The 461,373-nt window shown below is 55.9% G+C and carries 404 protein-coding genes, 1 pseudogene, 1 riboswitch and 1 other annotated feature (2 of these 407 running past the window's edge); of the genes and pseudogenes, 194 read left to right on the top strand and 211 right to left on the bottom strand.

Annotated features, from left to right (window positions below; translation table 11 throughout):
• A pseudogene (trpD, locus tag AC1RKG_RS03555) lies at positions 1-1,395 on the bottom strand (bifunctional anthranilate synthase glutamate amidotransferase component TrpG/anthranilate phosphoribosyltransferase TrpD); it reaches 201 nt to the left of the window's first position.
• A complete protein-coding gene (locus AC1RKG_RS03550) occupies positions 1,395-2,954 on the bottom strand; it encodes an anthranilate synthase component 1 (RefSeq protein WP_187961445.1) in 1,560 nt (519 codons plus the stop codon). The pseudogene trpD and the gene AC1RKG_RS03550 overlap by 1 nt, the downstream one beginning before the upstream one ends.
• Positions 2,955-2,981: 27 nt before the next feature.
• Positions 2,982-3,085 (bottom strand) — a sequence feature (Trp leader region).
• 243 nt (positions 3,086-3,328) lie between these two features.
• Here AC1RKG_RS03550 and rnm point away from each other — a divergent pair.
• The 5 genes from rnm (at position 3,329) to rluB (ending at position 7,434) form a co-directional block, all read left to right on the top strand.
• Entirely contained in the window at positions 3,329-4,216 is an 888-nt protein-coding gene (rnm, locus tag AC1RKG_RS03545; protein WP_046373391.1) for an RNase RNM, read from the top strand.
• Positions 4,217-4,264: 48 nt separating this feature from the next.
• A complete protein-coding gene (locus AC1RKG_RS03540) occupies positions 4,265-4,885 on the top strand; it encodes an L-threonylcarbamoyladenylate synthase (protein WP_020827149.1) in 621 nt (206 codons plus the stop codon).
• A 118-nt stretch (positions 4,886-5,003) separates the two neighbouring features.
• Complete coding sequence (locus AC1RKG_RS03535; protein ID WP_020827148.1) at positions 5,004-5,363, top strand: Rap1a/Tai family immunity protein; 360 nt, start codon at positions 5,004-5,006, stop codon at positions 5,361-5,363.
• 147 nt (positions 5,364-5,510) lie between these two features.
• A complete protein-coding gene (locus AC1RKG_RS03530) occupies positions 5,511-6,308 on the top strand; it encodes an alpha/beta fold hydrolase (RefSeq protein WP_020827147.1) in 798 nt (265 codons plus the stop codon).
• Between the two features lie 229 nt (positions 6,309-6,537).
• Positions 6,538-7,434, top strand: coding sequence for a 23S rRNA pseudouridine(2605) synthase RluB (gene rluB, locus AC1RKG_RS03525; protein WP_020827138.1), 897 nt, complete (start codon positions 6,538-6,540; stop codon positions 7,432-7,434).
• A gap of 44 nt (positions 7,435-7,478) precedes the next feature.
• Here the strand turns inward: rluB and cobO are convergent, their stop codons facing one another.
• Positions 7,479-8,069 carry a cob(I)yrinic acid a,c-diamide adenosyltransferase gene (cobO, locus tag AC1RKG_RS03520; RefSeq protein WP_128864672.1) on the bottom strand — a complete coding sequence of 197 codons (591 nt, stop codon included), beginning with the start codon at positions 8,067-8,069 and terminating at the stop codon, positions 7,479-7,481.
• A gap of 13 nt (positions 8,070-8,082) precedes the next feature.
• Positions 8,083-8,844: a YciK family oxidoreductase gene (locus AC1RKG_RS03515; protein WP_493182043.1), complete on the bottom strand. Its 762-nt coding sequence runs from the start codon at positions 8,842-8,844 to the stop codon at positions 8,083-8,085.
• A gap of 358 nt (positions 8,845-9,202) precedes the next feature.
• Here AC1RKG_RS03515 and sohB point away from each other — a divergent pair, with 358 nt between their 5' ends.
• On the top strand, positions 9,203-10,249 hold the full coding sequence (gene sohB / locus AC1RKG_RS03510) for a protease SohB (RefSeq protein ID WP_020827135.1): 1,047 nt from the start codon (positions 9,203-9,205) through the stop codon (positions 10,247-10,249).
• Positions 10,250-10,296: 47 nt separating this feature from the next.
• On the opposite strand, the gene AC1RKG_RS03505 is transcribed toward sohB, so the two are convergent.
• Positions 10,297-10,548: a YciN family protein gene (locus AC1RKG_RS03505; RefSeq protein ID WP_128865179.1), complete on the bottom strand. Its 252-nt coding sequence runs from the start codon at positions 10,546-10,548 to the stop codon at positions 10,297-10,299.
• A 426-nt stretch (positions 10,549-10,974) separates the two neighbouring features.
• Here AC1RKG_RS03505 and topA point away from each other — a divergent pair, with 426 nt between their 5' ends.
• Together topA and cysB are read left to right on the top strand one after the other, a co-directional pair.
• On the top strand, positions 10,975-13,572 hold the full coding sequence (gene topA, locus AC1RKG_RS03500) for a type I DNA topoisomerase (protein WP_020827133.1): 2,598 nt from the start codon (positions 10,975-10,977) through the stop codon (positions 13,570-13,572).
• 360 nt (positions 13,573-13,932) lie between these two features.
• Positions 13,933-14,907 (top strand): HTH-type transcriptional regulator CysB, encoded by a 975-nt coding sequence (gene cysB, locus AC1RKG_RS03495; RefSeq protein ID WP_020827132.1) that lies wholly within the window; start codon positions 13,933-13,935, stop codon positions 14,905-14,907.
• A 105-nt stretch (positions 14,908-15,012) separates the two neighbouring features.
• Here cysB and AC1RKG_RS03490 read toward each other — a convergent pair whose 3' ends face one another.
• A complete protein-coding gene (locus AC1RKG_RS03490; RefSeq protein ID WP_493182041.1) occupies positions 15,013-15,615 on the bottom strand; it encodes a hypothetical protein in 603 nt (200 codons plus the stop codon).
• A gap of 273 nt (positions 15,616-15,888) precedes the next feature.
• Here AC1RKG_RS03490 and AC1RKG_RS03485 point away from each other — a divergent pair, with 273 nt between their 5' ends.
• Together AC1RKG_RS03485 and acnA are read left to right on the top strand one after the other, a co-directional pair.
• The gene (locus AC1RKG_RS03485) at positions 15,889-15,990 is read left to right on the top strand and encodes a YmiA family putative membrane protein (protein WP_236591409.1); all 102 of its coding nucleotides are present in this window, start codon (positions 15,889-15,891) and stop codon (positions 15,988-15,990) included.
• Positions 15,991-16,297: 307 nt separating this feature from the next.
• Positions 16,298-18,970, top strand: coding sequence for an aconitate hydratase AcnA (gene acnA, locus AC1RKG_RS03480; protein WP_493182039.1), 2,673 nt, complete (start codon positions 16,298-16,300; stop codon positions 18,968-18,970).
• 48 nt (positions 18,971-19,018) lie between these two features.
• Here acnA and ribA read toward each other — a convergent pair whose 3' ends face one another.
• Positions 19,019-19,612, bottom strand: a complete 594-nt coding sequence (ribA, locus tag AC1RKG_RS03475; RefSeq protein WP_041415420.1) for a GTP cyclohydrolase II — start codon at positions 19,610-19,612, stop codon at positions 19,019-19,021.
• Between the two features lie 278 nt (positions 19,613-19,890).
• Between ribA and pgpB the strand changes: the two genes are divergently transcribed.
• From pgpB to lapB, 3 genes are all read left to right on the top strand, one after another.
• Positions 19,891-20,661 (top strand): phosphatidylglycerophosphatase B, encoded by a 771-nt coding sequence (gene pgpB / locus AC1RKG_RS03470; protein WP_493182037.1) that lies wholly within the window; start codon positions 19,891-19,893, stop codon positions 20,659-20,661.
• A gap of 289 nt (positions 20,662-20,950) precedes the next feature.
• A complete protein-coding gene (locus AC1RKG_RS03465) occupies positions 20,951-21,253 on the top strand; it encodes a LapA family protein (protein ID WP_020827127.1) in 303 nt (100 codons plus the stop codon).
• Between the two features lie 6 nt (positions 21,254-21,259).
• Positions 21,260-22,429 (top strand): lipopolysaccharide assembly protein LapB, encoded by a 1,170-nt coding sequence (gene lapB / locus AC1RKG_RS03460; protein ID WP_020827126.1) that lies wholly within the window; start codon positions 21,260-21,262, stop codon positions 22,427-22,429.
• Positions 22,430-22,486: 57 nt separating this feature from the next.
• On the opposite strand, the gene AC1RKG_RS03455 is transcribed toward lapB, so the two are convergent.
• Both AC1RKG_RS03455 and bhsA (AC1RKG_RS03450) read right to left on the bottom strand, forming a co-directional pair.
• A complete protein-coding gene (locus AC1RKG_RS03455) occupies positions 22,487-22,783 on the bottom strand; it encodes an Arc family DNA-binding protein (protein ID WP_122079493.1) in 297 nt (98 codons plus the stop codon).
• Between the two features lie 170 nt (positions 22,784-22,953).
• A complete protein-coding gene (bhsA, locus tag AC1RKG_RS03450; protein ID WP_048758666.1) occupies positions 22,954-23,214 on the bottom strand; it encodes a multiple stress resistance protein BhsA in 261 nt (86 codons plus the stop codon).
• Positions 23,215-23,542: 328 nt separating this feature from the next.
• Between bhsA (AC1RKG_RS03450) and pyrF the strand changes: the two genes are divergently transcribed.
• Together pyrF and yciH are read left to right on the top strand one after the other, a co-directional pair.
• Positions 23,543-24,271: an orotidine-5'-phosphate decarboxylase gene (pyrF, locus tag AC1RKG_RS03445; RefSeq protein WP_187961439.1), complete on the top strand. Its 729-nt coding sequence runs from the start codon at positions 23,543-23,545 to the stop codon at positions 24,269-24,271.
• 10 nt (positions 24,272-24,281) lie between these two features.
• Complete coding sequence (gene yciH, locus AC1RKG_RS03440) at positions 24,282-24,608, top strand: stress response translation initiation inhibitor YciH (protein WP_020827122.1); 327 nt, start codon at positions 24,282-24,284, stop codon at positions 24,606-24,608.
• Between the two features lie 207 nt (positions 24,609-24,815).
• On the opposite strand, the gene osmB (AC1RKG_RS03435) is transcribed toward yciH, so the two are convergent.
• Complete coding sequence (gene osmB, locus AC1RKG_RS03435) at positions 24,816-25,034, bottom strand: osmotically-inducible lipoprotein OsmB (RefSeq protein ID WP_004945176.1); 219 nt, start codon at positions 25,032-25,034, stop codon at positions 24,816-24,818.
• A 352-nt stretch (positions 25,035-25,386) separates the two neighbouring features.
• Here osmB (AC1RKG_RS03435) and araD point away from each other — a divergent pair, with 352 nt between their 5' ends.
• Positions 25,387-26,082 (top strand): L-ribulose-5-phosphate 4-epimerase, encoded by a 696-nt coding sequence (gene araD, locus AC1RKG_RS03430; protein ID WP_174574317.1) that lies wholly within the window; start codon positions 25,387-25,389, stop codon positions 26,080-26,082.
• A 50-nt stretch (positions 26,083-26,132) separates the two neighbouring features.
• Here the strand turns inward: araD and AC1RKG_RS03425 are convergent, their stop codons facing one another.
• The 3 genes from AC1RKG_RS03425 to AC1RKG_RS03415 are packed head-to-tail and all read right to left on the bottom strand — an operon-like array spanning position 26,133 to position 30,264.
• Positions 26,133-26,879, bottom strand: coding sequence for a DeoR/GlpR family DNA-binding transcription regulator (locus tag AC1RKG_RS03425; protein WP_115058708.1), 747 nt, complete (start codon positions 26,877-26,879; stop codon positions 26,133-26,135).
• A 48-nt stretch (positions 26,880-26,927) separates the two neighbouring features.
• Positions 26,928-29,360, bottom strand: coding sequence for a formate C-acetyltransferase/glycerol dehydratase family glycyl radical enzyme (locus AC1RKG_RS03420; RefSeq protein WP_410528755.1), 2,433 nt, complete (start codon positions 29,358-29,360; stop codon positions 26,928-26,930).
• Positions 29,361-29,364: 4 nt separating this feature from the next.
• A complete protein-coding gene (locus AC1RKG_RS03415) occupies positions 29,365-30,264 on the bottom strand; it encodes a glycyl-radical enzyme activating protein (protein WP_142815121.1) in 900 nt (299 codons plus the stop codon).
• 147 nt (positions 30,265-30,411) lie between these two features.
• Here AC1RKG_RS03415 and fsa point away from each other — a divergent pair, with 147 nt between their 5' ends.
• Positions 30,412-31,077, top strand: coding sequence for a fructose-6-phosphate aldolase (gene fsa / locus AC1RKG_RS03410; RefSeq protein WP_020827117.1), 666 nt, complete (start codon positions 30,412-30,414; stop codon positions 31,075-31,077).
• A 200-nt stretch (positions 31,078-31,277) separates the two neighbouring features.
• On the opposite strand, the gene AC1RKG_RS03405 is transcribed toward fsa, so the two are convergent.
• The 3 genes from AC1RKG_RS03405 to gloA form a co-directional block, all read right to left on the bottom strand.
• A complete protein-coding gene (locus AC1RKG_RS03405; RefSeq protein ID WP_493182033.1) occupies positions 31,278-33,335 on the bottom strand; it encodes a carbon starvation CstA family protein in 2,058 nt (685 codons plus the stop codon).
• Between the two features lie 228 nt (positions 33,336-33,563).
• Positions 33,564-35,498, bottom strand: coding sequence for an exoribonuclease II (locus AC1RKG_RS03400; RefSeq protein ID WP_493182031.1), 1,935 nt, complete (start codon positions 35,496-35,498; stop codon positions 33,564-33,566).
• Between the two features lie 185 nt (positions 35,499-35,683).
• Positions 35,684-36,211 carry a lactoylglutathione lyase gene (gloA, locus tag AC1RKG_RS03395; protein WP_020827114.1) on the bottom strand — a complete coding sequence of 176 codons (528 nt, stop codon included), beginning with the start codon at positions 36,209-36,211 and terminating at the stop codon, positions 35,684-35,686.
• 99 nt (positions 36,212-36,310) lie between these two features.
• Between gloA and AC1RKG_RS03390 the strand changes: the two genes are divergently transcribed.
• Entirely contained in the window at positions 36,311-37,165 is an 855-nt protein-coding gene (locus AC1RKG_RS03390) for a LysR family transcriptional regulator (RefSeq protein WP_493182029.1), read from the top strand.
• A gap of 15 nt (positions 37,166-37,180) precedes the next feature.
• On the opposite strand, the gene AC1RKG_RS03385 is transcribed toward AC1RKG_RS03390, so the two are convergent.
• On the bottom strand, positions 37,181-39,487 hold the full coding sequence (locus AC1RKG_RS03385; protein WP_130016728.1) for an FdhF/YdeP family oxidoreductase: 2,307 nt from the start codon (positions 39,485-39,487) through the stop codon (positions 37,181-37,183).
• 280 nt (positions 39,488-39,767) lie between these two features.
• Here AC1RKG_RS03385 and dacD point away from each other — a divergent pair, with 280 nt between their 5' ends.
• Entirely contained in the window at positions 39,768-40,937 is a 1,170-nt protein-coding gene (dacD, locus tag AC1RKG_RS03380; RefSeq protein ID WP_041414592.1) for a serine-type D-Ala-D-Ala carboxypeptidase DacD, read from the top strand.
• Positions 40,938-41,018: 81 nt separating this feature from the next.
• Positions 41,019-41,915 carry a LysR family transcriptional regulator gene (locus AC1RKG_RS03375; RefSeq protein ID WP_020827110.1) on the top strand — a complete coding sequence of 299 codons (897 nt, stop codon included), beginning with the start codon at positions 41,019-41,021 and terminating at the stop codon, positions 41,913-41,915.
• A gap of 3 nt (positions 41,916-41,918) precedes the next feature.
• Here the strand turns inward: AC1RKG_RS03375 and AC1RKG_RS03370 are convergent, their stop codons facing one another.
• The 6 genes from AC1RKG_RS03370 to sapA form a co-directional block, all read right to left on the bottom strand.
• Positions 41,919-43,106: a CMD domain-containing protein gene (locus AC1RKG_RS03370; RefSeq protein WP_400826663.1), complete on the bottom strand. Its 1,188-nt coding sequence runs from the start codon at positions 43,104-43,106 to the stop codon at positions 41,919-41,921.
• Between the two features lie 427 nt (positions 43,107-43,533).
• On the bottom strand, positions 43,534-44,346 hold the full coding sequence (sapF, locus tag AC1RKG_RS03365) for a putrescine export ABC transporter ATP-binding protein SapF (protein ID WP_020827108.1): 813 nt from the start codon (positions 44,344-44,346) through the stop codon (positions 43,534-43,536).
• A gap of 1 nt (position 44,347) precedes the next feature.
• A complete protein-coding gene (sapD, locus tag AC1RKG_RS03360; protein WP_020827107.1) occupies positions 44,348-45,340 on the bottom strand; it encodes a putrescine export ABC transporter ATP-binding protein SapD in 993 nt (330 codons plus the stop codon).
• On the bottom strand, positions 45,340-46,230 hold the full coding sequence (gene sapC, locus AC1RKG_RS03355; RefSeq protein WP_020827106.1) for a putrescine export ABC transporter permease SapC: 891 nt from the start codon (positions 46,228-46,230) through the stop codon (positions 45,340-45,342). The genes sapD and sapC overlap by 1 nt, the downstream gene beginning before the upstream one ends.
• Positions 46,217-47,182 (bottom strand): putrescine export ABC transporter permease SapB, encoded by a 966-nt coding sequence (gene sapB, locus AC1RKG_RS03350; protein ID WP_046373407.1) that lies wholly within the window; start codon positions 47,180-47,182, stop codon positions 46,217-46,219. The genes sapC and sapB overlap by 14 nt, the downstream gene beginning before the upstream one ends.
• Positions 47,179-48,831 carry an ABC transporter substrate-binding protein SapA gene (gene sapA / locus AC1RKG_RS03345; protein ID WP_046373408.1) on the bottom strand — a complete coding sequence of 551 codons (1,653 nt, stop codon included), beginning with the start codon at positions 48,829-48,831 and terminating at the stop codon, positions 47,179-47,181. Before sapA ends, sapB begins: the two co-directional genes overlap by 4 nt.
• Before the next feature lie 205 nt (positions 48,832-49,036).
• Between sapA and folE2 the strand changes: the two genes are divergently transcribed.
• Genes folE2 through zigA form a run of 3 tightly spaced genes read left to right on the top strand, consistent with a single transcriptional unit; the run spans position 49,037 to position 51,716 of the window.
• Positions 49,037-49,966: a GTP cyclohydrolase FolE2 gene (gene folE2 / locus AC1RKG_RS03340; protein ID WP_493182026.1), complete on the top strand. Its 930-nt coding sequence runs from the start codon at positions 49,037-49,039 to the stop codon at positions 49,964-49,966.
• On the top strand, positions 49,956-50,516 hold the full coding sequence (locus AC1RKG_RS03335; protein WP_130016722.1) for an LbetaH domain-containing protein: 561 nt from the start codon (positions 49,956-49,958) through the stop codon (positions 50,514-50,516). The genes folE2 and AC1RKG_RS03335 overlap by 11 nt, the downstream gene beginning before the upstream one ends.
• A gap of 12 nt (positions 50,517-50,528) precedes the next feature.
• Positions 50,529-51,716: a zinc metallochaperone GTPase ZigA gene (zigA, locus tag AC1RKG_RS03330; protein ID WP_115058715.1), complete on the top strand. Its 1,188-nt coding sequence runs from the start codon at positions 50,529-50,531 to the stop codon at positions 51,714-51,716.
• A gap of 193 nt (positions 51,717-51,909) precedes the next feature.
• Here the strand turns inward: zigA and pspF are convergent, their stop codons facing one another.
• Entirely contained in the window at positions 51,910-52,917 is a 1,008-nt protein-coding gene (gene pspF / locus AC1RKG_RS03325; RefSeq protein ID WP_020827100.1) for a phage shock protein operon transcriptional activator, read from the bottom strand.
• A 184-nt stretch (positions 52,918-53,101) separates the two neighbouring features.
• Here pspF and pspA point away from each other — a divergent pair, with 184 nt between their 5' ends.
• The 7 genes from pspA (at position 53,102) to tyrR (ending at position 59,337) form a co-directional block, all read left to right on the top strand.
• On the top strand, positions 53,102-53,767 hold the full coding sequence (pspA, locus tag AC1RKG_RS03320) for a phage shock protein PspA (RefSeq protein WP_020827099.1): 666 nt from the start codon (positions 53,102-53,104) through the stop codon (positions 53,765-53,767).
• A 160-nt stretch (positions 53,768-53,927) separates the two neighbouring features.
• Positions 53,928-54,155 carry an envelope stress response membrane protein PspB gene (gene pspB / locus AC1RKG_RS03315; RefSeq protein ID WP_012145351.1) on the top strand — a complete coding sequence of 76 codons (228 nt, stop codon included), beginning with the start codon at positions 53,928-53,930 and terminating at the stop codon, positions 54,153-54,155.
• On the top strand, positions 54,155-54,514 hold the full coding sequence (gene pspC, locus AC1RKG_RS03310; protein ID WP_020827098.1) for an envelope stress response membrane protein PspC: 360 nt from the start codon (positions 54,155-54,157) through the stop codon (positions 54,512-54,514). The genes pspB and pspC overlap by 1 nt, the downstream gene beginning before the upstream one ends.
• Before the next feature lie 96 nt (positions 54,515-54,610).
• A complete protein-coding gene (gene pspD / locus AC1RKG_RS03305) occupies positions 54,611-54,859 on the top strand; it encodes a phage shock protein PspD (RefSeq protein WP_048758703.1) in 249 nt (82 codons plus the stop codon).
• 122 nt (positions 54,860-54,981) lie between these two features.
• A complete protein-coding gene (locus tag AC1RKG_RS03300) occupies positions 54,982-56,379 on the top strand; it encodes a YcjX family GTP-binding protein (RefSeq protein WP_493182022.1) in 1,398 nt (465 codons plus the stop codon).
• Positions 56,376-57,437 carry a YcjF family protein gene (locus AC1RKG_RS03295; protein WP_115058718.1) on the top strand — a complete coding sequence of 354 codons (1,062 nt, stop codon included), beginning with the start codon at positions 56,376-56,378 and terminating at the stop codon, positions 57,435-57,437. Before AC1RKG_RS03300 ends, AC1RKG_RS03295 begins: the two co-directional genes overlap by 4 nt.
• A gap of 328 nt (positions 57,438-57,765) precedes the next feature.
• Positions 57,766-59,337, top strand: coding sequence for a transcriptional regulator TyrR (gene tyrR, locus AC1RKG_RS03290; protein ID WP_493182020.1), 1,572 nt, complete (start codon positions 57,766-57,768; stop codon positions 59,335-59,337).
• Between the two features lie 72 nt (positions 59,338-59,409).
• Here the strand turns inward: tyrR and tpx are convergent, their stop codons facing one another.
• Complete coding sequence (gene tpx, locus AC1RKG_RS03285; protein ID WP_020827093.1) at positions 59,410-59,913, bottom strand: thiol peroxidase; 504 nt, start codon at positions 59,911-59,913, stop codon at positions 59,410-59,412.
• Between the two features lie 224 nt (positions 59,914-60,137).
• Here tpx and ycjG point away from each other — a divergent pair, with 224 nt between their 5' ends.
• Positions 60,138-61,109 carry an L-Ala-D/L-Glu epimerase gene (gene ycjG / locus AC1RKG_RS03280; RefSeq protein ID WP_493182018.1) on the top strand — a complete coding sequence of 324 codons (972 nt, stop codon included), beginning with the start codon at positions 60,138-60,140 and terminating at the stop codon, positions 61,107-61,109.
• Between the two features lie 5 nt (positions 61,110-61,114).
• Here ycjG and mpaA read toward each other — a convergent pair whose 3' ends face one another.
• Positions 61,115-61,822: a murein tripeptide amidase MpaA gene (mpaA, locus tag AC1RKG_RS03275; RefSeq protein WP_259218634.1), complete on the bottom strand. Its 708-nt coding sequence runs from the start codon at positions 61,820-61,822 to the stop codon at positions 61,115-61,117.
• Positions 61,823-62,029: 207 nt separating this feature from the next.
• Here mpaA and AC1RKG_RS03270 point away from each other — a divergent pair, with 207 nt between their 5' ends.
• Together AC1RKG_RS03270 and AC1RKG_RS03265 are read left to right on the top strand one after the other, a co-directional pair.
• Positions 62,030-62,380: a hypothetical protein gene (locus tag AC1RKG_RS03270; protein WP_020827090.1), complete on the top strand. Its 351-nt coding sequence runs from the start codon at positions 62,030-62,032 to the stop codon at positions 62,378-62,380.
• A gap of 158 nt (positions 62,381-62,538) precedes the next feature.
• On the top strand, positions 62,539-64,176 hold the full coding sequence (locus AC1RKG_RS03265; protein ID WP_493182016.1) for a peptide ABC transporter substrate-binding protein: 1,638 nt from the start codon (positions 62,539-62,541) through the stop codon (positions 64,174-64,176).
• A gap of 171 nt (positions 64,177-64,347) precedes the next feature.
• On the opposite strand, the gene AC1RKG_RS03260 is transcribed toward AC1RKG_RS03265, so the two are convergent.
• The gene (locus AC1RKG_RS03260) at positions 64,348-64,596 is read right to left on the bottom strand and encodes a hypothetical protein (RefSeq protein ID WP_048758711.1); all 249 of its coding nucleotides are present in this window, start codon (positions 64,594-64,596) and stop codon (positions 64,348-64,350) included.
• A 193-nt stretch (positions 64,597-64,789) separates the two neighbouring features.
• Positions 64,790-65,872, bottom strand: a complete 1,083-nt coding sequence (locus AC1RKG_RS03255; protein WP_493182014.1) for a hypothetical protein — start codon at positions 65,870-65,872, stop codon at positions 64,790-64,792.
• 146 nt (positions 65,873-66,018) lie between these two features.
• Here AC1RKG_RS03255 and zntB point away from each other — a divergent pair, with 146 nt between their 5' ends.
• Positions 66,019-67,002 carry a zinc transporter ZntB gene (zntB, locus tag AC1RKG_RS03250; protein WP_020827086.1) on the top strand — a complete coding sequence of 328 codons (984 nt, stop codon included), beginning with the start codon at positions 66,019-66,021 and terminating at the stop codon, positions 67,000-67,002.
• A gap of 215 nt (positions 67,003-67,217) precedes the next feature.
• Here zntB and AC1RKG_RS03245 read toward each other — a convergent pair whose 3' ends face one another.
• The 11 genes from AC1RKG_RS03245 to nifJ all read right to left on the bottom strand — a co-directional run bounded on the left by AC1RKG_RS03245 (position 67,218) and on the right by nifJ (position 82,671).
• Positions 67,218-67,616: a VOC family protein gene (locus AC1RKG_RS03245; RefSeq protein WP_262244109.1), complete on the bottom strand. Its 399-nt coding sequence runs from the start codon at positions 67,614-67,616 to the stop codon at positions 67,218-67,220.
• 140 nt (positions 67,617-67,756) lie between these two features.
• A complete protein-coding gene (gene ttcA, locus AC1RKG_RS03240; protein WP_020827084.1) occupies positions 67,757-68,689 on the bottom strand; it encodes a tRNA 2-thiocytidine(32) synthetase TtcA in 933 nt (310 codons plus the stop codon).
• Between the two features lie 306 nt (positions 68,690-68,995).
• Positions 68,996-69,256 (bottom strand): multiple stress resistance protein BhsA, encoded by a 261-nt coding sequence (gene bhsA, locus AC1RKG_RS03235; protein WP_046373417.1) that lies wholly within the window; start codon positions 69,254-69,256, stop codon positions 68,996-68,998.
• A 92-nt stretch (positions 69,257-69,348) separates the two neighbouring features.
• Entirely contained in the window at positions 69,349-69,549 is a 201-nt protein-coding gene (locus tag AC1RKG_RS03230) for a heavy-metal-associated domain-containing protein (RefSeq protein WP_115058725.1), read from the bottom strand.
• Positions 69,550-69,608: 59 nt separating this feature from the next.
• Positions 69,609-70,109: a Cu(I)-responsive transcriptional regulator gene (gene cueR, locus AC1RKG_RS03225; RefSeq protein WP_493182011.1), complete on the bottom strand. Its 501-nt coding sequence runs from the start codon at positions 70,107-70,109 to the stop codon at positions 69,609-69,611.
• A 34-nt stretch (positions 70,110-70,143) separates the two neighbouring features.
• Positions 70,144-70,452 (bottom strand): glutaredoxin family protein, encoded by a 309-nt coding sequence (locus tag AC1RKG_RS03220; RefSeq protein ID WP_493182009.1) that lies wholly within the window; start codon positions 70,450-70,452, stop codon positions 70,144-70,146.
• 34 nt (positions 70,453-70,486) lie between these two features.
• The gene (locus tag AC1RKG_RS03215) at positions 70,487-73,027 is read right to left on the bottom strand and encodes a heavy metal translocating P-type ATPase (protein ID WP_493182007.1); all 2,541 of its coding nucleotides are present in this window, start codon (positions 73,025-73,027) and stop codon (positions 70,487-70,489) included.
• A 60-nt stretch (positions 73,028-73,087) separates the two neighbouring features.
• Positions 73,088-74,584: an efflux transporter outer membrane subunit gene (locus tag AC1RKG_RS03210; RefSeq protein ID WP_493182006.1), complete on the bottom strand. Its 1,497-nt coding sequence runs from the start codon at positions 74,582-74,584 to the stop codon at positions 73,088-73,090.
• The gene (locus AC1RKG_RS03205) at positions 74,581-77,766 is read right to left on the bottom strand and encodes an efflux RND transporter permease subunit (RefSeq protein ID WP_493182004.1); all 3,186 of its coding nucleotides are present in this window, start codon (positions 77,764-77,766) and stop codon (positions 74,581-74,583) included. The genes AC1RKG_RS03210 and AC1RKG_RS03205 overlap by 4 nt, the downstream gene beginning before the upstream one ends.
• A complete protein-coding gene (locus AC1RKG_RS03200; protein ID WP_493182002.1) occupies positions 77,766-78,923 on the bottom strand; it encodes an efflux RND transporter periplasmic adaptor subunit in 1,158 nt (385 codons plus the stop codon). Before AC1RKG_RS03200 ends, AC1RKG_RS03205 begins: the two co-directional genes overlap by 1 nt.
• 214 nt (positions 78,924-79,137) lie before the next feature.
• Positions 79,138-82,671, bottom strand: a complete 3,534-nt coding sequence (gene nifJ, locus AC1RKG_RS03195) for a pyruvate:ferredoxin (flavodoxin) oxidoreductase (RefSeq protein WP_116690376.1) — start codon at positions 82,669-82,671, stop codon at positions 79,138-79,140.
• Between the two features lie 248 nt (positions 82,672-82,919).
• On the opposite strand from nifJ, the gene AC1RKG_RS03190 reads away from it, so the two are divergent.
• A complete protein-coding gene (locus AC1RKG_RS03190) occupies positions 82,920-83,252 on the top strand; it encodes an SMR family transporter (RefSeq protein ID WP_044551516.1) in 333 nt (110 codons plus the stop codon).
• Positions 83,253-83,723: 471 nt separating this feature from the next.
• Positions 83,724-83,984: a putative hemolysin gene (locus AC1RKG_RS03185; protein WP_046373425.1), complete on the top strand. Its 261-nt coding sequence runs from the start codon at positions 83,724-83,726 to the stop codon at positions 83,982-83,984.
• A gap of 43 nt (positions 83,985-84,027) precedes the next feature.
• On the opposite strand, the gene hslJ is transcribed toward AC1RKG_RS03185, so the two are convergent.
• Both hslJ and AC1RKG_RS03175 read right to left on the bottom strand, forming a co-directional pair.
• Positions 84,028-84,456, bottom strand: a complete 429-nt coding sequence (gene hslJ, locus AC1RKG_RS03180; protein WP_493182000.1) for a heat shock protein HslJ — start codon at positions 84,454-84,456, stop codon at positions 84,028-84,030.
• Positions 84,457-84,476: 20 nt separating this feature from the next.
• Entirely contained in the window at positions 84,477-85,469 is a 993-nt protein-coding gene (locus tag AC1RKG_RS03175; protein WP_115058732.1) for a 2-hydroxyacid dehydrogenase, read from the bottom strand.
• Positions 85,470-86,020: 551 nt separating this feature from the next.
• On the opposite strand from AC1RKG_RS03175, the gene AC1RKG_RS03170 reads away from it, so the two are divergent.
• The 3 genes from AC1RKG_RS03170 to AC1RKG_RS03160 are packed head-to-tail and all read left to right on the top strand — an operon-like array spanning position 86,021 to position 89,159.
• Positions 86,021-88,633, top strand: a complete 2,613-nt coding sequence (locus AC1RKG_RS03170; RefSeq protein WP_493181998.1) for a YdbH family protein — start codon at positions 86,021-86,023, stop codon at positions 88,631-88,633.
• The gene (locus tag AC1RKG_RS03165) at positions 88,630-88,827 is read left to right on the top strand and encodes a YnbE family lipoprotein (protein ID WP_020827070.1); all 198 of its coding nucleotides are present in this window, start codon (positions 88,630-88,632) and stop codon (positions 88,825-88,827) included. The genes AC1RKG_RS03170 and AC1RKG_RS03165 overlap by 4 nt, the downstream gene beginning before the upstream one ends.
• Positions 88,828-88,835: 8 nt before the next feature.
• Positions 88,836-89,159, top strand: coding sequence for a YdbL family probable chaperone protein (locus AC1RKG_RS03160; protein ID WP_020827069.1), 324 nt, complete (start codon positions 88,836-88,838; stop codon positions 89,157-89,159).
• A gap of 127 nt (positions 89,160-89,286) precedes the next feature.
• Here AC1RKG_RS03160 and azoR read toward each other — a convergent pair whose 3' ends face one another.
• On the bottom strand, positions 89,287-89,892 hold the full coding sequence (gene azoR / locus AC1RKG_RS03155) for an FMN-dependent NADH-azoreductase (protein ID WP_020827068.1): 606 nt from the start codon (positions 89,890-89,892) through the stop codon (positions 89,287-89,289).
• 269 nt (positions 89,893-90,161) lie between these two features.
• Here azoR and hrpA point away from each other — a divergent pair, with 269 nt between their 5' ends.
• Together hrpA and AC1RKG_RS03145 are read left to right on the top strand one after the other, a co-directional pair.
• The gene (hrpA, locus tag AC1RKG_RS03150) at positions 90,162-94,049 is read left to right on the top strand and encodes an ATP-dependent RNA helicase HrpA (protein WP_493181996.1); all 3,888 of its coding nucleotides are present in this window, start codon (positions 90,162-90,164) and stop codon (positions 94,047-94,049) included.
• 85 nt (positions 94,050-94,134) lie between these two features.
• On the top strand, positions 94,135-94,272 hold the full coding sequence (locus tag AC1RKG_RS03145) for a hypothetical protein (RefSeq protein WP_221932189.1): 138 nt from the start codon (positions 94,135-94,137) through the stop codon (positions 94,270-94,272).
• Between the two features lie 3 nt (positions 94,273-94,275).
• On the opposite strand, the gene AC1RKG_RS03140 is transcribed toward AC1RKG_RS03145, so the two are convergent.
• The 7 genes from AC1RKG_RS03140 to folM form a co-directional block, all read right to left on the bottom strand.
• Entirely contained in the window at positions 94,276-95,097 is an 822-nt protein-coding gene (locus AC1RKG_RS03140) for a trypsin-like serine peptidase (RefSeq protein ID WP_493181995.1), read from the bottom strand.
• Positions 95,098-95,226: 129 nt separating this feature from the next.
• Positions 95,227-95,307, bottom strand: a complete 81-nt coding sequence (gene ydgU / locus AC1RKG_RS03135) for a small membrane protein YdgU (protein ID WP_455567193.1) — start codon at positions 95,305-95,307, stop codon at positions 95,227-95,229.
• Positions 95,308-95,399: 92 nt separating this feature from the next.
• Complete coding sequence (asr, locus tag AC1RKG_RS03130) at positions 95,400-95,705, bottom strand: acid resistance repetitive basic protein Asr (RefSeq protein ID WP_020827063.1); 306 nt, start codon at positions 95,703-95,705, stop codon at positions 95,400-95,402.
• Positions 95,706-96,052: 347 nt separating this feature from the next.
• Positions 96,053-97,549, bottom strand: a complete 1,497-nt coding sequence (locus AC1RKG_RS03125) for a carboxypeptidase M32 (protein WP_048758738.1) — start codon at positions 97,547-97,549, stop codon at positions 96,053-96,055.
• A gap of 66 nt (positions 97,550-97,615) precedes the next feature.
• The gene (rstB, locus tag AC1RKG_RS03120) at positions 97,616-98,920 is read right to left on the bottom strand and encodes a two-component system sensor histidine kinase RstB (protein ID WP_128865202.1); all 1,305 of its coding nucleotides are present in this window, start codon (positions 98,918-98,920) and stop codon (positions 97,616-97,618) included.
• Positions 98,917-99,642: a two-component system response regulator RstA gene (rstA, locus tag AC1RKG_RS03115; RefSeq protein WP_041415408.1), complete on the bottom strand. Its 726-nt coding sequence runs from the start codon at positions 99,640-99,642 to the stop codon at positions 98,917-98,919. The genes rstB and rstA overlap by 4 nt, the downstream gene beginning before the upstream one ends.
• A 73-nt stretch (positions 99,643-99,715) precedes the next feature.
• Positions 99,716-100,438 carry a dihydromonapterin reductase gene (gene folM / locus AC1RKG_RS03110; protein ID WP_046373437.1) on the bottom strand — a complete coding sequence of 241 codons (723 nt, stop codon included), beginning with the start codon at positions 100,436-100,438 and terminating at the stop codon, positions 99,716-99,718.
• A 126-nt stretch (positions 100,439-100,564) separates the two neighbouring features.
• Here folM and AC1RKG_RS03105 point away from each other — a divergent pair, with 126 nt between their 5' ends.
• Positions 100,565-100,981, top strand: coding sequence for a hypothetical protein (locus AC1RKG_RS03105; protein WP_020827058.1), 417 nt, complete (start codon positions 100,565-100,567; stop codon positions 100,979-100,981).
• Between the two features lie 28 nt (positions 100,982-101,009).
• Here the strand turns inward: AC1RKG_RS03105 and AC1RKG_RS03100 are convergent, their stop codons facing one another.
• Positions 101,010-102,401 carry an amino acid permease gene (locus AC1RKG_RS03100; protein WP_128865203.1) on the bottom strand — a complete coding sequence of 464 codons (1,392 nt, stop codon included), beginning with the start codon at positions 102,399-102,401 and terminating at the stop codon, positions 101,010-101,012.
• 243 nt (positions 102,402-102,644) lie between these two features.
• Complete coding sequence (ydgH, locus tag AC1RKG_RS03095; RefSeq protein ID WP_048758739.1) at positions 102,645-103,595, bottom strand: DUF1471 family protein YdgH; 951 nt, start codon at positions 103,593-103,595, stop codon at positions 102,645-102,647.
• A gap of 539 nt (positions 103,596-104,134) precedes the next feature.
• On the opposite strand from ydgH, the gene pntA reads away from it, so the two are divergent.
• Together pntA and pntB are read left to right on the top strand one after the other, a co-directional pair.
• A complete protein-coding gene (gene pntA / locus AC1RKG_RS03090; RefSeq protein ID WP_044551475.1) occupies positions 104,135-105,664 on the top strand; it encodes a Re/Si-specific NAD(P)(+) transhydrogenase subunit alpha in 1,530 nt (509 codons plus the stop codon).
• 10 nt (positions 105,665-105,674) lie between these two features.
• Positions 105,675-107,069, top strand: a complete 1,395-nt coding sequence (gene pntB / locus AC1RKG_RS03085) for a Re/Si-specific NAD(P)(+) transhydrogenase subunit beta (protein ID WP_041414583.1) — start codon at positions 105,675-105,677, stop codon at positions 107,067-107,069.
• A 53-nt stretch (positions 107,070-107,122) separates the two neighbouring features.
• Here the strand turns inward: pntB and uspE are convergent, their stop codons facing one another.
• Both uspE and fnr read right to left on the bottom strand, forming a co-directional pair.
• The gene (uspE, locus tag AC1RKG_RS03080; RefSeq protein WP_020827051.1) at positions 107,123-108,085 is read right to left on the bottom strand and encodes a universal stress protein UspE; all 963 of its coding nucleotides are present in this window, start codon (positions 108,083-108,085) and stop codon (positions 107,123-107,125) included.
• 127 nt (positions 108,086-108,212) lie between these two features.
• Positions 108,213-108,977, bottom strand: coding sequence for a fumarate/nitrate reduction transcriptional regulator Fnr (fnr, locus tag AC1RKG_RS03075; RefSeq protein ID WP_012145310.1), 765 nt, complete (start codon positions 108,975-108,977; stop codon positions 108,213-108,215).
• Positions 108,978-109,384: 407 nt separating this feature from the next.
• Between fnr and AC1RKG_RS03070 the strand changes: the two genes are divergently transcribed.
• Positions 109,385-109,732 (top strand): hypothetical protein, encoded by a 348-nt coding sequence (locus AC1RKG_RS03070; protein WP_236591410.1) that lies wholly within the window; start codon positions 109,385-109,387, stop codon positions 109,730-109,732.
• Positions 109,733-109,750: 18 nt separating this feature from the next.
• Positions 109,751-110,287: a glycine zipper family protein gene (locus tag AC1RKG_RS03065; RefSeq protein WP_261286922.1), complete on the top strand. Its 537-nt coding sequence runs from the start codon at positions 109,751-109,753 to the stop codon at positions 110,285-110,287.
• Between the two features lie 50 nt (positions 110,288-110,337).
• On the opposite strand, the gene ogt is transcribed toward AC1RKG_RS03065, so the two are convergent.
• The 11 genes from ogt to AC1RKG_RS03010 all read right to left on the bottom strand — a co-directional run bounded on the left by ogt (position 110,338) and on the right by AC1RKG_RS03010 (position 121,341).
• The gene (gene ogt, locus AC1RKG_RS03060) at positions 110,338-110,862 is read right to left on the bottom strand and encodes a methylated-DNA--[protein]-cysteine S-methyltransferase (protein WP_046373441.1); all 525 of its coding nucleotides are present in this window, start codon (positions 110,860-110,862) and stop codon (positions 110,338-110,340) included.
• Between the two features lie 211 nt (positions 110,863-111,073).
• Positions 111,074-111,385: a YmdA family protein gene (locus tag AC1RKG_RS03055; RefSeq protein WP_122079457.1), complete on the bottom strand. Its 312-nt coding sequence runs from the start codon at positions 111,383-111,385 to the stop codon at positions 111,074-111,076.
• A gap of 326 nt (positions 111,386-111,711) precedes the next feature.
• On the bottom strand, positions 111,712-112,566 hold the full coding sequence (locus AC1RKG_RS03050) for a tagatose bisphosphate family class II aldolase (RefSeq protein WP_420283390.1): 855 nt from the start codon (positions 112,564-112,566) through the stop codon (positions 111,712-111,714).
• A gap of 9 nt (positions 112,567-112,575) precedes the next feature.
• A complete protein-coding gene (locus AC1RKG_RS03045; RefSeq protein WP_020827047.1) occupies positions 112,576-113,742 on the bottom strand; it encodes an SIS domain-containing protein in 1,167 nt (388 codons plus the stop codon).
• Between the two features lie 26 nt (positions 113,743-113,768).
• On the bottom strand, positions 113,769-114,539 hold the full coding sequence (agaR, locus tag AC1RKG_RS03040) for a transcriptional repressor AgaR (protein WP_046373443.1): 771 nt from the start codon (positions 114,537-114,539) through the stop codon (positions 113,769-113,771).
• A gap of 332 nt (positions 114,540-114,871) precedes the next feature.
• Complete coding sequence (locus AC1RKG_RS03035; protein WP_130015834.1) at positions 114,872-115,780, bottom strand: ROK family protein; 909 nt, start codon at positions 115,778-115,780, stop codon at positions 114,872-114,874.
• An 18-nt stretch (positions 115,781-115,798) separates the two neighbouring features.
• On the bottom strand, positions 115,799-117,082 hold the full coding sequence (locus AC1RKG_RS03030; RefSeq protein WP_130015809.1) for a Gfo/Idh/MocA family protein: 1,284 nt from the start codon (positions 117,080-117,082) through the stop codon (positions 115,799-115,801).
• A 19-nt stretch (positions 117,083-117,101) separates the two neighbouring features.
• On the bottom strand, positions 117,102-118,214 hold the full coding sequence (locus AC1RKG_RS03025; RefSeq protein ID WP_044551450.1) for an ABC transporter ATP-binding protein: 1,113 nt from the start codon (positions 118,212-118,214) through the stop codon (positions 117,102-117,104).
• Between the two features lie 22 nt (positions 118,215-118,236).
• Positions 118,237-119,055 (bottom strand): carbohydrate ABC transporter permease, encoded by an 819-nt coding sequence (locus tag AC1RKG_RS03020; RefSeq protein WP_044551448.1) that lies wholly within the window; start codon positions 119,053-119,055, stop codon positions 118,237-118,239.
• A 12-nt stretch (positions 119,056-119,067) separates the two neighbouring features.
• Positions 119,068-120,006: a carbohydrate ABC transporter permease gene (locus AC1RKG_RS03015; protein ID WP_020827041.1), complete on the bottom strand. Its 939-nt coding sequence runs from the start codon at positions 120,004-120,006 to the stop codon at positions 119,068-119,070.
• A gap of 81 nt (positions 120,007-120,087) precedes the next feature.
• Positions 120,088-121,341 carry an ABC transporter substrate-binding protein gene (locus AC1RKG_RS03010; protein ID WP_493181991.1) on the bottom strand — a complete coding sequence of 418 codons (1,254 nt, stop codon included), beginning with the start codon at positions 121,339-121,341 and terminating at the stop codon, positions 120,088-120,090.
• A gap of 465 nt (positions 121,342-121,806) precedes the next feature.
• Between AC1RKG_RS03010 and AC1RKG_RS03005 the strand changes: the two genes are divergently transcribed.
• The 4 genes from AC1RKG_RS03005 to AC1RKG_RS02990 all read left to right on the top strand — a co-directional run bounded on the left by AC1RKG_RS03005 (position 121,807) and on the right by AC1RKG_RS02990 (position 127,027).
• Positions 121,807-123,468 (top strand): DUF4091 domain-containing protein, encoded by a 1,662-nt coding sequence (locus AC1RKG_RS03005; RefSeq protein ID WP_493181990.1) that lies wholly within the window; start codon positions 121,807-121,809, stop codon positions 123,466-123,468.
• A gap of 168 nt (positions 123,469-123,636) precedes the next feature.
• Complete coding sequence (gene olsF / locus AC1RKG_RS03000) at positions 123,637-125,358, top strand: ornithine lipid synthase OlsF (RefSeq protein ID WP_020827038.1); 1,722 nt, start codon at positions 123,637-123,639, stop codon at positions 125,356-125,358.
• 99 nt (positions 125,359-125,457) lie between these two features.
• Positions 125,458-126,240, top strand: a complete 783-nt coding sequence (locus AC1RKG_RS02995; protein WP_493181988.1) for an N-formylglutamate amidohydrolase — start codon at positions 125,458-125,460, stop codon at positions 126,238-126,240.
• Between the two features lie 73 nt (positions 126,241-126,313).
• Positions 126,314-127,027, top strand: coding sequence for a flagellar brake protein (locus tag AC1RKG_RS02990; protein WP_020827036.1), 714 nt, complete (start codon positions 126,314-126,316; stop codon positions 127,025-127,027).
• A gap of 41 nt (positions 127,028-127,068) precedes the next feature.
• On the opposite strand, the gene pdxY is transcribed toward AC1RKG_RS02990, so the two are convergent.
• From pdxY to AC1RKG_RS02975, 3 genes are read right to left on the bottom strand one after another with little or no spacing between them, the layout of a single operon-like run.
• A complete protein-coding gene (pdxY, locus tag AC1RKG_RS02985; protein ID WP_046373447.1) occupies positions 127,069-127,908 on the bottom strand; it encodes a pyridoxal kinase in 840 nt (279 codons plus the stop codon).
• 3 nt (positions 127,909-127,911) lie between these two features.
• Positions 127,912-128,625 carry a glutamine amidotransferase gene (locus AC1RKG_RS02980; RefSeq protein WP_046373448.1) on the bottom strand — a complete coding sequence of 238 codons (714 nt, stop codon included), beginning with the start codon at positions 128,623-128,625 and terminating at the stop codon, positions 127,912-127,914.
• Entirely contained in the window at positions 128,622-128,879 is a 258-nt protein-coding gene (locus AC1RKG_RS02975; RefSeq protein ID WP_048758766.1) for a hypothetical protein, read from the bottom strand. Before AC1RKG_RS02975 ends, AC1RKG_RS02980 begins: the two co-directional genes overlap by 4 nt.
• 68 nt (positions 128,880-128,947) lie before the next feature.
• Between AC1RKG_RS02975 and AC1RKG_RS02970 the strand changes: the two genes are divergently transcribed.
• Entirely contained in the window at positions 128,948-130,252 is a 1,305-nt protein-coding gene (locus AC1RKG_RS02970) for an aminotransferase class I/II-fold pyridoxal phosphate-dependent enzyme (RefSeq protein WP_493181985.1), read from the top strand.
• A gap of 1 nt (position 130,253) precedes the next feature.
• Here AC1RKG_RS02970 and AC1RKG_RS02965 read toward each other — a convergent pair whose 3' ends face one another.
• The 4 genes from AC1RKG_RS02965 to AC1RKG_RS02950 all read right to left on the bottom strand — a co-directional run bounded on the left by AC1RKG_RS02965 (position 130,254) and on the right by AC1RKG_RS02950 (position 134,942).
• Positions 130,254-131,237, bottom strand: coding sequence for an LLM class flavin-dependent oxidoreductase (locus tag AC1RKG_RS02965; RefSeq protein WP_493181983.1), 984 nt, complete (start codon positions 131,235-131,237; stop codon positions 130,254-130,256).
• A gap of 156 nt (positions 131,238-131,393) precedes the next feature.
• Positions 131,394-132,227 carry a D-alanyl-D-alanine endopeptidase gene (gene pbpG, locus AC1RKG_RS02960; RefSeq protein ID WP_400826616.1) on the bottom strand — a complete coding sequence of 278 codons (834 nt, stop codon included), beginning with the start codon at positions 132,225-132,227 and terminating at the stop codon, positions 131,394-131,396.
• A gap of 163 nt (positions 132,228-132,390) precedes the next feature.
• On the bottom strand, positions 132,391-133,305 hold the full coding sequence (gene ppk2 / locus AC1RKG_RS02955; RefSeq protein ID WP_493181981.1) for a polyphosphate kinase 2: 915 nt from the start codon (positions 133,303-133,305) through the stop codon (positions 132,391-132,393).
• Between the two features lie 26 nt (positions 133,306-133,331).
• Positions 133,332-134,942 carry an inorganic phosphate transporter gene (locus AC1RKG_RS02950; RefSeq protein WP_020827028.1) on the bottom strand — a complete coding sequence of 537 codons (1,611 nt, stop codon included), beginning with the start codon at positions 134,940-134,942 and terminating at the stop codon, positions 133,332-133,334.
• 204 nt (positions 134,943-135,146) lie between these two features.
• On the opposite strand from AC1RKG_RS02950, the gene AC1RKG_RS02945 reads away from it, so the two are divergent.
• A complete protein-coding gene (locus tag AC1RKG_RS02945; RefSeq protein WP_020827027.1) occupies positions 135,147-136,175 on the top strand; it encodes a transporter in 1,029 nt (342 codons plus the stop codon).
• Here AC1RKG_RS02945 and AC1RKG_RS02940 read toward each other — a convergent pair whose 3' ends face one another.
• From AC1RKG_RS02940 to AC1RKG_RS02900, 9 genes are all read right to left on the bottom strand, one after another.
• On the bottom strand, positions 136,176-136,709 hold the full coding sequence (locus AC1RKG_RS02940) for an SRPBCC family protein (protein WP_046373455.1): 534 nt from the start codon (positions 136,707-136,709) through the stop codon (positions 136,176-136,178).
• Positions 136,710-136,712: 3 nt separating this feature from the next.
• Positions 136,713-137,060 (bottom strand): ArsR/SmtB family transcription factor, encoded by a 348-nt coding sequence (locus AC1RKG_RS02935; RefSeq protein ID WP_020827025.1) that lies wholly within the window; start codon positions 137,058-137,060, stop codon positions 136,713-136,715.
• Positions 137,061-137,148: 88 nt separating this feature from the next.
• Positions 137,149-138,375, bottom strand: a complete 1,227-nt coding sequence (locus tag AC1RKG_RS02930; protein ID WP_259218657.1) for a Zn-dependent hydrolase — start codon at positions 138,373-138,375, stop codon at positions 137,149-137,151.
• On the bottom strand, positions 138,372-138,863 hold the full coding sequence (locus AC1RKG_RS02925; RefSeq protein WP_493181979.1) for an L-2-amino-thiazoline-4-carboxylic acid hydrolase: 492 nt from the start codon (positions 138,861-138,863) through the stop codon (positions 138,372-138,374). The genes AC1RKG_RS02930 and AC1RKG_RS02925 overlap by 4 nt, the downstream gene beginning before the upstream one ends.
• 28 nt (positions 138,864-138,891) lie before the next feature.
• On the bottom strand, positions 138,892-140,052 hold the full coding sequence (locus AC1RKG_RS02920) for a branched-chain amino acid ABC transporter substrate-binding protein (RefSeq protein WP_020827022.1): 1,161 nt from the start codon (positions 140,050-140,052) through the stop codon (positions 138,892-138,894).
• Positions 140,053-140,086: 34 nt separating this feature from the next.
• Positions 140,087-140,800: an ABC transporter ATP-binding protein gene (locus tag AC1RKG_RS02915; RefSeq protein WP_493181977.1), complete on the bottom strand. Its 714-nt coding sequence runs from the start codon at positions 140,798-140,800 to the stop codon at positions 140,087-140,089.
• Positions 140,793-141,563, bottom strand: a complete 771-nt coding sequence (locus AC1RKG_RS02910; RefSeq protein ID WP_493181975.1) for an ABC transporter ATP-binding protein — start codon at positions 141,561-141,563, stop codon at positions 140,793-140,795. Before AC1RKG_RS02910 ends, AC1RKG_RS02915 begins: the two co-directional genes overlap by 8 nt.
• Positions 141,560-142,672 carry an ABC transporter permease subunit gene (locus AC1RKG_RS02905; RefSeq protein WP_493181973.1) on the bottom strand — a complete coding sequence of 371 codons (1,113 nt, stop codon included), beginning with the start codon at positions 142,670-142,672 and terminating at the stop codon, positions 141,560-141,562. Before AC1RKG_RS02905 ends, AC1RKG_RS02910 begins: the two co-directional genes overlap by 4 nt.
• 9 nt (positions 142,673-142,681) lie before the next feature.
• On the bottom strand, positions 142,682-143,632 hold the full coding sequence (locus tag AC1RKG_RS02900) for a branched-chain amino acid ABC transporter permease (protein WP_493181972.1): 951 nt from the start codon (positions 143,630-143,632) through the stop codon (positions 142,682-142,684).
• 172 nt (positions 143,633-143,804) lie between these two features.
• On the opposite strand from AC1RKG_RS02900, the gene AC1RKG_RS02895 reads away from it, so the two are divergent.
• From AC1RKG_RS02895 to AC1RKG_RS02885, 3 genes are all read left to right on the top strand, one after another.
• A complete protein-coding gene (locus AC1RKG_RS02895) occupies positions 143,805-144,713 on the top strand; it encodes a LysR substrate-binding domain-containing protein (protein ID WP_046373462.1) in 909 nt (302 codons plus the stop codon).
• 84 nt (positions 144,714-144,797) lie between these two features.
• Positions 144,798-146,678, top strand: a complete 1,881-nt coding sequence (locus tag AC1RKG_RS02890; RefSeq protein WP_115058755.1) for a potassium transporter Kup — start codon at positions 144,798-144,800, stop codon at positions 146,676-146,678.
• 102 nt (positions 146,679-146,780) lie between these two features.
• Complete coding sequence (locus AC1RKG_RS02885) at positions 146,781-147,083, top strand: cupin domain-containing protein (protein WP_048758784.1); 303 nt, start codon at positions 146,781-146,783, stop codon at positions 147,081-147,083.
• On the opposite strand, the gene AC1RKG_RS02880 is transcribed toward AC1RKG_RS02885, so the two are convergent.
• Complete coding sequence (locus AC1RKG_RS02880) at positions 147,084-147,668, bottom strand: TetR/AcrR family transcriptional regulator (protein WP_122079444.1); 585 nt, start codon at positions 147,666-147,668, stop codon at positions 147,084-147,086.
• Between the two features lie 141 nt (positions 147,669-147,809).
• Here AC1RKG_RS02880 and AC1RKG_RS02875 point away from each other — a divergent pair, with 141 nt between their 5' ends.
• The 3 genes from AC1RKG_RS02875 to AC1RKG_RS02865 are packed head-to-tail and all read left to right on the top strand — an operon-like array spanning position 147,810 to position 150,689.
• Positions 147,810-148,865 (top strand): sugar phosphate isomerase/epimerase family protein, encoded by a 1,056-nt coding sequence (locus tag AC1RKG_RS02875; protein WP_020827013.1) that lies wholly within the window; start codon positions 147,810-147,812, stop codon positions 148,863-148,865.
• 29 nt (positions 148,866-148,894) lie between these two features.
• Positions 148,895-149,791, top strand: coding sequence for an alpha/beta fold hydrolase (locus AC1RKG_RS02870; RefSeq protein WP_234529208.1), 897 nt, complete (start codon positions 148,895-148,897; stop codon positions 149,789-149,791).
• Positions 149,781-150,689, top strand: a complete 909-nt coding sequence (locus AC1RKG_RS02865) for an alpha/beta hydrolase (RefSeq protein WP_493181969.1) — start codon at positions 149,781-149,783, stop codon at positions 150,687-150,689. The genes AC1RKG_RS02870 and AC1RKG_RS02865 overlap by 11 nt, the downstream gene beginning before the upstream one ends.
• Positions 150,690-150,741: 52 nt before the next feature.
• On the opposite strand, the gene AC1RKG_RS02860 is transcribed toward AC1RKG_RS02865, so the two are convergent.
• Positions 150,742-152,175 (bottom strand): NAD-dependent succinate-semialdehyde dehydrogenase, encoded by a 1,434-nt coding sequence (locus AC1RKG_RS02860; RefSeq protein WP_493181968.1) that lies wholly within the window; start codon positions 152,173-152,175, stop codon positions 150,742-150,744.
• Positions 152,176-152,388: 213 nt separating this feature from the next.
• Between AC1RKG_RS02860 and AC1RKG_RS02855 the strand changes: the two genes are divergently transcribed.
• The gene (locus AC1RKG_RS02855) at positions 152,389-153,216 is read left to right on the top strand and encodes an AraC family transcriptional regulator (protein ID WP_129940646.1); all 828 of its coding nucleotides are present in this window, start codon (positions 152,389-152,391) and stop codon (positions 153,214-153,216) included.
• Positions 153,217-153,321: 105 nt separating this feature from the next.
• The gene (locus AC1RKG_RS02850) at positions 153,322-154,287 is read left to right on the top strand and encodes a DMT family transporter (protein WP_020827008.1); all 966 of its coding nucleotides are present in this window, start codon (positions 153,322-153,324) and stop codon (positions 154,285-154,287) included.
• Between the two features lie 31 nt (positions 154,288-154,318).
• Here AC1RKG_RS02850 and fusA read toward each other — a convergent pair whose 3' ends face one another.
• From fusA to AC1RKG_RS02830, 4 genes are all read right to left on the bottom strand, one after another.
• Positions 154,319-156,424 (bottom strand): elongation factor G, encoded by a 2,106-nt coding sequence (gene fusA / locus AC1RKG_RS02845; protein WP_048758795.1) that lies wholly within the window; start codon positions 156,422-156,424, stop codon positions 154,319-154,321.
• A 272-nt stretch (positions 156,425-156,696) separates the two neighbouring features.
• Complete coding sequence (locus AC1RKG_RS02840) at positions 156,697-157,734, bottom strand: ABC transporter ATP-binding protein (RefSeq protein ID WP_046373473.1); 1,038 nt, start codon at positions 157,732-157,734, stop codon at positions 156,697-156,699.
• Positions 157,731-159,314, bottom strand: coding sequence for an ABC transporter permease (locus AC1RKG_RS02835; protein WP_261447510.1), 1,584 nt, complete (start codon positions 159,312-159,314; stop codon positions 157,731-157,733). Before AC1RKG_RS02835 ends, AC1RKG_RS02840 begins: the two co-directional genes overlap by 4 nt.
• A gap of 34 nt (positions 159,315-159,348) precedes the next feature.
• Complete coding sequence (locus tag AC1RKG_RS02830) at positions 159,349-160,365, bottom strand: iron ABC transporter substrate-binding protein (RefSeq protein ID WP_020827004.1); 1,017 nt, start codon at positions 160,363-160,365, stop codon at positions 159,349-159,351.
• A 516-nt stretch (positions 160,366-160,881) separates the two neighbouring features.
• Here AC1RKG_RS02830 and AC1RKG_RS02825 point away from each other — a divergent pair.
• From AC1RKG_RS02825 to AC1RKG_RS02805, 5 genes are all read left to right on the top strand, one after another.
• Positions 160,882-162,546, top strand: coding sequence for an ABC transporter substrate-binding protein (locus AC1RKG_RS02825; RefSeq protein ID WP_493181964.1), 1,665 nt, complete (start codon positions 160,882-160,884; stop codon positions 162,544-162,546).
• A gap of 146 nt (positions 162,547-162,692) precedes the next feature.
• Positions 162,693-162,866: riboswitch (M-box (ykoK) riboswitch) on the top strand.
• A 72-nt stretch (positions 162,867-162,938) separates the two neighbouring features.
• Positions 162,939-163,961: a magnesium transporter gene (locus AC1RKG_RS02820; RefSeq protein ID WP_493182071.1), complete on the top strand. Its 1,023-nt coding sequence runs from the start codon at positions 162,939-162,941 to the stop codon at positions 163,959-163,961.
• A 142-nt stretch (positions 163,962-164,103) separates the two neighbouring features.
• On the top strand, positions 164,104-164,196 hold the full coding sequence (gene mgtS, locus AC1RKG_RS02815) for a protein MgtS (RefSeq protein WP_020827001.1): 93 nt from the start codon (positions 164,104-164,106) through the stop codon (positions 164,194-164,196).
• 110 nt (positions 164,197-164,306) lie between these two features.
• Positions 164,307-164,486 (top strand): hypothetical protein, encoded by a 180-nt coding sequence (locus tag AC1RKG_RS02810; RefSeq protein ID WP_020827000.1) that lies wholly within the window; start codon positions 164,307-164,309, stop codon positions 164,484-164,486.
• A gap of 26 nt (positions 164,487-164,512) precedes the next feature.
• On the top strand, positions 164,513-165,895 hold the full coding sequence (locus AC1RKG_RS02805; RefSeq protein WP_041415406.1) for a cation diffusion facilitator family transporter: 1,383 nt from the start codon (positions 164,513-164,515) through the stop codon (positions 165,893-165,895).
• Positions 165,896-165,908: 13 nt separating this feature from the next.
• Here the strand turns inward: AC1RKG_RS02805 and AC1RKG_RS02800 are convergent, their stop codons facing one another.
• Entirely contained in the window at positions 165,909-166,361 is a 453-nt protein-coding gene (locus tag AC1RKG_RS02800; RefSeq protein WP_142815159.1) for a GNAT family N-acetyltransferase, read from the bottom strand.
• A gap of 45 nt (positions 166,362-166,406) precedes the next feature.
• Positions 166,407-168,134: an ABC-F family ATP-binding cassette domain-containing protein gene (locus AC1RKG_RS02795; protein ID WP_493181961.1), complete on the bottom strand. Its 1,728-nt coding sequence runs from the start codon at positions 168,132-168,134 to the stop codon at positions 166,407-166,409.
• A 485-nt stretch (positions 168,135-168,619) separates the two neighbouring features.
• On the opposite strand from AC1RKG_RS02795, the gene AC1RKG_RS02790 reads away from it, so the two are divergent.
• Together AC1RKG_RS02790 and AC1RKG_RS02785 are read left to right on the top strand one after the other, a co-directional pair.
• A complete protein-coding gene (locus AC1RKG_RS02790; RefSeq protein ID WP_020826996.1) occupies positions 168,620-171,046 on the top strand; it encodes a DUF3772 domain-containing protein in 2,427 nt (808 codons plus the stop codon).
• The gene (locus AC1RKG_RS02785; RefSeq protein WP_493182069.1) at positions 171,047-171,373 is read left to right on the top strand and encodes a rhodanese-like domain-containing protein; all 327 of its coding nucleotides are present in this window, start codon (positions 171,047-171,049) and stop codon (positions 171,371-171,373) included.
• Positions 171,374-171,394: 21 nt separating this feature from the next.
• On the opposite strand, the gene AC1RKG_RS02780 is transcribed toward AC1RKG_RS02785, so the two are convergent.
• The gene (locus tag AC1RKG_RS02780) at positions 171,395-171,568 is read right to left on the bottom strand and encodes a hypothetical protein (RefSeq protein WP_165366486.1); all 174 of its coding nucleotides are present in this window, start codon (positions 171,566-171,568) and stop codon (positions 171,395-171,397) included.
• Positions 171,569-171,742: 174 nt separating this feature from the next.
• Here AC1RKG_RS02780 and AC1RKG_RS02775 point away from each other — a divergent pair, with 174 nt between their 5' ends.
• On the top strand, positions 171,743-172,012 hold the full coding sequence (locus AC1RKG_RS02775) for a PTS sugar transporter subunit IIB (protein ID WP_493181960.1): 270 nt from the start codon (positions 171,743-171,745) through the stop codon (positions 172,010-172,012).
• On the opposite strand, the gene AC1RKG_RS02770 is transcribed toward AC1RKG_RS02775, so the two are convergent.
• Complete coding sequence (locus tag AC1RKG_RS02770; RefSeq protein WP_048758812.1) at positions 172,013-172,948, bottom strand: LysR family transcriptional regulator; 936 nt, start codon at positions 172,946-172,948, stop codon at positions 172,013-172,015.
• Between the two features lie 123 nt (positions 172,949-173,071).
• On the opposite strand from AC1RKG_RS02770, the gene AC1RKG_RS02765 reads away from it, so the two are divergent.
• The 6 genes from AC1RKG_RS02765 to AC1RKG_RS02740 all read left to right on the top strand — a co-directional run bounded on the left by AC1RKG_RS02765 (position 173,072) and on the right by AC1RKG_RS02740 (position 180,497).
• Positions 173,072-174,337, top strand: coding sequence for an ABC transporter substrate-binding protein (locus AC1RKG_RS02765; RefSeq protein WP_493181958.1), 1,266 nt, complete (start codon positions 173,072-173,074; stop codon positions 174,335-174,337).
• Positions 174,338-174,370: 33 nt separating this feature from the next.
• Positions 174,371-175,366 carry a carbohydrate ABC transporter permease gene (locus tag AC1RKG_RS02760; RefSeq protein ID WP_020826989.1) on the top strand — a complete coding sequence of 332 codons (996 nt, stop codon included), beginning with the start codon at positions 174,371-174,373 and terminating at the stop codon, positions 175,364-175,366.
• Positions 175,363-176,208 (top strand): carbohydrate ABC transporter permease, encoded by an 846-nt coding sequence (locus tag AC1RKG_RS02755; protein WP_020826988.1) that lies wholly within the window; start codon positions 175,363-175,365, stop codon positions 176,206-176,208. Before AC1RKG_RS02760 ends, AC1RKG_RS02755 begins: the two co-directional genes overlap by 4 nt.
• Positions 176,209-176,240: 32 nt before the next feature.
• Positions 176,241-177,602, top strand: a complete 1,362-nt coding sequence (locus tag AC1RKG_RS02750) for a family 4 glycosyl hydrolase (protein ID WP_046373481.1) — start codon at positions 176,241-176,243, stop codon at positions 177,600-177,602.
• A gap of 64 nt (positions 177,603-177,666) precedes the next feature.
• Entirely contained in the window at positions 177,667-178,782 is a 1,116-nt protein-coding gene (locus AC1RKG_RS02745) for an ABC transporter ATP-binding protein (protein WP_493181955.1), read from the top strand.
• 20 nt (positions 178,783-178,802) lie between these two features.
• On the top strand, positions 178,803-180,497 hold the full coding sequence (locus tag AC1RKG_RS02740) for a glycoside hydrolase family 13 protein (protein WP_493181953.1): 1,695 nt from the start codon (positions 178,803-178,805) through the stop codon (positions 180,495-180,497).
• A gap of 55 nt (positions 180,498-180,552) precedes the next feature.
• On the opposite strand, the gene AC1RKG_RS02735 is transcribed toward AC1RKG_RS02740, so the two are convergent.
• On the bottom strand, positions 180,553-182,589 hold the full coding sequence (locus AC1RKG_RS02735; RefSeq protein ID WP_261137991.1) for a TonB-dependent siderophore receptor: 2,037 nt from the start codon (positions 182,587-182,589) through the stop codon (positions 180,553-180,555).
• Between the two features lie 495 nt (positions 182,590-183,084).
• Here AC1RKG_RS02735 and AC1RKG_RS02730 point away from each other — a divergent pair, with 495 nt between their 5' ends.
• From AC1RKG_RS02730 to dsdA, 4 genes are all read left to right on the top strand, one after another.
• Positions 183,085-184,527 (top strand): sensor domain-containing diguanylate cyclase, encoded by a 1,443-nt coding sequence (locus AC1RKG_RS02730; RefSeq protein ID WP_048758821.1) that lies wholly within the window; start codon positions 183,085-183,087, stop codon positions 184,525-184,527.
• A 113-nt stretch (positions 184,528-184,640) separates the two neighbouring features.
• Positions 184,641-184,994: a DUF1428 domain-containing protein gene (locus AC1RKG_RS02725; RefSeq protein ID WP_217331289.1), complete on the top strand. Its 354-nt coding sequence runs from the start codon at positions 184,641-184,643 to the stop codon at positions 184,992-184,994.
• A 14-nt stretch (positions 184,995-185,008) separates the two neighbouring features.
• Positions 185,009-185,479, top strand: coding sequence for a VOC family protein (locus tag AC1RKG_RS02720; protein WP_410528730.1), 471 nt, complete (start codon positions 185,009-185,011; stop codon positions 185,477-185,479).
• A gap of 210 nt (positions 185,480-185,689) precedes the next feature.
• Positions 185,690-187,027 (top strand): D-serine ammonia-lyase, encoded by a 1,338-nt coding sequence (dsdA, locus tag AC1RKG_RS02715; protein ID WP_198639650.1) that lies wholly within the window; start codon positions 185,690-185,692, stop codon positions 187,025-187,027.
• Here the strand turns inward: dsdA and AC1RKG_RS02710 are convergent.
• Positions 187,024-187,857, bottom strand: a complete 834-nt coding sequence (locus AC1RKG_RS02710; RefSeq protein ID WP_128865237.1) for an IclR family transcriptional regulator domain-containing protein — start codon at positions 187,855-187,857, stop codon at positions 187,024-187,026. The genes dsdA and AC1RKG_RS02710 overlap by 4 nt on opposite strands.
• Positions 187,858-187,880: 23 nt before the next feature.
• On the bottom strand, positions 187,881-188,510 hold the full coding sequence (locus AC1RKG_RS02705; protein ID WP_122079422.1) for a TetR/AcrR family transcriptional regulator: 630 nt from the start codon (positions 188,508-188,510) through the stop codon (positions 187,881-187,883).
• 1,301 nt (positions 188,511-189,811) lie between these two features.
• On the opposite strand from AC1RKG_RS02705, the gene AC1RKG_RS02700 reads away from it, so the two are divergent.
• From AC1RKG_RS02700 to AC1RKG_RS02685, 4 genes are all read left to right on the top strand, one after another.
• A complete protein-coding gene (locus tag AC1RKG_RS02700) occupies positions 189,812-191,122 on the top strand; it encodes a lysine N(6)-hydroxylase/L-ornithine N(5)-oxygenase family protein (RefSeq protein WP_262255483.1) in 1,311 nt (436 codons plus the stop codon).
• A gap of 45 nt (positions 191,123-191,167) precedes the next feature.
• Positions 191,168-192,046 carry an ATP-grasp fold amidoligase family protein gene (locus AC1RKG_RS02695; protein ID WP_130015781.1) on the top strand — a complete coding sequence of 293 codons (879 nt, stop codon included), beginning with the start codon at positions 191,168-191,170 and terminating at the stop codon, positions 192,044-192,046.
• Between the two features lie 373 nt (positions 192,047-192,419).
• Positions 192,420-193,775 carry an MFS transporter gene (locus tag AC1RKG_RS02690; RefSeq protein ID WP_122079419.1) on the top strand — a complete coding sequence of 452 codons (1,356 nt, stop codon included), beginning with the start codon at positions 192,420-192,422 and terminating at the stop codon, positions 193,773-193,775.
• Between the two features lie 10 nt (positions 193,776-193,785).
• Positions 193,786-194,964, top strand: a complete 1,179-nt coding sequence (locus tag AC1RKG_RS02685) for a 4-hydroxybenzoate 3-monooxygenase (protein ID WP_493181950.1) — start codon at positions 193,786-193,788, stop codon at positions 194,962-194,964.
• Positions 194,965-195,006: 42 nt separating this feature from the next.
• On the opposite strand, the gene AC1RKG_RS02680 is transcribed toward AC1RKG_RS02685, so the two are convergent.
• From AC1RKG_RS02680 to AC1RKG_RS02665, 4 genes are all read right to left on the bottom strand, one after another.
• Entirely contained in the window at positions 195,007-195,819 is an 813-nt protein-coding gene (locus AC1RKG_RS02680) for an SDR family oxidoreductase (protein WP_165366478.1), read from the bottom strand.
• A complete protein-coding gene (iolE, locus tag AC1RKG_RS02675) occupies positions 195,816-196,730 on the bottom strand; it encodes a myo-inosose-2 dehydratase (protein ID WP_128865241.1) in 915 nt (304 codons plus the stop codon). Before iolE ends, AC1RKG_RS02680 begins: the two co-directional genes overlap by 4 nt.
• Positions 196,731-196,744: 14 nt before the next feature.
• Complete coding sequence (gene iolD / locus AC1RKG_RS02670) at positions 196,745-198,589, bottom strand: 3D-(3,5/4)-trihydroxycyclohexane-1,2-dione acylhydrolase (decyclizing) (protein WP_493181947.1); 1,845 nt, start codon at positions 198,587-198,589, stop codon at positions 196,745-196,747.
• 152 nt (positions 198,590-198,741) lie between these two features.
• Positions 198,742-199,683, bottom strand: coding sequence for a MurR/RpiR family transcriptional regulator (locus tag AC1RKG_RS02665; RefSeq protein ID WP_493181946.1), 942 nt, complete (start codon positions 199,681-199,683; stop codon positions 198,742-198,744).
• 355 nt (positions 199,684-200,038) lie between these two features.
• Between AC1RKG_RS02665 and AC1RKG_RS02660 the strand changes: the two genes are divergently transcribed.
• The 8 genes from AC1RKG_RS02660 to pcaC all read left to right on the top strand — a co-directional run bounded on the left by AC1RKG_RS02660 (position 200,039) and on the right by pcaC (position 208,466).
• Positions 200,039-201,472 carry an NAD-dependent succinate-semialdehyde dehydrogenase gene (locus tag AC1RKG_RS02660; protein ID WP_020826971.1) on the top strand — a complete coding sequence of 478 codons (1,434 nt, stop codon included), beginning with the start codon at positions 200,039-200,041 and terminating at the stop codon, positions 201,470-201,472.
• Positions 201,473-201,481: 9 nt separating this feature from the next.
• Positions 201,482-202,297, top strand: a complete 816-nt coding sequence (locus AC1RKG_RS02655; RefSeq protein WP_493181944.1) for an HpcH/HpaI aldolase family protein — start codon at positions 201,482-201,484, stop codon at positions 202,295-202,297.
• A gap of 1 nt (position 202,298) precedes the next feature.
• The gene (locus AC1RKG_RS02650) at positions 202,299-203,279 is read left to right on the top strand and encodes a hydroxyacid dehydrogenase (protein ID WP_493181943.1); all 981 of its coding nucleotides are present in this window, start codon (positions 202,299-202,301) and stop codon (positions 203,277-203,279) included.
• A gap of 22 nt (positions 203,280-203,301) precedes the next feature.
• Positions 203,302-204,297, top strand: coding sequence for an inositol 2-dehydrogenase (iolG, locus tag AC1RKG_RS02645; protein ID WP_493181941.1), 996 nt, complete (start codon positions 203,302-203,304; stop codon positions 204,295-204,297).
• A gap of 11 nt (positions 204,298-204,308) precedes the next feature.
• Positions 204,309-205,424 (top strand): Gfo/Idh/MocA family protein, encoded by a 1,116-nt coding sequence (locus tag AC1RKG_RS02640; protein WP_493181939.1) that lies wholly within the window; start codon positions 204,309-204,311, stop codon positions 205,422-205,424.
• 161 nt (positions 205,425-205,585) lie between these two features.
• On the top strand, positions 205,586-206,512 hold the full coding sequence (locus AC1RKG_RS02635; protein WP_020826966.1) for a substrate-binding domain-containing protein: 927 nt from the start codon (positions 205,586-205,588) through the stop codon (positions 206,510-206,512).
• 207 nt (positions 206,513-206,719) lie between these two features.
• Positions 206,720-208,087, top strand: a complete 1,368-nt coding sequence (locus AC1RKG_RS02630; RefSeq protein ID WP_130015773.1) for a 3-carboxy-cis,cis-muconate cycloisomerase — start codon at positions 206,720-206,722, stop codon at positions 208,085-208,087.
• Complete coding sequence (pcaC, locus tag AC1RKG_RS02625) at positions 208,077-208,466, top strand: 4-carboxymuconolactone decarboxylase (RefSeq protein WP_262244150.1); 390 nt, start codon at positions 208,077-208,079, stop codon at positions 208,464-208,466. The genes AC1RKG_RS02630 and pcaC overlap by 11 nt, the downstream gene beginning before the upstream one ends.
• On the opposite strand, the gene AC1RKG_RS02620 is transcribed toward pcaC, so the two are convergent.
• The 7 genes from AC1RKG_RS02620 to AC1RKG_RS02590 form a co-directional block, all read right to left on the bottom strand.
• Complete coding sequence (locus AC1RKG_RS02620; protein WP_122079415.1) at positions 208,463-209,398, bottom strand: LysR substrate-binding domain-containing protein; 936 nt, start codon at positions 209,396-209,398, stop codon at positions 208,463-208,465. The two genes, pcaC and AC1RKG_RS02620, sit on opposite strands and share 4 nt — an antisense overlap.
• A gap of 95 nt (positions 209,399-209,493) precedes the next feature.
• The gene (gene pcaG, locus AC1RKG_RS02615; protein WP_142816406.1) at positions 209,494-210,117 is read right to left on the bottom strand and encodes a protocatechuate 3,4-dioxygenase subunit alpha; all 624 of its coding nucleotides are present in this window, start codon (positions 210,115-210,117) and stop codon (positions 209,494-209,496) included.
• A complete protein-coding gene (gene pcaH / locus AC1RKG_RS02610) occupies positions 210,117-210,845 on the bottom strand; it encodes a protocatechuate 3,4-dioxygenase subunit beta (protein ID WP_493181937.1) in 729 nt (242 codons plus the stop codon). The genes pcaG and pcaH overlap by 1 nt, the downstream gene beginning before the upstream one ends.
• A gap of 212 nt (positions 210,846-211,057) precedes the next feature.
• Positions 211,058-212,494, bottom strand: coding sequence for a 6-phospho-beta-glucosidase (locus AC1RKG_RS02605; RefSeq protein WP_187961322.1), 1,437 nt, complete (start codon positions 212,492-212,494; stop codon positions 211,058-211,060).
• A 136-nt stretch (positions 212,495-212,630) separates the two neighbouring features.
• Positions 212,631-213,365, bottom strand: coding sequence for a MurR/RpiR family transcriptional regulator (locus AC1RKG_RS02600; RefSeq protein ID WP_020826964.1), 735 nt, complete (start codon positions 213,363-213,365; stop codon positions 212,631-212,633).
• 89 nt (positions 213,366-213,454) lie between these two features.
• Positions 213,455-214,762 (bottom strand): MFS transporter, encoded by a 1,308-nt coding sequence (locus AC1RKG_RS02595; protein ID WP_128865250.1) that lies wholly within the window; start codon positions 214,760-214,762, stop codon positions 213,455-213,457.
• Positions 214,763-214,853: 91 nt separating this feature from the next.
• Positions 214,854-215,804, bottom strand: a complete 951-nt coding sequence (locus AC1RKG_RS02590) for a 2-hydroxyacid dehydrogenase (RefSeq protein ID WP_493181936.1) — start codon at positions 215,802-215,804, stop codon at positions 214,854-214,856.
• 725 nt (positions 215,805-216,529) lie between these two features.
• On the opposite strand from AC1RKG_RS02590, the gene AC1RKG_RS02585 reads away from it, so the two are divergent.
• From AC1RKG_RS02585 to AC1RKG_RS02575, 3 genes are read left to right on the top strand one after another with little or no spacing between them, the layout of a single operon-like run.
• Positions 216,530-217,003 (top strand): (2Fe-2S)-binding protein, encoded by a 474-nt coding sequence (locus AC1RKG_RS02585; RefSeq protein ID WP_046373499.1) that lies wholly within the window; start codon positions 216,530-216,532, stop codon positions 217,001-217,003.
• Positions 217,000-219,282 (top strand): xanthine dehydrogenase family protein molybdopterin-binding subunit, encoded by a 2,283-nt coding sequence (locus AC1RKG_RS02580; RefSeq protein WP_128865253.1) that lies wholly within the window; start codon positions 217,000-217,002, stop codon positions 219,280-219,282. Before AC1RKG_RS02585 ends, AC1RKG_RS02580 begins: the two co-directional genes overlap by 4 nt.
• Positions 219,279-220,577, top strand: coding sequence for a c-type cytochrome (locus AC1RKG_RS02575; protein WP_493181935.1), 1,299 nt, complete (start codon positions 219,279-219,281; stop codon positions 220,575-220,577). Before AC1RKG_RS02580 ends, AC1RKG_RS02575 begins: the two co-directional genes overlap by 4 nt.
• A 260-nt stretch (positions 220,578-220,837) precedes the next feature.
• On the opposite strand, the gene AC1RKG_RS02570 is transcribed toward AC1RKG_RS02575, so the two are convergent.
• A complete protein-coding gene (locus tag AC1RKG_RS02570; RefSeq protein WP_493181934.1) occupies positions 220,838-221,749 on the bottom strand; it encodes a DMT family transporter in 912 nt (303 codons plus the stop codon).
• Between the two features lie 124 nt (positions 221,750-221,873).
• Between AC1RKG_RS02570 and AC1RKG_RS02565 the strand changes: the two genes are divergently transcribed.
• A complete protein-coding gene (locus tag AC1RKG_RS02565; RefSeq protein WP_122079395.1) occupies positions 221,874-222,443 on the top strand; it encodes a helix-turn-helix domain-containing protein in 570 nt (189 codons plus the stop codon).
• A 132-nt stretch (positions 222,444-222,575) separates the two neighbouring features.
• The gene (locus tag AC1RKG_RS02560) at positions 222,576-224,519 is read left to right on the top strand and encodes a DUF3857 domain-containing protein (RefSeq protein WP_493181933.1); all 1,944 of its coding nucleotides are present in this window, start codon (positions 222,576-222,578) and stop codon (positions 224,517-224,519) included.
• A gap of 65 nt (positions 224,520-224,584) precedes the next feature.
• On the opposite strand, the gene AC1RKG_RS02555 is transcribed toward AC1RKG_RS02560, so the two are convergent.
• The 7 genes from AC1RKG_RS02555 to AC1RKG_RS02525 form a co-directional block, all read right to left on the bottom strand.
• A complete protein-coding gene (locus tag AC1RKG_RS02555; RefSeq protein WP_493181932.1) occupies positions 224,585-225,739 on the bottom strand; it encodes a CblD like pilus biogenesis initiator family protein in 1,155 nt (384 codons plus the stop codon).
• Positions 225,740-225,759: 20 nt separating this feature from the next.
• Positions 225,760-228,396: a TcfC E-set like domain-containing protein gene (locus tag AC1RKG_RS02550; protein ID WP_493181930.1), complete on the bottom strand. Its 2,637-nt coding sequence runs from the start codon at positions 228,394-228,396 to the stop codon at positions 225,760-225,762.
• Positions 228,397-228,478: 82 nt separating this feature from the next.
• On the bottom strand, positions 228,479-229,003 hold the full coding sequence (locus AC1RKG_RS02545) for a CS1 type fimbrial major subunit (protein ID WP_493181929.1): 525 nt from the start codon (positions 229,001-229,003) through the stop codon (positions 228,479-228,481).
• Between the two features lie 21 nt (positions 229,004-229,024).
• Positions 229,025-229,759, bottom strand: coding sequence for a fimbrial protein (locus AC1RKG_RS02540; protein WP_493181927.1), 735 nt, complete (start codon positions 229,757-229,759; stop codon positions 229,025-229,027).
• A 370-nt stretch (positions 229,760-230,129) separates the two neighbouring features.
• On the bottom strand, positions 230,130-230,708 hold the full coding sequence (locus tag AC1RKG_RS02535) for a tyrosine-type DNA invertase (RefSeq protein WP_128864866.1): 579 nt from the start codon (positions 230,706-230,708) through the stop codon (positions 230,130-230,132).
• Between the two features lie 224 nt (positions 230,709-230,932).
• Positions 230,933-232,606 carry a gamma-glutamyltransferase gene (gene ggt / locus AC1RKG_RS02530; RefSeq protein WP_493181926.1) on the bottom strand — a complete coding sequence of 558 codons (1,674 nt, stop codon included), beginning with the start codon at positions 232,604-232,606 and terminating at the stop codon, positions 230,933-230,935.
• A gap of 152 nt (positions 232,607-232,758) precedes the next feature.
• Positions 232,759-233,622, bottom strand: a complete 864-nt coding sequence (locus tag AC1RKG_RS02525; RefSeq protein ID WP_142815180.1) for a LysR family transcriptional regulator — start codon at positions 233,620-233,622, stop codon at positions 232,759-232,761.
• A gap of 148 nt (positions 233,623-233,770) precedes the next feature.
• Here AC1RKG_RS02525 and AC1RKG_RS02520 point away from each other — a divergent pair, with 148 nt between their 5' ends.
• Positions 233,771-234,901, top strand: a complete 1,131-nt coding sequence (locus tag AC1RKG_RS02520) for an agmatine deiminase family protein (protein WP_493181923.1) — start codon at positions 233,771-233,773, stop codon at positions 234,899-234,901.
• 47 nt (positions 234,902-234,948) lie between these two features.
• Here the strand turns inward: AC1RKG_RS02520 and AC1RKG_RS02515 are convergent, their stop codons facing one another.
• Both AC1RKG_RS02515 and AC1RKG_RS02510 read right to left on the bottom strand, forming a co-directional pair.
• Complete coding sequence (locus AC1RKG_RS02515) at positions 234,949-235,998, bottom strand: type II asparaginase (RefSeq protein WP_020826952.1); 1,050 nt, start codon at positions 235,996-235,998, stop codon at positions 234,949-234,951.
• A gap of 152 nt (positions 235,999-236,150) precedes the next feature.
• On the bottom strand, positions 236,151-236,816 hold the full coding sequence (locus AC1RKG_RS02510; protein ID WP_244995222.1) for a TetR/AcrR family transcriptional regulator: 666 nt from the start codon (positions 236,814-236,816) through the stop codon (positions 236,151-236,153).
• Between the two features lie 82 nt (positions 236,817-236,898).
• On the opposite strand from AC1RKG_RS02510, the gene AC1RKG_RS02505 reads away from it, so the two are divergent.
• From AC1RKG_RS02505 to AC1RKG_RS02485, 5 genes are all read left to right on the top strand, one after another.
• Positions 236,899-238,413 (top strand): MDR family MFS transporter, encoded by a 1,515-nt coding sequence (locus AC1RKG_RS02505; RefSeq protein ID WP_479637107.1) that lies wholly within the window; start codon positions 236,899-236,901, stop codon positions 238,411-238,413.
• A 151-nt stretch (positions 238,414-238,564) separates the two neighbouring features.
• Entirely contained in the window at positions 238,565-239,707 is a 1,143-nt protein-coding gene (locus tag AC1RKG_RS02500) for an efflux RND transporter periplasmic adaptor subunit (RefSeq protein ID WP_493181921.1), read from the top strand.
• A 2-nt stretch (positions 239,708-239,709) separates the two neighbouring features.
• A complete protein-coding gene (locus AC1RKG_RS02495; protein ID WP_493181919.1) occupies positions 239,710-242,862 on the top strand; it encodes an efflux RND transporter permease subunit in 3,153 nt (1,050 codons plus the stop codon).
• 1 nt (position 242,863) lies between these two features.
• Complete coding sequence (locus tag AC1RKG_RS02490; protein WP_115058794.1) at positions 242,864-244,318, top strand: efflux transporter outer membrane subunit; 1,455 nt, start codon at positions 242,864-242,866, stop codon at positions 244,316-244,318.
• A 182-nt stretch (positions 244,319-244,500) separates the two neighbouring features.
• Positions 244,501-244,878 carry a DUF1493 family protein gene (locus AC1RKG_RS02485; RefSeq protein ID WP_020826946.1) on the top strand — a complete coding sequence of 126 codons (378 nt, stop codon included), beginning with the start codon at positions 244,501-244,503 and terminating at the stop codon, positions 244,876-244,878.
• Positions 244,879-244,968: 90 nt separating this feature from the next.
• On the opposite strand, the gene AC1RKG_RS02480 is transcribed toward AC1RKG_RS02485, so the two are convergent.
• Positions 244,969-245,538: a DJ-1/PfpI family protein gene (locus AC1RKG_RS02480; protein WP_020826945.1), complete on the bottom strand. Its 570-nt coding sequence runs from the start codon at positions 245,536-245,538 to the stop codon at positions 244,969-244,971.
• Between the two features lie 196 nt (positions 245,539-245,734).
• On the opposite strand from AC1RKG_RS02480, the gene AC1RKG_RS02475 reads away from it, so the two are divergent.
• Positions 245,735-247,273 (top strand): long-chain-fatty-acid--CoA ligase, encoded by a 1,539-nt coding sequence (locus tag AC1RKG_RS02475; RefSeq protein ID WP_493181918.1) that lies wholly within the window; start codon positions 245,735-245,737, stop codon positions 247,271-247,273.
• A 56-nt stretch (positions 247,274-247,329) separates the two neighbouring features.
• On the opposite strand, the gene AC1RKG_RS02470 is transcribed toward AC1RKG_RS02475, so the two are convergent.
• Complete coding sequence (locus tag AC1RKG_RS02470; protein WP_020826943.1) at positions 247,330-248,604, bottom strand: Glu/Leu/Phe/Val family dehydrogenase; 1,275 nt, start codon at positions 248,602-248,604, stop codon at positions 247,330-247,332.
• Positions 248,605-249,219: 615 nt separating this feature from the next.
• Between AC1RKG_RS02470 and AC1RKG_RS02465 the strand changes: the two genes are divergently transcribed.
• The 3 genes from AC1RKG_RS02465 (at position 249,220) to AC1RKG_RS02455 (ending at position 252,517) form a co-directional block, all read left to right on the top strand.
• Positions 249,220-250,677, top strand: coding sequence for an amino acid permease (locus tag AC1RKG_RS02465; RefSeq protein WP_493181917.1), 1,458 nt, complete (start codon positions 249,220-249,222; stop codon positions 250,675-250,677).
• Between the two features lie 132 nt (positions 250,678-250,809).
• A complete protein-coding gene (locus AC1RKG_RS02460) occupies positions 250,810-251,439 on the top strand; it encodes a helix-turn-helix transcriptional regulator (protein WP_020826941.1) in 630 nt (209 codons plus the stop codon).
• A 112-nt stretch (positions 251,440-251,551) separates the two neighbouring features.
• Positions 251,552-252,517 carry a bifunctional helix-turn-helix transcriptional regulator/GNAT family N-acetyltransferase gene (locus tag AC1RKG_RS02455; protein WP_493181915.1) on the top strand — a complete coding sequence of 322 codons (966 nt, stop codon included), beginning with the start codon at positions 251,552-251,554 and terminating at the stop codon, positions 252,515-252,517.
• Here AC1RKG_RS02455 and AC1RKG_RS02450 read toward each other — a convergent pair.
• From AC1RKG_RS02450 to AC1RKG_RS02435, 4 genes are read right to left on the bottom strand one after another with little or no spacing between them, the layout of a single operon-like run.
• Positions 252,489-253,940 carry an NAD-dependent succinate-semialdehyde dehydrogenase gene (locus AC1RKG_RS02450; RefSeq protein WP_493181914.1) on the bottom strand — a complete coding sequence of 484 codons (1,452 nt, stop codon included), beginning with the start codon at positions 253,938-253,940 and terminating at the stop codon, positions 252,489-252,491. The two genes, AC1RKG_RS02455 and AC1RKG_RS02450, sit on opposite strands and share 29 nt — an antisense overlap.
• Positions 253,937-254,983 (bottom strand): aldo/keto reductase, encoded by a 1,047-nt coding sequence (locus tag AC1RKG_RS02445; protein WP_217331269.1) that lies wholly within the window; start codon positions 254,981-254,983, stop codon positions 253,937-253,939. The genes AC1RKG_RS02450 and AC1RKG_RS02445 overlap by 4 nt, the downstream gene beginning before the upstream one ends.
• 10 nt (positions 254,984-254,993) lie before the next feature.
• A complete protein-coding gene (gene fae, locus AC1RKG_RS02440; protein WP_174574254.1) occupies positions 254,994-255,497 on the bottom strand; it encodes a formaldehyde-activating enzyme in 504 nt (167 codons plus the stop codon).
• A 30-nt stretch (positions 255,498-255,527) separates the two neighbouring features.
• On the bottom strand, positions 255,528-256,889 hold the full coding sequence (locus AC1RKG_RS02435; protein WP_493181912.1) for an MFS transporter: 1,362 nt from the start codon (positions 256,887-256,889) through the stop codon (positions 255,528-255,530).
• A 239-nt stretch (positions 256,890-257,128) separates the two neighbouring features.
• On the opposite strand from AC1RKG_RS02435, the gene AC1RKG_RS02430 reads away from it, so the two are divergent.
• Entirely contained in the window at positions 257,129-258,046 is a 918-nt protein-coding gene (locus AC1RKG_RS02430) for a LysR substrate-binding domain-containing protein (protein WP_493181910.1), read from the top strand.
• A gap of 92 nt (positions 258,047-258,138) precedes the next feature.
• A complete protein-coding gene (locus AC1RKG_RS02425; protein ID WP_122079378.1) occupies positions 258,139-258,708 on the top strand; it encodes a glycerol-3-phosphate responsive antiterminator in 570 nt (189 codons plus the stop codon).
• Here AC1RKG_RS02425 and AC1RKG_RS02420 read toward each other — a convergent pair whose 3' ends face one another.
• Positions 258,709-260,157: an FGGY-family carbohydrate kinase gene (locus tag AC1RKG_RS02420; protein ID WP_493181908.1), complete on the bottom strand. Its 1,449-nt coding sequence runs from the start codon at positions 260,155-260,157 to the stop codon at positions 258,709-258,711. It abuts the gene before it with no gap.
• Between the two features lie 25 nt (positions 260,158-260,182).
• Positions 260,183-261,469, bottom strand: a complete 1,287-nt coding sequence (locus AC1RKG_RS02415; protein WP_493181906.1) for an MFS transporter — start codon at positions 261,467-261,469, stop codon at positions 260,183-260,185.
• 395 nt (positions 261,470-261,864) lie between these two features.
• On the opposite strand from AC1RKG_RS02415, the gene AC1RKG_RS02410 reads away from it, so the two are divergent.
• Complete coding sequence (locus tag AC1RKG_RS02410; protein WP_122079375.1) at positions 261,865-262,650, top strand: SDR family oxidoreductase; 786 nt, start codon at positions 261,865-261,867, stop codon at positions 262,648-262,650.
• 67 nt (positions 262,651-262,717) lie between these two features.
• Positions 262,718-264,172, top strand: a complete 1,455-nt coding sequence (locus AC1RKG_RS02405) for an FAD-binding oxidoreductase (protein WP_122079374.1) — start codon at positions 262,718-262,720, stop codon at positions 264,170-264,172.
• Positions 264,173-264,269: 97 nt separating this feature from the next.
• On the opposite strand, the gene AC1RKG_RS02400 is transcribed toward AC1RKG_RS02405, so the two are convergent.
• A complete protein-coding gene (locus tag AC1RKG_RS02400; RefSeq protein WP_493181903.1) occupies positions 264,270-265,043 on the bottom strand; it encodes an NAD(P)H-dependent oxidoreductase in 774 nt (257 codons plus the stop codon).
• An 85-nt stretch (positions 265,044-265,128) separates the two neighbouring features.
• On the opposite strand from AC1RKG_RS02400, the gene AC1RKG_RS02395 reads away from it, so the two are divergent.
• On the top strand, positions 265,129-266,025 hold the full coding sequence (locus AC1RKG_RS02395) for a LysR family transcriptional regulator (RefSeq protein WP_401526393.1): 897 nt from the start codon (positions 265,129-265,131) through the stop codon (positions 266,023-266,025).
• A 130-nt stretch (positions 266,026-266,155) separates the two neighbouring features.
• Here the strand turns inward: AC1RKG_RS02395 and AC1RKG_RS02390 are convergent, their stop codons facing one another.
• The 4 genes from AC1RKG_RS02390 to dsdC form a co-directional block, all read right to left on the bottom strand.
• Positions 266,156-268,216 carry a TonB-dependent copper receptor gene (locus AC1RKG_RS02390; RefSeq protein ID WP_493181900.1) on the bottom strand — a complete coding sequence of 687 codons (2,061 nt, stop codon included), beginning with the start codon at positions 268,214-268,216 and terminating at the stop codon, positions 266,156-266,158.
• Positions 268,217-268,457: 241 nt separating this feature from the next.
• A complete protein-coding gene (locus tag AC1RKG_RS02385) occupies positions 268,458-268,910 on the bottom strand; it encodes a DUF2946 domain-containing protein (protein ID WP_071888913.1) in 453 nt (150 codons plus the stop codon).
• Positions 268,911-269,253: 343 nt separating this feature from the next.
• Positions 269,254-270,855 (bottom strand): carboxylesterase/lipase family protein, encoded by a 1,602-nt coding sequence (locus AC1RKG_RS02380; RefSeq protein WP_493181897.1) that lies wholly within the window; start codon positions 270,853-270,855, stop codon positions 269,254-269,256.
• Between the two features lie 379 nt (positions 270,856-271,234).
• Complete coding sequence (gene dsdC, locus AC1RKG_RS02375; protein WP_259218714.1) at positions 271,235-272,176, bottom strand: DNA-binding transcriptional regulator DsdC; 942 nt, start codon at positions 272,174-272,176, stop codon at positions 271,235-271,237.
• Between the two features lie 204 nt (positions 272,177-272,380).
• On the opposite strand from dsdC, the gene dsdX reads away from it, so the two are divergent.
• Positions 272,381-273,718, top strand: a complete 1,338-nt coding sequence (gene dsdX, locus AC1RKG_RS02370; protein ID WP_493181896.1) for a D-serine transporter DsdX — start codon at positions 272,381-272,383, stop codon at positions 273,716-273,718.
• 170 nt (positions 273,719-273,888) lie between these two features.
• On the opposite strand, the gene AC1RKG_RS02365 is transcribed toward dsdX, so the two are convergent.
• On the bottom strand, positions 273,889-275,115 hold the full coding sequence (locus tag AC1RKG_RS02365) for an NADH:flavin oxidoreductase/NADH oxidase family protein (protein WP_236591416.1): 1,227 nt from the start codon (positions 275,113-275,115) through the stop codon (positions 273,889-273,891).
• A 68-nt stretch (positions 275,116-275,183) separates the two neighbouring features.
• On the opposite strand from AC1RKG_RS02365, the gene AC1RKG_RS02360 reads away from it, so the two are divergent.
• Complete coding sequence (locus AC1RKG_RS02360; protein WP_493181895.1) at positions 275,184-275,582, top strand: MerR family transcriptional regulator; 399 nt, start codon at positions 275,184-275,186, stop codon at positions 275,580-275,582.
• A 586-nt stretch (positions 275,583-276,168) separates the two neighbouring features.
• On the opposite strand, the gene rcnR is transcribed toward AC1RKG_RS02360, so the two are convergent.
• The gene (gene rcnR, locus AC1RKG_RS02355) at positions 276,169-276,441 is read right to left on the bottom strand and encodes a Ni(II)/Co(II)-binding transcriptional repressor RcnR (protein WP_493181893.1); all 273 of its coding nucleotides are present in this window, start codon (positions 276,439-276,441) and stop codon (positions 276,169-276,171) included.
• A 122-nt stretch (positions 276,442-276,563) separates the two neighbouring features.
• On the opposite strand from rcnR, the gene AC1RKG_RS02350 reads away from it, so the two are divergent.
• Entirely contained in the window at positions 276,564-277,676 is a 1,113-nt protein-coding gene (locus tag AC1RKG_RS02350) for a nickel/cobalt efflux protein RcnA (protein ID WP_493181892.1), read from the top strand.
• Positions 277,677-277,836: 160 nt separating this feature from the next.
• On the top strand, positions 277,837-278,667 hold the full coding sequence (locus AC1RKG_RS02345) for an SDR family oxidoreductase (protein WP_493181891.1): 831 nt from the start codon (positions 277,837-277,839) through the stop codon (positions 278,665-278,667).
• A 222-nt stretch (positions 278,668-278,889) separates the two neighbouring features.
• Here AC1RKG_RS02345 and AC1RKG_RS02340 read toward each other — a convergent pair whose 3' ends face one another.
• From AC1RKG_RS02340 to AC1RKG_RS02315, 6 genes are all read right to left on the bottom strand, one after another.
• On the bottom strand, positions 278,890-279,402 hold the full coding sequence (locus AC1RKG_RS02340) for a hypothetical protein (RefSeq protein WP_493181889.1): 513 nt from the start codon (positions 279,400-279,402) through the stop codon (positions 278,890-278,892).
• Between the two features lie 575 nt (positions 279,403-279,977).
• Complete coding sequence (locus tag AC1RKG_RS02335) at positions 279,978-280,808, bottom strand: alpha/beta fold hydrolase (protein WP_020826925.1); 831 nt, start codon at positions 280,806-280,808, stop codon at positions 279,978-279,980.
• 244 nt (positions 280,809-281,052) lie between these two features.
• Positions 281,053-281,442, bottom strand: coding sequence for a nuclear transport factor 2 family protein (locus AC1RKG_RS02330; protein ID WP_493181888.1), 390 nt, complete (start codon positions 281,440-281,442; stop codon positions 281,053-281,055).
• 121 nt (positions 281,443-281,563) lie between these two features.
• Positions 281,564-281,881 (bottom strand): cupin domain-containing protein, encoded by a 318-nt coding sequence (locus AC1RKG_RS02325; RefSeq protein ID WP_020826922.1) that lies wholly within the window; start codon positions 281,879-281,881, stop codon positions 281,564-281,566.
• 349 nt (positions 281,882-282,230) lie between these two features.
• Complete coding sequence (locus tag AC1RKG_RS02320; protein WP_020826921.1) at positions 282,231-282,482, bottom strand: CsbD family protein; 252 nt, start codon at positions 282,480-282,482, stop codon at positions 282,231-282,233.
• A 130-nt stretch (positions 282,483-282,612) separates the two neighbouring features.
• Positions 282,613-284,109, bottom strand: coding sequence for a helix-turn-helix transcriptional regulator (locus AC1RKG_RS02315; RefSeq protein WP_493181886.1), 1,497 nt, complete (start codon positions 284,107-284,109; stop codon positions 282,613-282,615).
• Positions 284,110-284,344: 235 nt separating this feature from the next.
• On the opposite strand from AC1RKG_RS02315, the gene AC1RKG_RS02310 reads away from it, so the two are divergent.
• Complete coding sequence (locus tag AC1RKG_RS02310) at positions 284,345-285,316, top strand: hypothetical protein (RefSeq protein ID WP_493181885.1); 972 nt, start codon at positions 284,345-284,347, stop codon at positions 285,314-285,316.
• A gap of 18 nt (positions 285,317-285,334) precedes the next feature.
• On the top strand, positions 285,335-285,556 hold the full coding sequence (locus tag AC1RKG_RS02305; RefSeq protein ID WP_041414564.1) for a hypothetical protein: 222 nt from the start codon (positions 285,335-285,337) through the stop codon (positions 285,554-285,556).
• A gap of 165 nt (positions 285,557-285,721) precedes the next feature.
• On the opposite strand, the gene hchA is transcribed toward AC1RKG_RS02305, so the two are convergent.
• The 7 genes from hchA to hypA all read right to left on the bottom strand — a co-directional run bounded on the left by hchA (position 285,722) and on the right by hypA (position 292,425).
• Complete coding sequence (gene hchA / locus AC1RKG_RS02300) at positions 285,722-286,597, bottom strand: glyoxalase III HchA (protein WP_046373535.1); 876 nt, start codon at positions 286,595-286,597, stop codon at positions 285,722-285,724.
• Positions 286,598-286,705: 108 nt separating this feature from the next.
• A complete protein-coding gene (gene flhA / locus AC1RKG_RS02295; protein ID WP_493181883.1) occupies positions 286,706-288,772 on the bottom strand; it encodes a formate hydrogenlyase transcriptional activator FlhA in 2,067 nt (688 codons plus the stop codon).
• A gap of 88 nt (positions 288,773-288,860) precedes the next feature.
• A complete protein-coding gene (gene hypE, locus AC1RKG_RS02290) occupies positions 288,861-289,874 on the bottom strand; it encodes a hydrogenase expression/formation protein HypE (RefSeq protein WP_129982840.1) in 1,014 nt (337 codons plus the stop codon).
• On the bottom strand, positions 289,871-290,998 hold the full coding sequence (hypD, locus tag AC1RKG_RS02285; protein WP_258089673.1) for a hydrogenase formation protein HypD: 1,128 nt from the start codon (positions 290,996-290,998) through the stop codon (positions 289,871-289,873). Before hypD ends, hypE begins: the two co-directional genes overlap by 4 nt.
• Positions 290,982-291,278 (bottom strand): HypC/HybG/HupF family hydrogenase formation chaperone, encoded by a 297-nt coding sequence (hypC, locus tag AC1RKG_RS02280; RefSeq protein ID WP_493181882.1) that lies wholly within the window; start codon positions 291,276-291,278, stop codon positions 290,982-290,984. Before hypC ends, hypD begins: the two co-directional genes overlap by 17 nt.
• Positions 291,269-292,063, bottom strand: coding sequence for a hydrogenase nickel incorporation protein HypB (hypB, locus tag AC1RKG_RS02275; protein WP_115058810.1), 795 nt, complete (start codon positions 292,061-292,063; stop codon positions 291,269-291,271). The genes hypC and hypB overlap by 10 nt, the downstream gene beginning before the upstream one ends.
• A 17-nt stretch (positions 292,064-292,080) precedes the next feature.
• Positions 292,081-292,425, bottom strand: a complete 345-nt coding sequence (gene hypA / locus AC1RKG_RS02270; protein WP_046373540.1) for a hydrogenase maturation nickel metallochaperone HypA — start codon at positions 292,423-292,425, stop codon at positions 292,081-292,083.
• A 261-nt stretch (positions 292,426-292,686) separates the two neighbouring features.
• Here hypA and hycA point away from each other — a divergent pair, with 261 nt between their 5' ends.
• The 13 genes from hycA to AC1RKG_RS02205 all read left to right on the top strand — a co-directional run bounded on the left by hycA (position 292,687) and on the right by AC1RKG_RS02205 (position 307,038).
• Positions 292,687-293,154, top strand: a complete 468-nt coding sequence (gene hycA, locus AC1RKG_RS02265; RefSeq protein WP_020826910.1) for a formate hydrogenlyase regulator HycA — start codon at positions 292,687-292,689, stop codon at positions 293,152-293,154.
• An 87-nt stretch (positions 293,155-293,241) separates the two neighbouring features.
• The gene (locus AC1RKG_RS02260) at positions 293,242-293,856 is read left to right on the top strand and encodes a 4Fe-4S dicluster domain-containing protein (protein WP_020826909.1); all 615 of its coding nucleotides are present in this window, start codon (positions 293,242-293,244) and stop codon (positions 293,854-293,856) included.
• Positions 293,856-295,724: a proton-conducting transporter transmembrane domain-containing protein gene (locus AC1RKG_RS02255; RefSeq protein ID WP_493181880.1), complete on the top strand. Its 1,869-nt coding sequence runs from the start codon at positions 293,856-293,858 to the stop codon at positions 295,722-295,724. The genes AC1RKG_RS02260 and AC1RKG_RS02255 overlap by 1 nt, the downstream gene beginning before the upstream one ends.
• A 10-nt stretch (positions 295,725-295,734) precedes the next feature.
• Complete coding sequence (locus tag AC1RKG_RS02250) at positions 295,735-296,670, top strand: respiratory chain complex I subunit 1 family protein (RefSeq protein WP_020826907.1); 936 nt, start codon at positions 295,735-295,737, stop codon at positions 296,668-296,670.
• 22 nt (positions 296,671-296,692) lie between these two features.
• A complete protein-coding gene (locus AC1RKG_RS02245; RefSeq protein WP_046373544.1) occupies positions 296,693-298,396 on the top strand; it encodes a hydrogenase large subunit in 1,704 nt (567 codons plus the stop codon).
• A gap of 12 nt (positions 298,397-298,408) precedes the next feature.
• Positions 298,409-298,954: a formate hydrogenlyase complex iron-sulfur subunit gene (locus AC1RKG_RS02240; protein ID WP_493181877.1), complete on the top strand. Its 546-nt coding sequence runs from the start codon at positions 298,409-298,411 to the stop codon at positions 298,952-298,954.
• A complete protein-coding gene (locus AC1RKG_RS02235; RefSeq protein WP_020826904.1) occupies positions 298,951-299,748 on the top strand; it encodes an NADH-quinone oxidoreductase subunit B family protein in 798 nt (265 codons plus the stop codon). The genes AC1RKG_RS02240 and AC1RKG_RS02235 overlap by 4 nt, the downstream gene beginning before the upstream one ends.
• On the top strand, positions 299,745-300,161 hold the full coding sequence (locus AC1RKG_RS02230; RefSeq protein WP_262255459.1) for a formate hydrogenlyase maturation HycH family protein: 417 nt from the start codon (positions 299,745-299,747) through the stop codon (positions 300,159-300,161). Before AC1RKG_RS02235 ends, AC1RKG_RS02230 begins: the two co-directional genes overlap by 4 nt.
• Complete coding sequence (hycI, locus tag AC1RKG_RS02225) at positions 300,154-300,624, top strand: hydrogenase maturation peptidase HycI (protein WP_122079340.1); 471 nt, start codon at positions 300,154-300,156, stop codon at positions 300,622-300,624. The genes AC1RKG_RS02230 and hycI overlap by 8 nt, the downstream gene beginning before the upstream one ends.
• A gap of 161 nt (positions 300,625-300,785) precedes the next feature.
• On the top strand, positions 300,786-301,328 hold the full coding sequence (gene hydN / locus AC1RKG_RS02220; RefSeq protein WP_174574226.1) for an electron transport protein HydN: 543 nt from the start codon (positions 300,786-300,788) through the stop codon (positions 301,326-301,328).
• A gap of 11 nt (positions 301,329-301,339) precedes the next feature.
• Positions 301,340-303,496, top strand: a complete 2,157-nt coding sequence (gene fdhF / locus AC1RKG_RS02215) for a formate dehydrogenase subunit alpha (protein WP_128864891.1) — start codon at positions 301,340-301,342, stop codon at positions 303,494-303,496.
• 203 nt (positions 303,497-303,699) lie between these two features.
• Positions 303,700-305,988 (top strand): carbamoyltransferase HypF, encoded by a 2,289-nt coding sequence (gene hypF / locus AC1RKG_RS02210; RefSeq protein ID WP_493181875.1) that lies wholly within the window; start codon positions 303,700-303,702, stop codon positions 305,986-305,988.
• Positions 305,989-306,006: 18 nt separating this feature from the next.
• Positions 306,007-307,038 carry a HoxN/HupN/NixA family nickel/cobalt transporter gene (locus tag AC1RKG_RS02205; RefSeq protein WP_493181873.1) on the top strand — a complete coding sequence of 344 codons (1,032 nt, stop codon included), beginning with the start codon at positions 306,007-306,009 and terminating at the stop codon, positions 307,036-307,038.
• Positions 307,039-307,078: 40 nt separating this feature from the next.
• Here AC1RKG_RS02205 and AC1RKG_RS02200 read toward each other — a convergent pair whose 3' ends face one another.
• The 6 genes from AC1RKG_RS02200 to AC1RKG_RS02175 form a co-directional block, all read right to left on the bottom strand.
• Positions 307,079-308,287 carry an MFS transporter gene (locus AC1RKG_RS02200; RefSeq protein WP_256813735.1) on the bottom strand — a complete coding sequence of 403 codons (1,209 nt, stop codon included), beginning with the start codon at positions 308,285-308,287 and terminating at the stop codon, positions 307,079-307,081.
• A gap of 227 nt (positions 308,288-308,514) precedes the next feature.
• Positions 308,515-309,513 carry a VOC family protein gene (locus AC1RKG_RS02195; protein ID WP_142815206.1) on the bottom strand — a complete coding sequence of 333 codons (999 nt, stop codon included), beginning with the start codon at positions 309,511-309,513 and terminating at the stop codon, positions 308,515-308,517.
• Between the two features lie 41 nt (positions 309,514-309,554).
• Positions 309,555-311,042: an aldehyde dehydrogenase family protein gene (locus AC1RKG_RS02190; protein WP_020826895.1), complete on the bottom strand. Its 1,488-nt coding sequence runs from the start codon at positions 311,040-311,042 to the stop codon at positions 309,555-309,557.
• A 42-nt stretch (positions 311,043-311,084) separates the two neighbouring features.
• Entirely contained in the window at positions 311,085-311,930 is an 846-nt protein-coding gene (locus tag AC1RKG_RS02185) for a fumarylacetoacetate hydrolase family protein (RefSeq protein ID WP_258089683.1), read from the bottom strand.
• Positions 311,927-312,667, bottom strand: coding sequence for a GntR family transcriptional regulator (locus AC1RKG_RS02180; protein WP_261138079.1), 741 nt, complete (start codon positions 312,665-312,667; stop codon positions 311,927-311,929). The genes AC1RKG_RS02185 and AC1RKG_RS02180 overlap by 4 nt, the downstream gene beginning before the upstream one ends.
• Before the next feature lie 24 nt (positions 312,668-312,691).
• Entirely contained in the window at positions 312,692-313,471 is a 780-nt protein-coding gene (locus AC1RKG_RS02175; protein ID WP_493181871.1) for an SDR family oxidoreductase, read from the bottom strand.
• Positions 313,472-313,640: 169 nt separating this feature from the next.
• Between AC1RKG_RS02175 and AC1RKG_RS02170 the strand changes: the two genes are divergently transcribed.
• Genes AC1RKG_RS02170 through AC1RKG_RS02155 form a run of 4 tightly spaced genes read left to right on the top strand, consistent with a single transcriptional unit; the run spans position 313,641 to position 317,836 of the window.
• Complete coding sequence (locus AC1RKG_RS02170; protein WP_261107378.1) at positions 313,641-315,263, top strand: GMC family oxidoreductase; 1,623 nt, start codon at positions 313,641-313,643, stop codon at positions 315,261-315,263.
• Positions 315,256-315,912 carry a polysaccharide deacetylase family protein gene (locus AC1RKG_RS02165; protein ID WP_020826890.1) on the top strand — a complete coding sequence of 219 codons (657 nt, stop codon included), beginning with the start codon at positions 315,256-315,258 and terminating at the stop codon, positions 315,910-315,912. Before AC1RKG_RS02170 ends, AC1RKG_RS02165 begins: the two co-directional genes overlap by 8 nt.
• A 24-nt stretch (positions 315,913-315,936) precedes the next feature.
• A complete protein-coding gene (locus AC1RKG_RS02160) occupies positions 315,937-317,649 on the top strand; it encodes an FAD-dependent monooxygenase (RefSeq protein WP_493181869.1) in 1,713 nt (570 codons plus the stop codon).
• Positions 317,639-317,836 carry a hypothetical protein gene (locus AC1RKG_RS02155; RefSeq protein WP_020826888.1) on the top strand — a complete coding sequence of 66 codons (198 nt, stop codon included), beginning with the start codon at positions 317,639-317,641 and terminating at the stop codon, positions 317,834-317,836. The genes AC1RKG_RS02160 and AC1RKG_RS02155 overlap by 11 nt, the downstream gene beginning before the upstream one ends.
• Before the next feature lie 8 nt (positions 317,837-317,844).
• Here the strand turns inward: AC1RKG_RS02155 and AC1RKG_RS02150 are convergent, their stop codons facing one another.
• Complete coding sequence (locus AC1RKG_RS02150; RefSeq protein WP_020826887.1) at positions 317,845-318,771, bottom strand: LysR family transcriptional regulator; 927 nt, start codon at positions 318,769-318,771, stop codon at positions 317,845-317,847.
• Between the two features lie 174 nt (positions 318,772-318,945).
• Between AC1RKG_RS02150 and AC1RKG_RS02145 the strand changes: the two genes are divergently transcribed.
• The 5 genes from AC1RKG_RS02145 to AC1RKG_RS02125 all read left to right on the top strand — a co-directional run bounded on the left by AC1RKG_RS02145 (position 318,946) and on the right by AC1RKG_RS02125 (position 326,130).
• Positions 318,946-320,463: an aldehyde dehydrogenase family protein gene (locus tag AC1RKG_RS02145; RefSeq protein WP_046373558.1), complete on the top strand. Its 1,518-nt coding sequence runs from the start codon at positions 318,946-318,948 to the stop codon at positions 320,461-320,463.
• Positions 320,464-320,497: 34 nt separating this feature from the next.
• On the top strand, positions 320,498-322,144 hold the full coding sequence (locus AC1RKG_RS02140; protein WP_053090372.1) for a GMC family oxidoreductase: 1,647 nt from the start codon (positions 320,498-320,500) through the stop codon (positions 322,142-322,144).
• A 2-nt stretch (positions 322,145-322,146) separates the two neighbouring features.
• Positions 322,147-322,860: an SDR family NAD(P)-dependent oxidoreductase gene (locus tag AC1RKG_RS02135; RefSeq protein ID WP_046373559.1), complete on the top strand. Its 714-nt coding sequence runs from the start codon at positions 322,147-322,149 to the stop codon at positions 322,858-322,860.
• 400 nt (positions 322,861-323,260) lie between these two features.
• On the top strand, positions 323,261-324,652 hold the full coding sequence (locus tag AC1RKG_RS02130) for a diaminobutyrate--2-oxoglutarate transaminase (protein WP_493182068.1): 1,392 nt from the start codon (positions 323,261-323,263) through the stop codon (positions 324,650-324,652).
• A gap of 5 nt (positions 324,653-324,657) precedes the next feature.
• Positions 324,658-326,130 carry a pyridoxal phosphate-dependent decarboxylase family protein gene (locus AC1RKG_RS02125; RefSeq protein ID WP_020826881.1) on the top strand — a complete coding sequence of 491 codons (1,473 nt, stop codon included), beginning with the start codon at positions 324,658-324,660 and terminating at the stop codon, positions 326,128-326,130.
• Positions 326,131-326,436: 306 nt separating this feature from the next.
• Here AC1RKG_RS02125 and AC1RKG_RS02120 read toward each other — a convergent pair whose 3' ends face one another.
• Positions 326,437-327,489 carry an alpha/beta hydrolase gene (locus AC1RKG_RS02120; RefSeq protein ID WP_493181866.1) on the bottom strand — a complete coding sequence of 351 codons (1,053 nt, stop codon included), beginning with the start codon at positions 327,487-327,489 and terminating at the stop codon, positions 326,437-326,439.
• Between the two features lie 201 nt (positions 327,490-327,690).
• Between AC1RKG_RS02120 and AC1RKG_RS02115 the strand changes: the two genes are divergently transcribed.
• The 5 genes from AC1RKG_RS02115 (at position 327,691) to AC1RKG_RS02095 (ending at position 331,815) form a co-directional block, all read left to right on the top strand.
• Entirely contained in the window at positions 327,691-328,368 is a 678-nt protein-coding gene (locus AC1RKG_RS02115) for a heavy metal response regulator transcription factor (RefSeq protein WP_493181865.1), read from the top strand.
• 134 nt (positions 328,369-328,502) lie between these two features.
• Positions 328,503-328,982: a (R)-mandelonitrile lyase gene (locus AC1RKG_RS02110; RefSeq protein ID WP_493182067.1), complete on the top strand. Its 480-nt coding sequence runs from the start codon at positions 328,503-328,505 to the stop codon at positions 328,980-328,982.
• Positions 328,960-329,724, top strand: coding sequence for a carboxymuconolactone decarboxylase family protein (locus tag AC1RKG_RS02105; protein WP_493181863.1), 765 nt, complete (start codon positions 328,960-328,962; stop codon positions 329,722-329,724). Before AC1RKG_RS02110 ends, AC1RKG_RS02105 begins: the two co-directional genes overlap by 23 nt.
• Before the next feature lie 48 nt (positions 329,725-329,772).
• Positions 329,773-330,837 carry an alpha/beta hydrolase gene (locus AC1RKG_RS02100; protein WP_490635241.1) on the top strand — a complete coding sequence of 355 codons (1,065 nt, stop codon included), beginning with the start codon at positions 329,773-329,775 and terminating at the stop codon, positions 330,835-330,837.
• Between the two features lie 126 nt (positions 330,838-330,963).
• Positions 330,964-331,815, top strand: coding sequence for an aldo/keto reductase (locus AC1RKG_RS02095; RefSeq protein WP_116690480.1), 852 nt, complete (start codon positions 330,964-330,966; stop codon positions 331,813-331,815).
• Positions 331,816-331,861: 46 nt separating this feature from the next.
• Here the strand turns inward: AC1RKG_RS02095 and AC1RKG_RS02090 are convergent, their stop codons facing one another.
• Complete coding sequence (locus tag AC1RKG_RS02090; protein ID WP_371077967.1) at positions 331,862-332,749, bottom strand: LysR family transcriptional regulator; 888 nt, start codon at positions 332,747-332,749, stop codon at positions 331,862-331,864.
• Positions 332,750-333,073: 324 nt separating this feature from the next.
• Here AC1RKG_RS02090 and AC1RKG_RS02085 point away from each other — a divergent pair, with 324 nt between their 5' ends.
• Both AC1RKG_RS02085 and AC1RKG_RS02080 read left to right on the top strand, forming a co-directional pair.
• Positions 333,074-333,994 carry a LysR family transcriptional regulator gene (locus AC1RKG_RS02085; protein WP_493181861.1) on the top strand — a complete coding sequence of 307 codons (921 nt, stop codon included), beginning with the start codon at positions 333,074-333,076 and terminating at the stop codon, positions 333,992-333,994.
• Positions 333,995-334,126: 132 nt separating this feature from the next.
• Entirely contained in the window at positions 334,127-335,029 is a 903-nt protein-coding gene (locus AC1RKG_RS02080; protein WP_493181860.1) for an endonuclease/exonuclease/phosphatase family protein, read from the top strand.
• A gap of 64 nt (positions 335,030-335,093) precedes the next feature.
• Here AC1RKG_RS02080 and AC1RKG_RS02075 read toward each other — a convergent pair whose 3' ends face one another.
• The gene (locus tag AC1RKG_RS02075) at positions 335,094-336,080 is read right to left on the bottom strand and encodes a zinc-binding dehydrogenase (RefSeq protein ID WP_493181858.1); all 987 of its coding nucleotides are present in this window, start codon (positions 336,078-336,080) and stop codon (positions 335,094-335,096) included.
• Between the two features lie 132 nt (positions 336,081-336,212).
• Between AC1RKG_RS02075 and AC1RKG_RS02070 the strand changes: the two genes are divergently transcribed.
• The 5 genes from AC1RKG_RS02070 to AC1RKG_RS02050 all read left to right on the top strand — a co-directional run bounded on the left by AC1RKG_RS02070 (position 336,213) and on the right by AC1RKG_RS02050 (position 344,309).
• Positions 336,213-337,100, top strand: a complete 888-nt coding sequence (locus AC1RKG_RS02070; RefSeq protein ID WP_273854548.1) for a LysR family transcriptional regulator — start codon at positions 336,213-336,215, stop codon at positions 337,098-337,100.
• An 842-nt stretch (positions 337,101-337,942) separates the two neighbouring features.
• The gene (locus tag AC1RKG_RS02065; protein WP_493181857.1) at positions 337,943-340,378 is read left to right on the top strand and encodes a glucose/quinate/shikimate family membrane-bound PQQ-dependent dehydrogenase; all 2,436 of its coding nucleotides are present in this window, start codon (positions 337,943-337,945) and stop codon (positions 340,376-340,378) included.
• 264 nt (positions 340,379-340,642) lie between these two features.
• Positions 340,643-342,730 (top strand): bifunctional diguanylate cyclase/phosphodiesterase, encoded by a 2,088-nt coding sequence (locus AC1RKG_RS02060; RefSeq protein ID WP_493181854.1) that lies wholly within the window; start codon positions 340,643-340,645, stop codon positions 342,728-342,730.
• Positions 342,731-342,768: 38 nt separating this feature from the next.
• Positions 342,769-343,236 carry a GNAT family N-acetyltransferase gene (locus AC1RKG_RS02055; RefSeq protein WP_493181852.1) on the top strand — a complete coding sequence of 156 codons (468 nt, stop codon included), beginning with the start codon at positions 342,769-342,771 and terminating at the stop codon, positions 343,234-343,236.
• Between the two features lie 146 nt (positions 343,237-343,382).
• On the top strand, positions 343,383-344,309 hold the full coding sequence (locus AC1RKG_RS02050; protein WP_172958946.1) for an ABC transporter substrate-binding protein: 927 nt from the start codon (positions 343,383-343,385) through the stop codon (positions 344,307-344,309).
• A gap of 35 nt (positions 344,310-344,344) precedes the next feature.
• On the opposite strand, the gene AC1RKG_RS02045 is transcribed toward AC1RKG_RS02050, so the two are convergent.
• Positions 344,345-346,135 (bottom strand): sigma-54-dependent Fis family transcriptional regulator, encoded by a 1,791-nt coding sequence (locus AC1RKG_RS02045; protein ID WP_493182066.1) that lies wholly within the window; start codon positions 346,133-346,135, stop codon positions 344,345-344,347.
• A gap of 277 nt (positions 346,136-346,412) precedes the next feature.
• Here AC1RKG_RS02045 and exaC point away from each other — a divergent pair, with 277 nt between their 5' ends.
• Complete coding sequence (exaC, locus tag AC1RKG_RS02040) at positions 346,413-347,933, top strand: acetaldehyde dehydrogenase ExaC (protein ID WP_409324988.1); 1,521 nt, start codon at positions 346,413-346,415, stop codon at positions 347,931-347,933.
• A 57-nt stretch (positions 347,934-347,990) separates the two neighbouring features.
• Here exaC and adhP read toward each other — a convergent pair whose 3' ends face one another.
• The 5 genes from adhP to AC1RKG_RS02015 all read right to left on the bottom strand — a co-directional run bounded on the left by adhP (position 347,991) and on the right by AC1RKG_RS02015 (position 352,990).
• The gene (gene adhP, locus AC1RKG_RS02035) at positions 347,991-349,004 is read right to left on the bottom strand and encodes an alcohol dehydrogenase AdhP (protein WP_020826869.1); all 1,014 of its coding nucleotides are present in this window, start codon (positions 349,002-349,004) and stop codon (positions 347,991-347,993) included.
• Between the two features lie 143 nt (positions 349,005-349,147).
• On the bottom strand, positions 349,148-349,348 hold the full coding sequence (locus AC1RKG_RS02030) for a hypothetical protein (RefSeq protein ID WP_020826868.1): 201 nt from the start codon (positions 349,346-349,348) through the stop codon (positions 349,148-349,150).
• Positions 349,349-349,608: 260 nt separating this feature from the next.
• Positions 349,609-351,360: an ATP-binding cassette domain-containing protein gene (locus tag AC1RKG_RS02025; RefSeq protein ID WP_493181849.1), complete on the bottom strand. Its 1,752-nt coding sequence runs from the start codon at positions 351,358-351,360 to the stop codon at positions 349,609-349,611.
• A gap of 12 nt (positions 351,361-351,372) precedes the next feature.
• Positions 351,373-351,594: a hypothetical protein gene (locus tag AC1RKG_RS02020; protein ID WP_493181847.1), complete on the bottom strand. Its 222-nt coding sequence runs from the start codon at positions 351,592-351,594 to the stop codon at positions 351,373-351,375.
• Positions 351,595-351,883: 289 nt separating this feature from the next.
• On the bottom strand, positions 351,884-352,990 hold the full coding sequence (locus tag AC1RKG_RS02015) for a succinylglutamate desuccinylase/aspartoacylase family protein (protein ID WP_493181846.1): 1,107 nt from the start codon (positions 352,988-352,990) through the stop codon (positions 351,884-351,886).
• 14 nt (positions 352,991-353,004) lie between these two features.
• On the opposite strand from AC1RKG_RS02015, the gene AC1RKG_RS02010 reads away from it, so the two are divergent.
• The gene (locus AC1RKG_RS02010) at positions 353,005-353,460 is read left to right on the top strand and encodes an Lrp/AsnC family transcriptional regulator (RefSeq protein ID WP_020826863.1); all 456 of its coding nucleotides are present in this window, start codon (positions 353,005-353,007) and stop codon (positions 353,458-353,460) included.
• 6 nt (positions 353,461-353,466) lie between these two features.
• Here the strand turns inward: AC1RKG_RS02010 and AC1RKG_RS02005 are convergent, their stop codons facing one another.
• The 5 genes from AC1RKG_RS02005 to AC1RKG_RS01985 form a co-directional block, all read right to left on the bottom strand.
• Entirely contained in the window at positions 353,467-354,189 is a 723-nt protein-coding gene (locus AC1RKG_RS02005) for an ABC transporter permease (RefSeq protein WP_046373569.1), read from the bottom strand.
• Positions 354,189-354,878 (bottom strand): ABC transporter permease, encoded by a 690-nt coding sequence (locus AC1RKG_RS02000; RefSeq protein WP_020826861.1) that lies wholly within the window; start codon positions 354,876-354,878, stop codon positions 354,189-354,191. The genes AC1RKG_RS02005 and AC1RKG_RS02000 overlap by 1 nt, the downstream gene beginning before the upstream one ends.
• A gap of 55 nt (positions 354,879-354,933) precedes the next feature.
• Positions 354,934-355,707: an ABC transporter substrate-binding protein gene (locus AC1RKG_RS01995; RefSeq protein WP_020826860.1), complete on the bottom strand. Its 774-nt coding sequence runs from the start codon at positions 355,705-355,707 to the stop codon at positions 354,934-354,936.
• 27 nt (positions 355,708-355,734) lie between these two features.
• Positions 355,735-356,496: a dimethylarginine dimethylaminohydrolase family protein gene (locus AC1RKG_RS01990; protein ID WP_493181843.1), complete on the bottom strand. Its 762-nt coding sequence runs from the start codon at positions 356,494-356,496 to the stop codon at positions 355,735-355,737.
• A gap of 146 nt (positions 356,497-356,642) precedes the next feature.
• Positions 356,643-357,581 carry a LysR family transcriptional regulator gene (locus AC1RKG_RS01985; RefSeq protein WP_041414557.1) on the bottom strand — a complete coding sequence of 313 codons (939 nt, stop codon included), beginning with the start codon at positions 357,579-357,581 and terminating at the stop codon, positions 356,643-356,645.
• 96 nt (positions 357,582-357,677) lie between these two features.
• Between AC1RKG_RS01985 and AC1RKG_RS01980 the strand changes: the two genes are divergently transcribed.
• Positions 357,678-358,904 (top strand): MFS transporter, encoded by a 1,227-nt coding sequence (locus tag AC1RKG_RS01980; protein ID WP_337047506.1) that lies wholly within the window; start codon positions 357,678-357,680, stop codon positions 358,902-358,904.
• Positions 358,905-359,053: 149 nt separating this feature from the next.
• On the opposite strand, the gene AC1RKG_RS01975 is transcribed toward AC1RKG_RS01980, so the two are convergent.
• The 3 genes from AC1RKG_RS01975 to AC1RKG_RS01965 all read right to left on the bottom strand — a co-directional run bounded on the left by AC1RKG_RS01975 (position 359,054) and on the right by AC1RKG_RS01965 (position 361,864).
• A complete protein-coding gene (locus AC1RKG_RS01975; RefSeq protein ID WP_046373573.1) occupies positions 359,054-359,977 on the bottom strand; it encodes a substrate-binding domain-containing protein in 924 nt (307 codons plus the stop codon).
• 91 nt (positions 359,978-360,068) lie between these two features.
• Positions 360,069-360,848 carry a TIM barrel protein gene (locus AC1RKG_RS01970; RefSeq protein WP_493181842.1) on the bottom strand — a complete coding sequence of 260 codons (780 nt, stop codon included), beginning with the start codon at positions 360,846-360,848 and terminating at the stop codon, positions 360,069-360,071.
• Positions 360,848-361,864: a Gfo/Idh/MocA family oxidoreductase gene (locus AC1RKG_RS01965; protein WP_020826854.1), complete on the bottom strand. Its 1,017-nt coding sequence runs from the start codon at positions 361,862-361,864 to the stop codon at positions 360,848-360,850. The genes AC1RKG_RS01970 and AC1RKG_RS01965 overlap by 1 nt, the downstream gene beginning before the upstream one ends.
• 196 nt (positions 361,865-362,060) lie before the next feature.
• Here AC1RKG_RS01965 and AC1RKG_RS01960 point away from each other — a divergent pair, with 196 nt between their 5' ends.
• Positions 362,061-364,019, top strand: a complete 1,959-nt coding sequence (locus tag AC1RKG_RS01960) for a sigma-54-dependent Fis family transcriptional regulator (RefSeq protein ID WP_128864912.1) — start codon at positions 362,061-362,063, stop codon at positions 364,017-364,019.
• A 71-nt stretch (positions 364,020-364,090) separates the two neighbouring features.
• Complete coding sequence (locus tag AC1RKG_RS01955; RefSeq protein WP_048758976.1) at positions 364,091-364,384, top strand: Rdx family protein; 294 nt, start codon at positions 364,091-364,093, stop codon at positions 364,382-364,384.
• On the opposite strand, the gene AC1RKG_RS01950 is transcribed toward AC1RKG_RS01955, so the two are convergent.
• The 3 genes from AC1RKG_RS01950 to AC1RKG_RS01940 form a co-directional block, all read right to left on the bottom strand.
• On the bottom strand, positions 364,381-365,199 hold the full coding sequence (locus AC1RKG_RS01950) for a heme/hemin ABC transporter substrate-binding protein (RefSeq protein ID WP_493181840.1): 819 nt from the start codon (positions 365,197-365,199) through the stop codon (positions 364,381-364,383). The two genes, AC1RKG_RS01955 and AC1RKG_RS01950, sit on opposite strands and share 4 nt — an antisense overlap.
• A gap of 95 nt (positions 365,200-365,294) precedes the next feature.
• Positions 365,295-367,652, bottom strand: coding sequence for a TonB-dependent receptor domain-containing protein (locus AC1RKG_RS01945; RefSeq protein ID WP_493181839.1), 2,358 nt, complete (start codon positions 367,650-367,652; stop codon positions 365,295-365,297).
• A 320-nt stretch (positions 367,653-367,972) separates the two neighbouring features.
• The gene (locus tag AC1RKG_RS01940) at positions 367,973-369,433 is read right to left on the bottom strand and encodes a serralysin family metalloprotease (protein ID WP_061069158.1); all 1,461 of its coding nucleotides are present in this window, start codon (positions 369,431-369,433) and stop codon (positions 367,973-367,975) included.
• Between the two features lie 310 nt (positions 369,434-369,743).
• Between AC1RKG_RS01940 and AC1RKG_RS01935 the strand changes: the two genes are divergently transcribed.
• The 4 genes from AC1RKG_RS01935 (at position 369,744) to AC1RKG_RS01920 (ending at position 372,011) form a co-directional block, all read left to right on the top strand.
• Positions 369,744-370,238 (top strand): TIGR00645 family protein, encoded by a 495-nt coding sequence (locus AC1RKG_RS01935; protein ID WP_041414553.1) that lies wholly within the window; start codon positions 369,744-369,746, stop codon positions 370,236-370,238.
• A gap of 240 nt (positions 370,239-370,478) precedes the next feature.
• Positions 370,479-370,934, top strand: a complete 456-nt coding sequence (fabZ, locus tag AC1RKG_RS01930; RefSeq protein ID WP_020826847.1) for a 3-hydroxyacyl-ACP dehydratase FabZ — start codon at positions 370,479-370,481, stop codon at positions 370,932-370,934.
• A 37-nt stretch (positions 370,935-370,971) separates the two neighbouring features.
• Positions 370,972-371,760, top strand: a complete 789-nt coding sequence (locus AC1RKG_RS01925; protein ID WP_129940585.1) for a spermidine synthase — start codon at positions 370,972-370,974, stop codon at positions 371,758-371,760.
• A gap of 56 nt (positions 371,761-371,816) precedes the next feature.
• On the top strand, positions 371,817-372,011 hold the full coding sequence (locus AC1RKG_RS01920) for a ribbon-helix-helix protein, CopG family (RefSeq protein ID WP_012145111.1): 195 nt from the start codon (positions 371,817-371,819) through the stop codon (positions 372,009-372,011).
• Positions 372,012-372,047: 36 nt separating this feature from the next.
• Here the strand turns inward: AC1RKG_RS01920 and AC1RKG_RS01915 are convergent, their stop codons facing one another.
• Positions 372,048-373,136, bottom strand: a complete 1,089-nt coding sequence (locus tag AC1RKG_RS01915) for an oxidoreductase (RefSeq protein ID WP_493181837.1) — start codon at positions 373,134-373,136, stop codon at positions 372,048-372,050.
• A gap of 223 nt (positions 373,137-373,359) precedes the next feature.
• On the opposite strand from AC1RKG_RS01915, the gene AC1RKG_RS01910 reads away from it, so the two are divergent.
• The 3 genes from AC1RKG_RS01910 (at position 373,360) to AC1RKG_RS01900 (ending at position 376,175) form a co-directional block, all read left to right on the top strand.
• Positions 373,360-374,433, top strand: a complete 1,074-nt coding sequence (locus tag AC1RKG_RS01910; RefSeq protein WP_046373581.1) for a sugar ABC transporter substrate-binding protein — start codon at positions 373,360-373,362, stop codon at positions 374,431-374,433.
• Between the two features lie 9 nt (positions 374,434-374,442).
• A complete protein-coding gene (locus AC1RKG_RS01905; RefSeq protein ID WP_401659295.1) occupies positions 374,443-375,690 on the top strand; it encodes an LVIVD repeat-containing protein in 1,248 nt (415 codons plus the stop codon).
• A gap of 83 nt (positions 375,691-375,773) precedes the next feature.
• Complete coding sequence (locus tag AC1RKG_RS01900; protein ID WP_122079288.1) at positions 375,774-376,175, top strand: VOC family protein; 402 nt, start codon at positions 375,774-375,776, stop codon at positions 376,173-376,175.
• Here the strand turns inward: AC1RKG_RS01900 and AC1RKG_RS01895 are convergent.
• A complete protein-coding gene (locus AC1RKG_RS01895) occupies positions 376,154-377,590 on the bottom strand; it encodes an MFS transporter (protein WP_493181835.1) in 1,437 nt (478 codons plus the stop codon). The genes AC1RKG_RS01900 and AC1RKG_RS01895 overlap by 22 nt on opposite strands.
• A 187-nt stretch (positions 377,591-377,777) precedes the next feature.
• On the opposite strand from AC1RKG_RS01895, the gene AC1RKG_RS01890 reads away from it, so the two are divergent.
• Entirely contained in the window at positions 377,778-378,641 is an 864-nt protein-coding gene (locus AC1RKG_RS01890; protein WP_493181833.1) for an alpha/beta hydrolase, read from the top strand.
• On the opposite strand, the gene AC1RKG_RS01885 is transcribed toward AC1RKG_RS01890, so the two are convergent.
• Positions 378,634-379,809, bottom strand: coding sequence for an MFS transporter (locus AC1RKG_RS01885; RefSeq protein WP_493182065.1), 1,176 nt, complete (start codon positions 379,807-379,809; stop codon positions 378,634-378,636). The two genes, AC1RKG_RS01890 and AC1RKG_RS01885, sit on opposite strands and share 8 nt — an antisense overlap.
• Before the next feature lie 2 nt (positions 379,810-379,811).
• Complete coding sequence (locus tag AC1RKG_RS01880; RefSeq protein ID WP_493181831.1) at positions 379,812-380,981, bottom strand: serine hydrolase domain-containing protein; 1,170 nt, start codon at positions 380,979-380,981, stop codon at positions 379,812-379,814.
• Between the two features lie 123 nt (positions 380,982-381,104).
• Between AC1RKG_RS01880 and AC1RKG_RS01875 the strand changes: the two genes are divergently transcribed.
• From AC1RKG_RS01875 to AC1RKG_RS01850, 6 genes are all read left to right on the top strand, one after another.
• Entirely contained in the window at positions 381,105-381,992 is an 888-nt protein-coding gene (locus AC1RKG_RS01875; protein ID WP_493181830.1) for a LysR family transcriptional regulator, read from the top strand.
• A 225-nt stretch (positions 381,993-382,217) separates the two neighbouring features.
• Positions 382,218-383,537 carry an MmgE/PrpD family protein gene (locus AC1RKG_RS01870; RefSeq protein ID WP_130015717.1) on the top strand — a complete coding sequence of 440 codons (1,320 nt, stop codon included), beginning with the start codon at positions 382,218-382,220 and terminating at the stop codon, positions 383,535-383,537.
• A 17-nt stretch (positions 383,538-383,554) separates the two neighbouring features.
• Positions 383,555-384,892 carry an LLM class flavin-dependent oxidoreductase gene (locus AC1RKG_RS01865; RefSeq protein ID WP_115058854.1) on the top strand — a complete coding sequence of 446 codons (1,338 nt, stop codon included), beginning with the start codon at positions 383,555-383,557 and terminating at the stop codon, positions 384,890-384,892.
• Between the two features lie 16 nt (positions 384,893-384,908).
• A complete protein-coding gene (locus AC1RKG_RS01860) occupies positions 384,909-385,823 on the top strand; it encodes an ABC transporter substrate-binding protein (protein WP_048758998.1) in 915 nt (304 codons plus the stop codon).
• Positions 385,820-386,737, top strand: a complete 918-nt coding sequence (locus AC1RKG_RS01855) for an amino acid ABC transporter permease (protein ID WP_020826836.1) — start codon at positions 385,820-385,822, stop codon at positions 386,735-386,737. Before AC1RKG_RS01860 ends, AC1RKG_RS01855 begins: the two co-directional genes overlap by 4 nt.
• Positions 386,734-387,495 carry an amino acid ABC transporter ATP-binding protein gene (locus AC1RKG_RS01850; RefSeq protein WP_020826835.1) on the top strand — a complete coding sequence of 254 codons (762 nt, stop codon included), beginning with the start codon at positions 386,734-386,736 and terminating at the stop codon, positions 387,493-387,495. Before AC1RKG_RS01855 ends, AC1RKG_RS01850 begins: the two co-directional genes overlap by 4 nt.
• A gap of 44 nt (positions 387,496-387,539) precedes the next feature.
• Here AC1RKG_RS01850 and AC1RKG_RS01845 read toward each other — a convergent pair whose 3' ends face one another.
• Positions 387,540-387,674 (bottom strand): AcrZ family multidrug efflux pump-associated protein, encoded by a 135-nt coding sequence (locus AC1RKG_RS01845; protein WP_020826834.1) that lies wholly within the window; start codon positions 387,672-387,674, stop codon positions 387,540-387,542.
• A gap of 502 nt (positions 387,675-388,176) precedes the next feature.
• On the opposite strand from AC1RKG_RS01845, the gene osmB (AC1RKG_RS01840) reads away from it, so the two are divergent.
• Complete coding sequence (gene osmB, locus AC1RKG_RS01840) at positions 388,177-388,389, top strand: osmotically-inducible lipoprotein OsmB (protein ID WP_020826833.1); 213 nt, start codon at positions 388,177-388,179, stop codon at positions 388,387-388,389.
• A gap of 283 nt (positions 388,390-388,672) precedes the next feature.
• Here osmB (AC1RKG_RS01840) and AC1RKG_RS01835 read toward each other — a convergent pair whose 3' ends face one another.
• Together AC1RKG_RS01835 and mrdA are read right to left on the bottom strand one after the other, a co-directional pair.
• On the bottom strand, positions 388,673-390,391 hold the full coding sequence (locus AC1RKG_RS01835) for a penicillin-binding transpeptidase domain-containing protein (RefSeq protein WP_115058856.1): 1,719 nt from the start codon (positions 390,389-390,391) through the stop codon (positions 388,673-388,675).
• A 102-nt stretch (positions 390,392-390,493) separates the two neighbouring features.
• Positions 390,494-392,419 carry a penicillin-binding protein 2 gene (gene mrdA / locus AC1RKG_RS01830; protein WP_259218765.1) on the bottom strand — a complete coding sequence of 642 codons (1,926 nt, stop codon included), beginning with the start codon at positions 392,417-392,419 and terminating at the stop codon, positions 390,494-390,496.
• A gap of 292 nt (positions 392,420-392,711) precedes the next feature.
• Here mrdA and AC1RKG_RS01825 point away from each other — a divergent pair, with 292 nt between their 5' ends.
• Positions 392,712-392,993, top strand: a complete 282-nt coding sequence (locus AC1RKG_RS01825; protein ID WP_020826830.1) for a YjcB family protein — start codon at positions 392,712-392,714, stop codon at positions 392,991-392,993.
• Between the two features lie 84 nt (positions 392,994-393,077).
• Here AC1RKG_RS01825 and AC1RKG_RS01820 read toward each other — a convergent pair whose 3' ends face one another.
• The 8 genes from AC1RKG_RS01820 to AC1RKG_RS01785 all read right to left on the bottom strand — a co-directional run bounded on the left by AC1RKG_RS01820 (position 393,078) and on the right by AC1RKG_RS01785 (position 401,111).
• Positions 393,078-394,025 (bottom strand): oligopeptide/dipeptide ABC transporter ATP-binding protein, encoded by a 948-nt coding sequence (locus tag AC1RKG_RS01820; protein WP_493181827.1) that lies wholly within the window; start codon positions 394,023-394,025, stop codon positions 393,078-393,080.
• Positions 394,015-395,019, bottom strand: coding sequence for an ABC transporter ATP-binding protein (locus AC1RKG_RS01815; protein ID WP_046373592.1), 1,005 nt, complete (start codon positions 395,017-395,019; stop codon positions 394,015-394,017). The genes AC1RKG_RS01820 and AC1RKG_RS01815 overlap by 11 nt, the downstream gene beginning before the upstream one ends.
• Entirely contained in the window at positions 395,019-395,906 is an 888-nt protein-coding gene (gene ddpC / locus AC1RKG_RS01810) for a D,D-dipeptide ABC transporter permease (RefSeq protein ID WP_020826826.1), read from the bottom strand. Before ddpC ends, AC1RKG_RS01815 begins: the two co-directional genes overlap by 1 nt.
• A gap of 5 nt (positions 395,907-395,911) precedes the next feature.
• A complete protein-coding gene (locus AC1RKG_RS01805) occupies positions 395,912-396,928 on the bottom strand; it encodes an ABC transporter permease (RefSeq protein ID WP_020826825.1) in 1,017 nt (338 codons plus the stop codon).
• A 48-nt stretch (positions 396,929-396,976) separates the two neighbouring features.
• A complete protein-coding gene (locus tag AC1RKG_RS01800; protein WP_493181825.1) occupies positions 396,977-398,527 on the bottom strand; it encodes an ABC transporter substrate-binding protein in 1,551 nt (516 codons plus the stop codon).
• A gap of 35 nt (positions 398,528-398,562) precedes the next feature.
• A complete protein-coding gene (gene ddpX, locus AC1RKG_RS01795; protein WP_046373595.1) occupies positions 398,563-399,126 on the bottom strand; it encodes a D-alanyl-D-alanine dipeptidase in 564 nt (187 codons plus the stop codon).
• A 17-nt stretch (positions 399,127-399,143) separates the two neighbouring features.
• Complete coding sequence (locus AC1RKG_RS01790; protein ID WP_020826822.1) at positions 399,144-400,016, bottom strand: MurR/RpiR family transcriptional regulator; 873 nt, start codon at positions 400,014-400,016, stop codon at positions 399,144-399,146.
• Between the two features lie 246 nt (positions 400,017-400,262).
• Positions 400,263-401,111: a GNAT family N-acetyltransferase gene (locus tag AC1RKG_RS01785; RefSeq protein ID WP_493181823.1), complete on the bottom strand. Its 849-nt coding sequence runs from the start codon at positions 401,109-401,111 to the stop codon at positions 400,263-400,265.
• Between the two features lie 262 nt (positions 401,112-401,373).
• On the opposite strand from AC1RKG_RS01785, the gene AC1RKG_RS01780 reads away from it, so the two are divergent.
• Positions 401,374-402,570, top strand: a complete 1,197-nt coding sequence (locus tag AC1RKG_RS01780; protein ID WP_493181822.1) for a multidrug efflux MFS transporter — start codon at positions 401,374-401,376, stop codon at positions 402,568-402,570.
• 31 nt (positions 402,571-402,601) lie between these two features.
• Here the strand turns inward: AC1RKG_RS01780 and AC1RKG_RS01775 are convergent, their stop codons facing one another.
• The 4 genes from AC1RKG_RS01775 to AC1RKG_RS01760 form a co-directional block, all read right to left on the bottom strand.
• Complete coding sequence (locus AC1RKG_RS01775) at positions 402,602-403,090, bottom strand: nuclear transport factor 2 family protein (protein WP_128864928.1); 489 nt, start codon at positions 403,088-403,090, stop codon at positions 402,602-402,604.
• Between the two features lie 10 nt (positions 403,091-403,100).
• Positions 403,101-403,550 carry a MoaF-related domain-containing protein gene (locus AC1RKG_RS01770; protein WP_230090238.1) on the bottom strand — a complete coding sequence of 150 codons (450 nt, stop codon included), beginning with the start codon at positions 403,548-403,550 and terminating at the stop codon, positions 403,101-403,103.
• A gap of 319 nt (positions 403,551-403,869) precedes the next feature.
• Positions 403,870-404,307 carry a VOC family protein gene (locus tag AC1RKG_RS01765; protein WP_020826817.1) on the bottom strand — a complete coding sequence of 146 codons (438 nt, stop codon included), beginning with the start codon at positions 404,305-404,307 and terminating at the stop codon, positions 403,870-403,872.
• Between the two features lie 17 nt (positions 404,308-404,324).
• Positions 404,325-405,194 carry a helix-turn-helix domain-containing protein gene (locus tag AC1RKG_RS01760; protein WP_493181821.1) on the bottom strand — a complete coding sequence of 290 codons (870 nt, stop codon included), beginning with the start codon at positions 405,192-405,194 and terminating at the stop codon, positions 404,325-404,327.
• A 177-nt stretch (positions 405,195-405,371) separates the two neighbouring features.
• Here AC1RKG_RS01760 and AC1RKG_RS01755 point away from each other — a divergent pair, with 177 nt between their 5' ends.
• From AC1RKG_RS01755 to AC1RKG_RS01740, 4 genes are all read left to right on the top strand, one after another.
• Positions 405,372-406,277 (top strand): DMT family transporter, encoded by a 906-nt coding sequence (locus tag AC1RKG_RS01755; protein WP_020826815.1) that lies wholly within the window; start codon positions 405,372-405,374, stop codon positions 406,275-406,277.
• 216 nt (positions 406,278-406,493) lie between these two features.
• Positions 406,494-407,789 (top strand): cytochrome c, encoded by a 1,296-nt coding sequence (locus AC1RKG_RS01750; protein WP_493181820.1) that lies wholly within the window; start codon positions 406,494-406,496, stop codon positions 407,787-407,789.
• Positions 407,786-408,316 carry a sugar dehydrogenase complex small subunit gene (locus tag AC1RKG_RS01745; RefSeq protein WP_493181819.1) on the top strand — a complete coding sequence of 177 codons (531 nt, stop codon included), beginning with the start codon at positions 407,786-407,788 and terminating at the stop codon, positions 408,314-408,316. The genes AC1RKG_RS01750 and AC1RKG_RS01745 overlap by 4 nt, the downstream gene beginning before the upstream one ends.
• Before the next feature lie 19 nt (positions 408,317-408,335).
• On the top strand, positions 408,336-409,940 hold the full coding sequence (locus tag AC1RKG_RS01740; RefSeq protein ID WP_130015708.1) for a GMC family oxidoreductase: 1,605 nt from the start codon (positions 408,336-408,338) through the stop codon (positions 409,938-409,940).
• A gap of 85 nt (positions 409,941-410,025) precedes the next feature.
• On the opposite strand, the gene AC1RKG_RS01735 is transcribed toward AC1RKG_RS01740, so the two are convergent.
• Positions 410,026-411,066, bottom strand: coding sequence for a LacI family DNA-binding transcriptional regulator (locus AC1RKG_RS01735; protein ID WP_493181817.1), 1,041 nt, complete (start codon positions 411,064-411,066; stop codon positions 410,026-410,028).
• A 161-nt stretch (positions 411,067-411,227) separates the two neighbouring features.
• Here AC1RKG_RS01735 and AC1RKG_RS01730 point away from each other — a divergent pair, with 161 nt between their 5' ends.
• The 3 genes from AC1RKG_RS01730 to AC1RKG_RS01720 all read left to right on the top strand — a co-directional run bounded on the left by AC1RKG_RS01730 (position 411,228) and on the right by AC1RKG_RS01720 (position 414,299).
• A complete protein-coding gene (locus AC1RKG_RS01730) occupies positions 411,228-412,058 on the top strand; it encodes an SDR family oxidoreductase (RefSeq protein WP_261107468.1) in 831 nt (276 codons plus the stop codon).
• Positions 412,051-413,208 carry a phytanoyl-CoA dioxygenase family protein gene (locus AC1RKG_RS01725; protein WP_493181816.1) on the top strand — a complete coding sequence of 386 codons (1,158 nt, stop codon included), beginning with the start codon at positions 412,051-412,053 and terminating at the stop codon, positions 413,206-413,208. The genes AC1RKG_RS01730 and AC1RKG_RS01725 overlap by 8 nt, the downstream gene beginning before the upstream one ends.
• A gap of 83 nt (positions 413,209-413,291) precedes the next feature.
• Positions 413,292-414,299, top strand: a complete 1,008-nt coding sequence (locus AC1RKG_RS01720; RefSeq protein WP_493181815.1) for an alpha/beta fold hydrolase — start codon at positions 413,292-413,294, stop codon at positions 414,297-414,299.
• Positions 414,300-414,356: 57 nt separating this feature from the next.
• Here AC1RKG_RS01720 and AC1RKG_RS01715 read toward each other — a convergent pair whose 3' ends face one another.
• Positions 414,357-415,967: a serralysin family metalloprotease gene (locus AC1RKG_RS01715; protein WP_128864934.1), complete on the bottom strand. Its 1,611-nt coding sequence runs from the start codon at positions 415,965-415,967 to the stop codon at positions 414,357-414,359.
• Positions 415,968-416,385: 418 nt separating this feature from the next.
• On the opposite strand from AC1RKG_RS01715, the gene AC1RKG_RS01710 reads away from it, so the two are divergent.
• A complete protein-coding gene (locus AC1RKG_RS01710) occupies positions 416,386-416,745 on the top strand; it encodes an AprI/Inh family metalloprotease inhibitor (protein WP_048759042.1) in 360 nt (119 codons plus the stop codon).
• A gap of 38 nt (positions 416,746-416,783) precedes the next feature.
• Here the strand turns inward: AC1RKG_RS01710 and AC1RKG_RS01705 are convergent, their stop codons facing one another.
• Both AC1RKG_RS01705 and AC1RKG_RS01700 read right to left on the bottom strand, forming a co-directional pair.
• Complete coding sequence (locus AC1RKG_RS01705; RefSeq protein WP_020826805.1) at positions 416,784-417,305, bottom strand: chromate transporter; 522 nt, start codon at positions 417,303-417,305, stop codon at positions 416,784-416,786.
• A complete protein-coding gene (locus AC1RKG_RS01700) occupies positions 417,302-417,874 on the bottom strand; it encodes a chromate transporter (RefSeq protein WP_261158847.1) in 573 nt (190 codons plus the stop codon). Before AC1RKG_RS01700 ends, AC1RKG_RS01705 begins: the two co-directional genes overlap by 4 nt.
• 99 nt (positions 417,875-417,973) lie before the next feature.
• On the opposite strand from AC1RKG_RS01700, the gene AC1RKG_RS01695 reads away from it, so the two are divergent.
• On the top strand, positions 417,974-418,894 hold the full coding sequence (locus tag AC1RKG_RS01695) for a LysR family transcriptional regulator (protein ID WP_493181813.1): 921 nt from the start codon (positions 417,974-417,976) through the stop codon (positions 418,892-418,894).
• On the opposite strand, the gene licT is transcribed toward AC1RKG_RS01695, so the two are convergent.
• The 3 genes from licT to AC1RKG_RS01680 are packed head-to-tail and all read right to left on the bottom strand — an operon-like array spanning position 418,891 to position 423,031.
• On the bottom strand, positions 418,891-419,730 hold the full coding sequence (gene licT / locus AC1RKG_RS01690) for a BglG family transcription antiterminator LicT (RefSeq protein ID WP_493181812.1): 840 nt from the start codon (positions 419,728-419,730) through the stop codon (positions 418,891-418,893). The genes AC1RKG_RS01695 and licT overlap by 4 nt on opposite strands.
• Positions 419,731-419,756: 26 nt before the next feature.
• Positions 419,757-421,169, bottom strand: coding sequence for a glycoside hydrolase family 1 protein (locus tag AC1RKG_RS01685; RefSeq protein ID WP_130015701.1), 1,413 nt, complete (start codon positions 421,167-421,169; stop codon positions 419,757-419,759).
• Positions 421,166-423,031 carry a beta-glucoside-specific PTS transporter subunit IIABC gene (locus AC1RKG_RS01680; RefSeq protein WP_493181810.1) on the bottom strand — a complete coding sequence of 622 codons (1,866 nt, stop codon included), beginning with the start codon at positions 423,029-423,031 and terminating at the stop codon, positions 421,166-421,168. Before AC1RKG_RS01680 ends, AC1RKG_RS01685 begins: the two co-directional genes overlap by 4 nt.
• Positions 423,032-423,631: 600 nt before the next feature.
• Between AC1RKG_RS01680 and AC1RKG_RS01675 the strand changes: the two genes are divergently transcribed.
• The gene (locus AC1RKG_RS01675) at positions 423,632-424,801 is read left to right on the top strand and encodes a cupin domain-containing protein (RefSeq protein ID WP_493181808.1); all 1,170 of its coding nucleotides are present in this window, start codon (positions 423,632-423,634) and stop codon (positions 424,799-424,801) included.
• A gap of 35 nt (positions 424,802-424,836) precedes the next feature.
• On the opposite strand, the gene AC1RKG_RS01670 is transcribed toward AC1RKG_RS01675, so the two are convergent.
• Genes AC1RKG_RS01670 through AC1RKG_RS01660 form a run of 3 tightly spaced genes read right to left on the bottom strand, consistent with a single transcriptional unit; the run spans position 424,837 to position 428,833 of the window.
• Positions 424,837-426,141 (bottom strand): c-type cytochrome, encoded by a 1,305-nt coding sequence (locus AC1RKG_RS01670; RefSeq protein WP_048759055.1) that lies wholly within the window; start codon positions 426,139-426,141, stop codon positions 424,837-424,839.
• A gap of 11 nt (positions 426,142-426,152) precedes the next feature.
• Positions 426,153-426,611: a (2Fe-2S)-binding protein gene (locus AC1RKG_RS01665; RefSeq protein ID WP_020826797.1), complete on the bottom strand. Its 459-nt coding sequence runs from the start codon at positions 426,609-426,611 to the stop codon at positions 426,153-426,155.
• A 14-nt stretch (positions 426,612-426,625) separates the two neighbouring features.
• Positions 426,626-428,833, bottom strand: a complete 2,208-nt coding sequence (locus AC1RKG_RS01660) for a xanthine dehydrogenase family protein molybdopterin-binding subunit (protein WP_046373616.1) — start codon at positions 428,831-428,833, stop codon at positions 426,626-426,628.
• A gap of 224 nt (positions 428,834-429,057) precedes the next feature.
• Here AC1RKG_RS01660 and AC1RKG_RS01655 point away from each other — a divergent pair, with 224 nt between their 5' ends.
• Entirely contained in the window at positions 429,058-429,567 is a 510-nt protein-coding gene (locus AC1RKG_RS01655; RefSeq protein WP_187962840.1) for a DUF1003 domain-containing protein, read from the top strand.
• A gap of 160 nt (positions 429,568-429,727) precedes the next feature.
• Positions 429,728-430,885 (top strand): FAD-dependent urate hydroxylase HpxO, encoded by a 1,158-nt coding sequence (gene hpxO, locus AC1RKG_RS01650; protein ID WP_122079265.1) that lies wholly within the window; start codon positions 429,728-429,730, stop codon positions 430,883-430,885.
• A gap of 32 nt (positions 430,886-430,917) precedes the next feature.
• On the opposite strand, the gene AC1RKG_RS01645 is transcribed toward hpxO, so the two are convergent.
• The 3 genes from AC1RKG_RS01645 to AC1RKG_RS01635 all read right to left on the bottom strand — a co-directional run bounded on the left by AC1RKG_RS01645 (position 430,918) and on the right by AC1RKG_RS01635 (position 435,837).
• The gene (locus tag AC1RKG_RS01645; RefSeq protein WP_493181807.1) at positions 430,918-433,053 is read right to left on the bottom strand and encodes a peptidase domain-containing ABC transporter; all 2,136 of its coding nucleotides are present in this window, start codon (positions 433,051-433,053) and stop codon (positions 430,918-430,920) included.
• A 2-nt stretch (positions 433,054-433,055) separates the two neighbouring features.
• Positions 433,056-434,324, bottom strand: coding sequence for an HlyD family secretion protein (locus tag AC1RKG_RS01640; RefSeq protein ID WP_493181805.1), 1,269 nt, complete (start codon positions 434,322-434,324; stop codon positions 433,056-433,058).
• A 766-nt stretch (positions 434,325-435,090) separates the two neighbouring features.
• On the bottom strand, positions 435,091-435,837 hold the full coding sequence (locus tag AC1RKG_RS01635) for a sulfite exporter TauE/SafE family protein (protein ID WP_493181804.1): 747 nt from the start codon (positions 435,835-435,837) through the stop codon (positions 435,091-435,093).
• Between the two features lie 111 nt (positions 435,838-435,948).
• On the opposite strand from AC1RKG_RS01635, the gene AC1RKG_RS01630 reads away from it, so the two are divergent.
• On the top strand, positions 435,949-436,830 hold the full coding sequence (locus AC1RKG_RS01630) for a LysR family transcriptional regulator (RefSeq protein ID WP_493181802.1): 882 nt from the start codon (positions 435,949-435,951) through the stop codon (positions 436,828-436,830).
• Between the two features lie 19 nt (positions 436,831-436,849).
• Here the strand turns inward: AC1RKG_RS01630 and AC1RKG_RS01625 are convergent, their stop codons facing one another.
• The 4 genes from AC1RKG_RS01625 to AC1RKG_RS01610 form a co-directional block, all read right to left on the bottom strand.
• Positions 436,850-440,425, bottom strand: a complete 3,576-nt coding sequence (locus AC1RKG_RS01625) for a molybdopterin cofactor-binding domain-containing protein (RefSeq protein WP_493181800.1) — start codon at positions 440,423-440,425, stop codon at positions 436,850-436,852.
• Complete coding sequence (locus tag AC1RKG_RS01620; RefSeq protein WP_020826788.1) at positions 440,418-440,960, bottom strand: (2Fe-2S)-binding protein; 543 nt, start codon at positions 440,958-440,960, stop codon at positions 440,418-440,420. Before AC1RKG_RS01620 ends, AC1RKG_RS01625 begins: the two co-directional genes overlap by 8 nt.
• Before the next feature lie 203 nt (positions 440,961-441,163).
• On the bottom strand, positions 441,164-441,637 hold the full coding sequence (locus tag AC1RKG_RS01615; protein ID WP_046373624.1) for a MarR family winged helix-turn-helix transcriptional regulator: 474 nt from the start codon (positions 441,635-441,637) through the stop codon (positions 441,164-441,166).
• 66 nt (positions 441,638-441,703) lie between these two features.
• Complete coding sequence (locus tag AC1RKG_RS01610) at positions 441,704-442,762, bottom strand: 2,5-dihydroxypyridine 5,6-dioxygenase (RefSeq protein WP_493181799.1); 1,059 nt, start codon at positions 442,760-442,762, stop codon at positions 441,704-441,706.
• Between the two features lie 329 nt (positions 442,763-443,091).
• On the opposite strand from AC1RKG_RS01610, the gene AC1RKG_RS01605 reads away from it, so the two are divergent.
• The 5 genes from AC1RKG_RS01605 to AC1RKG_RS01585 all read left to right on the top strand — a co-directional run bounded on the left by AC1RKG_RS01605 (position 443,092) and on the right by AC1RKG_RS01585 (position 447,879).
• Positions 443,092-444,243, top strand: a complete 1,152-nt coding sequence (locus AC1RKG_RS01605) for an FAD-dependent monooxygenase (RefSeq protein WP_493181797.1) — start codon at positions 443,092-443,094, stop codon at positions 444,241-444,243.
• Positions 444,240-445,034 (top strand): alpha/beta fold hydrolase, encoded by a 795-nt coding sequence (locus AC1RKG_RS01600; RefSeq protein ID WP_116690531.1) that lies wholly within the window; start codon positions 444,240-444,242, stop codon positions 445,032-445,034. Before AC1RKG_RS01605 ends, AC1RKG_RS01600 begins: the two co-directional genes overlap by 4 nt.
• A 15-nt stretch (positions 445,035-445,049) precedes the next feature.
• Complete coding sequence (locus AC1RKG_RS01595) at positions 445,050-445,802, top strand: maleate cis-trans isomerase family protein (RefSeq protein ID WP_020826783.1); 753 nt, start codon at positions 445,050-445,052, stop codon at positions 445,800-445,802.
• A gap of 9 nt (positions 445,803-445,811) precedes the next feature.
• On the top strand, positions 445,812-446,453 hold the full coding sequence (locus AC1RKG_RS01590; RefSeq protein ID WP_142815248.1) for an N-carbamoylsarcosine amidohydrolase: 642 nt from the start codon (positions 445,812-445,814) through the stop codon (positions 446,451-446,453).
• 118 nt (positions 446,454-446,571) lie between these two features.
• Entirely contained in the window at positions 446,572-447,879 is a 1,308-nt protein-coding gene (locus tag AC1RKG_RS01585) for an MFS transporter (protein ID WP_493181794.1), read from the top strand.
• A 192-nt stretch (positions 447,880-448,071) separates the two neighbouring features.
• Here AC1RKG_RS01585 and dcp read toward each other — a convergent pair whose 3' ends face one another.
• From dcp to AC1RKG_RS01555, 6 genes are all read right to left on the bottom strand, one after another.
• Positions 448,072-450,273, bottom strand: coding sequence for a peptidyl-dipeptidase Dcp (gene dcp / locus AC1RKG_RS01580; RefSeq protein WP_493181792.1), 2,202 nt, complete (start codon positions 450,271-450,273; stop codon positions 448,072-448,074).
• A gap of 166 nt (positions 450,274-450,439) precedes the next feature.
• Positions 450,440-451,213: a xanthine dehydrogenase accessory protein XdhC gene (gene xdhC / locus AC1RKG_RS01575; protein WP_493181791.1), complete on the bottom strand. Its 774-nt coding sequence runs from the start codon at positions 451,211-451,213 to the stop codon at positions 450,440-450,442.
• Complete coding sequence (xdhB, locus tag AC1RKG_RS01570) at positions 451,197-453,599, bottom strand: xanthine dehydrogenase molybdopterin binding subunit (RefSeq protein WP_493181789.1); 2,403 nt, start codon at positions 453,597-453,599, stop codon at positions 451,197-451,199. Before xdhB ends, xdhC begins: the two co-directional genes overlap by 17 nt.
• Positions 453,592-455,022, bottom strand: coding sequence for a xanthine dehydrogenase small subunit (gene xdhA, locus AC1RKG_RS01565; protein WP_493181787.1), 1,431 nt, complete (start codon positions 455,020-455,022; stop codon positions 453,592-453,594). The genes xdhB and xdhA overlap by 8 nt, the downstream gene beginning before the upstream one ends.
• On the bottom strand, positions 455,019-456,350 hold the full coding sequence (gene guaD, locus AC1RKG_RS01560; RefSeq protein ID WP_493181785.1) for a guanine deaminase: 1,332 nt from the start codon (positions 456,348-456,350) through the stop codon (positions 455,019-455,021). Before guaD ends, xdhA begins: the two co-directional genes overlap by 4 nt.
• Positions 456,351-456,660: 310 nt before the next feature.
• Entirely contained in the window at positions 456,661-457,836 is a 1,176-nt protein-coding gene (locus AC1RKG_RS01555; protein ID WP_261135312.1) for an ROK family transcriptional regulator, read from the bottom strand.
• 100 nt (positions 457,837-457,936) lie between these two features.
• Between AC1RKG_RS01555 and AC1RKG_RS01550 the strand changes: the two genes are divergently transcribed.
• The 4 genes in view from AC1RKG_RS01550 to AC1RKG_RS01535 are tightly spaced (at most 22 nt apart) and all read left to right on the top strand, a layout consistent with a single transcriptional unit that may run on beyond the window.
• Complete coding sequence (locus tag AC1RKG_RS01550; RefSeq protein ID WP_493181783.1) at positions 457,937-459,187, top strand: extracellular solute-binding protein; 1,251 nt, start codon at positions 457,937-457,939, stop codon at positions 459,185-459,187.
• 9 nt (positions 459,188-459,196) lie between these two features.
• Positions 459,197-460,105, top strand: coding sequence for a carbohydrate ABC transporter permease (locus AC1RKG_RS01545; RefSeq protein ID WP_020826773.1), 909 nt, complete (start codon positions 459,197-459,199; stop codon positions 460,103-460,105).
• Positions 460,095-460,934 carry a carbohydrate ABC transporter permease gene (locus AC1RKG_RS01540; protein WP_046373635.1) on the top strand — a complete coding sequence of 280 codons (840 nt, stop codon included), beginning with the start codon at positions 460,095-460,097 and terminating at the stop codon, positions 460,932-460,934. The genes AC1RKG_RS01545 and AC1RKG_RS01540 overlap by 11 nt, the downstream gene beginning before the upstream one ends.
• A gap of 22 nt (positions 460,935-460,956) precedes the next feature.
• Positions 460,957-461,373, top strand: the 5' end (the start) of a protein-coding gene (locus AC1RKG_RS01535; protein ID WP_082144825.1) for a carbohydrate kinase family protein. It continues 537 nt past the right edge of the window; the window shows 417 of its 954 coding nt (coding positions 1-417); it begins with the start codon at positions 460,957-460,959; its stop codon lies off the right edge, out of view.

The following is a 461,373-nucleotide window of genomic DNA, read 5'->3' as shown; positions in this document are numbered from 1 at the left end:
CGGCGAACCGCCCAGCAGGGCCTCCAGCGGGTAGCGTTGCAGCCCGAAGGATTCTGGCGTCAGCTGATAGCTTTCAATTTCGCCGTTGTTCAGCTCGGCCACGTGGGTCGCGGTGTGGATCGCCACTTCATCCATGCCACCGCCGTGCACAACAGCGGCTCGTTGGTAACCCAGCACGCGCAGGGTTTCGGCAATCGGCAGCACCAATTCCGGGCTATAAACGCCGATCAGCGCCAGTGGCGGACGCGCCGGGTTGATCAGCGGGCCGAGTACGTTGAATACCGTACGGGTTTTCAACTGCTGACGTACCGGCATCGCATGGCGGAAACCGGTGTGATACTGCGGCGCGAACAGGAAGCATACGCCCAGGTCATCCAGCGCTTGGCGCGCCTGTTCCGCCGGCAGATCCAGACGAATGCCGAACGCCGCCAGCAGATCGGATGATCCTGACCGACTGGAAACGCTGCGGTTACCGTGTTTTGCCACTTTGGCGCCGCACGCGGCCGCCACAAAGGCGCTGGCGGTGGAAATATTAATGCTGTTGGTGCCGTCACCGCCGGTGCCGACGATATCGGCAAACGGGTAGTCCGGGCGCGGGAACGGCAGGGCATCGGCCAGCAGCGCTTTAGCCGCGCCGGCGATCTCTTCCGGACGTTCGCCGCGAATTTTCATGCTGATCAGCGCCGCGGCCAACTGGCTTGGCTCCAGCTCACCGCGAACAATGGCGCTGAACAACTGCTGGCTTTCCTGCTGGTTCATCGACTCTGAGCGGTACAGTTTTTCAAGAATAGTTTGCATCGTCGTTTCCTCTCGTTATTTCGCCAGCGCCCAGGCCAGAGTTTGCTCAAGCAAACGCGCGCCGTGAGTGGTCAGGATAGATTCCGGATGGAACTGGAAACCGCATACGCGATGCTTGTCATGACGAACTGCCATCACCATGTCGCCGAAGTGGGCGTTAACGGTGAGTTCGGCCGGGATATTGCTGCCAACCAGGGAATGATAACGGGCCACCGGCAGTGGGTTCACCATACCGGCAAACATCCCTTCGCCATCGTGGCTGATGGCCGACGCCTTGCCATGCAGGATTTCCCCGGCCTGGCCGACGTGCCCGCCATAGGCTTCGACGATTGCCTGATGGCCGAGACAGATGCCGATAATGGGTAACTGGCCGCGCAGGCGCTGCAACAGCTCCGGCATGCAGCCGGCTTCGGCCGGTGTGCCCGGGCCAGGAGACAGCATCAGCACCGGCTGGGTCAGCTGCTGCAGGCGCTCGATAATCACCTCGGCAGAAATTTGGTTGCGATAGATCACCACCTGATGGCCGCTGGCGCGCAGCTGATCGACCAGGTTGTAGGTAAAGGAATCAACGTTATCGAGCAGTAAGATATCGGCCATCAGAACACCTCCTTGGCCTGGTGCGCACTGGCAATGGCGCGCAGCACGGCACGTGCCTTATTACGGGTTTCATCGGCTTCCGCCTGTGGTACAGAATCCAGCACTACGCCGGCACCGGCTTGCACGGTGGCAATGCCGTCTTCAACATACGCGGAACGGATGACAATACAGGTATCCAAATCACCGGTGGCGGTGAAGTAACCCACTGCGCCGCCGTAGCTGCCACGACGGGTGCCTTCGGAAGCGGCGATCAGCTGCATGGCGCGCACTTTAGGTGCACCGCTCAGCGTGCCCATGTTCATACAGGCCTGATAGGCGTGCAGCACGTCAAGGTCGGCGCGCAAGGTGCCGATCACTCGGGAAACCAGGTGCATCACGAAAGAGTAGCGGTCCACTTTGGTCAGATCGGCCACGTAGCGGCTGCCGGCCTGGCAGATGCGCGCCAGATCGTTTCGCGCCAGATCGACCAGCATCAGGTGCTCGGCCAGCTCTTTATGGTCAGTACGCATTTCCAGCTCGATACGGCTGTCCAGATCCAGGTCCAGTGAACCGTCGGCACGACGACCGCGTGGGCGGGTACCGGCAATCGGGTAGATTTCAATCTGGCGGTTGTTGGCGTCGTATTTCAAGGCACTTTCCGGCGACGCGCCGAACAGGGTGAACTCGTCATCCTGCATAAAGAACATATAGGGGCTTGGGTTGTTGTCTTTCAGCGTCTGATACGCGGCCAGCGGGGCCGGGCAGGGCAGCGAGAAACGACGCGACGGCACCACCTGGAAAATTTCACCCTGACGAATGGCCTGTTGTAGCTCGCTGACCACGGCACCGTATTCTTCATCGGTCTGGTTGCAGCTCAGTTGCATGTTTTCCAGCTTCTGGTGAGGAATGGGCTGCGGCGTCTGTTTCAATTGAACCTGCAGCTGTTCCAGACGCAGTTGCAGGCGTTGCTCCTCGGCCGGGTCGGCTGTGAACACGCTGGCCTGCAGACGGGCGACGCCGCGTTGGTGATCCAGCACCAACAGGGTTTCCGCCAAATAGAAGCAGAAGTCCGGGCAGCGCTGATCCTGACGCAGTGCCGGCAGGTCTTCGAAGCCAGCGACCAAGTCGTAAGCAAACAGGCCACCAAGCATGACGGCTTCACGTTCGTCGGCGGGAGAATCCACCAATGTTAGCAGGGTGCGCAGCGCGTCAAATACCGACAGCGACCGCAGGCGAGCGTCTTCATCCTGGATAGCGTCAATCGGCGGGAAAGTCAGTTCCCGGCCGTTGGGACGCACCTGAATCTGTACTTCAGGCGGCAGCGCCTCATCCAGCAGCGGCAGCATTGCCGCACCGTTGGCGGTCAGCGCCTGCAGGGTGACGATACGACCCAGTGCGGTGATACGCAGGGCACTGTCGATCACCAGCAGGCTTTGCAGGTTTTGCTTGCTGTTGATTTCAGCGGATTCCAACAGCAGGGTCGCCGGACGCGCGCCACACAACTGGTGGAAAATAGTGGTCGGATCGCCCCGGTAACTGGCCTCCGCCTTCAGTAATTTAAGCTGTGGTTTGATGTTCATCTTGGGTCTTCCAGTTAAAATTTGTCCATAAAAAAGCCCGCGTTACCAGCGGGCTTAGGGAATCTGCAGTGTCAGATGACAGGTATGCGTGATTACACCGCCCGCGAAAGGGAGGTACGCCACCAACGAAGAAGAGAAGTTTGCTTATTCATTTCTGTGCTCTCTTGTTTATCATCCAACCAGGGTATCGCCCTGAACTTGTGTACTAGTTAACTGGTTCGCGAGAATAAAGTCAACCCTCTTTTCACACAATGTTTTAGCCGCAAGCGTGAATAATTTTCATCGAGAGGAAGAGGCCGTCGGCCAGAATAGATTTCCGTCCTGCGGGCGAACGCGGGTATGATAGAAGGCCAAACCTTTGACGGATATTTCTTTTGACAGACAGCAGCCCCCAGCCTTCCGCCTTTACCCTGTACGATCTCCACAGCCATACCACCGCCTCTGACGGCTATTTGACGCCGGCGCAGTTGGTGCAGCGGGCCGTCGAGATGCGGGTAGGCGTATTGGCGATTACCGACCACGACACCACCGAAGGTTTAGCCGCTGCAGCCGCAACCATTGCCGAGTTGTCGTTACCGCTGCAGTTGGTGAACGGGGTGGAGATCTCCACGCTGTGGGAAAATCATGAGATTCATATCGTGGGTCTGGGGATTGAAACTGCACATCCGGCGATGGTGCAATTGTTGGCCGAGCAGACTGAGCGTCGCAACCTGCGCGCACAGGAAATTGGCGTCCGGCTGGCGAAAGCGCGTATTGACGGTGCATTTGAAGGCGCGCAAAAGTTGGCGGACGGTGGGGCGGTGACGCGTGGTCACTTCGCCCGTTATCTGGTGCAGATTGGCATCGCTGACAATATGGCTCAGGTGTTCAAGAAATACCTGGCCAAAGGCAAAACCGGCTACGTTCCGCCACAGTGGTGTACAATAAAACAAGCCATTGATGTGATTCATCAATCCGGCGGTCAGGCGGTGATAGCGCACCCGGGCCGTTACGACCTGACGGCCAAATGGCTGAAACGGTTGTTGGCGCACTTTGCCGAACAAGGGGGGGATGCCATGGAGGTTGCCCAGTGTCAGCAGGCACCGCATGAGCGTTCACAACTGGCAAAGTATGCGCAGGAATATCAATTATTGGCGTCGCAGGGCTCTGACTTTCATCAGCCCTGCTCGTGGATCGAACTGGGCCGCAAACTGTGGTTACCCGGCGGGGTTGAACCCGTGTGGCGTGACTGGCCACAACCGCAGCAGGGCAAGGTCAGTTGATTTAACGTGGGCGATGCCGCCCGCGTGCATCATTTTTAGGAGCAAGTCATGAGTCAGCTTTTTTATATCCATCCAGATAACCCACAACCGCGCCTGATCAACCAGGCGGTGGATGTGCTGCGTAAAGGTGGGGTGATCGTCTATCCTACCGATTCCGGATACGCGTTGGGTTGCAAGCTGGAAGACAAGACGGCCATGGAACGTATCTGCCGTATCCGTCAATTGGACAGCAATCATAATTTTACCTTGATGTGCCGCGATCTGTCCGAGCTGTCTACTTACGCTTATGTCGACAATACCGCGTTTCGACTGATCAAGAACAACACCCCCGGCAACTACACGTTCATTTTGAAAGCGACCAAAGAAGTCCCGCGTCGCCTGATGAACGACAAGCGCAAAACCATCGGTCTGCGCGTGCCGTCTAACCCGATTGCGTTGGCGCTGCTGGAAGTGCTGAATGAGCCGATGATGTCGACCACGTTGATGCTGCCAGGCAATGATTTTGCCGAATCCGATCCGGAAGAGATCAACGATCATCTGGGCAAGCAGGTGGATCTGGTGATCCACGGCGGCTTCCTGGGCCAGCAACCGACCACGGTGATTGATCTGACCGAGTCCGCGCCGGAAGTGGTGCGTGAAGGGGCAGGCGACGCAACGCCTTTCCGTTGATGCATAATTACGCTGCCGCTTTTGCTCATTTTCTGAAAAGTGGCGGTAACGGCGTCATTTGCCGGTAAAGCCGCTATTCTACAATATCAAAAACTGATAATAGGCAGGATGCGTAGCAATGATTAAGCGGATTTCTCTTTTGGTGGCCATATTGTTTTCCTCTGCGGCCAGCGCGGGGTTTTATTCCGGCAGCGCCTTGCTGTCGGAAACCAGCGGCTATGTGAAAAATAAGAACGGAGCGGCTACCGTCGCCGAAGCGCTCGATGGCGGGATGTTTATGGGCTATGTGGCCGGCGTATTCGATACCTTCTCGATGCAGGGCAATCGTAGCATTTGTCCGGATGCCGGGATGAGCGTGGGGATGGCGGCGGACGCGGTGATGCAGTATTTAAATGAACACCCGGAACAGCTTCACTATTCCGCGCCTTCGGTGATTATGCTGGCATTAACCGCCGCTTATCCCTGTGAACGGCATTAATCGCGTTTATTTAGTGCGTATTTTTTCATTAGGTGCGAAGCCCCTTATTTAGCATCTATTCCAATAGATGAAACTGACGAAGGCTGTCATTTTACTGCTAATGCACAAATCCCCTTATCGTGGGGGATATGACGTTTAGGAGACAAAATGACAGCGTTTCGCCATGGCACCCTTTCTCTCGATTATCATGATTCCGGTTCAGGCCCGCTGACGTTGGTCCTGCTGCCCGGTTGGTGTGAACCAAAAACCGTATTTGCCCCCTTTACCGCACTGGCGTCGCAAAAGTATCGGGTGATCAGCCTCGACTGGCGGGGGCACGCTCTGTCTGATCGCGATGCCGGACTCTCCCTTGGCGCACAGGATCTGCTGGCAGATCTCCAGCAATTGCTGCTTGAGTTGCAAGTGGAGCGGTTTGTGACGCTGTCGGTAGCGCACGCCAGTTGGATAGCGGTGGCGTTGGCCGAGAACATGCCGCAGCAGATGCAGGGAATGGTGTTTCTCGATTGGATCATGACCCAGCCTGAGCCTGCATTTTTCGATTCCGTTCAGCAAATGCAGCGGCCTGAACACTGGCTGGCGGCGCGTGATGATTTATTCACATTCTGGCAGGGCGGTATTGAACACCCACAGGTAAAACAGCATTTGACCGTTGAAATGGCGCAGGAGGATTATCGCGTTTGGCAGGCCGCCGGCGTGGCGATTGAGCAAGCCTACAGACAATACGGTTCGCCGCTAAACCGGCTGGGGGAATTGACCTCACCGCCTGCTTGCCGGCATATTTACTCACTGGATCGTGGCGAAGACTATTTGCGGCAACAGCAGAGCTTTGCCGCCAACCATCCATTTTTCTCGGTCGTGCGGCTGGAGAATGCCCGAACTCACCTTGGTATTCTTGAGCAGCCAGCGGCAGTGTATCGGGCGGTAGTCGATTTCCTCGATGATTAATCCCTTTTCCGAGTAGGTTATAAAGCGGGGGCAGACCCGCTTTTCAGCGAGTTCTCACGCAATCGATAGCTTTCGATAATCGACCAGACAACAAAGTGGGTTTCAACCCTATTGAAAGCCTGTATAATGCGCGGTTCGATCCAAGTAAACGTATTGTTACCGCTGTGGTGCCTGACGCCGCGACGGTCATCCCCCCGACGCCTGTGAAGGCGACACTAGAGGTTGCTCAATGAGCGAAAAGTTACAGAAAGTTTTAGCGCGCGCCGGTCATGGCTCGCGTCGTGAAATCGAAACCATTATTGAGGCCGGGCGCGTCAGCGTCGACGGTAAAATTGCCAAACTGGGTGATCGCGTTGAAGTAACCCCTTCAATGAAAATCCGTCTGGATGGTCACGTCGTTTCGGTTAAAGAATCTGAAGAAGCGGTTTGCCGCGTGCTGGCTTATTACAAGCCGGAAGGCGAATTGTGTACTCGCAGCGACCCAGAAGGTCGCCCGACGGTCTTCGATCGCTTGCCCAAGCTGCGTGGTTCGCGCTGGGTAGCGGTAGGGCGCCTGGACGTCAATACCTCAGGCCTGCTGTTGTTCACCACCGACGGTGAACTGGCTAACCGCCTGATGCACCCAAGTCGTGAAGTTGAGCGTGAATATGCCGTGCGCGTATTTGGCCAGATTGACGACGAAAAAGTAAAGCAACTGAGCAAAGGCGTTCAACTGGAAGATGGCCCGGCGGCTTTCCGCACCATCACTTTCCAGGGTGGCGAAGGCATAAACCAGTGGTACAACGTAACCCTGACCGAAGGGCGTAACCGCGAGGTTCGTCGTCTGTGGGAAGCCGTTGGCGTCCAGGTTAGCCGCCTGATCCGTGTGCGTTACGGCGATATCGACCTGCCAAAAGGCATTCCTCGTGGCGGTTGGACCGAACTGGAATTGCCGGCGATCAACTACCTGCGCGAACTGGTTGACCTCAAGCCTGAAACCGTCAGCAAGATGCCTGTTGAGCGCGAGCGTCGCCGTGTGAAGGCTAACCAGATCCGTCGTGCCGTTAAGCGTCACACCCAGGTGGCTGGAAGCGGTCGCCGCAGTGCTGCGGGCAGCAAGCCGGGCAAACCAAGCAAACGCAGCTGATTATCACGCCGTAGCCCATTCGGGCTGCGGCGTTTTTCTTTTCGTTACCAGTCAATCCCCTGTTGTGCCTTGATACCCGCGTCAAACGCGTGCTTCACCGGCCGCATCTCGGTCACCGTATCCGCCAGCTCCAACAAATCACGATGGCAGCCACGCCCGGTGATGATCACCGTCTGGTGCGCAGGACGTTGTCGTAGCGCTTCCAGTAGCTCATCCAGTTCAAGGTAGCCGTAGCTGACCATATAGGTCAGTTCGTCCAGCAGCACCAGATCCAGGCTGCTGTCTGCCAGCATACGTTTGCCGTGTTGCCATACGGCCTGACAGGCGGCGGTATCGCTGGCCTTATCCTGTGTTTCCCAGGTAAAGCCGGTCGCCATCACCTGAAACTCGACGCCGTGCTGTTGCAGCAGATTTTTCTCACCGTTCGGCCATTCACCCTTGATGAACTGAATGACGCCAGCTTTCATCCCGTGGCCAACGGCCCGGGTCACGGTGCCAAACGCCGCAGTGGTTTTACCTTTACCGTTGCCGGTGAATACCAGCAGCAGCCCCCGCGCTTCCTGAGCCGCAGCAATGCGCGCATCCACCTGCTCTTTAAGGCGTTGTTGACGTTGTTGGTGGCGATCTTCAGCCATGATAAAGCCCCTTTTATTCGGCCGCGCCGGGTTTACGGTTAGGTTGAGCGTCGAAACTCATACCGGTTTTACGGCGGCTGTCATCCCCCATCAAATAGAGGTAAAGCGGCATGATGTCCGCCGGGGTTTTCAGCTTGCTTTTGTCTTCGTCAGGAAACGCAGATGCGCGCATTTGGGTGCGAGTTCCGCCCGGATTGATGCAATTTACTCGCAGATTGCGATTTTTGTATTCATCGGCCAGCACCTGCATCATGCCTTCGGTGGCGAATTTTGACACGGCGTAGGCGCCCCAGTTGGCACGCCCGGTGCGGCCAACGCTGGAACTGGTAAACACCAGCGATCCGGCGGGGGATTTCAACAGCAGAGGCAGCAGCGCCTGGGTGAGCATAAAGGTCGCATTGACGTTCACTTGCATCACCTCGTTCCACATCGGCATTGACAGCTCGGCCATCGGGGCGATGTCACCCAGCAGGCCGGCATTGTGCAACACGCCGTCGAGACGCGGGACGCGGGTTGCCAGCTCATTCGCCACCTGTTGGCACTGCTCTTGCGTAGTATGCAGCAGGTCCAGCGTGATGGTGTAAGTGGGGGCGTCACTGAGTTTGGCGATTTCGGCCTGTACCGCCTTTAGTTTGCTTTCGGTGCGGCCCAACAGCACTAATTGTGCGCCAAATTTGGCATAGGTGAGTGCGGCTTCGCGGCCGATGCCGTCACCGGCGCCGGTGACCAGAATAATACGTTGTTGCAACAGATCCTGCTTGGGTTGGTAATGCACAATAATTCCTCGCGCCTTGGTGGCTGGTCTCCCGCTTGCATCGGGGAGGGGGTGGATTGAGGGGCCATGACAGGAGCAAAGGCTCGACCGCATGCAGGCCCCGCAGCGAATTTGGATCATCATCTTGATGAATAATCCGTGTTATATGCCTTAAATGGATCGTATTTTCAATGATTAGGCGGCAGAAACGGCATTCTTTTGTAACAAAAATGGCGGGGGGCCAGCTTGGTTAAGCCAAAACCCGCCCACATAGTAAAGAGGCCGCACAAGGAATTTTTATTTAGTCGCGACAGCCACCGCTTCGGTTGGCTAGAATGAATGAGATAGTACTAACAACCTGTTAATAAAGGCGGAATCTGTGGAGTTTATATCTGTTTACGGCCTGTTTCTGGCCAAAGTCGCGACGGTTGTGATTGCCATCGCCGCGCTGGCGTTGCTGGCGGTCAGCCTTGGGCAACGCAAAGCCCGACACAAAGGGGAACTGCAGCTTACCGACCTCGGAGAACAATACCGGGACATGCAGCGCGATATGCGTTTGGCGCGGATGGGCGAGGCGGAACAAAAGGCCTGGAGCAAGCAGTTTAAAAAGCAGACCAAAGCCGACGATAAACTGAAGAAGCAACGTGCCAAAGCCGGGGCGGTGGAAGCCACCAAACCTTGTCTTTACGTGCTGGATTTCAAAGGCAGCATGGATGCCCATGAAGTGACTTCACTGCGCGAGGAAGTCTCCGCGGTGCTGGCCGTGGCGACGCCGCAAGATGAAGTTCTGCTGCGGTTGGAAAGCCCGGGCGGGGTGGTTCATGGCTACGGGCTGGCTTCATCGCAGTTGGCCCGTTTGCGTGCCGGCGGCATTCGCCTGACGGTCGCGGTAGACAAAGTCGCCGCCAGCGGCGGTTACATGATGGCCTGCGTGGCGGATCGCATTGTGGCCGCGCCCTTTGCCATCATTGGTTCGATCGGCGTCGTGGCGCAAATCCCGAACTTCCACCGCTTGCTGAAAAAGAATGATATTGATGTGGAGTTGCACACCGCCGGCGAGTTCAAACGCACATTGACGCTGTTTGGTGAAAACACCGAGCAGGGGCGTGAGAAGTTCCGTGAAGATCTGAATGAAACCCACGAACTGTTTAAAGAGTTTGTGCATCAGCAGCGCCCATCGCTGGATATCGACAGCGTGGCGACCGGTGAACACTGGTTCGGGACCCAGGCGAAAGAAAAAGGGTTGGTTGATGCAATTGGCACCAGTGACGATCTGCTGATTGCTGAAATGGAAAATCACGAGGTGGTGGGGGTGCGCTATGCACGTCGTAAACGTCTGATGGACCGTTTTACCGGCAGCGCGGCCGAAAGTGTCGATCGTCTGCTGTTACGTTGGTGGCAGCGCGGGGAAAAACCGCTGCTTTAAGCGTAGCGATTAAATAGCAGGGGGGCTTAGCCCCCCTTTTTTTATGCTTAATCGACCAAATGGTATTTCTCAGAAAACACGTGAGCCAGGTGTTTAAACATATTAAATACTGCGGTCGTTTTTGCCGTTGGCAATCCATCCGGATCTAAAAAGAATTCTCCGCGAAAAACTAAAACGCTGCCTTTTTGTTCAACTTCGGTGGCAACCATGCCATGCAGATAATCATCGTGCTGGCGAATCAGGTTATTTGCTTCTTGCAGTAAGGTTTCACGATCAATGGGTAAGGTATTAGCGCGCATTTATTACACTCCAAACATAAATTCTGCTCATATTCTAACGTCAGTTCGCATTTATCCGCAAACAGACTAAGGTTTATTTGCCGTCTGGATGGCTAGCGGTATCTGCCGATTGGCGAAATCTGCCTTTCCGTGCTAATTAGGTTGCGTGACGCTTTTTATCAGGTACAGTGTGGGATTTTGCGGCGTCGGGTGGAAGGTTTTGTTTACGCCATAAATGAGTCTCACACAGCCATACTTCTGGGGCATGGGTGAATAGCAGGCAGGATCAACAACTTGCGTTCAGGTTGAGCAGTTAAGCAGCCAACAGAAAAAAACATGTTGATCTCTTGCCAGACTGCCGCAATATAAAAAAGAGATATGAATCGCTGCGGCACGGCGAGATAAAAGACTTCTTTTTAGAAGAAATAAAATTAGGTAAAGGTAAATATGGGTAAAGCTCTCGTAATAGTTGAGTCCCCGGCAAAAGCCAAAACTATTAATAAATACTTAGGTAATGACTACGTGGTGAAGTCCAGCGTCGGTCATATCCGTGATTTGCCGACCAGTGGCTCAGCCAGCAAAAAGAGCGCTGACTCAACCGAAAACAAAGCCAAGAAGAAAGTTAAAAAAGATGAGAAGACGGCGCTGGTAAATCGGATGGGCGTCGATCCTTACCATGGCTGGGAAGCGCAATATGAAATTCTGCCGGGTAAAGAAAAAGTTGTCGCCGAGTTAAAGTCGTTAGCGGAAAACGCTGACCACATTTATCTCGCAACCGACCTTGACCGCGAAGGGGAAGCCATTGCCTGGCACCTGCGGGAAGTGATTGGGGGTGACGACAAACGCTTTAGCCGCGTGGTGTTTAACGAAATTACCAAGAACGCGATCCAAAATGCGTTCAAACAGCCGGGTGAGCTGAATATTGATCGTGTTAACGCACAGCAGGCGCGTCGTTTTATGGACCGCGTTGTGGGTTACATGGTTTCGCCACTGCTGTGGAAGAAAATTGCCCGTGGCCTGTCGGCTGGGCGTGTGCAATCCGTTGCGGTACGGCTGGTGGTAGAGCGTGAACGCGATATCAAAGCCTTCGTGCCGGAAGAATATTGGGAATTGCACGCCGATTTGTTAGCGAAGGGCGATACCGCGCTGCAAATGGAAGTTACGCATGCCCACGACAAACCTTTCAAGCCGGTTAACCGCGAGCAGACTCACGCCGCGCTTAAACTGCTGGAAAAAGCCCGCTATACGGTACTGGATCGCGAAGACAAACCGACCAGCAGCAAACCGGGTGCGCCTTACATTACTTCCACGTTGCAGCAGGCAGCCAGTACCCGTCTGAGCTTTGGCGTGAAGAAAACCATGATGATGGCCCAGCGTCTGTATGAAGCCGGTCACATTACCTATATGCGTACCGACTCCACCAACCTGAGCCAGGATGCGCTCAACATGGTGCGGGGTTACATCGGCGAAAACTTCGGTGACAAGTACCTGCCGAAAGCGCCGAATCAGTACAGCAGCAAAGAAAACTCGCAGGAAGCGCATGAAGCTATCCGACCTTCGGATGTGAACGTGCTGGCCGAACAGTTGAAAGACATGGAAGCGGATGCGCAAAAACTGTATCAGCTGATTTGGCGCCAGTTTGTCGCCTGCCAGATGACGCCGGCGCAGTACGACTCCACCACGCTGTCGGTTAAAGCCGCTGATTACCTGTTGCGCGCCAAAGGCCGTACGCTTCGTTTCGATGGCTGGACCAAAGTGATGCCTGCGCTGCGCAAGGGCGATGAAGACCGCACCTTGCCGTATGTAGAAGTGGGCAGCGAGCTGGAACTGCAAAAGCTGATCCCAAGCCAGCACTTTACCAAACCACCTGCACGTTACAGTGAAGCCTCGTTGGTAAAAGAGCTGGAAAAACGCGGTATCGGCCGCCCATCTACCTACGCTTCGATTATCTCAACCATTCAGGATCGTGGCTATGTGCGGGTCGAAAGCCGCCGTTTCTACGCCGAAAAAATGGGCGAGATCGTTACTGACCGTCTGGAAGAAAACTTCCGCGAGCTGATGAACTATGACTTCACCGCCCGCATGGAAGATGGTCTGGACCAGGTAGCGAACAACCACGCCGAGTGGAAAGCGGTGCTGGATGAATTCTTTGCCGAATTCAGCGAACAGCTGGAAACGGCGGAAAAAGATCCTGAAGAAGGCGGTATGCGCCCGAATCAGATGGTGATGACCAGCATCGACTGCCCGACCTGCGGTCGCAAGATGGGCATTCGTACCGCCAGCACCGGCGTGTTCCTGGGCTGTTCCGGCTATGCGCTGACGCCGAAAGAACGCTGCAAAACCACCATTAACCTGGTGCCGGAAACGGAAGTGCTGAACGTTCTCGAAGGGGATGATGCGGAAACCAACGCATTGCGTGCCCGCCGTCGTTGCCAGAAATGCGGCACGGCGATGGACAGCTACCTGATCGATAACCAGCGCAAGCTGCACGTGTGCGGTAATAACCCGGCGTGTGACGGCTACGAGATCGAAGAGGGCGAATTCCGCCTGAAAGGCTATGACGGCCCGGTAGTGGAGTGCGATAAATGTGGTTCCGAAATGCATCTGAAAATGGGGCGCTTCGGCAAGTACATGGGATGCACCAACGAGAACTGCAAAAACACCCGCAAGATCCTGCGTAACGGTGATGTTGCACCACCGAAGGAAGATCCGGTTCCATTGCCGGAACTGCCGTGCGAAAAGTCGGATGCTTACTTTGTTCTGCGTGACGGCGCAGCCGGGGTGTTCCTGGCGGCCAATACCTTCCCTAAATCGCGCGAAACCCGTGCGCCATTGGTGGAAGAACTGGCTCGCTTCAAGGATCGCCTGCCTGAAAAACTGCGTTATCTGGCAGATGCGCCGGTAACGGATGCGGAAGGCAACAAAACCATGGTGCGTTTCAGCCGTAAAACCAAACAGCAGTATGTCTCTTCGGAGAAAGACGGCAAAGCCACCGGATGGTCCGCTTTCTACATCGATGGCAAGTGGGTTGAAGGCAAAAAGTAAATTTACAGCCTGAATGCAACATGAAAAAACCAGCCCCCGTGGCTGGTTTTTTATTGGCTAAAGCCGGTGAACAGATCTATTCTTTGCTGTTTTTTCCATCCTGGCGCTGGGGTTTCGCGTTGATCGCAATGCAAAATAATCGTTACCATAGTGTGACGCGGATCTATACTTGAAGCTGTAGCGTGATATAGTGGTTATATAAAAAGTTTTTTTATGATTAAAGCTTATTAGCAACGGCGGTTTCTTCAGCCTCTGAGTGAAACACTGTGTTCATGGCTTATTCGTTTTCAGCATACCGGGGCGACACCGATATACCTGGCTGCGGCTCAACGCAGTGTTTAACCTAGGATGGTATAAGATATGAAATTGCAGCAGCTTCGTTACATCGTGGAAGTGGTTAACCACAACCTGAATGTCTCCTCGACGGCAGAAGGGCTTTACACCTCACAGCCCGGCATCAGTAAGCAGGTGCGGATGCTGGAAGATGAGCTGGGTATCCAGATTTTCGCCCGCAGTGGCAAGCACCTGACTCAGGTCACGCCAGCAGGATTGGAAATCATCCGTATTGCGCGTGAAGTTTTGTCCAAAGTGGATGCGATCAAAGCCGTCGCCGGCGAGCATACCTACCCGGACAAAGGCTCGTTGTACGTAGCGACCACCCACACCCAGGCGCGCTACGCGCTGCCCAACGTCATTAAAGGCTTTATTGAGCGCTATCCGCGAGTCTCTCTGCACATGCATCAGGGATCGCCGACGCAAATTGCGGAAGCCGTCTCTAAAGGCACGGCAGATTTCGCCATTGCCACTGAAGCGCTGCACCTCTACGACGATTTAATCATGCTGCCGTGCTATCACTGGAACCGCGCGGTAGTGGTGAAACCCGATCATCCTTTAGCCGGTAAAAGCCACATTACCATTGAAGAACTGGCGGCTTACCCGATCGTGACCTATACCTTCGGCTTCACCGGCCGCTCTGAGTTGGATACGGCATTCAACCGTGCCGGACTGACACCGCGCATCGTATTTACGGCTACCGATGCCGACGTGATTAAAACATACGTGCGTCTGGGCCTTGGGGTGGGTGTGATCGCCAGCATGGCGGTGGACCCGATACAAGACCCGGATCTGGTGACGGTGGATGCTCGTGATATCTTCACCTACAGCACCACCAAAATCGGCTTCCGTCGCAGCACCTTCCTGCGCAGCTATATGTACGATTTTATCCAGCGTTTTGCGCCACACCTGACGCGTGACGTGGTCGACAACGCGGTTGCACTGCGTTCCAACGAAGAGATCGAAGCGATGTTCAAGGACATCAAGCTGCCGGAAAAATAACCCGGTAATCTAACGATTAGCAAAAAGATTTATGCAGCAGGAGAGGCACGTTCTCTCCTGCTTTCCCCTCTTACTGACTTTCTCCATTCAGGCTTTAGCGCTCAGTTAACCGCCTTTTGCCAGTTTACGCTGTACTGAAAGCAGGGTGCGCCGTCGGATCCACCCGCTGGCAGGACGGATCATCGCCCAATAGCCGGCAAGCCGCGCTTTAACCTGCGGTGTCGGGCACCAGATAAAGGTTTCGGTACGCAGCATAGCGAGCCCGGAAGCCTCCGGGATAACCTTAAAACGCAGCACCAGTTTTGCGGCTTTCGGGTCGTTAAATTGGTGAAAATCCTCTGCAGTTGCCAGTTTATTGACGCCCAACATAGGCCGCCAAAAACGCCCGGCCAGCCCCAGCGAGACTTCATGGCTGTCCTGATGGAGCAGGGTAAAGGTATCGAAGCCAAAGGCCGCTGGCGGCGTGGTGAGCTCGGTTTTGAAGAGCCGTTGGCGCACCGTACCCGGCAGTTGGCGTAGCATCAGCAGCCTGCGGATGATCGGGTCTTCCGCCATATCCAGTGATAACACCGCTTGAATAATGGCTTCGGGTGCAGCGTCGAGAGGTTCTGACTGGTGTTTTTCATAAAAACTGAACGCGGGAAGATAAGCCGAAGCATCTTGCCAGCCTCGACACTCTTGTTCACTGACGAATCCCAAAAATGCCACTGCGTCTCCTTAAGCTTAAATTATGCCTCCACCACCGTCGAAAAGTGTAGACCTGGACGCGGGAGTATTGCCGTTGGATCTCGGCCGGCAAACAGTTTGCATTTTATGCCATGTCCCGACGAGATTTAAACCTGCTGAATATTAAGCCTTTTCCAGTGTTGGTACGAGCGCCATATTGAGGTGGAAATGCCTGGCATGAGATTTCCCTGATATGGCCGTCGTTCAATGTGATCCATAATCCCCCTCTGTTTGTTTGGATACAGGGATGTTGGTGTGAACGATAAGGACATTAGACGTAAAGCTTGGCAAGCCGTGTTCATGATCAGTGGTTTGTTCTGGCTGTTGGTGGGTTCATTGGTCTGCTGGTTGATCTAAGCCCCTGGCCTAAATAAATCCCATCCCGTAGAAACCTTCATTTTTTGACCTTTCCTGACTCGCCGTGTTTGCCAAGACGGGAGGGTAATCCCTTCCTTTGGCCTTGCCTGTGCCACATGTCCGACCAGTTTAGCGTCGTTTCCGCGCTAATCCGCTGCCCGAACAAGTACTTACCTCCGTTGATTGTTCTTGCCTATCGTTATGATCAAAACGTGTTGTTATCAAAACGTTACGTCATCTTTGTGTTATCTTTAAATAAGACCTCAGTGATTACCCTGTTTTAGACATAATAAGAAATGGAGGAGCTATGTCGTCCGATCTTCGTGAAACGAGTATGGATAAGCTGGTGGCGCTCAATACTGAGTACGGCTATTACAGCCTGCCATTGGCGGCAAAACAGTTGGGCAACATCGACCGACTGCCAAAATCAATGAAAGTACTGTTGGAAAACTTGCTGCGCCATGTGGATGGCGACACCGTGCAGGTTGACGATCTGAAAGCTATTGTTGGCTGGTTGCAAACGGGTCATGCCGATCGTGAGATTGCCTACCGTCCGGCCCGCGTGCTGATGCAGGATTTTACCGGAGTGCCTGCGGTCGTAGATTTGGCTGCGATGCGTGAAGCGGTGCAGCGGTTAGGCGGGAACGTTGACCAGGTCAACCCGCTGTCACCGGTCGATTTGGTGATTGACCACTCGGTCACCGTTGATGAGTTCGGCGATGACGACGCTTTTGAAGAAAACGTGCGCATTGAAATGGAGCGCAACCACGAGCGTTACACCTTCCTGCGTTGGGGGCAAAAAGCCTTTAACCGCTTCCGCGTTGTGCCGCCGGGCACCGGTATCTGCCACCAGGTCAACCTGGAGTATCTCGGCCAAACCGTATGGCACACGGACGAGAGTGGGCAGCGTATCGCTTACCCGGATACCCTGGTCGGTACCGATTCTCACACCACCATGATCAACGGTCTGGGCATTCTGGGCTGGGGTGTGGGCGGTATTGAAGCCGAAGCGGCTATGTTGGGTCAACCGGTGTCTATGCTGATCCCTGACGTGGTGGGCTTTAAACTGACCGGTAAGCTGAGCGAAGGCATTACCGCCACCGATCTGGTGTTGACCGTGACCCAAATGCTGCGCAAACACGGCGTAGTGGGGAAATTTGTCGAGTTTTACGGTGACGGCCTGGCAGACCTGCCGTTGGCCGACCGGGCAACCATTGCCAACATGTCGCCAGAGTTTGGCGCGACCTGCGGCTTCTTCCCGGTGGACGAAGTGACCCTGGGTTACATGAAACTCAGTGGCCGTAGCGACGAGCAAATCGCACTGGTAGAAGCCTATGCCAAAGCGCAAGGCATGTGGCGTAACCCGGGCGATGAACCGGTGTTTACCAGCACGCTGGCGTTGGATATGTCGACGGTGGTCGCCAGCCTGGCAGGGCCGAAGCGCCCTCAGGATCGCGTGGCGCTGCCGGACGTGCCTAAGGCGTTCAACGCCGCGACAGAACTCGAGATCGGCAATCAGCATCGCAAGTCCGAATTCAAAACCTTCACTTTGAACCAACAGCAGCATGAGCTGCATAACGGCGCGGTGGTTATCGCGGCCATTACTTCTTGCACCAACACCTCGAACCCCAGCGTAATGATGGCAGCCGGCCTGTTGGCGAAGAACGCGGTTAACAAAGGTTTGCGAACCAAGCCTTGGGTGAAAACCTCGTTGGCACCGGGGTCCAAAGTGGTGACTGACTATTTTGACAGCGCCAAACTGACCTCCTACCTGGAGGAACTCGGTTTTAATCTGGTCGGTTACGGCTGTACCACCTGTATCGGTAACTCCGGGCCATTGCCTGATCCGATCGAGCAGGCGATTAAAGAGGGTGATTTGACCGTAGGGGCGGTGCTATCCGGCAACCGTAACTTTGAAGGTCGTATCCATCCACTGGTTAAAACCAACTGGTTGGCTTCACCGCCGCTGGTGGTCGCTTATGCGCTGGCTGGCAGCATGAAGATTGATCTGACCAAAGAGCCTCTGGGCGAAGGTCACGACGGGCAGCCGGTCTATCTGAAGGATATCTGGCCGAGCAGCAAAGATATTGCCCAGGCGGTGGAAGAAGTTCGCACTGAGATGTTTCATAAGGAATACGGCGCGGTATTTGACGGTGATGCCAACTGGCAGTCGATTCAGGTTGCCGGCTCGGCCACCTACCAATGGCAGGGCGATTCTACCTATATCCGGCATCCGCCATTCTTCAGCACCATGAAGGTGAAGCCGGATCCGGTGCAGGATATCAAGGATGCGCGCATTCTGGCGATCCTGGCCGACTCGGTGACCACCGACCATATCTCCCCTGCGGGGAATATCAAGCGTGACAGCCCGGCGGGGCGCTATCTGAGCGATCATGGCGTTGCGGCGCAGGACTTTAACTCCTACGGCTCTCGCCGTGGTAACCATGAAGTGATGATGCGTGGCACCTTTGCCAATATCCGTATTCGTAACGAAATGGTGCCGGGTGTCGAAGGGGGTTACACGCGCCATATTCCGTCGCAGAATCAGTTGTCGATCTATGACGCCGCCATGCAGTATCAACAAGAAGGCGTGCCGTTGGCGGTGATTGCCGGTAAAGAATACGGTTCAGGCTCCAGCCGTGACTGGGCGGCGAAGGGGCCGCGGTTGCTGGGTGTTCGGGTGGTGATTGCCGAGTCCTTTGAGCGTATTCACCGTTCTAACCTGATTGGGATGGGCATTCTGCCGCTGGAATTCCCGGCAGGCGTGACGCGCAAAACGCTGGGGTTGAGCGGTGACGAGCAGATCAGCGTCAGTGGTCTGCAAACGCTGCAGCCGGGGCAGACGGTGCCGGTACATATCACCTATGCCGACGGGCGCAAGGAAGTGGTGAATACCCGTTGTCGTATCGATACTGGCAACGAGCTCACTTACTATGAAAACGACGGTATCCTGCACTATGTGATCAGGAAAATGCTGTAATAAAAAAGGGCGCCTTATTCGGCGCCCTGATTTTTTCCCGCAGGGAAATTATTTCTGGTCCAGCAAATGGCCCATTTTGGCTGCCTTGGTGGCCAGGTAACGTTCGTTCTTCGGATTGCGGCCAACGATCAGCGGCACGCGCTCGGTGATATTGATGCCAGCTTCCGTCAGGATCTCAACCTTTTTCGGGTTGTTAGTCAGTAAGCGTACCGCATCCACGCCCAACAGCTTGAACATGTCGGCGCACAGGGTGAAGTCGCGCTCATCGGCGGCGAAACCTAGCTGATGGTTGGCCTCTACCGTATCCGCGCCTTTGTCCTGCAGGGCATACGCACGGATTTTATTCAGCAAACCGATATTGCGACCTTCCTGACGATGGTAGAGCAGGATACCGCGACCTTCCTCTGCGATATGCTCCAGCGCCGCTTCTAATTGAAAACCGCAGTCGCAGCGCAGGCTGAATAATGCATCGCCGGTCAGACACTCAGAATGTACGCGTGAGAGTACCGGCGTCGCGCCAGAAATATCACCGAACACCAGCGCCAAATGGTCGTGTCCGGTAGCCAGTTCTTCGAATCCTACCATCAGGAAATCGCCCCAAGGTGTTGGCAATTTGGCCTCTGCCACCCGTTTAAGCTGCATGTTGCTCTCCACAAATACATCCGATTCAATCATGGTTGCGCATCCTACTTCCGGTTCGGTGAACTGACCAGTATTAAAATGCGCAACGACGATCGGCATTTCGTTAATTATCGGCTATTTTGCCATAACTTCTTGCCCTGCGGTGCTCAGCAAACCAGCATCCGGCGTTTTCAGCCAACTATTATTGCGATAGGTTTTTTATCTGTTTAATTTTTAGAGTGTTATCGATATTACAAGATTGTTACACTGCAAATTGGCTTAAGCAAAGGACGATGGGAATGTTTGAGATAGCAAAACGTACGGCCGCAGGGGCAATAGTTCTGTTGCTGATGCCTTTGGCGGTGTGGCTTTCCGGCTGGCAATGGCAACCGGGGGGCGACGGACGTCTTCTGAAAGGCCTGTACTGGTTGACCGAAACGGTCACTTCCCCCTGGGGCATTATCACCAATATCATTCTTTGCGCCTGGTTCCTGTGGTGCCTGCGTTTTCGCATCAAGCCGGCCATTGGCCTGCTGGTGCTGCTCAGCGCGTCGATAATGATTGGCCAGGGCGTGAAGTCCTTTATCAAGGACCGGGTACAAGAGCCACGGCCTTTCGTGCTGTGGCTGGAATCAGCCTATCAGATTGATGAAAAGTACTTCTACTCACTCAAGCGCAAAGAGCGGGGGGCGTTGGTCAAAGAGCAACTGCAGGACCAGCCGCTGGTGCCCGTATGGTTGCGCGAACATTGGCAGTTTGAGACCGGTTTTGCGTTTCCTTCGGGCCATACCATGTTTGCCGCCAGTTGGGCGCTGCTGGGCGTGGGGTTGCTGTGGCCGCGTAGGCACTACAAGACCGTGGCGATACTGATGGTTTGGGCAGTAGGGGTGATGGGGAGCCGTTTGTTGCTGGGGATGCATTGGCCACGTGATCTGGCGGTGGCGACCTTGATTAGCTGGTTGCTGGTCACCTTGGCCTGTTGGCTGGTGCAACGCTGGTTCGGGCCTTTGACACCGCCTCCGCAGGAGCAACAGGAAATTGCGGAAAGAACCCTGACCCATAAGCATTAGGTGACCGCGTCACTTTTAACGGCGTCAACATGGCGCCGTATTAACCGCTTACATAAGACCTTCATTGCAATTCGCACTAATGCCCCCATATCTTGATTAATCTATTATTTTGAGACGCTCTCTCATAAATTTGTCCGGGAGTGCCGTTTACTGTCGAATATGCCAGCATATATATGGTTTTATCGTGCCTCAGGGTTTCCCTGCTACGACGGGAAATGCTAACTTATTAGTTAGGGACGCCACGTATTGGCATAGTTCATCCGATTAACTCGGCATCGCGGGAAAGAATGTGAAATATTTGCTGATTTTTTTGTTAGTTCTGGTGATCTTCGTGATTTCTGTCACGTTGGGCGCGCATAACGATCAGGTGGTGAGTTTTAACTATCTGGTTGCGCAGGGCGACTATCGCGTATCGACTCTGTTGGCGGCGTTGTTTGGCGCCGGTTTTGTTCTCGGTTGGGTCATTTGCGGCCTGTTTTATCTGCGTACCCGTATTGCGCTGGGGCGTGCCGAACGCAAAATCAAAAGGCTGGAACTGCAGCTTGAACAACCTGCTGAGCCGGCAGCTCAGTCCGTTGTCAGCAAGGAATAATCTTCTATGTTAGAGCTGCTGTTTCTGTTGCTGCCCGTGGCTGCCGCGTACGGATGGTACATGGGGCGCAGAAGTGCTCAACAGGATAAACAACAGGAAGCCAACCGTCTGTCGCGCGAGTACGTGGCCGGGGTTAACTTCCTGCTCTCCAACCAGCAGGATAAAGCGGTCGATCTGTTCCTTGATATGTTGAAAGAGGACAGCAACACCGTTGAAGCCCACCTGACGCTGGGTAACCTGTTCCGCTCGCGTGGTGAAGTCGACCGCGCTATCCGCATCCATCAGGCGCTGATGGAAAGCGCTTCCCTGACCTTCGAACAACGTTTGCTGGCCGTGCAACAGCTGGGTCGAGACTACATGGCCGCTGGCATGTACGATCGTGCCGAAGACATGTTTGGCCAACTGGTTGGCGAAGAGGATTTCCGTCTTTCTGCGCTACAGCAGCTGTTGGCGATCCATCAGGCCACCAGCGACTGGCTGAAAGCCATCGACGTGGCGGAAAAACTGGTCAAATTAGGCAAAGACAAACAGCGCGTCGAGATCGCACATTTTTATTGCGAACTGGCCTTGCAGGCGATGGGCAGCGACGATCTCGATAAAGCGATGGGATTATTGAAACGCGCGGCTTCGGCAGACAATCAGTGTGCGCGTGTATCTATCATGGTGGGACGTATTTATATGGCCCAGGGTGAGTACGCCAAGGCGGTTGAGTCGCTACAGCGCGTACTGAATCAGGATAAAGAGCTGGTGAGCGAAACCCTGCCGATGCTGCAAGAGTGTTACCAGCATCTGGAACAGCAGCAGGGGTGGGCGGACTTCCTCAAACGCTGCGTGGAAGAGAATACCGGCGCTACTGCGGAACTGATGCTGGCGGAAATAATTGAGCAGCATGAAGGGCGTGACGTGGTGCAGGTGTATATCAACCGCCAGCTACAGCGCCACCCGACCATGCGAGTATTTTACCGCCTGATGGATTACCACCTGGCGGACGCAGAGGACGGCCGTGCGAAGGAGAGCCTGTTATTGCTACGCGATATGGTCGGCGAGCAAATTCGGACCAAGCCGCGTTATCGCTGTCATAAATGCGGTTTTACCGCTCACTCTCTGTATTGGCATTGCCCGTCATGCCGGGCCTGGTCATCGGTTAAACCGATCCGCGGGTTGGATGGACAATAGCGACAATAAAAAACGGGGCCTAATCAGGCCCCGTTTTCTTATGATCACTAAACCGACTTATTTTTTCTTGCCGGCCTTCGCGCTACCTTTCAACAGCTGACGCAGCTTCTTCAACTCTTTCTGATTCAGCGGTTGCTCAACTTCTTCTTCAATCCCCTGATTATCGATTTCGCCATGATGCAACTCGGCTGCTTTTTTAGCCGGTTTTTCCGCTTTGGTCGGAAGATCGAAGCTGCTTTCTAGACGCTGGCAAACCTCGGCACTCAGAGAGAGTTGATTATCGGCAGCAATGGCACGAATTTTTTCTTTGAGTTCCAGAGGAATTTTAATGGTTAATGTAGATATCTCGCTCATTTTGAAGCCTTTCTGCGGGAGGATTGCCTTCAAGCTAAGCCACTATGGGGAGAGAGTCTAGTGTGTAATAAAAATTTAATATTTTTGTAACATTACGGTGCGGGAATAGCGAACGATCTGGCGGGGGAAATAAAGTAAAGCCCGGCGTGCCGGGCCCTATACCTAATAGCTTATTTGTAGATAACTGCGGTACCACTCAGCATGTTGTTACCACCGGCAGAAATGATGCGGTAGCTGCTGGCGCCTTGGGCGTCGGCTTTAGCGGCCAGTTTGGCTTCCAGGCCACTCAGGGTAGTGGCATGACCGGCGGAAACGACGCCTGAAGCGGTCAGGCTGCTGGCCTGTTGCTGATCCACCGGTTCAGCGGCGAAGGTAGCGAAAGAGGTCATGGCGATAACGGCTGCTGCTGCAAAATATTTGATGCTTTTCATGAGAGACTCCAGTCTGTTTGTTTAGGTTGGAAGGCGTATGCTTCCGATGTGTTGAATAATAAAGCATCCGCAGGGATTTAAAATCTGATAATGCTGAGCATGTTGTTCAAATTATTTGATTAATAATTTACGCATCTTTACGGCGGTTTACGCAGGCTGGGTTAAGGGCGGTCAGGGGTTATTGACGCTTGATGACGTACGAGGGGATAACATTACTTAAGCGCAGAGCGCGCTGCGGCTGGGATTTCTGTCGGCCGGCATGTAGAATGCGGCGGTCAGTTTGGCGGGTTATTACCTATTTATGTCCATTTTACAGAAGGTAGAAGAAATGAAGTCTGAAAATAACATCAATAACAATGACTTAAAATCATCTCCGATCATCGTTGCGCTGGATTACGCAGATATTGGCGCGGCACTGGCATTTGCCGATCGTATTGATCCGCAGGACTGCCGGTTAAAAGTGGGCAAGGAAATGTTCACCCTGTTTGGGCCGCAGCTGGTGCGCGATTTACACTCGCGTGGTTTCGACGTGTTCCTGGATTTGAAATTCCATGACATTCCCAACACCACCGCCCGTGCCGTTGCTGCTGCGGCCGAGTTGGGTGTATGGATGGTGAATGTGCATGCCAGCGGTGGTGCACGCATGATGACCGCAGCGAAAGAAGCATTGCAGCCCTATGGCGCTCAGGCCCCGTTGCTGATCGCCGTCACCGTGCTGACCAGCATGGAAGCAGAAGATCTGCGTGGTATCGGTATCGAGCTTTCTCCGGCCGAGCATGCGGAGCGCTTGGCACGTCTGACCCGAGATTGTGGGTTGGATGGCGTAGTTTGTTCAGCGCACGAAGCCGAGCGTCTCAAAGCTGCCTGTGGCCAACAATTCCAACTGGTGACGCCGGGTATCCGTCCTGAAGGCAGCGACGCCGGCGATCAGCGACGCATCATGACGCCGGTACAGGCGCAAGCGGCTGGCGTTGATTATATGGTGATTGGGCGCCCGATCACCCAATCCGCCGATCCGGCCGCTACGTTAAGTGCGATCCGCGCTTCTCTGGCTTAAGGAGACGACAATGAACAACGATAACAGCCGGCTGGTGTATTCCACCGATAGCGGGCGTATCAAGCAGGAAGACGTCAAACCGCCGCGTGAAAAGGGCGACGGTATCGTGCGTATTCAGCGCCAGACCAGCGGGCGCAAGGGAAAGGGCGTTTGCCTGATCACCGGCGTTGATCTGGATGATGCCGCATTGGACAAGCTGGCGGCAGAGCTCAAGAAAAAATGCGGCTGCGGCGGTTCGGTGAAAGAGGGCGTGATCGAGATCCAGGGCGATAAGCGGGATCTGCTTAAACAGCTGTTGGAAGCCAAAGGGATGAAGGTCAAGCTGGCGGGCGGCTAATCGAATCGCCTGAGCGAATGGCCATGCCGCGGTGCAATACTGCGGCATGGCTGGGATACTGCTGCCGGGCGTTAACCCGTTGATGGCAACCCGCCATCGATGAAAGGTAAAACAGACCTGAAATAATCTTTATTATGCGTAATACGTCAAAGCGATATCGCTTTTGCCAGCCTGTCGGCAGAGGTATCTGAATACTGGCCGAACAGGTTATTTACCTACCTGATGACCAATGATGCCCCCCACCGCAGCCCCGCCGAGCGTACCCAGTGCGCTACCATCGGTCAGCACCGCGCCGCCTACGGCCCCCGCACCGGCACCAATGGCGGTGTTACGGTCACGTTTGGACATGTTTGAACAAGCGCTGAGTGAAAACGCCAGAGTAAGCGCCAGAGCGGCGGTGGCAAAACGTTTATTGATAATCATCATAATGACTTCTCCTTAGCATTGGCTATCTGGGAGTGCCTATTAAGTATAGGCATGAACCCGAATTTCGGCCTGCTAGTGGCTCCCAGTAAGTATCGCTATAAAAAATGGCATTTTTTGTTAAAGGCAGAATAATTGAAACGCCAAGAGCGCTCCCTCCGCCAATATTCACTATAAGCTTCTGCTGAACGATAAACAGGTAAATAATCTTAAAGTCCATTGCGCGCTATTTAATCCCCAACGCGCAAATTGCCGTTTCCAGCAGAAGACTACGCGGTCTTTAGCGATTTACGCCATACCGTCCCCAAGCCTGCCTGCCGACAATATTCCCAACAGGGTTAACCGGGAAAGAAACATGCTTAACGATCTCAAGCAGCAGGTATTGGAGGCCAATCTGGCGCTGCCACGCCATCATCTGGTGACCTTCACCTGGGGCAATGTCAGCGCTGTCGATCGGCGTGAGGGATTGATGGTGATCAAACCCTCGGGGGTGGAATACGGGGTGATGACCCGTGACGATATGGTGGTGCTGGAACTGGAAAGCGGCAAGGTGGTGGAGGGGGACAAAAAGCCCTCTTCAGACAGCGATACCCACCGCGCGTTGTACCTGGCATTTGGCGATGCCGGGGGCATAGTGCACACCCATTCGCGGCATGCCACCATTTGGGCGCAGGCCGGGTTGGATATTCCGGCCTGGGGCACAACGCACGCCGACTATTTCTACGGCGACATTCCCTGTACCCGGCGGATGCAGGATGAGGAAATTAATGGCCGCTATGAATGGGAGACCGGCAGAGTGATTGTCGAAACCTTTGGCCAGCGCCGGTTAAATCCGGCGGCGGTGCCGGGTGTGCTGGTGCATTCTCATGGCCCCTTTACCTGGGGGGGAAACGCAGAAGCCGCGGTTCATAATGCGGTGGTACTGGAAGAGATTGCCTATATGGGGATTTTTTCGCGCCAGTTGTCGCCGGGCCTGGCGAATATGCAGCAAACCCTGCTGGACAAACATTACCTGCGCAAGCACGGTAAAAACGCCTACTACGGCCAGTGAGCATCAGGAGGTCCGCCTGTCGGCGGCTCTCCCGTTGTTTCGTCTGAAGGCTAGTCGTTCACCATATCCAACTGTATTCCCTGGCGCTTCAACAGGTGTTGATACTCCAACGACAGCCGCGAATCGGTGATTACCCGCTGAACCTTGCCCTGCTGGGCCAGCGGATTGGGCTGAATTTGACCGAATTTTGACGAGTCGGTCAGGACAATATTTTCTACGCCCTTCGCCAGCACGGCGTTGACCACGTCGGCGCGCATCATATCGCGGCCGGTGAAGCCAGTATCCGCATGATAGCCATCGATGCCAATAAACGCCTTGCTGAAATGCACTTGCTGAATGCATTGGCGGGTTAATGGCCCGACCACGGTCTCGCTCTTTTTCTGGTACATGCCGCCCAGCACGATCACTTCGCAATCCGTCTCTTTTAGCAGATGGGCGATATAGTGGCTGACGGTGATCAGCGTGATGCGTTTGCGCTCGGCGATATAACGCGCCAGCAGCGCGTTGGCGCTGCCGCTTTCGATAAAAATGGTTTCATCGTCGTTAACCAGCGAGGCGGCATACTGCGCGAGCTTTTGCTTGAGGGTGAAGTTGGACATCATGCGCGCATCGACATCGTCGCTTTCTAATGCCAGCGCGGAACCGTGCACCCGTTTCAGGTAGCTGCGTTTCTCCAGCAGGTTCAAATCCTGGCGGATCGTCACTTCTGAAACGCCGGTGGCCGCGGCCAAATCGCTGACGCTGATACGCCGGCGATCGTTTACCAATTGAAGTATTGTCTGTTGTCTTGAATTCATATCAACCTGATGTGCGGCCACCAATGTGCGGCCGCTAATATTTATTGTTTAAATAGTATGTTCTGTTCGCGCAATAATATCATCCTGCGCGTCAGGGGATAATGCGGTAAAGAAAGCGGAATATCCAGCAACGCGGACCACTAAATCACGATATTGGTCAGGATGTTGCTTCGCTTTCAGCAGCGTTTCCCGCGACACGATGTTGTATTGCACATGCCAACCCTGGTAGTCCTCAAAGAAGGTGCGCAGCATCAACATCAGTTTTTCTCGATCCCGCGGATCCTCCAACGTCGCCGGGTTCAGTTTCTGATTCAGCAACACGCCGCCGAGGATCGACGCGGTGGGCAGTTTGGACAGCGAATTGAACACGGCGGTCGGTCCCAGATGATCGGTACCGGAGGCCGGGCTGGCACCTTCCGCCAACGGCGTATGCGCTTTACGGCCGTCTGGCGTGGCCAGGGTAGCCGCGCCAAAGGGCACGTTAGCTGAAATCGACGACGTTCCAGCGTAGTAGGTGCCGCCTATCGGGCCACGACCAAAGCGGGTGTTGTGGTACTGCTTCAGTTCGTCGATATAAGTCTGATAAGCACGCACCAGCAGTTGATCGACCTCATCCTCGTCGTTACCGTATTTTGGAGCGGCGTTGAGCAGACGCTGGCGTAACTGTTCGCCGCTCAATCCGTCGAAGTCATTTTCCAGCGCTGCCGCCAATTGCCGTTGGCCAATAACCCCTTGTTCGAAGACCAGCTTGCGCACCGCCGCCAGGCTGTTGCCCAGGTTGGCTATGCCGACCTGCAGACCAGAAACCCAATCGTATTTTGCGCCACCTTGCTTGATACTTTTGCCGCGTTCGATGCAGTCATCCACCAGCGCTGAGCAGAGGATATCGTGAGCGTTCTCTTCTAATACGGTATCGACCACGCACTCAATTTCGATCGACTTGCGCGTGTAATAGCGGATCTGGTTGTCCCAGGCACCCAGCACCTGCTCAAAGTCGGCGAAGTTTTCCTTCGAGAGCGCCCCTGCTTGTGGCAGGAAAACTTTGCCGGAGGTCGCATCGCGCCCTTGTTCCAGTGCCGCCAGCATGACACGAGCGAAGTTGATAAAGCTCATGCCGGTGCAGCGGTAACCCCATTTCCCGCCCACGGCGGTTTCGATACAGCCGATCGCCGCGTAGTCATAGGCATCCTGCGGCTCCACGCCCAGTTTGATAAACTCAGGGATAACGATTTCATCGTTGTTGAAGGCCGGCATGCCGAACCCACAGCGGATCACCTGCACGCAGGCGTCGAGGAAGTCGTTACTCATTCCTGCATGGTAACGCACGCTGAGATTAGGCTGGGTGGAGCGTAAGCGCCCGCAGGACTCCAGAATGGCATAGGACAAGGGGTTAACCGCATCGCAAGGTTTGCCGTTGATCAGTTGCTGTCCGCCAATAGTGACGTTCTGATACAGCGGGCTGCCTGCCGAGGCCTTGGAATGTGAGCCGGAACGGATCTTGTTGATCTCCAACAGCTTCAACCAACAACTGTGCAGCATTTCAATCGCACGCTCGCGTGACAACGTCTGTTCCAACTCTACGTCACGACGGTACCAGGGGTAGAGATATTGGTCGAGGCGGCCAAAGGACACCGAATGGCCGTTGGATTCAATCTGTAGCGTCAGTTGAATGAAGTAGCACAGTTGCAGGGCCTGCCAGAAGGTCTGCGGTGGCCGATGGGCAATCAGCTCACAGTTTTCCGCTATGGCCAGCAGCTCTTCACGCCGCCACAAACGGTTTTCCGTCTGCGCCATGTCGCGCGCCAACTGGGCAAAGCGCAAGATATGCGCGCTCAGCGCTTCCAGGGTCAGATCGATTGCCTTCAGGAATTGCTCCTGATGCAACTCTTCCCAGTCGGTAAGCCGGATACGACTGCGACGTTCATCGACCTTCTCGCGCAGCCCGTCGAGGCCTTTTTCCAACAGTAGTGGGAAATTCACCGCGAGATGGGCATCCCCTGAGGTCATATTGCCTTCAGCCTTGATGATACCGGTGGCCAGCAGGGCCTTTTGTTCGTCGGTAAACATGCCGTAGCAGCGATCTTGCACCGTCTGGCCGCGCCACCACGGGCATAGCCGATGCAAAATGGCCTTGTTCTCTTCGCTGACTGAGAAACCGGCGCCCGGACGGTCGGCCAGTTGGTCAATCTCGTCTTCGATCCAACTGACGGTATATTCGGGGAAAATCGGCGCAGCGCGTAATTCGCTGGCCTGGTTGCCGATAATCAACTCGTCGTTATCGATTCGCAAAGTTCGCTTAGCCAAATGGTTAGCCAATGCCAATGCCCGACGAACCGGCAAGGGTTTGTCCTGATGCTGCTGATAGGCTTCGGTGTAGTGCTGGGCGCGTTCGGTGCAAACCGGCGGTTTGACGATATGGATCAGCGCGTTCTTGTGAGCCTGGGTGCGTTCGGACAGGGTGGTCAGATCCAGCTTAGTCATGGTGTTATCCTCGCAAAATGGCAGTCAGCCCTTTGGCCTCGGCGTACTGTTCGGCATAGGCCAGCAGTTCAGGGGCATCTAGTGGGGTGCGGGCCGCGTGATAAGGCTCGCCGAGCAGGTTATATTTGTTGATACCCAACGTGTGGTACGGCAAGAAATGAATCTCTGTAACGCCGGCCTCATCGGCGGCGAAATCGACAATCGCGCGAATTGAGCGGCGATCGGCGTTAAAGTCGGGGATCAGCGGGACGCGCACGGTCGTTCGGGTACCGTGCGCGGCCAGGCGGCGGAAGTTTTCCATTACCCGTTTGGCGGAGCCGCCGGTCCACTGCTTGAAACGTTTTTCATCGACGTGTTTCAAATCCGCCAGCATCAGATCGAGCCAAGGCAGCGAAGGTGCTATGTGCGACCAGGGCGTATGCAGGCAAGATTCCACCGCGGTATGAATGCCGGCCTCACGGCCGCGCTTCAGCAGTTCTGCCGCCATGGCAGGCTGCATGAAGGGTTCACCGCCGGAGAGTGTCAGGCCGCCACCGGTGCGCAGATAAAAAGGCCGATCGCGCAGCACCTCGGTCATGATATCGTCGATATTTACTGCGCTGCCGCACAGGCTGAGTGCGTCGGTTGGGCAACGGGCGGCTAATGCGGCATACTCTTCGTGGCTGAGTAACTCGCGCTGGATCAGCAGGTTGTCGTCTATTCGTTGAATCGCCTGAGGATGGCCTTCGGCGCACAGGGTACAGCCGCTGAGGCATAAACGCGGATCGAACAGCAAATCCGCTTTTCGCGAGCGGCTTTCCGGATTCTGACACCAGAGACAGCCCAACGAGCAGCCCTTCAGGAACACTACGCTGCGGATGCCTGGACCATCATGGGTGGAATAGCGCTGCAGATTGAAGATCACGAGTCACCTGTCATTCGGTTGCTTTTCTTTTGTCATTAAAGTTGTTTCGAATGAAAGTTGATTTGATTTCGATCAAATATAAATGCGTTGCATGTTCCTACTATGATGAGAGTTTGAATTCGTCCACAAAAGATTCAGGAGTCCGTAATGGAGCTTTATCTCGATACCGCCGATGTGAACGCAGTAAAACGACTGGCGCGCATCCTGCCTCTGCACGGTGTGACAACCAATCCGAGCATTGTTGCCAAAGAGGGAAAACCGATTTGGGAAGTGTTACCGGCGCTGCGCGATGCGCTGGGGGGCACCGGCAAACTCTTTGCTCAGGTGATGGCTAACGACGCCGAGCGCATGGTGGCGGAAGCGGCGTTGCTTCATCAGCGAGTGCCTGGGCTGGTGGTTAAGGTACCGGCGACCGCAGAAGGCCTGGCAGCGATTAAAAAACTGAAGTCGATGTCGATTCCTACGCTGGGGACGGCGGTTTATGGTGCGGGTCAGGGACTGCTGGCGGCGCTGGCGGGAGCTGAGTATGTGGCCCCTTACGTGAATCGCCTGGACGCGCAGGGCGGTGACGGCATTGAAATGGTTCACGAGCTGCAGCAATTGCTGACGCTGCACGCGCCGGGAGCCCGGGTGCTGGCGGCCAGTTTCAAAACGCCGCGTCAGGCGCTGGAATGCTTGCTGGCGGGTTGTCAGGCCATCACTCTGCCGGTCGACGTGGCTGAGCAGTTCCTCGCGGCACCGGCGGTTCAGGCCGCGGTAGAGAAATTCGAGCAAGATTGGCAGGGGGCGTTCGGCACTAATCTGCTGAACTGAGAACCGCATAAGCAAAGAAAAGGGAAGCCGTTGACAAAGTGCTCTGTTGTTTAATGGTAGGGGCGCTGCATGCTGCGCCCAATAGCATAATCAATGGGTTAAATCGGGTCGAACATGTTCGACCCCTACCGGTTTAGCCTTTTCGCTGGTTTGTCAGCAGTCTGAGGGCGCCGCAGCGCCCTGATTATAACCAACTGAATTTATACATTTTCACGCAGGACGATCGGCGACTCCTGCGCCGTGGGCTGGCTGGCATTCAGCGCGCGACGGATCACAAAGAAGGCGGAGACCAGCATGGTTACCGCCACCAGCATAAAGAAAGCGCACAGTGCGGCGTTAATCTGGTTACTGAAAACGATGGTCTCCATATCCTTCAGCGTCTTGGCCGGTGCGATCAGCGTGCCTTGTTCAATACCGGCAGAGAATTTCTTCGCCTGCGCCAGGAAGCCGATGCTCGGTTTCTCGTGGAATATTTTCTGCCAGCCGGCGGTCATTGAGGTAATAAACAACCAGACGGTCGGCAAAATGGTCACCCAGGCATAGCGCTGTTTTTTCATTTTGAACAGCACCACGGTACCGAGGATCAAGGCCATCGAGGCCAGCATCTGGTTGCCGATACCGAACAGCGGCCACAGCGTATTGATGCCGCCGAGCGGATCGACCACCCCCTGATAGACAAAGAAGCCCCAGCCGGCGACGGCCACGGTGGTTCCCGCCAGATTACCCAACCAAGAACGGTTGTTAGCTAACCTTGGGATCGCTACACCGACCAGATCCTGCACCATAAAGCGACAGGCACGGGTCCCGGCATCGACGGCGGTCAGAATAAACAGCGCCTCGAACAGAATGGCGAAGTGGTACCAGAAGGCCATCATTGCGCGGCTGTTAAACACCTCGGTAATGATGTGTGCCATGCCCACGGCGAAGGTCGGGGCGCCGCCGGCGCGCGACAGGATGGAATGTTCCCCGACGTCTTTGGCAATCATCGTCAGGGTTTCCGGGGTGATCATAAAGCCCCAGCTGTTAATCACCTGAGAGGCATTTTCCACCGTGGTGCCGATCAGCGCCGCCGGCGAGTTCATGGCGAAGTAAACGCCTGGGTCGATCACCGACGCGCAAATCAACGCCATGATAGCCACGAAGGACTCCATCAGCATGGCGCCATAACCGATAAAGCGAATATGGCTCTCGCGCTCCACCAGTTTCGGCGTGGTACCGCTGGAAACCAGCGCATGGAAACCGGAAATCGAACCACAGGCGATAGTGATAAACAGGAACGGGAACAGCGAGCCGGCGAACACCGGGCCGCTGCCGTCGATAAAGCGCGATACCGCCGGCATTTTCATTTCCGGCATGGCGAAGACGATACCTACAGCCAACCCGATAATGACGCCAATCTTCATAAAGGTGGACAAATAGTCACGCGGTGCCAACAGCAGCCACACCGGCAACACCGAAGCGACAAAGCCGTAAACCACCAACACCCAGGTCAGCGTGGTGCCGTGCAGCGTGAAGAAGGGCCCCCAGTAGGGGTCTTGCGCCACGTTGCCGCCGTAGATGATCGCCAGCAGCATCAGCGCAAAACCGATCACCGAGATTTCAGCGATTTTACCCGGCCGGATAAAACGCATATACACGCCCATAAACAGGGCGATTGGGATGGTTGCAGCGATGGTGAACAAGCCCCAGGGGCTGTCGGCCAGGGCTTTAACCACCACCAGCGCCAGCGCGGACAGAATAATAATCATCACCCCCAGCGCGCCCAGCATGGTGATCACACCGGCGAAGGCCCCCAGTTCCTGCTTGGCCATTTCACCCAGCGAACGACCGTCACGACGGGTAGATATGAACAGGATCAGGAAGTCCTGCACGGCGCCGGCCAGCATTACCCCGACCAGGATCCAGATAGTGCCGGGCAGAAAGCCCATTTGCGCTGCCAGAATAGGGCCAACCAGCGGCCCGGCCCCGGCGATGGCGGCAAAGTGGTGGCCAAACAACACCCACTTGTTGGTGGGGACATAGTCCAACCCGTCGTTGCGACGTTCGGCCGGGGTCATGCGGCGGTCGTCGAGCTCAAAGACTTTTTTGGCGATAAACAGACTGTAGAAGCGATAAGCGATGCTGTAACAGGCGACCGCCGCTACCACCAGCCAAACCGCATTGACGTGTTCACCGCGGCTTAGCGCCAGCATGGCGAAGGCGAATGCACCGACCAACGCCACCACCAGCCAGATGATCCCGGACTTGACGTTTTTCATGTTCAACAACTCCTTGGTGTGCAGAAAAAAGAAAGAAGTGTTCTTAGGGAGAATGGCTACAAATTAAAAGTAGGAGTTTTGCAGGCGAAGAGAAGCAGGTCGGATGAGAAATGTGAAGCCGGTTGAGTAATAGCGTAAAAACAAGGTGATGAGGATGTTACTGGGAATAAAAAAACACCGGAGGGAGACCCGTCCGGTGTTTGTCTGGCATAACGTTTATGTTGCGGGTTAAGCCGCCGGTCTGGCGATCACGCTGCGGGTTTCCATACGCACTTCGGCGATGGTGACCTGCAGGGTATCCCCCTGACGATAAACGACTTCGCCTTTGATCTGCACCGTGCCGGTATCCTGACTGCATACCATTTCATCACGTACCGCGTGAATGAAGGGCGCCGGGATAAAGGCCACTGCGCCATTGTCCAGCAGACGAACGCGCAGGCCGCCGCGGGTTACGTCGATGATTTCCGCGTTGAAGCGTTCATCGGTGCCTGCTTTATCCTTGAGGTAGCGCGCGTAGAGCCAATCGCCAACGTCACGTTCCGCCATCCGGTTCAGACGACGACGTTCGGCCAGTTGGATTGTCACTTCGTCCAGCGGTTTCTCTGCGGACTGCCCGGTGATAACGGCTTTCAGCAAGCGGTGGTTGACCATATCACCGTATTTACGGATCGGAGAGGTCCAGGTGGCATAAGCCTCCAGGCCCAGACCGAAGTGCGGCCCCGGCGTAGTGCTGATTTCGGCATACGTCTGAGAACGGCGAATACGGCTGTCGAGGAACTGGGTCGGTTGCGAATCCAGGTGACGACGCAGTTCGCAGAAACCTTCCAGCGTCAGCAGCTGCTCGGCTTCGGCTTCAACGCCGTTGGCTTGCAGTACGGTTACGGCTTGCTCAACCAGCAGTGGATCGAAACCGGTGTGCACGTTGTAAATGCCAAAGCCCAGACGGTCGCGCAGCACAATGGCGGCGCAGACGTTGGAAGCAATCATGCACTCTTCAACGATGCGGTTGGCGGTGCGGCGCTGTTCGGTGATGATCTCCAGCACTTCGCCTTTTTCACCCAGCACAAAGCGGTAGTCTGGGCGATCTTTGAATACCAGAGCATGCTGGTGGCGCCAGGCGTTACGTGCATCGCACACGCGCTTGAGCAGGGTGATTTGCTGTGCGATTTCATCGCTCGGCGGCTGCCAGCCGGCAATGCCTTCCAGCCAGTCGGAAACTTCGTCATAAACCAGTTTGGCTTTTGATTCGATCTCGGCGCCGAAGAAGCGAATATCGTCACCCAATGCGCCGTCTGCACCGATGGTCACGCGGCAAGCCAGCACCGGACGGCGTTGGTTCGGACGCAGTGAACACAGGTTGTCTGACAGATCGCGCGGCAACATAGGGATGTTGAAACCTGGCAGGTAGTTGGTAAAGGCGCGCTTGCGGGCGATTTCATCCAGCGCGCTGCCTTGCGCGACGTAGGCGGTCGGATCGGCAATGGCGATGGTCAATTGCAGCGAGCCGTCGCCGTTGTCCTGCACAAACAGCGCATCGTCCATATCTTCGGTGCTGGCGCTGTCGATGGTGACAAAATTCAGAGCGGTCAGATCTTCACGCGGCACGGAAGCATCCGGCTCATCGATAGCGATCATCTCCGGCGCTTCTTTTTCCAGGCTGTGACGGGCCAGCGTGACCCACCACGGCGCCAGGTGATCTTCGCCGTCGGTAATAAATTGGGTCAGGTCGGCGTTGAAGCCGCGATCGCCTTTCAGCGGGTGGCGGCACATTTCCGCTACCGCCCAGTCACCGGCCTGGAAGTTATGTTTCAGTTCACGCACCGGACGGCAAGGGATCGCGTCTTTCAGCAACGGATGATCGGGTACGATGGACAGACGGTCATCACGCTTTTGCACACGGCCGACAAAGCGCGACAGGAAGGGCTCGATCAGGGTTTCCGGCTCGGCGATTTCACGTTCTTTCTCGGTATGCAGGGTTGCGGTCACTCGGTCCCCGTGCATGACTTTCTTCATGTACGGTGGCGGAATGAAATAGCTTTTTTGACCGTCGACCTCAAGAAAGCCAAAGCCTTTCTCAGTCCCTTTTACTACGCCTTCAACGCGCGGGGTCTGAGAGTGAAGTTGCTGTTTAAGCTGCGCCAGCAGCGGGTTATCTTGAAACATATCGTCCAGTGAATGGGTTGTGAGTGGCAAGATTTGCGGCTGACAGTTTTACGCGAATCACCCGCTGCGGGCAAGCCAAACGTCACGGTTTTCCCGCGTTGGGGCGCGATTTTATGGAATATTGGGCGTTCAAAAGGCGGGAAGAAAACCCCGGCTCGAAACGCCGGGGGGAAACGGGGAGGAAATCAGTTCTGTAGCGGCGTAGGCTGCAGGATTTCAATCCAGTAGTCGTCGGGATCCTTGATAAAGGCCACGTAATTCATGCGACCTTCATGCAGACGTTTCTGGAAGTTCACGCCAAGGCGCTCAAAACGCTCGCAGGCAGCGTGCACGTCAGGCACCGTCACACAGAGGTGGCCAAAGCCACGCGGCTCACTGTTGCCGTTGTGGTAATGAAAATCGGCCTGCTGCTCGGTGCCGTGGTTATGGGTGAGCTCCAAAATACCCGGTTGACTCAGGACCCAGCGTTTACGGGCATCGTCATCCTGTGGGATCTGGTCGCGCGGGCTGCGAGTCAGGTAGCAAATGGTAAACGCGGCTTCATTGAAGGTTTCCAGATACACCGGGGTAAAGCCCAGCACGCGGGTATAAAAGTCCAGCGCTTGGGTTAAGTCCTTCACGCGGATCATGGTGTGATTGAACACGTAGCCGTCGGTGACGGTTTCGGGCTGCGCGGTTACGCCCGGCAGGTTCAGTAAATCATTCAGTGGCATAGGGATCCCTCTAAGGTTGTCGATACGACTCTAGGGCAAATAAATGCTAATCTAAAGTGATTGTTTCTAACCAAAACACTAACTAAAAGTGAATGAATCATGAAGCTGAGTCAGCTTAGATTTTTCTGCGCCGTGGTGAAATATAAAACCATTGCCGCCGCCGCGCGGGAATTGCACTGTGTCCCCTCCAACGTCACTTTGCGCATCAAAGAGTTAGAGGACTCACTTGGCGGCGAGTTGTTTTTTCGCGATAAAAACCGGCTCTATGTCACGCCGAAAGGCCGACAGTTCTATCAACAGGCCGTCGACATCCTGACGCTGGCAGACCGCAGCCAACAATTGTTCGCCGGTCGGCAACCGCAGGGCCTGCTGAATCTGGGGGCGCTGGATTTTTCTCTGATCAGTCACCTGCCGTCACGCATCGCTCACTTGCGCCGCAGCCAGCCCCACATGCAGGTCAACGTGCTGAGTCGAGATTCGCTGGTGCTGGAGCGAATGCTGATTGACAGCGAGATCGATCTGGCGTTGACCGACGGGCCGATAGAGCACCCGCTGCTGGCCAGTCGCGCGGCGTTTGATGAGCGCCTGGTGCTGTTGATGCCGGCCTCGGTGCCGCAGCTGGACGCCGCAACCCTGGCACAGTTAGAGTTTTATACCTTCAGCCGCGAGTGCTCTTTCCGCCTGAAAATCGATCGCTGGTTGGCCTCACGCCAGCTAAAGCCGCGGATGACGCTGGAGATGGAGTCGTACACGGCGATGGCAGCCTGCGTAAAAGCGGGTTGTGGCGTCGCCTGTGTTCCGGGGTCTTTGCTGCCGATGATCCTGCCTGAGCAGGCGTTAAAAGTGGTGGAAATGGGGGCGGAAGGGGTCAGCAATTTGTACTTCGTGTGGCGCCGCCATCAGCTCTCTGACGAGTTGCAGACGGCGCTCGATCTGTTAATGCACCCGGCGTGAACCGGGCGCATCCATTCAGGCAATACGCAGCGTCGGTTGCGCCACACAACGGCGGATCTCCACCGGTATCGACTTCGACGTTGGCGTGCCGGTGCCGTCACCAAAGCTGGCAAGCGGAACCAACGGGTTAGTCTCTGGATAGTAAGCCGCCAGATTACCGCGTGGGATATCGTAGCTTACCAGTTTGAAGCCACTGACCTTACGTGTAATGCCGTCATTCCACAGCGTTTCAATCTCTACCAGCTCACCGTCTTGCATATCCAACGCCGCCAGATCTTCAGGGTGTATAAACAGCACTTCTCGTTGGCCGTAGACGCCGCGGTAACGGTCATCCAGTCCGTAGATAGTGGTGTTGTACTGATCGTGCGAACGCAGTGTTTGCAGCGTGAAGGGCGCCTGTCGGCCATCCAACTGCGGGAACAGGCTGGTTGGCAGAGGCGCAGCGCTAAATTCGGCCTTGCCGCTTGGGGTGTCAAAGCGCAGTTCTGCGGCGGCGTTACCCAGGTAGAAACCACCGGGCTGGTCGCAGCGCCGGTTGAAATCTTCGAAACCGGGAATGGTGGCGGCGATATGGTCGCGGATCAACGAATAATCGTCTGCCAGCTCCAGCCAGTCGAGCTGCTGGTTGCCCAACACCGCATCGGCGATGCCGCACACGATGGCGGTTTCAGAACGCTGGGTCTCCGCCAGTGGTTTACCGACGCCTTCCGACGCGTGCACCATGCTGAAAGAGTCTTCCACCGTAATGTACTGTGGGCCGCTGGCCTGCATATCCTGTTCGGTACGGCCCAGGGTCGGCAGGATCAGCGCGTCTTTGCCGGTGACCAGATGACTGCGGTTGAGCTTGGTGCTGATATGCACCGTCAGATCACAACAGCGCAGGGCGCGGGCAGTGCGTTCGGTGTCCGGCGCAGCCGCGGCCAGATTGCCGCCCAACGCCAGCAAGACCTTAACCTCACCGCGCAGCATCGCCTCAATGGCCTCTACGGTGTTATGGCCCGGTTCGCGTCGCGGCGAGAAGTTAAAGTGCTGCTCCAGGCTGTCGAGCAGTGCCTTGGGTGACTTCTCATCAATGCCCATGGTGCGGTTGCCTTGCACGTTGCTGTGGCCGCGTACCGGACACAGGCCGGCACCCGGTTTACCCAACTGACCGAACAGCAGCTGCAGGTTGGTGATCTCACGTACCGTTGGCACAGAATGCTTATGCTGGGTGACGCCCATCGCCCAGGTGCAGATCACGCGTTCGGCACCCTGATAAATCGCCGCCGCCTGACGCAATTGTTCCTCGCTGAGGCCGGACTGCTGGGTGATTTGTTGCCAGGTCGTAGCATCGACCTGCGCCAGATACGCCTCGATGCCGACGCTGTGTTGACTGATGAATGCCTGATCGAACAGGCCGGGTTCACCGGCCGCCAGGCGCTCACGATGACTTTCCAGCAGCGCTTTCACCATGCCGCGCACGGCCGCCATATCCCCGCCGAGGTTGGGTTGGTAATAGGATGAACTGATCGGCGACGACTTGGGCGTCAGCATTTGAATCGGGCTTTGCGGATCGGCAAAACGCTCGAGGCCACGTTCGCGCAGGGTGTTAAAACTGACGATGCGCGCACCGCGGTTGGCGGCATTTTTCAGGCTATGCAGCATGCGCGGGTGGTTGGTGCCAGGATTCTGGCCAAACACGAAGATGGCATCGGCTTTTTCAAAGTCGTCCATGCGAATGGTGCCTTTCCCTACGCCGATACTTTGTTTCAGGCCCACGCCGCTGGCTTCGTGGCACATATTGGAGCAGTCAGGGAAATTGCTGGTGCCGAGCATACGACCAAACAATTGATACAGATAAGAAGCTTCATTGCTGGCGCGGCCCGAAGTATACAACTCGATCTGGTTCGGGTTATCCATCTGGTTAATGTGCTGGGCGATCAACGCCAGCGCGTCCGGCCAACTGATCGGCTGGTAGTGGTCGGTTTCGGCGTTATAGCGCATGGGGTGGGTGAGACGACCCTGGTATTCCAGGAAATAATCACTTTGCTGCAGCAGGGTGCTGACGCTGTGAGCCGCGAAAAACTCCGGCTCGACCGCGTTACGCGTTGCTTCCCAACTGACAGCTTTGGCGCCGTTTTCGCAGAAACTGAAGGTGCTGTGGTTGTCGTCGCCCCAGGCACAACCTGGGCAGTCGAAGCCGCGAGCCTTGTTCACGCGCATCAGGTTACGCAGGTTTTGCAGCGTCTGTTTACTGTCGAGCACATAGCGGGTAGTGGCTTCGAGTGAACCCCAGCCGCCCGCCGCGCCGGTATACGGCTTTATTGACGGTTTAAATTTCATATTGTTCTTCGCAGGTGATGTAGCTAATAAGTGAACGCTTTTTTAAGCGCTTTCAGTGTTTATGTCACAAGTTTAGGTTGGGGCGGTGTGAGCGTCTAATCGAATGGGACAATGGCGGCATAGAGCAGATTTATCGCGTAGCGGTACCGGGCAAACAAATCGTTGCATTATGACACCTGCTGAAAAAGAGTAACGATTCCGCTTTCCCGATAATTAATGCAGTCTATATCACGGATTATATTGGCATTTTATTTAGCCCTAAGGGCCTGAGGAACAATGATTGAAGCGTTCAGTATGGGTGATGATCGCCGGCATGTTAGTGCCGCTGGCGGTACAGGCAGCAGATGTTCCCTCCAGTATTGCGCAAAACACACCGCCGGCGATAGACGCCGCCTCTTACGTATTGATGGATTACACCACTGGACAGGTGTTGGCGCAGGCAAACGCAGATCAGCGCCGCAACCCAGCCAGCCTGACGAAGCTGATGACCGGATTGGTGATTGATCACGCGCTCGATCAGCACAAAATTGGTCTGGATGACGTGGTGACGGTGGGCAATGACGCCTGGGCTCAGGGCAACCCGGTGTTTAAGGGATCATCATTGATGTTCTTAAAGCCAGGTGACAGGGTCACGGTTCGCGATCTCAGCCGCGGTATCATCATTGATTCGGGCAACGATGCCTGTGTCGCGATGGCGGATTATGTGGCAGGTAGCCAGGCGGCATTCGTTAAGTTGATGAATGAAAAGAGTGCCCAGCTTGGCCTGCAGAATACCCATTTCGAAACCGTGCATGGGCTGGATGCGCCGGGGCAATTCACTACGGCGGGCGATTTGGCGGTGATTTCACGCGCTATCATCATGAGCGAACCGGCGGAGTATCACATGTACAGCGAGAAATCGCTGACCTGGAACGGCATCACCCAGCAAAATCGCAATGGGCTGCTGTGGGATAAAAACCTGCACGTCGACGGGTTGAAAACCGGCCATACCGCCTCGGCCGGCTTTAACATTATTGCCTCTGCTACCGAAGGAGACCGGCGGCTGATTGCGGTGGTGATGGGCGGTAAAAGTTCGAAAGGGCGTGAAGAGCAGGCGCGCAAATTGCTGACCTGGGGCCTGCGTGATTTCACCACCGTGCATCTGTTCAGCGCCGGGCAAAATCTGGGGCAGGAAAAAGTGTGGTATGGCGACCGTCATGAGGTCGCGGTGGGCAGTGCAAAAGAGGAATATCTCAGCCTGCCGAAAAGTGAAGCCGACAAACTGAAGGCGCAGTATGTGGTCAGCGTTCCGCGCCTGGATGCCCCGTTGACCCAAGGGCAGACGATTGGCGAAATCCGTATCAGCGATAACGGCAAGCTGCTCAAAACCTTGCCGCTGGTGGCATTGCAACCGGTCCAGCAAGGCGGCGCGTTCTCACGATTGATGGACTACGTAAAACTGAAGATTTGACCCCTCCGGGCGTAGCCAGCTGCGCCCGAAACCCTACAGCGATGGTATACTCAGGTCAGTCATGACTTATTGAGCCGTTTTATGGATATTAAGCAACTGATCTACCTGTGTAATCTCGAACGCGAGCGCCACTTCGGCCGTGCGGCAGAGGCCAGCTTTGTCAGTCAGCCGACATTGTCTATGCGGCTGAAAAATTTGGAAAAAGAGCTGGGCGTATCCTTAATCAACCGCGGTAACAACTTCGAAGGTTTTACTGCCGAAGGGGAGCGGGTGCTGTCGTGGGCGCGTGAGATCGTGTCGGTTTATCAGGGGCTGAAGCTGGAGGTCGAGTCGCTTAAACACGGGCTTAACGGCACGTTGCGCATCGGTGTGGTACCGCAATGCAGCATCTCGCTGGCGCAAATGTTAAAGGACGTCAGTGAGCGTTACCCTCAGCTGGATTATCGGGTAGCGGTGCTGAGTGCCGATCAGTTGCTGGAGGCGTTGACGGCACATACCGTAGATGTCGGCATCGGTTTCTTCGAGCTTTCCACGCTGCAAGAGCTGCACTTTCAGTCCCAGCCATTGGCGGACGCCGGGGTCGAGCTGGTTTTCCACCCGCAGCATTTTCCTGAGTTGGTAGGAGATACCCCCCTGACGCTGGAGGATGTAGCCACGCTGCCGCTGTGCCTGGCTGAGCCTACGCGTTACTTCCGCCGTTATCTTGATCAAAACTTCCGTGAAGCCGGACTGACGCTGCACGTTCGAATGGAAACCACCTCAATATTCCAACTGTTGCAGGGCATTTTCGTCGGTCTGGGCTGTGGGCTTTTCCCGCATGGCAACCTGTTACCGGCAATGATGCCGGAGTTGCAACACCGACCGATAGCGATTGCGGCGATGTCACGTCATGCTGCGGTCGTGGTCGCCGAGCCGGGACGCGCATCGCCGTTGGCGCAGCATTTCTTTGATGCCGCACGAGGTTGGTTGTTGCGCTAGCGATTACGCCAGGTTTTCACTGAGATATTGGGTGTCGCCGAGCGTTTGACGCAGGCGGTTCTCCCAGGCATACAGCGCGCCGGTGAGGATCACGTCCAGCGCCTGCGCCTGATTCAACCCACTGTTAAACAGCGGCTGCACGCTGCGCGGCGTGAACTTTTCAGGCGTGCGGGTCAGGTCGGTTGCTACGCGGATCACAGCCTGGTTAACCGGGTCATTGGTACTCTCCAGCCCCTGTTCAATGCTATTGAACAGGGCGCCGACCAGTTCTTCCTGTTGAATATCCTGTGCGACGGTCGCTGCGCAGTAGCGGCTGCCGTTAATGCGGGAAACTGCCAGCGTCGCCAGCGCTTTGAGCCGCGCCGACAGGCCATAACCGTCGGCATTGATACTGTTGAACACGCCATTACGTTCACGCAGCGCGGGCGCATCGTGGGCCAGCAACAGATAATAGGATTCGCTGCGAGCGTCGGGATGGCTTTGATCCAGCACGTCGAGCTGTTCGGCACGGGCCTCTTCCGGCACCACCACGGGAAGACGCGCTTGCCATGCCAGTTCTTCCTCGGTGAACACAATGCCTTCGGCGTCAGCGATGTTCGGGAAACCGGGCACCACTCCCGTTGGCCGCCCGGCCAAGGCAGCCACGCCGGCGACCACGCGTGCCTGGTAGCTAACAAAACCGATAATCTGCGAAAAGGTCACGATATCCGCCGGGCTTAACCCGACGTCGCTCAGCTGCTGCAACGCCTTGCTGCAAATCAACGTCGGTTGACTGGCGAGCTGGCGGGCATACTGGGTGATTTGGGCCAGGCGGATATTACTTTCACGTGAGGCGTCGGGGCTGTACAGGGGGGCGAGGCGGGCGGCGTAGTGGCTACAAAGAGACTGAACGCCGGTCACCTGTGCCACGGTTAATGCGGTGCTGAGGCGATCATAAGGTGACAATGTCACTGTGCGTGACAATTCGACCCGATCGGGAAACAGCACGTGATATCCGGCCAGGGAGGCGTTAAATACCCCGGCGCGTGCGGTCAGCGCGGTGTTCAGCGCTTCGTCGGCAAAAGCGCCCAGCCCCAGCAAAAATCGATCGCGGATCCCGGCCGCCTGCGGCTCCAACGGCTGCTCACCGCGCACGCTGCTTTGGGTTTCGTGATACCACTGGGCATTATGTTGTCGACGTAGTAGTTCCATAGGGGATGATCCTTAATCATGAGCAATAGCCACCGGTGCAGCAGGCAACGGCGGCAAGACAAAATGGCAACATGCCCGCAGAGGGACACGGAATGACAGGATCAGCCTTGGTCATCACAACACAGCGCGTGACCATAAACAGAGAAACCTGCGGCTAAAGCGAGTAGAAACTGCGAGAGTCGGCGATTGCGATGGCTGTTCATCAGTGCGATATCCTGTCGTTTAATAAGCTCAACGTAGGGGATATCCTCACCGATTCGATTGGCGAGATAAAATAATGTTAAGGACTAATCAATAACTGAATGGAATAAAATATAATGATATATAGCAAGATTGTAATTTGTATTTGCAGTTTTTGGCTAAGCGCTCACTGAATCGGGGCGATAAAAAACCCGCTTTAAAGCGGGTTCTCTTTATGATTTGACGATCAGAATCTGCCGCCGTCACGTCGCCAGGCGTCTGCGGTAAGTGCCTCGCCAAAGTGGCTGGCAATCAGGCGTTTGGTCAGCTCATGCAGCGGTGAAGCCAATACCTCGGCCGTACTGCCGCGTTCGACGATTTCCCCTTCATGCATCACCATCACCTGATCGCTGATGTGTTTCATCATGCCCAGGTGTTGAGTCACATAAATGTAGGAAATGCCGTGTTTCTCCTGCAGTTCCAGCATCAGATTGATGATTTGCGAACGCATCGACATATCCAGTGAGGCCAGCGCCTCATCGGCTACGATCACCTTCGGTTGCAGGATCAGGGCGCGGGCCAAAGCCACCCGCTGTTTCTGGCCGGACGCCAGCATATGCGGGTAATAATTGGCGTGATCCGGCAGCATCCCCACCTGACGCAGGGTTCGGTTGATCTGTTGCTCACGTTCAGGGGCGGCCATTTCGGTATTGAGCCGCAGCGGGGCGTCCAACAGCTGGCCGATACGCTGACGAGGATTGAGCGAGGTGCTCGGATCCTGAAATATCATGCGGATACGCTGGCTGCGGTAACGATAATCGCCATAGTTAAGCCGATGGTCGTCAATCAGCAGTTCTCCGGCTGAGGGCTCGACCATGCCGGACAGCATCTTGGCCAGGGTGGACTTGCCAGAGCCGTTTTCACCGATGATCGCCAGCGTTTGCCGTTCACGCAGGGTAAAGCTGACTGATTTGACCGCTTCCACATGCTGGCGGCGAAACAGCCCGGTACGGTAACGGTAGGTTTTGCTCAGATTGCGCACTTCCAACAGCGTTTCCATGTTATTGCTCCTCCATGTTCAGCGGGAAGTGACAGGCGAACAGGTGGTTTTTCACCGGACGCAGGCGAGGTGTCTCAATGCATTTCTTCTGCGCATAGGGGCAGCGCGGCCCCAGCCGACAACCTATTGGCAAATGCTCCAGCGACGGAATGGCTCCCGGCAGGGTATTGAGGCGGCTTTTATGCGGCAATGCGCGGCCAAAGTCCGGCATTGCGCGGATCAGCGCCTGAGTGTAAGGGTGGTGCGGTGCGGCCAGCAGGTCTTCGCACTGGGCGCTTTCTACCGTCTGCCCGCAGTACAACACGTTGACCCGATCGGCCCATTTGCTCATCATTTGCAGATCGTGGCTGATCAGCAAAATGGTGGTGTTGTTGTTTTGGTTCAAACGCGCCAGCAGACGGAAAATCTGCGCCTGCGTGGTCGGTTCCATGGCGTTGGTCGGTTCATCGGCGATCAGCAGGCGCGGCTGATTGGCCAGGGCGATGGCGATCATCACTTTCTGGCACTCACCGTCGGTCAGCTCATAAGGAAAGCTGCCCATGATGTCTTTGTGATCCTTGATGCCCACCCGGTGCAGCAGCTCTATGGCGCGGCGTTTGCGCCAGTTAAAGCGCTGCCACCAGCGGCCTTTGTAGGTCCAACCCGGAATGGCCTGCACCAGCTGACGGCCGATGCTTTCGGAAGGATCCAGACAGGATTGCGGCTCCTGGAAAATCATCGACACGTTATGCCCGACCAGCTTGCGTCGTTCACGCGGTGTTAGCTGCAACAGGTCGATATCATCGAAACGGAAACGGTCGGCGGTGACGCGCCAGTTGTCTTTGGTGACGCCGCAGATCGCTTTGGCGATCAGGCTTTTACCGGAACCGGACTCGCCCACCAGGCCGCGGACTTCCCCCTCACTCAGGGTCATGCTGACGCGATCGACTGCCTTTACCGGGCCTTCGGCGGTCATAAATTCAATCGTCAGGTTGCGGATATCAAGTAATGGCATTATTCCACCCCCGTATTGATTGCGCGGCGCATACCGTCGCCCAACAGGTTAACCAGCAACACGCTGACCAGGATTGCCGCGCCGGGCAGCATCACCGTCCAGGGGGCGACATACACCAGCTCCAGCGAATCGCCGAGCATGGCGCCCCATTCAGGGGACGGCAGCTGTGCGCCAAGATCGAGGAAGCCGAGGGCGGCAATGTCCAGGATCGCCATCGACAGCGCTCGGGTGAACTCCGTCACCAGCACCGCCACAATGTTGGGCATCACGGCGTACCACAGTATTTGCAAGGTTGACGCGCCATCGAGACGCACCGCCACCACATATTCTTTTTCCAACTCGTCATGCACTGCGCTGTAGATAGTGCGCACCATGCGAGGCAACAGCGCCAGCCAGACGGCCAGCATGGCGTGCTCGAGTTTTGGCCCAAGGAACGCCACCACCACGATCGCCAACAGCAGCGAAGGGATGGAGAGCAGGGTGTCGAGAATGTGATTGAGCACCGCCGAGCGCAGGCCGCGGGTTACCCCGGCAAACACCCCGAGGATCACCCCGACAAAGGCGGCGGCAACGGTAACCAGCAATGCGGAACCGAAGGTGGCGGCGGTGCCGGTCAGCAGGCGGCTGAGAATGTCGCGGCCGAGATCGTCGGTGCCCAGGAAGAAGGAAACGTTGCCGTAACGTGACCAGGAAGGCGGCAACAGTTGATAACCCAGGAACTGTTGATCGAGCGCATAAGGGGCCAGCAGGCTGCCGAACACGGAAAGCAGCAGCAGCGCTATCACGCCGTAGAAGCCGATCATCGCCAGCGCATCGCCGTAAAAAATCCGCCAGGTATACAGCAGCGGGCTCGGCATTTTCTTCTCGCGGTATACGTTATCTAAGGGCATACCATTCCTTATGTTTCAGTGGGTTGGTGGCAGCGCCTAAAATATCGGCCAGGACGTTAATGGTGATCACCAGCGTGCCGACCACCATAACGCCGGCGGAGATCGCCGCATAATCCTGCTGGCGAATGGCATTGATCATCCAACGCCCGAGGCCCGGCCAACTGAACACCACTTCGGTGATCATCGCCAGCGTCAGCATGGTGGAAAACTGCAGCCCCAGCTTGGGCACGATAGGCGGCAACGCATTGTGCAGCACGTGGCGGCGGATAATGGTGAAACGGGATAAGCCGCGGGTTGCGGCGGCTTTGATGTAGTTCTGATTGAGCACGTCGTCGGTGCTGATACGCATCAAACGCACCACCTCGGTGGTGGGCGCTACCGCCAGTGCGGTAATCGGCAAAATCATATGGCGCAGCGCGCTGCCGATCATTTCCGTGCGGTAGGGTGAATCGGACAACCAGGCGTCAATCAGGGCAAAGCCGGTGATGGGCTTGACCTGATACAGCAGATCGAAACGTCCGGAGACCGGCAGCCAGCCAAGGTGCAGCGAGAAAAACAGCATCAGCAGCAGCGCCAGCCAGAAAACCGGCATCGAAAAGCCCAACAGCGCAAAGGTGCTGATGGCGGTGTCCTGCCATTTGCCACGCATCACGCCGGCAATAATGCCCAGAGGAATGCCGATAAACAGCGCCAGGGTGAAGGCCAGCAGGCACAGCTCCATAGTGGCAGGAAACACTTCGCGCAGCTGTTCGCTGATTGCCTGGCCATTAATGCTGGAGACGCCAAAATCCCAGTGCAGCAGACTGACAAAGTAAAACTGGTAGGCATCCAGCAGGGCAGCGCCGTTCAGCGGCGCCCGCGGTGTGAAATAGCTGAGGCTAAAGCTGACCAATGTCAGGAAGAACAAGGTGATCAGCAGCAGCAAGAAACGGCGTAAGGTAAAGATAATCACTTTTTCGGCCCCTCCGCAGACTCACGGTACACCCCGGCAAAGGACGCATTGCCGAACGGGCTCAGTACCAGTCCTTTGATGTCGTAACGATAGGCCTGCAGGCGCAATGAAGACGCCAGCGGCAACACCGGCAACTGCTGCTCAAGAATTTTCTGCGCCTTCTGATAGTTTTCGATGCGCTGCGCCAGCTGTTGTGACAGCAGGGCATTTTGCAGCACTTCGTCAAACGCCGGGTCACACCAGTGAGCATAGTTGGTTTGCGAACGGATTGCCGCGCAGCTCAGCAGGGGCCGGAAGAAGCTGTCCGGGTCGTTACTGTCGGTGGCCCAGCCGGTGAGGGTCAGATCGTGATTCATCTCCATCAGTCGCGCCTCCTGGAAACGGCCTTCGACCGGCACTATGGTCACGTTAATGCCGACCTGAGCCAAATCGGCCTGGATCAGCTCGGCGGTTTTTAACGGACTGGGGTTGTAGGATTGCGAGGCGGTCGGTACCCACAGGCGCAGGTTCAGCGACTCAATACCCGCTTGCTTGAGCATTTCGCGCGATTTGGCCGGATTGAATTCGGTAACGTGCGCTTCATTGTCGTAGGCCCAGGAGGCGCGCGGCAAGATGGAGGCGGCGGTTTCCGCGGTGCCATAGTAAATCGACTGCATCAGACGCTGGTTGTTGATCGCCAGCGAAATCGCCTGACGGACGTTCAAATCGTTCAGCGGCGGTTTGCGGGTGTTAAACGCCAGATAGGCGATGTTCATGCCTGGGCGCAGCGTCAGCCGCAGGCGCGGGTCATCGCGCAGAATTGAAAGCTGGCTGGCGGCGGGATAGGCCAGCACGTCGCACTCACCGGTCAGCAATTTCGATAGCCGTCCGGTACCGCCGGCGCCCAGATCGATCACCACCTGCGGCATACGCGGTTTACCTTTCCAGTAAACATCGTTGCGCGCCAGGCGGATATATTGCCCTGAGCGGTATTCATTGAGCATGAACGGCCCGGTACCGACCGGTTCGCGGTCAATCATCTCCTGACGGCCTTCACGCGTCAGATCGTCTGCGTATTCTGCTGACAACACCGGCGCATAGTGGGTGGCGATGTGCCACAAGAATGAGGCGTCCGGCGTTTGCAGGCGGATCTCCACCGTGTACTCGTCCAGCTTCTTCACGCTTTGCACCGAGTCGCCAAATTGCAAACTGTCGAAATACGGGTACTCGCCGCCGTTGACGTCATGGTAGGGGTGCTTTTGGTTAAACACGCGCTCGAAGCTGAAGACCACGTCGTCGGCATTCAGCTTGCGGGTCGGTTTGAACCAGTCGGTGGTCTGGAACGGCACGTCTTTGCGCAGGTGAAAACGGTAAGTGGCCCCGTTATCCAGCACTTCCCAGCTTTGCGCCAATTCGGGGATCAGCCGGTAGGTGTACGGATCGACGTCCAGCAAGCGGTCATAAAGCTGTGCGGCCAGGGTATCGACCGTCAGGCCGCTGCTGGCCATCTGCGGGTTGAAGGTGTTCAGTATGCCGCTGACGCAATAGACAAAGCCGCTTTGGCGGATGTCCGGCAATGGCGATGCCGCGGTGGGCGCAGGGGGTGTGGAGGCCAGAGCGCTGCCGGCAAGGCAGCTCAGTGACAATATCCAAAGGGGTAAACCACGCATAGAGGCTTCATGGGTTAATAAGCAATAGCATTAGTGTATCGCACTCTGGCGAACAGCCCAATCCATTGAGCAAAATGGCTGAGTTTTCTGCTACTTGATTGAACAATTCGGCACTCCAGACAAAAAAGTTACAATTGATACGTTATAACATAACAAAATCATGTTACCGTTCCCTGGCAATGTACTGATAATAGCAAGGGGATGTATGAACAAGGTTGCACTTCCACCACGCCAGCCGCTGCCCGACGCGCAGGCCTGGCAGGGCGCAATGAGTGATGTCGGGCTCGATTGGGTCGGGATGCAAGGGATAGCGTTGCCGCTGGAGTTGGCTGGAAAGCCGTTGATGGCAAGGGTCAACGCCGGGATCAATTTGCGCGCCGGCAGCCAAGGTGCGCGGGGTATACACATGTCGCGGCTGTATCTGGCGCTGGATGAGTTAACCCAGGGCGAACTGACGCCGCAACGCATTGCCGATCAACTGCACGCTTTTTTGGCATCGCAGCCGGAAAACAGCGACCGCGCCAGCCTGCACATCAGCGGTGAGCTGCTGTTGTCGCGTCCGGCGCTGCTTTCGCCACACCGGGGCTGGAAAGCCTACCCGCTGGAAATTAGTGCCTCGCTGGCAAGCACACTCACCCTGACGCTGACGGTGGGCGTGCCCTATTCGTCCACTTGTCCGAGTTCGGCGGCGCTCAGTCGTCAATTGGCGCAGCAGCAGTTTCAGTTTGATTTCGAACATTCGGCGCAAAAGGTCGACCAGCAGCAGGTCATCAACTGGCTGGGCGATCACGGTATGCCGGGGACGCCTCACAGTCAGCGTAGCTGGGCCTGGGTGACGGTGACGCTCAATGAGCGCGAAACGGCATTGCCGGTGGTCAACCTGATAGATCGTATCGAGCACGCGCTGGGCACGCCGTTGCAGACGCTGGTGAAACGCAGTGACGAGCAGGCGTTTGCCCTGGCTAACGGCCAGAACCTGATGTTCTGCGAAGATGCCGCTCGCCGCCTGTACCGAATGCTGCGTAGCCAGTGCAGCCACCGCGCCTTTTCGCTGCGGGTCGAACATCAGGAAAGCCTGCATGCCCACAATGCCGTGGCGGAGTTGAGCTGGCGGGAGGAGCAGGATGCTGCGTAAAAACCCCAGTGGACACCTGCCGCAGGTCTCACCGCAGGCCTATATCGATCCTACCGCGATAATCTGCGGCCGGGTGATTATCGAGGAGTTTGTCTACGTTGGGCCGTACGCGGTGATCCGTGCCGACGAACTCAATGCGGCCGGAGATATGGAACCGATCGTGATCGGCTCTCATTCCAATATTCAGGATGGCGTGGTGATCCACTCGAAAAGCGGCGCGGCGGTTACCATCGGCCGCTTCAGCTCCATCGCCCATCGCGCCATTGTCCATGGGCCGTGCTGCATCGAAGACCGGGTGTTTATCGGTTTCAACAGCGTGTTGTTCAACTGTCACATCGGTTCCGGCTGCGTGGTGCGCTACAACGCGGTGGTGGATGGCGTGACGTTGCCGCAGAACCTGTATATCCCGTCAACCGAACGCGTCGGCGCCGACAGCGATCTGTCGCTTTACCGGCAGGTCGATCGCGGCGCACTGCAATTTTCTGAAGAAGTCGCCGCCACCAACGTTGAACTGGTGCGCGGTTACCAGGCATTACGCAATGAGTTTTGAGTGAGGAATCCCATGAATCCATTACCCGTAACCGTGCTTTCCGGCTTTCTCGGCGCCGGTAAAACGACGGTATTGAACCATATTTTGAACAATCGTCAGGGCATGCGCGTGGCGGTTATCGTCAACGACATGAGCGAAGTCAACATTGACGCTGCGCTGGTCGAGAACGAAGTCCAGCTCGATCGCCAGCAGGAAAAATTGGTGGAGATGAGCAATGGCTGCATCTGCTGCACGCTGCGCGAAGACCTGCTGATTTCGGTACGCGAACTGGCGCAGGCCGGGCGCTTCGATTACCTGCTGATCGAATCCAGCGGCATTTCCGAACCTTTGCCGGTGGCGGAAACCTTTACCTTTGAGGACGAACAGGGGGAAAGCCTGTCGCAATTTGCAAGGCTGGATACCTTGGTCACCGTGGTGGACGGGGTTAATTTTATCCAGCAGTACCAGCAGGCGCAGACGCTGCAGGAGGCCGGTCAAAGCCTGGGCGAGGACGATCTGCGCAGCGTTGCGGATCTGTTGATCGAACAGATTGAGTTCTGTGACGTGATGCTGGTAAGCAAAACCGACCTGCTGACGCCAGAACAGCAGGGAGAAGTGATGGCGCTGCTGACCAGTTTGAATCCGGATGCCCGTATTCTGCCCATATCGCCAGGCAAATTGCCGCTGGAGGCGGTATTGAACACCAACAGTTTCAGCTTCGACAAAGCGCAGCAGGCGCCGGGCTGGTTGAAGGAGCTACGCGGCGAGCACCTGCCCGAAACCGAAAACTACGGGATCAGCAGCTTTGTTTATCAGGCGCGCCGTCCCTTTGCGCCGGACAAATTCTACCGGGTGATCAACGGTGACTGGGGCGGTGGCAAGCTACTGCGTTCCAAAGGGTTCTTTTGGCTGGCGACGCGCCCGCGTCAGGCCGGGCAGTGGAGCCAGGCGGGAGGGATTGCTCATTATGGGCTGGCAGGCACCTTCTGGCGCGCCATAGCGCAAGATAGATGGCCGGAAGATGAAGAGACGAGGGCGCAGATTATGGAGAAATGGGTGGAGCCCTTCGGTGACATGCGCCAGGAGTTGGTGTTCATCGGCCAGCATTTGCAGCAGGCCAAAATAACGCGTTTGCTGGACGCTTGCCTGCTAAACGATGAGGAAATGGCCGCCGGGGTGGATTACTGGCACGAGATGGCCGACCCCTTCCCTGAGTGGTAATTGCACAATGACAGTGTGGTAATGAGAAAAATTCTCAACAAAGTACTTTACAGATGATACTGATAACTATTATCATCGCTTGGCAGTTCACGGAAGGCCACTCCCTGTGGTTCTGCTGTGAAAGGCACGACATTGCTCACATTGCTTCCAGTGTTTTTTAAGCCAGCTCGGGTGCTGGCTTTTTTTTTGCCCGCTATTCGTCGTCCGCCTCGCCATTTTGCAGTAACGCATGTTTTTTTAGCATGCCGCGTAGCTGGTGGTAGGTCAGCCCCAGCAACTCCGCCGCTTTACGTTGGTTAAACCTTCCCTGTTGCAGTGCCGCTTCGATCAAAGACTTCTCCTGCGCCAATTGCCAGGCTTTTAAATCCAGCGGCAGTACCGGCAGGCCATCATGCGCTTCGGCCTCTACAGGCAATGGCACACTTTCCCGCTGGGCGAACGGGTTGATGACGATGTTATCCAGCGCTTCCGCGCTGGTGCCGTGGCGGTAGACCGAACGCTCCACCACGTTTTTCAATTCGCGTACGTTGCCTGGCCAGTGATAGCCGAGCAGGGTATCTCTGGCACGCTCGGTAAAGCCAGGAAACAGCGGCAACGACAGCTCACGACACATCTGGATCGCAAAGTGTTCGGCCAGCAACATGATGTCTTGCTGACGCCGGCGCAGCGGCGGCAACTGCACCACGTCGAACGCCAGGCGGTCCAGCAGGTCGGCGCGGAATTTTCCTGCCGCCGCCAGCGCGGGCAAGTCGTCGTTGGTGGCACACACCAGCCGGACATCGACCTGCAGCGGTTGGCTACCGCCGACGCGTTCCAGATGGCCGTATTCAATCACCCGCAGCAATTTTTCCTGTACCAGCATCGGCGCGGTCGCCAGTTCATCGAGAAACAAAGTGCCGCCGTCGGCACGTTCAAAGCGACCCAGGTGGCGTTTCTGCGCACCGGTAAAAGCTCCGGCCTCGTGGCCGAACAGTTCCGAATCCAGCAGGTTCTCATTCAGCGCCGCGCAGTTAAGCGAGATAAATGGCCCTTGCCAACGGTTGGAGAGGTAATGTAAACGGTGGGCGATCAACTCCTTACCGGTTCCGCGCTCACCAATAACCAACACCGGCTTGTTCAACTTTGCCAGTTGCGAGACTTGCTCTAATACTTCGACAAAGGCGTTTGCTTCGCCCAGCAGGTTTTCTAACTGTTCGCTCATGATGAAATTCGCCAATGTTTGGTGAAAATAATCACTCTACAGGATGCGTTCAGAGAGTCAAAAATAAATAGTCTTTATTATTCAACGAAATAAAAGTTGGCACGGGTTTTGATTAAGTCTTTGGGCAATCTGCATGATTTAACGCGGCGCTTCAGACGCCATCAGAACCAAGAGGAAGTGAATTATGGGTATTTTTTCTCGTTTTGCCGACATCGTGAACGCCAACATCAATACGCTGCTGGATAAGGCAGAAGATCCGCAAAAACTGGTGCGGTTGATGATCCAAGAGATGGAAGACACGCTGGTCGAAGTCCGTTCTACCTCAGCGCGTGCGCTGGCGGAGAAAAAGCAGCTGTTACGCCGTATCGAGCAGGGTGAAAACCAACTGAGCGACTGGCAGGACAAAGCCGAACTGGCGCTGCGTAAAGATAAAGAAGATCTGGCCCGTGCGGCGCTGATCGAAAAACAAAAAGTGGCCGACCTGATCTCTACGCTGACTCATGAAGTCTCGACCGTAGAAGAAACCCTGGCCCGCATGAAAAGCGAAATCGGCGAGCTGGAAAACAAGCTGACCGAAACACGCGCACGCCAACAAGCACTGACATTGCGTCATCAGGCGGCGTCGTCTTCCCGCGAAGTGCGTCGTCAGCTCGACAGCGGCAAACTCGATGAGGCAATGGCGCGTTTCGAGCAGTTCGAACGTCGCATTGACCATATGGAAGCCGAAGCGGAAAGCGTCAGCATCGGTAAAAAGAAGTCTCTGGATCAAGAGTTTGCCGAGCTGAAAGCCGACGACGCCATCAGCGAGCAGTTAGCGGCGCTGAAAGCAAAAATGAATCGTTCCGAGTAAGGCAATAAAGGTTTTGAAAATAAATCAGGAAAATCAATTTATTGATTTTCGGCTGATAACACAAAGGGGGAAAAACCACGCTTTTATCCCCCTTTGTCAATAACCTGGGCGGCCACGGTAGGGTGGCCGCCCACCAAAGACGCATTAAGAAGGAAAAGAAATGAGTGCTCTATTACTTGCCATTCCGTTGACAATCTTTGTGTTGTTTGTCGCACCGATTTGGCTTTGGCTGCATTACAGCAATCGGCAACAAAACGGCATTCAACTGAGCCATCAGGAAATGCAGCGTCTGGCACAGCTGGCAGAAGATGCCAAGCGTATGCGTGAACGCATTCAGGCGCTGGAAGAGATCCTCGATGCAGAACACCCGAACTGGAGACAGTCTTGATGAACAACACTCTGGGCAGTAAAAAGCTTTATCGCGTACCTGAAGAAGGGATGGTGAAGGGCGTCTGCGCCGGTCTGGCCCATTATTTCGACGTGCCGGTACGCCTGATCCGGGTGATCGTGGTGTTATCGATGTTCTTCGGGCTGTTTTTCTTCACCCTGATTGCTTATTTCGCGCTGGTGTTCGTGTTGGATGAAGCGCCGGCCAGCCGTTTTGACGGCGAACAGCAAAAAACGCCGCGTCAGTTGCTCGACCAACTTGAATATCAACTGGGCAGCGGCGAACAACAGCTGCGACAGGTTGAGCGTTACGTCACGTCGGACACTTTCGGCGTACAGAGCCGTTTCCGCAAGCTTTAACCCGCCCCGCATGCTATGGCCTGCGCCGTGCGCAGGTCAGGCATTGCACCCGTCATCATCCTTTATTGACCCGAACTGTGCCGGAGGGCATTGATAATGAACAAAACCTATGCCGCAAGCGCCGCTAAAACCGGTGGATTTAAACGAGGAGCAGGTGCAATGTTGAAGACAGTGTCTAAAGTCATCATCATAGCGTTACTGAATTACGGCCCGGCAGGGGCGGCCGGCTGGCTGCTGCGGACTGTGGGTCGCAAACCGATTCGCTTTGTATTGGCGCTGGTGCTGGAACCTCTGTTCCGCAAAGGCCTGAACAAGGTGTTTGGGCGTTATACCCGTCATACTTGAAGCTGCCTCTTTGTTGGCTGCGCTTGCCCGCCCTGGTCACATAGTGCGCTATGCTTCCAGGACTTACAAACTGGCCGCCGCGATGCAACTCCAATTATTTAGGGCCTATGCCAAGGAGAACAATGAAACGACTGCAAAATGAGTTAACGTCGCTGGTCAACCGCGGAATGGATCGCCATCTGCGCCTGGCGGTGACCGGTCTGAGCCGTAGCGGCAAAACCGCCTTTATCACCGCTTTCGTCAACCAATTGCTGCACGTTCACAGCGGTGCGCGCATGCCGCTGTTCTCGCCGGTGCGTGAAGAGCGCCTGCTGGGCGTGAAGCGCATTCCGCAGCGCGATCTCGGCATTCAACGTTTTACCTATGATGAAGGGTTGGCGCAGCTGTATGGCACACCGCCGAGCTGGCCGACCCCGACGCGTGGCGTCAGCGAAATTCGCCTGGCGCTGCGTTACCGCTCCAACGATTCACTGCTGCGTCATTTCAAAGACACGTCGACCCTGTACCTGGAAATCGTCGATTATCCCGGCGAGTGGTTGCTGGACCTGCCGATGCTGGAGCAGGACTATCTGGCCTGGTCGCGGCAAATGGCCGGCCTGCTGCAGTGCGATCGCGCCGAGTGGGCCAAGCCTTGGCTGGCGCTGTGCAAAAGCTGCGATCCGCTGGCTCCGGCGGATGAAAACAAACTGGCGGCTATGGCCCAGGCCTACACCGACTATCTCCTGCGTTGCAAAAGTGAAGGGCTGCACTTTATTCAGCCGGGGCGCTTTGTCCTGCCGGGGGATCTGGCCGGCGCGCCGGCGTTGCAGTTTTTCCCGTGGCCGAATGTGGACGCTCAGGGGGAATCGAAGCTGGCGCAGGCGGATAAACACAGCAATATCGGCATGCTGCGTGCGCGTTTCAATTATTACTGCCAGTCGATCGTCAAAAACTTTTATAAAGAGCATTTTGTCCGTTTCGACCGCCAAATCGTGTTGGTGGACTGCTTGCAGCCGCTCAATAGCGGCCCGCAGGCGTTTAACGACATGCGCCTGGCGCTGACCCAGTTGATGCAGAGTTTCCACTATGGCAAGCGCACGCTGTTTCGCCGGTTGTTTTCGCCGACCATCGACAAGCTGATGTTCGCCGCCACCAAAGCCGACCATATTACCGCCGACCAGCACGCCAATCTGGTGTCGCTGCTGCAGCAGTTGGTGCAGGAAGCGTGGCAGAACGCCGCGTTTGAAGGCATCAGCATGGACTGTGTTGGGCTGGCCTCGGTACAGGCTACCGAGAGCGGTATCGTTGATCATCAGGGGCAGCGCATCCCGGCGTTAAAAGGCAATCGTCTGAACGACGGAGCGCCGCTGACGGTTTTCCCCGGCGAAGTGCCGGCGCGCCTGCCAGGGCCGGCGTTTTGGCAAAACCAGGGCTTCCATTTCGATGAGTTTCGTCCACGCGCCATGAGCGTGGACAGCCCGTTGCCACATATTCGCCTGGACGCGGTGATGGAGTTTCTACTGGGAGATAAATTGCGATGAGCGAGCCGATAAAACCGCGTATCGATTTTGAACAACCGCTGCAACCGCCGCAGGAGCCCGTGCTGCGTGCTAACGTCGCTTTCGACGAACAGCAGGCGGAAAGCTTTTTCCCGGCGGCGCCGGAGCTGCAGCAGGAAGACGAAGAGGGGCGCGCCGAAGGCATCGTCAATGCGGCCCTGAAACCCAAACGCAGCCTGTGGCGCAAAATGGTCACTGCCGGGCTGGCGCTGTTTGGCGTCAGCGTAGTGGCGCAGGGCGTACAGTGGGTACATACCGCCTGGGTGCAGCAGGATTGGATTGCCATGGGCGGTGGCGTAGCGGGTGGCTTGATCGTTTTTGCCGGGGTGGGGTCGGTGGTGACCGAATGGCGCCGGTTATACCGTCTGCGTCAGCGTGCCGAAGAGCGAGATGTGGCTCGAGAACTACTGCACAGCCACGGTTTGGGCAAAGGGCGGGAGTTCTGCGAGAAGTTGGCGCGTCAGGCCGGTCTGGATCAAGGGCATCCGGCGTTGCAGCGCTGGCAGGCCTCGCTGCATGAAACCCAAAACGACCGTGAAGTGGTGGCGCTGTACGCCAAACTGGTGCAGCCGGTGCTGGACAACCAGGCCCGGCGTGAAATCAGCCGTTCGGCCGCGGAATCCACGTTAATGATTGCCGTCAGCCCGCTGGCGCTGGTGGATATGGCGTTTATCGCCTGGCGCAATATTCGTCTTATCAACCGCATCGCGGCGCTGTATGGCATCGAACTGGGCTACTTTAGTCGTCTGCGGCTATTCCGCCTGGTGCTGTTGAACATTGCCTTTGCCGGTGCGTCCGAACTGGTGCGCGAAGTGGGGATGGACTGGATGTCGCAAGATCTGGCGGCTCGCTTGTCTGCCCGTGCAGCACAGGGGATCGGTGCCGGTTTGCTGACCGCGCGGCTAGGCATCAAGGCGATGGAGCTGTGCCGTCCACTGCCTTGGCTGGAAGGTGAGAAACCCAAACTGGGTGATTTCCGCAGCCAATTGGTCGGCCAACTGAAAGAAACCATGAAGAAAGGCGACAGCAAAGCCAAATAATCTCCTCACGGCGTCCATTTGGGCGCCGTGCTTCCTTTCTGCCTTTGTCACGCCGTGCAAAGCCAATACGTAACCTTCACTTGACGAAAGACGATCCCCCTGCAAATACATTATATTTATCTGCAAATTTATTGGCGGTTGTGATAACTCTCTGCCGATCAGCTAAAATGACGCCGATGGTGTGATTCACTTGCGTTTAAAAACATCAACAACAGCGATAAATCAGAGTTCTGTCAACTTTTGCTGACAGATTGCTTCTACCGTTCGGGGTGAGAGAGTATCATCATTGCCAGTCATCCCCGCACCTGCAGAGATAAGGCCAATACTGATGCGTTTGGAAGTTTTTTGCGAAGACCGAATCGGTCTGACTCGAGAGTTACTCGATCTTTTGGTATTGCGCAGCATAGATTTACGTGGCATCGAAATCGATCCCATCGGCCGCATTTACCTCAATTTTTCCCAGCTGGATTTTGACACCTTCCGTGCCTTGATGGCAGAGATCCGCCGCATCGCCGGCGTGACCGACGTACGCACCGTGAATTTCATGCCGTCCGAGCGTGAGCACCGCGCCCTGCGGGCGTTGCTGGAGTCGATGCCGGAACCGGTCTTCTCGATAGATATGAAGGGCAAGGTCGAGCTGGCTAACCCGGCGGCTCAGGCGCTGTTCGGTTTCAGCGAAGACAAAATCCGCAACCAGACCGCCACTTCCTTGATTGGCGGTTATAACTTCAGCCGCTGGCTGGAGAGCGAACAGGCGACTCCGCAATCTGAGCGGGTGGTGATCCGCAGTCAGGATTTCCTGATGGATATCACCCCCATCTATCTGGAAGACGAAAACCAGCAGAAAGATACCGTCGGCGCGGTTGTGATGCTGAAGTCCACGGCGCGCATGGGCCGTCAGCTACAGAACTTGTCGGTGAACGACGATACCGAATTTGATCACATCGTCGCCGCCAGCCCGAAAATGCGCCAGGTGCTGGATCAGGCGCGCAAGCTGGCGATGTTGGATGCGCCACTGTTGATTGTCGGGGATACCGGTACCGGTAAAGATATCCTGGCCCGGGCCTGTCACCTGCGCAGTCCGCGCGGCAAGCAGCCGTTCCTGGCGCTAAACTGTGCCGCTTTGCCGGACGACGTAGCGGAAAGCGAGCTGTTCGGCCATGCGCCGGGCGCTTACCCCAATGCACTGGAAGGCAAGAAGGGCTTCTTCGAGCAGGCACACGGCGGTTCGGTATTGCTCGATGAAATCGGTGAAATGTCGCCGCGCATGCAGACCAAACTGCTGCGCTTTATTAACGACGGCACTTTCCGCCGGGTTGGCGAAGAACACGAAGTGCATGTCGATGTACGCGTGATCTGCGCGACGCAGAAAAACCTGACCGAACTGGTGCAACGCGGTGAGTTCCGTGAGGACTTGTATTATCGCCTTAACGTACTGACCATTACCCTTCCGCCGCTGCGTGAGCGTCCGCAGGACATCATGCCGCTGACCGAACTGTTCGTGGCGCGCTTTGCCGATGAGCAGGGCGTTGCGCGGCCGAAATTGTCCAACGATCTGGGCAGCTTCCTCAGCAAATACGGCTGGCCGGGCAACGTGCGGCAGTTGAAGAACGCCATCTATCGCGCGCTGACGCAAACGGAAGGTTTCGAACTTCGTCCGCAAGATATCGTTCTGCCGGAATTTGAAGTTGAAATGTCATTGGGCGATGAAGTGTTGGACGGCTCGCTTGACGACATCAGCAAGCGTTTTGAACGCTCGGTGTTGACGCGACTGTACCGCACTTATCCAAGCACGCGAAAGCTGGCGAAACGCCTGGGGGTTTCACATACCGCGATCGCCAACAAGCTGCGCGAGTATGGTCTTAGCAGCCGCAAGCCGGCTGGGGAAAGCGAAGAGTAAAAAGAATGGGCGCCTTAGGCGCCCATTTTAATACTTGGCTATCAGAGCCCGGCATTCGCGGGCCTTATGACATTACTTCAATGCAGCCAGCGCCGCGTCATAGTCTGGTTCGTTGGTGATTTCATTCACCAGCTCGCTGTACAACACGTTATCCTGGCCATCCAGCACCACGACCGCACGTGCAGTCAGACCGGCCAGTGGGCCCTCGGCGATTTCAACGCCGTAGGCTTGTTTGAATTCTGCACCGCGCAGAGTGGACAGGGTCACCACGTTGCTCAGGCCTTCCGCGCCACAGAAACGTGACTGTGCGAACGGCAGGTCGGATGAAATGCACAACACGACGGTGTTATCCAGGCCGCTGGCCAACTGGTTGAATTTACGCACTGAAGTCGCACAAACGCCGGTATCGATGCTTGGGAAAATGTTCAGAACTTTGCGTTGACCCGCGAAGCTGCTCAGCGCCACATCTGACAGGTCTTTGGCAACCAGAGAGAAGGCTTTGGCTTGTTCGCCGGACTGTGGCAGATGGCCTGCAACGCTAACCGGGTTGCCTTGAAAATGTACTGTCTGAGTCATTAGCTTGATTCCTTTTACAGGTGTTTATACAAAGGGCATGAGCCTAATGAAAAGGGACTTTACGCCGCGCTTAACATTAGGTTCACACCCTGGCATCAGTTTATGTCAACAATTGCGGGTTGGATATATAAAGTTTGCTAAATAGTTGTATATATTAGGTTGTGTCCAGAATTTATCCTTCTGGTCGCCCTTGTTTATGCGCAATTTTCGCCTCAGGAGCCGTTATGAGAAGCATGCGTTTTTACCCAGAAGCCTGGCCGCTGCATACTGCCTTTGTGATAGCTCGCGGTAGCCGTACCGAAGCCAAAGTCGTGGTGGTCGAAATTGAACAACAGGGCGTGCGTGCCAGCGGCGAATGTACGCCATATGCGCGTTACGGCGAAAGTGAAGCCTCGGTGATGGCGCAGCTGGCTGAAGTGGCAACGGCTGTGGAACAGGGCGTGACGCGGGAGCAACTGCAGCGGCTAATGCCGGCAGGCGCAGCGCGTAATGCGGTGGATTCTGCACTGTGGGATCTGGAATGTCGCCTGAACGGCCAGAGCCTGTGGCAACGCAGCGAAGTCGTAGAGCCGGAACGCATTGTGATGGCGCAAACCGTCAGCATCGGCTCGCCGGAGGCGATGGCGTTCGCCGCGCGTGAGCTTGAGCAACAAGGGGCCCGGCTGTTGAAAATCAAGCTGGATAACCACCTGATCAGTGAACGACTGGTGGCGATCCGTGCGGCAGTGCCGACGGCCACCTTGATCGTCGACGCCAATGAGTCCTGGCAGGCGGAGGGGTTGGCGGCACGTTGTCAGCTGTTGGCGGATCTGGACGTGGCGATGCTGGAGCAACCGCTGCCGGCGAAGGACGACAGCGCGCTGGAAAACTTTATCCACCCGTTACCGATTTGCGCCGATGAGAGCTGCCACACGCGTAGCGATCTACCGCGGTTGGCCGGTCGCTATCAGATGGTCAATATCAAGCTGGACAAGACCGGCGGTCTGACGGAAGGGTTGGCGTTGGCGGCATTGGCGCGGGAGCAAGGGTTCGCCATCATGCTGGGTTGCATGCTCTGCACTTCTCGAGCGATCGGCGCGGCGTTACCCTTGGCTCCGGGGGCGCGATTCGTCGATTTGGACGGGCCAACCTGGCTGGCGAAGGACGTTGAACCGGGTCTGGATTTCGAATGTGGGGCGATCAACCTCGCCCCGTAACCGACTCAGTCCGGGTAGGTCAGTAACTCCACCATGGCGTCGAGGTAGCTTTCGCTGGCGGCATCGGCAGAGATTGGTGGGAACTCTGCGGTAATGCAGGGCAGCGACAGATCGGCGCACCAACTGCCGAACGATCCCGGCGTCTCGTAACCGACGCTGGTGACCAGTGGCAGGGCAAACTTGTGCGAAAGCCAGACGCCAAGCCGGGAGCTGGCAGGGTCTTCAATACAGGCCAAGGGTTCATGGAAGGAGACTACCCAGCGAGGTTTCAGCCGATGGATCAGGTGGCACAGCGCCTGGGTCTCCGGCTCGGAACCCGGACGACCACCGGTCGAAAGCTTAACGTCCCGAGCCTCCGCCGCGCTGTTCCAGCGATAAACCGTGTCGCCAGAGCGCCAGTTGGCCGCCGGGAAATTGCGATTCAGGTCGACCCCGTTGGCATTGGCGCGCAGCCCCAGTTGGCAGCCGTCCGGGTTGACGGCCAGCACCACATGGTGACGCAACTGATTGGGGGCGATGCTGCGCAGCGCACAGGACAGCGTGACAATAGCGGCACCTTCGTCACCGTGCGTACCGGCGATGATCAGCCCGGTATCCGGGCTACTGATGGCCGCCGGGAAATAGAGCAGCGGTGCGCCCAGCAGCGAACTGCCGTAATTCTCTCCTGCAACGGCCAATTGGCCACGTTCACTGCGCGGTCGATGCTGGATCATGATGCGTTCCCTGATTTAAAGGTCGAGAGTGATTATCATTTTATTCAGTGTATTACGCTTTAGCTGCACTTTCCCAGAGCTATTGTTCAGCTATCGCGCGTTATGTGAACTGTGCGTTAGCGCAGGTAACAATAAAACCCCGCCGGTCAATTCGCTGTTGTTATACTATCGGCAAAGCTAACCCAATAACCAAACAGGGGATTTAACATGCCAGTAGCCAGAATTATTGCCAGCTATAGCGAAAATGAAAAAGATACCATCACGCTGCTGTGCGGCGTGGACGAGGAAAACCAAATCCGCCAGGGTGAATGGTTCGGCGTGGTGAAAAACGACGACGGGCGCGGCGATGAGTCCAACTATCCGTTTACCCTGCACGTCGACTATCAAAAAAACAGCTTCTATCTGGACTATGGCTATGACGATGCCGAGTCACGTCAGATGCAAAAGACCGATATCCATGCCAAGCCGCTGGTGGAGAAAGGCTTCTTCACTATCTTCGATGAAGAAGAGGGCGAAGAATTCAGCTACCGTATCAACAGCATCCATCTTTACGAATAATCCTCGTCGAGATCAAAATGCCCGTGTCGACTTCGTCGTACGGGCATTTTTTATTGCCTGGCCCCCAGTTTTTACATCTTGTCCGCCTGGAACTCTAGGTGAGACTAATCTTGTGCTATAAGATAAAAAATTCAGATGGTTAACGGGGATGAATCAGAATGACGAGAAAAATAATTCAACAGGGTTTTCGTTTGGCGCTGTGTGCGGTAGCGATCGGCGCAGGATTGAGCAGCGCAATGGCGGCGCAGGTTCCCCCGGGTACCACTCTGGCGGAAAAGCAGGAAATTGTTCGCCATATCAAAGATGAGCCTGCTTCGCTCGATCCCATCAAGGCGGTCGGGCTGCCGGAAGCACAATTGGCGCGCGATCTTTTTGAAGGTTTGGTGAATCAGGATGCCAACGGCAAAGTGATCCCCGGCGTTGCCACCCGTTGGCAAACCACGGATAACCAAACCTATATTTTCACACTGCGTAAGGACGCGCGCTGGTCTAACGGTGACCCTGTCACGGCAAAAGACTTTGTCTATAGCTGGCAACGCCTGGTCGAACCAAAAAGTCTGTCTCCCTTTGCCTGGTTTGCTCAACTGGCAGGCATCCAGAATGCCGATGAGATCATTACCGGTAAATTGCCAGCGGACAAGCTGGGCGTAACGGCGCTGGATGATTACACCTTAAAAGTACAGTTGAATAAGCCGGTACCCTATTTTGTCAGCCTGACGGCCAACTTCAGCCTGTTCCCGGCGAACAAGGCGGTGGTGGAGAAATTTGGCAATGACTGGACCAAAGTCGGCAATCTGGTGGGCAACGGTGCGTATAAGCTACAGGAGCGGGTGGTCAACGAGAAACTGGTGCTGACGCCCAACGAACACTATTGGGATCACGCGCATACCGTTTTGACCAAAGTGACCTTTGTGCCAATCAACCAGGAATCTAACGCCACTAAACGCTACCTGGCCGGCGATATCGATATCACCGAATCCTTCCCTAAAAACATGTATCAAAAACTGCTGAAAGACATTCCGGATCAGGTGTATACCCCGGACCAACTCGGCACCTATTATTATGCTTTCAACACCCAACGGGCGCCGACCAACGATGTGCGGGTGCGCAAGGCGCTGTCTTACGCGATCGATCGCAAAATTATCGCCGAAAAAGTGTTAGGCACCGGTGAGAAACCGGCTTATCACTTTACGCCGGATGTGACCGCAGGGTTTAAACCGCAAGTGAGTCTGTTGCAACAGCAGCCGCAGACCGAACTGGATGCCCAGGCCAAGGCGCTGATGCAGGCGGCCGGTTATGGCCCTAATAACCCTTTGAAGCTGACGCTGTTGTATAACACTTCAGAAAGCCACCAGAAAATAGCCATCGCCGTGGCCTCAATGTGGAAGAAAACCCTTGGGATCGACGTTAAGTTGCAGAATCAGGAATGGAAAACTTATATCGACAGCCGTAACACCGGCAATTTCGACGTGGTGCGCGCTTCCTGGGTGGGCGATTACAATGAAGCTTCGACCTTCCTGTCGTTGTTGAGCTCCACCCACAGCGGCAACATCGCCAAATTCAAGAGCGCGGATTACGACAAGCTGTTGGCGCAGGCCAGCCGTGAAACCAGCGCCGCGGCCCTGACGGCGGATTACAACAAACTGGAACAGATCATCGCGGAACAGGCGCCGATCGCGCCGATTTACCAATACACCAATGGCCGTCTGATCAAGCCTTGGGTAAAAGGTTACCCGATCACCAATCCGGAAGACGTGGCTTACAGCCAGACGATGTATATTATCAAGCATCAATAACTGCATTTAACCAGGCTCCGTTAATTCGGGGCCTGGTTATCAATATTTGTCGAATAATAAAACAAACCCCAATAGCTTATTTCAGCCAGGGCGATGCTGTCCGTTGAAATAACCGGAGAGCCCTTTATATTCGGCAATGAATAGTGGGTAAAACAGGTCGTTATTTATGCTTTATAAGCTGTCCCGCATGGCATCAACCAGGATGCGGCCGCTCATGTCCGTTTGAGTAATGCGATAGCTGGTTGGGTAAGAACGCCGGGTGCTGAGATGATCGTGCACCGATACCTTGCCAACCTGCGTACCGCTGGCATTCTTAACGATAAACTCGCTGATCTCTTCCTGGCCCTGATTTTGAAAATTAACGCTGCGGATTTTCTCCAGCGTATCGCTGTCGTTTAATTTTAAATGGTCGCGTAACATAACTACCTCCTCGTAGTGAGGGAAGTATATGCCTCTCAAATTTGAGCTGGAACAGCTTTTTGTTAATTTTTTATTGTCATTATGAATTAAGATTGCTGTGAATATGTTAAGTCATAATAATGGCGCGATAGCCAGCGCTTTATTCCACGATATCCGCATTTATCGGTCGGGTTTTATTTCATCTCCGTTATTATTAGTCTGCATTTTTGTTAAATAATACCTGACGCCCAATGGGTGAGGGAAATACGCAGGACACGTCATGTGTACAGTCGGGAACGATCGCTAAATCACGTTTGGCGCGCGGGGCAATAAAACGTCGATCGTAAGCCGCATAGGCGATGCCGCGTTGTAGACGATCGGGGCCTTGCGCCTGTGCCGCACAAGATTTGTCGAGTATTTTGTAGAAGCTGCCTGGCGCGTCGCCGCTGTCCTTTGCGCCAACCATATAGGTGATATTCGCCGTGGCATAGCGTTGGCGTATTGATTCAGTCTGTTGGTCGAGGTAGCTCGGAATAGCCTCAATGCCGTATTTCCAACGATTGACGCTCGGGCAGGCGTCACTGTTAACCTCAACCCAATCGAAGGTGCAGCCCCCTGTTGAATCACAATCTCGCCAATCGACAGGGCGCTCGTTGTTTACCGGCAGCGGTCGGTGACTGTCAAAATAGAGCCAACTGCCGGGGTCGGATATCACAAAGCGCAGTTTTACGCCGGGCGGCGGATTGGCGAAACCGACATAATGCTGTACAAACTGTGCGCCGGCGGAAAACCCTGCAACGGTGACCCAGCGTATCTGCGGCCATTTTACTTTCAATTCGGCAACCAGGCGATCAAGCGCGGCAAACGAGCTGGTTCTTCCCTGGTTGTCCAAACCGCCTTCGATCCAGGAACTGCAACTCCACAGCGCGTCCCCGGCCTGCGCTTGCGGAACGCCGGGAGAATGGCAGCGTGCGGACTGAGCATTACTGACCGGGAACAGCGGGGCGACCAACAGCGCCTGGCCGGTTTTGCCTGCAAGTTGAGCCGCTTTTACCGCGGCGGCCAGGGTTTTCCCCGCATCTCTGGGATGTCCGTGCAGCACGATTAACGCGCTATCTGGTGTGATTACCTGGGGGCGTGCGACAAAGTAGGGCAAATTTCCTGCTGTTGGTCCCAGTTTCACCCGGTATGCGTCGGCAAGGGTGTCGAGTGTGCTATCTGCGGCAAACAGTAGATGAAACGGGGTTGCGATAACCGCCGCTACTGAGGCCAATACCAATGTTCGAGTGGGGGTCATTAAGCACCAGCTTTAAGGTTTGCGCATTATTCCTCCATGTTAGCCTATAAGGCCATTTCGAGCGTAGCATTCGCACGGCTTCATCTTTGATCCGCCTGGCATTAACGCTAGACTCTGAGGTAACTGAAAAGCAAAGAGGATGAGGAATGGAAGTCATTGAGGGGCGCGAGTTACAGGTTCCTGACGCAGTCTATGCCTACCAACTCGATGGTAAGGGCGGTGTAACATCGATTGATTACGATGATAAAGTCACCTGCGATGAGCCTTGCTGGCTGCATCTCGATTATGCGCACCCAGCCAGCGCCGAGTGGCTGGCTACCACACCGCTTTTGCCGGATGCGGTAAGAGAGGCCTTATCCGGGGAGAGTTCCCGGCCGCGCGTCAGCAAGGTGGGCGAAGGCACCATGATCACGCTGCGTAGCATTAACTTTAACGCCAACTCGCGGCCGGATCAGCTGGTCACTATCCGCGTTTACATGACTGATAAACTCATCGTTTCTACCCGCCATCGCAAGGTCTATTCCATTGACCAGGTGGTGAACGATCTGCAAAGCGGCAGTGGGCCAACCAACAGCGGTAACTGGCTGGTGGAGATATCGGACGCATTGACCGACCACGCCAGCGAGTTTATCGAAGATCTGCACGATAAAATCATCGATTTGGAAGATTCGTTACTGGAGCAGCAGGTCCCCGAACGGGGGCAATTGGCGCTGATCCGCAAACAGTTGATTGTGCTGCGTCGTTATATGGCACCACAACGCGACGTGTTCTCGCGTTTAGCCAGCGATCGTTTGCCCTGGATGAATGACGACGATCGTCGCCGCATGCAGGATATTGCCGATCGGCTGGGGCGCGGGCTGGATGACCTGGACGGTAGCATTGCACGTACCGCGATCCTTTCTGACGAAATCACCACGGTAATGGCCGATGCCATGAACCGCCGCACCTACACCATGTCGCTCCTGGCGATGGTGTTTTTGCCTACGACCTTTTTGACTGGTTTGTTCGGCGTCAACCTGGGCGGGATCCCTGGGGGCGGTAATCCATTCGGCTTTGCGGCATTTTGCCTGATGCTGGCCGGATTGGTGTTCGGCGTGGGCTGGTGGCTGAAGCGACGGCGTTGGTTGTAGCCAAAAAGAGGTAAAACCCCGGTTAACATTGAGCGATATCAACTTTTGTCGGGGGGAAATGAGGCATGATCTATCTCGCAGGTGAATGCAACGTCAAGCGATGGGCGTTGCGCTCCATAATTGTCTTACTTTCTTATATTTAGAATTACTGCATAGCACATTGATTCATACGATGCCGGTTTAATCACCGGCATTTTTTTGTCCACAATTTGCCCTCAGGCCGCACTCTCATCCCAGAAACTGGCTTCAATCTTGTGCCCGTCCAGGTCACGTACAAAGCAGCCGTAATAGGCTTCACCATAGTGCGGCCGTGAACCGGGGGCACCTTCATCCTTCGCCCCTGCCAGCAGCGCCTGCCGGTAAAAATCATCAACCTGCTGCTTGCTGGTGGCGAAAAAACCCACATGAATGCCGTTGCCGGTGGTCGCCGGTTTGCCGTCGATCGGCAGCTGCAACCAAAACTCCGGATAATCGCGGCCATAGCCTATGGCCCCTGGGTGTTCCAAAACCCGGCGGCAACCTAAGGCGGCGAGGGTGCGATCGTAAAAATCAGCTGCGGCGTCAAAATTATTGCTGCCGAGAGAAACGTGAGACAAGCAGGGCGTGATGTTCATCGGTAATCTCCTGGTGACTGTATAAAAACACAGTATAGGATAAAAACCGCACTGTCTGGTGAATTCTGCTGAAAATGCGAGCGGGATCGCCAACTGAAGGGGGTAAAGAGCCGCCCGCAGTGTGCGGGCGGAACAACGGCTTACTTGATTTCGAGCACGTCTAAACGTGCCGGGGCAGGTTCATCCGTCTCTTCCGGTTGCCAACCCACCGGCTGCATCGGAATGTCTTCGCGATCGAAGGCCAAATCGCCACCGTCAACGACTTCACTGCCGTGGTGAATGCCTTTGAAATCAAACAGGTTAAAGTCGCTCAGGTGCGAAGGCACCACGTTTTGCATTGCGCTGAACATGGTTTCCAGGCGGCCTGGATAGCGTTTATCCCAGTCGCGCAGCATGTCGCCAATTACCTGACGCTGCAGGTTAGGCTGCGAACCGCACAGGTTGCACGGAATAATCGGGAATGCTTTCGCCACCGAGAAACGCTCAATATCTTTTTCACGGCAGTAAGCCAGCGGGCGGATCACCACGTGCTTACCGTCGTCGCTCATCAGTTTAGGTGGCATGCCTTTCAGTTTGCCGCCGTAGAACATATTGAGGAACAGGGTCTGCAGAATGTCATCACGGTGATGGCCGAGCGCAATCTTGGTGGCACCCAGCTCGGTGGCGGTGCGGTAAAGGATACCGCGGCGCAGACGCGAACACAGGGAGCAGGTGGTTTTGCCCTCGGGGATCTTGTCCTTGACGATGCTGTAGGTGTTCTCCTCAACGATCTTGTATTCCACCCCTAAACTTTCCAGATAGGCTGGCAGGATATGCTCAGGGAAGCCAGGCTGTTTCTGATCGAGGTTAACGGCAATCAGTGAGAAATTGACCGGTGCACTCTGCTGCAGGTTGCGCAGAATTTCCAGCATGGTGTAGCTGTCTTTACCGCCGGACAGGCAGACCATGATGCGGTCGCCTTCTTCAATCATGTTGAAGTCGGCAATCGCTTCGCCCACGTTGCGGCGCAGACGCTTGTGCAATTTGTTGAGGTTGTATTGCTCTTTTTGACTAACGGTTTGTTTTTCTGACATTTAAATCGTGCTCGTTCTCAATTGGGGGCACTATGGGCATGACGTTTTAGGCAGCAAGTTTAGCATTCAACAGGCTGATTGGGTCATTATTCATTTCGCTCTCGGGGCCGTGAAGAACCTTGGCGTGCTGTCATGCCTGGTTGTCTGGGGATAAACGCACCCAACATGCATCAATGTGGCGTGTATGGTACGGATTGTGAGAACGAATACCAGCGTGTTTTACGTGGTGGGGATGGAAAACGGAAAATAATGGGTGCCAAACCCACATGAGGCCGCATGTGGGCCTCATGTCTTACCGACTCAATTTTATTTATAAATTTCAGCTGTGCCACACAGACGGTTATTGCCGGAGGCGCCGATGATGCGATAAACCTCGGCGCCGGCTTCGACCGCCTTGGCTTCCAGTTCCCGCTGTAGGCTAGAAAGATTATTGCTTGCTGCGCAGGCGCTAATGATCCCGGCTTTTTGCCGATCGGTGGGTGCTGAGTCAACCAGGGTAGCGGCGACGGTCGTGAACGACAGGGTGGCCAGCGCGAGGGCAGTGAGGGCCAGATTGACGTTTTTCATGCTGTGATTTCCTTTTCTGTGGCCTGTATCGATTAAGACTGGCGACGACGTTGATTCGCTCAGTGTGAGTTTTTCAGACCAATGTGGGTTGGCTATTGGTCTTCTCGCGCCGGATAGCCTGCTTCACGCAGCACCGCGAGAAAATCACTTTCGTCCTGAGTGCTATCGACCTGAACCTGACGCGCGGCCGGGTCGGTTTCAATCTGGGCCTGCGGATCGACACTGTGCAGTGCCTTGGTGACGGATTTCGCGCAACCGCCGCAGGTCATATTGGGAATGTAGAAACTGTGCATATCAATCTCCTGGTTCTTTAGGGTGTCCGGCCACTATGCGGGTTGACAGCGTGGCAAGGTCAAACGCTTTTCAGTGAAAATTTTTGCTTTGAATTCAATGACGATACCGGTGTATAAGCGCCAAAGCGTGGCGCCTCACGAGGGGGTTGCAGGCTGGGCTCCGTGGTTGTGGCAGGCTCAGCCAAATCCGCCAGGATCGGGCAGTCAGGGCGATCGTTGCCATGGCAGTGATCGGCAAGGTATTCGAGCGTTTGCGCCATCTCTTGCAGTTCGGCGATCTTGGCTTTCAACCTGGCAACATGGGCAAGCGCCATCTCTTTAACGTCGGCGCTGGCACGATCGCGGTCGTTCCACAAGACCAGCAGGGCCGAGATCTGCTCGACAGAAAACCCCAGATCGCGTGCACGACGAATAAATCGCAGGCTGTGTACGTCCTGTGGGCTGTAATGCCGATAGCCGGCATCAGAACGAAGGGCTTTCGGGATCAGGCCAATTTGTTCGTAATAGCGGATCATCTTTGCTGAAACGCCAGAAGACTTGGCTGCTTGACCGATGTTCATTATTCACTCCTTCTGGGGGATTCATTAAATTTCCCTAAAGCGGGGGATCGGCTACGGGTCGACAGGTAGCGTTATCGCTGGCACTCGCTGGCGCGATTGGACAGATCGAGTACCACAACCAATCCTGGTGATAGGTGCGATAGAACACTTTCGCGTTCACCTGAGTGGTTGGTGCGATACATACACCGCCACGCGCCTTGGCCTCCTCGCTGATCTCGGGGTTGGAGAGATCGCGTTCTTCGAAAGCGATCCCTTCATTTTCGAGCCAGGATTTCAACGTTTGGCAGTCTGAGCACGTCGGCATGGTGTAGATGACGACCTGAGGATGAAATTCACCGGCCATGCTGGCCTCCTCAAACCTGTTGTAGTGTTACCGCCTAAACCTTTACGTTTTCCGGCCCGACAGGGCGGGATTCGATACCCATTGGTGCCTGGAAACGCTTTAGACGGAGCGCGTTGCCGAGCACGAAGACGCTGGAGAGCGCCATCGCTGCAGCGGCGAAGATCGGCGAAAGCAAGGTGCCGTTTATCGGGTAAAGCATGCCTGCCGCAACCGGGATCAGCACTGCGTTGTAGGCAAAGGCCCAGAACAGGTTCTGCTTGATGTTGCGGATCGTCGCCTGGCTGAGCGCAATGGCATTTGCCACACCACGCAGGTCACCGGACATCAACACCACGTCTGCCGCTTCGATAGCTACATCGGTTCCCGTACCGATGGCCAATCCAACATCGGCTTCGGCCAGCGCCGGGGCGTCGTTGATGCCATCCCCCACGAAAGCGACGCGTGCACCATGGCTGCGGAACTGCTTCAGCGCCGCGACCTTACCGTCGGGTAAAACCTCAGCCGCGACCTCATCGATACCGAGCTGTCGGGCGATTGCCGAGGCGGTTGCTGCATTATCACCGGTGATCATCGCGACCTTGAGCCCCAATGCGTGCAGCGCCTTGATTGCCTCTGGCGTGGTCTCTTTAATCGGGTCGGCAACGGCGATCACCGCCGCCAAACGACCGTCTATCGCAGCATAAAGCGGGCTCTTGCCTTGCTCACCGAGACGCTGGGCGGCCGGCAGGAAACTGGCCACGTCCAGGCCGAGCTGCGTCATGAAGCGATCGGCTCCAACGGAGACGGTTCGGCCGCTGACCTTGGCTGATACACCGAAGCCCGGTGTGGCATCGAAGGCTTCAATAGCGGCGATCTTGATGTCGCGCTGTTTTGCGGCGGCGACGATGGCTTCGGCGATAGGGTGCTCCGAACGCGTCTCCACGGCGGCAACCAACGCCAGAACCTCGTCGTAATCGAAGCCCTCGGCCGGTACCAGGTCGGTCAACTCAGGGCGACCTTTGGTCAGGGTGCCAGTTTTGTCCAGCGCGATAACGCTGACATCTCGTAGTGCCTGCAAGGCTTCGCCTTTACGGAACAGCACGCCGAGCTCGGCGGCGCGGCCAGTGCCGACCATTATCGAGGTGGGGGTGGCCAGCCCCATGGCGCAAGGGCAGGCGATAATCAGCACGGCCACCGCATTCACCAGCGCGAAGGTCAGTGCCGGCGTCGGTCCGAAGATCAACCAGATCAGGAACGTCAGCGCTGCCGCCGCCATCACCGCCGGGACGAACCACAGGGTCACCTTGTCGACCAACGCCTGGATCGGCAGTTTGGAACCCTGGGCTTCCTCAACCAAGCGGATAATTTGCGCGAGAACCGTATTGGCACCGACTTTGGTGACGCGGAAGCTGAATGCCCCGGTTTTGTTGATGGTGCCGCCGACCACTTCGGCACCGACACTCTTGGACACCGGCACCGGTTCGCCGGTGATCATGCTTTCATCTACATAAGAGACGCCTTCGACGACCTGACCGTCGACCGGGATCTTCTCGCCCGGGCGAACGAACACGACATCACCGGTGGTCACCTGGTCGAGCGGGATTTCCAGGGTTTCACCGTTACGCTCGACGCGCGCCGTTTTGGCCTGCAGCCCAACCAACCGTTTTATCGCCTGAGAGGTTCGCCCCTTGGCGCGAGCCTCCAGCGTGCGCCCAAGCAAAATCAGCGTAACGATCACCGCGGCGGCTTCGAAATAGATGTTGGCGGTACCTTGCGGCAGCACTTGCGGAATGAAAGTGGCCACCACCGAATAGCCATAAGCCGCCGCGGTACCCACCGACACCAGCGAGTTCATGTCAGGGGCACCGCGCAGCAATGCCGGCACGCCCTTGCGGAAGAAGCGCAGGCCGGGCCCAAACAGCACCAGCGTGGTAAGCACGAACTGCAGATACGCATTGCGCTGTTCACCCAGAACCCCTAACACCCAATGATGCATCGCGGGAATCAGGTGCGAGCCCATTTCGAGGACGAATACTGGCAAGGTCAGGAGAGCGGCAATCAGTAAAGATCGGCGTAGTCCACGTGCTTCGTTCTCGCGCCTTTCACTGTCTTGATCGTCCGAACTTGCCGTGGCGGCAGACAAGCGGCGGGCCTTATAACCGGCCTGTTCGACCGCGGCTTCAAGCATGGCCGTGGTGACGATCCCGGCACTATGGCGCACCCGGGCACGCTCGGTCGCCAGGTTGACATTCGCTTCGATCACGCCCGGAATTTGCCTGAGCGCTTTCTCAACCCGACCGACACAGGACGCGCAGGTCATATCTTCGATGCCGAGTTCAGTGGTTTCTTCACGAACGGCGTAACCGGCGCTCTCGATGGCACCAACGGCTGCCTGCGGATCGGCGCGATCGCCGAAAGTGATATCGGCGCGCTCGGTGGCCAGGTTGACCGTTGCCGTTTGCACGCCGGGAACGGCTTTTAGCGCACGTTCGACGCGGCCAACGCAGGAAGCACAGGTCATACCTTCGACCGGCAGGCTCAGACGAGTGGTGCGCAGGGCTGAATTAGCACCTTGTTGTACAGAGACGGAAGTCATTGAACTACCCCTTTACTGATTCGGATATCGAAAAGCTTAAAGCTTCCCACTGTGGGAAGGTCAAGACCTGTCAGGGATTTGTTTTGCCAGGAGCAGATTCGGCCTCGTTTTGGCACCGCCGCAGAGCGTCGTCTCACCAGTACACACCTGCCAACCACCTCCCAATGCCTTATAGATGCTGACCACGGCGAGTTGTTGTTCGGTGCGTGCGACCGCCAGCGCTCGCCGGCTGTTAAAGTCGGAACGCTCTGCGTCAAGGACTTCCAGATAGAGGCCTTGCCCCTGGGAAAACTGCAACCGGGCGAGACGAGCGGCCTCACGATTGGCTGCTGATTCAAGCAGGCGCAGTTCGAGCGTGCTGCCTGTTGCTTTATAGGCTTTGAAGGCGTCGTCGGTTTCCTGCAGCGCGCGCAATAGGGTTTGATCGTAGAGGAGCAGGGCTTCTTGGGCGCGAGCTTCACTGGCGGCAATCCGCGCGCGGACGCGACCGTTATCGAGCAGAGACCAGCGAATGACCGGAAGGATAAAACCGGACAAAGCTCCGGCACCGTTCACTGCATCGAGGTTCCCGGCAACGAATCCGATCGAGCCCTGTATCTGGATCTCGGGGTAGAGACCTGCCGTTTCTATCCCAATCCGCGCGGTTGCTGCCGCCAGAGTGCGTTCGGCCGCCGCAATATCGGCACGTCGTGCCAGGAGCGCCTCGGGGTTGCCGACGGCGAGGGAGGTAACCTTTAGTTCATCACGCCCAGGTATGGCGACTGGAGGGCTAAACCTTTGCGGCGTTTCGCCAAGCAACACTGCCAGCGCATTGACGGAAACCGCGCGACGGCGCTCGAGCTCGGGGGCGACAACCTCAACATTGCGCAATAACGCCTCGGCGCGCAGCCGATCAAACTCACTGGCTGAACCGGCATTCGCCAGACGTTCAACCTGAGCCAGGCTCTCGCGCTGGCTTCGGGTGATATCTTCAACGACAGCAAGCTCGGCCTCTATACCGCGCAGTTCAAACCAGGTGGCGGCCACCGCTGCTGCAACGCCGGCTTGCACATCGCGTAACAAGGCTTCACGCGAGCCTGCCTGCGCCTGGGCTTCCTCAACCGAACGGCGCACGCGACCGAACAGATCGATTTCCCAGGCGGTGTCTACGGCACCGCGATAGGTTTCCTGCTGACGAGACTGATCAGGCGATGTCTCTCTCTCGCTCTTGCGACGGTTTTCATAGCTGAAAGCAGGGCCGCCGCTTGGCAGAAAGCTCTGACGATCCTCGCGCAGCAGGGCTTTTGCTTCTTCGAGCCGCATGGCGGCAATGCCGATATCATGATTAACCGAAAGCGCCTGCCGGATCAGTCCGCTCAATATCGGATCGTCGAAGGCACGCCACCAATCAACCTCCACGGCAGCGGAATTAAAGCCTGGCGAAGCTTCACCAAAGCTGGCGGGAAGCCGTGCCGAAGACAGCGAAGGCGGTGAATAGTCTGGCCCTACAGATGAACACCCGGTTAACAGGGTAAGCGCACTCAGGGGGAACCACAGCGATTGATAGAGGCTTTTCATGAGGTGCTCTCCTTAATGCGCTGTTTGCGCAGCTTCGATTCTGCCCGGCGGCGTTCGATACGAACGGCCAGGTTGCGCATCACCACATAAAACACCGGCGTCAGGAACAGACCGAACAGCGTCACGCCTAGCATGCCGGCGAAGACGGCGATACCCATTGCATGGCGCATCTCCGCCCCGGCACCGCCGGCAAAGACCAGAGGAACCACACCGGCGATAAAGGCCAGGGAGGTCATCAGGATTGGCCGCAGTCGCAGCCGACAAGCCTCGATAACCGCATCCAGCGTGCTTGCGCCCTCGGCCTCGAGAGTGCGGGCGAACTCGACGATAAGAATGGCATTTTTGGCGGCCAAACCGACCAGCACGATCAGCCCGATTTGCACAAAGACGTTGTTGTCACCGCCGGTCATCCAGACGCCAATAATGGCGCTCAGCAGACACATCGGCACAATCAACAGGACGGCCAGCGGCAACAACCAGCTGTTGTACTGAGCGGCAAGGATGAGATAGGCCAGAAGCACACACAGCGGGAAGATGAACAACGCCGAATCCCCGGCCAGCTTTTGCTGGTAGGTAAGGTCGGTCCATTCAAAAGTCATGCCTTCCGGCAGCACTTCTTTCGCCAGACGCTCCATCACGGCTACCGCCTGACCCGAACTGATGCCGGCCATCGCGCCGCCGGAGATGTCGGCGGAAGGATAGCCGTTGTAGTGGATCACTCGGTCTGGGCCTGATCTCGGTGTGACGGTAACAAATGAAGATAAAGGCAGCATTTTCCCGGCAGCATTGCGTACTTGCAGGCGACCGATGGCTTCTGCCTGCATGCGATGGTCTGCATCGGCCTGGGCGGTCACTTTGTAGGTGCGGCCAAAACGGTTGAAATCGTTGACATAGAGAGAACCGAGATAGACCTGCAGCGATTCGAAGATATCCGCCAGACGGACGCCCTGACTCATGGCTTTGGTACGATCGATGACAACGTCGAGTTGTGGGGCATTGACGTCAAAGCTGGTCATCAGTCCGGCCACCTGTCCCGACTCGGTGGCTTTGGTCATCAGGATCTGGGTTTGCTGAACCAGAGCATCCAATCCGGCGCCGCTGCGATCCTCAATTTGCATTTTGAAACCGCCGGTGGCGCCCAGACCCGGTACCGGTGGCGGTGGAAATACGCCGAGGAAGCCGTCGGGAATGCCGGCGAATTTTGCTTGCAGGCGGCCGGCAATCGCGGTCGCGCTAAGATCGTCTGTTGTACGAGCTTCAAACGGGTCAAGCATAACGAACATGACGGCGGCATTCGGCACGTTGACGAAACCGTTGATCGACAGCCCTGGGAAGGCTACGACGCTCTCGACACCGGGTTCCGCCAGCGCGATTTTCGACATCTGTTTGACGACCGCATCGGTGCGTTCCAGCGAGGCCGAATTGGGCAGTTGGGCAATACCAACCAGGTAGTATTTGTCCTGCATCGGTACGAAGCCGGGCGGAACAGCCTTAAAGCCGAAGAAGGTCAGCGCCAGTAAGCCACCGTAGACCAAAAGCGCCAGACCGCTAACCCGGACCACTTTGCGCACCGTATTGCCATAAGCGTTAGGCGCGTGTCGGAAAGGCCGGCCAAACGCACGGAACAACCGATCGGCTCGACCGCCCAGGGTGCGCGGATCTCGGGCGATCGCAGCCTTGCGCGGACGCAACAAAAGGCCAGCCAGCGCCGGGCTGAGTGTCAGGGAGTTGATGGCCGACAGAATGGTTGAAATGGCGATGGTGAGCGCAAATTGTTGATAAAACTCCCCCTGCAGGCCGCTCAGGAAGGCAGTGGGGATGAATACGGCGGCAAGTACCGAGGTAATGGCGATGATGGGGCCGGTCACTTCGTCCATGGCGCGTCTTGCGGCTTGGGGAGGCTCCTCGCCATTTTCGATATGACGTTCGACATTTTCGACCACGACGATCGCGTCGTCGACCACTATCCCGATCGACAACACCAGACCAAACAGCGACAAGGTATTGAGCGAAAAACCCATCAGATGCATGACGGCAAAGGTCCCAATCAGCGATACCGGCACCGCCATCAATGGGATCAACGACGCGCGCCAGTTGTGCAGGAACAGCACTACCACGATCACCACCAACAGGATCGCCTCCAGCAGGGTGGTGGCTACCGACTCCAGCGAAGCACTGACGAAGACCGTTGGGTCATAGGCTATGCGCGAAGTGAGTCCTGCCGGAAAGTGAGTTTCGAGCCGTTGCATGGTGGCCCTCACGGCCTTAGAAACGTCTAGCGCGTTAGCTCCCGGGCTTTGAATAATTTGCAGCGCGACGGCCGGCTCACCATCGAGCAGGCTGCGCAACGCGTAGGCATCAGCTCCCATTTCGATGCGGGCGACATCGCGCAGGCGAGTGATTTGGCCGTCGCTTCCGGTGCGAATAATGATATCGCCAAACTGTTCCTCGTCGGTCAGGCGGCCGAGGGTATTGACCGTCACCTGGAATGCGGCGTTGGAGTTGGGCGTCTGGCCAACCGAGCCGGCCGCTACCTGAACGTTCTGTTCGCGTACGGCGGCGATAACGTCACCGGCCGTCAACCCTCGCGCAGCGATCAAATCAGGATCGAGCCAAAGCCGCATGCTGTACTCGCCGGCACCCCATACCAAAACGTCACTGACTCCGGGGATGCGGGAAAGCTCATCGCGTACCTGGAGGTAAGCGTAATTTGAAATGTAGAGAGGATCGTAACGCTGATCGGGCGACAGCAGGTGAACTACCATCAGGATATCCGGCGAGGTTTTCTGCGTGACGACGCCCTGGCGTTGAACCTCTTCAGGTAACCGCGGCAGCGCGCGCGAAACCCGGTTTTGCACCTGAACCTGCGCCATATCGGCATTGGTGCCCTGGGCGAAAGTGACGGTCAGGATCATTCGGCCATCGGTTGCCGACTGCGACGACATGTACAACATGCCCTCAACCCCGGTGATTGCCTGTTCGAGCGGAGCCGCTACCGTTTCAGCGATCACTTTGGGGTTGGCTCCGGGGTAAGACGCGGTCACTTGCACCGTTGGCGGAGTGACTGCCGGATACTCGCTAAGCGGCAGTTGGAAGAAGGCCACGCTGCCGGCGAGCACCATCAAAATTGACAGGACGATGGCAAATATCGGGCGTGCGATGAAGAAACGAGGAAAAGTCATTACGCGGCCCCCGTGGTTGTCGGCGCCGTCATGGGGGCACCATCAATGGCGGTTGTTTGCGGCGTGATCTGCATACCGGGGCGTACCAGGCCCTTGACCACGATACGCTCACCCGGCTGCAGACCCTGTTCGATCACCCGCATGCCTTCGACCATCGGGCCCAGCTCGACTGGCCGATATTCGGTTTTGTCACCTTTGCCGACGACCAACACATAGCGGCGGCCCTGATCGGTGCCAATTGATTGATCGGACACCAGTACGCTGGCGCGCGGTGCACCGGTTTCCAGTTTGACCTTGGCAAACAGGCCTGGGGTTAATTGTCCATCGGCGTTATCGACAACGGCGCGAATACGCACGGTGCCCGTCCCACGGTCGGCGGAGTTGGCAAGAAAATCGACACGGCCAGTTCGGGTATAGGTTTTGTCGGTGATCAGCGCGACCATCACCTTGGTTGCCGGCGGGGTGGCATGAGTGCGGTCTGCGGCGAGCGAACGCAAATAGGTGCGCTCGTCGACGTCGAAATAAACCTGCAGTGGGTTGGTCGAGACAATCGTCGTGAGCGGCGTTACGCCATTGGTAACGTAGTTGCCCTCGGTGACCAGCACCTGGCCGACGCGCCCGCTGATGGGCGCCGTGACGCGCGTGAACTCCATATCCAACTCTGCCGCAGCCAGTGCGGCTTTCGCGGCATCGACCTGCGCTTTGCCTGCATTCAACGAAGCGGTTGCCGTATCGAGCTGAGCACGCGCAAAAACCTTTTGAGCAAACAGCTGTGTGGCACGGGCATATTCCGTTTGAGCGAGCCGCGCTGCTGCTTCAGCCTCGCGCAAGCGAGCTTTGGCGGCACTCAGCGCGGCTTCGTACACCCGAGAGTCAATGAGAAACAGCCGTTGGCCTTTCTCAACCCAGCGACCTTCCGGCACGCTGACATCTTGCAGATATCCGGCGACTCTTGGGCGCAGTTCAACCTGTTTGACAGCGGTTAGCGAACCGGTGAACTCGACAAAAGGCGTGACCGGGCGAACGACCACTTCGGCTACTGGTACGCTCGGAGGCTTGGCGGGAGCAGCTGCGGACACCGTCTCTTTGCAACCGGCGACAGCGAATGCGACGCTTATCGCCGCAGTGATTAGAGTGACACGTTTGGCTTTCATCATTTGACCTTTCGCGACTGAAGTCGACAGTGGAATTTATTGAACCGAAGAGGTTCTGATTGCACTTATCGGACTTACCACGTTTGGAAGGTCAAGCTGTTTTTGAGGGCTGATTCAGGCTATTCGATACTGTGTTGCGCAAGGGCGTCTGGCGTGGAGAGAATTACGCAGTGGTAAAAAAGAAAAGCGGGGCGCGAATCGGTCGCGCCCCGTGGGTTTACTCGGCGGAGGAGGTTTCCCCCTTGCCGGCCAGCAGGCTGAGGAAGTCGTACTTCTCCTTCAGCTCTTTTTCTGCAGCCTGATACAGCGCGCTGGCGACTTCCGGCTGCTGTGAGTTCAGGCGGCGGAAGCGCTGTTCTTTCAACAACGTATCGGTCAGATTGCTGTTTGGCGGCCGGGAATCCAGCGCCAGCGCCGGTTTGCCCTCATCGGCGCGACGTGGATCGAAGCGATATAGCGGCCAGAATCCGGTCGCGGTCAGCTGTTTCATCTGGTCGTGACTGAGTGCCAGATCGTAACCGTGTTCTTCACAGGGGCTGTAGGCAATGATCAGGGATGGCCCCGGATAAGCTTCGGCTTCCTGAATGGCTTTCACCGTCTGATTAAGCTGCGCGCCCAGCGAGATTTGCGCCACGTAAACATGGCCGTACATCATCATGCTGACGCCCAGATCCTTACGTGCCTTGCGCTTGCCGTGTTCGCCGAATTTGGTCACCGCCCCGAGCGGGGTGGCCTTCGATTGCTGGCCGCCAGTGTTGGAGTAACACTGAGTGTCCAACACCAGCACGTTGACGTTTTCGGTCAGGCTGAGGACGTGATCCAACCCGCCGAACCCGATATCGTAAGCCCAGCCGTCGCCGCCAATCAGCCAGATGGATTTATCCACCAGATAATCGGCGTCGGTCGCCAGTTGGCGCGCGTCGTGACCCTCAATCTGCGCCAGCAAGCCGCGCAGTTCCTTAATCTGTTGGCGACGCGGCTCTGGTGCGATATCCGTCATCTGCAGAGCGTTGACCAACTGTGCCGGCAGCTGCGGCGCCAGGGTGTTCAGCAAACGCAGTACGCGGCTGCGGTGCTGATCGACCGTTAAGCGGAAGCCCAGACCGAACTCCGCATTATCCTCGAACAACGAGTTGGCCCAGGCTGGACCGCGGCCTTCGGCATTGGTGGTATAAGGTGTAGTCGGCAGGTTGCCGCCGTAAATGGACGAACAGCCGGTGGCGTTGGCAATCAGCAACCGGTCGCCATAAAGCTGGGTCAGCAGCTTGATGTACGGTGTTTCCCCACAGCCGGAACAGGCACCGGAGTATTCGAACAGCGGCGAAATCAACTGCGAGGTACGGATGTCGATCCGCTCGATCTGCGAGGGATCAATTTCCGGCAACTGCAGGAAGAAGTCGTAATGCGCTTTTTCTTCAGTCAGGTGCTCAAGGCGCGATGCCATGTTGATGGCCTTGATGTCCGGGTTCTGGCGATCTTTTGCCGGGCAGACTTCAACGCACAGATTGCAGCCGGTACAGTCTTCCGGCGCGACCTGCAGTACGTATTTCTGGCCGCGCATGTCGCGCGCTTTCACATCCAGCGATTGCAGCGAGGCAGGGGCATGTTCCATGGCCTCCGGCTGAACCACTTTGGCGCGGATGGCGGAGTGCGGGCAGGCGGCAACGCAGTGGTTGCACTGGGTGCACAGATCCGGCTGCCAAATGGGGATATCCTCGGCGATATTGCGCTTTTCCCACTGGGTGGTCCCCACCGGCCAGGTACCGTCCGGCGGGAAGGCTGACACCGGCAACGCATCCCCCAGTCCGGCCAGCATCGCGGCGGTCACGGTTTTGACAAAGTCAGGCGCCGCATCCGAGACAATCGGCGGTCGCATTGGGCTGCTTTCGTTAACCGGCTGCAGGGGGATTTCAATCAGCGCGTCAAGCGTGGCGGCCAGCGCCTGCCAGTTGCGCTCAACAATATCCTGGCCTTTGTTGCTGTAGCTGCGTTCGATAGCATCCCGCAATTGCTGGAGTGCTACGTCGCCCGGCAGAATTTGGGTCAGATGGAAAAACGCCATCTGCATTACGGTGTTGATACGTGCACCGAGCCGGCATTCACGTGCCAGTTTCGCCGCGTTGATGATATAGAAGCGTGCCTGACGTTGCTGCAAGACGGCTTGCACTTCCTGCGGCAGCCGCGACCAGGCCTCTTCGGCACCATAGGGAGTATTGAGCAGGAAAATGCCGCCGGGTTTCAGGCGCTCCGCCATCTGGTAAGTATCGATAAACTGCAGTTGGTGGCAGCCGACAAAGTCGGCGCGACTGACCAGATAGGCCGAATTGATTGGCTGTTCGCTGACGCGCAGGTGGGATACCGTCAGGCCTCCGGCCTTTTTCGAGTCATAAACGAAATAGCCCTGGGCATACATGGACGTACTGTTGCCGATGATTTTGATGTTGTTCTTGGTCGCGGAAACGGAGCCGTCACTGCCAAGACCGTAGAACAGCGCCTCCAGCGACGCGCGCTGCGGCAGGGTTTCTTCACTGAGTGGCAGGGAAAGACCGGTCACATCGTCGAAAATGCCGACGGTAAAGCGTGGACGCGGGCGATCCAGAGCCAGCTCGTTAAACACGGCTAACGCGCAGTCAGGGCCAAACTCTTTCGAGGAGAGCCCATAACGGCCGCCGATCACCATCGGCATATGGGCGCGTTCACCCCGGCTGAACGCTTCAGCCAGTGCGGTCATCACGTCCAGATACAGGGGCTCCGCCAGCGCGCCGGGCTCCTTGGTACGGTCCAGTACGGCGATTTTCTTCGCGCTTTCCGGCAACACGCTGAGCAGGTGCTGCGCGGAAAACGGCCGAAACAGCCGCACTTTCAGCACGCCGACTTTTTCACCACGGGTCAACAGGGCGTCGATCGCTTCTTCGCAGGTGCCGATGGCGGATCCCATCAGGATCACCACGCGCTCGGCCTGCGGATGGCCGTAATATTCGAAGGGCTGATACGCCCGGCCAGTGATCTCGGCGAATTTGTCCATCGCGTCAATCACATGCTGGCAGGTCGCGTTATACCAGGGGTTGGTGGCTTCGCGCGATTGGAAATAGGTGTCCGGGTTGGCGGAGGTGCCCCGCACCACGGGATGATCAGGCGACAGTGCGCGGCTGCGGTGCGCATCAATCGCGTCCTGAGGCAGCATCTGGCGCAGGGTATCGTCGCTCAGCGGCACGATTTTGTTGATTTCATGCGAGGTGCGGAAACCATCAAAAAAGTGAATAAACGGCAGGCGGCTGTTGAGACTGGCCGTTTGGGAAATCAGCGCAAAATCCTGTGCTTCCTGGACGTTGCTTGCGCACAGCATGGCGCAGCCGGTTTGGCGTACGGCCATCACGTCGGAATGGTCGCCAAAAATCGACAGCGCATGGGTGGCGATGGTGCGCGCAGCAACATGCAGCACAAACGGCGTCAGTTCACCGGCCAGTTTGTACAACGTCGGGATCATCAGCAGCAGGCCCTGCGATGAGGTAAACGAGGTCGACAGCGCGCCGGTTTGCAATGCGCCATGTACCGTGGCGATCGCACCGCCTTCCGACTGCATTTCCACCACTCGCGGCACGTCGCCCCAGATATTTTGACGGCCGTCGCCGGACCAGGCATCCGCCTGTTCCGCCATGGTCGAACTGGGGGTGATTGGGTAGATGGCAATCACTTCGCTGGCGCGGTAGGCGACGGAAGCGACTGCATTATTACCATCTGTAGTAATCATCAACTTTACCTTTCATTGCTCAAAAAGCTGCGAAAGTCACCTCTCGCAGTAATTAACAAAGTCTAGCAGAGGGATATATTGGCCCTTTATCGCGTTTGTGTGGCGGATGATAAATCGACAAAAAATGCAACGAGGAGATATTTCACGACTTTAAATGGCCCTGAAGAAAAATTGTCATCGTTGTTTAACGACAATTTATTTCCGGCGCGTCATACTGGTGAATAGGTAAACTTACAGAAGAAAAAACGATGAGCGGATTTATGTATTTGACCATGGCGATAGTCGCAGAAGTGATCGCCACCACCATGCTGAAAGCCTCTGAGGGATTCACTCGCTTGTGGCCGTCGCTGGTGGTCGTGGTCGGCTATGGCGTAGCTTTCTGGGGGCTGTCGATGGTGGTGAAAACTATGCCGCTGGGCATTGTTTACGCCATCTGGTCGGGCATGGGTATTGTTCTGGTGTCAATTGCCGCGGTATTTGTTTATCAACAAAAGCTGGATTGGCCAGCTGTACTGGGGATGGGATTAATTATTGCTGGCGTGTTGGTGATTAATTTACTGTCGAAAACCGCAGCACACTGATCCTTATTTAAACCGAAACAATCGCCAGCGCGACATTCAGTGGCGCTGGCAGAAAACCTTATTAATAAATAACGGAAAATAATAGATTACCCCCAAGTTTGGATCTTCCTTTTACCGGCAAAAAATGCGCCATTTTGACACCGCATTTTGGTGCTGTTCGCCCCGCCTCAAAGCGTTAACCTCTCCTAAAATGCCTGTTTAACCCTGCTGTGACTGACCCTTGTTCAGGTCGGGCAGGGATGTTCGATGTCCGCTCCGCGGACAGAGCGGAAAAATCCAGTAACCATAATAATTTCGTCGCTGTTCAAATAAACGGCAAATAATTGCAGGAATATATTTTCATTATTTATATATCAGGCTAGATTAAACAGGTTTGCATCAAAGATAACCTAACGTGTCCGCAATAAAGTGATGCGAGTTATCGGCAATGGCGATTTTACACAGCGCAGTTTCGGGTTCAGGAGTGGATTAATGACAATATTAAAAGGGTTGCTGGCCGGCACCGTACTGCTTTTGGCCGCCTGCAGCAGCAACAACGAAGAACCAGTCCAGCAGGCTAACAGTGCAAGAATCAATAACTTACAGACCAGTGCTAACTGTGCCATCGTTGGCGGCGTTACTACGGTGACCCACAATTTAAACGGCGAAGCGATCAGAATGTGCCAGATGCCGAATGGTAAACAGTGCGAAGAATCGACGCTGGGGCGGGGTGCCTGCGCGAGCGCCGGCTAACGGTTAATAACACCAGGCCGCAGAGCAGCCTGGTGCACAGGGATCACTGCACCCAATCGCGCAGTGTATAAACCAGGGTATGGTCGCCGCCGCTCAGCGTTAATTGCTGAGCGCTGAGGGTGACTTTTGCTCCTTTGCCCAGCACGTCGCCGATCACCCGATCCCACTGATTGAGTTGCGGGTCTGCGCACAGCATGCGTGTTGAGGCCAGACCTTTTACCGTCAGCACGCCATTTTGCAATTGGCCATTGCCAAAGAAACGGTTACACATGGCACCAGAAACGTGCAGGGTTTCACCGAACTCGATGTTGGGCTGCTTGCCCTGGCCCGCTTTCACCGCTACACCGTCGACGCTTTGCAGCACAAAGTTATGATGTAACAGGTCGCTTTCCGTTATTGTCTCACCTTTCTGACTCATTCCACACCCGGCTAACAGCAGCGGTATTAACGCCACCAACATAGACTTTTTCATCGGGTTCTCCTTGCTGTACTTCATGCGTTGAGCTGGTTAGGGCAAGGCTCACCACGATCCAATTGGCTCACGTTCTGCAACGTAGTTTCCGAGATGCTGGTCAGCGCCTCTTCGGTCAGGAAAGCCTGATGACCGGTGAACAACACGTTGTGGCAGGCAGACAGACGACGGAAAATATCGTCCTGGATCACGTCATTGGATTTATCTTCGAAGAACAGGTCGCGTTCATTCTCATACACGTCCATCCCCAGGGCGCCGATTTTCTGTTGCTTCAGGGCATCAATTGCGGCTGATGAGTCAATCAGACCGCCGCGGCTGGTGTTGATAATCATCACGCCGTCTTTCATCGCCGCAAAAGCGTCGGTGTTCAACAGGTGGTGATTTTCCGGCGTCAGCGGACAGTGCAGGGTAATGACGTCAGATTGCGCGTACAGCGTTTGCAGATCGACATATTCCGCACCGAGCTCCAATGCTTGTTCGCTTGGGTACGGGTCATAAGCCAGAAGCTTCATGCCGAAACCTTTCAGGATGCGCATGGTGGCGACGCCAATCTTGCCGGTGCCAATCACCCCGGCGGTACGGTTGTGCATGTTGAAACCGATCAATCCCTCGAGCGAGAAATTGGCGTCGCGGGTGCGTTGATAAGCGCGGTGAATACGACGATTCAGGCACATCATCATGCCCACGGCATGTTCAGCGACCGCTTCCGGCGAGTAGGCCGGAACGCGCACCACCTTGATGCCCAGTTCTTTGGCGGCGTCCAAATCGACATTATTGAACCCGGCGCAACGCAGAGCCAAAATTTCGACCCCCAACGCCGCCAGTTCTTCAAGCACTTCACGGCTGCCGTCGTCGTTGACGAAGATGCAGATGGCTTTGCAGCCGGCGGCGTTTTTGGCGGTTTTTTTACTGAGCAGGAAGTCGAAGAACTCCAGCTCGTAACCAAACTGCTGATTCACCAGTTCGAGATATTTACGGTCATACTGTTTGGTGCTGTATATCGCCAATTTCATCGTGGTTTCTCCCGCGTGATTTTGTGATCAATTTAACAGATTTTAGTAAATTCTACAATTGGTTAGCCTGTTTGATGCGCGTTGAATGGCAGCAGTTATCGTTGCCGCAAAGGGTATTGATTAAGGGTAGCTGGCAACGTCACAACAGGGTGAATATTCGGCACGGAGTGGCTGAAAAGCGAAGCGCGAGAGATGAGAGAGAGGTTGGTTCCAGGCAAAAAAATCCCCACGGGGGTGTGGGGAATGGCTTCTCTAGTATAGTTAGCTAGCAGCTGACTTTTGTTAGAATGCTTGCAAGACTATTAATTATCAAAGGTAACGACAATAACAAAAGTCCGAAACAGTTCGCATTCATGTGATGAATATGTAACTAAAATTTACAGTATCCCTATCAATAGCTGCAAAAGCGCCGAAACGGGGCATCTTCGTCGGCGTTGGCTTCACCCTATGTCAAATTCATGCCATCATTATTGCCAATTCAGGCATAGACTTACTTAAAACGCCCTCTGGCCAGGGTAAGCGGCCTAACTCAGGAATGAAGCAATCATTTAATGACTAAGCGATTGAAAGTATTCATAGGGATTGTGGTCAGTACGGCGATCTTGCTGCTTGCGCTGTGGCAAACTCTGCCGCGCTGGTTGCCGCGTGTGATCTCTCATTGGCTGCCACAGGGCAGCCAGTTGGTTTTGCAGGGCAAACCGCATTGGCGTCAGGGGGCATTCCAGCTGGATGGCGCGCGTTTTCTGGCACAAGACTGTTTGCTTGCCGCCGTCGGACCGACCCGATTGGCCTATCAGCAGGGGCGGTGGGAGCTCATCAGCGATAAGCTGAATGTCGATACTGCCTGCTTATCAAAATTACCCGCCGCTGACGCCAGCAGTGCACCACTGGCGCTGGACCAATTGCAAAAACAACTGCCGCTGCTGGACATTACCATCAAGGATTTCGCAGTGGTGCCGTGGCAGTACTACGCCGGTAAATTACAGATACATTCCTCTGCAGAGGGCCAGCGCCTGCAATATCAGGGGCCGAATATTCAGCTCGATGCGCTGTTGGATCCGCAGCAGCAATTGACGCTCAACGGCCTGACGATCACTGCGCCAGACAGCCCACAACCGCTGCACCTGACCGGCAAAATAGCCATTCCGCTCGATTTGGACAGTATTCCGGCACAAGGGGCGCTGCAGGGCGAAATGCAGACCGGCTATCTGGACAAACCCTTACTGTTGGACATGCGCTGGCAACAGCAGCAGGGCGTGCTGACGCTGACGGAAAAGGGTGAAAACAAACCCCTGGCGACGCTACCCTGGGAGATCAACGCCCAACAGGTCAGCATTAAACAGGGCGAATGGCGCTGGCCATACAGTCAGCAACCGCTAAACGGCGGGGTGAACATTGCGCTGCACGACTGGAGTAAAGGTTTTGATGAGACGCAGATCAGCGCCCGTTTGAATGTCATCACCGACGGCCATAACGGCAAAGGCAACGCGGTATTGACGCTGGGGCCGGGTAAAGTCGGCCTGACCGACAGCGATCTGCGTTTCCAACTGACCGGCCAGGCGAATCTGTCCGACTTTTCAATGACTGCCTCGATCCCCGGTATTGTCAGCGGCACCATCCTCAACCCGACGCTGGTCTTGCAGTCCGGTTCACTGCTGCGACTGTGGGGCAACGCCACGCCGGAAATGAAATTGGAAGAGGCGCGTTTGCCGTTGGCCGGGGTGAAAGTGACTGCTGCCGGCATCACCGGTCGGTTGCAGTCCATTATTAACGCCAGCGACAGCTACTGGGGGCGTTTTAAACTGCATCTGGACGGCAAGGCGCAAGATTTTTGGCCGGACCACGGCAACTGGCAATGGCGCTACTGGGGCAACGGACAATTACCGCCGTTGCAGGCTGCCTGGGACGTTGCCGGCAGCGGCAGTTGGCAGGACAGCACGCTGATCCTCGATCGGCTTTCCACTGGTTTTGATCGTTTGAAATACAGCATGGTAACGGTGGATGCGCCGCGCCTTAGCCTCAGCCAGCCGCTGCGTTGGCAGCGGGACGAGAAAGCCCCGGCGTTTAATGGCGAACTGCAACTGGTTTCGGGCAAGGTCAGCTTTACTAACGGTGGTTACCTGCCGGCACCGGTGTTGGCGCTTCAGATGAAGGGCACAACGCCGGATAATTTCCAGCTGCAGGGCAAACTGCAGGCGGAACAGATTGGCCCTATAGCGCTACGTGGCCGTTGGGACGGTGAGCGTTTACGCGGAGAGGGCTGGTGGCCGAAGCAGTCGCTGAAGGTGTTCCAACCGCTCATCTCGCCGGATCTCAATATCAAACTGCGCGACGGTGAATTCTATGCGCAATCGGCCTTCTCTGCCGCACGGGTGCAGGGTTTTGAGGCCGGTGGCCATTGGGTGGTGAAGCAGGGCGGCATGTGGCTGAAAGACGGTGAGATGAGCGGGCTGGATTTCGTCATGTCCTACCGCCTGAAAAATCACATTTGGCAGCTCGGCGCCAAGCAACCGATGATGCTGCGCATCAAGTCTTTCCGCAACCTGTTCGAAATGCAGAATATTACCGCCGATCTTCAGGGCGCTTATCCTTACAGCGAGCAGGCACCGCTGACGCTGAGCAACGTCGGTATGGACGCGTTGAACGGCCACATCAGCCTGTCTGCGCTGCGCATGCCGCAGCATGACGCCGCCGTATTGAAGCTGGATAAGGTGGATATCAGTGCCTTGTTTACCGCGTTGAAGCCAAAACAGTTTGCCATGTCAGGACGGGTAGACGGTGAATTGCCGCTGTTCCTGAATCATCCTAAATGGCTGGTGCGCAACGGTTGGATTGCCAACGCCGGCATGTTGACGCTGCGCCTGGACAAGGACATGGCCGATGCCATCGGCAGTAATAATATGGCGACCGGCGCCGCGATAGATTGGCTGCGCTATATGGAGATTAACCGCTCCAAGGCCAGAGTCGATCTCGACAACCTCGGTGAACTGACGCTGAAGGCGCGCATTGACGGGGTTAACCCGCAAAAAAGCGCTAAAAGAGAGGTTATCCTGAACTATAGCCATCAGGAAAACGTGTTTCAGCTTTGGCGCAGCCTGCGCTTTGGCGACAATTTACAGGAGTGGCTGGAACAGGCCCTCACCAAACCTGGGGAACAACCATGAAAATCATCAGCGGGCCATTACTGGCCGCCGTGCTCGGCACCTCAATGCTGAGCGGCTGCGTGCCACGCATCGAGGTCGCCACGCCTAAAGATCCGATCACCATCAATATGAACGTCAAGATTGAACATGAAATTCACATCAAAGTGGATAAAGACGTCGAGAATCTGCTGAAAGACAAAAGCGGTCTGTTCTAGGAGCCAACATGAAAAAACGTTATTTAGGCTTGATTGGCGCCGCCTGGCTGTTCAGCAGCATGGCGATGGCGTTGACGCTGGATGAGGCCAAGCAACAGGGGCGCGTCGGTGAAACGCTCAACGGCTATATTGCGCCGGTGAAGCAGGACGCCGAAACGCTGTCGCTGGTGAAAAATATCAATGCCGGTCGCACCGAGAAATACCAACAGGTGGCGGACAGCAATCATATCGCCATCGACGATGTGGCGCGCATGGCCGGCCAAAAACTGGTCGCCCGTGCCCCCGCGGGGGAATACGTACGCGGCATAAACGGCCAATGGTTGAAGAAATAAAAAAAGCGCGCCCTGAGGCGCGCAATAGCGATATAACATTGGATTTTTATGAGGGTAGAGCGGGTTTGACAGGATTTGGCTTGTTCTGTTGAAGCTTTGCAGGGGCATCACACCCCTGCAACGGGCATCAGGCGGCAACAACCTGTGCCAGCGTGGCTTTAGCATCGGCCTGCGCTTTGGTGGCAACATCCGGCCCGTAGGCAATACCTTCAGCGAACACAAACTCGACGTCGGTGATACCGATAAAGCCCAGGAACAGACGCAGGTAAGGTTCGACCAGGTCAGTCGGGGTGCCTTTGTGAATGCCACCGCGGCTGGTCAGAATGATGGCACGCTTACCTTTCACCAGGCCTTCCGGACCGTTTTCGGTGTAGCGGAAGGTGACGCCGGCACGGGCAATCAGATCGAAATAGTTCTTCAACTGGGTCGGAATGTTGAAGTTATACATCGGGGCCGCCATAACGATGGTGTCATTGGCTTGCAGTTCGGCGATCAGCTCGTCGGACAACGCCAGGGCTTCGGTTTGACGCGGTGTCAGCGGCGTGTCGGAAGGACGCAGGGCGCCAACCAGTTCACCGTCCAGTACCGGGATTGGCTGTGCAGCCAGGTCACGCACGGTGATGGTGTCGTTGCCATGAGCCTTTGCCCACTGCTCAACGAAGAAATCTGCCAGTTGGTTAGACTGCGAGTAGCCCGCCAGGATGCTTGATTTAAGAACCAGTACTTTGCTCATCGGTAATTCCTTACGTTATGACAGTGACATCAGGACAACGCGTCCTTTGCATGCAGTACACTCTATTCACATTTTTTCAGCAGTGATAGCGCAATATTTCGAGACCTTTGTTCGATTTTATTGAATAAGCTGCCGGGACATAAGCGGCGGGATTATGGGGAAAAAGGGGCTTATGTTATTCTGCGCACTTAAAGCTGAAAACTCGCTAACCCATCACCAAACCGCTGCTAAAGCTTGATATAGCAGCGATGAAACAAGGAATACCGAACGTGAAATCTCCGCTCGCGGCACTGTCTGCCCAACTGGGCGAGCTGATGCTCCGTGACCAACAACGTCTGCAACGTCGGCTGCAGGGCGCACGAAAAATCAAAAATCCCGATGCTCAGTCGGCCGTCGCCGCCGAGCTGGAAAGTGATATAACGGCAGCGTTGCAAAAAGTGCAGTCGCGCGCCGCATCCTGTCCGAAAGTCACCTACCCGGAAAACCTGCCGGTCAGTCAGAAAAAACAGGATATTCTGCAGGCCATCCGCGACCATCAGGTGGTGATTGTTGCCGGTGAAACCGGTTCGGGGAAAACCACCCAGTTGCCGAAGATCTGTCTGGAGCTGGGGCGCGGGGTAAAAGGGCTGATCGGCCATACCCAACCTCGACGCCTGGCGGCGCGTACCGTAGCCAACCGCATTGCCGACGAGCTGGAAACGCCGTTGGGCGGCAGCGTCGGTTATAAGGTGCGCTTTAACGACCAGGTCGGCGAAAACACCTTGGTCAAGCTGATGACCGACGGGATCCTGTTGGCGGAAATCCAGCAGGACCGGCTGCTGATGCAGTACGACACGTTGATTATCGATGAAGCGCACGAACGCAGCCTGAACATTGATTTCATCCTGGGTTACCTGCGTGAACTGCTGCCAAAGCGCCCGGATCTCAAAGTCATCATCACTTCGGCGACTATCGATCCGCAGCGTTTTTCGCGCCATTTCAATAACGCGCCGATTATCGAAGTCTCTGGTCGTACTTATCCGGTCGAAGTGCGTTATCGTCCGGTAGTGGACGATGCCGACGATACCGACCGCGATCAACTGCAGGCGATTTTCGATGCGGTAGATGAGCTGGGCCGCGAAGGGCCAGGGGATATCCTGATCTTCATGAGCGGCGAGCGCGAAATTCGCGACACCGCCGACGCCCTGAACCGTCTTAATTTGCCGCATACCGAGGTCCTGCCGCTGTATGCCCGTTTGTCGAACAGCGAACAAAACCGGGTATTCCAGTCGCATCACGGGCGGCGCATCGTGCTGGCGACCAACGTGGCGGAAACCTCACTGACCGTGCCCGGCATCAAGTACGTGATTGATCCCGGTACCGCGCGTATCAGTCGTTACAGTTTCCGCACCAAGGTGCAACGCCTGCCGATCGAACCGGTTTCGCAGGCTTCCGCCAATCAGCGCAAGGGCCGCTGCGGGCGCGTCTCCGACGGTATTTGCATTCGTCTGTACTCGGAACAGGACTTCCTGTCGCGTCCGGAGTTTACCGATCCGGAGATCCTGCGCACCAACCTGGCGTCGGTTATCTTGCAGATGACGTCGCTTGGGTTAGGGGATATCGCCGCTTTCCCGTTCGTTGAGGCGCCGGACAAGCGCAATATTCTCGATGGTGTGCGCCTGCTCGAAGAGCTGGGCGCGATTAAAACGGCCGACAATGGCCACTACCAGCTCACGCCTCAGGGGCGTCAATTGGCGCAGTTGCCGATCGACCCGCGTTTAGCGCGCATGGTGCTGGAGGCGCAGAAAAGCGGCAGCGTGCGTGAAGTGATGATCATCACCGCTGCGCTGTCGATACAGGATCCGCGCGAACGGCCAATGGACAAGCAGCAGGCCTCGGACGAGAAACATCGGCGCTTTGCCGACAAAGATTCGGATTTCCTGGCTTACGTCAACCTGTGGGACTGGCTGAAAGAGCAGCAGAAAGAGCACTCATCCAGTCAGTTCCGTCGGCTGTGCCGCAATGATTTCCTTAACTATTTGCGGGTGCGTGAATGGCAGGACATTTATACCCAGCTGCGTCAGGTGGTTAAAGAGCTGGGGCTGCCGGTCAACAGCGAACCTTCCGATTACCGCAGCGTACACACCGCGTTATTGACCGGTTTGCTATCGCATATCGGCCAGAAAGATGCTGATAAGCAAGAGTACACGGGCGCTCGCAACGCAAGATTTTCTATCTTCCCAGGTTCAGGTCTGTTCAAGAAGCCGCCGAAATGGACCATGGTGGCCGAACTGGTTGAGACCAGCCGCCTGTGGGGGCGTATCGCCGCACGTATCGAACCGGAGTGGATTGAGCCGTTAGCCCAGCACCTGGTGAAGCACAGCTACAGCGAACCCCATTGGTCGAAATCCCAGGGTGCGGTGATGGCCACCGAAAAAGTGACGCTGTTCGGGTTACCCATCGTCGCTGCGCGACAGGTTAATTACAGCACCATAGATCCGCTGCTGTGCCGGGAACTGTTTATCCGCCATGCGCTGGTGGAAGGCGACTGGCAGACGCGCCATGCATTCTTCAGTGCCAACCTGAAGCTGCGTGCGGAAGTGGAGGAGCTGGAGCATAAGTCGCGCCGTCGTGACATTTTGGTTGATGATGAAACCCTGTTCAGTTTCTACGAGCAGCGCATCCCTGGCGAGGTGATCTCCGGGCGTCATTTTGACAACTGGTGGAAAAACGCCGCAAAACAGAACGCGGATTTGCTCAGCTTTGAAAAAGAGATGCTGATCAAGGACGGTGCCAATAAGGTCAGTGCGCTGGACTATCCGAATACCTGGCATCAGGGCAACCTTAAGCTGCGCCTGACCTATCAGTTTGAGCCAGGTACCGACGCCGACGGCGTGACGGTGCATATTCCTCTGCCGATCCTTAATCAGGTTGAGGATCAGGGTTTTGAGTGGCAAATTCCAGGCATTCGCCGTGAATTGGTGATCGCTCTGATCAAGTCGCTGCCCAAGCCGGTTCGTCGCAACTTTGTGCCGGCACCGAACTATGCCGAGGCTTTTCTGGGACGGGTCACCGCGCTGGAATTACCGCTGTTGGATGCGCTGGAGCGCGAGCTGCGTCGTATGACTGGTGTGACGGTGTCACGAGATGACTGGCAGTGGGAACAGGTGCCCGATCACCTTAAAATGACTTTCCGGGTGGTGGGGGAAAAACACAAAACCCTGCTGGAAGGCAAAAACCTGACCGCGCTGAAGCTGCAACTGAAAGACAAGGTGCAGGAAACCCTGTCTGCGGTGGCAGACGATGGGCTGGAGCAAAGCAATCTGCATATCTGGAGCTTCGGCAAACTGCCGGAGTTTTATGAGCAGAAACGCGGTGGCTATTCGATGAAGGCGTATCCGGCGCTGGTGGATGAAAAAGACAGCGTGGCGATCCGTTTGTTCGACAGCGAGCAGGAACAGCAACAGGCGATGTGGCAGGGAACGCGCCGCCTGCTGTTGCTGAACATTCCATCGCCCATCAAGTATCTGCATGAAAAACTGCCTAACAAAGCCAAGCTGGGGCTGTACTTTAACCCTTATGGCAGGGTGCTGGATTTGATTGATGACTGCATCTCGTGCGGCATCGATAAGCTGATTGCCGAGCACGGCGGGCCGGTTTGGCAGGAAGAGGATTTTGCCCGCCTGCAGGAAAAAGTGCGCGCCGAGCTGAATGAAACGGTGGTAGGTGTAGCCAAACAGGTCGAGCAGATCCTGACGGCGGTGTTCAACATCAATAAACGGCTGAAAGGCCGGGTGGACATCTCCCTGGCGCTGGCGCTGTCGGATATCAAAAACCAGCTCGGCGGCCTGGTTTATCGCGGTTTTGTGACCAACAACGGCTGGAAGCGCCTGTCGGATACGTTGCGCTATCTGCAGGCAATTGAGCGCCGTCTGGAGAAACTGGCGACCGATCCGCATCGCGATCGTGCGCAGATGCTGCGGGTGGAACAGGTGCAACAGGCCTGGCAACAGTGGCTGAACAAACTGCCGCCGAAGCGGCAGCAGGATGAAGAGGTGAAAGAGGTGCGTTGGATGATCGAAGAACTGCGCGTCAGCCTGTTCGCTCAGCAACTCGGCACGCCTTACCCGATCTCTGACAAGCGTATCTTGCAGACTATCGAACAGCTTTCGGGCTGAGCAACGCGAACAGGCAGCCTGTGCAGACCAGGCACAGGCTGCACACCAGCAGCGTTGCGGGCAGGTTTTGCCCAGGGTCAGCACCGTGGCACAGCATTTGGGCTTTTCCAGCGACAGCGCTTTTATCGCGTTCTTCCGGCAGTTCACCGGCACCACGCCCAAGGGCTTTATGGCGGGAAACGTCTCAAGGGAAACCGGCGCAGAAGCCCACGCCGGCTTATAACGCTTATTTCCCCGCGGCCAGTGCGTCCAGCGCATCGCGGATACCGGTCACCGCCAGTGCGCGGTTATCGGCACGGTAACGATCTTTGGCTGTCGGTGCGGAGCTTTGAATGGCGATGAGCTTCCAGCCTGCGGCGGTTTTCAGCAATAACGGCGAGCCGCTGTCGCCGGGCAGGGTATCGCATTGATGCGACAGTACGCCTTGTTGCGCCCAACCCGTCACTTTACAGTTTTGGTGACTGTAGAGATCGTCGAGGTGATCTCCCGGATACCCGGCCTGGGTAATCAGCCGTTTGGCCTGTTTCAGCGCCTGAGTCAGAGCCTTGCTGTCGCCTTGCCACAGCGGCAACGGCTTAATCGGCAGCGGCTTTTTATCCTTCAGGCGGATCAGGGCAAAGTCATACGCCGCGGCTGCGGGTGGTACGATCCAGCCGTCGCCGTCGGCCTTGAGCTTTTTGCCCAGCTTGCGGTCAACCAGCGTCTCGATATTGTCGGTCTGGTATTGCCAACTCTTGTTGCCGGCCACAAAGCGCAGTGCGATCGCCTTGTCCAATTGGCCCGGCGGTGCCAGCACGCAGTGCCCGGCGGTGAGTGCCAGATGAGGAGAGATCAGCGTGGCGGTGCACAAATTACCGCTGGCGGTTTCTACCTGGCCAATCGCCTGCCACGGCCAGCCGTCGGTTTCGGTGACCTTGATGCGTTCATCTTTGCCAAAAAACAGGCGTGTTTGCTCAGCGATCGATGCATCGGAAGGGCTGTCGGCCCTTGCTGAGAGGGAAAGTGCGAGCGGGAATGAGCACAGCAACAGCAAAACGGTTATGCGCATAGGTTTCTTGCCTGGAAATGACGGGTCATCCATAAACACACTGAATGGTAACTATAGACTGATTTAGTCGCAGTGTGGATGGGCAGTGATTGATTTTTCAATAATTTCTTATCCCGAAGGGCTGAGCGGCTACAGATAAAAAAAGGCGGCAATGAGCCCGCAAAGGATCAGGCTGGCCAAAATGATCTCAAATAGGTAGCGACGCAGCATGATGAGAACCCCCGATGAAAAAACACCCGGCGAACCGGGTGTTGGACAACTCAAGCCTGGACTGGTGAGGGGAGCCTCACTTCAGATTGCGATTATGCCGCTGGCGTGCTGGTGGCTTTTTTGTGGCTGGCTTTTTTGTGGTGTTTCTTGGCGGCCTGGGCTTTCTGAGCGGGCGCTTTCTTGGCAGTAGCTTTGTGGTGCTTTTTAGCCGCCTGCGCTTTTTGTACTGGCGCTTTCTTCGCGTGATGTTTCTTCACGTGAGTGGTTTTAGCCGGAGCTGCGGTGGTGGTAGTCGCTGTCGCAGCAGGGGTTGCCGTGGTGGTGGCAGCGTCAGCAGCGAAGGCAACAGAAGACAGACCCATTGCAGCGGCAACAACCAGAGCTAATACTTTTTTCATTGTAGATTCCTCAAATGACTCATCATGTATCGAGCCCACTGCGGGGCCGGTGTAAAGATAGTAGGCAAACGCCAGAATGCTTTCCGTGAGTGATTGGTTTCGGCGTGTAACCTAATGTACGAACCCACAGAAAAGGGAGATGAAAGCGCCGGCGAGCGATAATCGCAGTTAGAGCGGATGCCCAATAGGCACTGATTTTTTTCATTTTAGTTACAACATACATATAGAGAGTTACCGACCCACTCTCTGCGGCCAAGGTGTCGTAAGAGGGGGAAGTGCGCTATGGAATCATGCTGGTAAAGCAGGGGAAAATGCCCAGGCACGGGACATTGTGCCTGGGGACAGGATTACAGGTAGCGGTTTTCCAAATGCTTGCGGAAATAGGCCGGGTTAAGCGCTTCGCCGGTCGCGTTAGCGATCAACGTATCGGTAGGGAAGCGGCTGCCGTGGCGCCAGATATTCTGTTTCAGCCAGTGGAACAGCGGATTCAGGTTGCCTTCGGCAATGTCGCTGCTCAACGATGGCATTGCTTCACGTGCGCTGTGGAACAGTTGTGCGGCATACATGGCGCCCAGAGTGTAAGTCGGGAAGTAACCGAAGGCACCGTCAGTCCAGTGAATGTCCTGCATGCAGCCATTACGGTAGTTGCCGACGGTATCCAGGCCGAGGTAACCCTTCATTTTCTCATTCCACAGTGCCGGAATGTCCTCCACCTCGATCTCGCCTTCAACCAGGGCTTTCTCGATCTCATAACGCAAGATTACGTGCGCCGGGTAGCTCACTTCGTCAGCATCTACGCGGATCAGGCCGGGTTTTACACGCTGATTCAGACGGATAAAGTTAGCTTCTTCCAGCGCCGGCTGCTCGCCAAATTGCTGGGTCACCAACGGGCGCAGGATCTTCAGGAAGTCGCTGCCGCGCGCCAACTGCATTTCAAACAGCAGGCTTTGCGATTCGTGGATGGCCGTTGAGCGCGCCTGAGCTACAGGTTGGCCCAGCCAGTCACGCGGCAGGTTTTGCTCGTAACGGGCATGACCGGTTTCATGCACGATACCGAGCAGTGCCGTCAGGAATTCTTTATCGTTATAGCGAGTGGTGATGCGCACGTCTTCAGGTACGCCACCGCAGAATGGGTGTGCACTGACGTCCACGCGGCCGCCATCAAAGTTAAAACCGAGCAGTTTCATTACGCTCAAACTCAGTTGACGCTGGGTCTCCACATTGAACGGCCCTTGTGGGATCAGGCAAGGTTCCTGAGCCTGTTTGGTCACCACTTTCTGCAGCAGGTCAGGCAACCAGGTTTTCAGATCGCCAAAAATGCGGTCGATATCGCTGCTGCGCATGCCCGGTTCATACAGATTCAGCAGCGCATCGTAGCGACTGGTGCCTGCTGCTTCGGCCCGGATCTGCGCTTCCTGTCGGCTAAGCTTGACCACTTCACGCAGGTTCTCCGCGAAACCTTCCCAGTCGTTGGCTGGACGCTGAGCGCGCCAGGCATGTTCACAACGCGCGCCGGCCAGCGACTTGGCTTCGACCAGCGACTCCGGCACCAGCACCGCATTGTCATATTGGCGACGCATTTCCAGCAGGTTGGCGCGATCAATGTCATCCAGGGTTTCCTGCTGTGCACGTTCAAACAGGCGGCCGGTTTTTTCTGCGGTCAAAATTTGGTGTTGCAGTACGCTCAGTTCAGCCAGCGCTTCCGAACGTGCTTTGCTGCCGCCCGGTGGCATCATGGTTTGCATGTCCCAACCGGCAATAGCGGAAAGGTGGCCGAAGCGCGACAGGCGGGTGAACAGGGCGCGCAGCTCGTCGTATGAGGATGGGGTATGTGCAGATGTCATCGTTTAGCTCCATATTATTTTAATCCGGATCACTCTTTCGCGTAGTCATGCTGCGCGTGAACAGGGTTACACCGGGTCTGCTTTTAAATCGAAAGTGGGCTTTATTGGCCAACAGAAACGGAAGCTGGCACCGCCGAGCGAACTGGCGTCTACATAAACCTGGCCCTGATAGGCCACGGCAATCGAATGCACAATGGCCAGGCCCAGGCCGCAACCGCCGGTGGCGCGATCGCGGCTCGGATCGAGGCGGACAAAGGGTTCGAATACCCGTTCACGCTCTTCCGGCGGAATGCCGGGGCCATCGTCTTCTACCTGTAAGCAGGCACTGTCGCCGTCAAACCACAGGCCGATTCGCAGGCGCTGTTCGGAGTAACGCAATGCGTTGTTTACCAGGTTATCCAGCACCCGCTCCATCAGACGCAAATCAACGCCGCCAAAATCGCCGACGTGGGGGATATCCAGTTGAATTTCTCGTTCCGGGTGGATCAGCCGCAGGTCATCCGCCTTGTCTTCCAACCATTTGGGCAAGTCCAGCGGCTCTATATTGAGCGCCACCTGGGGACGATCCAACCGCGCGTAGGTAAGCAGTTCATCGATAAGTGACTCCAACTGGCCGATATCGCGATTCAATGCCTGTTGCTCGCTATCGGACAGATTATCGCTCATCGCCAGCCGATAACGCAGCCGTACCAGTGGCGTACGCAGCTCGTGGGCGATGCCGTCGATGAGCTGCTTCTTGCTGGCGATCAGCGTATTGACGTTATCCGCCATCTGGTTAAAGGCCACCCCAAGCCGGTTCAGACTGGAGGTAGGATCGAAATGGGTACGTTCATCCAGGTGCCCGGCACCCAGGCGCTGTGCCGCATTTTCCAACTTCAGCAAATCCTGCCAGTGCGGGCGCATCCACAGAAACACCGGCAGCGCCAGCGACATGCCGATAAACACCAGCAGCGCCAAATCCAGCAGCCGCATTTGATGCAGATAGAACAGATAAGGGATCGGACCCACCACCAACACATAGTGGCTACGGGGAATGCGCTGCATAAAGGTGTATTGATCGTCGAGCGCGATAATTTCGCCAAGGCGCAGGCGTTTCTTCAGGTCTTCACTCAGATCCTGTTTACCCAGCGGTTCAATGTGCAGCTTAAACGACAGGTTCAAATCCAGCGTGGCGATGGTCTTGTTCCAGTCTTTCAGCGGGATTTCCCGCAGTTCGCTGCGCATCAGGTACAGCGAACTTTTCATCAGGTCGTCCATCGACTGGCGGCCGGCGCGTTCAGCGGTGACTTTGTACACCAGGCCAACCAGCATCGCCATCACCAGGAAGCAAACGAAAAGCAGCAGGAAAAACTGCACAAAGAGCTTTCTCATTGCTGCACGAACTCCCAGGCGTTCGGGGCGAACAGGTAACCTTTATTGCGCACGGTTTTGACGCGAAAAGGCTCCAGTGCGTTGTCGTACAATTTGCGGCGCAGGCGGGAAATCGCGACGTCGATACTGCGGTCCAGGCCGTCATAGCTCACGCCGCGCAGGTTTTGCAGCAGGGCTTCGCGATCCATGATTTGACCGGCATGGGTGGCCAGCTCCCACAGCAGATCGAAATCCGAGGTGGAAAGGGTGATGATCTCTTCGCCCAGCGTCACCTGGCGGTTGACCGGGTCGATGCACAACAAGCCAAAGTGCAAGGCGTTGTGCTGGGTGATCGGCTGGGTCGATTCTTCCTTTGGCTGATGGCCATGCTGACGCAGATGCAGGCGTAGCCGCGCCAACAACACCGCCGGGGGCGTGGTTTTCAGGATGTAATCATTGGCACCCATTTCCAGCGAAAGGATATGGTTCATGTCGCTGTCCAGCGAGGTCAGCAGCACGATCGGGCCTGCGAAGGTCGGACGCAGATCGCGGCACAGCGTCATACCGTCCTTGCCGGGCAACATAATGTCGAGCAGCACCAGATCCGGTTGCTCCAGCTCGATGCGAGCCTGTGCGCTGTCGCCACGCGGCTCGATCAGAACCTCAATATCGTGCTTGCCCAGATAGGCGGCAATCAGTTTGCCGACTTCCGGATCGTCTTCAACAAAAACAATTTTATGCATATTCAGCGGTTTTATCAGAATAACGAAATTCAGCATAGCGCGGGGCACCGCGATAAGCCATGCAGATCATGCGCTAGCGCAGGGGTCTTCCGCCATCCACGCCATGGGTACGGCCGGTGACGTAACGACTGTCCAGCAAGTAGTTCACCAGGTTGACCACTTCACTTTCGCCGGGGGCGATTTTCATCAGCGATTTTGCCAACGCCTGCTGACGATAATGTTCGTCGTCGCCCGGGTTGAAGATAATCAGCGCAGGCGCGATGGCGTTGACCTTGACTTCCGGTGCCAGCTTGCGGGCAAACGAGCGGGTCATATTGTCCAGGGCGGCTTTACTGGCGGCATAGGCAATGTGTTTGTCGCTGCCTTTTTCCACCACATAATCTGTCAGGTGAATGATATCAGCCCCGGCTTGACCCTGGCCCAGCAGGCAGGGTTCCAGCAGCTGATTCAGCAGGTAGGGGGTATAAACGTGAATTTGCAGCATCGCCGCCATCACCTGCTCCGGCGGCACCTCTGGGGATTCGGCCTGCCAGGCGCTGGCGTTGTGGATCACCGCGCGCAGTTTTGGGGCTGTTTGGCGCACCTGTTCGGCAAAACTGTAAATGCCCTCATGGGTGGAAAAATCCCCTTGAATACAGGTAGCGCCCAGTCTTTTCAGCTCGCTCAGCGCCGGATAAGTGCTGCGATAGGCAATGATCACCGGGATATCGCGCTGTAAGAATGACCTGGCCAGGGCCAGCCCAATCCGACGTGCGCCGCCGGTGATCAGGACCGGCGCAGAGTTGTGAAGTTCCATTGATTAAAGCTCCTGGACAGACTGGCAAACAATAGGGGAATTATGCCATTATACGGCGGAAATTCGTTAAAGCTTCGCATCGATTATCCATTTCAGGATGTAATACACTGGCAATGAGAGGAAGGGATGAACAGTAGTCACCTTGCACCCGTCGCCCGCAGTGAGAAAATCTGTTTTGATTACATGGATTTTCTGTCCGCATCGTGCAAGAAGCACTGGCGCTTTGTAGATGCAATCTATGGTGTGATGCCGTTTTTTGGCATGGTATTGAAATCGCAGGCTTCCGCATCACAAACGCGGAAAGAGCAGTTGAAGGCGCTGGCGCTGCAGGTGGTTTCCACCCAGGTCAGCGACGAAACCAACATTGTGCGTCTGATCGATCTGGCGCAGCAGCAGGGGCTGGCAGTGTTCGACATTAAACTACCGTATGCGCTCGATAAGCAGCAGTTGGCAGCCATCCAACAAGAGTGCGTTGAGGGAGTGATTATCTCTCAGGTGGGTGAACGCATGAGCATCAGCCTGGGCCTGTCCCAATCTAACTGACCGGGTGTTTCCACCCGGCCGTTTTTCACTACTGCAACATAAACCAGCCGGCCGGTACCGTGGCCACCAGCAACAGAAAAATACTGCCTTTCTCCAGCTGATTCAGCAACTTGACATCACCATGTCCGCGCCTTGCATAGATAAACACCAACAGCCCGGGCGCATACAGCAGCACCGACATCAGCAGATGCATCAAGCCTGACGCATAGAGCAGCCAAATGCCATACAGGCAAGCGCCCGTCGCGGCAAACATCAGCCGCTTGTCCTGACGACGGATCGCCACCTTAAACAGGAAGGCGCCGACCAGGAAATAGGGCACCAGGATCATTTCCGAAGCGATAGTCAGCAGCGAGTTGTAGTTGCTGCCGGTCAGCCAGATCAGCACCAGAGCGAACTGTACCGCGAGGTTGGTCAGCCACAGCGAAGCCGAAGGCGCGTGGTTCTTGTTCTGCTTGCTGAATATTTTGGGAAACGCGCCGTGTTGCGCCGCCAGCAGCGGCACTTCGGCAGCCATGATCGTCCAGCTCAGGTAAGCGCCGCAGACCGAGACGATCAGTCCGGCGGCGATAATCACATCACCCCATGGCCCAATAAGATCGACCATCAACACTGCCATTGACGGATTGCGCATCTCAGCCAATTCGCTGCGCGGTACCACGCCCAATGAGAGCAGCGTAACCAGTAGATAAACCGCCAGTGCGGAAACCACGGCCAGCATAGTGGCGCGGCCCACATCTTTTTTATGGCGTGCACGGGCCGAAACCACCACTGCGCCTTCCACGCCGATAAACACCCACAGGGTGATCAGCATGGTATTTTTAACCTGTTCCCACACCGGTTTGCCAAGCGCGACGCCGTGGAAATCCAGGGTGAATACGTCCATTTTGAAGGCAACCGCCGCCAAGACGGCAAACATCCCTAGCGGCAACAGTTTGGCCAGGGTGGCGACCAAATTAATGCTGGCCGCGGTTTGCACGCCGCGCAGTACCAGCGCATGCACAATCCACAGCAGCAGCGACTCAGCCAGCAGCGCCTGCCAGGTATTGCCGTCACCTAAAATGACCTCGCCGCCGCGATCGGTGAACAAACTTAGCGCGGCAAACACGATCACCAGGTAAGAAACATTGGCGATAACGGCGCACAGCCAATACCCCCAGGCGGAGCAGAAACCCACCAGTTCGCCGAAGCCTTCTTTCGCATAGGTGAAAATACCGCCGTCCAGATCGGGCCTCAGGCGGGTGAGCAACAGCATGGCAAAAGCCAGAAACAGGATGCCGACGCCGGTAATCGCCCAACCCAATAGCAGGGCGGCCGGACTGGCGACTTGCGCCATGTTTTGCGGCAGGCTGAAAACCCCAGCGCCCAGCATTGAGCTGAGCACCAATGCGGTTAACGCGGTAAGACCTAGTTTCTTTTCCAATGACGGATCCTGAACACAGAATAAACAACTGGGAGGGAACTGCTCGGCAGTAACAACGTAATGGTAATTACTGAACAAATAGACAATAGCCCTAAAAATTCGCGCAAATTCTACGGATGGATCTCTGCGGATGCAATGATTGAATATGCGATTTTTGCAAAAAATTATTCAACTGGCGGGCGACAGGCGGGGAAAAAAACGGGCAGCTCAATGGCTGCCCGATGGTAAACCGCAAAGTGAAAATTATTTGAACAGATCAGCGCTGACGGTCAGGTTGCCGCCGCTCTTGTTCTGCCACTGACGGGTTACGTGATAGTACTTGGCGCCTTTCTCAGCCGCGCGTTTCGCCACTTCGGTAGAAACGTCGGTCATGCTGTTGAAGTGGCCGGTAAAGGTCACTGAGTCAAACGGCACCATCTGCGCGGCGGTCACGTTGTTTACTTCTTGAATCTTGGTGCCGTTAGGCAAGGTGACAGTATAACGCTTACCGGTTGAAGACTGGGTTTCGAAGAAACGGCCTACGTCACGGCTTGGTGAGCCTGAAGAGGCTACGCCAGGGATTTCCACATTGGCAGCAGCAGCGCCACCGGCAGCCAGAGCGGCCTTACCGGCTTCAGAGTCGGCCGGGATGGCATCCGGGTTCTGAACGGTACGTTTAGGTGCATCGGCTTTATAGATGTAGGCGGTAATGAACTGGTTGCCGCCCTGGTTGGCATCAACCTGACGTACGATAAAGAAGGAGGCTGCGCCTTTCTTTTTCGCTTCTTTGGTGATGGCATCGTTGATGTCCGGCTGGCTGCGGTAGAAACCGCTGACGCTTACGGTATCGTAAGGCTCCAGCAGGAAGGCTTGTTCTTTCGGCAGCTCGGTAACGCCGTTAATCACGCGGTATTTCGGTTCTTTGCTCACTTCCGGCGCATCTTTGTGGTAAAGATCGGCGGTGACGCGCCAGTTGCCGCCATTGTTGCTGTTGTTGCTGTCCTGGATGTAGAAGGCGTCTGCACCCAGCTTGTCTGCACGGCGGGAAATGGCATCAGCAGCTTCATTGATGGCATTAAAGCGGCCGGTAATCGTGATGCGATCAAACGGCTTCAGCGCCGCTGCTTTTTCAGGAGTTAACTCTTGCGCCGCATGAGCGGACAGCGCAGTGAGTGATAACAAGGCTGACGCGATGATCGTGTTCTTCAGCTTCATAAAAAATCCTTTCGCCTAGCGCATTAACGTTTATAACGTGCTGAACTGTTTAGGTGTAATTCAGCCGCCGATTATTACATGTAATCTCGAGCAGTGTCTCAGCATTTTATGTCATCTCATGAGACAAATTCCCGGAAGAATGATGTCCGTCATTCTGCGCAGCATCGCCATAAGTTTCAATAATAAAGCCTTTGATGTCATAAGTGTTAATTATTCACAATTTTATAACTTTTATGCGTACCAGCCGCGTCGCGCCAGATATCCGCGCACCGGGTGCTATCGCAATCTGGCCGCTAAAGCGCCATTCCAACGGGCTTTTTAACTTTAAATTGCGATTTGTCATGTCGTTAGCTGGGTTTTTATGTAAAAACAGACCTGAATGCGTAAGCAATTATGGATCATCGATCATATTTTCAGTAGGTTATAGATGGTGCCTTAATTCGATGCCGACAAGCGTAAGCAAAGGCCTGTCAGCCGGCGCCATCGCTATGGGCAGGACGATAATAAACATCATCAAAGACAGGTGAGAAGGGAACATTATGCGTATTGGTGTACCAAGAGAACGGTTGGCCAATGAAGCCCGGGTCGCAGCAACGCCGAAAACGGTGGAACAACTGCTGAAGCTGGGCTTTACCGTCGCGATTGAAAGCGGGGCGGGTAAACTGGCAAGTTTTGACGATGGCGCGTATCAAGCCGCTGGGGCTGAGATCGCCGACACTGCCGATGTCTGGCAGTCGGATCTGATTTTGAAAGTTAACGCGCCGCTTGAGGACGAGATCGCGTTAATGCGTGAGGGCAGCACCCTGGTCAGCTTTATCTGGCCGGCGCAAAACCCTGAACTGATTGCGAAGCTGGCCGAACGCAACGTCACCGCGATGGCAATGGACTCGGTGCCGCGCATCTCACGCGCACAGTCTATGGACGCGCTGAGTTCTATGGCGAATATCGCCGGCTACCGGGCGATTGTTGAAGCCGCGCATGAGTTTGGCCGCTTCTTTACCGGTCAGATCACCGCTGCGGGCAAGGTTCCACCGGCCAAGGTGATGATCATCGGTGCCGGCGTCGCCGGGTTGGCAGCCATCGGTGCTGCCGGCAGCCTGGGAGCCATTGTTCGCGCCTTCGACACTCGCCCTGAAGTCAAAGAGCAGGTGCAGAGCATGGGCGCGGAATTCCTCGAGTTGGATTTCGAGGAAGAAGCGGGTAGCGGCGACGGCTACGCCAAAGTGATGTCCGAAGCCTTTATCAAAGCAGAGATGGCGCTGTTCGCTGCTCAGGCGGCGGAGGTTGACATTATCGTCACCACGGCGCTGATCCCGGGCAAACCGGCGCCGAAGCTGATTACCAAAGAAATGGTGGCTTCGATGAAACCGGGCAGCGTGATCGTCGATCTGGCCGCACAAAACGGGGGTAACTGCGAGCTGACCGTGGCCGACCGCGTGACCGTTACCGATAACGGCGTGAAAATCATTGGCTATACCGATCTGCCAAGCCGTTTGCCGACTCAATCCTCGCAGCTTTACGGTACCAACCTGGTTAACCTGCTGAAGCTGCTGTCGAAAGAGAAAAATGGCGAAATTGACGTCGACTTCGAAGACACCGTGATCCGCGGCGTGACCGTGGTGCGCAGTGGCGAAGTCACCTGGCCGGCACCGCCAATCCAGGTTTCTGCCCAGCCGAAACAGGCGCAGGCGGCGGCCCCGGTCGCCAAGCCGGAGGCAAAACCGGTATCACCTTGGCTGAAATATGGCCTGATGGCGTTGGCGATTATTCTGTTTGGCTGGTTGGCCGACGCCGCGCCGAAAGAGTTCCTGTCTCACTTTACCGTGTTTGCGCTGGCCTGCGTGGTGGGTTACTACGTGGTGTGGAACGTCAGCCATGCATTGCATACCCCGTTGATGTCGGTCACCAATGCGATCTCAGGGATTATCGTGGTCGGTGCGTTATTGCAGATTGGCCACGGCGGTTGGGTGAGTTTCCTCTCCTTCATCGCCGTGCTGATCGCCAGCATCAACATTTTTGGTGGATTCACCGTCACTCAGCGCATGCTGAAGATGTTCCGCAAGAACTAAGGGGTAGCACATGTCTGGAGGATTAGTTACAGCTGCATACATTGTTGCCGCTATTTTGTTTATCTGCAGCCTGGCGGGTTTATCGCGCCATGAAACGTCCAAGCGGGGCAATCTGTTTGGTATCGCAGGGATGGCGATTGCGCTGATCGCCACCATTCTCGGGCCGGATTCCGGCAACGTGGGCTGGATCATCATCGCGATGATTATCGGCGGTTCTATTGGGGTCTATCTGGCGAAGAAGGTCGAAATGACCGAAATGCCAGAGCTGGTGGCGGTACTGCACAGCTTTGTCGGCCTGGCGGCGGTACTGGTGGGCTTAAACAGCTATCTGGATCACGGTGCGCCGATGGAACCGGTGATGGAAAACATCCATCTGACCGAAGTGTTCCTCGGTATCTTTATCGGTGCGGTGACCTTCACAGGTTCGATTGTCGCCTTTGGTAAGCTGCGCGGTATCATCTCGTCCAAACCTTTGGCGCTGCCAAATCGCCACAAAATGAATTTGGCGGCCCTGGTCGTCTCCTTCCTGCTGCTGGTGGTGTTTGTTCGTGCCGACAGCGTGGGCTGGCAGGCAGTGGCATTGGTGCTGATGACCGCTATCGCGTTGGCGTTTGGCTGGCATCTGGTGGCTTCCATCGGCGGGGCAGATATGCCGGTGGTGGTGTCGATGCTCAACTCCTATTCGGGCTGGGCAGCGGCAGCGGCGGGCTTCATGCTGAGCAACGATCTGCTGATCGTGACCGGGGCACTGGTAGGCTCTTCGGGTGCCATCCTGTCTTACATTATGTGTAAGGCGATGAACCGTTCGTTTATCAGCGTAATCGCCGGCGGCTTCGGTACCGACGGTTCTTCGACCGGTAATGCGGAAGAAATGGGTGAGTATCGCGAAACGACCGCGGAAGAAGTTGCCGAGCAGTTGAAGAACTCCACTTCGGTGATCATCACCCCAGGCTATGGCATGGCGGTCGCTCAGGCGCAGTATCCGGTGGCGGAAATCACCGAGAAACTGCGCGCGCGTGGCATCAAAGTACGTTTCGGTATCCACCCGGTTGCCGGGCGTTTGCCTGGCCACATGAACGTACTGCTGGCTGAAGCCAAGGTGCCTTACGACGTGGTGTTGGAAATGGATGAAATCAACGAAGATTTCCCTGATACCGACACCGTGTTGGTGATTGGCGCTAACGATACGGTGAACCCTGCCGCGCTGGAAGATCCACGTAGCCCGATCGCCGGCATGCCGGTACTGGAAGTGTGGAAGGCGCAGAATGTGATTGCCTTCAAGCGTTCGATGAACACCGGTTACGCCGGCGTCCAGAACCCGCTGTTCTTCAAGGAGAACACCCAGATGCTGTTTGGTGACGCCAAAGAGAGTGTGGAAGCGATTCTGCGTGCGCTACAGGCGTAACGCGCAGGCAAATAAAAACGGGCCCTTGGGCCCGTTTTTTTATGCGTCAAACATCAGTCTTCGTCGTCGTGCTCATCATCTTCGTCAACTTCGATCGGACAGTTGAAGTTTTCTGGCTTGATCACCAGCAGGTCACATTTCAGATGGTCGATCACATGTTCGGCGGTATTGCCGATAAACGCCGCCGAGATGCCGGTACGGCCCAAGGTACCCAATACCACGACGCCCGCCTGCAGGTGCTCAGCCAGGTCGGGGATTACCTCTTCCGGCAGGCCTTTTTCAACGTGGGTGAACTCTTCGTTAATGCCGAATTTCTGTCTTAACGCCTTCATGGCAATCAGATGCTGTCCGCGGATGGCATCGTTATATACGCTGGGGTCAAAATCAGGCAGCTCAATGGCGATATTGATGGGGGTGACGGGGTAAGCGCCGACCAGATGCACTTCCGTTTGGTTGACGTTATGCGCCAACTCAACGGTCTCCTGCACCAGTTTGATGTTCAAGGGATCGTGATAGGGTTCTTCACTGGCCAGGTTAACCGCAACCACCGCTTTACTGCCTTCAGGCCAGGGCTGATCTTTGACCATCCACACCGGGCACGGGCATTTGCGTAACAGATGCCAATCGGTTGGGGTGAAAATGACGGATTCAAGACGGTCGTGTTGGTGCGCCATTTTCAGCAGCAGATCGTGCTTACCGGCGATCACTTCCTGAATAATCGCCTCATAAGGGCGGTTATGCCAGACCACTTTGATTTCAATGGGCACGCCTTCGTCGAGATAAAAACGACATTGCTCGGTGATCCAAGCGGCGCGTTGACTGATAACGCCTTGCCGCATTGCCGTTCTTTCGTCCGGCGAGAGCAGAGTCGTCATCTCGTAAGAGAAGTCATAAATAGGCAGGAAGGCCTTAATGCGCCCGCCATTGCGTTTTATCAGGTATACCGCCCGGCGCAGCGCCGGCTGGTCGTCCTGATTGGGGTCAATAGCCACCAGAAGATTCTGATACTTCGCCATAGGGCCTCCTTACAGCTGAAAATCAACAGTCTGTCAATTTACAGAGTAACCCAACATTGAAAAACAGAACAGCGGCAGAGGTGTGCTGGGTCAATAATTCTGTCGAATGATTAACCCAGCATAGGGATCAGGCGTTTACGGTGACGTTAATGCGTGGCGTGCCGGCCAGCACAGACAGGGCATCGACGTTTTCGATGGTGATGTATTTGCCTTTAACGCTGAGAATTTCGCTTTTTTGGAAACGGCCCAGCAGGCGACTGATGGTTTCAACCGTCAGGCCGAGGTAGTTGCCGATATCGCCGCGGGTCATGGTCAGGCGGAACTCGCGCGGTGAGAAACCCCGCTCCGCAAAGCGGCGCGACAGGTTGTAGACGAATGCCGCCAGACGCTCTTCGGCATTCTTCTTCGACAACAGCAGGATCATGTCCTGGTCACCTTTAATCTCGCCGCTCATCAGACGCATGATCTGTTGGCGCAGATTAGGCATTTTACCGGACAGGTCATCCAACGTTTCGAATGGGATTTCGCATACCATCGAGGTTTCCAACGCCTGAGCGAAGCTTGGGTGCTTCAGACCGCCGATAGCATCAAAACCGACCAGATCGCCCGCCAGATGGAAGCCGGTGATTTGCTCGTCACCCTGTTCGGTAATGGTGTAACTCTTGATGGTCCCGGAGCGGATAGCGTACAGCGATTTCAGTTCATCGCCGGCCTTGAACAGGGTCTGGCCCTTCTGGATAGGCTTTTTCCTTTCGATAATGTTGTCGAGCTGGTCCAACTCGTGCGCATTAAGAGTAAAAGGAATACACAGCTGGCTGATACTGCAATCCTGACAATGGATCGCACAACCACCAGACTGGATACGACGAATCACGCGTTTTTCCGGGATCATAGATTACGCTCATTCAATAATTGATATGCGTCAATTTTAACATCTTTTCCGGCAGGTGATAAGGGTAGCATTAATAAGAACGGGGGCATTCTGTGCGAATATTAAGCAGGCTTGCAGCCGATTGTTCTGTAGCTGGCTGAAATATTTCGATTTATTTGCTAGTTACGCCAAGGGACGGTCGACGCGCTTGGTTCTCCGTATCCGCAAGAAATGCGGGGTAGCGTAGCGTATTTTTCAGTAAGCAGCATTTAACCCTGCCTTTTGAGCGCCTTTTTGCGTATCCAGACCAATATTTGTACACATTTGTTGGCGAAAACCGATCGCATTCATCCCAATCTTTGCCGCAGAGAACTCCCAGACGAGCGTTATCTTGTTATTGGGTGAGGTGACCATTGGTTGAGGAGTCAATGATGAAAAAGGTCATGTTGTTAATGCTGGCAACAGGGGCATTGATGGCGGCAAGTACGGCCTCGTTTGCACACGGCTACTATGGCCATGGCTATTACGGCCATGGCTATTATGGGCACGGTTATTATGGCCCGCGGGTAGTAATAGGTATCCCCTGGGGGCCACCGCCGGTCTATTATGCTCCGCCACCGGTGGTCTACGTGGCACCGTCACCGCCACAGAATTACATAGAAAGGGCCCCAGCCTACGCATATTACTGCCGACGTCCGGCAGGTTACTACCCGCAGGTGGCGCGTTGTCCTGACGGCTGGATGAAAGTGGTGCCAGACAGCTCGGCGTCCCGGTAAATCTGAGGCGGATCGGTGATGAAATTACTCCCTGTTTTTACTTTACTGGCTTTGGTATCAGGGCTGTGCGGTTGCGTGACGCCGCCTGCTGGACCGGAAGTGATGAGCTTGCCGGGTACCGGCAAGAGCTATGAACAATTCAACCGTGATGAGGCGTTGTGCCGCGGCTATGCACAGAACAGCGTAGGAAACGGTGCTCAGACGGCGAATGACAGCGCGGCTGGCACCGCCGCCGCCGGCACGGTGGTTGGCGCGGCAGCAGGGGCGTTGATCGGCGCGGTATCCGGAGATGCTGGACCTGGTGCGCTTATTGGTGCCGGCGGCGGATTGCTGGTGGGCAGTTCAATGGCCGGAAGTTCGGCCTCGGGCAGTAGCGCCGATTTGCAGGATCGCTACGACAGGGTTTACAGCCAGTGTATGTATGCCAAAGGCAATAAGGTACCAGTGGGTTACGGTTACACCTCTGAGGATGTACAGCCTGCATCAACTATACCGCCGGACTACGTTCCCTCGGCGCCGGATAGCGGGGTCCCGCCGGACTATGCTCCTCATTAATAAGCCACCGGATTAGCCCATAGTGAGCTGCGCTATTCCGGTGGGTTGAATTAAAGCAGATCGTTTTGCAGGTAGCCTTCGTGTTTCAACAGCCACTGTTTACGCTGAACGCCACCGGCATAGCCGGTCAATGCGCCCTGTGAGCCAATCACCCGATGGCAGGGCACTACGATGCTGATGGGGTTGGAGCCGTTGGCCATCCCCACCGCACGGGACGCCGTTGGGCGCCCAATACGCTTAGCAAGTTCACCGTAGGTGATGATCTCGCCGCACGGGATCTGGCGCAGTTGCTGCCAGACACTGCGCTGGAACTCAGTGCCGGCCGTCATGACCGGCAGATCGTTGATCACATCCAGTTCACCGGAAAAATAGCGCTGCATGGCATCGGTCAGACCACCGGGGTTAGCCTTGTCCACCAGTTGAAAACGATCGGCTCGGTAATGGGTATTCAGCAGCTTCATCAGGCGGGTTTCGTGTTCCGTCCAGTCGATAGCGCGCAAGCGGTCCTGCTCATCGGCAATCAACACCAGCTCACCCACCGGCGTCGCCATACGATCAATAAAAAAAGTCTGCATTTTGATCACTCCTCTCGTTTGATGGGCAGATTATTGCACGAAACCAGGCGGGACGATGGCGGATTCCGGACATGAAGATGGGCAACCTCAGGTTGCCCATACTGACGACTGAAAAATGAGTGGGGTACAAAGGGGCTTATTTATAAAATAAATTTATAATATATCAATAATGTTTATCACACCAAGCAGGGTTAACAATAAAATGCCCCCATTACTTATAGCTGATGGTGATGTTCTTCAACCGGTCGTTATTATTAATTATCTCGGTGGTCACGTTGGAAACTAATTCTGGTGGCATATTGTTCAATGAGCTAGTGATAGGGCGTTGACCCTGAGCCGATATCAAACCTGAACAGCGAGAAATGGTTTCTTCATTTCTATGTTGGATAGTACAGGCCGGTGAGGTGATCTCGCCGATAAAGCGTATAGTACCGGAAGCCACGTGGTGACTGGTTCGTTGAGCAGCCTGCAGGGTTGCGGGTAGCAGGGCCAATAGCATCAATGCCATGAGAGAATGGTTCATTATTAATTCCTTTTTAAAAATGAAACAGGAAAATAAAACAGTCCAATTAAACAAAAATCAATCAGGCAAGTTGATGATCGCCAAAAATCGAATTAGTCGCGCCCTCCTTGTAGAATGGTTTATATACTATTCTTAATATTTAGTCTTGATGGATTTGATAATAGGGAGGGGGGGCTGGCAAAACCATGATTTAGATCATAGTGAAGTCGGCTTAATGAATGACGAGGGAGTATGGCGGTTTTACTGTGAAGCGCATCACGTTAAAAAATGCGGAGTGGCCGCAGTTGAAACTGAAACTACGGCCAAACGTGGTGATTTATGCTGAGTTACAGCATGCCGCTGCTGCCGCAGATACGGATTTTCTCTGCCACCACTTCTTTCATCGCCAGCTTGCCGGGCACGATGTATTTACGCGGATCGTTGGCATCGGGATGTTGTGAAAAATAGTTTTTCACCGCGTCGGCAAAAGCGATTTTTAGCTCAGTGGCGACGTTGACCTTGCACACCCCTAGAGAAATGGCGCGTTTCACCATGGCTTCTGGAATACCGGATGCGCCGTGCAGTACCAGTGGAATGTCGACCTGCTCGCGGATTAGCGCCAGGCGGTCGAAGTCCAGCTTGGGTTCGCCGTGGTACAGCCCGTGAGCCGATCCGATGGCTACCGCCAGCGAATCGATGCCGGTAGCGGTGACAAACTCGCGCGCGGCGGCCGGATCGGTGAAGAAGCTGTCGGTGGAGTCGACAATCAGGTCATCCTCCTGGCCCCCGAGGCGGCCCAATTCTGCCTCAACGCTGGCGCCGTAGCGATGGCACAATGCGACGGCCTCAGCCACTTTGGCGATGTTCTGTTCGAACGGCAGATGTGAGCCGTCGATCATCACCGAACGAATGCCGCTTTTGACCTTGTATTCGATATCGTCCATCTCTTCGTGATGGTCCAGATGCAGCGCTAACGGCAGATCGTAACGGCGTGCGGCCGCCTGGCAGATACCGATCAAATAGTCGGTGCCGGCATAGCTGAAGGTGCCGGGCGTGCCGGCCATGATCACCGGCGAGCGCAATTCGGCGGCGGTCTCCGCCACCACCTGCACGGTTTCCAGATTATGGACGTTGAACGCCGGTACGGCATAACCCTGGCGTTGTGCTTTTTGCAGCATTTCCCGGTTGGATATCAGGTACATAGAGATTCCTTACGCCACAGAAGACGGATAACGGTAAATGGTGACGCCTTTAACCACCCGGTTAACTTCACCGGTCGGGCATGGGTTGTCCGGCGTCATGCCAAGCGCCAGCGAGCTTTCAAAGGCCAGCATTTGGGTGAATAACAGGTAAGGGAACAGCAGCCAGACGTCGTCTTCGGCGTGGTGCAGGTTCAGCATCATGTCCGATACCGGCTGCGCACTGCCGGTCAAGCCGACCATCTGCATCGCCAGACCATCGCGATGCAGTTCGTTCCACAAATCGCGATCGTATTGGCGGGCGTAGTCACCGCTGGAGAACATCAGCAGCACCAGCGTTTGATCATCGACCATAAATTTGGGCCCATGGCGCAGGCCAAGCGGTGAGTCGTAGCGGGTGACAATCTGCCCGGCGGTCAGTTCCAGCATTTTCAACGAAGCCTCTTCCGCCAGCCCGGTGAAACAACTGCCGCCCAGCGTGATGTAGCGTCGAAAACCGCTGGCCGCGAACGCTTTTACCTGTGGTTGCAGCGTTTCACGCAGTTCGCGGCAGCGCGCCACCATGGTCGCGAGTGGGCGTTGGGCCTCGGAAAGGGAGTGCGGTCCGAGCAACAGCGCGGCGGACAGCATCATGCAGCTGAAACTGGAAGTCATGGCGAAGCTTTGATCGTTGGAGCCTTGCGGCATCACTAACGAACAGACGTTCTCGCGCTGATGGGCATAGTGCGCCAATTGGCTGTCCGGGTTACAAACCAGCATCAGGTGATAACTTTCCGGCAGCAGTTGGTCGGCCAGTTCGACTGTCGCGACACTTTCCGGGCTGTTGCCGGAACGGGCAAAAGAAACCAGCAGGGTTGGGCGCGTCAGATCCAGATATTGGTGTGGGTTGGCGACGATATCGGTGGTGCCATAGGCCACCACGTCACGACCGGTTTTTTCACGTAGCCAGGGCGCTAACGCGCGGCCGGCGAAGGCCGAGCTGCCCGCACCGCACAGCACAATCTGCAGGCGAGGATTGGCCAACAGCGGTGCTAGGAAAGGTTGCCACAAGGCTTGTTGCTCCTGCAGCTGTCGGTGCAGGGCGTCCCATAAATCAGGCTGTTGCCAGATCTCACGTGCGGTATGCAGCGCATGCCGTTGTTCCAGCCAGCCCGCATCGTAAGCAAAATAACCGTTCATGTTGAAAACTCCTTGAAAAGCCTCGGTTAACGGTCGGCGATAATCACGTCGACACCTAAATGGTTCAGCGCATGCAGGTAGTTTTCCGGGATGCGGCTGTCGGTGACCAAACGCTGGATTTGGCCAATTTCACGGATCATGCAAAAGCTGGTGCGACCGAATTTGCTGGCGTCTGCAACGGCGATCACTTCGCGCGCTACGTCGCACATCGCGCGGTTGAGCTGCGCTTCACCAGGATCTGGCGTGGTGATGCCGCTGAGCAGGTCAAAACCGTCGACGCCGAGAAACAGCTTGTCGAAACGAAATTGCCGCATATGCTGCTCCGCCGCCGGGCCATACAGTGACCAGGATTTGCGCCGTACGCTGCCGCCCACCACCATCAGATCAACCTGTTCGTTGTTGGCCAGTTCGAACGCGATGTTCAGCGCATTGGTCATCACTACCAGGTCTTTCTTGCCGACCAGTTGCTGCGCCATCTGGCTGGTGGTGGAGCCGGAGTCGAGGATGATGGCATCGCCGTCGTTAACCAATTCCGCCGCGGCGCAGGCAATGGCGTATTTCACGTCGCGATTGATGCGGCCCTTGTCTTGCAGCGGGCGGTCGAAGGCAAACTGTTTATTGAGCATTGCGCCGCCGTAAGCGCGCACCGCACAGCCGCTTTTTTCCAGCTGGCGCAAATCGCTGCGGATGGTGACGCTGGAAACAGAAAACTGGGCGCTGAGTTGCTCGACGCGCACCGAGCCTTCGCGACAAAGCTGGTCGATAATTAATTCCCGTCGTTTTACGGTATTTATCATTAACGCGTGACTCCCGATTTAGCTGTAGTCATACCCTGCCGCGGCGCAATGCGTCGCAGCTAATCTGACAGGAGTGCTTTCAGTTGTTCGTGGCAAATTACAGCAAACGAAACAATGAAATGCAACCGATAAATTTATAAAAATCCATATGTATCAACTGGTTATATTTGTTTTTGCTTTCGATTGGTGATCAACCGAAAGCGGCCGAAAAATAAAGTGAAAAGCGGTAATTCGTTATTTATCAGGCGGCAACTCACCGCCTGAGGTAATTTGTCGAAAGCAGGATGAAAGCCACGACATTCATTTATTCCCGTTTGGCGTTTCACTGTTTTTTATTGCCAGCTTTGGCGTAATAATGCGGCCCCTCGTACGCCGCTGCTGTCACCGTGCACTGGCGGATAGACTGCCGCCGGTTCGGTACCCGGCAACAGCCAGGCGCTCATGGCCGGCGGTAGCAGGGCGTACAGCTCCCCGACGTTCGACAGTCCGCCGCCGAGCACGAAGGCGTCAACGTCCAGCAGCAATTGCAGCCCTGCCAGGGCGCTGGCCAGAATATCGACGTACATCGCTATCAGCCGCTGTGCCAGCGGATCTCCGTGCCGGTAATGGGCGATCAGCGCCGGTACGCTGTCGGCGCGATGGCCGAAATGACGGCTTAGCGCCAGCAGACCGCTGCCGGAAACGTAGCGTTCAAAACAACCGGTCAGGCCGCAGTTGCAGGTAAACAACGGTAAATCGTAACGCTGCGCCAACTGAGCAGAGATCGGCGTATGGCCCCATTCACCGGCCAGCCCGTTACGGCCCTTGTGCAATTGCTTGTTCATCACCAGCCCGCCGCCGGCACCGGTGCCGATAATGGCGCCGAAGACCAGCGCCAGATGCTCGGTTTGCGGCGTGCTGGCCTCGGAAAGGGCGAAGCAGCGACAGTCGTTTTCAACTTCAACCGGCCGCGCCAGTTCATGGGCCAAATCGTCCGCCAGGCAGTGCCCGGTGAGGCAGGGGACGTTAACCGCCAACTGCTTACGGCTGCGGGGATCGGTCACGCCCGGCAAGCCGATGCCGATGCTGCCCTGGGTGTGCAGTTCGCGATCGGCATGATCGACCAATTGCTGGATACAGGACAAAAATGCGCGGTAATCGCCGGTAGGCGTGCTCACCCGTTGGCACAGCACCTGCCGCAATTGGCGATCGTAGGCCGCCATTTCAATCTTGGTGCCGCCGATGTCGAAACCGTAACGCATCTGTGATATTTCCACGTTTCAGGCTCCACTCAGGGTAATTACCGCAGATTCTCGGCGTGCGCGTTCCGCAGCGAAGACCATCAGATGGCTTTCCAGCGTTTCCGCCGGTCCGGACAGCACCTGCGATGGATCGTTAGTGCGGATCGCGTCAATGAAATGCTGCATCAGGTAGTAGTCGCCGCCGCCGTGGCCGGACATGGCATGCAGATCGTCGGCTTCTTCGACGTCGTACACTTTTTCACTGTCGTCAACGAACGAAGTGATACGGATATAGCGACCGTCGCCCTCAAGGCAACCGTGGCTGCCGAAAATACGGGTTTTGCGATCTTCCAGTCGGGTAAAGGCGGTCATGGTGAAGGAGGCGGTGCGGCCACCGGCAAACTGCATATTGACCACCTGGTGATCGACCACGTTATTGTCGCAGCGGTAGACGCAGCGGCCATACTGACCGTCGCGCAGCGCCGCCTGCAGGTGTGATTGGCTGACCTCGGGCGTTAATACGCGCAGGAAGCCCGGCGTGGCCTTGTGATCGTCGCCAAGGTAAATACGCTTGGCGGAGTAAGGACAGCTGGCTTCCACGGCGCAGTCAAGGCAGTTGTCAGCCGCACCGGCAGGCTGGTTCTCCTGGCGAAAATGGCGTAAACCGCCGAACGAACTGATCTGTTCGCAGGGCAGTTCCATGATGTAACGGATCCAGTCAATGTCGTGACAGGACTTCTGCAGTAGCATAAAGGCGGCTTCATTGTCGTTGCGCCAGTTGCCGCGAACAAAGGAGTGTGCCTGATGCCAGTAGCCTACCGGTTCCAGATGCTGCAGGCTGACGATGTCGCCAATCACGTTATCGCGCAGCAGTTGCTTGAGTTTTTGGGTGTAGCGCGTGTAGCGCAGTACGTGGCCGACCGAGAAAATCAGCTTCTGACGTACCACCTCTTCAACGATGGTGCGACACTCGCTGGCTACCGGCGAAAGCGGTTTTTCCAACAGCATGGCATAACCCTGTTTGGCAAAGGCCAGCGCCGGTGCCAGGTGCAGGGTATCCTGGGTGCAGATCAGCACCGCATCGGCCAGTTTTCCGGCGTCGGCGGCTTGTTGCCAGTCGGTGAACACCTTATCCGCCGAAATGCCGTGCTGTTCGACGAACTGCTGCCGATAAATATCACGCGGTTCGGCTACCGCGACGACCTGCATTAAATCCGGATGCGCCAACGCGTAGCGCGAGTAAATTTCACCGCGTGCCCCGGCGCCAATCACCAGAACCTGAACCGGGCGACCGGCAAAACCATTTTGTTTAGCTGACGACATTGCTCGTTCTCCGATCTTGTTATTTGAGGTTTTGGCCGCTGATTTCATCAAACAGGTGCGCACGGGTCAGATCGAAAGCCAGATGGATCTGTTCTCCCAGACGTGGCTCCCAGTCTGGTTGCGACGCCATACGCAGCACAAAGCGCAGTTCAGCCAGTTCACAGTGCAGCAGCTCTTCGTTGCCCATGCGTTCGATGGTGACAATCTTCGCCGGGAAGCAGTTGCTGCTGCCGGGCGCACACAGCCGCAGAGACTCCGGACGGATGCCCAGACACACACGCGGGTGCGGATAACTTTCCAGCTGTTGTTGCAGCGCCGGCGGCAGTTCGAGCGGATATTCATTGCCGATGCGCAGCCCAATACCCTGTGCGCTACGAGTCACCGCCATGTCGTGCAGGTTCATCGACGGGCTGCCGATAAACTCGGCGACGAAGCGGTTAGCGGGCTGGTGGTAGAGGTTAATGGGTTTATCCACCTGCATAATGGCGCCACGGTTCATCACGCAGATGCGGTCGCCCATGGTCATCGCCTCCACCTGATCGTGGGTGACGTACACCATGGTGGCGGCGGCGCCTTCCTGTTTCAGTTGGTTATGCAGTTCGATCAGTTGGACGCGCATTGAGACGCGCAGCTTGGCGTCCAGATTGGAAAGCGGCTCGTCGAACAGAAACACCTTGGGTTTGCGCACGATGGCGCGGCCGACCGCCACGCGCTGGCACTGTCCGCCGGACAGCTGACCCGGTTTGCGCTGCAGCAGGTTGGTGATCTCCAGCTTTTCGGCGGCATCACGCACCCGACGGTCAATTTCGGCTTTGCTTTCCTTGCCGATCAGGCCGAACGCCATGTTCTTGTAGACCGTCATGTGCGGGTAAAGCGCATAGTTCTGGAACACCATGGCGATGCCGCGATCTTTTGGCATGGTGTCGTTGACGCAGCGATCGTGGATCAGGATCTGGCCTTCGCTGACGCTCTCCAACCCGGCGATCATGCGCAGCAGGGTAGATTTGGCGCAGCCGGACGGCCCGACGAAGACCATAAATTCGCCGTCTTTAATGTCCAGATCGACCCCGTGCAGCGCATTGAAACCGTTGGGGTATACCTTCTTCACATTGTTTAACTGAATACCGGCCATGTTATTTACCTTGTGTTCGCGGTTAGCCTTTTACCCCAGCGCTGGCGATGCCCTGGATGAAGTAACGTTGGAAAAGAATGAACAGCATCAGCATGGGGATCACTGCCATCAGCGCCCCGGCCATCAGTAGCGGATACTCCACCCCGGCGCGGCTCGACAGCGATGCCAGCCCGACCGGCAGCGTCAGCTTCTCGGTGGTGGTGTTGACGATCAGCGGCCACATCAGGTTGTTCCAGCTCCACAGGCCGTTGATGATGATGCAGGCGATAATGCCAGGCCGGATCAGCGGCAGCATGATGCGCCAGAAGATGGCGAAGTAGCTGTAACCGTCAATCAGTGCGGCTTCCTCCATCTCCTTCGGTACCGCGAGGAAGAACTGGCGCAGCAGGAAAGTGGCATAAATACTGAAGATGCCAGGCAACACCAGCCCGGTGATGCTGTTCACCAGCCCCAACTTTTGCACCACCAGAAATTGCGGGATCAAAAAGGCTTGCCCGGGCACCATCAGGATGGAAATACACACCAGAAACACCGCATCACGGCCGCGAAAATGCAGGCGCGAGAAACCGTAGGCGGCCATGGTGGCGATCACCATTTGCAGGGTGACGGTGAAAAAAGTGGCCAACAGCGAGTTCAGGTAAAAATCGGCGAAGGGGATTTCGCGCATGATCTTACCGTAGGCCTGCAGGCTGGGGTGGGCCGGCAGCAGCGTCAGCGGGATCTGGATACTCTCGGCCTGAGTTTTCAGCGAGGTGACCAGCATCCAGATAAACGGCACGACCGAAGCCAACGCCGCCAACACCATAAACAGATACACCAGCGTTCTTTTACTTATGCTCATCGTCGCGGCTCCTCAGCTCACTTTCAGGCGTTTGCCAATCATCATTTGAATCAGGGTGATCAGCAGGGTGACGGCGAACAGCACCACGGTGATGGCGGAGGCGTAACCTTTCTCCTGCAGGTAAAAGGCGTATTTGTAGAACAGGTTGGTGACGGTCATCACGTCGCTTTCCACCAGCGCGCGGTCAAACATCAAAAACACCACGTCAAAGATTTGCAGGATCTCGATAAAACTCATTACCGAAACGAAGAACAGCGTCGGGACCATCATCGGCAGGGTAATACAGAAGAAGCGACGCAGGGTGCTGATGCCATCGATGTCGGCGGCCTCATACAGCTGGCGTGGAATGCTCTGCAAACCGGCCAGTAAAATGATGATTTTCAGCGCCAGAGACGACCAGATAATGATGATGGAAACGCTGATGCGCACCACGTCCGGATCGGATAGCCAGGCCACCGGTGAAATACCCAGTTGGCCAATCGCCTGGTTAATCAGGCCGAAGTCCTTGTTGAACAGCCATTGCCACACCATCGCCACCGCGGCGGGCATGGTGACCGCCGGCAGGAACAGCAGGGTGCGCAACAGCGCCTTGCCACGGATATTTTGGTTGAGGCCAATGGCCAGCAGTAGCGACAGGCTCAGGCTGACCGGTACACACACCACCACATAGAACAGGGTGTTGCCGGCGGCGGTGTAGAAATCGTCGTCTTCAAACAGATTGACGTAGTTATCGACGCTGAGGGTGCTCCAGCGCATAAACTGATTGAGGTCGGTAAAGCTGTAAAAGATGTTCTGCAAAAAAGGGATGAAGTAAAATACCGTCAACCCAATCAACAGCGGTAAAATCATCACCCAACCCCAAAAACGCTCGGCGCGCTCCAGGCGGCTGAGCGCAGGACGTGGGATGCTTTTTTGTTGTTTTAGGGCACCGTAGGTATCTGCCAGCGACATGTTGCCATTCCTCACCAGTAACGGCTTTGCGGTGTTCCGTGTCGGCCGCGCCTTCGGGCAGGCGCAGCCGGCACGGGGCGATTACTGCTCCATGATGCGTTCGATCTTCTTGACCGACTTATCCATCTCGGGTTTGGCATCCGCGCCCATAAAGATTTTCTTCAGACTGGCTATCCACATGTTCTGCCATTTTGGCGTGTTGGTCCCGGCGGTCGGGTAGGCCTCGGTCACGTTGAGAGTGTCGATATAAGGCGTAACATCGACCTTCTTGATCTCCGCCGCCCAGGCTTTCGCCGCCACTTTATTGGCCGGGATCACCACTTTCGCCAACTCGGTTTGCGAAGCTTCGGTGCTCATAAACTCGATGTATTTCCAGGCTTCTTGTTTGTGGGCGCTGTTGGCGGACATGGCGAACGCCAGGCTGTGCGCCACGCCGGATTGACGTTCGATTTTCGGCATCATTACCACGCCGATATGGTCGTTAATCAGCGGGTTGTTGGCGAACGGGGCCGCTAACCACGAGCCGGCATACACCATGGCTGCGCGGTTGGACTGGAAGATGTTCTCGGTTTTGACTTCGCTCATTTGCTGGGCGCTGGGCATCAGCCCGTCTTTCATCATTGACTGCAGCTGCTGATATACCCAGATGGACTTGTCGTTGGCGATGTCGGTCGGCTGGCCGTCTTTCGGGACGATGTGGTTGCCGTTCTGGAACAGCAGGTTCATGTAGCTGTCCTGGCCGTCGATGCTAAGGTCCATCACCAACGGGAAGGCACTGCCTTTCAAGCCGGTTTTCAAGGCTGCGGCTTTGGTTTTCAGGTCGTCCCAGTTCCAATCGCTGGTGGGGTAGCTGACACCGGCCTGATCGAACAGCTTTTTGTTGTACCACACCGCAATAGAGTCCACGTCGCGCGGGATGGCCATCTGTTGGCCGGCATACTGATAGGCTTTTACCGAACTGGCGACCACGTCATTTAGTTTGACGCTGCTGCCGCTAATATAAGGTGTTAAAGGTTGCATAATGCCGTTTTTGGCATATTGAACAAAATAAGGCATATTTATCCAGAATATATCTGGCGCTACGCCGCCAGCTGCGGCGGAATCCAATTTAACGAAGTATTGTGCCGACGGCGTTAATTCTATGGCTATTTTAATGTTTGGGTTTTCTTTTTCAAAGCGCTTGGCGATTTCCTGCTCGGCCGGTAATTGATTTCTGTCCCATACGGCATAACGCAAAGTTATTTGATCGGCGGCATATAACATGGTCGGCAATAATAATGCCGTCGCAATGGCAGAATGCGCCAGAAGACGGCCGGTATTTTTTATCGGTGACATTGCTTTCCCCTCGGTGGACGACGAATAAATATTTTCGTAACGTGAATTCTTTCTATCCCTTAACTTTCAATGTGTCAATACACCCCGATCTGCCCAAAAATGGGGCGCGAATGTTTCGGTGTTGTTAAGATCGAAAGGGTTGGGGCGTAAACCGAAAGCGTAAGTTGTTCACAATTCGTTAACCTTCTGCGGCAGTTTTGGCCCTGCCGTTGGGCAATGACTGGCTGCTGGGGTCATAGGAATAAGTGATAACCCTTGCACCATAATGGGGATTAAAAACATTTTTATTGTGCATGTCTGGGTATCTTTCATTTTTGTGATGCAAATAAACAAAAAAATTGTATCGGCAGGCTTTGCCTCGACGTAAACGCCGTTTTTTGAATGACCACTATTGTTTGAATCGATAAAAGGGTTTAGCCTGAAAATCACTCATCGGTATTTCCCCATTAGAGCGAGATTATTGCCATGCGCCTTTCATTGACTTTTACTCACAGTCTGGAAAAGATATTCCACAGCCACAATGCACCACAGATTGATCAAATAAATAAGTTGAGTGGCCTGAGCAATGAAATGATTTCCTGGCAGGGGGTTTATTGCCTTCACCGGGCAGATAACGAAACTCGGCGTGAATTAAGCTACCGTCTTGAGGGATCCTTGGCGGAGTATATCAGCGTGCGGCAGGTGCAATCGGTACCCAGCCACTTTCCCTGTTATGCCCAGACCGATGAGAACTATCTGCGTACCGAGCCGGGGTTATTTCCCGATCCGCTGATGCCGCTGACCGAGCAGCGTTTCTTTGTCGCCAACAATTATTACGGCTGCCTTTGGCTGACCTATACACCGCCGTCGACGCCTGTGCCAGGCGGGGATTGCCCGCTGAACCTGACCTTGTTTGATGTTATCAGCGGCGAAGCCCTGGCCAGCGCCGCCCTGACGCTGCATATTGTCCCGGTCGAACTGCCGCCGCAAACCCTGTTGCACACCGAATGGGTGCATACCGATTGTCTGGCGGATTATTACCGCGTGCCGGTGTTCAGTCCCGAATACTGGCTGGCGGTACGCAACTTTGTTCGCTGTGCGGTTAACAGCGGAGTCAACATGCTGCTGACACCGATCTTCACGCCACCGCTGGATACCGCCGTCGGCGGCGAGCGCACCACGGTACAGTTGATTGGCGTACAGCGTTCCGCGCAGGGTTATCGGTTTGATTTCCAGCGGCTGGCCCAGTGGGTGGATATGGCGCAGGAAGAGGGGATTGAACATTTTGAGATTGCCCCGTTGTTCACCCAGTGGGGGGCGGCGCATGCGCCAAAAATTCTGGCGGAGATCGACGGCGCACTTTGCCCGCTGTTCGGTTGGCACACTGACGCCCACGCGCAGGAGTATCAACAGTTTTTGCAGGCGCTGTTGCCAGCGTTGACCGCCTGGTTCCGCGATCGCCAGTTGCAACAGCAGGTCTGGTTCCATATCTCGGATGAGCCGACGCTGGAGAACATCGCCGTTTATCAGCGTGCCGTTGCCGCCTTGCGCCCGCTGCTGGCCGGGTTCCGCACTTTTGACGCGCTGTCAGACTACGCGTTTTACCGGCAAGGACTGGTGGAAACGCCAGTGGCCGCTACCGACCATATAGACGCTTTCCTTGAGCATCCGGTTCCGGGCCTGTGGGCCTATTACTGCTGCGTGCAAAAGACCGAGGTGGCCAACCGTTTCTTTGCTCAACCTTCGGCGCGTAATCGTATTCTGGGCATCCAGCTTTACCTGTACAACATCAGCGGTTTTCTGCACTGGGGGTTCAACTTCTATAACAGCGGCCATTCGCGAGAAAAACTTAACCCCTACGCGGTGACCGATTGCCGAAATGCGTTTCCTTCCGGCGACGCCTTTGTGGTTTACCCTGGCGAAAACCTGACGCCGGTGGAGTCGCTGCGGTTACGGGTACTGCATCAGGGCTTGCAGGACATGCGTGCGCTGCAGCTGTTGGAAAGCCTGACGGATCGCCACACGGTAGAGGCATTGATTGAACAGGAACTGGGGATGCGTATCACTTTTAAACGTTATCCGCATCAGGCAGCACCGCTGCTGCGGCTGCGTGATGCGGTGAATCAGCGGATCGAAGCGCTGATTTAATTGGCATAAAATGCGGCGAGGGGGCGACAAGCAGAGTGTCGCCACCAAGTTTTCAATAATTTGCTATACCTGATAGGTCGAGGGATTTCATTTTTTTGTCATGTTACTGACATGTTAGGGTCATAGCGCTGGCTTAATTTTGCAGCGACTAAGCCAGGAGATAACGCGATGTTTAGCTTGGACTCTCTGTTGCATGATGCATTTCCACACCGCAATACCCCTGCCTGGCAGCGTAGCCTGCTGAGAACTTTACTCTTCGAAAAAGAATTCAAACAGTTTGCCGCCGATTATCCCCATCTGAAAGGCCTGGATCTGATCGAGCAGGTGGTGGACTACTTCAACCTCAGTTGTGAACTGGTGGATGGCGATCTGGAAAATATCCCGAGCCAGGGACCGGTGGTGCTGGTGGCTAATCACCCGATAGGGTCACTTGACGGACTGGTGCTGCTGCGAGCGGTCGCGGCGGTGCGGCCGGATGTCAAAGTGGTGGCCAGCCAACTGCTGACCTACATCGAACCGCTGCGCAGCCTGTTCGTACCGGTGGACAACGTCGCCTATAAGACCAGCCGCAAGCAAATTGAAGGTATGCAGGCGCAATTGGACAAGCAGGGTGCGCTGATCCTGTTCCCCGCTGGCGAAGTGTCGCGCATGAGCCCGAAAGGCATTCGTGACGGGCATTGGCATACCGGTTTCTTGCGTCTGGCGGCCAAGGCGCGCGCACCGATTGTGCCGATCCACATCAGCGCCCGTAACAGCAATTTATTCTACTTCACCTCCCTGGTTTATCGACCTCTGTCCACGCTATTACTGGTGCGCGAAATGTTCCAGCAGCAGGGCGGGCGCATTAAAATCCGCGTGGGTGGCCGTATTCCCTTTGCCAACTGGCACGACGGCCATACCAGCGCGAAAGATCTGGCGGAGCGTTTCCGCCGACACGTTTATCGCCTGGGACAGGGTAAAGAAGGATTGTTTGCCAGCGAATCTCCGATAGCCTTGCCGGAAGACCGACTGGAACTGAAGAAAGCGCTGGCAAACTGTGAGCGGCTGGGGGTTACCCCGGACGGCAAAATCATCTTCCTGTATCGCCGTCAGGATGAAGCGCGTACGCCTATCCTGCGTGAACTAGGACGCCTGCGCGAAATCGCTTTCCGCGCGGTGGGGGAAGGCTCCGGTCGCCGCCGCGATCTGGACAGCTACGACGACGACTATTACCACCTGGTGCTGTGGGACGCGGACGAGTTGGAGATTGTCGGCGCTTACCGCTTTATCCCAACCGCCGAGCAGTTGGAACGCAAGGGCCTGGAAGGCATTTACAGCAACAGCCTGTTCCATTATGACCGCGATATGGCACCTATTCTGGCGCAGGGGATTGAGCTGGGCCGCAGTTTCATTCAGCCGGCCTACTGGGGCAAACGCGGGCTGGACTACCTGTGGCTGGGCATTGGCGCCTACCTGGCGAAGTACCCGCAGTACCGCTATCTTTTTGGCCCGGTGTCCATTTCGGGTGGGATGCCGGTAACGGCGCGCGATCTGCTGATCGCCTTCTACCGGCTGTATTTCTCGCCGGACAGCGCGCTGGCGCAGTCGCGGCAGCCGTATCCCGCCTCGTTACCTCAGGTGCTGGCGCAGTTTGCCGGCGATAACTATCAGGAAGATCTGGTGCGGCTAAAAAGCCTGTTGAGCAATATCGGCTGTTCGATCCCCACGTTGTATAAACAATATACCGAGCTGTGTGAGCCGGGAGGGGTGCAGTTCATCGATTTTGGCACCGATCCGGCCTTCAATAACTGTATTGATGGGCTGGTGCTGGTCGATCTCACTCGGCTTAAACCTGCGCGTTTCCAACGTTACATCGCAGTGCATCAGCCGCAGGAGGCGTGCATAGAGTGATTGGCGTGGCGCTCATGCGTTTTTGATCTAATCCGAAGCTTGGCACCGGCGGGGGAAAATAGCCTAAGATAAGGCTTTGTTCCTCCGCCGGAGTTTTTCATGCCACAGCCGTTCGCCCCGTTTTTGTTGTCCGCCGAAGATCCCGCCGCCGTCGCGATTGAAACGCCAAAAGGCCTCGCGCCCTTCTTATTGCTTTGCGATCACGCCGGGCAGGCAATACCGCAGCAATTGGGCGATCTTGGGCTGCCGCCCGGCGAAATAGACCGTCATATTGGCTGGGACATCGGCGCACTGAACGTTTCACGTCACCTTAGTCGCCAGCTGGACGCGCCGCTGATTCATCAGCGCTATTCGCGTTTGGTTATTGACTGTAATCGGACACCCGGCATCCCCAGTTCCATACCAGAACTGTCCGAGTTGACGCCGATCCCCGGCAACGTGGGCATTGTGGCCGAACAGGCGCTGGCGCGCGAGCATGAAATTTTTCTGCCTTACCATCAGGCGATAACCGACAGCCTGGATGCGCGCCAGCGTAGCGGCTTGCCGACGGCGATCGTTGCCATGCACAGCTTTACGCCGGTGTTTAAAGGCAACGCGCGCCCGTGGCAGGTCGGACTGTTGTTCAACCGTCAGCCGGAGTTCGCGTTGTTGCTGGCTGAGCTGCTGCGTGAAGAAGGGGATTTGCAGGTGGGCATCAACGAGCCCTATGCCATGACCGACACGACGGACTACACCCTGCCGGTGCATGCTGAGCGCCGGCAATTGCCCTATGTCGGTATCGAGATCCGCCAGGATCTGCTTGCCGATCAACAAGGTCAACAGGCCTGGGCAGAACGCTTCGCCAGACTGTTACCGCAAGCCTGGCATCGCTGGCAAATTTGACTTTAGGAATATTCCCAGTGATGATAACTGTAAGGAAAGTGTCAACGTCATTGGGAAGTGCCAGGAGCGTCAAGTGGAGCAGAATGATAACGGATTGTTTATCAAGCAGGAGCGCTTTGAAGTACTGGCGATTCTGCGTGAGATTTGTAAACAACGCACGCCGCTACGGGTCGTAAATGAGAAGCAGCAGTTTCAGAGTTTGTTATTGAGCGTCGGGCCGGACAACATCGTGTTTAGCGGCGATGAGGTGGATGCGACGGTTGATGGCGAATACACCATCGTGATTGAAAGCCATGATGCGAAGATCGAGTTCTCCGTAGGTCGGGCCGAATTCATCGAGCAGCAGGGCGTCAATGTCTGTTCAACCCAATTGCCGAAGCAGCTGGTTTACATCCAGCGCCGCCGTCAGTTCCGTGTGACTACCCCTCACTGGCGCCAGTTTTTGTGCAGTGGTGAATACGCCGATGGCAGTGAATATCAGCTGAGGATCCACGATCTGTCCGCCGGTGGTGTAGGGCTGCGCGTTGACGGTCCGTTACCGCCAAACCTACAGCCCGGCTTCCAGTTCAAAAAAGCGTTGTTGGATCTTGGCAGCTACGGCAGTTTCAAGGTCAATATGGAGCTGGTGGTGATCAACGACGATCATGAGCTGGATGACGACGACAACATGGTGCATTTTTCACGCCTGTCGTGCCGCTTTATGAAACTGGGTTTGGCCATGGAAAGAAAAATTCAGAGTGCGGTGTTTGCGTTTGAATTGGACTTCAACAAAAAGAAAAAACGCTAACCAAGACGCGAGGGGCAGCTGGCTGCCCCGTCACTCCCGGCCTATTTCAAGGCGCGCAGACTGCCAATTTCCTCCAGGCCGAAATGCTCCGCTTCCGCCAGAACATCACAAACTTCCCCCCCGGCGGTCACGATCGCCTCATCGAGACTTTTGCCGTGCAGCAGATGGCTGACCAGCAACGCGGCGAACATATCCCCGGTGCCTTTGACCTTTGATTGAATTCTGGGGTGGGTATAGCTTTGCACTTCGTCGTGCTTGACCAGCAGTAACCCCAGTTGATCGTCGTTTTCCGCCACGCCCGGTGCGCTGGTCACCAACACCCACTCGGTGGTGTCATTGAGCAACGCCTGTGCGGCCTGCCGCGTCTGTTCCTGAGTGGTCAGAGGGTGACCGCAAAGCTGCTCCAGTTCGAAGCCGTTAGGGGTCAGGCCATTGGCCAATTGCAGGAAGGGGGAGCGGTAGCAATCGACAATGCGCTTATCGACATAAACCCCTTCGCCGTAATCGCCCATCACCGGATCGATATAAATCTTTATCTGCGGATTGATCGCGCGCACGCGCTGTAACCAGGTATCCAGAATATGGCATTGGTCGACATTGCCCAGATAACCGACGATCACCGCCCGGGTGCGATTCATCACGCCGCGGGCCAGCAAATCCGCCAGAAAACCGCCGAACCATTCGGCGGAGATCACGCCGCCGCTGGGCGCACCGTAATAAGGGGGACAACCGAACAGCACGCTGGGAACCTGCAGCACTTCCAGCCCCTTTTTCAACAGCGTGCGGTAGGCTATCCCGTTGCCGACGCTGCCATACACCACCTGAGATTGAATACTGATGACATCAATCTGCGGCGGCTGTAATTGAGAAATTTGTTGCATCTATCACTTCCTTGGTTCGATTTTATCCAACCAGCGCGTAAATACCTGGCGGGCGCGTTGCTCCAATTCTGTGCCGTAACGCGCGGCCTGTTGGCGCAAAAGCTGCGGCACGATGCCGGCCAGCTCCAGTTCACAGGCATGTCCCACCAGCCACCGTTCCAGATCGCGGTGATCGGCTTCCAGATGGAACTGTAGCCCAAGGGCGAAATCCTGATACTCAAATGCCTGATTAGGGCAGATATCGGTGCCCGCCAGGCGGGTCGCGCCTTCGGGGATCATAAACATATCGCCGTGCCAGTGAAGCACCGGCGTGGATGCCAGTGGCGCCAGCACCGAGTCTTCGTTATCCGTCAAGGTTAAGGGAGCGTAACCGATCTCTTTCACGCCAAGCGAAACGACCTCGGCGCCCAGTGCCTGGGCAATCACCTGCGCGCCGAGACAGACACCGATCGTAGGCCGTTTTTGCTGGAGACGCTGGGTAACCAGTGCTAACTCATCGTTGAGAAACGCATAGTGTTGCTGACCGGCAAAGTGCTGAGCGGCGCTGATTGGCCCGCCCAGCACCACCAGCAGGTCGGTATCCTCGTTAACGATGGTGCGGATGTCGTCACGGCCCGCGTCGAAATAATCAATCTGATAGCCACGCAATGACAGCAGTGAGCCCAGAATGCCGAGGTTTTCAAAATTCACATGTCGGATCGCGACAACTTTTTTCATTGTTGTGGTACCTCTTGGCTATGAGGGTAAGGTTCCAGTTCCAGCGTATCGCCCAGGATGGTGATGCCGCCAATGCCGCTTTGATAAATTATCCGGCGCTCTTTGACCTGGCTGATACTCAACTGGTAGCCCTGATCGGCAGGGAACAGCGCCTGAGCCTGCTGAAGCTGATCGGCAGCCCATGGCGTGAACATCTGCAAGCGACCGAAGGCTTTCCCGCCCTGTTTAATATCCAGTACGTAATGTTTTTCCATCTTTACCCCTTAACTTTTCCGTTCGAAACAGGTAATCTGTTTTGAACTAATACAAAAAGGTTTTATGTATGAGCTCATTGTATGCAAAAGGCGGCAGCGCTGTCCAGATTGCTGAACAGATCAGCACGCAGATAAAGCAGGGTGATCTGCAGCCGGGTGACCTGCTGCCGCCGGTGCGTCAATTGGCCGGCGAGTTGGGGGTCAACCCCAATACCGTCGCCAGCGCCTATGCCAAGCTGCGTGATGCCGGTTTGGTGGCTACCCGCGGGCGTGCCGGTACTCAGGTACTTGAGCAACCTTTAATGACGGTGCGCAATGTTCGGCAAGTGCCTGAGGGAATGGGGGATTTGGCGAGTGGTAATCTGGATGCCACGCTGCTGCCGGCCCTGTCGCTGGGCGCCGAAGACGTTTTCCCACAGCAGACCGGTTATGACGTCAGCGGGGATTTACCGGCGTTATGTCGGCTTGCCGGAGACTGGCTGAGCCAGCAGGGCGCAGAGTTGGGGGAACCGGCGGTGTTTTCCGGCGCGCTGGACGCTATCGAAAAGGCGTTGCGTATCCATGCGGCGCCGGGAGCCTCGGTGTGGGTGGAAGATCCCTGCTGGCCACCGCTACTGACGCTGTTGCGGCATCTGCGGCTGAAGCCTTTGCCGTTACCGGTTGATGAACAAGGGTGCCGCTTACCGGAAAAAGAGGCCGCACCTCTGGGAGCCGCGGTGATCCTGACGCCTCGGGCACAGAACCCGACCGGCATGTCATTAAGCGCGGGCCGGGCCGCGAGTTGGCGGGAATTCCTGTCGCAAAACCCGGGCTGTCTGGCGATCGTCGATGACTTCTGGGGACCGCTGTCGCAGCGGCCGCTGCATTTGCCCTTTACCGCAGACAATGGCCTGTATGTGTTATCGCTGAGCAAGTTCCTCAGCCCGGATCTGCGTATTGCGCTGGCCTGCGGCAAGCCGCAGCTGCTGCAGACCATGCGGGCGGATCAATACATTCGTGAACGGTGGGTCAGCCATATCCTGCAGCAGATTGCCGTTAAACTGTGGACGCAGGCCCAGCAAGAGGGGCTGTTTGCACGGGCGCAGCAAACTTATCAGCAGCGGCGTGACGATTTGTCCGAGCGGCTGCGCGCATTGACCGGCGTGCCGGTGTCGCCGGGAGAGGGAGTGCATATCTGGTTGCCGGTGCGTTCAGAAGCCGCCGCCAGCCAAATGATGGCGCAGCGTGGCTGGCTGGTGCAGAGCGGCGAGCCCTTCCGTCTGAAAAGCGGCCCGGCGATCCGCATCAGCCTGGCTAACCTTGAGCCGGCGCAGCTGGAAACGCTGGCTCAGGATCTGGCCGTCGCCATCGGTGCCGGCACCGTGGTTAACTGAATCAAACAGCATCACCCGCTAGCGCCAGCAATTGCAGAGAGACGAGGCGGGCGGCAGGCTGGTTGATCGGGGTATCAATCACAAACTCCTCTACGCCGTACTGTTGGTGTAACTGATCCAGCTGTTGACGCACCTGCCGGGCGGTCCCCAGCAGTATGTGGCTTTCGCGCGGTTCGATACGGTAATCGGTAGCGCCAGCCTGTTGCACAAAGCTTTCCGCCTGCTCCAGACTGCCGACGGTCACGCTTTGCCCGCCGGTCACGTGGACACGATACTGCTGGATCCCGGCTGCCAGATCCTTGGCCTGGCTTTCGCTGTCGGCGACGATCGCTGCCACCGCCAACAGGGCTTTTCGGCCACCGCTTTGCTCACTGTAATGAGCAAGCGCCCGCCGGATATCCTCCGGGTTGCCATTGAGATGAGCGGCAAACACGAAGGCCCAGCCGTGTTCGGCGGCCAGTTGTGCGCTTTCGTTGCTGGCGCCCAGCAGAAAGCGTTGCGCCGGCTGAACCGGCTGTGGCGTTGCGCTCAGGCCGGGCTGTGCATCATCGTTCAGATAGGCATTTAGCTGCGCGAGCTGTTTAGGGAAGTCAGGCTTATTCTGCTGATCGTGCGCGGCCTGCAGCGCCTGAGTCGAGAGCGGTAGCCCGCCAGGCGCTTTTCCCACGCCCAAATCAACCCGGCCCGGTGCCAGCGTGGCCAGCAGATTGAAGTTTTCCGCCACCTTATAAGCGCTGTAATGCTGCAGCATGACGCCGCCGGAGCCGATACGGATCCGTGAGGTTTGTCCGAGCAAGTAAGCAATCAGCACTTCAGGGGAAGGGCAAGCCAGCTGCGGGGTATTGTGATGCTCCGCCAGCCAAAAACGGCGGTATCCCCAAACTTCCGCCTGCTGTACCAGATGCAGCGTGCGTTTGAGCGCCTCGGCGGCGCTTTCTCCTTCGGCAATCGGACTTTTTTCCAACACGCTCAGGGCATAAGCCATTTTCCTGTTCCTTTATCATCGATGATTGATGACAAATACCATGCAGAACACCAGCGGCGTAATATTGATTAGAGATAGGATATTCCATTGATAAAAAACGGATTTAGATATGCGCGGAGTGGTAAAGGGGCGCGTGGTTGACGCGCCCGATTCACATCAGGACTCCAGCCAGGCCTTCAGGCGAATAGCGTCGCTGTAGTGGCCGTAGCGCTGCTTTGAGCCGAGGAGGATGATCACCACCGGCTGCCCCTTGATCAGGGTTCGCATCACCAGACAGTGGCCGGCTTCGTTGGTGAAACCGGTCTTTTGCAGCTGAATTTTCCAGGCCGGATTGTTGATCAGCCCATTGGAACTGCGATAAACCAGCTGGCCCCGACCAGGACGGACGATTTGCTGCTTGTCGGTGCTGAAACGGCGAATGGTCTGATAACGGTAGGCATGATTCACCATTTTCAGCAGATCCCTGGCGCTGGCAACGTTGCGCGGCGTCAGGCCGGTCGGATCGTAAAAACGGGCGTGTTTCATGCCGAGGCTGCGTGCTTTCTGATTCATTTTCGCCACAAAGGCTTTTCGTCCCCCGGGATAGCCGCGGCTCAACGCGGCCGCCGCACGATTTTCCGATGACATCAGGGCGATGTGCAGCATATCGCGCCGGCTGAGAATGGAGCCCAGGGTCAGGCGCGAATGGGTCTTCTTGAGCAGATCGCGGTCGGCAGGAGTGACTTTTATCGGGTTGCCCAGCGGGCGTTTGCTGTCTAATACCACCATGGCGGTCATCAATTTGCTCAGCGAAGCTATCGGCAACACGCGGTTGGCTTGTTTCTGATACAGCGTTTTACCGGTACGCTGATTGACCACCAATACCGAAGCAGAGTGAAGCGCCAGCGGCGCAGCAGCCTGCGCAGAGGGCTGAACCAACAGCAGCGTGAGAATCAAAATGACGCCGAAACCTGAGGTGGAAAAGCGAAAAAGGGAATTCAATAAATGCATGGCAACCGTGACTACGTTCCTGACTGATGAAAAAATATCAGCAAGAGTCTGCACAGCAAATGTGGAGAAAATAAGGTGACCCTTCCGGATCTGAAAACTCAGCGGTAACGTTCTGGCGTGAGGGGAAGGCAGGGAGGCGGTTATGCGCCTCCCTGGCAGGGCATCAATACACTTCTGGCACGACCATATTATCCGGCACCGGGCTGCGACTGTAGTCCGGGCTGCGTTTGCGTGGCGGCAAGGTGATCACGTTGCCTTCGGCTTCTTCGTAGGGCACTTGCTTAAGCAGATGGCTGATACAGTTCAGCCGGGCCTTTTTCTTGTCGACACCCTGAACCCCCCACCATGGCGCCTCAGGAATGTTAGTGCGCGCTAACATGACTTCTTTGGCCTCGGTGTAATCCTCCCAGCGGCGGCGGCTCTCCAAATCCATTGGGCTGAGCTTCCACTGCTTGAGCGGATCGTGAATGCGACTGAGGAAACGCAGTTCCTGCTCATCGTCGGTGATCGAGAACCAATACTTGACGATTTGAATGCCGCTGCGCGTCAGCATCTTTTCGAATTCCGGCACGCTGCGGAAAAACTCTTCGTATTCTTCGTCGTTGCAAAAGCCCATCACTTTTTCCACTCCGGCACGGTTGTACCAGCTGCGATCGAACAACACCATTTCGCCGGCGGCCGGCAGGTGCGCGATATAGCGCTGGAAGTACCACTGGGTACGTTCGCGATCGTTGGGGGCGGGCAGCGCGGCCACACGGCAGGTACGCGGGTTCAAACGTTGGGTGATGCGTTTGATCACACCGCCCTTGCCGGCGGCATCGCGGCCTTCAAAGATGATCACCAGACGGTGGCCGGTACGCATCACCCAGTCCTGCAGTTTGACCAATTCACCCTGCAGTCGCAGCAATTCGCGAAAATACTGTTTGCGCCAGGCTTTTTTCTGGTCGCTGTCCACCTCTGTGTCGTCAAAGCGCCGGTCGTCCAGTTCCATTTCCAGCTCTTCGTCATAGCTGTCGTAGAATTCCTGCAGCAGGCGCTGGTTGAAGGTGTCGTCGTGATTAAATTCATGCATAGCCATAGTTGATTCTCCGTGTTAGCCCGGTTTTAAAAATGGGTGAAGATCCAGTAGAGCCCGGCGGAAAGCAGCACCGAGGCTGGCAGCGTCAACACCCAGGCCATCAGCAGATTGCGTAGGGTGGACATTTGCAGGCCGGAGCGGTTGGCCGCCATGGTCCCGGCAATGCCGGATGAAAGAACGTGGGTGGTGGAAACCGGCAGGCCGAAGGCGTCCGCCGCCCCGATAGTGGTCATCGCCACCAGCTCGGCACTGGCGCCCTGCGCATAGGTGAGGTGGCTTTTCCCGATTTTCTCGCCGACGGTGACCACGATGCGCCGCCAGCCGACCATGGTGCCCAGCCCAAGCGCTATCGCTACCACCACCTTGACCCAGAACGGAATAAAGCGGGTGGCGCTGTCCAGTTCGCCTTTCAGTGCGTCCAGATTGCGTTGCGAGTCAGCGGGGATCTGAAGTTGTTTTTCCGTCTTCAGGTGCTTAATGACCTCCGACGTCAGGTACATATCATTTCGGGTGTTGGATACCGCCTGCGCAGGGATTTTGTCGACCGAACCGTACTGGCGAATTTGATCGCCGATGGCGCCGGTCAGTTGGGCCAGGGCAGGCACCACCTCCGGCGTCAACTCGCTGGTGCGAACATAGCCGGTGAGGACTTCACGCGCAGGAACCTGACTGACCGCTGGGAACTGTTGCAGCAGTTGGTTTTTTGTCACTTCCGCCAATGCTGCTACGCGGGGGATTTGCTCCGGCGGCATCGAACGGTTCAGCGCATAGGCAATCGGCATGGTACCGACCAGGATCAGCATGATCAGGCCCATGCCTTTTTGCCCGTCATTGGAGCCGTGAGCAAAGGAAACGCCGGTACAGGTGAGGATCAGCAGGCTGCGGATCCACAACGGCGGCGGCGAGTCATTTTTGGGGGCGGTATACAACTGACGGTTTTTAACAAAGACCTTCAGCGCCAGCAGCAGCAAGGCGGCAAATACGAAGCCGATCACCGGTGAAAGCAGCAGGGCATACCCCACTTTAATGGCTTGCCCCCAGTCGACGCCGCTGGTGCCGGTGCGGCCGTGGATCAGGGCATTAGCCACCCCTACGCCGATGATCGAGCCTATCAAGGTATGCGATGATGACGCAGGCAGCCCCAGCCACCAGGTGCCGAGGTTCCAGATAATCGCCGAGAACAGCAGGGCGTAGACCATGGCGAACCCGTTGCCGGTACCGGCCTGCAAGATCAGTTCAACCGGCAGCAGCGAAATGATGCCGAAGGCCACCACGCCGCTGGAGAGCAAAACGCCGAGAAAATTAAAGAACCCCGACCAAACCACGGCCACCATCGGCGACAAGGAATGGGTATAAATCACGGTGGCTACCGCATTGGCGGTATCGTGGAAACCATTAACGAATTCAAAGCCGAGCGCGATCAATAACGCCATTCCCAATAAAAGAAACGGAACGTAACTGGTATAAACCGCGCCGGCATCGCTGACGTCGTTAAATAGATTTACGCCAGCAAAAGCTATCCCCAGCACTAATAATAAAATAAAAAAAAGAACAGTGAGTCGACTGTTCTTTTGGTAGATTTTTGGCAGGCTTGACGCAGATGGCGCACCCGCTTGAACGGCGCTGTTATCGCTCATAAAGGACCTTCCCGATAGGCTTCATTAGATTACTGACGGTGCTGTACGGTGTTGCCATCAAAGTATTGGGAAATAATGTGACTTTTTTATGACGCTAATATTAATCATCGGGAACAGTGAAAATAATTAACGTTGGCATTTAAAGGTTGATATAAAGACTGAGATTGATTAATTCATGCGTGCGGTTATTCGGGACAAAGGTTTATGGCTCAAACGGTTGCGGAAAAATTACACAAACTTGATTTTGACGATGAGGTCACCGGGCTGATTTACGGCCACGTTTTTCGTACGTCAGAGCCACCGCAGCGGGTCTCTTCGCAGCAGGCCTGCCAGGCCTATCAGACGCTGTCGCCGGGGGAGGGATTTATCTGGCTGCATCTCAACCTGAATCATGCCGCGGCGGAAAAATGGCTAAAAAACCACTTCGAGATTTCTGAGTTTTTCTTTGACGAGATCCGCCACGGTTCTCATACCACGCGCATAGAGCGTCAGGGAGAAGATCTGTTCGCGGTGCTCAATGACGTAATCTTCCACCCGAAAGAGAACAACCCGGAGATTGCGACGCTATGGCTGTATTGCCGTAGCGGCCTGGTGGTCACGGTGCGGCACAAACCGCTGCGTTTGATTGAGCGGCTGCTGGGCCGGCTGGGGCCGCTGCAGTTGGCGTCTTCTACCGAATTGCTGGCGCATTTGCTGGAAGAGCAGGAAGAGGTGCTGGAGCAGGTGGTGCGGCAGGCCAACCAGTACGTCGATACCATTGAAGATCGCCTGCTGAGCAACCATGTGAAACGCAACCGCACCGAACTGGGCAGAATGCGCCGCATGCTGCTGCGTTTTCAGCGTCTGCTGGCGCCGGAGCCCGCGGCGCTGTTTCGTTTGCTGAACCGGCCACCGACCTGGCTGAGCCGGGACGTGGTACAGGATCTGCGGCAATTTACCGAAGAGTTCACGGTGGTGCTAAACGATCTCGCCAGCTTGACCGAACGCATTCGCTTGTTACAGGAAGAGATAGGCGCCAAGCAGATGGAACAGAACAACCGCACGCTCTACACCCTGACGGTGATCACCGTGTTGGCACTGCCAATCAATATCGTCGCCGGCTTCTTTGGCATGAACGTGGGGGGGATCCCGCTGGCCAGCAACCACCACGGCTTTGTTTTGCTGGTGTTGCTGGTCGGCGGCTTTACGCTGGTTACCGGCTATCTGGCTTTCAGACGCCGGGATGAAGGCTGATCACAGTCTGGCCCGGTACTCTTCTTCCAGGCGAGTGTGAGTGCTCCAGAACGGCTGCGGCTGACGATTGTGCAGACGATCGACCAGGATATCCAGGTGGGTATGCCAGCCCCCGGCCACGCTGAGCATTTCATCACGGTTGGCCAGGCGACGGTGGGTGACCGTCAGCAGCACGGCTTTGCCCTGTTCGGTCAGTTCGAAGGTCACCTCGGAAGGGCGGCTTTGCCCCTGTTCAGCCCAGGTAAAACTCAGCAGCCGCGGTGGGAAAAGGCAGGTGATATGGCCGACGTTGCTGACGCTGCAGCTTAGGTGCTTATATTTGGCCGGCGTTTGCTCGTGTTCGCCGGTCAGATCGGAATTGCGAAACACCAGCTCTACCTGGGCGCCGTTTTCCAGCTTCATTTCGCCGGCGGCCAGCCAGGTGGCGCGTTTGTCGGATTCCGTCAGATAGGCCCAGACCCGTTCGATAGGGCCGGGCAGCAGCCGCTGAATACGCAGCGTGCCGGTTTCAATAATCATGCCGTAGTCGTTCATGGTTCACTCCTTGGGAGGATTCGGTTCCGGTTGCAGCAGCGCTATTTCCAGCGCGTCCAGCCGCTCAGTCCAGAAATGCTCGTAGGTTTGCAGCCATTGCATGGCCTGCGCCATAGGCTCGGGTTCAAGCCGGCAGATATGGTTTCTTCCCTGCACGGTACGCTGCACCAGCCCAGCAAGCTCCAGTGCTTTGATATGCTTGGAAGCGCCGGCAAACGACATCTGCAACGGCGCGGCCAGTTCGCCAATGCTGTGCTCGCCACCGGCCAACGACCGCAATATTGCGCGGCGTGTCGGATCGGAGAGCGCATGGAAAATGGCGTCCAGCTGTGAGGAAGATAATTTAACCATATGGTTGAATATAGAACAGGCAGGCTGATATTCAACCAGTTTGTTGAATATTTTTTCTGGCTCCGACAAACAGGCCGGAGCCAGGGGATCAGGCGTGAGTTTGCGCCAATATGGCATTGAGCAACACGTTGGCACCGGCGGTCGACCACGCCGGGGAGATGTTTTCCAGTTCGTTGTGGCTGATGCCGTCCACGCAGGGGATAAATATCATCGCCGTAGGGGCTACCCGGTTCAGGTAACAGGCGTCATGACCGGCACCGGAAACCATATCCCGGTGCGAATAGCCCAGGGTCTTGGCGGCCTGCCGCACGCTGTCGATACAAGCTGGATCAAAACGTATCGGCTGATATTGGAATATACGCTCGGCATGGGCATTTAGCCCATCGACGCCCACTTCGGCCACCGCAGCCAGCAAACGTTGTTCCATCTGCGCCAATACGGCCTCTTGCGGGTGGCGGAACTCGACGCTGAAAAACACCTTGCCCGGCACCACGTTGCGGGAGTTGGGTGTGATTTGCGCCATACCTACCGTGGCACGGGCATCCGGCATAAAGTCGTTACCGATATCATTGACCGCCTTGACCATGGCGGCGAAGCCGAGCAGGGCGTCGCGCCGTCTATCCATCGGCGTCGTACCCGCATGGGCGCTGAACCCGGTGATCTCCAGTTCATACCAGCGCTGCCCCTGTGCGGCGGTCACCACGCCAATCTCAATGTTTTCCGCTTCGAGGATCGGCCCTTGCTCAATGTGCAGCTCAAAGGCGGCGTGAATCGGCGTGTTGCCCACCGGATGCTCGCCGGCGTAGCCGATTTGCTGCAAGGCTTCGCCGATGCTGGTGCCCTGTACATCCTGGCGCGACAGGCCGTATTCCAGCTCGAACACGCCGGCAAATACCCCAGAAGAGATCATTGCCGGCGCAAAGCGTGCGCCTTCTTCATTCGTCCAGTTAATGACTTCCACCGCACGTTCGGTTGCGATTTGTCGATCGTTCAGGGTGCGGATCACCTCCAGCCCGGCCAGCACGCCGTAAATGCCGTCGAAACGGCCGCCGTTGGGCTGGGAGTCAACGTGGGAGCCGGTGACCACCGGGGCCAGATCCGGGCGAGTGCCTTCACGGCGCAGGAACATATTGCCCATGCGGTCGATGCGTACGCTGCAGCCGGCCTCCAGGGCCCACTCGCGCAGCTGGTTGCGCGCCATGCGGTCTTCTTCGCTTAGGGCCAGCCGGGTCACGCCGTCTTTCGGGATAGCCCCGAACTGCGCCATGTCGAGCAGGCTTTGCCACAGGCGTTCTCCGTTTACTCGATGCGTCACTTTTTTTCTCCCTGCGCTTTGGTGGCATAGCGAAAATCGCAACAGGGCGCGCCGGACATGATGGTCTGGGTGCGCTGCAGTTCGACCTCGGGCGCGTAGCCGACGATAAACTGGCTGTCGCGCGCGCAGGACAGCAGATGGCCGATCTCACCCAGCCCCATCTGATGGTACATCTCGGCATAGCGACAGCGGGTGACGTCATAGTCAAAATGCTGCTCGTCCTGGTAGATCACCTTCACCTGCAGCGCATCGTCTTTTTCCCACAGGTACTGCAAGGCGGCGAAACTTTGCAAATCCGCGCCATTCGGCTCCTGCGCGGCGAAGTTTTTGCCGGCTTCAATGGCGGCATTTTCGATGGCTTCGCCAATCACCGCCTGGGCGCGCTCTTTGCCGATTTCGCGCACCAGAATCTGGTAGATCGGTTTGATGATTTCCGCTTCTATGCGGCGCCGTGCCAGAATACCCAACTCGTTTTTTGCATCGCTCATCACCTTGCTCCTCATTGCTTGCGGATTTTTATTGTTTTTTTGCGCCGCCCAATACGGTCTGCGGCTGCCATTTGCCGTCAACCACCCGGTACAGGGTGAAGCTCGGCTGTTGCAGGTTGCCCTGCGAATCGAATGCAATGGTGCCGGTGACGCCCTGATAATGAATGGCTCGCAGCTTCGGCAGATAATCGGCCGGATCGGCGGATCCCGCCTGCTCGATGGCGGCAATCAGTACCCGGGTGGCGTCGTAGGCGAACGGCGCATGCAGTTCGATATGGGTTTTATAGCGGTCGCGATAGGCCTGCTCAAAGGCTTTGCCGCCGGGCATTTGCTCCAGCGGTAAGCCAGGCTCCAGGGCTACAACGCCTTCGCCTTCTTTCTGCGCCAGCGTCAGGAAGGTCTGGCTAACGAAGCCACCGGCCCCCATCAGCGGGGTGTTCATGCCCAACTGTTTGATACGGCGCGCCAGCGGCGCTGCCTGTGAGTCTACGCCGCCGAAGAAGATCAAATCGGCGTTCTTGCTGCGCACGGTGGTCAGCACCGCGCTGAAGTCGACGGTCTTGTCGTCGACATATTCACGCGCCACCGGCTGGATACCCTGAGCCGCCAACGACTTGATGAATTCATCCGCCAGTCCTTGCCCGAACGCGGTGCGGTCGTCAATCACCGCAATGCGCTTGGCTTTTAGCTGTGTGACGGCATAGATCCCGGCGTAATTACCGCCATCGTCGTCATGGCCCATGACGCGGAAGCTGGTATCAAACCCTTGTTGAGTATAGCCATGGCCGGTGGCGACCGGCGCAACCTGGGCAATACCGGCGTCGTGGTAAATACGCGCCGCAGGAATGCTGGTGCCGGTGTTCCAATGGCCGACCACACCGACCACGCCTTCGTCGACCAGACGTTGTGCTACCGCTACGGCGGTGCGCGGATCGGATTGATCGTCTTCGGACAACAATTTAAAGGTGACCGCTTTACCGTTCAGCGTGGGTTTCTGGGCGTTGGCATCGGCGATCGCCAACTGAGCGCCGTTTTCCAAATCTTTGCCAATACGGGCGGAAGGGCCGGTTAAAGGACCGGCCAGGCCGATCAGAATGGTTTCATCGGCCAGCGCCGACGAGGCGGCACCCAGGCTGACCAGAATAGCGGCGGCCAACGCCAGCGGCTTGAAGCGAGTTATGTTGTGCATGTAAAACTCCCGGTGTGGTTAAAAGTAAAAACGGTTATTCGCCCAAATAGGCTTGTTTGATTTTTTCATCGTCCAGCAGGTCGGCAGAGCGGCCGCTATGGTTCAGATTGCCGCTGTCCAGTACGTAAGCGCGATCGGTCGACGCCAGCGCCAGCCTGGCGTTTTGTTCAACCAACAGTAGCGTGACACCGTCACTCGACAGGCGTTTGATAACCTCAAAAATGGCCTCAACCACGATAGGCGCCAAGCCCATAGAAGGCTCATCCAGTATGAGCAGGCGCGGGCGGCTCAGCAGCGCACGACCGATCGCCACCATCTGCTGCTCACCACCGGAAAGTAATCCGGCCTGTTGACGCAGCCGTTCGCGCAAGCGAGGGAAAAGCGCGCAAACCTGCTCCAAATCCAGTCGAACCGCCGGTTTGTCAGAGCGTGAATAAGCGCCAAGCTGCAGATTCTCCAATACCGTCATGCGGGCGAAAATCCCGCGGCCTTCCGGCACCATCACCAGCCCCTGCTGCAGCAAGCGATGCGGGGGTACGCCGCGAATGGAAAGGCCGTCGAACAGGATTTCTCCTTCAAACGGCTGCAGGCCGGTCAGAGCGCGCAGGCTGGAGGTCTTGCCCGCGCCGTTGGCGCCGATTAACGTCACCTGTTCGCCGCTGTTCACCGTAAAATCGATGCCTTTCACCGCATGAATCCCGCCGTAAGACACTTTTAAATTTTTAACGCTGAGTAAGGGCTCAGACATGGGCAGCGCCTCCCAGATAAGCGCGGATCACCGCGGGCTCATGCCTTACCTGTGCCGGTTCGCCTTCGGCGATGACTTTGCCGTAGTCGAGCACCGTCATGCGGTCGCACAGCCCCATCACCAGCTTGACGTCATGCTCGATCAGCAACAGCGTTTTGCCACTGTCTCGAATGCGTAGCAGCAGATCGCGCAGTGCCACTTTTTCGGCCGCGTTCATCCCGGCGGCGGGTTCATCCAACGCCAACAATTTGGGCTCGGTCGCCAATGCCCGGGCGATTTCCAGCCGGCGCTGGTGGCCATAGGAAAGATCGCCGGCGCGATAATGCGCGAACTGACTGATGCCGACGTAGTCGAGCAGCGCGTGGGATTTTTCCCGCGTGGCCTGTTCTTCCTGTCGGGCGCGCCGATGGCGTGAAATCGCTGCCCACAGGCCGTTGCGGGTGCGCAAGTGGCAGCCGACCATCACGTTTTCCAGCACGCTCATCTCATTGAACAGGCGCAGGTTTTGGAAGGTGCGGGCGATACCGGCCTGTGCCACCTTATCGATAGCCTGCGGCTTGTAGCGTTGATCATGCAGGCGGAATTCGCCGCTGTCGGCGCGGTACAGACCGGTGATCAGGTTGAAGCAGGTGGTTTTGCCGGCACCGTTGGGGCCAATCAGGCCGTAAATCTCTCCCTGACGGATGCTGATACTGACATTGTCCACCGCGGTTAATCCGCCAAAGCGTTTACTGACGTGACTGAGCGTGAGAAGCGGCGTCATAAAGTGGCCCCCTGTGGATGACGTGCGGGCCACAGGCCTGCCGGGCGATACAGCATCACCAGAATCAACGCCAGCCCGTAGAACAGCTGACGGATGATCTCCGGATCGATCCACACCTGGCCGAACAGGGCCTGTTGCAGCGGCCCCATGGTGCTGCGCAGCAGTTCAGGCAAGGCGGCCAGCAACAAGGCGCCGAGGATCACTCCGGGGATATGGCCCATGCCGCCCAATACCACCATCGCCAGTACCGCGATGGATTCTTGCAGCGTAAAGGACTCCGGTGAGACAAACCCTTGAAATGCTGCGAATAAAGCGCCGGCGATGCCGCCAAAAGTGGCGCCGATAGCGAATGCCAACAGCTTGAAATTACGCGTATTGATGCCCATCGCCCGTGCCGCGTCTTCATCTTCGCGGATGGCGGTCCAGGCCCGACCCACCCGTGAGTGTTGCAGACGAAGACAGATAAACAGGATCAGCAGCAGCAGGGCGGCGAACAGGTAGTAATAGAGGTACAGTGACGAAAAGCGGAAACCGAACCACTGATGCATACCCGAAAACTTCAGGCCAAACAGTGAAACCGGATCGATGCCGGAGATCCCTTTGGGGCCGTTGGTGATGTTCAGCGGCCGGTCCAGATTGCGCATCAGAATGCGGACGATCTCGCCGAAGCCCAAGGTGACGATCGCCAAATAGTCTCCACGCAGTCGCAGCGTCGGTGCGCCCAGCAGAATGCCGCACAGCGCTGCCAATACTGCCGCCAGCGGGATCAGCAGCAGGATCGACAAATGCAACCCATCGGGGAACCACTGCAACAGTATTGGAAACTGCTCGATCAGGTGGGGTGACGACAGCAGAGCGGTCAGGTAGGCGCCTACCGCGTAAAAAGCGATAAACCCCATGTCCAGCAAACCGGTTAGGCCAACCACGATGTTCAGCCCTAACGCCAGCATCAGGTAGAGCAAGGCAAAATCAATCACCCGCACCCAGTAGTTACCACCGGCGGCACCGGCCACCCAGGGGGCAAGCAGCAGGCCGAGCATAAACAGCGCCACGCCGAGTCTGGCGCGGCCAGGGGAATCGGTTTGCTGTAGGTGAGTCAAAACAGTCATCTTGTATCCTCAGGCGCGGGTGGCGACGCGTTCGCCCAGCAGGCCGGATGGGCGAAATACCAATACGGCGATCAATATCAGGAAGGCGAAAACGTCTTGATAATTACTGCCGAAGGTGCCCCCGGTCAGTTCGCCGAGATAACCGGTGCCCAGCGACTCGAACAACCCCAGCAACAGGCCGCCGAGCATGGCGCCGCGCAGGTTGCCGATACCGCCCAATACGGCGGCGGTGAAGGCTTTGATGCCCGGCAGGAACCCCATGGAGAAACCGGCATTGCCGTAGTTGCTGGCCATCATGATGCCCGCCACGGCCGCTAAAGCACCGCCGAGGGCGAACGTCAGAACAATGATGCGGTTGGGGTCTATGCCCATCAGGCCGGCAACCTGCGGGTTTTCCGCCGTGGCGCGCATGGCGCGGCCAAAGCGCGAGTGTTCGACCAATAGCAGCAGCCCGGCCATCACCAGCAGCGCGATAGCCAGCGTGGCAATACCGGTACCGGTGATCACTGCCGGCGCGTGGTTGGCTCTGCCAGACGTCAGGGCGATGGGCTCCATGGGCAACAGTTGCGGGAACATTAAGGGATTGCGTGACCAGATCAGCATCGCCAGCGTTTGCAGCAGCAGAGAAACGCCAATCCCGCTGATCAGCGGTGCCAGGCGCGGGGCATTGCGCAGACGGCGATAGGCCAGACGCTCAATACTCATCGATACCAGCGAGCAGACCGCCATGGCGATCAGCGCCGCCAGCAACAGCGTGACGTAAGGTGATAGCGTCGGGAAATGATGTTGTAACACACCGATGGCGGACAACGCGCTCAGCGCGCCGACCATCAGCACATCGCCGTGGGCAAAATTGATGATGCGCAGAATGCCGTACACCATGGTGTAACCCAGGGCAATCAATGCATAAATGCTGCCAAGCATCAGTCCGTTGACGGTCTGCTGTACCAGTGTATCCATAGGAAGGAGTCCCGAAAAATAATGATTCAGGAAGCTCACAGTAGAGAATTAAAAAAAATTGTAAAATACGGAAAAATAATTTCTTATACAGAAAATGTGTGTTTTTAATTGTTTGATTTATTTGTATATTAATTTTTAATCAGCGGCGATTTTTCAGCAAAATAGTCAACATATGAAAAAAACAGAACAATACAATGCGTCGTTACCCAATGATCCACCGCTGCGCGCCGTGCGGGCATTTGAGGCTATCGCGCGTTTGGGGAGCATCAGCGCCGCGGCGCTTGAGCTGGAAATATCGCCTTCGGCGGTGAGCCATCAGCTCAAAACGCTGGAGGCCTTTCTGCAAATGCCGCTGACCGAACGCCAGGGGCGCCGGTTAATATTACGCAGCGAAGGACGGGACTATTACCGTTCTATCCGCTCGGCATTTAACGTATTGCGTCAGGCAACCGAGCAGGTGCGCGAGCAGTCGGCTTCCCGGCAGGTCACCATCAGCCTGATCCCGTTGTTCGGCATGGGCTGGTTCATTCCGCGACTGCGCGGCTTTCTGCGCGAAAATCCCGAGATAGATATCAACGTGGTGTATGCCAATCATCGCAATTACCTCAGCGATGCCGCAGATATCTCTATCCGCTTTGGTGCGGGGCAATGGAGCGGCTATCGCAGTGAAAAACTGATGTCCGGCAAAATGGTGCCGGTATGCAGCCGCAGCTTTATCAAGCTGCACGGGCTGTTGGACACGCCGGAGCAACTTGCACCTTTGCCGTTGCTGCACGACGAAGAGCGCGCTACCTGGATGCAGTGGTTTCAGTCAGCCGGTGTCAAACGACCGCTGCGCAGTACCGGCCCAATGTTTGAAGACGGTCTGCTAACGTTGGCGGCGGTGCAGGCGGGCCTGGGCTGTGCGCTGATGCGTGAACCCCTGATCGAACCCTATCTCAACAGCGGTGAGCTGGTTAAGTTGTTCGATCTGGCGATTGACGATGGGCGCGATTACTACCTGTGCGTGCGGCAAGACAATGAACTGTCACCAGAAGGGTTGAACTTGCAGCGCTGGCTGCTGAAAGAGGCGGGGAAGTGAAGGTTCTCCCACAATATCGGCACGCGCTAACCGCCTGAATTGACTATCCTGAATAAATCGTAATGGCTTATTCAGGAAACTTCGATGAGCACAGGGAATGAACAGGAACAGACGCCGAAAATAAGCATGCCGCTGTTGGCCGGTGGCGCACTGGGGGTAGTGTTTGGTGATATCGGCACCAGCCCGTTATACACCCTGAAAACCGTGCTCTATCTCTCGGGGGATGCGCCGTCCGCGCCGGTGATCCTGGGCCTGCTGTCGCTGATTTTCTGGACGCTGGTGATCGTCACCTCGCTGAAATACGCCATGTTTGCCATGCGCATCGATAACCGCGGTGAAGGCGGCATTATGGCGTTGATGTCGTTACTGGTCAGCAAGAAAAAGGCCCGGCCGATGGTGCTGTTTGCCGGTCTGTTCGGTGCGGCGCTGATCTACGGCGACGGGGCCATTACCCCGGCGATTTCGGTGCTGTCGGCGTTGGAAGGGCTGAACATCGTACTGCCCGAGTCGAAACCCTATATTTTGCCTGCGGCGGTGCTGATCCTGGTGAGCTTGTTTGCCATTCAGCCGTTAGGGACCGCGCGTATCGGTAAAGTCTTTGGGCCTATCATGGCGCTGTGGTTTTTCTCTATCGCGGTGCTGGGTATTTGGGGCATCGTTCAGCATCCGGCGGTGCTGATGGCATTGAATCCGCTGTACGGCATCCACTTTCTGTTTTCCAACGGGCTGACCAGCTTTTTAGTGCTGGGTGGGGTGTTTCTCTGCGTCACCGGCGCAGAGGCGCTGTATGCCGACATGGGGCACTTTGGCAAAAAGCCGATTTGGCTGGCCTGGTTTGGTATCGTCTTCCCCAGCCTGCTGCTGAACTACGCCGGCCAGGCCGCGTTGATCCTCTCCGGCGCCGACGTCACCCAAAACATCTTTTTCCGCCTGTGCCCGCCGATGCTGCAGATCCCTCTGGTGATCCTGGCGACCTTGGCCACCATTATCGCCAGTCAGGCGATCATCAGCGGCGCCTTTTCCATGACTCGTCAGGCAATCCAACTGGGTTGGTTGCCGCGTTTGCGGGTGAAACAGACCACTGAGGAGAGCTACGGGCAAATCTATATCGGTGCCATCAACTGGTTGCTGATGGCGGTGACGGTTTTTCTGACGGTGTTTTTCAAGTCTTCCGACAATCTGGCCGCGGCTTACGGCATTGCGGTTTCTCTCACCATGATCATGACCACCGGGCTTTTGTTTGTGGCTATGCGCGAAGTATGGCGTTGGGGAACGCTCGCCAGCCTGTTGGTTGCCGGCGGCTTTTTTATCGTCGATCTCAGCTTCCTGTTGGCTAACCTCAGCAAAGTCATGCAGGGCGGTTATGTCCCGTTGCTGATGGCCACGCTGGTCTATGGCGTGATGTTAATCTGGCATCGCGGGGTGCTGGCGGCTTCTCGCACGCTGGGGGAAAAGAACCTGCCGCTGGCGGATTTTCTGGCGCATCTTGAAGAACGTAACATCCCAAGGGTGCCAGGCACGGCCATTTTTCTGACCCGAACGTTAAATGGTACACCGCCGGTGATGAGATGGCAGGTTAAACGCAACGGTTCGCTGCACGCCAATGTGCTGGCGCTGCACATCATGATTGTTAACGAACCGCGGGTGGCAAACGCCGAACGTTTGGTGATGCGGCAACAGTCGCCGGGTTTCTGGTGCGCGGTAGCCAGCTATGGCTTTATGGAACGACCCAATATTCCGCGTTTATTACAGCATGCGGAGGCGCAGAAAACCGGGCTGAACTTTGACGATGCTACCTATTACCTGGGCCATGAAAGCGTGGTGCGCCGTGAAGCCCGCGACCGATTGCCGGCCTGGCAGCGCAATATTTTTGCGCTGATGGTGCGCAACGGCATGCACGTGACGGATTATTATTATTTGCCCAGCGATCAGGTGGTGGAGATCAGCCGTCGGGTGCCGGTTTGATCCGTCTGGCTATAGGTTAAAAGCAAAGGTTATTTAGCCGTCGGAGCACGAGGGAGTAAATTGCCGTGGCAGCGAAGGGCGCTGCTTGCTGATGAAGGGCTTATGTCATTATTCGATCTTACCGCGCTGGCCGCCGATTTGCCGCAGGCATGGCGTTCCAGCGTACTTGGGCAGGTAGGCGCGGCCAATATCAAAGTGTTGCGGATGGATCAGCGTGAGATTGCCGAAGAGGTCCACGATTACCATGAAGGATTGCTGGTGATCGCCGGGCAACTGCGGCTTGAAGTGCAGGGTGAGGAAATCACGGTTAACGCCGGGCAACTGTATCAGGCCGCCGCTGGCGTGCCGCATCGGGTGCTGGCGGGCAGCCAGGGCACCCTGGTGATTTTTGATTTGCCGGAGTGATCAATCCAACGTGGCGAGCGCAATTTTGACCGCCGCTTCCAATCTTGCCCGGCTGACGCCATCGCGCGCCTGAATCGACAACCCGTGCAGGAAGGCGGCGAAATAGTCGCCAAGAGCATCGGCATCGGTATCGGGCGGCAGTTCACCGCTGGCGACGGCGGCGTGCAGGCGATCAATAATGCCTTGGGTGCGAAGCAGACGATGTTCCGCCAGCCAGGCTTTGATCCCGCTGTTTTCGTCGCTGACGCTGGCGGCAGAGGAAACCACCATACACCCCTGCGGCAGGTCTGCGCGGCTGTAGAGCGCCACTGCATCGTCCAGCATGCGTTTTATCGCCAGGCGCACGCTGCTTTCTTCACTGAATGCGCGATCGGCAAATCCGCCTTCATGGCTTTCGTAACTTTCGATGGCTTCACGAAACAGCAACTCTTTCGAGCCGAACGCCTTGTAGATACGGGCGGAAGCGATGCCCAGTTCGGTCACCAAATCCGACATCGAGGTGCCTTCGTACCCCTGACGCCAAAATAAATCTCGTGCTTTCAGTAACGCCTGCTCACGGTCGAATTCGCGCGGTCTGCCTGCCATTAATCAATTCCTGGTTGCCTGTCCCTCAGCGAAACAGGATCGCTTAAATCTATTGTAATACCAACGAGTTTTTAAAATTCGCTTGCTGAGAGATTCATTTAAGCCTATTGTTTGTCAATCGACAAACAATAGGAATTTACGATGAAAACCCTGAAAGGTCCAAGCCTGCATCTCGCCCAATTCAGTGACGACGCTGCCCCATTCAACAGCTTGCCGGCTATCGCTCAATGGGCGGCAGAAACCGGTTTTAAAGCCCTGCAGATCCCCGCCTGGGACAGCCGACTGTTTGATCTGGCCACCGCGGCGGAAAGCCAGACCTATTGCGACGAACTGATCGGCATGCTGGCGGAGCAGGGATTGGTAGTCAGCGAACTGACCACCCACATTTTCGGTCAGCTGATGGCGGTGCATCCGGCTTATGACGCATTGTGCGACAGCTTTGCGCCACCGGCATTGCATGGCAACCCGCAGGCGCGCAGTGAGTGGGCGCACCAGCAACTGCTGCTGGCGGCCAAAGCCTCAGCGCGACTGGGCCTGACCGAAATGGGCACCTTTTCCGGTTCGCTGGCCTGGCCTTATCTATTCCCGTTCCCGCAGCGCCCGGCGGGGCTTATCGAAACCGCGTTCGATGAGTTGGCCAAACGCTGGCTGCCGGTGCTCAACGCCTGCGATGAACAGGGGGTGAACCTGTGTTATGAAATCCACCCCAGTGAAGACCTGCACGACGGCGTGACCTTTGAAATGTTCCATCAGCGTGTTGGCGGACACCCGCGCTGCCAAATACTGTTCGATCCGAGCCACTTCGTGCTGCAACAGCTGAACTATCTGGATTACATCGATATTTATAAGGATTTCATTCGCATGTTCCACGTCAAGGATGCCGAATTCAATCCGACCGGGCGGCAGGGCATTTACGGCGGTTATCAGTCATGGACCGAGCGCGCCGGACGTTTCCGATCATTGGGTGACGGCCAGGTGGATTTCAAGGGCATCTTCTCCCGGCTGACGCAGCACGGTTACGACGGTTGGGCCACGCTGGAGTGGGAGTGCTGCCTGAAGCATCCACAGGATGGGGCCCGCGAAGGTGCCGCCTTTATTCGTGATCACATCATCAACGTGACCGACAAGGTGTTTGATGACTTCGCCGGTGCGCCGGTTGATCAACAGCAAATCAATACCTTGCTCGGCCTGCGCTGAGCCCCGCAATTCCACGACGGAGAACATCAATGACACTGCAAAATAACGGGTCCATGACCAATGGACCTGAGCCGGAACACGTCTATGCGCGGGTAAAGGGTAACCGCATCCACTGCGTCACGCTGGGCGAAGGGCAGCCGGTATTGCTTATCCCTGGCTGGCCGCAGACCTGGTTTACCTGGCGTTATGTCATGCAAGCGCTGGCGGCGGCCGGTTTTAAAGCGATAGCGGTAGACCCGCCGGGCATCGGCGATTCGGACAAGCCGATCGGGGGGTATGACACCGGCAGCGTTGCCGCGACGCTGCACCAGACCATGCTGCAACTGGGGCATGAACGTTACCAACTGATCGGCCATGACATCGGCATGTGGGTTGGCTATGCAATGGCGAGCGACTTCCCGCAGGCGGTGACGGGGCTGGTGCTGACGGAAGCGGTTATTCCCGGTCTGGCACCGGCGCCACCGATTTTTGTCCCGGCAGATCAAAATATTTTCCTGTGGCACTTCATGTTCAACCAACTGGCGGATCTGCCGGAGACGTTGACGCTGGGCCGTGAGAGGGAGTATCTCAGCTATATCTTTAACCGCTGGTCCTATCGCCGGGATCGGGTGGCGGCAGAAACCTATATTGCCGCCTATTCAGCACCGGGAAGTCTGCGGGCCGGTTTTGACTACTACCGCGCCATTCCGGAAACCATCCGCCAAAACCAGCGGCGGGCAGAGACCCGGCTAACCATGCCGGTGATGACCATTGGTGCAGAACATGCTACTGGCGACGCGCCATTCGTCACGCTGCGTGACAACGCGGTGGATCTGCGAGGAGAAACCGTGGCCGGCTGTGGCCATTTCATCACCGAAGAGTGTCACGAGGAATTTATCGCGTTGGTGATCCCCTTCCTGTCAGGGAGCCAGAACCATGCCGCTTGATCCTCAGATTGCTCGTTTTCTGGCGGAGGCTGCGCAGGCACCAGCGCCTGCATCGCTCAGTGAGATGCGGGAGGTCGCCCAGGCCGGCTTGTTGGCGCTGCAGGGTGAAGCCGAAGCCAGTGGTGGCGTCCGTGATGGTTGGGTGACTGCTGACGACGGGCAGGCTATCGCCATTCGTGCCTATACGCCGGGAGGAGCGACGCCGGGTGAGCCTCTGGCTGCGATGCTGTATGCCCACGGCGGCGGCTGGTGTCTGGGATCGCTGGCGCTGTATGACCGGCCTTGTCAGGCACTGGCCAATGCCACCGGGCGAGTGATCCTGTCGGTTGATTACCGATTGGCACCTGAGTATCCCTATCCACGGCCGCTTGAGGACGTGTATCAGGCCCTGTGCGGCGTGGTGGAAAGGGCCGATGAGTGGGGCGTTGACGTTGCCCGCATGGCGGTAGGCGGCGACAGCGCAGGCGGCAACCTGGCCGCGGCGGTGGCGTTATTGGCCCGAGACCGCAAGGGGCCGCAGATTGAGCATCAGCTGTTGCTGTATCCGGCATTGAGTCGTGCTATGGATACCGCAAGCTATGAGGAGTACGCGCAAGGGTATTATTTGACGCGGGAAGTGATGGCGTTTTGTTGGAACACCTATCTGGGCGAAGCGGACAAGCCGCAGGATCCTTACGCAGAGCCACTGCATGCCCCAAGGTTACAGCGGTTACCCCCGGCGACCATTCTCAGCTGCGAATACGATCCGTTGCGTGATGAAGCCGAGCTTTATGCCAAGCGGTTACAGGAGGCGGGCGTAGCGGTGTGTTGCGAGCGGCTGCCGGGCATGGTGCATGCCTGCATTCACATGCTGGGCTTGACCCCGGCGGCGCGGGTGTTGTTCGACAAGGTTGGCTGATAAAAAATGCCCCGTATGAATGATACGGGGCATATGTACCGGCCTGAATGGCTTAACGGCCGGCGACGGTGACGAAGCGGGTTTCCAGATAGGATTCGATCGCTTCGCTGCCGCCTTCGGTACCGTGGCCGGAGTCTTTCACCCCGCCAAACGGCGTTTCCGGCAGGCCAAAACCGATATGGTTGATGCTGAGCATGCCGCTTTCCACATCGCGTCCCAGCGCCGTCACCGTGGCGATGCTGCGGCTGTAGGCGTAAGCCGCCAGACCGTATGGCAGGCGGTTAGCCTCGGCAATGGCTTCCTCATAAGTGGTGAACGGACGCAGCAGGGCTACCGGACCAAAAGGTTCTTCAGACATCGCGCGCGCACTCAACGGCACGTCACGTAATACCGTCGGTTCGAAGAAATTGCCGACGCCCGCCACCCGGTGACCGCCGGTCGTGGCTTTAGCACCCTGGGCAATCGCATCCTTCACAAAGGCATCAATGGCTTCTACGCTGCGTTGCAGAACCATCGGGCCCATGGTGACGCCTTCCTCCAGACCATTGCCCAGCTTGATATCACGCACCGCAGCGGTGAATTTTTCAACGAAGGCTTCATAAACGCCTTGCTGGATCAGGAAACGGGTCGGGGCGATGCAGACCTGGCCGGCGTTGCGGAATTTGGCCAACGCCAGCTCTTTGGCGGCAGCGTCGAGATCGGCATCGTCAAAAATCAACACCGGCGCGTGGCCACCCAGCTCCATGGTGGCTTTCTTCATGTGCTGGCCGGCCAGTGCCGCCAAATGTTTACCCACGCGGGTGGAGCCGGTGAACGAGATTTTGCGAATGGTCGGATGCGGGATCAGGTACTCGGAGATCTCCGCCGGAGTCCCATATACCAGCGCGATAACGCCCGCTGGCACGCCTGCGTCGGCAAAGGCTCTGATCAGCTCCGCCGGTGAGGCCGGAGTTTCTTCCGGGCCTTTGACGATGATCGAACAGCCTGCTGCCAGCGCGGCGGACAGTTTGCGTACGATCTGATTAATCGGGAAGTTCCACGGGGTGAAGGCGGCAACCGGCCCAACCGGCAGCTTGAGGGTTTGCTGCTGCACATCGCGACTGCGGGACGGGATAATTTGGCCGTAGGTGCGGCTGGCTTCGCCGGCAAACCAGTCGATCACGTCCGCCGAATTGAGAATTTCAACCTTGGCCTGCGCCACCGGTTTGCCTTGTTCCTGACTCATGATGGCGGCGATCTTCTCGGCGCGCTCACGCAACAATGCTGCGGCCTTGCGCATCAGGTTTGCACGCTGATAGGCGGAGGTGTCGCGCCAGACTTTAAAACCGCGTTCGGTTGCGTCCAGTGCCAGATCAAGATCGGCTGCGGCGGCATGCGCCACGCTGCCAATCACCTCCTCGGTCGCGGGGTTGGTGACCGGCGTGGTTTTGCCGGCGACTGCGTTACGCCATTGTCCGTCGATATAGAGTTGAGTATCTGGATACATTGTTGCCTCTTACTTTCAAGGGGTTAAAAACGGGTTTCCCGTTCTGCAGCGGGATAATCAAGACGCCGGTGCCGGCTTGCTGACGCCGGGCGCTGAGTAAAATACCCTACGCTGAATGAGTACCAGCGTCCAGAGAACCGCGTTACGCACTACTCAAAACCTGCCGCGTTGACTATCATATCGGCACCAGCGAAATTGAAGCAGGGTGGCAAGGTGCAGGGTGTTCCACAACAGTTTCCCTTTGAAAAAGACAGCGCGCAGTTTCGGCATTTGCCGCAGGTGCCGGGCGTTGAGCTTTATCACGCCCATATAGAGCGCTATGTTTTTGAGCCGCACACGCACAATGCCTTCGCCATTGGCACCGTCGATTTTGGCGCTGAACGTTTCCGCTACCGTGGCGCGCAACATTTGGCGGCGCCGGGTTCGTTGGTATTGATGAACCCGGACGAGTTGCACACCGGCGAGGCGGAAACCGCCGGCGGCTGGAATTACCGGATGCTGTATCTGGAGCCGGACACGCTGGAATTGCTGTCGGGTGAGCAGGGGTTCTGGTTTACCGAAGCGGTACGCGAGGATCCATTGGCGGCGCAGCGATTGTCCGCCACCCTGGCCGCGCTGTGGCAAGCCAAAGATCCCTTGACCATCGACGACTTGCTGATGCAGGTCATTGGCATTTTCCGCCCACACATTCAGGCGGCACGCCCGTTGAAGGCAGAGGCGGCGCACCGTTTCGATATCGTCAAAAGCTACCTGCACGATAACTTTGCCTCTGTCATTACGCTGGAGCAGTTAGCGGCGCTGGTTTCGCTCAGCCCATATCATTTTCTGCGTAAATTCAAAGCCCAATATCACGTATCCCCCCAACAGATGCTGATGGCGATCCGTCTGTCACAGGCCAAACTGATGTTGGGGCGCGGTATGCCCGCGGCCCAGGTGGCGGCAGCGGCGGGGTTGACCGATCAGGCGCATTTGACGCGCGCCTTTGCCAATCGTTACGGTGTCACGCCAGTGCGCTACCAGAAACAGGTCACCAACCGCTAAAACAGCAACCTGCTACAATATTTTCCCGCCCGAGCTCGTTAGGCTGACCCCCAAGTATTTAATCACGGGTCCGCATTGCCGTTCCCGGTTGTTGATGGAGTCATTATGTTTGTCGGCGTGTTATTTGCCTTGTCTGCCGGGCTGATGTGGGGGCTGATTTTTGTCGGCCCGGTGTTAATCCCTGAATACCCGGCGGCGTTGCAGTCGACCGGGCGTTATCTGGCCTTTGGGCTGATTGCCTTGCCGTTGGCGTGGTTTGATCGTCATCGTCTGAAAAAGTTACATCGTCACGATTGGCTGGAGGCGTTAAAGCTGACGGCGATTGGCAACCTGCTGTATTACCTGTGCCTGGCGAGTGCCATTCAACGTACTGGAGCGCCGGTTTCTACCATGATTATCGGTACGTTGCCGGTGGTCATTTCGGTGACCGCCAACCTGTTTTACAGCCAGCACGATGGCCGACTTTCCTGGCGTAAACTGACGCCGGCGCTGGTGCTGATTGCCTGCGGTCTGGCATTGGTCAACGTTGCCGAACTGCAGGGCAATACGGCCCCGGTTGACGTCTGGCGTTATACCAGCGGCTTGGGCCTGGCGGTGTTGGCGGTGGCGTGCTGGACCTGGTTCCCATTGCGTAATGCCCGCTGGCTGCGGGAGAACCCGGGGCAAAGGTCCGCGACCTGGGCAACGGCTCAGGGGCTGGTGACGCTGCCGCTGGCACTGATCGGTTACGTGGTGGTTTGCGGTCAATTGGCTTTTACCCAGCCGGAGTTTGCGTTGCCTTTCGGACCCAGGCCTGAAGTATTTGTCCCGTTGATGATTGCCATTGGCATGTTGTGTTCGTGGATTGGCGCATTGTGCTGGAATGAGGCGAGTCAGCGCCTGCCGACGGTGTTGGTCGGGCCGCTGATCGTCTTCGAAATTCTGGCGGGGTTGGCTTACACCTTTATGCTGCGCCAGGCCTGGCCACCGCTGCTGACGTTGGGCGGTATTGCCTGCCTGATCGTGGGAGTGGTGTCTGCGATGCGGATTAAGCCACAACCGGTGGTGGTCAGTATTGGGGCCAAGGAGTAACGCCTGCCGCAGAGCGCGGCAGGCGGTAAGTTTACTTTTTGCTGTGGTGAATGATCTCTTCGGCCACGTTGCGCGGCGCTTCGGCGTAGTGGCTGAACTCCATGGTGTAGGTGGCGCGCCCCTGCGACATCGAGCGCAAGGTGGTGGAATAGCCAAACATCTCCGACAGCGGCACCTTGGCATGAATCTCCTTGCCGCCGCCGCCCGGAATATCTTCCATCCCTTGCACCAGTCCGCGGCGTGACGACAGATCGCCCATCACGCTGCCGGCGTAATCTTCCGGCGTTTCTACCTCTACCGACATAATGGGTTCGAGGATCACCGGATCCGCCTGACGGCAGGCCTCTTTAAAACCGAAGATGGCCGCCATGCGGAACGCCTGCTCCGAGGAGTCGACGTCGTGGTAAGAGCCAAAGGTCAGGTGCACTTTGACATCGACCACCTGATAGCCAGCCAGCACGCCGTTATTCAAGGCTTCCAGCACGCCTTTTCTCACCGCCGGGATAAATTCGCCCGGGATCACGCCGCCTTTGATTTCATCGAAAAATTCAAAGCCCTTGCCCGGCTCATTGGGTTCCACCGTCAATACCACGTGGCCGTACTGGCCTTTACCGCCGGACTGGCGCACGAACTTGCCTTCCACGTCGGTCACGCGCTTGCGGATAGTTTCGCGGTAAGACACCTGCGGTTTGCCGGTGGTGGTCGCCACGCCAAATTCACGCCGCATGCGGTCGACGATAATTTCCAAATGCAGTTCGCCCATGCCGTAAATAATGGTCTGGCCCGACTCTTCGTCGGTACGCACGCGAAATGATGGATCCTCTGAGGAAAGGCGTTGCAGCGCGATGCCCATCCTCTCCTGATCGGCTTTGGTTTTCGGCTCAATCGCCTGAGCGATGACCGGTTCCGGGAACACCATTTTCTCCAGCGTGATAATCGCGTTGGGATCGCACAGGGTGTCGCCGGTGGTAACATCTTTTAGCCCCACGCAGGCGGCGATATCACCGGCGTGCAGCTCTTCGACATCTTTACGATCGTTGGCGTGCATTTGCACGATGCGGCCAATACGTTCTTTCTTCCCCTTCACCGGGTTGTATACGCTGCTGCCTTTGGCCAATACGCCGGAATACACTCGCACAAAGGTCAATTGGCCGACGAAGGGATCGGTCATCAGCTTGAATGCCAGCGCCGAGAACTTTTCATCGTCAGACGCGCGGCGGATCACGATATTGTCGCGCTCGTCGTGGCCTTCCATCGGTGGAACGTCAAGCGGCGAGGGCATCAGCTCAATCACCGCGTCCAGCATGCGTTGCACCCCTTTGTTGCGGAATGCGGAACCGCACAGCATCGGCTGAATTTCGCCGGCCACGGTGCGCAGGCGCAGGCCGCGAACGATCTCTTCTTCGCTTAGCGGTACCTGATTAAGGTACTTGTCCATCAGCTCTTCCGAGCCTTCGGCAGCAGCTTCGACCATTTTATCCCGCCATTCCTGTGCCGATTCACGCAGTTCCGCCGGGATCTCTTCAAAGCTGAAACTCATGCCCTGGGTCGCTTCGTCCCACAGGATTGCTTTCATGGTCACCAAGTCCACCACGCCGGTGAAGTGGTCTTCAGCGCCAATGGGTATGACGATCGGTACCGGATTGGCCTTAAGGCGCTCGATCATCATTTTGCGCACGCGGAAAAAGTCAGCGCCCACGCGGTCCATTTTGTTGACGAACGCCAGCCGCGGCACCTTGTATTTATTGGCCTGGCGCCAGACGGTTTCCGACTGCGGCTGTACGCCACCCACCGAGTCGTAGACCATGACCGCGCCATCGAGCACGCGCATCGAACGTTCGACCTCAATGGTAAAGTCTACGTGCCCGGGGGTGTCGATAATATTGATGCGGTGCTGCGGATAATTATGCTGCATGCCGTTCCAGAAACAGGTCGTCGCCGCCGAAGTAATGGTAATGCCGCGTTCCTGCTCCTGCGCCATCCAGTCCATGGTGGCGGCGCCGTCGTGCACTTCGCCCAGCTTGTGACTGACCCCGGTGTAAAACAGAATCCGCTCGGTGGTGGTGGTTTTGCCGGCATCGATATGCGCCGAGATGCCGATATTGCGGTAGCGTTCGAGGGGGGTAGTACGTGACATAATTAACCTTTCTTAGCCGCATCAAAGAAGGGCGGCTTTAAGCAGCATGAATAATTATGATAATCCTCTGTGGGTTATCTCCGGACGGGTGAATGCTTGCACCGGTCACAAACTAATCGTAGTTGATGAAAGGGTTTTTACTCAACGATGGCTGCGATAGGTTTTATCGTTAAGCGAGTTGAGTGAGACGCCAGGGTACTGCAACGCGAAGGCCAGGTTCGGGGGATACCGATGCCTGTTCTGCAGGCACCGGTTTGACTGAGATGCAGGTATTACCCGGCAAAAATATGTGCCTGACCGATGATATTCAGATTGACCAGGGTACCGGCGCGAAGGCCTTCGCGGCTGACGGTTTTAAGCTCAATCGTGGCGTCGTTGTTGGCCATACGCAAATTCAGGGTGGAGACAAAACCGGCGAAATCGATGTGGGTCACTACCGCCTGGCTGGAGTGTTGCGACTCGGACTGACTGATTTGGATTTGCTCCGGCCGCAGCATGATGCGGGCAGGCCCACGGCGGCTACAGTCGTCCACGGCAATCCGCCCCAACGCGCACTGGGCCCAACCCTGTTCCAGATCGGCGGAGAGCACCAGCGTCTCACCTAAAAATGTGGCGGTGGGTTCGTCGACCGGCCGTAGATAAAGATCCTGCGGCGGCCCAACCTGTGCCAGACGGCCATTGCGCATCACCGCCACCTGATCGGCAAACGACAACGCTTCAGTCTGATCGTGGGTCACCAAAATAGACGCCACTTTGGCTTCGGCCAGCAGCTCTGCCACCGCTTTGCGGGTCGCGGCACGCAAGCCAGTATCCAGCGCGGAGAAGGGTTCATCCAGCAACATCAATTTCGGCTGCTGTGAGAGTGCCCGGGCCAACGCCACACGTTGCTGTTGCCCGCCAGAAAGCTCGTGGGGCCACAGTGCACCCAGGCGACGATCCAGCGCCACCATGTCCATCAGCGCATCTATACGCAGCTGCTTGTCGCGCTTGCTGCCCTTCAGGCCAAAACCGATATTGCCGGCCACGGTGAAGTGCGGAAACAGCGCGCCATCTTGCGGGACAAAACCAATGCCCCGCAGGTGCGCTGGCACCCAGCCGCTGCCATTGTCCATCGAATGGCCCTGCAACATCACCCGACCGCTGTCCGGTATTTCGAAGCCGGCGATGATGCGCAGCAGGGTGGTTTTCCCCGAGCCGGAAGGGCCGACAATCGCGGTGCGGCTGCCCGGGGCAACCTGCAAATCAACATGCTCCAGCACCTTGATCGCGTTATAGGACTTACCGATGCCTTGTAGTTCAAGCGTGCTCATAATCCCGCCGTGCGTTTGGATTGAGAATAAAGAAGCCAGGTCAGTGGCAGTGATAACACCACCATAATCAGCGCGTAAGGGGCCGCCGCCACATAGTCGATCTCGCTGGTCAGCGCCCAGAAAGCGGTAGCTAACGTGCGGGTGCCGTTGGGGGCCAGCAGCAGGGTGGCAGTCAATTCGTTGGAGATGGCCAGAAACACCAGTGCCGCACCGGCGGCCGCGCCGGGAGCTGCCAGTCGCAGCGTGGTGCTCCACAGCGCCTGCGCCGGGGATCGGCCGAGACTGCGCGCTACATTTTCCAACTCTACCGGTGCCTGAGCGATGCCCGCACGCAGGTTGATCAAGGCTCGCGGCATAAACATCAGTAAATAGGCCAGCAGCAGGGTAATTTCGGTTTGATAAATTGGGCGGAAGCTGTGAATGGTGATGGTGACCAACGCCAACGCCACGACGATACCGGGCAGCGAGCTGGTGACATAATTGCAGCCTTCCAAAATCCGATACAGTCGTGCCGGATAGCGTACCGAAAGCCAGGCCATTGGGATGGCGCATAAGGTGATCAACAGCGCTCCGCTGGCCGCCAGCGACAGCGTTTGCAGCAGGGCTGGCAGCAGTTCGGTATTGCGCCAGACCTCAAATCCACCCAAGGTCAGCCAGCGGGCCAGCGTGATAAAGGGCACGCCCAGCGCCAGCGCGGTGAGTACCAAGGGCAGTAGCAGGCCGAACAGGGTAGCGGCAGGCCCAAGACGGTAAGCGTTCTGGCTGCGGGCGCTGCCGGAACCGACGCGAGCATAGCGTGCTCGGCCTCGACTGCCGGCTTCCAGCAGCAACAGCACCAGGCAGCAAATCACCAGTACCCCGGCCAGCATATTGGCCGCCGGGCCGTTAAAAGTGGACTGGAACTGATCGAAAATGGCGGTGGTGAAGGTATCAAAGCGGATCATCGCATACAGGCCGTATTCCGCCAGCAAATGCAAAGCGATCAACAGTGAACCGCCCCAAATCGCCAATTTCAGCTGGGGCAATACCACACGGAAAAACACCGCCAGCGGGCGGGTGCCCAGCGAAGTGGCGACGTCTTCAATACCGGGATCAAGCCGGCGCAGTACTGCGGCCGCCGGCAAGTAAATAAACGGGAAGTAGGCAATGACCGAAATAAAGACCCCTGCGCCCAAGCCATGCATCGAAGGTACCAGGCTTATCCAGGCGTAGCTTTGCACAAAGGCGGGCACCGCCAGCGGTGCGGTTGCTAACAGTGACCAGATACGCCGTCCGGGCAAGGTGGTACGCTCGGTCAACCAGGCCAACGCCACCCCAAGAACGGCACAAATCGGCAGTGTGAAGACCACCAGCAACAGAGTATTAAGCAGCAGTTCGGCCACCCGGGGGCGAAAAACCAGAGCTTTCACCGTCGGCCAACCGGTTTCAAACGCCACGCTAATGACAAACCCCAACGGCAACAGTGCCAGCAGGGAGAGTAAAATGGCGACCGCCACGATAAACAGCCCCGGCCGCTGATGGCGTCGGGCTGAAGCGTAACGTGGCGCTGCACCGGCAGCGTTGAAACCTATATTCGACATAGGGCTAAAAGCTCTCTTTACGGACAAGACTGGCTTACAACAAACCGGCTTCGGTCATCAATTCGACGACTTTTTTGCCGTTCAGCGCGGAGGCGTCAACTTTAGGCGCGTCCAGCTCTTTCAGCGGTACCAGTTTCGGGTTGGAGGCTGCGTTAACGCCCACGGCATATTCGAACGCATTATTGGTACGCAGGATCTCCTGGCCGTTTTTACCGGTGATCCACTTCACGAACGCCTGAGCCTGCTGCTGGTGTTTGCTTGAGGCCAACACGCCGCCACCGGAGATGCTGACAAAAGCACCTGGATCCTGGTGTTTGAAGTAGTAGAGCTTGATATTTTTACTGTTCTCGCCGGTCTTGGCACCGTCGACAAAGGGATAATAGTGATAGATGACACCGCTGTCGATTTGGCCGGCATTCACCGCTTTCATCACGGTGCTGTTGCCTTTGTAAGCGGTGAAGTTGGTTTTCATCGCTTTCAGCCATTCCAGGGTGGCTTTCTCGCCTTTTAGCTCCAGCAAGGCGCTGACGATCGCCTGGAAATCCGCACCTGAAGGTGAGGCAGCCCAGCGGCCTTTCCATTCCGGCTTGGCCAGATCCAGCAGTGATTTCGGCAATTGCGCTTCGGTCAACTTAGCCGGGTTGTAGACGAACACCGTTGAGCGGGCAGCAATGCCTATCCAACGGCCATGCTGTGGACGGTACTGCGGTTCAACCTGGGCCAGGGTAGTGGCGTCCAGGGGCGCAAACAGTTTGGCGTTATCCACCAACACCATCGCCGGGGAGTTTTCCGTCAGAAAAACGTCGGCGGGGGATGCACTCCCTTCTTGCACCAGTTGATTACCCAACTCACTGTCGCCACCATTACGCAGGGTCACTTTAATGCCGGTGTCTTTAGTAAAACCGTCCACCCAGGATTTCACCAGGTTTTCATGCTGGGCGTTATAAATAACGATACCTTCATCCTGAGATGCGGCATTGGCGGAAAACGCCAGCATCATGGACGACGCCAACAGGGCAATGGGGCCGAGAGAAGTGAAACGCAGCTTCATACAGTCATCCTTTTTATTGAGAGAGTGCAGAGAAGAAAAGCGAATGAATAAGGCCTGACGAATGCCGGGCAGCCCTGATTGTATATAAGAACATTAATAATGATAGTGAAAACGATTCGTATTAATTTATTTTTATAAATTGCTCACTAATTATCTTGTCTTAAGGAAAAATTAAGCTTGAGTATTATTGATTCTTTTATTCGCTAATTCATCAGTATTTATAATGCGTTAATCGATTGGCAGTGCAATGAAACCAATAACCTCGCTGTTTGGCCTGTCATCTCCGCTGTCGGTGCAACTGCACTCAGAACCACGAGTGACGCCGTTTAATGCATTCAACCATCGCCATTAAGTGTTGGCCGGATAGCCGTTAACATTGCTTCAGTCCTGGTGAAAAACAGACTCATCAGGATGGCGAGTAGGAGTTTGATAATGAAAGAAATTCATGTTGTTTCACCCCAGTTATTTTGGTTATGAGTCATAGCGTTTAATGATTTAATTTATTCAACTGCTTCGATGAATATAGGCGTCGACAAAACACCAATAAGGGATAACGACGTGACATATTCATTCAAGCTTAAGGGATTGGCTGGTCTAATCATCTTGTCTTTTCAGGCTGGCATGGCGGTGCAGGCCGCCGAGGTGCCTGCAGGCGTTCAACTGGCCGCCAAACAGGAGCTGGTGCGGGCCAATGGTTACGAGCCGGCTACGCTGGATCCGAACCTGGCGGAAAGCAACGTGGAATTTTATATCTTCAATGACCTGTTTGAAGGGCTGCTGCGGGTGGGAAAAAATGGCGAGGTGATCCCCGCATTGGCCACCAAGTGGGAAACTAAGGGGACTGTCTGGACCTTCCATCTGCGTCCAGAAGCGAAATGGTCAAATGGCGATCCGGTGACCGCCGATGATTTCGTCTTTAGCTGGCGGCGCTTGACCGATCCCAAAACCGCTTCACCCTACGGCAGCTATCTGGCGTCGGCCTATGTATTGAATGCGGCGGAAATTAACGCCGGTAGCAAACCGCCGAGCGAACTGGGCGTGAAAGCGTTGGATGCCCATACCCTGCAGGTGACGCTGGCTGAACCTAACTCCTATTTGCTTAAACAGCTGGTGCATTTTCCGGTGCTGCCGGTAAATCGGAAAGTGGTGGAGCAATACGGCAAAAACTGGACCCAACCGCAAAACTTCGTCGGTAACGGAGCTTTCAAACTGGCGCAGTGGGTGGTGAATGAAAAAGTGGTCCTAGAGCGCAATACCCAGTATTGGGATAACGCCCACACGGTGCTCAATAAGGTGACATTCCTGCCGCTGCAAGGGTTCCCGGAAGTGGCGCGTTTTCGCGCCCGTGAGATCGAACTGGGTTACAGCGCGCCGCCAGAGTTATACCAACAGCTGAAAAAAAACCTGGGCGATGAGCAACTGGTGACTTATCCGCTGCTGTCGACCAGCTACTTTGTCTTTAATAACCGGCAGCCGCCCTTTAACGACGTGCGTGTGCGTCAGGCGCTGAATCTGGCGCTGGATAAACAGGTGATTGCCGGCAAGGTCTTGGGCTATGGTCAACAGCCGGCCTGGACCTTTACCCCAACCGGCTCCGGTGGCTTTACCTTACAGCCTGGCGTGGCGGCGGGGTGGTCGCAAGAGCAACGCATTGCCCAAGCGAAAAAGCTGCTGGCGGAAGCCGGTTTTAACGCGCAGCATCCGTTACGTTTCACTCTGCTGTACAGCAACGACGCCACCATCAAGAAAATTGTGATCGCCGCTAGCGCGATGTGGAAAAAGAACCTGGGAGCAGAGGTCACTTTGCAAAATCAGGAGCGCAAGGTGGTATTGGACAATATCAACAACGGTCAATACAGTGCGGCGTTCAGCCGTTGGTTGGCGGATTACAACGATCCTTCCACTTTCCTGAATGTATTCCGCTCTACCAGCAGCGAGAACTCGGCCAAATATGCCAATGAGCATTACGATCGGCTACTGCACCAGGCTACCGCGGCGCAAAGCCCGGAACAGGTGCAGCAGGCCTTCCAGCAGGCAGAAGATGTGTTGGCGGTGGATACGCCGGTGGCACCGGTGTACTACGAGGCTAACGCCACGCTGGTCAAACCCTATGTGAAAGGCATCGACTTTACCCGCCAGGGGCCGTTGTACGACAAAAACGTGTATATCCTCGCGCATTGACGGTAAATAATGTGGGTTAGGATTGTTCCGTCCCACATTTTATTATTTTTACCGAAAATGTTTTTTCTAAATGTTTCATCAACGGCAAGTCAGATTTTTGCCCATCGATTAAAAACCCTGCCTATACTGCCCCCCGTAGTTTATATGCAGTATCTCGTTTGGCGAGGCTCCTATACAAACACAGGTTACTGATCTGACGACATCGAGAGATGCCCAAGGTTAAGACAGGCTTTATCGGATTAAGGTTCAGCCCAAAGTAACTTCTGATTAACACATCAGATACGTTGTATAGTGCTAAAACCTGGACGCGGAGATAGGCTTTCTGCACTCCCTCTGTGGTTAACGCCCCTATGCGATTCGCTGTTGAAGTTTAAACAGAAATAGGGACTAACATAATGAAGTTACATCAAAATTACCTCTCACCGGCGCTGGCCCATGCTGAAACTCAAGACGAGTCTTCGATTGCGAGCTATATGAACGCCGATTTTATTACCGTTCCCGGCAATATGACGGTCAACAAAGCCAAGGAATATTTTCTTTCTCAGTTAAAAACGGATGAAATTCCCGCTCAGCTGTTTGTCACTGCTGATGATTATCATCTGCGCGGTACGCTGTCGGTAAAAAAATTATTGCAGTGCGAAGACGATGATAAACCCGTTGGCGTGATGATCAATCACAGCTATTTCCAGGTCTCTCCCGATGATGACCGTAATGACGTCGCCCATTTATTGGGTAAGGGCGGGCTGGACGTAGTACCGGTGGTGGTGAATAAAACGCTGGTGGGCGTGCTGGGCGAAAAAGAAATCGCCCGGCTGATTGAAGACGAAAATACCGAGGATGCGCAACGCCAGGGCGCCAGCCTGCCGCTGGACAAGCCTTATCTCGAAACCAGCCCCTGGGCATTGTGGCGCAAGCGGTCGGTGTGGTTACTGATGCTGTTTGTCGCCGAAGCCTATACCGGCAATGTGTTAAAGGCCTTTGAAGAACAGCTGGAAGCGGCGATAGCACTGGCATTCTTCATTCCGTTGCTGATCGGTACCGGCGGTAACAGCGGTACTCAAATCACTTCTACGTTGGTACGTGCCATGGCGTTGGGAGAGGTCAGCCTGCGTAACCTGGGCGCGGTGATCCGCAAAGAGGTGTCCACCTCGCTGCTGATAGCCGCTACCATCGGCATCGCAGCCTGGGCGCGCGCCTGGATCATGGGCGTGGGTATGGACGTTACTATGGTGGTCAGCCTGTCGCTGGTGGCGATTACCGTTTGGAGCGCCATTGTTTCATCCATTATCCCGATGCTGCTCAAGCGTGTGGGCATTGATCCGGCGGTAGTGTCGGCGCCGTTTATCGCCACCTTTATTGATGGTACCGGGCTGATTATCTACTTCAAAATCGCCCAGCACGTGCTGGGGATATAAAGGGGCTTCCGCTCCGTGTGGTTGCCGGAGCGGAAATTAATTCTCAGTAAACAGGAGGTGCGTAAATATTCATGAATAATGAGATTATCCACTTTTTAATTAAAGAGGCTTTTATCGACAATAATTAACCGAGGACGAAATAATGGGAAACATGATCTTCTTTGTAGGATTCCTGAGCATCATCAGCTCACTGGGCCTGTTCGCCGCCTATATGAGCTCTAAATGGGATGATTAATGAACGCTAAAGATCCGCCTGGATGCATCCTCCCCGAAGTGTTTTATTACGACGGGGAGGATGCGATTAAACTCTGACCGCCTGATGCAGCTTTGTGGAGTATAACGATAATGATTATTTCTATTCTTGGTCTGCTCTATGCCATTTTGATGATTGCCGTGGGTGTGAATGAGATTTATTTTTATTCAACCGGAAAATCAGAATTTCTGTCTAGTTTAATGCTGACATTCTCGGGTAGTATGCTGCTGGTTGCTTTTGCCTGGCAATACTCGACTAAAATAAAGAAATGAATGCCCCTTTGAATGTGAGCCGTAATATGCAAAATGAAAAACAATCCGTTGCCAGAAATTCGATGATAGCCAGCGGGCTATTGGCGACCGGGAAATTTATTGCCGGCATTTTTACCGGCAGTATTGGTCTTATTTCTGAAGGGATCCACTCTTTCACCGATTTTATTGCCACCAGTATTACCTGGCTGGCGGTGCGCATCAGCGACAAACCCGCTGATGACGACCATCATTTTGGTCATGGCAAGGTCGAAAATCTGGCCGCGCTGTTTGAAGTACTGTTGCTGTTGGGGGCTGCCGGCTGGATTGTTTACGAGGCCGGCAAAAGCCTGCTCGGGGAAGCGCATGAAATTGTCGCTGCCCCTGTGGTCATTGCGGTGCTGTTGATCTCGATTGTGGTCGATTTTTTCCGCGTCAGGGCGCTGAATCGCGTGGCAAAGGCCACTGACAGTGCGGCGTTGGAGGCCGATGCGCTGCATTTCTTCTCAGATATGTTGGCTTCCGCCGTGGTGCTGTTGGGCATGGTGTTCGTCATGCTCGGCTTCAATCGTGCAGACGCCATCGCGGCGTTGATCGTAGCCTGTTTTATTGTGGTCGCGGCGGTGAAACTGGGGAAACGTTCATTCGATTCGCTGATGGATACCGCGCCTGCCGGTGCCAAGGAAGAAATCGATGCCTTGCTCCAGAGTTTCCCCGCAATACTGGCCACCGAGAATATTCGCATCCGCAACGCCGGTGCCATGTTGTTCATTGAGGTCACCGTCGCCGTGTGCCGCACCTTGCCGCTGGAGCGTATCAACGCGCTGAAAAAGTCGATTGCCGAACGTCTGGAACGGCAATATGCCAATGCCGAAGCCACGGTGATTGCCAACCCGCAAACCCGCAGCGACGAAGACATGGCGACCCGTATCCGGGTGATCGCCGCCAACCACGGGGCGGTGGTACAAAATTTGGCCCTGCAACAGCTGCCGGAACGCATGTCGATCAGTCTGGATCTGGCCGTACCTGCCAGCGCCAGCGTGGCACAGGCTCACGATATCGCCAGTGAGATTGAAACCTTGCTGCGCGAGGCGATTGGCGAGGAGACTGAAATTGAAACTCATCTTGAACCGCAGACGCACCACTGGATAGCCAGTGAAGATGTTGCGCCGGAAGAGCTGGCGCACATTCGTCAGATCCTGCATGTGGCGGTAGAGAACGGTGAAATGGTGCAGGATGTGCATAACATACGCGCACGCAAAACTGCGAACGGCATTATCGTTAACTTTCACTGCCGGGTTTCCCCGGCGGCCTCTATTGTGTCCGCGCATGCTGCGGTAGACAGCATCGAACGCCAGTTACGCGCACTTTATCCCAGCATATCGCGGGCAGTAGGGCACGTGGAGCCGATTAAGCCTAAACCCGGCATCTAGTTTCTGGTGCTTATCACTGGGCGCTGCCGACGGAAAATGACAGCGCCCAGTGAGGTCGGATCCCCGGTTTTTCAACCCAGGCCCGGTAAGCCGTCGGTGGTACCACCGACAGCCAAAAGGCGAGGCCGCCTGGATTGTCTGCCAGCACCGACAGCTGCCAACGACCGGGATGCAGGGCAAACAGTGCCTGCACGGCACTTTTGCCTATACCGTATTTTCGCCAGGGTTTGGCGACATAAAACTCCGCCATTTCCATAGTGGTAGCTGGCAGCAGCGTTCTGACCAAGGCAAATCCCACCGGTTGTGCCTGGTTTACTATCAGATACGGGTACCTGCCGTTTTCATGCCAATAGCGAGCCAGGTGTGGATAGTCAGTATCCGCAGCCAGCTCCCGCAAATAGTTGGGCAGCATCGCCGCCAGCAAGGGTTGCTCCTCACGGGTTGCCAACCTGAGATGAATATTCATACCACCTCCCTACGAAAAAGGCCGCCCGCAGGCGGCCTGTACAGGTTAGTCCAGATTTAACTGTGCGGTAATGGTCGCGATTTCACTTCGCCATTGCTGCTGCAGCTGCACTTTTTGATGCTTGGGTTTACGCGCCAGATCTTCTTGCAGTTTGCTTTCCAGTTCAAACAGCGCGGCCAACAGTCGCTCCTCGTCTGCATGCTGCAATTCGCGACTGGCAGGCTGCTGGGACGAGGTGGTCATTGGCGCGGCCTCCGTCGCTTGTGCCAATCGGTGGTAGATAGGCTCCAGATCCTGCCACTCTTCCAGCCTTTGCTGGTCAATCAACCAGAAGCGGTTACAGCTATTTTCGATCAGCATTCGGTCGTGGGTGACCAGCATCACTGCGCCTTCAAACTGACGCAGGGTCTCGGCCAGCTCTTCTTTGCCTTCCATATCCAGGTGGTTGGTCGGCTCGTCGAGCAATAACAGAGAGTAGTTGGCCAGCGTCAGCCCAACAAACAGCAGGCGCGAACGCTCGCCGCCGCTCAGGGTGCTGATGCGCTGCTGATGACGCAGGTAAGGGAACCCGGCACCAATCAGCGCCATTTTCCGCTGTTCCTCGGTCAGCGGCGCGAAATGCGACAACGCCTCGCTCAGCGTATCCTCGTCACGCAGTTGCTGCAGGCTTTGATCGTAATAGCCGATGCGGACTCGCGGGTGGAACACGGCTTCCCGTTGGTTTGGGTCTTGGTATTCGCGCCACAGATGATGTAGCAACGAAGATTTACCGCAGCCGTTACGCCCGACGATGGCGATGCGATCCCCGCTTTTAACCCGCAACGATGCAAGCCTGAACAGAACCGGAGCCTCCGCCGCCGGGCGCACGTCCAGTTGCGGCAAGGCCAGCAGGCGATCGGCATCCAGCGCCTCGCCCTTTAACCTGAGCCGCCATTGGCTGCCTGCGCTCAACGTGGTTTGCTCTTCTTTCAGCCGATCAACGCGTTTTTCCATTTGCTTGGCCTTGCGAGCCAGGTCTTCGTTATCGTAAACCCGACCCCACACGGCCAGCCGCTGGGCGCTTTTCGCCACCCGGTCGATCTCTTTCTGCTCCGCCTGACGGCGGTGTGCGTCCGCTTCATCCTGTTCCTCCAGTGCCTTGCGTGCGGCGGTACAGGGCAGGCGGAAAAACTGCAGAGTTTTATCGCGCAGGATCCAGGTGCAGTTGGTGACCTGATCCAGCAAATGCCGATCGTGAGATACCAGTACGAAGCTGCCGGACCAGTTTTGCAGAAACTGCTCCAGCCACAGCAGGGTTGGCAGGTCCAGGTGATTGCTCGGCTCATCCAGCAGCAGCAGGTCGGGTTGGCGAATCAACGCGCGCGCCAACAGCAAGCGCGTATGCTGGCCGCCGCTCAGTGTGCCCGCAGTCAGTGTCCATGACGTTGGCGCAAAGCCCAGGCTGCTTAGCAGCACTTCGCCTTGCCAGCTTTCACTGACGCGTTGGTTTTCCGGCAGTCGCGCCATGACCGCATCCAGCAGGCTGCAGTCGTGCAGAGCTTCGGGCAGGTGCTGTTCCACCCGCGCCATCAGGCACTGGTGGGCAGGGGTTACGCTGCCGGCGCTGGCGGGCAGATCGCCACTGAGGATTTTAAGCAGGGTGCTTTTACCGCAGCCGTTGTGGCCGATTAAACCGATGCGATCGCCTTTTTTCAGGCTAAAGGAAACCTCAACCAGCAGAGGGCCGAAATTGTTGTCGTAGCCGACAGATAATGCAGAAAGTAATGTGCTCATTGCTTACTCAAGAGTTACAGGCATGCGTATGCCTATCGTCAAACATCGCTGACGACAACCCGGTAAGCCGGAGGGAAGGGACTCAAATGTTAGTAAGCTTCGCTCAAGCCTGGGTTATCGCAGCACGATACCGGTAATGCTTGAGCAGCGGCAATTACTATAGAAGTGTGAGTAAAAAAACAATTCACACATCGGCATAGTAATCCTCCTTTTGTAACGTAGGTTAATGAATGAGCCGAGTATAGGGGGCTTTGGCAGGTTGCGCTAGTGTAAATTCGCAGCGTTATCAGTGCGGTAAGCGGTAATTCTTCATTGTTTTTAGTGACGTTGTCACCATGAGAATCGTGCTGAATGGGAGTAATACTGATATTTAAGCGGAGATTAAGCAGTTATCATAATCTCAGTTTATGATTAGCCAGGCGGGTCGGTGACTACCGGCCCGCCTGTTTCGTTTGTCTATCATGTAAAGGCTGAGCCCCGAATTTATGTTAAAGCCCCGTCAAATTATTCTTTTCCTGTTCCTGCTGTTTGGCTTGCAGTTGGCGCCGCTGACCAGCGTTGCCGCACAGGATGACAGCCCGGTAGCCGAAAGCCAGCCGGACCCTGCGACCGCCCTGAAAAACTACCAGAAGCAGTTGGACAGCATAAAACAGCAGGTTTCCAAAGCCAGTAACGATACCCAGCTCAGCAAGCTGAAATTGACCACTGACGATCTGGCCGCCAAGCTGGAAAAGCTGGCGGCCGACTTGCAACCGGCGCAAGAGAAGCTGCAGGCGCAACTGGACGTGTTGGGGCCGCAACCGGCGGCAGGTGCGTTGGCGGAAAACGCGGCAGTGGTACAACAGCGCAATGCCTTGAATAACAGCAAGAAGCAGCTCGACGAAGCGGTTCAACGCGCACAGGCGATGAGAGCTGGCGTACTCGACCTGGGGCAACAAATCAGTGACTTACGTCGCGTCGCGTTCAAAAGTCAGTTGGCGTTGAACACCGGTAGCGTGTTGGGCACCAAATTTTGGACGCCGGTGATAAAGCCTGCCGATGACGACGTGCAGCGCCTGGATCAGTTTAACGCCGCAATGAAACAGACTTGGGACGCCAGTTGGCAGGAAGATTCACGTTACGGCACCCTGGGTCTGTTGGTATTGGCGGTGGTTATCTGGTCGTGGGGGCGCTATTTTTCCGAGCGTTTCCTGGCGTGGGTGAGCATCCGTTATCTTCCGGACGGGCGTTTGCGCCGCAGTTTTATGGCAATCATGACCGTCACCGTCACGGTTGTTACTACCAGCATCGCGTTGAACCTGCTGTTCCTCACCTTCACACGCGTACAACCCTTACCGGTGATGCTGGAGGATTTCGCCGGGAGTTTTTATCAGTTAGGGATTTTCTGCGCGCTGATTGCCGGACTGGGGCGCGCAACGCTGTCACTTAATCGCCCTTCGTGGCGCCTTGGCACCCTGGATAATGCCGTTGCCTCAGGTCTGCGCTATTTCTCGCCGCTGTTGGCCGGGCTGGCATTGGCATTTGGTACGGTAGAACTTATTAATAATGCCGTCAGCGCCAGTTTGAGCACCACCATTTTCGGTAACGGCTTGGTTGCCGGCTTGATTGGTATGGTGTTGCTGGCGATGCCACTGCGTTCTCAGCGTATCCGCCGTCAGTTGGAACAGCAGGGCGAACACGTAGAGAAGCGCTCCACCATCAGTGGGCTTTTGCATATGAGCACCCTGGTGTGTTCAAGCGTGATCTTGCTTTCGCTGCTGATAGGGTATATCGCTTTTGCCCGTTTCCTGACCTATCAGGTGATTTGGATCGCGCTGGTGTTAATGACGTTCTATTTCCTGGTGCTGTTCGCCACTGACCTGTGCGCGGCAATCTTCTCGCCGCAAACCGCCAGTGGCAAGATGCTGAAGAAGTCGCTTAATTTTAAGGATCGCCACCTGGAGCAGATGGCGATCATCTTCACCGCCATCGCCAAGTGCTCGCTGCTGTTGTTGATGATTGTCTCGTTGTTTAACGGCTCGTTTGGCACCACGACGCCCAACTCGCTGTTGGAAAAGATCATCGCCATTCTTAGCGGCGAAGGGCTGAAACAACTGAACATTGTGCCCGGCAACCTGATCAATGCGGTGATTTGCCTGGCCATTGGCATCTATATTCTGCGAGTTACCCAGCGCTGGTTAAGCCAGGAACTGCTGCCAAAAACCATTGCAGATATCGGTATTCGTGCGTCGCTGGTGACGTTGTTCAGCAACGTGGGCTACGTGCTGTTGATCCTGATTACCCTGGCGGCGCTGGGCATCCAGTGGAACAACCTGGCCTGGATCGTCAGTGCCTTGTCGGTGGGTATCGGTTTTGGTTTGCAGGAAATCGTGAAGAACTTTATTTCCGGTTTGATTCTGTTGACCGAACGCCCGGTGAAAGTCGGCGATATGATTGGTATCGGCGGCGTAGAGGGGGACGTGCGTCGTATCAATGTGCGCGCCACCGAGATCCAGCTTAGCGATCGCTCGACGATGATCGTACCTAACTCTCAACTTATCTCTCAAAACGTGCGTAATGCCACCATGGGCAATGCGCAGGGGGTGGTAACCATTGCGCTGACCTTCCCGACGGATATCGATCCGGAGCAGGTTCGCAACATCCTGCTGAGCGCTTATCAGGAATATGAAGCCATTCTGGATGCCCCGGCGCCCTATGTGCGCTTCAGCCAGCTCGGCCCGGACGGCATTATCCTCAGCGTGACCGGTTATGTCGCCAGCCCGCGCATGGTCGGTTCAACCAAGAGCGAACTGTTGTTCAATATTCTCAAATTGCTGCGGGCGCACCGTGTCAACATGTCGAGCCCGCAGGAAGTGGTGTTTATGAAACAGCAGGCGAAAAATCTGGCCAACGAAGAAGAACAATCTTCGTAGCTGGGATTACCACAGCCCGGCGCAAAGGACAGCGCTGAGATAAAGGCCTACGCCGAACACGGCGTGGGCCTTCTGCTCGACGTACGCCCGCATGAAGAGTATGCGCTGGGGCATTTGCCGGGCGCATTGAACATTCTGTTGGAAGAGCTTGAGCGTCGATTGGCCGAGTTACCCGAAGGCCGTGAAGTGGTCGCCTATTGCCGCGGCCCTTACTGCGTGCTTTCGGTTAACGCCGTTGCTGCGCTGCGCGCCAAAGGTCGCGAGGCCCGCAGGCTGGAAGACGGATTTCCTGACTGGAAAGCGGCGGGCCTGCGTATAGAGATCTGATCGCGGCCCGCATGGCTTGCGTTAGTGCATCGTCGGTACCACTGACTGAGAGCAGTCGCTGTTGGCGCTGGCGGAGGAATTATTGCAGGTTTGTGGATCGTTATGCACCGGCGGTGGCGGCACATCCTGTGGGCCGCCCCGGCCAAGGCAGCCGGAAAGCATCAGCATCAAAAACAGGGGAATTATCGCTTTCATCTCAATTACCTCCTATCTGTACACTCCGTTAAGTATATGCCTTGTAACAGATTGAGGGCGCCGAATGATGCGTTATAGATAGGGTCTATATTGCACCGGGTGAAACCAATTTCACTTCGGCCTGCCGCCGGCTCTATGCTGTTGTTGCATAGGCAATCTTTTTCTGGAGGCACAATGGAAACACATCAGCTTGCGGCGTTGGTGCTGGCCGCCTTTGGCGGAGCGGAAAACCTGACCAAAATACGCTACTGCGCCAGCCGTATCAGGGTGGAACTGCGCGATGCCGGGCGGCTGGATCGACCGTGCATCGAAGACCTGAACGGTGTTAAAGCGCTGTTGGAGGTCGACACTCCACGTCTGACTACCGAATATCAGCTGGTGGTGGGGCCGGGCAATGCCCGACCGCTGTACCAGGCGCTGGTGGCGCTGACCGGCGAGAAGTAGCTACGACAACAGCGGGCGGATCTGTTCCAGGTGCTGCTGCATTAGTGTTTGCATCTGCACCACATGCGGGGCATCCGCCTTTTCACGCATCAGATAGATACCGACGGTGCAACGTGGTCCCGGCTGGATCAGCTGCAGGGGTTCAATGCCGTAATCCGCAAAATAACCCGCCATACAGGAGGGATAGCTCAGCAGTACCGCATCGGAATCGTTGATCATGTCTACAGCCGACATCATGGAATTGGTCGAACAAATTACCCGCTCCGCCAGATGCAGGCGGTTTCGCGCCAGCTTTTTCGGCTGCATATCTTCCACCATATGATGATAACGACTTTCATCCGGCGTCAGCTCAACACAGGGGTAGTCCAGTAGCGCATCCGGGCCCACCGTTTGTCCCAGCAGCGGGTGTCCGCGCCGCACGAACATACTGTCGGTGGTGCCAAACAGCGGCAGAAAGCTGATGCCTGCTTTAGGGTTCAGGCCCTGAATTTCATGGCCGATAAACAAGTCGATATCCCCGCCCAATAACAGGTCCATCAGGCGCAGGTGGTTGCCCAGATCGATATGGATATTCACCATCGGATGCAGCTTGCGGTAGGCATTGAAGCTGTCGCGTACAAACATATACCACCAGGCATGACCGGTGCCCATACGCAGGCTCTGCTCCTGACGTGCTTTGATAAACGCCAGTTTGATCAGCGTGTTGTCGTAGATACGCTGCATCATCTGCGCCTGCTCCAACAGCAGATCGCCGTACTCGGTGGTTTTTACCCCGGTTGAGGTTCGCTCCAGCAGCTGTACTCCGAGGTTCTCTTCCAGTTTCTTCATGTTGTGGGTCAGCGTCGGCTGGCTCAGGCAAAGTTTGTTTGCTGCATGACTCACATTTTTGAACATCGCCACTTCGATAAACTGCCGCAGAATTTTGTCCACGATCATATTTTCCACTGGTGGTATAGAAAGTTTCTATATCGTAGCGGTGAAAAACGATTTCCGCCAATGACCTGCCTTCGATAGCTTGCTCCTATGCCGGTATTCCCAGCCGCCACCAGAGAGGATGCAATGAGAAGATTGATACCGAGTATGGTTGCCGCCGCACTGGCGTTGATGTCCGGGCAAGTATTGGCCGACACGTTGCGTATGCAATGCGCGCCAAGCAAAGAAGGGCGCCAATACTGCAACGAGATCAAACAGCGCTTTGAGGCTCAGACTGGCCATACCCTGGAATTTATCGACCTGCCTCCTGCCTCCGATGAAAAGCTGTCGCTGTTCCAGCAACTGTTTGCCGCCAAAGACGCCAGCGCCATCGATCTGTTTCAGGCCGACACCGTATGGATCGGCGTATTGAACAAACACCTGCTGGATCTGACCGACAGCGTGAGCGACATCAAACAGGATTTCTTCCCCGCCGCCTGGCAAAACAACGTGGTTAATGGCCGGGTCAAAGCGGTGCCGGCCTATCTGGACAGCGGCGCGCTCTACTACCGCAAGGATCTGCTGGAGAAATACGGTGAACAACCGCCGGAGACCTGGGCCGATCTGACCCGCGTCGCAACCTACATTCAGCAAGCTGAGCGTGCCGCCGGCCACAAAAACTTTTGGGGGCTGGTGTTTCAGGGAAAATCTTATGAGGGGCTGACCTGCAACGCCCTGGAGTGGGTAGCGTCGCAAAACGGCGGCAGTTTTATTGATGCTCAGGGCAATATCACCATTAACAACCCGCAGGCGGCGCAAGCGCTGAATATGGCCGCCGGTTGGATTGGCAAAATCACGCCGAAAGGCACGCTTGGCTACATGGAAGAAGAGTCGCGGGCGGTATTCCAAAACGGCGATGCGCTGTTTATGCGCAATTGGCCCTACGCCTACGTGCTAGCGCAGGACAGTAGCAGCGCGATCCGCGGCAAAGTGGGGGTGATGCCGTTGCCGAAAGGGGCTGACGGCCATTCGGTCAGCGCGTTGGGCGGTTGGCAGTGGGCAATCAACGGCTATACCAAACACCCCGAGGCGGCCATCGCGCTGCTGAAAATCGTCAGCGATGCCGAATCGCAAAAAAGGGCGCTGGCGTTATTGGGTCAGGCTCCTTCGCGCACCGCGCTGTACGACGATCCGCAAGTATTGGCGCAGGCGCCTTATTTGGCAGACTTCAAGGGCATATTCGCGCAGGCCATGCCGCGCCCGGCAACTCAAACCAAACGGCAATACGCGCAGGTTTCCCGAGCCATCTACAACGCCACCTTTAACGTATTGCGCGGTGACAGTGACGGTGTCACCGCCGTGGCGGATTTACAGCAGCGACTGGAACGGATCAAAGCCAGAGGATGGCGCTGAATCATCTCCCCATTAACCGCCGGAGTCTGATGCATGAAACGCGATACGCACGCTTTATCCCTGACGGCTACCCCTGATGAGTCAGCCCAGGTGCTGCCGGCCAGGCGCAGCAAGCTTAATCACCAGCAGCGGCGCAGCCGCATCGCCTGGTTACTGGTGGCGCCGGCGATGTTGCTGCTGGCGGTGGTAGCCGGCTGGCCGCTGCTGCGCACCCTGTTTTACAGCTTTACCGACGCCATGCTGGACGCGCCGGACGATTATCGGTTTGTCGGCTTCGCCAACTATCTGGATCTGACCGAGGGTGGCCACCATTACGGGGTGTTGGCGGATCCGCTTTGGTGGCTGGCGGTAGGCAACACGCTGCGCTTCAGTTTGCTGTCGGTATCGCTGGAACTGGTGTTCGGCATGCTGCTGGCGCTGCTGATGAATCAAAAATTCCGCGGCCAGGGGCTGGTGCGCACCGCCATTTTGGTGCCCTGGGCCATTCCGACCATCGTGTCCGCCAAAATGTGGGGCTGGATGTTCCACGATCAGTACGGCGTGGTGAACGACCTGCTGCTTAAAACCGGCATTATCGCCACGCCCTTGGCCTGGGTAGCGGAGCCGGGGCTGTCAATGTGGGCGGTGGTGATTGCCGACGTGTGGAAGACCACGCCGTTTATGGCCTTGATGTTGCTGGCGGCGCTGCAACTGATCCCCGGCGATCTGTATGAGGCCGCCCGCGTCGACGGTGCCAATGCCTGGCAACGGTTCCGCCGCATCACCTTGCCGTTGATTATGCCGGCAATGATCGTCGCGCTGATTTTCCGGGTGATGGATGCGCTACGGGTGTTTGATCTGATTTACGTGCTGACTTCCAACAGCGAAGCCACGGTATCGGTGTCCGGTTACGCCCGGGATCGCATGGTCAGCTATCAGGAAATGGGCTCCGGCTCTGCCGCATCGGTACTGGTCTTTATGATGGTGGCGGGGATCGCCGCTTGCTTCCTTACGCTGGGCCGCCTGAACGACAAGGAGAAACAAGCATGAAACTGAGCCGCCAACAGCAGAAATATGGCCATAAAACGCTGATCTTCGCCGCGGCCGCCTTGGCCAGTGTGATCTGCCTGTTTCCGTTCTACTACGCGCTGATCACCTCGTTGCGTTCCGGGCAGGATCTGTTCCAGGTTGCTTATCTGCCGGGCAATCTGCACTGGGGCAATTATCTGACCGCATTGATGGAAAATGGCATTGCCCGCAGCCTGCTGAACTCCATTGTCGTGGCGACGCTGACAGTAGGCATTTGCCTGCTGGTGTCGATCACCGCCGCTTTTGCTCTGGCGCGTATCCGTTTTCGCGGCCGTAAGTATCTGCTGTTCACCATTCTTTGCGTCTCGATGTTCCCGCAGGTGGCGGTGTTGTCCGGCATGTTTGAGTTGGTGCGTTTTATGGGGCTGTACGACTCTCTGGGCGCTCTGGTGCTGTCCTATACCACCTTCTCGCTGCCGTTTACCGTCTGGGTGCTGACCACCTTTATGAAGGCGATCCCGGCGGAGCTGGAAGAGGCGGCGATCGTCGACGGTGCCGGCACCTGGACCATCATCACCCGCATCTTCGCGCCAATTATGGGGCCCTCACTGGTGACCACCGGGCTGCTGGCCTTTATCGGCGCCTGGAATGAATTCATGTTCGCCCTGACGTTTGTCATTTCCAGCGGCAAGCGCACCGTGCCGGTCGCCATCGGCATGCTGCAGGGCGCCTCTCAGTTCGAACTTCCCTGGGGCACCATCATGGCGGCCTCGGTCATTGTCACACTGCCGATCATCGCACTGGTCCTGATATTCCAGCGTCGCATCGTCAGCGGATTAACCAACGGCGCAGTAAAAGGCTGATTTTCGATTAACCCTGAAGCAGGAGAAAAGTAATGGCTACAAAAATCGTTTTAGTGGGTGCGGGCAGTGCGCAATTCGGCTATGGCACGCTGGGGGATATCTTCCAAAGCAAAACGCTGTACGGCAGCGAGATTGTGCTGCACGACATCAATCCGTCTGCACTGGCAGTGACCGAGAAAACCGCCCGGGACTTTCTGGCTGCTGAAGATCTGCCGTTTACCGTCAGCGCCACTACCGATCGTAAAACTGCGCTGAAAGGGGCGGAGTTCGTGATTATCTCCATCGAAGTGGGTGACCGTTTCGCACTGTGGGATCTCGACTGGCAGATCCCGCAGCAATACGGCATCCAGCAGGTATACGGAGAAAACGGTGGGCCTGGCGGGCTGTTCCACTCGCTGCGGATTATTCCGCCGATCCTCGACATTTGTGCCGACGTTGCCGACATCTGTCCCAACGCCTGGATATTTAACTATTCCAACCCGATGAGCCGCATTTGCACCACCGTGCATCGTCGCTTTCCGCAGCTCAATTTTGTCGGCATGTGTCATGAAATCGCCTCACTTGAGCGCTATTTACCGGAAATGCTCGGCACGTCGTTCGAGAATCTAAACCTGCGCGCCGCCGGGCTTAACCACTTCAGCGTGTTGTTGGAGGCCAGTTACAAAGACAGCGGCAAGGATGCCTATGGCGACGTGCGCGCCAAGGCACCGGACTATTTCTCCCGCCTGCCGGGCTACAGCGATATCCTGGCGTATACCCGCACCCACGGTAAACTGGTGCAGACCGAAGGCAGCACTGAGCGTGATGCGTTGGGCGGCAAAGACAGCGCTTATCCCTGGGCTGACCGTACCCTGTTCAAGGAGATTCTGGAGAAATTCCACCACCTGCCAATCACCGGCGACAGCCACTTTGGCGAGTATATCCGCTGGGCCAGCGAGGTCAGCGATCATCGCGGCATTCTCGACTTTTACACCTTCTATCGCAATTACCTGGGGCACGTGCAGCCGAAAATCGAATTGAAGCTGAAAGAGCGCGTGGTGCCGATCATGGAAGGGATCCTGACCGATTCCGGCTATGAAGAGTCGGCGGTCAATATACCGAACCTGGGCTTTATCAAACAGCTGCCGGACTTTATTGCGGTGGAGGTGCCGGCGATTATCGATCGCAAAGGCGTGCACGGCATTAAAGTGGATATGCCGGCCGGTATCGGCGGGCTGCTCAGCAACCAGATCGCCATTCACGATTTAACCGCCGATGCGGTGATTGAAGGCTCGCGCGATCTGGTGATCCAGGCGCTGCTGGTGGATTCGGTCAACGACAAATGCCGTGCGATCCCTGAGTTGGTCGACGTGATGATCTCACGCCAGAGTCCGTGGCTTGATTATCTGAAATAAGCCGGATAGCGGGGCGCACATTGGCGCCCCGCAGACTGCCAACTGGGGTGAGAACGGGGGGAATATGGCGCAACTTACGCTTGAAAAACTGCAAAAACGCTATGGCGCTAACGCAGAGGTAATTAAATCGCTGGATCTGCACATCAACAGTGGGGAGTTTGTGGTGATCGTCGGGCCTTCCGGCTGCGGTAAATCAACCCTGTTGCGGATGATCGCCGGGCTGGAGGAGATCAGCAGCGGCGGCATGTATATCGATGGCAACTACGTTAACGACGATACCCCGGCTGAACGCGGTATTGGCATGGTGTTCCAGTCTTACGCGCTCTATCCGCATATGAGCGTCTATAAAAACATGGCGTTTGCGCTGGAGCTGGCGGGCCATTCCGCGGCTGAAATCGACAGCCGGGTGCGCGAGAGCGCACGCATTTTGCAGCTCGAGCCGCTATTGGAACGCCGCCCGAAGGATCTTTCGGGCGGGCAGCGGCAACGGGTGGCGATTGGTCGGGCCATCGTGCGCGAGCCTAAGCTGTTTTTATTCGACGAACCGCTGTCCAACCTCGATGCGTCACTGCGGGTGCAAATGCGTATGGAAGTGGCGTCGCTGCATAAGCGGCTGGGGTCGACCATCATTTATGTTACCCACGATCAGGTTGAAGCCATGACCTTGGCAGATCGTATCGTGGTGCTGAACCAAGGTCATGTCGAGCAGGTCGGCACACCACTGGAACTCTATGACCAACCGGCCAATGAATTTGTCGCGCAGTTTATCGGTTCACCGAAGATGAACCTGATCCCGGCGATACTACGGCGTGCCGGTGAGCAGCAAAGCGTGGTCGAGCTGGACAACGGCAAGGCGCTGATACTGCCGATCGCCACGCCGACCGAGGCGGAAGGCCAGAGCGTCAACGTCGGTATTCGCCCGGAGCATATTCGGGGGGGCGAACGCGCGGAGTGCGAGTTTCAGGGCGAGGTGATGTTTGTCGAACACATGGGGAATGAGACCTACCTTTATCTGGACAACGGCAACGCCGGTGAACCCTGGGTGCTGCGCAATCCTGAGCGCTCCCGCATCCAGGCCGGCGATACCGTCGGCGTGCGGCTGCCGGTAGAGTGTGGTTATCTGTTTGACCGTCAAGGTCGGGCGTTTCAGCGCATTTTGTCCTCGGCGCAGGCGCATTAATTTATTAAGGAAGCACAGCCATGAGCGGTGGGCAGACAGTACAGTGGTGGAAGCAGGCGGTGGTGTATCAAATCTACCCGCGCAGCTTTATGGACTCCAACGGTGACGGTATAGGTGACCTGAATGGTATTACGGCCAAATTGGATTACTTGCAGTGGCTGGGTATCGACGTGATTTGGATCTGTCCGATGTACCGCTCGCCGAACGACGACAATGGCTACGATATCAGTGATTATCAGGCCATAATGACCGAATTTGGCACCATGGATGACTTTGACCGCCTGCTGGCCGAAGTGCACGCCCGGGGAATGCGGCTGATACTCGATCTGGTGGTTAACCACACGTCCGACGAACATCCGTGGTTTATTGAGTCCCGATCATCTCAAGCCAGCGCCAAACGCGATTGGTATATCTGGCGTGACGGTAAAAATGGCGCGGAACCCAACAACTGGGAGAGCATTTTCAACGGCTCGGCCTGGAAATATGACCCCGGCAGCGAGCAATACTTCCTTCATCTGTTCTCGGAGCGTCAACCGGATCTGAACTGGGAAAACCCGCAGGTGCGTGCGGCGCTGTACGACATGATGCGCTGGTGGCTGGACAAGGGCATTGACGGTTTCCGCATCGACGCTATCTGCCATATGAAAAAGCAGCCGGGGCTGACCGACATGCCCAATCCGCTTGGGTTGCGTTACGTGCCGTCTTTCGAGCGGCATCTGAACTATGAGGGCCTGCTGGAGTATGTCGATGACCTGTGCGAACAGGTGTTTAATCGCTATGACATCATGACGGTGGGCGAAATGAACGGGGCTTCGGCGGAGCAGGGTGAAGACTGGGTGGGCGAGCAGCACGGCCGCTTGAACATGATCTTCCAGTTCGAGCACGTCAAGCTGTGGGAAAACAACCACCAGCATTCGCCGCATGCCGGAGCAGACGTGCTGGGCCTGAAAGACATCTTTACCCGCTGGCAGACGCTGCTGGAGGGCAAGGGGTGGAATGCTCTGTATGTTGAAAACCACGATATCCCGCGCGTGGTGTCGAAATGGGGCGACGATAAGCAGTATTGGCGCGAAAGTGCCACTGCCATCGCCGCAATGTATTTCCTGATGCAGGGAACACCGTTTATCTATCAGGGGCAGGAGTTGGGGATGACCAATACCCGCTTCGATAGCCTGGCCGATTTTAACGATATTGCCGCCAGAAACCGTTTTGCCAAGCTGCGCGAGCAGGGCATGGACGAGGCGCAGATCCTGGCGTTTCTGGGCCGCAGCGGACGCGATAACTCGCGCACGCCAATGCAGTGGGACGACAGCGCCAACGCCGGTTTCAGCTCAGCCGCGCCCTGGTTTGCGGTCAATGCCAACTATCCGCAGATCAACGTGGCGCGTCAGCGCGAAGAAGCCGATTCGGTACTGAATTTCTATCGGGCGCTAATCTGTCTGCGCAAGCAGGATCCAGTGTGGATCGAAGGTCGCTATCAGTTACAACTGGCGGAACATCCGCATATTTACGCTTATAGCCGCACCCTGGGTACACAGCAGAGGTTGGTGCTTTGTAATTTGAGCAACGAGGCGCAACGGATAAATTCACAGGTATTAGCGCTGGGTGAATGGCAGCTGGCATTAGGGAATTATCAGGACAGCGGTGAGCTGCAAAGGTTGCACCCATATGAAACTCGAGTCTATCAGCGGCAAGAAAATCTCAGCTGTATTTAATCCCGGCGGTGTTCGCTCTCCTCGGATGCAGCCAGCTGCATCCGAGGAGACAGGATCAGAAATCTACCGTCGCCTGCAAACTCAGGCTACGGGGTTCGCCCTCGATCACACGCAGGTTCCCTGCACTGGACTCATAATATTCACGGTTGAACAGGTTTTTGACGTTCAGCTTAATCTGGGTGTGTTTACCCACCAGTTTGCTGTCCCAGGCAATAAACGCATCCGCCACGGTATATGCTGGCATGGTAAAACTGTTTTCCGGATCGCCGGCGCGGCGTCCGACATAGCGTCCGCCGCCACCAAGGCGCACATCACCAGGCACTAACGGCACAGTGATGCGATGGCTGAGGTACAGGCTACCCATATTGGTTGGGGCGTTGACCAACCGGTTACCGACGTTATCCGGATTGAGGTTGTCTTCGACAATCTGGGTTTTGTCGTAACTGTAATTGGCCGTAAGATCCCAATCGTGGGCCACTTCACCGTTGAGTTCCAGCTCAATGCCGGTGGAGCGAGCCTTAGGAATGCTGCGGGTCACGCCGTTGATGAAGATCGACATGTTTTCTTCATCTATACGGTACAGCGCCAGCGTGGCATCCACCGCCGGAGTGATTTGCCATTTGCCGCCCATTTCATAGGTCGTGCCGGTTTCAGGCGTCGCGACGTTACCGTTGTCATCCACCGCCGTCGAGGGGGTAAAGGACTGACTGTAGTTGGCGTACAGAGAAACGCCCGGCGTCAACTTATATACCACGCCAGCCTGCGGCAGGAATTTGTTGCCTTTGTCATTCAGTGTGTTTTGCGGGTTTTGGAATCCGTTGCTGTTGTTCTGGTAGTACGACTGGTAGCGTGCGCCCAGGACGGCAATCCACTGGTCAGTTAAATGAATGCTGTCTTTGGCGTAGACCGAGCGGCTATATAAGCGGCTGCGCAGATTACTTAACGCATCATTGTAAGTGCTGCTGTTGGTTATCGGCGTTTCGCCGTAGACCGGATCGTACATATTAAAGGTATTCGACACCTTGCCGCGGTAAGAGTAGGCCTTGTACGTTTCATTTTTTTCATAGTCAACGCCAACCAGCAGGTCATGCTGCATGCTCAATACCACCGGCGACCCGTTTACGTCCCAGGAATAGTAAGAGGTTTGATGGTTGAAGCCGCGGTTGGCATCCGCCCGGCGTGAAACCACACCGGTTGTAGTGTTGATGGCGGTGGCGCGCACTTCGTTGCTGTCATAGCGTCGCTGCATCCAGGCATAGTTAAAACGGGTGGTCCAGGTACTGTCCAGCGCGTACTCATAATGAGTATTGAGGCGTTTGTTTTTGCCCCAGGCGTGGTTGGCATAGTCGTCCAGCCTGCGGTTATAGGGGACATCGACCGGCGTGCCATTGATAAAGGCAGTGCCGCGATCGTAAGGAATATCGTACTTATACTCACTGTAGGCTATGTTGAAGGTCGCTTTATCACCATACCAACTGAGTGAGGGGGCTAACAGCGTATGTTCATTGGTGCCAAAATTGCGCCAGTAATCCTGATGCTGACGCTCGGCGATAAAACGGAAAGCAAAACCGTTTCCTAAAGGGCCGGTGACGTCGAGGGTACCACTGCCGCCACCAAAGCTGCTGGTGGCACCGCTGATGCGGGTATTCCAGTCGTATTGCGGTTTTTTGCTGATTAGATTAATGATGCCGCCGGGATTGAGAATTCCGTACAGCAAAGAGGCAGAGCCTTTCAACACCTCAACGCGATCGGTGGTGGCATCCATGCTCAACCCCTGATTGCTGCGGACACCGTCGACAAATACCGAGCCGTCAGAGTTGACGCCAAAGCCGCGTTTGACAAAGCCGTCCTCCGTGCCGCCCAGGGTATTACCTTGAGTCACGCCGCTGACGAATTTCATCGCATCATTGACGCTTTTAACCTGAAAGTCGTTAATGATCTCAGGCGTGACGACGCTGACGGACTGCGGCACGTCACTGAGCGGAGTGGCTGTTTTACTCCCCGTTGAGGCCGTGTCGGCATTGTAACCCTCAGTGGGAAGTGAGCGCGTGGTCACGGTAAGCGTGTCATCTTCGGCCCAGACGGTGGTCATGGCCAGCCCCGGTAAAACGGTGACGAGGAGGGGAAGTGTACGAAGCGCCGGATGCTTTTTTGTTTTAGTCGGACGTGGGTTTTCTACCTGATGCATACCATTCCATATCAAATTAATAAATAAAAACGATTATCATTATTATTATAATTTGCATGTGTAGGATTTGTGTAGTGAATGTTTATCAAGCGGGCACTGGTGGGGGAATTTGGCCACATTGTTCCGTGTTGGATTCGGTCGGCGGTGTTTTTATCTGAAGATTAATCGCCAAGATAGCGATATCCGCACCCTTGCTCTTCAGGCTGCCGCAGAGGTGACAGCTTGAAACATAATAATATTTTTAAATTTTCAATTAGCTGATGCCAGTCCGGTGAAAACTGGCAATAATATCTGTCTGACAGCACATTTTGCGTGCGACGTCAGGCATGCTGGCCAGCGGGTTGGACGCCGTCATGCAGACAGGATTTTTCGTATTTTTTGCAAGCTTCTGGAAGCAAGATGCACACCACTGAGTTACCTGGTGCCACAAAATTACAGCACGCATTAATCGTATTCCTGCTGGTGTTCGGCCTGTGCCTGTTTGGCATTGTGAGCCGGCCCACCGGGCTGCTGTCCTCGTTTTGGCCGGCCAATGCGGTGCTGCTGGCGCTGCTGGTGCGTTATCCGGCGCTGGCCAGCCCCTGGGGTTGGCTGATGGCGATTCTGGGGTATATGGCGGCGGATCTGATCACCGGCAGTACGGTCGTGAAAGCCGCATTGCTCAATGGCGCCAACATTACCGGTGTCGCGGTCGGGTTTTTCCTGTTTATGCGTTTGTCGCCGCAGGTCAGAACGCTGGAACGCACCTCGTCCAGCATTTTTCTGTTCGCCATCTGCCTGACGAGCGCGACCGCCACGGGGTTAGTCGGTGCCGGGGCTTCGGTGCTGCTTTTCGACCGCCAATTCCTGCCCGCCATGGCGCTGTGGCTGTCTTCGGAGTTTACCCATTACATTACCCTGATGCCGTTTATCCTGACTTTCCCCACCGACTGGAAAGGTTACCTGCATAGCCTTAACCAGGCGGTGTTCCGCCGCAGCCAGTGGTACAGCATCTGTAGAAAAATGGCGGTGTTAATCCTGCTGCTGGTGGCGTGCATTTGCAGCGTCCTGATCGGCGGCCCCGGTGCGGTGATTTTCCCGATGCCGATCCTGTTGTGGCTGGCAATGACCTTTTCCTTGTTCAGCACCATGATCGCGGTGCTGGCCTATGTATTGTGGTGCCATTTCGCCATCGACATGGGGCTGATTGCGACCAATCTCGACATGAAGCTGTTGCAGAATACGGTATCGATGCGGCTTGGCGTGGCTTTGTTGGCGTTGGGCCCGATCGCCGTTGCCAGCATGAACTATGCCCGCAATGCATTGTTGCGCAGGCTGGAACATGTGGCGAATCACGATGCATTGACCCACGTATTAACCCGCAGCGCGTTTATGCAGCGCGGTACCAAGCTGGTCAGCCAGAAAGGGGAACACGTCTGCATCATGATGCTGGATATCGACTACTTTAAGTCGATCAACGATCGTTTTGGCCACGCCGGCGGTGACGCGGCGCTGCTGTCCTTCACGCGAGCCATTACCGCTGATCTACGCGATCAGGACCTGTTTGGTCGCATGGGTGGGGAAGAGTTTGCCATTGTTGCGCCGATAGCCCAGCAGCAGGACGCACTGTCACTGGCCGAGCGGCTGCGCCGTCGTGTGGAAATCGAATCCATCACCATGCCCGCCGGAACCTCGTTGCAAATTACCGTCAGTATCGGCATGGTTACCTGCATTGGTGGGTCAGGCCAAAACCTGGACAACCTGCTGAAAATCGCCGATCTGGCGGTTTACAAAGCTAAAAACAGCGGCCGCAATCGGGTCGCCACGCCAGAATTACTCTCCCGCGCTTATACCGACCTCTGAAACCCCTGCGCCCTGTGAATGGTTGACCCCACTAATGGGGTCTAAAATGGTAGAGGGCACCGGCAACTCTGCCGGCGCCACCCCGACTGTCGAATCGACAAGAGGAATCTCATATGAAATATGTTGATGGCTTTGTAGTGGCGGTGCCGGCCGCCAATAAGGAGGCGTATCTAAAACTGGCTGCTGCGGCAGCTCCTCTGTTTAAGGAATTCGGTGCCACACGCGTTGTTGAGTGTTGGGGCAATGATGTCCCCGACGGCAAACTTACCGATTTTCGCGGTGCGGTGAAGGCCGAAACCGATGAAGTGGTGGTGTTCAGCTGGATTGAGTACCCCTCCAAGGCGGTGCGTGACGATGCCAACCAGAAGATGATGGCCGATCCGCGCATGAAAGCCTTGGGTGACCAAATGCCCTTTGACGGCAAACGCATGATTTTCGGCGGTTTCGAACCGATCCTGGATCAGTAGCGGAGGGGGATATCGTGAAAATCACCCAACACTTATGGTTTGAAAAAGATATGGATGCCGCGCTACGGTGCTACATAGATTTGATCCCCGGCTCCTCCCTGACCTGGCATTCTAGCTTGCCCGCCGATACCCCCAGCGGCCCGGCTGGCAGCGTCAAACTGGCGACTTTTATTCTCGGCGACCAGCGCTATGCGGCGATTGAAGCCGGGCCCCTGGATCCGTTCAATCACAGCTTTTCCATCATGGTCGAGTGTGCGGATCAGGCGGAAGTGGATCGGCTGTGGGAAGCCCTGAGCGACGGTGGCAGCGTTGAACAGTGCGGTTGGCTGCGCGACCGCTGGGGATTGAGCTGGCAGATTGTGCCCAAACGGCTGACGGAGCTGATGGCTGACCCCGATAGCCTGAAGGTGAAAAGGGTCACCGAAGCGATGCTACGGATGGTCAAGCTGGATATCGCCGGGCTGGAAGCGGCGGCTCGTAAGTAATATGGCCTTGGCAAATGCCCCGCAGAAGGTACGCCTGCGGGGCGTTTTAGATGATTGCCTGTCATTCAAAACCTACCAAAAGTTTATAAATTGACGTAAATCACCTTATTGCATCAATACTGCTCATCTAAGGCTGATTTTTTATCATTTGTCAGCTCAGGCGAATCGCTGCACTCTAGGGCTAACCTTTTTGCAGCGCAGAGAAAAACAATGGAAAAGACACAGATTCAGCAATTAGTGACGCAATTCCCGCTGGTGCAGGAGCTGATCGACCTTAAGCCGGTGACCTGGTTCAATCCGCAAGCGACGACTTTGCAGGTCGGGCTGCCCCACGTCGGGCTGGGCGCTGAAGACGTCGCTGAGGCAGAACAGCGGCTGGCGCGTTTTGCGCCTTACCTGAGCGTAGCCTTCCCCGAAACTCAAGCCACTAAAGGGGTAATCGAGTCTGAGGTTGTCGCTCTGCCTGCGATGCAAACGGCATTGAATCAACGCTATGGCCTGACGCTGGGCGGGCGGTTACTGCTTAAAAAAGACAGCCATCTGCCAATCTCCGGTTCGATCAAGGCTCGCGGGGGTATTTACGAGGTGCTGGCGCATGCGGAAAAGCTGGCTCTGAAAGCCGGGCTGCTGCAGTTGACGGATGACTACGCCAAGCTGTTTTCGCCGGAGTTCCGCGAGTTTTTCGGCGGTTATCGCATTGCCGTAGGGTCGACAGGCAACCTCGGGATGTCGATCGGCATTATCAGCGCTCGCCTCGGCTTTAGCGTCAGCGTGCACATGTCGGCGGATGCCCGCGAATGGAAAAAGCAAAAGCTGCGCGATAACGGCGTCAACGTGGTGGAATATGAACAAGATTATGGGGTCGCCGTTGAACAGGGTCGTTTGCAGGCGGCGAGCGATCCACGCTGCTTCTTCATCGATGACGAAAATTCGCAAACGCTGTTCCTGGGCTATGCCGTGGCCGGTGGGCGGCTGAAACGCCAGTTTGCCGAGAGCGGCATTCGGGTCGATGCTCAGCATCCTTTGTTTGTTTATCTGCCCTGTGGCGTCGGCGGCGGTCCTGGCGGAGTGGCATTTGGCTTGAAACTGGCCTTCGGCGACCACGTACGCTGTATCTTTGCCGAGCCGACACATTCGCCTTGCATGCTGCTTGGTGTGCATACCGGGCTGCACGACGGTATCTCGGTCCAGGATCTGGGTATCGACAACCAGACTGCCGCGGATGGATTGGCGGTGGGGCGCGCCTCCGGTTTTGTCGGCCGTGCGATGGAACGTCTGCTTGCGGGGTTCTATACCCTGAGCGATGCTGAGATGTTTGCGCTGTTAGGCCTGTTGGATCGACATGAACATATCCGGCTCGAACCCTCAGCGCTGGCGGGTATGCCAGGGCCATGGCGCGTAGCGGCCGATGCGGAGTGGTTGGCGAGCCAGGGGTTGAATGAGGAGCAGATGAACCATGCTACCCACCTGGTGTGGGCAACCGGCGGCGGCATGGTGCCGGAAGCGGAGATGGCGAAATATTTGGCTGCGGCTCAGCAATCCCTTTAATGGCTCAGTAACGAAAGCTCCTGCGCGCCTTCCAACAGGATCGGCAAGATGCGGTCGGTCAGCTCGCTTAGCGCGACATGACCGGCCTGCACACCCACGTTTAATGCGGCGGTGACCCGCCCATCCATCGAGGCGATTGGCACGGCAATTGAACGCAGACCAATCTCCAGTTCTTGATCGTTTATCGCATAACCCTGCGCGCGAACCTTATCCAGTTCGTCGCGCAGTTTGTCGATCGAACCGATAGTATATTGCGTATAGCGCACCAGGCTGATGCGCTGCAGGTAATCATCAAGCTTATCGGGTGGCAAATGGCTTAATAGCACGCGGCCCATTGAGGTGGCAAATGCCGGTAGGCGACTGCCTATGTTCAGATCAATTGTCATAATGCGCTCGGCAGAGGCGCGAGCGATATACAGAATATTGTCGCCGTCCAACGTGGCGATGGAGCAGGACTCATTCAACAACTGGCTGATGTGTTTCAGCACCGGCTGGGTGGCTTTAGCCAGCGGTGTGGCGCCAAGATAGGCGTGGGCCAGCGTCAGAATGCGCGGACGCAGCTCAAAATTCTTGCCGTCCTGCGCGTAGACGAAGCCTAATTTGTTAAGCGTATACAGGCAGCGGCGCACCGCCGCGCGCGGAATACCGGTTTTCTGGCTGATTTGGGAAATGGACATCAGGCGGCGCTGCGGGGTAAAAGCCTGGATCACCTCAAGACCGCGCGCCAGCGACGCCATAAAATTGGGATCGCCCTTGAAAGGATCGCCACTGGCAGGGGACAGTAAAGCATCAGGTGCGGAAATTTCTTCTCCGCCAGCGGTTTTGGTCATCACACAGGCTCCCTGGTTGGCACTTACAGTGTTACATAGCGCAGCGTTGCCATGACGGTCAATCGACGATTACGGATCACCTGATCTTCAGCAGCTTCATGGCTTTCGAACAGCGTATTGAAGGTATACCGGTTGGCCACATAGTGGAAACACAGGCTGCTGATCAAACGGTGCACATCTGTAGCGCTGACGTCCGCAATAAACAGTTGCGCTTGTTTACCTCGCTGCAAAATATCCTCAAGCAAGGTCAGTGCGCTTTGATTCAGCGCCTTGATGCGGAGCGACTGGCGAATGTACTGGCCGCGCATCATGTTCTCCATACAGATAACGCGGATGAAGTCAGGATGCTCAGCATGGTAATTGAAGCTTTCCTCTGCCAGACGGGCCATGGCTTCAACCGGGGGCAATGCGTGCAGATCCAGGCCCGATTCATGCGCGCGGATATGCTGATAGACATGCTCCAACACCTCTATGTAGAGTGACTCCTTATTCTTGAAATGATATACCACCATACGTTTGGTGGTGGCCGCATGCTCGGCGATGTTCTCCATACGACCGCCTTTAAGGCCGGCTTCAGCAAACTCGCTCAGCGCCGCAGCGAAAATGCGCTGTTTCAGGCCAACGGGGTCATTTTTGCGCTTGGTGGCGGGCATCTCGTCATTCTTCAAAACATCAGTCACTTATCTTTTGGAGGGCACCGGTTAAGATTAACCGGGGTTCGCCGGCAATACAATCTGGCGCGTTAGCGCTTTGCGAAGCTCATCATGTTGAACCACCGTCAGATTACGCAGTAATAATAATGGCGCATCGGGATTATATCTGTATGTGATGATATATCCCCTATGGATTTTTAAAGTTTAGGCAACAGAACATGGAATAGGGGAGGTTAAGTAACGTACCGAAAAGGAAAAGCAAAAGCTTGGCGTTAATTTTTAATTTCCGCCGCGTGGGCGAGCTGATTAATTCTTTAGATATGAGATTTTTGCATAAAAATCTTAATTCAGAGGAGAAAAAGTAAGCCACCCGCCGCTGACGGTGATTTGTATTGATGCTCGTTTTCACTGTCTTTTCTAGCCTCCTACGGTTTTGATATTCATTGTTATGAAGATGATTAAGAAGGAAGCGATCTGAACAAAGTGGAGGAGAGGGCAAGAAACTTCAATGTCGGAAGTGTCTTCATTGATGCCAAAGCAAGGATATTATCGGCAAGTCGAATTGGGTATCCGCGGTTAATGGCACAATAGCAGGTGAAATATTGAAGCCAGACAGACAAAAAAAGCCGGAGGGTTGCAAAAGCCAGCGTAATGTCCTGGCTCAGGCTGACTTGCTCCATTTGGTATGCTCGGTAAACGGGAACATCAGGCCCAGAGCCGCTTTGACACGGGTTTCACTTGATAAAGCCCACCTGCAACGGTAGCTAAACCAAGGTGAAATTTTAGCATTTTTTACGATTTCACTTTTAATTTTACATTAACAACGCGGGTTTTGACTTCAATATTATTTTTTTTCACATGCCAGAGTGCAACTTTGGCGCTACTCTCATTTGGCAATGTCTGATCAAGGAAGATGCCATGCGTGGTATGCAGATTAACATAGGGATATGTTATGAATTACTCTGTTAATTCATTGGGTTTTATTATCTTAAAAGCCTCTCCCAAAACACTCTCTTTATATAATGCTGTAAAACGTTTTTTTACTTTCACGGAAGAATGCCCGGCTGAAATATTGCGCTCAAAACCCCAGAAAAATAAATTTCCGTGGTGATTCGGTTGTTTTTATTGTCATGGCTAATGCGCTGATTCTCGACGGCGATAATGCAGGGTACTTTCGATAGGAACACTCGTTCAAGAGAAGTTCTATCATTCCCATGTCGGGGTTAAGTTTCGTTACGGTATTTTACCGGGCCAATATTATATATCTGGTAAATATTTTTACTTATTCAGGAGCACACTCAATGAACCAGCGTTTGGACTTTATCGGTATTGGCATCGGTCCGTCCAACCTCAGTATTGCTGCGCTTGCTAGCGAAATCGAGGGATTCAGTTGCAAATTCCTCGAGCGCAAACCGCACTTTTCTTGGCATCCAGGCATGATCCTGGCAGAGAGCAGCATGCAGACGAATTTTTTAAAGGATCTGGTCACTGCCGTTGCCCCTACCAACCCTTATAGTTTTCTCAATTATCTGGTGAAGCGGAAAAAGTTCTACCGCTTCCTGACTACCGAGCAACGCACTGCGTCGCGTGAAGAGTTCGCCGACTACCTGAACTGGGCGGCAACGGGTTTGGACTCACTGGCATTCAATCAGGAAGTCCAGCATGTGGCGTTTGATGACCAGCAACGACACTTTGTCGTCACCACCCAGAATGATGTGCTCTACGCCAAACACCTGTGCGTGGGGATTGGCAAGCAGATCAAACTGCCTGACTGCGTGACGCAGCAAAATGATCAATGCTTCCACGCCAGCGAAATGATGCTGCGCCAGCCGAATCTTACCGGAAAACGCGTGGCCATCGTGGGCGGGGGGCAAAGCGGTGCCGATCTGTTCCTGAACATTTTTAAAGGGGAATGGGGTCAGCCAGAACACCTGAGTTGGCTGTCCCGGCGCAACAACTACAACGCTCTGGATGAAGCGGCATTTGCTAACGAGTATTTTACGCCTGAGTATGTCGAGAAGTTCTGCACGCTGGGCAATGAGGCCAAACGGCACATGCTGCACGAGCAAAAAATGACCTCTGATGGCATTACCAGCGAGTCTCTGTTGGCGATTTATCGCGCCATGTATCATCGCTTCGATGTGCTCCGTGAGAAGCGCTGGGTCCAACTGTTGCCCAGCCGTTCAGTGACCGCCCTCAGCACCAAAGACAATGCCTATCGGTTGGAGACGCAGCATCACCTTGATCACGGTCGGGAAACCTTTGACGCCGACGTGGTGATTTTTGCGACCGGCTATCAACAGGCACGCCCGGCTTTTCTTGACTCCCTGGCCGGCGTTTTATCAACCACCGCTGATGGACAATACCGCATTGCCTCTGATTTTACCCTGGCACGACCAGGAGCCGAGGGGAACTGTTTGTTTGCCGTCAACGCCAGCATGCACCACCACGGCATTGCCGATCCCCAACTGAGCCTGATGGCTTGGCGTTCGGCCTGCATTCTCAATCGCGCCTTAGGCCGCAACCAGTTTGATTTAAGCACCACCCCGGCGATGATCCAGTGGCGCAGTGAGCAAGAAAAAGCCACCGCTTCAGCTTCCTTTGGTGTCTAACCGTCACCGTTTTAATATTTTCGTCATAATGATGAGACAGGGCGTATGAGAAAAAACATTAATAAATTTATCATGAATCAACTGGCGACATTTACGCCGACGTTCAAGACGAAATTTATCTATAAAAAGGCATTTGGAAAAAAATTAAACCTTAATCCGCCGGTGACGTGGAACGAAAAAATCAACTACCTCAAACTGAACGGTTACAGCAAAAATGCGCTGGTCACGCAGTGTGCGGACAAATACGCCGTGCGCGAGTATTTGAAGGCGCAGGGATGCGAAGAGATTCTCAATGAGCTGTACTTCGCCTGCGACTCGGTCGATGAGATCCCTTGGGATTCTTTGCCCGACAAGTTTGTCATCAAAGGCAACCATGGCTCCGGTTACAACCTGATTTGCCAGGATAAAAGCAAGCTGGACATCGGGCGCGCCTCTAAAATCATAGATAACTGGATGCGGGAGGACTATTGGAAGGTCTACGCGGAATTAAACTACAAGAAAATCAATAAAAAGATAATCGGTGAGAAGTATATAGAGTCAGCGGGCGGTCATGGCCCCGAAGACTACAAAATATACTGCTTCAATGGCGTTCCATACTGCACGTTACTTTGTGTCGGCAGGGACAAGGGCATGCCGAAATATTACTTTTTCGATAAGGACTTCAAGTTTCTGTGCTACAGCCAAGACTGTCTGGCCCTAGGCCCAGAAGAGATTGCGGCTTTTGTTAAGCCGGAAGGTTACGATGACCTTTTTGACTACGCCAGAAAGCTCTCGGCGCCGTTTGAGTTTGTCCGTGTCGATTTCTATATCTCCAATGGCAAAGTCATCTTTGGCGAGTTGACCTTCACACCCTCAGCCGGGATTGATACGGATATCCTCGAACCCACGGATATTCTGCTTGGGGAGATGCTTAAACTGAAATAACCGCGTGTGTGTTCAATAGCCCGCAAGAGAAGTCCCCCCGACACCCTGTGGCCCCGCAGGGTGTTTTTATTGGTGCGCAGCCAGTCTTGTTTCTTCAATGTTAATCGGCTCACAGAATCCATGCTCCATCGCCTTACGTGAATGCGACGTATCTTTCTGAAACTAATCTGGTTATGTGAATGTCCCTCTTTTCTCGTTCGGTTATCGCACGCTAATTGATTTAACAATATTGAAACTTATAGCCGCCGATGCTTTGATAATTAGGCGATTAACGAACCAAGTTTCGATAATCGCACAATTAGCGGCTTTGCCAGGGGAACGCCTGGTCGTATCCGCAGGGTTTATTTCGCCAGACCAACCCAGGAAACGCTCTATGTCCCAGCCAAACACGTTAGAAATTCAGTCGTTTATCAATGAAAACCCTTTCTCACGTTACCAGTGGTTGATCCTGGTTCTGTGCTTTTTGACCGTGGCGTTGGACGGTTTCGACACCGCAATCATCGGTTTTATCGCTACCTCACTGGTACAGGACTGGGGGATTGAGAAAACCTCGCTGGGGCCGGTAATGAGTGCCGCCTTGGTCGGCCTGGCGGTTGGCGCGCTTACCGCCGGACCGCTGGCGGATCGTATCGGCCGCAAGAAGGTGCTGGTACTGTCGCTGATCCTGTTCGGCGGCTTCAGTTTATTGACGGCCTTTGCCACCACGCTGCCGATGCTGACGCTGTTGCGCTTTTTAACCGGCCTGGGATTGGGCGCAGCGATGCCGAACGCAGCCACTTTAATGTCGGAATATGCACCGGAGCGTAAACGGGCACTGTTGGTAAACCTGATGTTCTGCGGTTTTCCGCTGGGATCGTCGATGGGGGGCTTCGTCTCCGCCTGGCTGATCCCGCATTTCGGCTGGCAGAGCGTGATGGTGCTGGGTGGGGTAATGCCGCTGCTGCTGGCGGTGGTGTTGATTGTCGCGCTGCCGGAGTCCGCGCGATTTATGGTGGTGCGCGGCTACCCGGCGCAGCGTATCGCTGCCGTACTTAAGCGTATTGCACCGCTCAATCTCGCCGAACCGCTGCACTTTAGCCTGAGTGAAGACGGGCAGGTAAAGAACAAGTCGGCGCTGGGGGTGATTTTCTCCCCTCGTTATCTGTTGGGGACGCTGATGCTGTGCCTGACTTATTTTATGGGACTGATGATTTTCTACCTGTTGACCAGTTGGTTGCCGCTGCTGATCCGTGAAACCGGGGCTTCTATCCGTCAGGCATCGCTGATTACCGCGCTGTTTCCTTTGGGCGGCGGTATTGGCGTGCTGATCATCGGTTGGCTGATGGATCGCATGAACCCGCACAAGGTGGTGGCGGTGGGCTATCTGCTGACCGGAGTGTTCGTCTGCGCGATTGGCTATGTCTACACCGATCCGTTGCTGATGGCCGTGACAGTCTTTATCGCAGGAACCTGCATGAATGGCGCTCAGTCTTCGATGCCTGCACTGGCCGCCGGTTTCTATCCCACCCAGGGACGGGCGACCGGTGTCGCCTGGATGCTGGGGCTGGGACGCTTCGGCGGCATTCTGGGGGCCATGAGCGGCGGGGTACTGATGCAAATGCAGCTGTCGTTCAGCACCATTTTTACGCTGTTGGCGATCCCTGCACTGGTGGCGGCACTGGCGCTGGTAGCCAAACACTTTTCCAGCAAAGCGGCGGCATTGCCCGGTTCGCTCAACAAAGCCTTATAAGGAGATAATCATGCGGACACAAATAGCGATTATTGGTGCCGGTCCAGCCGGATTGATGTTGTCGCACCTGCTGCATCTGCAAGGCATCGAGTCGGTAGTGCTGGAGTCACGCAGCCAACAGGCGGTGGAATCGACCATTCGCGCCGGGGTACTCGAACAGGGAACGGTGGATTTGCTCAATCAAACCGGGCTGGGTGAACGCATGCGCAGAGAAGGGGCGCAACATCATGGCATCCGGCTGGCATTTGGTGGCCAACAATACCGGATCGACTTGACGGAACTGACCGATCGGGCGATCACCGTTTATGCTCAGCACGAGGTGCTGAAAGATATGATTGCCGCACGGCAGGCCGCGCAGGGGCAACTCCATTTTGAGGTGGAGGAGGTGGCACTGAAGGGGCTGGACTGCGAAAGGCCGCAGGTACATTACCGCCACAACGGCGAACAACGACGGCTTGACTGCGATTTTGTCATTGGTTGCGACGGGTTCCATGGCATCAGCCGGGCCGCGATGCCCGGTGGGCTGCGTCAGGACTATACCCGGGTTTATCCCTTCGGCTGGTTCGGCATTTTGGTGGACGCGCCGCCGTCCAGCGACGAACTGATCTACGCCAGACATTCACGCGGATTTGCGCTGATCAGCACCCGTTCGCCGGGCGTGCAGCGCATGTATTTCCAGTGTGATCCGGCGGAGAATGTTGACCACTGGTCAGACGATCGCATCTGGAACGAACTGGAAAGCCGGCTGGAAAATCACGATGGCTGGTCGCTGAAAAAGGGACGTATCTTCCAGAAAAACGTGGTTGGCATGCGCAGCTTCGTCACTGAGCCTATGCGCTGCAAGCGCCTGCTGCTGGCCGGGGACTCGGCGCATATCGTGCCGCCGACCGGGGCAAAGGGGTTGAACCTGGCAATGGCGGACGTCTGCCTGTTGTCGCAGGCGCTTGAGGCATTTTACCGGCATAAGAGCTGGCGGCGACTGGACAGCTACAGCGATGATGCCCTGCAACGGGTTTGGCGCGCCGAGCATTTTTCCTGGTGGATGACCAATATGCTGCACACCCACCAGAACGACAGCGCATTCCAGCAACGCCTGCAGCTTTCGGAACTGCAATACACCGTGAAGTCACGCAGCGCCATGACGGTGCTGGCGGAAAACTACGTCGGTTCGCCCTTTCAGATGATGTGAGTGAACACCATGGCTGGCCGGAGCCCGCCATGGTGGAAGGGATCACAGCGGGGCGGAGGGGGATGCCGTTTGATCGTAGCCCCCCCAGACTGACTGATCGAAGTTAACGATAGAACCGGTCATCAGGCCGGATTCATCGCTGGCCAGGAAAGCGACGGTACGTGCCACTTCTTCTGGCTGAATCAAACGACCAAAAGGTTGCTCGGCGGCGGCTTTTTCCAGCCAGTTATCCTCGGCACCATGATATTGCTTCATTATGCGGTCTTCCCCTTCGGATGCCATCCACCCGATGTTCAGACCATTGACGCGGATCCGGTTGCGTAACAGGGCGTAGGCGGTGTTGCGTGTCAACGTAGCCAATGCACCTTTCGACGAACAGTAGGCGGAGATAAAAGGCTGCCCGGCCAACGCTGACATGGAACAGATGTTAACAATGCTGCCCGCCGTATTTTCACGACGCATAATTTTTATCGACTCTTGCATCAGATAAAACGGCCCGCGAACATTGGTGGCAAACATCTTGTCGAACAGCTCGGGTGCCGTATCGATGATGGTGCCGCGATCGGTCATGCCCCCGGCGTTGACCAGAACATCGACGCGGCCAAATAATTCATCTGTTTTAGCGATAACCCGGCGACAGTCTTCCACGGAAGATAAATCGGCGCGTACAAAAATCACTGGGGTGTCAGTTTCTGCATTTAACCTCTCAGCGATTTCTGCGCCTTTTGCCTGGTTTCTTCCGCAAATAATCACTCCAGCAGCCCCTTGCTGGCTAAAATGGCGCGCGATTGCGGCCCCCAACCCCTGCGTGCCACCGGTGATGACGGCCACTTTTCCGACTAACTGATCCATCATATATCTCCTTCTGTATAGCGATAGCCTGCCGCGCTGAGCGCTTTGCACAGGGTGTTATAGCCGAGACGGGCATACTCAAGGGGCGGCGCTTTGGCCGGATCCTGTTCGGCTTCAACCACAAACCATCCCTGATAACCTATAGCGGCAAGCTTATTAATGACGGCGGTGAAGTCGATGGATCCATCACCCGGTACGGTATAAACCCCCTTCAATACGGCATCCAGAAAAGAGTCTTTATGGCGGTCGATACCGTTTAGCACATCCGAACGGACATCTTTGGTATGCACATGGATGATGCGATCGCCATGTTTTTCCAGCACCCTGACAGGGTCCACGCCAGCGAACACCAAATGTCCGGTATCAAATAACAGGCCAACGTCTTTACTGGTTGCCGCCATTAAGCGGTCAATATCCTGTTCATCTTCAATTGCCGTGCCCATATGATGATGGAAGGCGAGCGGCACGCCGAAATCCTTGCAGAAGGCGGCGAATCGAGACAGTTTGTCGCCGTACTCGCTGATTTCTGCGTCGGACAACCGACGTCGTTCAGCCAGGGGGACGTTCTGCCGGTTCTGGATGGTACCGGCAGTTTCTCCGTAAACCAGGCAGGCGGCACCGCAGTCGCGGAAAAGTTGCATTTGTGGCAGCGAGCGGCTGATTTCTTCGTTCAGGCTGTTATCAAGCAGCGTGCCCGAATACCATCCCGAGACCAGTTCAAGCTGGAAGTATTTCAGGGTAGGTTTGAGCTCCTCACTGGTTTTTGGGAATTTGCCGCCCGTTTCAACGCCCTGAAACCCCGCAAGGTGGCTTTCAAACAGGCAGGTTGCCAACGAGGTTTCACCTCCTAGCTGAGGGAGATCGTCATTCGACCAAGCGATAGGCGCGATGCCAAGCTTTGCTTTAAGAACCATGTTCTGCCCCTTCTTTAAATGCCGATACGCTGATTTTTGCGTCCTTCGAGATGTTCGCGATGCGCCTGGTTAACGCTCTCGCGCTCGCTCACTTCCGGCACGCCGACATCCCACCATGCATCTCCGGGCGTCCAGTGGTGGGCGTCGGTGGCAATGGAAATTACCGTGGTACGATCGTTGCCTTTGGCCCATTTAAGGGCGTCTTCAAGCTGTTCGAGCGAGGTCACCTTGCGGGCATAAGCCCCCATCGACTCGGCATTGGCGACGAAATCCACCGGGAAAGGCTCTTTGACGCGGCAATCCTTCAACAGGTTATTGAAGGAAGCACCGCCTTTGGCGTTCTGCAAACGGTTGATCACCGCATAACCGCCGTTGTCGCACACCAGTAAAATAAATTTATGACCGGACAGTACGCTCGAATAGATATCTGAGTTCATCATCATGTAGGTGCCGTCCCCAATCATGACGAAGACATCCTGTTTTTTGCCCGCCATTGCGGCTCCCCAGCCTGCAGAGAGCTCATAACCCATACAGGAAAAACCGAACTCGCAATCGAAGGTGCCGGGATCTTTGACACGCCAGCCTTTCACCAACTCGCCAGGCAGCCCGCCGGCGGCACTGATGATGTAATCTTCCGGCGCCGCCACTGCATTCACCACGCCGATCACCTGGGCGTAGCTGGGGACATCGGCGGTGACTCCAGGTTCTTGGGTTTTTGCAATCAGTGCGTTCCAGTCAGCAAAAGCCGCTCGTCCCTTAGCCAACCAGGCGGGCGCGGCCACCCATTCGCCCAGTGCATGGTTTAGCTCGATAATCCCTTCACGGGCATCGCACACCAGCGGAATAGCGCGGTGTTTATGCGCATCAAAGCGCGCAGCATTGAGTGAAATGAACTGTGCCTGTTGATCGAATACCGTCCATGAGCCGGTGACGAAATCCATCAACCGGGTTCCTATGGCGACCACGACATCGGCTCGGGAAGCCAACTCATTGGCTGAGGTGGAGCCAAGAATACCAATCGGCCCCATATGGATAGGGTGGTCATGCGTAAAAGCGCCTTTACCGGCAATGGTTTCCACGACGGGTATGCCATGGCGAACCGCGAAAGCCTCCAGTTCAGCTTCGGCCTGAGAGTAGCGCACGCCTCCACCAGAGACAATCAATGGGCGTTTGGCGTTCATCAGGCATTGTGCTGCGTGAGCAAGCTGAAGGCGATCGGGCCGTGGACGAGGCATCAGATGCAACTGCGGGGCGAAAAAGGCTTCCGGGTAATCCCAGGCCATTTCCTGCACGTCCTGACACATGCCGATAAAGGCCGGGCCGCAGTCGCCCGGATCCAGCATGGTGGCCACGGCCTGCGGCAGCGAGGACATGATTTGTTCAGGATAGGTGATGCGGTCCCAATAGCGGCTTACCGTTTTGAAAGCATCGTTGATGGTTTGTGTCGGATCGTTGAAATGCTCGATCTGTTGCATTACCGGATCCGGATGCCGCCGCGCAAAGCTGTCGCCGCAAATCATCAGCATGGGCAAACGACTGGTGTGCGCGACGCCGGCAGCGGTTAGCAGGTTGGCGGTACCCGGCCCGATCGACGCGGTAACCACCATGATCTGCCTGCGAACCATCGCCTTGGCAAAACCAATAGCCGCAAAACCCATCGATTGTTCATTTTGGCCGCGCCAGGTTGGCAATATATCCTGAACTGCTTCCAGCGCTTCACCCAGACAGGTGACGTTGCCATGGCCAAAAATCCCATACACGCCGGGAAAAAGCGGGACGCGTTCGCCCTCGATTTCCGTAAACTGGTTGCTCAGATAACGAACGACTGCCTGAGCCGCTGTACAACGAATCTTGGCCATATCTTCCCCCATTCGGATTGGACGCCTGAAAGCAGCATGATTATTTTTTTTTGCATTTTAAATTGCTATTTATTTTAATTGGCAATAAAAATTGCAAATTCAAACGACAAGACTCCCATCCCGACAGGGCAGAAGTCTGTTTTAAACGTGACTCAACTGCGATGACGCTTGCGGTTCCCCTCAGTGCGCTTTTCACGCTCGGTAATGGTTTCAATGCAGGGCTGGGCTTTTTCCGGCTGTAATGCCGCAGCCAATGCCATCGCAATGCTCTGCGCCAGACACACCGGCGCCGCCAGAGATCGCGAAAAACTGTATTCTTCTTCCGGTATGGTAAACAGCACTTTTGCACTTTTCGCCAGTGGTGAAAGCTGACTGTCAGTAATGGCCACAATAGGGATGCCACGCGCACCGGCATCATCCGCAATGGCGATCACTTCTTTCGCGTAATGGCGAAATGCTACGGCAATAAGCACATCATTTTCCCGCATATTGTTGGCCATTTGCGGTGCCAGTCCCCCGGCAGCATCCAGCAGTATCACGCGACGATTGAGCATGGTTAAAAGGTACCGCATCAGCGACGCGACAGGTTCCGAGCGCAGTTGGCCGGCAATATAGACAGTTTCAGCCTCCTTCAGCAGATGGGCGGTCTCATCGAGATCCTGTTCGGTGATGTTATTCAATAACTCCTGCAGCGTTGCGATATCACGAATGACCAGACTTTGCAGGAAACCCAAGCTGCCTTTTTCATCATTTTTTCGCAGATCATTTTCCAGTGCGGTGATCCGCTCGTTGTAACCGGGCGCTGCCGTAGCCAACCGCGTCTGGAAAACGCTCTGCATCTGTTTAAAACCGCTATAACCAAAAGCCTGGGCAAAACGCACCAACACCGATGGATGTAATCCGCATTTGGCCGCCACGGCGTTAATCGACTCCAGAGCAACCGTATTGGGGTTCTGGGTTATGTAGCGTGCCGCCTGCTGATAGCGCTCCGACAACTGCGGATAGCGTCGGGTGATTTCGTTGACGACCTGCTCGTAATTGTCATGAGGTAGCGGTTTCAGCGCGGCCAGAGTTGGGTCTGTTTTTTTCACCATCAGAATTTCCTTTCCAGGCATTAGCCAGTCATTTTCCAGCACGCTACAGCAATAAAAATTGCAAGTAAAACTCACATGCAATTATTTCTATCTCATTTGCCTTGGGCTGGGAAAAATTCTTCGTGAGATTTGTGATTCATCTCTAAAATATTTATTTCAATTACGGGTGCGCATTGAAATTTTCAAACCAAAATAATTTTTAATGTCTTGATATATATGAGTTTAAATCGATTTTAATAATGATTTTTTGCCCAAAGTGATGTTGTTGCAACTTTTATTGCCGTGTGTCTAGTATTGCAAATATTGATGCTCTAGCGGCACTCTGCCGAAGCAAAATGCTGAGGGACAACCCATCATGTATGACAATTTTGGACAGTTTATCAACGGTGAGTGGTGTACCGGCCGTGGCACCGAAAGGATAACGGTGATCGACCCGGGCAAGGGCTGCGAGTTGGGTCAGATTAAGGCGGCGTCTGCGGTGGATACGCTGGTTGCGTTGGACTGTGCCGATCGAGCATTTCCCGGCTGGAAAAACACACCGGCCTGGCAACGCGCGGATCTGCTTCAGGCGGTAGCGCGTGCCATGGTGGCGATAACGCAAGAAGCTGCAGTGATGGTTTCGAAAGAAAGTGGCAAACCCTTGGCGCAGGCAAAACGTGAATGGGAGCTGTCTGTCGATCAGTTTATTTGGCATGCGGAAGAGGCGCGGCGCATCTATGGGCGAATTGTCGAAAGTCGCGTTCCCGCAGGCCGCTGCGAAGTCCTGCATGAGCCGATCGGCGTGGTGGCGGCGTTCACCGCCTGGAATTTCCCGGTGGTATTGGTGGCTCGCAAACTGGCCCCCGCACTTGCCGCAGGCTGTACGGTGGTGTTGCGTCCTTCGAGTGAAGTACCGGGTTCCGCGATGCTGATCTTCGAATGTTTGCGTCAGGCTGGGCTGCCGGCCGGCGTCGCCAACCTGGTGGTGGGGCCGACCGCAACCACCTATGGGCCTTTAATGTCATCGCCAACGGTCAGGAAGGTTTCCCTGACTGGCTCTACGCAAATCGGTCGGCAGATGATCCGCGATTCTGCATCAACCATCAAGCGGCTCAGCATGGAGTTGGGCGGCAATGCGCCAGTAGTCATTTTTAACGACGCCGATATCGATAAAGCGCTAGATCTCTCAGTTGCCACGAAATTTGCCAACAGTGGTCAGGTGTGTGTAACCGGCGATCGTTTTTATGTTCATGAACACTGCTATCAGGCCTTTGTGGAAGGCTTTGCTCGGCGAGCCAGCCAGCTGAATGTGGGTTATGGGCTCGATGAAGGCACCACCATGGGGCCGCTTATCAACATGAAACGGCTTCACGCGATCGAAGACATCGTTACCGACGCGCGCGCCAAAGGCGGAAGAGTGGTGACTGGCGGGCATCGTCTTGAACTTGGCGGGGGCTATTTTTATGCGCCCACGGTGATTGCCGATTTACCCGACGATGCGCTCGCAATGGCTGAGGAGAATTTCGGCCCCATTGCGGCAATCACTTCTTTTAGCGACAGCGAAGCCTTATGGGACAGGGTTAACAATTCCAATTTTGCTCTCTCGGCCTATGCCTTTACGCGAGATCCGGCTCGGATCCGCGAAGCCGTTTCTCGCTTCGAGTCCGGCATGGTGGGGATCAACAGCTATGCGCTGGCAGCGGCTGAAGTGCCGTTCGGGGGGATCAAGGCCAGCGGTATGGGACGTGAAGGGGGTTCAGAAGGTATCCACGACTACATGAACACCAAACTTGCACAGATCGTGGTTTAAGGAGCCGCAATGAAACGCAATAACGTCAAAAAGCGTTGGGATGAGGGGCAAACGGTGTTGAACGGCTGGCTGAGCGTTGCCAGCGCCTTTACCGCCGAGATTATGGCTGAGCAGGGGTACGATGCGCTCACGATAGACCTCCAGCATGGGTTTGTCGGTTACGAGCAGGCAACCCATATGCTGCAGGCGATGCGCGCCAGCGGTATAGCCCCGTTGGTCAGGGTGCCCTGGCTCGAACCGGGCATGATCATGAAAGCGCTGGATGCCGGGGCCTGGGGCATTATCTGCCCGATGGTAAACACTGCCGAGCAGGCCCGCACCCTGGTTTCCTGCGTGCGTTATCCCCCCACTGGCAGCCGGAGTTTCGGCCCGACCCGCGCGGTGATTTCTGCCGGCGCGGACTATGGTCAATTTGCCGATGAGCAGGTGGTCTGTCTGGCTATGATCGAGACGGCCGAGGCCGTTGAAAATATCGAATCCATTGTGGCTACGCCAGGTCTGGACGGCGTTTACATCGGCCCGGCGGATCTGACGCTTGGCTTGACCGGACGAAAATACCGTACCGGGTTTGATCGAGACGAGCCCGAAATCATCGAAGCCATAAAGCATATCCTGGCCACGGCGCATCGTGCAGGCAAGAAGGCAGGGTTGCATAACGGCACTGCCGCCTATGCCGCGCAAGCCGCTGGATGGGGCTTTGACCTGGTGACGGTATCCAACGACGTACAACTGCTGCGGTCCGCGGCTTCAGCCAGCGTGGCGCAGTTTCGTCAGTTGAATGGCGAAGTCAAAGACGCAGAGCACGCCGTTCGGGGAGGGTACTGAAATGCCGCATGTACTGGTGGCCGGAAAAATCCACGATGCCGGTTTGGCCATCTTACGCAACGCACCTGGCTTTACGGTACAGCTGGTGGCGGAAGTGAGCGTGGAAAGTTACGCGCCTTATCTTGCCGAGGCCGATGCATTGTTGATTCGCACCCAACCCTTGAGCGCGAAAGAAATCCAGACGGCTCGGCGACTCAGGATCGTCTCGCGCCATGGCGTGGGCTATGACTCGGTGGACGTGGCGGCTTTGACCGAACGACAGATCCCACTGACCATTATCGGCGATGTCAATTCACTGTCGGTGGCTGAACATACCTTCTCCTTGCTGTTGGCTTTGGCTAAGCGTCTCTGTTACTTCGACCGCAGTATTCGTGAAGGTGAATGGAACAGACGCAACGGGTTTTCCGCGATGGAAATGGCCGGAAGGACGCTTTTCATCCTGGGTTTCGGCCGTATTGGCAGGGAGGTGGCCCGGTTGGCTAAAAGTTTCCGCATGCGGGTTACTGCCTACGATCCCTATCTTCCAGACGAGGTGTTTACCCAGCTCGGCGTTGAACGAATGGGTGACATCAGCACAGGGCTGAAGACCGCCGATGCGGTCACTGTTCACCTTCCACTCAGTGACGAGAAACCGCTGATTGGCCGACAGCAGTTGGCGATGATGAAACCGGGTGCACTGTTGATCAACACCGCACGAGGGGGAATTGTCGATGAAGAGGCGCTCGCGGAAGCCTTGCAAAGCGGATATCTCGGCGGCGCCGGTTTAGACGTGCTGAAACAGGAGCCGGCAAACCTGGGTTCGACACTGTTAGCGCAAACTGAACGGCTGATCCTCACGCCACACTCTGCCGGGCTCACTGCAGAGGCGGCGATGCGAATGTCAGTGTCGGCCGCCTCCAATATCCTCGATTTTTTCAATGGTCAGCTCGAGAGCGGACTGGTGGTTAATCAGCAGGCCCTGAAGCTTCATGGCCATAAATAACTGACTTCTTATGGAGACTGTCATGATCAGAATTGCGATTCTCGGTGCCGGGCGTATCGGTCAGGTACATGCGGCGAATGTGGCTCGTCATAACGATGCTTTTCTTACCGCTGTTGCAGACCCTGTTATCGAAAATGCCCAAGCGTTGACCGCGGCCTGGGGGGGCGTTGCGTTAGCGGACCCGCTTGAAGCCATTCAAAACCCTGATATTGATGCCGTCATCATAGGCACACCCACGCATACCCATATTGATCTGATGCTGGCCGCGGCTAAAGCCGGCAAGGCGGTGCTGTGCGAAAAGCCGGTGGACTTGGATATCACCAAGGCGTATGCGGCGCAAAGGGCACTGGGCGAGCATGCCAGTCAGGTCATGCTGGGCTTCAATCGCCGGTTTGATCTGGGGTTTAGTGAGATTAACCAACGTATCCGCAATGGCGATATTGGCGACCTTCATCAGGTGATCGTTACCAGTCGAGATCCTGGATTGGCGCCCATGGGCTATTTGAAAAACTCGGGAGGAATTTTCCGCGACATGGTGATCCACGATTTTGACCTTGCCCGCTGGATCCTGGGCGAAGAGCCGGTGGAGGTGTTTGCAACCGGCAGCCGTCTGTTCGCCCCTGAACTGGAGGCGTTGGGCGATTATGACACTGTAATGGTGCAATTGCGCACCGCCTCAGGCAAACAGTGCCAGATCAACTGCAGTCGCCAGGCAATCTATGGCTATGACCAACGTATGGAGGTGTTCGGTTCCGGGGGGATGTTGTTGAATGACAACCTGCGGGCGACTCCGGTTAGACGTTATAGCAAGCAAGAAACCGAAGCGCGTGGGCCATTGCTTAACTTCTTCATGGAGCGCTATAGCGATGCCTACCGGCTGGAAATAGACGCTTTTATCTCGGCAATTAAGCAGGGCACACCTATGCCGATCACGGTGCATGACGGTTGCATGGCCCTGAGGTTGGCGGATGCCGCTCAGCTTTCCGCAGACTCTCATGCGGCTGTGGCGCTGGATTGAGGAGAATGGCGATGCAAAAAATCGGTATTGGACTTATTGGCACCGGCTTTATGGGGAAATCGCACGCCAGAGCCTGGCGTGCCGCTGCCACGCTTTCCGGTGATATTCAGCCGGTATTAATCAGCGTGGCGGATATTGACGCCGCTGCGGCTGAAAGCGCCGCGCAGCAGTTTGGTTTTATGCGCTGGACCCAACGCTGGCAAGATCTGATCGACGATCCGGATATTGATGTTATTTCGATAACCTCACCAAACAGGTTTCACGCCGAACAGGCCCTTGCCGCCATCGCGGCGGGGAAACATGTGCACTGTGAAAAGCCCTTGGCACCGGACAGCGAGACCGCTGAGCGAATGCGCCTTGCGGCAGAGAAAGCCGGTGTCTTCACCCAGGTGGGGTTCAATTACATTAAAAACCCGTTGCTGAAGTTGGCCCGCCAGATGATAGCCAACGGCGATTTAGGCGAGATTACCGGCTTTAGGGGGATCCACGCGGAGGATTTCATGGCGGATCCTGCAATCCCCTGGTCGTGGCGGTTAGATCCGGCCGGAGGGGCCGGCGCGGTGGCGGATTTGGGCAGCCATATTCTGGGTATGGCCAGATTTTTGCTCGGCCCGGTAAGCGAAGTGTTCGCCTCTCTCGATACGGTGATTAAAGCTCGGCCGGAAAGCGCGGGTTCGAGGGTGCTGAAACCGGTAGAGGTTGACGACATTGCGCGTCTGACCTTGAGGTTTGCCCGCGGTTGCGGTGGCCATATCGAGGCCAACTGGGTCGCCACGGGCCATAAAATGCAGCTGGGGTTTGAAGTCACCGGTACCCAGGGGGCCCTGAGCTTCAATCAGGAACGTTTTAACGAAATCCAGTATTTCCGTTATGACGGCACTAGCGGCCTGAACGGCTTTAAAACGCTGGTTGCCGGGCCGGAGCACGCGCCTTACGGGCTTTTTTGTCCGGCTCCGGGGCACCAACTGGGGTTCAACGATCTAAAAACCATTGAAATGCTTGAGTTCATTCAGTCAATTCAGCGGGGAGATACACAAGGGCCAGATTTTAAAGAGGCGGTTGAAATACAGCGTCTGGTGGACGCTGCGGTACGCTCATCCGCGGAACGAAACTGGATCGCACTTTGACGAGTCCGTTCGTATGGCAGGCTCCTTTTGGGATGTTCTGACGTACGGGCGGCGTCACCTGCGTTAGCTAAGCCGTACAGGCCAACGCAATGTCATAGCAGTAAATAATTAACCCTTCGTACTGAAATTACACGCTATTCACCATTAATGGGAAAACGATTATGAAGAAAATTATCTTACTCTGTCTTTCATTGCTCTCGCTCAGCCCTTCGGTATTTGCTGTGCAGGTTGGCGTCAGCATCGCCCAAATGGATGATGTTTTTCTCTCGAGGTTACGTGGCTACATTATCGAAAGAGCAAAAACACACCCGGATCTAAAATTGCAGTTTGAAGATGCCCAGGGGGCGGTAGATAAGCAACTGAGTCAGGTGCAGAGTTTCATCAATGGGAAAGTGGACGTGATTATTGTTAATCCGGTCGATACCCAGGGCACCAAAAATATTACCGAGGCCGCCAGAAAGGCCAAAATACCGCTGATTTATCTTAACCGTATGCCCTCGGATTCCACCATGGGCAATGGCATCAGCTATATCGGCAGCGACGAGATTGAAGCCGGCAGGTTACAGATGCAATACCTGGCTGAGCTGGTCAAGGATCGTAAAAGCGTCAATGTCGCCATTATGAAAGGGTTATTGAGTAATGATGCCACTCGTTTTAGAACCCAAGGGGCGAAAGAGATTATTGCCAAGAATCCCAACATGCACGTCATTCTGGAGGACACGGCCAAATGGATGCGTGAAGATGGCATGAATCTGATGAACAACTGGATATTGTCAGGCGACAAAATCGATATTCTTTCCTCTAATGCTGATGAAATGGCGATTGGCGCAGCTATGGCGATTAAAAGTAATGGCAAGAGCGTCGGTAAAGATATTCTGATTGGTGGAACCGATGGCGGACCAAATGGCCTGCAGGCGATAAAAAAGGGCATGCTGACGGTCACGGTGTTCCAGGATGCCAAATCGCAGGCCTACGGCGCGGTCGATATGGCGGAGCAAGCGGCAAAGGGGGAAGCTATCAAGGATGTGAACTTTATTCCTTTCCAACTGGTTACTCCCCAGAACTATGAGAAGTTTATGACCCCTTAATCCACCGATGGCAGTGCAGAATGCGTTCGCGGAATTCGCCAGCGCATTTTTTCCCGAATCCCCCCAGCCAGGATCCTCGACCAGCTGGCATTACTGAGAAAAAGATCGCCAATGTTTCGATAATCGCCCAAGGTAGCGTTTATCGTTGTTGACGCTGCCGGCGGCGTCGCGCCATCATCGGGAAAATTGCTTTTGCCCGGAGGATATATGGAGTTACTGACGCCGTTGCTGCGGTCATCAGCGGTGACGGCTTGTTTTAGCGATGCCGCCACGCTGCAGGGAATGCTGGACTTCGAAGCGGCGTTGGCTGCGGCTCAGGCCCGCCTTGGCATTATTCCCCAGGAGGCGGCCCAGCGGATCGCTGAAGCCTGCCACAGTGCCTTATTCGATGAGACCGACTTGGCGCAGGCGGCCGCGCAGGCCGGTAATCTGGCGATCCCTCTGGTTAAACAACTGACGACACGGGTGGCGCAGCAGGATGCTGATGCCGCTCGCTTCGTGCATTGGGGCGCCACCAGTCAGGATGCTCTCGACACCGGATTGATGCTGCAACTGCGAAACGCACTGGCATTAACGCTTATCGACCTGGATCGACTGATGGCGGCGCTGGTGCAGCAAATCACCCGTCATCAGGATTGCGTGCTGGTTGGACGCACCTGGATGCAGCATGCCTTGCCGACCACGCTGGGCTTAAAGCTGGCGGGGACGCTGGATGCGCTGTTGCGCTTTCGGCAGAGGTTGCAAGAAATGCGACCGCGTGTGTTGACGCTACAGTTGGGCGGTGCCGCCGGCACGCTGGCTTCGTTGGGTGAGCAGGGGGCAGAACTGGTGACTGCGCTGGCCGCCGGCCTGCAACTGACCGCCGCCCCTACGCCATGGCACAGTCAGCGCGATCGCCTGCTGGAAATTGCCGGCTGGTACGCCGGATTAACCGGTACGCTGGGCAAGTTGGCGCGGGATATCTCTTTGCTGACCCAAACCGAAGTGGCGGAAGTGGCCGAACCGACGGCCGCGGGGCGCGGCGGTTCTTCTACCATGCCGCACAAGCGTAATCCGGTTGCTTGCGCGGTGATCCTTGCGGCGGCCAATCGGGTTCCGGCGCTGGTGGGAGGGCTTTATGCCGCCATGGTACAGGAGCATGAACGCGGTCTGGGTGGCTGGCATGCAGAGTGGGAAAGCCTGCCGCAGCTGGTGATGTTGGCGGCAGGTGCCTTGCACACCGCAGCTGATTTGATTGTCGGGCTGCAGGTATTCCCCCAACAGATGCAACATAACCTGAAGTTAACCGACGGGTTGATCATGGCGGAAGCGGTGACGATGGCCCTGGGTGAGACTATTGGCCGTCAGCAAGCGCATCATCACATTGAAAAACAGTGCCATCAGGCGCTGGCGCAGGGGCTCACGTTGCTGGAGGTGTTGTTGGACGATCCGGTCGTCATGGCGAATTTAACGGCGCAACGGCTTCATGAATTGCTGGATCCGCAGCAATATCTCGGCAGTGCGCGGATCTTTACCCAGCGGGTGCTGCAACAGGCCACGGAATTAACTTCAGGAGTCCATAGTCATGAAGGATGAACAACGTTATCAGCAGGGTATTGAGGTACGCAGGGCGGTCTTGGGGGACGCACATGTGGATCGAACTCTCAGTCAACTCACCCCGTTGAATGAAGAGTTTCAGGACTTTATCAGCCGCTATGCCTGGGGCGAGATCTGGACCCGCCCCGGGCTGGCGCGTCATACCCGCAGCCTGATCACCATTGCCATGCTGATCGCCCTTAATCGCGAGGCTGAACTGCGCATGCACCTGAAAGCGGCGGTGAACAACGGCGTGACTCGCGAGGAAATTAAGGAAGTGCTGATGCAGAGCGCGCTGTACTGTGGTTTGCCGGCGGCGAACTCGGCGTTTCATCTGGCGACGGAGGTGTTTGCCGAACAGGATACGCAGACTGACTAAGCCGATCTCACTGCGCCGGCAATATGGCGCACCGTCGCGATGAACGCCAGTACCGCCTCGCTTGGTTGGCCGTCGTTGCGAGTCAGAATGCCCACCGCTTCCTCCATGCCCTGGGTGGGCAGCGGCAAGGGCACCAACTGGCCGGTGGCGATATCGGTTTTCACCGCGCTGGACGGCACAAACCACACATAGTCAAATTGCAGCGTCATTTGACGCGCCAGCGAGGCGGAAAGCGTTTCAATATATTGGGCGGGCAGGCTGAATCCCTGCGTCGACAGCAAATTCTCGGTATTGTGGCGCGGCACCGTGCCTTTTGGCGAGACGATGGCGGAATAACTCAGCGCCCGCTCAAGGGTGACGGTTTCGCTTAGCAGCGGATGGCCAGGTCGGGTCACCATCAGCAACGATTCCAGCAGCAACAGTTCGAAAGCCAGCCCGCTCATCATTTCCGGATCCGCCATTCGGCCTATCGCTACGTCAATCTCACCGGCCTTAAGCTGAGCCAGCAACCCGGTGTTGGTGCCGGTGACCACCTGGATTCGTGAATAAGGATGCGCCTGTTGGTACTGCCCGATGGCCTGTGGCAGCATGCCCAGCGCGGTGGTGGGTAGGGTACCGATGCGTAACATTTTGGCCGGTGCGTCCTCGAGCCGATCGAGCGCATGCCCGGCGGCGGTCAAGGCTTCCAACACCCGTGTGGCATAACCAAGAAATTGCTCGCCCTGTTCGGTCAGCAGCGTGCCCTGTCGATGGCGCACCAGCAACCGGTTACCGGTCAGGGCTTCCAGTTCGGTGAGCGTTTTTGACAGCGCCGGTTGGCTCAGATTCAGTTTTTCGGCGGCCCGGCTTAGCGAACGCTCTTGCGCGACGGCGACAAAACCGTTGATGTGGCGTAAGCGCATGCGCTGAATAAATAAATTGGATTTTTTCATACCTCAGTGTAGGAAGTTTTCCTCAGAGGTAACAAGTGACGGCGGCCGCATATTTGTACTGGCGTGCAAATTCCTGCGGCCGCACTCCCGGAGCATCAGAGATCGAAAAACACCGTTTCACCTTCGCCCTGGATCACAATATCAAACCGGTAAACCCACTCTTCGCCCCGACGCTCAGGCTGCGCAATCAGCGTTTTACGCCGCACCTCCAGCTCAATCAGATTCAACACCGGATCCTGCTGGTTGGCCGCAGCCTCATCGGCAAAATACAGCCGGGTATGTAATCCAAGATTAATACCGCGTGCGACGATCCACAGGTTGATGTGCGGTGCCATCATTCGCCCGTCACGGCCACAAACGGCGCCCGGTTTGACGGTTTCAAACCGATAGAGCCCGGTGTCGAAGTCGGAACAGCTGCGCCCCCAGCCACGGAACGCGGCATCGAGCGGTTTGTGCTGTTGCAGATCGCTTGGGTGGTTGTAACGGCCATGGGCGTTGGCCTGCCAAATCTCCAGCAGCACGTCGCGGATCGGCGTCCCGCTGCCGTCGAACACCCGGCCCTCCAGAGTGATGCGTTGTCCCTGGGTCTCCGGCTGGGTCAACACGTGGCCGAAGTTGTTTTCGAAAATCTCGAAGCCGGCCGCCAGCGGCGCAAGGCCGATATGCACATAAGGCCCGGCGGTTTGTGACGGCGTTTCCGGCAGATACGGTAGTGGCATCATGCTTTCCCCTGCAGGCGGTTTTCAAACAAGGTGGCGCGGTAGCCGCGCAACACCAGATCGAAACGGTAGGCCAGGCTGTCCAGTTGCACCGAGGCGGTTTTGTCCAATCCGGCGATCAGGGTGCGCACCGCATCGTCATTTTTGATGGCGCGGACGATCGGGCAACTGGCAATCAGCGGATCGCCTTCGAAGTACATCTGGGTAATTAAGCGTTGGGCGAAGGCGTCCCCGGACAGCGAGAAGTGAATATGGGCCGGACGCCAGTCGTTGACCCGGTTGCGCCAGGGATAGGGGCCGGGTTTGATGGTGCGGAAAAAGTAATAGCCGTTATCGTCGGTCAACACCCGTCCACAGCCACCGAAATTGGGATCGATCGGTGCCAGATACTGGTCTTTTTTATGGCGATAACGCCCACCGGCGTTGGCTTGCCACACTTCGACCAGCGCATTGCGCATCGGCAGGCCGTTTTCATCGCGCACGTAGCCGTGCACGATAATCCGTTCGCCAATCGGGAAACCTTGTTTGGCGTAATTGAGGATCAGGTCGTTATCCAGTCGGCCGAGTTCATGCTGGCCGAACACCGGACCGGTGATCTCCGACAGTGAATTTTGCAGCGATATCAGCGCGTTTTTCGGTGAGCGCAACACGCTGGTTTTGTATTCCGGCACCAGCACCGGCGGGTGCAGTTCGTAGTTACGTTGATACAGTTCGTTAATCTGGCTCATGCGGAAATCCTCATGGCGTAGGCAGGGTGCAGAGGGCTGATCTGTTTTATTGTTTTGTCAGCGCGAAGGGGCGTGAATGTCATTCCCCCGTCTGAGTCTCGCAAGCCAGAGTGTTACGATAAAGTGAAATTTAGCGGTTCTTTACTTAACCTAAGGTTATGCATGCGGCGTAAAAAAGGGCGGTAAAACCGCCCTGACGAAATGCACCCTGATTAAAGCTGTTCGCCGTTGCTGGCGATCACGGTGCGGTACCAGTCGAAACTCTTTTTGCGCGAGCGCTCGAGGGTGCCGGTGCCATCATCGTGTTTGTCGACGTAGATAAAGCCGTAACGCTTGCCGTATTCACCGGTGGTGAAGGACACGCAGTCAATGCAGCCCCACGGGGTGTAACCAATCAGGTCCACGCCGTCTTCGATGACCGCTTTTTTCATCTGTTCGATGTGCGCGCGCAGATAGTCGATACGGTAATCATCGTTGATCTGGCCGTCAGCCTCTACCTTGTCGAATGCACCGAAGCCGTTCTCAACGATAAACAGCGGTTTCTGGTAACGCTCGTACAGCACGTTCAGCGAATAACGCAGCCCGACCGGGTCAATTTGCCAGCCCCAGTCGGAGGCTTTGACATGCGGGTTCGGGACGTTACCGGGGAAACTGAACATCTCGTTGTCGCTGCTCACCGCATCGGCCTGCAGGGCGTTGCTCATGTAGTAGCTGAAACCGATGTAGTCCGCGCAACCTTCGCGCAGGGTTTGTTCGTCCTGCGGTTGCATCTCAATCTTGAAGCCTTTGCGCTCCCAGTCACGCAGCAGGTACGACGGATAGTAGCCGCGCACTTGTACGTCGGTGTACAGGTAGCGCGAGTGCATGGCTTCGACGCTGTACATGACGTCGTCCGGTTTGCAGGAGTACGGGTAGAAGGGGACGCAGGCCAGCATGCAGCCAATTTGGAATTCCGGGTTAATCTGGTGACCGAGTTTCACTACCAGGGCGCTGGCAACAAACTGATGGTGCAAGACCTGATACAGCGTCTGCTCCGGGTTCTCTTCCTGGGTATACACCACGCCGGAGCAGCAGTAGCCAAACAGCGGATACTGGTAGTTGCTCTGGTTGTTGATCTCGTTAAAGGTCATCCAGTATTTCACTTTGTGCTGATAACGGCGCAGCACCACTTCGCTGAAGCGTACGAAGAAATCGACCACCTTCCGGTTCTTCCAGCCGCCATATTCCTTCACCAGGTGATAAGGCATTTCAAAATGGGACAGGGTGATCACCGGCTGGATATTGTATTTCAGCAGTTCATCAAACAAATCGTCGTAAAACTGCAGACCGGCTTCGTTTGGCTCATGCTCATCGCCATTCGGGAAGATACGCGTCCAGGCGATAGAGGTGCGGAAGCATTTGAAGCCCATTTCGGCGAATAGCGCCACGTCCTGCTTGTAACGGCCGTAAAAGTCCACCGCTTGGTGATTAGGGTAACGATAGCCTTCCTGCACGCCGTCGGTCATAACGCGATCCACACCGTGAGAGCCGCCCGACAGAACGTCGGCAATGCTTGGGCCTTTGCCGCCCTGATCCCAACCGCCCTCAACCTGGTGCGCCGCCACGGCGCCGCCCCACAGAAAATCTTTCGGTAACTGTTGTTGTTTCATCGTAGGTTTCTCATCGGATTATTATCAGAAAGCACTGAACTGCCGGAATGAGAATATAGTAGCAAGCTGGAATTGAATGTCACGATATAACAAATCACCACTCAGGTGACGTGTCACATTAAAAAAACAGGTTGTTTTATTTTGCGTAATTAATATGCCCTAGCCGCTTGCCGATGGTTTCGATAATGTAAATAACCGGGATCTGGGTGGTGATATTGTGTTGCCCGGCGATCAACTGCGGGGGAACGTGGTAAGAGAGGTTAAAGTCCGCCATGCGTGCCAGCGAGGAGGTTTCGTTGTTGGTGATGCTGATGATTTTGCAGTGGTGCAGGCTGAACTGGCTGGCGAGGCGCAAAATTTCTTCGGTCTCTCCAGACACCGAAAGTATTATTGCGACCGCGCTTTTATACATGTCGCTATTGATGGGATAATAAGGGTCGTCGATATGGGTGCTGAATTTTCCAACGTTGGAAAAGAAACGCGCGCCGTATTTCCCCAATGCTCCGGAGGTGCTGACGCCGACGAAAATAATGCGCTCAGCAGCGGCAATATGCTGCACCGCCTGATCTAACAGTTGATTAAATTCGTCGTTATTAATGCTTTTAAAAAAGCTGATGATTTCGCTGGTGCCAAAATCCATCGGCGGTGCTTCGGTCTGCTCAAGATACAGCTTGAAGCGGATGCGAAATTCGGAGTAGCCGTCGCAGCCCATTTTCTTGCAAAAGCGCAGTACGGTAGTGGTGGATACCCCGGCGGCCTCGGCCAGTTCGCGGATGGTCATATACATCACCGGGTTCTTGTTTTTGGTGATGTAGTTATAAACCAACAATTCCAGCGCATTGAGTTCGGCGATTGCTTTATGGGTAAACATAGACCTAATCCAGCGAGTAACAACAGACCTTAATCAGCGGGCTAACATAGCAAATTTTGCCGTAGCCCGCTCGTGGTTTTCGTTGTTATTCAGGCCCGTTTGGCGTTGTCCAGCAGTTTGTCGTGCGTCGGTTCACTGCCGATCAGGTCACATTCCTTCGGCAAACGCCAGGCGATGATTCCGGCGATGATCAGTGAGACTGCCAGACCGCATACCGCCACGTTCTGGCCATAGAGGTAGATCATCACCCCTACCAGATAAGGCCCGCAGAAGCCGCCCAGGTTGCCGAGGCCGTTAATCACGCCGCGAGCGCCCCCGGCCACTTCCGCCGAGGCGATACGCCCAGGCATGGACCAGAACGGGCTGGTGGCGGCTTTGAGGAAGAAGCCGCACACTACCAACGCAATGTAGGCCGCCACCACGTTATGACGCAGCACCACCGAAGCCAGTAGCGCCGCAGCAAAGCAGAACAATGAAACCATCACCCACAGGCGGCGTTTGCCGGTTTTATCGGTGAGCACTGAAATCAGGTAGATCCCCAACAGCGTCGCGACAAACGGCAAGATTGCCAGGAAGCCGACCGAGGCCATGTTACCGCCGGTCAGGTTTTTTAAAATGGTGGGCAGCCACAGGGTGTAGCCGTAGTCGCCGGTTTGATAGAAAAAGTTCAGCAGCACCAGCTTCATCAAGCCCTTGTTACGGAAGACATCTCTCAGTGGTGCTTTGCTGACCGGTTGCAGTTTGCTGCGTTCTTGCCGTTCGCGCGTTAGTTCGGTTATCAGATAGTCACGCTCACGGGCCGGCAGCCAGCGCGCTTCCTGTGGGCGGTCGCTGATCAGCAGCCACCACACGGCCAATACCACCAGCGACAACAGGCCTTCGATGATAAACAACCAACGCCAGTCGAATGCGTTAATGATGGCGCCAGAGATCGGGGCGGTGAGCATGCCACCCAATGGGGCGAACATCATGACAAAGGCGTTGGCGCGGCCCAGTTCTTTTTCCGGGAACCAGTTGCTGATCATGGTTAACACTACCGGTAACATACCGCCTTCAGAGATGCCCAATACGAAGCGTAATACCAGCAGTTGATAGTGGTTAGTGACAAAGCCGGTCGCGACTGACACCACCGCCCAGGCGCACAGGGACCAGGCAATAAAGCGCTTGCCGCTGCCGTTGACCGCGATGCGTCCGCCGGGAACCTGCAAAAACAGATAACCGATAAAAAAGATGCCACTGGCCAGCCCGGCCATCTGGCTGGTAATGCCCAAATCGCTCTCCATGCCGCCGGGCAGCGCAAAACTGATATTAACCCGGTCCATAAAGGAAATGATGCAGGCGATCAGGATCGGGGCAATAACCCGCAGCCAGCGGGTGTTGGGTATTTTATTATCCATGGCGATCTCTCTTTACAGGGCGCAGGGAGAACCTCTCAATGAAGAGGTTCTGTGATTCGGCGGTAATAAAATCGAAAAGAAAACGCGTCAGTTACTCGATGGCGTGGGGCAGCGGCGCCCGGTTGAAGAAAGCTTCAACGTTGGTAAACACGATATCGCTCATCTTTTGCCGGGTTTCCTGGGTGGCGCTGGCGATATGCGGTTGCAGCACCACGTTTTCCATGGCGATCAGTTCTGCAGGAACCTCGGGTTCGTGGGCATAAACGTCGAGCCCGGCACCGGCGATGGCGCCACTTTGCAGGGCGGTAATCAGGTCGGGTTCATTAACGATGCTGCCGCGAGCAATGTTAATCACCAGGGCATGGGAAGGCAGGGTGTCGAATACCGCCTTGTCCACCAGGCCGACGCTGTCTTTACCGCCGGAAATAGCAATGATAAAGAAGTCGCTTTCCCGCGCTAAAGCCAGCAGATCTGGGAAATAGCGATAGGGCAGCGAACTGTCCTGGGTGCGACTGGCGTATTGGATACGCATATTGAAACCGGCGGCGCGTTGGGCGATGGCGCGGCCGATATTGCCCATGCCGAAAATGCCCAGCCGTTTGCCGCTGACCTGCACCGACAGGCCCGGCGCCTCTTTCAGCCAGCGACCTTCACGCACAAAACGATCGTTGTGGCACAGCTGACGAGCGGTAGCCAGCAACAATCCCAGAGCCATATCCGCCACGTCTTCCGTCAAGGCGCCGGAGGTGATGGTGACGGCAATGCCGTGTTTACGGGTGTAATTCAGATCAATCGCGTCAGTGCCTACGCCGAATACCGCAATCAGCCCGAGGTTGGGTAATTGTTCAAGCACTGGCGTCTCGACCCCAATATCCCCCCGAGTGACGACCGCACGGAAGGCCGCACCTTTTTCGGCCAGAAAAGCGGCCGCATCCTCTTGTTCATATAACCGATGTACCACAAAGGCTGCCTCAAGGCGGGCCAGCAGGTTATCCATTACTGGGGCAATCAACAGCACTTCATTGGATGTAGAGGTCGTCATGGTTTCACCTGTCAATAAATAGCGTTACTTCGTATTGCTATAAAAGCGGTTTTCGGCAGGCGGTTTTGCGACAGATATCACGCTGAAGAGTGTTAAAAAACTGTGTTACCCGTAATGTGATCGACGGAAGGAAAAGGGTTGCTGTCACCGGGGAAGAGCAGCAAAAACTACCGTATTGCGAGCGAAAATCAGGCTGAGTGCGCAGATCCTGGTCATTTAACGGATGGGTAACATGGGTGCGTAACAAGCGGGGGGAGGCAACAAAAAGAAAAGCCGCACCTGAGTGCGGCCGAGCGTTCACGACGAACAAAACAAGGACAAAAATTCCGGTAGACAGGCCCTGAAGCAAACCTCAGAGACAGATCATGATGATAAGCAAAATATTTTCGGGTGTGAAATGCCGAATATGGCTTAGTTAGTCGAATTAATAGATAAATAATCAGCCACTTACTTCCTCTCAGTTTCATGCACGGCACGGGTTTCCACGTTGGTCGCCAGCAGACCGTACGCGGTAGATCCTTCCGTCAACGACGGGTGCGCAATCAATACGTCCTGCTCTAATGCCACTCGAAATTGATGATAAATACCCACTTTTCGTTAAAGCAATTGGCACTACATACCCTTAACATTAGAAAGTCTTTTAATGATTATAATTAGCATGCTGCGAATTATTCACCGCAGTGATATTACGGAGAAATCCGTTTGGTTAAGGATATGTATTCACCATGGAAATAAAAATAAACGGCCGGATGGTCGCGCTGGGCGCCATTTCACCCGAAACGCCGCTACTCTACGTGTTACGCAACGATCTGGGCCTGAATGGCCCCAAATATGGCTGTGGCCTCGGGGAGTGCGGTGCTTGCACGGTACTGATCGACGGCGTTGCCGCCCGTTCCTGCTCGCTGCCGCTGAGCGGTGCCCTCAACAAATCCGTTACCACGCTGGAAGGCCTGAGCGAGGCGGGGCAACTGCACCCGGTTCAACAAGGCTTTATCGATGAGCAGGCCGCGCAGTGCGGTTATTGCACCAACGGTATGATCATGACGCTGGTTGCTCTGTTTGAGCGAAACCCGCAGGCAGATGAACAAGAAATCAAAAATGAGCTGGCTTATAACCTGTGCCGCTGTGGCACCCATATTGAGATCCTGCGTGCTGCCGCCAAAGCCCGTCAGCTGTTGGCGGAAAGGGGGCAAGCATGAGCCGCCTGGAAATAACGCGCCGCCGCCTGTTGCAGGCCGGTGGCCTGGTAATGGTCAGCAGCCTGTTGCCTGTGTCGCTTAATGCCCTGGCAACGACGCCAGTGGTAGGCGGCGATCTGCCGCTCGATCGCGTGGACAGCTTTATCGGCCTGACCGCCGATGGCCGTGTCACCGCATTTAACGGCCATGTGGATCTCGGCACCGGTATTCGCACCGCATTGGCACAGATTGTTGCCGATGAAATCAGCGTACCTTTCGAGCACGTTACGGTGATTTTGGGTGACACCCAGCGCACGCCGGATCAGGGGCCGACCATCGCCAGCGCCACGATTCAGGTGACCGCTATACCGCTGCGCCAGGCAGCCGCACAGGTGCGGCAATTGCTGCTGGCGCTGGCCGCAAAGGCCTTTGCGTTACCGCTGGAACGCCTGCAGGCTGAAAATGGCCGGGTATTTGCGAGGGATAAACCCAACGTCAGTCTGAGCTATGGTGAACTGGCCCGCGGGCAAAATTTACAGGTGGCCCTGGATAAAACCATCAGATTGAAGAGCGTGGCGGAGAGCCGTTACGTGGGCAAGGCGGTGCCGCGGGTGGATATCCCGGCCAAGGTGACCGGCCAACTGACCTATGTGCATGACCTTCGCCTGCCGGGCATGCTGCATGGCAGAGTGGTGCGCCCGCCTTATATCGGCGCCGACAGCAGCGCCCCGTTGGGCAGCGGCCTGTTGTCGGTTGACCATGACTCCATTGCCCATTTGCCTGGCATCGTAAAACTGGTGGTGATTAACGATTTCATCGGTATCGTCGCCGAACGCGAAGAGCAGGCGATTGCCGCCATGCGGCAACTGAAAACCGTCTGGCGTCCCTGGTCCGGTTTACCCGATCTTTCGCTTACAGGATTGCATAAGGCCCTGGTGGAAAACCCCAAAACCGATCGCGTGCTGCGTGATGATGCCGGGGTCGATGCCGCTTTGGCCTCGTTGCATACCGAGGTCAATGCTGATTACGTCTGGCCTTACCATCAACACGCGTCGATCGGCCCGTCCTGTGCGGTGGCCGACGTCGGTCGCGATCGCGCAGAAATCTGGTCTGGCACGCAAAATCCTCACGATTTGCGTAAGGACATCGCTCATTTGCTCGATTGGCGGCCAGAGCAGGTCCATATCAATCGCATGGAAGCCTCCGGCTGCTACGGTCGCAACTGTGCCGATGACGTCTCCGCTGACGCTGCGCTGTTATCGCAGGCCACCGGCAAGCCGGTCAGGGTGCAGTTGATGCGTGAACAAGAGGCGGGTTGGGAGCCCAAGGGCACCGGGCAACTGATGCGAGTCCGCGGCGGGTTGGATGAGCACAATCAGGTGGCGGCTTACGAACTGAAAACCAGCTACCCTTCAAACAATGCTGTGACGTTGTCACTGGTACTGGCCGGTAAAGTGCCCAATCGGGCAGACGTGCAGCAGATGGGGGACAGAACCGCCATTCCCCAATATGAATATCCCAATATGCGGGTAGTGTGCCAGGACGCGGCGCCGATTGTGCGGGCTTCGTGGATGCGTGGGGTCTCGGCGTTACCCAACGTGTTCGCCCACGAATCCTGGATTGATGAACTGGCGTGGCGAGCCGGGCAGGATCCGATCGCGTTCCGCCTGCAATATCTGAAAGATCCGCGTGCCGTGGCGCTGATTCAAGCGTTGAAAAAGCAGGCCAATTGGCAGGATGGCCCGGCCTACCGCAGCCCGGTGTCCGGCGATCCTGAATGGGTGACGGGACGCGGCTTTGCCTATGCGCGTTATTTCCACAGTAAATTCCCTGGGTTTGGTGCCGCCTGGGCGGCCTGGGTGTGCGATCTCAGCGTTAATCGCCACAGCGGTCAGATCAAGCTGGATAAAATCTTCGTTGCCCATGACTGCGGCCGCATCATCAACCCGGCAGGGGTTCGTCACCAGGTGCACGGCAATATCATTCAGTCCGCCAGCCGGGTGCTGAAAGAGTTCGTCACCTTTGACTCTGCGTCCGTGACGTCGCTGGATTGGGGCGGTTATCCGATCCTGCGGTTTGACGAGTTACCGCAGGTTGATATCCAACTGCTGGACTATCCGGATGAACCCTCTATGGGGGCAGGAGAATCCGCCTCGGTGCCGAGCGCAGCGGCAATCGCCAATGCGTTGTTCGACGCGCTGGGCGTGCGTCTGCGAGAGGTACCTTTTACCCCTGAGCGAGTGGTAAAGGCGTTAAAACAGCAGGCTTCCGGCAGCGCAGAAAGGGATAAGTCACTATGAGCAGCATAAAGAAAATCGCCGGCTGGGGCTGTCTGACGGTCGTTGCCGCCGTGGTCATTGGGGCGATAGCCAGCTGGCAATCAGAAATAGCGCCGCTGGAGGAAAAGGATCATCACGTTTTTAGTCAGCAACAGATCGCCCAAGGGAAAGTGCTGGCCGATCTCGGCGACTGCGCGGTGTGCCATACCCGGCCCGGCGGCGAGCGCAATACCGGCGGATTGGCGATGGAGATTCCGTTCGGTACCATTTACAGCACCAATATCACTCCGGATAACGACACCGGCATTGGGAAATGGTCGTATGCCGCCTTTGAACGAGCGATGCGTCATGGGGTTGATCGCGAAGGGCACTATCTCTACCCGGCCTTTCCCTACACGGCGTTTACCCGCACCAGCGATGAAGATCTGCAGGCCTTGTACGCCTACCTGATGTCGCAACCGGCCGTGAAATATCAGCCGCCGGCCACCGAGTTGAGTTTTCCGTTTAACATTCGCCAGGGCATCGTCACCTGGAACTGGCTGTTCCTCAAGCCTGGCGCCATGAAGGCCGATCCGACACAAAGCGCCGAATGGAATCGCGGAGCCTATCTGACCGAAGGCCTTGGCCACTGTAGCGCCTGCCACTCGCCGCGCAACCTGATGTTTGGCGAGAAAGGCGGCGCCGAGCACCTGAGCGGCGGCGTGGCGGAAGACTGGACTGCTCCGTCGCTAACCGGCAGCTCTTTGGCACCGCTGGAGTGGACACAAGATGATTTGCTCAGCTTTATGCGCACCGGGTATTCGGCAAATCACGGCGTGGCAGCCGGGCCGATGGCGCCGGTGATCGAAGAGGGGCTTTCGCGGTTGCCGGAGCAAGACTTGCAGGCCATAGCCACCTATCTGCGCACTTATCATCCGAGCGAGTCTAAGGTGACGGAAGCCAAACGTTTGAATGAATGGGCCGAGTCGCGGACCGAGCCGTTAACCACGGAAGGTGCACGTATTTTCTCCGGTGCCTGTATGGCATGCCATGCTCAGGAAAAGGGGGCTCAGCTGATCGGCGTTCGACCTTCACTGGCGCTGAACACCAACCTGTATACCGATAAGCCGGACAATGCCATTCGGGTGGTGCTGGACGGCATTCAACGGCCGGCCAATAGCAACCTGGGCTATATGCCGGCATTTCGCCATAACCTGAACGACAGGCAGATCGCCGAATTGCTTAACTATCTGCGGCAAAACTATGCGGGGAAAGCGCCGTGGCCCGAGCTGCAAGCGCAGGTCAGTCACTTACGCGATCAAACGGCGGAAAAATAGAGCCATTAGCTTGAGAACCGGGGCCACCAAGGCCCCGTTATCGTCAATAACGCACAGCTCATTCCAGTAACTGAAACGGATGCTCTGCTTCAGTCGGTCATTCCACACGTAGCGTGCCATCGTTAACCCCTCCCGTGTCTGGTTAAATAAATAACAGCTCTTGCCGGCCAGGGCGAATACGTTAATTCGCTGAGCTTTTGATATTTTTGGGATAGGCGTTTCGCTTATCATTCGGCAACGAACGGTTTTAAAAATCGCGCTCAGGGTTGTTGATCACCGACCACGCGCACGGGTTTGCTCGCCCGCACCAGTCGCCAGCCAAAGTTCATGCCCGCTGCTGCAAGCAAGATGGCGGCGGCGCCCGACAGCTGCATCAGGCTAAGGCGGTGTCCGAATACCGCCCAGTCGACGATAATCGCCACCAGGGGATAGATGAAAGACAACGCGCCTATCAGGGCAGTGGGGATTTTCTGGATGGCACTGTACAGCAGGGAAGACATCAGCCCGGTGTGCACCAGACCCAGGGTCGCCAGCAGCAACCAGCCGTTAGCCGTCGACGGCAGTTGGGCCCAGCCGGCGAACGGTGCCAGCAGTACGACGCCCAGAGTGAGCTGAATCAGCACGATCAGGTGCGGCGGCACCCCTTTCAAACGCTTGACGATCGCCGCCGCTACCGCATACATAAAGGCAGCGCCCAGCGCCAGCAACACGCCAGTGAAGTAATCGGCACTGGTATCGCCGCCATCTTGTTTACCGCTAATGATCAGCAACATGCCGACGAAGGCCAGTACCAGCCAGCCAAACTTGGCCGCCGTCATTTTTTCGCCGAAAAACAGCACCCCGAGCCCAACCAGCATAAAGGGCTGGACGTGGTAGGTGACGGTCGCCACCGCAATAGAGGCATGGCTGTAAGCGCCGAACAACATTACCCAGTTCAGCACCAGGGCGACGCCGCCCAGCACCGCAATGGCAGCCTGACGTCGGGTTAACATGTCTTTTTTAAGCAGGCCAAGCAGGGCGCAGGCGATCAGCATCGCTAGCGCGCCAAACGCGCAGCGCCAGAAAACCACCGTAGCGGGCGGCTGCCCCAGCAGCATTACCGGCCAGCCCACGGTTCCGGAAATGACCATGGCGAGGGTCATCTGTAATACGCCGCCGGTTCTTATCTTCATTTCCCTTCTCCCTGCTAGTGCGCTTGCCGCCGTTGGCGGTTATCATTAAAATGAACAACTGAACATTATGATGAACACTCGATAACTGTTCGTCAAGACGAACAAATGAACGATATGGTGAACAATGAGCGACTTTGTCAGCAATAACGCTACGCCCATCGGCCTGCTTTCGGCCGCCATTCGCCGTGAACGCGAACGATTGGGTCTCTCGGTTACCGAATTGGCTCGCCGAGCCGGGATTGCAAAATCGACGCTTTCGCAGCTGGAAACCGGCAGCGGCAACCCCAGCCTGGAAACCTTGTGGGCGTTGGCGATGGCGTTGGATGTGCCGGTCAGCCGGTTGATCTCTCAGCCACGCCAGCACGTACAGGTGATCCGTGCCCATGAAGGGGTGACCACGGTTTCCGAACAGGCCAACTACGCCGCCACCCTGTTGGCAACCTGCCCGCCAGGGGCACAGCGCGATATTTACCGTCTACAGGTTCAACCGGGCGAAGCCCGCATTTCGCGGCCGCATATGCCGGGCACCATTGAGCATGTGATTATCAGCAGTGGCAGGGCGTTAGTCGGGCCGACGGACCAACCGGTAGAATTGAACGCAGGGGATTACATCAGTTATTCCGCCGACCGCGAGCATATTTTTGACGCTTTGGAGAGCGATACTACGGCTGTCATGTTGATAGAGCAGGGTTAGGTCGGACACACCCGGCCGAATCGGTATTTTATTGAAAACGATTCTCAGTTGTATTAGTGTGCCGCTCTTGCGTCAGTGGTCAGCACCTTATCAATGTCACTGTTATCGTTTAAAAAACTTCAAGGAACGAAGATGAAAATTGTCATCCCTTCTCTCGTGTTGGCCGCTGGACTTGCGGCGACGCACCCGGCAACGCTGTTGGCCGTGGAAGCGCCGTCGGTCGCCACCAAGGATGCCGCCGTTAGCAATGATTTCAGCTTTGTGCGTTACCGCGCGGATTATCAAGTCCATGCCAATGCCAGCAACACCAAGACCGAGAGCTATGAGGTGCTGCTCAAAACCAAGGCGGCAGTCGAGAAGTTCAGCCAAATCCGCCTGAGCTACAGCGAAAAAATGGAAACGCTGAAGGTGGTTTCGGCCTATACGCTGACGGCCGATGGACAGCGCCATGATGTCGCGCCCGATCGCATTTATACCCAGGAAAGCTACTCCAGCGCCTCTGCGCCACTGTATGCCGATCGCAAGGTAAAGGTGATTGTCTTCTCCAACCTGGCGCCGGGTTCTCGCGTGGTGTATCAGGTGTTGCGCACGCAAAATACCCCGTACTTCCCGGACTACTTCGGCCTGTGGGAGACCTTCAGCGTCTTCGACCAGTTTGATGACGCCGAGGTCAATTTGCAGGCACCGGCCAATGTGCCGATGCATGTCTTTACCCGAGGAGTAGAGGGCGCAGATAAGCCGCAGATCCGCGACGGTCAGGCCCACTGGCGCTGGCATTACCGGCGCAGTGAACCGCTGAAAGCGCAAAACTGGTCGGCGAACAGCTGGACATTCAGCCCAACCATCATGGCCAGTACCTACCGCGAATGGCCACAGCTGGCCAAAGCCTATCAACAGAAAGCCAATCAGGCGGCCAAAGTGACCCCGGCGATCCAGGCGTTGGCGGATAAAATTACCGACGGCATCAGCGACCGTCGTGAGCAGACGGCGGCGATTTATCGCTGGGTGGCGCAGAATATTCGTTATGTGGCGGTCTATTTGGGCAACGGCGGGCTGGAGCCGAATTCGGCGCAGAGCATCCTGGATAACCACTATGGCGATTGCAAGGATCATGTGGTGATGCTCGAGGCGTTGCTGGCCGCCAAGGGCATCGTCAGTTCACCGGTGCTGATCGGCATGGACCAAGGGCCGATATTGCCGAAGGTGCCGCTGCTGGGGCGCTTTAACCACGCGATTACCTACGTGCCGGAGTTCAATCTGTATCTGGATTCTACCAGCCCCTGGGCGCGCTTTGGCCAACTGCCGGGGGCTGACCTTGGGGCTCCGGTCCTGCTGACGCGCGAAGCCAAATTGGCGCGTACCCCTGACAATGACGAACAGCGCAACAATACGTCGCTCAGCGTGGACTTCTACTTCGATAAAGCAGGCAATATGCGTGGCCAAACTGAACGCAAGCTGGGTGAGGTGGATGAGATCGACCTGAGAGGCTATTTCTCGCAAATCAATCAGCAGAACCGGACGCGAGTCGAAGAGAACATCATGGCGTCCTCAGGCATTGATGGCCGTGGGGTTATCGCGATGCACGGCGATGCGTTCGATCTCAAAAAGCCGTTTGCCTACAGTTATAAATTCAAAGCCGAGGATTATGTCGATTTCAGCGTGGTGGGCGGTATGGCCGTACCGACGCCGCCCGGCGGCAAGTCTTTCCGTACGCTTTACTCGACGACGTCCGCCCCGACTAACGAAACGCCGTTCTTCTGCACCGCGCAGCAGTACGACGAGACCTATCGCCTGCACCTGCCCGCCAACGTGCCGATTATCGCCATCCCCAAGAACCAGCAGTTCAGCAATGCGGCCGGAAAATACCAGGTTGAATGGCAGCTCGAAGGGCAACAGGTGGTGGTCAATCATCGGCTACAGCTGAATGCCGTTCGCGGTAAGGACGCGCTCTGTCAGGCACAGGATTATCCTGCCTTCCGCGCATTGTTCCAGCAGGTTCGGCGTGGCTTCCGTGGCCAGGTAGTGTATGGCGAGCTGGCGAACGCCGGGGTTAATTCTGCTGTGGCCGCCAAATAGAAACAAAAAAACCGGGTGCACTTCTCATCAAGGCACCCGGTTTTTTATCGCTACTGCATTGACTATTACGGGGCCAGCGCGTCCGCGCTAAGGGTAACGCGCAGCGTGCCGGTAAAATGGCCGGCGGCCTTGCTTAGCTTGGCGAACGGCAATACGTCCAGCGTGAGCGGTGCCGGGGTGCAGACCACCGGGAAAGGGATGCCGGGTAACACCACCGGGCGGATCAGCGCGGTATTGACGCCGGTGAGGGTAATCGCCTGACCGTTATTCACCTTTTGCGGCTGATTGTTATAGTTGAGGGTGACGCGGTAATCGATGCGATCGGCGGCGGCGGTGGCGCTGCTGCCGTCGCGGCTGACCGAGAACACATCCGCCGCGCGGCCGGCGACGTTTTGCTGATCGGCCAGCGTGACCTTTAGCCAGGGGCTGTTGCTGTTGTAACCGTCGTACAGGCACATATCGATAGTGGACTGGCCGGAGACCTCGCCGCCAGGGGCGGTGGAAAGCGGCTGGGTGCGCAGGTTGAGGTCCACCCGCGGCGTGGCGCTGCCAAAGGCCGGCAGGTAAATCGCGCCGTTGTTTTTATCGGTGACGTTCAGGGTGATATCGGCGGAGAAGGTGGCGACCTTGATAGAAGGGTTCCACTGCATTTCGTTTAGCATCAGCTTGGCTTTCCAGACACCGCCGGTGGGAAGTTTGGCGAGTTCGGATTGGGGGAGCCATAGTGTAAGGGCAGCCTCTTTAGTAGTTATACCATCGCAGGTTATGCCGGCCGCTGAATAAAAGGCCAGTAAAGTTTCCCACTCACCACAGCGACTGACAGGGATATATCGGCGTTCATTGTACCCTAAAAGTTGGATATCGGCCGAAAGTTGACTGCGCACTTCGGTAAAACGCAGCTTGAGTGAAGAAGGTACGGAGCCAAACCAAACGGGAACCATCGGGCAAGCGCCGGTAGCTGTCTCTATGCTGGACTGGCACACCCAGCTATTGCGGCCCCAGAGATACCAATCATCCGTATCATGGCCCCCTAGCGCCCGCTTCCATATATAGCTGTCCGCCGGTGGTGCGCTTTTGTCATAGCTCAGGTTTATCACCTGGTGGTTATCCGCCGGTGGCACGCGGTCTGCCCGTGCCGGGTAGCTTACCGCCGCCATCAGCAGCGGAAGCAGGCCGTGCGCGATGATTTTTTTTACCCTTTGGTTCAGCATTGCCTTCATTGTGTTTTTCCGTCCTGTGGTTAGCGTTTGGCAGTGGCCAGCAGTTTCATCACCCGTGGCGTCATCAGCAGCGACTGCGGCAACCCCTCGGCACCGGCGGCGGAGCAGCGCGTGGCACCGACGATTTGCAAAATATCCCGCACCGTCTTGACCCGCAGCGAGCAGCGCATCAGCTGCCCATCGCTTATCAGCCACAGTGCTGGCACCTTCTGGTTGGCCTGCAGGGTAAAACCGCCGTCGGCCCCCAATGCGGGCAGCGCCTGATTGAGCACCTGTGCATTGGCCAGCGGCAGGCCGGTCGGCCCCAGCGCCTGGCCGATATACACCCAGGTGATATTGGCGCTGACCTCGCGCACCAGTAGCCGGCCCGGCGGCAGGAAGTAACGGCTTTCACCCGCGCCACCGTTCACGTTAGCCACCCCGCCGCCGGAGGTGCCGGTAATGTCGCGCACCGCCACGCTGGAAAGCTGGTAGCCCTCCAGCGGCAGCAGGGTGCTTTGGCCAAAACCCAGCGTCAGCGGGCGGCCGCTGCCGCCGTTTACCTGCGCGGCGGCACCATCCTGGTCCGCTGGGGCCACCCGTATCGCTAGCCCAGCGGAAGGTTCACCGCCGCCGTTGCCGCCCCAGAACAGGCCGTCGGCGGACACCGCCATCGCCGAGGAGTACCCCCCGGTGAGTGCGCTGCGGTTACCGCCACTGCGGCGGCGGCTGTCGCTCAGGGTGCCGCTCAGGTCGCCATAGCGCCCGTTGGTACGGCCACCGACGCTGCCGCTGTAGCTTTCGTCGTTGTAACCGGAGAAGTTCATCGCCAGCTCGCGGTAGCCGTCCTGCTGCCACATGCGGGTATGGTTGAGGTTGTAGCTGGTCTGCGCTTGCCCGCCGCCGTTGCGCCAGTCCACCCCGGCGCTGCTGTAGCTGTCGCTGCCGCCGGCCTGTGCCGAGCTGTCGGCCCGCGACAGGGTAAAACCGAGGTACAGGCCGTTATCGGTGGTCTGGCCGTTGCGGTTGCGAAAGGCCCCCAGCCGGGTGCTGACGGTGGTGCCGCCCCAGTTGAAGGCGCGGGACAGCCCCAGTTGCCAGGCGCGGTTGCGCTGGTCGGCGCTGCGCAGGGTTTGCGCGGGCACCAGGCCGTCTGCCGAGACCGGGCGTTGGTAGCTGCGCCCGTTGTTTTGCGTGTCGCTGTAGCCCAGCGTGGCGCTCCAGCCGGCGAACGGCACCGAGAATGACCCGTTGAGCGAGGTGTAGCAACCCATGTCGTTGCTGCGGCCGCTATCCGTCTGGCCACACTGCGCACCACCGATACGGTAGCGGTACAGGCTGGCGGAAAAACCGTCGACAAAGCTCAGTTGCTGGCTGTCGCCGCGCACGCCATTGTTGCCGGCCAGCCCGCTGGCGGCCATCGTCAACACGCCGAAGCTGAAGGCGTGTTGCGCGTCGAGCCGGGTTTCGTTGTAGGTGGTGCCCTGGGTTTTCGCCACGCCGCTGGTCAGTTGCAGGTTGCGCCACAGCGCCAGCTGCACCCCGGCGGCCCCGGTACTTTGTGAGGTGGATTGCTGCGGTGCGGCACTTTCCGCGGCGGCTTTCCCGCCCTGAAAAAACCACTGCCAGCGGTCGCTGAAGGCGCTGCCGCCCTTGCTGAACGGCTGGTTTTCGCTGCGTTGCAGCACGCCGTCCTCATACACCCGCAGCTCCAGCGGGTAGCTGCCGGGCGGAAAGCTGTCGCTGTTCAGAGGGTGCATGCCCGGCGCAAAATACTGGCTGCCCAGCAACTGGCTGCCGCGGTAGATATCGACCCGGGCATTGCGGTTAACCTGGACCATCACCGGGGTGGCGTCACGGCTGATGCTCTGGTTAACGTAGGCGTCGGTGGTGCCGAGTCGCAGGCCGTCAAAGCGGGTCAACGGCAGCAGGGTAAAGCCGAAGTTACCGCCCAACGGGCTGGAAAGGTTGCGCTGGTCCATGCGGCCTGCCTGCAGGTAGTAGCGGTTGCCCATGTCCTGACGCGCATAGAGATTGTCGAACCACAAACGGCTGGCGCTGGCGTCGCGCACCCGGTTCCAGGTGTAGGCCCAGTTGCCGCCCAGAAAGCGGCGTTCGCCCAGCCCCAGCGCACCGGTGCCGTTCAGCGCCAGATTCTGGCTGTCCTTGTCGCCGCTGTAGTTGGCGGTCTGACGGTGAATAAAGGCGTTTTTTGCCGCCAGCGTCGGGGTCAGCCAGCGTTGGTCCTGTTTCAGGCTGGCCAGCCAGGTGGGTTTCATAAACAACAGCACCGCGCCCTCGCTTTCATCCAGAATGGCCGCCACGCTGTCGGTGGCGACATAGCCGCAGCCCGGCGTCGCGCTGCCGTTGCAGGCCAGGTTGCCATGGCGTGCCAGCGGTTGGCTCAGGGCCTGCAGTGCCTGTTTTTGTTGTTGTTCAGATAACGTTTGCAGGCCAGCGGCCGCCAGCACCGTTTCCGGCTCTTCAAAGGTGAGGGTATCGGGTTTGACTTCGACGACAAACAGCCCGAGCGAACGGCCCGGTAACCGGACCTCCAGCCGCTCCGTCTGCCCCAGCAGCAGGGATTCGAAGCCTGGCGGTACCTGCGACGCGGCCGTCGCCTGACAGGCCCACAGCAGGGCCAGATACAGAGGGTGATAGCGATAGCGGGTATTCATGGCGCTCATTCCCTTGGTCGAACCAGGGTCATCCAGACCCGGGAAAAGGGCGCACCGAGTGCGCCCTGTCGGTGGGGCGTTGTTATGGTGTTACAGGGACGGTAGAGGTATTGAGTATCAGGCTGACCACGCCCTGGTAGCTGCCGGACTCGGAGATGATGCCGGTGGTGGTCTGCGCAATCACCAGATCGAAGGGCGCTGAGCCGCCATCAATACGCCCCTTGGGGAACAGGTCAGCGGGCTTGAGCGTGGAGTCGGCGGTCACCGCAGTGGTCAGGGTCTTGCCGTTGTAGCTGACGCTTAACGGAATGGTCGTCGCGCTCGGTTTGGTGTTGGACGCCAGCACCGGGGCGGTCAACAGGCGCATTTCCACCTGGCTGGTCGTGTCATTGGTAAAGATTTTGGTGCTGAGGGTCTTTTTTTGCAGCCCGACGCCGGGTATGTAGGTCATCTTAAGGCTGGATGGCAGCGCAGTACCGTCCGCCTGCAGCAGTTCGACCGTCGGGTCGATATCGGCGGTGATGGTGATGTCTTTCTGTACCGCCATGGCAGACAGGGAGAACAGGGCGGCCAGGGCGACAGGGGTAAAGGTATATAACTTTTTCATACAACATCCTTATTGGTTATTTCAGTTTTTTGGGGTTGATGCTCCGGCCGGCAAGTCCGCCGTCGTCGGAGTGGCAGCGCCGTCGCGATATTCCACGCGCACCACGCCACCTGACATCCCGGCGGGCAGCATCATGGCTTCACCGGGATAGACACTGCGGTCAATCTGCTGCCAGCGACAAGCCGGCGTACAGTGACCCACTTTCAATACTCCCAGGCGGACGTTGCCCGGGTTGAGTAACTGGCTGCCGTCGGCGCTGCGCGCGAGCTGCGGCTGAGCCACCGCTGGCCGCAGGCGGACCAGTACGCCCCAGACCAGGTTGAGGTTGACCTGGGCGTTTTGGGTGGCGGGGGCTTCGTCTTCGCTCAGTGAGGCCACGGGTTCGAAGTAGACCCGCCAGGCTTCTTCCTGCTGGGGCGTTGCCAGGCTGATTAACCGGACGGTGCGGGTGGCACCGGCGGGCAGGGCGAATTTGTCCGGCGACACCACCAATCCTTGCTGACTGTCAACATCCACCTCGGTTTCGCGTGGCGTGGCCGGGTTGAGGATACGTTTGACGCCGACGCGTACGTATTGGGTCTGCGGGGATTTGGACAGTACCTGCAGGGTGGTAGCCTCCTGGCCGGGGCCGATGTCGGCGCTGATGGGGTAGACCGTCAGGTTGGCCAGGCAGCCGGTGTTGACCAGCATCAGGGCGGCGGCCAGCCCGGCGAGTTTGCTGCGGGTGAGCCCCATAGCGCGGTGGATTTTTGGCATGTCTGCACACTCCCTGTGATGCATGAAAAGGTCTGAATAAGACCCGTTTTACGACCGATAAAAACGCAACATAATGAACCAAAGTGTCACATTATGGATTTATGACTTGAAAGGCGGGTGATGGCGTACGATATCGCTAAAAAAAGGCCATGGATGGCGCTATTTCAGCGTAATAAACTGGATTGGCGAGATGGGTAGCGACAGAGTGACGGAGCTTAAAAATCGGGAAAGTATAATATGCTGGATAATTGCGTTTCAGCCAGATGATTCTAACTGGGTGATATTCAAAAATAAAAATTAAATTACGGAAATATTGCAGAAAAAAATTGACGTTTTTAGCAGCGGAAACTTAGTATGGTGACACTTTGGTTCAAAATGTTACATTTTCCTCGAACCACAGCGCCTTAAATCGTCCTGCATTACTGGCTGTATACAGCACAGTATGCTGGATGTTGCGATGGCCAAGATAATCCTGAATCAGCCGGGTATCCGCCCCTTTATCCGCCAAAGCGTAGCCGCAGGCGTGGCGTAACATATGCGGGTGCACCGCAATAGCCAAACCTGCCCGTTCCCCTAATTGCCTCAGTATCCGATAGATGCGCGAACGAGAAAGCCGTCCGCCCTTGTGGGACAAAAATAACCAGTCGTAGTCGTTCGCCCCCGGATAACGCTGTCTGCGCTCTAGCCAGCGCGTCAGCAATTTTCGCTCCATGGGATGCAAAGGTTGCACGGTGGACAGGCCGTTTTTAAGGCGACGTACGTACAGGCTACCTGCCGCCATATCCAGATCCGCCAGGTGCAGGCCGGTCAGTTCGCTGACCCGGCAACCGTGGATAAAACACATCCACAGCAGGCAGGTATTGCGTTCCGGATCGGGGCTGTCGCTGGCGGCTGCCAGCATGCGCTCGATCTCCGGGCGCGTGAGATGCTTGCGCTCGTTATTTTTCATCGTGACTCCTTGTGGGTGAGGATAGAAAAGAAACGCGGCCCGTTAATGGGCCGGCAGGAGAGTATAAGAAATGAAGGCATTGCGTGCCGGAAATTAGGAATAAACTGTGTGACTGTTGATAAAGTGAGCAGGTTGTGAACGTAAATCAAACAAACGCATGGCATGCCGCAGGGTAAAAATAAAACCCGGGCGCACCTCTAACGGATCCGCCCAGTGTTTTATCGTTATTTTTTCACTACCAGCCCCACACCGCGGCCACGCGGATCGGAGGCGGTTTCCGGCGTGTCACCCTTGACGCGGATCGCCTGTATGTCCCCCATGTACCAGCCCTGATCTTCCAGTGTGTAACCCATCGCTTTCAGCTGTTCAGCCACTTTGCCGGTCAGTGGAGCAAAAGCGTCGTAGAAGATAGTGTCTTTCGGCAACAGTTGGTGATGGACGCGCTGCGCGGCCACCGCTTGTTGCAGCGGTAACTGGTAGTCATAGAGATTGTTTATCACCTGGAAAATCGAGGTGAAAATGCGAGAGCCGCCAGGGGTACCGATCACCAGGCTAACGTTGCCGTCGCGGGTGATAATGGTCGGGCTCATGGACGAAAGCATGCGTTTACCCGGTTCAATGGCGTTGGCGTCGCTACCGACCACGCCAAAGGCATTGGCCACGCCCGGTTTGGCGCTGAAGTCGTCCATTTCGTCATTCAACAGGAAGCCTGCCCCTTTCACCACCACGCCGCTGCCGAAGTCCCAGTTTAGCGTATAGGTATTGCTGACCGCGTTACCCTGCGCGTCAACAATCGAGAAATGCGTGGTTTGATGGGGTTCCAGCCCAGGCCGCACTTTCTCGGTCGGTGAAATGGCGGTCGGGTTGATCTCCGCAGCCCGCTTTTGCAAATAATCCGGGGCGACCAATTGAGCAACCGGCACCTTGGCAAAGTCAGGATCGCCGAGGTAATCGGCGCGATCGGCAAAGACGCGCTTTTCGATTTCCGACAGTAAGTGAATATAGCGGGCGGAGTTCAGCTCCACGCCTTTGAAATCGGCAGCACGATCTTCCTTTATGCCCAGCAACTGCGCCAGCGCGATGCCGCCGGAGCTCGGCAGCGGGGCGGTATAAAGGGTATTGCCGCGCCAGGTGATTTTCATCGGTTCGCGCCATTTCACCCGGTAGTCTGTCAGATCCTCCTGGGTGATCAGGCCGCCATCGCGCTGCATCTGGGCGATCAGCAGCTTGGCCGTTTCCCCCTGATAGAAGTCGTCAGCGCCTTTGTTGGCGATGCGTTCCAGCGTTTTGGCCAGTTCCGGCTGTTTAAACACCGCGCCGGGTTTCATGCTGCCAAAGTAATCGCCGAAGTTGGTTTTGTCGGCGAACAGCTTGTTGGCATCCTCACGGTATTGGTATTGCTGGCCGGCCACCTTAAAGCCTTGTTGAGCATAGCCGATAGCCGGGGTCAGCAGTTCTGCCCAGGGCAACTTGCCGAAGCGTTTATGCGCTTCCCACAGCCCGAGTACCGTGCCGGGTACGCCGGCGGCTTTGGTGCCCACCAGGCTGAGGTTCTCGATCACTTCGCCTTTTTCGTTAAGGTACATGGTTTTGGTGGCCGCTTTGGGGGCGACTTCCCGGTAGTCGAGGAAGTAGGGCTTGCCGTCGACGTACAGGGTCATAAAACCGCCGCCGCCAATGTTGCCGGCCTCCGGGTAGGTCACTGCCAGCGTAAAGGCGGTGGCAACCGCAGCATCGACGGCGTTACCACCGGCCTGCAAAATTTGTGCAGCCACTTTGGCACCGTATTGATCCGGCGCCGCCACGGCACCGGCGTTCAGATTAGCGGCGAATACCGAAGGACTGAGGGTGGCCAGCGCCACGCTGAGTGCCAATGTTTTCAATAAACCAGAATGCATAGCCTTTCCTTTTCGAATTGAACGATGACAGGTGAATTCAATCTCAACAACCACTTAGCACCATTGTTTAAGCTTTTTCTGGCGCTTGATTGAAAGTAGCACCGCTCAATCCGCCGCGCTTTATCCGGCGTTTGGAAGCGTGAGGTAGAACGTTAAATCACCGCCGGCAATTGTGTTAGTAACCACTCACAAAAATGCCGGGCGAGCGGGTTGTTCTCGCTATCGCGATGAATAAGCCAGGCCCACTGAGGGCCACGCACGCTTTGCTCCGTCATCGGCTGCAATACCCCACGTGCCTGAGCCTGTTGCGCCAGCAGTTCGCTGACCAGAGCGATGCCCAGGCCGTCGCAGGCCGCATCCAACAGCAGGCCGGGATCGGAGAAGTTCAGGCCGTGGCTGCTTTGCCCAACGTTGGCGCCGCCCTGAACGGCCCAGTGGCTCCAGTCCATCTCGCGTTCGCCGTGCAGGGTGGTGCGTTGTGCCTTGTCCTGTTTCAGCAGCTCAGGATGGCAAGCCGGATAGAGCCGATCCTGATGCAGCATTTTGAGGCTACATTCAATTTGCGCACTGAGATCGTCACGGATCGCCAGATCGACGGTTTCGGTCGCCATATCCGGCGGGTCGAAGGTGGTGAACAGCCACAGGTCGATATCCGGATGCTGCCGGTGGAAGCTTTTAAGGTGCGGAACCAGCCAGTGACGGGCGAACGCCGGCGTGGTGTTGACGATCAACTGGTTGGGCTTGCGGTATTGCTCCAGACGGCGGATGCCAACGGCCAACTGTTGCAGCATCACCTGGGCGGTGCTGTAGAGATCCTGACCGGCATCGGTCAGGCTGACGCTGCGGCCGCTACGGAAAAACAGCGGTTGCTCCAGGAAGGCTTCCAGGCTGCGAATTTGTTGGCTGATCGCCGACTGAGTGAGGTGCAGCTCATCAGCGGCCTGGTGGAAACTGCCCAGCCGGGCGGCGGCTTCAAAACCGCGCAGGGCGTTCATCGGGGGCCAGTGCTTTAACATTATTGATAAGCCTATCTAATCAGGTGTCCGCTAAATGTATCCTTTGTTTTACCCGGATTAAAGGGATTAACATAGCTGTTATCGACATCACGCCGTCTTTTGCTGAATAGTTTAGCTTATTGTTTTGGCGGCAATACAGGAGCAAACCATGTCAACACGTCGTGAATTTATCAAACAGGCTTCCCTGATTGCCGGCATTAGCCTGACGGCCTCGATGGGGCTGGCATCATTGTCCAGCCACGCGGCTCAGAAAACGGCTGGCGGGAACTGGCGCATGCCCGATGAGGGGGAGCCTCAGCAATGCGCCTTTATCGCTTTTGGCGCACAGCGGGCGATTTGGGGGGCGTTCACGGCGGACGTGCAAGATGCTCTGGGGCGCATTGCCCGTGCTATCGCGGTTTACCAGCCGCTGACGGTATTTTGTCGCGAACGTGAACGAGAGTTAGCGGAGATAAAATGCGGCAGCCACAATGTGACCTTTGTCATTACCGAGCTCGATGATATTTGGATGCGCGATATCGCTGCCAATTTCGTTACCAACAATGCGGGTGAATTGGCGGCGGTGGACTTCAACTTTAACGGCTGGGGCAATAAGCAACGGCACGGTAAAGATGCTCAGTTGGCCGCTTTCCAGGCCAGACATTTCGGCGTTAACACACTGCGCCGCAGCGCCTTGACAGGAGAAGGCGGGGGCATCGAGGTGGATGGTCATGGCACCGGCATCATGACCGAGAGCAGTTGGGTCAATCGCAACCGCAACCCTGGCTGGAGCCGTGAGCGGGTAGAGCAAGAGCTCAAAGCGATGCTGGGCCTGCGAAAAATCATCTGGCTGCCGGGGATTAAAGGCAAAGACATTACCGACGCTCACGTCGATTTTTACGCCCGTTTCGTCAGCCCAGGCGTGGTGATCGCCAATCTGGACAGCGATCCTGAGTCCTACGACCATCAGGTCACGCTGGATCATTTGGCGATCCTCAAACAGGCCACGGATGCCGATGGCCGCAAGATACAGGTGCATACGGTGTCGCCACCGCGGGATCCACGCCGTAGCCGCTTCAGCAAGGGCAATGCGGATTTTGCCGCCGGTTACATCAATTACTTTGTCATCAACGGCGCGATTATCGCCCCGGAGTTTGGCGATGCCGAGGCGGATGCCGCAGCTTTGGCATTATTGACGGCGCTTTACCCGCAGCGTGAAGTGGTGCAGTTGAATATCGACGCTATCGCCGCCGGCGGTGGGGGCATCCACTGCGTGACCAGTCAGCTGCCGGCCGTTTAAGTCTTGCTACAACAGGGCCAGCCTTGGCCCTGTCGAGAGAACGCGGGTCAATACGTGTGGAAGTAATCCTGAATGACGCGAGGATTATGGGTTTTGGTCAGCGACAGCATCAGCAGAATACGCGCCTTGGCCGGGTTGAGCGAATCGGACACCAGGCCAGGTTGCCCGCTGTCCTCGGGGACAATACCGCTGCCGGTGCGGCTGGCGCGAACCACCAGCACACCGGCTTTCTCCGCTTTTTTGATCCCGGCAGAGCTGCGCACTGAGACCGAGCCGGCACCGGTGCCAGCGTAAACAATGCCATCCACTTTATGCTGAATGGCCGCATCGTACATGTATTCAGGGTCGTCCTGATAACCATAAATAATGTCGACTTTTGGCAGCACCTTGACATCACGTACGTCAAATACCGAGCGAGTGGTGTGGATCTTGTCGACTCGGGTTTCAAAGTAGGGCTTGCCACCGACAATTACGCCCAGATAGCCTTCCTCCGGGGCTTTGAAGGTGTCCAGCGTGGTGGCGTTGGTTTTGGTGCTGAAACGGGCCGAGCCGATGCGATCGTTCAGAACGACCATAACGCCACGCCCCACGGACTGCTTGTCGGCGGCAACGGTGACCGCATCCAGCAGGTTCATTGGGCCGTCGGCGCTGATGGCCGTGGCAGGGCGCATCGCGGCGGTAAATACCACCGGTTTGTTGCTCTTGACCGTCAGATTAAGAAAGTACGGCGATTCGTCCAGCGTATCGGTTCCGTGCGTGATCACCACGCCATCCACATCACTGCGTGAAAGCAGCTCATTGACCCGCTTGGACAGCTTGAGCAGGATATCGCTGGTCATGTTTTCGCTGCCGATATTGGCAATCTGTTCGCCGTCTACGCGGGCGACTTTCTGCATTTCCGGCACCGCTGCAATCAGCGTTTCCACTCCCAGTGCCCCAGCCTTATAACCAGTGGTTTGTGTATTACTGGCCGCAGAGCCTGCGATGGTGCCGCCGGTGGCTAAAATCACGATGTGCGGTAAGTCCCCGGCGGCGCTTGCCACGCCGGCAAAGCTGAAGGTGAAGCAGATCAATGCCACTCTAATTGTTTGAAACATAAGCTACCCCTGATTAACAAGCCAAATTAGCAGGAGTAGCCAAAGCAAAAAGGGTGCCAGTTAGACAGTTAGCGGTAGCAGAGGACAAGGGGCCATACCGATGCGAAATGACGCTCGTTGGAGGAGCGAGTCGCACCAAAATGGATCTCGTTCTAGCGCTGCGGTCCCAGCCCGTAGCTTAATAATGCAATGGCGTGCCGCGCGATGACTTCAGCGCTCTGCGGGCCGTGGCTGCTGTTGTTGTCACGGTGCCATTTCGGCGCGGTGGCCAGCGGCAGCAGCGTCATGCCAAACAGGGTGATAAACAGCAAAGAGGGTTCCAGATCGGCACTCAGCTTGCCTTCTGCCTGCCAGCGCATAATCGACTTCAGGGCCGCTTTGCGCTGCGCATCACCAAAACGCTCATCCATCCGTTGCTTCAGTACGCCGTTATCACTCATCACTTCTCGCAACCACAGCGGGGCGAACCAGGGATGCGCGGTAGAGATATCGATAAACCTTTGGGCCAGTTGGGTGAAAGCGGCAATAGGATCGTCCGCATTGGCGTCGAAAACGCTGCCGGCGGCCAGCCGTACCGGCAGGAAACGCTCTTCGATCAGCACGTCCAGCAGCTGTTCGCGGTTGTGAAAATAGTAGTGGAGCATAGCGGGGGTGACGCCGGCTTCACGGGCAATGGCATTGAGCGAAGTATCGGCAATGCCTTGGCGGGCAAACAAATTAAGCGCCGTGTCCAGCAGGTGCTCGCGTTTTTCTGTGCCCTTGGTGCCGCCGCTCGGCCGACCAGGGCGGCGCGGGGCTTGAACGTTTTGTGCTGTCATCGCGGTGAGATCCATTGACCGGAGAAAAGAATCACTCATATATTAATTACTCGATTAATTAATTACAAGTGAGCTCATCTAAATGGGGATCGGTCATCTGGCAGGCAGCGAAGACAGCGGCAGGGCGTCTGGGCAGGCGCCCTCGATCCGGCTGTTGTTCTCCGCATTGCTGCTGGTCATGTTGCTGGCGGCGCTCGATCAAACCATTGTCTCTACGGCATTACCGACCATCGTTGGCGAGTTCGGTGGCCTGGAAAATCTGTCGTGGGTAGTCACCGCCTATTTGCTGGCATCGACGATAGTGGTGCCGCTGTATGGCAAGTTCGGCGATCTGTTCGGCCGTAAAATCGTGCTGCAGATTGCCATTGTGGTCTTCCTGCTCGGCTCGGTGCTGTGCGGATTGGCGCAAAACATGACCCAGCTTATCCTGATGCGTGCCCTGCAGGGGTTGGGCGGTGGCGGTTTGCTGGTCGTCACCATGGCGGTGGTGGGCGATGTGATCCCGCCGGCCGAACGCGGACGCTATCAGGGCCTGTTTGGCGGCGTATTCGGCCTGGCGACGGTGGTGGGCCCGTTGATTGGTGGGGTGCTGGTGCAGCATTTCTCATGGCGCTGGATTTTCTATATCAACCTGCCGCTGGGGATTTTCGCGCTGTTGGTGATTGGCGCGGTGTTCCAATCCCGGGTCAATCGGGTCAAGCATGAAATCGATTTCCTGGGGGCCAGCTATCTGGCTGCCGCGCTGACCTGCATTATTCTGTTTACCAGTCAGGGCGGTACGGTCATGGCCTGGTCTGACGGGCAGCTGTGGTGCATTTTGGCCTTTGGTTTGGTGTCATTAGGCGGTTTTATCTACGAAGAACGCCTGGCGAGCGAGCCTATCATTCCGCTCGACTTATTCCGCAACAGGACCTTTTTGCTGTGCGCCTTGGTCGGCTTTATCGTCGGTATGTCGCTGTTTGGTTCGGTGACTTTCCTGCCGCTGTATTTGCAGGTGGTGAAGAATTCCACGCCGACCCAGGCCGGGATGCAGCTGCTGCCGCTGATGGGCGGGATCATGATCAGCTCCATCGTTAGCGGTCGGTTAATCAGCAAGCGCGGCAAATACCGTATTTTCCCGATTATAGGCACCAGCTGTGCCCTGGTAGGCATGATTCTGCTGGGGACGCTGAAAAACTCGACGCCGGTACATCTGCTGTATCTCTACATCAGCCTGCTGGGGTTGGGATTGGGTATGGTGATGCAGGTGATGATCCTGGCGGCGCAAAACAGCGTCGAGCCAAAACACATGGGCGTTGCCACTTCGAGCGCTACGCTGTTTCGCTCTATCGGCGGATCCATCGGGGTAGCCGTGTTTGGCGCGATTTTTACCAATGTGCTGCACAGTCGGTTGGCCAGCTTGCTGCCTGAAGGGACGGCGTTACCGCGTTCCTTGGGCGCGGCGGCGGTGCACCATCTGCCGTTGACATTGCAGAACGACTATTTGCAAGCCTTTGGCGGGGCCATTCACTCGGTGTATCAGATTGCCGCCGGGGTCATGGCGCTGGCCTTTGCATTGACCTGGTTGCTGAAAGACGTGCCGCTTCGCCATAAGTAAAACCGCCAAAACCGGTGCGTAAAGCAGGCGCGCACCGGTTCTCCTCATGCTCTGCGATGCAATTTTACGCAATCCTTACGCAACCCTGTCAGACTAAAAACGGCGCTTTCTATATATTGAGAATAAACGTTCTCAATAGGATAGATAGTCGATGCAAAGGAAAAAGGTTTTACTTGTCAGCCTGTCGTTATTGCTGGCCGCTTGTGATGGCCAGAGCGGTGGAGCACCCGCCGGCGCCGGTAGCGTGCAAGAAGTGGGTGTCGCGACGCTGCAGGCTCAACCGGTAACGCTGAGCAGCGATTTGACCGGCCGCGTGAACGCCACCATGACCTCGGACGTTCGTCCTCAGGTGGACGGCATTATCAAAAAACGCCTGTTTACCGAAGGTGCCGAGGTCAAGGCCGGACAGGTGCTGTATCAGATCGACCCCGCAACCTATCAGGCCAGCTACGATCAGGCTGCCGCTCAGTTGAAAAGCGCTGAGGCCACCGTGAAGTCCAGCCGCCTGAAGGCGCAGCGTTACGCCGCACTGGTAAAAGATAATGGCGTTTCCAAACAGGATGCGGATGATGCCATGGCGACCTATCTGGAGGCGGTTGCCGCCGTCGCACAGTATCAGGCCTCTTTGGAGTCGGCCAAAATCAATCTCGCGTACACTCAGGTGCGCGCGCCTATCTCCGGCCGTATCGGCATTTCCTCCGTTACGCCGGGTGCTTTGGTGACCGCCAGTCAGACCGACGCCCTGGCGACCATTCGCGCGCTCGATCCGATTTATGTCGATCTCACTCAGTCCAGCAGTCAATTGCTCAAACTGCGTAAACAGCAGGCATCGCTGCAACGTGACGATGTCACGCCGGTAGCCATCAAACTCGAGGACGGCACGCCATATACCCACCCCGGTAAACTGGAGCTGACGGAAGTGGCGGTAGACGAGTCGACCGGCTCCGTCACCTTGCGTGCGGTGTTCCCTAATCCCGAGCACGAATTGCTGCCCGGCATGTATGTTCACGCCACGGTAGACAACGGCGTCAACCCCAAGGGGATTTTGGCGCCTCAGCAGGGGATCACCCGTAACGCCAAGGGCGAAGCCACGGCGCTGGTTGTTAACGCGCAAAACAAAGTGGAGCAACGCACGATCATTACCGAACAGGTTATCGGCAGCAACTGGCTGGTCAGCAAGGGCCTGAATGCCGGTGACCGTCTGATCGTTGAAGGCACCAATAAGGTGGCTGCGGGCGTTGAGGTCAAAGCGGTTGATGTGAAACAACCGACGGCTAACGGCGGGGAGCAGTAACCATGGCGCAGTTCTTTATTCGGCGACCGGTTTTCGCCTGGGTGATTGCGATCATCATCATGCTGTGTGGGCTGATGTCGATCAACTCGCTGCCCATTTCGCAATATCCGGACGTCTCCCCACCGCAGATTTCCATCTCCGCCACCTATCCGGGTGCCGATGCCGAGACGCTGGAAAACAGCGTTACTCAGGTCATCGAACAGCAGCTTACCGGGCTGGACGGGCTGCTTTACTTTTCAGCCACCAGCAGCTCCGACGGTTCTGTGAGCATTAATGTCACCTTCGACCAGGGCACCGATCCGGATATCGCGCAGGTGCAGGTGCAAAACAAGGTGCAGCAGGCGGAAAGTCGCTTGCCTACCGAGGTCACCGCGCAAGGGGTTACGGTCAAAAAATCTCAGAGCAGCTTCTTGCTGATCGTCGGTCTGTATGACGAAACCGACAAGGCCAGCATGGCGGACATTTCCGACTATCTGGTGAGCAACATTCAGGATCCGCTGTCGCGCATCGAAGGGGTTGGCGATGTGCAGGTATTCGGATCGGAATACGCCATGCGCATCTGGCTTGACCCGACCAAGCTGGCGTCCTTTTCACTGATGCCTTCCGACGTATCAACGGCGATAGAAGCGCAAAATACCCAGGTTTCCGCTGGTAAGGTCGGCGATTTACCGTCCGGTGCCGATCAGCAGCTGACCGCCACGGTAAAAGCGCAGTCGCGCCTGCAAACGCCGGAGCAGTTCCGCAACATCATTCTCAAGAGTGACAGCAGCGGCGCACTGGTGCGCCTGGGCGACGTTGCGCGGGTAGAGTTGGGCAACGAGGATTACTCTTCTAGCGCCCGGTTGAATGGCCATCCAGCCTCCGGGATTGCGGTCAAGCTGGCCGCCGGTGCCAATGCGCTCAACACCGCCAAGCTGGTCAAAGCCAAAGTGGCGGAATATCAGACTTCAATGCCGAACGGTTACAAGGTGGCCTACCCGAAAGACAGCACCGATTTTATTAATATCTCGATCGAAGAGGTGGTGAAAACGCTGATAGAGGCGGTGGTGTTGGTAGTGATCGTGATGTTTGTGTTCCTGCAAAACCTGCGTACTACGCTGATCCCGACCATTACCGTGCCGGTGGTACTGTTGGGCACCTTTGGCGTGCTCGCCGCCTTCGGCTATTCGATCAATACCCTGACGCTGTTTGGCATGGTGCTGGCGATCGGCCTATTAGTGGATGACGCCATTGTGGTGGTGGAAAACGTCGAGCGCGTGATGCGGGAAGAGAAGCTGCCGCCGCGTGAGGCGACGGAAAAATCGATGAAGGAGATCACCGGGGCTCTGGTCGGTATCGCCATGGTGCTGTCGGCGGTGTTCCTGCCGATGGCGTTCTTTGGCGGCTCCACCGGGGTTATCTACCGTCAGTTCTCCGTTACCATCGTGGCGTCGATGGTGCTGTCGGTGATCCTGGCGCTGACGCTGGCACCGGCATTGTGTGCCACTTTGCTCAAACCAGCTCATGACGATCTGACCGATAAGGGCCTGCTGGGTAAATTTAACCGTGGCTATAACCGTCTGCAGGAGAAATACGCCGATAAGGTCGCCCGGGTGATACACAGCCCAATGCGCTATCTGCTGCTGTATGGTCTGTTGCTGATTGCCGCCGCCGTGATGTATATGCGGCTGCCGACCGGCTTCTTGCCCAATGAAGATCAGGGCGTGGTGATGGTGCAATACACCTTGCCTGCCGGCGCGACCGATGCCAGGACATCGGCGGTCAGCGACGCGGTAAAAGATTACTTCCTCACCGACGAGAAGGCCAACGTCAGCACCATTTTCACCATCAATGGTTTTGGTTTCAGCGGCAGCGGGCAAAACGCCGGTATGGCCTTCGTCAGTCTCAAGGACTGGAGCCAGCGGCCCGGCAGTGCCAACACCGCCGATGCCATTGCCAAACGAGCAATGGCGCACTTTGCCACTATCCGCGATGCCCAGGTGTTCTCGATGAGCCCACCGGCGATCGACGGTTTCGGCCAGTCCGACGGTTTCACCTTCGAACTGCAGGCTAAAGGGGCTACCACCCGTGCGGAGTTGCAAGTGATGCGTGACCAGATCATCGCCGCCGCCGGGAAAAACCCGAGTCTGAGCGCGGTGCGCGCCAACACCCTGCCGGATACGCCACAGCTGCAGGTAGACATCGACAACGACAAACTGCAGGCGTTGGGCCTGAGCGCCGGCGACGTCAGCAGCACGCTCACCAGCGCGTTCGGCAGCACCTACATCAACGACTTTATCGACCGCAACCGGGTGAAAAAGGTCTATATGCAGGGTGACGTCGAGTATCGGTCAAAGCCGGAGGATCTCGATAAGTGGTTTGTTCGCGGCACCTCCAGCAGCACGACCAGCATGACGCCGTTCTCTGCCTTTGCCTCTTCACATTGGATTTACGGGCCGGAAAACCTGTCGCGTTATAACGGACTGTCCTCGTTTGAAATCACCGGCGAGGGCGCGCCCGGTACCAGTTCAGGCACGGCAATGGACGAGATGGAAAAACTGGCATCACAGTTCTCTTCCGCCAGCAGCTTCTCCTGGAGCGGGTTGTCATATCAGGAACGCCTGACCAGCGGACAGGCGGCATCGTTGTATGCCATTTCGTTGGTAGTGGTGTTCCTGTGCCTGGCGGCGCTGTATGAGAGCTGGTCAATCCCGTTTGCCGTGATGATGGTGGTGCCGATGGGCGTGGTGGGATCCCTGTTGGCCATCACGCTGCGCGGGCTGGAAAACGACATTTATTTCCAGGTGGCGCTATTAACCATCATCGGCCTGTCGGCCAAGAACGCCATTCTGATCGTTGAATTCGCCGAAGAAAATTACCAGCGCGGCGAAGCCTTGATCGCCGCCGCCGTTGAGGCTTCCCGTATGCGCCTGCGTCCTATTCTGATGACCTCTCTGGCATTCAGCGCCGGCGTATTGCCCTTGGCGGTTTCCAGCGGCGCCGGGGCCAACAGCCGGATCGCCATAGGTACCGGGATCATCGGCGGCACCATTACGGCGACATTACTGGCAATCTTCTTCGTTCCTTTGTTCTACGTATTGGTACGCCGGATGTTTTCACGCAAAACAACCTCCGCCAAACCAACAGAAAACACTGTGCCGCAGGCAGGAGAATAACGTGCTGCAACGTTTAATCACTTTGACCTTTCCGCTGGTGCTGGCGGGGTGTATCTCGCTCGATCCGGATTATCAACGCCCGCAGGCGCCGGTGCCCTCAACGCTGCCGCAAGGAGCAGCTTATACTGCGCCCTCGGGTAAATTGTCATTAAGCTATCCGGACATCCCATGGCGTGACTATGTGGTCGATAGCCGGTTACGGCAGGTGGTGGAGATGGGGCTGAGCAGCAGTCGCGATTTACGCGAGGCCATTGCCAACATCGAATCTGCCCGGGCGCTCTACGGTGAGCAACGTGCCGATCTGTTTCCTACCATCAATGCCGGAGTGGACGGCAGTCGTGGCCGGGCATTGACCGGTAATGGCAATGCCACGGCGATCAGCCAAAGTTACGAAGCGACGGCAAGCACCAGTTCTTTCGAGCTGGATCTGTTTGGCAAAAATCGCAGCCTGACTCGCGCTAAATTCGAGAGCTATTTGGCGGAGTCCGAAGCGGCGAAAAGTACCCGTTTGGCGCTGATTGCCGACACCGTGACCGACTGGGTAAATGTGGCGGCCGCACGCAGCAATCTGGCCGCCGCCAAAGGCACCATGGAAAGTGCCAAACAGTCGTTGGCGGTAACGCGCAAGAATCAGCAAAACGGTATTTTGTCGATGGTTGACGTGGCGTCGGCCGAGACGGTCTATCAGCAGGCGCGTTCGGACGTGGCCAGCTACACCACCAGCGCGGCGCAGGCGAAAAATGCGCTGGATCTGGTGGTCGGGCAAAGCGTGCCGGAGAGCCTGTTGCCTGATGGGATCGAAGCGTTGTCTGGCATCATGAAAGATATACCGGCCAATGTGTCGTCGCAGGTGCTGCTGAACCGTCCGGACGTGCTGGAGGCCGAGCATAATCTGAAGGCTGCCAATGCCAATATCGGTTCCGCCAGAGCGGCGTTCTTCCCGTCTATCAGCCTGACCGCCAGCGGCGGGGTGGGCAGTGGAGAACTGTCATCCCTGTTTAGTCAGGGGGCGGGCGTTTGGTCGTTCGCACCGAGCATCAGCCTGCCGATCTTTACCGGTGGCTATAATACGGCGCAGTTGAATTACACCAAGGCGCAGAAAGACCTCTACGTCGCCACCTATGAAAAAGCGGTGCAGACGGCATTCCAGGAAACGGCCGATGCGTTGGCACGCAGGGGCACAATTCAGGAACAGTTAGCGGCGCAAACCGGCTATGTGGCGGCCTCGCAGGAATATTATCGCCTGGCGGAGCTGCGCTACCGCCATGGCGTGGATACCTATCTGGTGATGTTGGACGCGCAGCGAACGCTATATACCGCCCAGCAGTCGCTGATTGCTGCTCGCCAAACCGAATATCAGAACCTGATTACTCTGTATAAAGTGCTGGGTGGGGGCATCGCGGCAGAAAAGCAGGGCGATGGCGTGGTTGCCAACAATAGATCTTTAACCCAATAAGATTTAGCCCAGGCAATAATTAAATAACGCAGTGTGATGATAGCGCGCTGCGTTTTTTTATATTCATTCTGTGGTGGAAGTGTAAAGAAAGGGAAAATGACCAGACGATGGAGAACTCGCCACAATCAGCAGGGTCTGAATAATATCGCATCATCCCCGCGGCCAAATATATTGAGGTTGAAATGGAAAGTGATATTCAGCAACAGGTCATTTCAGTGATTGATCGCTATAATTCGCCCAGCCTGCTTAAAAAGGGGGTTGCCGTTACTCTCAATACGGAAATAAACAAAGAGCTGCACCTGTCCTTGCCAATGTCTGAAACGCTGATGCGTGGCTATTTCGACGCCTTTCTCATCGACAGCAGCAATTACAATCATGAGCTGTATTTTCGTCAGGAGTCAAAGTCGGCGTTATTGTTCTCCTCATCAAATCGTCGCGCGAATCACTGGGATCTTGAAATGGAAAGGATCCGGCCATTGTATGTTTATATGCTGGTGCGATCCGCACGGGCCAAACGCTGGCTTTACGACATCCACTTTCTGATTGAACAATTAAAATGATATCGCGATATTCCCAATATTGGATGAGTTAACTCATCGCGCCGAATGCAGTTTCAGGCCCGCAAAGAAATTGTGGGCCTTTTAACGGAGTTATTGTGCCAGTAACTCGGCAAATTTCGCCAGCCATTGCGGATGCGCCGGCCAGGCAGGGGCGGTCACCAGATTGCCGTCAACATGGGCCTGATCGATACCGATATCCGCAAAGTGGCCACCGGCCAGCTGCACTTCCGGGGCGCAGGCCGGATAGGCGCTGCAGGTTCTGCCTTTCAACACCCCGGCGGCGGCCAACAGCTGCGGGCCGTGACACACCGCGGCGATGGGTTTGCGTGCGGCGTCAAAAGCCTGCACCAGCTTGATCACCTGCGGGTTCAGGCGCAGATACTCGGGCGCTCTGCCGCCGGGGATCAACAGCGCGTCGTAGTCTTCTTCTTTTGCCGCGGCAAAGTCGGCATTCAGGGTGAAACGGTGGCCAGGTTTTTCACTGTAGGTCTGCGCGCCGTCGAAATCATGGATTGCCGTCATGATGTAATCCCCCTTGGCCTTGTCCGGGCAGACGGCATCCACCTGATGGCCAATCATCTGCAATGCCTGAAAGGGCACCATGGTTTCATAATCTTCAGCGTAATCACCAACCAGCATCAGGATCTTTTTCTTGCTCATACGGGGCTCTCCGGGAGGAATAATCCCTAACATATAGCCTACCGGTGTGTGAAACGCGAACCTGCTTCTGGCGTAGGTGCATCTATACTGATTTTACCGCCGGAGGCGGTTCAGGGAGATCAACCTCAATGAGGTGGCGCAGTATCTCAATTATCGACTCACCGGGCTTCCCGGTTTCTGCTCATGAGACCCCCATATGCTTAATTTGTCCACATTGCTTGAAGAGAGTGCGCGTACTTTCCCCAATCGTCTGGCGCTGGTTCAGGACGAATTCCAGCTTAGCTATGGCGAACTCGATCAGCTCGCCAATCAGGTTGCCCATCTGCTGAGGATTCGGGGCGTAAAACCGGGGGAGAGGGTGGCGTTGGCCTGCCCAAACCGTTGGGAGTTTCCGGCGATTTACTTCGGCATTCTCAAAGCGGGTGCGGTGGTGGTGCCGTTGAATATCTTGCTGAAGGCGGGGGAGTTTGAATACTACCTGCAGGATTCGCAGGCGGTGGCCTTCTTTTGTTTTGAAGGGGGCTATGGATTAACCTTGGGGGAAGAGGCAAAAATCGCGTTCGATGCCACGCAATCGTGCCGCGACTTTATTATTATCGGTGACAGCCTGCCGCTGAGCGGTGACCGCTTCAGCCAGGCCATTCGCCAGCAACCTACCGATTTTGACAGCGCCAGCACCCTGGAGTCCGACACCGCAGTGATCCTCTACACCAGCGGAACCACCGGCCGTGCCAAAGGGGCGGAGTTGACCCATTCCAACCTGGTACTGAATGCGCTGGTTTCGGCGCAATTATTCAATAGCTCGGTTGAACGCCCCGATCGCCATTTGGTAACGCTGCCGCTGTTCCATACTTTCGGCTCAACCGTCCAGATGAATGCCGGCTTCGCCTTGGGAGCAACGCTAGTGCTGATGCCCCGTTTTGATGCAAAGCTGGCTATCTCGCTGATGCAAAAGCACACCATCACTTTTTTCGCCGGCGTACCTACCATGTATTGGGCACTGCTGAACGCGCTGGACGACAGCGTAGATCTGGCGATGTTGCGCAAAAATTTACGCATGGCGGTCTCCGGCGGGGCCAGTTTGCCGGTGCAAATCATTGAAGATTTTGCCCGTCGTTTCGGCGTTAACATTCTGGAGGGATACGGGCTGTCGGAAACCAGCCCGGTCGCTACCTTCAATCATCCAGGACGCGTCAACAAAGTGGGGTCTATCGGCCAATCGATCTGGGGCGTTGAAGTCCGGCTGGTTGATGTCACCGGCAAAACGATAACGGAGATCGATCAGGTCGGTGAGTTAGCGGTGCGCGGTCACAATGTGATGAAAGGTTATCTTAATCGCCCGGAAGCCACGGCAGAGGTTCTGGAAAACGGCTGGTTTAGAACCGGCGATCTGGCACGGCGTGACGCCGATGGCTTTTATTTTATCGTCGACAGGTCGAAAGACGTGATTATCCGGGGCGGCTTTAACGTTTATCCGCGTGAAGTGGAGGAACTGATGATTCGCCACCCTGCGGTTTCGTTGGTGGCGGTGATCGGGGTGCCGCATCCATCACTGGGAGAGGAAATTAAAGCGGTGGTGGTGTTGAAAGATCTGGACGAGGCGGTAACGGAAGAAGCCTTGATTACCTGGACCAAAGAGCAACTGGCGGCGTTTAAATACCCGCGTATCGTGGAGTTTGTCGAGCGGTTACCGATGACCAGCACCGGAAAGGTGTTGAAAAGGTTGCTGCGTTAGAAGGGGATATTTTGAAATGATCCCGGCCTGCAGTGCAAGCCGGGATGGATAACGCATTAACCTGGGTAAATGCCACGCTCTTTACGTGCGGTCAGGATACGCTCACAGGCGACGATGTAGGCCGCGGTGCGCAGGCTGCATTTCTTCTCTTCGGATTTGTTCCAAACGTGAACCATAGCGTCGGTCATGATCTTGTCCATACGCTCGTTGATTTCGCTTTCGCTCCAGAAGTAGCTGGCCATGTCCTGCACCCACTCGAAGTAACTGACGGTCACGCCGCCGGCGTTACAGATAACGTCAGGCACTACGGTGATGTTGCGTGAACGCAGAACGTCGTCCGCATCTGGGTAGGTTGGGCCGTTTGCCCCTTCCAGTACCAGCTTGGCGCTGAGGATTTCTGCACGTTGACGGGTGATCTGACCTTCCAGGGCGGCTGGGATCAGGATGTCCATGTCGACGGACCAGAAAGCTTCGCTTTCGATTTCTTTAGCGCCAGGGAAGCCAGCGATCTGCTTGTTCTTGGCTTGCCATTCGGTCAATGCGTTCAGGTCGATGCCGTCTGGGTTGGACAGGGTCGCTGAGTGGTCCTGGATCACGACTACGCGTGCGCCGATGCCGACGAACAGACGAGCCGCTTCGCTGCCCACGTTACCAAAGCCCTGTACCGCCACTTTGGCACCTTCGAGCTGTACGCCCAAACGTTTGGCCACTTCACAACCGGTCACGAACACGCCACGGCCGGTCGCTTTTTCACGGCCCAGAGAGCCGCCCAGGTGGATAGGCTTGCCGGTGACGACGCCGGTGATGGTAGTGCCGTGATTCATGGAATAGGTATCCATCATCCAGGCCATCACTTTGGAGTTGGTGCCGACGTCCGGTGCGGGAATATCTTTCTGTGGCCCGATGATAAAGCCGATTTCGCTGGTGTAGCGGCGGGTCAATCTTTCCAGCTCGCCTTCAGACAGTTTGAAAGGATCGACGCGGATCCCCCCCTTGGCGCCACCGTAAGGCAGGTTGACTGCCGCACATTTGATGGTCATCCAGGCTGACAGCGCCATAACCTCATCGAGATCAACATCTGGGTGGTAACGGATGCCGCCTTTACCCGGGCCGCGCGACAGGTTGTGCTGAACGCGGAAACCTTCGAAGTGGCGGATTGAACCGTCGTCCATCTGCAGAGGAATATCAACGATCAGCGCACGCTTAGGGTGACGCAGGGTATCAACCCAACGCGACAGCTCACCGAGATAAGGTGCAACGCGGTCGATTTGTTGCAGATAGGTGGCCCAGGCCGTTGTGCTGCTTTCTGAAGCGTAGGATAGCTTTTCCATAACCAACCTTTTTATATATAGGTATTTATTTTGTTTAACCGTGGATTACTAAGTGCATAACACTTTTGCGACGCTAAATTTACCATTAAAAACGCGGCTTGTTAGCCCCCACTCATCGGGCCACAGGCCGCTTTCAAGCCGGTTTGACGGCGTAAAAATGAATAGTTAATTACTTTTGTACGGTGGTTGCGGGAGCTACTCATGGTTTATGCATAAAAAATGCATAAAACCCGTTTTTATCTATTTTTCAGAAGCTTGAATGTGATCAAAAAGTTTCATTTTATTTAAGTGTCGTGTTGACAATGCCGTTTCCTGACGCCAGAGTTAAATTCATGTTAAATCGACGTTGTCAGCGTTTTATTCTTGAACAAAAATAATCATAACCGACTGATAATAAATGAATCACCCTCCACGCTCATGCTTCGCATGCTAAATGTGGGCTAGCGCGCAGCTCGAACAGCCGTTTTCTGATGCGTACATTTTTTAACTTCCCTTTAACAAGGGGGCGGTATCGTTTTGCCTGAATTTTTTTGCCGGTACAACGCGCAATGCGTTTCACTCCTGCAGCAGCGGCTGTCCGCTGCTTAATCGCCTTAATGACGGACAGGTAACACCATGACAAAAAGTAAGCAACATCGGTTGAAGGCTTCTTCAACCGAGGGGCACGACTGCGCCCAAACATTGCAACGCGGACTCAGCGAGCGCCATATTCAACTGATTTCCATCGGCGGCGCCATTGGGACTGGCTTATTTATGGGATCGGGCAAAACCATCGCGCTTTCCGGCACCTCTATTGTGTTGACCTATGTGATTGTCGGCTTCTTTATGTTTATGGTGATGCGAGCGATGGGGGAGCTGTTGCTGACCAAGCTCGACTACCGCTCGTTTGCCGATTTCGTTTCCGAATACCTGGGGCCGAAAGCCAGCTTCTTTCTGGGGTGGTCCTATTGGCTGAGCTGGGTGGTGACGTGCATTGCCGACGTGGTGGTCTGCGGCGGCTACATACAGTACTGGTACCCCGAGGTTTCGCCCTGGCTACCGGCTTTACTGACCTTAGGGCTGTTGTGCCTGTTCAATATGCTGTCGGTGAAGATGTTTGGCGAAGCGGAGTTTTGGTTTGCCATCATCAAGGTGATCGCCATTATCGCGCTGATCGTCACCGGGGCCTGGATGGTGTTTATTGGCTGGACTTCGCCGGACGGGGTTAAAGCCTCGGTGAACAACATCACCGATCCTGCTATTTTCATGCCGCACGGCATTCTTGGTTTCTTTGCCGGCTTCCAGATCGCCATCTTTTCCTGCACCGGTATTGAGCTGTTGGGCACCATGTCGGCTGAAACCAAGGATCCATACAAGGTACTGCCGAAGGCGATTAACGTTATCCCGGTGCGGATCATCATCTTTTATGTGTTTTCCATGCTGGCGATCATCGCCGTAACCTCATGGAGCCATATTTCACCGGACAGCAGCCCGTTTGTGATGCTGTTCGATCAGGCGGGATTGCCCGCTGCCGCTGCGGTCATCAACTTTGTGGCGCTGACTTCGGCGATGTCCTCAGCCAACAGTGGCGTCTATTCCAGTACCCGTATGCTGTATGGCTTGTCGATGGAGAAGCATGCCCATGGGCAGTTCAAGATACTTTCGCGCACTACCGCCATTCCGATCCGCAGCCTGATGTTCTCGTGCTTTTGCATGGTAGTGGGGACGATGTTGCTGATCCTGATGCCGAACGTCATGACGCTATTTACTATCGTGTCTACCGTGGCGGCGATACTGGTGGTTTACAGCTGGGGCATGATCCTGGCGGCCTATCTGGTTTACCGCAAACAGCGGCCCGACCTGCATGCACGTTCGCTGTTCAAAATGCCGGGTGGGGTGATAATGACCTGGCTGACATTGGCATTCTTTGCCTTCACGCTGGTGCTGATGATCTTTGATCGCGATACCCTGATAGCGTTGTGCAGCATGCCGCTGTGGTTTATCACCCTGGCGATCGTTTGGCGCTTTAGAATCAAAGACAGCGTGTCTCAGGAAGGCTATGTGTTTTACCAAAGCCATCGCGAGGCGGAATAAGCCAGTCTCGGGAGGGCGGTTAGCCGTTCTCCCGCTCGGCATTGCGGGGCAACTGAGGTATGCTAAGCGGCTGACCCAATGATGAAAACTGGCCAATATCATCATGCCTTATCGCTATGGAGTAACAGCAGAGTGCTGAAAACCACGTCCCAGTTAGAATTATTGCAGTCGGTTGCCGACGGCATTGCAGCGCTGTTTTTTCCCAATGTGGAAGTGGTGATACACGATCTCTCTACCAATAAGGTGGCGTACCTCGCCAATAATCTGTCGAAACGCAAACCGGGTGACGATGCCGGTTTGGAGGATTTTGACATCGACAGCGAAGGTCAGGTGACCGGGCCGTACGAGAAACTCAACTGGGACGGCAAGAAAATGCGTTCGGTGAGCATTGCCGCGAAAGACGAACAGGGCGTTCCCCGCTACCTGCTGTGCATTAATTTGAGCACCGCGACATTTGAAGACGCCAGAAATGCGCTGGATATGTTCCTGTCGGTCACCCGTTTGCAGCCTCAGCCACAGCAGTTATTCAAAGACGACTGGCAGGAGAAGATCAATACCTTCCTGCACGAGTGGATCCGCCAGCAAAACGCTTCATTGGGTTCATTGAGCCGTGAACAGAAAAAGCAGTTGGTGATTGACCTGTATAACGAAGGGGCGTTTAAAGCCAAAAGCGCCGCCGACTATATCGCCAACGTGTTATCCCTCGGCCGCGCCACGGTTTACAAATACCTGAAAGAGTTAAAAAAGGGCGAGAGCGCCTAAAAAACCTGAGCGTGCCTGATGTCGGGCCGCTGTCCTGTAAGACTCATGCCCCTTTGCACTGCTGAATAACTCTGATATGGTTGCACAATACAACCATATCAGAGTGCCGATCATGTCAACCACACAACCAAGTCCGTATTTACACCCGATCAGGGATGCGTCGCGCCATTTGGTGCGTGAGCTCGGCTTTATGGGCAATACCCTGGCAGGAACCGAACTGCCGCCATCGGCGGTGCATGCGTTGATTGAAATAGGCGATCGCCAGGTTGATACCGCCGCGGAGCTTTGCAACGTACTTAACCTGGAGAAATCCAGCGTCAGCCGCATGTTGAACAAGCTGATCAAAGCCGGGGAGCTGGAAACGCAGGCCAGCCCGCGAGATGCCAGAGAGAAGATCCTGCGGCTGACGGCGCAAGGACGAGAAACCCTGGCGGGCATCAATCGTTTTGCCGATCGTCAGGTGCTTACCGCGCTGGAGCAGTTACCGGCAGACGCCAGCGTCAGCATCGCCAATGGACTGCAGAGCTATGCCACAGCGTTGCGAGCACATCGCCTGGGAGAAACGCCGGTTGCTGCAGCGCCCATCGAGATTGTCAGCGGCTATCTGCCGGGGTTCACCGCCAGAACGCTGGAAATGCACATGCAATACTATTCCCGCACCGTGGGTTTCGGCGCCTTCTTCGAAGCTACGGTGGGCGCGGCATTGGCCGATCTGGCCGGGCGTTTGTCGAATCCATTAAACCAGACCTGGTCCGCGCTGAAGGGCGATCGCATTGTCGGCTCTGTATCGATTGATGGTGAAAGCTTGGGAGACAACCGTGCTCACTTGCGCGCATTTATTATCGATGACAGCCTGCGTGGCAGCGGTATTGGCCGCCAGTTGCTGAACCGGGCGGTCAGTTTTTGCGATGAGCATGCCTTTGACGAAACCCATCTGTGGACCTTCAAAGGGCTGGATGCGGCCCGGCATCTTTATGAAAGCGTCGGTTTCGTGCTTGCAGAAGAGCAGCCGGGCACACAGTGGGGGCAATTGATGACCGAACAGCTATTTATTCGCCGCCCAGTTGCCCCAAATTGACATACTGGGTCTCAAGATACTCCTCGAGCCCCACATCCGCACCCTCACGGCCCAGGCCAGACTCTTTGACGCCGCCAAAGGGCGCCACTTCAGTCGAGATAATGCCCTCATTGATGCCCACCATACCGCTTTCCAACTGGCGCGTGACACGGAATGCACGCGCCAGATCGCGAGTGTAGAGGTAGGCGGCCAATCCGAAAGGCGTGTCGTTAGCCCGGCGAATCACTTCCTCTTCGGTATGGAAACGGAAGCAGGCTGCCAGCGGCCCGAAAGTTTCTTCATGCGCCAACCGCATCTGTTCATTAGCGTCGGCCAATACCGTGGGTTGGAAGAAGGTTCCTCCGAGCGGATGGCGCTCCCCCCCGCACATCAGCCGCGCCCCCTGGCTTAACGCATCCTGCAGGTGAGCCTCCACTTTTTCTACCGCTTTCAGATGGATTAACGGCCCTTGCTGGGCTCCGGGCGTCATGCCGGGGGCCACTTTCAACGCCCGGGTGGCCTCGGTCAATAACTGGATAAAACGATCGTAAACGCCTTCCTGAATATAGAAGCGGTTCACGCACACGCAGGTTTGGCCACTGTTGCGGAATTTAGCCGCCATCGCACCCGCCACTGCCGCAGTCAGGTCGGCATCGTCAAACACGATAAAAGGGGCGTTCCCCCCCAGTTCCAGCGACAGTTTTTTCACCGTATCCGCCGCCTGACGCATCAGCAGTTTCCCCACTGGGGTCGAGCCGGTAAAGGAGACCTTGCGCACCTGTGAACTGGCCATCAGTGAGGTGCCAATCGCCGGGGTGTCGCCGGAGACGGCGTTAATCACTCCGGGGGGAACGCCAGCCTGTTCCGCCAGCACGATCAGCGCAAAGGCGGAAAGCGGGGTCTCATTGGCCGGTTTGATCACGGCGGTACACCCGGCCGCCAGCGCAGGGCCGAGCTTGCGCGTCAGCATTGCCAATGGGAAATTCCACGGCGTGATGGCGGCAATGACGCCAACCGGCTGTTTGAAGGTCAGGATTTGGTTGCCGGCTTGGGTGGCAGGAATGGTGTGACCGCAGGCGCGCTTGGCCTGCTCGGCAAACCATTCAATAAAGCTGGCGGCATAGACCACTTCCCCCAGGGCTTCGCTCAATACCTTGCCTTGTTCTGCCACCATCAGTTCCGCCAACGGGGCCTGATGCGCCACGATCAGTTGAAACCAGCGCTGCAGGATCTGCGATCGCGCTTTTGCCGGCAAGGCGCGCCAGGCGGGTAGCGCGGCTGAGGCTGCCGCAATTGCCGCTTCGGTTTCTGCGGCACCCGCAAAGGCGATCTCGGCCAGCGTTTCGCCGCTGGCGGGGTTGTTTACGGGATAGCGCCGTGGTGCGCTGCGCCATTGGCCGTCGCAATACCAGCCGTTGCGTAACAGGGAGGAATAGGAGGTCATGCAATGTTCCTTGTGTCGGTATTGTCCAGGGTAAACAGGCCGCGGGTTGGGCGGCTCTCACGTGCAATGCGTTTGCCTGCGGTGTAATCGTTAATCACATCGCAGGGGGTGTAGTGGCGTTCCAGCTCATAACGTTCATCTTCGCTAAGCGGGGTTGATAAGGCACTGACAGCGCTGTTTATCTGTTGCACCGTGTCGGCGCCGACCAGCATGCAGTCCACTCCCGGGTGACCCAGCACCCAGGCCTGAGCAATTTGCGCCGGCGGAAGACCGCGCAGCGTCGCCACCTGGCTGACCGAGTGTGCGACATTGCGCGAAGCCGCATCGGCATACATCTCCTGAGTGAAGAAATCCGTTTGGTTTCGCACCGAGTTGAAATCGCAACTGAGCAAACCGCGCGCCAGCGGGCTGAACACCGAAATGCCCAAACCTTGATCGCGGCACAAGGGGATCATCTCGCGCTCTTCTTCGCGGTAGGCGCAGTTGAGCTGCAATTGCATGTTGATGGGTTTGACGAAACCCTGCCGCTCGCACATCCACAGGATTTTCGCCAATTGCCAGGCATACATGGTTGAGACGCCGACATACCGCGCTTTGCCTGAACGGACGATATCGTTCATCGCCGACCAGGTTTCTTCGATGGGGGTGTTCACGTCAAAGTAGTGCAGCATGTAAATATCGACATAATCGGTGCCCAGGCGACGCAGGCTGGCGTCAATACTGGTCATGATGTGCTTGCGGGAATGCCCCTGATTATTGGTGCCGCCGCCAAGCGGGTAACCGACCTTGGTGGTCAACACCAGCTCGTCGCGCTGAGCCACGCGCGCAATGATGCGGCCAACCACTTCCTCGCCTGCGCCGCTGGAGTAAAAATCCGCCAGATCAATGAAGTTGATCCCGCATTCGAGCGCGTGGCGTATCAGCGGCTCGCTTTGCTGTTCGTCAAAAATCCAGGGTTTCCACTGTTTGCTGCCCATGTTCATGGTGCCGAGACACAAGCGGGAAACTTTCAGTCCGCACTGACCAAGATTGATGTAATCCATGGCGTTCTCCTCAGGCACGCGGGGTATAAAAGGGATTCGCCAGCTGCGGCAGAGCCTGGGCGAGCTGGCTGCGATTGGGCAACTGATTCATCGCCGCATGGATCGCCTGGCTACAGGCGCGATAGTTATTCCGATACACCTCGTCGAGATCATCACAGGCCGGATTCACCCAGTTGGCGGTCACGATGCACCACTGGTCTTCGGCCTCTGGCGGCAAGATCCCCTCCAGCAGGGCTTCAGCTACCGCTTTGGCAATGGCCGCCTGGGAGGCGCCCCAGGTGGCATTGCCATGCAGTTCGCCGCTGATTTCGGCCTTGTTGACGTACAGCGTCATAGGCTTGGTCGGCACATTGGGCTTCACCACCACCATAAAGGGGCAGTGCCCCTGGCTGGGGGAGGCCAGACTGGATGCGAACGCCTGACCTACCGCGCCATGACGCGGGCCGATCAAAATATTGATGTGCGAGGCGTTTACGCCGTTACCCTCAAACCCTTCACCGATATACATTTCCACGTCATTGCTCCTGTTTTCAGTCAGATGGTGTTATTTAATCGACGCGGCCAACGCATTGTCTGCGCGCTGCGCCGGATCCTGGCTGGCGTCCACCAGGGTTAATCCTTTGGTTTCTGGCGCCCAGGCGATGGAGACCAGCGCGCCGATAATCAAGATCACGGCCAGAATGCCGGTGGTGGCGGGCATGCCGTAGTGGACAATCGCCAGTGGCAACAGACCGGTGCCGATGGCAGAACCCAGGCGGCTCATTGACGTGGCGAACCCAACGCCCATTGAGCGGACTTCCGTAGGGAAACTTTCCGCGGGAAAAACGCCGACCAGGTTGCTGACCGCCGACATCACCAGCGTGAAAGCCGCAAACAGTGCGATCAGCCACGCCGACTGGCTGACGGGGATCAGGCTAAGCAACACTAAGCACGCCGCGAGGAACACAAAGGAACCGATCAGGAAGCCACGTCGGGAACAGAACATCGTCAGCAAAATGCCGAGTAGTGCACCGACGATCAGCAGACCGTTGAGCAACAAGTCGGTGGCAAAATTTTGATCCAGGCCCATGACCTGCAGAATGGACGGCAAGAAGGTATAAATCGCGAAGTATGGGATCACCAGACAGACGAAAAACAGGCTGTTGAACGCGGTGCGCCGACGATATACCGGGCCGAACAGCGACAAAAAACGCTGTTTACTGAGGGTGGGGGCCTCATCGACCAGCATGACGTTAGGGCCAAAATAGCGGTGTACGATGGCCATGGCCTGTTCGTGACGCCCTTTTCCCATCAGCCAGCGGGGAGATTCCGGCGTGCCTATCCGCATGAGCAGGATGATGACGGCCGGCACGGCGGAAGAAGAGAGCAGCCAACGCCAGGCATCCGGTCCCATCGCCGTCAGGAAGTGACCGGCAAACCCGGCGGCTACGTAGCCAAAAGTCCAAATCACGCTGAAAGATCCCAGCAGTACGCCACGGTGTTTACGGGGAGAAAATTCGGCCAGCATGGTGTGGCCCACGGAGAAGTCGCCGCCTAATCCGACGCCGACCAGCACCCGCAGCAAGAAGAGTTGTTCCGGCGTGGTGGCGAAAAATTGCAGCGCCGAGGCCAGGGTGATCACCACAAAGCTAAAGCAGAATATTTTTTGCCGGCCGATGTAGTCGGCCACCCAGCCGAGCAGCAAACTGCCGATAAACAGGCCGATCAGCGCTGAACTGCCCAACATGCCTTCCCAAAAGGCGGAGATCCCCATTTGCGGTTTGATTTGCGCCAGGGCGAAACCTATGACGCCCAGTACATAGCCGTCGGTGAAGTGGGCGCCGAAAGTCAGCCCGGCGATTTTGAGATGGAATCGGTTTAACGGTACGTCATCCATACGTATTTGTTGTGATGTCAGATGTTGCATTGCCCTGTCCTCCAGTTGGAGTGGTGTGGGGTTATTGTTGGTTTTATGTTTTGAATGCGTAAACAATGTGGCAGCAGACCCGCGCTTCGGCGAGTGCGTTTTAGTCATACCCTCAGGTGGAAAACGCATGTGATCGGCTTCTGGTTTTATGGAAATAAACGGGATGCACACTGGCGAATCACTGCAAATTAGCAACATATAGTTAACATGTTGTTTTATGCACAGAGGCTTCGCGTATCGTGAGAAAACTTCCTTCACTCAGTATGTTGCGCGTATTCGAGGAAACCTGCCGAACGCTGAGTTTCAGCAAAGCGGCAGAGGCGTTATTTATTACTCAAAGCGCCGCCAGCCGACAGATCAAGCAGCTTGAAGCCTTCCTGGGCAAGCTGCTGTTTATCCGTAGCCACAGTGGCCTGGCGTTGACGCAGGACGCGATATCGTTGCTGCCAAGAGTGCGGCAGTCGCTGGATATCCTTGAAGAGGGGATCCAGCATGTACAACTGCACAATCCGTTACAGCACCTGCGCCTGCAGGTAGCACCGACTTTCGCCACCCGTTGGCTGGCTCCCAGATTGGTAGCGTTGCGCAGCCGTAACAGCCAGTTGCAGATCGCCCTGATCAGTGAAACCCGGCAAAAATATTGCGATTTCGACTGCGCCATCCGCTTTGGCGATCCGGATGACTGCGCCGCCCGGGGCGAATGGTTATGCCATGAACGACTGGTGTTGGTAGGCAGCCCTTTACTGATGGTCGATGGCGGCTTCCCGCCGTTGCATACCCAGCCTCAGTTGCACATCCTGAATGGCGATATTCGCCTGGATAACTGGCCCTGTTGGCTGGCGACGGCGGGACAGCCCATTGACGGCCAGCAAAGCGGGCTGGAGTTCAGTACGCAAGACCAGGTGATTAATGCCTGCATTACCGGAGCAGGTTACGCCGTGTTGGATCGGATGATGATCCGCAATGAATTGCAAAGCGGCCTGCTGGTGCTGCTGTCGCCGGTTGAGTTGAAAAGCCGCAACGGATACTGGCTGGAAATTCCCGCAGGCAAGCGCGATATGCCCCGGGTGGGGTATTTTCACGATTGGCTACAGCAGGAAATCCGGCAGCGGTCAGGGTATCCTGAACCGTTGCCGGGCATGATCGCAGCGGTGTGAGCGGACGTGGAGATACCGGTGTAGGGGTGTGTTACCTTGTTGTTAATGAGCATTGCCCGCCGTTCTTGCTGCGGGCCTACCAGGGGAATAACGTGTCTTCAATTGTTGAGTTGTTAAAACTGCATCCGGTGATTGCCGCCGTAAAAGATAATGAAAGCCTGCAGGCGGCGGTGAAGTCAGACTGTCGGATTATTTCGGTGCTCTACGGCAATATCTGCAACATCGGACGCATCGTGCAGCAGATTAAAGAGGCCGGAAAATACGCCTTTGTACACGTCGATTTGTTGGAGGGAAGTTCCAACAAAGAAATCGTGATTAACTTTCTGAAGATCGTGACCGCCGCCGACGGCATCATCAGTACTAAAACCTCAATGGTCAAAGCCGCACGTCAGCAGGGGTTCTATGCCATTCACCGGCTGTTTATCCTCGATTCCATCTCTTTTAATAACGTCGACAAGCAGGTGGCGCAGTCCACGCCGGACTGCATCGAAATCCTGCCGGGCTGCATGCCGAAAGTGTTGGGTTGGGTGGCGGATAAAATCGATTTGCCGATCATCGCCGGGGGCCTGGTGTGTGATGAAGACGACGCCCAGACGGCGTTAAAAGCCGGAGCGATTGCCGTCTCCACCACCAACCATGACGTGTGGAAGTTGGCGTTATAGCTAATCCACCAGAGGGCTGAGCGCACGCAATAATGGATCGAGGTGTGCGTTAACCTGTTGGTAAACCCGCTCATTGAGTTGCTGATAAAAAAGGTGATTACGGTTGTCCGGCGTAAAGCCGTCGCCGATTTTCACCAGCCTTTCGGTGGCCTGTTGATAGCTGTCGAATGCACCAATCGCCATGCCGGCATTGATGGCGCATCCCACCGCGGCAGAGCCGCTCATCAGGTTCCGACGCGTCGGGATACCGAACACGTCGGCGAAAATTTGCATAAACAAATCGCTGTTGGCGCCGCCGCCGGAGATGATCAGGCTGCGGAAGGGCGTATTCAGTTCCTGCGCCATTTTATCCATATGGTTTTTCATGGTGAAGGCGATACCCTCCAGAATAGAGCGGTAGATGTGCGCCCGAGTATGACGGCCATCGAAGCCAATCATCGCGCCTTTGCGGTATTCGGCTTCTGATGGCGGTGCCCAGTCATGCACGGTGATCAAACCTTCGCAGCCCGACGGCACCCGTTCGGCCTCGTGGTTCAACAGTTCCTCGATGCTAACCCCTGCGTCATGGGCCGCAGACAACGCAGCCGCGCCAAATTGGTCGCGAAACCAGCTTATGGTCCACATACCGCGACGCACGCCCATGCATTCATACAAATAACGGCCGGGGATCGATGCCTGGAACGGCCAGAAATGACGTGCGTTTTTCACGTTGGCATGGCCGTGCACCATGGCGCCGATATAGGTGCCCAGGGAGATAAGCGCGACACCTTCGTCCAGCGAACCGGCCCCCAGAGCCTCTACCGCTTTATCGTGCGCGGTTGCGACCACTGGGAGACCTGCAGGCAAACCGATTTGCTTCGCCGCGCGTTCGCTGAGATAACCGAGGATTTCCCCCGGCTTCACCACGTCCAGTACCCGATCGCGCGTCAGATTGCAGCTTTGCCAGACCGCCGGATCCGTGCTCCAGTCCAAGCGATCATTGTCCATCGGCCACCAACCGATGTAATTGGCGCAGGTGTCTTTGAACTCGCCGGTCAGCCTATGGGTAATATATCCCGAGGTGGTAGTGATATAGCGCACCTCCCGGTAGGCATCTATATACTCATAGGGCTTGTTGAGGCGCTTATCCATCCAGTTGATCACCGGGTAGGCCAGCTCACCGTTTTCTTTTAGCAGCGCACGGCAGCAGCGAACAATGCAAATCCCCATCGACAGGATGTCCTGCTGCTGACCACCGTATTCAGCAAAACGCTGCATGACGCGGCGAAACGCCACCTTTAGGGCGTCCCAGAGGTCATCATCCGGATGCTCCGCCAACAGCGGCGCGGGGATCTCCAGCTTGCGCAGTTGCTGTTTCCCTTGGCAAATGACGTTGCCGTCCAAATCAAAAATCACCACTTTTGCGCTTTGGGTGCCAACGTCCACCCCCATCAAATACCGCTTCTTCATGCGTTCGCTCCTCAAGGAAAATCCATTAACCGACCAGGGGTTTTATGGTTGTTGTTTTTGCATCGGCCGTTTTAATGTTGTTGAACAACAGGTATGTAAACACCACTACCAATCCGGTGGCCGTCAGCCCCATCAGCCACATATTGCGATAAGCCTCGGCTGCTGGCAGGGTGTCTTGCCAATGCCCAACCAACGGGTAGACAAACACATCCGGCAGAAAACCGATCACCGAGCAGATACCCACCGTAGTGCCCATAATGAATTTGGGCGTACGGACTTCACCAATACAGGCGAAATACAGCCCGCGCGAGGCATAGCAGGCAAAAGCCAGTAACAAGATCAAACCGATACCCACGGCGACCGAGCCCGGTTGTTGATTGGTGACTAACAAGGTGCCCAGCGTGATCAGGCTGACCAGCGCCAGCAGTTGAATCACCCGGGTCGGCGATTTCAACCGACTGTGGCTGGTGATCAATCCCCCGAGCGGACCACAGATGGCGCGGAATATCTTGTTAATCACAATCCCCATGTAGCTGGCGGCAACCAGCGTCATGCCATACATTTCGGTCAGGTAATTGGTCGAGTAACTCAGGATGGCGTAAATGGTGTAGACGCCGAAGATGATCATGCTGCAATACCAGGTACTGCTGACCTTGAGCACTCTCAGGATGTCACCGAGGCTAAAGGGAGGTGAGGGCTCGGTACTGCTGCTTGCGGCCTGGGAAGAACCCTCGCTGACGAAGAACCAGCAAAGCACGCCGAGCAGAATATATACGCCGCTGTAAATCAGGATCACCGCTTTGAGGCTGTTGGGATCCTCGGTAGCGAATAAAGAGAAGATCCACATGGTGAACACCGCCAGCGCCATTACGCCGACGCCTCTTAACCCCTCCATCCAGCCCATGATTTTGCCCTGTTCCTCATGGTTGCCGAGCAGTGACGCCGCCTTGATGGAAACGGACCAGAGTAGCAGAATGGTGGTAATGGCGAATGCTACCTGTATCAGGATCATCACCCAGAAAGGCGGGTATAACGCCATCAGCCCACCTAGCAAGCCGGTCGCGATCATGGCGAAAGTCATGACCTTACGGTGGGAAAACTTATCGGCGACAATGCCACTGGGGGCATAAAGAATAATGGCGGTAATACCGAAGGTGCTCATAATCAAACCTATTTCGGTATTGGAAAAACCCATAAACTTCGCCATGGGTATTTGATAGATATAGCGTAAATAGGCCAGATCAAAACTAACGCCGCCACTAATACTTATTATTGCCAGGGTTAACCAACGGCGGAAATTTGATTTATTCATGCGGCATTCCCATTAAATTGTCAAACAAAAAAAGAGAAAAGCAAGCTCCCCGCATTACGGGAAGTTACTTTTCTCTTGGGCTCATTCAGTAACTGCCCTAACAAATAGCACGACGCCGGGAATAATATCCGTGATTGTTATCACAAAAGCCTAAAATGAGAATTGGCGGGCTGTTATCAAGTGTTAATTACTCAGTGAGACAGCTTATTTTTATTATCACGCTATTTTTGGCATAAAATGATTTTGTGAAGTCAATCACGGAAGCGAACGGAGTGGGCATGTTAGCTTGCTTCTCAGTTACTAGAGCCGATGAGAAAAGTAACTTCTTTGCCCAGTGCAGAGGAGCTTACTTTTCTCATTTTTTTTGCTTTTTTTCCAGGCTAAGGAGTCAGGACATGTCACTAGATGCGTTGAATGCGTTCTCACTGGATTTCTTTTCGCTGAAGGGGAAGACGGCGATTGTCACCGGCGGCAACAGTGGGCTGGGGCAGGCGTTTGCCGTGGCGCTGGCCAAGGCCGGGGCGAATCTGTTTATTCCCAGCTTTGTGATGGATCAGGGGCAAACCCGTGAAATCATTGAACAACAGGGCGTGCGCGTGGCCTTTATGCAGGTGGATATCACCGAGAAAGGCGCGCCGGCCAGGGTCATCGCCGAATGCCTGGCGCACTTCGGGTCCGTGGATATTCTGGTCAACAATGCGGGCATCTGCAAACTGAACAAGGTGCAGGATTTTGGCCGCGCTGACTGGGATCCGATGATCGACATCAATCTGACGGCCGCCTTTGAAATGAGCTACGAAGCCGCCAAAGTGATGATCCCCAACCAGCAGGGTAAGATCATCAATATTTGCTCTCTCTTTTCTTACCTTGGCGGTCAATGGTCCCCGGCTTATTCTGCCACTAAACATGCCCTGGCTGGTTTTACCAAAGCTTATTGTGATGAACTGGGGCAATATAATATTCAGGTCAACGGTATTGCACCGGGTTATTACGCTACCGACATTACCGCAGAAACCCGAAGTAATCCGGAAACCAACAGGCGCGTATTGGAACATATTCCTGCCAACCGCTGGGGTGATACACAAGATTTAATGGGGGCAATGGTATTTTTAGCCAGCAGGGCATCAAATTATGTTAATGGCCATTTGCTGGTGGTCGATGGTGGTTATCTGGTTCGTTAAATAAGCGGAGCACTCTCCGTTTTATCTAAATTACATTTTATATTCTTATTAACAGGAAGGAGTAACCATGTCTCTGACTCGTGAAGCTATTGTCACTCATTTAAAAGAAATCGTGGGCCCAGAGCGGGTCATTACCGACGAGGAAACGTTGAAGAAAAACAGCGTGGACCGTTTCCGCAAATATGCCGATATTCATGGCGTCTTCACTCTACCGTTGCCGGCAGCCGTGGTTAAGCTGGAAAATAGCCAGCAGGTCGCGGATGTGCTGAAATTTATGAACGAAAATCACATCAACTGCGTGCCGCGTACCGGCGCATCCGCCACCGAGGGCGGGCTGGAGACGGTGGTCAAAAACTCGGTGGTGCTGGATGGCTCGGGATTGGACCAGATCGTCAGCATCGATATTCGCAACATGCAGGCAACGGCCCAGTGTGGCGTATCGCTGGAAGTACTGGAAAACCAACTGCGCGCCCAGGGTTACACTACCGGACATTCGCCGCAGTCCAAGCCGCTGGCGCAAATGGGCGGTCTGGTCGCGACGCGCAGCATCGGTCAACTCTCTACGCTATATGGCGCGATTGAAGATATGGTGGTCGGGTTGGAAGCGGTCTTCCCGAACGGCACGATTACGCGCATCAAAAATGTGCCACGCCGTGCCGCCGGGCCTGATATTCGCCACGTGATCATCGGCAATGAAGGGGCACTGTGCTTCATTACCGAAGTGACGGTGAAAATTTTCAAGTACACGCCGGAAAACAACCTGTTCTACGGTTATACCCTCGACAATATGCAGACCGGCTTTGATATCCTGCGGGAAGTTATGGTCGATGGCTATCGCCCGTCAATCGCCCGTCTGTATGACGTCGAGGACGGTACCCAGCACTTTACCCATTTTGCCCAGGGCAAATGCGTGCTGATCTTTATGGCCGAAGGTGCAAAAGGCATTGCGCAGGCGACAGGGGCAGGCATTGAGGCAATTGTGCAAAGTCACGCAGAATGCCACAAAGTGGACAGCAAGCTGATTGAGCAGTGGTTCAATAACCTGAACTGGGGGCCGGAGAAGGTGGCGGCGGAACGCCTGCAGATCATGAAAACCAACAACATGGGGTTCACCACCGAAGTTTCCAGCGACTGGGCCAGCATCCATACCATCTACGAGAATGTGATCCGCAGAATACGCGCGGAATTCCCACATGCCGATGACATCACCATGCTGGGCGGCCACTCTTCACACAGTTACATCAATGGCACCAACATGTACTTCGTTTACGATTACAACGTGGTGGATTGCAAACCGGAAGAGGAGATCGACAAGTACCATAATCCGTTGAACAAGATTATCGTCGAAGAAACCCTAAAACAGGGCGGTTCTATGGTACACCACCACGGCATCGGCAAACATCGTACGCATTGGACCAAAGACGAACACGGCAGCGCCTATTACATCCTGAAGGCATTGAAGGAAGTCTACGATCCCAACGGCATCATGAACGCCGGCACCATTTATCCGCTGGAAAAATAATCTTGCCTCTGGCCCGGTTCACCGGGCCTTCTTAGCCTTATTCTTCGCGCTGCGTTTACCCCGTTGTTTCTCTCCATCGGTGGCGAGCACGCATTAATTATGCAATATGCGCGCTAAAGCCCCTACGCCCGGGAGCAATATCGGGTTTCAGCGTCAATGCCGGGATCTCGTACTCGCCCGCATTCTGCCTACGGAAGGGAATAGGCGAGGTTTGCTCCAATTCATCGAGGCGTTGCCCCAGTGCGTTACAAGCCTCGGCAAAGCGCGCTTCATCGACCCGGCCGGTACGATAAAGAACAAAGGGCGGCAGCACTTCGAAACCGGGATAATGCAGGATGCCATGTTGGATAGGGAACAGAATGTCATCGATCGGGCCATTGATGCCGCGTTGCGCATAGTGCGACTCCCATCCGCCGGTAGTGACAATCAGCATCGCGCGTTTACCGGCGAGGGTGCCTTCACCATAACGATCCCCCCAACGGACGTCAGAGTGCTCGCCGACGCCATAGGCAAATCCGTAGGCATAGACGCGTTCAACCCAGCCTTTAAGGATCGCCGGCATCGAAAACCACCACAGCGGGAACTGCAAGATCAACGTATCGGCCCACAGCAGCTTTTCCTGTTCCAGTTCAATATCTTTGCTCTGTAAACCCTGAGCAAAAGCCTGCTGGGAATCGAGCGACGGATTGAAACGATCACCGGATTGGGCCGTGCTGTCATTGGCGTCGAGCGTCGCTTTCCATTGCATGGCATACAGATCGGATACTTGCACCGCATGGCCGGCAGCCTCGAGCCGCTGTACTGAAAAATCCTTGAGCGAACCATTTAATGACTGCGGTTCAGGGTGGGCGTAGACGATTAAAACATTCATTGTGGAACCTCCATTGATTGATGGAGGCAGGTTAGGCTGCTGCAAGGTATATTAGAAATGAATTTCTAATATTACAGGTATTAGCATGAATAATATCAGACGTCTGGATCTTAACCTGCTGGTCACGCTGGACGCCTTGCTTTCAGAGCACAACGTTACCCGGGCGGCACAACGTTTAAACTTCTCACAACCTGCGGTCAGTGTGCATCTCGCCAAACTCAGAGACATCTTTAACGATCCGCTGTTGTTGCCGGGGCCACGAGGAATGCGGCCCACCGCACGCGGCGACGAGTTACGTGAACCGCTGCGGCAGGCACTTGAAGCACTGGAACAAGCGGTGTCACCTTCAGCGCCCTTTGATCCCAAAGTGGCTGAAAATACCTGGCGCGTAGCGGCTTTTGACTATGGCGAGTCAACCATTGTTCAGCCGGCGTTGATGGGCCTGCGGGCTGCGGCACCGAACAGCAGACTGGCAGTGATCGAGACAGTGCCTTCACGCATCGCCAGGCAGGCGGAGCAGGGTGAGATAGATTTGGCCTTTCATACCCGTGAAGGGGCTCCAGCCCATTTGCGACAACGAATTTTGTTTAGCGAACGCTACGTGCTGGTGGGACGAGCCGGACACCCAGGCTTGCAAAAACCACCTTCACTGGCTGAGTTTTGTGAGCTGGAACATGTGATGGTTTCGCCGGACGGCGGGGGCTTTTTCGGCATCACCGACAAAGTGTTGGCGGAAGCCGGTTTGACCCGGCGAGTGGTGCTTTCCGTACCGCATTTTCTGTTTGTGATGTCGGTGCTGGCAACCTCAGAGCTGGTGGCCATGCTGCCGTCACGTCTGGTACGCAATAATAGCGCGTTGCAGGTGGTGGAGCCGCCCGTCGAGCTGCCGGGCTTCGAGATGACCATGCTATGGCATGAGCGTGCCCATCGCGATCCGGCGCATCAATGGCTGCGAGAGCATATAGTCTCGTCGCTTGCATAAAGATATCTGCACGGTTTCAGGCATGTTGGCGGCTGTATTTCAGCAAATTGCCCGTGAATAACAAAATCAGCGCGCGGAGCAATAACAAACATGGGGCGGTGGCATGCATACACCGCCCCATAGCACCTGGTTAGAAGGTGACATTCACCTTGGCCCACAGGGTGCGGCCCGGTTCATTGACCGACGTATTCGACGAATAGCCGAAGGTACTGTTACCTGCCAGATTCAGGTGTTCGCTGTAGGTTTTATTGAGAATGTTATCCAGGCCGGTGCTGAGCTTGACGTGCGAGTTCACCTTGTAAGCTACATTGGCGGACAGCACGCCAAAACCCGGGCTGTCGGCAAAGTCTTTACCGACCACGTTGCCCTGATTGATGGCTACGCGGTGCTGGCTGCTGACCACACGCCACAGGCCGGTGCTGCTCCAGTCTCCTCGTTCGTAGGTTAAACCAAAGCGAGCCTCCAGCGGTGGGATTTGCGGCAACGGCTGGTTGTCGCTGGTGTTTTTCCCCCAGGCATAAGCCAGGCTGGCATCGGTCTTCCAGTGTTCGGTCAACTGGTAACCCATACCCATTTCACCGCCCATGATGGTGGCGTTAACGTTATCGGCCTGGCTGATACGGGCGTGATGCGGATCGTATTTGAACAAGATAAAGTCATTCACATGGCCAACATACGCCGATACCCAGCTGTTAAACCGCTTATCGGTATATTGAGCACCGATATCGATCTGCGTGGTTTTTTCACTCTTCACGCTGTCAAACGCACTCTTGTTGCCGCCAGGCCCAAATGTCGGGGAGAACAGCTCCCAATAGTCGGGGAAACGCTCGGTATAGCCGATCCCTGCGTACAGCATCAACGGCATGCCGGCCAATGTGTGCTCAATACGGCTAAAACCGCTAGGCAGCGTATCGGAACGCTCAGTATCGTTGCCGGTTTTGTAGTTATCCACTAGGGTACGATCGAGGCGAGCACCGCTGATGATCTTGCTCTGTTCGGTCGCGCTCCAGGTCAGTTCACCAAAGGCACCGTAGTTATGGAACTGCGCATCCTCTTGCCAGGCGTTACCCCGTTTGTTGCGATGCGTGTTGGTTTGCGTATCCATACCGCTTTCCAACTTAAAATCTTGCCACAGCCAGGTACCCATCACTCGACCGCCGACGGTGCGACGATCCAACTGCATGGTCATGCCGGCGTGCATAGGCATCCCCATGCCCATGTGTCCCATCGCCATGCCGCCTTGGCCGGGTGAACGCAGGGTGGTGTTATCCATAATATGGTTGGCGTAGTTGTAATACACCTGGGCTTCCAGCTTGTCGAACACCTCGCCAATATTGGATTTTTCTACCCGCATGCCCAGACTTTCGCGCTTGAACTGCGAACCATCCATGCTGCGCCCGGCATAGCGCGCTTCACCATTACCCCGGCCCATGGTCACTTCCAGCAGGGTGTCGGTGTCCGGAGTCCAACCCAGTGCCAGATCGCCATTCCATTTGTCCCAGCGAGAGGGCACGCGATCGCCATTGCCGTCCTGATAATCATCAGAGCGTGATTTATTGCCCATCAGGCGCAGATAACCTTGTTCACTGCCCAGGCTGGCATCAATGTTTTCATCCCAACGGCCGTTGGAACCGGCCAGCATGCTGGCGTTGCCTTTGACGCCTGGTTTATCAAACTGCGGACGTTCTCGTTCAAAGCGCACCGTACCGGCAGAGGATCCTGCGCCCCAAAGCACCGTTTGCGGCCCCTTGGTAATCGTCAACAGGTCATAACTTTCTGGTGAAATATAGGAAGTCGGCGCGTCCATTCGTGAAGGACAGGCACCCAACATTTCGCCACCGTCGGTCAAAATTTTCAGCCTGGATCCAAACATGCCGCGAAACACCGGGTCGCCATTGGTGCCGCCATTCCGGATCTGTGAGTACCCAGGGATAGTTTTCAGATAATCCGAACCGTCGCTGGCAGGCACTGGCTGGCGAGGGGTTTTCGGTGAGGTCACTATCGTCATCGGCGAATAGAGCGGTGCGGTGACGGTGATCACGTCGCCATCATTGGCCTTTACCGCTACTTCATGCTGGTGCTGTTGTGCAGCATGAGCATTGAAGCCCGCCAGGACAAACAGCGGCATAGCCGCAGTAATATGCAGGGAGAGAGGGCGCTTCTTATAATTGTTGGTTTTTCCGAACATCATCGTTCCTTAATGTCAATTTTGACGCTAAAAATACTTTTACATCGCAACAGCCGGTTATTTAGGCGCAGTGAAACCCGGAGCATCATGCCGCCGTTAATAAGCTTTGGCCCGGTTTGGCGTGAGAATAATGCCAACAGGGTTGCGATGTTTATTGAGTGCAGTGGGGAATTCCGACAGGCGTAAATAACCCGCCCGGTTGAATAGTCTCAACAGGAATAATTTGGCTGCAGTCTATTTATTTTTAAATCAGCGGAAGCGATGCTGGTGGAGCGCGAGGTTGGGACTCGGAGTGAATCACATGGGCGAATAGCGGGAAGATATAATGCAGCGGAGGGGCGCGCGACAACAGCGAACCAGACCAGAATAGCGGTGAACTGGCCAGATCTAACAAGGGGACATGGATCAGCAATACACAGTAACCGCAGGCGCTGTCATCCATCATCATCGCCATATTATGGCTGCCGGTCTGCATGGTCATCGTCATGCTTTGTGCACCAGGCTCTGGCGGCGGATGATGGCCATGTGCAGACATATCCATGCCGCAGTCTGTCATTGCGACCGTTTCAGATTGCCCCACGCGCGCATGCTCCAGCGATCGAGAGATCACCGGGGCGATGAACAACATCAGGATCGCAAAAATCCCCAGACAGGCCGGGAGATGGCTTCGCGATGTGGCAGTCCGAATTAACGACACATATATCCTAAAACAGTGCAAAATTAACGGACGGAATTGTACTGTTTTATGCTGCAAATGTTAAAACATTTTCTGCATGGTTGGGTTATTGATAAAAGAAATTGCCGTTTGGTTCACGTTATCAACCATTTTAACTGTTTGGATATATCGCACTCCTGTCGAAAAATAATACAGGCACTAAGCGTGATGATATATCCTGCTACGGAGATAGACACTCAAACTATTGTTGCTCAGTGGTGAGGGATAGGGGAATGTGGTCAGTGACAATCGCCTTAAAAAAAAGACCACACCGAGGATTCATGGTGCGGTCTTTATGATTCTATCACTGGCCCTTAAAGATGACTCAGAGTACCCCTGCGAACTCATCACAATTGAAGGTTTTTGAAATTCCCTCGATCATTTTGGTGTTTTGGGTATGTAGATAAAGGGTCGATTCGGTTTGTGGGTGGTAGACACCCCATACCGGCAGGCCTTTAGCATTTGGATTGCCGGTTTTGGCAAAGTTGGTCCAGTAATCCACCATCAAGATTGAAAGTTTCTCTTGTGCAGGATTGAGTTTATGCAACTCGCCGGTAGTGCCATGGAAATCACGGAAGATATACTGTAAATCACTGGTATGCGCGGCTGCGTACGGGAACGACACAGGTTTGGCAAACTGAGGAGCCGTTTTATCCGCAAACTCATAGCTGTAGACCGGCGTGTTTTTAGCCAAAAGGTTATTCATCATCGGCGTGCGACAGATAAATTTGGCTCGGCCAAAGAAATCTGCGTAGTCTTGGCCAAGATTGACCTGCTTGGCAGGGATTGCGGCTCGCTTTATTAGCGTGTTTGCGTCACTCTCGCCAAAGAAAGCTTTCAGACCCTCGTAAAAACCGATGTTGTCTATTGGTTTACCTGAATCCAGCTCCATCATGGCAGCAAAGAAGGTGCCCTCGTTGGTGTTAAAGCCATTAATAATCGGAACAACGTTGTAGCGGCCGGAGCTAAAAGCGGCCTCCAATGATTCAGGCATCACCTCACCATCGGTCACAACCTGTGCGGTGGTCATATAGTTAACGCCCTTATCCAGAATGGTTTCGGTGGGTACTGCCCGTAAACATTCTGCCATTTTTTCTTCCGTACCTTCCGAACAGCCGACATTCTTGGCAACCAGTTCACCGATTTTAGTTGCTTCAGCCACTGTTGGCTGCTTTAGGGAAAATGAACCACTGGAAACAATAGCGCGGTTAAATAACCCCTTGGCACCGGGCGAAGCCATTTGTGCCAATACGCTATGTCCGCCGGCAGACTCACCAAATAACGTGACATTATGATTGTCGCCACCGAATGATTGGATGTTCTTATTTACCCACTTTAGGGCAGCTTGCTGATCTAAGGTACCGTAATTAATTGCCTTATGCCCCTCGTGGTTCAATGCCGGATGTGAGAAATACCCAAACATACCCAGGCGGTAATTCATGGTGACGACAATAACATTCTTACTGACAAGTTTACTGGCATCGTATTCATTACCCGAACCAGAACCTAATCCACCACCGGGTATCCACACCATGACCGGCAGTTTACTGTTGTTTTCTGGCAAAACCGCTGGGGTATAAACATTAAGATAGAGGCAATCTTCAGCAGCGCTTACTGGCCCAAACCCACCCAAAGTGAGCTTGGTGGCACATGTATTGGCAAAATGGTTCGCTTTTAACGTGCCCGACCATTTTTCTTCTTCAACCGGCGGCATCCAACGCAAACTGCCTACAGGAGCCTTCGCATAAGGAATGCCTTTGAATTGAAGGTACCCGTCATTTTTGACGCCTTCGATAGTCCCCTTGCTCATTTGAACTACAGGTGAAAACTCCTGCGCAAAAGCATTAGCAGACATTGTGGTGATACTCAATCCTGCTAAAGCGGCCAGGGTTAGAATTCGCCTTTTGTTACGTATCTGTAGTTCCATTATTTCCCTTATTTCTGATGTTAAATTAAATGGATGTAAAGATAGGCTGTTATCATATATAACCATAATGACATTAATTATAGTGACCTAAGTTATTACTTGTTGGATTATAGTGCTTTCTTATGAGCGTCATTAGCGATGCAGAATCTGGCAGCACACATAACAGTTATCAACTTTGGAAAACGTGCTATTTATATTAATTAATTCGAATTTTCTGAGAGGTATGCTGATCCAAACAGTAAACGGTATTTGGTTTGGCAATATTATAGTATTAACTTGATGATAATATAATTATAACGCCGCTTGTTACCAGGCAGTCCCGATGCGATAACGGTAATTATCGGCAATCGGGATACTGATTTCTTGGGTGTGGTGAAACCTATTCAGATTTGTCTACCAACTCTTTTAACCAAACGATGAAGGCATCAATTTTTGGCCACTGGCGGTCGGAAAGCGTTGATACATAATAGTGCTGATCGCATTTCAGCTCCATTTTGGGCAATGGCGCAACCAGCTCGCCGGTACTGAGTTGCTTGCGGATAAGTCGCTTACGGCCCATGGCAACGCCAACGTGGTTCACTGCCGCAGTGACGGCCAGATCGGAACGATCGAATCCTATTCCCGGCGAGGTATCCAGATTGACATCGAAATGTTGAGCCCAGCTGTGCCATTCATCCGTACCAGAATCATAGCTCCAGGCCTGACGATCGTGGAGCAGGGTGCAGTGTGAGAGGTTGCCGGGAAAATTGACCAGCTCAAATTGGGCTGCATATTCCGGGCTGCATACGGGAATAATTGCCTCATCCATCAGGTATTGGTAATGAAGCTGTGATGAGGGAGTCGCATCAAAATAAACGGCCAGATCAATGCCTGCCCGCTGGAAATTGACGTTTTCATTGCCAGTCAGAATAGTCAGGTTGATGGCGGGATAACGGCGAGAAAAATCGGCCAGGGCCGGCACGATCCAACACTGGGCGATCGACGGCCGGGAGTAAACCGTCAGGGAGCCTGACAGCGCCTGGTTCTTGATATCCAATATTTCCTGGTTCAGGGTACCCAATGATGTTTTTAACGCCCAAAAAACCCGTTCACCTTCAGCGGTGAGTTCAACTTTCCGATGAGAACGAATAAACAACTTTAAGCCGAGATTTGCTTCCAGTTGATTAATGGTATGGCTTACCGCACTGGGGCTCACCGACAGTTCATCCGCCGCCATGGCGAAAGACTCGTGTCGAGCCGCCACTTCAAATGTAAACAGCCGTGATAGCTGCCAGCCATTAAGCGATCGGTGCTGACCCGTTAGCAGATGGTTCCCCGACATATTTCCCCCTGAAAGTAAAAAAACTGTATTTTACGCATCAGTTTGGTGAGTAAAGTTGATGCATGTCGCTAAATTGCACCATTTCTTGGCGCAAGTCACTCGTTTGATTCTGTTTTGCTCATGTGAGGTGAGATTTATATCGTTTGTCACCGATCGTCGTTTTCCTGTCCAATAAAGACAATTCAATGACAGGGGATATGGGCCATGGATTCACACATTTGGGTTGCCGGCACGCTGATCGCCAGTATTGCACTCATCATTTTGACCATCGTAAAGTTCAAGTTTCATCCTTTTTTAGCGTTGCTGTTAGCGAGCTTTTTTGTCGGTGGCATGATGGGGATGGGCCCGATTGATATGGTCAATGCCATAGAAAATGGCATTGGCAGCACGCTAGGATTCCTGGCCGCGGTGATTGGGCTGGGCACCATTCTTGGCAAGATGATGGAGGTTTCCGGTGCGGCAGAACGCATTGGTATCGCGCTGCAGCGCTGCCGCTGGCTTTCCGTCGATGTCATTATGGTATTGGTAGGCTTGGTTTGCGGCATCACACTGTTTGTCGAAGTGGGCGTGGTGTTATTGATTCCATTGGCTTTTTCCATCGCCAGAAAAACCGGCACCTCGCTGCTTAAACTGGCCATACCGCTTTGTACTGCATTGATGGCAGTGCATTGCGTCGTTCCTCCACATCCTGCGGCGCTGTTTGTGACCAATAAACTGGGTGCAGACGTAGGAACGGTGATTGTTTACGGACTTCTCGTCGGTTTAACGGCGTCTCTGGTCGGCGGGCCGTTGTTCTTGAAAATACTGGGGAAACGCTTGCCGTTTAAGCCGGTACCGCCAGAATTTTCCAATCTGACCGTACGAGAAGAACATGAGCTGCCTTCGCTGCGGGCAACGTTGTTTACGGTGCTATTGCCGATTGTGCTGATGTTGGTGAAGACGGTAGCGGAGCTGAACCTGGCTAAAGAAGGGCGTCTGTTTGGCCTGATGGAGTTTATCGGCAACCCGATTATCGCCATGTTCATTGCCGTGTTTGTGGCCTATTACGTTCTGGGCATCCGCCGTCATATGGGGATGAGTACGCTGTTGCGCCACACGGAATCGGGTTTTGCTTCTATAGCCAATATCTTGTTGATCATCGGCGCGGGCGGGGCCTTCAACAGCATATTGAAGACCAGCGGCTTAGCGGACACCCTGGCGTTAATGCTTTCCAATCTGCATATGCATCCGATCTTGTTGGCATGGTTAGTCGCGCTTATTCTTCATGCGGCAGTGGGTTCCGCCACCGTTGCCATGATGGGAGCAACGGCCATTGTCGCACCAATGTTAGCGCTCTATCCTGACGTCAGCCCGGAGATCGTGACCATTGCCATAGGCTCTGGCGCTATCGGTTGCACCATAGTGACCGATTCATTGTTCTGGCTGGTGAAACAGTATTGCGGCGCAACGCTCAATGAAACGTTCAAGTACTACACCACGGCAACCTTTATCGCTTCGGTGCTGGCTTTAGGGATGACTTTTTTACTTTCATACATTATCTAAATCTAAGCCAATCCTTTTGCGGCAGTCGTGAGCGAGTACTTTCCATGGCTTACGATTGCCATTGCCGCCTCACAGAGAGGGTAACTCAACGCTTCACCCGATAAGCAGGGCGAAGCGATCGAATTTTATGCAGTTTATTTTTGCTGACAGGGCGCACGTAACGAGATGGCTTAGGCCCGCTGCTGGCGCCATTGACGATAACGACGGGTGATGCGCTTGGTACGTAACTGGTTGATGATTAATGTAAACAGGGGGGAATAACGGCTGGCGCGAGTACGCCCTTCGCCCAGTGCGCGTAAGCGGCGAGTGACCAAAGCCATTCGTGCCAAGCCTGCCATGGTTTTATTTTCCCATGTTACCGGTTTTGGCAGCGCATAAGGTTCATTACCGGCTTTCCACTGGAGCGGCAGGTCAGGAACCTGTGCCATGGCTGTTGCTATACCCGCCACGGCGACACCGCTATCCAACACCTGCTGCGCCACGGACTTACGGGCGATACCTCCCGTTGTCATCACCGGCATGTGGGCGACGGCGGCAAGATCGCGGGCAAACTCCAAAAAATAGGCTTCGCGCGCCAATGTGCGTCCATCCGCGGCGTTACCCTGCATCGCTGGGCTTTCGTAGCTGCCTCCTGACAGTTCAATCAGGTCGACTGGCAATTCATTCAGCAACAAAATCACTTGTTGCGCATCTTCTTCAGAGAAGCCACCGCGCTGAAAATCAGCCGAGTTTAGCTTGATCGAAACGCAAAAGCTTGGCGAGACACGTTCACGCACTGCTCGCACGACCTCTAACAGCAAGCGAGCACGATTAGCGAGGCTGCCACCCCATTGATCGTTACGTCTATTGGTCAAGGGAGACAAAAATTGCGAGAGCAGATAGCCGTGTGCTGCGTGGATTTGTACGCCAGTAAATCCAGCCTGTTCGGCAGCATAAGCGGTGGTAGCAAAACGTTCGATCACCTCATCGATCTGCGCCTGGCTCATGGCCGTCGGTTGTGCGAATAACTTGCTGTGCTTACCCATTTCCACGGGAACGGCCGACGGTGCCCAGGCTTCGCCCCCCATACTTGCCATAACCTGGCGGCCAGGATGGTTAATCTGCATCCAAACCTGCGCTCCGTTCTGGCGTGCGGATTTGGCCCAAGCCGTAAAGGGGGCTAGCGGGGTATTGGCCTCAAGAGCCACGCCACCGGGCCCCGTCATTGCACGACTGTCGATCATGACGTTACCGGTAATAATCAGGCCAACACCACCTTGCGCCCAACTCTGGTATAAACGATACAATGCCGGGCCAGGCACTTGGCCGACGTCGGCCATATTTTCTTCCATCGCGGCTTTTGCCAGGCGGTTGGGAAGGACACTGCCGTTAGGCAGGGTAAGCGGGGTGAACATCATGGCGGATCCTTAATCAACAAGAGAACCCGTGTATACTAAGATTAAAGTTAACTTTAAGGTCAAGCGAAATGAAAATAGGGGAATTGGCAGAGCGTTCGGGTCTCGCCGCATCGGCAATACGTTACTATGAGCAACAGGGATTACTGCCTAAGGCATCGCGCAGCGCCAACGGGTATCGTGTTTATAGCGAGACCTCGCTGGAGCGTTTGCATCTTATCCAGATCGGACAAAATCTGGGTTTTGCACTGGATACGATCCGCGGCGTGCTGTCGCTGGAAGGATTGGCGTACCAGGACAGTCTTATGCAGAAGCTTGATGCGCGGCTTGAGGAGATTGATCGCATGATGGCGACGCTGAGTAATCAGCGGGAAACGCTGCAGGACACCAAGCGCAAGCTGAATGAATCGGGGTTACAGGGCATATGCCCAGATAAAAGCAGTTTGGTTAAGGTGACAATGTCACGATGAGTGAGGTGCGAGTTGATGTTTCTTTCCCAGAATTGCTGTATAGGCAGTATGAGTTCAAACGCTGATCCTGTTTCATATTAGTGCACCGGCCATGGATGTCATTTCATCCCAAAACACCAGGCCACAATTTGCGATGCACGATCACCAAGATGAGAACTGCCATAATCCTGTGCGTGAAGAAGGTTATCTGTTCTGGAAAACATCGGCACAAGGGAGAATGCTTTTTAGTGCACAGTGCAAAACCGGTGAGAAGAACTCAGTGTGAATTTGGTTTTCATGGCGGAGAGATTCCGGATGAAACATTGAGTGTTTGAATCAGCATGGCATTAAGCGTAAAGCATCGGGAAAACGGGATATGAATAAAAGGCCATGGTAAAGCCCAAAAGCTCAGATTCTACGTAGAGTTACTTTTGTCAAGGCTAAGTAGAGATGTCCGGGGTAGGGCAAAGTTCAGATGTCCTTACGCAGATAAAAGTTCCTCTCGATGAATGGTCTCCCACTATTGATAATTAACTCTCTCTGAATTTTAACTGGATGAAAGTTAGGCTGGGCAAACAGAGTTGTATCTGACTATCGGGCGACGTCTTTATTTGATATATGAGTCGAGCACTTTCAGTACCACTTCTAAATCACTCTCACGTTTTTCTTCATTGTCCTCATGGACAAGGTGATCGGTCAGATGACCTTTAATGACCTCTCGCATCAAACCATTCACGGCACCACGAATGGCTGCAATTTGCTGTAGCACAGCAGCGCATTCATGAGGTTCATCCAGCATTTTTTTTAGCGCAGTAACCTGTCCCTGGATTTTACTGGTCCTGGCCTTAAGCTTCTGTTTATCTCGGATAGTGTGAGACATGACGCACCTTGCAAACTCTGAATGATTGCAAATTATAGCATTGCAATTCTACTGGGGGGTAGTATTTGGTACTGGGGGGGAGTAGAATTCCGGCCACATATCCATACTCCTGATACATTCTCATGTTTGAATTCACAACTCTTTTGCAGCAGGGTAACGCCTGGATTTTCATTCCCAGTGCCATTCTTCTTGGTGCAATGCACGGGCTGGAACCTGGTCACTCAAAAACGATGATGGCAGCTTTTATCGTTGCCATTAGGGGAACCGTTAAACAGGCCGTTATGCTGGGTCTTGCCGCCACACTTTCCCATACAGCCATTGTCTGGATGATTGCGCTGGGGGGTATGTATATCAGCCGGAAGTTTACCGCTGAATCAGCCGAACCCTGGTTTCAGCTCATTTCTGCCATTATTATCCTTGGCACTGCGGCATGGATGTTCTGGCGTACCTGGTCTGGTGAACGCCTGTGGAGACTGGGGCGTGAAGAAGAAAATGCGCACGGGCATCATGAGCATGAAGAAGTGCAGATTATTGACACCGGCCACGGTCAAGTCGAACTTTCTATTTTTGAAGAAGGGCAATTGCCGCACTGGCGTTTGCGTACCCTAAACGGCCATAACTGGCAAGCATGGGATGTCTCACTGAAGACAAATCGTGGTAAAGGAACGGTGTCTCAGGTCTTCGATTTTGTCGGGAAAGACGGCTTTATGGAGTCCACACAGGCTATCCCGGAACCGCATAACTTTAATGTATGCCTGACGTTAGGCCATCGTGGTCATTGTCATGACTACGACGTGACATTCCATGACCATGACCATTCGGCACTCGAAGGCATGGATACATCGTCAAAGGAATACCAGGATGCGCACGAAAAAGCACATGCCAACGATATCAAAAAGCGCTTCGCTAATCGGAGTGTTACCAATAGTCAGATAATCTTGTTTGGCCTGACGGGCGGATTAATCCCATGCCCGGCAGCCATCACTGTATTGCTGCTTTGTATTCAGGTTAAAGCGTTTTCACTCGGAGCTGCGCTGGTTTTATGCTTCAGTATCGGACTGGCAATAACGCTGGTCACTGTCGGTGTAGCGGCTGCCTACAGTGTGCGTCAGGCAACAAAGCGCTGGAATGGATTTGATGCGCTGGCGCGTCGTGCTCCCTATTTCTCCAGCGTGTTGATTGCACTGGTGGGGATTTATATGGGCTATCACGGCTGGACTGGTGTAATGCAGTAACCTGATGACTTATGAATAACGCTCATAAGGATAAGCTCCTGAGCCTACTTAATTGATTCTAATCAGACGGCTATGCTAAACCGTATAGCTTCAAGGTGGCAGACTCCGTAGGTTATTGCTGCTGCGGCCACAATTTTAATCAATCGTTGAGAGGCAATTTATGATGGACGTTATTGTTGTAATTGGCAGTGGCTCAATTGCTCAGGCGATTGCGCGACGAGTCAGCGTTGGCAAGCATATTCTGCTGGCCGATATAAAAGCTGAGAACGCCAGACAAGCCGAAGATACCTTGTCCCGGGCCGGTTTTGACGTGAGCACGATAAGCGTTGATGTGAGTTCCAGGCAGTCAATACAGGACCTCGTTAAGGCAGCGAGTGCCCTGGGGAAGGTGATGGGCATAATCCACACCGCTGGACTTTCACCTTCTCAGGCAAAAGCACAGGATATTATTCGTGTCGATTTATATGGAACCGCTGTGCTGTTTGAAGAGTTTGGCAACGTTATTGCGTCTGGAGGGGCCTGTGTTGTCATCGGCTCACAGTCCAGCCATCGTTTGGCGGTAGATGCATTAAGTCAGGCTCAGGTTGATGACCTGGCAACGTTACCTCCAGAAGACTTACTTGAAATGCCTCTGGTAAGAGAAATCGACGATAGCCTTTATGCTTATCAGATTTCCAAACGTTGCAATGCGCTTCGTGTCATGTCGGAAGCGGTTAAATGGGGTAAACGTGGGGCTCGAATAAATTGTATTAGTGCCGGTATCATTTTTACGCCGCTGGCCTATGACGAGCTTAATAGTAATGAGAGAGGGACATTCTATCGAAACATGCTTGAAAAATCCCCTTCGGGCCGTGGAGGTACTCCTGACGAGATTGCCGCACTGGCCGAGTTTCTTTTTGGACCAAACGGAACGTATGTAACAGGGAGCGATCTGCTTATTGATGGTGGTGCAACAGCGTCCTATAAATATGGTGAATTACGCCCTCAATAATTTTTAAGTCCCCGCCTGGGTGGATCTCGTCGGGGCGGGTCAGCCCAGTAATTTGAAAAGAAGAAACTCCGTTGGTACAGAGCCTGTGTTTTACAACTTTGCTGTTACATCCTTGGTGCGCATAATGTATATTATGTTAAATTGCATATTAAGATAACTGAGCCCTTAACCTGACTACCCGCCCCCAAGGGTTTTCTTTCTGTAGAACCTGTTCTTTCATCATCATTCCCAGTTTTCCTTTTCGTAAGGTTTTAGCCAGTTCTTTTCAGTTACAGGTACTCGTTCACCATTAAAGGTATACGTACAACAACGGCATCGAACCGGGACGTCTTCTGCAGTGAATTCAGGATTAACCTTCTGCAGCAATCCTTGCTCATCGATGCAAAGCCCGCTGTAGTAACTCGATTGGCCATAACGTACGTAGCTGCTCCAATTTTTACGCTGTAATGCAACCAAATAAAAAATCGGCTCTTCCTTATCCAGTCGACTTATTGCTTCACGATGCACATCAATCCACGGTTGCCCAACGTTACGCAGCAAAAATTTGAACAACGGCGTGTAATCAATACCTTGTTGCATTCTGCCGTGCATGCCTTCTCGCATCGGCAAGTTCTCATCAATCGCGTGTTTCTTATGGCGCTGCCAGCGGTACTCACCACCATGGCGGATTGCTCCCCTTGCAGTGGTGTTCTCCCTGCGAAAAAGCATTTTCGGTCTGCCTTTCTTAAACATCATCCTTTTCCCTGTTTTATTTTGATCGCGCTACGCGAAATCTGAGAAAGCTTGGCAGCATTTCCCTTGCAGATTTCGCCAAAATGCACTGTTTAACTGGTATTAAATCGACCAATATATCTGCATATTCACCCTGAGTTGGGCAGCATTAAAGCACAAATCAGTAGCCCTGACGTAAAACAGATCCTCTTCCTCGTTGATGATGAGCGATTATGCCATGAGTAAAACCCGCGGATATCCGCGCACCGGTGATCTGTTTACCAGGATAATTTGTCGCTGCGCTGTCCATGTTTCTAAGGCGTCGCTAAAAATTCAGGAGCAATTTTTGACTCAGTTCAGTATCCGGTAAATCGTCATGCTAACAAAAAGCAAATAACATCATGTTTTACATTAAGTTATCACTATCATTTGAACTCAACCCCTCTTAAGCTCTATTTAACATAACGCAATAATTGTGACGTTGTCACTGAAATCCAACCTTTTTTCCCCTGCCACTCGTAGGCGCTGCCAAAGGGATATCGGGCGACAGGCCCCTCCAGCAGGAGCCTGTTTTTTTCACGAGAACCATGTTTCCCGCATCAGCTATTTACAAAGGCCAGTAGATCGCTGTTGACCCGATCGGCATGGGTCGTAGGTATGCCGTGCGGCGCACCTTTGTAGGTAATAAGCTTGCCGTTTTTGACCAACTTGGCCGAGAGCACGCCTGAATCTTGGTATGGAACCACTTGATCGTCATCGCCGTGGATCACCAAAACCGGGATGGAAATACGCTTGAGATCGTCGGTGAAATCAGTCTGTGAGAACGCGACGACGCCGTCATAATGAGCCTTGGCGCCGCCCATCATGCCTTGCCGCCACCAGTTCCAGATGACCGCATCCAACGGCTTGGCGCCGGGCCGGTTGTAGCCGTAGAAAGGTCCCGCAGGAACATCGTAATAGAACTGCGCCCGATTGGCGGCCAGTTGCGCCTGGAAATCATCAAATACCGATTTGGGTGTCCCCTGCGGATTACTGTCGGTTTTCACCATCAATGGCGGCACAGCACTGATCAGTACGGCTTTTGATACCTTATCCTCACCATGGCGCGTGATGTAACGCACCACCTCGCCCCCGCCCGTTGAGTGACCCACATGCATGGCACCTTGCACGCTCAAATGTTTCACTACCGCAGCAACGTCATCCGCATAGTGATCCATATCATGCCCTTCCGATACTTGACTGGAACGACCATGGCCACGCCGATCGTGCGCAACAACGCGGAATCCTTGGTTTACGAAGAACAGCATCTGGGCATCCCAATCATCGCTAGACAGCGGCCAGCCATGATGGAAAAAGATGACTTTTCCATCTTTTGGTCCCCAGTCCTTGTAGAAAATGTCAACGCCATCGCTAGTGGTTACGTAACCCATATCAATTCTCCCATTCAGCAATTAGTCAAAGGGTGATGCTTTTCTCGGCCTCGTGCAGGAAAGGCCGGTTCTGGAAAATGCCAAGGAACCTTGCACCCGAACGCGGATTTGCCTTCGGTCCTGCGTTGACCGTTTAGAAAGTATAGGTTTAAAGTTAACTTTAAGGTCAATAGGGGGTTTCGAACGGAATGAAGATTGGGGATTTGGCAAAGGCAACGGGGCTCTCACGCCCTCCTACATGGATTCACTCTGCCGTTGGCGTTCCCTGATGGAACCGCATCTGCCAATGGTCATCGTTCTCGCTCGACGATCGCAGCCAGATTGAAGAGCGGAAAGTACTGCGGGTCACGTTGCCGTCGGCGCCGCGCTGAAAACTTCTGTAGGTTAGTAACACCACTCCTTCGGCAATAGTGGACAGCTTGAAATTTTCGGCATAAATAGGCACCTGGCCAGTTTCTTCCTGCAATGCCGCAATGGTATGCCTTTTGTTGTAGCGCTGTCCCGAACGGCCGATCTCTTCAAAATCATCATGCAGCAGTTTTTCCACCGTAACCGAGTCGTTTCGCAGCAGTGGCTGATGCAACATCGTTTCCAGAGACTGGATTTTGGTTAACAACGCTGTGGAATGGCTCAAAGCGCCCTCCTTATTGGCACTGCCTGACAGGCCAACAAGGTTGGCCCGTGATAGACAGGTCTGAAAAATAGAGTGGGATTATCGCCTGCGCTCAGTGTTCGGCAGGCTGACAGAACAAGAATTAGCGCGCCAACTCCACGCCATCCAGTTCGGAAATCGCGAGACAGTAAACCTCTGTGAGAGCATCCACGGTATAGGCGGTATTGGCCGGGATCATAAACATTTCATGGGACTGCAGGGTTTGGTCGCCGATCTTAAGCTCACCGGACAGGACCATCAGTTTGACCCAGCCCGGATGCAGGCGGGCTGACTGGTGACTGCCTGCATCAAGTTTCAACAGCGCCGTGTGCCCATGTGCCTCGCGTTTCAGAATATGGTAATACACCCCATCGTAAGGCATTTTATCGTAGTGCAATGACGCCAGTGTTCTTTTATGCATGATAGTTCCTCGTAACCTGTGAGTCGTTGTCTGCTCGGTTGCAACATCAAGAGGCAATAGGTTCCTCACTGACCTTTACTCTGCTCCCGAAAGCACATGTTCCGTCAACATCTTTGCAAACTGATTATACTGGCCACTGATGCACAATGCGGGCTGATATTCGCATCTTTATTCAGAGCCTGTTAATAAATATATAGAACCTATGGCTCAGACGCAAAAAACGAAGGGGAGTAAAAAAGGCTTTTTTGTCACAAAATACAATGTGCAGCGGTGCGGGGAAAGCATTCGCCCGCAGGATGCGGACGAGTCAGGCTGGGGTTTATTTGCGGTAATCAGTCAATCCACAGCCTCAGCGGCGGCGTAGCAGCAGGCCTGCCAACAGGCTCACGCCGGCAAAAATCGCTACCGTAGTGAGAGGTTTCTTCTTGACCAGATCGCTGACGCAGCTAACAGCATCGCCATATTTTTCTTGTAGTGCGCCGGCAACGTAGCGGGTAGATCCCTCAGCCTGCAAACGCTCATCGCCGGTAACATCACCGGCCACTTCCTGCGCCTTGCCTACCACTTTATCCATCACGCCGTTGATTTTATCGCTGTTCATTCTGCACTCCTGAGTGAGGTTTGTTTCGACGTTTGCATAGTGCAAATGCCTGCCTTGTCTCACGATAGTAAGCCGTTGATGAACCGCTCATAAGGTCAATTTGCAGGGGATTTGCCAGTGCATTTGCACCCTACTTTACATTTTTAGATGACCGTTCACCGGCAAACAGCCCCCGCTCTCTGGCCCAGACGATGGCTTCGGCGCGGCTATGGACGTCGAGTTTGGAATAAACCGTCGCCACATGATTACGCACCGTATTCGGGGCAAGATTAAGGCGTGCGGCGATCTTTTTGTCCGGCAGCCCTTCGCAAATTAACCCCAATACGTCGCGCTCGCGGGCGGTAAGATCGGTGAAGGAAAACCCCGCCAGGTTAGGCTTATTGATACTTTTCACATTGGCCAGTTTTTCGAGCAATGTCTGGCTAAACCAGGAAGCGTCTTGCATGACTTCCTCGATGGCAGCCACCAGATCAAGCTCAGAGCGTTTGCGTTCGGTAATGTCCATCAGTACCAGGAGATAACAACGGGCATCCTGAATGCTCACGGCATCCGCTGAAGCCACGCAGTCGATTGTTTCATTGCTCTTTTTGCGTATTTTAAGGTCTTGATTCTCGACGTTACCGCTTTTTTCCAACGTGGCAAATAACCGCCGGCATTCCCCTTGCCCATCGATAACATTGATCTCTTCGACCGTCTTGCCGATTAACTCCTCGGCGGCGTATCCGGTGGTTTTTATAAAGGCCTCATTGATATCCAGCACCCGCTGCTTGTCCGCCGTGCACACCAGCGTGGGCACCGGACTTAAACGAAAGGACTTGGCAAACCGCTCTTCACTCTCGCGCAGCGCCGATTCCGCCTTGCGACGAGGTTCGAGGTCGGTAAAGGTAAACAGCATGCAATCTTCTTCATTGATGTCCAGCGGCTGGCCGGCGACGATCACCAGCTTGGTTCCGCCGGCCGGCAGCTTCAGCTCGGCCTGCATCTGTGGAATGGTCGCCCCTTCGCTCAGCAATTGCACCGCTTGTTCCTTGCGTTCCGCCTGTTCCAGCACGTCCAGCGCATACACCGAAGTGCCCATCACCTGATCGCGTGTATAGCCCGTCATATCGAGGAACCCCTGGTTGACCTTTATGTAGCGCAGGTCGCTCAGGCTGCAGATCACTGCCGGTGCCGGGTTGGCGTTGAACGTCTTTTCAAAACGTTGCTCGGCACTGGCCCACTCGGTGGCATCACTCAGGATCAAAACCAGCAATTCGGCTTGCCCTTTGCTGTCGGTGATCACCAGGCTACGTAAACGGTGAACCCACAGGTACTCCGATTCGCTGGCGGGCCGAACTTCGACCAGTACGTCGCTGAAGGTCTCGCCGTTGGCGGCCCGGTTAATCGGATACTGTTCCGGCGTCAAAGGGTGATTGTTGCGATAACGCAAGGCAAAGCGCTCAGCATATTCACCGCCATTGGCACCCAGCTCACTCAACTTGCTCAACCCATGCATGCTCAGCGCTGCCTCGTTAGCCCACAGAATGGTCTGGTCGACCTCGGCCAGGATCACCCCTTCCGACAACCCTGAGATGATCTGCTGTAGCTGGCTACGGTTAGTTTCGTTGGCAAGGATGGACTGACTCATGTTTTCTCCAAAAGACGAAGTGGCTTGGCCGCCTGACGGCGATCGAAGTGCCTGATAGTGGCGCTGTTCCCAACAGCATAGTGCGTAACAGGTGCATTCGCGGGGTGTGAATGCACTAGCTTTGTCGGTGCAAATGAACCGGGACGGTCAGTGGTGCCAAGCGGCAGACTGATTCTGTCGGCGCGGCCCTGTGCTGTGCGTACAACCACTTGTTTAGTCAATATAAGGAATAACAATGACCACTGTCTATGAATCCAATCGCTTTGCGTTTCACGTTTCATGGGGTTCGGTATTGGCCGGGAGTGCCATGGCGTTGGTGACCTATCTGATACTGAGCGTGCTGGGCACGGCCATCGGCGCTTCGGCCGTGGATCCGTTGCATGAGGGCACCCCTCTGAGTGGCTTTGGCACGGGCACCGGGATCTGGTTGTTTGTCACTACCCTGGTCTCGCTGGCGGCTGGTGCATTTGTCGCCGGCAGAACTGCGCCAAACCGCGGCGGTTTGCACGGTCTGTTGAGCTGGGCAGTGACCACATTACTGACGACCTGGCTGGTGATTTCTGTGGCGAGCGGCGTGGTCGGTCTGGCCGGTAGCGCCGTCGGCAAGGGGCTCTCTTTGGCCGGCAACGGTATTGCCGCCGCAGCGCCGGGCATTGGCGAAAACGTCAAACAGCAGTTAGACAAGAATGGCATCAGCCTGGACTGGAGCAGTTTGGAAAACCAGTTAACCACCACCCTCAAGCAAAGCGGCAAGGCTGAGCTGGACCCGTCCAAGTTGGAACAAAAGAGCGATAGCGTCGCTGCGGATAGTAAGCAAACCGCTACTGATGCAGCCACTGACCCAACCCAGGCGGCTGCAGAGCTCAAGCAATGGTTTGAACGCGTCAAGCAATCCGGTGAGCCTACCCTGAATGCGGCAGATAAGGATGCGCTGGTGAATATCGTCGCAGCCCGTACAGGCAAGAGCCGTGCAGAAGCGACCCAGATCGTAGACAACTATGCCCAGGCTTATCAGCAGGCGGTACAAAAGGTCGACCAGCTGAAGGCGCAGGCCGAGCAAAAAGCCCGCGAAGCGGCAGAAGTGGCGGCCAAACAGGTATCACGCGCGGCATGGGGTTCATTGCTGATCCTGCTGTTGGGCGCGGCGCTCAGTTTTGGCATCGGCCGCATCGCCATGTCAACCCGTCGTCCCCTGGCTGTAGGGTAATGAATAATGGATGTTTCAATGAATAGAAGGTTGTCAGGTATCTCATTGAACTATCGAAAAGTGGTGGGTGCTTCGGTCCCCGTACTGGTCATCGATTTCTTCAATGAAAAAAACGAGCGTTACACTCTGCGTTATAACTTGCCACCGGACACGCCGGAACGGACAGAGCGCCGCGTATCATTGCTGCTGCACCTGCTTCGTAAACAAAAGCCGATGGATATCGGTGACGCAACGTCATAAATCTCGTTGAATCTGCTCAACCCGCGCCTGCTGGCGTGGGTTGAGCCTTAATCACTCCCCCTCTGAATAATATCGTTTTTTCGTCGTCAGATTTATTTCACCCTTGCAGATGCCAGGGCAAAACAGAACGCCGTTCTTAAACCTATGTCGCGTCACTGACGCCGTTCATCGAGCCGCAACGTCGGCAAGCAACGTCTCTGCGGCCAACTTACCCAGATTGTTGGAGGCCAACGGGCTGTCGCCGGTCAACAAACGACGGTCTTTGTGGACTTTCCCGGTGATGTCGCTGTTGAGGATCTTGACGCCCAGTTCGCGAAGGCGTTCACCGACCAGCCAGGGCATTGGGCCCGGAATATAACCGATATCGATATTGGCGCCGGTATCTAGCGAGTCGGGGAACACACAGATCTCGTAACCGCGATACAAGAAGTTTTCCTTGTCCTCACCCAAACCCGCCGCCAACAATCCGGCAGGCCCGTGGCACAGTGAAATCACGTAACGGTCGTTGTCATGCGCCCAGAACAGCGCTTTTTTCACGTCTTCGCTGAAGGGAATGTCGTTAAGTACCCCATGACCGCCCGGGATAAAGACACCGATATAATTACCCGCATCCAAGTCCTTCACTACCTCAGTCAGCTTTTTCGGTTGCTTGAGCTGACGGCGATATTTCTCATAGGTGGCCTTGACCGCCGCATCCTCACCAGGGAATGCCCACATCTCAAGCTTTACCGGGTCGCCGGATGGCGTTGCAACGTCGATTTCGAATCCGGCAAGATCCATGTGGTGCATGGGCAATAACATCTCCACAGGATGGTTCCCGGTAGAGAAAAATTTTCCGTTTTGCATCATCAGATAGCGTTCCTGAGACGCAATCATCAACACCTTCCACTTGCCGCCTTTATAAGGCGCAGGATAGTGGGCGCCGTCAAAATCCGTCTTTGCCGACGTGTATTTACTCAAAGAGTAAGGTGACGGAAAGAACGCATTTTCTTCAGCGGCATCAGGGGCAGGATTACGATCTTCGGATGGTAAGTTAGTCATGATGATCTCCTTATGTGCGATTTGCATTGCAGCTTTAGCTTAGGTAACTCAGCCTAAAGCCGCAATGAGGGATATTCCTCATTAGCTGCCCCTAACCCACGCGGCGCTTCACTTAACCAAAATCCCCCATTTCTTCATGCGTGAAAGCAGCGTGGTGCGTTTCAGTCCCAGGCGCTGAGCGGCGCCGCGTGGGCCGGCAACCACGCCGTTGGTTTCCTTCAGCACCCTGATAATCTGCTGGCGCTCATCTTCCCCTGGCTGACTGGGCTCCGCTTTGGGAACCGGGAGCGCCATCGAAGGGACCGGATATTGCAACTCAGGCAGTTGCAGGTTAAGCACCGTACCACGCGTCAGCAGTACCGCACGTTCGATGACGTTCTCAAGCTCGCGCACGTTTCCCGGCCAGGGCATTTGGCTCAGCAGGCGCAAGGTTTCCGCCGGGATACTGTCGATGGTACGTTTCATACGGCGCGCAATTTTGTAGGTCAGAAACTTCACTAACTGTGGGATGTCTTCCGGCCTCTCACGCAATGGCGGAATAACGATCGGGAAGACGTTAAGCCGATAGAAGAGATCGCTGCGAAACTCGCGGTCGGCCACCATCTGTTGCAGATCCCGGTTGGTCGCGGCAATCAGGCGCACGTCCACCGAAATCACCTTGTTACCGCCAACGCGCTCGAACTCCCTCTCCTGCAGTACCCGCAGCAGTTTCGGTTGCAGCTCTACGGGAATTTCGCCTACCTCATCCAGAAACAGCGTTCCCTTGTCCGCCAGTTCAAAACGCCCCATTCGTTGATTGGTCGCCCCGGTAAATGCCCCTTTTTCATGACCAAACAGATCGCTTTCCAGCAATCCGGCCGGCATGACTGCGCAGTTCATTTTCACCATGCGCTGATCGCGTCGTTCGCTGAGGTTGTGGATGGCACGGGCTATCAGCTCTTTACCGGTGCCGGTTTCGCCGAGGATCAGCACCGAACAGTCACTTTTCGCTACCATTTCCACCTGTTTGAGCACGGCGGACATCACCACGCTGCGGCCGACAATCTCGCCGAAGTCCGGGTTATTGCCGTTAATCTGCTCGGTCAGATACAGGTTCTCATGCACCAGGCTCTCTTTGAGCCGGTTAATTTCCTGATAGGCCAGCGCGTTATCCACCGCAATCGCGATACGCTCGGCGATCTGCTGCAACACCCGCAGGTTGGCAGCGTTGAAGTTGTCCGGCTGACATTGCGCCAGCTTGAGTACGCCCAGGGTTTTGTTGCCGAAAACTAACGGCAGCACGCACAGCGTTTGAATTTGCTCATGCCAGAGATCGAACAGCTGGCGCTCATAGGCCGCCAGCCGGTCGGAATGCTTCAGATTCAACAGCAGCATTTCACCGCTTTGCATCACCTGTTCCGACAAGGTGCCCGCCAGCGCTACGCTGTACTGCTGACGCTCAACCACGTCATCTTGCAAATAGTGGGTGGAATAAATGGTGACCTGTTCGGTTTTATCGACGCAAAGTACAATGCTGATCGCGTCGATTTTGAAGAAACGGTGAATTTCCTTTGAGATCTCACCGATCAAATCATCCAAATCGAGTTTCGACAGCACCGCGTTGGTCACGTCGACCAAAATACGATAATCATCTCGTTCATGGCGCAATTGCCGTTGACGGAGTTCCGCCTCCTCCCGCAGCTGGAGCTGCTCTGCCGCCAATGCCACCAACTCCATCAGTGTCTGCAACTGCACCAGGCTGGCGTCGGCGAACGGCGCCGGGTGACAACGTAACATTTCACAACCGCCAATCAGGGTACCACCTGCATGCAGCGGCATCAGGCAATACTGATTAAAGGGTAAATACAGCGCCAGAGCCCCGATTTGCGGATAGCGCGCGTGCAGATCATCGCTCTGCCAGCGCTGTGGCAGCGGGCTTTGTCGCAGCCGACTTACCGGGCCATTTGCCAGCAGGGTCTCATCCTGATAGCTCACCGGCTGTCGATGCGCATCCAGGCCATAAAAGCTGACCCGTTCGCTGTCAGGGTCAAACAGCACCAGCGTGACCTGATCCGCCAATTGCAGGCGTTGCAGTATCTGACGCAGTTGCAGCAACAGATCGGTGAAACTGCGCTGGCTCAGCAGCGTGCGGGTAATTTCCAGTAGTTCTTGTTTTTCTAATTGTGCATTCGACATTGTTTATCACTTGCCTGAGTCGCGATGAAGATTTGTGAGTCACATCGCAAAGTGTAACGCTGGGCCGCGACGTTCTCCCCCGACGGGATCAACAAATCCGCGGCAAAGGCTCGGCATGCGGCAAATCCAACAGGCGGCTGATGCCATAAGCGCCCTGCAGCCTTACCTGTCGCCCCTCCGTCACTGTGCCAATCAGCGCCGCGTCCGCGCCCAATGGGTGAGCACGCAAGGCACAGAGCACGTCCTGTGCGGCTTGCGGTGCGGCCACGACCACCAGTTTTCCCTCGTTGGCAAAATTAATGGCGTCCAGCCCCAGCAATTCACAAATGCCACGCACTGCCGGGGCGATCGGCAACAGGCTTTCTTGCACCTCGATGCCCACGCCGGCTGCACGTGAGAACTCATGCAAAATGGCATTCACCCCGCCACGGGTCGCATCACGCATCGCCCGCACACCGTCAATGGCACGTAATGGCTCAATTAACGGCGTTAACACCGCGCAGTCGCTGATCACGCCCAGAGACATACCCAACTTTTCGCGCAGGTTGAGAATAGTTGCCCCGTGATCCCCGAGGGTGCCGCTGACAATCACGGCATCGCCGACGCGGATATTTTGCGCCGCCCAGTTCAGACCGGACGGGATCACCCCGATACCGGCGGTATTGATAAACACTTTGTCGGCTGCGCCACGCTGCACTACCTTGGTATCCCCGGTGGCAATGCGAATACCGGCCTGCTGCGCGGTGGCGGCCATCGAGGCGACCACGCGTTGTAACTCGGGCAGCGGCAAGCCTTCTTCGAGAATAAAGCCGCAGGAAAGATAGCGCGGCAACGCGCCGCTCACCGCCAGATCGTTGGCCGTACCGCAGATGGCCAACTTGCCTATGTCACCGCCCGGAAAGAAAATCGGGTCAATCACGTAACTGTCGGTGGTAAACGCCAGCCGATCGCCCTGCTGCGTTAACTCGGCCAAATCCAACCGGGCCTGATCTTCACGCTGATCCAACTGCGGGTTGGCAAAGGCCGGCAGGAAAAGATCGTCCAGCAATTGCTGCATGGCAGCTCCACCGCTACCATGAGCCATAGTAATCACGTTATTCATGCTGGCGTCTCCTCTGTTTCACGGCGATATTGGTACCAGGCGGCGCAGGCCCCTTCGGACGAGACCATCAGCGCGCCAAACGCGTTTTGCGGCGTACAACCGCGACCAAACAGCGGACAGTCGCGCGGTTTGCATCGCCCGGTGAGCACGTCTCCGCAGCGGGATCGCGGATCGTCAGCCACTTGCCGCCGCTGCGGACGGAAACGACGTTCGGCATCAAAAGCCTGGTAGCCTGGCGTGAGGGCAATGCCTGAGTCGGCAATGGTGCCCAGCCCGCGCCATTCGCTGCCGCCTCCCAGGACAAAAACTTCGCTCATCGCCTGCTGTGCCAGCCGGTTGCCCTGTTCCGGTACCACCCGCCGGTATTGGTTCTCGGTTTGGCTTTGTCGGCCAAGAAACTGCTCGACCAGCATCAGCACCCCTTGCAAGATATCCAGTGGCTCAAAGCCGGTCACCACCAGGGGTTTGTGGTATTGCCTGCTGATAAAATGATAGGGCTCGGTGCCTATCACCATGCTGACGTGGCCGGGTGCCAGAAAACCGTCAATGCGTACATCCGGCTGTTGCAGCAGGCTGCGTAAGGTGGGGATCAGGCTGATGTGCTGACAAAATACGCTGAAGTTGCCCAGGCCTTCCTGCCGGGCCTGTTGCAGGGTAATCGCCGTGACCGGCATGGTGGTTTCAAAACCCAACGCGAAGAACACCACCTGCCGTTGCGGATTTTGCCGCGCCAGCATCAGGGCATCCAGCGGTGAGTAGACCACGCGCACATCGGCCCCGCGCTCGCGCGCCTGCAGTAAAGACCCCTGCTGTCCTGGCACCCGCAGCGCATCGCCGAAGGTGCAAAAAATCACTTCGGGGTGCTCGGCGATTTCGCAGCAGGCGTCGATGCGCCCCATAGGTAAAACGCAAACCGGGCAGCCGGGGCCATGAATGAATTCGATTTGCGCCGGCAGCAGCTTATCCAGGCCAAAGCGGAATATCGCATGGGTATGGCCACCACACACCTCCATGATTTGCAGCGGTCGTTCGGCGGTAAACGGCAACTGTGCGGCGCGGTGCCAGATATGTTGCAGCAGTTTCTTTACCCGCTGCGGATCGCGAAATTCATCTACGTAATCCATGGCTATCCTCCCCCGCCAAAAACAGCGCCACGTCCTGTTCCACTTCCCCCATCGCCTGCAGTGCTGCCAGCATATCCTCGGCCTCTTGTTGATCGAGGCGGCTCATCGCAAAGCCCACGTGAATCAATACCCAACACCCCAGCATCGCTTCTTTGGGTTCACCCTCCCGGCAAACCAATGCGATATTCACTTCGCGCTGCACGCCGCAGACGTCGGCCCAAGCGTGCTGAGGCTGGTGTTGATCCAACGCCACGATCTGCCCGGGGATCCCTATGCACATAGCTGCCGCTCCAGCCAGGCCAACCACTGATCCATCCCTTCCCCCTGAGTCGCAGAAAGGGTAATTATCTCGATGTCGGGATTAACCTGACGGGCATTGGCGATACAGGCGGCCAGATCAAACTTCAAGTACGGCAGCAGATCGACCTTGTTCAGCAGCATCAGACGTGCGGCGGCGAACATATGCGGGTACTTGAGGGGCTTGTCTTCCCCTTCGGTGACCGACAGCACCGCCACCTTGTGCCGCTCCCCCAGATCGAAGCTGGCTGGGCAAACCAGGTTGCCGACATTTTCGATAAACAGCAGGCTGCTGGGTTTGAGCTCCAGACGCTGGGCGGCTTCGTGAACCATTTGCGCATCCAGATGACAGCCTTTGCCGGTATTGACCTGGATCGCCGGCACGCCGGTGGCGCGGATACGTTCGGCATCGTTGGTGGTTTGCTGGTCTCCTTCCACCACCGCGCACTCACGCATCCCGCGCAGCCGCAGCAGGGTTTCGGTCAGCAAGGTGGTTTTGCCAGAACCGGGGCTGGAAACCAGATTCAACGCCAGGATGTGTTGCTCGGCAAAATACTGGCGATTGCGTTCGGCCAGACGATCGTTTTTATCCAACACCCGGGTTTCTATTTCCAGCATTCGCCGCTGGCTGATGCCCGGCGCATGGGTGCCCGCCAATCCCAGTCCATAATGCAGGTCCCCCTGCAGAGGCCGCTGCGGGCGAAACGGTACCTTTGCTTGCCCTTCAATCGTCATTTCCCCATGGGCACAACCGCAAGTGCTGCACATGTTCTTTCTCCTTTCAGTTATTCAATTTCCAGACGTTTTATTTGCAACCCATCATCGGCCTGCACCCGTAGGTTTCTTCCGGCGCAGTGCGGGCAGACCAACACCTGCGGGATCAACAGCTCGACGTCAGCCTGGCAGTCATAACACCAGGACAAGGCGCGTTGTTCAGTCAGATGCAGCTCACAGCCTTCGGCCAGGGTGTCGCGACATACCATGTCAAAACAGAACCGCAGCGATTCCGCCTCCACGCAGGAAAATGCGCCAATTTCGAACCACACCGCGGTAATACGTTTCGCACGATGTTGACGAGCCTGTTGCTGCATTATTTCCATCGCATGTTGGCACAAGGTTATTTCGTGCATCCGGCCTCCACTCAGGGTGATAAAACGTTTCGTCACCCTGCGTTGCAAATATGGTGCCAAAACCCATTCGGCATATTTGTCGAGTGTCATGACGTCGACAGTAATTAGCTGGCAGCCCCCAATCCAATTTAAAGATTAATTCCAACCCTGATGATTGAATTAAAAGGAAATAATGAAAATCACCAGAGACTGGCACGCTTTATGCTTTAAGTCGTTCACCCGAAGCGATTCGACAATGACCATCAATTTTGAGTGACGACAATGAGTACTATCAGTGAAGTAACCAGCCAGGCCGATTATATCGCCAACAAAAGCAACCGCCTGATGGCGCAGTGGCAAACCTACCACAGCACCTTAATCAAAGCGGTTACCACCACTAAAAAGAAGATTAATCATCAGTTTACTTACGGTCAGGACGACGATCTGCGTTTTGTACTGTTCAACCACTTCACGGTGAGCATTCAATTAAGTGAGGGGTTTTACAGCCGTGATATCTGCTATCGCATTAATTTGGCATCGCCGCATGAAGCGGAGAATTTCGCCCCCTTCGCCCATGCCTCGCTGGATGAAGACGGTAATATTGACGGTGTAATAAACAATCGCGATATGCCGGCGGTATTTGAACATTATCTGGATAAGATCGCCGTTATTTACCAATGCCTGTTTGATTCGCTGCATGACGGCCACGCCATTCATGACGCACTGAAAAAAATAACCCTGTCCGTCTGACTGTCGGCGTTACTCACTGACAGAAAACTGTCGAAACGTCATTTTTTACTGACGATTTCGTCATAAATGACGAAGCAAGGAGTGTGCATGAACCGCTTTATTATTGCGGACCCCAAATTGTGTATTGGCTGCAATACCTGCATGGCCAGTTGTTCTGCGGAACATCGGCAACGGGGTTTGCAGGCATTACCCCGCTTGCAGGTGATTCGTAACGCCCGCGATTCGGCACCGGTGATGTGCCATCAATGTGAGGATGCGCCCTGCGCGCAGGTCTGTCCGGTAAACGCCATTCGCCATCAGGATGATGCCATCGTCCTGAACGAGAGCCTGTGCGTCAGTTGCAAACTCTGCGGTATTGCTTGCCCGTTCGGCGCCATAGGCTTCGGCGGCAGCACCCCGTTAGCGATCCCCTCAGACTGCAACACACCGCTGGCCCTGCCTGCCGCCAAAGCGCCGCGACCGATCGGCGCCTTCCTGGATTGCGTGCCCGGTGTCCGCGCCGTGGCGGTCAAGTGCGACCTTTGCGCTTTCACCCCCTTAGGCCCGGCCTGTATCCGTACCTGTCCTACCCAGGCCATTCGCTTGGTCAGCGACCACGACGTGCGTAACGCCAGCGAACAGAAAAGGCGCAACGCCATGCAGGCGCTCAGCGCCGAGCTGCCGTTCGCTACCGCCCCAGAATCCCGCAAGGAGCCGAATTGATGTTTTACCCCATTGCGCCCGACCCATTGTCGTTGCTGACTCTGGCATTCGTCGGGTATCTCCTGTTCGCGTTGCTGAGCTGGCTGCTGGCCCCCTGGCCGCGTGTCAATGCCTTGCTGGGTGGCGGCACCTTATTGTGTGCCATCGCCACCTTGTTGGCCGCCGGACAACTGCTGTTCGCACCGCTGCACAGCGCCCGTTTGCCCTGGTTGCGTTATGCGGTGGAAATCAGCGGCATTAATGCGTTGTTATTGCTGGTGATGGCTTTGTGTGGGATCTGCGCCGCGCTGTATCACATCGGAAGCGTCACGAAGCTGAACGCCAGTGCAGGTGGCCGGTTGGGCGGGCTGATCAATCTGATGCTGGCAGCGCTCAGCGCCGCCGCGATCGCCGATAATGCACTGGCCTTGCTGTTGCTGTTAGAACTGGCGGCGCTGTGCGGCTATTTCTTGATTGTCCACGCCCCGAACGCGAAAAGTCTGCGGGCCGGGCACAGCCAGTTTTTGCTGATGCGCCTGGGCACCCTGCTGTTGGTTATCGCTTTCGCACTGATTTATACCCACAGCCACAGCCTGCAATTCAGCGTGATCCGCGCTACGCCATTACCGGATGCACTGCGTAACGGCGTCTTCCTGCTGGCGTTGGCCGGGTTTGGCATTTTTGCCGGGGTGATGCCGCTGCATGCCTGGGTGCCTCAGTCCCACAGCAGCGCGCCGGCCTCGGCCGCCACGTTGTTTTCCGGCGCACTGATGAAGGTCGGCCTGCTGGGGATCCTGAAGATAGGACTGGATCTGCTGGGTACGCCCCCGCTGTGGTGGGGATTGCTGGTCCTGCTGCTGGCCGCCGGCACCGCATTTTTTGGCGGGTTGTATGCGCTGATGGAGCACGATCTGCGGCGCTTGCTGGCTTACCACACGCTGGAGAATATCGGCATCATCCTGCTGGGCATTGGCGGTGCCATGGTCGGTATGGCGCTGCAACAGCCATTACTGACGGCGTTCGCCCTGATCGGCGGCCTGTTCCATTTGTTGAATCACAGCCTGTTCAAAAGCGCATTGCTGTTGGCGGCGGGTACCATCGAACAACAAACAGGGCTGAAGGACATGGAGAAAATGGGCGGGCTGGCACGGCTGATGCCCTGGACCGCCATTTCTCTGCTGATCGGCCTGGTGGCCATGGCCGCACTGCCGCCATTGAACGGTTTCGCCAGTGAATGGCTGATCTATCAGGGACTGTTCCATTTCAGTGCGGCCCCTGGCTTTATTGGCCATCTGTTCGGGCCGTTGCTGGCGGTGGCGCTGGCCCTGACCGGTGCGCTGGCAGTGATGTGCGTCAGCAAGGTGTTTGGCGTCGCCTGTTTGGGATCCCCGCGCTGCGCTGCGGCGGCCCAGGCCGTGCAGGCTAACCTGTGCCTGACGCTGAGCCATGCGCTGCCCGCGTTGCTGTGTCTGGTTTGCGGCCTGGGTGCGCCCTGGATCATCCCGCTGTTTGCCCGGCTGATCGGCATGACGGCCGAACAATCCCTCTCCGTGTCCGACACTTTGGTTTCTACCCCGTTGATCGCCATTTTGTTGCTGGCAATGCCGCTGCTGCCGCTATTGATTGCTGCACGTTATCAGACCCGTCGTCAACCTCGCCGGGTACAGGGTAGCGCCTGGACCTGCGGATATGGTCATGAGGAGGCGATGGTGATCACCGCCACCGGTTTTGCCCAACCGCTTCGGGTGATGTTCGCCCCGCTCTATCAACTGCGCCGCTGGCTGCCGGAATCTTTGATCAACCCGTTACATTGTAACGCCTTCGTTGCCTTCTGCCGCGGCCTGGCCGCAGTGGAGCTTGCGGTGCTGTTGGTGGTGGCTTTTGCCTGAGGAGATGACAATGACCTATCCCAATGTGTTACTCGGTCTGGCGCAGGCCTTGCTGTTACTGGCCGTCGCCCCACTGTTTGCCGGTATCAGCCGCGTGCTGCGCGCGCGAATGCATAACCGTCGCGGCCCCGGAGTGCTGCAGGAATACCGCGATATCGCCAAATTGTTGAAGCGTCAGAACGTAGCACCGGCGGCTTCCGGTCTGGCCTTTCATGCCATGCCGTACTTGCTGACCGGCACCCTGCTGGCCATCGCCTGTGCGTTACCCATGTTGACTGTCGCCTCGCCGCTGCCTGCCATCGGTGATGTGATCACCCTGATCTATCTGTTCGCCGTGGTGCGCTTTGTTTTCGCCATTGCCGGTCTGGACACCGGCAGTCCCTTTACCGCCATCGGCGCCAGCCGCGAAGCGGTGTTGGGCATTCTGGTCGAACCCATCCTGCTATTGGGGCTGTGGGTGACCGCCCTGGTGGCCGGTTCGACTCAGTTGAGCGCCATGGTGCAGAGCCTGCTGACGTTGCCACACCCCGCTTGGTTGCCGCTGCTGTTGGCCGCCCTGGCCTGTGCGTTCGCCACCTATATCGAGATGGGCAAACTGCCTTTTGACCTGGCGGAGGCCGAGCAAGAGCTGCAGGAAGGGCCACTGACGGAATATTCCGGTGCCGAGCTCGGCATTTTGAAATGGGGCATCAGCCTCAAACAATTGGTGGTGCTGCAGCTGTTCCTCGGCGTGTTTCTGCCCTGGGGGCAAGCGGCACAATTTACCGTCCTTCACCTGTCGGCGGCGCTGGTCCTGGCGCTGCTCAAGCTGCTGTGCGCGCTGACGCTGATCGCGATTATCGAAAATAGCGTGGCACGTTTGCGCTTCCTGAAAACGGCCCGTACCACCTGGGCCGGTTTTGGACTGGCTTTTCTGGCGCTGGTTTCCTGGCTGGTCGTCGGCTGAATAATGACAAAGGCAATCAATAATGACTAACGAACATCAAGGCCAGCACTATCTGGCGGCGTTGCAGCAACAATTCCCTGCGGCCATGCTGGCAGCCGAATGGCAAACCGCCGATCAGTTGACGGTCACCGTTAAGCTCAATTCGCTGCCGGACGTGGTGGAATGGCTGTATTACCAGCAAGGCGGTTGGTTGTCGGTGCTGTTTGGCAACGACGAGCGCACGCTGTGCGGCCATTACGCGCTGTATTACGTTCTGTCGATGGAGCAAGGCACCAAATGCTGGATCACGGTGCGCGCCGAAGTGGATGCCCAAACGCTGGAGTTCCCTTCCGTCACGCCGCGCGTACCCGCCGCGGTTTGGGGCGAGCGCGAAGTGCGTGACATGTACGGTCTGCGCCCGGTGGGATTGCCGGATGAGCGGCGGCTGGTGCTGCCTGACGACTGGCCGGACGATCTTTACCCGCTACGCAAAGACGCGATGGACTATCGTCAACGCCCCGCACCCACCACCGATGTGGAAACCTATCCGTTCGAGAGCCTGGCCGGAGCCAAAGCCAATGTGGTGCCGATTGGCCCGTTGCACATCACCTCGGACGAACCCGGGCACTTTCGCCTGTTTGTCGATGGAGAAGACATCATCGACGCCGACTACCGCTTGTTCTACGTGCACCGCGGGATGGAAAAACTGGCCGAAACCCGTATGGGCTATAACGAAGTCACCTTTCTGTCGGACCGGGTGTGCGGCATTTGCGGCTTTACCCACAGCGTGGCCTACACCAGCTCGGTCGAAAATGCGATGGGCATTCAGGTGCCGGAACGCGCCCAGATGATCCGCTCGATCCTGCTGGAGGTGGAGCGCCTGCACAGCCACCTGTTGAATCTTGGTCTGGCCTGCCATTTCGTCGGCTTCGATTCCGGTTTTATGCAGTTCTTCCGCGTACGCGAGCAGTCGATGAAGATGGCAGAAATACTGACCGGCGCGCGCAAAACCTATGGTTTGAACCTGATTGGCGGTATCCGCCGAGATATTTTAAAAGAGGACATGCTGCAAACCCTGAAGCTGGCCGCGCAAATGCGCAGCGAACTGGTGGATCTGGTCGATATCTTGCTCAGTACGCCCAACACCGAACAACGCAGCGTCGGGGTTGGGCGTCTCGATCCCCAAGTGGCCCGCGATTACAGCAACGTGGGGCCGATGATCCGCGGCAGCGGCCACCGTCGCGATACCCGCATCGACCATCCGTTTGCCGGCTACGCCAAACTGCCGGTGGAGTTATGCGTGGAAAGCGGCTGCGACGTCTATTCCCGCCTCAAGGTGCGTATTCACGAAGTGTTCAACTCGCTCGGCATCATCGAGTTCGGTTTGCAAAGCTTGCCGGGCGGACCGCTGGCGGTGGACGGCTTCACCTATATACCGCACCGCTTTGCCCTGGGCTTTGCCGAAGCGCCGCGCGGCGATGATATCCACTGGAGCATGACCGGCGACAACCAGAAACTGTTCCGTTGGCGCTGCCGTGCCGCCACCTATGCCAATTGGCCCACCCTGCGTTACATGCTGCGCGGCAATACGGTATCCGACGCCCCGCTGATTATCGGCAGTCTCGATCCCTGCTACTCCTGCACCGATCGCATGACCATCGTCGACGTACGCAAGCGCCAGTCCATCATCGTGCCGTACAAAGAGATCGAACGTTACGGCATCGAGCGGAAAAACAAGCCGTTCTAACCGGAGCCCATCATGCTGAAACTGATTAAAAAAGTGCTGAAGACCGGCCCGGCCACTGTCGCCTATCCGGCCCAGCCGTTGGCCATAGATCCGAACTTTCGCGGCAAGCCCGAATACAGCCCACAGCAGTGCATAGCCTGCGGTGCCTGTGCCAACGCCTGTCCGTCCAACGCGTTGAGCATGACCCCCGATCTCAACAGCGGCACCTTGCGCTGGCAGCTGTTTCTTGGCCGCTGCATCTTTTGCGCCCGCTGCGAGGAATTGTGCCCAACCGCCGCCATTCGGCTTTCGCAGCAGTTCGAACTGGCAGTGTGGCGTAAAGAGGATCTGTACGAACAAGCCGACTTCGCCATTTGCCATTGCCGACAGTGCGGCAAACCCTATGCGGCGCAAAAGGAAATTGATTATGCGATGGCGTTGCTCGGATTAAGCAGCTCGGAGGCGGCAACCCGCCGTGCGCAGTTTGAAACCTGCCCGGCCTGCAAACAGCAGCAGAATCTGACCCAGGCCGATCGCATTGATATCGGCCGCCATTTGACCCGGGAGGTCATCTCATGAATTCGCCATTGATTGGACCACGTGATGAAAATGGCCTGCCGGTGCCAATCACCCTCGATGACAGCATCGCCAAGCTGAAAACCACCCTGCTGCAGGATATCCGCCGCTCGGCCTATGTCTATCGGGTGGACTGCGGCGGCTGTAATGGCTGCGAAATTGAGATTTTCGCTGCCATTTCACCGCTGTTCGACGCGGAACGTTTCGGCATCAAAGTGGTTCCTTCCCCCAGACATGCCGATATTTTGTTGTTCACCGGTGCAGTGACCCGCGCCATGCGCATTCCGGCGATCCGCGCCTGGCAGGCCTCACCCGATCCTAAAATCAGCATCTCCTACGGTGCCTGTGGCAACAGCGGCGGTATCTTCCACGATCTTTACTGCGTATGGGGCGGCACCGATCGCATCGTTCCGGTCGATGTTTATATTCCCGGCTGCCCGCCGACGCCGGCGGCGACCATTTACGGTTTCGCCATGGCGCTGGGCCTGCTGGATCAGAAAATCAAAGGCCACCAGCATGATGAAACCGACGGTGAAGCTACGCGCCTGTTGCACCCGCAACTGCCCCAGCCGCTGCGAGTGCTGCTGGATCGCGAAGCCCGGCGTATGGCCGGTTACCGCTACGGTCGCCAAATCGCCGACCAGTTCATGCAATTGCTGGCAGCAGAGACACCCGAACCGGTCGAACAGCGCATCGCCGCTTATCTCCACCAGCAAGATGACCTGCGCCTGAATGAAATTGTCGGCAACCTGCAGGGCATTTATCAACGGGTGCTGCGTGGGGAGCTGCGGCTATGACCGATTCCCAAGGAAAGGTGGTGTTTTACTCCCTTAGCCGCAAGTTTGTGCAGGAGAAAAAGGCCCCGCCGAAGGCCCAGGAGGTGATCTATTACAGCCTGGCGATCGGCCATCATCTGGGGGTGATCGACTGCCTGGAAGCCAAACTCAGCTGCCCGCTGGCGGGGTTTCGCGCCTGGATAGCGCAGTTGCCTGCGGGCAGCACCGCACGGCGCAAACTGGAAGGGATCGATCGGTTTGGCGAAATCTGTATCGACAACAGCCATACCCACCTGTTGGCCACGGCGTTGAGCCACGCGGCGCCGCGTATGAACACTGAACAGCAAAGCTGGAGCCAACAGCTGATCGCCCTGCTTCAATCGATTGAAAACGAACCCGCCATTTACCTGATGGTCCGGAGGCATGATGACTGACGTTTTATTGTGTGTGGGCAACTGCATGATGGGAGATGACGGTGCCGGGCCGCTGCTGGCTGAACTCTGTGCCGGTCATCCCCCCGCGGGTTGGCAGGTGATTGACGGCGGCGCGGCACCGGAAAATGACATCGGGCATATCCGCGAGCTACGCCCTGATCGCCTGGTGATCGTCGACGCCACCGACATGGGGCTCGCGCCGGGTGAAACACGGGTGATCGACGAAAAAGACATTGCCGCCATGTTCATCATGACGACGCATAACCTGCCGCTTAACTTTCTGATCGACCAACTGCGCGAAGACATTGCGGAAATTACCTTTATCGGCATTCAGCCCGAAGTGGTGGCGTTTTATTACCCGATCAGCGCGGCGGTGAAACAGGCGGTGACGGTGCTCCATCAACGCTTGTTTCACTGGGCAGACAATGGCGGTTATCCGCAGCTGGAGGTGACGAATGTCTGACGCGGCATCGTCATTTCTGTCGACCTGCTGTCGACCCCGGGGCCATAAAAAGATAACCCTCTGCTTTTTAAGCATTTTCAATATTGGCATGTTTTATGCCTAACCAGAGCCACGACCTCTCTTTTGCCATACCCGGATGAAGGGTAACCCAGGAGTTATTGATGAACCGGTTTATCATCGCCGATCCCAAAAAATGCATCGGCTGCCGTACCTGTGAAATTGCCTGCGTGATGGCGCACAGCGAAAGCCAGGATATTTCGGCGTTGAACGCCACCAGCTTTGCCCCGCGCCTGCATGTGATTAAAGGCGTCAACGTCAGCACCGCCGTGCTTTGCCGCCAGTGCGAGGACGCCCCCTGCGCCAACGTCTGTCCGAACGGTGCCATCAGTCGCACCAACGGTATGGTCCTGGTGATGCAGGAACGCTGCATCGGCTGCAAAACCTGCGTTGTGGCCTGTCCCTACGGCGCCATGGAAGTGATCACCCGTCCGGTGGTCCGCCAGAACGGCGCCATGATGAGCGCCACCACCGAGAAAGCCGAAGCCCATAAATGTGACCTGTGCATCGGTCGCGACAGCGGCCCGGCCTGCATGGAAACCTGCCCAACCAATGCGTTGCACTGCGTCGATCGCAACATGCTGCAGGAAATGAACGCCGAGAAGCGCCGCCGCGCCGCGCTCGACACAATGTCGTCACTGTTTTAGGAACTGAACCGATGAAAAAAATCACAACCGTCTGCCCTTACTGCGGTGCAGGCTGCAAAATGAAACTGGTGGTCGATAACGGCAAAATCATTCGCGCCGAGGCGGCTGACGGCGTGACCAATCAGGGTGAACTGTGTCTGAAAGGCTATTACGGCTGGGACTTTCTGAACGACACCAAACTGTTGACCCCGCGCCTGAGCCAGCCGCTGATCCGGCGGCAGAAAGGCGGCAAATTTGAGGCCGTCAGTTGGGATGAAGCGATCAGCTATACCGCTCAGCGGCTGCAGCAGATTAAGGAGCAGCACGGTGCCAGCGCCATCATGCACACCGGTTCCTCTCGCGGGACCGGCAATGAAACCAACTATGTGATGCAGAAGTTCGCCCGCGCGGTGATCGGCACCAATAACGTCGACTGCTGCGCCCGCGTCTGCCACGGGCCTTCGGTCGCGGGTTTGCAGGCCACGCTCGGTAACGGTGCCATGAGTAACTCGATTGGCGATATCGAAAACTCCAAGTGTCTGCTGATCATCGGTTACAACTGTGCCGACTCGCACCCCATCGTGGCGCGCCGGGTGCTGAAGGCTAAAGAGAAAGGCGCGCAGATCGTCGTGTGCGACCCGCGCCGGATAGAAACTGCACGCATTGCCGACCAGCATCTGCAGATCAAGAACGGCTGCAACATGGCGCTGGTGAATGCGTTCGCCTACGTGCTGATTGAAGAGAATCTTTATGACCGCGATTACGTGGCCAAATACACCGAGGGATTCGAGGCCTACCGGCAGCAACTGGCGGATTATGCGCCAGAAGCGGTGGAACACCTGACCGGCGTGACCGCACAGCAGATCCGCCAGGCCATGCGCACCTATGCCAGCGCCCCTTCGGCCACCATCATGTGGGGCATGGGCGTGACCCAATTCGGCCAGGCGGTTGACGTGGTCAAAGGCCTCGCCAGTTTGGCGCTGCTCACCGGCAATTTGGGCCGCGCCAACGTGGGTGTCGGCCCGGTACGCGGGCAGAACAACGTACAGGGTGCCTGCGATATGGGCGTGCTGCCCAATGAATTCCCTGGCTATCAAGCGGTTACCGATGCGGCCGTGCGCGCCAAGTTCGCCGCAGCCTGGGGAATTGACGCCACAAAAATGGATCCCAACGTCGGCTATCGCATCACCGAAATCCCGCACCTGGTGCATGAAGGCAAAGTGAAAGCCTACTACATCATGGGGGAAGATCCCTTGCAGACCGAGGCCGATCTGAGCCTGGTGCGCAGCGCGTTCGAAGCGCTGGAATTTGTGGTGGTGCAAGACATCTTTATGACCAAAACCGCCGAACAGGCGGATGTGATCTTGCCTGCCACCTCCTGGGGCGAACATGGCGGCGTCTTCTCCTGCGCCGATCGCGGGTTCCAGCGTTTCGAAAAAGCCATTGAGCCGCAGTACAACGTCAAGCGCGACTGGGAAATCATCAGCCTGTTGGCCAGCGAAATGGGCTATCCGATGCACTATGAGGATAACCAGCAGATCTGGGACGAAATGCGCGAACTCTGCCCGCTGTTTTACGGCGCCACTTACGAAAAAATGGGCGAGCTCGGTCACGTGCAATGGCCTTGCACTTCGCTGGAAAGCCAAGGGACGCCGTACCTGTATCAGGGTAACCAGTTCACAACGCCGTCCGGTAAAGGGCAACTGTTCGCCACCACCTGGCGTGCGCCGGCCGAGATCCCGGATGCAGATTACCCACTGGTGCTCTGTACCGTGCGTGAGGTTGGGCATTACTCCTGCCGTTCGATGACCGGCAACTGTGCCGCCTTGCAAACGCTGGCGGATGAGCCCGGCTTCGTGCAGATCAACCCTCAGGATGCCGCCGCGTTGGGCATTGCCGACCAGCAACTGGTGTGGGTTGCCTCTCGCCGCGGCAAAGTGATCAGCAGAGCCAACTATAACGAGCGTATTAACCTGGGTGCGGTGTATATGACCTACCAGTGGTGGATTGGCGCCTGTAACGAACTGACGCAGGAAAACCTGGATCCGATCTCCAAAACGCCGGAAACCAAATACTGTGCGGTAAAACTGGCGGCGATTACCGACCAGCACTGGGCGGAGAACTATGCGCAGCAAAGCTACAGCGATATGAAAGCTCGCCTGCGCCGCGCCGCAGAAGACGTGATGTAATCCCGTCATACTTGAAGCTGCATCTGTGTTGGCTGCAAGCGCTCACCCCAGTCACTTACTTAAGTAAGCTCCTGGGGATCCCCGCTCTTGCCGCCTTGATGCAACTCCAATTATTTAGGGAATACCAGGGAATAAATTGACAGGAGGCTACGCAGGGTTGTGCCTCCTGATAATTTATAAAAACCCAAAGAGGATAATAAACCATGTCCTATCCGGGGCTGCTGCTGCGTATCAGCGGCAAAGTACAGGGCGTCGGCTTTCGGCCTTTTGTCTGGCAACTGGCCAACCAGCTCAATCTACGTGGCGAAGTCTGGAACGACAGCGCCGGGGTGGAGATTCGGCTGGTGAATCCCGTCGACCTTGAGCTGTTGCTGCATCTGTTGTGCCAGCAGGCCCCACCGTTGGCGCAGATCGACAACATTCAGCAACGGCCCTTTACCTGGCTGAAAAAGCCCGATGATTTTCGCATCCGCGCCAGCCAACGCGGTGCTATGACGACCCAGATTGTTCCCGATGCCGCGACCTGCCCAAAATGCCTGCAGGAAATGAACGATCCGCAGGATCGGCGTTACCGCTACCCTTTTATCAACTGCACGCACTGCGGCCCACGCTTCACCATTATTCGTGCCATGCCTTACGATCGCCCGGCAACCAGCATGGCACCGTTCCCGCTCTGTTCGCCCTGCGCCCAAGAGTACCGTTCGGCGCACGATCGGCGCTTTCATGCCCAACCGGTCGCCTGTAGCGACTGCGGCCCTCGGTTGTTCAGTTTCACCGTTGAGGGACAACCGCAGCATCAGGGGGAAGAAGCTCTGCAGCAGGCGGTAGCCGCATTAGCTGCCGGGCAGATTGTGGCCATCAAAGGGCTGGGCGGTTTTCACCTGGCTTGCGATGCTAGCCAGACGGAGGCCGTAGAACGCCTGCGGCTTCGCAAACGGCGTCCCGGCAAACCTCTGGCGGTGATGCTGCCGAATATCGACTGGCTGACGCGCTGCACCCGTGGCATTGATCTGTCGCACACACAGGCTTTGCTGGCGTCCGCTGCCGCGCCTATCGTGCTGGTGCCCCACTCGCCCCATTCGCCGCTGTCTGGGGCTATCGCCCCGCAGTTGAACGAAGTGGGCCTGATGTTGCCCGCCAATCCCCTTCACCATTTACTGATGCAGGAGATACAACGGCCCCTGGTGATGACCTCCGGCAATGCCACCGGCCGAGCTCCGGCATTAACCAATAGCCAGGCTTTGGCTGATTTGGCCGGCATTGCCGACCTGTGGTTGCTGCACGATCGCGAAATCTTGCAGCGCGCCGATGATTCGCTGGTGCGTCTGCTGCCTGAAGGCCATGAAATGTTACGTCGGGCGCGCGGATTTGTTCCGGATGCCCTGCCATTGCCTCCGGGATTTCCTTCACAACCTCCGCTATTGGCCGTGGGAGGGGATCGCAAAAATACCTTTTGCCTGCTGCAGGGAAATAAAGCCGTACTCAGTTCACATTTTGGCGACCTGCAACAGGAAGATATTCAGCAACAGTGGCAGCAGGCCATGGCGCATTTTATGGCGTTGTACCATTGCCAGCCACAGCGCTTAGCCAGCGACGCTCATCCGGGTTACGTCAGCCACCAATGGGCCGCCCGACAGAGGCTGCCGGTGACCCCGGTGCTGCACCATCATGCGCATTTGGCCGCGTGCCTGGCCGAACACCATTGGCCACTGGAAGGCGGAGCGGTTATCGGCCTGGCGCTGGATGGGCTGGGGTACGGACAGGACGGCGCGCTGTGGGGCGGCGAATGCCTGTGGGTCGATTACCGCCGCTGTCGTCATCTGGGGGGATTGCCTGCGGTGGCACTGCCCGGCGGCGATCTGGCCGCGCAACAACCCTGGCGCAATCAGTTGGCGCATTTTGCACGCTTCGTGCCTGACTGGCAAAACAGCCCACAGGCCGAACGGCTATTGACGCGCGCCTGGCGCCCCCTGCTCCAAGCCATTAACGCCGGCATCAATGCGCCGCTCGCCTCCTCCTGTGGCCGTCTGTTTGACGCGGCCGCCGCCGCGTTGGGATGTGCGCCCGAACGGCAAAGTTGGGAAGGCGAAGCCGCCAGTATTTTTGAGGCGCTGGCCCACCAAAGTGGCCCTTGCTCTCACCCGGTGACGTTGCCACGTTGCGCAGCACAGCTCGATTTGGGCGTGTTGTGGCGGCAGTGGCTGGCCTGGCAAGCGCCGGCCGCTCAACGGGCCTGGGCGTTTCATGATGCTCTGGCGCAGGGATTTGCCGGCCTGGCCAAACATTTTGCCGCAGAGCATAACCTCCGGCACGTGGCGTTAAGCGGTGGCGTACTGCACAACCGCCTGTTACGTCAACGGCTGCAGCATCATCTGGCCCCGCTGCACGTGCTGCTGCCACAACGGCTGCCGGCGGGCGATGGAGGGTTGGCATTCGGTCAGGCATTGGTCGCCTGCGCGCAGCGTATCCCCCTTGACTCATCTCCCGTTTAAAACCCAACAGGATGTAACATGTTAAACCGCGAGTTTTTCCATACCCATACCCGCGCCTTTTGGCTGTTGTTGACGTTAGTGGCGCTAAACCTGCTGGCGTGGGGGGCGGCCTTTACTGCCTTTCATCATCACCCGGCACTGATTGCCGCCGCGCTGCTGGCTTACGGTTACGGACTGCGCCATGCGGTGGATGCCGACCACATCGCCGCCATCGATAACGTCACTCGCAAATTGATGCAACAAGGCCAACGCCCGGTTTCCGTCGGGGCCTTCTTCTCCCTGGGGCATTCCAGCATTGTGGTACTGGCCTGCATCGCGATTGCCGCCACCTCATTGGCATTTGGCGATCGCATCGGCTGGTTGCATCAGTATGGCGCCACTTTGGGCACGCTGATCTCCTCGCTGTTCTTACTGGTGATGGCGTTGTTGAACTGGCTGATATTCCGCGACGTTTACCGCATTTTCCGTCGGGTGAAGCGCGGTGAAACCCTGGTCGAACAGGACGTAGCCCTGCTGGTGAGCGGCAGCGGTGGCATAATGACGCGGCTGTATCGCTTTGCTTTTAATCTGGTAAATAAAAGCTGGCATATGTATTTAGTCGGCTTTTTATTTGGCTTGGGCTTTGATACGGCTACCGAAGTGGGCCTGCTCGGGATCTCCGCGACCGGTGCTACATCCGGCATGTCGGTCTGGTCAATCATGGTGTTCCCGCTGCTGTTTGCCAGCGGCATGGCGTTGATTGACTCACTGGATAATTTTGTGATGGTTGGCGCTTACGGTTGGGCGTTCAATAAACCGATCCGCAAGCTGTATTACAACATGACCATCACCGCCACCAGCGTGGTTATCGCTGTGGTGATCGGCGGGCTGGAAGGCCTGGGGCTGCTGGCCGATAAGCTGGGGCTACAGGGCGGGCTGTGGCGGGGTGTTGAGGTGCTCAATGACAACCTGGGCAGCGTCGGATACGCCGCTATCGTGCTGTTTGTGGTGCTGTGGATCCTGTCCGCGCTCAATTACCGCCGCAAAAATTATGACTCGTTAAGCGTCTAGTCCGCTTACGGCAGCCCGGTCATCCCTGGCTGCCGCCGCATTAAGAGCAGGTTGCTCCCCCCTGGGGCATCGAGGCAGCGTGGAGCGTGCGTCGACCGAGAAGCACGATAATCGTCATCACAACGCCTGCAGCAATGGCGATGCCGAAGCCTGCGCGTGCGCCATAAGCGTCGATGACCAGCCCCGCCAGCGCGGCACCCAGCGCCACGCCAATGCTGATGCCGGTGGTCATCCATGTCAGCCCTTCGGTGAGCCTGGACGGCGGTACCAGGATAGTGCCAAGGTTCATCACGACAACCATGGTGGGTGCAAAGGACATACCGGCCACGAAAATGGTCGCCATCAGAATGTAAACGTCCGCAGACAGGAGCGGCAACACCGACGTTGCCGCCGTTAGCAGCACCCCAATAAAGAACTGACGCTCTATCGGCAAGCTAACCCTGATCGCGCCAAAAGCCAGACCGGCAACCATGGAACCGAGCGCGTAGGCAGCAAGAATCAAACTGGCGGCCGTCGGCCACCCTTGTGCGTTGGCGAAAGCGACTACCGCCACATCGATAGATCCGCCAATCACCCCCATGGCTAAAAGTGCCAGCACGATGGTGCCGAGGCCCGGGATACGCAGGGTCGAGCCGCGGTGCTCAGTCGTGTTTTTGATGACTTTGGGCGCCGTCTGTCGTTGCAGAAGAAAAGCCGTGACGCCAATCACCAGCAACACTATCGCGGCGAGGGGCCCGGCTTCGGCGGCAATACCGGTGCTCAAGCCAATAGATAAAGGGGGGCCAATCACGAAGGTCAGCTCTGTCAGCACCGTATCCAGCGAGAAGGCGGTGTGGAGTTGCGGCTTGCCCCGGAAAAGCTGTGTCCATCTCGCTCTTATCATTGCCGGCATGCTTGGCATAGTGCCGGCCAGCATGGCGAGAATACACAGCAACGGGACTGGGGCACGCATATGCGCAGCGGTTATCAACGCCAGCAGCATGGTAATGCTAAACGCGGTGACCCATGGAAGCACCCTGTTCTGGCCTAGCCGATCAACCAGCTTCGATACCTGCGGACCCATGAGCGCGTTCGCCAGCGTAAATATACCGGCTACCGCACCAGCCAACCAATAGTGACCGCTCTGCTGTACCAACATGGTAATAATACCGATGCCGATCATCGCCTGCGGCAAACGGGCAACCGAGCTCGCAATCACTAACCCCCCGACGCCGGGCGTGGTCAGAAGTTCGCGATAGGGATTAGCCATAACCTCTCCAGTTCGTCATTCGGCATCGTGGCGGGATATCCGTATCGATGCCTTGTGCCACAACCACGACGTTGTGGATAAACGGAGCCATGGCGGCTCCGACTGTCATTTCAGCCGGACCATATTGGTTGAAAAAAAACGGAAGTAAAGGCCGATGTTATTGCCCGGAGAGTTTCCGGGCACAAGGTTATCCAAGGGTTGCCCTGGCATGGTTCGGGCATCAAGCCCTATTGGCGGGATAAGTACTCTTCCAGCACCAGCGGATAGCCCTCGGTGGTCGGTTCTACCGGCGTGTTGGCAAAGGCACTGGCTTCGGTAACCCATTTGCGCTGCGGCGGCAGCCCCCAGGGCAGTAACTGCTGGCGCTGATCGGGTGCAAGAATATTGGTTTCCAGCTCAATGTCGATTATCTGATAAGGGGTGTTGTGCAGCTCGATACGATGCCCGTCCGGATCCCGCAGATAAACATAGAGGACATGGCCCATACCGTGCCTGCCCGGCCCGCGTTCAATGCTGCTGCCAAAGCCCAGATTGCCGGCAGTGTCGCAGGCGCGCAGGATCTCTTGCGAATCGGGGATGGTATAACCGAAGTGATGCAGACGCGGGCCGGGGCCATGCAAGTACACCAGATCCTGCGTATTGCCTTTGCGTTGTAAGAATGCGGCCCCCATTCCACCCTCATTGAAATAGATGTCTGTCGCACGGAATCCCAGCTTCGTCATGTAAAATTCGGCTGCCCGCTGTACGTGGGGAGTGTGCAACTGGAAGTGATCCAGCCGCTGGGCGCTGCCGCCACGGTACAGATGCACCTGATGGTGCAAGCGCGGCACCACGGGCATTGAGGCGCACAGTTCGATCAGCGTACCAGTCGGATCGGTGAAATGCAGAGTACGCCCCTGAAACGGCACTTCGGCCCAACAATTTTCTAACCCTTGCTGGTCCAAAAACAGCTTGGCCAACTCCAGATCTTTTTCACGAAAAACACGCAGGCCAACGCGTTCGCACTGGGGCTCCGCCTTGCTGAGCTTGATAACCAGACTGTGGTGGCAAGCCTCTTCCAGCCCGCGCAAATAGAGCCGGTCCTCTTCCCGATGGGTCAGCACCATGCCGATCACCTGGGTGTAAAACAGCTCACTGGCGGCCAGATCACGCGAGGTCAGCACCAGATGGCTGGCGCGGGTAATGGAAAATGGCGGATCGTATTCGGTGAGGGGCAATGTGGTCATTGTGATTCCTTACCGGGGCCGTGGCCCCGTTTCCGTGGGATTCAGTAGCACATGATGACGGATTTAAGTTCGGTATAGGACTCGATAAACGCGCTGCCGAACTCGCGGCCAATACCGGAGGCTTTCATCCCGCCGAACGGCACCGCCGGATCCATAATGGTGTGCGAATTTACCCATACCATCCCGGCCTCAATCCGCCGCATCAAATCCATCGCCTTGCTGAAGTCATTGGTCCAGATACTGGCGGACAGGCCATAGGACGAATCATTCATCAAATGCAAGAGTTGCTCTTCATCCTCAAACGGCATAAAGCTCAGCACCCCGGCGAAGGCTTCTTCACGCATCAGCGGATCGTCCTGACCGGTGGCGCGGATCACCGTCGGGGTCACATAGAACCCCTCTCCGTCCAGCACCGTACCCCCACTCAGTACCTGGTCATGGCTGTGCGCCTGATCAAACATCGCCTTGATGCGGTTAAAATGCGCCTGGTTAGCCAACGGACCGTACTGCGTGGCTTCGTCCATCGGCGAACCTATTTGCAGCGCCTCGACCCGGGCGATAACCTGCTCGACAATCTCGTCGAAGCGCGACGCATGAATATAAAACCGCTCGGCAGAGGAACAAACCTGCCCCTGATGCACCAGCCCGGCGAGCATAATGCCGTCCACCGCCCGCTGGGTATCGACGTCGGCAAGAAACGCCGCCGGGTTTTTTCCACCCAACTCCAGGGTGATGCGGGTCAAATCGGCTTTTATCGCCGCCTGGCCGATCGCGATACCGGCCGGAACCGAACCGGTGAAACTGACTTTATTGACCCGTGGATGCTCGATCAGCCACTGCCCCACCTGGCGTTCGCCATTGACCACGTTGAACACGCCCGCAGGCACCCCGGCCTGATGGGCCAACTGCGCCAGACGCAGCAGGGTCAAAGGTGCAAACTCACTGGGTTTGACCACGATGCAACACCCGGTGCACAAGGCGGCTGCAATTTTCCAAATGGCGATCATCACCGGGAAATTCCAGGGAATAATGGCCGCCACCACGCCCACCGGCTCGCGGTAAGTCATCGCGGTATATCGCTCGCCGTTAAACGAAGGGATTGACGGCGCGAGGGTTTCACCATGCAGTTTGGTGGCCCAACCGGCGTAATACCGGATGAAAACGCAGGTATGGTCAACCTCGAACAGCCTGGAGGAACCGATCAGCTTACCGTTGGTCAGGGTTTCCAACTGGGCAATCTCCTCTCTGTGGGCCTCCAGCAGATCGGCAAAGCGTAACAGTATCTGCTGACGCTGGGCCGGCAGGCTTTTTCCCCATTCGCCCTTCAGCGCCCGGTCAGCCGATTGCATCGCCTGCTCCACTTCGTCGGCCGTGGCACCAGCCACGCTGGCGATCGTCTGGCCATTGGCCGGATTGACTACCGGCAAGCGTTGTCCGCCCGCCGCCGGGATCAGTTGTCCATCGATAAACTGCCCATGTTCCTGCGCCAGAAAGGCGGAAACCTGTGGAAGCACTTTGATATCAGCCATCGTAATCCACCTCGTTTGTCGGAAAAGAGTCCTTTAACGCCCTCAGGCGTCGTCAATCACTGGGTTACTCAGGGTGCCGATACCGGCAATCTCAACCTCCACCCGATCCCCCGCTTTCATCCAGACCGGTGGCTGTCGGAATGCGCCAACGCCACCGGGCGTACCGGTCACCAGCACATCGCCGGGCAGCAGATCGGTAAATGCCGAGCAATACTCGATCAGCGCCGGGATCGAGAAAATCAGGTCATCGACACAGGCTTGTTGCATCACCTGCCCGTTCAGACGGGTTTCCAGCGTTAGCGCACGCGGGTCGGGAATGTCGTCGGCACTGACCAGCCAGGGACCAAAGGCCGCGGTGTGGCGGAAGTTTTTACCGGGAGTGAATTGCGAGCTGTGCCGCTGCCAGTCGCGCACGCTGCCGTCGTTGTAGCAGGCGTAACCGGCGATATGCTGCATGGCATCGCGCTGGGCAATGCGGCGCCCCCCTTTACCAATCACCACGGCCAGCTCGCCTTCATAGTCAAATTGAGACGACTCCGGCGGTGCCAGCAGCGGCTGCTGATGTCCGACCTGTGAAGAAGGCAGCCGCAAAAACAGCGTTGGCCGATCGGGTTCCTCCCGGCCGGTTTCCAGCAGGTGCGGGCGGTAATTCAGCCCCACGCAAATAATTTTGTCCGGGTTGGGCACCGGCGGCAACCAACTGACCTCGCTGGCTTTCAGGGTGGCAGGCGCATTCACAAACGGCAGGAACACGTTAAAACTGCCGGCGGCTAACGCGCTGCGCACGTCCGGATAGGGCAATGACTGGCTGCAGTCGACAATCTCGTCGTCACCGCGCAGCAGGCCATAACCTGCACGCCCCTGGCTAATAAAACTGACGATCTTCATTTGGCCTCCGGGGACGCAGCCGCGCCGTTGAATATGGTGCTGTCGGCCTGCTTGATAATCCGCTGTACGGTACTTTGATAATGCTGGCTAAGCAGCTCGACGGCGCGGTCGGCATCGCGCGCCAGCACCGCATCCATGATGGCCTGATGCTCACCGTCGACATCGCGTGGTGAATCCATCCCTTCCAGCTCATAACCGAACCGCAGGCGGCGATAGCGCTCCGACTGATCGAACAGCAAGTCGGAAAAGCGCAGCATCCACGGTGAATTACAGGCCATCAGCAGGCTGCGATGAAAGCTGTAATGGAGCTGGCTCCAGTTTGCCGAGTGATCTTCGTCATCCATGCGCGGGCAGCGCGTCAGTCGGTGAAAGGCGGCGATAATCCCCGCTTCCCATTCGGCATCACCGTTGGCAATCGCTAACCGCAAAGCATGGGTTTCGATCAGTTGTCGATTGGCGGTAATGTCTTTCAGTTCGCTGAGTGATACCTCACTGGCACGAAAACCGCGTTGCTCGTGGGCGGTCACCAGCCCTTCCGTCACCAACCGCGACAGCGCCTCACGCACCAGCCCTGGGCTGATGTCCAATTCACCGGCGATATTGCCGATCACCAGTTTGCTGCCCGGCGAGTATTCACCGTTGATAATCCGACGGCGGATCAGCGCCACGGCGGCGCCGCTCAGGCTTTTGAAAGTTCCGTTCTGCAATTGCAGGTTTTCTGTTTGTTTGCTGTTCATTCGCTGTTTTATCTCGCTGTACGGTTATAACAACGCTGGATAGGCGCCGCCGTCCAGGTGCATGTTTTGCCCGGTAATAAATCCGCTCAGGTCGCTGCAAAGGTAAACACAGGCCGCGCCGAATTCGGCAGGCTGGCCCATGCGACCGGCGGGGATCGAGTCAATCTGTCGTTGGCGCGCCTGTTCGAAGGTAATGCCGATCTGTTTCATCGCCACCTGCGCCATTTGCTGCTGGCGAGGCGTATCAAAACGTTCCGGCAGCAAATTGTTAATGGTGACGTTATCGACAATGCATTCGCGGGACAACCCTTTACAGGCGGCCGTCAGACCGGCGCGGGACGCAGCGGAAAGCGTCATGTGCGCACGCGGCGTACTGACCATTGCCGAGGTGATATTGATGATGCGGCCAAATTTCCGCTCGCGCATCCCCGGTATCAAGGCGCGGATCAACATCAGCGGTGCCAGCAAATTCCCTTGCAGCGCCGACAGCCAGGTCTGCTCGTCAAACTCAAAGAAATTCCCCGGCGGTGGCCCGGCGTTATTATTGACCAGAATATCGGCATTCGGGCAGGCAGCCAGTAAGGCTTCGCGCCCTTGTAGGGTGGTTATGTCACCGGCGACAGTAAAAACGCGCCCGCCGGTCTCAGCCTTAAGCCGCTGCTGCGCAGCCAGCAGGCGCTCTTCGTCGCGGCCATTAATCCAGACGCTGACCCCTTCTCTAAGCAGGGCTGCGGCACAGGCATAACCCAAACCACTGCTGGAAGCGCATACCAGGGCGCGTTTATCAGCCAGTCTCACATCCATAACCGTTCTCTCCTTCTAGCGAGGCAGCTCATGACTGAGCCGTGCGATGTTGCATAAATGTCATGCTATCGACAAAAAATAGTGACATCAACAAAAAATATTCTTTATATTAAAAAATATATTTTTTCTTCCATCGCAAATTTTCCACCCTCATCTGCACGGAGAGAGCATGAAAGAGAATGAAAGGTACGACTACATTGTGGTCGGCGGTGGTTCTGCCGGTTGCGTGGTTGCCGGTTTGTTGGCGGAAAGAACCTCGGCGCGCATTTTGCTGCTGGAGGCCGGGCCAGAAGACAAAGGGATCTTCATCCGCATGCCGGCCGGATTTCCGGAAATTGTCGGCAAGCTGGTCTGGCCCTATCAAAGCGATGCCGAACCCCATATGGACAATCGGTCGATGAGCGTACCGCAGGGCCGTGTGCTGGGCGGTGGCAGCTCGGTGAATGGACAGCTCTACGTGCGTGGCAATGCCAGGGATTATGACGATTGGGAAACCCAGGACGGCTGTACCGGCTGGGGCTATCGCGATGTGCTGCCCTATTTTATCCGGTCGGAATGCAACCAAAGCCTGCACGACGACTATCACGGCGATAGCGGCCACCTGAAAGTCAGCGACTCCGGTTATCGCCATCCGCTCAGCTACGCCATCGTCAAAGCCGGTCAGGAGCTGGGTTATCCCTATCTCAATGACTTTAACGGCGCCAGCCAGCAAGGCATAGGCTTCTATCAAACTACCACCTATCAGGGGCACCGTTGCAGCACCTCGGTGGCCTATCTGGCACCGGTGCGACAACACGCGAATCTCCAGGTGATGACCGGCGTCCTGGTTGAGCGTCTGTTGCTGGAGCAGGATCGTGCTACCGGCGTGGTATTTACCGACGCTGAGGGGAAACGCCAACAGGCGCTGGCCAGCCGGGAAGTGGTGTTATGCGCCGGCGCCATAGGGACCCCAAAACTGTTGATGCTGTCCGGCATCGGTCCAGCAGAGCATCTGCGCGAAGTCGGCATCAAACTCCAGGTCGACAGCCCTCTGGTCGGCCAACGCCTGCAGGATCATCTGCATTTTTCGCTGATTGCCAGCCTGCGAAAGCCGATTAGCCTGCTCGGGCAAGACAAAGGCCTGAAGGCATTGGCGAACGGTCTGGAATGGCTGCTGTTCAAACGCGGTATCTGCGCCTCCAACCTGCTGGAGTGCGGCGGTTTTTTCGCCACCGGCGACGACGATCGGCCAGATGTGCAACTGATGGGGCTGGCGGCGTCGGATAACGTCGACGACAAGGGAAAACAGGCGCAAAACCAACATGCCCTATCCCTCAAGTTGGCGCACCTGCGGCCACAGGCCAGGGGTGAAGTCCGGTTGCGCGACGGTAATCCACGTTCATTACCGCGCATCAGCCTCAACTATATGGGGACAGCGGAAGATGTCGCTGCGCAGGTCAGAGCGGTACGTCTGGGCTTGCAGCTGTTCCAGGCCCCGGCGTTGGCGTCACTGATTGATCAGGTTCTGTTGCCCGCGCCGAATTTGAACAGCGATGAACAGTTGGCGTCGTTCGTGCGCGAGCATGGCAAAACGGAGTATCACCCTACCGGTACCTGCCGCATGGGGGCAGATCCCGCGACTTCCGTGGTGGATCTGGAACTTCGCCTGCGTGGCCTGGCGGGAGTGCGCATCGCTGATGCGTCGATTTTCCCGCGCATCCCGGCAGGCAATACCAATGCACCGACTATCATGGTGGCAGAGCGCGCAGTTGATTTGATGCTGGCCACTTCTCAGGAGCAGGAACATGCATAAAAAACTCACTTTGACCTTTGATAACGGTCCCCATCCCCAGGGAACCCCGCTGGTGCTGAAGACGCTGCAGGAGTTCCGCATTCTGGCCAACTTCTTCCCTATCGGCGAGAAGATCTCCGCGCCTGGCGGTGAAGCTCTGGTTAAATCGGTGAAAGACGCCGGTCACCGGGTCGGCATTCATACCCTGACCCACTCTCTGCCGCTGGGGCTGGGGGCTCCGGGTTTTGCCCGTCACGAAATTACCGAAGGCCAGGCCCGACTGGGTCAATACGCCGAGTCGCCGCCGCTGTTTCGCCCCTATGCCGGTAAAGGGATCCTCGGACCGCACGTGTTGAATCAAGAGGCGGTTGAGGTGCTGCAACAGCAAGGGTTCAGCCTGGTGTTGTGGAACTCGGTACCGCGGGATTGGGAACTGCCGACCGACGCCTGGGTGGCGCGTGCGCTGGAAGATATCGCCAATCAGCCCTGGACGGTGATGGTGTTGCACGATGCCCGGCCCGAAGCGATGGAGCATCTGGCGCATTTTATTGAAAAAGCGGTGTTGATGGACGTGGAAATCACGCAGCAACTTCCCGATTGGGTAATGCCGATGCAGGCGGGCCAGATCCGGCATCCCTTTTCTGAGTTGATCGCCCCTGTGGCGGAGTAACCGGCAACGACAAGGAGAATCTTTATGCAACAAGAAAACGTGATTGGTGAATTCCGCTATCAACAATATGCGGTCAAGCTACCGTCGCTGCACGATAACCGTGAACAGCGTCGGCATCGGGTGGTGATTGTCGGCGGTGGACCGGTGGGCTTATCGCTGGCGCTGGCATTGGCGAAACAAGGCATCGCTTCATTGGTGGTGGAGAATGATACCCAGGTATGCACCGGCAGCCGGGCGGCGTGCATCTCCCGCCGCAGCCTGGAGATCCTCGACAAACTGGGGCTGGCAGACACCTTTGTCGGTAAGGGGCTCGCCTGGACCCGTGGACGCAGCTTTTATCAGGGCGAGATGGTGATGCAGTTCGACATGCTGGTGGATGATAACCAGCAGTTTCCGGCAATGATCAACCTGCAGCAGTATTATATCGAGCAATTTTTGCTGGACGAGGTGCTGCGCCATGAGGATTTGATCGAACTGCGTTGGGGTACCGAGCTCCAGAGCCTGGTGCATCATGACGAAGGTGTGACATTGTCACTGAATGCTGTCGGGGTCGATTACCAGTTAGAAGCCGACTGGGTGATTGCCTGCGACGGTGGCCGCAGCCGGGTGCGGGAACAAATGGGCCTGCATCTGCAGGGGGATGTGCATCATGGACGCTTCGCCATCATAGATATTGAATTGGAAAGCGAGACCCCGGCAGAACGGCGCGTGTGGTTCGAAACCGCCCTGCGCCCTGGGCCAATGTGGATGCACCGCCAACCGGACAATATCTGGCGCATTGATTACCTGCTGGAAGACGGCGTCAGCGACGAAGAAGGACTGAAGCCGGAAAACGTGCTGCCGGTCGTCGAGAGTTTTCTCGATATGGTCGGTGAAAAAGGGAAATGGCGCCCGATTTGGATCAGCATGTACAACGCTAAAGCCCTGTCGCTGGACAACTATCATCACGACCGGGTGCTGTTCGTCGGTGATGCGGCGCACGTAGTGCCGATTTTCGGCGTACGTGGGCTTAACGGCGGGCTGGACGATGCCTATAACCTCGGCTGGAAGCTGGCCTACGTGCTGAAAGGGTTGGCGCCGCCGTCGCTATTGGCCAGTTACTCCAGCGAACGTCAGAAGGCCTGGCGTGAAAATGCCGGACACGCCAGCCGCAGCGCCGAGTTTATGTGCCCGGCGACCCCGGCCGGCAGCACGCTGCGTAATGCAGTGCTGTCGCTGGCGGCTCGCCACCCGCAGTTTTCCGCGCTGATCAATCCCCGTCAGACCCACAGCATTTGTTACGCGGATTCGCCTTTGAATACCCCGTCGGTGACGGCCCCCGCGGCTGTAGGCCCCAAGCTCGGCGCGGTATTGCCGGAGTTCCCTCTGTTACTGAATGGTGAGCCAACCCATCTGACCCGATTGCTGGATGCGCGACTCTTCACCCTGCTGCGCTTCCCGGCGCAGGACGCTACCAGCGCTGTGGAAATCAGCGACCATCCGTTGCTGCGCGTGGTCACTCTGGGGCGGCCTGGACAACCGCAGGCCGGTGCTGCCGGATGGGTGGAAGATCCTGATGGACAGGTGCACGCGGCCTACAGCGGGCCCGCCGGCGCGCTTTATCTGATCCGACCGGACGGGCACGTCTGCTGGCGCTGGACGCAGAGCGATGATGTGGACTCTGCTGCCATCGAACAGGCCATCTTGCGGGCCAGCGGCTGGCAGAACGATAACCAAGGAGCAAAAGATGCAGGCTAAATTGACCGAACAGCAGCTCGATGAGCTGTACAGCCAGTTCTATCTGGCCGCCGAGCCGTTTACCGGCGAACCTCTGGCGCTATTTTTGACTCGCCTTAACCTGCTGTTGCTGGACGCGTTGGCGAATGAAACGCTGGCGCGGGAGCTGATAGCCGAAGCCGCGCGCTTTAAGTTCGACGCAGAGTAGCCCTGCGTTCAGGCCGCCGGCGGGGTGTCCGTGAGTTTCTGCCCCGGCGGTAACCTGGATTGCCGATAATACTCCGCGACAAAATCGACAAAACTGCGAATGTTAACCGGCAGATAACGCCGGTTAACATAGACCACGTACAGCGATCGATGGCTCCAGGTGTAATCCCTCATTAACCTGATCAACGCGCCGCTGGCCAACGCCTCTCTCACCACGAACTCCGGCTCAAGAATAATGCCTCTGCCCTCCAGCGCGCTGGCCAACAAGGCATCGCCACTGTTGGCTCGCAGCGATCCGCATACCGGCACCTCGATCAGACGCCCCTCCTCATCCAGATATTCCCATTGTTCCGCACGGGGCAACAGTGAGTAGACCAGACAATTGTGCTCACGCAACGCCTGTGGGTTGTCCGGGGTCCCGTGGTGCTTTAAATAATCGGGAGACGCACAAAGTATTCGGGGTATTTCACACAGCTTGCGCGCTACCAGAGACGAATCCGACAGATTGGCCACGCGGATCGCCACATCAATCCCCTGGTCGATCAGGTTGATCAACTGGTCACTGAGGCAGAACTCCACCGACACCCGCGGATAACGACGCTGATAACCGGCCACTATGGTTGCCAGTTCAGCCCGACAATAGGGGTGTGGCGCACTGATACGCAAGGTGCCTGCGGGCTGCCCCTGGTTGCCCATATAGGCTTCCAACGCCTGGCATTCGCCGGCAATGCGCTGGCTGTATTCGTAACATTCCCGCCCGGCCTCCGTCAGCGTCATCGACCGCGTGGTACGGTGCAGCAAACGCACGCCAAAATGCTGTTCCAACTCGGCAATACTCTTGCTCACGCGCGGTCGGGAAAGGTCAAGCGCCTCTGAAGCCGCCGTAAAATTGCCGCCTTTTACCACCGCATTGAATATGCGTAATGCATTCATCATGTCCACATTCACGTCCCTTCAGCACGCTCGTCATTAGCACAATATACGTCATCCATTGGTGCCTGTTCGGCACCAGTGTGATACGGCAAGCCCTCTGGTTGTTCAGCCTGACCACAGCTAGTTTAGCTTTATCCCTCGAAAGAGGATCCCCACAGACTGAAACAAGGACTCCCTATGAGTAGCCAGACGAAAACCTTTGAACAATGGCAGCAGCAGGCAAACGCACTGCAGATCGAAGGGCGTGCCTATATCGACGGTCAGTATCAGGACTCTGCCGACGGTGCCACCTTTGCCGATATCAGCCCGATCGACGGTCGGCTGCTAGCGGCGGTTGCCGACTGCGACGCCGCCACCGTAGATCGAGCCGTTGCGGCGGCGGCCCGAACATTTGCATCCGGAATTTGGCGCGACCAATCGCCGGTACAGCGCAAAAACGCCCTGCTGCGCCTGGCCGATTTGGTCGGTCAGCATCAAGAGGAACTGGCGCTGCTGGAAAGCCTGGACACCGGCAAAACCATCCATGAGTCGCTGGATATGGATATGCAGGACGTGCAGATCGCACTGCGTTATTACGCCGAGGCGATCGATAAGATTGCCGGTGAAATCGCCCCTACCAGCGACAGCTTCCACGGCATGATCACCTACCAGGCCTTGGGTGTGGTAGCGGTGATGACGCCGTGGAACAACCCGCTGATGATTGCCTGCTGGAAGATTGCGCCGGCGCTGGCGATGGGTAACTCGGTGGTGTTCAAACCTTCTGAAAAAGCGCCGTTAACCGGCATCCGCCTGGCGCAGCTGGCGCAACAGGCCGGTATCCCCGATGGCGTATTCAACGTGGTGACCGGCGGGGCTCAGGTCGGACAGGCACTGGCGCTGCACCCCACCGTGCGGGTGATGGCCTTTACCGGCTCCACCCAGGTGGCCAAACAGCTGCTGATTTATGCCGGCCAGTCCAACATGAAACGCACCTACCTCGAAGGCGGCGGTAAGAACGCGCATATCATTTTTGCCGATACGCCAGATTTGGCACGCGCAGCACGTTTTGCCGCCTTGGGCTTTTGCGCCAACCAGGGTGCGGTCTGTGCCTCTGGGACTCGCCTGCTGGTGCAGTCATCCATCAAGGAGCAGTTTGTCGCGCTGCTGATTGAAGAAGTGAACCGCTGGCAGCCGGGGCATCCACTCGATCCCGCAACCATGATGGGGCCAATGATTGATGCCAGGCATCAGGCCAATGTCCTGCGTTATGTCGACTCCGCGCGTGATGAAGGCGCCAGCATCGTCTGTGGTGGCCATGCGGACGACAGCATCGTACCGGGCGGGCATTTCTTCTGGCCAACGGTTATCGACAACGCCACCCCGACCATGACCGCCTCGCAAAACGAAATCTTCGGCCCGGTCGCTTCGGTCATCGCGTTTGAAGACGAAGCAGACGCCATCCGGTTGGCAAATGACAGCGAATACGGCTTAACCGCCGGCTTCTGGACGCCGGATATCGCCAAAGTTCACCGCGTTGCCCGCCAACTGGAGGCAGGAACCGTCTGGGTCAATCACTTCCTGACCCGCGATATTCTCTCGCCTTTCGGCGGTTTCAAACAGTCAGGCATCGGCCGCGACCTGTCGTTACATGCGATGCGGCAATACGGCGAAATGAAAGCCACCTGGATTGCACTGAAAGATGTCGACGCTCACTAAGCCCGCGCGTCCAAACCAATAAAAAGGGATCGTCATGAAACAAGATAAACTACAGACTGACGCCGGCCGCCGTCGGTTCATTGCCGCCAGTCTGGCGATGAGCGCTGCAGCCGCACTGCCTTTCTCCGGCTATGCCCGCCAGCCGGCCCCTCGCAGCACCGGGACCGGAAGCGACGACAAAAAATACGACTACATTATTATCGGCGCCGGTTCGGCCGGCTCGGTGGTGACCCGTCGGCTGGTTGATGCCGGATTAAAGGTCCTGCTGCTGGAAGCCGGGCCACGCGACGATATGCCGGCCATTCATAACCCGCCGGAGGCCATGGCGCTGTGGCATTCCGCCGTTGACTGGGGTTTTTCGACTCAACCGCAGATTTACGCCGGCAAACAGGATATTTACTGGCCACGCGGCAAGACCCTGGGCGGTTCCAGCGCTATTAACGGCATGATGTACGTTCGTGGCCTGCCCTCCGATTACGACAACTGGGCGGCGATGGGGGCCACCGGCTGGAGCTGGAAGGACGTGCTGCCTTATTTCCGCAAAGCGGAAAACTGCAATATCGATGGCTTGTCTAACCTGCATGCTACCGGAGGGCTGCTGCAGGTATCTCGTCCCGCCATGACGCCATTGGCCCACGCCTTTGTTGAGGCCGGACAACAGGCCGGATTGCGGCTGGTGCAGGATTACAACAACGGCCAGGATTCCACCGGCGTCAGTTTCCCGCAGTACACCATGACGCCAGACGGCAAACGGGCCAGCGCCTGGGTCTGTTACGGCGATGCCATCCGCGGAGCGGATAACCTGTCGGTGATCACCGAAGCTCGGGTATTGAAGCTGCTTAACCAGGGCGATCACATTACCGGCGTGCACTTTGTACATCGTGGCACCGATTATCGCATCGAGGCCCGTCATGAGGTGCTGCTGTGCGCAGGTTCACTGATGAGCCCTTCCATTCTGCTGCACTCCGGTATCGGCCCGGCCGAGCAGCTGGAGAAAATGGGCATTAAGACCCTGGTCAACCTGCCAGGCGTGGGTGAAAACCTGCACGATCATCTGGTGTGTCCTATGGTTTGGTCTTCGCCGCAGCCGGTGGCTGTCGGTCTGGCCTCCGGCATCGAAGCGCAGATTTTCCATAAGTCAGCCCCGGAGCTTTCCGCGCCGGACACCCAGTCTCTGCTGTTCACCATGCCGTTCATGCCGGGCGTCACCCAGGGTTACACTGTCACTCCCGGTCTGGTCACACCGAAAAGTCGTGGCCGTCTCTGGCTCAACTCACGTGACCCGCTGCAAGCCCCACTGATGGATCCGCGAGTCTATTCTGAAAACGAAGATCTTGAGGTCATGACCGACAAGGCCCTGCTGTTGCGCGAAGTGATGAAGCAAACCGCATTGGCACCGTGGCGCGGCAAAGAGATGGGCATGGAGGGTGTGAATAACCGCGATAAAATGCGCGATTACATTCGCCGAATGACGGCTTCCTACCACCATCAGGTCGGTACGGCGCGCATGGGGACCGACAACATGGCAGTGGTTGATCCGCAATTGCGCGTGCACGGTCTGTCTGGTCTGCGCGTGATCGACGCCTCGGTGATGCCGGTCATTCCTACCGGCAACACCAATGCTCCCAGCATTATGATCGGTGAAAAAGCCGCAGACATGATTTTGTCGAGCAAGGCATAACCATGACAACCACCGTATTGATTACGGGTGCCAACAGGGGCCTGGGTCATGAAACCGCCCGGCGTCTTGCCGGGTGCGGGTGGCACGTAGTCCTCGGCGCGCGGGATCCCCTGCGCGGCGAACAGGCCATTCAAGAGCTGGCGCAGCAGGGCCTGCATGCAGAATTGCTGATCATCGATGTGATTTCCGAGGAGTCAGTGCGTCAGGCAGCGGCGGATTTCAGCAAGGTACACGATCGCCTTGATGTTCTGATCAATAACGCCGGCGTTTCTGGCCCCTGGGGACACCCAAGGGAAACCTGCGCCGTAGCCCTGACGGAAATCTACCAAACCCAGGTTTTTGGCGTAGTTCGCATGATGCAGGCCTTTCTCCCCCTGCTGCAAGCCGCCGCCAACCCCAGAGTGGTGATGGTGTCCAGCTCGCTGGGCTCGTTTCATACCATGACCGGCAAAAGCGGCACCTTCGAGTCCAGAATATTGCAACTGGCCTATCCCTCTTCAAAAGCGGCGCTCAACATGCTGGTAACGCAATACGCCAAGGCATTGCCGAGAATCAAGATTAACGCCGTTAACCCGGGCTTTACCCAAACCGATCTCAACCCTCTGGGTTGCCAGACGATAACCGAGGGTACTGATGCGATCGTGGCACTGGCCTCCATCGCAAACGATGGCCCAACGGGAGGATTTTTTGATCGTTATGGCGAAATTCCCTGGTAATGCGCCAATGGCACCCTTTTCCGCTAAAGTCCGTTAATGTCTAAGCAATGCCTTATTTATATTAAGACATTGTTTCAAAATTCCTTCCGCATGTTCCTGGCCTTTGTTTGAAAATTACCTTCAAAATAAACGTATTGGGCCGGTACCCTTACTTTTCTTGAGGAGGTTTTTTGTGCCGTGTCAAGCCCGCAATCGCCCTTAAATCGTGCCATTATTGGCCACAAAACAAGCAATTTATTGATTTTTATTAAAAAAACCATAAATCTCCCCCGGCCAAATAACTATTGAGCCGGGGGGTAAAAAGCCATATATTGGGCCCGTTTTTCTCACGGTAGTTAATTGTTCAATTCAATAATTCAACTAGGGCGTCATTGTTACCCCCAGTTGTAGGAGAGATATGATGACGGATAAAGTCCGTATTGATAATTTCGGTGTGAATTTAGAAAATGTAAATAACGAAACATATTTGGCGCGACAAGCTGAATTTGAATCGAATGTCAGGAGTTACCCCCGTAAATTGCCGTTGGCAATTGCGAAAGCCCAAGGCGTTTGGATCACTGATGTTGAGAATAATCAATATCTTGATTGCCTGGCTGGTGCGGGTACGCTGGCTCTGGGTCATAACCATCCTGACGTCCTCCAAAGCATCCAAAATGTCATTACCAGCGGCTTGCCGTTACATACCCTCGATCTTACAACACCGTTGAAAGATGAGTTTTCTGCCTATTTACTCTCTTTATTACCAGGTCAAGGCCAGGAATACTGCCTGCAGTTCTGTGGCCCTTCGGGCGCAGATGCGGTAGAAGCCGCACTGAAACTGGCGAAAAAGCATACCGGCCGTACCGGCGTGATCAGCTTCTCCGGCGGTTACCACGGCATGACCCATGGCGCACTGGCGGTCACGGGCAACCTGTCGCCGAAAGAAGCCGTTAACGGCATGATGCCGGAAGTCCAGTTTATGCCTTACCCGCACGAATACCGCTGCCCGCTCGGCATCGGTGGCGAAGCCGGGGTCAAGGCGCTGACTTACTATTTCGAAAACCTGATCAATGACGTCGAAAGCGGCGTGCGCAAACCTGCGGCGGTCATTCTGGAAGCCGTTCAGGGCGAAGGCGGCGTTAACCCGGCCCCGGTCGAGTGGCTGCAGCGTATTCGCAAAGTCACGCAGGAACACGGCATTTTGCTGATCATCGACGAGGTTCAGGCTGGTTTTGCCCGTACCGGCAAACTGTTCGCCTTTGAACACGCCGGTATTGAGCCGGATATCATCGTGATGTCCAAAGCGGTTGGCGGCGGTTTGCCTCTGGCAGTATTGGGTATCAAGAAACAGTTCGACGCCTGGGAGCCTGGCCACCATACCGGCACTTTCCGCGGCAACCAACTGGCGATGGCTACCGGCCTGACCACCCTGCAACACCTCAAAGATAACCAGGTGGCCGAAAAGGTTGCCGCGCAAGGCGAATGGCTGAAAGCCAAGCTGGCCGAGCTGCAAAAACGTTATCCGGTGATTGGTCACGTGCGTGGTCTGGGTCTGATGATCGGTTTGGAAATTGTGAAACCGAACGAAGCGCAGGATCACATGGGTTGCTACCCGGCTGACGGCCAGCTCTCTGCCCTGCTGCAGAAGAAATGCTTCGAAGCCGGCCTGATCCTGGAGCGCGGCGGCCGTAACGGCTGCGTGCTGCGTCTGCTGCCTTCCCTGCTGATCACTAACGACGAACTGGCTATCTTCCTGGATAAATTTGAACAGGCCCTGTTAGCTGCCGGCATCAAGCCGGTGGATGTGGAGTGAAGTCGATGTCCCGGTTAAACCCGATTCTGGCCGCTTCTGCGCAAAGCACAGAGGCGTACCAGCAAGCGATCGAACAGAGCAGTCAGGCCGTGGTGCAGTGGCTGCAACAACCCGAGATGTATCAGGGGAAAACCGTTGCCGAGCTGCGTGAACGCATCAAGCTTGATTTTACCCCTCAGGGCCTGGGCAACCAGGTCGCTATCGAACGCGCCATTGAGTATTTTTTAAAAGACAGCCTGTCGGTGCATCATCCGCAGTGCGTCGCGCATTTGCATTGCCCTAGCCTGGTGATCAGCCAGGCTGCCGAAGTGTTGATCAACGCCACTAACCAGAGCATGGACTCTTGGGATCAAAGCCCGTCAGCGACCCTCATCGAGATGAAGCTGATTGAATGGTTGCGTACCCAGGTAGGTTACCAGCCTGGCGACGCCGGGGTGTTCACCAGTGGCGGTACCCAGAGCAACCTGATGGGGCTGATGTTGGCGCGTGACGCCTTCTTCGCCAAACAGGGCCACTCTGTGCAGCAGGATGGCCTGGTTGGTAATCTGAGAAAGATTAAAGTGTTATGTTCTGAAAATGCCCACTTCTCGGTGCAAAAGAACATGGCTTTACTCGGCCTGGGTTACCAATCCGTGACGCTGGTGAAAACCGATCAATTCGCACGTATGGATCTGAACGATTTGGCCGAAAAACTGGCGCAGGCCAAGGCCAATGGCGAGCAGATCCTGGCGATCGTCGCCACCGCAGGTACCACGGATGCCGGGGCTATCGACCCGCTGCGCGGCATTGCGCAATTGGCGGCGGAACATCAGATCTGGGTGCATGTCGATGCGGCCTGGGGCGGCGCCTTGCTGCTTTCCGAGAAGTACCGCGACTATCTGGATGGCATTGAATTGGTGGACTCCGTCACGCTGGACTTCCACAAACAATTCTTCCAGACCATCAGCTGCGGTGCTTTCTTGCTGAAAGAAGCCCGTCATTATGAACTGATGCGTTATCAGGCGGCCTACCTGAACTCCGAGTTCGATGAAGCTCAGGGCGTGCCTAATCTGGTGTCCAAATCCTTGCAGACCACCCGCCGTTTTGATGCGTTGAAACTGTGGATGGGCCTGGAAGCTTTGGGGCAGGAGCAATATGCGGCGATCATCGATCATGGCGTAACGCTGGCGCAACAGGTGGCTCACTACATCGGCGATCGGCCGGCGCTGGAACTGGTCATGCAGCCGCAGCTGGCCAGCGTGCTGTTCCGCTACCGTCCGCAGCAGTTAGCCGCCGCCGGCGATGCCGCCGTGGCACTGCTGAACCAACGGATCGGCGATGCGTTGCTGGAATCTGGCCGCGCCAACGTCGGGGTCACCGAGTTTAATGGCGTGACCTGCCTGAAAATGACGTTGTTGAACCCGACGGTCAGCCTGGACGATATCAAAGTCCTGCTGGCGCTGGTGGAAGAAACCGCGCAGCAGTTGCCTGCCGCCTAATCCGCACGCTCTGCCCTAGCCGGCAGCCAAAAGCCGATAACATTAGCTTGTTATCGGCTTTTTTGTTGGCAGGCTTCAAAACCCATTAATATCACCACCAATGAATGACGGCTTCAGTTCACTTATCCGCCCTTCTCGACAAAACAGCGTGATGAGCAAGATTGATGAATCTTATTCATAGTCCCTATCCGCTTTGAAGGGATTATCCCTGCGGGCCTTATCGATAACATAGCCTTGCTGACTCCTGTTCAGAACGCTTAGTGAGCCTACCTAAAACTGGCCTTACTGGTTTTGTTGCCCGGCAGGTTAGATATTTTTATCGAAGAAGGCATCGAGTTTATTTATGGCCTGAACGACATAGTTTGGAACCCAATAGGTTTCAATATGCGTTGCGCCCTCAATAAGAAACAGCTCTTTACTCTTCGCATTGATAGCTTTGGGAAAAGCAGATTCGGTCATGTAAAGCGAATCTGCCCGGGTGCCGGCGATCATCAGAAGGGGTTGATTAATCAAGTCCATATTGCTTTGGGCGTCGAAACTCATCAATTCAAGCAGGCTGCTCAAAGTATAACGAAATGTGGAATTCGGGTGCGCATGGGTTTTGCCGTAGTACTCAAAACCCTGGCGATAAAGGTCGAATGGGAGCCTGGCAATTTGCTCATCCGTCAGTTTGGCATCGCCCGTATACGTGATTTCACCCGTCGTTGCTTCTTTCGCCCGGGCTAACGAAGCCTGCGTTAAACGTTGCTGAATACTGGAGATTTGCGAATTTTGATAACCGTTGCGACGCACCAGCCCAGAATCAAACATGCTTATCGTTGCCAAGGCTTTAAAACGCTTATCCGTTTGTGCCGCTTTCAGCGAGTAACCGCCACCACCGCAAATACCCAGCAAACCAAGACGTTCGGCGTCGACACCGGGATACTGACTAAGGAAGTCGGCCATGCCATGGATATCTTCAATGCGGTTCGCGGGTTTGTCGACACTGCGCGGCAGACCACCACTGGCCCCCTGATAGGCAGCATCCGCAGCGATGGTAATGAAGCCATGCTCTGCCAAGCGCTGTGCGTAGAGTCCGGCCACTTGCTCTTTTACTCCCCCATTAGGGTGGGCAACGACGATAGCCTGATATTTTTTTGCTGGATCGTAATTGGCAGGAATATAGATATTTGCCGCGATCTGAATGCCATGAAGATCGTATTTCACCGGACGAATATTGATCTTGCCCTGAACATTCTCGGTGATGGCTCCTTCATACGCCAGGGTATAAGGGTTTTGTTTGTAGTCTGCCGCGTTGACAGTGACGGAAAATCCTGCCACCGCGACCAGAATCAAGGAATTTAATCTCGTGAACTTCATGATCTCTCCTGAAGATAAATTTTTAAGTGCACCAAAATGCACCGAGTAAATATTTCCACCCCAGCATAGTGAGATGAAACTGACCGTAACATGACCACTTAATAACAATTTTGTCAGTTAGCAGTCATGTTATTACTGAGAAGCCAGGTAATCGCTAACAGTAATGAGCAATAAATCTTCATAAATAAGGAAATGTGAGCAATGCGTTTATTATTGGTCGAGGATGAAGAAAAGACGGCTTCTTATATCAGGCATGCTTTGGCGGAATCAGGCTTTATCGTGGATGTCTCCGCAGAGGGGCCTGAGGGTGTGCACTATGCGCTCGAATATGACTACGACGCCATCATTTTGGATGTCATGCTGCCGGGCATGGATGGTTATCGAGTGCTGGAAAGTATTCGTGCCCGGAAACAAACTCCAATACTGATGCTCTCCGCTCGAGGTTCAGTCGATGAACGTGTGAAAGGTCTTCGTCTGGGGGCGGATGATTATCTGCCAAAGCCCTTCTCACTGATTGAGCTGGTCGCCCGTATTCAGGCTTTAGTACGTCGCTGGGGGAATGACGGATTAGATATTACGCAATTGGAGCTCCACGATCTGCATATTGATATTCTGGCTCGCCGGGTGTTTCGGGGGGATATTCGGCTGGAACTGAGTACCAAAGAGTTTTCTTTGCTCAGTTTACTGGCTCGTCATCAAGGTGAAATAATGTCGAAGATGATGATTGCCGAGCAGGTCTGGGATATGAATTTCGACAGTGATGCCAACGTGGTTGAAGTGGCAATAAAACGGTTGCGGGCAAAAATTGATGCGCCCTTTGAGGTTAAACTATTACACACTGTTCGTGGTATGGGTTATATCCTTGAAGTCAGAGGCTAATCCGGCACAGAGAAAAATACTTTACGTCGTAGCTGACAATATTGTCAGGAAATGGTCAGCCTGAAGACATGTGTCGCTGATTAAAATTATTGAAAAACCGCGTTGGTTTTATTTTAACTGAGGGATACATTCATATGTTAAATGCACCCCGCGTTATCGGGCTGATATTTGGTCTTATTACCTTTAATTCTGTCGCACAGGAACCGAGCCCCACCGCGACTGTCGCAGCGGCTGGAAGCCAAAAAGCCTTTTTTGGGCCGCAAGAAAACTTTACCGGGCGTGTCCGCGTTGTTCCACTTTTCACCGCGGATAAACAAATTAACGTCTCCGCTGCCTACGTCACCTTCGAGCCGGGTGCACGTTCGGCCTGGCACACTCATCCCGCAGGTCAGCGGCTGATTGTCACCTCTGGAGTGGGTTTGACCCAGCAGGAAGGCCAACCGATACAGATTATTCGCCCCGGCGATGTGGTGTCGTGCCCTGCCGGCGTTAAACACTGGCATGGCGCAACCCCGGACAGTGCGATGACGCATCTGGCAGTGACCGGTAACGTGGCGGGCAGTAATGTTGAATGGATGGAGAAAGTTACTGATGAACAATACCACGCGCGTTAAAACGTTGACCGCCGCTGCGTTATTGCTTTTTGGCTTTAACCTGACGGCATTTGGCACATCTGCAAAACAAGGAACATCAGAGATGCATCAGCCGCAGGCTGTTTCAAAAACCCTCTCCGCTCGCCAGCAAAGCATTCCATTAATCGCGGCATTTATGGCGACCAGTAATATGGAAAAACTGAATACCTTGCTTAACCAGGGGCTGGATTCAGGGCTATCGGTAAACGAAACCAAAGAAATCCTCGTTCAACTGTACGCCTATACCGGATTCCCCCGCAGCCTCAACGCTCTGAATGAGTTAATGACATTAGTAGAAGCACGTAAACAACGTGGCATAAACGACATTCAAGGAAAAGAACCTGCCAGCAAAATTCCCGTGGGCGATGCGCTTCGTCAGGCCGGTATCGCTAACCAGACCCAAATTTCCGGTGGGCCGGTACACGGGCCACTTTTCGAATTTGCGCCCGTCATCAATCAGTTCCTGCAGACGCATTTATTTGGCGATATTTTTGCTCGGGACAATTTGGACTGGCAGAGTCGCGAATTGGCAACCGTAGGCGCATTGGCTGCCACGCCTGGTGTGGAAACCCAGTTGCTCTCTCATATGCGCGCCAGTCTGAGAGTAGGATTGAGCAAAGAGCAACTTCGACAACTGGTGCAGATACTGCACGAAAACGGTGAGCCCGGCATGGCGGCCCGTGCCGAACAGGCATTGAAACTGGCACTGGACCACGTCGGATAAACGCCGTTTAAAACTAGCGCGGCGGTAATATGAAACAAAGGAGTTATTTTGAAGACAATATTAAAAACATGGGCCTTATGCGCCATGGTCGGCAGTTTCATTTCCCCATACGTTAATGCGGAACCTCTGGTTATTCGTGAGCAAGGCAGCTTCGCGGCCGGAGGGTCTGTGGCCACAGCTCCAGGGCACTTCGATGCCCAGAAGCCCTTGGTTCCCGCGGGGCAAACTTATCATGGCGATCATGCTGCTGTTTTCTATCAAATTCCTGAGCATCCCCATAAATATCCGATAATCATGCTTCACGGTGCGGGGCAATCCTCACGCACTTGGCAAAGCACGCCGGATGGGCGAGAAGGATTTCAGACTATTTTCTTACGTCGCGGTTTTTCGACCTATTTAGTCGATCAGCCACGCCGTGGTAATGCAGGACGCAGCATGGTCGAAGCCGCTTTGGCACCGAAAGCCGATGAGCAGCTGTGGTTCAATCAGTTTCGAGTCGGCATCTGGCCGGACTATTTCAAAGGAGTTCAGTTCCCGCAAGATAAGGCCGCATTAAACCAATATTTTCGCCAGATGACGCCCAACACCGGACCGTTTGACAGTAACGTCATTTCTGACGCCATGTCGGCAGTGGTCGATAAAATCGGCCCTGCAATCCTGTTCACTCACTCCCAGGGGGGCGGTCCAGGATGGTACACCGCAATGAAAAATCCCAAGGTGAAAGCGATTGTTGCCTTTGAGCCGGGTAGCGGCTTCGTTTTCCCTGAGAGTGAATTACCTGCACCGATGCCCAGTGCTTTCGATACACTAAAAGGCGAGCCGGTAAACAGGACGCAATTTACCGCCCTGACTAAAATCCCAATCCTGATTTTTTATGGGGATAACATTCCTGACAAACCGGTCGCAATGCCGGCGCAGGACAGTTGGAGAGTCAGGTTGGCGATGGCTCGCCGGTGGCAAGACGTAGTAAACAAACACGGTGGCGATGTCACCGTCATCCACCTGCCCGAAATCGGTATTAAAGGAAATACGCACTTCCCCTTTTCGGATCTGAACAATGTTCAAATCGCCGATCAGGTCAGTAAATTCCTGCAGGAAAAGCATCTTCAGTAATCTGTCACCGTCGCAGCAAGGTTCGATTAATGAACCTTGCTGATTAACCCTATCCATTTACCCCCTCTAATCAAATAAATCACGCTGCGCTATGCTTTCCTCACACAAAAGCAGAAGGACAACGACATGCAAACAGTGAAGCTGAACAACGGGGTCGAAATGCCCAAACTGGGTTTTGGTGTCTTCCAGATGACGGACGCCAAGGAATGTGAACGCGCCGTTATCGATGCCATTGAGTCCGGCTATCGTCTGATTGATACCGCCGCCTCCTATCAAAATGAAACCCAGGTGGGCAATGCCCTTAAGCAAAGCGGTGTGGAGCGTGAAGCGCTGTTTGTAACCACCAAGTTGTGGTTGCAGGACACCCACTATGCAGGGGCGAAGGCGCAGTTTGAACGCTCGTTAAACCGCCTGCAGCTTGACTATGTGGATCTCTATTTGATCCACCAGCCCTATGGCGATGTTCATGGCGCATGGCGGGCGATGGAAGAGTTACACCAGGCAGGGAAAATCCGTGCTATTGGCGTCAGCAACTTTCATCCGGATCGGCTCGCGGATCTGATCGCATTCAACAACGTCGTTCCGGCGGTTAACCAGATTGAAGTGAATCCCTTTAATCAGCAACTGCATGCGGTGCCGTGGATGAAAAGTCGGGGAATTCAGCCCGAAGCGTGGGCACCGTTCGCTGAAGGGAAAAATGGCCTGTTTCAGCACCCGTTATTAACCGCTATGGGCGAAAAACGGGGTAAGAGTGTGGGCCAGGTGGTTCTGCGCTGGATTTATCAACGCGATATCATCTCGTTGGCAAAATCTGTCCGCAGGGAACGAATGGAAGAGAACATCAATATTCTGGACTTCGAGCTCAGCGAAGAGGAAATGGAGAAAATTACCGCTTTGGATACGGCAACCAGCGCCTTCTTCTCTCATCGCGATCCCGCCATGGTGGAGTGGCTGACGGGCCGTAAACTTGATGTTTAGGTGAGCCACGGCCGGCGCAGCACTAAGGGTGTCCGGCCAAAACCCATTAATGGCGCAGCGCATCGATCAACAAGGCAAACGCCGGGGGATGTTGCCTCCGGCTGGGATAATAGAGGTAGTAACCGGGAAATGTCGGACACCATTCATCCAGGATCTGGATAAGCTCCCCTGATTTGACTTCGTTTTGGATCATATCTTCGGGCACGCAGGCGATACCAAACCCTGACGAAGCCGCGTCGATCCTCTCTGCCAACAGATTAAATGTCAGTTGCCCTTCCACTTTCACACGCAGCGGCTTACCGTCTTTCTCAAACTCCCAGTGGTATAGACCGCCGGCGGTAGGAAGCCGCATGTTGATGCAACGATGCTGCTGCAACTCGTGGGGCGTCTGCGGGATCCCGTGCTCGGCAAAGTAACTCGGCGCCCCCACAACCACCATTCGCATGTCCGGTCCGATTTTTACGGCAATCATGTCCTTATCTACGCTTTCCCCAAGGCGAATACCTGCATCGAAACGCCCTTCCACGATGTCAACGAAGCCATTATCCACCACCAGTTCGATATTGATTTCAGGGTATTCCCGGAGAAAAGGTTTTAGCTTCGGCCACAGCAGGCACCGCGCGGCATGCTCCCCGGCGGAAAGTCTGATATTGCCCGAAGCGGTGCCATTTGGTTGGAGCAGAATTTCAAGTTCATGCTCAAGCTCGGCAAGACGTGGCTCGAGACAGGCGATTAACTTCTCCCCAACCTCCGTTGGGGCGACGCTGCGGGTGGTTCGGGTCAGAAGACGCGTATTTAAACGTTGTTCTAATGCCTTCACCGCATGGCTCAATGCCGACTGAGAAACCCCCAGCTTAGCCGCCGCTTTGGTAAAGCTTTTCTCTCTGGCAACCACCAGGAAAATTTGCAGCTCATTGAAGTTTTCTTTCAGCATGAGGTATTTCCTTAACGCATTGAGTAATGGCAGATAAAACTAATGATAACGCGCGATCTACGCAATCATTTTAGCCCGAAATATCCAGCCAATTACCGGCAAGATGCGTGAGTCATCGCAACCCCCATCCCCGGTATGCGCCAATGAGCAGCATGGTCTGTTGCTGTTTTGGCGGTGTTTGCATGCATGAAAGTATTCCTCTGTGTTTCCGTTGTCATGTGCGGTAAAAAATATAACTATGCTAAATAGATTACGGAAGACGCAGCAGTTGTACTAATCACCTGCATCGGACGCCTCTCCTATCAATAAACCAGGATCCCCGACATGTCAGAACCCGATCTCAATTTACTGATTGCGCTCGATGCGTTGCTTACGCTCGGCAGCGTGGCCGAAGCTGCACGCCGCCTAAACCTCAGCGCTTCGGCCATGAGCCGCACGCTTGGCCGCTTGCGGGCAGTCACCGGAGATCCGTTACTGGTAAGGGCCGGCCGCAATATGGTACTCACTCCCTATGCCGAAGAGATTCGTGAACGTACGCAAAACACCGTATTTGAGGCGCATTCGATACTGCGCCCCTCGGTTTCGGAACTGAGTTTATCAACGTTGGAACGCACATTTACCCTGCGCGCCAACGAGGGCTTTGTCGAAGCATTCGGCGCCGCACTGATCTCCGCCGTGGCAACGGCAGCCCCGTTGGTGAGACTCTGTTTTGCGCCCAAACCGGAAAAAAGCTCCCGCCATTTGCGTGAGGGACGGGTTGATTTGGAAATCGGCGTTTTGGGGGATATGGGGCCGGAAATTCGCTTGCAGGCGCTGTTCCGCGACCGATTTGTCGCGGTGGTCAGAAAGGGCCATCCGTTGGAGCAGAAAGCCGACATCACCGCGCGGGCCTATGCTGACTGTGGCCATGTGGTCGCATCACGCCGTGGGCTAGTCACCGGCCCGGTAGATCAGGGATTGGCTGAATTGGGGTTGGAACGAAAAATAGCCGCCGTGGTGCCGAGTTTTCCCGCCGCGCTGGCGGTGGCTCAGGCGTCCGATCTGGTGGCATTGGTCCCTGCTTCTTTCCTGATCAATCAACCGCTGGGCACTGCGCTTTATATGTTTGAACTGCCGGTAAAACCCCAAAGCATCACCGTTTCGCAGATGTGGCACCCGCGTTTGGAGGCCGATGCTGCCCACCGTTGGCTGCGGCAATGGGTGTTGAAGGTGGTTCAACAACGTTTTGCCACGCTAAATACCTGAAAGCACTGTGCCGGCAGATATTTGAGTCTTAATTTTCATCGCGTCGGAAGTTTGAGTCAGGTGTCACGATAACCACCCCTTTTCTTCTGTATTCTTTGATAAGGAATCTATTTTATCGGGAGATTAGGTGACATGAAAAAAACAGTTATATTCACCATGATGGCGCTGGGCAGCCTTATCGCCAACGCGCAGGCGAGCGACAAACTAGCTGGTAATGAAATACTTGCCGTTCAAAAAGGCGGCGTGCCAGACAAGGTTTTCACGCAGGATAAACCGCATTTGAAGATAGCCACCTATAACATCGGTAAAAATGAAGCCTCCTCTGCCGTCTCCGATTTCACCGCACTTAATTCGGCCATTAAAAGAATAGATGCGGATATCATCGCCATCCAGGAAGTGGACAATAAGACCCAGCGCAGTCAAAAACTCGATCAGCTTAAAAAAATCGCTGATGCCAATAAAATGCATTATGCCTTTGGCAAAGCGCTTGATTTCGATGGCGGCGAGTATGGGGTAGGACTGCTTTCCAAATATAAAATTCTACATTCACAGGTGGTGAAATTACCCTCGGGTGATGCCGAACAGCGCGTCACATTACTGGCGCAAGTTGAGGTTCCCGGATTTGATTCAGCGCCAATCATCATGGTCACCCATCTCGACTGGCAAAAAGATCCGTCAATACGCACTGAACAAGCACGCTACCTGTTGGATTTGAGTATTGGCGATGCCGCATCTGATTTCAAAGATATGGCTTCCTCGATCAAGATCCTCGCTGGCGATTTCAACTCGACTCAAGATGAACAGCCATTGAAAGAAATACGCTATTTTTTCAATGAAGTTGCGAAAGATGGAGCCGATACTCGCAGTTGGCCAGCGGTTAATCCCGCTATTGATATAGACCATATCTTCACATTTAAGGGGCAAAAGTGGAACGTGAAGAATCTGGATATCCCACATAATTCGCCTGAATTTACCTGGTCAACGGCAAGCGATCACCTGCCGGTTATTGCCGAGCTTGAGCTTTCAGAACAGTAAGGCAAATGAGGAAGCCAGTCACAGGCTTCCTCACTGTTTTTACCCATCATGGTCCTTGCTGGCCTCAGATGCGAACCACCAGTTTGCCTTGCGCACGGTCATTCTCGATCATGCGGTGAGCGTTGGCGACATCGTCAAAGTCGAAGGTTTTCACCCGCAGCGACGGCATGGTCTGGGTCGCTACCTGTTGAGCAATCCACTTCAGCGGCGAGTCGGCCAAAGGCAGCGCTGGGGTGCCAAGCAACCCACTGCCAAAGAAGGTCAAGCGTGTTGCATTGGGAAGATCGTTCATCAGATGCAGATTATCCAACACCGGTGCCCCGCCCAGCAGGCCTATTACCACTGCGGTACCAAAAGGTTTGAGCGCATTGAGGCTATCGCGCACCGTGGCGGCGCCAACCACCTCAAGGGCCACATCTACGCCTTCCGGCGCTACACCCCGTATTTGTTCTGCAATTTCACCGGTATCAATCACCACCGCATCTGCGCCAATGGCGGTCAGCCGGGCTGCGTTACTGGCCGATCGGGTGGTGGCGATAACCCGCTGTCCACGCGCCTTGGCATAGGCCACTGCAGCCTGACCCACCGAAGAGGTCGCGCCGCGCACCAGCACCGTCTGCCCCGGTACGTTGTCAATTAAGCGGCCCAGAGCTCCCCATACGGTAAGATAGCTCTCCGGCAGTGCGGCAAGTTCTTCCCATGAAAGGCTGATGCCGTCCAAATCGATGACGTTGCTGCGTAACACCGTGACCTCCTCGGCGTAGCTGCCGTTGCGGGTGAACTGCAATCCCCCCATGGCGGTGGCCACATGCTGCCCGGTGCGAAACAGTCCTGAAGCATCCTCAATCACTTCGCCTACGGCTTCAATCCCAGGCACAACCTGTCCGGCGATCGGGCCCATTTTACCGGCCCGGCGGTAAATTTCGGCGCGGTTAAGACCAAACGCCCGTACCCGAATGCGAACTTCATCCGCCTTTGGCGCGACAGAAGGAATATCGCGCAGTTGCAAAACGTCCGGGCCGCCAACTTGTTCAATCACATAAGCTTTCATAACCGTTCTCCAGTTCAACAGTGAGTTAATCAACGAGCTATCTCGCCGATAGGTTGAACTGTATAGACTCCAATATTGATGGGGAATACACGAAAATGGTAACGTCAATCTCATAAATGAGAGGGGTGTCGTATGGACTTTAACGCAACCAAAATGTTTGTCTCAGTAGTACAAGCAGGCAGTCTTTCGGCCGCCGCCGACAAGACCCATGTGCCGCTCCCTACCCTGAGCCGGCGCATACGTGAGCTGGAGCGCGAACTTGACGTGCAGTTGCTGGAGCGTTCACCGCGCGGTATCAAGCTGACTGAAGCCGGCAGCCGTTTATATGAACATGCCAGCCGCGGGGTGGAAGCCCTGAATGAAGCTCAGCAGGCCGTGATGAACGATGAAACCCGGCTTAAAGGCCGCCTGCGTCTGTCGATGCCCCCCAACTTTGATCCCTGGTGGGACTTGCTGGGGGCTTTCCAACAACGGTTTCCCGAAATCAGCGTTAGCGTATTTTCAACGGAACGGCGGATCGATTTGGTACAGGATGGCATTGACGTTTCACTCCGCGTCGGCACCATCGTGCATGAGTCTATGGTGGCACGGCAAATGCTGAAGTATCGGCATTTGCTGGTCGCTGCGCCGTCATTACTGGCGCAGTTTGGCCAACCTGCCAGCGTGGAGGATTTGCATCGCTACCCTTGCGCGAGCTGGGCGGCGGACTCCAGCGCCCGTGGCCTCTGGCGGCTGGGCCATCAGGTGTTTGAGCCGAAGGCGGTACTGGTGGCGAACGATTACGCACTTTTACGCAGCAGAGCCGTCGCGGGTCAGGCGGTCACTGAGTTACCGCCCTTTATGGCGAACAAGGAGATCGCCGCCGGCCGTTTGTGCGCAGTCTTACCTTCTTACCCGTTGCCAGAACAAACGCTTAGCTTGCTCTATCCATCACAACGGCATCCCTCACGACTGGTTCGGGCGTATCTCGATTTCTGTCAGGAACAGCTGACAACCTACCTGAGTGCGAATGTTGAATAAGCCAGATAACGGCGAGGTGGGACGATAAAATTCACAGGTGATTGATAGCGGGAAATTTAGCAGAGGACGGCGTTTTTTGGGATTTTCCGCTTTAAGATTAATAATGCTTTAATAGTGCCCACTATGCAGTACAGTAAAACGATGACGCCCAATCAATCGAAGCACTGCATAGTGGAATACTAATGTTAACGTAATGAGTTAATTTCTATAACCTTATGTAACTAAAGAAACTGAAAAGTAACCTGAAAATCCTTCCTCGTTGCCAGAGCAAAAATATAAAAGCGACTGGGTTATATTCTCTCTGTATAACACTCGTCCTTTTTACTTCCAGCAAACGCCTCAGGGTTTATAAATTAGTCAATAACCGCATCATTAACGCACAGCTTTAATCCAGAAAACGCGAGCGTATGCCCCATCCCATTCAACAATGATGCAGGGGCCGCCATTGCTTCTGTGTAAGGCGGTGCCTCATCCTGTCTTCACGCAATAAATAATAACTGCGGCAGTTCAGCAGATACGGCTGGCGTATGTGGCTGCTACCTTCCTTTAAATAACCAGGCATCACAAATTTTGCGCGGGGGTACCTTGCGGGCTTGGGGAGTTGCTGGACGCCTAAGCCGCGTTCTCTCCAGAATGGAGCACGCTGCCCTGCAGTTGTTGCAATTCGGGCTAAGAATTTAGTTAGCAGGCAACATATCCTTAACTTTATAATGAATCAAATGGTACAATATCGACATTCCATCGTTTGATTTACGCTCTGCTTTCACTCCACCAGGGAACGGCATGGACGCGATCATTCGAGGTAAACATGAAGAAAAACATTATCTTGGAGTCTTTCAGACATGCCTGAATCAAATGCCCGTCCGGGTATAAAACTTAAACTATGGTGTTGTTTATTAGGGATAATCCTTACCGTTGTCGGCCTATTCTTCGCCATTGCCGGCGGTAAGCTGGTTTCGCTGGGGGGCAGCAGCTACTTTCTGATTGCCGGTATCGTTACCCTGTTTTCCGCCGTGCAATTCTTCCGTCGTAAATCTTCGGCCGTGCCGCTGTTCCTGCTGGTGTTTGTCGGCACGCTGGTTTGGTCGGTGGTTGATGCCGGTTTCGATTTCTGGCCATTGGTTTCGCGGCTGATGGTCCCTGCCGGTTTGATGCTGTTGGCCTTGCTGAGCTGGCCAGCACTGCGTAAGCCAGAAGGCAAAAAGCCGTTGGCAAAATTGTCTTACCTGCTAAGTGCGGTATTGGCCGTTGGCATGGTCGGCACCTTTGTGCAGATGTTCCAGCCACACCCTACCGTGGCTTTCAGCGGTGAGCCGTTGCCGCTGATCCCAGTGGACAAAAGCAAACAACAAAAAGATTGGGATAACTACGGCAATACCCCGGGTGGCAGCCGCTTCGTGGCGCTGGACCAAATCACCCGCGACAACGTGAAAGACCTGAAGGTCGCCTGGACCTTCCACACCGGCGATACTCCGTTGAGTCCGGATGGCAACGGCGCTGAAGATCAGCAAACGCCGTTGCAAATCGGCAACCGTATCTTCCTGTGTACGCCGCATAACAACGTGATTGCCGTCGATGCCGACAGCGGTAAAGAGATCTGGAAACGTGAAATCAACGCGAAATCCCAGGTCTGGAACCGTTGCCGCGGCCTGGCCTACTTTGATGTTGCCAAGCCCCTGCAACAACCGACCGTACCCGGCTCTACGCCCGCGACACCGGTCACCCTGGCTGCGGGCGACAGTTGCCAGCGCCGTATTCTGATGAATACCATCGATGCGCGCCTGGTGGCAATCAACGCCGATAACGGTGAATTCTGTCAGAACTTTGGCAACCAGGGCGTGGTAGATCTGAAAGTCGGTCTGGGCGATGCGGCCGATCCGAAATATCAGCTGACTTCCGCACCCACCCTGGCGGGCACCACCGTTGTCGTCGGCGGCCGCGTAGCCGATAACGTACAAACGGATATGCCTGGCGGCGTGCTGCGCGGTTTCGACGTGATCACCGGCGCGATGCGCTGGGCGTTCGACCCGGGTAATCAGGATCCAAACTCGGCCTTAAAACCCGGCCAGACCTTTGTACGCAGCACCCCAAATTCCTGGGCACCGATGTCCTACGACCCGGCGATGAACACCGTGTTCCTGCCAATGGGCAGCTCCTCGGTGGATCTGTGGGGCGCTAACCGTAACGCGTTGGATCACAAATATGGCGCTTCCATCCTGGCGTTGGACGCCACCACCGGTAAAGAGAAATGGGTTTATCAGACCGTTCATAACGACCTGTGGGATTTCGACCTGCCGATGCAGCCTAGCCTGATCGATTTCCCAATGAAGGACGGTACCACCAAACCGGCCCTGGTCATTGGTGCCAAAACCGGTCAGATCTTCGTGTTGGATCGCCATACCGGCAAGCCTTTGACCGAAGTGAAAGAGCTGCCGGTGAAAACCCGCACCATCCCCGGTGAGCAATACTCCGCCACTCAACCTTTCTCTGTCGGCATGCCACAAATTGGCGCTGAAAAACTGACTGAGTCCGACATGTGGGGCGCTACGTCGTTTGATCAGCTGATGTGTCGCATCAGCTTTAAATCCATGCGCTATGACGGCCTGTTTACCGCACCGGACACCGATATTTCACTCAGCTTCCCAGGCTCTCTGGGTGGCATGAACTGGGGTGGCCTGTCGACCGATCCGAACAACCATTACATCTTCGCCAACGACATGCGTTTGGGCCTGTGGGTGCAGATGATCCCGCAAAAAACCGATGCCAATACCCCGGCCAGCAATGGTGGTGAATCGGTCAATGCCGGTATGGGTGCGGTGCCGTTAAAAGGCACGCCTTACGGCGTGAACAAAAATCGTTTCATGTCACCTCTGGGCATTCCTTGCCAGAAACCACCGTTTGGTACCCTGTCGGCGATCGATCTGAAAACGCAGAAAGTGGTGTGGCAAGTGCCGGCCGGTACGGTTCAGGATACCGGGCCTTTCGGTATCAAAATGCGTGCACCAATGCCGGTGGGCATGCCGACGCTCGGCGGCACGCTGGCGACTCAGGGCGGCCTGGTGTTCATTGCCGGCACTCAGGATTACTACCTGCGGGCCTTTGACTCCTCCACCGGTAAAGAAGTGTGGAAAGCGCGCTTGCCTGTCGGCAGCGGCGGCACGCCAATGAGTTATGTTTCACCGACAACCGGCAAGCAGTACATCGTGATTTCCGCCGGTGGCGCTCGTCAGTCGCCGGACCGTGGCGATTACGTCATTGCCTATGCACTTGATAAATAAATCTAACCACAGGTTATGATCGCAGCCCCCGCCTCAACTCGGGGGCTTTTTTATATTCCCGGGCACGTGTTTAATAGCCGAGACTTCATTAAGCTGGCCCATTAAAAGGCGGAAATACGAGAGTATTCCTAATGTGTTAACCGACTTTATATCTCATTCTCTCTGGCGGCTTTTTATTGCGCAGAAACGGCTATTGAATATTTCCACCCGCAGGCTTTTTATTGGCTAGCATAAAAGACAGGTGGTTTTCAGAGGAAATGACGAATGAGTGTTCTACCCGAGCGCAGTGATGAAAAACCGCCTGTGGATATGGCTAATGAAATTTTTAATGGTTTACCTAATCTCATTGGCATGGGTAATAGCCTCGGGGGACATTTCAATAAGCTTTGGTGTCAATATACCGGCCTCTCCTCATTTGATAACCCAGGCGCTTGCTGGTTGAAAGCCCTGCACCCTGCCGAATATCCTCTTATCGAACCGCTATGGCAGCAGGCGATTGCCACGGCGACCTCTTTCGTTAATGAAGTTCGCCTGCGACAATACAACGGCGAATACCGCTGGTTTTTACTGTCTTTCGGCGCGAAGAAAAAGCCTGATAGCGAAGAAACAGATTGGTATCTGAGCGGCACCGATATCCATGATTCCGTATTGGAAAAACAGCGAATTACCACCACGCTGGCCGCGCAGAAAAACATGCTTGATGCCAGCGTCGACTGCATCAAGGTCATCAATAATGACGGCACGCTGCTGCACATCAACAGAGCCGGCAGCGTCGCGCTGGGCATCGATGAGCACCAACCGCAATTTGGCATGCCCTGGCTGAATCTGCTGCAACCCGAAGTGCGCTCGCGCGGCAAAAAAGCGCTGCGTAAAGTGCTAACCGGTAAAAACGCCCGCTTCGCCGGCCTTAGCGCCACGCCTGACGGCAAGCTGCAGCACTGGGACAATATTCTCAGTCCGGTCTTCGATAACGAGGATCGAATAGAAAATATATTGTGCGTCTCGCGCGACGTTAGCTCTCAGCGAATAGCTGAAAAACGTTTGCTGATCGCCAGTCAGTATGACGAACTGACCGGTTTGCCCAACAGACGCTTATTCAAGAAAAGATTAAAGCAGGAAATGAAGCGAGCCCTGAGCAGCAATAAATCGCTCGGGTTGATTTTGCTGGACCTGGACCATTTTAAGCTGGTTAACGACACCCTAGGGCACGCTGCCGGCGATCATCTGCTGCGCGTGTTGTCCCGTCGGCTGACGGCTTATTTAAATCCGAACTCGTTCGTTTCCCGCCTGGGCGGCGACGAGTTTGCGATTGTGATCGGCGACGTCGAAAACGAGCAGGATATTTACAAAATCGCCAATACCTTTCTGTTGCAGCTTGAGTCACCCATTACCCATGGCGGCAAGGCGTTGCATTGCGGCATGAGTATCGGCTGCGCCCTCTATCCTCAGGATGCCCGCGACGCCTCGGAATTGATGAAATGCGCCGATACCGCGTTGTACGAACTCAAGGACGGCGGCCGGGGCGGCGTGTACATGTTTAATCCACAGATGATGGATAAGGCCAAAGAGCGTGCCGCGCAGCTTAATCACGCACGGCAGATAGTTCGCGATAATCAAATCCGCCCCAGCTACCAACCCAAGGTCAGCCTGGCAACCGGTGCCATTGTGGGCTTTGAGGCGCTGCTGCGCTGGTATTGCCCGCATCATGGCATGAAGATGCCAGATACCGTCGTCGAAGCATTCAACGATTACGAACTGGCAACCAAGATCAGCGAAACCATGCAGATGAAGGTTTTTGCCGATATCGCCACTTGGATCGCGTCTGGCGTGGAGGTGTTGCCGGTGTCTTTGAACGCCGCACCTATCGAATTTTTACGTGATAACTACGCCGAAACTTTCCTGCGGCGTCTGCAAACGTTTCGCATCCCCCACCATCTTATCGAGCTGGAGGTCACTGAGCATGCCTTCAACAAACACGGGTCGAAGTATGTGCTGCGAGCCTTGCAAATGCTTAAGGAAATGGGGATCAGGATCGCGCTTGATGACTTTGGCACCGGCCATTCCTCCTTTACGCACCTGATGGACTACCCTCTGGACTGCATCAAGTTGGATCGGGATTTCATCCGCCGCATGAATAATGAACCGGCGATTTTGGGCATCGTGGAAAGCATGGGGATTTTGGGGCAGAAATTATCCATTGATATTATTGCGGAAGGCATTGAAACCGAGCTACAGCGGCAAACGCTGCGTGATTCCGGCTATCACCTGGGGCAAGGGTTTCTGTTCAGCCAGGCCGTTGAAGCGACCCAAGTCATCAATATGCTACGAGAAAACGTCCCTTCAAACACCTGAACCGGTACAATACTTTCCGGGACTTCTTAAGGAAAGGCATGATGATTCGACAGTTCATCAAAGGCGATGAAATTGCGCTGTTTCGCGTTTTTTTCTCTGCGGTGCATGAGGTCGCATCACGCGACTACACCACTGAGCAGGTCAATGCCTGGGCTCCCGCCGATACTGATCCCCAGCTTTGGGCAGCTCGCATGAGAGATTTGCATCCCTTTGTCGTTGAGATTGATAAACAGATTGTCGGCTATGCCGATCTCCAGCCTGACGGCTATATCGACCATTTCTATGTATCCGGCGCCTGTCCCCGACAAGGCATTGGGACCTTATTGATGAATCGAATCCATGAAGCGGCCAGACTGTTAGGGCTTAAAGAGCTGACCTCAGACGTCAGTAAAACCGCAGAACCCTTCTTTATGCGCCAGGGATTTCAGGTCGTTGAGCGGAAAAGTCCGGTCCTGCGCGGCATCGTGCTGCAAAATGCTTTCATGCGTAAAAATCTCGACGTTTAAGCCCCTCACGCTCACCGAGCGCTCCCCCTTTTTTGCAACCTGACCGTTTGTAAAATTAGTTAGCCAATTTTGTTCGTTCACAGATTTAACGGCTTGAAGGATAGTGAGTTGACCGCCTCAACAACATAATAATGCAGGTAATAATAATGATATATAGCGCAAAACTCACCGCAGCGGCGGCTCTCCTGAGCCTTTCCGCCCTGGCCCATGCCGCACCGGGGCTGGACCTGATCGCCAACGAAACCCCTATTCATACCCAGAAAGATCCCGAGGCTGCGGCCAAAATCCCCGCCGGGTTCAAATTTGTTGAACCGGGGACGCTGACCGTAGCCGTCGCGATCTTGGGCAGCGGCCCACCGTTCGGTCTGTACGCGCGCGACAATAAAACGGTGATTGGCAGCGAGTCGGATATTGCCAGGCTGGTTGCCGACGGCCTGGGGTTGAAACTGAAACTGGTTCCGACCTCATGGGAAGACTGGCCGTTAGGCGTCACCTCGGGTAAATACGACGCCGCGGTTTACAACATTACCGTCACTCAGGAACGTAAAACCAAATTCGACTTCGCTACCTATCGCCAGGATACGTTGGGCTTCTACGTGAAATCCGACAGTAAGATCACCTCGATCAAATCGGCGCCGGACATTGCCGGCAAAAAGATCATCGTAGACTCCGGCACCAATCAGGAAGCCGTGCTGCTGGCCTGGGATAAAGAGAACCAGGCCAAAGGGTTACCGGCCCTTCAGCCGATTTATGTCACTGACAAGGCGGCGTCGACGCTGGCCATCCAGTCCGGCCGTGCGGATGCGACCTTCGGGCCGAACGTGTCCGGCGCTTATCAGGCAAAATTGACCGGTAAAACCCGGTTGGTCGGCATCGTGCCGGGCGGCTGGCCGCGCAGCGCCAACATCGCCGTTACGCTGAAGAAAGGCAATGGTTTGGTTGAAGCGGTGCAGGCGTCGCTCAATAGCGCTATTGCCAACGGCAGTTATCTGAAAGTGTTGGATCGCTGGGCGGAAAGCGACGAGAAAATCGAACGATCCGACATCAACCCACAGGGATTGGGCGATAAATAATAACCACACGGGGCCCTGAATGGGCCCCCGCTTTGTCAGCTCTCGGCGCGATGTTTCTCCATCTTGCGGTAAAGCGTACTGCGCGAGATCCCTAATCGTTTTGCCGCCAGGCTGATATTGCCCTTGGCGTTTCGAATAGCCGTCAACATGTCTACCGATACGCTCTGCGGCGCTACGGGGCGAGCAAGCAGATGAAACTGCTCCGGCAGATCCTCAAGCCTGATCAGGTTACCGTCATCGGCCAAAGCCAGCAGCACTTTCAAGGTGCTCAACAACTGCCGCACATTACCGGGCCAGGAATAACCGGCCAAGGCGGTGATAGCGTCCGGCGCCAGTCTGATGCCCCGCGCATCCCCCCCCAATTCGCTCCAGAGATTGAGGATAAAACGATCAACGTGTGCGCGCTGCCGCAGCGGCAAGATGCGCAGGCTGAATTCCTGAATGCGATACAGCAAATCTTCGCGGAATGCCCCTGCCGCGACCCGCTGTTCCAGATCCTGATGGGTGGCACAGATAAGCGAGAAATCAACCGCATAGCTGACGCGGCTGCCGAGCGGCGTGACCGTCTTTTCCTGCAGCACCCGCAATAAACGGGTCTGCAAACTCAATGGCATATCGCCAATCTCATCAAGGAACAGCACCCCGCCGTCGGCCTCTCTGATCTTGCCGACGTACCCTTTGGTGCTGGCGCCGGTAAACGCCCCTGGCGCATAGCCAAAAAGTTCGGACTCGATCAGACTTTCCGGCAGGGCTGCACAGTTGATAGCCACAAAATTGCCCTGTCGCCGGTGGCTTTCCTCGAACAAACGCTGGCTGAAATACTCTTTACCGCAGCCGGTTTCCCCGCTAATGCATAGCGCCAGCCCGGCATTAAGAATACGCAGGGCCTTCTGTCGGTCGGCTCCGTCACGATCATAAGGCTGCAGCTGCTGCCTGACGCACTGCGATGGGCGTTCCGGCATCTGCAACAGCGAATAATAGTGACGATTATTCACCGCCAGAGTCTGTCGCGGCGCATTCATTGTCTGGAGGGACATTTCCGGAAACAGCGTGGCAAAGTCCATCGACCCAAAGGCCGCCGCGTTGAGATTGAATTCTTGCATCGCTAATCGGTTGGCCGCGGTGAGGATCTCATCGCGAAACACCAATATCATCTCATGGGCGCTGCCGAGAACCCGCGCATCGCTGTGCAGGCGCAGTGTCCAATGTCGGTCGGTGACACAGCTTTTCACCCATTGATGTTCAATGTGCCGGACAGCCTGCAGAATCAACGAACCTGCTTCGCTGTAAGGATGTTGGGCCGGCGTCGAGATATCCAATACGCCGGCGATCAGGCCGTCGGGGCGATAAATCGGCGCTGCGGAGCAGTAAAGCCCGGCATTCTGATTGAGAAAGTGCTCGTCGCCATTGACTTCGCACAGCGCCCCCATTGCCAAAGCGGTACCGATGGCATTGGTGCCACGCTCCTGCTCGCCCCACAGATTGCCCGGAGCCAGAGAAACCCGCGATGCCTTACGCAAAAAGTGCGTGTTGCCACAGGTTTCCAGCACCAGGCCGCCGGCATCGGACACCACCACAATGGAGGGTTGTCGGTTGATCTCACCACCCAAGCGCTCGATCAGCGGCCGCGCGAGCTGCGCAACCCAACCGTTTTGCCCCCGCACTTCTTTCAACAGGGTCGGCTGGATAAAAGGAACATGGTCGTCGCTTCGATTGAGGCCATAGTGCCGGCTGCGTAACCAGGATTCGGAAAGTGGGCCGGAGAGTGACAGGCGATCGTCGTCAGAGATACACCCGGTCTGGGTGGTCTGGTCTTTATGCAGCATACCCAACTCCCGCCAATTAAAGTGTTGCATTTTTGTATCATGAATGTGTCTCATGCGTTGCGACATGGAACACAAAAAACAATAGAAATGAATAGTAAGCCAGGGGCTTTATTGGCATTGGTAGCTATTATTCTGTTTTAGTTAGTTGATATTTTTATATTATTTATTTATGTGGCACAGCTTTCCATCAATGTGGCATGGGCAATGCTTAAGTGTCTGTAGAGTGCCGGCTATCAGGCACCACCCTTACAGTCTCCGTTCCCATGAGAGGTGTTACATGAAATACGTTCATCCCGGTTTGCCTGGTTCGTTGGTCTCTTTCAAACAGCGCTACGGCAACTACATTGGCGGCAAATTTGTCGAACCCGTTTCAGGCAACTACTTCACCGACACCTCCCCGATGACAGGTCAGACTGTCGCCGAATTCCCGCGCTCCGACGCGAAAGATATCGAACAAGCGCTGGATGCGGCACATGCGGCAGCCGAAACCTGGGGGAAAGCCAGCGTTCAGGAAAGGTCAAATGTGCTGCTGGCGATCGCCGATCGTATGGAGTCAAAGCTCGAATTGCTGGCACTGACCGAAAGCTGGGACAACGGCAAACCGATCCGCGAAACGCTGAACGCGGACATTCCGCTGGCGATCGACCACTTCCGCTATTTCGCCGGCTGTTTGCGTGCGCAGGAAGGCACCGCCGCTGAGATCGATCAAAACACCGTGGCCTACCATATCTATGAGCCTCTGGGCGTGGTTGGGCAGATTATTCCCTGGAACTTCCCGCTGTTGATGGCCGCATGGAAACTAGCCCCGGCGCTGGCCGCCGGCAACTGCGTGGTGCTTAAACCGGCGGAGCAAACCCCGCTCAGCATCTGCGTGCTGCTGGAAATGATTGGTGACTTGCTGCCGCCGGGCGTGCTCAATGTGGTTCACGGTTTCGGTAAAGAAGCCGGTGAGGCATTGGCAACCAGCAAGCGTATCGACAAAATCGCCTTTACCGGTTCAACCCCGGTAGGCCGCCATATTCTGGCCTGCGCGGCGGAAAATATCATTCCCAGCACCGTGGAGCTGGGCGGTAAATCGCCTAACATCTTCTTTGAAGACATCATGCAGGCGGAAGCCGAATTCATCGACAAGGCGGTTGAGGGGCTGATTCTTGGCTTCTTCAACCAGGGTGAAGTCTGTACCTGCCCTTCGCGCGCCCTGATTCAGGAATCGATTTACCCGCAATTTATGGAAAAAGTGCTGGCGCGCATCACCACCATTCGCCAGGGTGACCCCTTTGACACCGACACCATGATCGGTGCTCAGGCGTCTCAGCAGCAGTTCGACAAGATCCTGTCTTACATCGAGATCGCTAAAAACGAAGGCGGCAAAATCATTGCCGGCGGCGAGCGCGCCAGCCATGAGCAAACTTTGCAAAGCGGTTTTTATCTGCAGCCCACCTTAATCACCGGCAATAACAGCATGCGTTTCTTCCGTGAAGAGATCTTCGGACCGGTGATCGGCGTGACCACCTTCAAAGACGAAGCCGAAGCCCTGGCATTGGCCAACGACAGTGAGTTCGGGCTGGGTGCCGGTTTGTGGACTCGCGACGTAAATCGCGCCTATCGCATGGGGCGCGCCATCAAGGCCGGACGCGTGTGGACCAACTGTTATCACCTGTATCCGGCGCATGCTGCCTTCGGCGGCTACAAAAACTCCGGTGTCGGCCGCGAGACCCACAAGGTAGCGCTGTCGCATTACCAGCAGGTCAAAAACCTGTTGGTCAGTTACGACAGTAAACCGCTCGGGCTGTTTTGATTTTTAGCGTTACTGCAAACTAAGGCCACCTCGGTGGCCTTAGTTATTTGGGCGGGATTATGATGCGGAGAGATCGATAACCATGCGGCCACGGATAGTGCCCGACTTCATCTCTTCGAAGATCGCGTTGATGTCGCCCAACGGACGCTTGGTCACTTTCGGCGTCACTTTGCCCTCGGCGGCAAACTGGAAAGCTTCTTTAAGGTCTTCACGGGTTCCCACCAACGAGCCCACAACCTGAATACCGTCCAATACCAAGCGTGGAATGCTCAGGTCCATACTCTCTGGCGGTAGCCCCACAGCGACCACTTTGCCCCCTGCGCGAACCGCATTGACCGCAGAATTAAAGGCTGAACGCGCCACCGCGGTGACTACGGCAGCATGCGCGCCACCGACTTTTTGCTGAATGATTTCTTCGGCGTTTTCAGTTTTGGAGTTGATGACCAGATCGGCGCCGATTTCTTTGGCGAAATCCAACTGCCCCTGATTGACGTCAATGGCGATCACTTTGGCGTTGAACACGTTCTTGGCATACTGCAATGCCAGGTTGCCCAAGCCGCCCAGGCCGTAAATCGCGATCCACTGCCCCGGTTTGATGTCGGAAATTTTCACCGCCTTATAGGTAGTGACACCGGCACAGGTAATGCTGCTGGCTGCAAAGGAGTCCAGGCCATCCGGCACCTTGACCGCATAGTCCGCCACTACGATGCACTCTTCCGCCATTCCGCCGTCGACACTGTAACCGGCATTTTTCACCGAGCGGCACAGCGTTTCGTTACCATTAACGCAATATTCGCAATGGCCACATCCCTGATAGAACCAGGCGACGCTGGTGCGATCCCCGACTTTCAACGAGGTGACACCTTCACCTACGGCGGTGACTACCCCAATCCCTTCGTGCCCCAGGGTGATGCCGGGCACTTCGCCAAAATCGCCATTCTTGACGTGAAGATCGGTATGGCAAACGCCACAACACTCCATTTTCAGCGCGGCCTCACCGTGTTTCAGTGGACGAAGCTGTTTATCCTGAATATCGACACTGTGGTCTTTAGTCACTACGGCTGCTTTCATAGGATATCTCTCCTCAGGTGAGTTGAAGTACAGTTGTTAATGTAGTTACTCATAACCCTGAGGGCAAGAAATGTGGGGTTTTGTTTAAAAACAAATATTTAATATCAACCAGCACGATTACGGTCGTGAAACGAAAATAATGATTAACGCTTGGTTTTAGTGATTTTTGTCGCTTTGGCAGGGTTACCGGCAACGAACTCCAGCGTTGGCGAATAGTAAAAAGGCAACCAGGCATGGTAACTGCTTTCCCACTCCCATTTTACCGGGCAGGGCCACAGAATATCTTCATGCAGAATGTAGTAGACCCATCGGCCATGCGGGCGGCGTGGTTTGGTGGTGCGCATAGCGTCTGACTTCTTCGGGGCGGATCGGTTATCGCTGATATTCAATGGCCCGCAGTCGCAGAGCCACGTTGCAGGCCTTGGGGGCAACATCCTTCGTGATGGGATAAAAATGGCCGATCTTCATGTTAAATTCTCTTTGTCATCAGGGATACAGAGTTACCTGGCACAAATTTAACATGGACCGCGGTCCGCAAGCCATCTTTCCCGCCAGCATGCTCACTGCCTGAGACCGGTGGCTGCGGACTTGCTCATGCTCTGCCTCAGCCGGCTTGCTTTAACGCCTCTTGCCGCAGAATCGATTGAATATAGGCATTATTATTTTTTAACGTCACAAAGTCGCCGCTGGCGACGATACGGCCGCTGTCCATAACCAGGATTTCATCCGAGAAATCGAAGGTGGAACTCCGATGGCTGATGTTCAATATCAAGGCATTGGGAAAGCAAATTTTAATATTGTGCATGATCCCTCTCTCATTGATCACATCCAATGCTGATGTCACCTCATCAAGAATGATGATACTGGGCGTCCGTAAAAAAAGCCGAGCCAGAGACAACCGCTGACGTTGGCCGCCAGAAAGCGTTACCCCATTGTCACCGATTCTCATATCCAGCAAATCAGCGTTCCCATCATTAACCAGATCATCGAGCCTGGATAACCTGAGTGCTACGGCTAATTGTTCATCCGTAGCTTCCGGACAGGCTATCTTTAGGTTGAATCTCAACGTATCCATAAAAATATAGTCATTTTGTGAAACATGGAAAACCAACTCAGCCCGCTGAACCGAAGATAATTCATTAATATTCATATTGTTAATAAGGATCTCACCCTGCTCTGGCTTAAGCTCTCCCGCTAACAGTTTAGCCACCGTACTTTTTCCCGAACCGCTACGTCCGGTTAAGGTGATGAAATGTCCTTTATCGATCTCAAGATTAAGGCCTTTGATGATAGCTCCCTCCTCACCTTGATACGAGAAACTCAGGTCTCTCATTTTCATTGAATCGACAGGCTTGATCTGTTCTGAATCAACCTGTCTCGCCACAATCATTGGCATGGCACTAATAAAACCGTAAAGAGACACTGTGGATTTCTGCAGTGCAGTATACATGGACCCCATGCTTTCCAAAGGTGAAGACAGCAACAATATATAAGATGAAATCATCACGAAATGGCCGATACTGATATTTCCACTCATAACCTGATACAAAGAATAGAGGAAAGACAAACCAAAAAAAATGATGTTGCAGGCGGACTCGACCAGCAGAAAATGCATATCTGCCTTTAGCAATTTCTCATGTTTTGTTTCTATTTTATGAAGCAAAGCCTCATAGCGACCAAACAGATAGTCATAAGAGTTACAGACTTTAGCGGCCCCCATATTCTTGACGCTGTCAGTGATTAGGCTGTATTTTTTTACTGAAGTGTTGTAAAAATCATTGTATAAACCAACAATCTTTGGATTAAAAACCCCTTTAATGATGAAATACAGCAAAAAATATAGCGTGAACAGCATCGCAACAATGTAATCACCAGAAATGACAATAAAAGCCACGCTAAGAACTAACTGCAACAGTGGTGGGATAAAATTATGAGATATATTTCTTAACAGAACGGTGAGTTCATCTATAGCCTGATTCAACCGCTGAGTGATGTCGCCGGTGTTTTCATGGATTTTTATAGCATCAGCATTATAAAACAAGCTTTTGAAATAGTCATTTGTCATGCTGATGACCAAGTTACTTCTTAAAGAGGTGATGAGAATAAAATTCAAAGCTGATGCGAGTTTCCTTAAGCTCATTACGACAATGTAACTGAGCGCCAATGCATATATTATGAACTTAAAATCAACGGATTCACTTTCAATTCCACTGATTAACTTTGCCATGATAACCGGCTGTACTGATATTAAAACCGTAGACAGAAGCGAAATGGTTATAATGACAAAAAAATTTCCCTTAGCTGATAAATTGGATGTACCTTTAAAGTATCTGATTATAAATAAAAATTTATTCATCCAGCATCCTTTTCACATACCACAAAGCATAGCGGGAATCCCCACTATGCTTTTGGTAGCACCCTCTACATTCATCATAAATGTTTCATGATTTATCCCTGAGCGTATGCCGTTCTGCAAAATCAACGTACTGCTATTTATAATATCCCATGATCCGCTCTCAATATCTTCATGACGGGGGTAGTTCAGCGGCATTAGCTTAATCACATTCCCTTGTAACAAATAGTTATTCATCACACATTCCCTAAGTTTAGCGCGGTATTTATAGTTGTTTTTTTAATCTATTAAAATGACATTAAGGTTTCAAAATAATTAACATTTCTTAACAATGAGCCATCTTTCCCCTTCTGGAAGGTCCTCCGTCGACACTCAACTGTCATCAATTATTGATACCAGATAAATCCTCAGCAGAGGGCAATGAACTGCTGCCGTTGGTCGTGGTAGAACTGGATGGCGACAGCCTTACGGTTACCGGTTTCGGGCCAGAAATCAGTCATACCCTGGAGCGATGGCCACACAGCCCTCAGGACGCCAACTCACCACCGCCCGCATAGGCAGTTTTACCGGCAATCTTCATCACTTCGGCTCCCAGGGTGACAAAAGGCGCTTGCCGACAGGCATAAATCAGCCCGCCTGCCTTGGCACGCACCGCTTTTACCGTATCGGTGATCGGGTCGATAATTTCGGCCACCGCCTCGTCGGCTTCCACCCATTCCCCCGGCTGGCGCAACAACAGCAGAATACCGCTGGCGGATGCGGTAACGATCTCCCCGGCGGCAAACGGCAGCATCGCTACTTCGCGTTGCGTTATCGCCGGAGAGGGTCCGGCCACGGCGCCTCGGTGCTGTAAATAACGGTACAAGCGTTCTGCGTCACCGCTGGCCAATTCATGGCTGACATCCCGCTGTCCGCGTAACTCCAGCGTAACCGCCATGCAGCCCGGTTTGAGCTGGCTTAGGTCAGGATGCTGTTGCGCCAGCCGAAGCCAGGGCAAACCGCAGGCTTCATCAAAAGAGCCGCCACCGCTGTCTTGCGAAAGCAGTACCGCCGCTATGTTCATAAAGCGCGCCAGAATTTCGGCCTGCCGTTCCCAGGCCGGATCGGCGTACATATGCAAGATCGCCCGATCGTCACAGTGCAGATCCAGCACTACATCGGCATCACAGGCCAGTAGCAGCAATTGCCGCCGCAGTGCCGTGACTTCACTGCCCTCGGTCATGGCTTGCAAAACGGTACGCATGGCGGCCCGGACTTGCGGCTGAAGGGGTTCCGAGGCGGTAAAATCGTGGTTTTGCAGCAGACGCGCCAGATCGGGAAAATCGCGGTTGAAGTTGCGACCGCTAACCAGGTCGAAGCGCCCTACGCCGCCGTTGAGCAGTACCTGCGCCAGCCCTGGAGGATTGGCCAGCGGCACCAGAATTATTTCGCTTTGCAGCTCACCACGCCGTTCCGCCTGGCTGAGTAATCTTTTAAGATAATGCAGCACCAGCATGCCGGGCAGTTCGTCGGCATGCAGACCGGCCTGCAGGTAAATTTTTTCGCCTTTGCCCGGCTGGCCGAAATGAAAACTGGTGAATTGACGCTGCCCCCCCAGGGCATGTTCAGGTAACTTATGATGTTTACTTTTCATTGGACGCCCTATCTGTGGAAAAGAAAGCCCGGCTTGATCGCATCGACAAAAAAATCCTTGAAATACTGTGCCGGGATGGCCGCATTTCCTATCAAAAGCTGTCCGAGCAGGTCAATCTGACCGCACGCCCCTGTCTGGAGCGGGTACGTGGGCTGGAGCGCGACGGCATCATCCGCGGCTACAGTGCCATCATCGAGCTGCCGGAGCCGGAACATGCGTTCGTGATCCAGGCTCAGATTGCGCTGGCCGACCACGGTCATTCCCAACCGGCGTTTGAGCAGGAGATGCGTAATACCCCGGAGGTGCTGGATTGCTGGCTGGTCAGCGGCAACTTCGATTTTCTGGTGCGCATTGGCTGTCGCAGCATGGAAAACTACCGGTTGCTGGCCGACAGCTGGCTGACCAGCAAGAAATTCCGGGTGGATAAAATCGTCACCCTGACCGAACTGCAATCCATCAAACGTTCCTGAACGGTCTCAATCACGACGTATAAAGCCCAACCAGCGTCGCTCTGCCCGCGAAAACAGGAATATCAGCAGGAAGGTGCACAGCAGGTAGAGCGCCGCAGCCATCAAAAACGGGATAAATGGCGAATAGGTGGCGGCATAAAGTGCCCGTGCCACGCCGGTGATATCCAATAGCGTTACCGTGCTGGCCAGCGAAGTGGCATGCAGCAAAAACACCATTTCGTTGTTGAGTGCTGGAATGCCGCGTCGTAGCGTGGCCGGCAGCACCAGCCGGCGAATGATCTGCCGCTGGCTCATGCCATAGGCTTCACCGGCAATCCACTCCTGGCGCGGGAAGGTCTCCATCATGCCGGCCAGCAGCTGCGCGACGTAGGCACTGGTATTGAGTACCAGCGCCAGCGTGGCGCAGAAGGTCGCGTCGCGAAACAGCAGCCAGAAAGGTTGGTCGTTCTGCCAACCCAACTGCACCACGTCAAACTGCGACAGGCCGTAATAAATCAGCATCAATTGCAGGTACAGCGGCGTACTGCGGAAAAAGTAGGTCACGCTGCGGATCAGATAAGATAGCGGACGCGGGCCGTAAACCTGACCGATCGCCATCAGCATCGCCAGCACTAAACCGGGGACGACCGACAGCAAGAAGAGTTTGGCAGTCATCGCTAGCCCGGTGACGTCGGACCCGTCACTCCACAGAAAACTCGGTGCGGCTTCCAGCATATTTTGCAGGTTCATCAGCGGGCTCCTGCATTTGAGGAAGCCAAGGCGTATCGCCGCGACAACCGGCTAAAGCCCCAACTGGAAATCGCCGTGATCGCCATATAGATCAGCGCCACCAGGAAATAAAACAGGAATGGCTTTTGGGTTGCCCGCCCGGCCTGCTCGGCCAGCCAGACCATATCCTCCAGCCCGAGGATCGACACCAGCGCCGAGGCCTTCATCAGCCCAAGCCAGTTGTTGTTGATGCCGGGGATGGCAAAGCTCAGCATCTGGGGTAACAGAACACGGCGAAATACCTGGCCTGGGCTCATCCCATAGGCCATCGCGGCCTCCAGTTGGCCACGCTCCACGGTAAGAAACGCGCCACGGAAGGTTTCGGTATAGTAAGCGCCAAACACGAAGCCAATCGCCAACACCCCGGAGATAAAGGTGTTGAACCGAAGCGGCCCCAGCCCCAGCAGACCCAAGGCTCCGTTAACCAGCATCTCACCGCCAAAGAACAACAGCAGCATAATCACCAGTTCGGGGATACCGCGCACCAGCGTGGTGTAGCCGGTTGAAACCCAGCGCAGCCAGCGCGGACCAAAGAGTTTGATCAGCGCATTGACCAGTCCAAGCGCCAGCGCCACCGCCAGTGACACCAGCATGACGCACAGCGACAGCGCCGCCCCCTGCGCCAGCAACGGTAAATACTCTGTGACCATACCCGGCCTCCCATACTTGACAGATTGCCGGGCCAGCCGGCATTAGCGCGCCGGTTTAGTTACCGTAAATATCGAAGCTGAAATATTTTTTCTGGATGGCTTCGTAAGTACCATCGGCACGAATGGCCTTGATCGCACCGTTTAGCGCATCGCGCAGCGCCGGGTTGTCTTTGCCTACCGCGATGCCGACGTCGGAGGAAATGCTGCTGTCTTCAATCACCGGGCCGGCAAAGGCAAATTTCTGCCCGCGCGGGGTATCGATAAAGCTGCTGGCGGCCTGAGTATTGTCCTGCAACGACGCATTAATGCGGCCGGACATCAGATCCAGATAGACATTATCCTGGTTGGCGTAAGAAACAATTTTCACCCCTTTTCCGCCCCAATGTTGTTTCGCGTAGGCTTCATGTATCGAGCCGGTCTGCACGCCGACGGTTTTGCCTTTCAGGCTGGCAACGTCAGGCAGTAAAGCGCTGCCTTTACGCGCCACCAACTGGGCGGAACTGCGGTAATAGCGATCGGTGAAATCCACTTCCTTTTTGCGCTCATCGGTGATGGTCAGCGAAGCGATAATGGCGTCGAACTTATGGGCATTGAGCGCGGCAATCATGCTTTCGAAGGGTTGTTTGACGAACACGCATTTGGCATGCAGCTGCGTACACAGCGCATTGGCGATATCGATATCAAAACCGGTGATCTCACCGTTGGGCGCGAGCACGTCAAACGGCGGATAGCCACCGTCAACGCCAAAACTGATGGTGTCGAAGGCCTGAGCCGCCGCAGGACCACCCAACGCCAGGCTGGTCAGTAAAACCGCTAATGTTTTTTTCATGGCTGAGATCCCCGGTAAAAGAAAAGATTAGAAACGAAGTGACAGGCAGGTCAGGCCGCCGTCCATTTTTTTAAATTCACTGGTGTCGAGCTGAACGATGGGCATGCCCAGTTTTTCGATTTGCGCAAGCGTGTACGGATAACCCTGCGGCGTAATCAGCGTATCGTTGATCCACAGCGTATTGCCGGCGTAGGACTCCGCTTCGGGAATGACGATCGAACTGAAACCACTAAAGGCAGGATGGTGCTGGTAGTCTTCGGTCAGCAACAAGGTATTGCGGCCAACGTAATTAACAATGGACTTCAGGTGCAGACCGGCGCTGACTTCAATCGCCGTCACCCGATAGCCATAGGGTTCCACCGCCGCGGCGAACTCGCCAATACCAGCCTCATCGGTACGGGCCGTCAGGCCGACGAAAAACTGGCGATCGACCAGCAGCACATCCCCCCCGTCCAGATGACCGCGCTCGCTCATGCGCACCACTGGCCGTTCGCCTGCAAACAAGGGCGCAATGGTGGCCACCTCACCCTGACGGCTGGGTGCGCCCGGATGGCTGATCACCGCCAGCTCAGGCATCACCACCGCCGTGTCTTCAACAAAGTGTGCATCCGGGAATGCGGGTGCTGCCGGTAACACGGTCACTTTTAGCCCCAGACGGAGCAAGGTGTCCACATAGGCCAAAAACTGACGGCCGGTGGCCGCGATATCGGGCGCGCCCAATTGGGCGGTAGTTTGTCCGCTGCCGCAGCTGTCGGCAGGGAGTCTGGCAATGGCTTGAGTAAAGTGCATGGCGATTCTCTCGATTGAAAGGGACGGTCACTGTTGCTTCGATTATCAAACAGATACCGCCGCCAATCAGGTTGAATCCGCGCGCCGACACTCTAGATTTGCGCTGTATATCGTTCCGCTAACGACAAATTCCGCTGTACGCGTTTTTAGGTCGTTGGCGCATTTGCGCCGGTGATACGCGGCATCACCTCTTTCATCAGCTCGAGGAATTTACGCAGCCGGGCGGGATAATAGCTGGCGTACGGATAAAGCAGATAAATCGGCAAGGGCGCGGCACGCCAGGTTGGCATTAAAGGAATCAGAGCGCCCTGCTCCAAATCCTGTTTGACCACCCAGGAGGACAACATCGCCACCCCCACGCCGTTCAACGCGGCTTTACGCACCGCATAAAGACTGTCGGTGCTTAATCTGGGAGCAATGTCAAAACGATAGGCTTCACCGCTATCCCTGTGAGTCAGGGTGACTTCGTTACGGTAAAAGCTATTCAACGCCAGCCAGGGCAACTGCGCTAAATCACCGATCTGCTTCAGAGGATCATGACCTGCTAATAAGCTCGGTGCTGCCACCACAATGCGCGGCACTTCCGCCAGCAATACCGCCACCACCGAAGGATCGGTTACGGCCCCCACGTGGATCGCGCAGTCCACGCCTTCGGGGATAAAATCCGGTGAGTGGTCGTTAAGCGTCCATTCCACGCTGGTCTGGCGATAGCGTTGCAAATAGTCACCCAGCGGCCCGATTAGCTGATCCTGGCCGAAGGCATGCGGCGCACGTACCCGTAATACGCCGACCGGCTCATCGCGCACGCCGCGCAGCTCATCCTCCATGATTTGCCACTGTTCTATCAGCTTGCGCGCATGCTGATAACAGCGCTCTCCGTCATCCGTCAGCTTCATACTGTGGGTGGTGCGCTGGATTAATTTAACGCCCAGCAGTTGTTCCAGCACCTGCAGGCGCCGGCTAACGGTGGGTTGTGAGGTCTGCATTTGCGCCGCAGCGGCAGAAAGACTGCCGCTGTCTACGATGCGCACCAGCGTTTGCATCATGGCTATGCGATCGCCATTGGGAAATGAGTTTTTATTCATACGTATTACGTATAACAGTTCTACCCGTTCGGGGGCTACAGTTTGCGGCAAATACTGGCAAAAATAAGCGCACTTTACCTCTACGGGATAATTACCATGACCCTGATTTCACCAGCCAATCATACCGGCACCACACCGGCCCATGCGCTTTCCGCCAAAGTTGTCTTTCTGCTGGCGACCGGTGCCGGTCTTAGCGTGGCGTCCATTTACTATAGCCAGCCGATGCTGGGGATTATGGCGGATGCGTTCCATGCCGGAGTAAGTGACGCCGGCTGGGTCCCTACGCTCACCCAGGCAGGCTACGCGCTAGGGATCCTGCTGTTGGCCCCGCTGGGCGATCGTCACGATCGTCGCCAGATCATCCGTATAAAAGGCTTGCTGCTGGCTGTTACCCTGCTGTTCTGTGGTTTTTCATCCTCATTCCCGCTGTTGCTGCTCAGCAGCCTGGCGATCGGCCTGGCCGCTACGGTGGCGCAGGACATTATCCCGGCGGCCGCAACGCTGGCAACCGACGCCAATCGGGGCAAAACGGTGGGAACCGTGATGACCGGGCTGCTGGCGGGGATTTTGCTTTCACGGGTGTTCAGCGGCGTGGTGGCGGAATATTTCGGCTGGCGCAGCGTTTACCTGCTGGCGGCCGCGGCGGTGTTGGCGATCAGTTTTGCCATAGGGGCCGTATTGCCCCGTTTAAAACCCAATACTTCCCTCAGCTACCCGGCGTTGTTGCGTTCATTGGGCCAATTGTGGGCCGATTACCCGGAGCTGCGGCGTGCAGCGCTGGCGCAAGGCTTGCTGTCGATCGCGTTCAGCGCTTTCTGGTCTACGCTGGCAGTGATGTTGGCGGAACGGTATCAGTTGGGTAGCGCCGTTGCCGGGGCTTTTGGTTTGGCCGGTGCGGCAGGTGCATTGGCTGCCCCCTTGGCAGGCATGCTGGCCGATCGTCACGGGCCGGACTATGTCACTAAGATTGGCGCTGCCATGGTGGTGGTTTCTTTTGCCCTGATGTTCCTGCTGCCGTTGCTGTCGCTCCCCGCCCAACTGGCGTTGATTGCCCTGAGCGCGGTAGGTTTTGATCTCGGCATTCAGGCCACGCTGGTCGCCCATCAAACCATTATTTACGCTATCAATCCGGCCGCCCGCAGCCGCCTTAACGCCATCATGTTTACGCTGGTGTTTATCGGCATGGCAGGCGGGGCCGCGCTGGGCAGCAAGATCCTGGAAGCTGCCGGCTGGCCTGGCGTAGTGACGTTGGCCACGCTGGCGGCGACTGGCGGTCTGGCAATGAGGTTGTTCGCCAAAACCGCCCCGCGCGTGACGGCCTGAAAAGTACATCAACGATAGCCGCAACCACTGCGGCTATTCCTTTTAATCCCTTGTCGCCTCCGCATCGTTTTCTGCACCAAGATCCAACGGTCTTCGTGCATGACTGCGGCTAAGATGCCATCGCCTCACGGCCACCAAGGGCACTATATCTACTTCTGATTAACCGCCTGGAATTCTGCCAAATTCTGCTGTGTGATGGTTTTGTAAGGTACCCAGTTATAAGGCTCGACCTTTTGTTTTTCCAACAGCGCCTTGGTTACCTGCACCGCCCCGATGGCCTGCCCTTTGGCATCCTGGAAAATGGTCAACGTCATGCCGCCGTTTTTAATGAACTGCTGACCGTCCGGCGTGCCGTCGATGCCCGCCACCAGAATGGTTTTGTTTTTGGCCTGATTCAGCGCCATGATGGCACCAATCGCCATTTCATCGTTGTTAGCGGCAATCGCGTCAATCGGCCGGCCGTTCAGCAGCCAACCGGATACCACGTCCACCGCCTCGTTGCGCTGCCATTTGGCGGTCTGCTTCTCCAGCACCTTCATGTCTTTGTATTTGGCGATCACCGCTTCCACGGCGCGGGTGCGCTCGCGTGCTTCTTCATTGGACAACGCCCCCATCAGGATCGCCACGTTCCCACGGTAGTTCATCTTTTTCGCCAAGGCTTCCATCTGCATTTCACCACCCACCGCAGAGTCAGAGCCTACGTAGGCCATGTCCTTGCCCAGTTTCACCTCCGGTTTGCGGTTGACGAAAATCAACGGAATATTGGCGCGTTCGGCGGCGTCCATCATCGGTTTCACCCCCTGAGTGTCAACCGGGTTGAGGATAATGGCGTCCACCCCGAGGTTGATAAAATCGTCCACCTGCTGCACCTGCAACGCCACGTCCCCTTTGGCATCGACAAACTGGCCGTCCATCCCCAACTGCTTAAGTTCGCTCACCATCTGTGAACGCAAAATAGAGACAAAGTTAAGGTCGAAATTGGCCAGCGCCACGCCGACCTTGTAGGTTTTCGCCTGGGCGCTGAAGCTCATGACGATGCTCAGCAGTATCAGTAGCAAGCTTTTGGTTTTCATGATGACATCCTGTAGGTTGAGGTTTATTTATTATTAAAATCAACGCATCATTTTGAATGCCGGGCAGCGGCCCTGCCCGGATGTGTTCAGGCTATCGGGTAAAATGGTCGCGGAACTGTAACAGCGCCTCGGTGCTGTCACCGGATGCCCACCCTTCCATCGCCACCACGCCCTGATAACCGATGTCTTCTAACGTGCGTGCGATGGCGCGGTAATTGATTTCACCGGTACCAGGCTGTTGCCGCCCCGGCACGTCCGCCACCTGGATTTCCCCTATTGCCGGGCCACAGCGACGGATCAGTTCGATAAGATCCCCTTCGCCAATCTGCGCATGGTAAAGATCGAGATTCATCTTCAGGCCCGGACGGTTTACCGCCTCCACCAGAGCCAGGGTGTCGCAGGCTTTGGCGAAGGGTGTGCCAGGGTGGTCGCGTGGCAAATTGAGGTTTTCCAGCGTGAAGACTTTTCCGGCCTGCTCCGCCATGTGCGCCAGCCGGCTTAGCGTATCGGCCGCCTTGAGCCACATCGCACCGGTTACCACCGCCACCGGTTTCACCGGTAATCCCTGAGGATCCAACCCGGTACCGTGAAGATTCAGGCTCGGGCAGTTCAAGCGTTGGGCAACGGCCAATGACTGCTCCGCGCTGTGCAACAGTTGGGCAATGTCTTCGTCGTCGGTCAGGTTGCCGGTCAGATAGCCGGTCATTGATGTAAAGCGCGCCCCGCTGGCGGCCAAAGCATCCAGGTCTTTATTGGCCCAGTTCCACATTTCAACGCCAAAACCCAGCGCATCGATACGCGCCACGCGGTCGATAAACGGCAGATCGAGAAATACCATTTCTGCGCATACAGAGAGCTGATAACTGGCCATTATTGCCCCCCTAATTTGACCGGTTTGCCCTGCTGCACCGACTCGATACAGGCCAAGGCTATCGCCAGCGCATTGCGCGCATCTTGTCCGGTAGCACGCGGGCTGCAACCCTGCCGGATGCTCTGGGCGAATTCGGTCAACTCCGCCACGTAAGCGTCACGCAGCAGATCGGTGTCCTGCCGCGAGGTTTCTATGGCGATGCCTCCGGCGTGATAACGCACGCAGTTGTTCAGGTTGATATTGCCCGCCTGCAACATGCCTTTGCTGCCAAACACCTCGCCGCGTACGTCGTAACCGTATACCGCCTGGAAATTGGCTTCGGCGGTGGCGATAGCCCCGTTGTCAAAGCGAATGGTGACCACTGCGGTGTCCAACAGCCCTTTGTCTTTGAAGTCCGGCCGCACCAGGGCGTCCGCCAACGCGTAAACCTCTACCGGCCTGGCGCCAGGGTTGAAATGCAGCAAGGTGTCGAAATCATGAATCAAGGTTTCAAGAAAGATGGTCCACGCCGGGATGGGCGCCGGATCCCGTAGCAAGGGATCGCGCGTCACCGAACGGGATAACTGCGTAGTGCCATTCTCACCCGCCTTTACGGCGGCGATAGCGGCGGCAAATCCGCTGACAAAACGGCGATTAAATCCGACCTGCAGAACCACGCCCGCCCGTTTTGCGGCAGCAATGGCGCTGTCTGCCTCATCCAGCGTGATAGCCATCGGCTTTTCGCAGAACACATGCTTACCGGCCTGTGCCGCTGCAATCACCCACTCCGCATGGGTGCGGGCCGGAGATGCTATTACCACCGCATCAATAGCCGGGTTGTCCAGCATCGCCTGCAAATCGCTGTAGGCTTCAACGCCCAAACGTTCCGCCAGCCGTTGCGCCGCACCCGGCAGAGGATCGGCCACCGCCGCCAGCACCGCACCCGGCACGCGCCGTGCCAACGACTCCGCATGGAAAGTGCCCATTCTGCCAGCACCGATCAGACCAACACGCAGGGGTTGGGATGAATGACTCATAGTGATTCCTTATGTGAGGTAACGCCCTATTGGGCAACGGAGTTCACCCTGGGTATTGCAAAGGGGATGCCAGCTCAAAACACGCGGAATTTGTGAGACGTTGCACAGATAGGCATAACAAAGTGACAACTAAATTGACATGTCAATTTCACATGTCAATAAAATGAACATTACATTCCAAACAGCGGGGCGCACCATGCAGACAGCCGCCGGCCTGATGCCGATCAAAGACGAGAGCGATCCGATCTTCAGCCTGCCTGAAGGGGCGGAATCCGGTGAATGGGACAGCCTGTTTTGGCAAGGGTGGCAGGCGTTTAATGAAGGCGGCCAGCCCGGTTGGATACGCAAGTCGATCCTGCAATCCTGGCGACGCTCGCGTGAATACGGCATCGATCCCGATGAGTTTGTCTATCACGCGCCACCGCCTGACCAACTGCTGGCGATTCTGGCGCACAATGCCGAGCTGATTGCCGTGGCGCGCAGCATCATGGAAAATTTGCTGGCCTATAATCCCGACGGTCACATCAACCTGACCGATGCCCATGGCGTCACCCTTCACTACTGTGGCGCGGACATGACGCCGATCGGCAGCATCTTGCGTGAAGAGGTTCAGGGCACTAACTGCACCGCACGCTGCCTGCTTGAACAGCGGCTGGTGTATGTGCTCAGCGGTGAAAACTGGAAGATGGGCCTGCGGCAACGGCATCGCCAATGCGCCGCCGCGCCGGTGCGCAACGCCGAAGGTGTCATGATTGGCGTGCTGACGCTCACCGCCACGCCGGACAATTTCAATGCCCACACTCTGGGTACCGTGCAGGCGGCTGCGGAGGCCATCGGTCAACAGCTCAAGCTGCACCGGCTGTTGGCCGAGCAGCAGTCCATTTTGGAAACCCTGAATGAAGGCGTGATGGTCTGCGATAGGCACGGCCGGCTGAAAACGGTCAACCGCTATGCTCGCCAAATTTTTGGCGGGCTGGAACCCGGTGATACGCCGATCGATGAGCTGTTGTGCCCCCAATCCGGATCGTTGTTAACCATGCCGTTTTGCAACGATCGTGAAATGGTGTTTATGCCCGTCGGCAAGCCAGCCCTCTCCTGCGTGATTTCGCTGATGCCTGCGCCGGATAATGGCCGGGTGCTCTCCCTGCGCGAAAATCAGCGCATCCGTGCCATCACCCGACGAGTCATGGGCGTGAGCGCCAGCTACACCTTCGAGATGATTTTCGGTCATTCCAGCCGCATGCGGGAGGCGATCATGCAGGCGCGCACCTGCAGCCGCAGTGACAGTACGGTCTTGCTGACGGGGGAAAGCGGCACCGGCAAGGAGCTGTTCGCTCAGGCAATCCACAACGGCGGTGAGCGCTGCAACGAACCCTTTGTCGCGGTCAACTGCGGCGCCCTGCCGCGCGATCTGGTGCAAAGCGAGCTGTTTGGCTACGTCGATGGTGCCTTTACCGGATCGCGTCGCGGTGGTTCGGCAGGCAAATTCGAACTGGCGGACGGCGGCACGCTGTTGCTCGACGAAATCGGTGAAATGCCGTTGGATGCACAAACCAGCCTGCTGCGCGTATTGCAAGAAGGCGAAGTGTTGCGGATTGGCGCGGCGCATCCGGTCAAAGTGAATGTGCGAATTATTGCGGCTACCCATTGCGATTTGCTGCAGGCCGTGGAGAACGGCGCGTTTCGTCGTGACCTTTATTACCGCCTGAACGTCCTTTCCCTCCCCGTTCCGCCCCTGCGTGAACGTCGGGAAGATATCGCCGGACTGGTCAACGGCTTTATTCACAAGCTGAGTACGCGGATGAAAAAGATCCCGCCGCAGGTCTCACCGCAGGCCATGGTTTGCCTTAACGCCTGGCACTGGCCCGGCAACGTGCGCGAATTGGAAAACCTGGTGGAGCGGATGGTGAACCTGTGCGAAGGGTTGCTGATCGACGTGGATGATTTGCCCAGGGAGATCGCCCAGGCTTTTCCTGAACAGGAAGCCGTCCCCTCAAGCCGCCTGGAGGACAATGAGCGCGCCCATATCATTCAGATCATTGAATCCAGTAACGGTAATCTGCGACAGGCGGCTCGTCTGCTCGGGCTTTCGCGCACCACCTTGTACAATAAAATCAACAGGTGGCAGATTGATTTGACCTTGCTGCGTCCCTGAGGAAGTCGGCTTGACAGCACGACGGCGGCGTTCGATGATGCAGGCTCTCTCTCGCCGCTATGGTTCTGCCCATGAAAACATCCCCTGCCGTCACCATTCACTATTGTTCGCAATGCAACTGGCTGCTGCGTGCGGCGTGGATGGCGCAAGAGTTGCTCCACACCTTCAGCACCGATTTAGCCGCCGTCACCCTGGTACCCGGTACCGGCGGCATCTATGAAATCACCGTCGACGGCGTGGTACTTTGGGATCGTAAAATCGAGGGCGGCTTTCCGGATGCGGCGGCATTGAAACAGCGCTTGCGCGATCGTTGTTTCCCCGAGCGCTCATTAGGGCATGTAGACAATAAAGGCACGAAAGCTTAAGGGGTTACGGCTTGAGCCGCCTGACGCAGTTGGCCAATGGCCGCCGGCATGGCGAGGCCAAAACTCAGCAGCGCATTATCATCAATCACCAACAGGCGCCGTTGTTGACCCGCCGGGGTAAAAGCCAATCCCGGCAGCGCCCAGATATTCGCCTCACCGCCCATCCGTCGCAAACTGCCTTTGCCTATCACCAGCAGTTGGGGCGCAGCGGCCACCAGCCCCTCCTGGGTTAACGATTGATAACGTGCTACGCCGCCCATGGCATTTTGCAGCCCGGCGCTGCGAATGGCACCATCGGCGGCGGTGCCGCTGCCGGCCCCCATAGCCGTAATCCCGGTGTGCGCCATGATAAACAGCACCCTGACCGGCAGAGGGTTCGTCGGCACCGCGGCGAGCTGACGATCCAACGCTGCCTGCAGGGCTTTCCCCTCTTTTTCGCGGCCCAGGATAGCGGCGATCACGGTTATTTTTTCGTCGATCGCATTCAGTTCGGGTTTGCCTGTCACGGTGACGACTTTTACTCCGGCCTGTTCGACCTGCTGCAACGCCAACGAGGGTTGTGACAGCATGCTGGCGATCACCAGCGTGGGTTTCATCGCCAGCATTCCTTCGGCATTGAGCTGTCGCATATAACCGACATTGGGCAGCACCGTGGCTTGCGGCGGTTGCAGGCTGGTGCTGTCGCGTGCGACCAACGCTTGCTGGGCGCCAAGCGCATAAACAATCTCCGTGACGTCTCCGCCAATCGAGATCACGCGTTCGGTGGCGAAGAGCGAAAACGGCAGTGCCAGCAAGCCGATAATCCAAAGTTTCATGGGGTGTCTCCTTCAACGGGAGATGGATGACCAAGCCGCCTTTCACTGGCGAAGGGCGGCATAAGGAACGTTATGGGTTCATCCACCGGATGAGCTTAGAAATCCACGTTTACGCCTAACTGGAAAGTTCTTCCCGGCATAACGGCCAACGCATTATCGTAAGCATCCTGTTGAGTCGAGTCCGTGAGTTCGCGGCTGCTCAGGTAGTCACGGTATTTTCTGTCGGTGATGTTATACACACCGCCACTCAGCTTCACATTGCGGGCCACCTGCCAGTACGCGGACATATCCACCAGGCCATAACCCGGCACGCGCAAATATTCCGTGGTTGCGTCGGTGAGCGTACTGCCGCTGGCGTTGTTGTAGCTTTCACGGTTGGTGGCCGTTGCCTGCTTGCCTTTAACGAAGGTCGCCGTCACCGCAGCGCCGTAGCGTTTCGCCGGATCGTCCCACGCCACGCCGACAATGGCCTTCATTGGCGCAACGCTGTCGATATCGACATATTTATCGCCGGAGTAACTGGACTTGGACTTGCCCTGGTTATACCCCAGGGCAAAGTTGGCGCTCAGGCCGTTAACCTGCTCAAACCAGGTGCCAAAATTCAGCCGGGTGCTGATTTCACCCCCGTAGATGTAGGCCTTGTCGCGGTTTTCTGCCTGATAAATGGTGTAGATATTGGACGGCACGTTAGCAAACTTGTCCGGACTGCTGGCGCGCTGATAGCGGGTATAGGCAATGAAGTTTTTATAGGTGTTGTAGAACAGCGAGGTGCGCAGGGTCACGCCTTCGACAACCTCTCCCTTCACGCCCCATTCCAGGTTGTTGCTGGTCTCGGTATTCAGATCGGCGTTGCCGATCAACGCATACTGCGCGGTGCCTGCGTAGCTGGAGCCGAGGTTCCATGAGCCATAAAGTTGGCTGGCGTTCGGGAACTGCGCACCGCGTTTGTACTGGAGATAAGTCATCAACGTCGGCGTCAGATTGTACTGGAAGCTGAGTGACGGCAGGACCTGGGTATCGGTGTTGCTTTTGCCGTACAGCGTTTCCAACTCGGACTCCGTCAGCACCGTGCTGCCGGTAGTCAGGCTGCTCAGATTCTGCGGCTTGGTGCTTTGGTGAGCCACGCGCACACCCGGCACCACGGCAAAGCCGTGCCCGTCGAGATCAAACTGGATCCTGTCCTGCACGTAACCGCCCAGCACATAGCTGCGACTGTCGGACTCCGGCTGCATGATGGCGGTAAATGCACTGGGTGCAGGCTCTTCACGGAACGGTCGCTCGGTATCGGTCAACCTTGCATTGAGTCCCCCGCTCAGCGTGTGCCGTCCCCATGTTTTGGCTATCTGGGTTTCAAAACCATAGGTGTTGACGTTGTAGTCGGAGTAAACCCGTTCCATGCTGCCAGTGCTGGTGGGCATATAGGTGTTGTCATGCGCCTGAGTCTGTTGGTAATAGACTTTTGAGGTCAGGGTATCGACAAAATCGTTGTACGGCGTCCATTCATCTTTCAGGCTCACTCCCCAACGGCGCGTATTGCTTTGCTGTTGGGCGGTCCCCAGAATGGCGCTGCCGGCCGAGTTCCAACTGTCGTAATGGGTGTGGTTGGTTTTGTCATAGTAATCCACCGTGCCCGTGAGTTTGTGCTCGTCGGTCGGTTGCCAGATACCGGAGGCCATCAGCGCATTGGTGTGCCAGTTGGCCGGATAGGCCTGGTGGGTGCCGCTGTTATTGCGCGTTTCCTGGCCGTCACGGCGACTGTAAACAAACACCCCGCGCAGTTGTTCATCGCCCGCAGCGGCGGTAATGCCATTGTGCCAGCTGCGATTGGACGAATCGTAATCGCTCTGGTAACCAAAGTAGGACTGTTTGGTGGGGGAAAGGTACTGATCGGCTGATTTCGGTAAAAACGAAACGGCGCCGCCAATAGAAGTGTTACTGCGTTCAATCGAGGTTGCGCCCGATTCGATCTCCACCTGGCCGTACATGTAAGGGTCGATATAGTCCCTGCCGATGCCAAAGGTATTGAGCCCGGCGCGGCTGACGTAGCTGCGTCCGGTGGCATCAGGCTGTGGAATGCCGTCGACGTCCAATCCGACGCGATTGCTCTCCAGGCCACGGATGTTATAACCGGTATACCCGCTGCGATCGAAACCGCTTTTCCCCGATGATGAGCCCCCGCTGACACCGGTGGCACTGATCAAGGGTTCGTAGCGCATAATCGAGCCGAAATCATTGCCCCCTTTTTTCTGCATGTCTTGCGCGGTAATAGTGGTGATTGTCCCCGATTTATTTTCAATAACCGGCGCCACTACCGTTATTTCTTCTTCACTTTGCGTGGTCTTTTCTAATGAGGTTTTCTTAACTTCCGCATTGGCGTTAAAGGCACTGGCGATTAACGCACCCCATAAGGCGGAATGCCCGATAATTCCCCGGCAATTAAAAGTTCTGCACATGTGTTAGCCCTGCATTAATTATTAGTATTCGCTCGCAGTTGCTTCACCACTCGGGTTTAACCGAGTTAAAAGGTATTAAAAGAAATTAATAATGCTAAAATAAAGGTCTTTCTTCGCAGACTCAGTAAATTGATAATAATGACAATGCTTACCATAAGCAACGTCGTTATAACCTTATTAAATACATTGATGAGATACTTCCAAATCGCTTACGAAATCCTTACAAAGCGGCGTCGGCAGCCGATGTGGCGAAGAGACATTGTGGGATGCAGGGGAATAAAACCGTAATAAAACGGTGGGCATAGCCCACCGTGACAGAATTAAACAATAAAATCAGTGGCGGTATTTGCCTGGCCTACGATATTCACCAGGAAGTCTGGTGTCGCATGACCACTTATATTCAATGCCAATTCACTAAAATCACTTTGTGAATTATACGTCAACGTGGCCTCACCTGCCTGACCGCTGAAGCTGTCAACGAAATGAATAAAGTCGGTACCGTTATCGCCCTGATTAAAGAAAGACAGGTCAATCTTGTCGATACCGGTTTCAAAGTCGAGGATCTTATCCGGTGATTTGAACGGTGAATCGCTCACGGCGGAGAAAACAAAAATATCACTGCCGCTGCCACCGGATAACTGATCCTGCCCACCGCCACCGTAAATAACGTCGTTCCCCGCGCCGCCCTGAAGAATATTGGCGGCGTCGTTACCGACAATGACATCATTCCCCGAACCGCCAATGGCGTTTTCGATGACAGCGCCTACGGCAATGGAAATATTGCCCTTCAATCCGCCTACGTCAGAGAACGAGCCTTCGGTCAGATTAATACGCTGGTCTTGCGAGTACCCTGAGAAATCAAGGGTGTCGTTACCGCCCGCGTCCCAGACGGAGAAAATCAGTTTCTGGCTGCTGTCCGTCGCGGTGTAGAAATCTCTGCCGGAATTAGAGTTGAATCCATATACCGTGTCACCGGTGCGCGTGGTGGTATTGGCACCATATAAATACTGAATGGCAGCAATATCATCGACCAGCGGAGCCGCGGAATAATAACCGCCGTGATCGCCGCCGGTGACAGATTCATCCCAATAGCTCATCACGCTGAACTGGCGAGTATCTTCGGCGTAGGTAGCCTTGGCATAACTCGGGCTTTGTCCGGCATTGTAAACCCCTGGGTGATCCAACCCTAAAGTGTGCCCCAATTCATGGGTGATGCTCAGGCGGCCATAGTTGCCCAATTCAGGATGTAAATTGGCATAAACACCATCACGGGGATCTGCATAGTCGTAATTAATATTGAACCAGCTTTGACCGTCGGTATTATGCCCGCGATAATCCGTACCTGCGCCGGTAAAAGGTTTAATCGCATAAGCCTGACCGTCGCCCTCATAATTACCAAAGGTAATGTTGGACTTTTGCCCTGGGGCTACCTCGACGAAATTAAGGTTCGCCACATCGGCCCAAGACTGCAGGGAAAGCTTGGCCTGCGCTTTTTGATCGGCGGTAAAGGCGCTAAGGCCGGTGTCTTGGCTGGCAAAGCGACCATTTAAATTGCTCTGATTATAATCCCAATCTGGGAAGGAGTAAGTGACGGTGGCGCCTTGGCCGATGACGTGAGTTCCATTCCAGGTTTGTTCACTGCGCGCTATTTGCTTGCCTGCCGCTGCTATATCAAAAGAAGGCTTATTATTAATGGTTAAACCATTGCCTCTATTATGGTAATTCAGCAAATCATTAACACTATCCCAACCGTTGGTTTTTCCATTTAGGGAATTATCCATATCCATCTCCATTAGGTTAATTCATTTCCGTTATATATAATTCGCTCGCGATATAAAAACCCACTGCAATGTCATCATGCAGCATTTAAAGGCTAGTCTGATTTTCGGATAGCTCAATATATATTGATAAAATATTTTTTTGCGGACTAAATAGCTTAAAAACACGCAGTGATTAAAGGGGCTTATTTCTTTCGTATGGCATTCCCTCATCCCGGCGAAATCCCCTTTCAATCCTCGCGGGCTCTCTTGCCTTTTGACGGGCCTCTTGCGTTATACTGTATCCCACTTTTTGTAACGAACTCAGATGACTATGGAACGCTTTCTAGAAAATGCCATGTATGCCTCCCGTTGGCTACTTGCCCCGGTTTACTTCGGCCTGTCCCTGGCCTTGCTGGCGCTGTCGATTAAATTTTTCCAGGAGATATTCCATGTTCTGCCGAACATTTTCTCCATAGCCGAAGCGGATCTGGTTCTGACGCTGCTCTCGCTGGTCGATATGGCGCTGGTTGGCGGCCTGCTGGTGATGGTGATGTTCTCGGGCTATGAAAATTTTGTTTCGCAGCTGGATATCAGCGAAAACAAAGAGAAACTGAGCTGGCTGGGCAAGATGGATGCCACCTCTCTAAAGAACAAGGTGGCCGCTTCGATTGTCGCCATTTCCTCCATTCACCTGCTGCGGGTGTTTATGGACGCCAAAAACGTGCCGGACAACAAGCTGATGTGGTATGTGATCATCCACCTGACCTTTGTCCTTTCGGCTTTTGTGATGGGCTACCTCGATAAGCTGACGCGCTACAAAAACTGATCCCCCTTAGCCGCCGCTCTCCTGCTGGCGGCTAACTTCCTCCCCCTCGAAACACGCAATATCTTCAACAAGTTGTAATTACTGGCGTTTGAATCGGCTGACGTTATTCGCTGTTTTTCAACCCAGAAGGCTTTCATTTGGTGCATCTGATGATAATAACATTATAATGTTATTACACTTCGACCGGCACAGAGGCCCACGCAAGCTGAGCTTTGCCCGCTGACAGGATCCGAAACACACATGCCGCTAAATGGTAATCCACTGCAGTACCAGGATGTTCAATCTATCCTGCCACACCGTTTTCCCTGTCTGCTGGTTGACCGCATCCTGCCTGCCGGCACTTGCATTGCCGAAGGCCGCCTTAGCGCCATCAAAAATATCACCGCCAACGAACCGACATTCTGGACCGGCCATCATCAGATGACGGTGTTTCCCGGCGTATTGATGGTGGAAGCGTTGGCGCAGACCACCGGTCTGTTGGCACATTATTTTCTCAGCCCGTTGCTGCCAGGCGAGCATTACTATTTTGCGGCCATCCATCGTGCCCGTTTCTATCGTTCGGCACGGCCCGGTGACCAACTCTGTATGGAAGTGACATTTGTCCGACAGCGCTCCGGCATTGCCCGATTCTCTGGCCGTGCGTCGGTCAATGGCCGCAGGATCTGTACCGCAGAATTTATGTGCGCCCGTAAGTAAGGCTGCCTTTTTAGGATGGAGGCTCGACGAAACTACTATGTCATTGGTTGATAAGCTGCTAAATAGCCTGGATTTCTCCCCTCGCGGTCAGGTGATTGCACGGGAGTTGGATCACTGCGGCGAAATTATCGTCTCCGATCACAAGGGTTACCGCACCCTGCGTTTTGACGGTATCTGCGAACAGAGCAAAATGTGCATCAGCGCGCCGCAGGTGCCGGTTCATAACTACATCAAAACCATGCTGATGGCAGTCGCCTGGCAGCCCCCCGCCTCGGCACTGATCCTGGGGCTGGGCGGCGGTGGCCTGGTGCGGGCGCTGCACGCCTATGATGCCAATATGCTGTTGGAAGTGGTGGAATTACGCCAGGCGGTGGTGTCCGTCGCCCGCCGATACTTCACTTTGCCTACCGTTCATAACATCACCATGCACATCGCCGATGCCGCGGATTTCTTGCAAGCCCCCGCCCAGCGGCGCTATGACCTGATTTTTTCCGACCTCTACAGCGCCTTTACCATGGATCCGCAACAGGGCACACAGGCCTTTTTGGCGCAGTGCGCCGAGCGGCTTTCGGATCCAGGCTGGTTAGTACTGAACTACCATGAAGTGCCGGATGAGGGCTCACTGCTGTATCACAGCTTACACCGGGTGTTTAACACGGTTCTGTACTGCGTGGCACCCAGCGGCAACGTGATTATCTACGCTGCGCTTGCCAATACCGAAACGCCACTCAGCCTGCTGCGCCGCCTTTCCGCTGAGGTCGGGCCAAGCTTTAGCTGCGATCTTCGCTACCTGTCACGCAAAATTGAACGGCTGCACTTTAGCTGAGGCGGTATTGCCGCCCTGCTATTATCATTTGATTATCATCCTCTGGAGCAATCACCATGGAAAAGAAAACGGCGCGTCTGACCGTCCTCATCGACCCAGACAAGAAAAAAGCCCTGGAAGAACTCTGTCTGCAACAGGACGTGACCCCCTCTCAGGTGATCCGTCAGTTGATACGTGACTATCTGCACAAGCACCAGGTGGAGTATCCCAGCCAGCCGACCCACTCCAATCCTCGGGTGGACAACGCCTGACGTCAGATGACGCACACCCAGCGCCACCCGTACCCCTCAACGATGGTGTGACTCCACAAAGCTAAGCGCAGCGCGCAAGCTGGAATCGTCGATCGTGATCGGCAGCAGGTGAATCGACTCGCCCTGCTGCAGGGTGCGTTCGGTCAGCCGTTTAATTTGCGCTTCATCGTGGATATCCACCTGCAGCGCTGCCAGACTGACCGGTAAATCCAGTCGCCGGTAAAGCGCAATCAGTTGCGCCACGGTTTCCGGTTGCCCCAACAGTGCACTCTGCACCAGAATGCCGTACGCCACCTTGGTGCCATGCAAGAAGGCATCGGTTTGCGGTAGCGCGGTCAACCCGTTATGCACCGAATGTGCAGCGGCGATGCGGGTATAGCGATCGCCCAGTCCCCCCACCAAACCACCACCGGCGATAATCGCCTCCAGCACATTAAGGAAGTCCTGACTCAATTGTCCTTGCGCCTGTGCCTGCAACGCCGCCTCGCTTTGGTTGAGCAATACGTCGCGCAGCGTCAGTGCGGTATTGAGGCCCAGTTGCACGGTTAACGGCAAACGTTCCGGCTGCGGACTCAGCACCACCGCTTCATACCATTTCGCCAGGGTGTCGCCGATCCCAGCCAGCAAGTATTCCTTCGGAGCACGCAGGATAATTTCCGGCTCGACCAACACCAGATGGTTGGCATCATGGAAAATCTCATAGCGCAATGCTTGCCCCTGGTCGTTGTACCACACCGAGAGCGGCGTCCAGGCGGCACAGGTGGCGGCAATGGTCGGGATCGCCACCAGCGGCAGCCCTAAGCGACGGGCCACCACTTTGGCCGTGTCCAACACCGCGCCGCCGCCAACGCCGATCACCACCTGCCGATCCGCGCCAGCCTGGCGCACGATATCCTGCACGGTGCTCTCGCTGCAGTGGCTGTTAAACAGCACCCGACGAGCATCGGCATCGTCGAATACCGCCGGTAACCAGGGTTTTGCCGCCGCCAATGCGCGCTCACCATACACCCAGAGCGCCTTGCTCAGCTGTTGCGGGGAATAAAACTGCGCCAGTTGGTCAATGGATCCGGGGAATGCAAAATAGTTGGCGGGGCCGACGACCACGCGGATGGAGTTATCACTCATGCTCAAGTCCTTATTTTATCAGCTATTGCCATCATAGGGGTGAGGACGCCAATCACTAATACTCTTTTGCATTAGCTTATGTTTTTTCGTTCATTGTCATCCGCCGGTCGGCCATGGAAACTGGCTGCCTCAATTCATCCTTTCAATAAAAAGCCATCCCAATGGTGACGATGAATTGTCCTCTCGCTTTTTAATGATGCTTAACCATGCAGGGTAAAACTCAATGAAATTGTTCAACACCTCACTTCTGGCGCTCAGCCTGTTCGCCGTGTTTCCGGCACTATCCGCCCCCACTGCCGCCCCAATCCCGGCAGCGATAGCGAATCATCAGGGGCCGATCCGCATTGCGGTGATCCGCAATTTGGGTTCAGACGACAATACCACGCAGTTCGTATCCGGGGCGGTGCAGGAAGGCCGCAAGCTCGGCTTTCAGGTCAATACCTTCCTGACCAACGGCGACGACGCCAAATTCCAGGACTTCGTCAATCAGGCCATTAGCCAAAAGTACGACGGCATTATTCTGTCTCAGGGGCGCGATCCTTACTCAACCGCCCTGCTCAAACGCATCGCCGACAGCGGCATCGCGGTGGCCGCCTTTGATACCGCCGTGCAGGGCGAAATTCCGGGCGTGACCATTACCCAGCAGGACGACGCTTCGTTGACCGATCTTTCGTTTGGCCAACTGGTAAAAGATTTCAACGGTCAGGCGAATATCATCAAGCTATGGGTCGCGGGGTTCCCGCCCATGGAGCGGCGTCAGGCGCAGTACCAGAAACTGCTTAAACAACAGCCCGGCATCAAAGAGCTGGAATCCATCGGTGCGGTGTCCTCCGACGTTCAGGGCGATACGGCCAACAAAATTGGCGCGATCCTGGCCAAATACCCGAAAGGCAAAATCGATGCCATTTGGGGTACCTGGGATGCGTTTAGCCAGGGGGCCTACAAGGCCCTGCAGGAGAATGGCCGTACCGAAATCAAACTCTACAGTATCGATATCTCCAACCAGGATCTGGCGCTGATGCGCGCTAAAGACAGCGCCTGGAAGCTCAGCGTAGCGGTGGATCCCAAGCTGATCGGCGCCGTTAACCTGCGCCTGGTGGCCAATAAAATTGGCGGCGAGAAAACCCCGGCGACCTATGAATTTAAAGCTGCGGCAATCCCGCAGGCCCTGCTGCTCAGCCATCCGGCGGCCACCAACGTCGCCTCGCTGGCGAAAGTGATCCCGGACTGGGGTAAATCAGACGATTTCATCGCCCCCTGGTTCGCCACGCTTGAAGCGCAACAGGCTAAGAAATAAGGAGCGGTGATGGCAACGCAACCCCTTGTGCAGCCCGAATACAGCCGCAATATGCGGCTGATCGGTCACAGCGATCAGGGCGGCAGGCCGGACGGCGTACAGGTGATGGTTCATCGGGGCTATGCCTATATCGGCCATATGGTTTCGCAGGGCTTTTCCATCGTCGACGTACGCGATGCGAAGGATCCGAAACCCGCCGGCTTTATCCCCGCGCCACCCGGCACCTGGAATGTGCATTTACAGGCGCATGACGATTTGCTGCTGGTGATTAACGCCCGGGATTTATTTGCCGACGTCCGCTTTGCCGATGAAAAAGTCTATTACACCCGCGCCATCAGCCAGACGGTATCGAGCAGCGATCTCCGCGGCTGGAGCGCCGGGATGCGTATTTTCGATATTTCCACCCCGGACCGGCCACGGGAGATTGGTTTTCTGGCGCTGGAAGGGATTGGCGTACACCGCATCTGGTACGTGGGCGGGCGCTGGGCTTACGTTTCGGCTCTGATCGACGGCTACAGCGACTACATTTTTTTGACCGTCGATCTGGCCGACCCTCGTCATCCGCAAATCGCCGGGCGTTGGTGGCTACCGGGTATGCACAGCGCCGGGGGTGAAACGCCCAACTGGCCGGAGGGCAAGCGCTACGCTTTGCACCATGCGATCATCAGCGGCGATACCGCCTATGCCAGCTGGCGCGACGGGGGGCTAACCCTGTTGGATATCAAGGACCGCAGTCAACCGCAGTTAATTGCCCATCGCAACTGGAGCCCGCCGTTTGGCGGCGGCACCCACACCGCACTGCCGCTACCGGATCGGGACCTGCTGGTAGTATTGGATGAGGCGGTGCTCGACAACCAGCAGGACGGCGAAAAGTTGATCTGGCTGTTTGATATTCGCCAACCGACCAACCCGGTGAGCATCGCGACCTTCCCACAGCCGGATGAACGCGATTACGTCAGCAAAGGCGCACACTTCGGCCCCCATAATCTGCATGAGAACCGTCCTGGCAGCTTTATCAGTTCGACGCTGATTTTCGCCACTTACCAAAATGCCGGCGTTCGCGCTTACGACATCAGCAACCCTTATCAACCGAAGGAAACCGGCGCTTTGGTTCCCGCTGCGCCGCAGAGGATGATGGACACACGCCCTAACCGTCCGCAGGTTATTCAGTCGTGCGACGTATTTGTCGACGCTCAGGGGATCATTTACAGCACGGATTACAACGGCGGTTTGTCGATCATTGAATATCTGGGCTAAAAATCCAGCGCCGCGTTGTTTATTTTTTGGGCTATCAGGCATAAAGTGAGGCAACGTGTAAGCAGGGACAAATAAGGGAAACTATGTTTAGTCATATCACCGTAGGCGTCAGCGATCTGGACAAAGCCGCTGCATTTTACGATGCGATTTTGCTGCCACTGGGACTCAAGCAACGCCCGGTCACGCCCGATGGCGGCCCCGGGGCTCGTTGCTGGGTATTGCCTGACCGGACATTGCCGCGTTTTTACGCCTTCCAACCTTATAACCGACAGCCGGCCAGTGCCGGTAACGGCAGTATGGTGGCGTTCACCGCCCAGAATGAACAACAGGTTCGGCAAGCTTATGCCGCCGGGCTGGCGGCGGGCGGCACATCGGAAGGTGAAGCCGGCGAGCGGACCCATTACGGCAAGGGATATTTTGGCGCTTATCTACGCGATCCGGACGGCAACAAAATTCATATCGCCTACCGGGGCGACCTGCTGTAATCGTCCTCGTGCGGGCGGACGCCACCGTTTCTGGCAGCCATCACCAGCGCAAACGCCGCCAGCGCACCGGCGACCAGGTAGGTAATCTGCATGCCATTTGCAACGGCGTGCGACGAAGCCAACTTGATATCGCCGGTGTGGGTTGCCAGCATAAATAACGCCCCCATGGCCGAAGCGCCGGTGATCAACCCAAGGTTGCGCGAGAGGTTGATCATGCCCGAGATCACCCCACGCTGCTCAGGGGCGGCATGCTTCATCAAGGCCGTATTGTTGGCGACCTGAAAGAGCGCATAACCCAGCGTCATCAGGCACAGCGGTGCCACGTAGCCGAACACGCCCTGATTCAGCGACATCATCGACATGATGCCTGCCCCAACAGCCATGGTCGTCAGCCCCATCAAAGTGATCCTTTGCGCCCCGAAGCGATCCACCCATCGACCGGCCGGTACCCCGAGCAACGCGGCCACTATCGGCCCCGCCGACATCGCCAGTCCCGCTTGCCCAACCGCCAAACCCAGCCCATGCGTCAGATAAAATGGCCCTACCACCAGCGTCGTCATCATGATGGTCATGACCAGCGCACTCATCGCCAACCCGACGCTCAGACCCGGTTGGCGGAACAGCGCCAACTGGATCAGGGGAAGCGCCGTGCGCTTTTGCAACCGGACAAATAACCCCATCCCCAGCGCCGCGCCCAACAACAACGTCAGGTTAACGACGCCAAAGTCACCGCGTCCCAACGTCATCGACAGCGCATAGCAGGCCAGCGTCACCCCAAGCAGTAAGGTCCCTGCCCAGTCAAACCGACCGCGTTCTTTTTGCCGTTGCCGCTGTTCCTGCGGCAGGGAGCAATAAACCAGCAGAAAAGCCACTACGCCCACCGGTATGTTGACCAGAAACATCGCCCGCCAGCCGAAACCCAATATCAGTGCGCCCCCCAGCGAAGGGCCAAGCGCCGTGCCAATGGCCGACATGCTGCCTAGCAATCCCATGGCACGGCCGGTATTTTCTTTACCCACCGTCTCACCAACCAGCGCCATGGTCATTGCCATCATGACGGCCGCTCCTAAACCTTGAGCAACGCGCGCCGCCAACAATAGCCAGATGCCCGGCGCAATAGCACACAATCCGGACGCCAGGGTGAACAGAGCAATCCCCGTCAGCAACAGGCGGCGGCGCCCCATCCTGTCCCCCAAGCGGCCCATGGCAATAATCGACGTGGTAACGGCCAGCAGGTAGACGATAACTACCCATTGTACCGCCTGAAAAGAGCTGCTGAACGCCTGCGCCAGCGTCGGCAAGCCCACGTTGGCAATGCTGGCGCCCAGCGAGGAAACCAGCATCGACAAACAAAGGCTGGCAAGGATCCCACGCAAATTGACCGGCGGGCTGGCGTGTTGGGTTATTGACTTCATATTGCTGACTCCTGAAAGAACCTGTCAGTAGCCTATGCCGTCAAGAGAGCAGGCGGAAGGCGCAGCAAATGCAGTTTATTAGTGCATCAGACGCCATGTCATGGCAGACCTGTACCCGCATTAAGAAGCAAACGCCAAAACGGCTTCAGGTAGATGATGAGGGCACCCCCTCAAGGAGAGATAGATAATGAAAATCGACCTGCTGTTTGACGATCTGTCGATGCGCGCCGTGCAGTACAACGCACGTGCCTCGGTAGAGAATTTTGACGCCTGCATGGCGCAATATGAACAACTGGCCGCGCAGGCCAAAGCGCAGACGCCGGGGATTTACGATATCCACTACGGGATGGGCGTCGCCGAGCGCCTGGACTTGTTCCCTGCAGCCCGCCAGCCTTCCCCGCTGTTGGTGTTTATTCACGGCGGTTATTGGCACTCCCAGCGTAAGGAAGAAGCCTGTTCGATGGCGGCAAATTTCACCCAGCATGGCGTAGCGGTCGCCACGTTGGAATACACCTTGCAACCTGAAGCCACGCTGGCAGAAATCGTCCGCGAGGTTCGTAGCGCAATAGCCTGGCTTTACCACCACGCCGGCCAGTACGGCATCGATCCAGAACGCATCTTCGTCAGCGGCAGCTCGGCCGGCGGCCACCTGTGTGGCATGCTGATTGCCGATGACTGGCAGCACCTGTATCAGGTGCCCGTCAACGTGATCAAAGGGGCGCTGGCGCTGAGCGGCCTGTACGACATACGACCGCTGTGCGATATCTACATCAATGACTGGATGCGCCTGTCGCCTGAGCAGGCGGCAACCCTCAGCCCGCTGTTTATGCTGCCGGAAAAGGCGCATGCGCCGGAGATCCTGCTCGACGTCGGCGCCAAAGAAACCCAGGGGTTCAGAAACCAGACGCTGGCTTACTTCGCCGCCTGCCGAGAAAAAGGGCTGAATGTGGCGCTGCTGGAAGATCGGCACAACAACCATTTCACGCTGGTTAACGAGTTGGCCAACCCCAACAGCATCCTGTTCCAACGCGTTATGGCAATGATTAAGTGACGCCGTGAGACGCTGCGGCGCCCATTCGAGGGTAGAGCCTGATTTTAAACGCGATCGTCACCGTCGCCAGCGCCGCGAATACCCCACCGGAGAGCATGATGCCCTGCAGCCCCACGGCATCAATAAAGCCGCCGCTGACCACCGAACCCAACGCCACCCCCAGATTGATAAAGGCAATATACAGCCCGGTAGCGAATTCCGGTGCCTGCGGCGCTTCGGCCGTCAGCCACATTTGTGTCACTATCAAACCGCTGGTATGCGCCGCCCCCCAAAACAGGCAAAGAACGATCATCGTGCCCAGATAGGTGCTGCCGTACAGATACAGCAACCCATAAGCCAGCGCCAGCACCACTGGGTGCAATAAGGTGGCCGCGAACCGGTGACGGTTCAGTAATTTCCCCGCCAGCAGATTGCCGGACACGCCGCCCAAGCCAAAAATCACCAGTAGCAAGCCAACCTTTGGTCCACTGATGCCGATTTCACCACTCAGGTATTCGGTGGCATAGGCATAAACGGAAAACATCGCAGCGAAGATCAGCACACAGGCAAGAATATTCAGCCACAGCGCACCGCTGCGCAATATTGCCAACTGCTTGCCATATCCCATTCGTTGGGGGGCACTATCAGGCAGGCAGAAAAATAAGCCGATACCCGCCAGCAGGTTAACCAGGGCACAAAACAGGAAAGAGGCCTCATAGCTTAACTGCCCGGCGATCCAATGCGTCAATGGGATCCCCAGTACCATGCCCATACTGGTGCCGACAAAAGCATAAGCCGTCGCCCGCGTCACCTGCTGTTGGGGATACAACGAAGCCGCCGCCACCATCGCCAGCGCGAAATATATCGGGTGGAACAGCGCTGGCAAAATGCGCAACAACAGCAGGGAGCCGAAACTGGCCGCATAAGCCGAGAGCACACTGGTCACGACAAATACGGCCAGTGAAATCAGCAGCATGCGCTTACGGTTTAACCGTGAGGCCAACAGCACCAACAGTGGCCCCAGCAAAGCAATCGTTATCGCGAAAACCCCCACCAGCCACCCTGCCTGCGAGGCTGAAATTGCGTAACGTTCCATGATCAGCGGTAATATGCCCACCACGCCAAATTCGATGCAGTACACACCGAACAGCCCCAGGGCAATGAAAAAAATCGGCGACAGGATTTTCATCATCATTGGTCTCCTGCGAGAAGCGGTAATCCGTCATATACCGCCTGGCAGAGTTCACCGACAAATGCTCCCGCCATCCCTTCCAGCGCGGTATTGGTAAAAGCCACTACGCTGAGCTGCCGGGCCGGATCGACAAACCAGGAATGGCCGTACGTCCCGCCCATACGCCAGGTACCTACCGATTCCGGCGTCTGGGCCGCCCGCGGATCTTTCAATACGGTGATCCCCAGCCCAAAACCGCGCCCCGGCCAGAATGGCATCGGCAAATCGCCGATCTGGTTGCTGGTCATGGCCGTTACCCACTCTTCGGGCAGCAATGGTGCGCCGCCCCGACGCAGGGTTTCCAGCAAACGCAGAAAATCTTCCGCCGAACCTACCATGCCGGCCCCGCCTGATGCATAGGCGCTGGCATCCAGCGCCCTGGCAGGTGAAAGCTTAAAACCGGCGGTGCCGTCAATAAACTCGATGCGATCCGGTTGTTGCAGAGGCCGGGGCTCGGGGTAATGGTTAGCGTAAGCCACTGTCAGCCGCTGCGCATCGTGGGTACTGAACCCGGTATCTCGCATCGCCATCGGTCCGGTCACCAGATGTGCCACCGCTTGTGCCAACGGCAAACCACTGGCTTGTTCAATCACCGCACCCAGCACATCGGTGGCAATCGAGTAGCGCCATTCGGTTCCTGGTGCTGCCTGCAGAGGAGCCGAGGCAATACGACGCACATTTTCCGCCAGGCTGAGCGGATCGTCATCCATACCGTCGGAAACTCCCGCCTGCGCATAGGATCCATGCTCAGGTTGGAAAAAGCGGTAACTCAGCCCTGCGGTATGGGTCATCAGATGACGTACGGTCACTAAGGGTTGCTGGCCGTCCGGCGTACGCGGCCGGAACGACGGCAGCCAGCGCGCCACCGGGTCTTCAAGCCGTAAACGCCCTTGAGCCATCAGCACCAGCGCCGCCGTGGACAGGATCGGTTTGGAGACCGAAGCCAAGCGAAACAACGCATCGATGCGCATCGGTTTGCCCGCCTCTCGATCCGCCATACCGGCCGCACGACGATAGACCGGCTCGCCGCCCAACGCCACCAACACCACTGCACCCACCAGCCGTTTTTGTTCCAGCGCCAGATCGATAGCCTTATCAATAGCCTTGGCATCAAGTTTGTATTTATTCATTAGACATACCTCAGGTTGACAGCGAATTCTGTCAACCCCGAGGATAGGTTGTGGCGAAAAGAAGAAAAACAGGCTAGATTTCCCTTCATAACGGACATTAACGTCCGCAATAAGGGGCACGAGATGGATAATCTGGCCGGGGTCTCCGCCTTCGTTCAGGCGGCAGAAGCGCTCAGTTTTGTCGAGGCCGGACGCCTGTTGGGCGTATCCGCTTCGGCAATCGGTAAAAGCGTTGCCCGATTGGAGGCCCGTCTGGGCGTGCGATTGTTCCATCGCAGTACCCGCAGCATGACTTTGACGGCCGAAGGTCGGCTTTTCTTGCAGCGTTGCCAGCGGATCCTCGGAGAAATGGCGGCGGCGGAGCAGGAACTCAGCGACACTCGCAGCGCCCCGCGTGGCAAACTTCGCGTCAGTTTGCCTCTGGTCGGCGGACTGCTCAACCCGGTGCTGGCGACCTTTATTCGTCGATATCCCGAAATTGAACTGGAACTGGACTTTTCCGACCGTCGTGTTGAGGTAATCGAGGAAGGATTCGACGCGGTGATCCGCGTTGGGGAAACGGAAGACTCAAGATTAATGAGCCGCCAACTGGGCAGTTTTCATCTGCAACTGGTCGCTTCGCCCGCCTATTTGCGTCAGGCCGGCACACCACAATGCCCGGACGATCTGCGTCAGCACGCCTGCTTGCTGTACAAATTCCCCACCACCGGCAAAGTCGAAGCCTGGCCGGTAATGGACTGGGATAAAATGCTCGGCGACGGTCTGCATGCAAGCGTAGTGTGCAACAGCGTCGATACGCTGATCTATTTGGCAGAACAGGGCCAGGGCATTGCCTGCCTGCCCGACTTTGCGGTAAAACAGTCGCTGGCTGAGCAACGCCTTCAGCAACTGCTCGGTGCGCATTGCCGGCACACTGGCAGCTTTAAAATTCTCTGGCCCTCCAGCAAACACCTGACGCCCCGACTGCGGGTGTTTATCGATCTGCTGTGTGAACAACTGTTCCCGCTTTAGCGCCCTTTTTTCTTACGCCAAATGGCGACTTTGCTTTGCCTTAAAATGACTAAGCCAGATGCCATGCGGTATTGGCCCAGCTTTATTGCCGGAATCGGCATCCACCATATTCCATTTTGAAATATGAAATTTCCGTTCGTTCTTTCGGGGCCAATGAAATCGCCACACAATGAAATCTGAATCGCAGGCCGGCGCATAACCGCATAAAAAATCAGGTTTTATATCTTGTCATCGCTCATAACCGCTCAATTTGCCCATTTGGTGCTGGATAGCCGGCCCGAAGCATCAGCCCTGTCGGCCGCCCGCCTGGGGCTGATAGATTATTTTGCCTGCGCGTTGCCGATCGCCCAGGGCGTACTCACCGACAGCGGCCTGGCAGCGGTAAAAAAAGTGTTCCCGCCCGCCAGTACCGAGAACCGTGCGCTCTATTTCGGCTATATCAGCCATTCGCTGGATTTTGACGATTATCACCCCGCGCTGCGCGGGCACCCCAGCACGGTGGTGCTCTCTGCGCTGCTGGCATTGACCGACGATAACCCCGACGTTGACGCGCTACTGGCCGCCTATGTCATTGGCGTAGAGGCAGCCGGGCGACTGGGGCTGGCTGCCGGTACTCAGCACTATCAGTTGGGATTTCACAGCACTGCCACCCTTGGCGCCGTTGCCGCCACTGCGGCGGCAGCACGCTATTTACACCTCACGCTGCACCAAACGCAGATCGCCCTTGGGCTGGCGGCCACCCAGGCAGCTGGGCTGCGCAGTCAGTTCGGGTCAGCCGCCAAGCCGTTGCACGCAGGGATCGCCGCTCGGGCGGCAGTCAATGCCGTGCTGCTGGCGCAGCTGGGTTTTGCCGGGCAGCCGGAAGGCGTGATAGACAGCCTGTTGAGCTCGCATGGCGACGGACGGCAGCGGCCCGAATTGTTGACGGCCGATTGGGGGGCGCCGTGGCGTATCCTGCAACCGGGGCTGGAATTTAAACGCTATCCCACCTGCGGCGGTACCCACAGCGCTGCGGAGGCCGCATTTATCCTGCGCGAACGCCTGCTCGAACAAGGCATTGCCGTCGAGGATATTTCCGCTGCCATCGCCAAGATCCAGGTCAGTTTTCCACCCGGTGCCGATACCGCTCCCTATATTCGCCGCCCGTCAAACGGCGTTGAGGCGCGTTTTAGCCTGGAATACGTCATCGCCGATGCGTTGTACAGCGGCAGCGTGCCGCTAATGCACTACGGTGAGGCCCCCGTTGACCCAAATATTTCAGCCCTGGCGGCACGGGTTGAACGCCATGCCGACCTGACGGCACCGCCAGACGAGCTGGATGCGGAGTTACGCTTCCACCGCGTCACGCTAACGCTGCACGACGGCCGTCAATTAAGTGACATCGTCACAAGAAAGCAAACCGCCGCCCGACAGACCGACGTCGGTGCGAAACTGCGCAGCATCCTGCTATTGCTGCCGCATTTGAACGGTGACCGCGTGATCGAGGACTGCGCGCTAACGCAGCCCGCCGCGCTGAGCCGTTTAATCGAATTATTAAACCAATAATAAATATAGGAATAATTATGAGTACTTCACCTTCAACACCATCGCGTCAATTACGTCTCGGCCTGTTTGTTCAGGCTCTGGGCCATCACGTCGGCGGCTGGCGTGCCGAAGGGGCCAGCGGCTCGCCTACGGACATTGACTGGTTCACCTGGATCGCCCAAAAGGCCGAAGAAGGCACCTTTGATATGTTCTTCGTCGGCGATGCGCTGGCGACCAGCGTGCACCGTCTGCCTTCCACCCTGTCCCGCCTGGAGCCGCTGACGCTGCTGGCGGCGCTGGCGGTCAGAACTCGACACATCGGCCTGGCGGCCACCGCCTCCACCACCTTCGACCAGCCTTTCCACCTGGCGCGCGCCATGGCCTCTATCGATCACATCAGCCACGGCCGCGCCGCCTGGAACGTGGTGACGTCATTCTCCAGTGACGCGGCACGTAACTTCAGCCGTGACGATCTGCCTTCGCACGCCGAGCGTTATGAAGTGGCACGAGAGTTTCTCGAAGCCAGCTACAAGCTGTGGGACGGCTGGGAGGAAGGGGCTATCGTACGTGACAAGCACAGTGGCGTGTATGCCATTGACGAGAAAATCCACGCGGCCAACCACCAAGGCAAGCACTTCTCGGTGCAAGGCCCGCTGAACATTGCCCGTTCGCCACAGGGGCGCCCGGTGATCATCGAAGCCGGTTCTTCGCCGGCCGGACAACAGCTGGCCGCAGAAACCGCCGAGGTGGTGTTTACCGCCGCCGCCACGCTGGAAGAAGGCCAGGCCTTCTATCGCAGCCAGAAGAAATTTGTCGCCGATGCCGGCCGCAACCCGGATCACCTGCTGATCCTGCCGGGCGTGATGCCGATCGTGGGACGCACCAAAGCCGAGGCGCAGGAAACCTGGTATCAGCTCAATCAACTGGTGGATATCGATAACGGCATCGAACAGCTTTCCGCCCGCTTCGGCTTCGATCTTAGCGGCTTCCCGCTCGATGGCCCGGTACCGGACGTCGGCGCGACCGAAGGCGGCCAAAGCCGGGTGAAGCTGCTGACCGATCTGGCGGCACGCGAAAACCTGACGCTGCGTGAACTGGCGGCGGTTGCTGCCGGTTCGCGCGGGCATCGCGTGGTGGTGGGAACCGCCGAAGAGATCGCCGATGACTTCCAGCAGTGGCTGGAACAGCAAGGTGCCGATGGCTTTAACATCATGCCTGCGGTATTGCCGAATCAGTTGGAACTGTTCGTCGAACTGGTGATCCCGGAGCTACGCCGTCGCGGCCTGTTCCGCGAGGAATATCAGTATTCAACCCTGCGTGAAAACCTGGGCCTGCCGCAACCGGCAATCAACTTCGCTAACGTAAAATCGGCTTAATTCGCAGGGGAACATGATGAAAACCAACCTCAAACGCACCGTACTCTCCCTGCTGCTGGCTGGCGCTACCTTGGCTCCGCTGGCCGTCGGTTATGCCGCTGAAGGCGATGTGCCCTTCCGCGCCGCGGTAAAAGCCAGCGCCGATCCCGCACTGCACGACAGCCTGCCGGAAGCAATAAAAAAAGCCGGTTACATCGTGGCGGGCACCAACCCCAATACGCCCCCGACCACCTTCTATGAAGCCGACAACAAAACGCTGGCCGGGCGTGAAATCGACGTGATGAGCGCCATCGCCGATCGCCTCGGCGTGGCAATCCACTGGAAGGATACCGGCGGCTTCGACAATATCATCCCCGGCCTTAAATCCGGCCGTTATGACGTTGCCCTGGCCAATATCGACGCCAACAAGAAGCGCTTCCAACAGGTCGATTTTGTCGGCTATTACAACGCGTCCAAGCTGGCGCTGATCGCCCGTAAAGATGCCGCCCTCGGCCCTTACACCGAGCTGGCGCAGCTTTGTGGACAAACCGTCGGCGCCGGGGCTGGCACTTCACAAATCACCCGCTTGCAGCAGGCCAGCGACAGCTGCGTCAGCGGCGGAAAACCGGCGATCACCATTCCGATTTTCCCCGATCGGCCGGCCGGTGTTCAGGCCGTAATCAGCGGACGCGTGCCGATGTTCTTTGGTCCGTATGAAGGCCTGCGTTATCAGGCTACCCACGTTAAACCGCTGGCGCTGGCAGGCGACATCAACATTGAAGGCACCACGGTCGCCATCGCCTTGCCGAAAGGTTCCGACCTGGTGAAACCGGTGCAGGCGGCGCTTAACTCGCTGATTGCCGACGGCAGCTACCAGAAAATCCTCGACGGTTGGGATATCGGCTTCGGCGCGGTGAAAACCGCCGGCATCAATGAAGAGATTGCAAAATGAATGGGCCACAAGCGACCGGTGATGCCGAACTGCGCATCGTCGGTCATCGGCATTATGGGCGCTGGTTCAGCGCCCTGTTGGTGCTGCTGATCGTCGGCATTATCGCCAATTCGATGCTGCATAACCCGCGCTTCGAATGGGCGGTGGTGGCGGAAAACTTTACCGAAGCGTCGATTATCAATGGCGTGATCATGACGCTGAAGCTCACCGTGATTTCGGTGATCTTCGGCTTCGCCGGGGGCGTGCTGCTGGCGTTGATGCGTCTGTCGGCCAACCCGGTGCTGGTGGCGGTGAGCTGGTTTTATACCTGGTTCTTCCGCGCGGTGCCGATGCTGGTGCAGCTTTTCCTGTGGTACAACATCGCCGCGCTTTACCCGCGCATCAGTCTGTGGATCCCCTTCCTGGGTGAAGTGGCCAGCGCCCCGACCAACACCATCATCAGTACCTTCAGCGCGGCGGTGATCGCCCTGGTGATGCATCAGTCGGCTTATGCGGCGGAGATTGTACGCGCCGGTATCCAAAGCGTCGGCAGTGGCCAGCTGGAGGCCGCCAAGGCCTTGGGGTATCGCCGTGGACAAATCCTGTGGCGCGTAGTTTTGCCGCAGGCCATGCGGACCATTTTGCCCCCTGCCGGCAATGAGGTGATCGGGCAGCTTAAAACCACCGCGGTGGTGTCGGTGATCGCCCTGCAGGACGTGCTCTATTCGGCGCAGATCATCTATCAGCGCACCTATGAGGTGATCCCGCTGCTGTTGGTCGCCACGTTGTGGTATCTGGTGATGACCTCGATTTTGTCGATCGGCCAGTACTATGTTGAGCGCTATTTTGGTCGAGGTAGCCAAGCGGTGCGCAGCAACTGGCTGTTCCGTCCCCGCAAAGCCGCATCCAGTCCGTCACAGGAGGCACAATCATGAGCGCCGCCATTCAGATCAACCAGGTGCGCAAGTCATTTTCCGGCACCGAAGTGTTGAAAAATATCAGCCTGCAGATCCCGGCAGGCTCGGTAACGGTGATCCTCGGCCCTTCCGGTTCGGGGAAGTCGACCTTGCTGCGCTGCATCAATCACCTGGAAAAACTCGACGGTGGAACCATTCGGGTGGGCGAGCAACTCATCGGTTACCGTCAAAAAGGCAACCAGCTGTATGAACTGAAGGAACGCGAAGTGGCCGAACAGCGTAAAAGCATCGGTATGGTGTTCCAACAGTTCAATTTATTCCCGCACCGCACAGTGCTGGAGAACGTCACTGAAGCCCCGCTGCTGGTCAAAAAGGAAAAGAAAAGTCTGGTGGTGGAACGGGCAAAAGCGCTGCTGGCCCGCGTCGGGCTGGAACATCGCATTCACGCCTGGCCACGCGAGCTTTCTGGTGGACAGCAACAGCGAGTGGCGATCGCCCGCGCCCTGGCGATGACCCCAGAGGTGCTACTGTTCGATGAGCCCACTTCTGCGCTCGATCCCGAATTGGTTGGCGAAGTGCTGCAGGTGATGAAAGGCCTGGCGCACTCTGGCATGACCATGGTGGTGGTGACGCATGAAATCGGTTTTGCCCGCGAAGTGGCGGACCAAATCATCTTTATGGATCAAGGGAAAGTGGTAGAAACGGGGACGGCAAAACAGGTGCTGGATGAACCGGTACATCAAAGAACGCGTGATTTCCTGGCAACGGTACTTTAAACCTGCATCGGGGGGCATTGCGCCCCTCGAACATTATTTCAGCGTCAGCTCTTTTTCCCGCCAACGGCAGAAAACAGATTAAACAGCTCACCCAAGCCATAAATCGAGCCAAGCAACAAGGCAATCATTACCGGCACCATGATCACCACGGTGGCCAAACTCTCTAGTATTTCTAACATCGTTGTCTCCTGGTTTTTAAGCAGCAAAAAGCCTGCCCAGAAAGGAAAATTTCCCTGGAATTTCTTAAGGTTATTTTTGCTTGATTTCAATCTGTGATGCAGATCACAACTCAATATCGCTAATGTAACTTACACAGTTGCATTACCGCAATGCAAAAAAATGCTCTCTGTCAGGGACAACCCGCACCAGAAGCAGTGGCGCCAACACCCAGCGGTATCCGTACGCCAATGCAGGCCGGAACGCGTCATAGCCCATAACCCTGGGCCTTAGGATTTTTAACGCGTTTTAAGGATTATCCAACCTGCCCCAAGAGATAACAGGTTGGCGATTTAATCATCACCCCAAAGTAAAATGGCGATTAAATAAAATCCGATGGCACAAAATTAAGAATATTTACCTGTTCTATTTTCTTTCGGCAGAATACATTCATCTCAACTTCTACCGGCCGATTAATCAGTGCTTTCTTTGTCTGTTAATTAGGCAATTTATCAGGAAACTCTTATGAACCTTAAACGTGCCGCAGGCGTGATGGTTATCATCATGGCAACACTTTCTGTCACCGCATGTGGGAATATGTCTCACCGCGATCGCAACACCGCTATCGGTGCCGGCGTTGGCGCCCTGGGTGGCGCAGTATTGACCGACGGCAGTACGCTGGGTACCTTGGGCGGCGCAGCGCTGGGCGGTATCATCGGCCACCAAACCAGCCGTTAATATTTTTAGGCCGGGTTGTTTTCAATTGAAAATACCCGGCCGAATTTATTTTATTCGCCACGCATTGGTGCGTCAGATTCTTTTTATTTTATAGAATTAATCAGATTGTCTTATCTATAAATATTCCCGCCCATACAAAGTATCGACGCTTAAAAATTATTCCCCTTTTTAATAAAACCGCCAGATTTATCTTAACTTCACTCGTGATGTCGAATGGGCACAGGCCCACCTTGCGACGTTGAAAAAGTGACTGGTTCCCCCTCCGCAGAGGGGGAACATCAGGTTAGCCTTTAACCTGCGAAACGACGTTCAACGGCTGGGCATCAGGCAAGATATTCATATGTTCCAATACCTGCGCCATGATCTTGCCGAACACCGGGCCAGCCACCGAACCACCGAAGTGCTTGCCGGCTTTCGGGTTGTTGACCATCACCACCAGCGCCACCTGCGGATCGCTGGCGGGCGCCACGCCGGCGGTGTAGTTAATGTAACCACCGTCGTATTTGCCGTTGGTGCCCATTTTCTCTGCGGTACCGGTTTTAATCGCCAAACGGTAACCCGGCACCGCAGCGCTGACCCCGCTGCCCCCCGGTAAGGCATCGCTTTCCATCATATGCACCACGGTTTTTACCGTATCTTCAGGCAGAATGCGCTGCCCCATCACCGGTGGCGTCACTCGGGTGATCGACAATGGCCGATAAACGCCATAGGAACCGATAGCCGCGTATTCACGCGCCATCTGCAACGGGGTCACACGCAAACCATAACCAAACGAGAAGGTTGCGCGTTCGATATCAGCCCAGCGTTCGCGGTGCTGCGGCAAATAACCGCTGCTTTCGTTGCCGATGCCCAGGTCGGTCGGTCTGCCCAAGCCAAAGCTCTTGTAAACCGCAGGCAGTACGGTGGCGGGCAGCGCCAGCGCAATATGTGAAACGGCAATGTCGCTGGATTTTTGCAGCACGCCGGTAATGGTCAATTTCGACCAGTGGCCTACGTCCTTGATCAAATGACCATTGACCCGGTAAGGCGTGGTGTCCAGTACGGTATCCGGCTTAATCAACCGGTGTTCCAGCCCGACCATCACCACCACCGGCTTCACGGTAGAACCCGGTTCGAAACTGTCGCTGCTGCACACGTTGCGGATATCTTTGGCCGGGGTATTGGCGTAGTTGTTCGGGTTGAATGACGGGTAGCTGGCCATCCCCAGCACTTCACCGGTATTCACTTTTACCAGCACCGCACAGCCGGAATCGGCCTGGTTTGCCACCACGCCGTCGCGAATTTGCGCGTACAGCACGTACTGGATGAATTTATCAATACTCAGCGTGACATTCGGCGGCGGCACGGGATCGACGTTCTTGATCACGCCAATCACCGCCCCGCTGCCGTCCTTCTGGTAAACCCGCAGGCCGTTCTTGCCTTGCAGCAGATGGTTAAAGCCCAGCTCGATACCTTCAAGACCCTGATTGTCCTGCCCGACAATGCCGATGAGCCCGGCGGCATCCTGGCTCATCGGGTAGAAACGGCTGAAGTCCTGCAGGGTACTGACGCCGGTCAAACGCAGCTTGCTGATGTAATCGGCATTATCATCTTCGACTTTGCGCGCCAGATAGACAAAACGCTTGTGAGCATTAGCCTGGATCAGCTTTTGCACCTCGGGTAGCGGCATTTTCAGCACGTTGGCCAGGCTCTGCCAGCGTTCATTGCCGATATCGGTATGGGTGTCGAGAATATGCTTGGGATCCAACACAATATCTTTCGATGACACGCTGACGGCCAAGGCCTCGCCGTTACGGTCGGTGATCATCCCCCGGTTGGTGGGCAGCACCTGGGTGCGAATCGAACGCTGATCCGCCTGATCCGCCAACTGCTGATGCTCCAGCAACTGCAAATAGCCGACCCGAAAGGCCAGCAGGAAAAAGCAAACCAGGATCCCGCCGCAAATCCAACCAAAGCGAAGGGTCGAATAATTTTTACCGCTTTTTTTTGTTAATGGCGCCACTGTTAACCCTGCGTTTTTATTAAAGTTATGTGATTATTTCAGTCTACCCTGACAGAAATAGTTAGAAGATTGCAGTTTGTAAGAAAGTAAAAACAAACGCGTTTACTGTTGCACATCCGCGCTGTCGTTTAACTCCGGTTTAACTTTCTGGTTATCCTCAGGCTGCGGGGCGTTGGCCGGGTCAAAAATATGGTCGAGGATCGCCCGGGCCGTCGGCCCCGCGACCACACCGTCACCACCGCCGTTTTCCAGAATTAATGCCATCGCCACCCGCGGATTTTTATAAGGCGCGAACAACGTATAGAAAATATGGTCACGCAGCCGTACCGGGATCATTTTGGCGTTATAAGTCTGATTCTCTTTCAGACCAAACACCTGTGAAGTCCCGGACTTGGCGGCAATCTGATACGGCGCAGTATGGAACAGCTTATAACCGGTGCCGTTTGGCAGATTGGCCATGCCGTACATGCCATTGCGAACGATGCCCCAGTACGGCGATTTGGCATCACCAATCTGTGCACTCTCTACCGGTGGCTGGTAGCGACTCACCAGGTTGCCCTGCCGCATGGAATACAACAAATGGGGCGTTTTCACCTTGCCGTTGTTGATCAGCGTCGTTAACGCCTTCACCATCTGGATCGGCGTAGCCACCCAATATCCCTGGCCGATGCCTACCGAGATGGTGTCCCCCTGATACCAGGCTTTTTTATGCACCCGCTGTTTCCATTCGCGGCTTGGCAGCACGCCGCGATACTCTTCGTTAAGGTCAATCCCGGTCGCCTGACCATAACCAAACTGGCTTAGCCAGCTGTGAATACGGTCAATGCCCATTTCAAACGCCACCTGATAAAAGAAGGTATCGGCCGATTCTTCTATCGCCTTGGTCACGTTCAGCATGCCATGCCCGGTTTTAAGCCAGTCACGATAACGGCGCTGGGTGCCCGGTAAGGTCCAGGTCGGCGCGCCAAAGAAGGTGGTGTTGGGGGTGATCACTCCGGCAAACAGCGCGGACGTGGCCATGTAAGGCTTCACCGTGGATGCCGGTGGGTAGAGCCCTTGCGTGACGCGGTTAATCAGCGGCAGATCGGGGTTGCTCAGCAGAGCTTTATACGCGGGATAGCTGATGCCCTTCACAAAAGGGTTGGGATCGTAACTGGGGCTGGAGACCATGGCCAAAATGCCACCGTCGCGCGGGTCTTCCACCACCACTGCCGCCCGCTGCCCTTTAAGCACCGATTCGATATATTGCTGCAGCGGCAGATCGAGCGTCAGGTAAATGTTTTTGCCCGCCTGTGGCGGTTGTTCTTTCAGCAGGCGTATCACGCGACCGTGGTTATCCACTTCGACTTCCTGATAACCGGTGGTGCCATGCAACTCTGACTCATAATAAGCCTCGATGCCCTGCTTGCCGATATTGTGGTCGGCGGCATAGTTCTCGCTGAGGCCCGCCTTGTCCAGCCGCTTCAAATCGCCATCGTTGATTTTAGACACGTAACCCACCACGTGGGCCAGTTCGGCACCGTAGGGATATTCCCGCTGCTGATAGGTGTCAATCGTCACCCCGTCAAAACGGTATTGATTGACCGCGAAGCGCGCCACCTCGGTTTCCGTCAGTCCGCTTTTCAAGGTGACCGGCTTATAGCGGCCATTGTGGTGCATGTCATCGCGAAAAGCGGCGATGTCTTCGGAGGTCAGATCGACAATCGGCGTCAGCGCCTGCAGCAGCGCGGTCATATTGTCGATTTTGCTGGGGATAATCTGGATCTGATACAGCGTAATGTTACGCACCAGCGGAATGCCGTTGCGGTCGAAAATCAGCCCGCGACTGGGGGCAATCGGCACCATCTTGATGTCGTTTTGATTGGATCGCGTCTGGTAGAACGCATGCTGTTTTACCTGCAGGCGGTACAGGTTGAGGATCAACACGCCAAAACAGGCGACAACCAACACCATAGCCACGCCGGCGCGGCGTATAAACAACATTTCTTCGGCGGAATGGTCGCGAATTTTATCTTTTAATAGGGCCATACGTGGCGAGTTACCTGTCAGACGTCACATTTTCCCAAGATAAATCAGGGCAGTGAAAAGTCGGCAAGCATAGCGTTATTGGTTTGCGCTCCCCATTAAAAGGTTGCTAATGAAATGGCATAAATGTTTCAGCATGTTGGAATGTTACCAAATGCCGATTTTTCTCCCGCTCAGGGATTGAGCAGCGATTTCCCCCAGTGCTACAATGTGACGCAGATCACACTATTTCACCCATTGCCCTGACCTTCCGGCCGCTCGCCGGGAGCAGCTTTATCACCAAGGATCCCGTTCGATGAGTGCCATTGCCACAGGTTTTATTATGATGCGCTGGGAGTTACTTAGCGCCGTTATGATGTTTATGGCCAGCCAGCTAAACGTCGTTTGCCGTAAGACCAGCCGCAACGGCATGGCATTTATGTTCAGCAGCCTCGGGTTGTTCACCACCTGCTGGTTCGTGATGGGCCTGATGGGGATTAGCTTCAGTCAGGAAGGCTTTACGCAATTCTGGTCCCACGCCTGGGACATGTATGTCGAGGTCGTCAGTAACACCCCTACCGATTGGCCACTGCCCTGACTCAACATCAGCAGGCGAAGCGCTGTCCGCTTTGCCTGCCGTGTTAATTCGTTATTTTCTCCTGCCCAGTTCAGGCACTATTGGCTACGCCACCTTATGGCAACGCACCGCCGTGCCGCCCAAGTTGACGCTCAAACTTTGCGGTCGCTGGCACCCCTCGCCGGCGTAAGGGCAACGTTCGCGAAAAAAGCAGCCCTGCGGCAACTGACGGTTGCCCGGTAATTCCCCTTTGCGGTCTTCAATTGTGCTGTCGCTCAGTGAACGGCCGGTACGGGGCACCGAATCCAGCAGCAACCGGGTGTAAGGGTGCTGCGGCTGGCGCAACACCTGTGCGGTCGGCCCCAATTCGACAATCTGCCCCAGATACATCACCGCTACCCGATCGCTCATGTGCTGGATCACCGAGACGTTATGCGAGATCAGCACATAAGTCAGGTTGCGCTGGCGTTGCAGTTCCACCAGTAAATTGAGGATCTGCGCCTGCACCGAAATATCCAGCGCCGAAGTAGGTTCGTCCAGCACGATGATGTCCGGCTGCGACGACAGTGCGCGTGCAATGGAAATACGCTGTCGCTGTCCGCCGGAGAACTCGTGCGGCAACCGGTCAATCGCCTCCGGCCGCAGTCCCACCTGCTGAGCCAACTCCGCCGCCTGCGCCCGTCGTTCCGCCACGCTGTTGTGTTGCTGCACGTACACCGGCTCGGTGATAATTCGCCATACCGGCAGGCGCGGATCGAGCGATGACTGCGGATCCTGAAACACCATTTGCATGCCGCTGCCAAACCAGGAGCCGGCATTGCGCGCCCGCAGCAGCTCGCCGCTGCTGGGCTTCAACAACCCCATCAGCAACTGCGCCAGGGTGCTTTTGCCGCAGCCGGACTCGCCAACGATGCCCAAGGTTTCGCCGCGCATAATGTTCAGATCCAACCCATTGAGCGCATGAACATACTCTCGCGGCTTGCCGCGCCAGTTATAGCTGGCGGGGAAACGCAATCGCACGTCGCGCAGTTCCAGCAGTGCCTCAACGTTCATTCTGCACCTCCAAATCGACAGACTGCGGATGCCAACAGGCTACCCTTTGGCTCGGCTCTGCCACCAATGGCGTAAGCCTCGGCGTATGCCGACACTGAGCGTCAGCATGGCGGCAACGGTTGCTAAAAGCGCAGCCTGGCGGTAACGCACTCAGGTTGGGCACCGTACCAGGGATAGCCTGCAGCAGGCTGCGCGGTTCGGCACGCTCCGGCGCCGCCAGCAATAACCCAATGGAGTACGGATGACTGGGATGCTCAATCACATTGGCGGTTGCGCCACTCTCAATCACGTGTCCTGCGTACATCACATACACCCGGTCGCAAAGTTGCGACACCACAGCCATATCGTGAGTGATAAATAGCACCGCCGTGCCGCTGGCTCGCGCCTTCTGCTGTAGCAAACGCAACACCTGACGCTGGACCGTGACGTCCAGCGCAGTGGTGGGTTCGTCGGCGATGATCAGTTCCGGTTCGCAGGAAAATGCCATGGCAATCAGCACCCGTTGGCGCATACCGCCGGACAGCTCAAACGGATAACGCTCCATCACCCGCTGTGCATCGGCAATCTGCATTTCCTGTAACAGCTGAATCGCCTTGTCGCGAGCCGCCGAGGCGGAAAGTCGCTGGTGCAGGCGGATCACCTCGCACATCTGGCGGCCGATCTTGCGCGTTGGATTGAGCGCGCTCATGGGCTCCTGAAAAATCATCGACACCCGCGCACCACGCAACTGGCGCATTTGCCGCTCGCTGGCGTTAAGCACGTCGGTGCCCAGCATCTCCAACGAACCGCCGGTCACGCGGTAACCCTCTTCCGCCAGCAGCCGTAACGTCATCATCGCAGTGACCGACTTGCCGGAGCCGGACTCGCCCACCACGCCAACGATTTCACCCGCCTTGACCTGCAACGAAACGCGATTGAGCGCCTTGACGCTGCCGCCGTAAATCGGAAACTCCAGCTGCAATTCATCGATTGATAAAACGGTGGTTTCACTCATCAGCGCCCCCGGGTTTTAGGATCCAGCAGGTCGCGCAGACCGTCGCCGAACAGGTTGAAACCGGTGGCGGTGATCAGGATCGCCGTGCCGGGAAAGGCCGAATACCACCATTGGTCGAGCACATAGTTGCGGCCATTGGCCACCATAGCGCCCCATTCGGCGGTCGGTTGCTGGGCACCCAGGCCGATGAAGCCCAGCGTAGCCGCCATCAGAATCGCGGTACCGATATCCAGCGACGCCTGCACCACCAACGGCGGCATCACATTGCGCAGCACGTGCCAACCAATCAGATGCCAGCGCGAAGCGCCAAAGGTGCGCGCCGCTTGCATATACGCCTGATGACGCAGCGTTAACGTTTGGCCGCGCGCCAGCCGCACGTAGAAAGGAATGCGCACCACGGCAATCGCCAACATGGCGTTGAACAAACTGGGGCCCAACGCCGCCGCCAGCGCCATGGTCAGCACCAGCGACGGCACCGACAGCATGATATCCATGCAGCGCATAATTAACGCATCAACCGTACCGCCCATCACGCCGGAGAAACAGCCGAGCAGCGAGCCAATGCTCCCCGCCAATACCACCACCGCCAGCCCGGCGGCCACCGATTGACGGCTGCCAACCAGGACTCGGCTGAACAGGTCTCTGCCCACTTCGTCGGTACCGAACCAGTGCTCGGGCGAAGGCGGCAGTAAGCGCGCGGTTAGGTCAATGGCGTCCGGGTTATGCGGCACCAGCCACGGCGAGAACAGCATCAGGAACAGCACGGCTATCATGATGGCAGCACCCAGCAGCGTCAGCGGACTCCGCCGGACCCGGTACCAGGCGCGGCGCAGGCTGAGATAGCGCAATACGGGTTCCGCGATCGGTGGTTGTTCGATTTGAGTCATTGTCATTATCCCTCGCGCCCCATTCTTGGGTCGATCCACAGGTAGAGCAGATCGACGATCAAATTAACCATCACGTAGGCAAAAGAGACCACCACGGCAAACCCCATCACCGCCGGAAAGTCCAGCGCCTGAATGGAATCCACCACGTAAGCGCCCATGCCCGGCCAGGCGAAGACCGTTTCGGTCAGCACCGCGCCATAGAGTAAGTCCCCCAAAGCCAGCCCCAACACCGTCACCGAGGGGATCAACGCGTTGGGCAACGCATGCCCAAGCACCACTCGCCAGTGCGAAAGGCCGTTGGCACGGGCCGTCCGGATATAGTCTTCCCCCAATTGTTCCAGCATCGCCGAGCGGATTTGGCGCGCCACTACCCCAAGATGAACAAAGGCTAACGTCAGCGCCGGCAGGATCAGGTGTTGCAGGCTGTTCCAGAACGCCTCGCCGTTGCCGGTCAGCAAGGAGTCCAGCAGGTAAAACCCGGTGATATGGGTGGGAGGATCCAGCCAGTCGTCCAGTCTGCCGCCGCCGGGCAATAGATTCAGTTGCCCGTAGAACAGGATAATCACCCCCAACCCCAGCCAGAACGCCGGGGTGGAGATGCCGGTCACCGACAACAGCCGCACCAGATGATCGGGCCATTTATTACGATACACTGCCGACACCACCCCAAGCGGGACGCCAAACGCGATCGCCAACAGTAAAGCGCAAAAAGCCAGCTCCAGCGTGGCGGGAAAGAAGGCGCGCAGATCGTCCAGCACCGGCCGTCCGGTGCGAATGGAAGTCCCCAAATCGCCATGCAGCAAATCCAGCACATAGCGGCCAAATTGCACATACAGCGGCTGGTCCAGCCCCAGCTGTTGGCGAATATGCTGGACGATTTCCTCGCTGGCGCGGTCACCGGCCAGCAAGCGCGCCGGATCGCCGGGGATCAGGTGCGAGATGGTAAAGGTGATCACGCACACCCCGAACATCACCAGCACCAACCCCCAGCAGCGCTGACGGATAAGGCTCCAAACGTTCATAGCGGTTTCCCATGGTGCAGGGGCAGCCAAACGGCTGCCCGAAAAAAATTACTTGCTCATCTGCCCAACGTTGAACACCTGCTCCAGCATCGGGTTATACACAAAGCCCTTCACCTCTTTGTTCATCGCCACCTGATAGTTTTTTTGGAACAGATAGACGTAGGCCGCCTGGTCGATGACGATTTTCTGCGCCGCCTGGTAATCCGCGGTGCGAACCTGCTGATCGGACACCGATACCGCTTTCTTCAACAGGGCATCCACCTGCGGATCGCTGTAGAATGACCGGTTGCCCGGCAGCCCTTTCTTGTCGGATTCAAACCAGTAGTTCATGAACATATAGGGGTCGGCGAAATCCGGGCTCCAGTTGCCGATGGCGATATCGTAATTGCCCTGACCGATGCGATCCCGCATGGTGGCGTTGGCCAGCTTCTCCAGTTTGACGTTGAGGCCGACCGTCGCCAGGCTGGCCTGCACCGACAGCGCAATCGCCTCCCAGTTAGGGTCACTGATCGAATACAGGAAGTTCAGCGAAGCGGGTTTGTCTTTCACCGCCGCCAGTGCTGCCTTGGCCTTGTCCGCATCCTGACTGTACTGCTGGGCATTGGCGTCATAACCCCACATGCCCTCCGGGATCGGGCCGCGCATCTGTTTGCCGTTGCCCCCGAGAATGCCCTTCACCATGCCCTGATAATCCACGGCGTAAGAGATGGCGCGACGCAGATCCACCTGGTTAAGCGGCGCTTTGCCGTTGTTAAGGTACAAATAGGTCACCCGTAGCGACGGGTACTCGTTGACCGCAACCTTGTTTTCACTTTTCAGCGCCGTGAGCTGGTCAATCGGCAGCGATTCGGCAATATCCAGGTCGCCTCGGGTCAGTTGCAGACGGCGGGTGGCGCTTTCGCCGATGATTTTCACCGTGACGCGTTTAAACGCCGGTTTGGCACCGCTGTAATGCGGGTTAGGCACCAGCACCAACTGCTGGCCCTTCTGCCAGCGATCCAGTTTGTACGCCCCAGAACCGGCGCTATGGTTCGCCAGCCAGGCCTTGCCCTCGTCTGCCGGATTCGCCTTGGCAATCGCCGGGTTAACGATGCCGGCACCGTCATTGGCCAGGGTGTACAGGAACGGCGCAAACGGCGTTTTCAGAGTGAAACGCACCGTCAGCGGATCCACCACCGTGACCTGCAGGTCTTTCGGGAAGGCCTCTGACGGCCCCTGACCAATCTTCATCAGACGCTCGAACGACCATTTGACCGCCTCGGCGTTCACGTCCGAACCGTCATCAAACTTGTTGCCGGGTTTTAGCTTAAAGGTCCAGACCAGTTGGTCGTCTGAACTGGTCCAGCTGTCGGCCAGCTCACCCTCCACCTGGGTCGAACCTTTTCCGCTTTCGGTCTTGTACTGCACCAGTCGCTGATAGGCCGGGTAAGTCACCGTCCAGTCGTTGTTATCGATAGTCACCGCCGGATCCAGCGTTTGCGGATCGGCCGCTTTGCCAATCACCAGCATGTCTTTGGGCACCGCCGCCTGTACCGGCCCGGTTACCGTCATGCCCAACGTCACTGCAGCCGCCAGAGCGGCGTATTTGATCTGATTCATAAACAAAGCTCCTGATGCGTTGAATGTGTGTTGTTTTAGTCGTAAGAAAAACAGCCGAAGCGATCGGCCAGCAGCGGATAATCCCCGGCGTTGGGCAGCTCGAAGTGCCACCATTCGCTGGCGATCCCGCGAAAACCTCCGGCGGCCATCACCGCATTCAGCAGCAGCCGGTTGCGCTGCACCTCCGGAGGGAAATCGGGATAAAACGGGTGTGATTTTTCGCTCATTTCATCAAAGCCGGTGCCCATATCCAGAGCGATACCCTCGGCGTCCAACAGCGTCACGTCGATCGCGACACCCCGGCTATGATGCGATCCGGTCAAGGTGCTGGTGACATACTGCGGATCCGGACAGGCTTGCCACAGCAACGCCTGCGCCTGCTGCGGTCGATAAGCGTCAAATACCAGCAGGGAAAAACCGGCCAGCCGTGCCGCCAGCAGGCAACGCGTCAGCCCCTGCACCGCATCAGGATGCAGCAGGCAGCGGCTCTCGCGATAAATCGCCCGGCCCGTCAGGTTGTCGGCGCCGGCATATTTCAACTCAATCGGCAGACCAGGGAAGGCCTCGGCCAGATCGGTTAATGTTACATTGTCACTCATTGCGTTTTCCCATACGGTTAAGATTCAAATTGCCCCAGCTCTTTTTGCAGCATTCGGTTGCTTGCCAGCCGTTGCTCGACCGCTGTACCGCCCTGTTCCAGCACCGAAGACAGCAGCAGGTTGAACAGGCAACTGAGCGGGGCCAGCGAATCCCAAAACTGACCGGTGTCGGTTTTTACCTGCAGCAGGTCGATCGGGTAATCCCGAGCCCAGGGGCAGTAAATATCGGTAATCAGCGCCAGCCGCAGCCCACGCGCACAGGCCGCCTGGCAGTATTTTTGTGCGATGGTCGAATACGCGCGCGTGTCCGTCAGCACCAGGTATGGCGCACTGAATTCCGAATTTAGCGACTCCACATAGGTGCCGGATAACCCGTCCGCGTAATAGACCTTGGGCCGCAGATATTCCAGATGGCTGTAAAAGGCATTGGCAATGCCGCGCGTCGACTGTATGCCCACGACAAACACCGCTTCCGCCTGCGCCAACTGACGGCTGACCTGCGCAAAGGCTTCGCCGCCGGCCAATTGGTAAACGTGTTCGATCGCTTCCAGCTCCAGCGTTAATGACTGACGTAATTTTTGGGGTTGCGGCTGTTCGCGCCGACGGCGGTAAGCCCCCAGGCGATCGGTCACGCCCCAGGGTTGATGCAAAGCCGTACCCTGCTCGCGCAAGGTGCGCTTTAAGTCCTCAAGGTTGCGGTAACCCAGGCTGCGCAGGTAGCGCCCGACCGAAATACCGCTGGTGGCGGTGCTACGAGCAATGCTGTCGGCGGTCTCAAATGGCACCTGCGGCAAATTGGCCAGCAGATATCCGGCAATGCGTTTCCCGGTGGGGGTTTGCACCGCAAATGACGCTTCTATTTGTGCCATCACATCTGGATGCTCTGCCATAGTTCGCCCGCTGTTGTTGAGTTGTCACCAAACCCCACTTTGTTACTCAGATAACAAAGCGAGATGATGACAATGCATGGCCTGTGCCAATTGCGGATTGCAGGGGAAATTTCACGCGCGACGGCGTACGGCGGCGCAGGAACGACAAAAACCTGCGGTTACAACATAGTCATCAGTTGATAACTATTGCACAACATTTGGGCAATGCATCGGGCGATGCACCACCCTGAACCCTTAATTTCAATTTTATGACCAGGCTTGCGAAACCAGTGAAAATGTCAGTGCAACGTCGCAATCCGGTCTATGGGGCACGCCACGCACCATAATGGTCGGCGTATCGACGCAGGGTAAACCGCGCTCGGCCAGCCAAGGGCTGAGGCCGCTGGCCAGGGGAGTATCCACCCGCACAAACTCGCCCTGACAAGGCAGGCATAAGGCGTCAACCATGGCAATGGCCCCCGTTAGACCAGGCGCGACCACCGGGCCAATCATGTTGCCGTGACCAAAACGACGGCGGAAGGCAAATCCGACGGCAATCCCCTGCTGCTCCAGCACCAAAGCCTGTTCGGCGCTTGCCAACATTGCGGCCAACAGGGGTTGGCGGCTGAGGCCGCTGGCGGCCAAATCCAGCTCAACCAGGGTGGCAAGATCCTGCGGCAAGGCCGGCCGTAAACTTGCCCCCTTGGGCAAAGGTGCGGTATGGCCTGCCGGCATCTCCCGGCATTGGTGCTGCGCCAGTAATCCCTGATCGATAAACCCCAATTTTTGGTACAGCGGTTTGCCTTGAGCGGTCGCTACCAGATGAAGCTGATAGGCGGGCAAAGGCGCTATCATCTGCTGCAACATGGCTCTGGCGATACCTTGCCCACGACATTGCTCTGCAACAATCACCAACCCTAGCGTGGCCCGTTGGTCGCCCCATAGCCAGCGCAGGGCGCAGCCAACCACGTCTCCCTCGACTTCAGCGATCACCCCGCCACCCAATGACCACGCTTGCTGCCAATCTTCCAGCCGATGCGGCCACTGTATTTTTTGCGACAGCACATGCGCGGGCGCTACATCGGCCGCCCCCATCTCTCGCAGCGTAAACGTCATTTTCCGCGTCTCCTGAACAATGCTGATTCCTTGCTATAGCACCATGACGGCATCGCCGATGGCAACCGGCAATCTTGCGTTACCGGTGAGCATTTAACAGCAGCATTACGACACCGTAGCGCGGGATACCGCCGTTACAGCCATTCGCCAACCGGCAGGTTTTACTTTTGTTCACTTATTTCATCCGGCATGCCCTGGTAACCGGTGTTATTATTATCTTGCTCAATAATTCCCTCCTAATTCAAAGTGGTACGACAAGCTGATGGAAGCGTGGAAACTCAATCTGATTTCGGTCTGGCTCGGCTGTTTCTTCACCGGGCTGGCAATGAGCCAAATCCTCCCTTTTCTGCCGCTGTACGTCGAACAGCTCGGCGTCAGCGGTCACCAGTCGCTCAGCATTTGGTCGGGCCTGGTGTTCAGCGGCACTTTTTTGGTGTCTGCACTGGTGTCACCGCTGTGGGGCAGCCTGGCGGACCGCAAAGGCCGCAAGCTGATGCTGTTGCGCGCCTCGCTGGGCATGGCTATTGTCATTGCACTGCAGGGCATGGTCACTAACGTTTATCAGCTGTTTGCGCTGCGTGCGTTGATGGGCCTGACCTCCGGCTATATCCCCAATGCAATGGCGCTGGTTGCCTCGCAGGTGCCGCGCGATAAAAGCGGTTGGGCGCTGGGCACCTTGTCCACCGGTCAAATTTCCGGAGTGATCGCCGGCCCGCTGCTCGGCGGGCTGATGGCGGACCACTTGGGGTTGCGCGTGGTGTTTTTCGTTACCGCTGGGCTGATGTTCGTCAGCTTTTTGATTACCTTGTTCCTGATAAAAGAGCGGCGTGTCGTGGTAAAAAAAGCCGACCGATTGAGCGGCAAGGCCGTTTTCCAGTCGCTGCCCTATCCTGCGCTGATTGTAACGCTGTTTATCAGCACCCTGATGATCCAACTTGCCAACTCCTCCATCAGCCCGATACTGACGCTGTTTATAAAAGAGTTGTCAGGTGATAGCGGTAATATCGCCTTTATTAGCGGCATGATTGCCGCCGTGCCTGGGGTGGCGGCGTTGATTTCCGCACCACGCCTCGGCCGGCTGGGCGATCGTATTGGCACCGCACGCATTCTGCTGGCGGCGCTGGGGCTAACCACCCTGCTGTTCGCCATCATGGCCTGGGTGGAAACACCGCTCCAGTTGGGGATCCTGCGTTTTCTGCTGGGCTTTGCCGACGGTGCCCTGATGCCTGCGGTACAGACGCTGTTGTTGAAGTACTCTTCCGATCAGGTCACCGGCCGTATCTTCGGCTACAACCAGTCGTTTATGTATCTTGGCAACGTGGTCGGTCCGTTGATTGGTTCTGGGGTTTCGGCGCTGCTGGGATTCCGCTGGGTGTTTGCCGTCACGGCGGTGTTGGTGCTGCTCAATTGCTTACAGGTACGCAGGCAGTTCAAACAGGTCGAGAATGGGCGCAGATGAGTAACAGGGCCGCCGGAGCGGCCCTGTTGCGTTAGAACATGGTGTTGTCGTTGGCCGATTTCGCCGGCACTTCCTGATTGACGTCCCAGTGTTCGGTGATTTTGCCCTGATTGTTCACCCGATAAATATCCACGCTGGCGGTACCGCGGTCTTGTGGATTGTTTTTATACAATACGTGGACATACACCAGGTCGCCGCTCACTGCACTGCGGTATATTTTCGCGCTGAACTGTGGATTATCTTTAAAATTCTGGCTGAAGAAATCCAGGAACGGTTTAATGCCATCGCCCACAAACGGATTATGTTGCTTGTAGTTTTCCACAATCAGCCGCTGCGCCACGCTGATATCATGCTTATTAAAGAAACCGGCGTACAGATCTTCCACTACCTTTAATTTCTTTTGATCCTGAATGTTTTTATTTCCAGCGACTTTATGAGGCTCGCTGTTTTTAACCGCCAATGCAGGGTAATTGGCCAGCATACTGCCGACGATAACCAAAGGGATAAATACCTTTTTCATTGTAGCTCCTTTATTTTCCTGAGTGACCTATGATTTTCAATTGCCCTTTCAGATGGGTGAAAGTCCCATCCTTACTGGCGATATTGGTGTAGACCTCACCCCGCTGAAAATCCTCGACATGAGTGACATTATCGCCGGACTTGGGTTCGCTCCAGTAAACCATGTAGACCTTGGGACGTATCTCAACCGCCGTATACTGAACGGTGTCGGTAACGCCCTGAGAGGCCGCGCCAACCCCCGTAAAAGTCATGGTTTTGTCGTCGGTGAAATCCAGTTTGAAGGCAAAATCGCCGAAAGTAACCTGCACAACTTTTCCGGCCGCGATAAACGACGGCTGCGTTTGCTGGGCCGTAACATCCTTATTTGGCATATTGATATTCTCCGCCATTGCCATAGGTAATATCATCGTCATCCCCAGGGATATTAATGTTGTCATCCCTACCCTTGCTAATTTACCCATAGTTCCCTCTTCCTTTCCTTGGTTGAAAACGAGAATCATTATTATTTTAGCGATGGGCGTGGAATATAAGAATTATCTCTATTTAATTTTCCTTGGCGTGTAATTATGAGCACCCTAATTTTATTTAGGCTTCTAAAGAAAGGAAATAACGATCTATGGATGATGTTTTTATCTAACTAACAGGAATAACTATCACCAATCACATGAAGAGCTCGAGAACAATAGGTTTATCAGTTGGGGTTTTGAATAAGCTAATAATCAATTTTTCTAAAAAACGATATATCCCCCACCAGCGGCGAGGGAATTAGACCAGTGAAAATCAATCACGCAACCAAGGGGTAAAGGTAACGCCAATCAATAGCCCTTCAGGGCTGAGCAACCGTGTGACACTCTGGCCCCAAGGCTCTTCGCGATTGGCAACCAGCAGACGGTAGCCACGGTCAATCAACCCCTGAGTTGCCAGCGCCATATCAGCGACGTCAAATTCCATCCAGGCTTGCGGCACCGGCAGGTCCGTCGGCCATTGATCGCTGCCAAAACACGACTGCGCGGCCTGCGCCAGCGGCCAGAGAGCAAAGTGCTTCACGCCTTCCAGCGCGCCGTGCTCGCTCAGCAGATAATCGGCATTGCCTTCCATCGGCTTCAACGGCAGCCCCAGGGCATCGACGTAAAATGCCTTGCTGTGCTCTGTTTGTTGGGTAATAGGCCCAAATCCGGCGACAAACAACACGCCCAGTCCTGCGAACTGCTGTTCCATGTTCTCTCCTGTTGAGGTTAACGCCCCTGACGCCGCTGCGTTGGGGAACATCCATAGGCCACTTTGAAGCGATTGCTGAAATGACTGGCGGAGCTGAAACCGCACTCCAGCGCTATCTGCGTCAGCGGCAACTGACTGTGGCAAAGCAACTGCTCTGCCTGCTGTAGCCGTGCGCGCATGACAAACTGATGCGGCGCCAGACCGGTGTCATGTTTGAACATACGGGCGAAGTGGAACTCGCTCAGCCCCGCCTGCGCGGCCAAATCGGCCAATACCAGCGGCAGATCCAGATGCTGCTCGATATACTCTTTCACCCGTTTGGCAACGGCCGGGGCCAGACCGCCACGGACCTGCGGCAGCGTCCATTGCAGTTCACTGTAGCGCTGAACCAGACAGGTCATCAGCAGCGTTGTGGCACTGCTGAGGGACAGCTGATTGGCCCGTTCCTGCCAGTTGCAACTGAGTAGAAACTGGCGATACAGCAAGGTGATTTGCGGGTCTTCGGCAAACGCATTGGGCACCAGATTTATCGACGCCGGGCTGCGATCCCAGATTTGTTCCGCCACCTGACGCAGGTGCTTATCGGTACAGTAAAGGTGGACGAAAGACAGATCGCTGCGCACGTCCCAGGTGGATTCATACTGGCGCGGCATAATGCAGAAACGGTCAGGTCCGCCGCCGTTTCTCCACCCTCCAGGCACTTTTTGATAGCACTCGTAACCGTCGGCGACGTACAGGCTCAGAGTATGGTGCTCCGCGCTTTCCTGGGTAATGCGATCGTCACAGTTGGACCAGGCGGCCAGCTCCACGCCGCAGCTTAATCGCACACTGTCGTGCAACTGCGCTTTATGTTCCCGCAGCGTTTCAAACGCCTTGAATCTGGACATTACCGACCCCGCTTTGCTCAATCTTTCCAGTTTAGAGAGTGGCGCGATGCCATACCAGCCATCAGCACGCGCTTTTGCCAAAAAAAGCGCAAGAATATGCAATTGCTCGCAAAGCGCTGAAAGCGCGGCGCCGTGCAGCGGCGGATACTGAGCCTATCCATTTTGCCGGAGTTAATTATGAACGTGCTGTTGTACCTTGCCGTGGTGCTGATTTGGGGCACCACCTGGATTGCCATTACCCTGCAGCAGGAAGGCCCGGTGGCCATTCCCGTTTCCATCAGTTACCGTTTTGTGGTCTCCGCAGTAGTGATGCTCGTCATTCTTTTATTGGCACGACGTCTGCGCCGTATCGCCCTGCGCGACCATCTGTTTTGCGTCCTGCAAGGCTGCTGCGTTTTCGGTTTTAACTTCTACTGTTTTTACCATGCCGCAGCCTACATCAGCAGCGGGCTGGAATCGGTGATTTTCTCGATGGCAGTGCTGTTCAATGCCGTTAACGGCATTATTTTCTTTCGCCAGCGCCCTAGCCCCAATCTGTTACCGGCTGCGGTGCTGGGCCTGACCGGGATCGTCGCCCTGTTCTGGCAAGATCTGGTGGCAACGCAAATGGCGCCGGACCTGTTGAAAGGCATCGGGCTGAGCGCTCTTGGCACCTACGGCTTCTCTTTGGGGAATATGATCAGCTCCCGCCACCAGCGGCATGGGCTGGACATTCTTTCCACCAATACCTATGCCATGAGCTACGGCGCAATCCTGATGGCGCTGATTGCGTTGGCCCAGGGCGCCTCATTCCAGATTGAGTTCAGCACCCGTTACATCGGCTCGTTGCTGTATCTGGCGATTTTCGGCTCGGTGATTGCCTTTGCGGCCTATTTCAGCCTGCTGGGGCGGATCGGCGCCGGGGCGGCTGCCTACAGCACCCTGCTGTTTCCTCTGGTGGCACTGACCATTTCAACCCTGTATGAAGGCTATCAGTGGCACACCAATGCGGTGATAGGCCTGTGCCTGATCCTGCTTGGCAATCTGGTGATGTTTGCCAAACCGGGCCGGTTTGCTGGGTTATGGCGGCGCCCGGTGGCATAAACATACGTCAAAAGCGCCTGATCCCAAGGCGCTTTATCCCAAAACTCCCCAACCTGACTCCGCCATTTACATCCCACTAAAAATTAACAATTAATGCTGAACGACAGACATAACCGTTGACATTAGCGGCCGCAGATCAATACATTGAATACTAAACCGTTACAGTATTTTTGTATCTTAACGCTATATATCACCATTTTGGTTTGGAAAACAAAGATGAGTAATAAAAAAACTCATTGGAGTATAAAGAGGCTGCCCCGTTTCCTGGTCGTCGTGATGCCTTTATATTCTTCATTGAGTTACGCGCAAACTGCTGACGCAGAGAGTGATTTTGCACAGCACAAAGGCCGTTATTTAGCCATTGCTTCAGACTGTGTGGCCTGCCATACCGCGTCGGGTGGCAAGCCTTTTAGCGGGGGGTTGGCTATGCCATTGCCCATGGGCAATATTTACTCCACCAACATCACGCCAGATAAAACCTACGGTATTGGCGAATATACATTGGAAGATTTTAAGACGGTATTACGGGAAGGGATTAGACGTGATGGTTCAAATCTTTATCCGGCAATGCCATTCCCCTCTTACACCAAGTTAACGGACGAAGACATTGCCAACCTGTATGCCTATTTTATGCATGGCGTTGAGCCTGTTAACCAACCGAATAAAAAGCCTGACTTCTCTTGGCCCCTTACCCTGCGCTGGCCGCTGATGGCCTGGAATACTCTATTTCTGGAGAAAGGGGCTTATCAATACAAATCAGACCGCAGCCCAGAGTGGAACCGTGGCGCTTATTTGGTGCAAGGCGCCGCACACTGCGGCTCTTGCCACACCCCCCGCGGATTGGGCATGCAAGAAAAAGCCTATGACGAAAGCCAGAAAGGCTTCCTGGCCGGCGCCAAGATTGGCGGCTGGGAGGCGTTTAACATCACCAGCGACAAAGCATCAGGTATCGGTAGCTGGACACAGCAAGAGATCGTTCAATATCTGAAAACAGGCAATGTCCCCTTTAAAGCTCAGGCAGCCGGTTCCATGGCTGAAGCCATTACCCACAGCTTCAGCAAAATGAATGATGCGGACCTGAACGCCATTGCAGGGTATTTGAAAGACATACAGGCCGTAGGTGATGAACAGACCCGACCGCGCTCATCTCAGGTGCAGCCGAGGCCGAACGGCGAAATGCCGGGCGCCAACATTTATCTGAACAATTGTGCAAGCTGCCATGGCGGAGAAGGTGCCGGCACAACGGACGGTTATTACCCTTCAATGCTCGGCAACAGCGTGATCGGTGCGAACGACGCCAACAACCTGATTCAGGTCATTCTACACGGCGCCAACGTGAACAACGGTAAGGACCACTACTTTATGCCCGCGTTCTCAGATCAGTTGAGCAATCAACAAATCGCTCAACTGGCTGAATATCTGGTGGAAAGCTTCGGCGGACATGCACTCAACGTCACCCCCGATCAGGTTGAAAAACTGCGTGGTTCCAGCAATGAGGACGTCGTGCAATGAAAAAAGAGAGCAAAAGTAAAGCGAGCTACGGCTTTTCTCGTCGCCATCTGCTGAAAAGCACCCTCATCGCGGGGGCTGCCTTTCTGTCGGTCAATGCCGTTTCAACCCCGCTAAAACGGCTCGATGACAAATACACAGAGGGGCTTTTTAATCAGTTGGCTCAGTGGCTGACCCTCCGACAGAACCTCGATCCGGCATTTACCGCTGCCATGTATTCAACCATGGCGTCCCATACCGAGAAATTTGGCGACAGGCTCGCCATGTTGGAAAAAAAGATAAGCGATAGTGGTGCCCCCGATGTTCAATCCTTTATTTCTGCCCTGCCCGCAGAGGATGAAAATCGGAAATTAGCACTGCTAATTATAGAGAGCTTTTATACCGGTAATGTAGGGCGTGGCCGCCAGGCCGTGGTAGTGAATTACGAGAAAGCCTTGATGTTCCAGGCAACGAGTGATGTGACCGTGATCCCTACCTATATTCGCGCGCGACCCAATTACTGGATAGCCACGCCAAATTTAGAAAATTGAAGATCATTAGTGAGCAAATATGGCCATTGAATATGATTGCGACATTATCGTCGTGGGTGCCGGTATTTTAGGCGGTGCTATTGCGAACAGCCTTGCCAGGCAAGGAAGATCCGTCATCATTTTAGAAGCAGGCCCCCGCGTTAAGCGTGCGGAAATCCTTGAAGCATTTCGCCAATATGGGAATAAATCAGATTATAACGGCCCTTACCCAGACCTGCCCTGGGCGCCCAAATCGGCGACCGGCAAGTATTCTGACGACTATATTGAGAGCGTGGGCAATATTACCCAAAAGCCTTCCTTCTTGCGTCTGGTTGGGGGAACCACCTGGCACTGGGGCGGGGCAACCTGGCGTAATCTGCCTGCAGACTTCAAATTAAAAACGCTCTATGGGCACGGTCGTGACTGGCCTATTGACTACGACACGCTGGAACCCTGGTACCAATTGGCCGAAGAAGAAATTGGCGTGAGCGGATCCGATACCGATGACCAGCGTGGCCATGGTGAACAACCCTATCCCCCACGCTCCAAACCTTATCCCATGGCGATGCAACCCTGGACCTATCTGACCCAGCAGGTAGCGGAAAAAGTCTCCAGTGCCCATCACCACTTCGTCGATGAACCCAATGCACGTGCGACCCGCCCCTATCAAGGGCGACCAATATGCGCGGGTAACAACAACTGTGCCCCTATCTGCCCGATCGGTGCGCAGTTCTCTGGCGATAAGCCGGTCGTTTGGGCAGAGCATCGGGGGGCAAAGCTGCGGGTGAATGCGGTGGTTTACCGTATAGAAAAAGGCCCGGACAACAAAATCGTCGCCGTGCACTATAAAAATCCGCAGGGGGAAAGTACGCGCCTCACGGCTCGCTATTTCGTGCTGGCTGCCCATGGGGTAGAAACACCGAAATTGATGCTGATGTCGGACATAGGCAACTCGTCGGATCAGGTCGGACGTAACATGATGGGTCATACTGGGCGGGCTATCGCCATGCTGGCGAAAGATCCCGTTTGGGCAGGTCGTGGTCCGACGCAGCAGGGAAGCATCAACACCTGGCGCGACACGCCGCTGCGACACCAGCATGCGGCAATCCGCCACTTTCTCGATAATACCGTCCCTAACGAGTTGATCACCAAGCGTTTGCTGGACCAGGGTATCGTCGGCCCTGAGCTGGATCGTCTTATTCGTCACAATAGCGCACGCTACCTGAAAATTGCGTCCTACGTCGAGGTATTACCCGATCCCGCGAACCGCGTCACTTTGAGCAATAAGCGCGATGCGCTTAATTTGCCGACGCCGCGTATCAATTACGACATCGCACATGAATACACCCTGAACGCCATGGGCCAACTTTATCAAGACTATGAGCAGTTCAAGGCGTTATTTGGCGCCACTGAAGTGCTAAATGACATCCAGGCATGGGTACCCAGTTCCCATATCATGGGCACCACTATTATGGGCAGTGATCCACGGGACTCGGTGGTCAACCACGAGTGCCGCTCCTTCGATCATGCCAATCTCTTTATCACCAGCACCAGCGTCCACCCCAGCTCTACCGTGGTGAATCCAACCTTAACCGGCTATGCCATTGCCCTGCGCGTTGCCGATATCATCAATAAAGAGATTTAATAACCTATTGCCGTTAAAAAGAGCCCGTCACCAGGCTGATTTCCCCCCTTCGCCACCGGTTCGCCGGTGGCAAAAACCTTCGGCGTTAAACACCGGCAGAGGGTTCGTCGACCATTGAAAGATTAAACGGCGTCACCACGCTAACCCTTGAAAAGGCATGCGTGATGATATTGCCGGGAACAAAGCCGTGGTGTTGCAAAATGGCCTGGAAGGCATTGCGCGCGTCCCGTTGTAAATCGTGGTCGATCACCGCATCAATCCGCTCTTGTGCCAGCAGTTGGCGATTCTCCTGATCCAAATCGTGGCCGATAAACGCCGCCAGCGGCCGCTGTTGCCGGCTGAACGCCTCAACAATCGCGGAGTTCCCGCCACCGACGCTGTAAACCGCGTGAATATCCGGATGACAGCGCAACGTTTCCGTCACCCGTGCCAGAGTCGGTGCATACACCCCCAGGCCGCCGCTAATGTCCACCACGCTCAGGTACGGTGCCCTTTCCCGCAGCCATTGACGGAATCCACTCTCTCTTTCTTCTTCGCCGCGAAAACCCTGGCTGCTGATCACCACTGCCACCCGCTGCGGCTGGGGCGGTAACCAGCGTGCCATCAGATAAGCCGCTGTACGACCGGCGGCTCGGTTATCCATGCCGATATAGCTGATGCGCCGACTTTGTGGCAGATCGGTCACTATGGTCACCACCGGTATGCCCTGCTGCTGCAACAAACCGACGCTGTCATTGAGCAATTGCTCATCGCTCACCTTCAGGATCACCCCGTAAGAGCCCTGGCTACGGCAGCGCTCGAGCACCTGCTGCAATTCAGCGGTACCGATCTGTTCGAAAATATGAAAGCGCAGCGTAATGCGAAACGGCACAAAAGCACTCAACTGGCTACACAGTGCATCCGTAACCAACTGACTGAAACGCTGCGGCGTGTGCATCACCACGTCAATCGGCAGCGTACGGCCGCTGGCCAGGCCGCTGCGCTGCTGATTTTCCAAATCCTGCAACGCCTGCTCAATACGCCGCAAGGTTTGTTGATGCACCTTGCCCCGCTGATGCAGCGCGCGATCGACCGTTGCCTTGCTGACGCCCGCCTGCGCGGCAATTTGCTTGATAGAGAATTTCATGACGCCACCAAATTGAGGTCTTTTTGAGGTTTCAGTGAGGTTTTGTTAACAAAATGTAGATGCTAGGGTTAGCAATAGCAAGATGAAGATAAAAACAACCGATTGATTTTCAATATCAAAAATTATCTGAGGCTGACGCAATGCACGAGAATGTAAACACTATGTTTTCCGGAAACTATTACGTGGTGACGGGAGCAACCCAGGGGCTAGGCGCTGCGGTGGCACAACTGCTGGCCGAGCGCGGAGCCGCCGGGCTGATGCTTTGCGGCCGCAATCAGAAAGCGGGGGCCGCCCAGGCAGAGAAGTTACGCGCTACCGGCTGCGATGCCCGATTCGTCACCGCTGACATTGCCGATCCGGCAGCCTGCCGCAACGTCATTGCCGAAGCGGAAAACGCTTTCGGTACCCTGCATGGGTTGGTTAACTGCGCCGGCATGTCCGACCGCGGTACCATAATCGACACCACGCCAGAGCTGTTTGACGCCATTTTCGCCGTCAATATTCGCGCGCCCTTCTTCCTGATGCAGGAAGCCATCAAAGTGATGATCAAGCATCAGGTTGCGGGTTCCATCGTTAACATCATTACCATTACTGCGCACGGGGGTCAGTCGTTTCTCGCGCCTTATGCCGCGTCAAAAGGCGCACTGATCACCCTGACCAAAAACGTCGCCTTCAGCGCCATGCGCAACCGCATCCGGGTAAACGGCCTGAATATCGGCTGGATGGACACGCCACATGAGCATGAAATTCAGCGCCAGTATCACGACGCCGATGAGAATTGGTTAGCGCAGGCGGAACGACAACAGCCGTTTGGGCGCTTGTTGAAACCACGGGAAGTGGCGCGTGCGGTGGCGTTCTTGCTGTCTGAGGAGTCCGGAATGATGACCGGCGCGGTTGTCGACTTCGATCAGGGGGTGATTGGCTGCGGCGATGGCGGCTCACCTAAACCGGACCACCCGCTGAGCCTGAACTCGGGAGCACATCATGAGTGAAACTCTTTTTTTACAGCCTGACCGGCTTTCGGTTGATGACTTTGGCCAGACATGTGAGCAGTCGCTCACATTGAGTGACTATCCACTGGCGGCCGACGCGCAAAAAAACGTGCTGATTTATCACGCCGCCACGCTGATTGAGCGTGCGCAAACCGATAAAACCTCGGTATTGAGTGAGCTGCACCGGGCACTTTCCACCGGCCCCGGCGTGCTGGTGATTAAAAATACCTATCCCGACAAGAGCATCATAGAGCGCCATAACCGGGTTTTCGAAGCCATTTTCCAGGAGGAGGCCGCCAGAGGGAACGCGGGCGATCACTTCTCTGCCGCCGGCAATAACGGCCGCATCTGGAATTCGCTGCAAAAGGCCGCCCAGCACGATCCCGATGCTTTTATTGATTACTACGCCAACCCTGTGCTGGCGTTGGTCAGCGAAGCCTGGCTCGGCCCCTGGTATCAAATGACGGCGCAGGTCAACGTAGTGCGCCCTGGGGGCAAAGCGCAGCAACCGCACCGTGACTACCATCTGGGCTTTCAGGAAAATCAGGACGTACAACGTTTTCCGTTGCCGTTGCAACTGCTGTCCCAGTATCTGACGTTGCAAGGTGCAGTGGCGCATTCTGCGATGCCGCTGGAGTCCGGCCCAACTCAATTACTGCCGTTCTCACACCAGTATCCCGGCGGCTACCTGGCCTGGCGACGTCCGGAGTTTATCGACTATTTCCAGCAACATGCCGTACAGCTGCCGCTGGAGCTGGGAGACACGCTGTTCTTTAACCCGGCGCTGTTCCATGCTGCGGGCAACAATGTCACCCGCGACCATGTGCGCATCGCCAATCTGTTGCAGGTCTCATCGGCATTCGGCAAGCCGATGGAAACCGTGAACCGCTTGCGCCTGCTGCAGCAGATCTATCCGGCGTTGCTGCGGCGCTATCAAGCAGGAGAACTGCTGGGTGCGGAGTTGGCGGCGACCGTCGCGGCGGCGGCAGACGGCTACTCTTTCCCCACCAATCTGGACAGCGATCCGCCGCTGGCCGGACTGGCTCCGCAGACCCAGCAGCAGTTGCTGATGCAGGCACTGCAGGCGGATTGGGCCCCCGCGCATTTCAACCAGCAGCTTGAGCGCCAACAACAGTTGCGCAGCGCCTAGCGTTTCATGCCTCCTTTTCATCAGGGAGGCATGGTCTTTACGGCTATACTCAGACTCTTGCCGATTTTCATAAGGACATCAGGATGCTGAGATTGACCCGTCGAGTCGCGCTAGCCGCTGTGCTGGCCGCCTTTTCTGCCAGCGTGGCTGCCGAAACGCCCAAATACGGTCAGGAGCTACAGGGCTTTCATTACCCTTACCCGCTGCAACAATTCAGCTTCAGCTCTCAGGGGCAGCAGTTAAGCATGGGCTATATGGACGTGCCGCCAGAGGGCGATGCCAACGGCCATACTGTGGTGCTGATGCACGGCAAAAACTTCTGCGCCGCCACCTGGCAAGACACCATCAAAGCGCTAAGCAAGGTCGGTTATCGGGTGATCGCGCCCGATCAAATCGGCTTTTGCAGCTCCACCAAACCGCAGCACTACCAATACAGCTTTCAGCAGTTGGCGAACAATACCCACGCGCTATTGAATAACCTGAAAATCGCTAAAGCGGTGATCGTCGGCCATTCTACCGGCGGCATGCTGGCAACCCGCTATAGCCTGATGTACCCGCAGGCGGTGGAACGGCTGGTGATGGTCAACCCGATTGGGCTGGAAGACTGGAAAGCCAAAGGCGTGCCGTGGCGCAGCGTCGATCGGTGGTTCGAGCGTGAATTGAAAACCTCCGCTGCCGGTATTCGACAGTACGAACTGCAGACCTATTATGTTGGCCGCTGGAAGCCGGAATATGACCGCTGGGTCGATATGCTGGCCGGGCTGAACAATGGGCCTGGCCATCGCCTGGTGGCCTGGAACTCGGCGCTGATTTACGACATGATTTTCACCCAGCCGGTGTTCTACGAGTTCAAGGATCTGCAAACGCCGACCACCTTGATGATTGGCACCGCCGACACCACCGCCATCGGCAGCGATATCGCTCCCCCCGCCGTCAAGGCTCAGCTCGGGCACTATAATCTGCTGGGGAAACAGGTGGCGAAAATGATCCCGCACGCCAACCTGATCGAATTCCCGGGCCTGGGGCATGCGCCGCAAATGGAAGAGCCCGAACGGTTCAATCAGGCGCTGATCAGGGCTCTCCGCCCTTAAAAACCGGAGATGGCAGCTTGAGAAAAAGGGCCCTCGGGCCCTTATCAAGCGCGGCACTCAGGCAAACAGAATATCGCTTTGCTCCACCTGGCCTACGACCTGGATTTTGAAATCCGCCGCATAGCTGTCGTTATGGGTATTCAGCAATAAATCGGTCGTGCCGTTAAAGGTATCGAAGTTAAGTTTGAACTCGCCTTTCTGTCCGCTGAAGCTGTCGGCACTGTCGATCAACCGCAGTTCACTCAGGCTGTTGTTGAAACGCAGCCCGGAAAGGTCGATTTTGTCGACGCCGTGCTCGAAATCCTCGATCACATCGAATGCCGTCGTGGTGGACTCATTAGCATTGAGGTAAACGAAATAATCGGCGAAGTTGTTGGCGTCTTTGCCGCCCCACAGATGATCCGCCCCCAACCCGCCATACAACATGTCCGAACCGGCATTGCCGGCCAGTAAATTGTCCTGTTCGTTGCCGATGAGCACATCACGACCACTGCCACCAATGGCGTTCTCGATCACCGCATTATTGGCGATCGATACGTTCTGCGTGCCGCCGCCGACGCTGGAAAAGGCGCCGTCATTGAGATTAATCAGTTGCTGCTGGCTGTAGCCGGAAAAATCCAGCGTGTCGTTGCCGCCCGCGTCCCACACCGCAAAGTTCACCGGCTTGCCGTTATCCGCCGTTGCGGTCAGGAAGTCACGCCCGGTATTGGAATTAAACCCGTACACCGAATCCCCGGTGCGCGTTTCCATATTGGCACCGTACAGTTTCTGCATCGCGGCGATGTCGTCAATCATCGGGCCATAACCGTTGACCCCTTTGGTATCGGAGCCGGTGTTATTGCCGCTGAAGTAGCTCATTATCGAATATTGTACCGAATCCTGATAATACACGGCGTCATCGATATAAGTGGGGTCCTTGTCGTCGGAAGCATCATAATCGCCAGGGTGCATCAAGCCCAATGCATGGCCAATTTCATGGGTGAAGGTCTGGCTGCTGAAATCCCCCGGTACCGGCGCTTGATGAGTAAGAAAACCTTTATTAAACCAGACCGTACCGGCGTAGCTGTTATCATCCGCAGGATCAGAGGTGGCGGGATAGTAACCAAAGGCATTGTCATCCGCAGCGCTGCCATCGGCTTTCTGGGTGTAATAAGCGAAGGTGATGTCTGCCCGGTGGTTCAGATCCGTGGACTGCGCTTCGGTAAAGGTGACATTTGCCACGTCTGCCCAGGCCTGCATCGATTTTAACGCCTGACTTTTAGCCGCTTCGGTCAACGGCTCCAGCCCTTTATTGGCGTTGTTACCCGTTCCGGTTCTGCCGATAACATCCAACGCTTCCTGGGTCAGGAAGGAAAAGGTCAGATCTGCCGGCTGATGGAAAACGTTGTCGCCGTTGTGCGTATACCCGCTGCGAGTCAGCTGATCGGCAGCGCGCTCGGAGCTGTAGTTTTCGCGGGTCTTACCCCAGGTAGTCAGCGGGCCGGTGCCTCGCTGGTTGCTGTAGAGATTGGCATTATCCAACGTCAGATAAGCGCCATAGCCCAGTCCATTGTAGATGCTGCCGGTTTGGTGATAGTAGAATTGATAGTTGGGATCGTGGGGGGATGTGGCCGCCAGGCCGGTAAACGCTTCGTCATCTTGCAAAATTTCATTGTGATTGCGGTTCATCGCATTCTCCTTTACACAATAGGAATTCAGTCAATTGGTGAGGCATTCAATCAAAATAACTAATGGGAACATTCCAGTTCCGCAATCCAGCATAGGGAATTAGTCTGACGGCGCAACCATACAACAGTGGAATAATAAGCAGGCATTTCAAATCAAATAAAATCATTAAAGCAATTAAAAACAAATAATTGAAAAATATAGACCACAATAACATGAAGACTACTGGCTTTAATTGCTCGTCATTTATACTGCGGGTTATTCATTGATTCAGAATAAACGAGTATTAAAATCACTTATCCTTGGATCACCCAGCAACAAGGATCGTGCTATGGTATTAACGGATTTCAGTAAGGAGTGGCCGATGTCGAGATTTCTCTCTTTGCGCGCACTCAGGCGCGTTGCCCTGACAGGAGTTGTTATGAGCCTTATGTTAAGCAGCACTACCTTTGCCAGTTCACTGCCCCTGCTGGCCCCCTCTGCGCTGAAGGGGCACTGGCAGTTGAACGATGCCGAAGGCAAAGCCCCAGCCTGCAACGTTGAATTAAGCGATGAACTGATCGAAGGGACTAACGCCTACCGTTTCACCGCTTCAGAGCAGTGTCTGCAACCCTTGTCGCTCACCGAACTGCCGGTGGCCTGGCGCCCGACGCCGGACGGCATGACGCTGACCAATGCCGACGGCAGCATGGTAGCGTTTCTGGCGCTGACGGCCCCCAAACGCTATGAAGTGATGAACCATAACGGCAAGCCCCGCTTTTCGCTGACGCCGCGCCAGTAAATCACTCTGGCGGCAGCAGCCCCTGCCGCCAATATCGATTACGCCACCAACAGCCCCAGTATTGCCCCGCCCGCCAACACCCATAATGGGTGGATACGTTTGCTCATGCTCAGCACCGTTGCCAGCAGGATAATCATCGCCAACGGCCAATTCGGCGCGGAAGCTTCGGCAATCAGCACGCCACTGGCCGCCACCAAACCAACGGTCACCGGCACCAATCCACTTTGCACCCGACGCCGCCAGGGCTTGTCCTTGAAGCGTCGCCAGACGCCCATTACCAGCAGGGTAACAATCGACGACGGGCCGAACTTGGCGATGGAGGACACCAACAGCCCGGCCCACCCGGCCACGTGCCACCCCACCAGCGGCACAATCATCATATTCGGCCCCGGCGCGGCCTGCGCCATGGCGAACAGCGCACTGAACTCCTGCGCGCTCATCCATTGGTGAACCTCCACCACCTGACGCTGCATTTCCGGCAGAATGGTCATTCCGCCGCCAAAGGCCAGCAGTGACAGCTCGGTGAATATGATCGCCAGTGAGATCAATACTGCCATCATGAGGGATCCCTCCACCACATCAGCAGGATGCTCAACGGCGCCAATGTCAGCATGGTCGGCAGTAAGGGCAAGCGTAGCCAGGCGATGGCGATCAGACACAGCGCCACAATGCCCAGTGCCAGCCATTTACCGCGCAGCGGCAGCAGCATCTTCACCCCGGTAGACAGCAACAAACCGGCCGCCGCGGCAGCCAGACCGGCAAACACGTGTTGTACATGCGCGTCATTTTGGAAGCGGGCATAAACCATACCCAAACCGACTACGATGGCCGTCGGTGCGCTGATCAGCCCCAGCAGGGCGCAAAAAGCCCCGCGCAGGCCGCGAAACTCCATGCCAACCGCTACCGAAAGGTTAATCACGTTGCCACCCGGCAAAAACTGGCACAGCCCCAGCAGCTCGGTAAACTGCTGACCACTGAGCCAGCGGCGATCTTCCACCAGCATATTGCGCGCCAACGGCAGTACGCCGCCAAAGCCAATCAGCCCGAGCATCAGAAAGCCCAAAAACAACTCGCCGTTGCCCGGCGGTGCTGCCTGCGGGTCATTTTTTACCGCATCAGATTCCGACATTGTCCGTTCCACATCGCTTATTTTGATGGCTGGTATGATGCGCGTCGCCATGCCATGATGTCTAATGCATTTCATAAGCAACAAGGATACCTTCAAGGTATGTCAATGATCGAACTTCGCCGCCTGCGGGCTTTCGTTACCGTGGTGGAAGAAGGCAACATCACCCGCGCCGCCGAACGACTGTTTATACAACAACCGCCGTTGACCCGCCTGTTACAGGGGCTGGAAGAGGAATTGGGGGTAAAACTGCTGCAACGCCTGCCCCGTGGCGTACGCGTTACCGAAGCCGGCAGCGTGTTGTTCAATGAAGCGCGGGCGCTACTGACGCGGGCAGAGCATCTGACCGAAGCGGTGCACCGCGCAGCACGGGGTGAACAAGGGCATATCGCTATCGGCTTCACCAGCTCCGCCGCATTGCATCCCTTCGTGCCCAATCTGCTGCGCCGCTACCGTGAGATCCTGCCTGGCATTACCACTCAGTTGGAAGAGGCAGGCAGCGGCGAACTGTTGGATGCCTTGGTGGATGAGCGGCTCGACGTGGCCTTTGTCCGCTCGCCGGTGGGCGGTATTCCCGGTTTGGCAATTGAGCCGGTGCTGCGCGAACCGATGCTGATCGCCCTGCCCATCGGTCACCCGCTGGCCACCCATGACGACCAACCGCTACCGCTGACTGCGTTAACCCGGGAGGCCTTTATTCTTTATCGTCGCCCGGCGGGCCAGGGCTTGTATGATGCCATTCTGGCGGCCTGCCACGGTGCCGGGTTCAGCCCGCGCGTTATTCAGGAAGCCCCGCGCCTGCCCGCAACCCTTAGCCTGGTAGGTGCCGGTCTGGGGTTGTCGATCGTACCGGCCTCCATGCGGCGGTTGGGCGGGGACGGCATCGTTTACCGAACCATTGCCGAACAGGCCCAGCTCAGCGCGCCGCTTTATCTGGCGCTGCGCAGCAACCGGACATCGGCCATCATCCAACGCTTTCGCGATCTGGTGGCCGAAGCCGTCAGCGAGCAGTCGCCCGGCTAATCTGTCCGGTCGGCGATACGCGTCAGATGGATCACCAGATACAGCAGTTCATCGTTCGACATCTCCATCTGCAGCAGATTCTTCACGTAGTCGCGGATCAGCAGTGCGCCGCGATAGGCATGCGGATACTCCCTGGTCACCTGCGCGAAGATAAAGTCGTCTTTCGACGCCATTTGCTGCCCCTCGACCATTCGCTGTATGAAAAACTGCATATGCACCAAAAAACGCGAGTAGTTGAGCGAGTCAGTGTCGATCGTGATGCGAAAATGGTATTTGATGATATTGAAAATGTCTTTCAGCATCTTCACCGACAGCAGCGTGTGCTCCATGTTCTGCACGTCGGTTTGACCATTAACCAGATGAAAAGCGATATTGCCCGCCTCTTCTTCCGGCAGCGCAATGTTCAACCGCCGGTTGATGTGCGCCAGTGCCTGGGTCGCCACTGCGAACTCCTGCGGGTAAAAGCGCTTCACCTCGAACAACAGGCGATTTTGGATTGCGATACCCTTGTGATAGCGCTCAATGGCGAAACTGATGTGGTCCGCCAGGGTGAAGAAAATCTGCTCGTTAATTCGCCCGTTAAGCTGCCGGTTAGCCTCCGCCAGGATCATCTGCACAATCTCGATGTGCTCTTCCGGCGTGGTTTCAATCAGCCGCAGGTAATCGCGGCCCTTTTGACTGTTCTGCACCACATACACTTTCTCTATCGCGGCCGGGTCGAGAATGTCACCCACTTTGCTGTTAAAGCCAATACCCTTGCCCATCACGATAGCTTCATTGTTATCGTCATCCGCCGATAGCACCAGGCTATTATTGAGTACCTTAATGACTTTCATCGTCGCGGCCACACCCTCTGTTTTTATTATCGTTGCCGGCCATTGGAGACAATCAGCCGTTGGTACCAATCAAAACTGCGCTTTTTGATCCGCCGCAGATCCTTCAGATCCTGCTCACCCCGGTTTACATAGATAAACCCGTAGCGCTTGGCATAGCCCTGATGGGTGCTGACCACGTCTATTGCCGCCCAGGGGCAATAGCCGATCAGTTCGACGCCGTCGTTGATGGCCAACTGCATCTGTTCGACGTGTTGTCGCATAAACTCGATGCGGTAATCGTCGTTGATTGTATCATCGGCCTGTAGCTGGTCCGGGGCGCCAATGCCGTTTTCAGTAATTAATATCGGTAAATGGTAACGTTCCGCGGTTTTACGTAGCGTCAGCCGCAATCCGACAGGATCGATCACCCAACCATAGCGGGTTTTACCGACGAACGGGTTCTCCGCCGCGCGATACACGCCCGGTTCCCCCAGCATGATTTGCTGATCGCCGGCTCGCGCGCTGATGTCCGACGCATCGCCTCGGCTGGCGGCAATGGTGGCGGTCGAGTAATAATTTATCGCCACGAAGTCCGGTTTGCCCTGCAGCAACAGCGCCGCATCACCGGGTTCCATCCGTGGCGCCAATTGACGATCCAGCAGGTAACGCCAGGCCAGCGGGTTATAACGACCCTGCACGGCCACGTCGAGGAAGCTCCAGCAACGCAGCGTTTCCCAGTTATGGGCGGCGATGGCATCCAGCGGATTGCAGGTTTCCTGATACATCGAGGTGGTATTTATCGCCGGGCCGATCTTCCCGGCCGGGCAGCGCTGATGATACAACGCCATCACCCTGGCCTGAGCCACCAACATATGGTGGCTTTGCTGATACAGTACTCGCCTGGATGGCAGCTCACCGCCCTTCGGCGTGCCAATGGCGCCCGGATGCAGGATCATGGTGTTCTGCTCGTTGATGGTCAGCCAATACTTTACCCGGTCACCGAATGCGTCAAACAACACTTCGGCATAATCGACAAAGGCATCGATGGTGGCGCGGTTCGACCAACCGCCCTGCAGCTCAAGCACATAAGGCAGATCGAAGTGATAGAGCGTTACCACAGGCTCTATGCCATGGCTCAGCAGTTCATCAATCAACTGGCGATAAAAATCCAGCCCTGCGGCGTTGACCTCACCGGTCCCCTGCGGTAGCACTCGCGTCCAGGCAATCGAGAAACGGTAGGCCTTTAACCCCAGTTCGGCAAACAGCTGCACATCCTCTCGGAAGCGGTGATAGTGATCGCTGGCGACCTTAAAATCAGCGGTTTCTGCCGGGTGATCAAGCATATCCACAATCGATGGACTTTTGCCGTCTTCGTTCCAGGCCCCCTCCACCTGATAGGCAGAGGTGGAAGCCCCCCACAGAAAATCTGCGGGGAAATCGTTCAGTCGTTGGTAAATCATGCCTGCTCCTGCTGCGCATTATTAAGGGTGATGATGGGCTGCCCAAAATCCACTGCCCCCGGTTGGCGGCAATTCAACTCAGGAAAAGCTTCGCTGTTAACCACCAGCACCGGTGTGGTGATGTCGTAACCCAGCCCGACGATCGCCGCCAGATCAAAGCGCACCAGTTCATCTCCCACCTGGACGCGATCGCCCACTTTAAGCTCGGAAGTGAAATGCTGTCCCGCCAGATTGACCGTATCAATGCCGATATGCACCAGCAGCTCGACGTCGTTGTCACCTTTGATACCGACCGCATGCATGGATGGCAGGAACGTCACTACTTCCCCCGTCAGCGGTGCGCGCAACACGCCTTCCTGCGGCCGTATTGCGACACCCTGACCCAATAGCCCCTGTGAGAACACGTCGTCGTTAACCTGCGCCAATGCCACCAGTTGACCGTTGAGCGGACTGAAAATTTGCTGTTCGTCGCCACTGACGGCCTCCGAGCCCCCAGATCCCGTTTCTTCAACCGGATCGTCGAACCCCAGCATCCAGGTCAGTGCAAAAGTCACCACAATGGCAATGGCGCAGGTGATCAGCGCATGGACAATGTTCATTGGGTTTTCGCCGATAAACGCCGGCAGCGCCGCTAATCCGGGAGAAACGAAGGCATAGCGCACCAGCCCACTCAGCCCGGCGTAAATACCGGCACAGCCGCCGCCGATCATTGCTGCAATCAGCGGTTTGCGCAGTTTGAGCGTCACGCCGTACAACGAAGGCTCGGTGATACCCAGCAGCGCGGTGAAACCCGCAGAGGACGCCAGCTGGCGCAGATTTTTGTTTTTGGTGCGAAAGGCCACGCACAGCGTCGCAGCCCCCTGTGCAATGTTGGAAGCCAACATGCCTGGGCCGTTAATCATTTCGAAACCATTTTTACTCAGTTGACCGGCAGCAATCGGCGTCATTGCCCAGGCCGTACCGGTGATCACCAGAAACGGCTGGAGGCCGCCCATCAGCATCGGGATCAGCCAACTGGCTTTACCGTCGACGATAGCGGCACCGGCGGCCACCAGATCGTTGAGGAAAATACCGAACGGCCCTACCACCACCAACGCCAACGGGGCGGTCACCAACAGGATAATCATAGGCTTGGTGAAGAACTTGATCATCGTCGGCGATACTTTCTCGGCAAACCGTTCGATATAGGACATTAACCAGACGGTGAAAATGATCGGCAACACCGAGCCGGCGTAATCCGCCAGGCGCACCGGTATGCCGACGAAATCAATCACAGTGCCCGCCGCCAGCATTTGTGCCAAGTTGGGGTGCAGCAACGCGCCGGCAATGGTCATTGCCAGGATCGGGTTACATTCGAATTTGATTGCCGCACCGTAGGCCAGCAGCACCGGCAGGAAGAAAAAGGCCGCATCGGCGATGGTGTCCAGCAGATGGTAGGTCGGGCTGGCGGCATCTATCACTCCGGTCAGTTTGAGGATCGCCAGCAGCGCCTTTATCATCCCCGCACCGGTGATAGCCGGGATCACCGGTGTGAAAGTGGTTGAAATAACGCTGATAATCTGTGAAATCACCCCGCCCCGCGCCTGGGAATTTTTCTCACTCTGACGGCCACTGAGATCGCCGATTTCTTTTTGCATCGCACGGAAGGTTTGCTGCACGTTGTTGCCGACCACGATCTGAAACTGGCCACCACGCTCCACCACGCTGATCACCCCAGGCAAGGACTCGATCGCTTTCGCTTGTACCTTGCTGTCATCGTTAAACTCCATCCGCAGACGGGTGGCACAGTGCGTCAGTTTGCTGACGTTGTCCTTGCCCCCGACCTGCAGCAAAATTTCCAGGCCCAACTGTTTGTAATCCATCGAATATCCCCGGTAAAAAAGCAAAAAAAAAGACCAAAATCAAAATGCGCCTCATCACAAGGAGAGGTGCATTCCTATTTTGGTCTTGCCTGCCTGAGCAGTAACACGCCGTAATAAAAATGTCTGGCGATCGCTAAGATCGCGGCGAAAGTATCGTCATAGTTGCCATTTTTCGGCAATAGTCTTAGTTACGCTTTGTGATTCACATCACTCTTTACCGAAAACGCACTTCAACGTTGCCCGCCGTACCCTGCCATGCCTTTTTTACTGATACCCATTTACTCAACCGCATAAAATAGCACCTGAAACACATTATCCACTTTAATTAAACTCACTTTGTTTACCTTTTATTTAATAATGGAATACATTTATTTGATACCGGTAGATAACTATTTTAAAGCGGATTTAAAAATCACAGCCGCACTCAATTAGTAACATAAATTAATATATTATTCGCGGCATCCTGTTTTTAACCCACTATGCTTTAACCGTTGCCGAATGCTTCCATTTCAGCAATAAACCCCCTGCACACAATAAAACAAAAGAATAAACCCAGTCAGCCGTATTCGCTGTGGGCCACTTTTATTTGGAGAAAGCCCTATGTTATCGCGTCGAGATATATTGAAAGTTTCCGCAGTCAGCGCCGCAGCCGCCGGTGTTATGGGCGGCATGATTAAATCCGCCAGCGCCGATGAACATCGAAATATAGTTCCCCCCAGCAATTTCCAACCCGCTGCCGATGCAAAAAATCTGTATAAATACGTCTTTAGCCACAGTAAGAAACGCAGTTTACCCAACGGCTGGGCCAGGGAGGCTACCGTTGAACAATTCCCGATTTCCGAGGGGGTTGCCGGGGTGGATATGACGCTGGAGCCGGGTGGCGTACGTGAACTGCACTGGCACGCCATCGCTGCCGAATGGGCATTTATGCTGGAGGGGCATGCCCGCATTACCATCATTGATCCTGAAGGCAAATGTGAGGTGGCAGATTTCGGCCCCGGCGACGTCTGGTATTTCCCCAAGGGTTACGGCCACTCGATTCAGGCGTTGGCAGACGGCGCACATTTTGTTCTGACCTTTGATAATGGTCACTTTTCCGAGTTCGGCACCTTCAGCATTACCGACTGGGTAACCCATATGCCCAAAGAAGTGTTGGAAAAAAGCATGAATATGCCGGCGGCGGTATTTTCCAAGGCAAAACAAGGTGAGGCTTATATTGTCGGCGGCGCCATTCCGCCCGCACTGCCCTTACCAGCCCACGATGGCGGTTTAAATAATGCACCTTTGGCTCATCGCTATGAATTAATGAAACAAAAGCCTTTCTTCGAAAATGATGCCGGCAGCGTGCACTTGGTCTCTTCAAAAGAATTCCCTATTTCCACTACCATGACCGGCATTATAGAAATCGTTAAGCCTGGGGCGGTGCGGGAATTACACTGGCATCCCAATGCCAATGAGTGGCAATACTATATTTCCGGCAAGGGGCGCATGACGGTGTTCAGTTCGCACGGCCATGTGCAGACTGAAGAATATTCTCCTACCGACGTTGGCTATGTTCCACAGGGTTTTGGTCACTATATCGAAAATATGGGGGATGACGATCTTAAGGTATTAATCGTGTTGGATAATGGCATCTATCAGGACATTTCGCTGTCTGACTGGTTGGCGAAAACTCCAGCCTACCTGTTAGCGGATAACTTCAATAACGAGGTTGCCGATTGGCTGGATCGCCCCAAAGACAAACTGGTAATGTCCCGGCGCAGAAAATGACAGGTAGCGAGGGGGGCAGCCCCCCTCGCCGCCTCTTACTGTTTGCGTTGTTCAGCGACTTGTTTGGCCGTTACCTTGCCCTGTTTTTCGCCAAATTGGCCGACAACATAATTGGCAACCGCCGCCACTTCCTCGTCCGAGTATTGAGCACCGAAGTCCGGCATGAATTCATGCTGTTCGCCGATGCTGATGCGCGTCCCCTTCAGGATCGCCTGCACCACGCTGCGGCCCTGCGGATCGTTAACCGCCGTGCTGCCGACCAAGGAAGCATATTTGCTCTGGCGTCCCGTTCCGTTCCACTGGTGGCAACCGCTGCAGTCTCCGGCGAACAGTCGCCGTCCCAACGAGTCTTCCTGCCCGCCCGGCAATATCGCGCTGGACGACGTTGCCCCCTTCGGCTGCAGATTGACCGCGCTGGCACTGTCCGTGGCGATAGGCTCGATATTGCGCAGGTATTTCACCAGCGCCTGATTATCCTCCGGCGTCAGATACTGCAGGCTGTTTTCCACCGCCTCTGCCATCGGACCGGCTGCGCTGCTGCGCCCTTCCGCGTGGCCGGTCGCCAGATACTGCGACAGCTGTTGTTCGCTCCAGGCACCGATACCGGTCTGCGGATCGGGAGTAATGTTGGCCGCAAACCACCCCTGGATCACCTCACCGCTGAGGTTTTTACTCTGATTAATGCCAAAGCCCAAATTGCGCGGCGTGTGGCATTCGCTGCAGTGTCCCAGTGCGGTGGCCAGATATGCGCCTCGGTTCCATTGCTCATCCTGATTCAGGTTCGGCTCAAAGCGTTTTTCGTTGAAGAACGCCAGGTTCCAAAACTTCATGCCCCAGCGCTGGTTAAACGGAAACGACAGCCCATTTTCCGGATTGGCCTGCTTCACCGGCGGCAGGCTGAACAGATACTCTTTGATCGCCAACACGTCGTCACGGCTCATGGCCGTGTATGAGGTGTACGGCATTGCCGGGTAAAGATTACCCTGCGGCCCAACGCCTTCACGCACCGCACGCACAAACTGATCGTCACTCCAATTACCGATACCGGTGTCGGGATCGGCGGTTATATTGGTGCCGTAAATGGTGCCGAAAGGCAGTTTAAAGGCAAAACCGCCGGCGAAAGGTTTACCGCCGGGCGCAGTGTGGCAGGCCACGCAGTCCGCAGCCCGCGCCAGATATTCGCCACGCGCCAATTTATCGCTGATCCCGGCAGGGGCACCGGCGATCGGCGCAGCAGGTTCCGGACCGACCGGCCGCAGCAGCGTATAGATCGCATAACCGCCGGCCAGCACCACGATTGCCACGATCAACCAAAATAGCCATCTCAGGGCGTTGCTCATGAGTTTCTCCCTTAATCCAACGCCTTGGCGGCCTGGTGGATGGCAGCGCGAATGCGCACATAGGTGGCGCAGCGACAGACGTTGCCGCTCATTGCCGCATCGATATCCGCATCGCTCGGATTTTTACTCTGGGCCAGCAGTGCGCTAGCACTCATGATCTGACCGGACTGGCAGTAGCCGCATTGCACTACGTCCAGATTGACCCAGGCCGCCTGCACCGCTTTGCCCGCCGGCGTTTCGCCGATCGCTTCAATGGTGGTGATTTTCTTGCCTTCGGCGGCAGAGACCGGCGTCATGCAAGAGCGCACCGGCACCCCATCCAGGTGGACAGTACAGGCCCCGCACATCGCGATGCCGCAGCCGAATTTGGTGCCGGTCAATCCGGCCTCATCACGCAAGAACCACAGCAGCGGCATATGGGGATCGCCATCAAACGTCAGCGGTTGGTCGTTTACAGTTAAAGTTATCATGCTGTTCTCCTTGCTCAGACGCTGGCGTCACGGTTGGGACGGTGTAAAGGCAGGCTAAGTGAACTGCGAGGTCTCCCGAGCAGTGCCAGTGCATTGCCGACGGCCGGAGCGATGGTTGGCACCCCCAACTCGCCAACGCCGGTAGGCGCTTCGCTTGAAGGTACGATAATCACCTCTATCTCCGGCATTTCGTCGATGCGCAGCGGACGGAAATTATTGAAGTTGGACTGCTCAACCACCCCGTCTTTCAGCGTAATGTTGCCGTACAGAGCAATACTCAGGCCATAACCTATGCCGCCCTCAATCTGCGCGCGGATCACATCCGGATTGACCGCCACACCACAATCCACCGCGCACCACACCTTGTGCACGCGCGGAATGCCACCTTCGCCGATTGACACCTCGGCTATCTGCGCCACCCGAGTATTAAACGCCTTGGCGACGCCTACGCCGCGTGCTCGTCCATCCACCACCTTCGCGCCCTGCCAGTTGGCGGCTTTGGCCACCGCCCGCAGCACGCCGGCCTCACGCGGTGCATCACCCATCAATGCCAGACGCCCCTCGACCGGATCCTGCCCGGTCTCCTGCAACAGCTGGTCAATAAAACTTTCGACGGCGTGACCGGTATGAGTACTGGCGACCGATCTTAATGAGGTGGTCGGCACTTTACCCGCGACGATATGCGCGTCGCAGAGGAAGTTTTCGAAGGTGTACGGCACTTCGCTGGCACCTTCGACCATCATCTGGTCGAGACCGTTAACCACCAGCGCCGTCATCGCGCTGTTAAGCGTCCAGGAATGACCAACGACGGTATCGCTCCAGCCCACGACTTTACCGTCGCGGATCGCCCCTCTCATCCGGTGGAGGATCATCGGACGATACCAGCCGTTGCGAATATCATCCTCTCGCGTCCACACCACTTTGACCCCGTGACCAGGACCAATAGCTTTGGCCGCCGCGGCCATGTCCGCCGCCAGGTCAGGCCCGAGCTTCGGGTTGCCCAGATCGATGCGGCGGCCAAAGCTGCCGCCGGCCAAAATGGTGTCGATTTGCACTTTTTCCGGCGGTAGCTGGAACAGATCGCACAGCTGTTTATGGTCGAGGGTTTGGATTTGGCAGCCATAGCGTGCCTTAACGCTCTCGCCATCCCAAAACAGATAGCCATCCAACGGCTCCATCGGCGCATGGGCCACATAGGGGAAGGTGTATTCCGCTTCGATCACCTTATCCGCCTTATCGAAAATCTCGCCCGGCTTGCCCTGGCTTTTCGCCACTACGCCGGGCTTTTGCGCCACCTGACGGAATTCGGCAAATATCTGCTCGGTGTCACGCCGCTCTGCCTGCGAGTCGTCCCACTCCACCTGTAATTTTTCACGGCCCTGGATCGCCGCCCAGGTATTTTTGGCATATACCGCCACGCCGGTATCGGTCTGTTTCACATCCACCACGCCCGGCACCTTCAGTGCCCGGCTGGCGTCGAACGAGGCCACCTTGCCGCCAAAACGCGGCGGTTTTTTAATGGTAACGGTCAGCATATCCGGCTCATGAATATCCTGAGTGAACTGCGCCGAGCCGTTGGTCTTCGCCAATGAGTCTACGCGGTGCAAGCCACTGACCTTACCGATCAGGGTGAAATGGCTCGGATCCTTCAGGGTCAGGCTGGCGGGATCGGGCGGTGGCAGTTGGCTGGCCAGCGCCGCAAACTCACCGAACCCTGCTTCGCGACCACTGGCGGCATGGCGGATCTTGCCCGCCTGCACGGTGATTTCTTCCGCTGAGGTTTTCCAACTTTGGGCAGCGGCCTGAACCAGCATGGCGCGCGCCATCGCGCCCATGCGACGCATCTGCTCGTAGGCGTTGGCCACCGAGCTGGAGCCGCCGGTGCCCTGAAAACCGAACGCCAGATTCTTATAGACGTTGGTATCCACCGGTGCGGCAACCACCCGCACCTGCGACCAGTCGGCATCCAGCTCTTCAGCGACCAGCGTTGCCATGCCGGTATAAACGCCCTGGCCCACTTCGGTGTGTTTACTGAGGACGGTGACAATGCCATTTTCGTCGATCTGCACGAAAGCATTGGCTTCATAAGCGGTGTTTTCTGGCGCCGTGGTCGTCGTTGTACGCGCCAGTGCGCCGGTTGACGGCAGATAGGCGCCGATCACCAATGCACTGGCGCCAACGATAAACCGCCGCCGGGTAAGCGGGACTTGAGGTAGTTTCATTGCTCATCGCTCCAAAATGCCGATCAACCTTAATCAATACGGCGACATCGTTCTTTTTATCTGCGCCGTCTGCCTGCACTGACGCGACGGGCTAATAGTTAGCGTAGTCTATTATTTTGTCTGTTTAACATTTCATCAGGATTTTCCGTTACGGATTCGTGCTGTGCATTGAGCCGCTATTGCAACCCCTATGCTATAAATTAGACCTTTGTTTCATGACACTAATGAGTGTAAAAGCCATGCCGCAGACCCATAAAAAGTTCCGTTTCTACCGTCCGTTGAAAAGCTTCACCCACACCTTTGGTGACGAATGGTTTGCGCTAAAAGCCGAAGCCTTCGCCCGTTTTTTCGGCACGCCAACCTTTCTGGTCGGCCAAACGGTGGTGGTCGCCGTCTGGATCTACCTTAACCTGGCGGGTTTCGCCAAATTTGACCCCTATCCCTTTATACTGCTGAATTTGGCGTTCAGCCTGCAGGCTGCTTATGCCGCCCCGCTGATTCTGCTGGCCCAAACTCGCCAGGCCGAACGCGATCAGGCACATGCCTTGACCGACGCTCAGCACCGCGAAGATTTGGATGAAGCCATGGCCCAACGCCAAACCCTCGCCGCGCAGCAATCTGAACAGTTACTGGAACTACTGAAGCAGAACACCGAATTAACCAACTTGACGAAACAAATGGCTGAACGCATCGAAAGTCTGGCCATCCAGTTGGCTAATCGCGATCGTGCCTGAGACAGGATCTAGTCGTGAAAATATGCCCCGTCGCAGACCAGTGATTGCACCAAATTGCATCATAACGCTCCTGATAGCGCTCTGACCGCGTTGCCCGCTGAGCATACGCAGGCTGGTACGGAAATTGCTTCTCCCCATCGTGGCTATGGAGGAGAAAAACATGAAAGCAATCATCATTGGCGGCGGTATTGGTGGGCTGTGTAGCGCCATCGCATTGCAGCGTTGCGGTATCGAAACCGAGGTTTTTGAAGCGGTCAAGGCGATCAAACCGGTTGGCGCGGCAATCTCGATCTGGCCTAACGGCGTCAAATGCCTCAACTATCTGGGGATGAAAGAACAACTGCGGGCGCTCGGGGGGCCGATGCATTTCATGGCCTATCAGGAATACCTGCACGGACAAACGCTGACGCGTTTTAGTCTGGATCCGTTAATCACCAGCGTCGGCGAACGCCCTTACCCGGTAGCGCGTGCCGAGCTGCAGGCCATGTTGCTGGACACCTACGGCCGCGACCAGGTGCGCTTCGGCAAACGGGTTAGCGGTATTGAAGAAACCCCGCAGGGCGTTACCGCCTGGTTTGAAGACGGCAGCCAGGCCAGCGGGGATTTTCTGATCGCCGCCGACGGCACCCATTCCGCTATTCGCCCTTATGTGCTGGGCCATGGCGTGGATCGGCGCTATGCCGGATACGTCAACTGGAACGGGCTGGTCACCATCGATGAGTCCATCGCACCGGCCGACCAGTGGACCACCTTTGTCGGCGAAGGTAAGCGCGTGTCGCTGATGCCGGTCTCCGGCAACCGCTTCTACTTTTTCTTCGACGTTCCCTTGCCGACCGGGCTGGCGGAAGACCGCAGCACCGCGCGAGCCGACCTGCAACGTTACTTTGCCGGCTGGGCCGAACCGGTACAGAAACTGATTGCCGCAATTGATGCGGAAAGCGTCAACCGCATTGAGATCCACGATATCGAACCTTTCGAACAATTGGTGCGGGGCCGCGTAGCCTTACTCGGCGATGCCGGGCACAGCACCACTCCGGACATCGGTCAGGGCGGCTGCGCGGCAATGGAGGACGCGGTGGTGCTGGCGATTGCCTTGCAGACCAATTCACTGGGTATTGAAGATGCGCTGCTGCGCTATCAGGAAAAACGCAGCTATCGGGTAAAAGATTTGGTGCTGAAGGCACGTAAGCGCTGCGATGTGACGCACGGCAAAGAGATGGACGTCACCCGCAGTTGGTACGAGGAGCTGAAAACCGAAACCGGTGAGCGCATTCTTTCAGGCATGAAAGAAACGATTCTGGGTGGGCCGCTGGCCTGATCCGACCCCTCTTCGAGTCGAAGAGGGTTGATTCACCCTTTGCGCCGGTGAAGACGCCCGGCCGCCAGTTCGACGACCCGATCCGCCGAGGCGATGGTTTCCGGGCGATGGGCAATCAGTAAAATCGGCAGGCCAAGCTGGCGCAGGGTATGGCTAATCAACATTTCATTATTCACGTCCAAATGGCTGGTCGCCTCATCCAGGATCAACAGCCATGGTTTTTTGTAAAGTGCCCGCGCCAACAACAAGCGCTGTTTTTGCCCGGCAGACAGGGTGCCTCCCATTTCACCGATTAACGTCTGGTAACCCATCGGCAGGTTATCGATATCCTGGTCCAACTGCGCCAGTCGCGCGCATTCAACGAGCTTGTCCTGATCAACCCGTGGCGTGAAAAATGACAGATTCTCGGCGATAGAACCGCGAAACAGCTGATCCTCCTGCAAGACTACGCCGATATGCTGACGTACCTGCGAATAATCCCCCTGTCGATGCTCAATGCCCAGCGTACGTATCATGCCGGCCGTGGGCGAATACAGCCCCAATACCAGTTTAGCCAACGTGGTTTTGCCGCTGCCGGACGCCCCCACCAGCGCCACTACCTCACCGGGCATAATGTCCAGCGAGACCTGCGACAGGATTTCGGATTCGGTGCCGGCATAGTGAAAACTGACCTGCTCCAAACTCAGCGCCGGCCGATCTTGAGGCCAGGCGCTGGCGGACAATAACAGCGTTGCGTTGCCCGCCGCCTGCGCCGCTGCGTCTTCACGCGCCGTCAACACGATATCCGCCAGCCGTTGGTTGTAGACATCCAGCATTTTGTAGGCAACGGCCTTGTCGATCAGGCCGCTGATACTGGCGGAAAACCGGCCCTGAAAAGACATGTAGGCCACCAGCATGCCGACTGAAAACTGCCCGGCCAACACCGCCCCGGCCCCCAGCCACAGCACCGCCGCCCCAACCAGGCTGCCAATGACGGTTTGCATAATGCCGTAAACCATCATCAGCTTGCTTTCGCGCAGTTCAGCATTGCGCCGTGCGACATTGAGGTTACGCCAAACCGTTTCCCGCGGCGTAAGCGCCCCGTTGACCCGCAGGCTCAGCACGCCGCGCAGGCTTTCAAGAAAATGACTGGATTCCTGGGTGCCGGCAACCCAGGAGTCATCCGCCGCTTTACGCAACGTACTGAACCAAAACAGGCGCAGCAGCCCATACACCATCGCGGCGGCCAAAGCGACCAGGGTTAACTTCACGCTGTAGAAAAACATCATGGTCAAGGTACCAAGGACCAAAAGCACATCCAAAAAGGCTTCAAGCAACGTGGTGGTGAGGGTGTCCTGAATGGTGTCGACGGCATCAAATTTCGCGCTGATATCGCCCATGTTGCGCGATTCAAACCAGTTGATAGGCAGCCGCAACAGGTGGTGAAAAACATTCGCCGTCCACTGCATATTGAAGTTGACCGCCATGGTGAGCGTCGCCCACTGGCGGGCCAGCTCCAGCAGCGTCTGGGTGGCGGCCATCAGCAGCATGGCAATGACGATCAACGTCAATAAGCTGGCGTCCAACGCCACCAGCACCTCATCAATCACCAGTTGGTTGATTAATGGGCCGATCAACGCAAACACTTCCAGCGCCAGCGCGAAACAGAAGATCCGGGCCAATGCCGCCTTCAGCCCCTGGGTTTTACCGATCAGCTCCCGCAGGCGGATCTTTTTTCGCCGATCTTTGACGACAAACTGATGGGTTGGCGTCAATTCCATCGCCACGCCGGTAAAGTGACGATTTGCCTCCTGCAGACTCATTTTAACCAGGCCCCGCGCAGGATCATGCAGCTCCAGAGTTTGCCCTCGCACCCGCTTGAGCACGGTAAAATGATTCATGTCCCAGTACAAAATGCAGGGCAGCGACAACAGGTGCAGCTCTTCAAGCTCCAGCTGCACCGCTCGGCCGCTCAGGTGCAGCCGTTCGGCGCAGGCAATCAGCTGCGAGAAGGTCATGCCGAGCTGCGAAACTTTAAACTGCGCACGCAGCGTAGGCAGATCTACGCGATGCCCATACCAACCGGCAATCATCGCCAGGCACGCCACGCCGCATTCTGCGGACTCCGTTTGGCGTATCAACGGCAGGCGCTTTCGCCAGCCCCAGTTGAGCCCTTCTGTAACGTCCATGTTTATATCCTTCCTTGCAGACTCCATAACGGCTCCAGCAGCCACTCGTACAGGCGGCGGCGATCCAACTCCACGTCTGCGGAAACGGTCATCCCAACGCGCAATGGTTCCTGGCGCCCATAGGCGGTAATGGTGGTTTTCTCCAGCGCAACGATGACGCGGTAATGCCCTTCGTTTTCCTTCCAGGTCATCGGATTTTGCTGCATGACGTCATTGGCGCTCAGGCTGGCATCGGTGATGGCGCGGGTGGCGCCATACTGCACGCCAAACTTTTCATAGGGGAAGGAGGCAAAGCGCAACCCGACCCGTTGGTGAGGTTTGATAAAGCCCACCGCTTTGCTGGGCGCAAAGAGTTCAACCTGCAGCTCGGCACCGTCAGCGACCATCATCAGCAAAGGATCGTTTTGCTTGACCGTCTGCCCCGCCCGGGCCAACACCACCGCGATGTGGCCGTTCACCGGCGCAGTGAGCGTGTGGTCACGCTGGGCAACCAGTTCTATTTCCTGTTGCCTGATGCCCTGCAACTGGCGTTCAAGTTCGGCGTCACGCCCTTGTTGCTGTTGCGCCAGCGTCCGCAGTTCCGAGGCCGCCGCGGCAAGCTCACGCTTTAACCGCAACTGCGCCTGACGCTGCATTTCTACTTTTTCCCGCGCCGTCGACAACGTCATTTTCTGCTGCTGAAACTCAAGTTCGGAAACGTAACCTTTGCCGATCAGCTTGCGGTAGCGCGCCATCAGCGAATGCGATAATTCAGCCTGTTGCTTTACCTCCACCATTGCCGCCTCTGCGCTGGTCAGTTCATCCTGAAGTTGCGTCATGCGCTGGCGCACACCGGTTTGCTGTAAAATTCGAGTGGCCAGTTCTTGAGCGCGTTGGCGCTCCAGCATGTGATATTGCCGTTTTAACGAGTCGGAAACCGACGCCAGCGTCGCGATACCCTGACCATTGAAATATTCGCCGCTGAGCCGATAAAGTGCCTGGCCGGCTTTGACGGTCGCCCCCTCCGTCACTAAACGTTCTGTAACCTGTCCGGCGCCGCGGGCAACTACCTTGATCAAACCGCTGGATGGCATCACCACACCGTCCAAACGCGCTTTACGGGTATATTCACCCAGGATCAGAAATAGCCCGATAGCCAGCACCAGCAAGATGCTGGCCCAGGCATAGGCGGTCAGACTGAGGCTGGCAGGAATAATTACCTCACCCTCCGCTTTATTGACCTGCGCAGCGAAATAACCCTCACGATAAATCTGGGGAGAACGTTCTGACATGGGGGGTTACACCTTTATCGGGATCTTGGGTCGATAATTATCTTACTGACCACGACGCTTCCATTTGCGGACAAACTTTCGTGCCGAGGTATATATTAACCTCATAAAAGTCATTGTCCCTAGCAGCACAAGGAAATAAATCATCCATTTAGCCATTTCACAAGGGATGTTAAATCTAAATATACCGCTATATTGGCTAAGCCCCACAGTAAAAAGCAAATTACGAGATAGCCCGACAGAAAGAGCGACCATAATAAAAGCCGACAAAAACGTCTTCATAAAAGTACCAGTTCAACATTAGCATGCGACCATGCCAATATCTGGCACAGTCACATCACACTGGGTAATATATATTACTACCAGTTGCAGGTGCCGCCATTATAAGAGCCAGAGTTGCTTCTTGAAGCATTTTGTGAACCATTCCCACTACCAAAACAAGCACTCAACGAACCAATCGATGAACCGACCACACTGCCAAAAACAGCTCTAGCCCCTCGAGCAATGAGGCCACCCGCCAATCATCATAATTTCAGTTTTCGTTAGGGTCTTCATAATATTTCCTTATTTTTATAATATTCACATTTAAAATCCATTCTTGATCTGCACTCATAGATATAAACATACGCCGCCGCCATGTCAATATATAAAACCATTTCCGTCGATAGAACCAAGTGAACTAAATAGAATGAATTACACGGAACATTTAATTTAACCGCTAATACAAACCAATTACTTCGCAACTGGGTGAAACATTATTTACTCGCATTTAATTAATGCCATCCCACACTATTTCAATTCCCAAAACTAACAGACCGATAAAAAAACAGCGACGAAATACCGCAGGGCGACAATGCCGGCGCAGCACACTCCCCAACCACATCCCCACCAGCGCAGGAAGCAATGCCAATAATGAGGTGCCTAGCAACGCGCCCGGCAATGCATGTTGCCACGCCAGGCCAGCGGCTAATGCCAACGTCGAAACGGTGAATGACAGCCCCAACGCCTGCACCAGATCGTCACGCGCCAATCCCAATGCATTTAAATAAGGAACCGCCGGGATCACGAATACCCCGGTAGCACCGGTAATCAGCCCGGTAAGTACACCGCATAGAGGGCCCAACCTGCGTTCAGCCCTGGGTGAAAGCCGCCACTGAAAACGGCTAAAACCCAACAGCGCGTAAACGACCAAACAGACCCCCAACGCTATCGGTGCCAACCGGTTTTGACCGGTGGTCAAGGTGCCCGTGGTCAGCATTGTGCCCATGGCGACACAGGCCATCATCGGCCACAACCTGCGGCAAAGTGCACGGACGTCCGGCCCGGTGAACAACTGCCAGAAGTTGGTCACCAGCGACGGCACCAGCAACAGCGCCGCAGCCTGTGCCGGAGACATCAGCAGGCTGAGTAACCCCATAGACACCGTCGGCAGCCCCAGGCCAATCACTCCCTTTACCGTGCCCGCCAGCATAAAGATGCCCAGCAGGGCTAAAATTTCAGGTAGCGTCAACGTCATAGGTCTATCCTTCCTCATTATCCCTTGGTGCATGGATTGTCCGCAGCCCTTGCCTGCCGCACAATGCGGCAATCACTGAGCCAGCCTGAGGCAAATACGTAGGAGAAGCCGATGCATTTCGATTTTACCGACCTGCGGCTGTTTATCGCCGTGGCAGAGGCGGGCAGCATCACCGCCGGGGCCGATCGTGCCTGCCTGTCGCTGGCATCGGCCAGTGCCCGCATTCGCGGACTGGAGCAACAGGCTGGTATTCAGCTTTTGGCCCGCGGCGCGCGGGGAGTACAAACCACTCAGGCCGGTGAACGCCTGTTGGGCCATGCTCGTCTGTTGTTACAGCAAAGCGAACGGCTACGGGGGGATATGGCAGAGTTTTCCCCGGGCAATGCCTGCCATTTGCGTATTCTGGCCAATACCGTCGCCGCCAGCGCTTTTCTCCCGGAGTTGCTGGCAGACTATCTGCTGCTTAACCCACAGACGGACATTGCGTTGGAAGAGTTGCCCAGCACGGCGATCAGCCAGTCGATCCTCGATCAAACTGCGGATATCGGCATTGTCGCCAACCACGCCGACCTGCGCGGGCTGGAAAGCTACCCGTTCCGCCAGGATCGCCTGGTGCTGGCGCTACCGGTCGATCATCCGTTAGCCGGCCGCGCCAGCGTCAGTTTTAGCGAAACGCTGGCATATGACTTTATTGGCTTAAGCGACGGCAGCGCGCTGCAGCAACATTTGGCGCAACACGCCCTACGCAACGGCGGCCCAATGCGTTTACGCGCCCGTGCAGGAAGCTTTGAAGTGGTGTGTCGGATGGTGACGCGTGGTGCCGGTATCGCCGTGGTACCGGAGGAGATCGCCCGGCAATGGCCGGGCATGCAAGTCAGAATTCTTGCGCTGGACGATACCTGGGCCACACGCCAGCTGTCGATTGTCGTGCGTCAGTTGGCCCAGTTACCGCTACCGGCGCAACGGCTTATTGCTTTCCTGCAACCGCAATAGCGCCGTTTTTTAACCACAGTTAATGGCTGCCCGGATTGGCACGTAGCCTGGCAACCTGCGTTTCGACATCGCGCCATGCCGGTTTGTCCCCGGCATAATGCTGCCGTAGATAATTCACCAGATCAGCCACTTGACGATCGGAAAAACTGTCTTTGAATCCAGGCATAAAGCCCAAATCAGCGGTAGCCGGTTTGGAAATTCCCTGCAAAATCACGTTAATCAGGTTATCCGGCCGCTCGCTGAATATATTGGTGTTGTTCGCTAAATCCGGGCTGACGCCAAACAGCTGCGGCCCGCCGCTGGCGGCGCTGTGACAGGCTTGGCAAGCGCCCTGAAACAGACGTTCTCCGCCCAATTGCCCTACGGCGGTCGAAAGAGTGGTAGCCGGTTTGGCCTGCGGTTCCAGGTTCAATCCGGTCGGGTTGCTCAATGAAATCAGGTAATTGGCCATCGCTCGAACGTCGGTTTCCGGCAGTGTGGCCAGTTCGGCGACCACCGGCCCCATCGGGCCGGCCGCGACGCCATGCTCGGCAGAATGACCGCTACGCAAATACTGGAATAGCTGCTCTTCGGTCCAGGATTTGTCCGCATTGGCCAATTGGTTTAATGCCGGCGCTTCCCAGCCATCCACCATCGCCCCCGCCAAAAAGTTGCTGCCGCCCTTTTCAGCGCCCATTAGATTGCGCGGGGAATGGCAGGCGGCACAATGGCCCAACCCGTTAACCAGGTAAGCGCCACGGTTCCACTGCGCGCTTTGCGTCGGATTTGACTGAAACTCGCCCTGGCGGAGAAACAGCGCATTCCAGCCGGCCATTAACGAGCGCACATTGAACGGGAAACGCATCTGATTAGCCGGGGTACTTTGCACCACCGCCGGTTGCGACATCATATAGGCATACAGCGCTTGCATGTCACCCTCGGTCATCTTACTGAACGCCGTATAGGGAAATGCCGGATACAAATGCCTGCCATCGCGGCTGATGCCCTGACGCATCGCCCGGTCGAATGCGGTAAACGACCAGTTGCCGATACCGGTTTCCACATCTGGGGTGATATTGGTGCTGTACAGGGTTCCAAACGGAGTTTCCATCGCCCGCCCCCCGGCATTGGTTAGCCCTTCCGAGGCGGTATGGCATACCGCGCAATCCCCGGCAGCGGCCAACTGACGCCCCCTTTCCAGGGTCGCGGCAGACCAGGTACCTGAGCCAGGGGTAGCCACCGGCGCAATTTCGGCACGCCATGGCAGTGCCGTCGTCGCAACACCCAGCGCGGCCCCTAAAATCCCGGCCACGCCACCAAACCACCATTTACTGCGTTTGGTTTTGACTGGCTGCGTTGACGGCTGCCGCTGACTATCCGGACCGTTCAACGCCTCGCGCAGTCGATCAGAGGTGATCGGCAACTCGCGAAACCGAATACCGGTGGCGTCAAATACCGCATTGGCGATGGCTGCCGCGCTGGGCACCGAGGCAGACTCACCGGCCCCCAATGGCGGATCGTAAGGGCGTGGCATCATCACGACATCCACCTCCGGCACCTCCGGGAAAGTCAGGATCGGGTAAGCCCCCCATTCTTTGCTGGAGATCGTGGATTCTTCGAAGGTCACTCGCTCTTTTAGCACCCGGCTGGTCGACTGGATCACGTTGCCGTGGATCTGGTGACGTACGCCGTCCGGATTGACCATCATGCCGGCGTCGTGCCCGACCACAATCCGCGTGACCGCCACTTCGCCACTGACTTTGTCGATGGCAACGTCGGCGACCCAGGCGGCCCACGCGGCACCGAAACCGGGAAACTTACTGTGAATATAACGCGCATAGGCAAAGCCTCGTCCACGCAGTACGCCGTCTTCCGCCGGGGTTTGCATAGGTTCGGTATGCGGCGTCCAGCCGGCACGTTCGGCGGTACTGCGCATCAGTTCGGTGGCACGCTGATCCTTGATGTAACGCAGCCGATATTCAAGCGGATCGACGCCGGCGGCGATAGCCAGTTCGTCAATATAGGACTCGTGCGCGAAGGTATTCGGCAGTGCCGATACGCCCCGCATCCAGGACGCGCGGACAATCGGTGCCATATCCTCAATGCTGACGCGCAACGCCGGATATTCATAGGGCGGTACCGAAGTGCGATCCCCCATCTCATAAGCCACCGGCACCGGCTCCACCCTTCCGGTCAGCAACAGCGCCAGGGTGGGCGCACCGTTGGAAGGATAATAGGTGCGAAAATCATAGGCGACCGGATCACCGGCGGCGTCCAACCCACCGTCAACCTCCATCAGTTGCGCAGTGCCCTTCGGTTCCCACAGATGTTCCTGCTCACGGGTTAGCTGCACCCGTACCGGACGGCCTACCGCTCGCGACAGCAGCGCCGCATCCGCACAGACATCATCGGCGCAGTTACGACCATAACAGCCGGCGGCCTCCATGCGGATGATATCAATCTGATTTTCCGGGTACTCCAGCAGCCAGGCGAGATCGGCGCGCAACAAGTGCGGGTTCTGGCTACCCGACCACACCCGCAGTTGCTGTGGTTGGTAATCTGCCAATGCGCAGGACGGGCCAATCGACGCATGCAGTTGATATGGCCAAAGATAACTGCGGGTAAAGCGTCGGTCGGCAGCAGCCAACGCTGTATCCACGTTGCCGGTATCATGCACCACCCGCGTCGAATGGGGATTATCGCGCAGCGCCTGAGCCACATCGGTCATCTGCGGCAGGTTACGCCGCCAGTCTTTCCAGCTCACCTGCAGCGCCTGTGCCGCCTTGATCGCCTGCTCCTCGCGCTCGGCAACAATGCCGATAAAGTCTTCTATCACCACCAGCTTGACGATGCCGGGAATATGGGCAATCGATCGTTCGTCCACCGCCAGCAGGCTGGTGCCGACAAACTCACCGCTGTCGTAGCCCGCATAGGGCGGTCGCACCACCCGCCCGTGTAACATGTTCGGCAGCCGCATATCATGCACATAGGTGGATTCGCCTGTGGCCTTGGCCGGGATATCGACACGTGCGGTGCTGGTACCCACCAAACGGTACTCGGCCTGCGGCTTAAGCGGTGCATCACCGCTTATCGTTAATGCAATATGTACACCAGCCACCAGTTCGCCATAGCTCAGCCTTTGCCCGTCAGGGCTAACAACGATGCCGTCGTCCAGCGTCAGTTGCTCTACTCTGAAGTCAAAACGTTGTGCCGCCTGCTGCAGCAACCAGCGGCGCGCTTCGGCGGCGGCATTACGCAGGGGCACCGCCGAAATCTGCAGGGTAGCACTGGCGATAGTCGCCCCCTGATTCGGCGTGCTTTCAGTGTCGCCCAGCACCATGCGCACCTGATCCATGCGCAGGTAAAGCTCTTCGGCGACAATCTGACCTAATGCGGTGCGCACGCCAGTGCCCAGATCGACATGGCCGTTGAAGGCATAAACCTCACCGCTGTCGCAAATGGCAATAAACAACCCTTGTTCTTTGGGTTTCAGGCTCGGCGTCTGACCTTTCGGTACCAGCCCTGGCGGCGGTTGGATCTGATCGACAATCAGCAATGTGCCCTGGCGCTGCAATAGCTCCGCCTGACTCGGCAATGAGGAATGGGTATCAGTCATGGGACGAGGTTTCCTCGTTGCGATACAGAGTGATAGCGCGCTGAACCGCACGCAGGATTTCGATATGGGTGCCGCAACGACACAGATTGCCGGACAGTGCCTGACGGATTTCTGTGTCGCTGGGCGAGGGATTTCGATCCAACAGGGCTTTGGTGGTCATGATCATGCCGTTCAGGCAATAACCGCACTGCGCCGCCTGTTCCTCAATAAAAGCGCGCTGCACCGGATGCAGATGTTGGCGATCGCCCAGCCCTTCCAGCGTGGTGACCTCACGGCCGGTCACACCCAGAGCCGGGATCACGCAGGAGCGTGCGGCAATGCCGTCAACCAATACGGTGCATGCGCCGCACTCTCCGAGGCCGCAGCCGTACTTTGGGCCATTGAGCGCCAAATCGTTGCGTAACACCAATAACAGAGGCGTATCCGCCATCACCCAGGTATGAATATTTTCGCCATTTACCGACAGCATCAATGGATGCTCCGTCAGCGTTTTTACCGCGCCTTCCCTGGGCGATTGCACTTCAGATATCGCCATTCTCGCGTCTCCGCCTGCGCTCTGGTGATACCCGTCATCTTTCACGCCGCTGCGTCGTTGCCGCACCTGCCCATCCCAGTTACTGACTTGAGAGTGGGCAAGCTGCCAGCCTGGCTGCAACTTGAAAGCTATAGGGTATGAATTGTGGGCCGTGACCTCGCCGCCACCGCACTCACCAGACAACAGCAGTTGCGCGGGGCGAATCAGCCGGGTGGCTGGTCTTCCAGCATTTTATTGAGCAGGAACATCAGTGCTATACGTTCGGCCGGATTGAGCGTGCCGAAGGTTAATTCTGTGATCTTCGCCGCATGCGGCACCGTCTCCCTCAACAGATCGGCACCGGTATCAGTCAGCCCGACCACCACTTTGCGTCGGTCGACAGGATCCGGCATAACGGTGATCAGTTCACGCGCTTTGAGGCGCTCGACAATGCCGCGAATGGTGGCCTGATCGACCGCCGTCACCTGCACCAGCTCAGTTAGCGAACTCGGGCCCATGTCACGCACCGCGCACAGGGTAATAAACTGCACCGCGGTCAGCTGCGAATCGCCAACGTTCTGCTGAAAGATAGCCACATGGCGCTGGTAAACCTTACGAAGCAGGTGCCCGACTTGTTCAGTAAAATGATAATTTTCGGTCTTGCCGTTTTCTGCAGCCGGGTATTCGGGGGGCGTCATTGCGTTACTCTCACCATCTATGGAAACCACCGAGAATAGTACAAACCCCCGCGTTTAGCAGCAAGCTTAGCCCTGGCTTACTCGGGACGCCGCAGGAGCCACCACTTCGCCATCCGCCACTACCGTCGTGCCGTCCAGGCTAATGTCGCAATGGCGCAGCGCGATATCCATGTGGCACGGCGTTTTACGCGTACCACCGACTTCGGTATTCGGCCCGGTGGAAAACAGGAAGTTGCCATAGAAGGCACGTGCATCCATACACATCCCGTCGTTTTTGTCGTGCAGCCCCATCGCCGTCCACTGTGCACGTGGCTGTAAGCCCCAGCCGATGTGCGAGATGCCGTACACTTCCGGGTCGTTGAAATATTTCATGTACTCCCGAAGATATTCCGCCTCAAACCCCCCGTGAATACGCGTCACAAAGCCCTTGTCTATCTCCAGCGTGATCCGTTCCCGCGCATAGCGCTTGAACGGCAGCAGGATATCGCCCACATCCAGCACCAGTACCCCTTCGGCCTGTTCCTCATTCGGCCAGGTGAACAGGAAGCCGCTTGGCCAGTGATCCCAACGTCCCGGTTCGTCAGCGTAACCGTATTCGGTTACCGTGGGGTATTGCCCCAGCGGGGCGCGAAAATCGCTGCCGGCGACAGATTTCACCTGCATTAATTTTGCCTGTTCCAGCACGGCAGCCGCCGCCAACACTCGCGCTTTGTCTTCCGCATTAGGCAACATCCGTGCCAATACCTCCGGCGGCTCGACCGCCAGCAAAATACGCGTGCCGGTCTTAAGGATTTGCTCCTGCTCCGGCGAGTGCAGCAACATCATGGTGTCGACCACCAGATCGGCGGCTTCCAACGCGCGCTGAGCCGCATGGTTGCCGGTCAATGCCGTATCACCGCAATAAGCAGTCATGTCGTTGCCCATGGCGCGCGGATGGTTAAACGAGGGCAACTCCACCGCATAAACCTTAGCGCCCAATCGCAGTGCAGCATCGGTAGCTGCGCGTACCGTGCGCGTATCGGAATAGTGACTTTTCAGGATCGCCACGCTTTGCGAAGCATCAACCTTCGACAGCGTAAGCACCTGCTCGAACAGCTGAACCAACTGACTATCATTGACCGCCATGCGGTATCTCCTGTTTTGCCTAAAGGGGTCGACGCACCCGGCGTCAACGAGGTTATTTTGTACAAATTACAGTGAATACACTCTTTTAATTATCTAAGACTAAAAACCCACCGGAAGCAAGAAGCCCGAGACACCTATAAGCAAATCCTATTTTAAGCCCTTACCATCCTGTGATTAACATAAGGTTAACAGAAACTGACAACCAATTAGCGTGAGCCAAGTCAAAATTAACACTTGTGCAACTTTGCGTTATTTAGCGTATACACTATAAATCGATTATCCGTTATCGCAGCGGATAGCAGGTAAAAAAACCAACAGTCAGGGGAAAAATGATGAGCAAACAACAACGCATTGCCGTAGTCGGCGCCGGTTTGGGTGGCGCCGCCGCCGCCGGTCTGCTGCAAAAAGCGGGCTTTACCGTCGACCTGTACGAACAGAGTCCGGTGTTTTCACGATTGGGTGCCGGTATCCATATGGGGCCAAACGTATTGAAGATTTTCCGCCGTCTCGGCATTGAACAACCCTTGGAGCAAATGGCGTCTCACCCGGACTTCTGGTTCAGCCGCGACGCCGAAACGGGTGATTATCTATCTCGCATCGAACTGGGGGCATTTGCCCGCAAAGAGTACGGTGCCGCTTACGTGACGGTACACCGCGGCGATCTGCAGGCCTTGCAGATGGCGGCACTGCAACCGGGCAGCGTGCATTTTGGCAAGCACCTGAGCAAGATTGAAGAGCGCGAAAACCATGTGGTGCTGAATTTTGCCGACGGTACTCAGGCCAGTGCAGACATCGTGATTGGCGCCGACGGCATCAATTCCCGCATTCGCGAACACCTGCTGGGCACTGAAGCCCCAACCTACAGTGGTTGGGTGGCGCACCGGGCGTTGATCCGCGGCGACAAACTGGCCAAATACAATCTGAGTTTTGAAGACTGCGTTAAATGGTGGTCGGCGGATCGTCACTTGATGGTCTATTACACCACCCAAAAGCGCGACGAATACTACTACGTCAGCGGCGTGCCGCACCCGGCATGGGATTTCCAGGGCAGCTTTATCGACAGCAGCCGCGAGGAAATGTACGAAACCTTCGCCGGTTATCACCCGATTGTGCAGGCATTGATCGAGTCCAGCGAACAGGTCACCAAATGGCCGTTGCTGAACCGTAAACCGCTGCCGTTGTGGAGCGAAGGCCGCATGGTACTGCTTGGCGATGCCTGCCACCCGATGAAGCCGCACATGGCTCAGGGCGCAGCCATGGCGATCGAAGACGCCGCCATGCTGGCGCGTTGTCTGCAGGAAACCGGCCTGACCGACTACCGCACCGCTTTCCAACTGTATGAAGCCAACCGCAAAGAGCGGGCTTCTCGCGTGCAGGCGGTATCCAATGCCAATACCTTCCTGCGCACGCAGGAAGATCCCGCCTGGGTTTACGGCTATGACCTGTACGCGCAAAAGCTGAAATCGGAGAACGCCGCATGAGCCACTTTCTGTATGGCGCCAACGTGCAGGCCAACGGCATTCGCCAGCACTATCTGCGCTACGGCGGGCAAGGCCCGGTGGTGATCCTGATCCCCGGCATCACCAGCCCGGCGATCACCTGGGGCTTCGTGGCCGAACGACTGGCTGAAAAGTACGACACCTATGTGCTGGACGTACGTGGGCGCGGACTATCCGCCAGCGGACCGGACCTGGCTTATGACGCCGAAACCTGTGCCCAGGACATAACCTCTTTCGCTTGCGCTTTGCAATTGGAAAACTACGCCCTGCTCGGTCATTCAATGGGGGCGCGCTTTGCCTTACGCGCTGCCGCGCTCCATCCGGCAGGGGTACGACGGCTGGTGCTGATCGACCCGCCAGTTTCCGGCCCCGGTCGGCGCGAATATCCGGGCAAGTGGCCCTGGTATGTCGATTCGATCCGTCAGTCACTGTTGGGTATGAACGCCGAACAGATGCGCACTTACTGCCCCAACTGGAGCGAATCGCAGCGCCAACTGCGTGCCGAATGGCTGCACACCTGCTATGAACCGGCCATCCAACGCGCCTATGAAGATTTCCATCAGGTCGATAGTCATCGCGATTATCCCGCGTTGAGCATGCCGACATTACTGATGGTCGCGGGCCTTGGCGGCGTGATCCAGCAGGAAGACGAGGCGGAGATCCGCGCATTGCAGCCAGAGATAACTCTCGCGCACGTTGAAAATGCCGGACATATGATCCCGTGGGACGACTTTGACGGTTTCTTCCGTGCTCTGGGCAATTTTCTGGATTAATTAAGGAGTGGTGTCATGACTAAAAATTACCGTATCGGCCAAATCGTCCCCAGCTCCAACACCACGATGGAAACCGAAATTCCGGCGATGCTGAACGCTCGCCAACTGATCCGCCCGGAGCGTTTCACCTTTCACTCCAGCCGCATGCGCATGAAACACGTCAGCAAGGCGGAGTTGGCGGCGATGGACGCCGAATCCGACCGTTGTGCTCTGGAACTTTCCGACGCACAAGTCGACGTGCTCGGTTATGCCTGCCTGGTGGCAATCATGTCGATGGGGCTGGGCTATCACCGTGAGTCACAGGCTCGACTGGCACAGGTGACGCAAGATAATAACGCCGGCGCTCCGGTCATCAGCAGCGCCGGAGCACTGGTCAACGGTCTGAAAGTGCTGGGGGCCAAACGCATTGCGTTAGTAGCCCCCTACATGAAACCCCTGACCCAAATGGTGGTGGACTATATCGAGCACGAGGGTATTGAGGTCAAGGTATGGCGGGCACTGGAGATTGCCGACAATCTGGCCGTGGGACGCCATGACCCGGCCAAACTGCCGGGCATTGTCGCCGAGATGGATCTGAGCGACGTTGACGCCATCGTGCTGTCCGCCTGCGTGCAAATGCCGTCCTTACCGGCGGTGGCTACCGTTGAAGCACAAACCGGCAAACCGGTATTGACCGCCGCCATCGCAACCACTTACGCCATGCTGACCGCACTGGAGCTGGAGCCGATCGTTCCCGGCGCAGGTGCCCTGCTGTCCGGCGCCTATTAAGGAGCAACTATGGCATCCGCAGCCGATAACTCACTCACCGATAATTACAGCGGCGTCTGGGGCAACCGCATCGGCTTCGGCCGACATCCGGCCCTGCTGATGATCGATTTTATGCAGGGCTACACAACCGAGGGTGCACCGCTGTTCGCTCCCGGCGTGGTCAGCGCGGTCGAAGAGAGCGTGGCGCTGTTGGCCACCGCTCGCCAAACGGGAATTCCGGTGATTCACACCAATATCCGCTATCATGCGGGGCATTTTGCCGATGGCGGCATTTGGGTGAAAAAAGCTCCGGTTATGAAGGACATGGTGGAAGGCAACCCGCTGGCGGCTTTTTGCACGCAGGTAACTCCTCTGGCCGCAGAAGTGGTATTAACCAAACAGTATGCCAGCGCTTTTTTCGGCACCTCTTTGGCCCCGATGTTGGTGGCGCTGGGCGTCGATACCCTGCTGTTGGCCGGTTGCTCCACTAGCGGCTGTATTCGTGCCAGCGCAGTGGACGCGGTACAGCACGGCTTCCGCACCATCGTCGTGCGGGAATGCGTAGGCGATCGTCACCCCGGGCCGCATGAGGCCAATCTGTTCGACATCGACAGTAAATACGGTGACGTCGTGACTAAAAAGGAGGCCCTCGACTATCTGAACCGGCTGTAACCCAGAGCTTCACCTGCACGGAGAGCTGAACAATAAAGAAGGCGCGGAAAGCGCCTCAAAAGCAAACACACAACGCTCCTCCTCCGGAGGCCACCATGCACCACCTGGAGACATCATCATGGCCATTGTTGAAACCCCGTTAACCGGGAAAGCGGGAGCAGAATCGCTTCTGTACCGCAAAATCACCTGGAAGCTGATCCCGTTCCTCTGTTTGTGCTATCTGGCCGCCTATCTCGACCGCATCAACGTCGGTTTGGCCAAGTTGCAGATGGCCGACCAATTGCAACTGAGCGAGGCCGCCTTCGGGCTGGGCGCAGGGCTGTTCTTTGTCGGCTATATCCTGTTTGAAGTACCGAGTAACCTGATCCTGCAGCGCGTCGGCGCCAAGGTGTGGATTGCCCGCATCATGATCACCTGGGGCCTGCTTTCCGCCTGTACGATGTTTGTCACCACCCCCAACCAGTTTTACATCATCCGTTTTTTACTTGGCGTAGCGGAAGCCGGCTTCCTGCCAGGAGTGCTGTATTATCTGACGCTGTGGTTCCCGACTTACCGTCGCGGCCGCATCATTGCGCTGTTCATGATCGGCCTGCCCCTGTCTAGCGTGCTCGGCGGCCCGCTGTCTGGCTGGATCATTGGGCATTTTGATATGCGCCACGGGCTGCACGGGTGGCAATGGCTGTTTCTGCTGGAAGGCATTCCCAGCGTATTGTTGGGCGTACTCACGTTCTGGGTGCTGCCGAACAACTATCGACAGGCCAAATGGCTGTCCGAGGACGAAAAACAACGCATTGCAGAAGATCTGGCCCAGGACGACGCCGAAGCCAGCCACAGCAAGCACAGTTTTCGCGACGGTTTCTTTAACCTCAAAGTGTGGATGTTGGGTGGCATTGACTTCTCGATCCTGCTTAGCGCCTATGCCATGGGCTTTTGGATGCCAACCTTTATCAAGACTGCCGGTGTGACCAACATCACTACCATCGGCCTGCTGACTGCATTACCGAGCGTAGCTGCCCTGCTGGGCATGTTGCTGATCGGTACCAGTTCCGACCGCATGCGTGAGCGTCGCTGGCATATCATCGTGCCCTTTATTGTCGGCGCGATGGCGATGGCCGGCAGCACGTTCTTCACCCATAACGTGATCGCCACGGTGTTGCTGTTCTCTGTTGCGCAGGCCGCAATCATCGGTGCGGTACCGGTGTTTTTCAGCCTGCCGGCCACCTTTCTGCGCGGCACAGCAGCGGCAACCGGCTTCGCGCTGGCCTGTTCGCTGGCAAACATTGCCGGGTTAGTGAGTAACTCACTGATGGGGCTGGCATTGGACCTGACCGGTAAAAGCGGCGGCGCTCTGTGGGCATTCGCCGGGTGTCTGCTGATCAGTTCATTGCTGGTAGTTGCATTGCCTGCCAAGGTGGTTAACCGCTGAGGACGTTGGGCCCCGCTCGCGGGGCCTGACTTATTGGCAACCACAGGATCGGTCTGCCATCTTTGTGCTTGATTGCTCACGGGCCAAAATATCCGGCGCATGATAAATCCTCGTTTCGGCTATGTCCCGACGAAAAAAAAGGACGCAAGAAACTTGCGCCCTTCTGGGAGTTTTGGGTTATGCCGCGAACTGTTATTCGTCTTTAAGACCGCGGTTGATCAACATCGGCTCGATGCTCGGTTCTTTACCGCGCCACTCGACGTACAACTTCTCCAGATCCTGGCTGTTGCCGCGTGACAGCACCATATCGCGGAAACGCTGGCCGTTCTCCGCCGTCAGCCCACCGTGCTCGCTGAACCACTGGAAGGCGTCATCCGCCAGCATTTCAGTCCACAGATAGGCGTAATAACCGGCGGCATAGCCGTTACCCCAGATGTGTTTGAAGTAGCTTGAGCGATAGCGTGGCGGCACGTAGCTGAGATCGATCTTGTCTTTCATCAGCGATTCGGCTTCGAATTTATCCACGTCCTGCTGCGGCTGATCGGCGCTCAGCATGTGCCAGTGCATATCCAACAGTGCCGCAGACAGCAGCTCGGTCATGTCGTAGCCCTTGTTGAACTTGTCGGCTTTTTTGATTTTATCGACCAGTTCCTGCGGCATGGCTTCACCGGTTTTGTAGTGTTTGGCGTAATGCGCAAAGACTTTAGGATCGCTGGCCCAGTGCTCGTTGAACTGTGAGGGGAATTCGACAAAATCACGTGCGGTATTGGTACCTGAGAGGCTTGGGTACTCCTGATCGGCGAACATACCGTGCAACGCATGACCAAACTCGTGGAACATGGTGATCACGTCATCGTACGACAGCAGCGCAGGCTGGCCCGGTGCCGGTTTGGTAAAGTTGGCAACGTTGTAAATCACCGGTTTGGTGCCTTTCAACTTCGACTGTTCGACGAAGTTGCTCATCCAGGCGCCGCCGCCTTTGTTGTCGCGTTTAAAGAAGTCGGTATAGAACAGCGCCATCGATTTGCCGTCTTTATCGAACACCTCATACACGCGCACGTCCGGCTGGTAAACCGGGATATCCTTACGTTCTTTGAAGCTGATGCCGTACAGCAGGTTGGCGGCATAGAACACGCCGTTGTTCAGCACGTTATCCAATTCGAAGTAAGGTTTGATCTGCGATTCATCCAGATCGTACTTCGCCTTGCGCACCTGTTCGGCATAGAACTGCCAATCCCAGGCGGCAACCTTGAAATCGCCTTTCTGCTGGTCGATCACAGCCTGAATGTCTTTGGCTTCACGTTCGGCACGCGCAGTGGCTGCCGGGACGATATTACGCATAAAGCTCAGCGCCGCATCCGGCGTTTTGGCCATCTGGTTTTGCAGCTTCCAGGCCGCATAGTTCGGGAAGCCCAAGAGTTTGGCCTGTTCGGCACGGACTTTGGCCAGGCGGGCAATCGTCTGGCGAGTGTCGTTGCCGTCACCCTTTTCTGCCCGGTTCCACGAAGCGTCAAACAGCGCCTTGCGGGTGTCTCGATTTTTCAGGCTTTGCAAATCCGGCTGCTGGGTGGTGTTTTGCAATACCAGTAACCACTGCTTGTCCAGCTTACGTTCACCGGCGGCCTGAGCGGCAGCGGCCAGTTCGCTCTCAGACAATCCGTCCAACTTACCCTTGTCGGCGATAGCCAGCGCACCATCTTTGGTCGCCGCCAGCAGCTTGTTGGAGAACTGGGTACTCAGCGTCGCCGCTTCCTGGTTCAGCGCCTTCAGCTTGGTTTTATCGGCGTCGGAGAGATTGGCCCCCGCCAGCTCGAAGTTTTTGTAAGTCACTTCCACCAGGCGGCGAGATTCGGCATCCAGCTTCAGCGCATCACGCTGCTGATAAATCGCCTTGATACGCGCGAACAGCTTGCTGTTGAGCATGATGGCATCGTCCAGCGCCGCCAGCTTCGGTGAGCTTTCTTCATCCAACTTTTGCAGCGCGTCGCTGGTGTTGGCCGAGGTCATGGCACTAAACACGCTCATCACGCGTGACAGCAACGCCCCAGACTGTTCCAGCGCCACGAAGGTATTTTTAAAATCAGGCTTGGCCGGGTTGTTGGCAATCTTCTCCACTTCCTCCAGCTTTTGCTTGATACCGGCATCAATTGCCGGGGCGTAGTCGCTCTCTTTAATCAAATTGAACGGCGGCGCCTGGAACGGCAGGCGACTTTGGTAGAAGAACGGGTTCTGGTTCTTTTTATTGTTGTGCTGGTTGGCTTCACCGGTCACGTTAGCCTCCTTCGCCTGACCACTCGGCAACGCGGTGTGGTCAGCGTGCGGGTTAGTTTCTGCTGCCTGTGCCTGCGAGCTCAGCGCCATGCCGATCGCCAACACCAATGTAGATAAACGCATCAAATCGAAACTCCTCCATGTTCACAGAATAAATTGCGCGGGAACCCCAGTTCCCAGGCCACATCCTAGCTTAGGCGCAGTTGGCAGTTTGAGCAAAAACAAGTGATTAGAATGTTGAGTTTGCCTAAGCATCAGGCTTTTGGCCTTCGGTTTAATGAAAACCTTTTCAGCGTAAACCTTGCCCATAGCAGGCAATAACCTCCCCGGCCACCGCCACCGCGATCTCCGCCGGCAGTTTGCCCTTCACGTCCGGCAGGCCCAGGGGGCAGCGCATGGCGGCGATCGCCGCTTCGCTGATGCCGCGTTGGCCGAGCTTGTATTCGAAGCGTTTGCGTTTGGTCAGCGATCCGATCAGGCCGAAGTACCCTGCGTCGCCGCGACGTAAAATTCGCTCCGCCAGTGCCAGGTCCAGCGCGTGATCGTGGGTCATCACGATAAAATAACTGCCCGGCGGCATGGCGTCGACGATCTCCAGTGGCTCATCGCTGATTTCTTGCTGCACCCCGGCGGGAATAACCCGCGGGAATTCCTCCGCGCGGCCGTCCACCCAGCGCACCCGGCACGGCAGCGTGGCGAGGATATTCACCAGCGCGCGCCCGACGTGGCCGGCACCAAACAGAGCGATCTGCGGGCGCGGCGATATCATCGGCTCAAACAGCACGCTGGTGGTACCACCGCAGCACTGGCCCAGTCGCGCCGCCAGCGGGAAACGTTCCAGCCGTAACTGGGGCGCAGCCTGTTGCAGCATTTCGCGGGCAATCGCCAATGCCTGAAACTCCAGATGGCCGCCGCCGATGGTATTCACCGCACGTTCGGCGGTTACCAGCATTTTACTACCGCGATTGCGTGGCGTAGAGCCTCGTTCATCGACCAGCGTCACCAATACGCAAGGTTCACCGCGTCGCCGCAGATCGGCCAGCGCCTCAATCCATTCGTCCATCGCCGTTCTCCCGCGTCAATTCAGTGACAATGTCACTTGCCAGCATCTGTTGCACGCCCCACAGCACCCGTTCCGGCGTGGCCGGTGCGTCAATGTTGGGTTGCAGGCGGTAATCCGCCAGGCTGGCGACCGCATCCTTGATTGCGCACCATACCGAAATGCCCAGCATAAACGGCGGCTCGCCCACCGCTTTGGAATGAAATACCGTATCCTCGGGGTTTTTGCGGTTTTCCAGCAGCCTGACGCGCAAATCGGCAGGCACATCGCCGATAGCCGGGATTTTGTAGCTGGCAGGCCCGTTCGTCAGCAACTTCCCTTGTTCGTCCCACACCAGCTCTTCGCTGGTCAGCCAGCCCATGCCCTGCACAAAGCCCCCCTCGACCTGACCGACGTCGATTGCCGGGTTCAGCGAGTCGCCCACGTCGTGCAGGATGTCGGCGCGCAGCAGTTTGTACTCGCCGGTCAGGGTGTCGATCACCACCTCCGCGCAGGCCGCGCCGTAGGCAAAGTAATAGAACGGGTGACCGCGGGCCTGGTCGCGATCGTAGAAAATTTTCGGCGTGCGGTAATAGCCGGTGCTGGCGAGCGAAACCTGATTGAAATACGCCTGCTCAACCACCTGCTCGAAGCTGAAATAACGCTCGGCCACTTTAACCTGGCCGTTATTGAAAATAATCTGCTCCGCACTGACCTGATACTGTTTGCTCAGCATCTCGATCAGCCGCTGTTTAATGATCAGCGCGGCATTCTCCGCCGCCTTGCCGTTGAGATCCGTGCCGGATGACGCCGCCGTCGGCGAGGTATTCGGCACCTTGCCGGTATCGGTAGCGGTAATTTGAATACGTTCGATGTCCACCTGGAACACTTCGGCGACAATCTGCGCCACCTTGGTGTTTAGCCCCTGGCCCATTTCGGTGCCGCCGTGGTTAAGTTGAATGCTGCCGTCGGTGTACACCAGCACCAACGCACCTGCCTGGTTAAGGAAGCCGGCGGTGAAGGAAATACCAAACTTCACCGGCGTCAGCGCCAGCCCTTTTTTCAGGATTGGATTTTGCGCGTTGAACTGCAGGATCGCCTGACGGCGGGCCTGATAATCGGCACTTTGCTCCAGCTCTGCGGTGATTTCCTGCAGCAGGTTCTGCTCCACCGGCTGGTGATAATGCGTAACGTTGCGTTGATCCTTGCCGTAATAATTGTTTTTTCGCACCGCCAACGGATCGAGCGCCAGATAGCGTGCAATATGATCCATGACCTGCTCAATCGCCATCATGCCCTGCGGCCCGCCAAAGCCCCGGTAAGCAGTATTGGAAGCGGTATGCGTCTTACAGCGGTGGCCGGTAATCAGCACATCTTCCAGAAAATAGGCATTATCAGCGTGGAACATGGCGCGATCGACGATAGAACCCGAAAGGTCGAGCGAATAACCACAGTTGCCTGCCAGGCTGATTTTCACCCCGTGCAGCAGCCCGCTGTCGTCGAAACCTACGTCATATTGAATATAAAACGGGTGGCGCTTGCCGGTGATCAACATGTCATCGCGGCGGTTAAGGCGCATTTTGACCGGTCGCCCGGTGAGATGCGCCATCACGGCGCACAAACACGCAGGACCGGCAGCCTGCGTTTCCTTACCGCCAAAACCACCGCCCATGCGCCGCGTATCGATTGTCACTCTGTGCATTGGCAGGTTGAGCACCGAGGCCACCAGCTTTTGGATCTCGGTCGGGTTCTGAGTCGAGGAATACACCAGCATGCCGCCGTCCTCGGCCGGCATCACCGACGCAATCTGGGTTTCCAGATAAAAGTGTTCCTGACCGCCGACATGCAGCTCCCCCTGAATGCGGTGTTTCGCCTGCGCCAACGCGCGGTCGGCGTCACCCCGTTGATGACGATGCGCCTCCTGCACCAGGAAACCTTCCCGTAAAGATTGAGTGACGTCCAACCGTGCCGGTAAATCCTGATAGGTCACTTTAATCGCCTGAGCGGCACGCCAGGCAATTTCCGGATCTTCCGCCGCCACAACCGCAATGACCTGTCCGACGTATTCCACCTTATCTTTCGCCAGCAGCGGATCGCCGTGCGTTAAAGGGGCGATATCCAGTTCGCCCGGCACGTCCTGCCAGGTGATCACCCTTACCACGCCGGGAAAGTCGTAACATGCCGACAGGTCCAGCTTTTCGATCTGCGCATGTGCCCGTTCGCTCAGCCTGGCCGCCAGATGCAATTGGTTCGGAAACTCAAGCCTGTCGTCGATGTATTGCGCTTCACCGCTGACGTGCTTGTCGGCACTCTCGTGCTTGCGGCTGCGGCCTACGCCGCTGGTTAACGACTGGCGGAAACGTTCTGCCAGCTGTTCCTGGGTGTGTTCGGTCCCTTTGCGATTACTCATGAGCGGTCACCTCTATTGCCAGCTGCGGCGCTGTCAGCGCAATGAAGTAGCGGCGCAGCAGGTTTTGCGCCACCAGCAAACGGTAAGCGCTGCTGGCGCGGAAATCGCTCAGCGGCGTAAAGTCCTGCGCCAACGCCTGTGCCGCTTGCTCAAGGGTTTCTCGCCGCCAGGGCTGCCCAACAAGTTGCTGCTCACAGAGTTCGGCGCGTTTCGGGGTCGCCGCCATGCCACCGAACGCCACGCGGGCGCTGTGGATAACGCCTTGATCAAAGGTCAAATTAAAAGCGCCGCACACGGCCGAAATGTCGTCTTCCAGGCGTTTGGAGACTTTCCAGGCACGAAAGTCCGCCGGTGCGCTGGCAGGCAGTACGATACTTTCAATAAATTCCCCCGGCTGCAGTGCGGTTTGGCGGTAGCCAAGGAAGAAGTCGTTCAACGGCAGTTCACGCTGGGTAGCACCACAGCGCAGGATCAGCAGCGCGTCCAGCGCCAGCAATAAGGGCGCACCGTCGCCAATCGGTGAAGCATTGGCAATATTGCCCCCCAACGTGCCCTGATTGCGGATCTGCTGGGAAGCAAAACGCGCCAGCAGTTCACCAAAGGCCGGATGATAGTTGGCCAACATCGGATACAAATCGCTCAACGCGGCGCCGGCGCCAATCACCAGACGATCGCCCTGCCAGCTTACCTGCCTGAGCGCCTCGATTTGGCCAATAGCGATGATCAGCGGGATATCCTGATGCCGCTGGGTGATTTCCAGCGCCAGATCGGTCCCGCCAGCCAGCAGTTTGGCCTGCGGGTGCTGTTGATAGAGCTGCGCCAGCTCATCGAGGCTCTGCGGCAGCAAACAGCGCTTGCCCTCAGCCTCCAGCGGCGTTGCGGCACGCATGGCCTGCAGCCGTTGCAGCGTTTGTGGCTGGTGGTGGTCGAAGCTGTCTGGCTTAGGGTTATCGCACGCCTGCTGCGCCGCCGCCAAAATCGGGCGATAGCCGGTACAGCGGCACAGGTTGCCGGCCAGTGCCTGCTGCGCCTGTTCGCGTTGATAGGACGCTGTGTTTTTTTGCAGGCAGAACAGCGACATCACGAAACCCGGTGTACAAAAACCGCACTGTGAACCGTGACAGTCGACCATAGCCTGCTGCACGCCGTGCAATTCCCCCTGCTGTTTCAGATCCTCTACGGTGATCAACTGTTTGCCGTGCAACGCGCTGACGAAGGTCAGACAGGCATTAACGCTGCGATAGCGCAGCCGATCGCCTTCCGGCTCGGCCAACACCACGGTACAAGCGCCGCAATCGCCGGAGGCACAGCCCTCTTTGGTGCCGCAGCGGCCAAGGTCACGCCGCAGGTAGTTCAGCACCGTGGTGTTGGGATCGAGTGCGGTTTCTGTTTTCAGGGTTTGATTAAGCAGAAACTGGATCATGCCGCCTCCTGGCACTTGGCCGCTCGGTACACCACTTTGCCGTCGACGTAAGTACGATAAACATTGCGATCGTCACCCAGGGTCATCAACACAAACAGTTGCTCCGCCAGTTCGCGGCTGTTTTCATGTCGCAACTTTTGCAGCGGTGACACGGCCGGATCCAGCACCACAAAATCCGCCTCTTTGCCCACGTCGAAGTTGCCGATTTTGTCGTCGAGCGACAGGGCTCGAGCTCCGCCCAGCGTCGCGTGGTAGAAGGCTTCACAGGCGGAAAGCTGATAGCGCTGCAGCTGAGCGACCTTGTAAGCCTCACCCAGCGTTTCCAGCATGTTAAAGGTGGTCCCGGCCCCGACGTCGGTGCCGATACCCAGCCTGACCTGCTTCTGCCAGGCCTTTTGCAGGTTGAACAAACCGCTGCCCAGAAACAGATTGGAGGTTGGGCAAAAGGCGACCGCCGAACGGGTTTGGCACAGGCAATCCCACTCTTGTTCTTCCAGATGCAAACAGTGGGCGAACACGCTTTTCTCTCCGGTCAGCCCGTACTGGTGGTACACGTCCAAATAGCTGCGGCTGTCGGGGAACAACTCTTTTACCCAGGCCACTTCATCAAGATTTTCGCTCAGATGGGTGTGCAGGTAGGCATCCGGAAATTCCTGGCGCAGGCGCTGCACCTGCTCAAGCAGCGCCGGGGTGCTGGTGGGCGCAAAGCGTGGCGTAATGGCGTAACTCAGCCGCTGTTTGCCGTGCCAGCGCTCAATCAGCGCTCGCGTTTGGCGGTAGCTCTGTTCCGGGCTTTCCAGCAAGGCTTCCGGCGCATGGCGATCCATCATCACCTTACCGGCAATCAAGCGCATGTTCAGCGCCGCCGCCTGGCGGAACAGCGCTTCAACCGACTGAGGATGCACGGTGCCAAATACCAGCGCCGTAGTGGTGCCGTTGCTTAACAGCTGCTGCAGAAAGAATGCCGACATTTTGTCTGAGTGCCGTTCGCAGCAAAATTGGCTTTCTGTCGGGAAGGTATAGTTTTTCAGCCAGGTCAGCAGTTGCTCGCCATAGGCGCCGATCATTTCGGTTTGCGGGTAGTGAATATGGGTGTCGATAAAACCCGGCACGATCAGTTTGTCCGGATAATGAGCGACCTCAAACCCCGGCGGCAACAGCGATTCGCCCTGCTGCCAGCTGCCGAACCAGGCAATCGCGCCTTCATGGAGCAGCATTAACCCGTCAGGAATATGTCGCAGCTGCTGACCTAATTGCTGCGGATGATCCACGCAGGCCGCGATGTCGAAAAAATTGCCACGGATCGCCGTGGTGAATGGCATGTTCATTTTGCTTTCCTTCTCTACCGACCAGCGCACAGCACCCGGCTGAGTCAATTCAGCCTGGAAAGCGATGGCGGTCTTTTTATCGATCGCAGATGTTGATTTAAGAATAGCAAGCCGCGTGCCAGTCGGTTTTTTATTGACTATTTATGTTTAAAAACAGAAGGATAAAATTCACCGAACAATATTCCGAGCCAACGACAAATAAGCAGAATATAAGCAAACGGTTGCCCTTAAATAGCAACCGTTTGCTTATATTGGATTAATGATTAGCCTGCACCATTATTGGGCAAGAATATAAATCGGAGGATGGGTTTTATGACTTCAATAACACTTCATAACGGGGATTGAATTCATCGAACAGCGGCAGTGCCGCCGCCCCCAATGCGGCGGTATCCGCACCGGTGGTGCCCAGCCGCACCCGCAGGCCGTCGAGGTATTTGCTGCGCACCGAGCGATGCAGCGGCGCCAACCGTTTAATCAGTTGCGCCACGAGGCTTTCCGGCATCAGGCCGCCGATAATCACGGCTTCAGCGTCAAACATGCATTCGACGATGTTGATCGCCTGACGTAACGCAGGCACCGCCGAATCCAGCCAGGTGTCAATCTGCGACTGCGGCAATGCCAGCAAGTCTTGTGGTCTGGCGCTCATCGGATCCAGCCCGCAGCTCTCGTAGGCCGCCTGCAGCGAGACATAACGTTCCAGGCAGCCCTGGTTGCCGCAGTAGCAGGCGCGCCCGCCCGGTTGCACAATCATGTGGCCGACTTCACCAGCATTGTGCGCATGGCCGGTATAAATTCGGCCATCGGTGAAAATCCCCGCGCCAAGCCCGGTACCGAGATACAGATAAATAAACGAATTCAGCTGTCTGGCTACGCCGTGCAAACGCTCGCCGATGGCGGCGACGGTGGCATCGTTCTCCAGCGTCACCGGCAGGCCGCTTTGCGCGTTAAGTTCAGCCACCACATCGATATTTTCCCAACCGTTGAGCGTGGTCGGCCCCACCGACGAAATCCCTTCCACGCCAAACGGCCCCGGCATTACCACGCCGATCCCCAGCATTTTCCCCCAGGCCAGATCCGGCTGCTGGCGCATTTCTTGCAGTACATCACAAATCAGTTTCAAGGTCGCAGCAGGTTGCGGCTTTTGCACCATAATCAGCCGGTGGAAACGTACGCTGCCTGACAGATCAACCACGATCATCAGCAGGGACTGGTGATCCAGATGGATGCCGATGGAATACGCACTGTCTGGGTTAAGGGTCAACGGCGTGGCTGGCTGACCTCGCCCGCCGGCACGACGCGGCAGGTGCGAGGAGAGAATGCCTGCCTGTTCCAGCTCGGTTGCGATGTTTGAAACGGTTTGCGGCGTCAGTGAGGTCAGCCGGGCAATTTCGGCACGGGTCAGTTCTCCGTGCAGACGGATAGCCTCTATCACTACGCGCCGGTTGTGTGCGCGAGCATGTTCAAGGTTAGTGCCGGAAGTCGTCATAACTGCCTATGCAGAAAGGGAAATCGTCTTTGCAGTATGGTGCCCTCCAATAAAGCAATCAAATTGATTTAAAAATCTTTTTAACACCGGAGAACGCACAATGAAAAGCCATACCCTTGCCGCTACGGCAGTCTGTACTTTGTCTGCCCTGGCGCTCAGTCTCTCATCCGCCTATGCCGCCCCCACGCAAATTAGCGCGTTGTTTATGACCCAGGCGGCCTACAGTGAAAACGATATCCGCGCCATGACCGCGGACTTCAGCAAACAACACCCGGATATCACCGTTAATCTGGAGTTTGTCCCTTACGAGGCGCTGCACGATAAAATCGTCGCGGCACGTGGTGCCGGCAGCAATGGCTACGACGTGGTGCTGTTCGACGCCATCTGGCCGGCGGAGTTCACCAAGTTCGGCCTGCTGCAAGACGTCACCGCGCGCATCAGCGCCGACGACAGCGCCAAAATCTTTGCCGGCGCCATGACCACCGTCACCTACAAAGACAAGCGCTGGGGCATGCCGTGGATCCTCGACACCAAATACCTGTATTACAACAAGGCCATGCTGGCCAAGGCCGGGATTGCCGCCCCGCCGAAAACCTGGCAGGAGCTGGAACAGCAGGCGGAAATTCTGAAGCAGAAAAACGTGGTCAAGTACCCGCTGGTGTGGAGCTGGTCACAGGCCGAAGCGCTGGTTTGCGACTACACCACGCTGGTGTCGGCCTTCAAGGGCCAGTTCATCCAGCAGGGCAAAATCACCTTCTCCAGCCCGGGTTCGCTGCAGGCCGCCAGCTACATGAAAGCGTCACTGGATAAAGGACTCACCAACCCGAATTCTCGCGAGTATCTTGAGGAGGACGTGCGCAAGGCCTTCTCCAACGGGGATGCAGCCTTCGCACTGAACTGGACCTATATGTACAACATGGCCAACGATCCGAAGCAAAGCAAGGTGGCCGGCGACGTCGGTATCGTGCCTGCACCGGGCTCCGAGGCCGGTCAGGTTTCTGCGGTGAATGGCTCCATGGGTCTCGGCATTGCCAAGGCCAGCGTCCACCCCGATCAGGCCTGGCAGTACATCAGTTACATGACCTCGCAGCCGGTGCAGGACAAGTACGCCAAGCTTAGTCTGCCGATCTGGAAATCCTCCTATGAGGATCCCGCGGTGCAGAAAGGTCAGGAACCGCTGATCGCCGCCGCCAAACAGTCGTTGAACGTGATGCTTTCGCGCCCCGAAACCGCGGATTACTCACGGCTGTCCAACGGATTGCAGCAGGACCTGCAGCAAATCCTGCAGGGTAAAGTCACGCCGCAGGCCGGGCTGGATGCCGCGACCCAAAGCGCAGCACGGTTGCGTTAAGCGATGACGATGCTCACTTTGCCCCAACGTGAGCGTCGTCAGGCATGGGTGCTGCTGGCACCCATGCTGCTGATGATGCTGCTGCTTACCGCCTGGCCGCTGGGGCGTACCCTGTGGCTGAGTTTTACCGATGCGGCGCTGGTCGGCGACGGCGTTGCGCCGGCCTGGGTCGGTGCGGATAACTTTCTTTATGCCCTGACCGACCCGGACTTTCAGGCGGCTCTAGGGCGTACGCTGTATTTCACCCTAGTTTCGGTGGCGTTTGAAGGGGTGATTGGCGTGCTGGTGGCGCTGTTGCTCAATCAAAAATTCCACGGTCGCAATCTGCTGCGGGTGTTGGTGATTTTGCCCTGGGCGCTACCGACCATCGTCAATGCCACGATGTGGCGACTGAATTTCAACCCGGATTACGGCAGCATCAACGCGCTGCTGACTCAACTTGGCGTGATCGACCACTATCGCAGTTGGCTGGGAGACCCGGCTTCGGCACTCAACGCGGTAATGCTGGCGGACATTTGGAAGAACTATCCGCTGATCACCCTGCTGACGCTGGCGGCATTGCAAACCATCCCGGACGATTTGTACGAGGCGGCTCGACTGGACGGCGCCTCTGCCTGGCGACGATTCCGCGCCATTACCCTGCCCGCCATTCTGGCGCCGCTGGCCGTGGCGTTGGTGCTGCGTACCATCGACGCGTTCAAAGTGTTCGACATCATTTACGTGATGACGCGCGGCGGGCCAATGGACAGCACCAAAACCCTGAGTTTCTTTGTCTATCAGGAATCGTTCAGCTATCTGCGCGCCGGCAGCGGTGCCGCCTACGCCGTGCTGATGACCTTGCTGTGCGGCGTGCTGATTGCGCTGTACATGCTGATGCTGTTCCGCCAGCGCAGAAGGAGCCTCGCCGATGAAGCCTAAGCTCCGCCTGCTCTTGCGCTACGGCGCCGCGCTGCTGCTGGCAGTGTCGATCCTCGCACCGATGCTATGGCTGTTTCTGATGAGCGTCAGCTCTTCGGCCGATCTGACCCGCGTGCCGCTGGAATGGCTGCCGCGTCACTGGGATTTTTCGCGTTACGTCAGCCTGCTGTCGTTGCAACCCGGCCAACCCGGTGCGTTGTTTCTGCATGCGTTGTTCAACAGCCTGCTGGTTGCCTGCGGCGCGACGCTGATTTCGTTATTGCTGGCCATTCCTGCGGCGTTCAGCTTTTCCCGCTACCCCGGCCGCGACGGCTGGCTGTTTGCCAGCCTGGCGATCTACATGGTGCCGCCGGTGGCTTTCGTGCTGCCGCTGTACTTTATCCTGCAACAGTTGGCGCTGTTGAACACCCATATCGGTCTGGTGCTGGTCTACTGCTCGCTGATCCTGCCGTTTCTCACCTGGATGCTGAAAAACCAGTTTGATGCCCTGCCGATCGACATCGAGCAGGCCGCCCGGCTGGACGGGTTACGCCAGTGGCAAGTGCTGTTGCGCATTACCCTGCCGCTGGCCAAACCGGCATTGGGTGCCTCGGCGCTGTTCGGCTGGTTGCTGGCCTGGGACGAATTTTTCTACGCGCTGCTGTTTACCAGCAATATTCAGGCGCAGACCTTGCCGGTGACCATAGCCGGTTTCACCGCCGGGCGCGCCACCGATGACGGGCTGATCGCCGCCGTCGGCATTCTGGCTGCCATTCCACCGCTGTTCATTGCCCTCTGGCTGCAAAAAACCCTGGTTAGCGGCTTAACCAGCGGCGGCAGCAAGGGCTAATTTATTCAGGGAGAAAATAGACATGATGAAGACCAACACCAAACCCACGCTGTACGTGGTGGGCAATATCAACGTCGATGTGATCATGAGCACCTTGCAGCAATGGCCGCAGAAAGGAACTGAAGCGATGCTCGATCATAGTGAGCTGCGCCCCGGCGGCTCAGCAGGCAACTGCGCACTGGCGCTGGCAGCGCTGGAAACCCCTTACCGGCTGGTGGCCAATCAGGGCAATGACTATTTCAGCCCCTGGCTGGCGCAGCTGTTTCCGGACAGTTCGCCGTATTGGCCGATCTACAGCTGCGAAACTTCGCTGACTTTCGGCGTCACCCACCCCGACAATGAACGCACGTTTTTTAGCAATCAGGGGCATATTACCCGCCTCAGCCAGGACGATGTGCTGCATCAGATCCCGGTGTTGGCCGGCAGCGGCGACACCGTT

Source organism: Serratia sp. GW822-FHT06D09, assembly GCF_058799515.1.
This window is presented reverse-complemented; position numbering and strand designations above follow the sequence as displayed.

What these genes read in the sequence shown, in the direction of transcription:
- AC1RKG_RS02085 (WP_493181861.1), top strand. Translation starts at nt 333,074, where the DNA reads ATGTCAGAACCCGATCTCAATTTACTGATTGCGCTCGATGCGTTGCTT.
- ddpC (WP_020826826.1), bottom strand. Translation starts at nt 395,906, where the DNA reads ATGACTCAAATCGAACAACCACCGATCGCGGAACCCGTATTGCGCTAT.
- xdhA (WP_493181787.1), bottom strand. Translation starts at nt 455,022, where the DNA reads ATGATCCAGTTTCTGCTTAATCAAACCCTGAAAACAGAAACCGCACTC.
- AC1RKG_RS02005 (WP_046373569.1), bottom strand. Translation starts at nt 354,189, where the DNA reads ATGAACCTGCAAAATATGCTGGAAGCCGCACCGAGTTTTCTGTGGAGT.
- AC1RKG_RS02635 (WP_020826966.1), top strand. Translation starts at nt 205,586, where the DNA reads ATGAAGAAAATTATCTTACTCTGTCTTTCATTGCTCTCGCTCAGCCCT.
- AC1RKG_RS02825 (WP_493181964.1), top strand. Translation starts at nt 160,882, where the DNA reads ATGAATATAGGCGTCGACAAAACACCAATAAGGGATAACGACGTGACA.
- pcaH (WP_493181937.1), bottom strand. Translation starts at nt 210,845, where the DNA reads ATGAGCCAGATTAACGAACTGTATCAACGTAACTACGAACTGCACCCG.
- AC1RKG_RS02205 (WP_493181873.1), top strand. Translation starts at nt 306,007, where the DNA reads ATGTTAAACCGCGAGTTTTTCCATACCCATACCCGCGCCTTTTGGCTG.
- AC1RKG_RS02400 (WP_493181903.1), bottom strand. Translation starts at nt 265,043, where the DNA reads ATGAATGTTTTAATCGTCTACGCCCACCCTGAACCGCAGTCATTAAAT.
- sapC (WP_020827106.1), bottom strand. Translation starts at nt 46,230, where the DNA reads ATGCCCTTAGATAACGTATACCGCGAGAAGAAAATGCCGAGCCCGCTG.
- AC1RKG_RS01875 (WP_493181830.1), top strand. Translation starts at nt 381,105, where the DNA reads ATGGATAATCTGGCCGGGGTCTCCGCCTTCGTTCAGGCGGCAGAAGCG.
- licT (WP_493181812.1), bottom strand. Translation starts at nt 419,730, where the DNA reads ATGAAAGTCATTAAGGTACTCAATAATAGCCTGGTGCTATCGGCGGAT.
- AC1RKG_RS01985 (WP_041414557.1), bottom strand. Translation starts at nt 357,581, where the DNA reads ATGAATAAAAACTCATTTCCCAATGGCGATCGCATAGCCATGATGCAA.
- dcp (WP_493181792.1), bottom strand. Translation starts at nt 450,273, where the DNA reads ATGCGTTTATCTACATTGGTGTTGGCGATCGGCATGGCGCTGAGCTCG.
- AC1RKG_RS03535 (WP_020827148.1), top strand. Translation starts at nt 5,004, where the DNA reads ATGATTAAGCGGATTTCTCTTTTGGTGGCCATATTGTTTTCCTCTGCG.
- AC1RKG_RS02160 (WP_493181869.1), top strand. Translation starts at nt 315,937, where the DNA reads ATGCAACAAGAAAACGTGATTGGTGAATTCCGCTATCAACAATATGCG.
- AC1RKG_RS01630 (WP_493181802.1), top strand. Translation starts at nt 435,949, where the DNA reads ATGCATTTCGATTTTACCGACCTGCGGCTGTTTATCGCCGTGGCAGAG.
- AC1RKG_RS02905 (WP_493181973.1), bottom strand. Translation starts at nt 142,672, where the DNA reads ATGACTGTTTTGACTCACCTACAGCAAACCGATTCCCCTGGCCGCGCC.
- AC1RKG_RS02230 (WP_262255459.1), top strand. Translation starts at nt 299,745, where the DNA reads ATGACCGATTCCCAAGGAAAGGTGGTGTTTTACTCCCTTAGCCGCAAG.
- AC1RKG_RS03165 (WP_020827070.1), top strand. Translation starts at nt 88,630, where the DNA reads ATGAAAATCATCAGCGGGCCATTACTGGCCGCCGTGCTCGGCACCTCA.
- AC1RKG_RS01895 (WP_493181835.1), bottom strand. Translation starts at nt 377,590, where the DNA reads ATGAAGTCAATAACCCAACACGCCAGCCCGCCGGTCAATTTGCGTGGG.
- AC1RKG_RS03370 (WP_400826663.1), bottom strand. Translation starts at nt 43,106, where the DNA reads ATGGAACTACTACGTCGACAACATAATGCCCAGTGGTATCACGAAACC.
- AC1RKG_RS02135 (WP_046373559.1), top strand. Translation starts at nt 322,147, where the DNA reads ATGACAACCACCGTATTGATTACGGGTGCCAACAGGGGCCTGGGTCAT.
- fabZ (WP_020826847.1), top strand. Translation starts at nt 370,479, where the DNA reads ATGCCGCTAAATGGTAATCCACTGCAGTACCAGGATGTTCAATCTATC.
- dsdX (WP_493181896.1), top strand. Translation starts at nt 272,381, where the DNA reads ATGGATTCACACATTTGGGTTGCCGGCACGCTGATCGCCAGTATTGCA.
- AC1RKG_RS02605 (WP_187961322.1), bottom strand. Translation starts at nt 212,494, where the DNA reads ATGAAACAACAACAGTTACCGAAAGATTTTCTGTGGGGCGGCGCCGTG.
- AC1RKG_RS02665 (WP_493181946.1), bottom strand. Translation starts at nt 199,683, where the DNA reads ATGGTGAAAAAAACAGACCCAACTCTGGCCGCGCTGAAACCGCTACCT.
- xdhC (WP_493181791.1), bottom strand. Translation starts at nt 451,213, where the DNA reads ATGGACGAATGGATTGAGGCGCTGGCCGATCTGCGGCGACGCGGTGAA.
- AC1RKG_RS02065 (WP_493181857.1), top strand. Translation starts at nt 337,943, where the DNA reads ATGCCTGAATCAAATGCCCGTCCGGGTATAAAACTTAAACTATGGTGT.
- AC1RKG_RS02890 (WP_115058755.1), top strand. Translation starts at nt 144,798, where the DNA reads ATGAGCACAGGGAATGAACAGGAACAGACGCCGAAAATAAGCATGCCG.
- AC1RKG_RS02105 (WP_493181863.1), top strand. Translation starts at nt 328,960, where the DNA reads ATGAACAATACCACGCGCGTTAAAACGTTGACCGCCGCTGCGTTATTG.
- AC1RKG_RS01670 (WP_048759055.1), bottom strand. Translation starts at nt 426,141, where the DNA reads ATGAGCAACGCCCTGAGATGGCTATTTTGGTTGATCGTGGCAATCGTG.
- AC1RKG_RS01900 (WP_122079288.1), top strand. Translation starts at nt 375,774, where the DNA reads ATGTTTAGTCATATCACCGTAGGCGTCAGCGATCTGGACAAAGCCGCT.
- AC1RKG_RS03175 (WP_115058732.1), bottom strand. Translation starts at nt 85,469, where the DNA reads ATGAAATTGGCGATATACAGCACCAAACAGTATGACCGTAAATATCTC.
- AC1RKG_RS02015 (WP_493181846.1), bottom strand. Translation starts at nt 352,990, where the DNA reads ATGAAAAGTAAACATCATAAGTTACCTGAACATGCCCTGGGGGGGCAG.
- mrdA (WP_259218765.1), bottom strand. Translation starts at nt 392,419, where the DNA reads ATGGCCCTATTAAAAGATAAAATTCGCGACCATTCCGCCGAAGAAATG.
- AC1RKG_RS02510 (WP_244995222.1), bottom strand. Translation starts at nt 236,816, where the DNA reads ATGACAGCACAAAACGTTCAAGCCCCGCGCCGCCCTGGTCGGCCGAGC.
- AC1RKG_RS02975 (WP_048758766.1), bottom strand. Translation starts at nt 128,879, where the DNA reads ATGGAAAAACATTACGTACTGGATATTAAACAGGGCGGGAAAGCCTTC.
- AC1RKG_RS01665 (WP_020826797.1), bottom strand. Translation starts at nt 426,611, where the DNA reads ATGATAACTTTAACTGTAAACGACCAACCGCTGACGTTTGATGGCGAT.
- AC1RKG_RS02580 (WP_128865253.1), top strand. Translation starts at nt 217,000, where the DNA reads ATGAGCCGCCTGGAAATAACGCGCCGCCGCCTGTTGCAGGCCGGTGGC.
- AC1RKG_RS02795 (WP_493181961.1), bottom strand. Translation starts at nt 168,134, where the DNA reads ATGAGCACATTACTTTCTGCATTATCTGTCGGCTACGACAACAATTTC.
- AC1RKG_RS03035 (WP_130015834.1), bottom strand. Translation starts at nt 115,780, where the DNA reads ATGCGTTACGGTTTCGACATCGGCGGCACCAAGATTGAAATGGCGGCC.
- mpaA (WP_259218634.1), bottom strand. Translation starts at nt 61,822, where the DNA reads ATGATCCAGCATCGACCGCGCAGTGAACGTGGCCAATTGGCCGTTGCA.
- AC1RKG_RS01860 (WP_048758998.1), top strand. Translation starts at nt 384,909, where the DNA reads ATGAAAACCAACCTCAAACGCACCGTACTCTCCCTGCTGCTGGCTGGC.
- AC1RKG_RS01950 (WP_493181840.1), bottom strand. Translation starts at nt 365,199, where the DNA reads ATGAAACTTTGGATTATCGGCTTGCTGGCACTGCCGTTTTCGCTCTTC.
- pcaC (WP_262244150.1), top strand. Translation starts at nt 208,077, where the DNA reads ATGAAGGATGAACAACGTTATCAGCAGGGTATTGAGGTACGCAGGGCG.
- osmB (WP_020826833.1), top strand. Translation starts at nt 388,177, where the DNA reads ATGAACCTTAAACGTGCCGCAGGCGTGATGGTTATCATCATGGCAACA.
- AC1RKG_RS01655 (WP_187962840.1), top strand. Translation starts at nt 429,058, where the DNA reads ATGAGTGTAAAAGCCATGCCGCAGACCCATAAAAAGTTCCGTTTCTAC.
- AC1RKG_RS02725 (WP_217331289.1), top strand. Translation starts at nt 184,641, where the DNA reads ATGAAATATGTTGATGGCTTTGTAGTGGCGGTGCCGGCCGCCAATAAG.
- AC1RKG_RS01710 (WP_048759042.1), top strand. Translation starts at nt 416,386, where the DNA reads ATGAGCCTTATGTTAAGCAGCACTACCTTTGCCAGTTCACTGCCCCTG.
- AC1RKG_RS02970 (WP_493181985.1), top strand. Translation starts at nt 128,948, where the DNA reads ATGAGCTCATTGTATGCAAAAGGCGGCAGCGCTGTCCAGATTGCTGAA.
- AC1RKG_RS02305 (WP_041414564.1), top strand. Translation starts at nt 285,335, where the DNA reads ATGAATAGAAGGTTGTCAGGTATCTCATTGAACTATCGAAAAGTGGTG.
- rstA (WP_041415408.1), bottom strand. Translation starts at nt 99,642, where the DNA reads ATGCATAAAATTGTTTTTGTTGAAGACGATCCGGAAGTCGGCAAACTG.
- AC1RKG_RS02250 (WP_020826907.1), top strand. Translation starts at nt 295,735, where the DNA reads ATGACCTATCCCAATGTGTTACTCGGTCTGGCGCAGGCCTTGCTGTTA.
- folE2 (WP_493182026.1), top strand. Translation starts at nt 49,037, where the DNA reads ATGAACAAGGTTGCACTTCCACCACGCCAGCCGCTGCCCGACGCGCAG.
- AC1RKG_RS01615 (WP_046373624.1), bottom strand. Translation starts at nt 441,637, where the DNA reads ATGACGCCCCCCGAATACCCGGCTGCAGAAAACGGCAAGACCGAAAAT.
- AC1RKG_RS02570 (WP_493181934.1), bottom strand. Translation starts at nt 221,749, where the DNA reads ATGAAGATAAGAACCGGCGGCGTATTACAGATGACCCTCGCCATGGTC.
- AC1RKG_RS02810 (WP_020827000.1), top strand. Translation starts at nt 164,307, where the DNA reads ATGATTATTTCTATTCTTGGTCTGCTCTATGCCATTTTGATGATTGCC.
- AC1RKG_RS02660 (WP_020826971.1), top strand. Translation starts at nt 200,039, where the DNA reads ATGTATGACAATTTTGGACAGTTTATCAACGGTGAGTGGTGTACCGGC.
- AC1RKG_RS02050 (WP_172958946.1), top strand. Translation starts at nt 343,383, where the DNA reads ATGATATATAGCGCAAAACTCACCGCAGCGGCGGCTCTCCTGAGCCTT.
- AC1RKG_RS02165 (WP_020826890.1), top strand. Translation starts at nt 315,256, where the DNA reads ATGCATAAAAAACTCACTTTGACCTTTGATAACGGTCCCCATCCCCAG.
- pspB (WP_012145351.1), top strand. Translation starts at nt 53,928, where the DNA reads ATGAGTGCTCTATTACTTGCCATTCCGTTGACAATCTTTGTGTTGTTT.
- AC1RKG_RS03265 (WP_493182016.1), top strand. Translation starts at nt 62,539, where the DNA reads ATGACGAGAAAAATAATTCAACAGGGTTTTCGTTTGGCGCTGTGTGCG.
- AC1RKG_RS02445 (WP_217331269.1), bottom strand. Translation starts at nt 254,983, where the DNA reads ATGGATTACATCAATCTTGGTCAGTGCGGACTGAAAGTTTCCCGCTTG.
- AC1RKG_RS03375 (WP_020827110.1), top strand. Translation starts at nt 41,019, where the DNA reads ATGGATATTAAGCAACTGATCTACCTGTGTAATCTCGAACGCGAGCGC.
- AC1RKG_RS01755 (WP_020826815.1), top strand. Translation starts at nt 405,372, where the DNA reads ATGAACGTGCTGTTGTACCTTGCCGTGGTGCTGATTTGGGGCACCACC.
- AC1RKG_RS02505 (WP_479637107.1), top strand. Translation starts at nt 236,899, where the DNA reads ATGGGGATCGGTCATCTGGCAGGCAGCGAAGACAGCGGCAGGGCGTCT.
- AC1RKG_RS02885 (WP_048758784.1), top strand. Translation starts at nt 146,781, where the DNA reads ATGTCATTATTCGATCTTACCGCGCTGGCCGCCGATTTGCCGCAGGCA.
- AC1RKG_RS02895 (WP_046373462.1), top strand. Translation starts at nt 143,805, where the DNA reads ATGAAAAAAACAGAACAATACAATGCGTCGTTACCCAATGATCCACCG.
- AC1RKG_RS02770 (WP_048758812.1), bottom strand. Translation starts at nt 172,948, where the DNA reads ATGATCGTGGACAAAATTCTGCGGCAGTTTATCGAAGTGGCGATGTTC.
- AC1RKG_RS03125 (WP_048758738.1), bottom strand. Translation starts at nt 97,549, where the DNA reads ATGACATCTGCACATACCCCATCCTCATACGACGAGCTGCGCGCCCTG.
- AC1RKG_RS01780 (WP_493181822.1), top strand. Translation starts at nt 401,374, where the DNA reads ATGGAAGCGTGGAAACTCAATCTGATTTCGGTCTGGCTCGGCTGTTTC.
- AC1RKG_RS02470 (WP_020826943.1), bottom strand. Translation starts at nt 248,604, where the DNA reads ATGGAAAAGCTATCCTACGCTTCAGAAAGCAGCACAACGGCCTGGGCC.
- iolG (WP_493181941.1), top strand. Translation starts at nt 203,302, where the DNA reads ATGATCAGAATTGCGATTCTCGGTGCCGGGCGTATCGGTCAGGTACAT.
- AC1RKG_RS02115 (WP_493181865.1), top strand. Translation starts at nt 327,691, where the DNA reads ATGCGTTTATTATTGGTCGAGGATGAAGAAAAGACGGCTTCTTATATC.
- nifJ (WP_116690376.1), bottom strand. Translation starts at nt 82,671, where the DNA reads ATGATTACTACAGATGGTAATAATGCAGTCGCTTCCGTCGCCTACCGC.
- hycA (WP_020826910.1), top strand. Translation starts at nt 292,687, where the DNA reads ATGAGTACTATCAGTGAAGTAACCAGCCAGGCCGATTATATCGCCAAC.
- AC1RKG_RS02080 (WP_493181860.1), top strand. Translation starts at nt 334,127, where the DNA reads ATGAAAAAAACAGTTATATTCACCATGATGGCGCTGGGCAGCCTTATC.
- AC1RKG_RS01980 (WP_337047506.1), top strand. Translation starts at nt 357,678, where the DNA reads ATGACCCTGATTTCACCAGCCAATCATACCGGCACCACACCGGCCCAT.
- cysB (WP_020827132.1), top strand. Translation starts at nt 13,933, where the DNA reads ATGAAATTGCAGCAGCTTCGTTACATCGTGGAAGTGGTTAACCACAAC.
- AC1RKG_RS02535 (WP_128864866.1), bottom strand. Translation starts at nt 230,708, where the DNA reads ATGAAAAATAACGAGCGCAAGCATCTCACGCGCCCGGAGATCGAGCGC.
- AC1RKG_RS01600 (WP_116690531.1), top strand. Translation starts at nt 444,240, where the DNA reads ATGAGCCACTTTCTGTATGGCGCCAACGTGCAGGCCAACGGCATTCGC.
- AC1RKG_RS02465 (WP_493181917.1), top strand. Translation starts at nt 249,220, where the DNA reads ATGACAAAAAGTAAGCAACATCGGTTGAAGGCTTCTTCAACCGAGGGG.
- hypA (WP_046373540.1), bottom strand. Translation starts at nt 292,425, where the DNA reads ATGCACGAAATAACCTTGTGCCAACATGCGATGGAAATAATGCAGCAA.
- AC1RKG_RS01675 (WP_493181808.1), top strand. Translation starts at nt 423,632, where the DNA reads ATGTTATCGCGTCGAGATATATTGAAAGTTTCCGCAGTCAGCGCCGCA.
- AC1RKG_RS03190 (WP_044551516.1), top strand. Translation starts at nt 82,920, where the DNA reads ATGAGCGGATTTATGTATTTGACCATGGCGATAGTCGCAGAAGTGATC.
- hypD (WP_258089673.1), bottom strand. Translation starts at nt 290,998, where the DNA reads ATGGATTACGTAGATGAATTTCGCGATCCGCAGCGGGTAAAGAAACTG.
- AC1RKG_RS03455 (WP_122079493.1), bottom strand. Translation starts at nt 22,783, where the DNA reads ATGAGCGAGATATCTACATTAACCATTAAAATTCCTCTGGAACTCAAA.
- AC1RKG_RS01775 (WP_128864928.1), bottom strand. Translation starts at nt 403,090, where the DNA reads ATGAAAAAGGTATTTATCCCTTTGGTTATCGTCGGCAGTATGCTGGCC.
- AC1RKG_RS02180 (WP_261138079.1), bottom strand. Translation starts at nt 312,667, where the DNA reads ATGAACAGCAAACAAACAGAAAACCTGCAATTGCAGAACGGAACTTTC.
- AC1RKG_RS03200 (WP_493182002.1), bottom strand. Translation starts at nt 78,923, where the DNA reads ATGATGAAAGCCAAACGTGTCACTCTAATCACTGCGGCGATAAGCGTC.
- AC1RKG_RS02485 (WP_020826946.1), top strand. Translation starts at nt 244,501, where the DNA reads ATGGAAAGTGATATTCAGCAACAGGTCATTTCAGTGATTGATCGCTAT.
- AC1RKG_RS02880 (WP_122079444.1), bottom strand. Translation starts at nt 147,668, where the DNA reads ATGGCAGGCAGACCGCGCGAATTCGACCGTGAGCAGGCGTTACTGAAA.
- pspC (WP_020827098.1), top strand. Translation starts at nt 54,155, where the DNA reads ATGAACAACACTCTGGGCAGTAAAAAGCTTTATCGCGTACCTGAAGAA.
- AC1RKG_RS01620 (WP_020826788.1), bottom strand. Translation starts at nt 440,960, where the DNA reads ATGGCGATATCTGAAGTGCAATCGCCCAGGGAAGGCGCGGTAAAAACG.
- AC1RKG_RS01545 (WP_020826773.1), top strand. Translation starts at nt 459,197, where the DNA reads ATGCTCACTTTGCCCCAACGTGAGCGTCGTCAGGCATGGGTGCTGCTG.
- AC1RKG_RS02025 (WP_493181849.1), bottom strand. Translation starts at nt 351,360, where the DNA reads ATGAATAAATTTTTATTTATAATCAGATACTTTAAAGGTACATCCAAT.
- AC1RKG_RS01740 (WP_130015708.1), top strand. Translation starts at nt 408,336, where the DNA reads ATGGCCATTGAATATGATTGCGACATTATCGTCGTGGGTGCCGGTATT.
- tyrR (WP_493182020.1), top strand. Translation starts at nt 57,766, where the DNA reads ATGCGTTTGGAAGTTTTTTGCGAAGACCGAATCGGTCTGACTCGAGAG.
- AC1RKG_RS02155 (WP_020826888.1), top strand. Translation starts at nt 317,639, where the DNA reads ATGCAGGCTAAATTGACCGAACAGCAGCTCGATGAGCTGTACAGCCAG.
- AC1RKG_RS02245 (WP_046373544.1), top strand. Translation starts at nt 296,693, where the DNA reads ATGACTAACGAACATCAAGGCCAGCACTATCTGGCGGCGTTGCAGCAA.
- pspA (WP_020827099.1), top strand. Translation starts at nt 53,102, where the DNA reads ATGGGTATTTTTTCTCGTTTTGCCGACATCGTGAACGCCAACATCAAT.
- AC1RKG_RS02925 (WP_493181979.1), bottom strand. Translation starts at nt 138,863, where the DNA reads ATGAGCGATGCAAAAAACGAGTTGGGTATTCTGGCACGGCGCCGCATA.
- AC1RKG_RS02630 (WP_130015773.1), top strand. Translation starts at nt 206,720, where the DNA reads ATGGAGTTACTGACGCCGTTGCTGCGGTCATCAGCGGTGACGGCTTGT.
- AC1RKG_RS02980 (WP_046373448.1), bottom strand. Translation starts at nt 128,625, where the DNA reads ATGAAAAAAGTTGTCGCGATCCGACATGTGAATTTTGAAAACCTCGGC.
- AC1RKG_RS02525 (WP_142815180.1), bottom strand. Translation starts at nt 233,622, where the DNA reads ATGTTAAAGCACTGGCCCCCGATGAACGCCCTGCGCGGTTTTGAAGCC.
- azoR (WP_020827068.1), bottom strand. Translation starts at nt 89,892, where the DNA reads ATGAGCAAAGTACTGGTTCTTAAATCAAGCATCCTGGCGGGCTACTCG.
- AC1RKG_RS01845 (WP_020826834.1), bottom strand. Translation starts at nt 387,674, where the DNA reads ATGTTAGAAATACTAGAGAGTTTGGCCACCGTGGTGATCATGGTGCCG.
- AC1RKG_RS02940 (WP_046373455.1), bottom strand. Translation starts at nt 136,709, where the DNA reads ATGAACGACTACGGCATGATTATTGAAACCGGCACGCTGCGTATTCAG.
- AC1RKG_RS01905 (WP_401659295.1), top strand. Translation starts at nt 374,443, where the DNA reads ATGGCAACGCAACCCCTTGTGCAGCCCGAATACAGCCGCAATATGCGG.
- AC1RKG_RS03260 (WP_048758711.1), bottom strand. Translation starts at nt 64,596, where the DNA reads ATGTTACGCGACCATTTAAAATTAAACGACAGCGATACGCTGGAGAAA.
- AC1RKG_RS03230 (WP_115058725.1), bottom strand. Translation starts at nt 69,549, where the DNA reads ATGCACAGTTTCTACATTCCCAATATGACCTGCGGCGGTTGCGCGAAA.
- AC1RKG_RS01610 (WP_493181799.1), bottom strand. Translation starts at nt 442,762, where the DNA reads ATGGCGGTCAATGATAGTCAGTTGGTTCAGCTGTTCGAGCAGGTGCTT.
- bhsA (WP_046373417.1), bottom strand. Translation starts at nt 69,256, where the DNA reads ATGAAAAACGTCAATCTGGCCCTCACTGCCCTCGCGCTGGCCACCCTG.
- AC1RKG_RS03185 (WP_046373425.1), top strand. Translation starts at nt 83,724, where the DNA reads ATGACAATATTAAAAGGGTTGCTGGCCGGCACCGTACTGCTTTTGGCC.
- rcnR (WP_493181893.1), bottom strand. Translation starts at nt 276,441, where the DNA reads ATGTCTCACACTATCCGAGATAAACAGAAGCTTAAGGCCAGGACCAGT.
- uspE (WP_020827051.1), bottom strand. Translation starts at nt 108,085, where the DNA reads ATGGCGAAGTATCAGAATCTTCTGGTGGCTATTGACCCCAATCAGGAC.
- AC1RKG_RS01935 (WP_041414553.1), top strand. Translation starts at nt 369,744, where the DNA reads ATGGAACGCTTTCTAGAAAATGCCATGTATGCCTCCCGTTGGCTACTT.
- AC1RKG_RS02760 (WP_020826989.1), top strand. Translation starts at nt 174,371, where the DNA reads ATGAAACGCGATACGCACGCTTTATCCCTGACGGCTACCCCTGATGAG.
- ddpX (WP_046373595.1), bottom strand. Translation starts at nt 399,126, where the DNA reads ATGAGTGACAATGTAACATTAACCGATCTGGCCGAGGCCTTCCCTGGT.
- AC1RKG_RS03530 (WP_020827147.1), top strand. Translation starts at nt 5,511, where the DNA reads ATGACAGCGTTTCGCCATGGCACCCTTTCTCTCGATTATCATGATTCC.
- pcaG (WP_142816406.1), bottom strand. Translation starts at nt 210,117, where the DNA reads ATGCCACTACCGTATCTGCCGGAAACGCCGTCACAAACCGCCGGGCCT.
- sapA (WP_046373408.1), bottom strand. Translation starts at nt 48,831, where the DNA reads ATGCGTGGTTTACCCCTTTGGATATTGTCACTGAGCTGCCTTGCCGGC.
- pntA (WP_044551475.1), top strand. Translation starts at nt 104,135, where the DNA reads ATGCGTATTGGTGTACCAAGAGAACGGTTGGCCAATGAAGCCCGGGTC.
- AC1RKG_RS02620 (WP_122079415.1), bottom strand. Translation starts at nt 209,398, where the DNA reads ATGAAAAAATCCAATTTATTTATTCAGCGCATGCGCTTACGCCACATC.
- AC1RKG_RS03245 (WP_262244109.1), bottom strand. Translation starts at nt 67,616, where the DNA reads ATGAACATCACGCCCTGCTTGTCTCACGTTTCTCTCGGCAGCAATAAT.
- AC1RKG_RS02130 (WP_493182068.1), top strand. Translation starts at nt 323,261, where the DNA reads ATGACGGATAAAGTCCGTATTGATAATTTCGGTGTGAATTTAGAAAAT.
- AC1RKG_RS02075 (WP_493181858.1), bottom strand. Translation starts at nt 336,080, where the DNA reads ATGAAAGCTTATGTGATTGAACAAGTTGGCGGCCCGGACGTTTTGCAA.
- AC1RKG_RS02030 (WP_020826868.1), bottom strand. Translation starts at nt 349,348, where the DNA reads ATGCGCACCACCAAACCACGCCGCCCGCATGGCCGATGGGTCTACTAC.
- AC1RKG_RS02325 (WP_020826922.1), bottom strand. Translation starts at nt 281,881, where the DNA reads ATGCATAAAAGAACACTGGCGTCATTGCACTACGATAAAATGCCTTAC.
- AC1RKG_RS02555 (WP_493181932.1), bottom strand. Translation starts at nt 225,739, where the DNA reads ATGAAGGCAATGCTGAACCAAAGGGTAAAAAAAATCATCGCGCACGGC.
- ttcA (WP_020827084.1), bottom strand. Translation starts at nt 68,689, where the DNA reads ATGTCAGAAAAACAAACCGTTAGTCAAAAAGAGCAATACAACCTCAAC.
- AC1RKG_RS03045 (WP_020827047.1), bottom strand. Translation starts at nt 113,742, where the DNA reads ATGAACGGTTATTTTGCTTACGATGCGGGCTGGCTGGAACAACGGCAT.
- AC1RKG_RS01695 (WP_493181813.1), top strand. Translation starts at nt 417,974, where the DNA reads ATGTCAATGATCGAACTTCGCCGCCTGCGGGCTTTCGTTACCGTGGTG.
- tpx (WP_020827093.1), bottom strand. Translation starts at nt 59,913, where the DNA reads ATGACTCAGACAGTACATTTTCAAGGCAACCCGGTTAGCGTTGCAGGC.
- dsdA (WP_198639650.1), top strand. Translation starts at nt 185,690, where the DNA reads ATGGAAAAGACACAGATTCAGCAATTAGTGACGCAATTCCCGCTGGTG.
- ppk2 (WP_493181981.1), bottom strand. Translation starts at nt 133,305, where the DNA reads ATGGCTATGCATGAATTTAATCACGACGACACCTTCAACCAGCGCCTG.
- AC1RKG_RS03385 (WP_130016728.1), bottom strand. Translation starts at nt 39,487, where the DNA reads ATGAAATTTAAACCGTCAATAAAGCCGTATACCGGCGCGGCGGGCGGC.
- ribA (WP_041415420.1), bottom strand. Translation starts at nt 19,612, where the DNA reads ATGCAGCTTAAACGGGTGGCAGAGGCCAAATTGCCAACACCTTGGGGC.
- AC1RKG_RS03505 (WP_128865179.1), bottom strand. Translation starts at nt 10,548, where the DNA reads ATGCGCGCTAATACCTTACCCATTGATCGTGAAACCTTACTGCAAGAA.
- pyrF (WP_187961439.1), top strand. Translation starts at nt 23,543, where the DNA reads ATGAAGTCTGAAAATAACATCAATAACAATGACTTAAAATCATCTCCG.
- AC1RKG_RS02835 (WP_261447510.1), bottom strand. Translation starts at nt 159,314, where the DNA reads ATGTCGAATATAGGTTTCAACGCTGCCGGTGCAGCGCCACGTTACGCT.
- AC1RKG_RS01685 (WP_130015701.1), bottom strand. Translation starts at nt 421,169, where the DNA reads ATGATTTACCAACGACTGAACGATTTCCCCGCAGATTTTCTGTGGGGG.
- yciH (WP_020827122.1), top strand. Translation starts at nt 24,282, where the DNA reads ATGAACAACGATAACAGCCGGCTGGTGTATTCCACCGATAGCGGGCGT.
- ogt (WP_046373441.1), bottom strand. Translation starts at nt 110,862, where the DNA reads ATGCAGACTTTTTTTATTGATCGTATGGCGACGCCGGTGGGTGAGCTG.
- AC1RKG_RS02730 (WP_048758821.1), top strand. Translation starts at nt 183,085, where the DNA reads ATGCACACCACTGAGTTACCTGGTGCCACAAAATTACAGCACGCATTA.
- AC1RKG_RS02415 (WP_493181906.1), bottom strand. Translation starts at nt 261,469, where the DNA reads ATGAATAAATCAAATTTCCGCCGTTGGTTAACCCTGGCAATAATAAGT.
- AC1RKG_RS02830 (WP_020827004.1), bottom strand. Translation starts at nt 160,365, where the DNA reads ATGAAGCTGCGTTTCACTTCTCTCGGCCCCATTGCCCTGTTGGCGTCG.
- AC1RKG_RS01700 (WP_261158847.1), bottom strand. Translation starts at nt 417,874, where the DNA reads ATGTCGGAATCTGATGCGGTAAAAAATGACCCGCAGGCAGCACCGCCG.
- AC1RKG_RS02335 (WP_020826925.1), bottom strand. Translation starts at nt 280,808, where the DNA reads ATGGGTTACGTAACCACTAGCGATGGCGTTGACATTTTCTACAAGGAC.
- guaD (WP_493181785.1), bottom strand. Translation starts at nt 456,350, where the DNA reads ATGAACATGCCATTCACCACGGCGATCCGTGGCAATTTTTTCGACATC.
- AC1RKG_RS03405 (WP_493182033.1), bottom strand. Translation starts at nt 33,335, where the DNA reads ATGAAAAACGTCAAGTCCGGGATCATCTGGCTGGTGGTGGCGTTGGTC.
- AC1RKG_RS02405 (WP_122079374.1), top strand. Translation starts at nt 262,718, where the DNA reads ATGTCTCTGACTCGTGAAGCTATTGTCACTCATTTAAAAGAAATCGTG.
- AC1RKG_RS01605 (WP_493181797.1), top strand. Translation starts at nt 443,092, where the DNA reads ATGATGAGCAAACAACAACGCATTGCCGTAGTCGGCGCCGGTTTGGGT.
- AC1RKG_RS02175 (WP_493181871.1), bottom strand. Translation starts at nt 313,471, where the DNA reads ATGGATGTGAGACTGGCTGATAAACGCGCCCTGGTATGCGCTTCCAGC.
- AC1RKG_RS01635 (WP_493181804.1), bottom strand. Translation starts at nt 435,837, where the DNA reads ATGACGTTGACGCTACCTGAAATTTTAGCCCTGCTGGGCATCTTTATG.
- hslJ (WP_493182000.1), bottom strand. Translation starts at nt 84,456, where the DNA reads ATGAAAAAGTCTATGTTGGTGGCGTTAATACCGCTGCTGTTAGCCGGG.
- AC1RKG_RS03215 (WP_493182007.1), bottom strand. Translation starts at nt 73,027, where the DNA reads ATGACTTCCGTCTCTGTACAACAAGGTGCTAATTCAGCCCTGCGCACC.
- AC1RKG_RS02365 (WP_236591416.1), bottom strand. Translation starts at nt 275,115, where the DNA reads ATGATGTTCACCCCGCTTACCCTGCCTAACGGCAGTGTCCTTCCCAAC.
- AC1RKG_RS02740 (WP_493181953.1), top strand. Translation starts at nt 178,803, where the DNA reads ATGAGCGGTGGGCAGACAGTACAGTGGTGGAAGCAGGCGGTGGTGTAT.
- AC1RKG_RS01550 (WP_493181783.1), top strand. Translation starts at nt 457,937, where the DNA reads ATGAAAAGCCATACCCTTGCCGCTACGGCAGTCTGTACTTTGTCTGCC.
- AC1RKG_RS02945 (WP_020827027.1), top strand. Translation starts at nt 135,147, where the DNA reads ATGGCTCAAACGGTTGCGGAAAAATTACACAAACTTGATTTTGACGAT.
- AC1RKG_RS02750 (WP_046373481.1), top strand. Translation starts at nt 176,241, where the DNA reads ATGGCTACAAAAATCGTTTTAGTGGGTGCGGGCAGTGCGCAATTCGGC.
- AC1RKG_RS02775 (WP_493181960.1), top strand. Translation starts at nt 171,743, where the DNA reads ATGGAAACACATCAGCTTGCGGCGTTGGTGCTGGCCGCCTTTGGCGGA.
- AC1RKG_RS01885 (WP_493182065.1), bottom strand. Translation starts at nt 379,809, where the DNA reads ATGAAAATCCTGTCGCCGATTTTTTTCATTGCCCTGGGGCTGTTCGGT.
- AC1RKG_RS03105 (WP_020827058.1), top strand. Translation starts at nt 100,565, where the DNA reads ATGAACAGTAGTCACCTTGCACCCGTCGCCCGCAGTGAGAAAATCTGT.
- AC1RKG_RS03255 (WP_493182014.1), bottom strand. Translation starts at nt 65,872, where the DNA reads ATGACCCCCACTCGAACATTGGTATTGGCCTCAGTAGCGGCGGTTATC.
- sapF (WP_020827108.1), bottom strand. Translation starts at nt 44,346, where the DNA reads ATGGAAACGCTGTTGGAAGTGCGCAATCTGAGCAAAACCTACCGTTAC.
- agaR (WP_046373443.1), bottom strand. Translation starts at nt 114,539, where the DNA reads ATGATAAATACCGTAAAACGACGGGAATTAATTATCGACCAGCTTTGT.
- AC1RKG_RS02345 (WP_493181891.1), top strand. Translation starts at nt 277,837, where the DNA reads ATGATGGACGTTATTGTTGTAATTGGCAGTGGCTCAATTGCTCAGGCG.
- AC1RKG_RS02870 (WP_234529208.1), top strand. Translation starts at nt 148,895, where the DNA reads ATGACACTGCAAAATAACGGGTCCATGACCAATGGACCTGAGCCGGAA.
- AC1RKG_RS02695 (WP_130015781.1), top strand. Translation starts at nt 191,168, where the DNA reads ATGAGAAAAAACATTAATAAATTTATCATGAATCAACTGGCGACATTT.
- AC1RKG_RS03050 (WP_420283390.1), bottom strand. Translation starts at nt 112,566, where the DNA reads ATGTACCTGATATCCAACCGGGAAATGCTGCAAAAAGCACAACGCCAG.
- AC1RKG_RS02860 (WP_493181968.1), bottom strand. Translation starts at nt 152,175, where the DNA reads ATGTATCCAGATACTCAACTCTATATCGACGGACAATGGCGTAACGCA.
- AC1RKG_RS01680 (WP_493181810.1), bottom strand. Translation starts at nt 423,031, where the DNA reads ATGGATTACAAACAGTTGGGCCTGGAAATTTTGCTGCAGGTCGGGGGC.
- AC1RKG_RS02070 (WP_273854548.1), top strand. Translation starts at nt 336,213, where the DNA reads ATGGACTTTAACGCAACCAAAATGTTTGTCTCAGTAGTACAAGCAGGC.
- AC1RKG_RS02455 (WP_493181915.1), top strand. Translation starts at nt 251,552, where the DNA reads ATGTCAACCACACAACCAAGTCCGTATTTACACCCGATCAGGGATGCG.
- AC1RKG_RS01585 (WP_493181794.1), top strand. Translation starts at nt 446,572, where the DNA reads ATGGCCATTGTTGAAACCCCGTTAACCGGGAAAGCGGGAGCAGAATCG.
- fsa (WP_020827117.1), top strand. Translation starts at nt 30,412, where the DNA reads ATGGAGCTTTATCTCGATACCGCCGATGTGAACGCAGTAAAACGACTG.
- AC1RKG_RS01965 (WP_020826854.1), bottom strand. Translation starts at nt 361,864, where the DNA reads ATGAGTCATTCATCCCAACCCCTGCGTGTTGGTCTGATCGGTGCTGGC.
- AC1RKG_RS02060 (WP_493181854.1), top strand. Translation starts at nt 340,643, where the DNA reads ATGAGTGTTCTACCCGAGCGCAGTGATGAAAAACCGCCTGTGGATATG.
- AC1RKG_RS03300 (WP_493182022.1), top strand. Translation starts at nt 54,982, where the DNA reads ATGAAACGACTGCAAAATGAGTTAACGTCGCTGGTCAACCGCGGAATG.
- AC1RKG_RS03065 (WP_261286922.1), top strand. Translation starts at nt 109,751, where the DNA reads ATGAAATTACTCCCTGTTTTTACTTTACTGGCTTTGGTATCAGGGCTG.
- AC1RKG_RS02950 (WP_020827028.1), bottom strand. Translation starts at nt 134,942, where the DNA reads ATGAGCGATAACAGCGCCGTTCAAGCGGGTGCGCCATCTGCGTCAAGC.
- AC1RKG_RS01765 (WP_020826817.1), bottom strand. Translation starts at nt 404,307, where the DNA reads ATGGAACAGCAGTTCGCAGGACTGGGCGTGTTGTTTGTCGCCGGATTT.
- ggt (WP_493181926.1), bottom strand. Translation starts at nt 232,606, where the DNA reads ATGCATTCTGGTTTATTGAAAACATTGGCACTCAGCGTGGCGCTGGCC.
- AC1RKG_RS02575 (WP_493181935.1), top strand. Translation starts at nt 219,279, where the DNA reads ATGAGCAGCATAAAGAAAATCGCCGGCTGGGGCTGTCTGACGGTCGTT.
- AC1RKG_RS02045 (WP_493182066.1), bottom strand. Translation starts at nt 346,135, where the DNA reads ATGCTGCATAAAGACCAGACCACCCAGACCGGGTGTATCTCTGACGAC.
- AC1RKG_RS02145 (WP_046373558.1), top strand. Translation starts at nt 318,946, where the DNA reads ATGAGTAGCCAGACGAAAACCTTTGAACAATGGCAGCAGCAGGCAAAC.
- AC1RKG_RS02350 (WP_493181892.1), top strand. Translation starts at nt 276,564, where the DNA reads ATGTTTGAATTCACAACTCTTTTGCAGCAGGGTAACGCCTGGATTTTC.
- AC1RKG_RS03025 (WP_044551450.1), bottom strand. Translation starts at nt 118,214, where the DNA reads ATGGCCGGTATTCAGTTAAACAATGTGAAGAAGGTATACCCCAACGGT.
- adhP (WP_020826869.1), bottom strand. Translation starts at nt 349,004, where the DNA reads ATGAAAGCAGCCGTAGTGACTAAAGACCACAGTGTCGATATTCAGGAT.
- AC1RKG_RS01705 (WP_020826805.1), bottom strand. Translation starts at nt 417,305, where the DNA reads ATGATGGCAGTATTGATCTCACTGGCGATCATATTCACCGAGCTGTCA.
- AC1RKG_RS02120 (WP_493181866.1), bottom strand. Translation starts at nt 327,489, where the DNA reads ATGAAGTTCACGAGATTAAATTCCTTGATTCTGGTCGCGGTGGCAGGA.
- AC1RKG_RS01955 (WP_048758976.1), top strand. Translation starts at nt 364,091, where the DNA reads ATGAAAACATCCCCTGCCGTCACCATTCACTATTGTTCGCAATGCAAC.
- AC1RKG_RS02320 (WP_020826921.1), bottom strand. Translation starts at nt 282,482, where the DNA reads ATGAACAGCGATAAAATCAACGGCGTGATGGATAAAGTGGTAGGCAAG.
- AC1RKG_RS02765 (WP_493181958.1), top strand. Translation starts at nt 173,072, where the DNA reads ATGAGAAGATTGATACCGAGTATGGTTGCCGCCGCACTGGCGTTGATG.
- AC1RKG_RS03420 (WP_410528755.1), bottom strand. Translation starts at nt 29,360, where the DNA reads ATGACTAAGCTGGATCTGACCACCCTGTCCGAACGCACCCAGGCTCAC.
- AC1RKG_RS03020 (WP_044551448.1), bottom strand. Translation starts at nt 119,055, where the DNA reads ATGAGCATAAGTAAAAGAACGCTGGTGTATCTGTTTATGGTGTTGGCG.
- AC1RKG_RS01715 (WP_128864934.1), bottom strand. Translation starts at nt 415,967, where the DNA reads ATGAACCGCAATCACAATGAAATTTTGCAAGATGACGAAGCGTTTACC.
- AC1RKG_RS03295 (WP_115058718.1), top strand. Translation starts at nt 56,376, where the DNA reads ATGAGCGAGCCGATAAAACCGCGTATCGATTTTGAACAACCGCTGCAA.
- AC1RKG_RS03070 (WP_236591410.1), top strand. Translation starts at nt 109,385, where the DNA reads ATGATGAAAAAGGTCATGTTGTTAATGCTGGCAACAGGGGCATTGATG.
- AC1RKG_RS01770 (WP_230090238.1), bottom strand. Translation starts at nt 403,550, where the DNA reads ATGGGTAAATTAGCAAGGGTAGGGATGACAACATTAATATCCCTGGGG.
- AC1RKG_RS02710 (WP_128865237.1), bottom strand. Translation starts at nt 187,857, where the DNA reads ATGACCAAAACCGCTGGCGGAGAAGAAATTTCCGCACCTGATGCTTTA.
- lapB (WP_020827126.1), top strand. Translation starts at nt 21,260, where the DNA reads ATGTTAGAGCTGCTGTTTCTGTTGCTGCCCGTGGCTGCCGCGTACGGA.
- AC1RKG_RS02565 (WP_122079395.1), top strand. Translation starts at nt 221,874, where the DNA reads ATGAGCGACTTTGTCAGCAATAACGCTACGCCCATCGGCCTGCTTTCG.
- AC1RKG_RS02840 (WP_046373473.1), bottom strand. Translation starts at nt 157,734, where the DNA reads ATGAGCACGCTTGAACTACAAGGCATCGGTAAGTCCTATAACGCGATC.
- osmB (WP_004945176.1), bottom strand. Translation starts at nt 25,034, where the DNA reads ATGATGATTATCAATAAACGTTTTGCCACCGCCGCTCTGGCGCTTACT.
- AC1RKG_RS02700 (WP_262255483.1), top strand. Translation starts at nt 189,812, where the DNA reads ATGAACCAGCGTTTGGACTTTATCGGTATTGGCATCGGTCCGTCCAAC.
- AC1RKG_RS02690 (WP_122079419.1), top strand. Translation starts at nt 192,420, where the DNA reads ATGTCCCAGCCAAACACGTTAGAAATTCAGTCGTTTATCAATGAAAAC.
- sapD (WP_020827107.1), bottom strand. Translation starts at nt 45,340, where the DNA reads ATGCCATTACTTGATATCCGCAACCTGACGATTGAATTTATGACCGCC.
- AC1RKG_RS02410 (WP_122079375.1), top strand. Translation starts at nt 261,865, where the DNA reads ATGTCACTAGATGCGTTGAATGCGTTCTCACTGGATTTCTTTTCGCTG.
- ydgU (WP_455567193.1), bottom strand. Translation starts at nt 95,307, where the DNA reads ATGCTGCGTCGCTACCTATTTGAGATCATTTTGGCCAGCCTGATCCTT.
- hypE (WP_129982840.1), bottom strand. Translation starts at nt 289,874, where the DNA reads ATGAATAACGTGATTACTATGGCTCATGGTAGCGGTGGAGCTGCCATG.
- AC1RKG_RS01720 (WP_493181815.1), top strand. Translation starts at nt 413,292, where the DNA reads ATGCTGAGATTGACCCGTCGAGTCGCGCTAGCCGCTGTGCTGGCCGCC.
- bhsA (WP_048758666.1), bottom strand. Translation starts at nt 23,214, where the DNA reads ATGAAAAGCATCAAATATTTTGCAGCAGCAGCCGTTATCGCCATGACC.
- AC1RKG_RS02520 (WP_493181923.1), top strand. Translation starts at nt 233,771, where the DNA reads ATGTCAACACGTCGTGAATTTATCAAACAGGCTTCCCTGATTGCCGGC.
- pspF (WP_020827100.1), bottom strand. Translation starts at nt 52,917, where the DNA reads ATGAGCGAACAGTTAGAAAACCTGCTGGGCGAAGCAAACGCCTTTGTC.
- AC1RKG_RS03030 (WP_130015809.1), bottom strand. Translation starts at nt 117,082, where the DNA reads ATGTCGTCAGCTAAACAAAATGGTTTTGCCGGTCGCCCGGTTCAGGTT.
- AC1RKG_RS01855 (WP_020826836.1), top strand. Translation starts at nt 385,820, where the DNA reads ATGAATGGGCCACAAGCGACCGGTGATGCCGAACTGCGCATCGTCGGT.
- AC1RKG_RS02910 (WP_493181975.1), bottom strand. Translation starts at nt 141,563, where the DNA reads ATGACGCCGCTTCTCACGCTCAGTCACGTCAGTAAACGCTTTGGCGGA.
- AC1RKG_RS01805 (WP_020826825.1), bottom strand. Translation starts at nt 396,928, where the DNA reads ATGAACGTTTGGAGCCTTATCCGTCAGCGCTGCTGGGGGTTGGTGCTG.
- AC1RKG_RS02495 (WP_493181919.1), top strand. Translation starts at nt 239,710, where the DNA reads ATGGCGCAGTTCTTTATTCGGCGACCGGTTTTCGCCTGGGTGATTGCG.
- AC1RKG_RS01880 (WP_493181831.1), bottom strand. Translation starts at nt 380,981, where the DNA reads ATGAATAAATACAAACTTGATGCCAAGGCTATTGATAAGGCTATCGAT.
- hypC (WP_493181882.1), bottom strand. Translation starts at nt 291,278, where the DNA reads ATGTGCATAGGGATCCCCGGGCAGATCGTGGCGTTGGATCAACACCAG.
- AC1RKG_RS02540 (WP_493181927.1), bottom strand. Translation starts at nt 229,759, where the DNA reads ATGCCAAAAATCCACCGCGCTATGGGGCTCACCCGCAGCAAACTCGCC.
- rluB (WP_020827138.1), top strand. Translation starts at nt 6,538, where the DNA reads ATGAGCGAAAAGTTACAGAAAGTTTTAGCGCGCGCCGGTCATGGCTCG.
- AC1RKG_RS03335 (WP_130016722.1), top strand. Translation starts at nt 49,956, where the DNA reads ATGCTGCGTAAAAACCCCAGTGGACACCTGCCGCAGGTCTCACCGCAG.
- AC1RKG_RS03015 (WP_020827041.1), bottom strand. Translation starts at nt 120,006, where the DNA reads ATGTCGCTGGCAGATACCTACGGTGCCCTAAAACAACAAAAAAGCATC.
- AC1RKG_RS02240 (WP_493181877.1), top strand. Translation starts at nt 298,409, where the DNA reads ATGCTGAAACTGATTAAAAAAGTGCTGAAGACCGGCCCGGCCACTGTC.
- fusA (WP_048758795.1), bottom strand. Translation starts at nt 156,424, where the DNA reads ATGTCACGTACTACCCCCCTCGAACGCTACCGCAATATCGGCATCTCG.
- AC1RKG_RS01820 (WP_493181827.1), bottom strand. Translation starts at nt 394,025, where the DNA reads ATGAACGTTGAGGCACTGCTGGAACTGCGCGACGTGCGATTGCGTTTC.
- AC1RKG_RS02260 (WP_020826909.1), top strand. Translation starts at nt 293,242, where the DNA reads ATGAACCGCTTTATTATTGCGGACCCCAAATTGTGTATTGGCTGCAAT.
- AC1RKG_RS03220 (WP_493182009.1), bottom strand. Translation starts at nt 70,452, where the DNA reads ATGGCCGGTGAATTTCATCCTCAGGTCGTCATCTACACCATGCCGACG.
- AC1RKG_RS02585 (WP_046373499.1), top strand. Translation starts at nt 216,530, where the DNA reads ATGGAAATAAAAATAAACGGCCGGATGGTCGCGCTGGGCGCCATTTCA.
- AC1RKG_RS03055 (WP_122079457.1), bottom strand. Translation starts at nt 111,385, where the DNA reads ATGAACCATTCTCTCATGGCATTGATGCTATTGGCCCTGCTACCCGCA.
- fnr (WP_012145310.1), bottom strand. Translation starts at nt 108,977, where the DNA reads ATGATCCCGGAAAAACGCGTGATTCGTCGTATCCAGTCTGGTGGTTGT.
- AC1RKG_RS01995 (WP_020826860.1), bottom strand. Translation starts at nt 355,707, where the DNA reads ATGAAAAAAACATTAGCGGTTTTACTGACCAGCCTGGCGTTGGGTGGT.
- gloA (WP_020827114.1), bottom strand. Translation starts at nt 36,211, where the DNA reads ATGCCACTGAATGATTTACTGAACCTGCCGGGCGTAACCGCGCAGCCC.
- AC1RKG_RS02920 (WP_020827022.1), bottom strand. Translation starts at nt 140,052, where the DNA reads ATGCACAACATAACTCGCTTCAAGCCGCTGGCGTTGGCCGCCGCTATT.
- AC1RKG_RS02790 (WP_020826996.1), top strand. Translation starts at nt 168,620, where the DNA reads ATGTTAAAGCCCCGTCAAATTATTCTTTTCCTGTTCCTGCTGTTTGGC.
- AC1RKG_RS01850 (WP_020826835.1), top strand. Translation starts at nt 386,734, where the DNA reads ATGAGCGCCGCCATTCAGATCAACCAGGTGCGCAAGTCATTTTCCGGC.
- AC1RKG_RS02935 (WP_020827025.1), bottom strand. Translation starts at nt 137,060, where the DNA reads ATGGTTAAATTATCTTCCTCACAGCTGGACGCCATTTTCCATGCGCTC.
- cobO (WP_128864672.1), bottom strand. Translation starts at nt 8,069, where the DNA reads ATGGCTGAAGATCGCCACCAACAACGTCAACAACGCCTTAAAGAGCAG.
- AC1RKG_RS02360 (WP_493181895.1), top strand. Translation starts at nt 275,184, where the DNA reads ATGAAAATAGGGGAATTGGCAGAGCGTTCGGGTCTCGCCGCATCGGCA.
- AC1RKG_RS02755 (WP_020826988.1), top strand. Translation starts at nt 175,363, where the DNA reads ATGAAACTGAGCCGCCAACAGCAGAAATATGGCCATAAAACGCTGATC.
- AC1RKG_RS01960 (WP_128864912.1), top strand. Translation starts at nt 362,061, where the DNA reads ATGCAGACAGCCGCCGGCCTGATGCCGATCAAAGACGAGAGCGATCCG.
- AC1RKG_RS03005 (WP_493181990.1), top strand. Translation starts at nt 121,807, where the DNA reads ATGCGCCTTTCATTGACTTTTACTCACAGTCTGGAAAAGATATTCCAC.
- zigA (WP_115058715.1), top strand. Translation starts at nt 50,529, where the DNA reads ATGAATCCATTACCCGTAACCGTGCTTTCCGGCTTTCTCGGCGCCGGT.
- AC1RKG_RS02545 (WP_493181929.1), bottom strand. Translation starts at nt 229,003, where the DNA reads ATGAAAAAGTTATATACCTTTACCCCTGTCGCCCTGGCCGCCCTGTTC.
- AC1RKG_RS02685 (WP_493181950.1), top strand. Translation starts at nt 193,786, where the DNA reads ATGCGGACACAAATAGCGATTATTGGTGCCGGTCCAGCCGGATTGATG.
- pntB (WP_041414583.1), top strand. Translation starts at nt 105,675, where the DNA reads ATGTCTGGAGGATTAGTTACAGCTGCATACATTGTTGCCGCTATTTTG.
- AC1RKG_RS02195 (WP_142815206.1), bottom strand. Translation starts at nt 309,513, where the DNA reads ATGACCACATTGCCCCTCACCGAATACGATCCGCCATTTTCCATTACC.
- AC1RKG_RS02395 (WP_401526393.1), top strand. Translation starts at nt 265,129, where the DNA reads ATGAATAATATCAGACGTCTGGATCTTAACCTGCTGGTCACGCTGGAC.
- pbpG (WP_400826616.1), bottom strand. Translation starts at nt 132,227, where the DNA reads ATGCATTTATTGAATTCCCTTTTTCGCTTTTCCACCTCAGGTTTCGGC.
- AC1RKG_RS02965 (WP_493181983.1), bottom strand. Translation starts at nt 131,237, where the DNA reads ATGGCTTATGCCCTGAGCGTGTTGGAAAAAAGTCCGATTGCCGAAGGA.
- rstB (WP_128865202.1), bottom strand. Translation starts at nt 98,920, where the DNA reads ATGAGAAAGCTCTTTGTGCAGTTTTTCCTGCTGCTTTTCGTTTGCTTC.
- AC1RKG_RS02680 (WP_165366478.1), bottom strand. Translation starts at nt 195,819, where the DNA reads ATGATGGATCAGTTAGTCGGAAAAGTGGCCGTCATCACCGGTGGCACG.
- AC1RKG_RS03160 (WP_020827069.1), top strand. Translation starts at nt 88,836, where the DNA reads ATGAAAAAACGTTATTTAGGCTTGATTGGCGCCGCCTGGCTGTTCAGC.
- AC1RKG_RS01625 (WP_493181800.1), bottom strand. Translation starts at nt 440,425, where the DNA reads ATGACTGATACCCATTCCTCATTGCCGAGTCAGGCGGAGCTATTGCAG.
- AC1RKG_RS02020 (WP_493181847.1), bottom strand. Translation starts at nt 351,594, where the DNA reads ATGAATAACTATTTGTTACAAGGGAATGTGATTAAGCTAATGCCGCTG.
- AC1RKG_RS02500 (WP_493181921.1), top strand. Translation starts at nt 238,565, where the DNA reads ATGCAAAGGAAAAAGGTTTTACTTGTCAGCCTGTCGTTATTGCTGGCC.
- AC1RKG_RS03170 (WP_493181998.1), top strand. Translation starts at nt 86,021, where the DNA reads ATGACTAAGCGATTGAAAGTATTCATAGGGATTGTGGTCAGTACGGCG.
- AC1RKG_RS01745 (WP_493181819.1), top strand. Translation starts at nt 407,786, where the DNA reads ATGAAAAAAGAGAGCAAAAGTAAAGCGAGCTACGGCTTTTCTCGTCGC.
- AC1RKG_RS02310 (WP_493181885.1), top strand. Translation starts at nt 284,345, where the DNA reads ATGACCACTGTCTATGAATCCAATCGCTTTGCGTTTCACGTTTCATGG.
- AC1RKG_RS02420 (WP_493181908.1), bottom strand. Translation starts at nt 260,157, where the DNA reads ATGAAGAAGCGGTATTTGATGGGGGTGGACGTTGGCACCCAAAGCGCA.
- AC1RKG_RS02805 (WP_041415406.1), top strand. Translation starts at nt 164,513, where the DNA reads ATGCAAAATGAAAAACAATCCGTTGCCAGAAATTCGATGATAGCCAGC.
- AC1RKG_RS01915 (WP_493181837.1), bottom strand. Translation starts at nt 373,136, where the DNA reads ATGAGTGATAACTCCATCCGCGTGGTCGTCGGCCCCGCCAACTATTTT.
- AC1RKG_RS01920 (WP_012145111.1), top strand. Translation starts at nt 371,817, where the DNA reads ATGGAAAAGAAAACGGCGCGTCTGACCGTCCTCATCGACCCAGACAAG.
- AC1RKG_RS02315 (WP_493181886.1), bottom strand. Translation starts at nt 284,109, where the DNA reads ATGAGTCAGTCCATCCTTGCCAACGAAACTAACCGTAGCCAGCTACAG.
- AC1RKG_RS02995 (WP_493181988.1), top strand. Translation starts at nt 125,458, where the DNA reads ATGCCACAGCCGTTCGCCCCGTTTTTGTTGTCCGCCGAAGATCCCGCC.
- AC1RKG_RS02090 (WP_371077967.1), bottom strand. Translation starts at nt 332,749, where the DNA reads ATGCTGAAAGAAAACTTCAATGAGCTGCAAATTTTCCTGGTGGTTGCC.
- araD (WP_174574317.1), top strand. Translation starts at nt 25,387, where the DNA reads ATGCTTAACGATCTCAAGCAGCAGGTATTGGAGGCCAATCTGGCGCTG.
- hycI (WP_122079340.1), top strand. Translation starts at nt 300,154, where the DNA reads ATGACTGACGTTTTATTGTGTGTGGGCAACTGCATGATGGGAGATGAC.
- pgpB (WP_493182037.1), top strand. Translation starts at nt 19,891, where the DNA reads ATGTTTGAGATAGCAAAACGTACGGCCGCAGGGGCAATAGTTCTGTTG.
- AC1RKG_RS03140 (WP_493181995.1), bottom strand. Translation starts at nt 95,097, where the DNA reads ATGCGCATAACCGTTTTGCTGTTGCTGTGCTCATTCCCGCTCGCACTT.
- AC1RKG_RS01945 (WP_493181839.1), bottom strand. Translation starts at nt 367,652, where the DNA reads ATGTGCAGAACTTTTAATTGCCGGGGAATTATCGGGCATTCCGCCTTA.
- AC1RKG_RS01940 (WP_061069158.1), bottom strand. Translation starts at nt 369,433, where the DNA reads ATGGATAATTCCCTAAATGGAAAAACCAACGGTTGGGATAGTGTTAAT.
- AC1RKG_RS03270 (WP_020827090.1), top strand. Translation starts at nt 62,030, where the DNA reads ATGCCAGTAGCCAGAATTATTGCCAGCTATAGCGAAAATGAAAAAGAT.
- olsF (WP_020827038.1), top strand. Translation starts at nt 123,637, where the DNA reads ATGTTTAGCTTGGACTCTCTGTTGCATGATGCATTTCCACACCGCAAT.
- hypF (WP_493181875.1), top strand. Translation starts at nt 303,700, where the DNA reads ATGTCCTATCCGGGGCTGCTGCTGCGTATCAGCGGCAAAGTACAGGGC.
- AC1RKG_RS01825 (WP_020826830.1), top strand. Translation starts at nt 392,712, where the DNA reads ATGAGTGCCATTGCCACAGGTTTTATTATGATGCGCTGGGAGTTACTT.
- AC1RKG_RS01555 (WP_261135312.1), bottom strand. Translation starts at nt 457,836, where the DNA reads ATGACGACTTCCGGCACTAACCTTGAACATGCTCGCGCACACAACCGG.
- AC1RKG_RS01640 (WP_493181805.1), bottom strand. Translation starts at nt 434,324, where the DNA reads ATGTCAGAACGTTCTCCCCAGATTTATCGTGAGGGTTATTTCGCTGCG.
- AC1RKG_RS01975 (WP_046373573.1), bottom strand. Translation starts at nt 359,977, where the DNA reads ATGAAAACCAAAAGCTTGCTACTGATACTGCTGAGCATCGTCATGAGC.
- topA (WP_020827133.1), top strand. Translation starts at nt 10,975, where the DNA reads ATGGGTAAAGCTCTCGTAATAGTTGAGTCCCCGGCAAAAGCCAAAACT.
- AC1RKG_RS03390 (WP_493182029.1), top strand. Translation starts at nt 36,311, where the DNA reads ATGAAGCTGAGTCAGCTTAGATTTTTCTGCGCCGTGGTGAAATATAAA.
- AC1RKG_RS02170 (WP_261107378.1), top strand. Translation starts at nt 313,641, where the DNA reads ATGAAAGAGAATGAAAGGTACGACTACATTGTGGTCGGCGGTGGTTCT.
- AC1RKG_RS02735 (WP_261137991.1), bottom strand. Translation starts at nt 182,589, where the DNA reads ATGACCACCGTCTGGGCCGAAGATGACACGCTTACCGTGACCACGCGC.
- hypB (WP_115058810.1), bottom strand. Translation starts at nt 292,063, where the DNA reads ATGTGCAGCACTTGCGGTTGTGCCCATGGGGAAATGACGATTGAAGGG.
- cueR (WP_493182011.1), bottom strand. Translation starts at nt 70,109, where the DNA reads ATGAACATCGGTCAAGCAGCCAAGTCTTCTGGCGTTTCAGCAAAGATG.
- exaC (WP_409324988.1), top strand. Translation starts at nt 346,413, where the DNA reads ATGAAATACGTTCATCCCGGTTTGCCTGGTTCGTTGGTCTCTTTCAAA.
- AC1RKG_RS01865 (WP_115058854.1), top strand. Translation starts at nt 383,555, where the DNA reads ATGAGTACTTCACCTTCAACACCATCGCGTCAATTACGTCTCGGCCTG.
- asr (WP_020827063.1), bottom strand. Translation starts at nt 95,705, where the DNA reads ATGAAAAAAGTATTAGCTCTGGTTGTTGCCGCTGCAATGGGTCTGTCT.
- AC1RKG_RS02340 (WP_493181889.1), bottom strand. Translation starts at nt 279,402, where the DNA reads ATGATGTTTAAGAAAGGCAGACCGAAAATGCTTTTTCGCAGGGAGAAC.
- AC1RKG_RS03550 (WP_187961445.1), bottom strand. Translation starts at nt 2,954, where the DNA reads ATGAACATCAAACCACAGCTTAAATTACTGAAGGCGGAGGCCAGTTAC.
- AC1RKG_RS01815 (WP_046373592.1), bottom strand. Translation starts at nt 395,019, where the DNA reads ATGAGTGAAACCACCGTTTTATCAATCGATGAATTGCAGCTGGAGTTT.
- AC1RKG_RS03210 (WP_493182006.1), bottom strand. Translation starts at nt 74,584, where the DNA reads ATGAAAAGCCTCTATCAATCGCTGTGGTTCCCCCTGAGTGCGCTTACC.
- AC1RKG_RS02200 (WP_256813735.1), bottom strand. Translation starts at nt 308,287, where the DNA reads ATGGCTAATCCCTATCGCGAACTTCTGACCACGCCCGGCGTCGGGGGG.
- AC1RKG_RS01990 (WP_493181843.1), bottom strand. Translation starts at nt 356,496, where the DNA reads ATGCACTTTACTCAAGCCATTGCCAGACTCCCTGCCGACAGCTGCGGC.
- AC1RKG_RS02110 (WP_493182067.1), top strand. Translation starts at nt 328,503, where the DNA reads ATGTTAAATGCACCCCGCGTTATCGGGCTGATATTTGGTCTTATTACC.
- AC1RKG_RS01800 (WP_493181825.1), bottom strand. Translation starts at nt 398,527, where the DNA reads ATGAATCAGATCAAATACGCCGCTCTGGCGGCTGCAGTGACGTTGGGC.
- AC1RKG_RS02380 (WP_493181897.1), bottom strand. Translation starts at nt 270,855, where the DNA reads ATGGAACTACAGATACGTAACAAAAGGCGAATTCTAACCCTGGCCGCT.
- pdxY (WP_046373447.1), bottom strand. Translation starts at nt 127,908, where the DNA reads ATGCAACAAATTTCTCAATTACAGCCGCCGCAGATTGATGTCATCAGT.
- AC1RKG_RS02190 (WP_020826895.1), bottom strand. Translation starts at nt 311,042, where the DNA reads ATGGCTGATATCAAAGTGCTTCCACAGGTTTCCGCCTTTCTGGCGCAG.
- AC1RKG_RS01890 (WP_493181833.1), top strand. Translation starts at nt 377,778, where the DNA reads ATGAAAATCGACCTGCTGTTTGACGATCTGTCGATGCGCGCCGTGCAG.
- ydgH (WP_048758739.1), bottom strand. Translation starts at nt 103,595, where the DNA reads ATGAAGCTGAAGAACACGATCATCGCGTCAGCCTTGTTATCACTCACT.
- AC1RKG_RS02390 (WP_493181900.1), bottom strand. Translation starts at nt 268,216, where the DNA reads ATGATGTTCGGAAAAACCAACAATTATAAGAAGCGCCCTCTCTCCCTG.
- AC1RKG_RS03540 (WP_020827149.1), top strand. Translation starts at nt 4,265, where the DNA reads ATGAGTCAGCTTTTTTATATCCATCCAGATAACCCACAACCGCGCCTG.
- acnA (WP_493182039.1), top strand. Translation starts at nt 16,298, where the DNA reads ATGTCGTCCGATCTTCGTGAAACGAGTATGGATAAGCTGGTGGCGCTC.
- AC1RKG_RS01970 (WP_493181842.1), bottom strand. Translation starts at nt 360,848, where the DNA reads ATGGCCAGTTATCAGCTCTCTGTATGCGCAGAAATGGTATTTCTCGAT.
- AC1RKG_RS02235 (WP_020826904.1), top strand. Translation starts at nt 298,951, where the DNA reads ATGAATTCGCCATTGATTGGACCACGTGATGAAAATGGCCTGCCGGTG.
- AC1RKG_RS02600 (WP_020826964.1), bottom strand. Translation starts at nt 213,365, where the DNA reads ATGTTTACCCATAAAGCAATCGCCGAACTCAATGCGCTGGAATTGTTG.
- ycjG (WP_493182018.1), top strand. Translation starts at nt 60,138, where the DNA reads ATGAGAAGCATGCGTTTTTACCCAGAAGCCTGGCCGCTGCATACTGCC.
- AC1RKG_RS01590 (WP_142815248.1), top strand. Translation starts at nt 445,812, where the DNA reads ATGGCATCCGCAGCCGATAACTCACTCACCGATAATTACAGCGGCGTC.
- dsdC (WP_259218714.1), bottom strand. Translation starts at nt 272,176, where the DNA reads ATGTCGGGGAACCATCTGCTAACGGGTCAGCACCGATCGCTTAATGGC.
- AC1RKG_RS01595 (WP_020826783.1), top strand. Translation starts at nt 445,050, where the DNA reads ATGACTAAAAATTACCGTATCGGCCAAATCGTCCCCAGCTCCAACACC.
- fdhF (WP_128864891.1), top strand. Translation starts at nt 301,340, where the DNA reads ATGAAAAAAATCACAACCGTCTGCCCTTACTGCGGTGCAGGCTGCAAA.
- xdhB (WP_493181789.1), bottom strand. Translation starts at nt 453,599, where the DNA reads ATGAGTAATCGCAAAGGGACCGAACACACCCAGGAACAGCTGGCAGAA.
- AC1RKG_RS01785 (WP_493181823.1), bottom strand. Translation starts at nt 401,111, where the DNA reads ATGACGTTTACGCTGCGAGAGATGGGGGCGGCCGATGTAGCGCCCGCG.
- hydN (WP_174574226.1), top strand. Translation starts at nt 300,786, where the DNA reads ATGAACCGGTTTATCATCGCCGATCCCAAAAAATGCATCGGCTGCCGT.
- AC1RKG_RS02550 (WP_493181930.1), bottom strand. Translation starts at nt 228,396, where the DNA reads ATGAATACCCGCTATCGCTATCACCCTCTGTATCTGGCCCTGCTGTGG.
- AC1RKG_RS02255 (WP_493181880.1), top strand. Translation starts at nt 293,856, where the DNA reads ATGTTTTACCCCATTGCGCCCGACCCATTGTCGTTGCTGACTCTGGCA.
- flhA (WP_493181883.1), bottom strand. Translation starts at nt 288,772, where the DNA reads ATGTCGAATGCACAATTAGAAAAACAAGAACTACTGGAAATTACCCGC.
- zntB (WP_020827086.1), top strand. Translation starts at nt 66,019, where the DNA reads ATGGAAGTCATTGAGGGGCGCGAGTTACAGGTTCCTGACGCAGTCTAT.
- AC1RKG_RS01925 (WP_129940585.1), top strand. Translation starts at nt 370,972, where the DNA reads ATGTCATTGGTTGATAAGCTGCTAAATAGCCTGGATTTCTCCCCTCGC.
- AC1RKG_RS01750 (WP_493181820.1), top strand. Translation starts at nt 406,494, where the DNA reads ATGAGTAATAAAAAAACTCATTGGAGTATAAAGAGGCTGCCCCGTTTC.
- AC1RKG_RS01730 (WP_261107468.1), top strand. Translation starts at nt 411,228, where the DNA reads ATGTTTTCCGGAAACTATTACGTGGTGACGGGAGCAACCCAGGGGCTA.
- AC1RKG_RS02475 (WP_493181918.1), top strand. Translation starts at nt 245,735, where the DNA reads ATGCTTAATTTGTCCACATTGCTTGAAGAGAGTGCGCGTACTTTCCCC.
- mgtS (WP_020827001.1), top strand. Translation starts at nt 164,104, where the DNA reads ATGGGAAACATGATCTTCTTTGTAGGATTCCTGAGCATCATCAGCTCA.
- hpxO (WP_122079265.1), top strand. Translation starts at nt 429,728, where the DNA reads ATGAAAGCAATCATCATTGGCGGCGGTATTGGTGGGCTGTGTAGCGCC.
- AC1RKG_RS02705 (WP_122079422.1), bottom strand. Translation starts at nt 188,510, where the DNA reads ATGCCCGCCACCAAGCGCAAAAATGACCCCGTTGGCCTGAAACAGCGC.
- AC1RKG_RS02450 (WP_493181914.1), bottom strand. Translation starts at nt 253,940, where the DNA reads ATGACCTCCTATTCCTCCCTGTTACGCAACGGCTGGTATTGCGACGGC.
- AC1RKG_RS02655 (WP_493181944.1), top strand. Translation starts at nt 201,482, where the DNA reads ATGAAACGCAATAACGTCAAAAAGCGTTGGGATGAGGGGCAAACGGTG.
- AC1RKG_RS01735 (WP_493181817.1), bottom strand. Translation starts at nt 411,066, where the DNA reads ATGAAATTCTCTATCAAGCAAATTGCCGCGCAGGCGGGCGTCAGCAAG.
- AC1RKG_RS02800 (WP_142815159.1), bottom strand. Translation starts at nt 166,361, where the DNA reads ATGAATATTCATCTCAGGTTGGCAACCCGTGAGGAGCAACCCTTGCTG.
- iolD (WP_493181947.1), bottom strand. Translation starts at nt 198,589, where the DNA reads ATGGCCAAGATTCGTTGTACAGCGGCTCAGGCAGTCGTTCGTTATCTG.
- AC1RKG_RS02435 (WP_493181912.1), bottom strand. Translation starts at nt 256,889, where the DNA reads ATGCAACATCTGACATCACAACAAATACGTATGGATGACGTACCGTTA.
- hchA (WP_046373535.1), bottom strand. Translation starts at nt 286,597, where the DNA reads ATGACTAACTTACCATCCGAAGATCGTAATCCTGCCCCTGATGCCGCT.
- AC1RKG_RS02590 (WP_493181936.1), bottom strand. Translation starts at nt 215,804, where the DNA reads ATGACGACCTCTACATCCAATGAAGTGCTGTTGATTGCCCCAGTAATG.
- AC1RKG_RS02780 (WP_165366486.1), bottom strand. Translation starts at nt 171,568, where the DNA reads ATGAAAGCGATAATTCCCCTGTTTTTGATGCTGATGCTTTCCGGCTGC.
- AC1RKG_RS03425 (WP_115058708.1), bottom strand. Translation starts at nt 26,879, where the DNA reads ATGAATTCAAGACAACAGACAATACTTCAATTGGTAAACGATCGCCGG.
- AC1RKG_RS02480 (WP_020826945.1), bottom strand. Translation starts at nt 245,538, where the DNA reads ATGAGCAAGAAAAAGATCCTGATGCTGGTTGGTGATTACGCTGAAGAT.
- AC1RKG_RS02865 (WP_493181969.1), top strand. Translation starts at nt 149,781, where the DNA reads ATGCCGCTTGATCCTCAGATTGCTCGTTTTCTGGCGGAGGCTGCGCAG.
- AC1RKG_RS02000 (WP_020826861.1), bottom strand. Translation starts at nt 354,878, where the DNA reads ATGGTCACAGAGTATTTACCGTTGCTGGCGCAGGGGGCGGCGCTGTCG.
- AC1RKG_RS02875 (WP_020827013.1), top strand. Translation starts at nt 147,810, where the DNA reads ATGAAAACCCTGAAAGGTCCAAGCCTGCATCTCGCCCAATTCAGTGAC.
- AC1RKG_RS01910 (WP_046373581.1), top strand. Translation starts at nt 373,360, where the DNA reads ATGAAATTGTTCAACACCTCACTTCTGGCGCTCAGCCTGTTCGCCGTG.
- AC1RKG_RS03010 (WP_493181991.1), bottom strand. Translation starts at nt 121,341, where the DNA reads ATGTCACCGATAAAAAATACCGGCCGTCTTCTGGCGCATTCTGCCATT.
- AC1RKG_RS02150 (WP_020826887.1), bottom strand. Translation starts at nt 318,771, where the DNA reads ATGATGAATGCATTACGCATATTCAATGCGGTGGTAAAAGGCGGCAAT.
- AC1RKG_RS02640 (WP_493181939.1), top strand. Translation starts at nt 204,309, where the DNA reads ATGCAAAAAATCGGTATTGGACTTATTGGCACCGGCTTTATGGGGAAA.
- folM (WP_046373437.1), bottom strand. Translation starts at nt 100,438, where the DNA reads ATGGAACTTCACAACTCTGCGCCGGTCCTGATCACCGGCGGCGCACGT.
- AC1RKG_RS02595 (WP_128865250.1), bottom strand. Translation starts at nt 214,762, where the DNA reads ATGGATAATAAAATACCCAACACCCGCTGGCTGCGGGTTATTGCCCCG.
- AC1RKG_RS02140 (WP_053090372.1), top strand. Translation starts at nt 320,498, where the DNA reads ATGAAACAAGATAAACTACAGACTGACGCCGGCCGCCGTCGGTTCATT.
- AC1RKG_RS02185 (WP_258089683.1), bottom strand. Translation starts at nt 311,930, where the DNA reads ATGAAGATCGTCAGTTTTATTAGCCAGGGGCGTGCAGGTTATGGCCTG.
- AC1RKG_RS02900 (WP_493181972.1), bottom strand. Translation starts at nt 143,632, where the DNA reads ATGGATACACTGGTACAGCAGACCGTCAACGGACTGATGCTTGGCAGC.
- AC1RKG_RS02125 (WP_020826881.1), top strand. Translation starts at nt 324,658, where the DNA reads ATGTCCCGGTTAAACCCGATTCTGGCCGCTTCTGCGCAAAGCACAGAG.
- AC1RKG_RS02745 (WP_493181955.1), top strand. Translation starts at nt 177,667, where the DNA reads ATGGCGCAACTTACGCTTGAAAAACTGCAAAAACGCTATGGCGCTAAC.
- AC1RKG_RS01645 (WP_493181807.1), bottom strand. Translation starts at nt 433,053, where the DNA reads ATGGACGTTACAGAAGGGCTCAACTGGGGCTGGCGAAAGCGCCTGCCG.
- AC1RKG_RS02850 (WP_020827008.1), top strand. Translation starts at nt 153,322, where the DNA reads ATGTTTGTCGGCGTGTTATTTGCCTTGTCTGCCGGGCTGATGTGGGGG.
- AC1RKG_RS02915 (WP_493181977.1), bottom strand. Translation starts at nt 140,800, where the DNA reads ATGTCTGAGCCCTTACTCAGCGTTAAAAATTTAAAAGTGTCTTACGGC.
- AC1RKG_RS01660 (WP_046373616.1), bottom strand. Translation starts at nt 428,833, where the DNA reads ATGAAACTACCTCAAGTCCCGCTTACCCGGCGGCGGTTTATCGTTGGC.
- AC1RKG_RS02650 (WP_493181943.1), top strand. Translation starts at nt 202,299, where the DNA reads ATGCCGCATGTACTGGTGGCCGGAAAAATCCACGATGCCGGTTTGGCC.
- pspD (WP_048758703.1), top strand. Translation starts at nt 54,611, where the DNA reads ATGAACAAAACCTATGCCGCAAGCGCCGCTAAAACCGGTGGATTTAAA.
- AC1RKG_RS02560 (WP_493181933.1), top strand. Translation starts at nt 222,576, where the DNA reads ATGAAAATTGTCATCCCTTCTCTCGTGTTGGCCGCTGGACTTGCGGCG.
- AC1RKG_RS01725 (WP_493181816.1), top strand. Translation starts at nt 412,051, where the DNA reads ATGAGTGAAACTCTTTTTTTACAGCCTGACCGGCTTTCGGTTGATGAC.
- AC1RKG_RS02055 (WP_493181852.1), top strand. Translation starts at nt 342,769, where the DNA reads ATGATGATTCGACAGTTCATCAAAGGCGATGAAATTGCGCTGTTTCGC.
- AC1RKG_RS03400 (WP_493182031.1), bottom strand. Translation starts at nt 35,498, where the DNA reads ATGTTTCAAGATAACCCGCTGCTGGCGCAGCTTAAACAGCAACTTCAC.
- AC1RKG_RS01790 (WP_020826822.1), bottom strand. Translation starts at nt 400,016, where the DNA reads ATGGCAGAGCATCCAGATGTGATGGCACAAATAGAAGCGTCATTTGCG.
- AC1RKG_RS02095 (WP_116690480.1), top strand. Translation starts at nt 330,964, where the DNA reads ATGCAAACAGTGAAGCTGAACAACGGGGTCGAAATGCCCAAACTGGGT.
- iolE (WP_128865241.1), bottom strand. Translation starts at nt 196,730, where the DNA reads ATGGTTCTTAAAGCAAAGCTTGGCATCGCGCCTATCGCTTGGTCGAAT.
- AC1RKG_RS01540 (WP_046373635.1), top strand. Translation starts at nt 460,095, where the DNA reads ATGAAGCCTAAGCTCCGCCTGCTCTTGCGCTACGGCGCCGCGCTGCTG.
- AC1RKG_RS02515 (WP_020826952.1), bottom strand. Translation starts at nt 235,998, where the DNA reads ATGTTTCAAACAATTAGAGTGGCATTGATCTGCTTCACCTTCAGCTTT.
- AC1RKG_RS01760 (WP_493181821.1), bottom strand. Translation starts at nt 405,194, where the DNA reads ATGTCCAGATTCAAGGCGTTTGAAACGCTGCGGGAACATAAAGCGCAG.
- AC1RKG_RS03205 (WP_493182004.1), bottom strand. Translation starts at nt 77,766, where the DNA reads ATGACTTTTCCTCGTTTCTTCATCGCACGCCCGATATTTGCCATCGTC.